Below are 461,373 nucleotides of genomic sequence, written 5' to 3' on the forward strand. Positions count from 1 at the left end.
AAGTTGCCCGTGATGGTCTGGATCTACGGCGGCGGCTTCTACGCCGGCAGCACGTCCGAGGCGCGGCAGGACGGCGAGAGCTTCGCGCGCAAAGGCGTCATCCTCGTCAGCATGAATTACCGGCTGAACATCTTCGGCTTCTTCGCGCACCCGGCGCTGGCCGCGGAGTCGCCGCAGCACGCCGCCGGCAACTATGGCCTGATGGATCAGGCGGCAGCGCTGCAGTGGGTTCGTCGCAACATCGCGCAGTTCGGCGGTGACCCCGGCAACATCACGCTCTTCGGTGAGTCCGCGGGTTCGGCCTCCGTCAGCCTGCAGATGGCGTCGCCGCTGGCGAAAGACACGCTCGCCCACGCCATTGGCGAGAGCGGCGGAGCGTTCTCGCGCACCGGCCTGTCCGCCATGCCGCTGGCCACGGCCGAAGCCAAGGACGAGAAGTTCGCTCAGCAGGTTCTCGGCAAGACTTCGCTGGCCGACCTGCGCGCCATGTCCGTCGCAGACATCAAGAAGGCTGTAGAGGCTCAGGCCGCTCCGGCCGTCCGCTTCGGCATCGTGGTCGACGGACTCTTCCTGCCCGAGCCTGCTGCGCAGATCTTTGCCGAAGGCAAGCAGGCCCACATCCCACTGATGGCCGGATGGGTGCGCGACGAAGGCGGGGCGCCTCGCCCAGGCATGACTCTGGCCAGCTACCGCGAACAGGCACAGAAGACCTGGGGACCCAACGCGGACGCCTTCCTAAGCGCCTACTCCGCCACGACCGACACCGAGGCCGCGCGCGCCCAAGCCGATTACATGGCCGACGCGTTCATCGCGGCCTCTACCTGGGAATGGATCGAAGCGCAGGTGAAGACCGGCGGCGCGCCCGTGTACCGCTTCCACTTTGAGCAGCCGTCCCCCGGTGGCCGCTATCACCCCGTGAACACCGGCGTCTTCCACTCCAGCGAGATCGAATACGTCTTCGGCAACCTGAGCGCGCGGCCTTCCGCCCCGTTTACCGAGGCGGACTACAAGCTGTCGGACACCATGCAGAACTACTGGGTGAACTTCGCGAAGACCGGCAATCCCAACGGCACCGGCCTTCCCACCTGGCCCGCGTACAACCAGGCCGACCGATGGCCGGTGATGCACCTCATCGAGCCCTCGCCAACGGCTGAGCCAGACACAACGCGCGCACGATATGAATTCCTGCGGGCGAACAAGCCTGTACCAGGAGCCGCCGCGCGCTAACGGCCGCAGCAACGTCCCGCGAACAGGCTAAGCCAGAACGGCCTGCGGCCTCGATTGCATCACGCAGGTGCGATTGCGGCCGCCACGCTTGGCCGCGTACAGGGCTTCATCTGCCCGCGCCAACCATACTTCCGGCTCGTCGCAACCGGGCTCCAGGCAGGCCACGCCAAAGCTGGCCGTCACCTGAAAGGGTACCGTCGCGGAAAAGCGGAGCTTCTCGACCGCTGCGCGCAGGCGCTCGGCAGTAGCCTGACCCTCGTCGAGGTTGGTCGTGTTCAGCAGAACGCCGAACTCCTCGCCACCTAACCGTCCCATCACGTCTTCGCGCCGCAGCATGGGCATCAGCGCGGCGCAAACTTCTCTCAGAACGCAGTCGCCCACGCCGTGGCCGTGCGTATCGTTCACCTGCTTGAAGTGGTCCACATCCAGCACAATCAGCGCGGCGGACCTGCCACTGCGCCGGAACGTGGAGATCGCCTTTTCAATCTCCAGCAGAAAGCCCCGGCGTGTGACCGCTTCGGTCAGCGAATCCACTTGCGCGATGCGGCGCAGCTCCAGCTCTTCCACCACCAGCCCGGCAAAGTTCTTCAAGACTTCGATCTGCGACGGCTCAAACGAGCGCGGCTGCGTATCCAGCGCGCACAGTGAACCGATGTTGTAGCCATCCGGGGTGCGCAGCGGAACTCCGGCGTAGCTCCGCAGGAAGGGCTTGCCCTGTACCGCCGGCAGGTCGCGGAATCGTTCGTCCTGCAGCGTGTCCGGCACGAGCAACGGCTCGCGCGACTGGATCGTGTGCGTGCAGATCGATTCGTCTCGCGTCGTCTCGCCACCCGGCATCCCGACGCACGACTTGAACCACTGCCTCTCTTCGGCAATCAGCGAAATGGTTGAGATGGGAACGTTCAGGACAGCACGCACGAGCTTGGTGATGCGCTCAAACGGAGCCTCGCGTGGCGTGTCCAGCACCTCGTAGCGACGGAGCGCCGCGATCCTGCCCGGTTCGTCTTGTAGTTTCGCGTCCATTCCGATCACCTCATCACAGCCTTGATGGCACGGAGCAGCTCGGTGCGGTACGAGTCCACCAGCGTAGAAACGCTCACCTCGATGTGGACCTCGTCGACCCCGGCCGAACGGAGGTTCTGAACAAGCTGGGCAAGCTGCAGCCGATGCCGGTCCAGGCTGTCCTGCAGCACGGGTGGAATGTTCAAATCTGCGAATGGGTCGGCCTGCATGGACTCCCTCTAGGCCGCTGGTACCATTCGGCGCTGTGAGAAGCTTCGGGCAACACGGGCTTCCATGGGAATACAACGAGAGTGGAAGACGCGTGGACAGAGGTGCACGCCAGCACCTACTCGCCGCTTACGCCCGCTGAATCCTTCGATATCGAAGCATCATCCAAACACCGGAACGCAGCCTGTGTGATCGGCTGCCGCCCAAGGGTGCTGCCATGAAAAAGCTCGGTTTCCTTTCCTTCGGCCATTGGGCCAACTCTCCGCAGTCGCAGACCCGGTCTGCGTCCGATGTCCTGCTGCAGTCGATCGACCTGGCCGTGGAGTCGGAGCGCATCGGCCTGGACGGCGCGTACTTCCGCGTTCACCACTTCGCGCAGCAGCTTGCGTCGCCCTTTCCGCTGCTGGCCGCAGTGGGTGCAAAGACGAAAAAGATCGAGATCGGCACGGGCGTGATCGACATGCGCTACGAGAACCCGTTCTACATGGTTGAGGACGCCGGCTCGGCCGACCTGATCGCAGGCGGCCGCCTGCAACTGGGCGTAAGCCGCGGTTCGCCGGAGCAGGTCATCGATGGCTGGCGCCACTTCGGCTATGACGTGAAGGACGGACAGACCGATCAGGACCTTGGCCGGGAACACGTGGAGACTTTCCTGAAGCTGCTGGACGGCAAGGGTTTCGCCGCGCCGAATCCGCGGCCCATGTTCCCCAACCCGCCGGGCCTGCTGCGTCTGGAGCCACACAGCGAAGGTCTGCGCGACCGCATCTGGTGGGGCGCCGGGTCGAACGCCACGGCGGAATGGGCGGCAAAGCTGGGCATGAACCTGCAGTCGTCCACGCTGAAGTTCGACGAGTCGGGCGAGCCCTTCCACGTGCAGCAGGCAAAGCAGATCCGCGCCTACCGTGAAGCGTGGAAGGCCGCCGGCCACACCCGCACTCCGCGCGTTTCGGTCAGCCGCAGCATCTTCCCCATCACTACGCAGATGGATCGCATGTACTTCGGCAGCACGGGCAGCGACAAGTTCGGCTACATCGACGGCCCGTCACGCGCCGTGTTCGGCCGCAGCTATGCCGCCGAGCCCGACAAGCTGGTCGAACAGCTCCGCTATGACGAGGCCATCGCCGAAGCCGACACGCTGTTGCTCACCATCCCCAACCAGCTTGGCGTGGCGTACAACGTGCACATCCTGGAGACGATGGTGCAGCAGATTGCACCGGCGCTGGGATGGCGCAGCAACGCCGCTGCGGCGACGACTCCGGAACTCGAGCTGGCAACGGCGTAATCGGTTCCTCAAGACACAAACAGAGATCTTCGGATCTCTGTTTGTGTTTGCTCCGCCTCGCCGATTTGCGGCTCCCGAGTGGCTCGCGACGACATTCAAATGAATGTTTGAGGTCACCGCATCGCGCCCCGCACCGGCCTCATCCATTGCAGCAGGAGGCAGAATCCATGCCGAAAGCAGTACGGTTTAGCGAATTGGGCGGACCCGAGGTCCTGAAGTTGGAAGATGTGCCGGCGCGCGAGCCAGGCCAGGGCGAGGTGGCGCTGGATGTGAAGGCCGTGGGCCTGAATCGCGCCGAAAGCATGTATTTTCACGGCCACTACATGGAGCAGGCGCAGCTACCCAGCGGCCTGGGCTACGAGGCCATCGGGACCGTGACGAAGGTCGGCCCCGGCGTCGACAGCAAGTGGGTCGGCAAGCGCGTCGGCACCGTGCCCGGCTACTCCATGAACAAGTTCCCGGTGCTGGCAGAAAAGGCTGTCGTTCCCGCTGACGTTCTCGCCGAAGTGCCGGAAAGCCTCTCGGTTGAGGAGGCAGCCGCGGTGTGGATGCAGTACGGCACCGCCTACGGCGCTCTGGTTCCGCTGGGCAAGGTCACGGCGGGCGACTTCGTCATCATCACCGCCGCCAGCTCCTCCGTTGGCCTCGCCGCCATCCAGATCGTCAAGGCAGAGGGTGGTAAGTCCATCGCAACAACGCGCACGTCCGCCAAGAAGCAGGAGCTGCTCGACCTCGGCGCAGACTTCGTCATCGCCACCGAAGAGGAGGACCTGGTCGCGCGCGTGAACGAGATCACTGGCGGCAAGCTGGCCCGCGTCGTGTTCGATCCCATTGGCGGCGACGGCATGAACGCCCTGGGCGCGGCCACGGCCAACGGCGGCATTATCTTTCTGTACGGCATGCTGTCGCAGACGCCAACACCGTTTCCGCTAACCACGTTTGCGCGCGGCGTTGCGATGTACGGCTACTCGCTGGTGCAGATGAAGGCGCCCGAGTTCTACGAGCCGATGAAGAAGTACATCTACGACCATCTGGCGGACGGCAGCTTCAAGCCCAAGGTGGACCGCACCTTCCCGCTGGACAACATCGTGGAAGCCTACCAGTACCTCGAGAGCAATCAGCAGATCGGCAAGATCGTCGTAACCGTCTCGTAGCCCGTTCGAGACCGCTTGTTCCAAGCCTCGGGATGACACTCCACTTTGCAGTGTCATCCTGAGCGCAGCGAAGGACCTGCTGTTCGCTCGAAGCTGCCATACAGCTCCCGGCAAACAGCAGATCCTTCGTCGCTACGCTCCTCAGAATGACCCCGCTCAGAAGAAGTGCCCGCCGAAGAAGTAGCATCGCTACTTACGCCGCATCAGCTCGTCACGCCAGGCCTGATCCACCACTGGATCGAACTCCGGCGTTGCGGCCGGCGCATGGGCCCCATTCCCGCTCGTCGCTCGCGCGATCTGCTGTAGCGGCGCCTTGGGCGTGCGGTCGGCGTAGAGCAGGCCGTTGATCTCCTGGTAGGTGTCCGTAAACTGCGTGTAGCAGAAGCCCGCCAGCGCGGGCATGTCTCGCACCGCTTCAAGCAGAGCGCGGTATCTCTCCAGGAAATCCTCAGGCGTTTCGGCGCGGGAGTAGCCCCAACCTTCGGCATCGGCCACGTCCTGGACCTGCGGCGGTCCTCCATAGGCTATGCCGCCGAACTCCGTGATCATCAGCGGCTGCTCGCAGCCCACCTGCTGGCCTTCCAGGGTCAGGATGCGTCCTCCCGGACGCTCGCGCTTCAGCAGCTTCGACTCGACCTCGTTCAGGCCGTAGCGTGCCATCATCCGCGCCGGCTTGTCGTCGTAGTCGTGAATGCCGATGATGTCGGTCGCCACGCTCTCCCAGCCGTCGTTGCCGATCACGGGGCGGCTCGGGTCCAGCGTCTTGGTCATGTGGTACAGCGACTGCACGTAGTGCCGCTGCGCCGGGCTGTCCGGCAGGTCGGGCACACCCCAGCTCTCGTTGAACGGCACCCAGGCCACGATGCAAGGGTGACTGCGATCGCGCTCCAGCACGTCCATCCACTCGTGGGTCAGCCGGCGGATGCTCTGTGTGGTGTACCGATACGCGCTCGGCATCTCCTCCCACACCAGCAGGCCCATGCGGTCGGCCCAGTACAGGAACCGCGCGCTTTCGATCTTCTGGTGCTTGCGCACGCCGTTGAAGCCCAGGTCCTTGACCAGCGTGATGTCCTTGCGCAGCGCCGCATCGTCGGGCGGTGTCAGGCCGGTCTCGGGCCAGTAGCCCTGGTCCAGCACCAGCCGCAGATTCATCGGCCGGCCGTTCAGGATGAAGCGGTCGCCCTGCGTTGCGACCGACCGCAGAGCGGTGTAGCTCTCCACCCTGTCCAGCACCTTGCCGTCGCTGGCGCGCAGTTCGACTTCGGCCTCAATGAGCGTGGGCGACGACGGCGACCAGAGCAGCGCGTTGCGGAAATCGTCGATGCCCGGGTCGGACAGTGCAATGCGGCGATGAACCTCGCCCGCGATCACCTGGTAGGTGTCGTTGGCCAGCACCTGGTCGCCGACGCGCAGCCTCACCGCGAGCTGCATGGGCTGCGGCAACTGGCCGATGATCAGCGCTTCCAGCCCGATCTCCCATCGGTCCAGGCTGCTGGTCCAGTGCAGCGCGTGGATGCGCTCTTCGTTCACCGTCTCCAGCCACACGCTTTGCCAGATGCCGGTCGTCCGCGGGTACCAGATGGAGTGCGGCTCGCGCAGCCAGTCCTGCTTGCCGCGCGGTTTGGCCAGGTCGGCGGGATCGTCTTGCGCACGCACCACCACCGTCTGCGTGGAGCCCGGCACCAACTCTGACGTGATGTCTGCCTGGAACGGCGTGTAGCCGCCCTCGTGTGTGCGGACACGCTTGCCGTTTACCCACACCGTGGCGCGCCAGTCCACCGCTTCAAAGTGCAGCATCAGGCGCTGCCCCGGCTCTAGCGGCGGCTGCTCCCACGTGCGCCGGTACCACACCGTGTCGTAGAAGCCGGTATCCGCGATGCCGCTGGCCTCTGTCTCCGGGCTGAACGGAACCTGGATGCTGGTCTCGAAGACCACGCGATCATGCTGTGCAAACTGCTGATCGCGGCCCTTGCTGAACTCCCAGGTGCCGTCCAGGCTTTGCCACGGACGGCGCATCTGGGGCCGCGGGTGCGTTGAAGTGCGTTCGTCCAGGGAACTCATCGTTGCTGGATGATGACACACTCCGGAAGGCAGCGTAGTCAGGCTTGCAGGAAAGCGAAATCAGATCGGGAAGAGCGCTTGCGAGAGGCGCAGACGGAATGCCCAGAACAGGCCACCGCGGCCCGGAGATGCTTAGTGAACGATCTCTGCGCAGCGCTGGAAGCCCGATGCCTCCAGGGGATCGGTGTCGAACACGTCTGGAAGCTTGAAGTCTCCCATAAACGACGAGGTATCAGTGTCGTGCAATAGGTGGATCCGGTGCAGGTCGGAGATGGCCTGCAGGTCGTGCTCATAGTGCTTGGTCCACACCGAACCCGCCGCGCGCACGATCACCACAAAGCCAAGTTCGAATGGATAAATCGCAGCCCGGTTCTTCATGAGAGAAGACTAATGAAGGACTATGCCCCGAAAATCGGCATAAGTCCGCATTCGAATCACCCGGAAGTTGCAGTCCGGCGGGCAACTCAAACACCTTTTCCACAAAGTGGGGCGCTAACACCCAACTGGTTCATTCCGGGCCAGTTGCATGTCGCAGGATGGCATGCCAAGGATCTACTCTGCTCGCTCCCGATAAGCAAAAAGCAAGGCCCGAACACGTCTGCGTTCGGGCCAATACAACGAGGGTGTAATCCTGCTGGCTTTCCGCCAGGCAATCACTCCGTTATCCGATGTCTTCGTTCCAGTTCTCCAGAACGTTCTTGAAGTCGGTCATGAACTTGCCGGCATCGGAGCCGTCGATGATGCGGTGGTCGAAGCCGAGCGTGAAGCGCTGCACGCTGCGCACCGCGATCACGTCGCCGCCATCCTTGTCCTGCACCACGAGCGCTTCCTTGTTCAGGCCGCCGATGCCCAGGATCGCGACCTGCGGCTGGTTGATCACCGGCGTTCCAAACTGCTCGCCGAAGATGCCCGAGTTGGTCAGCGTGAACGTGCCGCCCGCCACCTCATCCGGCGCTAGCTTCTTGTTGCGCGCGCGATCCGCAATGTCCACAATGCCGCGCGCAATGCCGAGGAAGTTCTTCTCCTCGGTCTGCTTCAGCACCGGCACAATCAGGCCCCAGTCCAGCGCCACCGCAATGCCGATGTTGATGTTCTTGTTGTAGCGGATATTCTGGCCCTCGACCGCGGCGTTCACGATCGGGTGCTTGCGCAGCGCAACGATAGCGGCGCGCGTAATGAAGGGCATGAACGTGAGCTTTACGCCGTTGCGCTGCTCGTACTTGTTCTTTTCCTTCTCGCGCAGCTTCACAATGCGCGTCATGTCCACCTTGAATACGGTGTGCACGTGCGCACTGGTCTGCTTCGACTCCACCATGCGCTTGGCGATAATGGACCGCATCTTGGACATGGGCACCACTTCGCCCAGCACCGGCGCGGACTCGACCGCGGCCTGCTTCGGCGCCGTGGTTGCGGGCGCGGACTGCGCCGTGCTCGCCTCCTGCCGTGCGCTGGTCACCGGCTGCGCCGTTCCGCTGCTCACCTGGGCAACGGAGTGCGACGGCGTTCCCGGAACCGACGGCGTACCGGAGCCCTGCTGCTGGCCGGAATTGCCCAGCATCGGCGAGCTGGCGCCCGCAGCAGCCTTACCACCGCTGTTCAGGTAGCCGACGATATCGTTCTTCGTAATGCGGCCTTCGAAGCCCGTGCCCGCAATGCCGGCCGAGCGCAGGTCCACACCGTTCTCGCTGGCGATTTTGCGCACCAGCGGCGACGAGCGCGGTCCCTTGCCGTCTGCCACCTGCTGCTGAATCGCCGCACCAGCGCGCTGCGCCTGCGTGTCGGGTGTTGCGGTCGGCATCGGCTGCTTGTTCTGCACGGGCGCGCCCACACCGGCTCCGCCGATCACGGCAACGACCGTGTTGATCTGGACGGTCTGGCCTTCCTGCGCGCGGATCTCGGTCAGGGTACCGGCCGCAGGCGAGGGAATCTCCGCGTCCACCTTGTCGGTTGAAATCTCAAACAGCGGCTCGTCGCGCTGAACGGTGTCGCCCACCTTCTTCAGCCACTTCGTGATCGTGCCCTCGGTGATCGACTCGCCCATCTGCGGCATCGGAACCTCGGTCGCCGGTCCGCCGGCATTGCCGCCGCTGGGAGCCGCCACGCCACCGGGCGCGCCGGGCTGCGATGCGCTCGAAGCAACGCCATCGCCCTGGCCGGTGCCCGCGGGTGCAACAGAGCCCGCCGAGGCCGCGCCACCGATCACCGCAACCACCGTGTTGATCGCGACGGTCTGGCCTTCCTGCGCCTTGATCTCCGTCAGCACGCCTTCCGCGGGAGACGGAATCTCGGCATCCACCTTGTCGGTCGAAATCTCGAAGAGCGGCTCGTCGCGCTGGACGGTGTCGCCCACCTTCTTCAGCCACTTCGTGATCGTGCCCTCGGTGATCGACTCGCCCATCTGCGGCATCGGCACGTCCGTGCTCGGCGTCGCTCCCGGGGCAGTCTGCGATCCAACCTGCGCGGGCGGAGCCGCGGGTGCGGACTGCGTCGCTGCCGAGGCCTGCGGTGCCGCGCCGTTCGAAGCGCCATTGCTGGAGCCCGCAGCGTCAATCACGGCGACCACCGTGTTGATCGCGACGGTATCGCCTTCCTTGGCCTTCACTTCCTTCAGCACGCCTTCCGCGGGCGACGGAATCTCCGCATCGACCTTGTCGGTCGAGATCTCAAACAGCGGCTCATCGCGCTTCACGGTATCGCCGGGCTGCTTCAGCCACTTGGTCAGCGTGCCTTCGGTGATCGATTCGCCCATCTGGGGCATAACTACGTCGGTCGGCATAGACATCCTTCGCGATTCGCTCGCGGCGCGCGTACGCACCAGCAGCGGGTTTGCGCCTCAAACCAATCCGGCCAAAGGCCAGAATCAGGCGAGCGTCATCGCCAACGATTATAGAGAGAAGCGGCGAACCCTCGCTGAAACGGCCGGATCACGCGCGTTTACCGGGCCAGGCACCTGCCCGATTGTCCTACTGCGAGCTAGCCGCCGCGCGCTGCAGCAGATGCTCCAGCGACTCGGCATGCAGCATCTGCCGCCCAAACACGCCGCCGAGGCAGCGGCTCACCACGTTGCGCGCGTTCTCCATGGTCGGCGCCAGCGCGGGCGGATCATCCACCTCGTTCTCCAGCGACGTGGGCACGCGGTCCGTAATGCCGCACGGCACGATCCAGTCGAAATCGCGCAGGTCGGTTGTCACGTTCAGAGCGAAGCCGTGCGACGTGATGCCGCACGACACATGTACGCCGATCGCCGCAATCTTCTTCTCCAGCACCGACCCGCCGCCCACCGTCCACACGCCCGTGCGGCCCGCGATCCGCTGCGCGGGAACGCCGAACTCGCGGCAGGCGCGGATCAGCACCTCTTCCAGCAGGCGGACATAGTCCACCGGTCCAAGGTGCGGCCCCTTCTTCCCGGGCAGGTCGCCGCGCAGATCGACAATGGGATAGCCGACCAACTGTCCCGGCCCGTGATACGTCACGTCGCCGCCGCGATTGATCTCGTGAATCTCCACGCCACGCGCGCACAGCAGGTCATCGCTCGCCAGCACGTTCTCGCGCTTCGCATTGCGCCCCAGCGTTAGCACGGGCGGATGCTCCAGCAACACCAGCGTGTCCGCAATGGCACCAGCCTTGCGCGCTGCGATCAGCTCCCGTTGCACGCGCAGCCCCTCGGCATACGAAACACGTCCAAGCTGCAGGAGATGAACGAAGCTCATGTCTACTTCTTCTCGCGTCCGATTTCGGGAAGCTACAGCCCGCGACAGATTTTGCGGGGCAACAGGTCAGACACTTCCGTGTGGCGCGGCACCGCTTCGGTTTGCCCCGTCGCGGGGTTGGTCCAAAGAGAGTGCGCTCCGCCCTCCCTTTTCAAATAACAACCGTAGATCCGGAGAAAGCGGAGCAGAGCTTCGCGCTTCACGCGACCTGAACCGTTTGAATCAGCGCGTCCGGAGGAACGCCGCGCAAGCCATCCTCGCGGCGGTCCTCCAGCAGTAAAGCAATCGCCTCAGAAAGATTGTCTCGGCACTCTTCCAGCGTTTTGCCTTGCCCATTTGCACCGGGCATTTCGGGCGACCAGGCAACAAACCAGTCACCATCCCGCTCGATCACTGCACTGAATTCATGACGCATACAGTCTCCTCCGCCCTACGCGTTCAGGCTCATGCCCTTTACGCTCGCGAATCCGTCCAGCAGGCTCTCGCTCAGCGTGGGGTGCGGGTGCTGCGTGAACATCAGTTCGTCGATGGTCACCTCCGCCTCGATCGCCAGCACCGCCTCCTGGATCAGCTCCGTGGCGTACGGCCCGATGATGTGCACGCCCAGCACCTCGCCGTAAGTCTCGTCCGCGATTACCTTCACAAAGCCGTCGTGCGCGTTCAGGATCGTCGCCTTTGAATTGCCGGCCAGCGGGAACTTGCCCACCTTGATCTTCCAGCCGTTCTTCTCGGCCATTTCGCGCGCCATCGCCTCGTTCAGGCCCACGGAACCGATCTGCGGCTCGCAATAGGTGCACGCCGGAATGCGGTTGCGCGTGACGGGCTTGTACGGCTTGCCCGCCATGTGCGCCGCGGCCACGGCACCCGCCATGGCTCCGCCGTGTGCGAGCAGCGGCAGACCGGCGACGATGTCTCCAATCGCGTACAGCCCCGGCTCCGTCGTCTCGAAGTGATCGTCCACCTTGACCGACGTGCGATCCATCTCGACCTTCACGGTCTCCAGGCCCACGTTGGCGGTGCGCGGTGCGCGGCCGATGGCGATCAGCACCTTCTCCACCTCGAGCACCTGGTCCTTGCCGTCCGACGTCTTGAAGTGGACCTTGGCGCCGCCCTCCACCTTTTCCACCTTGTCCATCAGGGCGCTGGTGTGGAAGTTGATACCGCGCTTCTTGTACTGCCGCGCAAACTCCTTGCTCACTTCCGCGTCCTCGGCCGGCACCAGTCGGTCGGCCATCTCGATGATGGTGACCGGCACGTTGAAGCTGTTGAAGACGCTCGCGAACTCAACGCCCACCGCGCCCGAACCGATCACGGCCAGCGACTTCGGCATCTTGTCCAGCGACAGGATCTCCACGTTGGTCAGGATGGTCTCATCCGCCTGCAGACCGGGGATCATGCGCGCGTCGGAACCGCTGGCCAGCACGACCTTCTTCGCCTGCACCTGCGACTTCTGGCCGTCGTTGTCCACGTCCACCGAGAACACGCCACCCTTCGCGCCGCCGTTCAGCTTGCCGTAGCCGCGCACCAGCGTGACCTTGTTCTTCTTCACCAGGTACTGCAGGCCGTTGGTGTGCTTGCTGATGATCTCGTTCTTGCGCTTCAACACCTGCGGCCAGTTGATCGTGCCGGCGCCGATGTTATCGATGCCGTACATGCCGCCTTCCTTGGCGTGATCGAAGATCTCCGCCGAAAACAGCATCGCCTTCGTCGGCACGCAGCCCACGTGCAGGCACGTTCCACCCAGCTTGTCGCTCTTCTCAATCAGCGCGACCTTCAGGCCATACTGCGCCGCGCGAAACGCACACGAATACCCCGCCGGACCACCGCCGATCACGGCCACATCGAACACTGTCTCTGCCACGAAACTCTCCACTCTTCGCGCGGCCAGCGCCCGCTCTCCGGGCACTCCGCAAGGGCGCAGACCTCGGCCCGCACTCACATAGATAAGTTTACGCTTTCGGTCAATAGGCAGCGTGGCACCGCAACGGTTCCGTGGGGACAAGCGCACCCTGATCCTCGTAATGCGAGTCCTCTACGGACGGATATAATTCTTCCGACCGGGCGACCGCATCTGATCTAGCGAGGTGAAGAAATGGTAAGCGATTTGGCCAAGCTCACAAATGCCCTTCGGTCCGGTACGCCTCCGAAATCGCGCGTCGATGCAGGCAGTCGGGTGCTCGGCGAAGAGGAGATTGCCCGGGTCCGCAGTGAGTTCGCCCGCACGGGCAAGGCTGTGGTCACGGATCGCAGCGGAAATCGCTTCCTGATCTCGCGCCGCGGAAAGTAGCCTCGTTGACTGCACTGGTTGCAGGCTTTCTGCTGGTCGGATATCTTCTGGCACCCGGTGCCATTTACCGCTTCGTCTTCTCGCAGGTTCTGCCCTCCAAACGCATTCAACGCACCCGGACTGAGGAGATCCTCTTCTCGGTTCTTGCTGTGATCCTGCCCTTTGCCGTGGCGTTCGCTGTGTCCCGCACCGCCATCGGATCCTTTCCTCACCTGCACATCGGCGGCTCCAAGAGCGCTGCGTACGAAGCGGTTCTCGAGGCCTTGCTGAGTTCGCCGCCTGTACCGAACGTCGTTCCTGCCTTTCAACGGGCATTTTACGAACAGGCACGCTTCTTGCTGTACCTGTGGCCGCTCTGCGCGTTCGAGGCGTGGCTCGTGGGCCGCCTGGTTCGCCACTACGGAGATTTTCCGGAGCGCAGCTTTGCTCGCTGGCTCTGCGACCGATTTCTCCTCAAGCAGGTGTCGGAGTGGCACGTCCTGTTCTCGCGAATGTCCCTTCCCACCGATGATCCGCGAACCGTGGTCGTTGTGGATGCGTTGACATCGCAGAACCTGATCTATCGTGGTTCGCTGGTGAACTGGTTCCTGGAGCAGGACGGGAAGCTTGCCGGCATCTTCCTGGAAGACGCGGAACGCTTCAACCGGGACGACCTGAAGCGGGATCGCGAGGCGGGCGTGGAGCGCGACCACTAGGAGTACTGGACGGCCATCCCCGGAGCGAAGCTGTATCTCACTTCGGCCTCGATCACCAACTACAACGTGAGCTACCAGACACCCCTGCGTCCCGCGGAAAAAGCAGCCATCACAGCGGAGCTAAGTCTCGGGGAAGACATTGACATCAAGCCGTTCGGCGAAAACTCGTACTAGCTCCATCAGGCGAGAGGCGGTGGGCGACCGCTGGCACGCCCACCGCTTCGTTCTCGCCTACTGCGCCCAGATGCTCGCGTTCAGGCAGGCCACCACGCCATCGATCACGGCGCCCAGACCCTTGGTAAAATCGTCGGCGTTCACAATGTTCTTCGCCGCCACGGCATCGGTCATTTTGATCGCGGAGCTCACAATCTCCAGCGCGGCCGCGCGCTTTTCGTCGCCCGTCTTGGCGCCATAGATCTGTTCAATGCCCTGCACTAGGCTGGGCAGAATCGCGATCCCACGCAGAAACAGCTTCAAGAAATTCATCCTCTCTCCTCTCGCTCGCCCAGACTGGGCAGCGTTTTAGAAAGCGCATCCGCCAGCGCCCGCTTACTTTGCAGCGCAAAGCAGATCGGGGCTGCGGTGCGCGTCCTTTTAGTGCGCTTCCGCGCGTCTACTTGCGCAGGGTGTCCATCGCAAAATGAACCACCGTGAGGGCCACGCTCAACACGCCGCCTACGCCCTTCATCCGCTGCACCGTGCGCTCATGCCGGTCCACACGCTCTTCCAATTGGCTCAGCCGGCCGGGCTGGCCAACGCCAAGCAGGGCGTGCATCTGGCTCTTCAATGCGCTCAGGTCCGTCAGGACCTGGCTCTCGAATTCCGTCATCGTTATCTCCTTCGCGGCTCCGCCACAGTGGCGGCACCGGGCAAGCACTCCGGCCTGGCAAACGCTGCCAGCCTCCTGTGCTTCCCGGTGCTCACTCGCGGACACCGCTCCGTCTTATCCCGTGGGCAGGTGCGTACAAATCAGGCTTGACTGCCCGGAATACACCGGCGTTTCCGAGCCGTCATACATGCGCACATAGAACCGCTCTGCAAACGCCGCCCGCGGAATGCTGAAGCTGCGCACCGGACTGCGCAGCACCAATTCACCGTCGGGTGCGGCACCCGGCTGGTCCGGTCCCCAGCCTCCATCGTGGCGACGCACCTCAAACCCGCCGCCCACCGGCGGTATGGTGCCCGCGTCCACCTGCAGCGACGTGGTGCCCGCAACCGTCACAGCCAGTTGAGGCAGTGATGCCGTTGTCACGACCGCGTACACCGGTGCGGGCAACGCCGCATCCGCAGCAGCGCCCATCTCCGTGCGAAAGCTCAGACCATTGCTCTTCGCCTGCTCGAAATCCACGGCATACTCCAGCGTCTCCGGCACACTATGGCCAGACCGGATGGTCACGCGCGTGACCGGCACACTTACGGGCGTTGCAGCCACCGGCAGCGCAACCGCATCCCCGGGCTGCACGTCTGCAGTGCGCTCCGCGTTAGCCATCGAGCACTTGCCGCGCACCCCGAAGGCCGGGCTGCCGTAAAAGCCGAGCAGCGCCTGGGCTGCAGCGGCGCAATCGGCAGAACTGCGCGGTTGCGGATCGGTCACCCGAGAGCTCGCCGTTCGAAAGCCGGGCAGTCCCATCTGCGCCCGTTGCGCGGTCGCAGTCGCACTTTGCACACGCGCCTGCGACCGCTGCCCCAGCCGGTACGTTGCCGTGACAAGCGCTCCGGCCGCGGGCTCTCGCCCAGCGAAAAACTCCAGCGACGTCCCGCTGATGCGGTAGTCCTCGCCGGTCTCGGGCGTACCCGGCCTGCGCACCTGCACCGATCCATCGGTCTGCGTGGTGGCGACCCACGCCGACCCCTGCTGCTGCAACGTGATCGCCGCCGCGGTCATCACCAGGCTCTGTGAATTCACGGGCGCAAAGACCGCACTCGCAATCGAGCTGCTCACCGCACCCGCATACAGCACCGTCGCCCGCGTGCTGCTGGCAAGGCCTTCGTCCAGCACCTCAATCATCATCTGCATGGGTGCATCGACCAGGCCGCCGCCCCATGTCTCGACTGCGCCGTTCACCAGCGCCTGGTAGCTCCCGAGCACACGCTGCGTCTCTCCGCAGTGCAGCCGCACACGCAACGTATAGCTGTGACCAGTCGCCCAGTTGTAGGGCGTTCCGGTTGCGGATCCGTTCACCAGGGCGGACAGGCTTTGCGCACCTCCGGATGCATTCACCTGCACACCCGCAAAGCAGGTAGGCACAGTGACCACGTTGCCATACATGCCCAGCAGCACACCCGCGCTGCCCGGCTGCAACACCAGGCCACGCATCTCGGCGCAGAGGGTACCGCCCATCTCTACAGGCTGTTGCGCGGCCATGTAGGTCTGCCCGTCGAAGCCGTTGCCACCAGTGATCCGCAGGCCGCCGGAGCCAAGGCCGATGTGCTGCCCCGTATCGGCAAAGCGCCACACGGCGCTGCGAAACTGCGAGTCGATGAAGCTGTCCGCGATCAGTGATTTCTGTCCGGAGGGGACAAACGGCTTCGCCGTCAGCGCAAAGGTCGCGGTCGTTCCATCGCCTTGGAACAGCTCCGTCACATAGGTAGTGGGTTCCTCCGCGCCGGTCACCAGCACGTCCGTCGCGCGCTCGCCCGCTGTTTCTGCACTCTCCGGCTGCAGCACAATCGCGTTCTCGCTGAACGCAACCGGGTGCGTTGCCGACGACGTGGGCTGCAGGCTCACATCCGGCGCGATGTTCACCAGATAGGCGTCCTCCATCGCCTCGAACGCCACCGGTGCGCTGCCGTTCAGCACCGATCCGGCTCGCACCGCCGGCGAGACGATCACGCCCGAGAACAGTTGCGCACCCGAGGTGGCGTGGACGGTGACGCGGCAGCCCTGCTGTGGTGGCTCCAGCCCGGAGGTTCCAACCTCGACCGTACCGAAGCAGCGTGCGTACTGCCCGCGCTTCCGCTCAATCCGGAACGTTTCGATCGTTGTCGAAGCGTTTGAGTGTTGTGCCGGCGGCGGCGCAACCAGCGTCGCCGTGTAGTCCACCGGGCCGTTGCCGTCCCCAAAATCGAATGAGATTCGCACCGTTGTTGCTCCTCCTTTCGCTAGATCGTGCTTGCCGGCGCCGGCAAGTAGCTGCGGTAGCACAGGACCGCGTCGCCGTCGTTGCCGTCCGTTACCGGCAGCGCCAGGAGGCTGGCCTGCAAGCGCCACCGCTCCAGGCCAGTTGCCAGCGCCTGTCGCGTTTCAGTCGCGCCGGGAGCTACCTGCAGCCGCGGGTAGTGCAGCAGAACGCGATCACCCGCCACGCCATCCGCAACGAACAACGCCGACCACTCACCTAGAAAGCTGCCGCCCACGCGATCCACGCAGCCCACCACCACGCTCACCTGCATGGCACCAGCCGGCGCGCCCGCCGGCAGCGGTGCCGACAAAACCAAGATCTGCGCCGTCGCCGCGTTCGGATCCGGCACCACGCTAGAGACGCGCGCGAGGTTGAAGCTGATCCTGCGCAGGTAGTGCACATCGTTGTTCACCCTGGCCGCGCTCGCCACATACGCTCCTGCCATCGGCGAGCCCAGGAACCCGGTCTGCCCGGCATAGTCTGCGTCCACCACAACGGTGTCTCCGGCGTTCACCTCAAAGCTTGCTGGCACGCGCAGGCTGTTCGCTGTCGACCCGCTCAGCACCGCTGCACTGTCGGGTGTGCCGCCACTGTCGGCCGCGGTGAAGATCGCCGCGGTCCGCAGGAGATTCATCTGCTGCGATCCGCTCGAAAGCGCCATCGCCAGCTTGGACCATGCCGCAAAGGTCACCTGCAGCGAAGCTCCGCTGCCCGAGCGTGCGCGTGTGCCGATGGTCGCCGGGGCTCCGGTCCAGATCTCCGCAAACGTGCCCGTATCCTTGCGCTCCATAGCCGCAACTGCACCCAGCGCCAGCCATCCCGAGGGCGGTGTTGCAACGGCGAAGCGCCCCTGGCGCGCCGGATCAAACGTCTTTGCGCCGCCACCATTGCGGTCCACGGGCGCGACAAACATCTGCGCGCCGCCGCTCACCACCGGCGACACGGCCGGCGTCCATCCCGCTGCACCGCTCATGGTTCCCTCCACGCAAACACGTCCACCGAGTACGCCGCGTTGAGCGTGTCGGCAGTTTCCTTCAGATCCTCCGCGACCACGCCGCTCCAGAAGACCGGCGTAGCCGCGGCGGTTGCACTTGCGCCCGCGTAGCTCGCCTTCGCTGCGCTGCCTGCCGCAAGCAGCGACTGCAGCTCCGCGCGCATAGCCGCCATGGTTCTTCCGCGATCCATGCCGGCGACCTCGGGCGATCCGCTCGTCTGCACCTGGATCGTGCAACGGGCAGACTCCAGCGGCATAGCTTCCGAACCGTCCACGGCAACCGCGCCCCAGTGCAGCACAAACGCGTTCAGCGGCTGCTCCGCGCTTCCCGACGGCAACTCGTTCTCCGCTACCAGCACAGCCGGCCGGGTTGCGCCGCGCACCACGATCGTGCGATCCGGATTCAACGTCGCCAGCCCGTTCCGCAGAAGCAGGTAGAAGCTGTCTTTCGCATCCTGAAACGTCGTCATACGCGCGCCTCCGCTCTGGTTTCACGCAGGAACAAGCGGTATAAGTACGCCCGGCCACGAATCGCGAGCGGCTGCACTTCCCGCAGCAGCAACGAATCGCTGCCCACCTGTACAAACGCGGCGCTTGCCAACGTCTGCCTTGCGGCGTCGCTATCGCTCACGCCCAGCGCCGTCTCCAACGTTGGCGCGGCCACCAGCAACTCGCGCGATCCGTCGCTGCGCATACGCACCGCGCACGGCGCGATTGAAATATCGTGGAACTCCGGCGACGGCAGACCCAGCTCCTCACCAGGCGTTGCCGCCAGCGGCGGAGACGGCAGCCGCACCAGGGCCGCGGTTCGGCCAAGCGTTCGCGCGGCCGACAGCGCAGACGCACGCGCTCCCGACGCAAACCCCGCGCTCATCCGAGCCTCGTTGCGCAATACGGCTGCAAAAGCCGCTGCACATCCGCATCCAGCAACGTGTTGCTGAAGTAATCCATCTCCAGCGCATCCACGTGCTGCCGCTTCACATTCAGTCCCGGCGTGCTCTGTGCATTGCGCACAATCTGCGCACACGCCATCTGCACCGGCGCGGGAATCGTGGCGTAACCCGCCGTGTAGGTGATCTCCGCTTCATCCGCAGGCACACCCAGCAGGTTGGTGGGCAGCTCGGCTTCGCCATCCACTGAGATCGAAAGCGTCGTCGGATCGATCGTGTTCCATGTGCCGCCCAGGCCAAATGCCATGGCGTCGGCCTGCAGTTGCGTAAACGGCATCGCCGACCACCGGTCCGGCCGCATGCGCCGCAGGCGCGTACGGCATGCCGTAATCGCGACCACCGGGCCGTAACTCAGCCGCAGCGTGCGTCCATCGCGCGCGAAGCGCAGTCGCTCCACGTACGAAATCACGCCCAGCGAGGCGCGGCGGCAGAACGCATCGATCAGCGCGCTCGCCGCCGCCACCAACGCATCCGGGGTTTCGTCGTCCAGGCCGTTCAGCGCGTAATCGCCTGGCTGCAAATACACCATGCACCCTCCTTTCAAAGGTTCCATGTGCAACGAAAAAGAGAGCGGCGCATGCCTCGAACCGATCGAAGCCTGCGCCGCCAAATCCATCAACTCATCAGCCATCCGCGGCGCCGTCACTCAGCGATCATTCCGCTGACTCGCTCACCTGCTGATCCGCTGACTCGCTATCTCCTACCGATCCACCAGCACCTGGTAATGCGCGTAGTTCGCGCCCTTCACCACCAGGCCGCCGAACTTGACCGCGACGTACTGCGATGCCAGCGATCCAGGCGTGCCAAGCTGGAAGACGCGCGGGTTCGGGTCGCTCAGCCAGTGGTACTCGATCATGTCTTCGGTGACGATGTACGCCGGCAGAACCGCGGAGCCCGAGCCCGGCGTTCCGGTGTAACCCAGCGTCCACTCCGGAATCAGCGGAATGTCGCCGGCCTGCGTCGAAAGCATCTTCACCGTGATGCCGCCGGTGATCTGCTGCGTGTTCAAGACCACGTTGAAGGCGGTCTTCGTCTCGCGGTCGATCAGGTCCAGCAGCACCGGGTTGGCGTAGATGGCGGTGGGCCGAACGGCGTAGTTGCTGTTGGCCACCATCAGCGCGATGGTCGACTTGAACGCGTCCACGATGCTCTGGTTTGCGCCCACCGTCACGGTATTACCGCCGGCAACGATCTGCCCCGCTGCACCGTAGTACTGCGCGGTGGTCGGCGTGGAGAGCGACGTATCCGAGCCGTTCCACAGCGCCACGTCGTGCGCGCGCATCACGCCTTCCACGGTGTCGTGCAGGTCCTTCGCCTGCAGATAGGCGAACTGGGACTGCTGCACGCCCAGCTCCATGTCAAACAGGTTGTAGTTCAACTGCGCCACCAGCGCCTTCAGCGGAACACTGCGTTCCACGCGCGTCGGCGTCACCACTGGTGCAACGATGTTGCGCGGGTCCACAAAGCCTGCAGCCAGCGCGGGCGAAGGGATGCCGGTCTCCTCAAAGAAGCGCGAGGGGTGACCCGTGGCAGGCACCTGCTTGATGCGCTGTCCGAAAGCGCCGCGGCGGCGAACGATGTCGGTGATCTCCGTCTGGTACTGCGGAACTTCGATCGCGCCCGGCCCAATGTAGTCGGCGGCGGCGTGCAGGTCACGAAACTGTGCGATCATTCTGGTCTTTTCTCCTGAAACGTGCATCGGCGCGCCGGAGTCCTCCGGAGCGCCGTTCCAACGGTTGTTTGAATGTTGAAGTGTGCTGAAATGCGCGGGCTACAGGATGCCCGCCCGCAACAAGCCGGCCTTTACAGCAAATCGCTGTTCCACGCTCAGGCTGCTCAGGGCATCATCCACAGCGGCGGGCCGTACCGGCTCAGCGCCCTTCGCCAGCAGATGCGGAGCGTAGCTTGGCTGCGTTTTGCGCCCACTCGCAACAGGGCTGGTGGCAGCCGACGCGCTCACCGTGCGCAGGTCCGCAATGGCTGCTTCCAGATCGCGAATGCGACGGTCCAGATCCTCAAGCCGCGGGTCGGCAACGGCGGTCGCAGCCTCCTGCGCGGGCGCAGCAATCTCCGCCACAATCGCGCCCACTTCGTGTTGCATCATCTCTTCGTTCATCGTCCTCATCTCTCCTCTTCCGCTCACGCGTCTGCGGTGGCACACACGCTTCGCAGTGCCTACGCACCAGGCGTTCCCCTACGCACGCGCATCGGTGCAGTGGTTTGCGTGGGCACTTCCACCGGCCGCACGGCCCCGGCGCGTGGCCGTTCCGCCTGCCGAAGCGGCTGACGCTGTGAGTGCGTGCGCTGCTCCGCCAACTTCGGAGCACCAGGCAGCTCCACCTCCGCGGCCGGCTTCGCCACACCGGACCGATCCACGCGAAAGCTGGTGTTGCGATACGCTGCCTTGGATCGCAGCAGGATGGCCGCGCCAGTGAAGGTCACCCGGTTCAGCCGCCACTCCTGCGCGCGCATGTCGTCCACGTGCGCATCGGCCAGCTCATAGCTCATGCCCAGCGCTTCATCGCCGTGCGCATGGATTTCGTTCATCATCTCGGCCCAGTCGCGGGCGAAGAGGTAGCCCTCCACGCGAACGTCGTTGCCGTCCAACTCTGCAGCCGTCACGATGCCGCATTTCTGCTTCGCATCATGGCCGTCCCACCCGCTCTTCCAGTCCACCGCCATGCCCAAGAGGCTTGGCAGCGCAGCCTCTGCGGCGGCACGCGTCAGCACCACGCGATGGCCGCGCGCACCGGACGGCGCCTTGTCGCTGGGCTCATCCACGCGGGTCAGCACGCCCGAGAACGGAACACGGTTGGGATGGCCCGCCACTTCTGGGAAGCGAACCGCCATCGCATGCACGTTGCGCAGCCGGCGATGGGCAAACGCGTCCACGCTGCGGTACGGTGTGCCTGTCTCAGCCATTCGGTTCTGCATCGTCCTCCTCGGTTGATGGTTCGTTGCTTGCGGGCTGGCCGGCCGCGGCTACCATGGGCGGCAAACCGCGCTGCGCCCGCACCTCATCCACGGTCAAAATGCCCGCGCTCAGCAGTTGCACCTGCTGCGAGATCACCGTCGCTTCGTCCCGCGCCTCCGTGACAAACTCAAAGCGGAATTCGTCCCACCCCAGCGCCCGGTCGAAGACATCCCGGGTGATGTGATCGGCCAGCAGCGAGGCCACTGGCAAGACCGCACTTTCAAAGCTCTGCGCGCTCATCTCTGTCGCCGTGGACCGGTTGACATCCTCCTGCAGACCCAGAAACATGGGCGGCATATCGAAGGCGTTAGCGATCACACGCACCAGAAACTGCTGCCACTCCAGGCGCAGGTCCGCGTCCGTCCCCTGTCCAAACCGCAGGACTTCAGGCTTGGAGTCGGTCGACAGGATCGGCACCTGCCCTGTGCCTTCTACCTCGTCCTGCCACCACCGGATCAGCCGCTCATGCTGCGCTGGTGTCGCCTCGTCCAGCCACAACGCATACTGCACCACGCTGTTGCTGGCCAGCCGGCCGGCGTAGCGGTGCGCGGTCAGGAACTGGTTCACCGTGTCGAACGCCACTTCTACGCGGCCCAGGCCGAGCGGCGTGTGCGTGCGCGGGTTCAGCCGGATGTACATCAGCTCGCCGTTCAGCAGCGGCTTCGCTTCCGACGGGCTGAACGGGTTGGCCGCATAGGCATATCGTGGCACCGCCGGATCGCCGTTCCACGCCGCGTCCACCTGGATGGCCGCCCCGTCGATCGGCCACAGCCGCAACGGCTCGTCCGGATCGTCCGTGTGTTCGATCTCCACCGATCCGAAGCCGCCGACGATCACGTCTTCCAGCACCGGCTCGATCAGCGTGCGAAAGCTGTCCTGTGGATTTGGCGCGTCCATCAGCCGCAGCAGCACAGCCTCGCGCGCATCGGTGTTCTTATCACGCTTCCGGTCCGGCTTCAGCGACACCTGCCACCGCATGTTGACCACGCGGTCTTTCACCAGGTTGATCGCGCGCCGCACCACCGGCTGCTCTGCCATGCGGCGCAGGTTTGCGGCCGTTGGCTTGGGCAGCGCGCCTACGCCCTGCGGCCGCCAGGGCTGCAGCAGCGCGGGCAGGGCACGCGCCGCTGCCGGCGGCTCAGGCGTGTGTTGCTGCTGCGCGGGATGTTTCTCTCGCAGGGTGCGCAGCGCACCTTGCAATCGGGTTACAGCACCCAAATGCTTTCTCCTTTCTCTGTTCCAAAGCAAAGGGCGTGACCCGTATGGATCACGCCCCTCTTTCATGCAGACCGGGCGACCGCATTGCGATCGCCCGGATGTAGACAAGCCGCTGACGCTACACTCGCAGTTCCCGCCGTGCCGTCTCGGCAACGCGCGCCAGGTCGCTCAACGTAACCACGCGAATGGCCGCTTCCTCCATCGTCTCCACGCCAAAGCGGTACCGGTCCGCCGCCTCGGAGTCGTCCCCCGTCACGCTGCGCAGGGGCTCCACCACCGCAGCCAAATCCAGCGCCGCGCGCTCCACTCGCTCCACCCCGGCACGCAGCCGCGCGGCGGAGTAGCTGAGCACCTTTGCCGCTTCCAGGTCGCCTTCCAGCGAAACCGCGTGAAAGATGCGAACCATGCCTCGTTCCATCGCGGCGCCGCCGTCCAGGTCCGGTGCGCCGTCCCGCACACTTTGCGGCGCAAAGCGATATCCGCAGTCCAGGCGCAGAGGGTCGCCCGGCCGAGTGTACTCGCTCGCCGGGATCCGCTTGCGCATCAGATCCCACACGCCAGCGCGTTCGAACTCCGACCGCATCCCGTTCACAATCGCGGCACGCCCGCTCACCCGGCGCGCCTTTTTCTCGCGCACGGGCTCCACGTACAGCCGCATCAACTGCTCCATCTCCGCGGCAACTGATTCGGCCAGGGCACCGCGGCCCTCGCTCATCTGCACGCCGGTCGACAGCGACTCTTCCAGCAACTGCATCGCGGGCTTCGAGGCGTAGCCACCATCGCGGATGCGCGTGGCCAGCTCCGCCTCCATCGACTCCAGCAGCGCCGTGTCGGCATCCGGATCCATGCAGCGAACCCGGCTCCAGTCGCGCGTCAGCTTTACCCGCGTCGTTTCCACGCGGCCGGCCTCCCGCAGCAGAACGCCGATGTTCACGAATTCGTTCTTCACCGCATCCGGAACATAGCGGAGCAGAAAGAACTCACATGGAATGCGTGCCGGCATCTCGTTCTGCTCCCTTCCGCGACGGCTTCACCGTCGCCCTGCTGACTCGCTGACTCGAGCCAGGAGCCTACATCACGTACTTGGCCTCAACATTAGACAGCATCGCTTCCTCCCCGAACTGCCCGGCCACTGCGAAACTCTTCCTCGCGCCCCAATTCGGGAATGGCTGGCGATCCGAATCGCGAAACGCCTCGATCAGTTCGCGCACCCGTCCGCGCCGATGCAGTAACTGCTCCATCAGGCGTTCCAGCGGCGCCGTATCGCCGCCGTACCACTCCGGCGGAGCCTCCTCCGCAATGCGGAACAGCGCGTCCGCCTCCATCGCCTCAATGCGTCCCAGCCACGGCTCGAAGCTCTCCCAACCCGTGACCGCCTCGTACACGCGGTTGCGCTGATACACGCCGCGCAATGGGCTGTCCGGAAAGCTCCACCCGTTCGCGTTGAAACAGAAGCCCTGGTCGATGAACGTCGCGCGATACTTGCGTTCGCGTGGCTTGCGGTGAAACACCGCCTGCCGCCCGTTCGCATTGCCAGTCCACTTGTCCAGGCACAACATCCCGGCAAACTCCTGCACATTGCGCACCTCCGGCAACATATCTTCCGGCAGGTAGTCCACCACGTGGCCGGGCATCAGCCCGCCAACGAACAGCGATCCAAACGCCAGCCCAGCCGCGCAACGTTCGCGCGCTCCACGACCAGCCGCAGCATCCACCCACATCTCCGGCGAGTTCTCCACGAGCCACGCGCTCACGTCGATAACATCGGTCTGTGGCACCGACAGACCAACTGCCTCGGCCAGCCGCGTCGCGATCAGCTCATTCGCCAGAACGCGCTCGCCCTGCGGATTGTTGCGAAACTTGACGACCCACAGCCGGCCGTCCGCACCCAGCATCAACTGGCTTTGCGCTCCGCCTCGCATCCTCCGAATGGTCTGTACCGCCGTGACCGCCACGAGCATCTCCCTCGTTGCAGCATAGCGAAGCGGTGGAGTTAGTGAAGTAGGGAGCAGGGAGTAGAGAGGGGTTAGGAAGTAGGGAGTAGGGCACAGATCTCGTCGCTCTTGCCTGAGCCCTGTTCCCTGCCAAGTCCTGTTCCCTGATCCCTGTTCCCTACTCCCTCTTCCTACCCTCCCGCCGCACCGCCTGCGCGATCGCCATCGCCATCACCAGGTCGTCGTGGGCCCCGGCGGCTGCCTCCATGCGACCCTTCTTGTCCACAAAGCTGCGGCACTCCGTCAGCAAACGGCCGCTCTGCACCAGCGCCGCTTCGTTGCTCAGCAACACTTGCAAAGCACCCAGCATGCTGTCGCGCGATGCCGAAGTGGTCAGCCATCCCAGGTCGCCGTCCGGACCGCGATAGAGTTGAAAGCCCGACTCCCGCTCCAGGTACGCCATCACCGCCGCGCCATGATTGTTGCGCTCCACCACCAAGAGCGCACCTCCATACTCCCGCGCCAATTCGGCCGCCGCTCTCGCCGTGTCCCGCGGATTGAACCGCGCCTGCATCTCCGCGCACTGCATGCCGGACGCACGATCGACCACCTGGGCGGTGCTGAAGTCGCTGTCCTCGCCGCCGCCCGCAGGGTCGATGGCCACCACATACCGCCGTCCCGGCTGCGGTGGCCAGTAGATCTCCACCGCGCCATTCCGACGCCGTTCGATCGGTCCGCGCAGCGCCGCCATGCGTCGCAGCAGGACCCGCGACTCAAATACACAGGCTCCACTCTCGCGGAAGCACGTCGCCGGATCCTCCGCGAACTCCTGCAACCGCAGCGGGCCGTATCGCTCCGCCAGCTCGCGTCGAAACGCGATCTGCTCCAGCCGCAGCGCCGCCGGCCCGCTCATCAGCGCAGCCTCATCCTCGCTCAGCGAATCGGTATCCACCGCTCGCTGCGACACATACCCGGGCTCGATCCACCACGGAAAGAAGTGCCGTGTCACACCATTGCGCTCGGCCGCGACCCACTGCTCATAAAAGCAGCCGAAGGCACCGTTGGGTGTCGACTCCATCACCAGCTCGCCGCCCGGAGCGAGCGCCGCGCGCAGGCCTGCCAGCGTCTCCGCCGCATCACCCTGCCACCGCGACAGCTCACTCACGTGCAACTGATGGATCGTCAGGCCACGCCCCGCATTCGGCTCGGCCGCGCTCACCACGCGAATCTCCGAATCGCCCGCCGCAAACACCATCTCTCCCGCGTTGTTGCGCAGGAGCTTGGCTTGGTTGGCACGCATGTCCTCGGGCAGGTTCGCCCACATGCGTCCGACCATGCGAAACAGCGCGGTGGCCGCCTCGCGCGTGTGCGCCACGTGTACCGTTACGGTGCCCGGCAGCGCCATGGCCCGAAGAAAGAAGCGGCCCGCAATCCACGTGCTCAGCCCCATTTGCCGCGCCTTCAGCACGATGCTTTCGCGCCTGTGGTGCTGTTCAAACAGCATCTGCGCCGCGTTGGCACGCAGAGGCTCCACCCCGCCCATCTTGGTGCGGATCCGGAGTAAGTCCTCCGCCAGGGCGATCCGGCCTTCTGCCGTCGCAACGCGCTGCCGCAGCGCCGAACCGCCCCACTCGGTCCTCTCAGTGCTAGCGCCTTCCACCTCACGGGCCGCGTTCTCTACGACCTTCGCTGTGCTCTTACGGCTGGCCATACAGCGCCAGCGGTGACGGCACCGTGTAGGTCACCGGTCCTGCCGCCGCCGTCAGCCCCGATTGCGCGACGAAGTCCGCCGCCACCACCGCATAGCCCAGGTAGTTCGGGTGAATGCCGTCGCCGATCAGCATGGTGCTCGCGTTGAAGTTCACGGAAGGATCGACCACCGTGTCTCCCGCGCCGCTCGGCCCATACGTCTGGCTCACCCAGGCGTTCGCAGCCGTCGCATTCACCTGCCCATTTGAGGTCGGGATCGACAGCATGTGAATCACCTTCATGCCCGCGGCCTTTGCCTGGCTTACAACGCTGGAGTAGTTCGCCTGCCAAGTTGCAGTCGCTGTCCCCCATCCCAGGTCGTTGTAGAAGGGCGACGCCAGCACGACCGTGGAACAGCCTTTCTGCACCAGCACCGGGAATGCGGCCAGCACCTGCGCGGTCATGTCGCCACCGCCCGCGAACACGTCCACGGGGCCGTACTGGTCGATCATGCTCGCCCACCGCGAACTCATGGTGAACGCACCCACACCGTCGGTCTTGCTGTCACCCAGGATGCACAGGTTCGGGTTTGAAGCGCTGTTCTCGGTGATCGCAAGATTCGTCATCGTGTACGTGCCGCCGAAATCCAAAACGGCAAACTGCGATGTGTTCGGCAGGATGCTGTTACCGCTGGTGCCGCGCAGAGGATCGGTCCACTGCACCGTCGTCACGGCTCCACCGTTCTGCGCAATGCCGTACATCGTCGCGCCGCGCCGCGCAAACACCAGGGTCACCGTGTCCCCCACAGACGGTGTTGGCAACGCCACACTGGCCAGCGGCGAAGATCCCTGGCCGGTTCCGGAGAATGTGCTGATCGAAAGCGCGCCAGCCGAAGTGGAGTAGTTCAGCAACATGCCCTGTGGCGCGTTCGGGTTCACGCTCTTTGCGCCAAGCACCAGGCCGTATCCACCAGCCGGGCTCCCGGAGCTGCCCACCGTCCCCAGCACAAACGTGGCTTTCATCGCCCAGTTCTCACTGTTCGTCACCACCGAGCTGACCACCGCTTGCTGCCCCGTGACCGAGCCGGCCGTCGAGTTGAACTGCAGATGACCCACCGCATCAATGGCGGGCGCAGTGCCCACCGTGGTGTAGTCGTTCGCATAGCTCGTGCTTGTATAGGCGTAGCTGCGGTACAGGATCGTTCCGTTGCTGCTCGCGGGCATCTGCGTGCCGCGCAGTCTGCCGCTCACAATGTTCGCCGCATTGGTCGTGTCCGTGGTCGCACTAGGCGCAAATCCGACGCCTCTGGTCTTCGTACACTGAACCGATCCGGTCGAGGTCGTCGCGCAATCGCCGGTCGTCAGCGCCGGCATCCCAAGCGTCTGCCCTTCGACCGTTGCCGCGAACAGCAGGCCGGCCGCAAAGACAAAAGGCAGCCACCTGGCTGCCCCTGCGTGCATGCTTTGCAACGTACATCTCCTTTCGCCCGGCGACGGGCTGTTCTCATTCCAATGCTTGTCGAAGCGTTGAACTGAGCGGTTGAAGCTCGTAGCTCTCTCGCGCTCCATGCCCCGCATCACTGGTTCACCGCCTGCGGATTCAGCAGCGTTGCGCCGTCGGTGTCGACCACAAATTCCTGAACAAAGTACTTGCCGGAGTTCGCATACAGCGGCGATCCAGCAGTCGTGCTCACCGTGAACGCGCCGTGCACCGTGGCTGGCCACTGCAGCGAGTAACCGCCCGCTCCGCTCACCTGCAGGATCATCGTGATGTGCTGACCCGGGATCAGGTTGGCGAAGTTCATCGTGGTCACGTTGCCCGACCACGCGAAGTGGAACACTTGGCGAGCGCATCCGCTGGTGAACGTCGGCGTTGCGGAGAACGCAACGTTCGACGTGCACAAGCCCGCGGTGCCGGGCAGCCGCGCCTGGCTGATCACGCCACTGGTGATGTTCGCCGCGTTCGTCGTATCCGTCATAGCCGAAGGCGCAAGCCCCGTCAGGTCGCTTGCACTGCCGCTGGTTGCAACGTTGGCCAGCACGGAGCTGGTCGCCGTCGGTCCCAACTGCACCGTACCCTGCGCGGTGCTGGTGGCTGGGCTCGCACTCGTTCCGCCGCCGCCGTTAATGTGGGCCGCATTAAGGTTGGTCACATTCAGCGTGCCGACCGTCATCGCCGTCGGACTCATGGTGTACTGCGTTCCGCGCAGGTTCCACTGCATCGTGCCATTCTGCGGAGCGTAGGTCACCGTGTCGTACTGCGATCCACCCGGAACGAAGTCCAATTGGAACAGGTTGTACGTCGAGTTGAACCGATTGCAGCCACGGCCGTTGCAGTGCAGCCGGATCGCCGTCTGCTCACCCGCCTGCATGTCCAGCGACGTGTTCCAGATGCCCTGCGTCTGCAACGCAATGTCCGGCGGTGTGTGCGTTCCACCCGATCCCAGGTAGCCGCCCGCCACGTTGTTGATCACCCATCCGCGCAGACCCGGGCCGTTGTTGCCTTGGTAGTAGATGCCCGCCTGCTGCTGCGAAGCCGGCCGCGGCGTGTACTGCGTGATGTAGCTGATGTCCGCCGACACCTTCTCCTGGAAGTAGTGCGGCTGCTCCACCGGATCGTTCGCCGCCCACGCCACCGTGTTCGGCGCCAGCGTGAACTTGCCGCTTACATTCTGCGTGGCGGGGTCATACACATCCAGCACCTCGGCCATCGGGTACAGCACGTACCCGCCGGTCAGCAGTTGCAGCGTTCCGCCGGTGCTCGATGCGTTCGGTCCCGACTGCGCAAACTGGAACTGGCCGTAACCGGTCGCGGTCATGGGAAAGCTGCCGTTGAAGCTTGAATCGCTCACGCCGCTCAACGTCATGGTCACGCCAGAGGAGTCGAGTGCGCTCACGTTGTTTGTCGTCACCGTGACCACGCCGTTGTTACGCGCCACCTGCGTCACCGTGTACTGCAGATTCAGAAATCCGCTGGTGCTCTGCGATGCGCCAACGATCGACGTAACGCCGCTCGCCACGTACAGGTCCGTCGCATCCACCGTCCCGATCACCGGGAACACCTGCCGGATGCCGCCCGTGGTGTCCACCGTCTGCTCCAACCCGTAGCCGCACATGCCGCCGATCGCAACGATCGCGGCCGGTCCATGCGGCTTGTTCAGCGTTAACTGCAGATGCGTTCCGTCGACCACAGTGAACGTCGCCATCTCATAGTTCTCCGGCGCAACCGTGCCACCCGAGATGGAATCCGCAACGCAGGCCACGCCCGCGCCTGCCGGGCTCACCGCAGTGTTGGTGCTGAAGCCCGCAGGCACGCCCGACGTAGCAATCGCCACCGTCACCGTTCCCGGTGCCATGTTGTTGCTTTGCGGCGGAATGGCCGTTGCCGTCGAGAAGAACGTGCTCGGCGCAAACGTCGTGCCGCTGAACTGTGCGGTCGCTGCCGGGAAGTTCCCCTGCAGACCGCCGATCAACTGCCCGGTGCTGATCGTCTTGCCCGGCGCCTTGTCGATCAGGAAGCGTCCGCTGCCTTGCGTTCCGGGGTTTGCGGTCGCCGTCACCTGCAGCACCTGCGATCCCGTGGTGCAGCCCGTGGTGCAGGTTCCGGTAAACACGCGCGGATCTTCGGTAAACTGCAGATCCGCCGGGTGTGAACCCTCGTCCGCCGAATCGCGGAAGCCACCCGATGCGCGCATGTAAAAGCTGTTCGCAATGCAGTCGCCCACGCCGAAGCAGTCCATCGTGTGCGAGTTCATCACGTGCTGACCCTGCGCAAACTGCGTGTACAGCGTGTCCGTCACCGAAAAGGTGCTCTTGAAGTACGGCAGCGAAAATCCGTAGTTCTCCGGGAACAGGTTGTTGCCGCCGCGATACCCGATGTGCACATACTGCTGTGCCGCCGCAAAGAAGTTCGACGTTGCCGACTCCGCAAACTTCGTCGTCAACTGGCGAGGGATGTCGACGCTGCCCGTGCCCGGGCTCATGAAGTACTCGTAGACGTGACCGTTGCGCTCGTCTACCAGGTGCTGACGCGCCTGCGTCGGCAATGCCGTCTCGCCGCCGCTATAGTCCGGGTCGGCAATCACGGTGCACGGCACTCCCGTACACTCCGGCGCTGCAAACGCGTTGGCGATGCCATCGCCACCTGCCTGCGAGATGAACTCCTGCGCGTGCAACTCACCGTTCAGGCGATTGGTGCGCAGCTCGGTGCTGGGTGGCTGTGTGACCACCTGCGTGCCCGTCGGCACCTTGCTCACCTTCTGGTCCAGACCGGCCTGCAACGCGGCAGTGGTGCTGTCCACGTAGTTCTTGTCGGCAGCCTGCAGCGGTGTCGCCGGATCGCCCGAGAGTTGCAGCGGTCCGGTCATGGTGTCGCCGCTCTTCATCACATAGGGCGACGTGTCTGCCGGGGACGCACCGGTGGCCATCGCGCGTGAAATGGCCTGGTCCACGTACTGCTTGCTCACGGTCTGCACCGCCACGGTGCTGGGCAACACGCTTGTGCGGACCGCCGCCAGGTTCACCGGCGTGCCCGACGCCGGCACCTGCCAGTACTCCCGCGTCACCGTGCCGTCCGCCAGGTGGTAGACCGCCGTATAGAACGTGCCGATGGGCGTCGCGCCCACCGTGGGCGCCAGCGACACTGTCAGCGCACCGTTTGCGCCCAGTGTCACGCTGGTGGAGCCCTGCTGCACCGCTGCTCCGTTCGCCGCAGTAAACGTGGGCCAACTGATCAGCACAGTTCCCTGCGCCGGCGCACCGCTGGCCGACAGCACCGTATCGCTGACCGAGGTCAGTCCTGCCGCGCTTTGGCCGGCCGACTGGGCGTGCAACCTGCCCGTCAGCCACGGGTTGGCGGGGAACATCGCCAGTGCAAACAGAGCTGCGCCAAGTACCTTGCGGGCCCATGCAAACTGTTCAAATTTGGCTTGCAAACGCTCTCCTTTCCGTCGAGTGCCTCAGCACTTCGACCAAACAGAATCAGGAACGCAAAAACGCGGAAGGCCTCTGCTGCACCTTCCGCGTCTCGCGTTTCTCAAGTTGTCCGGGAGCCTTGAGGACGACCGCGTCGCCTCAACTCACCCGCCTATTCAGAATACCAATTACGCCGGAAATACCATGCCAACTATTTTTCCGGCGCAAGCTGCTCATTCGGCGTAGCTTACGGCGACGCCTCCAGTTTCTTCCTCTTGACAGGATTTCAGCAGGGCATCGGAAATGCCCGGCACCTGCTGCATCAGGCCACGCTTCTGAAAGATCGCGGTCAGTTCATCCAGCGCCTCGTGGTACCGGCGCTGCGTGGACCGCATGCTCCACCGCAACATCGACGCAGTCTCCGCCAAGGTGTACTCCTGCACGGCAACGCGCACGATCAGCCGCTGCTGCTCCGGGGAGAGCAGCTTCAGGCAACGCTCCACGTCGGCGACAAAGATGATCACATCGTCGAAGCCGTGAATGCGGTAGCTGGTCACCTTGCCCCGGAACAGCTCGCGCCCCAGCAGGCTGGGAACGCGGCCCTTCTGCAGCGCCATGGCGCCATAGCGTCGCAGCATGGCCTCGGTGTACTTGCGGTAGAACGCCGTCTGCGGTGTGATGACAACTCGCAGCGGCGACCGTGGGACGGCGACCGGTTGCGACTCCGTGGACGCAGACGCGTGCAGGAAGGCGACCGCCTTGGCCAGGTTCCCCTCGGTTGACCAAACCGGTGATCCGGCCGGCGCGGCACTGTCGCCGGCGTTGGAACGTGTGGGCATGGTCAGGATCTTGGCAGCGGGAACGGTCTGGTTCACTGGGCACCTCCGGCAGGGTTGCGATGCGATTCAGAAGACGAGCGATGGACGAGTACGGGACGTCCCGCTTGGAGAGCCGGGATCGTTGCGGGGGAGCAAACATTTGCCGGATCGCCCGGTGCGGCGTTCGGCTTGGTGGTGGTTACGAGTTGTGGCAGGGTCCGTTCCGAGCTTTGGGCCTGGCAGCGGCGTGAGACGAGGTGCAGCCGTACCTCCGGCGCCTGCTGAACCGTGCGGCCAACCGCGGGCACGGAACGGCAAGGGCGACCCGGACCGCGGCGCCGGCGTGCCGGCAGCGCAGCGATGTACGGGCTGCAGTGCCGGCAATACACGCCGGCCTCGACCCCGGTGCGGACCCAAAGGCCACCGCACCCTTCGCATACTTTCAAGTCCCTTCGCAAAAGCTTCACAAGTTACTCCAGGATCTGTTCGGCCTGTCGCTGTCCGTGCCGGGCTGTCGACATCCGAAGGTTGGGGACCGTCTCCGTGGCGAAGGCTCTCTGTTGGCCTTTGCGGGTTGCCCGGGTACGTATCCGGTGACTGCATGGGCGGCTCCGGTCGGGCTTGTGAGGCGGCTGCCTCCCTGTCCCGATCTCTCTCGCCACCCCGGTCTGCGGTGAAGAAGTTTGCTGACAGTATCGAAGTGTGCCGGGCCCTGTCAACGGGGTTGCCCACAGCTTTCCACTGGACGGCAACTCTCACGATATGAACAGGTTGCACAACATGAATGGTGCCCCAAGTCACACCTGCTAGGCCGCCGTATTTTCGCTTTATCTTCGCTACCAGAACAAGTTACAGGTCCGGGGTCAAGTGGTGATTCAGCTCCCTGATTTTTTCTGCAATCCGTTCCACTGCTCCAAGCGCGGTGCACATTGGCCTCTGTGCGCCATGCCGCAGCTCTTTTCACCCCCGGAGGCGTTGCGGCGCCTCTGTCGTCTAATCTGCTGAAAGGGTCGGACCTCGGCCGCGGAGACTGTTGCGCTGGGTTTGGCTTTGGAAATTCGACCGGACGGGCGGCGGGAAGCCGCGAAACCCGCCCGCGACAGCTCGGCTGCATCGCGCCGGCCGGGCGCACTGCTGGGCCCTCTGCGCCGATGGGCAGGCGCGCTGGCCCTCGCCTGCGTAGGAACGCTGCTTACCCCCGGTGACGCCCATGCCCGGCCCGCTACCCGGCCCACGGCCCAGCACCCCGCCACCAATCGCTCTGCGAAGTCCCACGCCCATGCCAACGAAGCTGTCGCAACGCGCAGCCGCACCGTTTCGCGCACCTCCGCGCAGACCCGCGCCGGAGGAAGACTTGCACGCCCGACCGGCCGCGCGGCTGCGAGTGCATCACTGCGCGGCGGCACACGTCGCGCTGCGCAGGGTCTCTCCAATGCGTACCAGGCACCCGCGCGCGACGGCACCTACCGCAACGGCGGCGTCGTGCTATCCCCGGCTCCCAGCCGCCCGGCGGCACCGGGGGACAGCGCCAGCGAAGAGACTGTGGTGGAGCCCGACACCACGGCCAGCACCCTGCCGCCGGTGCAGCAGATTCTGGCCCGCGGATCGTCGGCCCTGCAGTACCCGGCGGCCCTGCGTGGCTTCTTCCAGCAACTGCGGAGCCGCGAAGACGAGCCCGGCAACGGCACCGTCCGCGTGATGCAGTGGGGCGACTCCCACACCGCGGCCGACATGTTCACCGGCGAGCTGCGCGCCCGCATGCAAGCCCGCTTTGGCGACGGCGGCGTCGGCTTCACCTATGCCGGCCACCCCTTCGCGGGGTATCGCATCCTGGGCTCGGGCCGCAATCAGAGCGGCGGCTGGCGCACGCTCGGCACCCACTTCACCGACCTGGGTGATCGCCTGCTGGGCCTGGGCGGCGTTGCCATTGAGGGCTATCGCGCCGGCGAGACCGCCACCCTGGACGCGCCCTGCCTGACCTTCACGCTGCAGTACCTGCGGCAGCCCGGCGGCGGCGGTCTGCAGGTGAGCGACAACGGCCAGACCGTAGCAAACCTGAGCACCGCCGACGCCAACGCCGCTCCCGTGCAGTCCGGAAACGGCAACGCTCTGCCGCCTGACGCGAGCACGCCCGACGCGGACGCGGCCATCGATAATCCGAGCGCCGTACCCGACGACGCCGCGCAGGACACCGCCGCGCCCACCGGCACCGGCAACGCCACCGCTGGCTCCGGAGGCATCTTCCATTACAACTGCCAGGCCGGATCGCACCACTTCACCTTTACGACGGGTGGCGGCGGTCCCGTCCGCCTGCTGGGAAGCGTTGCCCTGCAGCCCGGCATCACCTGGGAGGCGATGGGCATCAACGGCGCCGAAGCCCCGCTGATTCTGCGCTGGAACCAGCCGCTGTTCCAGGGCTACCTGGCCGGCGCGAACCCCGCGCTCATCGTGCTCGCCTACGGCACCAACGAGGCCGCCGCGCGCTGGACCGGCGAGGACTACCGCCAGACCTTCACGCGCCTCATCCAGATGCTGCACACCACGTCGCCGTCGTCGTCAATTCTGGTGCTGGGGCCGGGCGACCGCTCCATCGGCTCCACGTACTACACGACTACGTACAGCAAGGTGGGCCGTGGTCGCCGCGCCCGTCGCGTTGCCCATCGCGTTGCGCACCGCGTCTACACGCCGTACCGCGGAACGGACCGCATCCTGAATGCGCAGCGCAGCGTTTGCTCCACCACAGGCCTGTGCGCGTTCTGGGACTGGCGCGCGCGGCAAGGCGGCTTCGGCAGCATGAACCGCTGGGTCGGCGCCGGGTACGCCCAACCCGACCACACGCACCTGACCGGCACCGGCTATCGCGCCCTGGCCGACGCGCTCACCGCGGATCTGCTGAGCGCCTACAGCGCCTTTGGCGCCGACCGTAACGGCAGCCCCACTCTCCCGTAACCACGTTAGCCCGAAGACGAAACATGCCTGCCGCGTTCGGCAGGCATGGCTTCTGCTACCCGGTTCCGCTGCTACATCCCCGCGGCAGTGTCATGGCACCGGCTGATGGATGCCTCAGCGACCGCGCTGCCTTTGCCCTTCAAGCCGGGCTGGGTCAGCTTGCCGTGGCTGGTAGTGTGGGCCCGGCTGTGCTCATGCGCGCGAAGCTGCAGCAGGAGCCGCGCGAACCCCTGCGCAAAGGCCTGCTGGTCGGCAGGCTTCGCGTCTGGCGCCTGGCCCGCGCGCATAAAGCCGTGACCGGCGTCAGGGTACGTGACCGGTTCGTAGAACTTATTCGCGGCCTTCATGTCGGCCACCGTTTGCGGGATGGTCGCGTCGATGCGGTTGTCGTTGCCACCGTAGAAGCCGTAGACGGGCGCGCTGATCGCGACCATGTCGGCGGCCGGTGGCGGCGGGCCGTAGAACACGAACGCCGCGGCCAGATCTTTGCGGTGCGTCGCAAACGCGAAGCTCTTGCCTCCGCCCCAGCAGAAGCCGGCCACGAACAGCTTGCCATCCGCAGAGGGCAGCGACTTGCCGTAGTCGGACACCGCGTCCAGATCCGTCACGACTTCAGCGGCATCCAGCTTCATCACGGCCTGAACCACGTTGTCCTGTCCGCCCATGGCGTCGGTGCCGCCACCGTCCGCGCCTTTGCCGCTCAGCAGGTCGGGAGCGACCACGATGAAGCCCTCGGCTGCAAGCTCATCCGCCTGCAACTTCATCCAGTTCGACAGGCCGAAGATCTCGTGAATCAGCACGACAACCGGAGCCTTGGTGCTGCGCTCGGGATAGATCACCAGCGTATTCAGCGTGCGGCCGCCGGCTTTCACCGGAACGTATTCGCGGTGGCGGGTACTCTGTTCCAGCTTGGCCTTGGCCCAGTCCTGCGAATTGTCGTGCGGCATTTGGGCGCGAAGAAACGGCACGGCGGCAATGGTCGCAATTAGCAGAAGAAGGGCGCGGCGGGTCATGGTGCGGAGTGTACCGCAAGGTCCGCGCACCCGACCGGCGCGCAGGCTGCCTTTGTGGCGAGAATTCCGTGCCGTGGACAGCCCTAGCTGTTCCTGACCGCGCCACGGATCTGCCACTGCTGGCGCTCTGTCAGATTCGTACTGATGATCGCGAAACTCCGTACTAATAATTGGCGTCTATGGTCAGCCGCCGCAGCGTCCTACGTCTTATGAGTATCGGTGTGGTTCTGTCGTCCCTCTTGGTCGCCTTCAGCTTGGCCGGAGGCTTGTTCCCGGTCCGATCGCAAACCGGAGGGGTACCACCCCAGCATCCGACCAGCACACCGTATACCGGCTCCACGGACATCTTTGAGTACCCGGACCGGGCACGAAAGCTGCAGATCGACCGCGTCATGAACATCCTGCAACTGGGGCCAGGCAAGACCGTGGCTGACCTGGGAGCGGGCGGGGGCTGGTTTTCCATGCTGGCAGCTCGGCGCGTGGCACCAAACGGGATGGTGTTTGCCGAGGACATCAACCCCACGTTTGTCTCGGGCATTACACAGAGGGCTATGCGCGAGGGTCTGCGCAACGTAAAACCTGTGTTGGGGACGCCCACCGATCCCCGTCTGCCCGATCACTCCGTGGATGCGGTTCTGATGCTGAAGGTGTACCACGAGATCGCCGACACTGCGGCTCTGCTGGGCAATCTGAAGCCCGCCCTCAAACCGGGTGCCCGGGTCGGCATTATCGACCGTAACGGCAACGGAGCCGACCACGGCCTGAAGCAATCCGTGGTGGAAGCGGAGATGCACGCGGCAGGGTACCGCGAGATAGAGCACTACACCTTCACCAAAGCCGACGGGCAGGACTACTTCCTTGTCTTTGTAGTCAACTAACTACGTAGCGCATCGGCTTTATCCGACAGACCCATTTTGATACTGGCCAGTAAGCGCCAATTCATCTGACAGATACGTCATTTGTTCCAAACCGTGTAGAAATTTCCCTACTTGAGATTTCGTTTGTCGCCAGCTACAGTCAGCTCGGTCCTCGACGTACAAACTAAGTAGTGGAGACTCCCCCCTTGCCTTCTCTTGCACGCACTTCCAAGCGCTCAAACTGCCTTGATCGTAAGTTAGCCGTATACACCCTGGCCGCCACGGCGGTTGCCGCCGTTCCGCAGATGATGCATGCAGAAAGCATCACCTATGTTCCGGGAGTCAACCAGACCGTAACCTACACCAGCGATCCGGCTACCGGGCAGCACAGCACTCCCGATGTCATCCTGACCCTCCCGGGCACCAATCAGTCGATCGACTTCGCCGCGAGCGGCATCGGCAACACCGCGGCCGTAGCGACCGGCACAGAACTGTTGCAGGATACGGATCTCGATCCGGCCGCGCTTGCAGCCGGCGCCCTGATCGACCCGACCGCCACCGCCAGCTTTGGGACGAGCGGCAAACTCTCCTCCACCACCGCCGGTAAAGGGAACTTTCCGCTGAATGGTGAGGCGTATCTCGGCTTCTACTTCACCGAGGCGGACGGGCTGCACGCCGGCTGGGCAGACCTGACCACCACGGGTTACAGCGATGCGAGCGGTGCTGTGGGCTACTCCCTCACCCTGAACTCCTATGCATACGAGAACGACCCCAATACGTCCATCCTGGCCGGCCAGACCGTGGCCACGCCGGAGCCGACCAGCCTGAGCCTGATCGCGATGGGTGCGGCGGGCGTGGCAGAGCTTCGCCGTCGTCGCCGCAAGTATGCCGAAGCCGCATAACGTCCTTCTGGTCGGTTGGGACGGAGCGGATTGGAAACGGGTGCAGCCACTGCTGGAAAGCGGTGCGCTGCCCAACCTGGCAAGGCTGGTGGAGCGGGGAGTGATGGGCGATGTCGCCCCGCTGACTCCCCTGGTCCCACCCATGCTTTGGACCAGCATCTCTACGGGCGTCACACCGGACCGGCACGGCGTGCTGGACGGCGTGGAAGACGACCCGCAAACCGGCGGTGTGCGGCCAGTGACGCGACAGTCGCTGGCCGCGCCGCACGTTTGGGACCTGCTGGCAGCCACCGGCGTGCCCTGCCGAGCAGTGGGTTGGCCGGCGACGCATCCCGCTGCGGCACCTGCCCGTAACAGTCCGGGTGCAACTGACTTCCTCTGCGTTTCGGACCGCTTTGCCGCCGGGACCTCGGACTCGGTCTGGCCGCGTGAGCTCGAGCCCGAGATTGCCGACCTGCGCTTCAGCGCAGACGAGTGGACCGGCGCCGATCTGCAACTGTTTGTCCCGGAGCTGGGCAAGATCGATCAGGACAAGGATCGCCGGCTGGCAAAGCTGGCAATCGCCCTGGCCGAAACGGCGACCCACCATGCCGCCGCGACCGCCCTGCTGGAGCGCAGCAACGCCGGCCTGACCGCGGTTTGGTACGGCGCTGCAGCGCGGATCACCGAACTTTTTCCGGAGACAAGCGGGCCTCTCCCCGCAGAAGACGCGGTCTACGCAGAGGCCGTGAACGGGGCGTATCGCTTTCTGGACCTCTTGCTGGGCCGCCTAGTGGAACTGGCCGGACCCGAGGCACTGGTCCTGGTCGTGTCAGACAGGGCAGCGGGCGAACCGGAGTTTCACCCCGAAACCGGCACGGGATCGCAGGGCATTCTGTGCGCCGGCGGTCCCGGGATCACCGCGGAAGAACTTCTGTTCGAGCCGGGCGTTCTGGACATTGCGCCGACACTGCTGGCGATCTTCGGCTTCCAGGCGCCCTCCGGCATGCCCGGCTATGTCATCGAGGAACTCTGCCCGGAGGCACCGACTCGAGAGCTTCCCGGAACCGGGAGGATAGGCAGAGAAAGCGCTGGCCCGGTCGACGGCCACGAGGACGAGAGCACAGACGCCAGCATTGATCTCGCGGAACTGCGGCAGGCCGGATACCAGGACACCGTGGCGGCGCAGCGGCGTCCGGAGGCCATCGAAGCCTGGGTTCGGCGCACACTGAACCTCGCCCGCGTGCTGTGGTCGCAGGGCCGCACACCGGAAGCCGTACCGCTGTTGGAGGCTGTAGTCCCCACCGTGGCGAGCAACCCCGCCCTGAGCAGATACGCGGACGCGCCGCTCTACCTCGCGACGGCCTATCTGGAAACGGGGCGCTCCGCAGATGCGCGCCGGCTGGCAAACGACCTGCTGCAGGCCGATCCGCAATCTCCGCTGGCATCTCTGGCCGCTGCCCACCTGGCCATGGCCGATGGAAACGCCCGCGGCGCCGAGCAGATCCTGCGCAAGGAAGCGCTCGAGAACCAGAGACCCGCGGCTGCAGTTTCCCCGACGACGCATGTGGCGCTGGGCAACGCCTGGCTGCGTACGGAGCAGTGGCGGGAGGCAGCGGAGGCGTTCCGATCGGCGCTCGCGGCGGATCGGCGCATGCTGGGCGCGTCGAGCGGGCTGGCCATTGCGCTGTTCCGGCAAGCGAAGTTTGAAGAAGCCGCGGAAGCCGCGCTTGACGCCATCCGCTTGCAGCCTCACCAGCCGGCGATGCATGACCTGCTGGGCCGGTCGATGCACGCTCTCGGACGGCATGACGACGCTGCCGCCGCGTTTGCCATGCGCGACAGCATGCAGCCGGTCGGCTCCGCGTGAGCGGTCCGGTTGACGCGACCGCCGGTGCGCCCGTCCGCTTGCGGCCACCGCGGCCGGCCGAGTGGCCGGCCTGCCGCATGCTGCTGCCGGAGACATTCGCCGACGTGGAAGGACGAGAGTACCGCCTGTGCCTGCGCGACGAGTCGCCGCGCCTGGTGGGGGCGGTCTCGTTTCGTCGCTCCGGCACCGCGCTGACCGGGCTGCGTCTGCATCTGGTGCCCGCGATGCGTCGCCAGGGGCTGGGCCGGCAAATCGTGCAGGCGCTGCGATCCGACGGTGCGACCACCCTCACCGGCCTGATCGATGTACGGCAGGAACCCGCGGCAGCAAGCTTCTGCGAGGCGGTGGGGTTTCAACGGACCGACGGGCTGACCACCGTAGAGGCCGATCTGACAGTTTTCCGCGAGTACCTGCGCGGGCTGATGCAGCGCGGATCGCTGCCGGACGGCCTCTGTACCGTGCCTCTGCGCGAGGCTTCGCTGCGGGACGTGGCACGGCTGCACGCGCAACATATCGCGCACGGCAGCGCGCTGAACCCCTGGCGGGCGCAGTTTGCCGAGATGCCGGGCCTGGGCGACTCGCCCGTAGCCTTGCTGCACGGCAGGGTGGTGGGCATGCTGCTGTGGGAGCCCGAAGGAGATCTGGGCGTCGTGCGGTCGCTGGTCGGCGAGGCGGGTGCGGTCACTCGCTGGGTCAACCTGTTGCTGCTGTCCACCACGGCGGATCTGATCCTTGCCGGTGGCATGCAGCGGGTGCGCTTCGACTTTGTGGACAGCAATCGCAACACGCGCAAGCTGGCGCAGCGCCTGAATGCGGTGGTGGTGCGGGAGCTCGCCGAGTACACCTTGCGCGACAATTCCTCGCCGGTCAACGAAGCCGGAGCGAAGGCACCGCTGCGGTAGAAGCCGCGACTACTCGCATCCAGTCGTGCCAACGCAAGTAGGTGGCGCCTGCGGCGACGTGGTGCTGCTCATCGGTCGTGAAGCTGTCAAAGCTGGTGGCCCTAGCGCATGCAGCAAGGCGAGCGCGAGCAAACGACCCGTTGCGGAGTCAAACGCAGGCTGCGGGGTTGCAACATAGCTTCGCGTGCGAGAACATCCCGGACTGTTCCTGCGTATGGTGTTTGTGGAAAGAGGGATTTGCTTGGAACAGGCAGAGAAGAGGCAGGCAACGTGGTGGCTGTTGAGCTTGGCAGCAGCGTTGCTGGTCGTGCATGTCTTGATCGGGAATCGGTATGGCTACCACCGCGATGAACTGCAGTTCCTGGAGGACGCGCGGCACCTCGACTGGGGGTACGTCCCCTTTCCGCCGCTGACCTCCTGGCTGGGGCGGGCTTCGATCGCCGTGTTTGGCTTGTTCGGAGTGCGGCCCGAAGCGGGGCCGCTCGGCTTGCGTCTCCCGGCCATGCTGATCACCTCACTCATGCTGCTGATTGCAGGCTGGATTGCACGAGCGCTGGGTGGAGGGCGCTTTGCGCAGGTGTTTGCGGCGCTACTCATGCTGCCCATCGAACTGGCCATGGGCCAGTGGCTGATGTACACGGTCACGGACGGCCTCGCCTGGGCACTGGTCGCACTTTGCATTGCAAAGCTGCTCCAGACGCGCGATGCACGCTGGTGGATCGGCGTGGGTGCGGCGCTCGGCATCGGCATTCTGTCGAAGTACTCGATCAGCTTTCTTCTGGCGTCGCTCCTGATCGGGCTGGTGGTGTTGCCAGCGGAGAGGGTGTGGCTGCGATCCAAGTGGTTTTGGGCCGGCGCCGCCGTGGCTCTGCTGATCGCCGCGCCAAACCTGCTGTGGGAGTGGCGCCACAGCTGGGTGACGCTGCACATGCTGCAGCACATTCACGCGCGCGATGTGCGGATCGGCCGGGCAAACGGCTACTGGACCGACCAGTTGAAGTACATGGCGCTGGCACTGCCCTTTGCGGTCGCGGGTGTTGTGTGGCTGGCACGCAGCGCGCGGTTTCGGCTGCTGCTGTTCCTGTATGCGGGGCCGTTGGTGCTGTTTGCGCTGGCAAAGGGCCGCGGCTACTATGCCATCCCCGGATACATTGGCGTGTACGCCGCGGGGGCGGTGGCCTTTGCGCAATGGACCGGCCGCTTGCGCTCGCGATTGCAGTCCACGTGGCGCGGAGTCGCCGTTGCATCCACGGCTCTTGGCCTAGTCGCGGTGACCCTGATGATGGTGGCCGTGGCGCCACAGGGATCGCGGCTGCTGCACTTTCAACTGCGCACCAGCAGCGATGTGCGCGACCAGTTCGGATGGCGGGAGATGGCCGCGGCGGTCGCGGCGGCGCGCGACACCCTGCCGCCGGAAGAGCGGGCGCGCGCCGGTGTCGCGGTGGACAACTACGGCGAAGCGGGAGCGATCGCGCTCTACGGCCCCGGTTACGGCCTACCCTATCCGATCAGCAGCGCCAACGACTTTTACTACCGCGGGTACGGCAGCGCGCCAGATATTTTGGTGACGCTCGGCATCGGGCGCAAGGACCGGCAGCGCCTGTTCGATCGGTGCGAAATGCGCGGGCAGTTCGTGAAGCCGAATTCGGTCGGCAACGACGATGAGGAAGGTCAACCCATCTACGTCTGCTGGGGCATGAGAACGCCCTGGGACGTGCTGTGGCGGACCGAGCAAAGCTTCGGATAGCCTGCCTGCGCAAGCGATAGTCTACTGAGGAAGAGGTGGTCGACCGTGAGTGACAAGAAACCAGGCATCTTGAAAGTGCTGCAGGCCGTGGCAGGCAAACCCATCACCCCCGAAGATGACGAGTCGCTGTTCGGTTCGGGCCTCTTGGATAGCTTTGCGCTGCCCGATTTCGTCAGCGGCCTGGAGTCGGAGTTCGGCGTGACCGTGCCCGACGGCGACCTGTCGGCACGCAAGTTCGACACCATCGACAAAGTCGAGGCCTACCTGGACAGCAAAGGCGCGTAGCTGCACCGCACCACTGCATTCAGGCGCGATTTGAACGTTTGTACGCTGTGTAAAGGTTCCCGCCTGCGGTAAACAGCAGCAATACTCCCGCCGCCGGCAACTTGTCGCCTCGTCGCCAAAGAAGTGCGGCAACCAGGCAAGCAATCGCAAAGCACAGAACCATAAATACAATCCGTAGCTTTCCCTCGAGCGGAACAGGGCGCATCGAACACCTCCAGGATCGCTTTGCCGTCGCTGGCGGCCAGGTTTCGTCCCGCAGGACGGTAAACGCGGCTCCGCACCACTCTTCGACGCGGGAGCGTCTACCCTGAACAACGGACGGAGCGGCCGATGAGTTTCATTCGAGCAACAGGGGTGCATCTGCCCTCGCGCGTGGTGGGCAACGACGAGCTGGCGGCGGCGGTGGGCGAACCCGCTGCATGGATCGAGCAGGTCTCCGGCATTCGCGAACGTCGCTATGCTGCGGAGGGCGAAACAGTCGTCACCCAGGCGCTCTCCGCCGCACAGGCGTGCCTGGACCGCGCAGGCGTCACGGCCAGCGACGTTAGCATGCTGCTGCTGAGCAGTGGATCGGCCGACCGCAATGTGCCCGGCCCCGCCGCGCAGGTGGCCGCCGAACTGGGCATGGGCACCGCGCCCGCACTTGATATCGCAATCCCCAGCGCGGGGTCTCTCTGGGCGCTTTGTCTCGCAAAGCAGATGGCGCCGTTAGCTGCCGGCGGAAAAGTTCTGGTGGTCGCCTCGGAGATCATGAGCCGCCGCGTCGATCGGTTTGCAGAAGGCAAGAACACCGCGATCCTCTTCGGCGATGGAGCCGCCTCGGCTCTCATCGACGCCTCGGCTGGCGCGCTTCGCCTGGGCGACGCCGTGCTGCAGAGCGACGGCACCGGTGCCGAGATCCTGCACATGACGGGCAGCGGCGATGCAGCCCGGCTGCACATGGACGGAGGCTCGGTGATTCTGCGAGCCTCGCGCAAGCTGCCAGCCGTGACCCAGGAGCTGCTCACGCGCAACCACCTCTCCGCCGACGCTGTCACCCGCTTCGTCATGCACCAGGCCAATGGGAACCTGATTCTGAAAGTCGCCGCGACGCTTAAGGTACCGGCGGACCGCTTCTTCCAGAACATCGCGCGCTACGGCAACACGTCGTCGGCATCACTGCTGATCGCGCTGCACGAGTTCCTCGAGGAAACGCCGTCGCCCACCGGACCGGTGGTGCTCAGCGCATTTGGCGCCGGCCTGAACTGGGGTGCCATGCTGGCCACACCGGCGTAAGTCTCGCCGCCATAGCCTTACGTTCCTCGATCGAGGATGCTCCCGCGCCGGCTTCCCGCGTCTAACGGAGCAAGCAACCGGTCACGCGCCGGAACACAAGGAGCGGGTATGACACCGCAGGAACAGGAAATGCTCGACGGCCTGATTGGCCGCGTTCGCAATGCGCAGATCACCACCAAGGATGCCGACGCGGATCGCCGCATCCAGGAAGCCCTCGGCAGGGATCCCAACGCGCTCTACATCCTGTGCCAGACGGTGCTGCTGCAGGGGTATGCCCTGGAGCAGGCGCAGAAGCAACTGGCCGTTCTGAAGTATCAGGCCGCGCAGGCGACACAGCAGCCGCAACACGAGCCCACCTTCCTCGAAAAGATCTTTGGCAAGAGCGATCCCGAACCCGACAAGCAGCAGGCCAGTGGTCCGGGCGGATCGCAAGCCGCGTACGGCACACCCGTCTACAACAACCCGCAGCAGAGCGGTCAGCCGCCCTATGGTCAGCCGCAATATGGCGGTCCTCAGTACGGTTCTCCCCAGTACGGCGGACAGCCGCCCGCCGGCTATCCGGCCTACCCCGCGCAGCCAGGCTACGGACAGCCCGGCTATGGGCAACCCAGCGGAGCTTACCCCGTCAGCTCCGGCGGCGGCGGCTTCCTGCAGGGAGCGCTCCAGACCGCGGCTGGCGTAGCGCTGGGCGAGATGGCCTTCCAAAGCGTGGAGAGCCTGTTCCGCGGCTTCGGCCACGCTGCTGGCTACGGCTCCGATCGCGCCATGGGCTTCGGTGACGTGAACGCCGGCAATAACGACACCGACTACGGCCAGGGTGGCGGCTTCTTCAGCCGCGAGCAGGCCGAGAACGGCGTCAACGACCAGCTCAGCCCCGACATCGAGGACCGCCGCGGCGACTCCGCCAGCGGCTTCGCCGACACGGGCGACCGGGGCTCCGCCGACGGCTTTGTGGGTGGCGACGATTCCGCAACCGACAACGGCTACGACGTGGACAACTCTGTGCTCGAAGCCGACGGCAGCGACTTCTCCGATGGCGGCTCCGACTTCGACAGCGGCGACGGCGGCTTCGACGACGGCGGCTTCAGCGACAACAGCTAAGCGCGTCCGCATGATGCGGGATCCTCAACGACCGAGGGCGGCTAACCGAAGACAGCCGGAACGCGACGGCAGCGCCCCTGGTCTGCGAGACTGAACCCAACTGCGCCACCGCGCCAACGAGGTTCGTCTCTTGAGCACATCTGCGGCTCCGGCTGTCTTCCACGCCATCAACCCCGTCGACGGCTCCTCGCTTCCAGAGACCTTCGAAATCTCCACGGCAGAGGACGTCCATCGCCTGGCAAGCCGGGCGCAGGTCGCCCATCTGACCCTCGCCGCTACGCGCGGTGTGGATCGCGCGCGACTGCTGCGTGCCATCGCGGACGGCCTTGCCAGCAACGGCGAAGCGATCGTAAGCCGCGCCCACCTGGAGACCGGCCTTCCGCTGGCCCGTCTTCAGGGTGAGCTGCTGCGCACCACCGGCCAACTGCGCCTCTTTGCCGAGGTGGCCGAGGAAGGCTCGTGGGTCGACGCCCGCATCGACGAAGCCCTGCCCGACCGCAAACCGCTGCCCCGCCCGGACATCCGCTCCATGCTGCGGCCGGTGGGCCCGATCGCCGTCTTTGGTGCCAGCAACTTCCCGCTGGCGTTTTCGGTGGCGGGCGGCGATACCGCCTCTGCGCTCGCCGCCGGCAATCCCGTTGTCGTCAAAGCCCACCCCGCCCACCCGGGCACCAGCCGCCTCGTCGCCGACGCCATCCACGCGGCCGTTGCCGCATGCGGCCTGCCCGAGGGCACCTTCGGCATCGTCTACGACCAGGGCACCACCGCCGGGGAAGCCCTGGTGCTGCATCCCGCCATCCGGTCCGTCGCCTTTACCGGCTCCACCGCCGGCGGGCAGGCGCTGATGCGCCTTGCGGCCTCGCGGCCCGAGCCCATTCCGTGCTTCGCCGAGATGGGCAGCACCAACCCCGTCTTTGTTCTGCCCGGCGCGCTGCGTGAGCGCGGCGCCGCACTCGCCACCGGCCTGCAGACGTCGTTCACGCTCGGTTCCGGCCAGTTCTGCACCAAGCCGGGCCTTGTTTTCGTTCCACAGGACGGCAGCGACGCCTTTCTGCACCAGTTACAGGAAGGTGTGAACGGCCTGGGCAGCCATGGCATGCTCACGCCCGGCATCGCGGAGCGCTACGCCGCCAGCGTGGAGGCGCGGCGAGGCAGCGGAGCCGCGAAGTGGCTTGCCGGTCAGCCTGCGGGGCCCTCGGGCCCGGGCGCCAGCGCCACCGCCGCGGTCTTCGCCACCTCGCTGCCGGCGTTCCTGGGCGACCCCTCGCTGCAGGAGGAGATCTTCGGTCCATCCACCCTGCTGATTCACTATGGCGCGTTGGATGACCTGCTGGCCGCGGCGGCTTCCCTGCACGGCCACCTGACCGCCACTCTGCACGGTACCGACGACGATCTGGCCGCTGCCGGCCCGCTCGTCCATCTGCTGGAAACCCGCGTCGGGCGCATCCTCTTCAACGGATTCCCCACCGGCGTGGAGGTGTGCCACAGCATGGTGCACGGCGGCCCGTTCCCTGCCACTAGCGACAGCCGGTTCACCAGCGTGGGAACGCGCGCCATGCTGCGATTCGCCCGCCCCGTGTGCTATCAGGACTTCCCGGAAGCTTCGCTGCCGGAAGCATTGCAGTCGGGCAATCCGCTGGGCATCCTGCGCATGCGCAACGGCGTGGTGGGACGCGCCTAGCGCTTCCCGTCGAGCCGCGTCACCGAGCAAAGCGCCGGAAGGTGTCGCCAACACAAAAGCCCGGCTGCGGCCGGGCTCGCACATTCTCACGCTGTGAGTCTTACTTCCCGTCGTCGTTGTAGAAGCGCACCGGTGCGCTCTGCGATGGCAAGAAATTGCTGTCGCCCTCATAAGCCGCGGCCAGGCTGCTCAGGCCGGCTGGCAACGTATCCAGCGTCAGCGTGGCCGAGCCGTTCGCGACGGCGGCCTGCCCGATCCGCTTGCCTCCAATGGTGAAAACCACCGAGCCGGCCGGAGTGGCATGCGACTTACCATCCACCGTCGCCAGCAGGGTCACACCGCTGCTGCTTCCGCTCTCAGAAGACGCAACCGTCAAGGCCGTGGTGGTGGTTGCCCGGGTTCCCACCGACATCGCGTGCGAGCCGGCGGCGTTCTCAGCGGGCTTCGCCGGCGTTTCTGCCACAGCACACCCGCACAGCACGCCGCATACCAGAACTGAAACAACCCGCAGACCCCCGCTCCGCAGAAAACGGAACGCATTCGCGCCCGGACGCGATCCAGTAAGGGCATCGAGCTGCTGCTCGTGCCTTGCTCTACCGACTTGGGCGAAATCCGGAATCGTCATCTCTGCACGCGCACTTGCCACAAATGGCGCGTGTACAGTCTGACGCGAATTTGTCGTCGTCAAGCAGCACTGTAGTTTTATGGCGACATAATGTCGCTGGTTAGCTACGGCCCTCAACTTCAACCGCCTCGCCTCAGAGCACCAATACCCGGGGTCGATCCGAGGTCTAATACGCGCGCTGGTACATCCGCGAGATGCGGTCGTGCCAACCGAGCTTGTCATCGTCCAGCATGGCCCAGGCGAAGCCTAGTCCCAGCGACACCGCGCTCAGGCCCATGGCAAACAGCCTGCGCCGCATAGCCGAGCGCGTCGGGTTGTCGTCGCCAAAGGTGCACAGTGCGATGCGCGCGTAGCGCATGCCTACCGTCTGGCCCGACAGTGTGAAGCTGAGCAAAAGATAGCCCACCCCAAACAGCAGCAGCGTTACTGCCGACGCGCCCAGGGCGAACAGCCCGGTCGGCAAAGCACCGCCGGCCATGCCCGCCGCCGCAACAGCCAGCAGAAACGCAACGCCCACGCAGCATCCGTCTACCGCTGCGGCCATCACCCGGCGCTCCAGGGAGGCGGCATACACCGGCAGCGCCATCGACATCTGCGCATCCGGCTGCGACATTTCATGTTCCGCTGTCGAGCTGTCCAGCCGGATGCTGGACCACTCCGGCAGCGTGCTCACCGGCTCCGCGGTCGGCGTTGTGCTGAACGAGCTCGCCTCCACCTCGAAAATGCGCAGTTGCGCGCGCTCGGGCGTGCTGTCGGCGTCTTCGCGCAAGGGTCCCTCGGCAAACCGGGGACGCGCCTTGCGTGCCGCCACCAGTTGCCGCGGAAACTCAATCAGGTTTGCCGGAATCGGCACGGGCGGCTCTGCCGGGTCGGGCACCGGCATGGCGATCTTCACGGGCTGCGGCACCACGGCAGCCGCCGCAACAGGCACCGCCTCCACCGGAACAGCCTGCCGCTCCACCGGAGGCTCTGCGACAGAGGCGCGGGTCTCCGTAAGCAACGGGGCAGCCACCGCTTCGCGCAGCGCCTCGGACGGACCGAGCACCTCCATCTCGCGCACCGGCGCTGCCATCATCGGCAACAGAACGCCCGGCTCGGGAGCACTGGCCACGTAGGTGTGCTGCGGCTCAATCTCGCTGGCGAACTCCACCGCAGGTTCCGCTGACGCGGCCTGCTGGCGCTCCTCCCACTCCTGCATCTCGTGTAGCAACTGCTGCTGCGAAGCGGCGATGGCTTCGGCGTTACGACGCGCGACCTCGGCTGCCGCCTCGGCCTGACGGGTTGCCGATTCGGCTTCCTGCTGTAGGAATTCGCGGTAGCTCTGCGACCGCGCAAAGCGGGCCGCCACGCTGTCGGCGACGCGGTTCGGCTTGGCAGCGTTGCGCTCGTTCATCCCGGCCATGCCTGGCAATGCCGTTTGCGCCGACAACGTTGCCCCGGTGCCGCGCTTGCGGCGGTGCTGCTCCAGGCGCTCAGCCACGGCCTGGCGCAGGGCCTGCGCTTCGGACGACGCGGCATGCGCTGCGGCAACTTCCTGGAGGTGGAGGGGTTCCAGCGGCAAAGGAACGGCTGTGCTCAACGGGAAAACTCGCTTTCCGTGATAATCAAAGGAACGGCTGTGCAACCGCGTAGAAGATCCGAAACCAAACCCAAGATCACTCGCAAGAGCGCCTCGAGCCGTTCTGCCCTTTCGCTGGCTGCCGCCTGTTGCTTGTGTACCACGCTGCTTGCCCCTTCCAGTGCACGGTTGTATGCGCAAGAGGTAGCGAGGAAGGCACCCTCCTCAAGCACAGCTCAAAGTCAATCCGCCACCGTGTCGGCGGACGCGCCATCCGGCGACACACCTGCTGCCACCGCGCTGCCCGAAGATCCCGCCGCAAGCCGCTATCCCATGCTGGAAGAACTGCAGGCGCGCCACACCAACGCTGCCGATCTGCAGTACGACCACGCCCAGTACGCCGCCGGCCACCTGATCCTGGACGGTCACGTCACGATCGTCTACGCCGGCTATACCTTCACCGCCGACCACGTGGACTACGACCGCAACACCGGCCAGTTGAACGCCAGCGGACACCTGAAACTTACGGGTGGCAAGTCCGACGAATCCGTGCAAGCCAGCCACGGCACCCTGAACCTGCGCACACAGGCTGGCACCTTCTACGACGTCGCAGGCTCGGTCGGCCTGCGCCAGGGATCGGGCAGCCGCATATACACCGTCGGCAATCCCTTCCTGTTCCAGGGGCGCATGCTCGTCAAGCATGGTCCCGAGGACTTCGAACTCTTCGATGGAAGCGTGACCAGTTGCCAGTTGCCGCACCCGGATTGGCGGCTTTCCAGCGCTCACTTTGTCGTGCACAACGGCAAGGCTGCGGCGCACGGCACCGTCTTCCGCCTGCTGAACGTACCGGTTCTCTACCTGCCCGTCATCTCGCACCCGGTACCGCAGCAGGGCGCGGACCAGCGGCAGAGCGGCATCCTCATCCCGGTGGTCGGGCAAAGCTCGACCAAGGGCTTCATCCTGGGCGAACAGATCTACTTTGCCCTATCGCGCTCAACAGACATGACCGTAGGTGCCGAGTACTTCAGCCGCCGCGGCTGGCAGCAGTCCGCTACTTTCCGGTGGCGTGGACGCGGCCTCGACTTCCTGAACGCGCACTACAGCAACCTGCTGGACCGCGGCTTCCAGGGCACCGTGCTGCAGGCCGGCCCGAACGGCACCGTTACCTCCACAGTCGGCTACGTGAACCAGGGCGGCGAAGACATCCTGGTCAGCGGCCGCAAGGATTTCACACCGCACCTGCGCTCTGCCGTAAACGCCGAATACCTGAGCAGCTACGCCTATCGCCAGGCCTTCACCGACACCTTCAACCAGGCCGTCGCCACGGACATCGTCAGCGACGCCTTTGCCACCTGGCAGAACAACGGCTACATCGGAAGCATTGAGGGCGACCGCTACCAGGGCCTGAAGCGCACCATTACCGGCGAACAGGTCCGCATCCTGCACCTGCCGCAACTGGACGGCGAGACCACCGAACACCGCATCGGCAACACACCCTTGCTGTGGACTGCCATGGTCCAAAGCAGTGCGATCAAGCGTACCCAGGGCACCGGCACCGCCAGTACGCAGTTCAATACGGGCGTGGTCGAGCGCTTCGACGTTCGCCCCTCGCTCTCTCTGCCTCTGCACTTTGATGGCTTCGCCCTGCGCGGCACGGTCGCCGTGCGCGACACCTGGTACTCCGCCTCGCGGGTTGCCGCGCCGCTGCCCGGCCCGACGCCGGTGGAACGATCCGGCTCGTTGAACCGCTCTGCGTTTGAGGCCGAGGCCGAATTCCGCACGCCCGTTCTGGAGCGGACGTTCCAAGGCGGCCCCTTCCACAAGCTGCTGGGCCGCGACATCCGCCACACCATCGAGCCCATGGTGCGGTACCGCTACGTGACCGGCGTCAACGAGTTCAACCGCACCCTGCGCTTCGACGCCCGCGATGTTCTGAGCAACACCAACGAGGTGGAGTACGGCGTGACGCAGCGCCTGTTTCTGCGCCCGGCCAGGGTACGCCCGTGCGAGGTGGGCGAGCTGCCCAACGCCGACGACGGCTTCCTGGGCGGCACACCCGCACCGCGCGCCATCCCCGGGCTGGGACCGGCTGCATCCTCCAGCACGGCCACGTCTGCCGGAACGCCCGAGGCACCCGCCTCGCCGCAGGATCCCTCCGCAACCGGCACCGCCTCAGCAGCCACCGCAGACACGACCGGCGGCACAACCCCGGAGACCATGGGCGACGGCGCCAACCCCGGCATCCCCGTCTCGCACCCGCGGGTAGTCAGTCCCGAAGACGCCGTGCCCACCTGCGGCGGTACCCGCGAAAGCCTGCGCTGGCGCATCGTGCAGCGGCGCTACCTGAATGAAACATTCGGCAAGAACGTGCTGGTCGCCGGCGCCACCGCCGCTCCTACCGCAGCAAATCCGTTCCCGCAGCCGCAGCCTATCCGCAACGTGCTGGAGACCACGCTTGACCTCAGCGGCGTCGCCTTCCTCACCGGCCAGCCCCGCGCGCTTTCGCCCATCGTCAGCGAACTGCGTCTGAGCGCCACCAGTCACCTGGACGTCGAGTGGGACATGAACTACGACACCGTGCTCAACAAGTTCACCCAGAGCAATACGTTTCTCGACGTACACAATGGCGACTGGTTCGGCGGTGTGAGCTACGCCCGGCTGAATGCGCCTGGCCGCTTTCAGCGGCTGGACGTCAACACGGACCAGAACACCACTTCGCTGCTCAGCGACTTCAGTCAGATGCGCATGCTGCTGGGCTACGGCACGCCTCTGAAACGTGGCTTCAGCGCCGCCGCCAACGTTGGCCTGGACCTGACGATTCCCCAGCCGCAGTACGGCGCGCTGGAAGTGAATTACAACTGGAACTGCTGTGGCCTGAGCGTGGAGTACCGCAAGTACGAACTGGGCAGCGTCCGCAACGAAAACAGCTATCGCTTCAATTTCACGCTGGCCAACATCGGCACCGCCGGGAACCTGCGCCGAGCCGAACGCCTCTTTTAATCGCCGCTCGGCAGAGGTTCACCCCTGCGCCGCAGGGCCAAGCATCTTGCCGAAGAAGCGATCCACCATGCGCTTCGGCAGGAGCCGCGGCAAGGTGTATTCGCGGAACTTGTTGGGGATGACCTCGTAGCGGAGCTTCGGCTTCGATGCGGTCATGGCGTGCCACACCGCATCCGTAACGCGCGACGCAGGCAGGCCGCGGCGACCCATTTTCAGCATCTCCTCGCGGAACCTCGGCAGGCCCGCGCCGTAGGGCGTGTTGCGGTACTGCTCCATGTCCTGCTGTTCGCCCTTGTCCCAGATGGGCGTGACGATCGCACCCGGTGCGACGATGCTGACCTCGATGCCAAACATCAGCAGCTCGCGGCGCAACGATTCCGACATACCGTTCAGAGCGTGCTTGGAGGCGCAGTACGCGCCCATGAATGGAAAGCCGTTGCTGCCGGCAACCGAGGAGATCTGCGAAATGCGTCCGGGCCGGCCCTGCCGCGTCCTGTCCACGCCCAGCAGGGGAGCGAACGCCTGGGTCACTCGCATGGGTCCGAGCACGTTGACCTCCTGCTGGTAGAGCATCTCTTCGGGCTTGAGGTACAGCATGGGCCCGGAGACGACCAGGCCCGCGTTGTTGATAAGGCCGTCCAGCGTGCGGTTGCCCAGTGCAGCCGCCACCTCTGCGGCCGCAGCCGCGATGGCCGGTCCGTCGGTTACGTCGAAATGGAGAGGCGTAACGCCGAGTTCGCGCTGCAGACGGTCGCCGTCCGCCGCCTTGCGTACGCTGCCAAACACCTGCCATCCTGCCTTGGCAAAGCGCTCCGCGATGCTGTACCCGATACCAGTCGATGCGCCCGTGATCACGATGGTTCTGCCGTCCATTGCCCGCCTCCGTCTCAACTTCTGTACACCTTACACCTTCAAGGTGTACGCCGTACAACATCTTCGATGAGAGCTGTCGCAGGCGGATGCAAAGAAAGTAAGATGGTGCCGTGCCCGCAGTTGCCAAGACCGATCGCGACACCATCTTGCAAGCAGCCTTGCTGCGCCTTCGCCGGGATGGGCTCGCAGGGCTGTCATTGCGGGCGTTGGCCGCGGACGTGGGCATCGCAACCAATGCCCTGTACCACTACTTTCCGAGCCGTTCGCACCTGGAGAACGCTTTATCGGAGGAGGCAGCGCGACGCCTGCTCGCCGCTCTGCAGCGTGGAACGGCAACGCGCCGAATCGACGAGTCGCGCGAAGGCTCGAAGGCCGCTGCCGCGGAACGCATTCGCGCGCTGGCGGCCGGGTACCTGCGCTTTGCACGGCGTGAGCCGCACCTGTACGCGGCGATGCTGCAAGGACCCTGCGAGCCGGGCGAATCCAACGCGAACCATGCCGCGCTATGGAACTTTGTGTGTGAGACCGCCGGCGTTCTGCACGGCGACAAGCGCGCGGACAGCGCAGCCATGAGCCTGTGGGCTTTGCTGCACGGCGCAGTCGCGCTGCAGCAGGCAGGCGCGCTGGCCGGGGTCAAAGCCGGGGACTGCGTCCGCTTTGGCCTGGATGCGTGGATCGCGTCTCCATAGACCGGACGATGCCTCCTGCTGCGCGCACCGCCTAAACTAGAGCCATGCTCTTCCCCGCCACGCGCATGCGCCGTCTTCGCCGTTCCACCGCCATGCGCTCGCTGGTGCGCGAAACGCATCTGCGGCCCTCACAACTCATCTATCCGCTCTTCATCTGCCCCGGCGAGGGCGTGCGCAAGCCCATCGGCTCCATGCCAGGTGTCTTCAATCTGTCGATCGACGAAGCTCTGAAGGAAGCCGCAGAATGCGTGGAGCTCGGCATCGGCGGCCTCCTGCTCTTCGGCCTGCCTGAGTCGAAAGACGAGACCGGCTCCGGTGCCTACGCCGACGACGGCATCGTGCAGCAGGCCCTGCGCGCCTTCAAGGCGAACCGCGCACTCGACCCGCTCGTGCTCATCGCCGACGTGTGCCTGTGTGAGTACACCAGCCACGGCCACTGCGGCGTTCTCGTCCATGAGCGCGGCGAGGTCCATGTGCACAACGATCAGTCGCTGCCGCTGCTGGCACGCGCCGCAGCATCGCTGGCCGCCGCCGGTGCCGACATCGTCGCGCCCAGCGACATGATGGACGGCCGCGTCGCCGCCATGCGCGAGGCGCTCGACGTCGCCGGCCACCACGACACGCCGATCATGAGCTACGCCGCCAAGTTCGCCTCCGCCTTCTACGGCCCGTTCCGCGAGGCCGCCGATTCCACGCCACAAGAGGGTGACCGCCGCGGCTACCAGATGGACAGCGCCAACGGCCGCGAAGCCATGCGCGAGATCGAAGGCGACATCGCCGAGGGCGCCGACATGCTCCTGATGAAGCCCGCCGGGCCGTACCTCGACATCATCCGCGCCGCGCGCGACCGCTTCGACCTGCCCATGGGCGCCTACCAGGTCTCCGGCGAATACAGCATGCTGCACGCCGCCTTCGAACGCGGCTGGCTCGACCGCGACCGCGCCATGCTCGAGTCACTGCTCGGCATCCGCCGCGCCGGCGCCGACTTCATCGTCACCTACTTCGCCAAAGACGCCGCCCGCCTGCTGGGCTAAGCACAAAAGCTCTTGCCCAGGCCGTGGCATCCAATACACTAATTCCAGGTCCAGGGCGCATGAGCAATAACGAAAACACGCTGCAAACGATCAAGCTGGCGATCCAGGACATCGTCGCGCCCGAGGTCCGAGAGCTGAAGGTCGAACTCAAGGCTCTCAGCCACCGTATGGATCAACTGGAACACCGCATGGACCAGCTGGAACGCCGCATGGAAGACCGGTTTGCCTTGGCTGAGCGGCGCATGGACGAACGCGCAGAGGCAGCCAACGCCCGGGCCGACGCGCAGTTTCAGGCCATTCTTGCCGCCATCGCGCGAAGCTCCGCCGAAAACGAGCTGATGGTCTACAAACAGGTGACGCCGTTGGCTCAGCGTATTGCCGCGCTGGAAGCCGCCCGCCCTGCGGCATAGCTCCTGACAAGACGACACAAGAGGGTCTGAGCGGTAGATGGTCTCCCGGCATCGCTAGCCACCCATATCACGTCTAATCCTCTGATGATTCCGAAAGACAATGAACCCGCACGCTTGCGGGAGACCAGCGCGCTGGCGCTGGAGTGGGAACGCCTTCGCGAGACGATCGCCGGGCGCACGCAATCGCCGCTGGGCCGCGCCCGCGTTCTGGCGATGGAGCCCGGCCGCGACCTGCGCACCATCGAACAGCAGCAGCAGCTTGCGCAGGAGATGGGCCGCTACCTCGCCGTGGGCGGCGACTTCGGCTTCGGCGGCCTCTTCGACGCCAACTCGCTGCTCGATAAGGCACGTATCACCGGCGCATCGCTCGAGCCGCTGGAGATCCGCCGCATCGCCGAACTCGCCGAGCACATCAGCGACTGGAAGCAGTTGATCACCGAGCCGCCCGAAGGTCTCGCGGACCAGTGGCCCGCCGTTACAGCCCTCTCCGCGCCCGTGGCCGCCACCAACTTTTATCGCCTCTTGCAGCTAGTCAGCGGCAAAATCGAAGCCGACGGCTCGCTCAGCGATGAAGCCTCGCCCGAGCTCGCCCGCATCCGACGCGCCGCAGAGCGCCAGCACAAAGCCATTGAAGACTCCTTGCGCCGCCAGCTTCGCGCCGTAGCCGACGCCGGCGGAGCGCAGGACGAGCTGATCACCGTGCGTGGCGAGCGCTTCGTCATCCCCGTCAAGACCGAGTTCCGCAAGCGCGTTCCCGGCGTCGTGCACGGCTCCTCGTCCTCCGGCCAGACCGTCTTCGTCGAACCCATGGAAACGATCGAGCAGAACAACGAGCTCGTGCGCCTCCTGGACGAAGAGCAGGCTGAGATCCATCGCATCCTCGTCGCCATGACCGAGGCCATCGGCGAGCAGGCCGGCTCCATCGCGCGCGGTACTGAAGTTCTGGCGCAGATCGAAACACACCTGGCCGTCGCGAAGTTCGCGCGCGACCTGCGCTGCGTGCGCCCCACCTTCACCGATGGCAAGCCACACCGCGACGAAGACGGCAAGGAACTTCCCGCACTCTCGCTGGAAGCAGCGCGCCACCCCTTGCTGGAACAGCGCATGCTCGCCGAGCGACGCGAAGCCGCACGCACCCGGCGCGAACGCGAAGAGGCCACCAGCGGCATCGTTCCGCTCACGATCGCCCTGCCCGGCACGGCCAAGCAGCTCATCATCAGCGGCCCCAACACGGGAGGCAAGACTGTCGCGCTCAAGACCGTGGGCCTGCTCGCGCTCATGGCGCAGGCGGGCCTGCCCGTGCCCGCCGCGGCAGCGCGCCTGCCCATCTTCTCTGCCGTCTACGCCGACATCGGCGACGCGCAGTCGATCGAGCGCAACCTCTCCACCTTCTCCGCGCACATCACCAACGTGAACCGCATCGCGCGCGAGGCCGACAACCGCGCCCTCGTACTGCTCGACGAACTCGGCGCCGCCACCGACCCCGAAGAAGGCGCAGCACTCGCGGTCGCCATCAGCGAACGCTTCCTGCAGATGGGCGCCTGGTCGCTCATCACCACGCACCTCACCTCGCTGAAGATCTACGCCGCCAAGCACACCGGCGTGGTCAACGCCGCAGTCGGCTTCGACGAAAAGACACTCGCGCCCACCTACGAACTGCGCCTTGGCGTACCCGGCGCATCGTCGGGTATCAACATCGCCGAACGCCTCGGGCTCGATCCCGCGATGATCCGCGCCGCACGCGGCTCCGTCACGACCCAGTCGGCAGATATCGCGCGTTTTCTCGACGAACTGCACCAGCAGTTGACCACCGTCGCAGCCGAGCGCGAACAGATCCGCCTGCGCGAGCAGGAGGTCGAGCGCGAGCGGCGCCGCCTCGAAATCGAAGGCCGGCAGGAGCAGCGCAATCGCGCCCGCGAGCTCGAAGTGAAGCTCGCCTCGCTGATGAAGGACTTCGAGTTCCAGATGCGCGACTCGCTCAAGGCCGTCGAAGACAAGGGCACGCAACAGAAGCTCAAGGGTGAGGCCGACCGCCGCATCGCCCGCCTGAAGCGCGAGTTCCAGGAAAGCTTCAACCAGACCGTCGTCGCACACGTGACCGGCGCCGACAAGCAGGACAAGAACGCGCAGCCGCACGTCGTCAATGAGATCAGCGTAGGCGATATGGTCATGCTGCGCAGCATGGGCCGCGAAGCCCGCGTCGACCGCCAGGTCAACTCCGGCACCTTCGAGGTCTCCATCGGCCCCATGAAGATGCGTGTGCCCAAGGACGACATTGCGCAGGTGACGAAAGCCGCGCCGAAGCAGAACCCGATCCAGGCCGCGCGCGGCCGCGGCATCAACGTGGTCGCGCGCGAGTCCGACCTGGTTCCCGGCGAGATCAACGTGATCGGCCGCACCGCCGACGAAGCCCGCGACGAAGTCGAACGCTTCGTCGACCAGGCCTTCCTCGCCGGCCGGCCCAGCATTCGCGTCGTGCACGGCACCGGCATGGGCGTCTTGCGTCGCACCCTGCGCGACTACCTGCGCAAACACCCGCACGTGGTCAGCGTCACCGAACCGCCCTACAACGAAGGCGGCCAGGGCGCCACGCTGGTCGAACTCCGCAGCTAGCGATCACCTAGAGAACGGCGCATACTACACGCGGGGCCTACCAACGTCCGCCCTGATCGACGAAGCACCGCAGGAGTAGAGCCGTGGCCCAACGCTGCACCCATCTCGACCACATCCACAACGTGAAGCCACACACCCACGGCTGCGAAGAGTGCCTCAAGATGGGCGATACCTGGGTGCACCTGCGCCTGTGCCTGGAGTGCGGCCACGTGGGCTGTTGCGATTCGTCGAAGAACAAGCACGCGACCAAGCACTTCCACGCAACGGAACACCCGATCATGCGCTCCATCGAACCCGGCGAAACGTGGGGCTGGTGCTACATCGACGAGGTTGGCCTGAATCTCGCGTAGGACGCATCCCAGCGCCCCGGTGCGAGACAGAATCCAGAGTAGCTGCTGCATCTCACCTGCTCTATGCCGGTTCTGGATTGGTTACTCGGGAAGCCCCTCGCCTCAGAAGAAGACAGCGAACAGCGCGTCGGCGTTCTCACCGGCGTGCCCTCGTTCGGCCTGGACGCGCTGGGCTCCGCCGCCTACGGTCCTGAAGCCGCGCTGACCCTGCTCATCCCGGCCGCGGCCGCGGGCATCGCCTACGTGATGCCGATCAGCCTGATCATCATCGCGCTGCTCGCAATCGTCTTCTTCTCCTACCGCCAGACCATTGACGCCTATCCGCAGGGCGGCGGTTCGTACACCGTTGCGAGTGAAAACCTGGGCCAGAACCTGGGCCTGCTCGCCGGCGCCGCACTCATGCTCGATTACCTGCTGGATGTCGGTGTCGGCATCTCCACCGGCGTGGGCGCGCTGGTGTCTGCTGTGCCCCGCTTGCAGCCACACACGCTCGGCCTTTGTCTGGTCATCCTCGTTCTACTCACGGTCATCAGCCTGCGTGGCGTCCGGGAAAACGGCATGATCTACACCGTTCCCACGTATTACTTCATTGCGTGCATGGTCGCCATGCTCGGCTGGGGTTTCCTGAAGACGCTGGGCCACGCGCACCCCGTTCCGGTCGTTGCGCCGCCTTCTGTGCACACGCAACACGCCATTGCCGCCGTAAGCACCTGGCTACTGATCCGGGCCTTTGCCGGCGGCTGCACGGCCCTGACCGGGGTGGAGGCGGTGTCCAACGGTGTCTCCGCATTTCGTGATCCCGCCAACGTCACCGCCAAACGTACGTTGACCGTCATCGTCATCCTGCTGGGCGTGTTTCTGTACGGCATCGCGTACCTCACCCGCGCCTACGGCATTATGGCCACCGAGCCAGGCACGCCGCAGTACCAGAGCCTGCTTTCCATGCTCGCCGCCGCCATCGCCGGCAAAGGCATCTTCTACTACGCCACCATCGCGTCGGTGCTGGCGCTGCTCTCCATGTCTGCGAACACGGCCTTCACCGGCTTCCCCCGCCTCTGCCGCGCCATCGCTGAGGACGGCTTTCTGCCGCGCTTTTTTGCGATCCGCGGCCGTCGCCTGGTTTACCACGAGGGCATTCTCGTTCTTGCCGTGCTCTCGGGCCTCATCCTCATCGCATTCGGCGGCGTAACCGACCGGCTGATTCCGCTGTTCGCCATCGGTGCTTTCTCGGCCTTCACGCTATCGCAGGCCGGCATGGTCATGCACTGGCGCCGCGAGCGCGGCCGTCGCTGGCCGCTTTACCTCGCGATCAACCTGGTCGGTGCCATTGCTACCGGCATCACCGTGTTTGTAGTTCTCATCGCCAAGTTCACCGAAGGCGCATGGATCACGGTACTCGCGATCCCGGTTCTGATCCTGCTGATGAAGGCGGTCCACCGCCACTATGCCCGCGTCGCGGCGGCTACCTCGATCAAACAACTGGATCTGGTTCCCGCCGATCCACCGGTCGCGGTAATCCCGGTCTCGGGCTGGAACAAAGCCTCGCAGGCTGCACTGCAGTTTGCCTGCTCGCTCACCGCGGACGTCACGGTGCTGCATGTGGAGTGCCCGGACGAGGTCGGCGAACAAACAGCCGGCGGATGGCAGCGACAACTGGACGCCGCCGCCGACAAGCACGGCAAGGCTCATCCCAGGGTCGTCAGCGTTCCATCACCGTTCCGCTTCATCACCACGCCCATCGTCAACTACGTGGTGCGCCTGCAGGGCGAGTTCCCACACCGCAAGATCGCCTTGGTCCTGCCGGACCTGATCGCGACCCACTGGTACCACTACCTGCTGCACAACCACCGCGCCACCGCCATTCGCGGCATGCTGCTGCTGCGTGGAGTCAGCAACGTTGCCATCATCAACGTCCCCTGGTACCTGCCGCAGTAGCTCTTCGGATGTTGCAGAGCACGAAGCCGCCTTCCAACGAACTTGCAAAAGAAAAGGCGGGGCAAGCGCCCCGCCTTCTTCCACTAGCCCCGACACACTACCGGCTCGCTGCGAGGCCCGTGAAGCGGCGGCGCATGCTGCCCGCCAGCGCAACCACGCCCGTGCCCAGCATCAGCAGCGACGACGGTTCCGGGGTCGCCGCAGTTGCTGCCGGCGTCACGTTGATGGTGAAGCTCTGCGTGCCCAGCGCGGTGTTGTCCGGCCCACCATCCAGTTCGACCGATCCAATGAAGCTGTTCGCCGCAGTGTTCGCGGGCACGGTCACCGTAAACAGAACATCGGTGTAGCTGTCGCCCGGGTTTAGGGTGAATGGCCAGTTGCCCATCGTGAACGAGCTCGGGTCGATGAAGAAGCTGTTTGCAGGGTTCAGCTGGAACGAAAGGCTGTTCAGATCTTCCGAACCCATGTTGGTAAGGGGTGCTGACGCCGTCGCGTTGAACGACAGCGTGCCGCCGGCAGAAGTGACGCTCTGCACCGGGTTGTTGATCGTTAACGTGACGGAGTCGGCACGGGCTGCGGCAGAAGCGAACAGCAACACAGCAACGGAAGCAAGACGAAAACGCATGGTGTACCTCTCGGAGAAGAAAGTGCCGAGCGAGAGTCGACTCTCGCCCGGGTGGAGGGAATTGCTAAATCAGCCAGTTCTGACTAGGGCAGCACAAGGCGCTGTGCCAGCGTGAAGCTGCCAGTGGAGTAGGTGCCACGAATCGTCTCAGAGCTGCGCGATCCGCTGGTCCCCGCCGAAGCCGGGAAGGAGATCGTCATCGTCTGCGAGCCACCTGCCGGGATGTCGCCAAACTGCAGCGGCAGTGCCGAGTTGGTGTTCGTGGTGCCCAGCACTGCGCCCGTCACCTGCACCGACTGCGCCGTTGCCGAACCGGAGTTCGTCACCGTCACCGCCATCAGGTAGGAGCCGTCCGTCTGCTTGCTCAGCGCGGTCGTGACCGTAGCCTTCGCCTGCGCCGCCGGCACCGACAGGTAGCCCACAATGCCGTCGTGATCGGACGAAGCCTCCGGACGCGATGCATCGTTGCGGAAGATCACCGGGAAGTCCGCATTCCAGTGCGCCGGCTGCGTGGTGATGGAGCCCGCAATGTCTTGCGTGACCAGGAAGTGATCGATGCTCTGCGCGTAGCCGTTGAAGACGTATGAGTACGCGCCGCTGGACACGTTGGTCGGAGCCGCATCCACCAGCACCGGGTTCACCAGGCCGGTTGCACCCGCGACCACATCCTGCGATGCCGGTGCCGGGTTGCCGCGAATTACGCCCATGGAATCGACCAGGCCGTCGTTCACGTCGAAGGCATTGAAGTCGCCCACCACGATCACGTGCTCGCCGTTGGCCTGATAGCCCTGCACCAGGTTTGCCAGGTACTCGGCCTGCGCCTCACGCTTCGCACGAACCGTCGCGCCAGTAGCCGAATCGGTGATGCTGTTGAGCGAACGAAGGTGGTTGACGATGACGGTCACCGGATAGTCGGCCGCGCCGCTGCCACGCTTCACACCCGCGTGCAACACCAACGGCGGACGATCGTTCAGAATCGCCTGCGATCCGGTCGGCGTGGTGTACTGCGTGCTCTTGCCGAACTGGTCGACGCTCACCACGTCGATCTTCGACGGCTTCACCAGGAACGCCACATTGATGCCACTGGGGTCGTTGCCCTGCACCAGGTACGGCTGGTACTGCGGATCCGCCTGACCCGCTGCGACCGCGTCCGCACTGATCTTGTTGCTCAGGTCGGTCAGCGTCTGCAGGTTTTCCATCTCCTCAAGTGCGAGAATGTCCGGCGAGTTCAGCACGTTACGGATGCCGAGCGATGCCTTGCTCAGACGCAACTGGTACGCCGCCGGCGTGACCGTGACCGCACCCGCGGTGTCGGCGGTGGCGTTGTAGAAGCGCTCCATGTTCTGGTCGCCAATGCTGATCTGGCCTGCCGTTGCAGCCGGAGCAGGCACGATCGTCATGCCGTTCGACGCAACGGTCGGACGGTTCGCCGCGTCCAGGATCAGTCCCGGGTTGCCGCTGTAGTCCGTCACGTCGATCACGCCCGTCACGTTGTTCAGCACGGTGCCGGTCGTCACGTTCAACACACCGGCTGCGTTGCTGCCGGCCAGCGAGTCGATCAGGAACGTCTCCGGATCGTCGTCGAAGCGCGGAATCGAGAGTGGCTGCGACGCGGTGAAGGCGTCACGCACTTCCAGCCCCGGCTCGCGGGTCGGCCGCGGCAGGCCGGAGATCTCTCCCCAGAACTGGCCGTTGGAGGTATAGGTCTCCGCCGTCTCAGTCAGGTTGCCGTCGGTGGGCTGCGTCACCGTGATGCTGGGTGCCGTCACGCGCATGCCCTGCAGGTACAGCAACTGCTGCACGCCGCCGCTTGGGCTGGGCAGGGTGGAGCTGAGCGTCACCGCGCTCGGCAGCGTGTTGCTGGTGGTCAGCACGCTGAAGCCGGTGGGCTTGTTCAGCTCCGCACCCGGGAACGCGGCGGTCGACGGATACAGGGTCACGGTACCGGACACCTGCACTTCATTGCCCACAACCGCGCCGGTCGGCACCTGGCCGGAACCGGTGTACACGAGGATGCCTTCCGGCGTGTGCGAATCGCTGTCGGCCTCGCTGTCGCGCGCCTGGATGAAGTAGCCGTTGCTGATCACGCTGGTGACAATGCCGTGCGTCATCACAACCTGGCCGCTGTACGGAGACGTTCCCGGAGTGCTGCCCTGGATGGTGTGGATCGGCACAAACGCGACTGGAGCCGTGACCGTAAGTGTGGCGGTCGCCGTCCCCGACATCATGCCGGAGTTGGTCCCCCTGACCGTGACCTGGTAGGTGTTCGCAGCCTCGGAAGAAGGCACAGCCACCGTGTAGCTGTAAATGCCGTCATTTGCGGTCACGTCACCGTTGCTGCCGTCGTCGTACAGCATTTGCGTCGTGGAACCGACCAGGGCGCTCAGGTCGGCTACGACCGAAAGGCCTCTCGTGCCCGATACCGTCAACAACGAGGACTGGCCCGCGTTCACGCTGGACGGGTTGAAGGCCGCGTTGGAGAGGATCGTGCCCCCAGTGGAGCAGGAGGTCGGCGCCGCGGACGAATTGCGCGCCGGCGTGGAAGTCAGTGCGAAATCCGTGGCGTTGTTGTCGCCATCCACGCAGGCATTGGTGCGTGAAATGGGCTGCGACAGCGAAGGAGCAGTGGCGCGCGCGGCCTCGTAGCAGTTCGCCGTGGTGCCGTAGCCCACAAAGTCGACGTAATTTGTCGGGCAACCGGAGGCATTCGAGAGCGCCGTGGTCGAGTTCGTCACGTAGATGCGGCCTGCGGTAGCACCCATCGCCAGGTTGGAGCTGGTCTGGTCGGCGGCGTTCGTCAACGCCACGCCATTGGTGCCCGGGGTCGCCTGGACCAGGTAACGCTGGCCCGGCTGCAGGATCACAGTGCCCTGCACGGGGCTGATGACCGGATTTGACGTGGCAGAAGCGGCGGCAGAGAAGTACTGCAGCGCCCAACCGGAAATATTCACCGGCGAGTTGGACAGATTGAACAGCTCAACGTAGTCGGCGTTGTAGGTCGCTCCGCTGTTGCCGCCAGCCGTGTACACCTGGCTGATGACGACGGTCGAAGAAGCGGCGTGCATCTGGCCAGCAGCAAACAGGAAGGCAGGAAGCGCAGCAAAGACGCAAAACCGCCTGCGAAGGGCGCGGGAAGGTTGGGGGAGCATGCGAAGATTCTACCCAGCGTTCGCTGTCTTGATCTCAACATCACGTGAATCTTGTCGCAGAAAGCGCAACGAACCCACCCGATAACACAGACAACTTAGTGGCAAGTAAGTTGTGGCGGAAAACGACTTATCTGCACCTAACTAGGTGCACAAAGATTCAGCAAATGGAAAGGCCCTTCCGTTGTACGGAAGGGCCTTCTTAGCCAAGGAACTTGTGTCCCCAAGAGGGGTGAACACCGGTTCTCTCAAGCGAGCTGCAATTATGCAGTCATTGCCTTGCGACGGCGAGCCATCATGCCGGCTGCGCTGACCAGGCCGGTGCCAAGCAGCATCAGGCTGTTCGGTTCCGGGGTCGCGGCAACCGAGGTCTCCTGGATGTAGCCGGTCACGCTGGCAGTCTGGCCGGGAGTGATCGATACGTTGTTCAGGTTCAGCGTGAAGCTGCCGGTCAGAACACCGTTGTCAAAGGTGTAGCCCCTGCTGCTCGGGCTGAACACCACAGTCGCGCCGCCATCAGCCGGAGCGGTGACCGAACCCTGCACCAGGGCGCTGAAGGTCGAGCTCTGACCGTTGTTGATGCCCGTCGGGTTGGTGAACGTGATCATCAGCGAGAAGGGGTCGTTCGTGAACGTCGCGTTGCCGGTGTTCAGCGTGAACGTACCGAAGTTCGCACCGTTGCCACCAATGGCCAGGTAGCCACTGTTGCTGGTGGTGTTGTTGAACGAACCGCTGTTGTACGACAGGGTCTGATCACTCGTTCCGCCGCCGGTAAAGGAACCCGAGGTCGAGCCGGTGAAGGTCATGGTGTCGGCCTTGGCAACAGAGGTGCCGAGAACGAGAGCTGCGGCGATAACGCCGGTCTTGAGGAAGGAGGTGTTGAAACGCATTTGTAGTACTCCTGGGAAGAGTGGTGGAAGGGTAGTCAAGGCAGTGTTGGAAGCTTTCCGCCGGTAGCCAATGAGCGCAAATTTCTTGTCGGTGCAATTGCTGGATAAGTGATCTTGCTTACACCTCACTTACTCATTGGTAAGTGATGGCCTAGCAGCACATCTCAACAACTCACACCCGACTAGGAGTCATCATCAATGGAGAAGGCTGCATGTTGCACGAAGATGTAGTTATAGACCGACACTGTGACGGCAATTGACCACAAACAAGCAGCGGAATCGGCTTATGCCTGCTCCAATGCGGAACTTTTTACCAGTTCACGCTTCGGGGATCGGCAGCCGCCCACCAGCTTCTCGAAAGGTGGCCCACCCACTTCTGCGGGGCCCAAGAATCGCAGTCTGCGACGTCGGCTGCACCCATTATCAGCACAAGCCCGCTCCCAAGTTGCGCCAGGCACGCTGACCCACGGGCATACAATTAAGTTGTGAGCCTTGCCGCGCCCAGCTTCAGCAGCACCGAGCTGATTCAGATCGACCTGTCGCCGCGCAAACCCGAGCGGAAGCCAGAGTGGCTGAAGGCGCGCGCTCCCATGGGCGAGACCTTCCACTCGCTCAAGCGGCTCACTCGCGATCTGGGCCTGCACACCGTGTGCGAATCCGCACATTGCCCCAACATCGGCGAGTGCTGGAACCACAAGACCGCCACCTTCATGATGTTGGGCAATAGCTGCACACGCCGCTGCGGCTTCTGCGCGGTACCCAGCGGCAAGCCCGAACCCATCGATCACGACGAGCCTCGTCGCGTCGCCTTTGCCGTTGCCTCGCTCGGCCTGCAGCACGCCGTCATCACCAGCGTGAACCGCGACGACGACAACATGGGCGCCGGCCGAGCCTTCGTCGAAGTGATCCAGGAGATCCGCCGCCAAGCCCCTGGCTGCCAGGTCGAAGTGCTCACGCCCGACTTCCAGGGCACCGAGGACGCGATCCGCATGGTCGTCGCTGCCTGCCCCGAAATCCTGAACCACAATATTGAGACCGTGCCGCGTCTTTACCGCGTCGCCAAGTCAGGTGGCCGCTACGAACGCTCCATCGGCTTCCTGCGCCTCGCCAAGGAACTAAACCCGAACCAGGTCACCAAGACCGGCATCATCGTCGGCATGGGCGAAGAGACGCACGAACTGCTCGACGTCTTCCGCGACCTCGCCGCCATCAAGGTCGACATCCTCACCATCGGCCAGTACCTGCGCCCGTCCAAGGACCACATCCCGATGAAGCGCTACTACACGCCCGAGGAGTTCGCGTTCCTCAAAGAGGAAGCGCTGCGCATGGGCTTCCGCCACGTGGAGAGCGGCCCACTCGTCCGCTCCAGCTATCACGCGCACGAACAGGCACAGAGCACCGGCCTCGCGTAAACAGCACAGCACCTCACCGAAGTGGGATTGCCTCCAGCCATTGCTGGACTAGCATCAACGCCATGAGGACTTCGCTTCTTCTACTCGTCGCAGCATCCTTCGCCACGGCCGGCGCACAGCGCCGCATCGAGCCGCCCAACTACGAACAGCCCTCGCACAGCGACGTCGTCCTCGCCGGCAACCAGATCCGCCAGACCGTCACCTGCACCCACGGCAACGCCGTCTACGTGCAGGGCCAGTGGAACGTCGTCGAGGTCGGTGGCGACTGCCGCTTCGTGCGCGTGCAGGGCAACCACAACCACCTGTTCGTGCGCAGCAAGAGCCCGATTCACGTGGAAGGCAACGAGAACCTGATCGAAGTCACGGATGCCGACACACCCTTCAGCGAGCGCGGCGAACAGAACCGATTCGAACGCCGCGGCCGCTGAGGCCTGCCTGACTCTGACCCGCGCGAAGCCAGCTTACTGGTGCTGCAGGACGCCGGTGCCCGTGTCGCTGCACGCCTGCGTGTTCCCCGTTAGCGTGTAGCTGCCGATAGTCAGCGTTCCGGCGTTCGGGTCATAGGTGCCGCTGGCCGACACGGCAGCTCCCGTGGTGCTGTCGGTGTACTGGAACGACACTGTGCCGCCGGAAACCGTAGAGCTCGTCACCACCGTCGAACCCAGGCACGGGTTCGCCGCAAACGTGGCTGAACCCTGCAGGCTGTAGTTCCCGTTGGGGTCGGGCGCGCTTGTCTGGGTCAACTGTGCCGAGACACCAAGGTTGCTGCCGCCGGTCGACGTAAACGTGCCCGTGTATGTTCCCTGGATCGGCTGGTACTGGGCCGCGATCGCCGGCTGCACGGCAAACCCGCAGCTTCCGCCGGCAACGCCGATCTGCGCGGCCTTCAGGGTGCGCGAAGCCGCGTCATAGCTGCCCCGCACCGTCAACACACCACCATTCGCAAACTTGGAAGAGGTGAGCGTCAGGGTTCCGTCGGCAGCGGTGCTTCCGGTCAGCGGGATCGCGACCGTGGGTGAGACGCACAGCGTGGACGCCTGCTGCGACGGCAGCGCCACCGCATGCACCACGCCCTGGACCGTGCTGGGCAAGGCGCCGCCGCCGGCCTGTATCACCTGCAGAGATCCGGTGAACGCCGCTACCTGCGACTGCGACGCTGGCTGCGCCTGGGCGGCAAGCCGCCAATTGCCAGTAACGGCGGCAGAGGTGGAGCCCGTGCCCAGGCCGGCACTGCCACCGCACCCGGTCAGCAGGCTGAGAAACAGGGCAGGAACAGCGACAATCGCGGCTGAAGAGATGGAACGCATTGGTGAAAACTCCAAGGAGAAACTGATCGGGCTAGACGCAAAGTAGGGAACCCGGTACGTGGTGGTCAATTGCCTACACGCGTCAGAACACGCCTTTTCTCGTTCTCTGCAACGGAAGTTGCATGCATTTGTTCACCGCGCTTCCAGCGCATTCCATGCCATGTACGCTGGGCGCATGTTTCCAGGCGCCTTTGCCAAACGCGTTCGCTGCTCTATTCTCGCCCTGCTGCTGGCCTCTGCCGCGTTCCCGCTGGTCTGCGCGCAGGATCGCTTTGCGGGCGAACCTGTAGCGCGCGAGATCGACCCGGCCATTGCCCGCGTGCTCGCGGAGACGCCCGCCATCGACAACCATGCTCACCCGCAACTGGCGCCGCCAGCGTTCAGCACCGACCGCGGCTTCGATGCCCTGCCCGTGGACAACATGGCCCCTGAGACTGACCCCCTCGGTTGGCGCGACACGTTTCCGCCACTGAGCCATGCCTGGAAAGCCTTGTGGAACTTCGACGGCACGCCCCCACTCACTCCTGCGCAGCAGACGCAACTGGAAGCAGCACGCGAACGCGTCCGCACCCGCGAAGGCGAGCATTATGCGCAGTGGGTGCTCGACCAGGCCGGCATCGGCACCGAACTTGCCAACCGCGTCAACATGGGCGCGGGTGTGCAGGCGCCGCGGTTCCGCTGGGTGCCGTATGACGACGCCCTCCTTTTCCCGCTGGACGACACCGCCCTGCGATCTACGCCCGATCGCCAGCAGTTCTTCGCCCTCGAAGACAAGCTGCGCGCCACCTATCTGTCCGCCGCAAACCTGCAGCACCTGCCACCCACGCTCGACGCGTATCTCGCCCAGGTCGTCTTGCCAACGCTGCAACAGCAGAAGCAGGGCGGCGCCGTCGCCATTAAGTTTGAACTCGCCTACCTGCGCGAATTCGGCTTCGAAGATGTCTCGCAAACCCGTGCTGCCGCGATCTACGCCCGCTTTGTCACCGCAAACAGCCCCGCGCCCACGCCAGTCGAATACAAGCCGCTTCAGGACTTCCTCTTTCGCGCGATCGCACTCGAAGCTGGCCGCCTCGGCATGGCCGTCCACCTGCACGGCATGGCCGGCGGCGGACGCTACTTTTCCATTGCCGGCGTGAACCCGCTGCTGCTGGAGCCGCTGCTGAACGACCCGCGCTTCGCGGGTACCAACTTCGTTCTGCTGCACGGCGGCTGGCCCTACGTGCGCGAAGCCGGCGCCATGCTGCAAAAGCCGAACTTTTACCTCGACATCTCGCAGGAGGCGCTGCTCTTCTCGGCGCGTACGCTGGCCGGCACTCTGCGCGAGTGGCTGGAGCTCTACCCCGAGAAGGTCCTCTTCGCCACCGACGCCTACCCGTACTCGCCCGCCAACGGTTGGGAAGAGGCCGAGTGGTACGGCAGCGGCAACGCCCGCACCGCGCTCGGCCTGGCGTTGACCGGCATGCTGCACGACGGCGTCATCACCGAATCCCGCGCCGAGGAGCTCGCCCGCATGGTCCTGCGGTCCAACGCGGAGCACCTGTACCGTCTCTCGCCGCAATGACCCGCCCAAACAACCCCGCCCGCACCGTCGTCCACTAAACTGAACAGGCCGCGCAAACGCGCCAAGGAGCACCACCGACGATGGCATCGCAAATGGCGAACATCCCCGCACTGAAGGAGCTGCAGGGCCAGCTCACCACTCGCATGAAGAAGGCCGTCGAGGACTTCCGCTCGAGCCTGCTTGCCGCCCGCACCGGTCGCGCCAGCGTCCACATGCTCGACAACATTCGCGTCGACTACTACGGCTCGGAGATGCCGATCAACCAGCTTGCCCAGGTCACCACGCCCGAGGCGCAGCTCATTCTTGTGCAGCCCTTCGACCAGGGCACCGTCGGCCTCATCGAAAAGGCGATTCGCACCAGCGGCCAGGGCTTCAACCCCATGCACGACGGCAAGGTCATCCGCGTTCCCATTCCACCCATGACGGAGGAGCGCCGCAAGGAAGCCGTGAAGAACCTGGCCGGCGTCCTCGAGGACCACAAGACCTCCATCCGCAACATCCGCCGCGACGGCAACGACGCCATCAAGAAGGCCGCCAAGGACAAGCTGATCTCCGCCGATGACGAAAAGCGCGCCACCGAAGAGACCCAGCAGATGACCGACGCCGAGATCAAGACCCTGGAAGACATGTTCAAGGTGAAGGAAAAGGAACTGATGACCGTCTGACACTCTTGTCATCCGTAGAGAGCACAGCACCAACAGGAAAGGGCACAGCTTCTGGCTGTGCCCTTTCCTGTTGTGACAACGTTGGCCTAGAACAGGATCTTGCCCGAGAACTGGTATTGCCTCGGGAAGTTCTGCTGCGTCGATCCAACGGTGCCGTATCCGGAGTACGAGCCCGGCGCTCCCGGCAGGCCCTTGCCCGTCGGCGTAATCGCCTGGTTCACATTGCCGGTATCCGGTCCGCCGAAGATGGGGGTGTTCGTCGCGTTGAAGGCCTCGGCCTTGAACTGGAACCGCACGCCTTCCGTGATGACGAACTTCTTCTCCAGGCCAAACGCCTCCTGGGGTGCGTTCGGCGTGCGTACCGCCGTGGTCAGCGGTGCCTGCGTTACCGCGGTGTACTCGCTGAAGTTGGTGAAGCAGCCGGGATTGCTGTTGTTCAGGTAGCTGGTGTAGCTCTTCTTCGCCGCGGTGATCTGGTACGTTCCGCAGTTGTAGTTGGAGCCGTTCGGAAATGCGATCGGCAGACCGGCGTAGTCGCTGAGGATCCAATCAAACTGCCAGCCTCCGATCGCCGCGTCCAGAAAGCGATTGTCATTGTTCAGGAACGCAGCACCACGGCCGAACGGCAGGTTGTACAACCCGCTGACGGACACATTCCACGGCCGGTCCTGGCTGTCGACGCCATAGAACGGATACGGATCGGTGATGCCATTCGCGTTGTTGTTCAGGAACCCAGTAGCAGACATCAGCTTCGAAAAGGTGAACGACGCCAGCACACTCACTCCGCCCAGCCGCGATCCGTTGCCGCTCAACCGCTTCTCTGCTTTCACCTGCAGCGAGTTGTAATTGCTGTATCCCTGCGGGTTCGTGTACTCGTACAGGTCGCCGCCATACTGCGGATACGGCACCATCAGGTAGCGCGCCGCCACGGTCTGGTTCTGCCCCAGGAAGGTAGTGTTCGGCAGTACGCCATAGAACGGGTTCGCCACCTGCTGATCCAGGTAGGAGTTGTCCGCCTGTCCACGCGCAATGTCAGCCGGGCTCAGGCCGTTCAACTGCTTCGACGCGCGCAGGTGATAGGTGTGCGCTCCGAAGTAGTCCAGGTTGAACACGATGTTGAGCGGCATCTGCATCTGCGCACCCAGCGTCCACTGCTGCACGATGGGGATCTTGCGATCCTGCGCGTCGAACTGCAGGCCGTTGCCCGTCAGTGCCAGCGCGCCGTTGCTGGTTCCGGCGGGCGCCTGTGCTCCGTTGGGGAAAGGATTACCGTTCCGGAAGAACGTGTTGGGCGTGCGACCGTTGTCGACCGAGTAGTTGTACGGCGTCGTCTGGCTGAACGGCGACGCGCCGCCCAGTTCAATGCCGAACGCCTTGCTCAGCGTGTATCCGCCGTGGAAGACGATCGCGTTGTTCGGAGCAAATGAGAAGCCAAGCTTCGGCTGCCAGAAGCCCGTGTTGTTCAGGTACGCCGGCGTGTTGTCGGACGCGTAACGCACCGCGCCTTTGATCGGGTTCGCAATGTGTGCGCCGTTCGGCAAGACGCCGCCCGCCGGGTACGTGATCATGTTGGTCAGAGGATTGGTCGCGTCGAAGTCCACGCCGGCCAGCAGACGGTTATGCCGCTCCCGCGGAGACCGCTCCTCGTCGTACCGGATGCCGGCATTGATCGCCAGCTTGCTCGACACCTTCCAGTTGTCCTGCAGGAAGAGGCCCCAGTAGTTGTAGCTCTCGTACGGTCCGTTCTGCCACTGCACGCTGCCGCTGGCCGGCAAACCCAGCAGCGCCGATGCAATCGCCGAACCGTCCTTGTTCCCCACCGTGTAGTTGTTCTGCGTGAACTGCGTGGAGAAGCCAAACGTTCCATTCGGCTGCCCGGCGCTGCCTGTCACGTCGTGGTACAGCGACACCTCGCCACCATAGTGCAGCGAATGGTTTCGAATCGTCTGGGTAATCGACGGTCCCAGGTCGTACGTTTCAAAGATCGTCGCCCCTACCGTGTTGCCGACGACCGTGTTGTAGTTGTCGCCAAAGCTGAACTCCGGCGCCAGCGACCGGCTGGTGGTTGGAATCGCCGGCATCGTCAGGCCCAGGTCCGCGGGTGACAGGTTTGCCAGTCCCGCAGCGACCGCTCCGTCGGGCGACGGGTTGCTGTAGCGATTGTACGAAAGGCGGACGTCGCTCACGATCGAGTTGCTGAAGGCGTGCGTCACGTCGATCACGCCCGTCCAGTCGGATCGCTGGTTATTGATGTTGCCCTGGATCGCCGGGCCGGTGAAGCCGTTGCCGTTGCGGTACTCCTGCCCGCTCCAGAACGCCACCAGCGCGTAGAACTTGGTGCGGTCGCTGAAGTCGTAATCGAAGCGACCGATGGGCATGTTGTAGGTGTAGCGGTCCTTGCCGTTGAACACGTAGTTCGACAGGTAGCCCGGCCGGTTCGGCGCCGGGAACAGTTGCAGCACCTTCACACCAATCGCGCTAATGCGGCTGGCGGGAATGGTGTTGTTCGGGAACTGCAGGCGGCCGTACGTCGCGCAACCGCCGGCCGTGTTGCTGGGAACCGCGCAATAGTTCGTCGCCGGATCGAAGATGCCGTTGGTCTTGCCCACCGCGGCCAGATAGTTCGTCAGGTTCACACCACCGCCCGCGCTGCCATTGGGCAGCATGTCGGCCGTGGGAACCTGCGTGACCACCGGTGCGGGCAGCACCTCGCGCCAGCCTTCAAAGCTGAAGAAGCCGAACGCCTTGCTGCCGCGCCACAGCGGACCACCGACCGTGCCACCGAACTGGTGCCGGTTGTGGAAGCTCTTGGCCTCGTTCACCTGGTTGGACTGGTACGTGTTCGCCTCGAAGGCGGAGTTTTCCCAGAAGTCGTAGGCGGTCCCGTGAACGTGGGGCGTTCCGTTCTTGATGATCGTGTTGATGATGCCGCCGCCCGCGCGCCCGTACTGCGCGTCAAAGGTAGTGGTCATCACCTTCACTTCCTGAACGGCATCCACCGATGGCGCAATCGTCCATGTGCCCGAGGGCCCGCCGCTCTGGATCGAGATGGGTCCCCCGTTCAGCAGGAACTGGTTCGTTGAACCTGGCTGGCCATTGATCGAGTAAGCGTTATTCGTGTCCCATCCGCGGTTGCCGGAGAAGCCACCCGCTCCAAACTGGGTCTGCGTGAACACCACGCCGGGCGTCAGTTGCAGCAATTGGTAGACCTGGCGTCCATTCAGCGGCAGGTTCTGCACCTTTTCCGGATCGATCACCGTGCCACCGGACGCATCCGTAGTTGCCAGGTTGAACTGCTCGGTCGATACCGTCACCTCATTCGCGGCCGCGCTCACCGACAGCTTCACCGGCACATCGACCGTGCCCGAAACCTGCAGCGTCACATTCGGGAATTGAGCCGTCGCAAACCCATCGGCGGTCACGCTGATCATGTACGTGTTGGGCTGCGCGTAGGGGATCACGAAACGGCCCGACCCGTCGGTCTTCACCACATAGGTCTGCTCGCCGCTCTTGGCCGTGACCGACGCTCCGGGCACCGCCGCTCCGGACGGATCGGTCACGGTGCCGGAGAGGGTGCCGCGATATTCCTGCGCGTACAGGGGCATTGTGAGTGCCACGGCACTCAGGGAAAGGACACAAACAGATCGACGCACGGTGTTGCCTCCAAGAGGGTTCTGCTGCTGCAAGGTGAGGAGAGTGCACGGACGATCTGATCGGCTCGTCTCTTAGCGCTTTCACGGATGTGGCAGACACGCTGGCTGAGTACACGCGCTGCAGACAACGCCGTACGGCAAAACGCCAGCAAGGTCCGGCTCAGCAAAGCATTCGCTTTTCTGACCTGGGCTGTGGAAACGTTTCCAGACCGAGCACGGAATGAGTCCGCACACAGCCGTCCTACACGGATACGATCTGAGAAGCCGTGTCGTCAGAAGGCGTTGTCCCGACGAACTATGCCTGGTAACGCCACTTTGCGTCACCACTGTAACAGGCGAGCAACCCCGAAGTACCCAGGTCAGGTTACTCCCTCGGCGTCTCCGCTGATCTCTTCGCTACCCTTCCAATTCGCGGCCCTGCGGCTTTCCCGTTACACTAAGCCGGATTCCATATGAGCTGGTTCAAGCGGCAAAGCAGCCCCATCGCGCCCGATTCGCACACCACTGACGAGCGTTCCGTCCGCACTGAAGGCCTTTGGGTCAAGTGCCCCTCCTGTGGCAAAGCCATCTTTCGCGCGCAGCTCGACGAGACGCAGCAGACCTGCCCCTACTGCGCTTACCACTTCAAGCTGGACGCCCGCAGCCGTATCGCTGCCCTACTGGAGCCCGGCTACCAGCTCGTCGACCTCGAACTCCGCTCCACTGATCCGCTCGACTTCTGCGACCTGAAGCCCTACAAGCGCCGCCTGGCCGAAGCGCAAAAGAAGACCGGCCTGAACGACGCCATCGTTAACGCGATCGGCAAGCTGGGCGAGCACGACGTTGTGATCTCCGCCATGGAATACGGCTTTATCGGCGGATCGATGGGCGCCGTGGTCGGTGAGACCATCGCTCGCGCCGTGGACCGCGCCCGCGAGTCCCGTCACCCGCTCATCATCGTCTCGGCCTCCGGCGGAGCCCGCATGATGGAGGGCATTGCCTCGCTCATGCAGCTCGCCAAGGTATCGGCCGCGCTGGGCCGCCTCGCTGATGCCCGCGTCCCCTACATCAGCCTGATGACCGACCCCACCACCGGTGGCGTCACCGCCTCGTTCGCCATGCTGGGCGATCTGAACATCGCCGAACCCGGCGCCCTCATCGGCTTTGCCGGGCCGCGCGTCATCGAGCAGACCATCCGCCAGAAACTCCCCGAGGGCTTCCAGCGCTCGGAGTTCCTGCTGCAGCACGGCTTTCTGGACGCCGTCGTTCCCCGCCGCGACCTGAAGCCCTGGCTCGACCAGGCGCTCACCTGGCTCGGCACCCCGGCGAAGTCTTAGCCGTCCCGTTCCGGAACGCCGAACCACGCCAGCCTGTAGGCATCTTTGTACCCATCTCAGTCCATACGGCGTAACCTCGTTTGCGCACACGCCCGAAATGGGCACCTATCGTTGGCATGGCTCACAGGGGCCGGTTGCAGGCGCAACCAAACCCGCCGCCGTGGGTCTAACCCGTCATACTGCTCGGCCATTTTGCATTCTTTTGTTTCAGGGACAGCGACATCTATGAAGACGTCTTTCCGTAGCGCCTCCGCCCTTCTGCTAACCGCATTGAGCGCTGGCCCACTCCTTCACGCGGCCGTGCCCAACCGCCTCAGCCGGACCGCGGCAGCCACCGCACCGCAAGAGCTGCCGCAGGGCGTTTCGCCCCGCGTCAAAGCCAGCACCCGCCTCGGCCACCTCAATGGCGATACTCAACTCGCGTCCATATCGCTCGTCCTCGCCCCGTCAGCCGCACAGAGCGCCGCGCTGGACCAGTTACTCGCCGATCAGCAGAACCCGGCTGCGCCGCGCTATCACCAGTGGCTCACGCCCGCGCAGTTCGGTGCCCAATTCGGCGTCTCCGACGCGGACCTGCAGGTGCTGCAAAACTGGCTGACCAACCAGGGCTTCCAGATCACAGAAGTAGCGCCCAGCCGCAATCGCATCACCTTCTCCGGTTCGGCCGCCACGGTCGAAGCTGCCTTCCACACGGAGCTGGACACCTTCCGCCGCGGCGACCAGCAGTTCTTTGAGAACGGCACCGCGCCCCAAATCCCCTCTGCCCTGCAGAACGTCGTGTCCGCCATCACCGGCCTGTCCAGCTACCGGCTGCGCCCCGCGTTGCACCGTGTAGTTTCCGCGAACTCCGGCAGCCTCGCCGGGCAGCGGCCGAACAACACCTCCGCCACCGGCAGCCACTACGTCACGCCGTGGGATTTCCGACAGATCTACAACGCCAACGGCCTGTTCAACTCCGGCTACACCGGGAACGGCATCAAAATCGCCGTGCTCGGGCAGTCCGCCGTGGACCTGAACCAGCTCACCTACTTCCAGCAGCTCACCGGTCAGACGCCCAAGGCGCCCACCGTGGTTCTGGTTCCCAATACCGGCGTCTCCACCGCCTACCAGGGTGACGAGACGGAATCGGAAGCCGACCTTGAATACGCCAGCGGCGTAGCACCGGGTGCATCCGTTACCTTCGTGTACGCCGGCAGCGCGACAAACGCCGACGTCACCACCGCCCTGAACTACGCCATCACCAACAATCTCGCGCCCATCCTTACCTACAGCTACGGCGGTTGCGAAACGGAGAACTCGCTTGCGGCCCTGGTGGGGCAGGAGGCTGCGTTTCGCCAGGCAAACGCCCAGGGCCAGACGATCCTCGTCTCAGCCGGCGACACCGGCGCAGCAGGTTGCGAGGACGTGGGCGTGACCACCGCCTACGACGGCCTGCAGGTCAGCTACCCAGCCAGTTCGCCCTACGTCACCGCCGTCGGCGGTACCCAGTTCAACGACACCACGAACGGCAGCACGTACTGGAGCGGCTCCAACAACGGCCAGTACGGCTCCGCCATCGGCTACATCCCGGAATCCGTCTGGAACGAGAACTCATCCGACCCGCTCTCGGCCGGCGGCGGCGGTGCCAGCCGCGTCTTCGGCAAGCCCAACTGGCAGGTCGCCAACGGCGTCCCGAGCGACGGCGCGCGTGACATCCCTGACGTCAGCTTTACGGCTTCCGAGCACGATGCCTACCTGATCTGCACCAGCGACAGCAGCTTCGTCAGCGGCAGCTCGACGGGTGCCTGCACCTCCACCGCCTTCGGCATCGGCCGGGTCGGTGGCACGTCGCTTCCCACCCCGGCATTTGCCGGTGCCTTGGCGATGATTCTCAGCGCCAACAACAACACCACCGGCATGGGCAACCTGAATCCCTTGCTGTACAGCCTGTTCGGCACCACTCCGTCCGTCTTCCACGACATCACCAGCGGCAACAACAACGATCCTTGCGCGACCGGCACCCTGGGCTGTGTCAACGGCACGCTGGGTTACAGCGCCGCGGCAGGCTACGACCTTGCCTCCGGCCTGGGTTCGCTGGATCTGGGTGCCTTCAGCGGCAACTTCAACACCACGCTCGCCGTCACAGGCCGTACCCCCACGCTGGCGCTGACCGTCACCACGGCGAATACAACGAGCATCACTGTAGCCGTTCGCGCCAGCAGCAACACCTCAACCACCGTGCCCACTGGCAGTGTCACGGTTTCGCTGGATGGTGGCAGCCCACAGACAGTCGCCCTGGGCAGCATCCCCGTCGGTGGCGCCACCGGAACTCCTGGTTTGGCTACGGTGACATTCACCGGCACTTACGCCACTGGAACACACACCATCAACGCCACCTATGCGGGCGACACCAACTTCAGCGGCGCCACGGCTTCCACTACGCTTTCGGTCTCCACAACCAACGGCGGACTCACGCTGGCGGCGACCCCGACCACGGTGACCATCAACAGCAGCACCGCTCACTCCGGCACCTGGACGCTCAATCTCACCTCCATCAACGGCTACAGCGGCATCGTGGGCATCAACCAGCCCGTTGCCGCCAGTGGTTCCAACCTTCCCACGGTCGGCTGCTTCATCGGCCAGGGCGATGTCGGTATCGCTGCCAACGCGAGCGTGTCCACGACGATCACATACTCCTTTAGCTCCGTAGATTGCTCGGGTGCGAACGTGATTAAGGTCTTCGGCGACACGCGCAAAGCTATCGCCGCAGCCCGCAAGACCTCCCCACTGTCCGGAACTCATAACCTGCCACTGCTCGCGGTTAGCTTCACCGGCCTCCTCGGCTCGGCATTCCTCCGCCGCAAACGCGCCTGGATGACCGGTCTGCTCGCGCTGGCTGCCATGGCCGGCACCTTCGGCCTGTCTGGCTGCGGTTCCGGATCCGCTCCCCTCTCCACCACGACCACTGGCGGTAGCGGCACCGTCAGTGCTCCCAAGGGAACCTACAACGTCGTCTTCTCCGCCTCGGACTACGTCAACAACAGCCCGTCCGCGACCGTCAACGTGACTCTCGTGATTCAGTAAAGCCGCGAGTTCACGAGCCGCTTTTCGGAATCGCATCAACAAAGGCCCCGCGCTATGCGGGGCCTTTCTGTGCGTCTGGGAGGCATCAGATCAACGTTCGAGTCGAAGACGCCACACAGCTCGCAGGTCGCTGAAGCCTCTCTTGCTACGGCGCGTTGGTTCCATCCGTCGCCTGTCCGCGGCGGCCGCGTGTCTTCGTCGTCAGCTTACGCAGAACGAACTCCTGCAGCGTGTTGTTCACGCAGTCGCCCGCGATTGCCAGAAACCCGTTCTCCAGGGTCAAGCTGGCGCCCTGCCGATCCTTTCCGACGGCGTACAGATTACTGATCGCACCCGACCCCAGGTCGCCCAGCATGCCGGAAAAGTTCACCTGCTGGTGCCCGTTATCGCCCCGCGTCACAAACGCCCGGCTTACCGCGTACCAGAGCCGCGACCGCGTCGATCCCGTTCCACGATAGAAGTACCGCGGGTCCTGCCGAAAAATCGTGGGCAGAATCGCTCCGCCCAGGAACGTTCCCGTGACCACGTTGCCCACATTCGCGCCGAACCGGCTGCCGTACCCGGCCGCGCCCTGCCCATATCCGGGCAGGCTGTTGTTGGCCTGCTGGACGCCCGCGATCAGGCCAGCCAGCACAAAGTTCGCGGGGTCGACGGCCGTGTGTGCCGCCAACTGGAATTTCTGCCGCGGTTTCAGCGGCACCGCCGTCCACTGGTAGCTGACGAAGAAGTTCGGAAACACGCCCGCCATGCGCTGGTGCTCCTGCAAAGAGACCTGTGCCTGCGCGATCTCCGCCTGCGTCGCCACCACGTTCACCGACTCGTTCGTCCCGGCGATCTTGAGGGTCACATCCTTTTGCAGGACTTCGCCATTGTCCAGCATCTCGCCACCCACGGCGAGCGGCGAAAACCCGGGCATGGTCACGCTCAGCACAAACTGCCCGCACGGCACGTTGTCCATCAGGTAATCGCCGTCGGCGTCGCTAGTGGCTGTGCGTTCCCGCACCTTGCCTTCATTCAGCAGCGTCAGCGAAGCTCCCGGCACGATGCCGCCGTCGGAACCCTTCACCTTGCCCTCAAGCGTGCACAACGGAACGGTTTGCGACACCTGATCCGGCGCTGCCGGCAGCGCGGACGGGCCCGAATCAATTACTGCTGTCGTCTGCACCTGACCAGACGCCGCAGCGCACACCAGCAGCCCGCCTGCAGCCGCGCATGCCAGCGCCGCTGCCGTCGATGGAGATCGTCCCGGCTCGCGCCGCTGCAAACTGTCGCTCATGACCCGTGCTCTCACCGACGAATACCGTCGCCGAAAGTTTCCGGGCTACCAATAACTTTCACCGTGTTACGAACTTGGATGCAAGCTGGCGCAGAACAGCAACTAGGCAGTCCAGCTCTAGCGAACCACGCCTGCCTGCTCGCCCGAAGCCGCAGCCGCTGCTTACAGCCAGCCCTTCGCGCGAGCCATGCGCGCCGCCTCAATCCGGTTGGCCGCACCCAGCTTGCTGATCGCCTCCGACAGATAGTTCCGCACCGTGCCCTCACTCAGGCGCAGCGACCTCGCCAGCTCCGCCGTCGCCTCCCCATCGCCCGCCCGTCGCAGGATTTCGCGCTCGCGGTCGCTCAGCGGGTCAGGCTCCGCGTTCCATATCTCTGCCGCCAGATCCGGGTCCACCACGCGCAGGCCGCGATGCACCCGCCGCACCGCGTCCGCAAGCTCCGCGCTCGGCCGGTCTTTCAGGAGGTAGCCTGAGGCGCCCGCATCCAGCGCACGGCGCAGATACCCTGGCCGCGCGAACGTGGTCACGATCACCACCCGCGTGTCGGGGTACAGCTCCCGCACCCGCGCTGCCAGCTCCAGCCCGGTCATCTCCGGCATCTCGATGTCGGTCACCACCACGTCTGGCCGCAGCGTGGCCATCGCGCGAAACGCCTCCTGCCCGTTGCTCACGGAGCCGATCACCTCAATGTCCGGCTCAATGCCCAGCAGCGCCGCCAGCGCACCGCGCACCATGCCCTGGTCTTCCGCCAGCAACACCTTGATCTTGCTCATCGCGCCGGCTCCTCAATCTGTCCCATCACCCCATCCAGCACGCGCTTCGGCACCGTTGCATGCTCCGCCGCCAGCGCCGGATTCACCGCTGCGGTTTGACGGACAGGCAGACGCAGCTCTAAGGCAGTGCCCTTGCCATCCCGCGCCGGGCTTACCTCGACCGACCCACCCGCCTGCTGTACCCGCTCACGCATCCCCCGCAGCCCATTGCCCTCACAATTCCCGCAGCCCACGCCATCGTCTTGCAGCCGCATTCGAAGCGATTTGCCGTCGATCTCCACCCGCAGCATCGCCGAGCTGGCATGCGCGTGCCGCACAATGTTGGTCACGCCTTCGCGCAGCGCCAGGCACAGCACGTTGGCCTCGGCCGGAGCCAGTTCGAGCGGCTCCATGCTCACGGTCAGTTGCACACCCGCGGCCACCAGCGCCCGCCGGGCGCGCTGCACCTCGGCTGCAATGCCTTCGCTGCGATAGCCCGTCACCGCCTCGCGCACCTCGGCCAGCGCCTTGCGCGCGGTCTGTTCTACCTCCTGCATCTCCTGCGCCGCACGTGGCAGGTCGATCGGCAGCAAGCGGTTCGCCAACTCGCTCTTCATCGCGATCAACGTCAGCGTATGGCCCAGGAGGTCGTGCAGGTCGCGGGCGATCCGTTCCCGCTCGGCCACCTGCGCCAGGTGCTCAATCTCGTCGTTCGCCTTGCGCAACTGCCACGACGCCCGCTCCTGCTTGGTATAGGCGAAGTTGCTGAAGCCGACCACGAGCGAGAAGAAGATCGCCATCGCAGCGGTCCACCACTGCAGGTGGAAGACATAGGCCTCGATCAGGATGCCGATGGATTGCGCGGTCAGGATGGACACATAGGTGCGCATGCTGCCCGTGACAAACGCCAGGATGACGATGGGGTAAACAAAGACGCCACACGCACTCTGGTTGAACGGGTAGTAGCCAAAGGCGAGCATAAACATCTGCGCCAGCAGAATGCGTTGGAATCGCCCGTGCGTATTCGGAATGGCAAAGTACAGCGCCAGGAACGCGGCGTAGGTGATGCCGAAGGAGAGCCACTTGTCCCAGGAGTGCTCGTAGATCGGCTGGATCACCCAGAAGCCCGTGTACAGCAGCGAGACATACCGCATCATCCGCGCCGAGCCCGACGAATTCTTCCAGAACTCCGTGCCGGACCCTGCCTCTTTGGCTCCGGTGCGCCGTTGCGAGTCCGCCTGCACTGCCGGATGCGGGCGCTGCGCGGCCGTGCGGTTCTGGGATTCGGCCGTATCCATCGTCTCTACCCGGGCGGGCTCCATTGCTACCCATTGTGCGACCGGCGGCCTTCGGGCGGAAAGGCCGATGTCTCACTGCCCGCACATGACATCTGTCATTCGGCCCGGCCGACGAGTTTCAGGCCGGCCTGTTGCGGGCTTCCTTGCATCCAGTTCCGGCCCACAACGTCCACAGGCTGGCGTCACCTGTGGACGTTGCGGAACACCCGGCTTTTACTCAGCCCACCGACGGAGCCTGTGCATTCCGCTGGACACGGCAGGCTGCTCGAAATGAGGGTTCGGACCTGTTTCCCCACGCAAAGCCGCACCGTTCCTTCCGGCGAACGCGAAAGCCCTGTGGAAACCGTGCATCCTCTGGGACTCCGCCGCACCGGGCCGGCCGAGGACACACAGGGTTCACACGGAGCTGCACCGGATTTAGAAATCGCGACAGGATCGCAACCAGCCGTGCTGCTGTCACTTGCGACGACTTTCCACATTTCCGGCAACAACGATGACGACTACGAGACATATCTCTCTGAAGAGTTCCTGATCTTAGAAACCATCCTCGCGAAGGCCGGAAGTCGTGGCTTGCCAATGGCAACTTTGCGATCTCCGCCAGAGTCCGGTTCTCCACTGCACGCGTACCGTTTTCCCCACCCCTGGGACCGGCTACCATGAAGCTGGTAGAGCGGCGTTCCAACCGCGTCGGCGCAGTGTTACCCTTGCTCACACGCCACAGCGCAGCGGGGTCATCCGGCACCCGCACAGCCGCACCAAACGGGAGATCCGCACCATGTCCACCTTTGCCACGTCGCCCGCTGAGGACACCAGCAGCTCCGCGCAGCCGCCCGTCGGCCCTCTCGACATCACCGTCTCCCGCGCCGATCTCCTGCGCGAGCTCACCGCGGCCCAGTCCGTCGTCGAGCGCAAGACCACCATCCCGATCCTGTCGAATTTCCTGTTTGAGGCCTCGGACGACCGCCTCACCATCACCGCGACCGACCTCGACCAGAGCCTGCGCACCAGTTGCCCGGCCAAGGTTAAGAAGCCCGGCGCCTGCACCGTTCCCGCGCGCAAGCTGTACGACTACATCCGCCTCTTGCCCGAAGGCGAAATATCCATCAAGCTGCAGGACAACCACTGGGTCCAGATCCGCAGCGGCCGCTCCAACACCAAGATGGTCGGCATGGCCCGCGCCAACTTCCCGCAGGTGCCGGAGTTCCCGGCCGTGGGCGCGACCAAGATCGCTGCCAGCGCCCTGCGCAGCATGGTCGCGAAGACCATCTTCGCCATCTCGTCGGAGGAGTCGCGCTACACCCTCAACGGCGCCTTGCTCGTGCTCAAGCCCGAGTCCATGGCCATGGTCGCCACCGACGGCCATCGCCTGGCGCACATCGAGCGCCTGGGCGAGTCGCTCTCCGGCGTGACCGGCGAGAAGAAGACCCTCATCCCGCGCAAGGCCCTCGGCGAGCTCTCCTCGCTGCTGGCCAACACCACCGCGGCCGACGAGTCCGCCGACTTCCTCGAGTTCGCCGACGACGACACCACGCTCTTCTTCCGCATGGGCGGCCGCGTTCTGACCAGCCGCAAGCTGACCGGCCAGTTCCCCAACTACGAAGCCGTTCTGCCGCGCGACAACAACAAGTTCGTCATCGTCCGCACCGAGGACCTGATGGGTGCCCTGCAGCGCGTCGCGCAGTTCGCCGACGAGCGCTCCGGCGCGATCAAGATTCGCCTCGAACAGAACGAGCTCCGCATCTCCTCGCAGTCCACCGACTCCGGCGAATCTGAGGACATCATCGAGACACCCTACAACTACGACCCGCTCATGGTCGGCTTCAACTCCAGCTACCTCATCGACTTCCTCAAGGCCGTCGGCAACACCCCGGAAGTCCGACTCGAGTTCAAGGACTCGCAGTCGGCTGGCCAGATGCGCCCCGAAGACGGCAACGAAGACCAGAAGTATCGCTACATCCTCATGCCCATGCGCATCTGACCCGCACCTCAGCACCAACACAGAAGCGGTGGCCACAAGCCACCGCTTTCGCTTTGCCGGAACCGCCAATCGAACAAGGGTGGTCAGTGATCGGTGATATCGCCTTGCTGCAGCGGCACATAGGCGCTGCGTTCAAAGACGCGACCACGCTTTACGGTGATCACGACGGACTTGAGATTGTCCAGATCGAGCAGCGGATCGCGAGACAGGACCACCATGTTGGCGAGCTTGCCAGGAGCGATGCTGCCCATCTGATCGGACTGTCCGGTGGCGCGGGCGGCGATGGATGTTGCCGACTGCAGAACCGCTGCCGGTGGCATGTCTGCCTTGTCTTTGAGTTCGGAAAGCTCGTGGAAGAGATCCGGCCATGGGTCGCTGGCGGGGCTGACGTTATCCGTACCGGCGTCGATAAGCACACCTGCCCGATAAGCCTGGCCAGTGATGGCTCCACCCAGAACATCGTTGCAGGTGCTCGGTGGCAAAGGCGGTGATGTGCCGGAATCATCCGCGTCAGGGCTGTACGCCCAAACTGTGGCATCCAGAACCGTGCCGCGCCGCTTCATCTCCGTGAACAACGCAGCGAGAGCGGGATTTTTGCCCTCGCGAAAGGCTGCGAAGTTTGGAGGCGGATGAGGATCGGTCCAGCGAAGGCTATGCGTCTCAGGCTCGCGCACAAGCAGGCAAGCATGCGAGATGGCATCCACGCCGGCAGCAACGACCTCGGACGGCCTCGCTGGGTACAACGTTGCGTGCGCCCAAACCTGCAATCCTTGGCGGTGCGCCTCCGCAGTGATCCGGGCGGCCAGTTCAGGGGTGAGGTCGCCGTAGAGCTTGATGGCATTGGCATACGTGCCGCGCGCCTCTGCCACTGCCAGCGGTAGGTCGGTCGTGGCGGTGATCGCCTGCATCCACGGAACTCGCCCGGGCTGCCCGCCTGCGGATACCTGAATAGTCCGCTTGTCCGTGAAGAAATCCGGTCCCGCCATGAGCGCTGCGTAATAGATATCCGGGGCGGGGATCTCGCCCACCAGACTGGCGCGCGCAAGGTCTCCAACAGCCCGCAGGTCATCGGCCATGTCCCTTACCGCGGTGACACCGCCGTACAAATCACGCCGCAGCACGGCCTCAGCCTGGCGACGATTCGGCGGTGTGGCGAGATGCACGTGAGCATCGATCAAACCCGGGATGACAAACCGTCCGGCAAGCGGCACAACCTTGGCCGTCGAAAGCAGGTGCGGATCGAGATCTACATCCGGAAAAACCCTGACGATGCGCTCACCCTCAACGAGGACGTCCATGTTCGCCCGTGGAGGTGTTCCGTCGCCGTCGATCAAAGTGGCGTTCCGGAACAGAACGGCTCCTGCCTGAGGCGGAGCAAAGGGAGCCCTGGCTTCCTGGCTAAAAACGGAGAGCGGTGTGATCCAAAGTGCCAGGTTGAGAGCGCAGCGAAGCGCCCAGCATCCGCGTAGACTGAGCGCCTGGATCATGGACGCGAGTATAGCCCTCGTCTAACATCCCCAAGCCCACGCATACTAATTTTCCTGCGCCTCATACAAACTTCGATCGCAGATACGCCCGCACCGGCTTGTCGTACAGAACCATCACCAGATACGCAAATGCAGTGAGCAGCAACGTACCCGCAACCACGATTGCTGCCAGGTGCGCCGCATCCGGCTTGTGGCTTGAGTAGAAATCGCCAAAGCTCCAGATGACCGCATAGTGAGTCATGTACAGCGGGTAAGAGATGTTACCCGCAAACTTACAAAGCTTCTCTGCCCGCGGTCCCAGAGTCGCCCCTGCACCCAGCGCCACCAGCAACGGAAAGTACACGAGAATCACTGCCGCTTCGCGCAGCCATCCGCCCGTTGCATACGGCATCACAAACGCCAGCACAAGCAATACCGACAGCGAACCAAAGCCGAGCCTGCTGCGAACGATCCACCTGGACCGGTACACCAGCAGCCCCGCCAGAAACGAGAAGCTGACGCGAGCGCCGCCCGTCCAGAACGTCTTGCCGTTGAACCCGGCCCACAGATTGCCGGCGTTATGCCCCACACCGCACAACACAATCGCAGCGGCGACGGTGGCCACGATCAACCAGGATCGCCGCAACCGGAACAGCACGATCCCATACACCACGTTCGCCACATACTCCCAGAACAGCGACCAGGCCGGCGAGTTCAGGCTGAACAGGCTGTATCCGCGCTCGTGCATCACCGGGTACGGAATCAGCAGCACCGACGTGACAAACATTGTCGCAACCTTGCCTGCGCTGTAGGCGAGCGCGCTCGTGCGATTCGGATCCCATAGCAGCGTCAGCAATCCCAGCACCGACCCGAACACCACCATCGGGTGCAGCCGGATCAGCCGCACCTCCAGAAACTTCTTGAGTCCCATCTGCCGGATCCGGTCGTCGTACGCGTAGCCGATCACGAACCCGGACAGGCAAAAGAAGAAGTCGACCGCAAGCCAGCCGTGCCCGATCCAGAGCACGTTGTAGTTGTAGATCGCCATCTCCATGAAGTGAAAGACGACCACCGCCAGCGCTGCTACGCCACGCAATCCATCCAGCGCCAGAAAGTGCTGCTTCGTCTTTGTGACCATGCTGGATCGTTTCACATCGGTGTCGCTTATGCGGCCAACCGCTTCAGCCCAGGCGACGCGGAAGCCGGGCAGCCATTACTCGCCGATCAGGTGCAGCACGATCTCGCGCCGGTGCGGCCGGTCACGGTGTTCGAACAGGTAAATTCCCTGCCACGTTCCCAGCGCAAGCCGACCGCCCACCAGCGGGATCGACAACTGCACCGAGGTGAGCGCCGTCTTCAGGTGCGCCGGCATGTCATCCGGTCCCTCGCTATCGTGCTGGTACGGCCCGTTCTCCGGAGCGATGCGTGAGAAGTAGTTCTTCAGGTCCACGCGGACCGTTGGATCCGCATTCTCCTGGATCAAGAGCGACGCCGACGTGTGCCGGCAGAACACAGTCAACAGCCCCGTCTCCATCTCCTGCTGCCGTACCCACTGCGCCACCTGCGACGTCATCTCATACAAACCCTGCCCCCGCGTCGCCACCTCAACCTTGTGCACTGCCTGCTTCACATCACCCTCCAGCCGCCCTTGTACTGCCTCAGGCTAAAACAAGCTCACCGTGCAGCCGGAGTTGCCGCGCTTGTCAGGAACAGCCTGCTGCACCGGGGTGCGCCTTGCGGCACACGCAATCCAGGCAGCCGTGCTCGGCACAACTGCCGCAAGTGCGAAGCAACTGCTTGCGCAATGCAGCCCGGGCCCGGTGAACGCGTACGCCCGCGTTGGAAGCGGTGAGGTTGCGCTGCTCCGCGAAATCCTGCACCTTCTGCTCGTTCAGGTCCACCTGCCGGATCGCGTCGGCGTACTCCGGCTTCAGGTCGTCGACCACGCTGGAAAGGCAGGCACACACATCCCTCTGCATCTCTGGGGAGGGCTGTGCCGCTCCCTCCATCTCGCGCCCCCACGCGGTCAGCGCCTTGCTCTGCGACTGCGCTCGACGGTAGTTGTCGATCACGGCATTGCGCAGCAGGCGATAGAACCAGGCCACCGCAGACTCACCCGAGTCGAACTCGTCGCGATGCTCCAGCGCGCGCACGTAGCAGCTCTGCAGAATGTCTTCCGCAGCCGCGGCATCCGGCACACGGCGCCGAACGAACGCCAGAAACAGCGCGCGCCGGCTCAGCAGATGCTCTAACGAATCAACAGGCATAACGAAGGGCATTCAGAACAGCAACCAGAGAGGGCTTCAGACAGGGAATTACAAAGGGCAGGCATGGACCGGATCCACGCCCGCCCTCTGTTCAGCAGCACTAGTCGTGTTTCTCGCAGGGGCAATCCACACACTGGCAGTTCGCTCCGCAGGGACAGTTGCACTTCATGGCTCTTCTCCTCCTTGGGACGCCGATGAGCGTCTACCTGTTAGAACGCACCAACTGCCCCCGTATTACACCCTCTGGCAAAATACTTACGCCAATCCCTCGGCCCGCGCCAGTAGCATCAAAGCGATGACTTCACCTCGGCTTACCGCTCGGAAGCGGCGCTGCCTTCTTGCACTCACGATTGCGTTGGCAGTCCAGACCGCGGTGTCCCCTGCGCAGCAAAGAGTGCTACCGCCGCGGGCAGAAGACGCCTTGAACCACGCGGGGCAACTGTTCGTTTCATCCGATCGCTCCGACGCCCTCTCGATCGCGATCATCAAGGCAGGGCAAGTCGAGTTCTTCCACTTCGGCACCACGGAACCCGGCAAACAGGTCAGGCCCACGAACAGCAGCGTCTACGAAATAGGTTCCATCACCAAGCTGTTTACCAGCCTGCTGCTGGCGCACGCCGTGCTCGACGGCAAGCTCGGTTTAGAGGACGACATCCGGCGTTACCTTCCGGGCGAGTACCCAAATCTCAGCTTCGGCGGTTCACCCGTGCGCATCATCGACCTTGCGGACACGACCTCCGCCTTGCCCGATAACCTGCCGGACTTTCACGCGGTTACGGCGCACGTACCGGAACAGGACAAGGCTTTCGCCCTCGCGAAGGCTCTGAACAGTTACACCGAAGCAAACATGCTGCAGGATCTTCACACGATCTCGTTGCAGGGAAAGCCTGGCCTTGAGCCCAGGCATTCCAATCTTGCCGCAGAACTGCTCGGCTACATCCTGAGCAGGGTCTACGGAGAGTCGTTTGCGACCTTGCTTCGCGCGAAGATACAAGCACCACTTGGCATGGGCAACGGCGTGCGCGCCGACAGCCCTGCCCGCATGGTGCAGGGCTACGATCTTCATCACGTTGCTATGCCGCAAAGCAATCAGAGCGCCGTTCTTGCCGCCGGTGGTCTGCGCTTCAGCGTGGCAGACATGGCTAAGTTCCTCCAGACAGAACTGGCGCCTGCAGCAGAGCCCATCCGTCTGACGCAGAAGCCTGCCTTCGGCAACGTGGAGACCGGTGCCGTGGGCCTGGGCTGGCAAATCAGCCGCAACGTGGAAGGTGCGCTCAAGCTGAATGCCTCCGGTGGAACGTTCGGCAGTGCGAGCTACGTCGAACTCTACCCAGAGCGAGGCTACGGCATCGTGCTGCTCGCAAATCGATCCGGTGACACGGAAGAACGCCTCTACCAGCTCGCCGACACACTCTTTGCAGCCGTGGAAGGTACTCCAGCGCTGGATGCGCTCAAGGCCGATCTGACAAGGACTCATTACGGCGACGTGGACGGCTCCGTGCAGCGCACCAGAAGCCGCTTTCCTCGCTTGACCTTGTCCGAAGCGTACGTCAACAACTGGGGAGGCGGTCTGCTTGGCACAGACCCAAAGGCCGCATTGGCACTGTTCCAATCCAACGTTGCGCGCTGGCCACAAAGCTCTAACGCCTTTGACAGCCTGGGCGAAGGGTATGCGCAAAACGGCAAGCCAACCGAAGCGATCGCCGCCTACCGCAAAGCTCTGGAGCTAAACCCCAAGAACCACGAAGCCTCGGACTCGCTTCGTTCACTGCTATCCCACCAGTAACGCAGAAGATCAGCTTCCGACAGCGGCGTTTAGCGGGACCGGTAGCGAAGAAAGTATGCGAACATGCGCTCTAGCCAGTTCCTTCTTGTGGCAGGTAGAAGTTGCAGTTCGCGTTTGACCGGCTCGGGAACTGCGAGGCTCGCCAGAGGGTGGTCGCAGTTTTGGGGTCCAAGGCGGGCCTGGATCTCCGGGTCAGCTCCTGCGTAGCGGTGACACCCGAGTTCTTGACCATCGAAAATCAGGAATGCCTGACGCAGCTCCTCGTGTGTTTCTGGCTGCTTCATCCAATAGCAATGACTCCTTTGCGCGTCTGCCCAACCAATCAAAGATGGGGCAAGTACTAGTGGATAACCACATGAAGTACAGCAGTGGCGTTCGACGTAGAAATCACCGGAGACGGATTCTGGGTAACGCTCGGGCATCGTGCAGAAAGCTTAGTCCACAAAGAGGAGCATTGGTAATGAGAAGTCGGCTTATCGGTAGTGCGCTCAGAATGAGCCCTGAACCGGCACAGAAGCTTCTCTCTGCGCAGGCGGCGAGCATTGAGCGTCCAACCACTGCAGGAGTTGAACCCCAATGCTGTGTACGATCGCGCTCCGCCGCGCACGCTCTCAGGACCAACCCCGGTACGACCTTCGCATCAGCGGTAAAACCGCACTCGGACCTTCCGGCACCGGCGGCCAGGAGCTTCTTTCCGATCAGACGGACGAAGAGGTTCGCGCCACTCTTCTGCAACTGGATCTGCCGGCCGAAGCTCTGGCCACCGCCAATGCGATCCTCGCCGACCCGCGCCTGACCGACCATTTCATTCCGGTCGCCGAAGACACGCAGATCGCGTTCGAAACCCTGGACCGCGCGGGCATCGCGCTCTTCGACTGATCGGTCCCGCTGGGAAGCATCACAGGGCAACACGCATAATGCTGCCATGCGTCTCGCCTCCCTGCTCTTTGCTGCGTCTTGCCTTTCGGCCTCTGCGCTCGTGGCGCAGCACAACGCGCCAGACCTTACGCAGCCACAGCAGTACACCATGCACAAGGTCAGCAGCAACGACCCGCTGGGCACCAACAACGACGCCGCCAAACTCGCCGCCGGCGCCACCCTCACGCTGCTCGACGTGGACGGCCCCGGCACCGTCGCGCACCAATGGTTCACCATCAGCAGCAACGACCCGAACCACCTGAAGAACCTGGTGCTGCGCATGTACTGGGACGGCGAAGCCACGCCCAGCGTCGAGTCGCCGCTGGGTGACTTCTTCGGGCTTGAGACCGGTGACTATGTCGATTGGCAGGCCGAGTACCTAAGCGTCGGCCACGAGCGCGCCCTCAACACCTTCTTCCCCATGCCGTTTGCGAAGCACGCCCGCATCACCATCACCAACGAAGGCACAGTACCCGTCAGCGCGCTCTACTTCTCCATCGAGTACATGCAGCACCACCGCAAGCTGCCGGCCGACACCCTCTACTTCCACGCGCAGTACCGGCAGCAATCGCCCACACAGGGCACCTTCAACGCCTGGCAGGGCGACGGCGACAAAGCCGTGAACGCAGTACAAAACACCACCGGCCAGGACAACTACAAGTTCCTCGAAGCCACCGGTCACGGTCACTTCGTCGGCGTCACGCTCGGCATTCTGCAGAACCAGGACGACTGGTGGGGCGAGGGCGACGAAATGTTCTTCGTCGATGGCGAAAGCACGCCCAGTTGGCGCGGTACTGGCGGCGAAGACTACTTCCTGGGCGCTTGGGGCTTTGGTGGTGCCTGGGGCGAAGGCTCACCCTTCAGCTACATGCGCTACGGCGCCCCGCTGGTGCAGCCGTGGCGCACGGGCGCGCGCAACCTGATGTACCGCTTCCACACCGAAGCGCCCATCCCCTTCACCAAATCCTTCATCGCCACCATGGAACACGGCCACGGCAATCACCGGTCCGACAACTGGTTCTCCGTCGCCTACTGGTACCAGGCCGAACCGCACGCCGCGTTCCCGCCGCTGCCCGCTGCGAAGGACCGCGTGCCCACGCTGCACATGGTCGGCGGCCCCGCGAATGCGTGTGATCCGCCGCAGTGCGTCGTCAAGCAACTGCCGCAAGTCTCGCCGGTCCAGCCCCAGTCACAGCCATCCACGTCCCACTAAAACCGCGACACCAGCCACACGCCCAGCACCATCAGCCCCGCGCCGGCCAGCCGCATCGGCGACGCCGGGTGCTGCTTGAACCCGATCCAGCCCATGTGGTCCAGCAGGATGCTCACCAGGATCGACGCCGAGATGGAGACGCCCGTAAAGATGCCTGACCCCAGCTTCTGCGCAAACATCAGGCCGATCATGGTGGTGACGATCGAAAGCAGGCCGCCAAACCAGGCCCACCACGGCGCGCTCGTAATGGCTTGCCCCGGCCACGCCTGCCGCACAATCGCCTGCAGCAGCATCACGCCCAGGAACCCACTCAGGTAGACCCACGCCGCCGCCCACACCGGCTGCTGCAGGTGCTTGTTCAACTCAGCGTTCACGTTCTGAAACGGATTCAGCGCACCCGCGGTGGCAGCAAACAGGACAAAGAGCCAGGACATGGTGAGTAGGACGACGCCTGCGTCGCCGAAGTCGAACAAAGCCGCGGCATGGCGCACCAAAAAGCAGGGAGCAGGCAGCAGGGCACAGGGGTCAGCGAGGCGCCTGTCGACCACAACCCCTCTCACTCCTCCGCCTTGCGCCGTCCCGCTACTCCCTATTCCCTGTTCCCTCTTGCCTGCGATCGACTTGCCGCCGCGCTCCCTCGCTGTTCTCATCAAGCCATGCAAGAGCAGCCCCGCATCCTGGGTCTCGACATCGGAGATCGCCGTATCGGCCTCGCCATCTCCGACCCCTTCGGCACGCTTGCCCAGCCGCTGCTCACGCTCGTCCGCAGCTCGCTTCGCCACGATCTCAAATCGATCGGCCGAGTCCTCCGCAAACACGCCATCACCGAGATCGTCGCCGGCAATCCGCTGTACATGAGCGGCGACCTAAGCCCGCAGGCGCAGAAAGCGCAAGCCTTCGCCGAAGCCGTCCGCGCCGAGTTCGGCCTGCCGCTGCACCTGTGGGACGAGCGCCTGACCACCACCGAGGCGCACCGCCAGCTTGACACCATGGGCCACGAAAAGATCGGCCGCAAAGGCATCATCGACCAGGTCGCCGCCGTGCTCATCCTGCAAGCCTTCCTCGACCACCGCCGCCTTGCGCATGAGGGCTATGCGACCGAATCCGTATAATGATTGCTTCAGGCTCACGTGCCGGAAGACCGCACCGCCGCGACTGTACCGGCCCACAGCGTTCCACACACGCCCTTTAGCCTGACGCTGCACCGCAGCCACCTCACCCCAGGGACCAGACACATGCTCGATATCACCAAGAAGCTGCAGGAAGAAATCAACGTGCTCGAATACGAGCTGACCACCGAGCTGCCCGCTGAGATCAAGCGCGCCGTGGCCCTGGGCGACCTGAGCGAAAACGCCGAATATCACATGGCCAAGCAGCGCCAGGAGTTCGTCAATGCCCGCCTCGGCCAGCTCAAAAAGCGCATGGGCGAGCTCTCCCTCGTCAAGCTCGACAACATCCCGCATGACAAGGTCGGCTTCGGCTCCACTGTCATCGTCCATGACGAAGCCAAGGACGAGGACATCTCCTACAAGCTCGTCACCAGCGAAGAGTCCGACGTGACCAAGGGCCTGATCAGCACCACCTCACCCATCGGCCGTGCCCTCGTCGGCAAAGAGGTAGGCGACACCGTTACCGTGACAACACCGAACGGTAAGCGTGAGATGGAGATCCTGAAGCTCACCACCATTCACGACAGCACCGAGTAGGTTCTCTGTTGGCAAAGAGCATCCAAGGCACCAGATGCTCTTCACCATCCGCGACCGGCAACTCATCCCAGCACCGCTCCATCGCGTCTTCGCACTCTCCACCTCCGTGCCGGTCGTGCAGCGCACGCTCGGCTTCCAGCCCGTCGCGGGTGTCACCACCGGCCACGTAGAGGCCAACAGCCAGGTGCTCTGGCGCGGTTGGCTCTTCGGCCTGCCGCAGTTCCACCTCACCCTCATCACCGACTTCGCCGCGCCCCACACCGACAGTCGCGGCAACCACGTCGCGTACTTTCAGGACACCCAGGCGCGCGGCCGCTTCGCCTTCTTCCAGCACGGCCATCACATGCTCGCCGACGGCTCAGATCGCACCCTGCTGCAGGACGAGATCCGCTTTGCCCTTCCCTTCGGCATCGCCGGTGACCTGGTCGCCCGCGTCATCATGCTGCCGTACATCCGCAAGACCCTGCGCTCGCGTATGAACCTGCTCTCCCGCCTTGCCACCACGCACGAAGGCGACCCGTACCTGTAGTCCCGCCCACGGCCGAACCGTGGCCATTTTGTGAAAACACGCTCCAAAGCCCACAAACAGGAGCGGGCGCGTCCTATGGCCGCGCCGCATTTGCGTCTAGTACAGAAAGCCTTTTTTCCCCGGCCCAGGAGCTCTCCCCCAAGCATGTCTCTGCTGCGTCGCCTTCTTCCTTTCTCGCTCATCGGCGCCGCCCTCAGTGCCATGCCGCTCCGCGCCTCCGTTGCTCTCTTCATGGAGGATCCGTACGGCCACCTCGGCTCCTGGAGCCCCACTGGTCACGCAGCCATTTACCTGGATCACGTCTGCGCCGACAACCCCACGCATCTGCGGCGGTGTCAGCCGGGCGAGACCGGCGTCGTCATCAGCCGGTATCACAAGGTGCATCACGACGACTGGCTCGCCATGCCGCTGATCCCCTATCTGTATTCCGTCGACGACGTGAAGGACGCGCCCGTCTCGCTGCGCAATCGCGACGAGGAAATGGCTGTCCGTGAAAAGTACTGGCGGGCACACCTCACCGACCTTGTGCCGCCGGACGAGAACGGCAACGCACCCAAGGGCAATTGGACGCAGCTCGTCGGCTCGCTCTTTGACCGTACCGCCCACGTTTTTGAAATCGCGAGCACACCCGAGCAGGACGACCACTTCATCGCGGAGTTCAACGCCGGCGCCAACAAGAGCCACTTCAACTTCTTCTTGCACAATTGCGCCGACTTCAGCCGCGCCGTCCTCAACATCTACTTTCCTCACGCGATCCACCGCAATTACGTCGCGGACTTCGGCCTGACCACGCCCAAGCAGGTGGCCAAGTGCCTGGTGAAATACGGGCAGAAGCACCCGGACACACCTGTGCGCCAATACATCCTGGTGCAAACGGGCGGCGGCATCGCCCGCAGCCATCGCATCCGCGGCGTCTCCGAATCGCTCCTCAAGGTCAAGAAGTGGTTCATCCCTCTGCTGATCGTGGAGCCGGAGGTGATCGGCGTCTCCGCCATCGCGTACGTGACCACGGGGCGCTACAAGTTCGACCACGACGCTCCGCCTTACCTGCCGGAGCAAACGTCTATTCCGGCCACGGCGTCCGCTCCGTAGCGACAAGCCGGGCCACCGCACCCGCCGGCCCTCTTCCACGGCGCTGCACAAATCCGTGTGCGGTACTGGTTGGCGACGTGGAAAGTTCATAACAGCAGCAACTTGCACCAGCGACGCCTGATGTCATCAACAAGTTTGTTGGCCTCGTGCTGCCCCCACGAAAGGGGGATCACGAACACTACTTGGCGGGTCTAACATCGCTTCCTATGTCGTCCTGCAAGACTTCCGCTCACCGCCTCGCCTGCACCGCCATCCTCCTCTGCAGCGCTTTGTTTGCGCCTCTTGCGCATGCCGCTTCAGGCCCCGACGCGGCGAAGCCCTCGAACGCGCGCCCCGCGATTCGTCCCCTGCGCCTTATTGTCGGTTTCATGGGCGGTCGCGTTCACGCCGACAACCTCCTGCACAAAGAAGCGACGATCGCCCAAGACCTGCGCGAGCCCGCAGCGGACAACCTCCACGTGCTCGTCTTCGCCAACCACAATGGCGGTTCCGCACTGCGCTCGGTTCTCCATCTCATCGACCAGGACGGCGATGGCAGGATCAGCGAAGCCGAGCGCCGCGCCGTCAACATCGCCATCTACGGCCATAGCTGGGGCGCGTCGGAAACCATTGCCCTCGCCCGTCAGTTGCAGACGCAGAACATCCCCGTCGCACTCACGGTCCAGGTCGACTCCGTGCAGAAGCCCGGCGAGAACGACGCGGAAATCCCCTCCAACGTGCACGAAGCCGTGAACCTGTACCAGCGCGACGGCCTGCTCCGCGGACGCGAAGCCATCCACGCGCAGGACCCCGCCCACACCCGCATCCTGGCCAACGAGCAGTACCACTACAACGCGCAGCACGCGGTCGACATCGCCCGCTTCCCCTGGTTCGCCCGCACCTTCATGCGGCAGCACATTATGATCGAGAACGACCCCGCCGTTTGGACCCGCGTCGAAGCCTACCTGCGCAATGCGATGGACCCGCGCTCCCCCGGCCTCGATTCCGCGCACGTAGCCCTCGCCGAGCAACCCGCCATTCCGCGCTAGCCCCCCCATGCCTCGGAGGGAGCAGGGCCCTTCAGGGCCCTAATAGCTGAACCAACGAACAGGGCTTTAGCCCTGGCCATCGCAGCCTGCATCCCAATCACAGGCAAGCGGAGGCAACGATGAAAGCAGTGGTGCTCGAAGAGTTCGGCGGTCCGGAAAAGCTCCTGTACAAGACCGACGTCCCCGACCCGGAGATCAGCGACGACGAAGTCCTGATCGCCACCGCAGCCAGCAGCGTAAACCCCGTGGACTACAAAGTCCGCGGCAGCGGCGAGATCGCTGGCATGATGGGCGTTAGCCTGCCTGCCATCCTCGGCCGCGACGTAAGTGGCCTGGTGCACCGCATCGGCTCGCGCGTCGCGGGCGTGGCCGTCGGCGACCGCGTCATCGCGCTGACCAACAGCACCTACGCCTCGCTGGTCAAAGTCCCCGCAACCGACATCACGCACATCCCCGAAGGCGTAGACACCGTCGATGCCGCCGCGCTCCCGCTCGTCACCCTCACCGGCGACCAGCTCATCCGCGAAGCCTGCGCGCTCCAGCCCGGCCAAACCGTGCTCGTCACCGGAGCGTTGGGCAGCGTCGGCCGCTCCGCCGTGCACTCCGCCAAAACGCTCGGCGCCAAGGTCATCGCCGGCGTCCGCAAGAAGCAGATCGACAAAGCGCAGACTCTCGGCGTAGACGGCGTGGTCGCCCTCGATGACGACGAAGCTATGCAGAACCTCGGCCAGTTCGACGCCGTAGCCGACACCGTCGGTGGCGAGACCGCAACCAAGCTCCTCAACCACGTCCGCGAAGGCGGCGTCTTCGGCAGCCTGCTCGGCCCAGTCGCGGGCTCTGAGCTGCACCCCGGCGTCCGCGTCTCTCCCATGCGCGCCCACCCCGATCCGCAGCGCCTGAAGGCCTTCGCCGAAGACCTGCGCGACGGCAAGTTCACCTTGCCCATCGCCACCCGCTTCCCGCTCGAACAGGCCGGCGAAGCCCAGGCCTACGCCCAAAAAGGCGCCGACGGCAAAGTCCTCCTCCTCGCCCTGTAATCAATCGAACGGATTGTCCGCTTCCTGTGCAGGAAACCCCTCAACCGGTGTCATCCTGAGCAAAGCGAAGGGTCTGCTTTCGCTCAGGATCGGCACGCCCGCCAGTCGGCCGCGCCGCGCCCAGACTTACAGCTCACACTGGCTACTCCCTACTCCCTGAGCCCTGTTGCCTTCTCCACCCCGGGCCACATGACACCTGTCACCCCGCGCTCCTGACGCACGGCACTCCAATCGTCACGCAGCAACCGCGAAGCTGGATCTCGTACCAGAGGAGATCCAGATGCGCCACAAAGCCCTGCTTGCAGCAACACCGCTCGCCGCCGCTGTTCTGATCGTTGCGAACACCCGCGCACAGGACTGCAGCCGCGCCCAGATCGAGGTGCTTGACTCCACCGGCGCCGCCATCGTCGGCGCAAGCGTCGTGGTCGACAACAAATCCGCCGGCATCACCGACGCGCACGGCCATTTCGCCACCGCGTGCCTTACCTCCGCGGCGCACACCGCGCGCGTCGCCGCCGAGAACTTCGAGACCGTCACCGCGAAGCTTGATCCGGCTCGCACCCTCACGCTTCGCCTCAAGCCCTCCACCGCCGAAACCATCGACGCCGTCGACGAAGACCCCGTCTCGAACACCAGCGTCGCCGGCACCAAGGAACTCAAGGGCGACGAGATCAAGCAGCTCGCCGACGACCCCGACGAGTTCGGCCGCCAACTCCAGGTCCTCGCCGCCGCCGCGGGTGGCGCCCCCGGCCAAGCCATCATCGCGGTCGACGGCTTCCAGAATGGCGGCCGCATCCCGCCCAAGTCAGCCATCGCCTTCATCCGCGTCAACCCCGACCTCTTCTCCGCCGAGTACGAGCGCCCGCCCTACCAGGGTGGCCGCGTCGAGATTTACACCAAGCCCGGCCAGGGCAAGCTGCACGGCGCTCTCTTCACCACGCAGTCCGGCCAATTCCTCAACGCCGCCGACCCCTTCGCGCCCAGCAAAGCCGCCATCGGCCGGCAGCGTTACGGCTTCGAACTCGGCGGGCCCATCAAGACAAATCGCGCCGACTTCTTCGTCGCGCTCGAGCACCGCCAGATCGATCAGTTCGCCGTGGTCAACGCCGTCACGCTCGACGCAAACGCGCAGCCGCAACAGGTCACCGCCAACGTCGCCACGCCGCAGTCGCTCTGGGAAGCCTCCGCGCGCTTCGGCCTGCTGCTCGGCCCGCACAACAACTTCACCGGCACCTACACCGCCACCGTCAACGGCCTGACGAACCAGGGCGTGGGCGGCACCACGCTGCAGCAGGCGGGCTACAACTCCGCGCAGAGCGAACACTCGATCCGCCTCACCAACCTGCAGACAGTCAGCGCCAACCTCTTGCATGAATCACGCCTCGGCCTCACCTGGCGCCTGCGCGACGACACACCGCTCAGCTCGGCACCGCAGCTCTCCGTGGCCGGCGCGTTCACCGGCGGCGGCGCCACCACCCAGGCCCTCCGCTCGCACGAACTCGACACCGAGTTCGACGACGACATCCTCCTGCAGCGTAAGAAGCACAGCATCAAGGCCGGCCTGCAACTCTTGAACATCCGTTTGAATGACGATCTGCCGACCAACCACAACGGCACCTTCATCTTTGGCGGCGGCACTGCGCCTGTGCTCAACGCGAACAACACCGCGACGTCGCAGACGACCGTCATCACCGGCCTGGAGCAGTACCGCCGCGCCCTCCTCAACCTGCCCGGCGGCACGCCCACGCAGTTCGCCATCACCACCGGAGCGATCCCGCTCGGCCTGAATCAACTGCGCGTGGTTCTCTTCGCACAGGACCAGTGGAAGCTGCGCCCGCGCCTCGAACTCTCCGGCGGCCTTCGCTGGTCCATGCAAACCGCACCCACCACGCTCGGCAACATCGCTCCGCGCATCGGCGTAGCCTGGGCGCCCGACCGCAAGCAGCGCTGGGTGCTGCACGCGCGCACCGGCCTTTTCTTCAGCGCCATCGACAATCAAACGACGCTCGAAGCGAACCGCCTCAACGGCATCAACCAGACACAGCTCCAAATCACCAACCCGCAATACACAGCACCTCTAACGACGGGCACCGCCCGCGTGACCACGCTGCGCGCACCCCTGCCGCAACTCTCGCAGGTCCCGTCCATCCAAACCCACTTCGGCATCGAGCACGACTTCCCGCAGCACTGGCACGCACAGGTCAACCTCTACCTCGCCCGCGCCTGGAACGACCTGCGCTCGCGCAACATCAACGCGCCGCTCCCCACCGCATCCACGCAGGCCAACCCCAACAACACGCGCCCCGGCGCGCCCGACCTGAACCTCTACCAGTACCAGCAGACCGGCAACCTGGGTGGCAACGTGCTCTTCGCCGGCGTCGACCAGCACTCGTTCAAACGCCTGCAGATCTTCGCCGGCTACATCCGCATGAACCTGCGCACGAACGCCGACACGAACGCGCTGTTCCCGCAATCCAGCTACTCCGAAGCCGGCGAGTACGCCCGGCCCACCTGGCAGAACACGCATCACGTCATCGCTTTCACAAACTACGTCTTCCCGCTCGGCTTCGTTCTTTCCAACCAGTTCGACGCGGCCAGCGGCACGCCCTTCAACATCACCACCGGCTTCGACAACAACGGCGACGGCATCTTCAACGATCGCCCATACTTTGCATCGCAAAGCGACGCAAGCGCCATCGCCACACCGTTCGGCACGCTCACCAGCAACACGGCCAGCACTGCCGCATCCATCACCCGCAACGCCGGCACGTTGCCGTGGAATATCCACCTCGACGCCAACCTCAGCCGCGAGTTCAAGCTGCCGCACCACGCCAACAGCGAAGCCCGCTCGCTCACCGCAAACATCCGCTCCGCCAACCTGCTGAACCACACCAACGTCACGGCCGTCGGCGGCGTGCTCGGCAGCCCACTTTTCAACCGCGCCTACGCCGCAGACCCCGGCCGCCGCATCGAAGCCGGCCTCCGCTTCGCCTTCTAGCCCCGGAGATATCGGCTTCAGCCGCCGAGGTAGAAACTCCAACGCACCACAAACCGCGGCTTCAGCCGCCGAGGTGACGAACCATGCGCACGACCATCGCTCTCTTCGCGGCACTCACCGCAACCACCCTGACCGCCGCCGCCCAAAGCACTGCAGCGCCAACCAAACCGGCGCCGCCCACCCTCGGCCCGCTCGTCAGTTACCAGTACTGGCCCACGCAGTACATCCAGTTCCTCACCGGTCCGGAACTGCCCTACAGCATGTTCATGTTTGAAGCGGACACCTCCGACGGCAAGCACCCCAGCTATCACGCCAGCTTCACCACCCGGGACGGCAAGCGCGTCAACTACTCCAACACCGACGCGCTCACTTTGTATTACAAAGCGTCGGGCGAAGAGAGCTACAAGACCGACTTCGCGGTGGAGATTGACGACTCCGACAAGGTCGGCGCCGCGTCCACCGTTCGCTTCTCCACCCACGACGAAAAGCCCGTCGAGTTCCGCTTCGTGCAGGGCTCTGACATCTCGGCCCAGGGCTCCGGCCTGCAGCCCATCCCCGATGCGCCGATCCCCATCTTCGCTTATCGCGAACTCGGCGCCGTGGCCGGCGAAGGCACCGCACTCAAGATCGGTGACACCGTCTCCACCGCCGAAGTCTGGAAAGAGATCAGCCACCCACCGTACTTCGTCGCCTATCGCGGCGCCATCACCTCCAGCGCTCACACGATCGTCTTCTACAAGGGCACGCAGACCTGGACGGTCGCGAAGTATCCCGCGGCCCTCACCGCCGGCAACACCTGGGAGCTCGACGACGACCGCCGCGACCACCTCACGCTCAAGATCGACAAAGTCGACGGCACACACTTCACCCTCAGCGCCACCGATCGCTTCCACCCCGCCGTGAACACGATTGTCGAAGCCACGCGCACCGGCGACACCTTCACCACCGACCGCGTCCTCTACATGCCTGCGGCCAAGGGCGGCGACAAGCACACCGTCGCACTCACCTTCACGCCCGGCCTCAGCACTACGGCGACCGCCTCGACCATGGACCTCTCTATCGCCAAGAAGAAGGCCATCGCCACTGCAACATCGACCGCCACCGGCGACGCTGCCGACCGCACCTCAACGCTGCAGTTCACCGCGCCAGCCTGGGCCACAAACAAGTCCCTCACCGAAGAGACAAAGACCACCGGCGACGCCATCACCGTTACCGCGCACTAGGACCCACGGCGGCCAGCGCCCACGTCCGGACTCTCGGACGTGGGTCTGCATCCGCATCCCACCTCTCGCGCTACCCTGTACATGCAACAGGAGCGCACGAATGCCGACGCAAACCCCCGAGTCTCTCCAGAAGTTCGCCATCCAGGACCACCTCACCTTTCACGTCGGCAACGGCAACCTGAATCATGATCTTGTCGAAGCGCGCATCGTCACGCCCGCCTCCGAGGCGACCATCCTTCTGCACGGCGCGCACCTCACCCGCTGGAATCCCACCGGCACCGAGCCCGTCATCTACGTCTCACCCAAGTCCGCCTTCGCAGAGGACAAGCCCATCCGCGGCGGCATCCCCGTGCTCTATCCCTGGTTCGCCTCCGGCTGGGACGGCCAGCACCAGCCCATGCATGGCTTCGCCCGCATCACCGAATGGACAGTCCAGTCCACGCACCTCGACCCGCACGGCGACGTGACCCTCACCCTCACCCTCCCCAGCACGCCCGACCTGCAGAAATCCGGCTACGGCCAGTGCGCCGCCACCCTCCGCTTCCGCGTCGGCAAGGAACTCGCGATCACTCTCGAGGTCACGAATCACGGCTCCGCGCCCATCGTCTTCGAAGAAGGCCTGCACACCTACTTCGCCATCGGCGACATTCGTCAGACCACGACCGAGGGCCTGCAAGGCACCACCTATCTCGACAAGCGCGACAACTTCGCAAAGAAGGTGCAGACCGAGCGCCTGCTGCATTACACCCGCGACGTCGATCAGGTCCACCTGAATACCGCAACGCCGCTGACCGTGCACGACGCCGCGAACCGCCGCGACATCCACATCGTCAAAGGCGGTTCCGACACCACCGTCACATGGAATCCGTGGTCGGTCATGACGCCCACCCTGCCTGACCTCGCACCCGACTCCTGGGAACACTTCGTCTGCGTCGAGACCGTCAACGCCGCCGACAACCGCATCACCCTCGCGCCCGGCCAGACCCACGTCATGTCCTCAACGGTCCACGTGACGAAGCTGGCATAATCAGCGGCCTTGGCACCGATGCTCATCCTCGCCTCCGCCTCGCCCCGCCGCCGCGAACTCCTCGCCCACCTCGGCCTGCCGTTTACCATCGAAGCGGCCGACATCGACGAGACGCCGTACCCCGACGAGGACCCGCGCGCCTACACCGAGCGGCTCGCCCGCCAGAAGGCAGAAGCGGTCGCGCAGCGTTACCCGGGGGCCACCATCCTCGCCGCCGACACCACTGTCGTTCTCGACGACCTCATCTTCGGCAAGCCACAGGACGCCGCGGACGCCCGCCGCATGCTCCAGCTTCTGCAGGGCCGCTCGCACCGCGTCATCACCGGCGTGGCGCTTCATTCAAACAATCAAACAACTGTGGAATCGGAGCAGACCGTCGTCACCTTCAGTCAAATGAACGTCGAAATGATCGATGTCTACGTGGCCAGCGGCGATCCGCTCGACAAAGCTGGCGCATACGGCATCCAGGGTGCAGCCGCCCAGTTCATCCCCCGCATTGAAGGCGACTACTCCAACGTCGTCGGCCTTCCTCTCGCCCGCGTCCGCCAGATGCTGCACCAGGCCGGCCTGCTCTAACCAGCCGCACCCAGGCAAGCGCTACCGCACAGTCCCACCCAGCGCCATCGCGCGAACCTCGGCTGCACTCACTCCCCGCTCACGCATTGCCCGCAGGCTCAACGCATCCGACCGTTTCGCCAGCCGCTGACCATGCGCATCCACCATCAGCGCGCAATGGAAGTAGTCCGGCGTCGGGTACGCCAGGGCTCGCTGCAACAGGATCTGCCGCGCGGTCGATCGCAACAGATCGCGGCCGCGCACCACTTCGGTGATTCCCATCGCAAAGTCGTCCGCCACGCACGCCAACTGGTAGCTGGGCACGCCGTCCCGCCGCTCCACGACGAAGTCGCCAAAATCCCGTCCCGCTACAAACGTCTGCGGCCCGAGCCCGCCATCCACGAACCCAACGACCTCGCCCTCTGGCACCCGGAACCGTAGCGCGCCCTCACCCACGCAGCCGCGATCGCGGCAGGTGCCTGGATACAGCGGCTCATCGTCGTCTTCTGCGTGGGGAGCGCGCGCCGCAGAGGCCAAATCCCGCCTCGAACACGTGCAACGGTAAAGCCACCCATTTCGCTGCAAGTCCCCAATAACTTTGCGATACAAAGTGAATCGTGAACTCTGCCGGTACGGCCCAAACGCTCCAGGCTCGTCTCCAGAAACCTGTGGCCCTTCCTCCCACCGGATCCTGAGCCACGCCAGGTCTTCCAACATCGCCCGGGCATACTCCGGCCGTGCCCGGCTCGCGTCCAGGTCCTCATCACGCAACACCAGCACCCCGCCCGCCACGCGCGCTCGCTGCTCCGCGATCAGGAAAGTTCGCGCATGCCCCAGGTGTAAGTACCCGGTCGGCGAAGGTGCGATCCGCCCTCGATAACCCGCCACCAGCGTTACCGCTGAGTTGCTGGCTCGCTGGCCTGCTGACTTGCTGCCTTCGGTATGAACGCCTGCGCCACCACCGACAGCCCCAGCGCGATCACGATTCCTTGCACGACCCGGATCAGGCTCAGGTCCCACGCATACCCGCGGGTCCACCCAAATACTGCAAAGGTCACCGCAACACCCAGCATGTAGACCTCGCTCAGGAACCCCTGTGCCCAGTTCGGTCGGTACCCGGAACTGGACACGCCCGAGCGCAGCCTGGGCAGCAGCCGAGGCACCCGGTCGCAGTATGCCGCGTACGCCACCCCCTGCCGGTTCAGCAGAAAGGGCTCTTCGCGCCCGATCAGCCGCAACTGGAGGACGGTCAGCAGAATCATCGTCAATACCGCCGCTTCCGGCCGCATGAGCATTACGATCGCAACCGAATGCAGCAGCGTTCCCAGGTACAGCGGGTTCCGCAGGTACCGGTACGGCCCAGCCGCAATCACGCCCGACCCATCCATTCCACCGGAGTGCACCGTGGCCGCGCCCAGGTAGGCCGCGCCCCATACTCGCAGCGCTACGCCAGCTACGGCAAATAGCACCAGCCCGGCACAGACCTCATTCCAAACCGGGGCGAAGTTGGCGAACGTCGGCTTGGACGCGGCGTCGGCAATCAGGAACCAGCAGCTCTCATTGTGCAGAAAGCTCCACAGCGGCAGATGCCAGGGCGCAGCCAGCCCCAGCGTGTAGATCAGGCCGTGAATCAGGAATCGGTGCTTGTATTCGAACGCGGTCGCCCGCAGGTACTCCGGAAGCGGCTTCACAGGTTCCTCACTGGCCCAGCAATTCGAGTAGACGGTCGAAATCTTCCAGGCTGCGGTACTCGATGATCACGCGACCCTTGCCTTTCTTATCTTCAATGCGCGTCCGCAGCCCGACCCGGCGCTGAATGCTGTCCTGCGCGTCCTTCACGTTCGGGTCGATCTGCTCCTCCTCAGCGGCGGCCTTGCCGAGCTTGGCCTCAGGACTCAGGAGCCGCTTCACGTAGGTCTCCGTCGCGCGCACCGAGAGCGACAGCGCGTTCACCTTGCGCATGGCGCTCAGGATCTGCTCCGGCGTTTCCAGCGCCATTAGCGCCTTGGCGTGACCAAACGTGATCGTTCCGGCTTCCAACTGCTCCTGCGCCTCAGGCGGAAGCCGCAGCAGGCGCAGGAAGTTGCCGATCGACGCGCGATCCTTGCCGGTTCGGCTCGCCATCTGTTCCTGCGTCAGGTGAAAGTCCCGGCCCAGCCGTTCAAAGGCGCGCGCCTGCTCCATCGGGTTCAGGTCGGCGCGCTGCAGGTTCTCGACAATGGTCATCTCCATGGTCTGCGCGTCTGACGCCTTGATTACGACGGCCGGAATGGTTTCTTTGCCGGCTTGCTTGGAAGCCAGCCAACGGCGCTCGCCAGCGATCAACTGAAACTGGCCGTTCGGCAGGCTTCGGACGGTGATGGGCTGCACCACCCCGGTCGCGGCAATGGAGTTCGCCAGCTCCGTGAGTGCACCTTCCTCAAACGTGGTGCGCGTCTGGAAGGGGTTGGGCTCGATCCGTTGCAGCGGGATCTGGAGCGGCGTTCCGGCATTCGCTTCCGCCGCGGACGCCTCGATCTTTCCCACATTGCTGCTCGGAGCAGCGGGAGCCGTCCCTGGCTTGGGCGGAAGCAGGGCGTCCAGCCCCTTGCCCAGCGCAGGGCGTTTTGCGGAGGTTGCGATAGCCATCAGGTGTGTCTCCGATCCGAACGAGGTGCGTCAGCGGTTGTAAGGCCAGAAGCGGACTTCCGGCTTGTTCTGCTTTTTCTGTCTGGCCAGCTCGACCGCACGCGGGCTTTCGATCTTGTTGCGGCGCAGCAGCTCCCGCGCCAGCTCCTGGTACGCCTCGGCGCCGCGGGAGCGCGGATCGTACAGGATCACGGGCAGCCCGTGGCTGGGCGCCTCCGCCAGGCGAACATTACGAGGAACCGTCGTTTCGAACAGCTTGTCGGCAAAGAAGCTCTTCAAGTTCTCCGCCACTTGCTGCGACAGCGAGGTGCGCGGATCGAACATGGTCAGCAGTACGCCCTCGAGCTCCAGCTTCGGGTTCAGCCCGGCGACTACGCGGTCCAGTGTGCTCATCAGCTCGCTGATTCCTTCCAGCGCAAAATACTCCGCCTGCATCGGCACCAGCAGCCCGTCTGCCGCGCACAGCGCGTTCAGCGTGAGCAAATCCAGCGAAGGCGGGCAGTCCAGCACGATAAAGCGGTACTTCTCGCGAAGCGGCTCCAGCGCGTCGCGCAGCCGGAACTCGCGCCCATCCTGCGAGGCAATCTCGAAGTTCGCTCCGATCAGATGGCGGCTGGCCGGCAGAATCGACAGGTTCTCGACCGGTGTCGGCAGGATCGCCTCGTCTGCGGGAACCCCGTCGACCAGCACGCTATAGGTGGAGGCGCGCTCCTCCGCCCGCGAGAGTCCAACGCCACCCGTACTGTTGGCCTGGGGATCGCAATCCACCAGCAAGGTGGGCAGCAGTTCAAGCGCGAGCGCCGCGGCCAGGTTGATGGCCGTGGTGGTCTTGCCCACGCCACCCTTCTGGTTGACGACCGCAATGACTTTGCCTGGTTGTGTAGGGGGAACGGGTTCTTTGGACATGCTGCAGGCTCAGACTACCGGAGAGACGGTGTGCGTTCCAAATGTTCCACGTGGAACAGAGCTGCCTACGAGATCAGATGTTCCACGTGGAACATTTGCAACTGGGCTCGCTCAGCTCAGCTATCTCACAGGTTCGCAGCGACAGCAGATTGATTCCACGGCACCGCGGGCTGCGGGCCTCTACTGCGCCAGAGTCGCTATTAGAATGCGTCCACCCGATCGGGGAACGTTATGCGTCGCCACGTGAGCCCACTGTGCCTCCGGTAACCGCGTCTCGCCGCCCTGCGCCGTGAAAAACGCCAGAGTGCCACCGGGCTCGAGGCGATCCATCGCAAGGGCCAAGGCGTCGGGCATGTTGTCCACTGCGCGTAGCGTGACGACGTCGAAGCGGTAGTCCCGCTCCATCTCTTCTACCCGGTGCGCCCAAACCCGGGCGTGGGACCCCGTCATCCAGACCGCCTCGCGCAGAAACACGGCTTTTTTGGCGTGCGCCTCGGCCAGCATCACATCCGCCTCCGGACGCATGAGGGAAATCGGCAATCCGGGAAATCCGGCTCCGGAACCGAGATCGAGCATGGTCTGAAACTCTGGCAGCAGCCGGGCCATGTAGAAGCTCTCTCCCATGTGGCGCTCCACCATCTGGGCGGCTTCGCGAACCGAGGTCAGGTTCAGCTTCTTGTTCCACACTTCAAGCAGGGCAAGGTACCGCTGCACCCGCTCACATAGAGAACGCGACGGCTCCTCGGCCAGGTACGGCTGCAGCAGAACGCCGATTTCCGCGGGATCGAGCTTAGCCATGCCGCACCGCCGCTGCGACCAGCGCCCCGACCAGGTGGCGAGATGCGTCACTCCGATCGATGGTGCGCTCGGGGTGCCACTGCACCCCGACCAGGAATGGATGCGACGGGTCCTCGACCGCTTCGATCACGCCATCCTGCGTGGATCGCGCGGATACCCGAAGACCGTCGCCCGGAACGCCCACCGCCTGATGATGACTGGAATTGACCATAAGCCGCAAAAATCCATCAGCAGCGTCCGGCGAGACATCCTGCGCAGCGCTCAGGATGCGTCCGAGATGAGATTCGGCAGCCACCACAGAGCTATGTGCCTCCGCAACGGCGCGGCCCGCGCGATGGTTGACCGGAACCGGCTGCAGGTGCTGAACCAGCGTGCCTCCGCGATAGACGTTGAGCGATTGGAGCCCAAAGCAGACCGCCAGGGTTGGCATCTGGTTCCGCTCCGCAAGCTCCAGCAGGAGCATGTCGACCCGCTCGCGTTCGGCGTCAGCGGGGTTTGTCTCTGGCTCTGCCTCGTGCCCGTACCGCGCCGGAAGCACGTCCGCTCCGCTACCGGGCAGCAGGATGCCCTGCGCTATCTCCGCCAGGCGGAGCAACTCTGGTTCCGTAGCATTCAGCGGAACTGCGACAGCGGTGCCGCCGCACTGTTGGACGGCAGCGGCGTACTCCGGCCAGCACTGCTGGTTGTACTCCGGGTCAAAGGACGTTGGGCTGGGAATAAGAATGGTAGGTCGCACGGCCTCTCACATTTTATGCCGCATAGTTAGCGCGTATGCCACGCGAGTTCCGGGCAGATCACACAAGTAACTGACGTGAGCCAAAGGAGAGGTTACGCATAATTTCTCGAAAAAGGACCGACTTTGCGGTAAGTTTTGGAGTGCCGCAGCAGTACGCGGTGCCTCTTCTCCTAGTCTGCACATACGTAAGTAGAGAATGGCGAGCTGACTTCCTGTCCGCTCGCCACATTCCTTTCAAGGCAGCTCTCGAGTTCCAGCAACGCCTCGCAAGCTCTTGTTGGCGGGCTCACCATGTTGGTATCGTGAAGCTAGGCGGCTGCCTCGGCGACCTCGGGCGCGGTGATCCTCCGTACTGCGGCGTTCAGCGGTTCGGTGCTGACCTCTTCCTCATGCCAGGCCTCGCGTGCGGACGGGGCGAGATCTTCTGGTAGCCACAACTGGAAGACGGTGCCGTGATGCTCGGGAGTCGTCGAGCTATAGGCGTTCAGAAAGCCGCGATGCTTATGCACGATGCGCGAGCTGATCCACAGGCCCAGGCCGGTTCCGTGGATGCCCTTAGTGGTGTAGAAGGCGTCGAAGATGTGGTCCAGCGTTGCGCGAGGCATGCCGGAGCCAGTATCCGCCACGGTGATGCGAACGCCGGGCCTTCCGCTGGCGCGATCGGTTGCGCGCCGAGTGCGTACAGTCAGGCAGCCGCCGCTGTTGCGCATGGCGTCGATCGCGTTGCCGATCAGGTTATTCAGCACCTGGCGAATGTCGCCTTCGTAGCAGGTCAGGCTTACCCCGGCCTGATACTGCCGCTCGATGCGCACCCGCGAGTTGGCGAAACGAGCGTTATACAACTGGAGCACCTCATCTACCAGCGAACTCGGGTCCACTCGCGTGGGACGGGTCGATTGCCGGTGAAAGCGGAGCGTCTGCGAGGCTACCTGAGAGACACGCGCCAGCTCGCGGTCGGCAGTTTCCAGGTAATCGCGCGACTGCTGCGGAATACTCTCGTCCAGGCGCACCAGGTAGAGAAGGTTGGTCACGGCCTCCAGAGGGTTGTTAATCTCGTGCGAGATGGAGGAGGCAAGCTTACCGACTGCGGCCAGTTTTTCCGATTGCAGCAGCATGCCCTCGGCACGCTTCTGTTTGCGCAGGTCCACGGCAAAAACGGCAATGTCGCCCGACCCGCCCAAGTCGCTGTCTGGAGGCAGGCTGAAGGCGCCGATCAGCACAGGCACAGGATTGCCATTCCGGTCGAAGTAGGCCTTTTCGTACGGTTCGGCCACGCCGGAGGCTTGCAACTGCGCAACCGCCTGCAGATCGGCCGCGGCGTACCGCGGCGGCGTGAGCTTGTCCCAGCGGACCAGGCCGGCCGCCACTTCCTGCTCGGTGTACTGCAGCATGGATTGCAGAGCCGGGTTGATGTAGGTGAGTTCGCCGGAGATCGTGCCGATGGCGATGCCGACGCTGGCGGAGTCGACCAGGGTGCGAAAGCGGCGTTCGCTGCGCCGGGTGGCTTCACGAGCGTGCACGGTTTCGGTCACTTCCTGGGTCAGGTTCAGCAGGCCGACAACCTTGCCGCCGCCATCGCGGATGGGACTGTAGGTGAAGGTAAAGTACCCTCGCTGCAGCCCGTCGTCACGCAGGAGTTCTAGCGGTAAATCATTGTAGCTGTAAGACTTACCTTCGCGGAAGACGCTCTCAAGTTGCTCGCCAACGTCGGGCCATACCTCGGTCCAAACCTCGCTGGCGGAACGGCCCAGGGCGGACGGATGCTTGCCCCGCAGCATGGGGATAAAGGCGTCGTTGTAGAGGGTCGTCATCTGCTCGCCCCAAAACACCTGCACCGGTGTGGGAATCGAGAGGATCATGTTCACGGTGGTCAGCAGGCTGTTGTCCCAGGTGGAGATGGGACCCAGGTCGCTGTTGGACCAGTTCCGGGCGCGAATCATGGAAGCCATGGTGCCTGTTCCAAGAACAGGGCTGGCGGCTGGTATGTGTTCCGGAAATCCCATGCGTCTGCTCTTCTGTGACGCGTTCAGAGGTGGCGTGAGGTGCTTGGGCGGCACCCACGTCATTTCGGTCCTTGCAGAAAAGCCGGCGCATGAGCGGCGCCGGCCCGCTGATTACTGCAGTGCGCGAAGGTTTGACTAGGCGCGGACGCGACGCTTGAGGGCAGCCGCCATGCCAGTCAGACCGGTGCCCAGCAGAAAGAGGCTGGACGGCTCAGGGGTTGCAGCCAGGTTGAAGGGGCTACCGAACGAGATCGTGGGGGTGTAGTTCAGGGTCGGATCCGTCAAGGTCGTCATGGCAGCGTCTACCGTGAGCAGGTACGATCCGGACGCGAGATTGCCGAGCGCCGAACCGGAGATCACGCCATTGATGTCCTGATACAAGAAGGTGTTGGTGGCAAGATCCTTGAGGGAAAGGTCCCAGGAGTAAGTTGCCGGCACCGGCCCGTCTGTGAAGATCGGTGCAAGGTCCGCGATGTTATAGCCCGTGGTCGATGCCGTGGACAGCGTCGCGGTGAAGTTGCCGGTGGTGGTGTTGGCGGACGCAACTGTCTGGAGGAAGGCGACCTGGAGCGACTGCGGTGAGTTATAGGCACCTACGGTGTTGAGTTGGACCTGGCTGTATCCACCGTCGCTGCCCACGCCGAAACCGATAGCAGACGGGTAGCTGGCGCTGTAAGTGTTGCCGTCAGACGATGCGGTGATCTGTCCTGAGCTGATGTTGACCTGAGCCTGTGCCTGAGGGGCTACCGTGGCCAAAGCGAAGATTGCTGCAATTGCCGTGAGCGAGGCGGCATGGGAGAAGTTGGACATCGGGGAAATGCTCCTGGCTTCATGAAGGCTTTGTCTTTCATGAATGCAGACAGGTAGATGGCACCTAAGTTGTGTCTGTAGGTATAGCTCCGCAAAACTCAGGCTATTGCCGATGTACTTACAGCAGACTCGAAGTAAGCTTTAGCCCTGCTGTAAGAATGACGTCTTTAGGCGAAGTCTGATTCTTAGTAGTGGAGCTGGTATGGAAGTTATTTCCAGGAGCGCCTTCCGCGCAGCATCGACGCTCGGCGATGTGAGCTTAGGTCACGGCGGAGCTCTCGCCACGAATAGGTGGGCTCCGGTCGCGTGCCCTTCTGCCCGGACGGCGCTTCTGCGCGGACCGGCGAGAATGGCGTATGGGTTTGCGGTTCGAGGTGCATGCGGCAACGGAGGGTGGCGGTCGGCGTGGGACGCTGCACCTGCCGCATGGGATGGTGGAGACGCCGGTGTTTATGCCGGTGGGTACGGCGGCGAGCGTGAAGGCGGTTCCGCAGGGCATGCTGGAGACCCTGGGCGCGGACGGGCGGGGCGCGGAGATCATCCTGGCGAACACGTACCACCTGTACCTGCGGCCAGGGCATGACCTGATTGCGCGGCTGGGCGGAGTACACAAGTTCATGAGCTGGGATCGGCCCATGCTGACCGATTCGGGCGGGTTCCAGGTGTTTTCGCTGGCCGCGTTGCGCAAGATTTCGCCCGACGGGGTGGAGTTCCGGTCGCACCTGGATGGGTCGAAGCACTTCTTTTCGCCCGAGCACTCCATGGACGTGCAGATTGCGCTGGGCGCGGACATTGCGATGGCCTTTGACGAGTGCACGGAGCATCCCGCGACGCATGAGCGCACGCAGAGCTCGATGGCGCTGACGCATGCGTGGGCGGAGCGGTCGCTGCGACACTTCCGCGAGAACGCACATCGCGTGCCTTGGTTCGCCGAGCGCGGCGGACAGCGGCAGAACCTGTACGGCATTGTGCAGGGCGGCATGTACAAGGACCTGCGGACGGAATCGACGGCGCGGCTGCTGGAAATGCGCGACGCGGAGGGTACGGGCTTTGACGGGTATGCGATCGGCGGTCTGGCCGTGGGCGAGCCGCGTGAGGTGACGCGCGAGATCATCGCGCACACGCTGGAGCTGCTGCCCAAGGACAAGCCGCGCTACGTGATGGGCGTGGGCTACCCGGACGAGATTGTGGAGTACGCGCGGATGGGCGTGGACCAGATGGATTGCGTGTTGCCGACGCGCGCGGCGCGGCATGCGCTGCTGTTCACCAGCGAGGGGCGGCTGAATATTCGCGGGAAGAAGTTTGCGGAGGACAGCGGGCCGGTGGACCCGGACTGCGCATGCTCCACGTGTCTGCGGTATTCGCGGGCCTATCTACGCCACCTGTTCCACACGGGCGAACCGCTGGCTGCGACCCTGGCCAGCGTACACAACCTGCAGTTCTACCTGGATGCGATGCGGCGGGTGCGCGCGGAACTGCACGGCCAGGGGGATTGATCTGGCGCACAGGAGAGCCGCCTGTTTCCGCTGCGGCGGCAGAAGAGGCCGCAGTGGCGAGGCGTACGCGTTGCGGCGTGGCGGGCTCCTGATGTGGCGGCGTCTTACAGAGAGTGAAGGGGCGGATCAAGCGCAAGCAGGAGTGGGCGGAGGCAGAGGCGCAGGCGGCACGCGTCGCCGAGCCCGAACCGGTTTGCGCTTTATGCGGCAGGCCGCTGGGTGCCCGGGTGGAGTGGCACCATCGCGTGCCGAAGAGCGAAGGCGGAACGGAGATGGTGCCGGTTCATCCCATCTGCCACCGGACGATTCACGCGCACGTGTCGAACCATGATTTGGCCACGGTGTATGCCGACCTGGACGCCTTGCGCGGGCGCGAAGATATTCAGCGGTTCCTGCGATGGATCGCGAAGAAGCCTGAAAACTTCAACGCGCCCACGCGGCGAGCGCGGGTGGAGTAAGCGGAAGGAGCGACCAGACACTTTGCACACGGTCTTCCGCCACCTATCTAAATGCACAGGAAGCGGTCGCGTGCAGGTGAGAAGCATCGGATGGCGTGCCTGCGCATCACCCAACTTCCGCTAACGGCGTTTATCGTTCCCTAAACTGACATCGCTTGCGGTGCATTAGCCTGTGCTTGATATGTAAAGTGGGAAGTACACGTTTGCTGGAGCCCTAGTTGCATCCAGACCCCTCTTCGACTTCAGAATCTCCCCTAATTGCGCTTGGCGATGTCATAGCAGAACGACGCTTTACCTTGTTTGAATCGTCCGGTGCGGCCCGGCTTATCTGGGTGCGCCTCGGACGCCCCGTGATGACTAATCAGAGAGGCGTTCCTCAAGAAGGGCAAGACACAAACACCTTTCGTTGTCCGTTTCAGATTTCAGGTCTCGACTGCGATGACAGGGTCTTCGCTCCGTTCGGAGAAGATCCATTTGTGGCGTTGCAGTATGCCATTCATCTTGCGGGTGATGTTATCGAGAGCGGAGCCAAGCGACTGAACCTTCAAAACCCTCTCGCAAGGGTGCGGGAACGCGCGAAGCCTGATCGGCCACATTTTGAAGATGCTGGGCGTGCCTCTTGGATATGGGAGTTTGATTCATTACCGAACCTCACTTACGGCATCTGACCACACTGCGAGATGTCGCCCTTTAGGTTTTACTATCCATAAGTCGGCTTCTCGGAAGGGATCTGTTCGGAGCGGGTGTTCCGAATGGCTGAAACGGGCTGCTTTCGCAGGTAGGACTGAGAGAGAAGGGCCGCTGGTGGCGGCCCTTTCCTCATTTGCTGGTGGCTTGCGGGCTACTCCCCCACGAAGACCGCCGTGGTCAGGGCCGGGACGGTGAGCGTTCCGGTCTTGTTGTTAGCGGTGGCGTTGCGTACGACCGCGTCGCCGGAGCGGCGTTGGATCGGGTGCAGCGCGAGGTGCTGGTTGGCGAGGGTGGCGGAGGTGAAGCTCTGCTGTGTGCTGGTGGCGTTGAAGACGACGACGATGTTGCTGTAGCCGCTGTAGCTGAGGCCGTTGGTGTTCGACAGCCGCATGACGATGAGGCCCGGCGTTTGTGTGGTGCCAGTATTGAGGAAGGTGAGGTTCTGCTGGATCTCCGGCGCGGAGGTCATGCGGAAGAGGCTGGAGCCGTTGCGGATTTTCAGGAACTCCTGGAAGGCAGTGGTGGTGGTGGCGATGTCGGCCGGGGAGGGTTGCAGGGCGGTGTTGGCGAGCAGCGGCTGCTGGAAGCTCCACTGGGATCCGTTCTGGCTTTGGATCGGCAGGCCGATGCCCCAGTTGTTGCCCTGGCCGGTCCAGTCGATCTTGTTGAACCAGTCGCCGGAGTCGTAGCTGTTCTGGTCGAGGCTCTTGGAGCGGAGCAGGTCATCGCCGGCCTGGAAGAACGGAATGCCCTGGCCGAGTTCTACGAGGCTCATGGCAAGCACTTGGCGGCGGGCGCGGGTTGCCGCGGGCTCCGTGGTGGCGGCCTTCACCTGGATGGCGTCGAAGATGTCCTGGTTGTCGTGAACGGAGACGTAGTTCACGGCTTCGACCGGCGACGCGGTGTAACCGGTGGGCTGGCCCTGGTAGTCCAGGCCGCCGCCGGTGTTCTGGTTGCCGGTGCTGTCGGTGAACTTGTAATCGCGCAGGTTGCCGGTAAGGCCGACGCGGATCCAGTCGGAGCGGTGCAGCAGCGTGGACTTCTGGTCAAGCAGCGGTGTGATGCCGCTGGTGTAGCTGCTGGGCGCGGTGAACAGGCCGGTGGCAAAGCCCTGCACGCGCTCGTCATCGAACGGGCCGCCGCCGCGAACGCCATCGCGGATGCGGTCGTTGAAGCTGCCGATGCCGGTGCCGTACAGATTGCTCTGCTGCGCGTTCACGCCCAGGGCGCTGTTGGCGGTCTCGCCGAAGCTGAAGCCTTCGCCGTAGATGTAGCTCTTCGAACCGTCGATGCCGTCCTTCGCCAGCGTGAGTTTGGCCAGAGCCTGGCGGATCGCCTGCAGGTTGGGGACGAAGGTGAAGCTCATGATGTCGAAGCGGAAGCCGTCGATCTTGTACTGCTTCGCATTCCACACTATGGCGTCCTGCTGCAGCTTGCCCATCATCAGGTGTTCGGTCGCGGTGTCGGCGCAGCAGGAGGCGTTCAGCAGAGCGCCGTCTGCGTCGAGTCGGTTGTAGTAGTTCGGAACGACCTCATCGAGGATGGAGTTGGACGCCTCGCCAAAGCCGCTGGTGTGGTTGAAGACCACGTCCTGGATCACGCGCAGGCCGGCGCTGTGCAGGCCCATGACCATCTGCCGGTACTCCTTCACGCGGTTGTCGGGGTTGACGGCGTAGCTGCCTTCGACGGCGAGGTAGTGGTCCGGATCGTAGCCCCAGTTGTAGGCGTCGGAACCCTGCACGGCGGCGACGGCGGCCTGCTGCTGCTGGCTGTCCGGTGGCAGGCCGTTCAGGTTGGGTGTGGTCTTCCACGTCGACTTGTCTTCGTTGACGCTGTTGAAGTGGAAGGTGGGCAAGAGGTGGATGGCCTTGAGGCCGCTGTCGGCCAGCGTGCGCAGGTGGCGCATGCCGTCGGAGTTCGCGTCGGTGAAGGCGAGATAGGTGCCGCGATGCTCCTCGGGCACGGTCGCGTCGTTCACGCTGAAGTCGCGGACGTGCAGCTCGTAGATGCTCAGGTCGTTGACGCGGGCGAGTGCGGGGGCACGGTCAGCGTCCCAGCCCTGCGGCTGGTTGGTGTCGGCGGTGAAGTCGGTGATGCGGCTCTTAGAGCCGTTCAGAGCGAGGTCAGTGCTGTAGGGATCGCTGACGATGTTTTCGACGATGGAGCGGGTCGATGGAGCGTAGACCGTCTCGTCGAACAGGTAATACTTGCTGATCCACGAGCTGTCGAGGCGCGCGACCCAAACGCCGTTGTGGTTGCGCATGGGCAGGACCTGCGCGGGCGCGGTGTCGGTGGAGTTAGTGAAGAGCTGCAGCTTCATGGCCTGCGCCGTGGGCGCCCAGACCTTGATCTTCACGTCGCCGTCCTGCTCATCGGCGAAGTCGTTCCACTCGTCGTCGGCACTGCTGACGCCTTGCTTGCGGATGACGACGCCCAGCTTGCCGGAGTACGCGTACAGGTCATCGAGCACGCCTGCGTCCTGCACGCCGGTGGCGTAGCCCAGGGTGCCGTCCGACTTCAGCGCTTCGACGGCAAGCTGGCCGGTGAGCAGCTTGCGGTACTCAGCGGGTTTCAGATTGCCGCGCAGTTGCAGGGCGGTGTAGCCCTTCAGTTGCGGGAAGCGGGCAAGCTGCTGTGCGGAGAGCGTGCCGCCCGTGGTGAGCGGCAGGCCGCTGCCGGTGACGCCTTTTGCCGTGATGGTCATGCCGGCGTTCGGGCTGCTGACCAGGTAGAAGCTGGTGCCGGACGAAGCGTAGACGCTTTGAATCGCGATGGTGGTGCTGTCGATCCAGAACGCCTGCAGCTTGTAGAAGTTTGCGTTCAGCAGGTCGGCCGCGCTGGGTGGCTGCAGGTAGACGGTGGGATCGCCGGAGATGATCCAGGCCTCGTTGTAGAGGGCGACGTTGAGGAAGAGGTCGGCGGGTGTGTTCTTGGTGCCGGTCTGGATGTTGTGGACGATGAAGCCGAGGCTTTGCGCGTTGGGGATGAGCGCGACGTCGTAGTAGGCGCCGTAGCTGTCGGTGCCGGTCTGCTGCACGGGGCCGCCGTTGTAGTTGCCCTGGTCGGTGGCCGAGTCGCGGAAGCCGTAGACGGTCCAGCCGGTGTAGTTGTTGTCGGGCCGGAAGAAGTGGATGCGCGCGGTGTTGGCGGGGATCGCCGGGTTCTTGTGGCTGGTGATGTCGGGCATGGTGGTGGTCAGGCCGACCACGCCGGATAGCTGGTAATACTCGTTGCCTTGGGCGGATGGATTAATGTGCTCGTCGGGCCCGGGGTCTTTCTGGTCGCCACCGGCGGCGGTGGGGTTGTGCACGATGATGCCGACGTCCGTGGTGCCGGCGACGATGCCCACGTCATAGAACGCGCCGAAGCTGTCGGAGCCGGACTGCTGCACGGGGCCGCCGTTGTAGTTGCCCTGGTCTTCGGTGGTGCCGCCAAAGGCGTAGACCGTCCAGCCGCCGTAGTTGCCGTCGCTGCGGTGGTAGTGGATGCGGACGTGATTCGCGGGAATGGGCGCAGAGGTTTGCGCGGTGAGGCCGCAGCCGAAGCAGGCAAAGACAACCGCAACAAGAACGAGCAGGCGAGCGGAAAGGCGCACGGGGAAACTCCTGGACGAACGGGGGAATGCAAGCGGGGTTCGCAGCAGAGGAGCCTACGGCGAGGAAAGATCGTCCGTCAATGGAGGTTCTGAGTCCGGCGCTCGCAGCCTACAATCAGGTGCGATCCTGTGAAGTTTTGCGCGAAAGAAAGGCCCCTGTTCCTTTGAAGAAAGTGCTTCCGGTTGTTGCCCTTGCTGTGTCCTGCGTTGTGCTGTCCGCCGCTGTTGCGGCTCAGCAGACGTCCACTGCGATCCAGATCCACCTGGACCTGCGGGAGGCGCCTCGGAAGATCGTGCGGGCGGATGTGGACCTGCCGGTTGCGGCTGGGGCGGGGGCGCAGACCGTGGACCTGATCACGCCGGAGTGGATCCCAGGGGCGCATGGACCGCGCGGGCCGGTGACGGACATTGTGGGTCTTCGGTTTGAAGCAGGCGGTCAGGTGCTCAAGTGGCATCGCGACCCGGTGAATGTGTACGAGTACCACGTGGAGGTGCCGGCCGGCGTGGCGGCGATTCATGCGCACCTGGATTCGCTGGACACGCGCAACGTAAATGGGACGTATGCGGCGTTTGAATGGAACGGGGTGCTGTTGTATCCGGCGCATGTTCCGGTGCGGCAGATTGCGATTCAGCCGACGGTGACGCTGCCGGCGGGATGGGGTGTGGGCACGTCGCTGCATCCGCTGGCCGCTGCCGATTCGAATCAGGCCGCGGGCGGCACCGTGAAGTACGCCGCGACCACGGTGGAGCTGTTGCAGGACTCGCCGGTGATGGCTGGAAAGTTCTTCCACGAATACGCGCTGAGCTCGGGAACGCCGCTGCCGCATTTTCTGGACGTGGTGGGGCCGACGGCGGCCTCGGTTCAGGTGAGTGCGGAGGCGCTGGCGAAGATGTCGCACCTCCTGCGCGAAGGCATTGCGATGTACGGTCCGCCGCACTACACGCAGTACCACTTCCTGGTGCTGATGAAGAACGGTGGTGGTGGTGGGTTGGAGCACCATGAGTCGTCGGACAACACGGTGCCTCTGAGCTTTTTCAAGGAGTACGACCCGGAGGTCGGCACGTCCGGCATCCTGGCGCATGAGTTCACCCACTCCTGGAACGGCAAGTTTCGCCGGCCCGATGGCCTGGCGACGCCGGACTACGCGACGCCCATGCAAAACAACCTGCTGTGGGTGTACGAGGGGCTGACGAACTACCTGGGCGACGTGCTGGCGGAGCGCACCGGCGTGATGACGGCGGCGCAGTACCGGCAGGAGCTGGCTCTAACGCTGGCACAGCAGGATGCGCAAAGCGGGCGAGCGTGGCGGTCCGTCGAGGACACCACGTTTATCGACGCGATGCCGCGCGGCGGCCGCGGATCGAGCTGGAGCAGTTGGAAGCGTGGCACGGATTACTACCCGGAGGGCTCCATCTTCTGGCTGGATGTGGATACGACTATCCGCAAGTTGACCGGTGATAAGAAGAGCCTGCGCGACTTTCTTCTGCTGTTCCTGCAGGCGGGCAAGCCGGGCGAGGTGCGCGTGGAGCCGTACAGCCTGGACGAGGTGGTGCGCGATCTGAACGCGGTGGCACCGAACGATTGGGCAGGGTTCGTCCAGACCCGGTTGTACGACGTGCAGCCGCGCGTGAACGTGGAAGGTGTGGAGCAGGCAGGATGGCGGCTGGAGTACACGCCGGAACCGACGCCGGAGATGGCAGTGGTGGCGGCCGAGGACCCGTCCATGGCGGCGTGGTTCTCGATCGGCCTTAGCGTGGGAACGGATGGCGCGATCGGCGATGTGGGCGTTGGGAGTGCGGCGGACAAGGCGGGCCTGGCACCCGATCAGAAAGTGGTCGCGGTGAACGGCAAGGTGTTCACGCTGGCTGTGCTGAACACTGCCCTGCGGAGCGCAGGGACGCTGCAACTGACGGTGCAGGAGGGCGATGCGCTGTCCGTGGTGCCGGTGAGCGCGGCCCAGGGTTTGCGGTATCCGCGGCTGACCCGGGTCCAGGGAACGCCGGACCGCATGGAAGAGATTCTGAAGCCGGTGACACGCTGAGGCGGGAACGGTTGTTCGCAGGAAAGCTTCCAAGGCCCAGTGCAAAGTGAAAGGGACACAGCGCTTGCTGTGCCCCTTCTCCATCGATACGGACGCGCCCGCGGAGTGGATCGGCCTAGAGCGAGCGCAGAGCTACGCTGCCGCTGCCCGTGGTGACGCGCAGCGAGGGGCCGCCGCCGTTGAGGGTGCCGGTGAGCGTATGTTTGTCCACGTCACCGCGAACGGTGATCGGTAGATCGCTGTGGATGCTGCCGGAGCCGGTGTTCACTTCGAGGTTGGCGCGGGTGGAGGGGGCCACGCGGATGTCGATGGAGCCGCTGCCCGCTTCGATGAGAGCTCCGCTCTGGATGGTGGAACCCTGCGCGAGGGCGAGGTGGATGCTGCCGCTGCCGGTGCTCAGGCGGTGCAGGACGACGGAGCCGTCCGCATCGATGGTGCCTGAACCGGTTTGTGCTCCCAGGTCGCCATGGATGCTGCGCAGGTGAAGGCTGCCGCTGCCCGTGTCAGCCTTCAGCGCGCCGTCGATCTGCTCGCCCGTGATGCTGCCGCTGCCGCTGTGCAGTTCCTGCCGGCCGTGGACGCCGCCCAGATAGACCGAGCCGCTGCCGGTGGAGAGGTTCGCATCGGTTTCGGTGGGAACCTCTACGGTGATTTCGGGACCGCGGGACCAGCCGTGGAACCAGCCGCCGAAGGGCTTGCGCTTGAGCTCGAAGCGAACGGTGTTGCCGCTCTGATTCTGCTTCAGGTCGTACCGCTCGGGATCGGCATCGTGGAAATCGACGCGGACCCGGACCGCCGTGCAAGAGCCGCAACTGGCGGCGTGGATCGAAGCGTCGTCCGCGGTGAGCTGCAGCTCGGCGTGGCCACCGACGGAGTAGTTCTTCTCCACCACTTTGCCTTGCGCGTACAGGAGGGGTGCGGTGCAGGCAAGCAGGGCAACGGGAAGGGTACGCGCGAACGGGGCCATGGGGAAGTCTCCTGCCAGAGTGATACGCGAAGCCGGGCCGCTGGTTCCCTGTTTTTTTACAAAGAAGGTGTGTCGTGGGACGGGTGCAGGTGACTCGGACGACGAAGGGCACAGCCGAAGCTGTGCCCTTGTGGGGATCGGTCGCCGTCGGCTTAGCCCTGGTCCGGGCTGCGCAGCACTTCCAGCTTCACGTTTGCGGTGCCGGCGCGCAGAATGCCGAGCTGTTCGGCGGCGGCGCTGGACAGGTCGATGATGCGGCCGGGAGCGAGCGTGCCGCGGTCGTTGATGCGGACCACGACGGAGCGGCGGCTGTGCAGGTCGGTCACGCGCACGACGGTGCCGAGCGGCAGAGTCTTGTGTGCGGCGGTCAACTCGTGCTCGTCAAAGATTTCGCCCGAAGCGGTGGTGTGGCCGTGCAGCACGGAGCCGTACCAGGTGGCGATGCCACGAAGGGGGTTGGCGAGGGCGGCCAGGGGCTTGCCGAGTGCGGTCAGCGGGCGCTCGATACTGCGAATGGGGTGCAGGTCACCGAACTGATCGCCAAGCTTGTTCAGGTGCAGAGCTTCGACGAACCGGTTGTGCTTCTTGTTGACGGAGGCGCTGGCTATGGCCTGGGCCGCAGTGGGCACGTGCGTCAGCGCTACCGGCGGAGCAGCAAGCGGGGCCGGCGTTTCAGAATGATTCGCTGTGGTCAGGGAGATGGCGGCAGCAGCCGTGGCGGAGCCAGCAAGCAGCGCGGTAGTAAGAAAGCGGCGGCGGCCAAGGAGGCGAAGCGCGGCGCGCAGGTGGAACGCGGGACGGTGGAGGAAACGCGAAATCGAGGTGTGCTTGGGGGCGGTTACCGGGTCTTTTCCAGTGCGATTGCTGATCAAAATGGTTCCTGCAAGAGGAAGTCGAACAAGGGGTGTTGCGCGAGAACGAGGTTCTATGTTGCTGTGGTCACAGGGACGCTGTTTGCTCTGAGTCTTAGCCGGCGCCCTTCCTGAAAGAAAAGTTCGCACGGTCCTGTAAAACCGGCTCGAGCAGTGTCCCTGAGCTCCCCTGTCTTCTTCGTCTTCTTTCTGTGTGTAGTTGCGCTCTATTGGGCGCTTGGCGGTTCCCGCAGGGGCCAGCAAGTGTTGCTGCTGGTGGCCAACCTGTTTTTTCTGGCGAAGTTTGGGCCGGTGTACCTCGTGTTGCCCGTTGCCGCTCTGGTGGACTTCGCCATTGGGTTACGGCTGGGCACGCCTGGCATGGCGACAGCCCTCCGCAAAACCTGGGTCAGTCTATCACTGCTGTTGAACGTGGGGTTACTCGTCTTCTTCAAGACGTTGCCCATATTGGATGCCCGGCGCGGCGGCCGGGAGTGGGGCTGGCTGTTCACGTTGAGCCTAAGTTTCTATTGTTTTCAGTCACTTAGCTACACCCTGGACGTGTACCGTGGCGACGCCAAGCCGGAGCGCAACGCCATTTCGTACCTGGCGAGCGCGCTGTTCTTTCCGACGATCCTGGCTGGCCCGATTCCGCGGACGGCAAAACTGCTGCGACAGTGGGGCAAACCGTTCGGTCTGACGCGGCAGCAGGGGGCGACGGCGCTCTTGCTGATTGCGACTGGGCTGGTGAAGAAGCTGCTGGTAGCGGACTACCTGGCCGACAACCTGGTGAACCGCGTGTTCGATACGCCGCTGCTGTACTCGGGCGTGGAGAACCTGCTGGCGGTGTATGGCTATGCGCTGCAGTTGTTCTTCGATTTCAGCGGCTATACCGACATTGCGATGGGCGTGGCGATGCTGCTGGGGTTTGCCGTGCCGGAGAATTTCCGCACGCCGTACCTGAGCGTGAACCTGCAGGACTTCTGGAAGCGGTGGCACATCAGCTTCTCAAGCTGGCTGACGGACTACCTGTTTGAGTCGCTGCCGAAGAGCCGGGCGTGGCTGAAGTCGACCTTCACGTACGCCATCGTGACCACCTTTCTGCTGGGTGGGTTGTGGCACGGGTTTACGTGGAACTTTCTGATCTGGGGAGCGTTGCACGGTGTGGTGCTGAGCCTGGTGTTTGTGTGGTCGCAGTCGCGATGGAAGAAGGGCCGCAAACGGCGGCTGGGCGAGGGTCCGCTGTGGGCGCGAGTGCTGGGCGCGTTGGTGACGTTCCACTTTGTTTGCTTCACGTGGGTGTTCTTCCGGGCGCAGGATTTGTCGACGGCGAAGCTGGTGTTCCAGCAGATCGCATCGCACACGCCGGGTACGGAGAACGTGACGCCCGCGCTTTGGGGCGTGCTTAGTTTTGCCGCGCTGGCGCAGGCGATTCCGCAGGATTGGTTTGATCGCGCGGCGCGGTGGGCGGAGTGGATGCCGTTCTGGGTGCAAGGTGCGGCGGTGGCGGGCGTTGTGCTGCTGATTCAGCAGTTGGCGGGCAAGGGGTCGGCGGGGTTTGTGTATGGGGCTTTCTAATCCAGCAGCGAATCAGGAGAGCCCCGCAGGGTTGGCGCAAGCGGGCGTGGTGCGCACCGGGTTAGCGCTGGCGACCGCGGTGGCGGTGCTGGCGGTGGCGCACTGGTGGCCGCAGCGCGATGTGCGCGGGCTGGCTCCGACGGTGATTGCGGATGCGTGGCAGATGCATTGGCCGAAGCGGCCGGTGCCCGTGACGCCGGCATTGCCGCTGAACGGGGTGCAGCAAACGGGAGCGCAGGGTGCTCCGGGAACGATGGGTAAGAATCCGCAAGGAGGCGGGAGTGCTGTAGCTGCGGTTGCGACTTCGCCGGTGATGGTGGACGACTCCCATGCGCTGGACCCCTTCTTTCAGCAGTTGTGGGCGTTGCAGCAAGGCAAGCCGGTGATGGTCACGGTGCTGCACTACGGCGATTCGCCGACGACGGCCGACCTGATCACGGGCGACATTCGCGAGATTTTGCAGGAGCGGTTTGGCGACGCGGGCCACGGGTTCAACCTGGGCGCGAAGCCGTGGGCGTGGTACGGCCACCGCAACGTGGAGATGAAGGACTCGGGCTGGGCGTCGTCGCAGAAGGACGCGACCGGCGTGGGCAAGATGAAGCAGTCGCTGTACGGTCTGGGTGGTGCGATCTTCAGCGGCAGCGCGGGCGCGGAGACGACCTACACGCTGCGCGATGCGGCGAGCGCTCCGGCAACGGCGGTGGCGATCGACTACTTGCAGCAGCCGGGCGGCGGAACGATGACGGTCGCGGCGGATGGCAACAACGTCGCGACCATCGACACGAATGGGCCTACGGCGGTGCCGGCATCGCGGCTGGTGAACCTGCCCGCGGGCGCGAAGGAGATCAAGGTTGCGGTCAGCAACGGAAGCGTGAAGTGGTTCGGTGCGGACTTCCGTCACGGTGGAAAAGGCGTGATCTATGACTCGCTGGGGTTGAATGGAGCGACCACGACGGTGGTGTCGCGCACGTTCGATCCGGCGGCATGGGGCATGGAGTTGCAGCAGGCGAAGCCGAGCCTGATCGTGATCAACTACGGCACCAACGAGAGCCAGTTCGCGGGGCTGGTCACGACGCTGGAGCAGGAGTTGCGTGCGGCGGTCGCGAAGGCTCGGGCGGCGGCGCCGGGTGTGCCGATCCTGATCATGAGTCCGATGGATCGCGGCGAGCACGGCGGCATGAGCGAGATCCACACCAATCCGCAAATCCCGAAGATCGTGGAGATTCAGCAGAAGGTAGCGGCCGATACGCACTGCGCGTTCTTCAACACCTATGCGGCCATAGGCGGCGATGGCACGATGGCGCGCTGGTATGCGGCGAAGCCACGGCTGATCACGGCCGACCTGATCCACCCCACGCCGGATGGCGCGGTGATCGTGGCGCGGCTGTTTGTGGACCATTTATACGCCGCGTTTGACGGGTGGAAGCAGCGCAACGGCATTGGCGTGGTCAGGGTGATGAGCGCGACCGAGGCTGCGGCGAAGAAGAAGGAAGAGGCCGAGCGCAGGAAGTCCGAAGCCGCAAAGGCAAAGGCCGATGCGGCGAAGGCCAGGGCAGAAGGAGCGGCGAAAAAGCCCGCTGTGGCGAAGAAGCGTCCGGCGAAGCCTGCTACGCAGACGTCGCCGCAGGCCGAACCTCAGACCGCGCCCTAGAAGGCGGCCGAAGAGTGGGGCTCTTCCGTGAAGGGCGGGACATCACTGTCCTGTGAGCGGGCCGGGTTGCAGAGCGCGGTGGTGAATCAGTTTCGGCGCGATGAGCGGGCCGGAGACGTTGGCTGGAGAGCCTTGCTTTCTGCGCCTGCTGTCTTGACTGCGACGGAGTTCAGAACGAGATCGAGCGTGTGTTGCGCGTGCAGCAGGGGTTCCCTGCTCCGCTCCAGTCGGCTCAGCATCACGGCGCCTTCAAGCGTGCCGATGACGGTGTTTACGAGCCACGCGACGTCGGTGCCGTCGTTGATCTCCTTTGCGGCGATCGCGTCCTGAATGACGGCGTGAAGACGTTTGCGCCAGGCCTGGAATGCCTTGCGCACGAGCGCACGCAGGGCCTCGTTGCCGTCGTCGGTGTCGATGGCGCCGTTCAACAGAGGGCAGCCGCCGGGGATGGGCGACGGCGTTTCCACGAACCGCGCGATGAGTGCGCGCAGTCGCAGCAGCGGGCTGTCGCTGCCGGTGTGGATCTCTGTGCGCGACTTCACGGCGGCATCGACGGAGTAGTGGAAGACGGCTTCGGCGAGCTCTTCCTTGCTGCTGAAGTGGCGGTAGATGCCGCCCTTCTGCAGACCTGTGGCTTTCATGATCTCGCTCATGCTGCAGCCGTGAAAGCCGCGCTGGTTGAACAGCGGCGCTGCGCGCTCGATGATGCCCTGCCGGGTTTCTTCACCTTTGCTCATGGCCTTACCAGCATATGCGTGCAAGAAAGCTGAACCCTGCACCTGCTCTGCCTAATCAGATGCGAAAAGAGACCAATCGGTCTCATAACGCAGATGAGGGTGTGAAGCGCGTGAGTGAAGCCAGGCCAGCAATCAATCCGTGGGTGGTCGCCCTGACGGTCACCATCGCCACATTCATGGAGTTGCTGGATACGTCCATCGCCAACGTTTCGCTGCCGTATATCGCGGGCGGACTTGGCCGGTCGTTCGACGAGGTGACGTGGATCCTGACCACGTACCTGGTCGCCAATGCGGTGGTGCTGCCCATGTCTGCGTGGTTGTCGCGCGTGTTTGGCCGCAAGAACTACTACATGGCATGCGTTGCGCTGTTCACCGTGACCAGCTTCTTCTGTGGGATCGCGCCCACGCTGGGCGTGATGCTGATGGCGCGGGTGTTGCAGGGCATTGGCGGCGGCGGGCTGGCGCCGGTGGAGCAGGCCATCCTAGTGGACACGTTTCCGCCCGCCAAGCGCGCCAGTGCCTTTGCGCTGTACACCATTGCGATTGTGACCGCGCCGGCGATTGGGCCCGTGCTGGGCGGATGGATCACCGATAACTACAACTGGCGCTGGGTCTTCTTTATCAACATCCCGGTAGGCATCCTGTCGTTGCTGTTGACGAACCGGTTTGTGCACGATCCCGCGAGCTTTGCGGAGGAACGCAAGTCGGTTCGTGTGAATGGCAAGTTGAACGTTGACGGCATTGGCATCGCTCTGATCGGTGTGGGGTCTGCAGCGCTTGAGGTGTTGCTGGACCGCGGACAGATCGAAGACTGGTTCGGCTCCACCTTTATCTGCTGGATGGCCTTTCTCGGCATCACGTGCCTGAGCGTTGCCGTGTGGTGGGAGCTGCACACGCGCGATCCCATCATCGACTTCCGCCTGCTGAAGGTGCGGAACTTCGCCATTGCGAACGTCTTCTACTTTGTCTTTGGTGTGGGGCTGTTCGCGTCGACGACGATGATTCCGCAGATTCTGCAGTCGCTGTATGGGTATCGCGCGATCGATGCGGGACTGGTGCTTGGCCCCGGCGCGTTTGTGATCACGTGCCTGGCGCCGGTGGGCGCGCAACTGGTGCAGCGCGGCATCATCAAGCCGAAGAACCTGCTCTTTGGAGCGATCCTCACGGTGGGCTACTCGTTCCTGCACTACAGCAGCTTCACGCTGCAGACCGACTACCGCCACTATGCGCTGGCGCGCGCTCTGCAGGGGCTGGGGTACGCGTTCTTCTTTGTGCCGCTGTCGGTGATCGCGTATTCGCAGCTAAGCCCGGCGCAGAACAACAAGGCTTCGTCGCTGACCAACTTCTTCCGCAACTGGGGCGGCAGTTTCGGCATTGCGCTGGTGACGGCCATGTCGGAGCGCCGCCAGGATTTTCACCAGGACCGCATGGCCGCGAACCTGACGAGCAGTTCGAACGGGCTGCGTGAGGCGATCCAGGCAACCGCGGCGTATCTGCAGCAGCACGGCTATGCCGCTGCCGACAGCATGGCTGCGGCCACGGCCCGCTACTATGACCAGCTCTACGCGCAGACACGCATGCTCGCGTTTATGGACTGCTTTCGCATGATGGCCTGGCTGACGCTGATCGCAGCACCGTTGATTCTGCTGAGCGCGAACCTAAGGCCGGGGGCGAAGGCTCCAGAGGGCGGGCACTGACGCTGCCCGCCTTCGGGCGCAGTTGACGCGGTTAGGGAAGAACGACGATCTTGCCGCCGGCCTTGTTGCTGTCCATCAGTTGGTGGGCTTCGACGATCTGATCGAGGCGGAAGGTCTTGCCGACCTGGACTTTGAGCGTGCCGTCGGCGATCTGCTTCACGAGGTCGTTCAGCGGCATTTGCATGAAGTTGGGATTTTCGCCGGCGTAGACGGTCAGGTTGACAGCCGACGGGATGGCCGCCATGGGGGTGAAGCTGTCGAAGCTCCACTTGTTGCCGACAATTCCGGTCATGCAGACGCTGCCGCCGGCGCGGGCGCACTGGAGCGAGTCGAGCAGCGAGGTGACGCCGATGAGCTCGAGCACGCGGTCGACGCCGTCGGGGTATTTGGCGCGAACGTCTTTCGCGATCTCGCCGGAGTCGATGAAGACCTCGTCGGCGCCGGAGGAGCGGAGGAGGTCGGCGCGGTCGGCGCTGCGCGTGGTGGAGCTGACGTGCGCGCCGAAGTTCTTGGCGATCGCCGCCGCGGCCAGGCCGACGGAGGTGGTGCCGCCGCGGATGAGCAGGTGCTCGCCCTTTTTGAGTTGCAGAGCGGTGAAGAGCGAGCCCCAGGCGGTCTGCAGCATCTCCGGGACGGCGCCGAGGGTTTCCCAGCCGAGCTGGTCGGCAAGGGCGGTGTCGATCTTCTGAATGTGAGCGGCGGGGACGAGGGTGTACTCGGCGTAGCCGCCGTCAATGTCGCGGCCCAGGCCGCCCATGCAGGTGAGGACGACGTCGCCGGGCTGGAACTCGCCGCCGGGTGCGTCGGCAACGGTTCCGGTGGCTTCGATGCCGAGGATGCGCGGGAGCTTGACGTTGGGCGATTCACCGCGGCGGGTGAACAGTTCGGACCGGTTGATGCCGAAGGCGCGGACGCGGATGAGCACCTGGCCGGGGGTGGCCTGTGGCACAGGGCGAGTTTCAAGTTGCAGGGCTTCCGGACCGCCGGGAGCGTTGAGGACGGCGGCTTTCATGGTCTGGGGGATGGCGTCGGGCATGGTCACCTCGTGCGGTTGGATGCGGTGCGTCAGAATTTGACGCAGGCGCTGGCGCTGCATTGTCCGACCGGGCAGCGTTCGGGCAGGGCCAGGAAGGCGGCTTCCGCTGCTGTGGATTTTGGGGTACACTACTGAGGTTGTCCTGAGTGGTTGGCCAAGGCGTCGTGAGAGCGCGGGCTGGCTGCTTCGGCTGAGCGGGCTGTATGGCTCGGGTCCGTTGGACATGCAAATTTCAAGCTCAAGAGAACGCGGGGCCGCTGCCCTGCCCATCGCAGGAGAAGCCGTACCATGCCGAAGCGCACATTTCAGCCCAACCGCCGCCGCCGCGCCAAGACGCACGGATTTCTGACCCGCATGAAGACCAAGGCAGGTCAGAACGTTCTGAACCGCCGCCGCGCGAAGGGCCGCCACAAGATTGCGGTTTCCGCCGGCTACCGCGACTAGTCGTCCACGCTGCTATTGAGAAAGGCACACGGCTTCGGCCGTGTGCCTTTCTGTTTGTGGCGGCTCCACGTAGAGCCCTCGCATCGGTACGCCTGTGTGTGCAGTGAGTTCGTTCCCGGCGCATGTGGCGAAGATGGCGCGGCAGGAGCGCCTGTTCGGGAGGCAGTCCGGGCGGGTTTGCCCATCTCAACGGTAGAGATCTGTTGAGGAGACACCAGTGCCCGGAACGGACGAGTTGAGCAAGGATCCTGTTGCGCGGTTGGCGCAGGGTGTGACGTGGATTACGCCGGCGGCGGAGCAGGCGGTGCAGGACGCGGTCCAGCGGCCGTTTCGCGGAAGCGAGGCGGGCGAGAAAGTTCTGTCGTTCTTGCACGGGCACTGGCTGCATGAGCCGCTGCATGTGGTGATGACGGACCTGCCGGTGGGAGCCTGGAGCGTGACCGTGATTGCGGACACAGTGGGCTCGCTGACCGGGACCGATTCGCTGGACAAGGTGGCGGACGTTTCGCTGCTGATCGGGCTGCTGGGAGCGGTGGGCGCCGCGGTGACCGGCATGGCGGACTGGTCGGAGATCAAGCGGGAGCGGCCGCGTCGGGTGGGTTCGGTCCATGCCCTGCTGAATGTGGCGTCGACGGGGCTGTTTGCGGCGTCGTGCCTCTTGCGCGGCAAGCGCCGAAGCCGGACGCTACCGCGATCGCTGGCGGCGGTGGGGTACCTGGTGGCGTCGGTGTCGGCGCACCTGGGCGGCAACATGATTTATGAGTACGGGGTGGGCGTGCGCGGGCAGGAGAACGGCGTGCGCTAGGCCGCCGTCTCGCTGAGGCCTGCTGTGCACGTCTCATAACCGGCGCGCTGACAGATGCGGGTCTGAGCTACCGGCTGCGCCGTCCTTGGATCAGCCGCGATTCGCTAAGCTGGTGGCAGCGCCATGGCGACCACGTTTCCCATTCCCGATGCTGCTACGCCACCTGCCGCCGAGCCGTTCTCCCCGGCGGAGTTGCGGCTGCGGCGGCATGCGGAGTTTCAGCGGGTTTATAACGCGACCCGGAAACAGCATGGCAAACGGATGAGTTTTTTCGCGGCGCGCCGTGAGGTGGTGCCGGGCGAGTATGCGGGCCCGCGCATCGGGCTAACGGTAGGCCGCGTGATGGGCAAGGCGCATGTGCGGAACCGCATCAAGCGGCGGCTGCGGGAGGCTGTGCGCGCGGAGCAGGCGGCGCTGAAGGGATTGCCGCTGGATGTGGTGCTGCATCCGCGGCGAACGGTTGAGACCCTGCCGTTTGATCAGTTGCGGGCCGAGGTCGCCGAGGTGTTCCGCAGAGCGGCGAGTCAGCGAGTCAGCGGTTCAGCGAGTCAGCGGCCGGGCGAGGCTTCCGGTAAGCCGTTCAGCAAGGCCGGCTTGCCGGCGGATGCGGCAGCCGGTGCTGGAGACGCGCGACCTGGGGACGGGGCGGCGAGGTAGCAGTGTTTCGGGCGCTGTTCTGGGTGTACCGGCACACGCTGTCGCCGTTGCTGCACGGGTTTGGCGTGGGCGGCTGCCGGTTTCAGCCATCGTGTTCCGAGTACGCCGAGGTGGCGATCGCGCGGTTTGGACCGTGGCGGGGCGGCTGGTTGGCGCTGCGGCGATTGGGGCGGTGCCACCCGTTCAGCAAGGGCGGGCTGGACCAGGTGCCAACTGCCGACCGGTCGTAAGTTGATGCCCTTGAGGTGCGGAAGCTTGCTGCTCTCGCGCGGGGCTCGCGGGATTTAGCATGGTGAATGGCCGGAGTTGCGTCGGAGCGACGCAGGTTTCAGGGCCGGTGCGGTGGGGTGGTCTGGCCGAGTGTGGGGCGGGCGCCTGAGGCTGCGTTTAGAAGAGGACAGGTTTGGCAGAGATTCGCAATCCCAACCAGGGTGGTGGCGGCGACAGCAACAAGCCGCTGCTGTACATGATGCTGGCGATGATCGTGGCGTTCACGGTCTTTCAGATGTGGCGCGGCACGAAGACGCAGCCGTTGCAGAAGCCGACGGCGACAAACTCCGCGACGGCACCGAATGCGGCAGGCAAGTCGCCGGTGCCGACGGGTTCGACCCAGGCGTTCAATCAGCAGGCGGCGGGCACGGCTGGTGCTGGGAACGCCGCCGGCGCCGCGGCTGCCGTTCCGGCGGTGGTGGGAACGGCCGAGCAGACCACGGTGGTGGAGAACCAGCTTTATCGGATCGCGTTCTCGAGCCGGGGCGGCGAGGTGCGGTCGTGGGTGCTGAAGGGGCAGAAGGATCGCTATGGCGCTCCGCTGGACCTGGTGCATGGCGCGGCGGCGAAGCAGTTCGGGTATCCGATGTCGATCTACACGTATGACCAGGGGCAGAACGCAAACCTGAAGCAGGCGCTGTTTGTGCCGAGCGCGACGGGCAACCTGCTGGCGCCGCAGACGCTGACCTTCCACTATGCGCAGGGCGGTTACGACATTACGAAGACGTTCCGCTTTGACGAGACGTACGTTGTGCATGCCGAGGCCGAGGTGAAGCAGAACGGCGTGCCGGTGCGCGCGCTGCTGGCTTGGCCGGGCGGCTTTGGCGACCAGGAGCAGGCGCAGGATTACAACAGCGCCACGGTCGAGACGATGCGCGGCGGCAAGGAAGAGCACCTCGCGTTCAAGAAGGTGGTCGGCGGCGACACGTTGAACGCGCCGGTGGACTTTGCGGGTGTGGCCGACCAGTATTTTGCGGCGGTGATGCTGCCGGAGAACATCGACAACGCGACGGCGGTGACGCTGAGCAACAAGATCGACGTGCAGAAGCTGGCGCGCGACGGCAAGGCGACGGGCAAGAGTGTAGACGTGCCGCTGCTGGGCGTGGCGGTGGGCGCGACGGACGGGCCGGCGAAGCTGCGCGTGTTTGCCGGGCCGAAGAGCGTGCCGGTGCTGAAGAGCGTAACGGTGAGCGGGCGCAGCGGAGAATCGCTGGCACCGATCATGGATTTCGGCTTCTTTGGGCCGATCGCGAAGGGCCTGTTCTGGGCGCTGTACTGGACGCATGAGCACCTGGCCAGCAACTGGGGTTGGGCGATCGTGGTGCTGACGGTGCTGATCAACGCCGTGCTGATTCCGCTGCGCGTGCAGACCATGAAGAGCGCGCTGAAGATGCAGCGCATTCAGCCGCAGATGGACGCGATCAAGGCCAAGTACGCGAAGTACAAGGTGACCGATCCGAAAAAGGCGGAGATGAACGCCGAGATCATGGACCTGCAGAAGAAGGAAGGCGTGAACATGCTGGGTGGCTGCATCCCCACGCTGATTCAGCTGCCTTTGCTGTTCGCCATGCTGAGCACGATTCCGAAGGTGTTTGAACTGCGTGGCGCGCACTGGTTCTGGCTGCATGACCTGACGGCAGCGGACCCCTGGCACGTGCTGCCGATCACGCTCGTCATCTCGCAGTTCCTGGTCAGCTTCTACATGCCGAGTCCCGGTGTGGACCCGGCGCAGCAGCGGATGATGGCGTTCATGATGCCGGCGTTTTCGCTGTTCATTACGTGGAACTATGCGAGCGGCCTGGGCATTTACTGGGTCGTCGGCAACATCCTGATGGTGATCACGCAGTTGGTGATGAACCAGACGGCGCTGGGCAAGGAGATGCGTGCGCTGGCGGCGAAGCGGGCGCGCAAGAAGGCGAACGCGCCGCAGGGTGCGAAGGTGATCCAGGGACGGCGGTAAGGTCCAGCGATACGGAGAGAGGGCTCGGCGAAATGCCGGGCCCTTTCTGCGTTCCGGCCGTTCGAAGGGCTGCGCTGCTGGGAATTTGCTTCATGTGAATCGCTGGCTTGAGCGTGATTGCATCGCCACGTAGACTCCGCAGGTGGGTAGCGATGGCTCGATGAGCCGCGCTGGTTCAGGAGTGCAATGCTGAGATCGATGGTTCGTGCTGCCGCGCTTGCGGTGGCTGCCGTGGTGTGTGTTGGGCCGCTTGTCCTGCGGGCGCAGAGTGTTGGTTCGCGTGCGGGTGTGGTGGACGAGGTCGATCCCACGATTGGCAACGTGAGCATCCTGCTGGAGCCGACGCGGCCCACGGCGTACCTGCCGAACAGCATGGTGCGGATGTATCCGGTGCGCAAGGATGCGCTGGACCCGGAGATCCAGTACTTTCCGCTGACGATCCTGTCGCACCGGCAGCCGGAGCTATTTGCGGTGATGCCGGGCGATGGCAAGCCCGCGGCGTATGACGCGGAGCATGCGACGCCGTACTTCTACACCTCCCGCTTTGATGACGGGATGATCGGGACGGAGTTTGCGCCGGCGCACCAGGCCGGGTATTTCCGCTTCACGTTCCCGGATGGCAAGGCTACGTTGCTGGTGCGGAACCTGCATCCGGGGTCGGTGAAGTTGGTTGACGCGAAGGTCGTCACGGGCGAAGAGAAGGTGATGGGCGTGACCGCGTACTTCTACGCGGAGACGAGTGCGCCGGTGAGGGCTGAGAGCGCTCATGTGGGGGATGGCGATCGTGTGTCGCTGACCGCGAGCGGAGCGAAGTCGCTGGACTTCCGCTACGGAGTTTCGTTCATCAGCGTGGAGCAGGCGAAGCGAAATCTGCAGCGTGAGATTCCGGCGTTTGAGTTCGAGCGAGTGAAAGATGCGGCGCGCGCGACGTGGAATGCGGCGCTGGGCCAGATCGAGGTGGAGGGTGGGACGCCGGCGCAGAGGCGCGTGTTCTATACGGCGCTGTACCGCTGCATGGAGCGCATGATCAACATCACCGAGGACGGGCGCTACTACAGCGGTTTCGATCACCAGGTGCATGAGGATGCGCGGCCGTTCTACGTGGACAACTGGCTGTGGGACACGTACCGCGCGATGGAGCCGCTGCAGACGCTGCTGAATCCCGACATGCAGGCCGACAAGATTCAGTCGTATGTGCGGATGTATCAGCAGAGCGGCATTATGCCGACGTTCGCGCTGACGAGTGGACCGGCGGCGATTATGAACGGCAACCATGCCGCGCCGTGGATCGCCGATGCGTGGAACAAGGGCGTGCGCAACTTCGACCTGCCGACGGCGTACGCGGGGCTGCGCAAGCGTTCGCTAGAGCAGACGATGCTGCCGTGGACGCTGGGACCGAAGACGGTGCTGGACGACTTCTACGCGGCGCACGGCTACATGCCCGCGCTGCGACCGGGCGAGAAGGAGACGGTGCCGCAGGTGGCGTCGTTTGAGAAGCGGCAGCCCGTGCCGGTGACGCTGGGGAACAGCACCGACGACTGGTGCATCGCGCAGTTGGCGGGCGTGCTGCACAAGCCGGAGGACCGTGCGCTGTTTCTGAAGCGCGCGGCGAACTATCGCAACCTGTACCGCGCGGACAAGGGGCTGATGTGGCCCAAGGATGACCAGGGCAACTGGATCGAGCCGATGGATCCGAAGTTCGGTGGCGGCCTGGGCGGACGTGAGTACTACGACGAGAACAACGGCTACACCTACGCGTGGGACGTGCCGCACGACTACGCGGGGCTGATTGCGTTGATGGGCGGGCGTGCGAAGGCGGAGGCGAATCTGGACCAGCTCTTCCGCGAGCCGCTGGGGCGTTCGCGGTACGAGTTCCAGGCGAAGTTCCCGGATTCGACGTCGATGATCGGGCAGTTCTCGATGGCCAACGAGCCGAGCCTGAACATTCCGTACCTGTATGACCGCATGGGCGCGCCGTGGAAGACGCAGGCGCGGGTCCGGTCGATTCTGACCGCGTTCTTTCCAGACGATCTGCAGGGCATTCCGGGCGATGAGGACGGCGGCGGTCTGAGCTCGTTTGTGGTGTGGTCGATGATGGGCGTGTACCCGGTGATGCCGGGTGTGCCGGTGTATGACGTGGCGAGCCCGGTGTTCACCAAGGTGACTGTGCACCTGAAGAGCGGCAAGGATTTTGTGATCGCCGCGCCCGCTAGTTCGGCGGACAACGAGTATGTCGAGAGTGTGCGCTGGAACGGCAAAGCGATGGACCACCTCTGGATCACGCACAAGGATGTGACGAGTGGCGGGACGCTGGACTTGACGATGGGCAGTGTGCCGAACCGCCTGCTCGGATCGCAGGAGAAGGCGGCGCCGCCGGATTCGATGGATGTGGATGTTTCGCAGTTCGAGTAGTGAGTAGGCGCCAGGGTTTAGGCAAGAGGGATTAGGCAGTAGCGCGTAGGGAGCTGGGATGTTTCGAATTGGCAGGTTGGTACGTGTCGGGCTTTGCTTCGCGATTGCGGCGAGTGGTGTGCTGGCGCAGGTGGCACAGCAGGATCGCGCGGGTGAGGTCGATCCGTTCATTGGGACCTCGAACGGTGGCAACACGTTTCCGGGGGCGACGCTGCCGTTTGGCATGGTGCAGTTCAGTCCGGAGGCTTCGCCGGTGAATGCGAAGCGGATGATTGCGTCGCCGGGCGGGTATGAGTTTGAGTCGAAGCAGTTGCGCGGATTCAGCCTGACGCACGTGGAGGGCTGGGGCTGCGCGGGCGGGTCGGGCGATGTGCCGATGCTGCCGATCACGGAGGCGGTGACGGACTCGCCTTCGAAGGACTTCCGCTTCCAGTACGCGGTGGGGTTCAGCCACGCGCAGGAGAAGGCGTCGCCGGGGCTGTACCAGGTGTCGATGGCAAACGGTGTGGACGTTGCGCTGACGAGCGGTCTGCGCTTTGGCATGGCGCAGCTGCAGTTTCCTACCGGCAAGGCTGCGAACCTGCTGGTACGGACGTCGGACTCGGCGGTCGGGTCGACGGCGTCGACGACGCACATCGATCGCGCGACGAACACGATCATGGGTTCGGTGACGAGCGGCAACTTCTGCGGCTACATCGGCACGGAGGATCGGCGATCGTACTACACGCTGTACTTTGCGGCGCACTTCGACAAGCAGTTTCGCTCGACCGGTTCGTGGCATGACGGCACGGTGCAGGCGAACAGTGAGACGGCGGAGGGCGGAACGGGCTACGGCGCGAAGGGCTTTCCGGAGACGGGTCATGGCTCGGGCGTGTGGGTCGGCTTTGAGCCCGGCGCGATGGTGCATGCGCGCATTGGCATCAGCTATGTGAGCCTGGCGAACGCGGAAGCGAACCTGAAGGCAGAGAGCAGCGAGAGCACGACCTTCGACAGTGTGGCTGCAAAGGCGCGTGCGGAGTGGAACCGCCGGTTGAACCAGATCGAGGTGACCGGTGGCACGGCCGATCAGCGCAGGGTGTTTTCGACGGCGCTGTACCACTCGCTGCAAACGCCGACCACATACAACGACAGCAACGGCGAGTACACGGGCATGGACGGCAAGGTGCATCGGCTTGCCGCGGGGCAGCGGACGGAGTACGCGAACTTCTCCGGCTGGGACGTGTACCGTTCGCAGGTGCAACTGGTGACGTGGCTGGACCCGAAGGTGGGCAGCGACATTGCGCAGAGCCTGATGAACCAGTCGGTGGAGGATGGCGGGCGGTGGGATCGGTGGACGCACCTGAGCGGAGCGACGCACGTGATGAACGGCGATCCGGCGGCACCGTCGGTTGCGGGCATCTGGGCGTTTGGCGGGCGTGACTTCGACGCAAAGGCTGCGCTGGCTTCGCTGGTGCATGCGGCGGAGGTGCCGACCGCGCAGGACCTGAGCCACGATGGCTGCCCGGTGGAGTGCGTGGGGCAGCGGCCGGGCCTGGACCAGTACCTGAAGCTGCACTACATCCCGATTGGCGCGCCGGCGTGGGGCGCGAGTGCCGACACGCTGGAGGATGCAACGGCGGACTTCAGCCTGTCCGCGCTGGCCGGGCACCTGGGCGACAGGGCCTTGCAGCAGCGCTTTGTGGAGCGCGCGCAGTACTGGCGCAACCTGTGGAACCCGAAGGCCGCGCCGGATGGTGGGTACATCATGAACCGCAACGCCGACGGCACATGGCCGGCGACGGACGTGGACGAGGACAACGACAGCGACGGCAAGCGCAAGCCGTTTACGCCGTCGACCGGTGCGGGATTTGTTGAGGGCTCGGCGGCGCAGTACGTGTGGATGGTGCCGTTCAACGTGGCCGGTCTGTTCGACCAGATGGGTGGGCGCGAGACCGCGACGGCGCGGCTGGACCGCTTCTTTTACGAGGGTGGCAAGCCGGCGGTGACCAAGGCCGGGCCGACGCATGCGGAGCTGGACAACGAGCCTTCGATCGGCACGCCGTGGCTGTACAACTACGCGCGGCAGCCGTGGAAGACGCAGCAGTTGGTGCGGCAGGTGTTGAACACGATCTGGTTGCCGGAGCCGAAGGGTTTGCCGGGGAACGATGACCTGGGCGAGATGTCGTCGTGGGCGGTTTTTGCGTACCTGGGCGTGTATCCGGCGATCCCGGGGCGGGCGGAGCTGGTGGTTGGCAGTCCCAGCTTCCCGCGCGCGGTGGTGCATCGGCCTGCGGGCGATGTGGTGATCGAGGCTCCTGCGGCGAGTGCGGCGGACTTCTACGTGCAGGGGCTGAAGGTGAACGGCAAGGCGGCGAGTAAGACGTGGCTGCCGGAGAACTTTGCGCTGCAAGGTGGCACGCTGCGGTTCGACCTGGGCGCTGCGCCGAATGAGAACTGGGGCAGCCATGCGGGGGATGAGCCGCCTTCGTTTGAGGCGGGACGTTCGCGGTAAGCGCAGATGCATCCCCGGTTGTGAAATGCACAGGCATGTAGCATCGCAACAACGCCACACCTTGGGAGTGCGATGAAGAAGCTGGTTGCGGTAGCGCTGTGCCTTGCTGGAGTGTTTGCGGCTGCAGTTCCCTGCTCTGCGCAGGCGAAGAAGCCGTGGCTGGTCGAGGTGCATGGCGGCGCTGGCGATATGGCTCGCGCGAACACCTCGCCGGCGCAGGAGAAGGCGATTCGCGCCGTGATGGCCGAGGCTGCGAACGCGGCGGGCAAGGTGCTGGACGGTGGCGGATCGTCGGTCGACGCGGTGGAGACGGGCATCCGCATTCTGGAAGACTCGGGGCTGTTCGATTCGGGCAAGGGCGCGATTCTGAACGCGGCCGGCTTCAGCGAGCTGGACGCCGCGATCATGGATGGCAAGAACCTGAAGGCCGGATCGGTGGCGGCGGTGCGCACGTCGCCGCACCCGATCACGCTGGCTCGCGCGGTGATGGATAAGACGCCGCACGTGATGATCGTGGGAAGCGGCGCCGACGAGTTTCTGGCCAGCATTCATGGTGAGCAGGTACAGCCGCGCTACTTCTGGGACGAGGGCAAGTGGCAGGCCCTGGTGGACCAGTTGAAGCACGAGGGCAAGCCTGTGCCGGCGCGTCCGGCGTTCGCTCCGGCTGCGCCCGCGGGCGGGGGGGGCAAGGCATTGGTGCATGTGACTGCGCCCGGCTTCGATGAGGCGGTGATGGTGCCGCCGGTGTGGAGCGGGAGTGGCCGGCACTACGGCACGGTGGGCGTGGTGGCGATGGATCGCAGCGGCAATCTGGCGGCGGGAACCTCGACCGGCGGATCGCAGGGCAAGCTGCCGGGGCGCGTGGGCGACTCGCCGATCCTCGGCGCGGGTACGTATGCGGCGAACGAGTCCTGCGCGGTGTCGGCCACGGGTGTGGGCGAGTACTTTATGCGCCTGACCATCGCCCGCGATGTGTGTGCGCTGGTGCAGTACAAGGGCTTGAAGTTGAAGGCGGCGGCGGACGAGGTGATCCACACGCGGCTGAAGCAGTTGGACGGCGTGGGCGGGCTGATTGCGATAGCGCCGGATGGGCAGGCGGCATGGAGTTTCAACACGCCGGGGATGAATCGCGCGCGGTTGCGCGAGGGCGGCAAGGTTGAGGTTGTGCTGTATGACGATCAGCCTTGATGAGTCAGCAAGTCAGCAGGAATGAAACACATGCGTCCTACGTTTGAACTGTGTGCGGAGACGCTGGAGGCGTGCGAGGCGGCGCGGCTGGGTGGAGCGGATCGCGTGGAGTTGTGCGTGAACCTGCATCTGGACGGGACGACTCCGCCGGATGCGATGATTGCGGCTGCGGTGGAGCGGTCGGGTTTGCCGGTGCATGTGCTGGTGCGGCCGGAGGCGGATGACTTTGTGTATCGGCCTGCGGTGTTTGCGCGCATTCGCGAAGGGATTGTGCGCGCGAAGGAACTGGGCGCGGCGGGCGTGGTGGTCGGGGTCCTGAATGAGGATCGCACCGTGGCGGTGCACGCGATGCGCGAGCTGGTGGAGTTGGCGTCGCCGTTACCGGTGGAGTTTCATCGAGCGTTCGACCGGACTCCGGATCTGTTCGCTGCGCTGGAAGATGTGATCGCAACAGGATGTGCGCGCGTGCTGACGAGCGGCGGAGCGCCTGACGTGATTGCGGGTGCGGCGGTGCTGGATGCGCTGGTGCGGCAGGCGGCGGGGCGTATCGCGATTGCAGCGGGCGGAGGCTTGCGCGTGAGCAATGTGGGCGCGCTGCAAAAGGCGTGGACGGGGCAGCACTATCACGGGTCACTGGGCGGAGCGGCGGACGGTGTGCAGGTCCTTGCGAAGCGGGTGCGTGATCTGCGCGCCGAACTGGCGCATTGACGACGCGACGTGCCCATGGCGCGCTGAGCTTTTCGCTAGAATTGAGAGTGCCCGCGCACCGACTAAGCGGGACCAGGAATCGATTCGGATATGCAGGACCTTGCAAGCGCTGCCAAACAGGTTGCCGAGCTGTTGAAGCTGTTGACCAACCCGGGCGGTTTGCGCCTGAAGTACCGCATTGTGGCGGGAGCGGGAGCGGCCGATCCGGATGGGTTGGAAGACCGGCTGATCTATGTCGATATCAGCGGGCCGGATGCGTACCTGTTGACCGACCGCGATGGCGAGATGCTGCGCGCGCTGGAGCACATTGCGGCCAAGATGCTGCAGTTGGAGCCGGACGAGCACGACCGCGTGAGTTTTGACGCGGAGGGCTTCAAGGCAGAACGCGCGGCCGACCTGCGCGACATGGCGGAGCGTGGTGTGAAGTATGTGCGCGACCGCGAGCGGCCCTACAGCTTCGACCCGATGAGCAGCCGCGAGCGGCGGTTGCTGCACCTGATCCTCAAGCAGCATGAGGATCTGCGGACAGAGTCGAGCGGCGAAGGCCCGCGGCGGTTTGTGGTGCTGTATCCGAAGGACATGCCGACGCGGGAGAACAATTCGTCGCGCGCGCGGGAGATTGCGCACCGGTTCCGCCGGCGGTAGGTTCAGCAGAGTTCACGGTAATGGAAGGGTGCGCGTCAGCGCGCCCTTTGCGTTGCGTGCTGTACTGGTGAAGTCATGCCGTTCACGGAGACCATTGTTGCGATAGCTACCCCGGCCGGGCGCGGCGGCATCGCCGTGGTGCGGCTGAGCGGGCCGGAGGCGTTGCCGATCGCGCTGCGGCTGGTGCGGCTGCAGCGAGATGCCGAGTCGCACCGCGTTCGCTTTGGGCATGTGCTGGATGCGGATGGGCAGGTGTTGGACGATGCGCTGCTGACGTACTTTGCCGGGCCGCACAGTTATACGGGCGAGGACGTGGTGGAGATCAGCACGCATGGCGCGCCGGTGGTCGTTCAAACGGTTGTACAACTGTCGTTGCGTGCCGGGGCGCAGCTGGCGCATGCGGGCGAGTTCACGGAGCGCGCATTTCTGAATGGGCGGCTGGATTTGACGCAGGCTGAGGCGGTCCGCGACCTGATCGACAGCAGCACGGTTGCGCAGGCTAGGCTCGCGGCGGAGCAGCTGGGCGGGTCGCTGCAGCGCGAGGTGCGCCCGGTGAAGGACGCGCTGGTGATGCTGGTGGCGGTGATGGAAGCCGGTATCGACTTTGCCGAAGACGACCTGGAGACGATGCCCTCGGCAGAGGTAGAGACGCGCATTGCTGCGCTGTTGCCGCCGCTGGAGTCGCTGTTGCGGAGCTTTGCGCATGGGCGCTTGCTGCGCGAAGGTTTGCGGCTGGCGATCGTTGGCCGGCCGAATGCGGGCAAGAGTTCCCTGTTCAACCGGCTCCTGGAACGCGATCGCGCGATTGTGACGCCGATTGCGGGAACCACGCGCGATGTGATCAGCGACCGCGGGGCGATCGGCGGCTTGCCGGTGGAGTTGCTGGATACCGCGGGTCTGCGCGAGACCGATGATGTGATCGAGCGGATCGGCGTGGAGCGTTCCCACGAGGCGATGGCGGACGCGGACCTGCTGCTGCATGTGATGGATGCGAGCGCAGTTGGCAGCGGCGAGGCGGCGGAACTGCCGGGTGCGGTGGGCGAGGGTGCTGCGGTGATCCGGGTGTGGAACAAGGCCGATCTGGTGGCGCGCGAGGAGCGTACCGCGCAGGCAGGCGCGGTGTGGACGTCGGCGGTGACGGGCGAGGGCATGGAGGCGCTGCGCGACGAGATCCTGCGGCGTGCCGGTTTGCGAGGCACGGGTGAGGGCGGTGCTGCGTCACACGCCACGCTGACCAATACGCGGCAGCGTGACAGCATCGCTCGGTCGATCGAGGCGTTGCAGCGGGCGGTGGACGCGGCGCGCATGCAGACGCCACACGAGATGGTGTTGCTGGATCTGTATGAGGCCCTGGGCGCGCTGGACGCGCTGACGGGTCAGACCACGGCCGACGATGTGTTGAACCAGATCTTCAGCACGTTCTGCATCGGCAAATAGAGAGCTCTTCGAAGTTGCGGAAAAAACTGGTGTGGACGCCGTGTTGATGCGCTGACAACGAATCTGTCAGATTCCGCCAGTAAGCGACTTCTGAAATTTGCAAGGCACGTAGGCTGACAGAACTTACACAAACAGGAGATCCCCCCTTTGCGCCTCCGTTCTCTCGCGGCTGCTTCAGCCATGCTCGTTTTCAGCCTTGCTGCCCATGCTGATTCCTTCAACTTTTCCTTTTCCGGCTCGACGTTCTCTGGTTCGGGCGTGCTCTCTGGCGATCTGGTCAGCCCCGGCACGTATCAGATCACGTCAGTAACAGGCACGACCGACACGGGCAACGGTACCAACCGTCCGATCGCTGGCATCATCGCCAAGAACGGCTTCGACGGCAATGACAATAAGCTGCTGTTCACCAATGGTAGCTACGCGTTCGATGTCGCCGGGCTCTCCTACTTGCTGAACAACGGAGCGCAGATCAACCTGTACTTCTCGGACAACGAGTTCCTGCAACGTACGGGTGGCGGCACCGTGTCGCAGGTCTCGCCGATCACCATTACCGCCGCGACTCCGGAGCCGTCCAGCCTGGCGCTGCTGGGAACGGGTGCGCTCGGTGTGATTGGCGCAGTGCGTCGCCGTTACAACGCCTAATCGTCTTTGGACGAAAGAACGGCCCGGGTTTTTTCCCGGGCCGTTCTGTTTCCCTGCGATTGCTGCTTACCTGTCTTCTTCAGCGCGGGCGTGATCGCTATCCCAATCGGTGAGCGCAACGGCAGTGGATTCGAGAACCGAGTTGGACTGGAAGAAGAGGCCGGCCTTGGTGCCGGAGAAGCCGAAGAGGCGTGGGGCGGCAAAGGAGAGTGCCGCAAAGCCGGCGTCCATTGCGCCGTGCGTGGCGAAGGGAATGACGCGTTTCTTGCCGAGTGGGTAGTCGGTGAGCAGCGATTGCACGAGGATGAATGCGCTGGTGCCCGCAGCGGTCAGGGCGGCATTGCGGTTCTTCTTCCAGCAAAGGAGCGCGACTGTCGCGAACAGGCCGGCGTGGCAATAGTCGATGATGCCGTGGGTGCGGGCGTCGATGGGCTTAGAGACCCCGTTTTCGGTTGTAAACAGCGATTTTAGAGTACTTGCCATGAAGATCTCCCGCGGTGGAGTTGCGTTTTGCCGGACGGTTGGTCGGCACGCACTCAGGGTTAGAGGCGGGGTTTGTGGCAGGCGCAGCGTCGCGGTCAGGAGTGACGTGATGTGGCGGCCATCGCCCGAGCGGACCGCAGCGGCAGATGGTCTGCGGCAGAAGCGCACACGCCCAGCCACTGCGGGCTGGGCGAACGACCTGGGAGTCGAGATTTACGTGCGCGCGGTGCTCGCGTCTGCGCGCGTGCTCCCACCATTCTGACGGCTTATGTCCACAAAGGGATTTCCACATTTCTCAAGCTTCCAGCACGCGGCAAAGCTTTTCGTGTGGTGGAACCCGCTGCGAGCCGGCTGTCGCCGATCAAGGGCGGAAGCCTGCTTATAGGAGCGCATCCGAGATCGGACTTGATCTGCTAGAAGGTGAGCGTTTCGCCGAGCCCGGCGTAGCGGTAGTGGTCGCCCCACATCTGGCGCGCGCGCAGGAAGGTGAGTTCGCCGGAGCAGTGGCCGATGGCGAGCGTCTGCACGCGGTATTGCTGCTGGAGCGTGGTGAGGGTGGCGTCAACCTGTTGCGGCGTGTCCATCAGCAGGTGGAGGCCGCCGGCGAGGAATACGACCGGCTTGCCGGTGCCACCGGCGGTCGCGGCGGCGAGGATGCGCTCGATGCCCGGATGCGAGCAGCCGACGAACACAACAGGGCCGGACGGCGTTTCGAGGACGAGCGAGATTTCACGCAGGTCTTTGAAGGCGGGCTTGTCGGAAACGAGCGAGACGAGCCGGATGTGCGGCGCGATGGTGACGTCATGATCGACAGCGGTGAGGTTTGTGTCGGTCCAGGCGACCCAGCCCTTCCGGCCGGTTGGTGTGCCGTTGCCGCCGAAGTAGCGCATGTTTGCGGGCAGTTCTGGCCTGGCGTCTGTGGTGAGAAAGGCGGGAGGTAGGGTGGTGCCCGTGAAGTAGGGGTCGGCGGGGGCGTAGATGGGGACGTGCGGGTTCTTCGCGAGCACGTAGCGCAGTCCGGAGGTGTGGTCGCCGTGCGCGTGGGTGAGGATGACCATGTCGAGGTGGGTGAGGTCGACGTGGAGCGCCTCGACGTTGCGCTGGAAGAGGGCGATGTTGTCGCCGGTGTCGAAGAGGATGCGCTTGCCCTCGAACTCGATGAGGGCGGAGTAGCCCCAGTCCTGCTGCAGGTTGGGCCGGTTGCCGAAGGCGTCGTTGAGGATGGTGACGCGGTTTTCGGCCCGGATCGCGGCGGGGAGGCAGAGCAGGAAAAGTGTGGTGAGAAGGCGTGCAACGTTGGGCATACGTCCCTCGTATGAGCAAGGGTCGCATGGTGTGTTGGATTCAGGAATAGTTTTCTGTAAGGTGCGCGCGTGCCGACGTGAGGCCGCGGCTGAAGCTCGCTTCACGTGGGGCGGTATTCAGGGGCCTGAAGGCCCCTGCTCCCTACGGTTACAGCGCGTTACAGAGCATGGTGGGCTCTGCGTGACAGTTGCGCCGGTTTAGCGGTTAGCGTAGCGCTGCTGATGCCACTGCCAGGCGGATTCGAGGATGCGGTCGATCTCGGGCGTCTTTGGGACCCAGCCGAGGATGCGGCGGGCTTCTTCGGCGCTGGCGACGAGGCGGGCGGGGTCGCCGGCGCGGCGGGGCTTGATCTCTGCCGGGATCGGCTTGCCGGTGACCTTGCGGGCGGCCTCGATCACTTCCTTGACGCTGAAGCCAGTGCCGTTGCCGAGATTGCAGATGATGCGGCTCTCGCGCTTGAGGGCGTCGAGGGCGAGGATGTGGGCGTCGGCCAGGTCGGCGACGTGGATGTAGTCGCGGATGCAGGAGCCGTCGGGGGTGTCGTAGTCGTCGCCGTAGATGAGGATCTTGTCGCGGCGGCCCAGGGCGACGTCAAGGATGAGCGGGATGATGTGGGTCTCGGGCTCGTGGGCCTCGCCACGGTGCGGCAGCGCGCCGGCCACGTTGAAGTAGCGCAGGGAGGCGTAGCGCAGGCCGTGCAGTTGGTGGAACCACTTCAGCATGTACTCGACCAGCAGCTTGGATTCGCCGTAGGGATTGGTCGGGGCGAGGCGCGCGGTTTCGGGGATGGGCACGGCTTCGGGTTCGCCGTAGACGGCGGCGGTGCTGCTGAAGACGAGGTTTTGCGTGCCGGTCGCGTGCATGGCCTCAAGCAGGCTGAGCGTGGAGGCGGTGTTGTTGCGGAAGTAGACCTCGGGCACGCGCATGCTGTCGCCGGCTTCGATCAGCGCGGCGAAATGGAGGACGCCGTCCGGCTTCATCTCGTTCAGGAGCGACTCGAGGCGAGGGCGGTCGGCGATGTCGGCCTCGACGAAGTTCGCGCCCTTGGGAACTTCGTTCGCCTTGGCGTGGACCAGGCTGTCGACGATGGTGACGGTGTGGCCCTGTTCCATGAGGAGGGCGGCTACAGTTCCACCGATGTAGCCGGCACCGCCGGTGACGAGGACGTTCATGCGTTCTTAGCCTTTCGTTGCGGTGCCGAAGGCGGAGCGCAGGGTTTCGGCGGCGCTTTCGGGCGTGATGTCGCGTTGTGGGGAGCCGAGCAGTTCGAAGCCGACCATAAACTTGCGGACGGTGGCAGAGCGCAGCAGCGGCGGGTAGAAGTGGGCGTGGAGCTGCCAGCCGGGGTGGGAGGCGGCGATCTCGGGCTCCGGCACCTGGCAGGGTGCGCCGTGGAAGCCCATGCTGTAGGGGAATGGCGTGTCGAAGACGCGGTTGTAGCCGGCGCAGACGACGTTGAGCATGTGGGCGAGGCCGTCGCGGGCGGCAGGGTCGAGCGAGCGGATGTTGCTGGCAGGGTTGCGCGGGATCACGAGGAGTTCGAACGGCCAGACGGCCCAGAACGGGACAAGGGCGACCCAGGTGTCGTTCTCGGCGACGATGCGTTCCTTCGCGGTAAGTTCGGCGGCGAGGACATCGAGCAGGAGTGCGCGGCCGTTTTGCGCGAAGTAGTCGGCCTGCGCGGCGGACTCGACCAGCGGGTCGTTGGGAACGTGTTCGGTGGCCCAGATCTGGCCGTGCGGGTGCGGGTTGCTGGCGCCCATCATGGCGCCGCGGTTTTCGAAGATCTGCACGTAGCCGATGTCCGGGCGCGCGGCGAGGTCGGCTTCCTGCTCCGCCCACACGTCGACTACGCGGCGGATGGACTCGACGGGCATGGTGGCCAGGGTGAGGTCGTGGCGCGGGTCGAAGCAGAGGACGCGGCAGATGCCTTTTTCGCTTTGCGTGCGAAGCAGGCCGGTTGCATCGAGCGACTCGTCAAAGGGCTCGCCGTCTTCGCGCAGGGCGGCGAAGTCGTTGTCGAAAACGAAGGTGTTCTTGTACTGCGGGGTGATGTGGCCGCCAGCGCGGGTGTTGCCAGGGCACAGGTAGCAGGTGGGGTCGTACTGCAGAGCGGCGGGCGCGGCGGGCGTCTCGGTCTGGCCCTGCCAGGGGCGCTGCGTGCGGTGCGGCGAAACGAGGACCCACTCGCGGCGCAGCGGGTTCCAGCGGCGGTGGGAGTTGGATTGCATGGCCTGGTTCACGGTGCCGCTCCTGGTCTGGGGTTCGTCACCTCGGGGCCATAAGGCCCAGAGGGGTGGAGGTTCGATTGGTCTACCTCGGCGGCTAAAGCCGCGGTCTTCAGGCGGCGATCTGCTTGCCTTCGGCCGAGGCGCGTTCCACGGCACCGGCGACGGCCTCGCAGACAAAGGTCTGCGCGGCGATGTTGTAGCGATGCTGGTAGGCGTCGCGGACTGCGGCGATGAAGGTGTCGGCGTCGCCCGCGCGGACGAGGTTGACGGTGCAGCCGCCGAATCCGCCGCCAGTGAGGCGCGCGCCGAAGCAGCCAGGCTGCTGGACGGCGGTGTCGACGAGGAAGTCGACTTCTTCGACGCTGCACTCGAAGTCGTCGCGCTCGCTGGCGTGGGCTGTGGTCATCAGCTTGCCGAGTGCGGTGGCGTTGCCTGCCTTCATAGCGTCAGCGGCCTGCCGAACACGGGCATTTTCGCTGATGATGTGGCGACAGCGGCGGAAGCTCTCGGGAGACATCTCCTCCTGCACCTGCGCGAGCTGGTCAAGGGTGGAGCCGCCCAGGTCGGGCACGCCGAAGCGGTCGCGCAGGATCTGCTGGCCGGCTTCGAGTTCGCGGCGGCGCTGCGCGTAGTCGCTGCCGGCGGTCACAGTGTGGCGCACCATGCTGTTGACGACCACGACAACGCAGCCCGCCAAGTCGCCGCTGTTCATGGGCAGGTGCTGGTAGCTAAGGTCGCGCGTGTTGAGCAGCAGGGCGTGGCCGGCCGTGGCTGCGGTGATGACGAACTGGTCCATGATGCCGCAGGGCGAGCCGACGTAGCGGTTCTCCGCGCGCTGGCAGAGCAGCGCGATCTCTGGCAGGGGCAGTTGCGCGCCGCTGTGCTCCAACAGGACAGCGGCGGTGGCCACTTCAATGGAGGCGGAGGAGCTGAGCCCAGCGCCGAGCGGGACGTTGCCGTCGACCGCGATGTGGAACGGCGGGGGCGTGATGCCGAGCTCCTGCAACTCGCGAAGGACGCCGACGGCGTAGTCGCTCCAGTTGCCGACGGCGGGGCCGCGATCGTCGGGCGACATGGTGCGGTTCTCGTTGAACTGCGAGGAATGGAAGGTGTACTGGCCGTCGCTCGCGGGCATGATGCGCACGTTCGTCTGGAATGGGATGGCCATGGGCAGCACCAGGCCGCCGGTGTAGTCGGTGTGCTCGCCGATGAGATTGACGCGGCCGGGCGCAGATGCGGTGAGGACGGAGCTGGTCTCGGGTGTCACGCCTAATAGCTTCTCAGAGATTGGTGAGCGCTGGCCGGAAAGATGAGTGGTCTGGACAGACGTGGACTTCGCTGACCGGGACCAGAGAAAGCTGTGCAGCGGGCTGAGAAGCACTGTGCCGCGGGCCTGGCGGTATCCTGAGTGCGAGAGGCTGCGCGCAGGCATGATGAACGATCTGGTACGTCGGCAACTGGAGATGAGCCTGGCTACGCTGGAGCGCACGCGCAACGACGAGGCGCTGGTGGACGCTGTGGCCCGGGCGGCCGAAGCGACCGCACAGGCCATGCTGCGGGGCGGCAAGCTGATGATCGCCGGCAACGGCGGGTCGGCGGCGGATGCGCAGCACCTGTCCGCGGAGTTTGTGGCCCGGCTTACGGTGGACCGGCCGGCGCTGCGGTGCGTGGCGCTCACGACGGACTCTTCGGCCATGACCGCGATTGGGAACGACTATGCGTTTGAGCAGTTGTTCTCGCGGCAGGTGGAGGCGATCGGCGCGCGGGGCGATGTGTTTATGGGCATCTCCACCTCGGGCAACTCGCCGAACATCCTGCGGGCGTTGCAGCAGTCGCGGGAGATGGGCATCACCACGATCGGTTACTCCGGCAACGGTGGCGGCAAGATGGCCGCGCTGTGCGACTACAACGTGATCGTGCCGTCGGAGACGACGATGCACATCCAGGAGTCGCACCTGGCGCTGGAACACATCTTCTGCATGATCGTGGAGCGGTGCTACTTTGGGCCGGAGTTCGGGCGGTAAGAGCCAGCCCGGAACTGCATTCGCTACACTCGCCGCATGTCTCACGAGGCCGCTGCGCCCGATCGCTATCGCTGGACCATTGGCCTGCTGCTGGGCGTTGGCGTCCTGGTCAACTACTACGACCGGGTCAACCTGACGGTGTCGCACGATGCGCTGGTGAGCGCGTTCGGCATTCGCGAATCCACGTTTGGGTTTCTGCTGAGCGCGTACTCGTGGACGTATGCGGCCTGTCAGTTGCCCATGGGCGTGGTGCTGGACAAGGTTGGCGTGAAGCGGGTGATGCTGTGGGGCGTGGCGCTGTGGGGCGTGGCGTCCGTCGCGTCGGCTGTGGCGCCGGGAGTGTTCCTGTTTCTGCTGGCGCGGTTGTTGCTGGGAGTCGGCGAGGCGCCTACGTTTCCCGCGAATGCGAAGGCGGTGGGCAAGTGGTTTCCGCAGGCGGAGCGGTCGCTGGCGACGGCGTTCTTCGATAGCGCTTCGAAGCTGGCGAATGCGACGGGTGTGCCCCTGCTGGGGTTGTTGCTGCTGCGGATTGGATGGCGGGCTTCGTTTGGCGTGACGGCGGTGCTGTCGTTTGGGTTTCTGCTGCTGTTCTGGTGGCTGTACCGCGAGCCGGAGCGCTTCAGCATGCGGAATGTGGTGGTCGCTGGAGCTAAAGCCCCATCGCTTGCGGGGGAGGACTTCAGGCGCCTGAGGGCCCCTGCTCCCTCCGAAGAAGCGACGGATGGTGCGGCGATTGTTGCGCCGCCGATTCCGCTGGGCAGGTTACTGCGGCAGCGGAAAGTGATTGGGCTGACGCTGGGGTATGCCGGGTACAACTACGTCTTCTACCTGCTGATGACGTGGATGCCGAAGTACCTGTCGTCGCAGTTGCACGTGACGGCAGCGAAGTCGTTTGTCTTTACGGGGCTCCCTTGGATCGTCGCAGTTGCGGCGGAGTTCCTGATCGGCGGGCTGCTGGTGGATTGGCTGATCAAGAGCGGGCGCGATGCGGGGCGGGTGCGGCAGGTGGTGCTGGTGTGCGGCACGCTATGCGGCCTGGGGTTGTTTGGCGCGGCGTTTGCGACCACGGCTCCGCAGGCGCTGCTGGCGATCTCGGTTGCGATTGGCGGGTTGAGCGCGGCGGCGCCGGTGGGTTGGGCGGGGCCGTCGATTCTGGTGCCGGATTCTAGCACGGGGCGCGTGGGCGGGATTCTGAACTTCTCGAATCAGATTTGCGCGATCCTGGCGCCGATTGTGACGGGCTTTGTGTACGAGCGCACGCACAGCTTTACGTGGGCGTTTGGGATCGCGTCGGCGTTTTTGTGCGTGGGTGTGCTGGCGTATCTGTTCCTGCTGGGGCGCATGGAAGCGATTGACGTGGAGGCGGCGCTACGGGCGTAGCTACGGCTTCTTGATCAATGCGCGCGTGGCACCGACGCTGATGCCGCCGTCGATCAAGAGGTTCTGACCGGTCATGTAGCGTGAGGCTTCGGAGGCGAGGAAGACGATGGCGCCGTCCAGGTCATTTGGAGCGCCGGGGCGTTTCGCGGGGATGCGTTCGACGAGGTACTCGACCCAGCCTTCATCCTCGTACATGGCGCGGTTCTGCTCGGTTTTGAACCAGCCGGGTGCGAGCGCGTTGACGGTGATGCCGTGCGGTCCCCAGTCGTCGGCCAGGCTCATGGTCAGTTGGCGCACGCCGCCGCGGCTGGCACCGTAGGGTGCAAGGCCCGCGTAACCGAAGACGCTGGTGACGCTGCTGATGTTGATGATGCGTCCGTAGCGGCGGGCGATCATGCCGCGCGCGATGGCCTGCGAGACGAAGAAGGTGCCGCGCAGGTTGGTGTCGAGGATGGTGTTCCAGTCGTCCCAGGTGACGTCGAGTGCGGGCTTGCGGATGTTGAGGCCGGCGTTGTTCACGAGGATGTCGACTTTGCCGAAGGCGGCCTCGGCTGCAGTGGCGAAAGCGGTGATGCTGTCGCGGTCGCGCACGTCGAGCGGCAGGGCCTTGGCTTCGATCTGCAATGCGGCGAGTTCTTCGATAAATGGTTCGCAGGCTTCCGCTTTGCGCGCGGTGAGGATGAGTTTTGCTCCGGCGCGGCCCAGCGCGCGGGCGAAGTACTGACCCAGCCCGCGCGAGGCTCCGGTGACGATAGCGACCTGGCCGGTGAGGTCGAAGAAGTTGTGAGGCATGGGCATCCTTGTTGGGCAGCATACCTCCATCGCATAGAGGCGTGCCGAACGGAGGTCTAACGCCTTCGCGGACACGCGGGAACATCGATGCGCACTGGCCAGCGGTGAAGCGATGTCACTACAGTGGGCACATGCTCACGCGTGCGCTCTGTTTGGTCTGCCTCTTGCTGCTTCTGGTTGTTCCGGCTCGTGCGCAGGGGACGCTCGCGGCGGCGGAGGGTGTAGTGCGGCGTGAGCTGCCGGGTTTGTCGCAGCAGATACACCTCCAGTTGCAGCCTGGAGATTACGCGGGCGAGTCGGATGGCTTTCGCATCACGGGCGGTGCGGGCGACATTCACGTGAGCGCGGCAACGGTGCCGACGCTGCTGTTCGGCGTGAACTGGTACCTAAAGTACACGGCGCACCTGAACATCTCGACGAATGGCAGCCGCGTGAGTGGCGTGACCACGCTGCCGGCGGTGACGCAGCCGATCGTGAAGCCGGCGCTGTATCCGTTTCGCTATGCGCTGAACGAGAACACCGATGGCTACACCACGCCGTACTGGGACTTCGACCGGTGGCAGCACGAGATCGATGTGCTGGCGCTGTCGGGCTTCAACGCGATCCTGATCCAGCGTGGTAACGATCTGGCGGTGTACGAGGCGTTTCGCGCGATGGGCTACGGCGATGCCGACATTCGCAACTGGATCACGCAGCCCGCGCACCAGAACTGGCAGTGGATGGGCAACATGTGCTGCTTCCTTGAGCCGATCTCGCTGGACCTGATGCAGAAGCGCGCGGAGAGCGCGCGCAGGATTATGGACATGCTGCGGTCGCTGGGTATGACGCCGGTGCTGCCGGGCTTCTGGGGCGTGGTGCCGGCGGACTTCGCAAAGCATGTTCCGGGCGCGCGTGTGGTGACGCAGACGAACCCGTGGAACGGCTTCCAGCGGCCGGGGTGGCTCGATCCGCGCGACCCGAGTTTTGCGAAGGTGGCGGCGGCGTTCTACGCGAGCCAGCAGAAGCTGTTTGGGCCGACAACGCTGTATGACATGGAGACGTTTCAGGAGGGCGGGCAGTCGGGCGATGTGCCGGTGAGCGAGGCGGCGCGCGCGATCCAGGTGGCGCTGAACAAGGCCCACCCGGATGCGCTGTGGTTCATGATGGCGTGGCAAGACAACCCCAAGCCGGCGCTGATCGATGGCGTGGACCGCAGCAAGATCCTGATCGCGGATATTGAGCAGGGGCGCATACCGCGCGACAACCGCGAGGCGGACTTCAAGGGAGCGCGCTGGCTGTTTGGCGGGCTGTGGGAGTTTGGCGGCCGGACGACCATGGGCGCTCCGCTGTACGACTATGCCAAGCGAATGCCGCAGGCGGAGCACGCGGCGGGGAGCCACCTGTCGGGCACGGCGCTCTTTACTGAGGGGCTGGATACCAACCCGTTTGCGTATGACTTGTACACAGAGATGGCGTGGCGGCCGGAGCCGGTGGATCTGCAGCAGTGGACGGCGGAGTACGCGCGGCGGCGTTACGGTGCCGCGGACGCGCATGCCGAGCGGGCGTGGCAGATCATCCAGCGCACCGTGTACGGCTACCGCGCCGACGGCAACATGGAGCATGGCGAGCGCGATGCCGCGCACGAGTCGATCTTCAACGCGGAGCCTTCGCTGACCGCGACGCGCACCGGGCACTGGGCGCCGGACGTGCTGCGCTACAACGCTGACGACCTGAAGCCGGCGCTGGTCGAGCTGCTGCAGGTCGCTCCGGAGCTGCGGGGGAGCCAGGCGTATCAGTACGACTTGGTCGACCTTGCGAGGCAGGTGCTGGCGAACGATGCGCGGCGGCAACTGCCGTTGATCCGCAGTGCGTATGAGAGCAAGGACCGAGACGCGTTCAAGGCACGCACGGCAGAGTGGCTGCGAAGCATGGACACGATGGATGCTCTACTGGCGACGAATCAGTACTTCCTGCTGGGCCGGTGGTTGAGCTACCTGCCGGCGTGGGCTGCGCCGGGTGCGGGCCGCGCCGCGATCGAGCTGGATGCGCGATCGATCCTGACGACGTGGGGCGACCGCGAGGCGAGCAAAGATCTGCACGAGTACGGCAACAAGGACTGGGCCGGGTTGGTGCGCACGTATTACGAGCCGCGCTGGCGGCTGTATTTCGACAGCCTGGACCACGGATTGGAGACGAACTCGCCGCCCGTGCCCATCGACTGGTACGCTTTTGGCGAGCGATGGAACCACGGCACCGAAAGCTTTTCTGCGCAGCCCACGGGCGACGCTTACGGCATGGCGAGCAAGGTCGCCGAATCTTTGCACCTGTCACCCAACGTGGAAGCCAAGGGAGCTAACTGATGCAGCAATCTGCGGCTGATCCGCTGTTTTCCTCTGTAACCGATGCCGACGTAGTTGCCCGGCCAACGGCGGTGAAGCCGGCGCGCCTCCTGTCCATCGACGTTCTGCGCGGGTTGACCATCGCGTTCATGATCGTGGTGAACGACCAGATGGGCCCCGCACCGTTTCACCAGTTGAGCCACGCCAAGTGGAACGGTCTTACAGCCACGGACCTGGTGTTTCCGACGTTTCTGTTCCTGGTGGGGCTGACCACGGTGCTGTCCACGGCATCGCGGCTGGCGCGCAACGCGAGCCGGCGAGAGATGTTCGTTCACGTGGTGCGGCGAGCGCTGCTGCTGATCCTGCTTGGCTTTGTGGTGAACAACTTCCCGTTCACACACCTGGCCAACGCGCGGTATTACGGCGTGTTGCCGCGCATCGGCCTGTGCTACTTCGTGGCGGCGTCGGTGCTGCTGGTGTCGCGGTCGTGGAAGGACAAGCTTGCCATCGCGGTGGTCTGCCTGCTGGGCTACTGGGTGCTGATGCGCTTTGTGCCGGTGCCGGGATATGGTGTGCCGACGCACGATGTGCCGATCAACGATTTTGACGGCAACCTGACGGCGTGGCTCGATCGCCAGATCTTCAGCGCGCGGCACCTGTATGAGAAGACGCGCGATCCGGAAGGATTGCTGTCGACCATTCCGGCGATTGCGACGACGATGTTTGGCATGCTGGCGGGCATGTGGGTTCGCTCGACCGCGACGACGGGGCGCAAGGCCGCGGGTCTGCTGGGTGCGGGATCGCTGCTGATCGTTTTGGGAGCGGTGTGGAACGTGTGGTTCCCGGTGAACAAGAAGCTGTGGACGAGTTCGTACACGCTCGTGGCGGCGGGCATCAGCACGGTGCTGCTGGCCCTGGCGATCCAGGTGATCGATCGGTGGAGGCTTGGCCGCAAGGGGAATCAGGGCGCTGAGCCGTCCGGCGATCACGCGTCTGCGTACTGGCCGGTGCTGGTCCTGGGAACGAACGCGATCCTGGCGTACCTGATCTCAGAGCTGGGCGCTACGCTGCTGCACGTGTTCCATACCGGAAGCGGACGGCCGGTCGGGGCAGTGATCGGTATGGCGTTCTTCCGCTGGTTTAGCTCGCCGGCGATTGCTTCGTTGATGTATTCGCTGGCGTTTCTGCTGGTGTGCTGGTTGTTGACGTACCCGTTCTATCGGAAGCGGATCTTCCTGCGCATCTGACGGCGCGCACCAACTAGCGGCTGGCTTCGGGCGTGACGACGACTTTGACCAGGCCGGCTTCGCGGCTGTGCAGCCGGCGGAACCAGTCGGCAGCGTCTTCGAGTGGAGAGACGGCGCTGATGAGTGGCTCGACGCGGATGGCGCCCGAGGCGAGTTTGGCGATGGCGTCGTCGTACTCGCCGGCCGAGGCGCAGGAGCCCTGCAGGCGGATTTGGCGGGTGACGACGCGCTGCAGCGGCAGCGGGACTTCGGGCTGGATGTTTCCGATGAGCGTGACGGTGCCGCCCTTGCGCGCGCAGTCAACGGCGGCGGTCACGGTCTCGGCCCGGCCTACGGCTTCCAGAACGACATCCACGCCGCGGCCACCGGTGCGGCGAAGGACCTCGGCAATGAGGGCTTCGCCGGTGAGCGCGAGCGTTTCGGGTATGCCGACTTCGCGGGCCATGGCAAGGCGGTCTTCGTCGATGTCGGCGATGAGGACGCTCGCGCAGCCGGCTTCGCGCGCGGCCTGCGCGGTGAGCAGGCCGATCATGCCTGCGCCGATGACCAGGGCGTGTTCGCCGCCTTTTAGGTCGGAGACGCGCACGCCGTGCAGCGCGACGGAGACGGCTTCAAGCAGCGCCGCCTGCTCCATCGGGAAGTCATCGGGCAGGCGGTAGAGGATGCGCGCAGGCACAGCCACGAATTCGGCGAAGGCGCCGTTGCGGCGGTAGTCGCCGCAGGAGACGCCGAGGACTTCGCGGTTGTCGCACAGATTCACTTCGCCGCGCTGGCAGAACTCGCACCGGCCGCAGTAGACGGTGGAGTCGAAGGTGACGCGGTCGCCGGGATGGTAGCCCTTGACGTCCGACCCAACCGCAGTAATGGTCCCTGCGGCCTCGTGGCCCATGACGATGGGCGGGATGCGGCGGCCGCTGGCGCCATCGTAGCCATGCACATCGGACCCGCAGATGCCGCAGGCGGCGACGCGGATGAGCACTTCGTCCGGCGCGACGGTGGGGGTGGGCAGGTCGACGACGTTGAGCTGTTCGTACGCGGAGAGCAGGAGGGCGCGCATGGAGGAGAGTGTACGGTTTTTAGCGAGTCGGCGACTTGAGGGTCGATGTGATTAGTGGCGCATGCCCGCGGCGAGGAAGTGGCCCACGATCCAGGCGAGCAAGGCGAGAGGGATCGCGAGCAGAAGGAACATGCCAAGCATAAGCGCGCCCAGAAAGAGCCAGTCGCTGGCGGCGTGGCGCTTGCGCTGCTGCGCGGTGGGCGGCAGGCGCAGCGGAGTGCCGCTGCTGGTCGGTGGGTAGGAGGCAGCAGTCTCGTGGGCCGCAGAGTTGTTACGCGGCCAGGCGCCGGCGGGTGGGTAGGTGGCGCGCTCGCCCAAGGAGCGCTGCAGAAGGGCGAAGTTGCGGCGGTTGGCCTTCCAGGCGACATCGAAGGCGTCGCCCAGGATCGGGACGGCGCCGATGATGGTCTCGATGGCGACGTTGGCGAGCATGCGCGCCAGGGTGAGGCGCGGAACTCCGCGCAGCCAGGCGGCGAGGATGATGATCCAGGAGGCCATGCCGCCGATCACGTCGCCGATGCCGGGGATGAGACCGATGATGGCATCGAGGCCGAAGCGGATGCGGGTCCCGGGGATGACGAGGAAGTCGTCAAGGACGTGCGAGAGCATGTCGAGGCGCTCATCGCTGAACAGGTCGGCACCGCGCCCGGACCGCGGAGGAATGACCTCGGGCTCGACCTCTCCGGTACGCGCGTTGTAGGTGGGCGGCATCTGCTTGTGTGATGCTACGCCGGGCCAGAGTGAGTGCCAGGCGGGCGGCCTGTTACAATCGATGCTGGCACGGCGGCTGTAGTTCAGGGGTTAGAACGCGGGTCTGTGGCACCCGATGTCGAGGGTTCAAATCCCTCCAGCCGCCCCAACCATCCCATCCCGACAATTGAACGTATGCTCCGAACTCTCGGCTCGGTTCGCATTTGCGTGCGGCTGCAGACCGTACTGGCCAGCCCGGGCCTTGTGCGGCTCGCCCGTATCTGGTCCGGTGAAGTGCTAATTGATCGTCTTCGGCCGCCAGATTCGAAAGCCGTTGGAGCCTTTTGGGTCGGGTGTGTACGCGTCGAGTATGTAGCGCTGGAGCGAACCGTAGGAGAACGGCGCGCGGCGCGCAGGCGGCAGCCACAGGGCGGACTCCACTTCCAACAGGAACTTTGGATCGGCTTCAGCCTGGGGCATGGACGTGCTGAAGGGCACGTCTGGAAGCACGATCGGTTTGCGTGGAGTCTGGTCGAGCTCGCGAATCTTGCGCTGTAACGAGGCTTCGTCGAAGGCGTTGATCAGGCCCATGAAGTAGCCGGTCTCCATGCACGCCTGGGCAGGTGTCTGGCCGGACTGCGGGAACAGAACGGGCGAACGATAGATCTCAGTGCAGGGTGCGGCAAGGCGGATTGCCGGGGCGCTGTCCTGCCCTTGCGTTGCTGGTTGCGCTGCGGCGGTAGTTGCCGTAGCTGCAGGGCTGGCATGCGTGCGATCGCGCCGGCTATGTGTATGGATGGCCTGAGCCACGCGGCTGGGCACAAACTGCACCTGCGAAGCCAGTGTCGGCACGATGGCGGCGCACAGCACGGCGGCGGTCCACATGTGCCGGAGCGTGGAGCGGGTTTGGATCCAAGCGATTCCACAGACCATCGCCGGAGACGCGAACTGCAGGTGTCCGAAGTCGCACCGGCCGAAAGCGGAAGGGATCATGGCCAGGCCGCCAGCCGCGAGCGGAAGGGCGGCAGAAGTGAAGTCGCGCTGGAGGAACTGCTGCAGCGCGGCACACGGGGCTGCCAGGTAGGTGAGCAGGATGAGCAATCCCAGCACGGAAACGGCAAGGGGAAAGGAGTAGGCACCCTTGCTGAAGATCAGCAGCGTGGTGAACATACCGGCGGCACCACACCCCGCAAAGAGGACCGCAGTCGCGACCAGGAAGACGACTGCAGGAGTGCGTTGGAACTGTCCCGGAACCTTCCAAAGCAGGATGGCGAACCAGACGAGCAGGCCCGCGGCCACGCCCACCGCCTGTTCCGGCGCGATCCCCATGGAGAACGCCACGGCCACGATGCCGGTGAGCGCTGTGCGCCAAGAGGATTGATTCCGTTTCCACACGGTGTGCACGGCAAGAATCCAGAACGCGGCGCCCATGGTGCGAAAGGGTGTGTACGCCAGACCTTCATTCCAGAGGTCCAGCGAGCGGAGGAGCAGGAATCCCCAGAAGATGAACTCGCGCCAGCGCTGCTGAAACGGCATCCAACGGACGATGCACCAAATCATCGCGGTTCCGGCGATCCACTCAAACGACCACCAGGCGTAGTACGAGAGGATGGGCCAGTGGGTGATCCGCCACGCGAGCCATGGAACGTACAGGTGCAGAGGGCCGTACGCGTACTCGAAGTCGCGATAGGGTCGCAAGCCGCCGATCAGCATCATGACGCGGTTGATGTTGTAGTAAAACTCGCTGCCGGCGCGGTGCACGGCCGTGTCAAACAGGTCTGCCCACAGCAGGACGACTGTGTACACGAGGGCGATGAGGAGAGAGGCGATGGAGAGCTTGCGATCCCGTAACGTGCCATCGGCCTGGGCGATCTGTCCGCGGGTGAGCCACGCGAAGAGCAGGGCGCCGGCAATAAACAGTAGCGAAGCGGCGCGATTGCTGAACTGGGTGACGTAGGACAGGCTGAGCGACGGAGGAACCGGCACCAAATACGGCAGGAACAAGGTCGCCGAAAGGACGGCGGCAGCAAGCAAGACCTTACCGGCGTTTGAGGTAACCAGGGCTTTCTGACTGAAGTGCATGAGGTGAAGGCAGGATACCGGCTCCGCTCCGAGTCTGGTTGTTAGTGTCGATCCGGTGAGAACGGGTGAGCCTCTGTGCTTTGGTGTGATGGATGAGCGGGTTCGTAGGGTAATGTTGCCGGCGATGAAGTGGGATGGAGAGACGAAGTTGTGAGTGGACGCAAGGGGAGCATCTTTGCCGGGACCAGCGGGTGGGCTTACCCGACGTGGAAGCCGGGGTTTTACCCGAAGGAGGTGCCGGCGCGGCGTTTTCTGGAGCATTACGGCGAGCGGCTGAACTCCGTGGAGGTGAACTACACCTTTCGCAAGCTGCCGGAGCCAGAGCAGATTGCGGAATGGTTGAAGGCCACGCCGAAGGACTTTCGGTACTCGTTCAAAGCGCCGGAGGGGATTACGCATCGCAAGCGGCTGCGGGATTGCGGGCCGGCGGTGGCGGCATTTCTGGATGCTGTTGAGCCCGCGCGCAAAGCGAAGAAGCTGGGGCTGCTCCTGTTTCAACTGCCGCCGAACTTCAAACCGGACCTCGAGCGGCTGGACGCTTTCCTGTCGCTGGAGGAGATGCGGCGAGCGGAGCGGGTGAGTTTGGAGTTCCGCCACGAGGGCTGGTTTACGCCGGAGTGCTTCGCCCTGCTGCGACGGCACAACGCCGCGATGTGCGTGGCGGAGAGTGAGAACCTGCAAACGCCGGAGGTGCACACAGCACGCGGGTTTGCCAGCTTTCGGCTGCGGATGCCTGGCGGGTATTCGCCCGCTGAAGCCGCGAAGCAGGCGGCGCGGTTCGAAGCGCTGGCGGCAAAGGGTCGCGACGTGTACGTGTATTACAAGCACGAGGATGAGCCGACGGGTCCGCTGGCAGCCGAGGCGATGCGGTTGGCGTGCGCCGGCGGCCGGGCGGATGCGACGGGCGAGCCCGTGCCGGCTGCTCCAGCCTTGGACGCGCCGGGAGCAAAGGCGGAGCGTCCTGTTTCCGGGCAGCGGGTAAGCAAGAGCGTCCGTACCGCCGAAAAGGCGAGAGTGGGAAAATAAGAGATCGCTTGATTCGACCTGCCACATTCAAGCCGCGCCGATGGCTCTCGAACGGTCACCTGCAGACCATCGTAGGCAACTTTCTGCGGCGCGTGGACCGGCTGCCCGCGCCTGCGACGGAGTTGGTGGGCGTGCCGCTGCCGCCGGAGATGGCTGCGCTGCCGGAGGCGGTTGCGCTGGATCGCGTGCTGCCGAGCCGGGTGCTGGTGCACTGCCATTGGCAGCCGCTGTCGCGCGGCGGTGAAGCTGCACCGACGGTGATCCTGGTGCACGGGCTGGAGGGCTCGTCGCACTCGCAGTACATCGTCGGCAACGCGAACAAGCTGTGGGTGGCGGGCTGCAATGTGTTGCGGATGAACATGCGCAACTGCGGCTCGACGGATGCTCTGTCGCCTTCGCTGTACCACTCGGGCCTGTCGACGGATGTGACGGCGGTGCTGCGCTGGGCGATTGCACGCGGATGCCGGAGGGTAGTGCTGGCGGGCTACAGCATGGGCGGCAACCTGGTGCTGAAGGCTGCTGGCGAGATGGGTGCGCAAGCTCCGACGGAGCTGTTGGGCGTGGTGGCGGTGTCGCCGCCGATGGATCTGCGCCAGTCGGCGGATGCTCTGCACGAACCGCAGAACCGGGTTTACGAGCGGCGATTCCTGCGCAACCTGCGAGCACGTTACCTGCGCAAGACGCGGCTGTTCCCTGCCGTGTTTTCGCCGGAGCCGTTGCACCGGGTTCGATCGATTCGCGACTTCGATGAGTTTGTGATGGCACCGAAGTGTGGCTTTCTGGGAGCGAACGACTATTACGATCGCGCGGGTGCTTCGCGCGTCGTCAGTCACATCGCCGTGCCGACGTTGATCGTGCACGCCTGCGACGATCCGTTCATCCGGCTTACACCGGGGACGCGGGCGCAGTTGGAAATGCATCCGGAGATCACGCTGATCGAGCCAGCGCATGGCGGGCATTGCGCGTTTCTGGAGGATCCAACGCCGGAGTACGACGGGCGGTGGGCGGAGCGGGCGCTGCTGGAGTTTGTGCTGGCGCGAACGGCGGCGGGCGCACGGGGCCGCGATGCGCAGGATGCGGTGCTGCCGCGTGTGATGGGCGGAGAGGTGCTGACCGGGCAGGAAGAACTTCAGGAGCCAGCGGCGTGTTGATGGAGTGGTCGACCGCCATCGCGGCGGAGGATCCTGTGCTGGTGGTGCCGTGGCAGTCGCCCGACGGTCAGCTGCGTTGGGTGGACCTGCGCGAAGACGACTTCGCGATGGATGAGATTCGTGAGGCGGATGAGCATCCGGCGCTCCTGAGCGCTCTGCGCGCGTTGAACAGTGCGCGATCGCCGGTGTTTACGGCCAAGTGCGATGTGTGGGCGATGGAGGCGGAGGAGCTGGAGGCGACCCGGGACGACCTTCTGCTGGAGCCCGAGCAGGCCGAGGCGGGCGTGGCCTGCTACCTGGATTTGTTGTGGCGCGATCGCGGCATCTTCGCCTCGCGGCACCGCACGGAGCAGGTGCTGCACCGGCTGGACCGCATGATTGAGGAGCTGCCGGGATCGCTGGCCAAGGCGGAGGCGGTCGTGCGGCCGGCGGTGGTTGAGCTGGAGGGCGCGGTGGCCGAGGGCTACTGCCTGTCGCTGTATGTGAAAGGTGTGGGCGTGGATGCGACGGAGGCGGATGAGCGCTGGTCCGCGGCGCTCCGCGAGGTGGTTGCGCTGTTTCGCCGCAGTGAGTTGCTGGCCCTGTAGCGGCCCGGGCGAGAGCAGGCCGCAGGAGCGGTGCGTAAGCCGGGCGGACGATGCCGGCATCGAATCTGGGAGACAGTTCTGGCCCGCGACGATGTAGGCTGGACGCACGTGGACCGGTAGCTCAGCCGGATAGAGCATCTGCCTTCTAAGCAGAGGGTCGCAGGTTCGAGTCCTGCCCGGTTCACCACAAGCCAAAGCACTTTTGCACTACACGTGCGTGCACTGATCGCATTGCTTCTCGAGGGCGCTCTCGCAGGAGTGAGTCCGAAGCTCTCGCCGAGACATGGCCCCGAAGGCACTCACGCTGGCATACCCGCATTCGTCTGCCTGTTGCTGTGAGAGGATGGCTCGCATGAGATGGGCAACGACCTTCCGAATCATCGCGGCACTTTGCTCGGCCGCCGTGTTGGCGCCGCTCTACGCGCAGGACAACACACTTGCCCCGCGACAAGTCCCCGCCAAGACCCTGCCTGTTCCTACCGACGTTAGCCCTGAGATGCAGAAGCTCATCGCTGCCCCTTTGCGCCAGGATTGGGACGCCAAGTGGAAGACCGGGGAAGACTGGCGCAGGGTAGCAGACGCAGCGGCGGCCAAGAGCATCCTGGCCCTTCCTGCCATGCGCGAGCGCCTGCACGTATCGGTAAAGCCGGACATCATCGACGGCGTTCGCGTCTTCATCGTCACGCCCGACGTAATCCCTCCCGAGCACCGCGACAAGCTGCTGGTCCATGTGCATGGCGGCTGCTACGTACTCTCGCCCGGCGAGGCTGGAACGTCAGAGGCAATCCTCATGGCCGGACTCGGCCATTTCAAGGTCATCTCGGTTGACTACCGCATGCCTCCCGAAGCGTATTTCCCCGGCGCGCTCGACGACGCTATGACGGTATACAAGGCCGCGATCAAGACAACAGCGCCGAACGATCTCGGCGTCCTCGGCACCTCTGCCGGCGGCGCGCTCGTGTTGGAGATGATGCTGCGCGCCAAGGCCGCGGGTCTGCCCATCCCCGGCGCTATTTCGTCCGGAACTCCAATGTCCGACGTGACCAAGACCGGCGACTCGTTCTACACCAACGAAATGGTGGACAACGTCCTCGTCTCGCGCGATGGCTTCTGCGATGCGGCGACAAAGGTCTATGCCAACGGCCACGATCTGAAAGATCCTTTGCTCTCTCCGGTCTACGGCGATATGCACGGCTTCCCGCCGACCATCCTGACGACCGGCACGCGCGACCTCTTGCTGAGCAACACCGTGCGTGTGCATCGCAAGCTGCGCCAGTCGGGCGTGGAGGCTGAGCTCGAAGTCTTCGAGGGCCAGTCGCATGCGGATTACGGCCGCGACGATCGCATTCCCGAAACGAGAGAAGCGTTTGGAGAGATCACAGCATTCTTCGACAAGCACCTCGGTCACTAATGGCTCGATTAGCCTCGCCTATTTCAACTCGGCGAGGACAGCGTGACCGCGTAGATCTTTCGTCGTGGTGAACGGCCGTTCTGGGAAGCTGGCTCAGCACCGAGCACTGTCCGAAAACCATCCCGGGAGCCGCAGACATCCAACAGCTTTATGAACAGGCTTGCGACGACTTCACTGCTCCTTGCAATACCGCTCTTCATCAACGGATGCCAATCGTCCCAGCGGCCCCAGCCGGCACCAGTCGCCAGCAACAATCAGAGACCCGTCAACGACCGTGCCTATGACGACCGGTATCAGAGTGAGTCGCACCACCGTCATCATCACGGCGGGCAGAGTGTCGCCTCGAATGACGATTGGAGCAGCTACGACCGCCCGGAGACAAGCGATACGCCGCTCGAAGACGCCGCAAGAAGCGGCGTTGCCCAGGGTGGGCGGTCCCGAAGTCATCACAACCGCCGCGCGCTCACTGCCGCGCCCGGCCAGTTCGACTTCTACGTGCTGAACCTTTCGTGGTCGCCGGAGTTCTGTAGCGGGCATCCGAGCGCAGCAGAGTGCGCTCAGCACCGTGCGTTCACGCTGCACGGTTTGTGGCCCCAGAACAACGACGGAACCTATCCCGAAGACTGCAGCGAAGCTCCCGGCCCTGCAAGTCCATCGCAGTATGCCGACATCTATCCCGATGCTTCGCTGCTGCAGCATGAGTGGCAAACGCACGGCACCTGTTCGGGTCTGAGCGCGGATCAGTTCTTCACGCTCGCACGCCGTGCCGACCAATCCGTCCAGATCCCATCACGATTGGCGCACCTTACCCAGACCATCAGCCTGGCGCCATCGCAGATCATCACTCTGTTCACACAAGCCAACTCCTCGTTTCCTGCAAACAGCCTGGCCCTGACCTGCGGCAATAACTTTCTGACCGCTGTCGAGGTCTGCATGGACAAGAACCTGAAGCCGGAGGCCTGCTCTGCCGTAAAGAGCTGCGGAGCGACCCAGGTCCGCATCCCCCCACCGCAATAGCGCGCATGGATGCTGGCGAGAAGTACGCAGAGACTACTGACCTTCGCAGTTGTTGGCTTGGGGTCAGTCATCTGAACGACGTTGTAATCAGGGAAAGGATTGCTGACGAAGAGCGCCCTGCTCTCGAAAGCGACTCTCTGAGATCCGTTGCTTTCGGCCCGAGATGACTGCCGAGGCAAGAAACATCGATGAGCTCAAGAGACTGTGCTGGCGCAGGCAAACGCGATTTCTGAGCTCGTGTTTTCACGGAACGCTTGTAGCGAGTGCCCTTTCCACTTGCGGTTTCGCAGTAAAGCGGGGAGACTCAGCCACATGCCCCGCTACAAGGCGTTCTTTCTTCTGGCCCTCATCTCATTTCTTTTGCCTGCCTTGAGCCGGGGCGCAGCTTCCACCACGCGGACAGACACGTTTGATCTAGAGGCGGACCGCCTGCCCCTCACTTCTCTCAACGGCCCCTGGCGCTTTCACCCGGGCGACAACCCCGCTTGGGCTCAGCCCAACTTCGACGACCACGACTGGCACGCACTGAAGGCCAGCCAAGATTGGCCGTCCCAGGGCTACACCGAGCAGAACGGCTTCGCCTGGTTCCGCTTTCGGCTTCTCGTGCCTGCCGGCACTCCCTCGCTTCTCCTCCAACTTCCTCTTATCGACAGGAACTTTCAGCTCTTCGCGAACGGCAAACTCATTGCCCAGGTTGGCAACCTTCCGCCTCAACCATCTCCCGCGGTCGTTCCTACTCCTCATCTCTTCACCGTCCCGCTTGAACCCTCAGCCGGTCCGCATACGGTGACGATTGCTCTCCGCATGTATTTTCCGCCCATGTTCGTGGGGGTCATGCAGAACATGCTTCGCGGTGGTGTGTACGCGGGAGAAGCTTCCGCGATCAAACGCCAGTTTGCCCTGACAAAGGCCAACACACTACTCGCTCATGGCGGGGAGTACACCCTTGACGTTGTAGTCGCGGTGGTGGCAATCGCCAGCCTGATCCTTTACTGGTTCGATCGCCGCCGCCAAGGCTTCTATCTTTGGCTCGTCTGCTTCGCCGCAGCACAGGTGCTTGGGCTGCCCCTATATCAGGCAGAGCGGCATTGGGCCATCAACTATGCACACTCCGTCCTCTACAGTGCCGTCCTGGACTTCGCCGGGTCCGCAGCAGTCATATTCCTCGTTGTAGACCTGCTCAATTTGCCGCGCTCTCGTGCGCTCGTTCCAACTATCTGCATGTTGCTTGCGGAGATCTCAGCTCTCCAACTCGTCTTTTTCCATACGCCCCTTGTTTGGGCTGACTCGCTTTACTTTCTGTTTGTAACCGCCATGTACGCCTTCGTTGCCATCATGCTCTTTCGAGCTTGGCGCGCTGGCAACATTGACGCTGGTGTTCTGCTTCTTGGCTATGGCTTCTCCGCTATCATCAGCTTTCTCATCGGTCTCAGCCGCTTCCTGGTCGACCTCAACGTGCCACACGCCGAGGTCATCAATCCGTTTCGGGTGAACATCATCGACCAGCCGTTCGCTGTCACTTGGGACGAGACAGGCAATATGATCTTCACGCTTTGCATGCTGGGCGTGCTCGCTCACCGCTTCGTGCGCACCAGCCGCGAACGCGAGCGCTATGCCTCCGCGCTACAGGCCGCCCACGAGGTTCAATACCAACTCGTGCCCTCCAATGCGCTCACCCTTGGCGGCTTCAGCACCGAGGTCGCCTATATCGCCGCGGAAGAGGTCGGCGGCGACTTCTGCCAGGTGCTTCCCCGCGCGGATGGCTCACTCCTCATTGCTCTCGGCGATGTCAGCGGCAAGGGGCTTCGCGCCGCCATGCTCGGCACGCTTTGTGTCGGCGCCCTGCGCTCCGTTGCCGAAGAAGAGATCGGTCCCGCCGCAGCGCTCGAGCGGCTCAATCGAGCCATCCTTCGCACCGAATACGCCGGATTCGTCACCTGTCTCTGTGCCCTCATCTCTCCATCTGGCGTAGTCAGCCTGGCCAATGCAGGCCACCTTTCTCCATACCTGGACGGGATCGAACTCTCCGTCGAAGCGGGCCTCCCGCTCGGCATTGTGAATGACCCTGCCTACGCGGAGCAGACCTTCTCGCTTCCAGAAGGAAGCCGCCTGACCATCCTCTCCGACGGCGTTGTCGAGGCCCGCTCCGCCTCCGGAGAACTTTTCGGCTTCGACCGTACAAAGCACATCAGCCAGCAGACCGCTGCCGAAATCGCCGCGAAAGCCCAGCTATACGGTCCTCAGCAGGACGACATAACCGTGCTCACTCTGGACTGGAATCTCGCCTCTCTGCTTCAGTCGCGTCCGCTCGCCGTAGCCGGAGCGTGATCGTGATAGATCCTGCTTCCAACCGGCTCGTCCAGACACAAAGGTTGGGCTAACGAGACTAGCCGTCCATCGAAATTCCCTTGGTGAGGTACAACAGTGCAACCCAAGCAACAGCGAAGACGACTTTTGTGGCATTGCACGGGTCAGCACCTCTGAAGAGAATTCAGGTTGCAGGGACGTAGGGGAAAAGTGAACGAGCAAGCTCACATTCTGATCACCGGCCGCGATCCTGACCTCCTCGAGACGCGGAGCCTCGTGCTTCAGACCGCCGGTCATCGCGTCTCGACGACGCTGGAACCGATCGCCACTTTTGCCCCGCTCGAGAGCGTGCAACTGCTGATTGTTTGCCACACCCTGGAAGCAAGCGAACGGCAGAGCGATCTGGAAGCGCTCGGGATAGCTTCGCCCAACGCAAGAGCCCTGTGCGTAGCCCCCTACTCAGGAGACATGGGCGACATTGCGACGTTCAACTCGTACGAGGGACCGCGTGAAATGATGCGTGTCGTCAATCGGCTGCTTTGTGCAGGCGCAAACTAGGGAAGTCTCTGGTTGACGACGTGCATCGTACTGAGTCACGACGGTGAACGGGGTAGGGCAAGTTGGGCACGCAGAGAGCAGATTTTCCGGAGATGGCCCGTGAGGCTGCGGATCAGCGGATCACGGCTGGTCAGTTGGCTCTGGAGATCATGCATGAGATCCGGAATCCACTTGAGACGCTTGGCCACCTCTGCTACTTAGCGGAACACGAGGCGGAGAACCCAGCCCAGGTACGGAACTACATGGCGATGGCGGAAGAACAGCTCCGCACCCTTGGCCGCATCGCCAGCCAGACACTCAGCTTTGCCAAGCTCTCGCAGGAAAGCAGGCCCATCGACCTGGTCACGCTGGCCGAGGCAGCACTGCGGATTCACCAGCGGACCGTAGAAGCAAGACGCATCCACCTTGTGCGCAAACTACCGAGAGAACTGACCGCCAGCATCCAGGCGTCGCGCATCCTTCAGGTTCTATCCAACCTGATCGGAAATGCTCTTGAGGCGATGCCCGACGAGGGGCAGCTCACCTTTCGCATCCGAAAGTGCTCGGGCTGCGTGGAATTCGTTGTGGCGGACAACGGTTCAGGCATCGCGCCCGAGGCGATGGAGAAGCTCTTCCGGCCATTTTTCACCACCAAGGAAACCGGAGGTAACGGGCTCGGCCTGTCGCTCTCGAAGCGCATCGTGGAAGATCACGGCGGCAAGATCTCAGTGCGCAGCAGCGTTCATCCTCGCCGCCACGGTTCAGTTTTCAAGGTTCGACTGCCGCATTAGCGGACTTGTCATTTCCGCGTCAAGCCAGTTCTGGATCGGCATCCGGGGCAATGACGCTCTACACACTCGAGCGCAAGGTAGAGCTCGCAACTCATCGTCAGTATATTGCCGCACTTCCGCGACGAAGCCGACTTGTCGTTACCTGTTGTCCAACGCACGATTGTAGGCATTCAGAAGCCCCGCTCCCACGGCGTACATGCCTTCAAGGTGTGCAAGCGTATGGCGCACATAGGGTAGAACTGCCGAGGCCGCTGAGGGTGGAAGGTCCAGCGTTGAAGTCTGTGTTGCCGGGGCAAACGACTGCAGTTCGAGGTAGTCGTTCAATGCCTGCTCAGCCGTCGTCTGGAGCAGATCCTGCTCTTTGTAAGCAGCAGCGAAGCGCTCCACCTCCTGCTGAGGCATCAGGCTGAGCGTGCCTGTCGACGTTGCGGTGTTCCAGGCGGCGTTTGCCAAAGTTCCTTCGTGGAAAGACAGATCGATGTTTCCTGGGTCTGCAGGCCGGTTCTCGCTTCGGGCTTGAACGTAGGCCAGGGTCCTACGAATGTTCTCGATCTCCAGCTTCAATCCAGCCGCAGCAGCCATTGCGTCACTACGATTCTGCGCAAGTTCGTGGCGAATGCTCTCTTCGGCTTCTACGCGCTGATGGTGATGGTGGATTGCTTCCACGCCGTTTTCCAGGCCAAGAGCTATGAGCAGCCCACACGTAATCGTGAACAAGTGCAAGAAGAAATCTTTTGTGCCGCTGATCCGATGCTCTGGTGCGTGAACGTCCAACATGGCGACTCCCGGAATGGGACTAATAGGGCCTATTGTCTCGCACGGGCCTCGCCCAAAGCGAAAAGTTGTGAGATGCCGTTGTGGAAGTCCCACACCGAACCTTGTAAGTTGGCTTCCAGATCGGATAACTTCCGAGAAGCTGATTTCTCGGGACTAATCTCTGACAGTTTCCCGTCTTCAAACAGATTGGACTTCTTACTTAGGTAGTTCGGAGAGAGGCAGGTCTACCTGAGTCGTTTTATCCCACCGGAACCAGCGTAGCCCTGTATCCGTGGCGTCGATCTCCGATACCTGACAGGCTGATGTCGGCGCAAACTCAAAGCCTTCGTCTTGTTCGCCCGTCCAGAAGCTCCCACGCGACATAGTGATCATGTCCGGGAAGCTGAGATGGAATTTCCATGGACCGATAAGCACTTGATTGTGCCCCTTCGTGTGAACGTACACGCCATGGACACCTACCGTCTCCCCGATGTAGACGTCTCCGGTCTTGTGGGCTACGCCTCTTGCTGTCACCGAGGCTCCCTGGTTCGGCAGAAAAAACGACTCGTAGGTGGCCCGGCCTTCGGCGCGATTCGCTCCCGGAGTCAGACTGGTGAGCCGGATCCCACCTAGCTGTGTTCCGTTCCGCACCAATAGGAATGCTCCCACTGGCATCGTCACGGTACCGACGCTAACGCGAAACTGCGTCGCATCTGCACTCAAACGCTTGTCTTGTGGGCAGCGATCCACTCGGGTCTGTCCATAAGCAGACGCGCAAATCGTCGTGGCAAGCAACCCCGCTAGAAGCGGCATTGCATATGGCATAAAGCACATCATCTCAGCTCCCGCAAAGTCGGATCATCCGAAACTTTGAGAAAAGATAACGATAGACGCCGTTATGGTGACTTGGGCGTATCACTTTCGAAAGGCGGCAGAAGCGGTACAGACGCGTCCTTATACTCGCATCGTGATTACCGCTCAGATCTCGATGGAGTTCAGCCCATCCGCGATTGGTCATCGTTCCATTCGGAATTCGCCCGCGTTTTCGGATTTCCTGCGTTCTACGGGAAGAACATGAACGCGTGGATCGACTGCATGACGTCCCTCGACCAGCCTGACGACGGCATGTCAACAGTTCATTGCGCACCTGGTTCTGTCCTGACGCTGCAAATGATCAACGCGGGCGACTTCGCTTCGCGCTGCCCTGAACAATATGAAGCCCTGGTTCAATGTGCAACATTTGTGAATGCTAGGCGTCTTGAGCTGGGAGAAGAGCCTGTCCTCGCTCTCGATTTCAAGTCCTGAGTCCCGCCCGGGGCTCATTTGGCTAAACAATCGCCCGTCACCCGGCGCGACTCGACAGTGCGAATCTGCCCCTGCTACGCCCAGCTTCTGCTTCTTCACTTCGCAAGTGAGTCGTCCTCAGCGCGCGAATATTGCCGGCCCTTAGGCTCCGACGAGAGGCGCTGTTTTGCCGTAGCGGTGAGCCGATGCGCTTATCTCATGCGATTCGCCGCATAAACGTTCTACCCTCTTCGCAAGCGCAACAGCGCTTAGGAGAGCACCATGCGCACTTTCGTGAAGTCAGTTTTTGTAGCAGTTGTCCTCGTTGGCGGAACCCTGAATGCCTCAGCCACGGTCAGTGGTTCGGACCCGCGGCCGGCCGTCGCACGAGCTCAGACCGTCTCAGGTTCGGATCCGCGCCCCGCTGCAGTAAAACCGGTCGGTGTTTTGGACGTGATCCTCTCATTCTTTGGCGTTTCACCGCGGTAGAGAGACAATAGCGCGAGATTGGAGGACCAAGCAGAGTGCCCCTCTCGCTCGTCGACAAACTGCTGTGGATGTTCGGCTTCTGCGAGACCACAGCCCTGCTGTTTGTTCTGGTCTATAAGCGTCGAGCGCGATCTGTGCCGTGGTTTACGGCATTTATCGCGTTCGGCGTTCTCCGTACGATCCTGCTTTTCGCTACTTACCAAATCTTCGGCCGTCACCACGAATACTTCCTGGCCTATTGGGGAGCTGCGGCGGTGGATCTCGCACTGCAGGTCGCCGTTGTCTACGAGGTCGCCCGGGCCATCTTCGAACGAAGTGGGGCGTGGGTGCCAATGGCCCGCCGGCGCTTCTTTACGATTGCGACTTTGGCGCCGCTCGTCGCTCTTTGCCTGGCTTTGACGATGCAGCCTGCTGCGCGTTCGGCACTCGATGCCTGGGACGCGCGGGCCGACCTGTTCCTGACGACCGTGATCTGTGTCTTGTGCGGGGCCGTGACCACAGTATCCAGGCAGCTCGGCCTCGGCTGGCGCACCCGGATCATCCGGTTCATGTGGGGCCTGATTGTCTGGACACTCAGCGCCTTCTTCACCGGCTCACTGCATGCCTATTGGCGGACAGTCGATCAGTTCGGCAAGCTGGAGAACGCGGTAGTCGTGGTGTATCAACTAGTTACGCTCTATTGGTGTGTGGTTTTCTGGCTGCCGGAACCGGACAGGCGCAGGGATCCCTATTCTTTAAATAAAGACTTGGAAGAAGTCCGGCAACGAGTACACTTAGGCGGTCGTCCCACACTGTGATTCTCCGGGAGTCTGGATGCTGTTCTTTTGCCTCGCTCTGGCTGTTTCCCTTGCGTTCGCGATACCGCAACTGGCGTTCATGGTGCGCCGACGCAAGCTACTGCAACGTGACTGGAAGGATGTGGTTGCAAGCATCGAACCAGTCAATCTGGGCGGCATCAAAGCCATCGCAGAGATGTACCTGAGCCCGACCAAGGATCAGCTCCGCATTGAACCGCCGGTCATGTGGGAGCTGCTGGGCGGCATCGCGGGAGTTCGGAAGCTCTCAAAAAATGCCGACGCAATCCTCGAGCTTTGCGTCCTTGCAGAACAATGGGATCACAATGGGAAGCTGATTTCCGAGTTGATTCGCGCCGACATTGTTGATCTAAAGAGAGCCCTCGCCAGAATCGAACTGGCGACCCTGCATGGGTACGCGGACGCGCGTGGCCACTTCGCCTTGATGCAGATCGCGTCGGCCTACAACCTCATGCGGTTACGCCTGCTTGGCCAGTACGAGAAGTCGCACGTCGCGCGGCTTCAAACGCTGCATGGTCGGCTTGGTGCGTAGCAGGCGAGCTTAGTAGCTATTCTTTATAGCTACGGAAGTGCTTGCTGCGCTCGATGCCGCGCGATTCCGCAGATAGGATGTCAGACGCGCGGACTTCTACGCGAGAGACGATGACCGTTGTCTAGTCCGGTGGTCGAGTCTGCGTGCAGGCTCATTCCCGAGGTTTGCCAATGAGTCGTGCGCGACTGCGTTGACGTGTTCGGAGCAAAGAGTTAGATCGTCCGATTGGCAGCTAGATCCCTTAGCCCATCAAGAATGCGATCAGCCATGACTCGTTTGCTTGAGAGCGCAAGTAGAGTCTCTTGTTGGCGCGTAAGAAAGTAGCCGGCGTTCTGATCAGCATCGAAGCCGCGATCCGCTGCGGAAACGTCATTGGCAACGATCGCATCGACGCCTTTTTCCCTCAGCTTACGCCGGCCCTCTTCCAATACATCGCGAGTTTGCGCGGCAAAGCCAATCACAAGTGTTCCGGGTGAGCGCTGCGCGACCACATGATGCAGGATGTCATCATTCCGTACGAGCTCTAACGTCAGGACCTCACTCTTACTTATTTTGTGAGCCGCTCGATGTGCCGGCCGGAAGTCGGCCACCGCCGCCGCCATGATGACGGCAGTGACGCTCCTAAGTCGGGTAAGTACGGCGGACTGCATCTCTGCGGCAGTCGAGACAGGTACGATCTCACATCCGGGTGCGGAAAGGTGGCTGGCCGTAGTTACCAGGACGACCCTCGCACCTCGCGCCAGCGCCGCCTCTGCCAGTGCGTGGCCCATCTTTCCACTGGAGCGATTTCCCAAGAAGCGGACCGGGTCGATCGGCTCCCGCGTGCCTCCAGCGGTGATTAGGATGTGTTCCTCAGAAAGGTCACGCGACTTTTCCAATGCTGCCGTGAGAGCATCCACGATCACATTGGTTTCGGCAAGACGGCCCTCGCCGACGACACCGCAGGCCAGCAAACCTTCTGCCGGCGCGATCACCTGTGCGCCTCTCGCTTGCAGGGTACGCATGTTCGCCTGCGTTGCAGGGTGGTTCCACATGTGCACATTCATTGCCGGAGCAAGGAACAGCGGTGCGCGTGTTGCAAGGGCAATGGTCGAAATGGGATCGTCAGCCATTCCGTTGGCTAAACGCGCTAAGGTGTTTGCTGTAGCCGGGGCGACAACAAGAGCCTGAATCTCCTGCGCGATGCGGGTATGGTCGATCGTGAACCGGTCGTCAGATCCGTCGCCCTTAGCAGCTTCTGCTTCCTGCCAGATGGACGTGAGCACGGGATGACCACTGAGCGCTGCAAAGGTGAGCGGCGTGATGAAGTGCTGTGCTCCCTGTGTCATAGCGATTTGCACATCAAACCCTCGCCGACCGAGATCACGCATGAGCTCAACCGCCTTGTACGCTGCTATGCCACCACTCACTCCTAACAGAATCTTCATCTGACGATTCCGCGGGGAGCCTGCAGCACGACATTGTCAATCAGGCGAGTTGTTCCGACCCACGCAGCAACAGCGACAAGCGTCTCTGCGTTCAGGTGCTCTACGGGTAAGAGCGTCGTGGGGTCTACCAGTTCTGCATAATCCAGGCGTACACCCGGTGCAGCGGCCAGATACGCGTGCCACTTAGAACGCACGGTTGCGACGGATGAAGAATCCTGCATTACCGCCAGTTCCATCATGTCTAGCGAAGCTCGCAATGCAAGCGCCTGCTGCCGCTCTTCCGGGCTCAAGTATCGATTCCGCGAGCTCATCGCCAGGCCGTCTTCCTCACGTACTGTGGGGCATACAGACATTTGCACCGGAAAGTCGAGAGCACGAATCATCGCACGAAGGACTGCGACCTGCGCGGCATCCTTCTGACCGAAGAACGCGTGGTCTGGCCCGACAATGTGGAACAGCTTGGCGACTACCGTGGCCACGCCCCGGAAGTGACCCGGGCGAGATGCACCATCCAGGCGTGAACCGATTGCACTCACTTCCACGAAGGCCTCTGTCCCGTTTGGGTACAACTCCTTCGCACTTGGTGCGAAGACGAGGTCGACTCCCTCCCGTTGCAGCAGGTCCAGGTCTGCCTCCCATGTTCGTGGGTAAGACTCAAGGTCCTCGCCGGGCGCAAATTGCAGCGGATTGACAAAGATAGAAACCGCGACATGCCTGCACGTTTCGCGCGCAGCCCGCACCAGGGAACGATGCCCCGCGTGCAGTGCTCCCATGGTCGGAACCAGCCCTAGCTCCGCACCATTGCTTCTTAAGCCGAGGCAGGCACTTCGCATTTCAGAAATGGAATGGATGATCTGCATGGATCTAGAGCGAGGTCAGCACGTCGACCGGAACACCGGATGGCATGTGATAGCTTTCGGAGTCCGCCGGGAAAGTACCGTTTTCCACCGCCACCCGAAACTCCTCCAGTCCGGCACGCAAAAGTGTCCGCGCCGGAGAGAAGACCCGCACAAACTTTGGCGACGGACGGAAGCTCAAATCTGCCAGATCCTGAAACACCAGGATCTGGCCGTCGCAGTCAGGCCCCGCTCCGATTCCGATGGTGGGGATGCGAAGGCGAGCAGTGATACTTGCCGCGACCTCTCGCGGAATTCCTTCAAGAACCACTGCGACTGCGCCGGCTTCTTGTAGCGCCAGGGCATCTTCACGAAGTGCCAGGGCAGCAGCATGCGATCGTCCCTGCACACGATACCCACCGGTACGCAACACAGATTGAGGCGTGAGTCCGATGTGGCCGAAAACTGGAATCTGCGCTGCCGTCAGGGCTCGCACGTTTTCCACCTGATCCATGCCGCCCTCCACCTTCACTGCTTCCGCCCCTGCTTCCTTGAGAAGCCGGATTCCATTGCGAAGCGTGTCTTCGGTGGAGACGTGATAACTGCCGAACGGCATGTCTACGACGAGCAACGCGCGCCTGACGCCACGACGGACTGCGCGCGCATGGTGCAGCATGTCCTCGATGGTGACGCTCAGTGTGTCCTCGTAGCCGAGCACTACCATTCCGAGGGAGTCGCCGACCAAGATGCAATCGATGCCTGCTTCGTCGATCAGGCGAGCAGTCCCGTAGTCATAGGCGGTCAGAGCCGTGATCCGGTGTCCGCTCTCTTTCCGTGCGATCAGGCTTGGTGGCGTGACCTTCTTCGCAGCAAGGCTGCGAAGCTCCCCGTCGAGAGGTGTAACTAAACTCATTCCATCTCCAGTGCCGCTCCACGCCAGCGTGGATGCAACCCGATGCCCACAGTATACGGGCGACCTGTTTTCGCAGAGGAGCACCTGGAACCGGGCCGGCGCAGCATCGCCTCTTGGGTGTGTCGGCAGAAGGCGCAACGCGCACAATTGGCTTTGACCGGCGTTTCACTTGCATGTAGTCTGCACACGGCTCAGTTCGTCCCAGCCTTCCCGCCAATACAGACATTCCTTCCCCCGAGGCCACCGTCGATGCGCGCGATCTGTCGTACTTTCCCCCTTCTTCTCTCCGTAGCTTTTCCGATCCTTGCCAAGGCAGTCACGATCCGGGTGCAGGATCCGAACTACAGCAACGTCACCATGCCCACCTCGTTCTATTTCGGATCGTGCGCGGGTTATTTGAATAGCGGTAGTCCCATCAACAGCGACGGGTGCTTCGCCGGCCAGAATGAGACCGGATCTCCGATCACTTCGCTGACGCTGTCCTTTGGTACAAACGATGCCTTGGATGCGGCCGGTGGCGCCGCGGCGGCGATCGGCCGGGGCGACCTGTTTACGAGCGCCAGCACGTCGGCTACGACGGATCCCGTTTTCTACACCCTCACGTTCAGCGGCGGTGGGATCGGCAACAATGTCTTCTTCATCGTGACCGAAGACGGTCTGGACCCGTCGGCCTTTCCGCAGGTTTCACTCACCTATACCAATGCGACACCGGAGCCGTCGTCGCTCGTGCTGTTCGCCACCAGCCTGTTGGGTTTCGGATGGATGTACCGCCGCTATAGCCTGGCATAAGCTTGGAGACACATCTTCTTTCCCGCCCCTAGCAGGTGGGGCGGGTAGGAACTCCTGATGACTTGCATCTCCCGTTTGGTCCTGGCTCTCTTGTTGCTACAGGGCACTCTTGTTGGAGCACAAGCGCCCGGGACCGCACCTGCAACGAACGAAGCTGTTGCACAAGTGAAGCTTGGCCATTCGGCGGCCGACCTCTTCGGGCCGTGGCGCTTCCATGTTGGCGACGAGCCGGCCTGGGCCCAGCCCGGCTTCGACGATAGTCATTGGGAGACTGTCGATCTGCACTCGCCCGACGATCCTCCCGATCCTGAGCTGGGCAGCAGCGGATTTGTCGCCGGGTGGACCTCGCATGGACATCCCAACTACTCCGGATACGCGTGGTACCGGCTTCGCGTGCATGTAGAGGGCACCGACGGCAAGCTGGCGATCAAGATGCCAGATCAATTCGATGACGCCTACCAGGTTTTTGTCGACGGCCAGCAGATCGGCGAGTTCGGGCACTTCGGACAGCGCCGCGTATGGGCGTTTCCCTCGCAGCCGCGCGGCTACCCATTGCCTGCCACCGTGCAGAACGGCACCGTGACGATCGCGATCCGAATGTGGATGAACAGCGCGACGCGATTTAGCGGGCCGGATGCGGGTGGACTGCATGGACCGCCGATGCTGGGCTCAGCGCAGACGATCAACGATCGCGTAGCTCTGGACTGGGATGGGCTGAACCACGACGTAGGCAGCGGCTTCTTGGAGATGCTGGTGCTGTTGCTGGCGCTCACGGTTGCCAGTGCGCATTTCGCGCTGGACCGCAGCGACAAGGCCTATCTTCTGCTGGCGCTGGTTTCCCTCGTGACACTGGTGGGGAACCTGATCCTGCAGCTCGGCAACTACAGCACACTCTTCAGCAGCACTTTCGTTCTGCTGGCGCGGGATGTGGTGCTCACGCCGGTTCGCATTGGGTTGTGGGTGCTGTTCTTCGCGAAGTGGTTTCAGGTCGCACACAGCCGCCGCCTCGCCGGCATCGTCTTCGCGCTTGTTGGGATTCTGGCCGTGGGTACGCTCATGTTGCGGCCGCCGCTCCATGGTCAGTTCGTGCCTGTGGCTGTCGGAACGTATCTCGACCCAGCGTTGGTTTGGATCAAACTTGCCCTCGCGGGCACCCTGTTCTGGGTTGCATACCAGGGGATCCGCAAACATCAGCAGGAGGGCTGGTTCGCGCTGCCGGCGATCCTACTTGCCGTGGTCGCCAACTATCAGCACGAGCTCCGACTGGCCCGGATCCACGTTCAGTACGCGGTCTTTGGGTACAAGATTTCGCTGGGGCAGCTCTCGACCATGCTTTCGCTGCTGCTGGTCACGCTGATGGCCTCGCGGCGCTTTCTGCTGGCACAGCGGCAACGATTGCAGTACCAGCTTGAGGTGCAACAGGCCAGTGAGCTGCAGCAGGTGATCATCCCTCGCGAAGTACCGCGACTGCCAGGCCTGAGCGTGGAAAGCGAGTACCGTCCTTCGCGCGATGTCGGCGGCGACTTCTTTCAGATCATTCCAAATTCCCGAGAGGGAAGTGCGCTGATCGTTGTAGGCGACGTGACCGGGAAAGGCCTGAGTGCAGGCATGCTGGGCGCCCTCATTGTGGGCGCCATCGACACCGCGGCCTCGCAGGAACAGAATCCGGCCGACATCCTCAAATCGGTCAACGAGCGGCTATGTGGTCGCGGCCTTGCCACCGCTACTTGCCTGGTGGTCCGCATCGATGCGGATCGCACCCTGACCGCTTCGAACGCAGGTCACCTGCCTCCGTACATCAACACCGCGGAGCTGGGGATGGAAGGCGCGCTTCCGCTGGGTACGCTTCCCGATATGTCTTACGACACTGTGACTTGCCAGCTTGCCGATGGCGATGTGGTCACGATGCTGACGGACGGTGTGATTGAAGCTCAGAACGAGCACGGCGATCTGTTCGGTTTTGAGCGTGTCGAACAGATGGTGAGTGAGAACGCAACCGCCAACGAGATCGCGAATGCAGTGCAGCGATTCGGCCAGGAGGATGACATTCTTATCCTGCGGGTTCAATGCACCTAAGCGCCTTAGCATCCGTGTGCCAGCATTGTGCCGGGCGGACTGTATGCTGGCGTTCTGACGCGCTTATGTGCCGACTGCCAGATGAGATCAAGGATGGACAATAGCGCAGGTATGGAAGCGACCATCCATCATGCTCTTCTCACACTTGCTTCTTCGCTCGAAGGTGTCGATGCCGTCGAGCAGTTGGCGAGGTCGTTCGCCTTGCTCGCCGGCTTCGACGAACACGTTGTGAGTGACATTGCACTCGCCACCCGCGAGGCCACGGTGAATGCGATCATCCACGGCAATCAGCAACATCCTGGGAAGGCGATCTCCGCCGAACTCGACCTAACGGCAGAAGAACTCGTCATCAGGATTACAGATCAGGGGGAAGGCTTCCAGCCCGAAGAGGTTCCCGATCCCCTGCACGAAGACAATCTACTCCGATCGTCAGGACGTGGAGTATTCCTCATGCGCCAGACGATGGATGACGTACACTTTTCGAAACACAACACAGGTTCGACAATCACGCTCCGCAAACATAGGACGTAAGGAGAAGTATTCGATGGAGATCAAGATCCGTCAGGTAAATGGTGTCACTGTTCTGGACCTCTCAGGCAGGATCACTCTGGGCGACGGGACCGGTCAGCTCCGCAGCGCCATGCAGGACGCACTTGCCGCAGGCTCCAAGAAGATCCTGCTCAACCTGCAGGATGTCACCTACATCGACAGCGCTGGCCTGGGTGAACTGGTAAGCGGCTACACGACCGTGAAGAATGCAGGCGGCGAGTTGAAGCTGCTGAACCTGAGCAAGAAGGTGAAGGATTTGTTGGTCATCACCAAGCTGCTGACCGTGTTTGACATCAAGGACGATGAGACGGCAGCGATCGCTTCGTTCTCCTAAACAAAAGCTTCATACGCCACCGGCTACCTCGGCGAGGTATCCGGTGGTTTTGTCTTTTGGCGGGGGAGTTGGCGCTTCGCTCTGCCTGCAGTCGAGTTCGAGCCGCGACTAGAGTGACGCGAGAGCGGTGTCGCGATCTGCTGAAAGGGTTGCGTATTTCGTTACGCCGACCATCGTGAACACCTTGGTGAAGTGAGCCGACAGACCGTACATCCCGATCTTCCTGCTGCCGCTCTTCTTTGCTTCAAGCAGTAGCTGAATGATGATGGAGATGCCCGAGGAGTTGATGTACTCGACGTTCGTATAGTCGAGAAGCACCCGATGAACCGAGTCGCTGATGCCGTGGTACGCGCCCATGATCGCGTCTTTCGACGTGGAAGAGATATCACCGCTGAAGCTGAGGACTACGACTGGCTCGCCGGAGGAGGTATCGAGTGTATGTTGCGCGACTTTCGTTGTAGCCTGCATTACTTGTTGTTCTCCTTATCGAGCCGAATCACCAGGCGGACATAGCTGTTTCCGGGAGGCCCTTTGTGCCATTCCGCTTCATCCACCAAAGCCTGGATGAGGAACATGCCCATGCCTCGAGGGTCCTCTTCCCCGTTCATCTTGCGGTCGATGTCGGGAAGTGCCGGAGCGTTCACTGGGCCGGTGCCCTCGTCCGACACCTTGACCTCCAACTCTGAATCATTCAACGAGAGCTGAACCGCAACACGGAGCGACTCATCCAGCCGATTGCCATGCTCGATGGCATTGATGCAGGCCTCTGCCACCGCGGTCTTCAGGTCCTCGACACGATCGGGAGAGAAACCCATCATGGTCGCCATGCCCGCGGCCGTGCTCATCGCAACCTTTTCAAAGCCGAGTTCCGAGGGTAAGCGGACTTCGACCGACTTGCCATCCTTCATGGTGAGCCTAAGCCTCCTGCATTTCTGGAACGATATGGCATACCGCGAGTGCCGTCATATCGTCGGTCTGTGGTTCACCGGTCGAGAACTGTTCCAGCTTCTCCCAAATTTCGTTCAGCGCCTGGTCCGCGTTTTGCGTGTGAAGACGGCGGAAGCTCTCAGTGAGGCGCTCACACCCAAACTCCTCGTCGCCACAGAAGACTTCAGTTAGCCCGTCTGTGTAAAGCAGCAACTTGGACCCAGGATCGAAATCGAAGCTCTCCAGCGAGTACGTTGCGAAGGGCAACAGGCCGAGCGGGGTTCCGGAGGCCTCGATCATTTGAACCGAGCCATCGGAACGCACCAGAGCTCCAGGATTATGGCCGGCATTTACTACGTCGATGCGGCTGTTCGCACTATCCAGGCGAACAAAGATCGCCGTAACGTATCGCCGCCGGGCTTCATCCCCTTCGGCCCAATGCTGCTCATTCACACGGCACACCATATCGAGCAAGGGCATGGCCTGACTTGCAAGGGACCGAAAGGCAGACCGAAAGCTGGTAGCCATGATGGCGGAAGCGAGTCCTTTGCCGGCAACATCTGCAACGATCAGCAGGTGCGAGCCGTCGGCGAGCTGCATGGTATCCAGGTAGTCGCCGCCGACCTCGTAACAAGCAATGCTGCGAGCCGCGAACGAGTAACCCGGAACTGCCGGCATCGTTTTCGGAAGCAGAGAGCGCTGGATGCTGCGTGCCGCCTCCATGTCCTGCTGAACGCGCGCCCATTCGATCGCCCGTTCCGTATACGTCCGCATCTCCAGCGCAACTGCAGCCTGCAGGATCAAACCCTCGATGAAGTCTTCCTCGTACAAGGACAGGTTGCGGCCATCGTGCGTCTTCACGAGCAGATCGGCTGGCGGCGTTCCATCCTTCGAAGGCAGCGAAAAGCGACTGCAATCTTCATAGGGCGGCGTCAGCGGAGTGCCACTGGAGGCAAGCAACCGGTCGGTGCCGGTGGCCAGGAACACCGCGCCCTGCAACTCAAGCTCCCGAACCAGAATGCGAACTGTTTGCGAGAGGACGCCATCGGTTGACACGGCGGAATGAACCTGGCGCGATGCTTCAAGCAAGGCCTGAAGACGGGCAACCTGCTCCTCCAGGGACAGCGTGCCCTCAGCTTCCTGCAGTGAAGTAGTTTCCATCCCACCTGTTCCTTGCGAAGTGCGGTAAGTGTACATGAGCAAAATAGAGCTTCACTACAACCGAATCGATCGGGTAATGAGCCCTTTCATGGGCTGCTTTGCGGTCACGGGGCGGGTACGCTTTTGCGGCTGCCGGCACGTCGAACTGCGCGAAAGGAAGTGGATCAAGGAGCCGTCGTCCAGATTCTCAGGCTCGCTATCAGTGGAAGCGTATGTAACGGAAATGTCACATCCGTAGCACTGAAGTCGAGTTCCGTGTCGCTTTCCGGAACCCGTAGCATGCCCGAATGAAACAGCAGGAAGGTCAACAAACCGAGGCGATTGCCAACAGCCTTCGCCGCAGAGCGCAAAATCTGCGTCGCCAGGCGCTCTGGATGCAGCAGGCATTTATGGACGGTCGTGGCAGGCGGATCACTGCAGATGTTGTTCACGAAATTCTTGCGCTCAAGGAAGAGAGCATCGAGCTTGATCAACTCGCATTTCATTACGAGAAATCGTGCCGATCGACTGCGCGTTCGTAGCAACGAATGCGTTGCGCAAGCAACTCCCCAAAGCGCATGCGCGGCGATCGCCGGGACTGCGCCGCAGTTGGTCTCAGATGCCCTGAATCTTCCATGCAATCTTTCGGGATGGCGGGCGGCCGTTGGTGACCAAGGGCCGCGAGACCCAAATCTTTCACAAGGAGGATGGAGTCTGGCCCATCGTCGCAATCCACTACTCCGGCTTTTCTGTGAACGGCAAGGCGCAGGGGTTCTGAAGCGGTCCGATTGACCGCACTTCGGGGCAACAGCTAGGGCCGCATGTGCGGCCCTTGCTGTTGGTTGAAAGAGTTTCGCTTAGTGGGCGGGTGCGTCTCCGCCGCCTTTCGGCTTGGGAACGATCCAGACGAGCGGGGTGACGCAAAGGCAGAAGATTGCGAGCACGGCGATGATGTCGAGGTAGGCGAGCATCTGCGACTGGTTGTGCACCATGTTGTAGATGTTCGCCTGGGCGGCGGCGACGGCGTCGCTGTGATTGCCGCTGCCGGGGCCGCTGCTGCCCTGCAGGAAGCCTGCGATCGACGAGACCCGGTTGTTGAAAGCGTTGGTCGAAGCGGTCGCATGGCTGACCAGAAATGTCTGGTGCGTCTGGGCGCGGCGCGCAAGCATAGTCGCGACAAAGCTGGTGCCGACCGAGCCGCCAATGTTGCGGGCAAGGTTGCTCAGGCCCGAGACGTCGTTGTTCTGCGACCGCGGAATGTTGTTGTACGCGATGGTGTTGATCGGAATGAACAGGAACGCCAGCGATGCGGCCTGAATGATGCGCAGCCACATGATGGTCTTGAAGCTGGAGTCGAGTGCCAGCATCTGGTGCATCAGCAGCAACGAGAAGGTCTGCAGGGCAAAGCCGAACGTGATCATGACGCGTGGATCGACACGCGTGATCAGGATGCCGACCACGGGCATCATGAGCATGATGGTCACGCCGCCCGGTGAGATGACCAGGCCGGCCAGTTCCGCGGTGTAACCGAGTAGCGTCTGCACGAACTGCGGAATCAGCACGGTCGTGCCGTACAGGGCGAAACCCAGCACAAAGAGCATGGTGAACGCGGCGGCAAAACTGCGCTGTTTGAATAGCGTCAGGTTCAGGATGGGTCGCCTGCCGCGCCGGATCGACAGGAGCGACCAGAGGATGAGCGCGATCAGCGCCGCACCGCAGATGACGGTGAACAGCGTAATCAGGTGCGATCCGAACCAGTCGTCTTCCTGGCCTTTGTCGAGCACGAACTCCAGCGATCCAAAGCCAAGTGCAAGCAGCGAGAAGCCAACGTAATCGAGCCGGATGCCGGTGCGTTTCGACTCTTGCACCTCAGCAACGATGTGCGGCGGGTCTTCGACCATGCGAGTGGTCAGCACCAGCGACAGGATGGCGACCGGGACGTTGATAAAGAAGATCCATCGCCAGTCGTAGTTATCGGTGATCCAGCCGCCCAGGGTGGGGCCGATGGCGGGCGCCGCGACCACGGCGAGGCCGTACAGCGCGAAAGCCTGGCCGCGCTGCTTGGGTTCAAAGGTGTCGGCAAGGATCGCCTGTTCGCTTGGGCCCAGGCCGCCGCCACCGGCGCCCTGCAACAGGCGAAAGAGGATCAGGATCGGCAGGCTGGGAGCCAGCCCGCACATGGCGCTGGAAATGCCAAACAGCACCACGCAGCTCATGTAGAACTTCTTGCGGCCGACAAACGTGGTCAGGTAGGCCGACGCGGGGAGGATGATGGCGTTGGCCACCAGGTAGCTGGTGATGACCCAGGTGGCCTCGTCCTGCGATGCGCCCAGCGAACCGGCGATGTGCGGCAGCGCCACATTGGCGATGGAGGTGTCGAGCACCTCCATAAAGGTAGCGAGCGTGACGGTAAGGGCGATAAGCCAGGGGTTGTGCTTGGGCTTCCAGGGCACCTGTGCCGCGGCCTGCACAGCCTCTGACTGGCCTGTTTCTTCGATTGCGGTGGCTGCCATTCGTGTATTGGACAGAGATGCCGGCGGGAGCGACGCAAAAACTTCGGTGGCGCGGCTCTGCTACCCTGCGACGATGGCAGTGGTAGCAATCGATATGGACGAGGTGATGGCCGACACCGTGGCGGCGCACATCTCCCGCTACAACGAACACTTCGGCGAACGGCTGACCAAGGCGGACCTTGAGGGCAAGTGGCTGTGGCAGGTGGTTCCGAGCGACAGGCACGACCAGCTTTCGGCGTTTCTGGATGAGCCGGACTTTTTCGGCGATCTGCCCCTGATGCCCGACGCGGTGCGGGTGATTGAGCGGTTGTCGAAGACGCACGACGTCTTTATCGCCTCGGCCGCGATGGAAGTGCCGCACTCCTTCAACGCGAAGTACCGCTGGCTGAAGCAGCATTTCCCTTTTCTGCCGCAGTCGAACTACGTTTTTTGCGGAACCAAGTCGATCCTCGCGGCGGACTTTCTGATCGACGACAACCCACGGCAGTTGCGGGCGTTTCGCGGCCAGGGTCTGCTGTTTTCTTCGCCGCACAACGAACAGGTGGACGCAGACGCGAACGGCTGGACGCGGCTGGCGGACTGGCGGGCGGTGGAACGGTTGTTCTTCGGAAGCTGACGCGCGCTGCCGGTCCGGTCGGGCTCACATGAGGAACGGCCCCGAGACAGAATCAGAGCTTGAGGGCTGCTGATTCGTCAATGGGGCCGCTTTGTGGGTCAGCTTACGAGGCTTTGGCGAGGTTCTCTGCACGAGGGCGCTGGCCATCGGCGGCAGGTGTGCCGTTGGTGGGCCGGACCCGGTGGCCGTTTCCGTTGGCAGTGCCGTTGCCATTCTGGTGCTGCACGCCGGAGCCGTTGCCCTGCAGGGTGACCAGCAGCGTTTTCGCGGGCTTTTCGCCACGGCAGATATAGCTGTGCGCCACGCCCGCGTCGAAGTAGGCGGCATCGCCGGCTTGCAGGGTGTGCGTGCCGTTGCCGTGCTGCACGTCTAACTCACCCTCAAGCAGGTACAGGAACTCGTGGCCGGGGTGCTGGTGAGCGCGGCGCGGCTTTACGCCGGGCAGGAACTCGATGTAGTAGGGGTCAAGCTGCCGGTCGGGCACCATGTAGCCGAGCGATTCGAAGAAATACGACGGCTCGTCCGTGCCGGTCTGGGGCAGGCGGACACGCTCGTGGCTCCGATGCACCCGGAAGAGCGTCTTCGGCTCGGGCTCAAAGAAGTAGCTCAGGTCTTTTGAGAAGACAATAGCGATGCGGGCCAGGTTGCGCAGGGTGGGAACTACGCGTCCCGTCTCAAGCTGCGAGAGGAAGCTGGCCGACAGGCCGGTGTGGCGGCCAAGTTCGACCAGGCCCATGGACTTGCGCAGGCGCAGCGCCTTGATGCGTTCGCCCAGCCGTTTTTCGCCGATGAACGCCTCTGCGGCATCGCCGGCGGCAAGCGATACGGATTCCGTATCCGGCGCGGGTGGCGGGATGGCGGCAGCGACAGTGGCGAGTTGTGGGTCGGTTTCCAGGGCTTTTACCAGCGAGATCTGATTAACTTCGGGCACCGGGGCTCCTTCGTGTGCTTGGCTCCATGTGCAGCAGCCAAACAGATGTTTCAACGCGGTCGAAAGATGTACGGTTTCACTCCCCTACTCAGATTGGGTCAACCCGAGAAATCCCTTGCTGGAATGGAACGCCAGATTATGCCAAGCCCAATCTGGAACGGTTCCGGGCCTGCAGCACGGGGAGAGCGCCCTTGCACGATGTGCGATCTCGCTCGGAACGGCTGGCTCAGGGCGCCCCGGCGCGCGATGGTACGCTCGGGGGGTGCGGCGGAGGAAGTTACCAGAAAGGCAGAGGTTTGGCTGGGTGGCCAAGGGCCTGAGCCTGCTATGGCTCGGTGGATGCGCCAGCCCTGGCGTGCCGCGACCGCCGTCGCTGCACCTGCCCGCCCCGGTTCGCGACCTTTCCGCCGTGCGCGAGGGTGGATCGGTGCTGCTGCACTTTACGGCACCCGATGAAACCACCGATCATCAGCCGCTGTCGCACAAGGGCACGCCCATGCCGCTGGTGGCGGAGGTGTGCCGGGTGCAGGGCGCGGCCTGCGCGGGGTTTGCGCAGCTCAGGGTGGCACCGGGTCAGGCGGTGGACACGGCGGATGCGCTGCCGCCGCCGCTGACCCTGGGGCCGGGCCGGGCGGTGCTGTACAGGGTCCGGGTGAGCAATCCGGCGGGCAGGGACGCGGGCTACAGCAAGCCGGTCGCGGCCGTGGCCGGCGCGGCTCCGGCAGCTGTGAGCGGTTTGACGGCGGCAACGGTGTCCCAGGGCGTTCAACTGACGTGGATGCCGGAAGGGCAGGGTAAAGCCTCGGTGCGTGTGGAGGCCTGGTCGGATACGCCGGCCAGCGCTCCCGCGTTTGGAGTGGCTCCGGCGCGGTCCCGTGCGGACGCGATGCGTCTGCTGCAGGTGCCGGCGGGCCAGGCAGACCCCGGAGGCGCGATCGACCCTGCGCCAGCGGCTGGTGCGCGCGTCCGGTATCGCGTGTACCGCGAGCGATCGGTGACGGTGGACGGGCAGACTCTGTCGCTGCGGGGCTCCGCCGCTGAGGTTCGCACCACGCGCTCCGCAGATGTGTTTCCGCCCGGCGTGCCCAACGGGCTGTTGGCCGTGTCCTTTCCTTCGGAAACAGGAGCGAGCCGGGTGAGCCTGTCGTGGGAGCCGAACAGCGAGCCGGACGTAGTGGGCTACCGCGTGTACCGTGCGATCGGTGCGGGTGCGTTTGTCCGGGCTTCGGGAGCGGCGGATGTGCCCGGTGTGACGTTTGAGGACACCGCGGCGAATGGTCTGCCGGCGGGCAGCCGCGTGCGCTACGCCGTCACGGCAGTGGATCGCAGTGGCAACGAGAGTGCCCGGTCCGCGGTGACCTCGGTTGACGTACCGTAGCCGTTCAGCGCCAGGTGATAGCGGCTGCGTTCATCCGCATCCAACCCGGGTAGAGCTACCATAGAGGTAGACCTACGGGAGATCGAAATGCCTACCTTGCTCGACCAGTTGAAGCAGTACACCACAGTGGTTGCCGACACCGGCGACATGAAGTCGATGGAAAAATTCAAGCCGACCGACGCGACGACCAACCCGTCGCTGATCACGGCGGCGGCCGGCATGCCGGAATACAGCTACATCGTGGACGACGTGCTGAAGGAAGCCAAGGAGAAGGCAGGCGCGGGCTCCGACAACAAGGCCGTGGCGGCTGCCGCGTTCAAGACGCTGGCTGTGGCGTTTGGCCGCAAGATCCTGGAGATCGTTCCGGGCCGCGTCTCCACCGAGGTGGATGCGCGCATGTCGTACGACAAGGAAGCGACCAAGCAGCAGGCGCACGAGATCATCAAGCAGTATGAGGATGCCGGCGTGAGCCGCGAGCGCGTCCTGATCAAGATCGCGTCCACGTGGGAAGGCATCCAGGCGGCAAAGGACCTGGAAGAAGAAGGCATCCACTGCAACCTGACGCTGCTGTTCGGCATGCACCAGGCGGTTGCGTGCGCCGAGGCCAAGGTGACGCTGATCTCGCCGTTCGTGGGCCGCATCCTGGACTGGTACAAGAAGGACACCGGCAAGGACTACCAGGGCGCGGAAGACCCGGGCGTTGAGTCGGTGACGAAGATCTACAACTACTACAAGAAGTTTGGCTACAAGACCGTGGTCATGGGAGCCAGCTTCCGCAACATCGGCGAGATCAAGGAACTGGCGGGTTCGGACCTGCTGACCATTTCGCCGAAGCTGCTGGAAGAGTTGAACTCGACCGAGGGGGATCTGCCGCGCAAGCTCGATCCGGAAAAGGCGAAGTCGCTCGAAATCGAGAAGATCTCGATGGACAAGGAAACCTTTGAGAAGATGCACGCGGAAGATCGCATGGCTCACGACAAGCTGAAGGAAGGCATTGAAGGCTTCTCGAAGGCGTTGGAAGAGTTGGAAGAGCTGCTGGCAAAGCGCGTGGAAGAGCTCGGCAAGTAAGCAACAGAGTTTCTTCATTGCGAAAGCCCCGCCGCACTAGCGGGGCTTTCGCGTTGGGGCGCGTGTCCCGAGTTCGGCCAGCATGGATGGGCCGACGCCGCCGATATACCCCCAGGGAGGGAGTGGCGAGCGTATGGTGGTTCGATTTACCTGGCGGCCTGCTGAATGGCGGGAGGCGTACCTGCTATCGCGGATGGAAGAGGACCGTTCCGAGGGAGTGCCGATGGCGTACCTGATCGCAGGCCTCATGGGTCTGGGCGGTGTGGGTGACCTGTTCCGGGCGTTGAGCGGCAAACACGACGAGATGTTGCATGACCGCCTGTGGCCTGCGCTGCTGCTGGTGAGTGCGCTGGCGCTGGCGGTGATGGCGGCACTTGCGCTGTTCCGGCGGCGTGAGCGGTTGCGCCAACTGCCCGCCGTGCCGCGCGGCGAGCAGCAGGTGACGCTGCACGAGATGGGCTGGGGCGCTGCATCGGACGCGGCAGGGCGTTCGGCTGCGGCCGTTCGTGGCTGGTCTGAACTGCGTGGCCTGCGCACCAGTCGCCGCGTGCTTGCTTTGCTGACGCGAGATGGTCAGGCCGTCGCCGTACCGCTGCGCGCCCTGACCAAGGACCAGGGGAGCTGGGTGGAACGGCTGCTGCTGCGCAAGGTGCCGCGGCTGGTTTGAATGGGCGCGGCGCTCGCTCTGCCCGCGCACCCGGTTCGACGCGTAGTTGTGACCTTGCGCAGCGGCCAGGAGATGTCGTGGAAGCTCTAGCGTTCGATGATGGCTGCGGGTCGCCGGGCGGGTCGATCCCGGCGTATCGTCGGAACGGCGCGGAGCCGCATTGGTTTTCGTGCCTGCTTGTGCGGAGGGGACCGGCATGAGACTTCGTTGGATCTGCAGCATCCTGCTGGCGGCTGCCGCTGCCGTGAGCAGCGCTGTACTGCAAGCGCAAGAGGAGCCGCTGGTCCGCGCGCAAAGCCGGCTCGTCATCGAAGACGTTCTGGTGATGGACGCGCACGGCAACCCGGTGCACGGTCTGCCGGCGTCGGCGTTTCATGTTCAGGACCAGGGCAAGCCGCAGGAACTGCGCGCGTTCGAGGAAGGTTCACCCGAGATCTCGGACGGGGCGGCGGTCGCTGCGTTGCCACCCGGCACATTCAGCAACGCGCCGAGCCCGGCGTCCACGACCGAGGTGCTGCTCGTCGACACAGACGACATCGAGTTGCTGGACCAGATGTTTCTGGGCGAGCAGTTGCGAAAGAGCCTCGCGACCATGCCAGACGGTTTGCCCGTCGCGATCTTCACGGTGCGAAACGGGCGGGTGATCCCGGTGATCTCTGCCACGACGGATCGCGATGCGCTGGTGCGCAGTGTGGCGTCGATCCTGCCGGTGCAGAACCATGCGATCGACAGCAAGTTTCAATCGGCGGTAAACCAGTTGATGAGTGTGGCGGCGCTGCTGCAGCAGACGCCCGGGCGAAAGAATCTGATCTGGTTTGCGGGTGAATTTCCGCTGGTGACGGTGAGCGGCGATCAGGAGGCGGGCAGCTTCCAGGTGAACTACTCGGCGCGCGCGAATGAGATTCACCAGGTGCAGGAGGCGCTGGCGGAGGCGCGGGTGTCGGTGTACCCGGTGGATGTGCGCGGCGTGATCGCGGACGAGGTGTCGATCGCAGAACTGAATAAGGCTGCGATTCAACTGGGTGCCGCAGGTGGCGGCACGGGTGGCACGGGCGGGCGCAGTCCGCGGGATGCCAACCAGGCGTGGAAGAAGATCGAAGTTCCTACGGTAGGGCCGACGACAGTTGCAGGCCAGCGTGCGGAGATGCGTGAGCTGGCGCTGGCCACGGGCGGTCAGGCCTACATGCTCAACAACCTGGCGGAAGAGATCGATCAAGCGTTCGACCTTGGCAAGTCGGCGTACACGCTGGCGTATGTGCCGACGCCCTACAGCACCGACCAGAGTTTCCATCACGTGACGATCGAGGTGGATGGCGGCTATACGCTGTCGTATCGCAAGGGATACCTGGCCACGTTTACCGGTGCACCCGAGGAGGGGACGCCGCGCGCGCGGCTGACGCGCGACGGTGCCAAGACGATCGACCCGGCGCAGAACCGAGCGCTCATCTTCCAGGTAAAGCTCACCGAACGCGGCGACGCCCAGCACGTCACGATGAGCTTCAGCATTCCGTTGGCGGAGCTGAAGCAGGAGCATTCGGGCGGCGTTTGGAGCAGCAAGCTGCAGGTGTCGACCTATGCGTATGACGTGGCGGGAAAGGTGCGCGATGGTAGGCAGCAGGAGCTGGATACGAATCTGAGTGACGAACAATACCAGCGCGCACGCGATGGGCAGAAGCGTGTGGCGACGGTGCAGCAACTCACGGTGCCAAAGGGTGCGAAATACCTGCTGGTCGTCGCCCGCGACCAGGACTCGCAACGAACAGGGTCGTTGCTGTTGCAGACGCGAGCGCTGGACACGTTGCCCCTGGAGAGCCCGGTGAACGGCGCGATGCGCTAAGAGCCGGGGCTTCCGGGGCTGCGAACGTCTGCCTGAGCGGTGGGATCCCGTTCTGGCGTGCGGCTTTGGCGACGGCGTATTGTCAAAGCGGACCCATGCAGCGACCGCTCCTTCGCCTCCTCTGCCTCAGCATTGCCGCAGTTTTGCTCCAGAACACCGCTGGCGCGCAGGCCCACAGTGCGCCGCAGGCCGTGCCCAAGGGCGCTCGCTCGCGCGTGTGCAGCGGGCGCGCGGTGCCGCAGTTTACGGACGTGACGGCGAAGGCTGGCATCCACTTCAAACACCTGGCAGCGCCAGAGAAGAAGTACATTCTCGAATCGATGGGCGGCGGCGTGGTGGTCATTGACTATGACCGCGATGGCTGGCCGGATATCTACTTCACCAACGCGCCCACCGTGGACATGACGCTGCGCGGTGAAAAGGCGCAAGGCGCGCTGTACCACAACAACCACGACGGCACCTTTACCGACGTGACCGCGAAGAGCGGCCTGGCGACGCCGGGCTTCGCCATGGGCGGCGCGGTGGGCGACTTCAACAACGACGGCTGGCCCGACCTGTACGTGACCGCGCTGGGCGGTAACAAGCTGTACAAGAACAACGGCGATGGCACGTTCACCGACGTGACCGCAAAGGCGGGCGTGGCGGATGGCCGATGGTCGACGGGCGCTGCCTTCGGCGATTACGACAACGACGGTTTCGTCGACCTGGCGGTTAGCAACTACGTCGACTTCCGGCTGGACGATCTGCCGGGCTTCGGCAAGAGCCCAAGCTGCCGGTACCGTGGCATCGATGTGCAGTGTGGACCGCGCGGCCTGCGTGGCGCGGGCGATTCGCTGTTCCACAACAACGGCGACGGCACCTTCAGCGATGTATCGAAGGCGACGGGCGCGGACGACAAGCCGGGCTACTACGGCCTGGGCGTGGTGTGGAGCGACCTGTCCGGAACGGGCCGGCCGGACTTGTATGTGGCGGATGACTCCACACCGAACTACCTCTATCGCAACGATGGTGGCGGCAAGTTCACCGACATCGGGCTGGAGTCGGGCACGGCGGTCAGTGGCGACGGGTCGGAGCAGGGATCGATGGGCGTCGCGATCGGCGACTACAACCACACGGGCCGCTTCTCGATCTATGTGACGAACTTTGAAAACGAGTTCAACACGCTGTACCGCAACGACGGCAAGAACGACTTCAGCGATGTGTCGTACGACGCGGGTGTGGCGCTGCCGTCGCTTCCGTATGTGAAGTGGGGCGTGGTCTTCAGCGACCTGGACAACGATGGCTGGATCGACCTGTACTCGGTCAACGGGCATGTGTATCCGCAGGTGGACACACTTCCCTCGGGCGCTCGGTATGCCGAGCCTTCCAACTTCTTCCTGAACGAGAAGGACGGCACCTTCTGCGATGCGAGCGCGCAGGCAGGAGCACCAGTGGTTGCGCCGCGAGTGGGACGTGGTCTGGCTGCGGCGGATTTCGAGAACGATGGCAATCTCGATCTGATTGTGGAGAACCTGGATGGCACGCCAACGCTGCTGCACAACGCGGGTGTCGCGGGCCGGCACTGGATTGGTTTCGAACTGGCAGGCACGAAAAGCAACCGCCTGGCACTCGGCGCCAAGGTGGTCGTGCACGCCGGCTCAGTGACACAGACCGACGAGGTCCGCAGCGGCGGTAGCTATCTTTCGCAGAGCGATCTGCGGCTGCACTTTGGTCTGGGTGCGGCAACTGCGGTGGACGCTGTAGAGGTGTACTGGCCTTCTGGAGCGGTCAATCGGTTGACTCATCTGCAGGGTGACCGGCTCTACGCGGTGCGCGAAGGCGATGGGGTGGTACCTCCTGAGGCAATCCGACCGGGGCGGTAGCTCTCATCGGAAGTAGCAACGATTCAGGTACTTAGCTCTCCATCGGAGGCCGTGCGTTCCTCCATTGGAATCTTGTTCGCCCAAAGCCGACGAAATGACTTGACAGCTAAGTTTCCGTTGCGTTTTCATGATCAGCGGTTCAGGCAATCCTTTTACCAGGTACGTCAGATGACGGAAGCCTCGTTCCACCCAAAGTAGGATGCGACGGTCGAACAGCCGCATTGCAACCACGTTCTGTTTCTCGGAGGCCAATGAAAAGGCAAAACACATATCTCGGGGCTCTAGCCCTGGCCGCCGTACTTTCTGGGAGCATGCTTGCCCAGAAGTCCAGCGGTACCGTGACCGGGCAGGTTACGGATCCATCCGGCGCGGCGGTGCCGAATGCGACCGTAACGCTACTCAATAAAGCAACGAACACCAACCGCATTGTTCATACGAACAGCGCGGGTGAATACACCTTTACCGACGTCCAGATCGGTACCTATGAAGTGGACGTGGTTGCGTCCAGCTTCCGCAAGCAGGTCACGCAGGGCGTCATCGTGAACGTGGACACCGTGACCAGCGCCGATGCGCACCTGGTTACCGGTGACGTGAGCGAGTCCGTGACCGTTACCTCCTCCACCGTGCAGGTGCAGACCGAGGACGCGTCGGTAGGCGGCGTGGTCGACGGAACGCAGGTGAAGGAACTGCCGCTGAACGGACGTTCGTTCGTGCAGTTGACGCAGTTGCAGCCCGGCGTCTCGCCCGCGAACAACTTCGACTCGAAGAACAAGGGCTTGCAGGCCGGCGTTGACTTCTCGGTGAACGGCAATCCGACGACGAACAACCTGTACTTGATTGACGGCGCGAACAACAACGACGTGGGTTCGAACCGCACCATCCTGATCTACCCCAGCATCGACGCGATCGCCGAGTTCAAGATGCTGACCAACAGCTACGGTCCGGAATACGGCCAGGCTTCGGGCGCCATCATCTCCATCGTGACGCGGCAGGGTACGAACACGTTCCACGGATCGGCGTTCTACCAGGGCCGTAACGACGCTCTGGCGGCGTACACCTACTTCTCGCGTCGAAATGCCGGCCAGGGTCAGCCCCTGAACGGCAAGGACAAGCTGCGCCGCAACGACTTCGGTTACTCCATCGGCGGACCGATCCTGAAGGACAAGCTGTTCTTCTTCTTCAACCAGGAGTTCAACCGCACCATCAACGGCTTCACGAAGACTGATTGCGTTGCCACCGCGGCCGAACAGGCGGGTGACTTCACGCAGACGTACGGCACCATCTCCGGCAGCACGACGCCTTCGTCGGGATGCAACGAGCCGCAGCCGACCTTTGCGGACGGATCGCACAAGCTCGCGACCATCGACAAGGCGGGCGCTTTGCTGGCGCAGTACTATCCCACGCCGAACCAGCCCCTCTCTGCAGGTGGCAACAACTGGTCGGTTTCGCTGCCGACCTTCGTAAAGTACCGCCAGGAAAACGTGCGTGCCGATTATGTGCTGGGCCGCAACCAGTTCATGGGCCGGTACACGCAGGACTCGTGGTCTGATCCTTCGTACAACGGCAACCAGTACTGGGGCGACTCGGACTTCCCCGAGGTGAACTCCAACTGGGCGCAGCCTGCCAAGCAGGTCATCGGCCGGTGGACCAGCACGATCACCAACACCCTGGTGAACGATGCCGAGTTCTCGTATTCGAACAACCGCATCAACATCACGCCGGGCGGCACCAACGCTGGCTTGCTGCAGCAGTTGACCGCTGCCGTTCCCACGCTGTACCCGACCAGCCTGAAGAACAACAAGGCGGGCAGCATTCCGCAGATCTGGGGCGGCCTGGGTAACTATGGCAACAACCAGAACCTGCAGACCATTGCACCGTGGAACAACCTGGAAAACCTGTACAACGTGCGGGACGACGTTTCCAAGGTGGCCGGCAAGCACCAGTTGAAGTTCGGTGTCCTGCTTGGCTTCAACCAGAAGGATGAGGACTCGAGCACGTCGTCGTCCGAGCACCCGACCTTCTCCACGGCCGACTACCAGGTGGACACCACCCACGGTGGTTACCGTACGGGCAACAACCTGGCCAATGTGCTGATCCCGAACAACCCGTTCACGCTGACGGAAACGTCGACCAACGTGCGCGCGTTGCTGGATTGGCGCGACTACGAGTTCTACGCCGGCGATGTCTGGAAGATTACGCCGCGCATCACGCTCAGCTACGGTGCCCGCTGGTCCTTCCTGCGTTCGCCGTACCAGCCGAACGGTGCGGAAACCAGCTTCCAGCCTTCCCTGTACGACCGCACCAAGCCGGCGTCTGACGCCTGCAACGGCCTGTGGTACGTTCCCGGCAAGCCCTCCCCCTGCACCGCTGCCAACGCAACGTTTGGCACGTCGTTCAGCGCGGGTACGCCCGGACCGAACAAGTACCTGGTCAACCAGAACAACCACCTGATCGCGCCGCGCGTGGGTATCGCGTTCGACGTGTTCGGCAACGGCATGACGGCGGTCCGCCTGGGCGGCGGCGAGTTCTACCAGCGTGAGCGCGTATCGCGTTACACCCTGGAAGCCAACGCTCCCTTTGCGGTCACCACCAGCAACTACTCGCGTGCGCTCTCCGGTGCGACTCCGGCATCGCTCTCGGGTGGATCGGCTTCGCCTTCCGGCGGCTTCGATGCCTCCAACACGCTTCCGTCGACGTGGCAGTACAACGTTGCCGTGGAGCAGCAGTTGGCCAAGAACACCACGTTCCAGATCGGGTATGTCCACAACCGCGGCATGCACCTGACCTCGAGCTACGACATCAACACGATCCCGTCGCAGAACTGGGCGCTTGCCACCTTTGCCCCAAGCGGCAACGGACCTGGCCAGCAGCAGACCTTCCGCCCTTACAGCAACTTCGGTTCGCTGGCGTGGTGGTCGCATAACGGCGATTCCAACTACAACTCGCTGCAGACGGCGTTCCGCACGCAGATTGCCGGCTTCCGCTTCCAGGCTTCGTACACCTGGTCCCACGCGATTGCCGACATCCTGACGGACGACTCGAGCGGTGGTACGGGCGCGCAGAGCTTCACCTATTACCCGAACCCCGGTTTGGATAAGGGCAACGCTGCGACCAACCGTCCCAACTTCTTCGTTGCGAATGGAACGTACCTTCTGCCCCGGCTGCAGGGACACAACGGCCTGGTGCAGCAGACCCTGGGTGGATGGGAACTGACGGGCATCACCACTGCCGCGTCGGGTAACTCCTTCACCATCTACCAGAACGGCATCGGCGAAAACACCGCGGCCGTTGTTCCGGGCCTGACCTCCAACGCAATCGTCAACGGACAACTGGTTCAGTACCCGGCCGGTTCGGTGACGGCGCTGTTCCAGACCGGCCTGGTGAGCAACCAGCGTCCGTTGCTGGCCCAGGGACAGAGCTGCAGCAATGGCGGCAACATCGGCGGATCGCAGGTGATCAATGCCAATGCGTTCACGCTGATCGGCTACCAGTTGGGTTCCTACAACCCCAACATGGCTCCACGCGGTGCCTGCCACGGACCGAAGCTGGTGAACACCGACCTGTCGCTGGATAAGAACTGGCGCATCCACGATCGCTTCAATGTGCAGTTCCGCATGGATGCGTTCGACTTGCTGAACCACGCAAACTTCCGCGCCGACCAGATCAACGGTACCGCGGTGGCCAGCGTGAACTGCGGACCGCGGATCGGTTCGGGCTACGCGCCCTGCTCGCCGGTCAACAACGTCGTGACCAACCAGATCGGCGGTCAGAACTTCGGCCAGTCGACGGGTGTGAACGGCAACGCGCAGCGGCAGTTCCAGTACGGTCTGCACCTCGAGTTCTAACGCTCGCGGTCAGTCAAACCTCGGGAGGGTGGGCCTACGGTCCTACCCTCCCGTTCTTTTTCCGGTCGCGCGTGTGGGTGTGCGCGCCGGTCAACCTCGTACGAGTACGATAGAAACGTCAGCTTTTCTTCCATGCATCCTGCCCGATTCCGCCTCACTGCCCTGCTTCTGCTGTTTGCTGCAGGAGCCTGCACGAGGGCACCTGCCCAGACATCGCGGCCCAGCACAACCCGTAAGAACACCAGTGCGGCTCCGCAGAAGGCCGCGGCGGATTCTCGTGACAAAGCCGCGAGCGCAGCGAACAGCGGCGACGCGAGCAGGCCCAATGTCGGAGCGAGGCTCGACATGCTGGTGCGCCTGCAAAGCGCCGCAGTCAGCTCCGGCAATCCGGCACAGATCGCCGCAGCCTCCCGCGAGATGAACGCCGAAGTCCTGCGGCTGCTGAGCCTGATCGCCGCTGGCGAAGGCCGCGTCGCAGAGGCGATCGATCTGGATCGCGAGTCGCTGGTGCTGCACCCGGCGGACGACGTTGCACTGCACCTGGCGTCTTTGCTGGCCCAGACCGGTCGTGCCAGCGAAGCGCTGCCGCTGGCGGAGCGAGCGACCGAAAGCGATCCACACAATGTGCGTGCGTTCACCACGCTGGCAGCGGTGCTTCGCAGCCTACATCGCGATCGCGAAGCTATTGCTCCGCTGAACACCGCGCTGCAGTTGGATCCGCGCCCCGAGATCGCGCTGGCGCTGGGGTCCGCCATGCTGGGCGCGCACGAGAAGGACCAGGCAGCTCAGGTCTTCCAGCGCCTGCTAGCCGCCACCGACGGAGCAGCGGTATGGCATGTGGCCATCGGCGATGCGTACCGCGAGGCGGACGACCCGCTGAGTGCCGCGGCGGAGTTCCAAAAGGCGCTTGCGAAGGATCCTCGCGCTCCGCACGCCGAGTTCTTTCTGGGCCTGGTCGATCTGCAGGTCCATGAGTGGGGCCCGAATCCGGACAGCTACGTGCACCTTCGCAAAGCCGTAGAGCAGAACCCGCGCGAGTACCTGAGCAACTTCTACCTGGGCGCGCTGGAGGCGACGGACGGCCGCGACCTGCCGTCATCGGACCGGCACCTGAAGGTGGCTGCCGAGGCCGACCCCAACCAGCCGGAAGTGTGGATCTACCTGGGGCAGAACGCGAATCGCGAGCACCGCACGGACGAGGCGATCGCAGACCTGCGCAAGGCCGTGCAGTTGACGGGTACTGACGAGGCGCGGAACCACTTCCAGATTCGCCGCGCATACTTCACGCTGGGCCGGCTGCTGATCGCCGCAGGCAAGCGCGAAGAGGGCGAAAAGTACCTGGAGGACTACCGCCGCACGGGCGCAGCGGATGCAGCCACGGCCAGCGCCAGCATCGCGGAGAAGCAGGGCCGCATGGACGGCAGCGTCGCCGAAGCGCCAGGCACCGATGGCCTGCACTACCTGACCGACGCCACGCCGACCGTGGCGGCAACAGCGGCGGCCGCCGCTGCTACGCCGGCCGCGCAAGGCGGCTCGGCCGCCTCTTCAGCGGATGCGGTCACGGCATCGCCGCAGCTCCGTTCGGCCGAGGCGCAACTGCGGTCCATGGTGCGCAACGGCTACAACGACCTGGGGACTGCCGAGGCACGCGAGGGCGAGTACGCCGGCGCGCTGCGCGACTTCCAACAGGCGGAGCGATTCGGCGACGCCTCGGCGGCGCTGCTGCACAACATCGCCATGGCCGCCTACCGGCTGAACGATGCGGCCGAGGTGCAGCGTGCATTGACGGAGTACTTCGGGACCACGCCGACCCCGGTAGATCCGCGGGCGCGCCTGATGCTCGCCATGGCGAACTTCGATCAGGGGCACTTCGGCGAGGCGGCGCACGACTTTCACGCAGCGGGCGCGGCAGCGCTCAGCGATCCTCGCACCACATACAGCTATGCGCTTTCGCTGGCTCGCGCGGGCCAGGTCAAAGAAGCCAACGAACTGGCCGACAAGCTGGTGAACGCCGGAGGTCTACCGCCGGATAAGCTGGCGCTAGTGTGCAACGTGTACTTCCTGGCAGAGAATTACGAAAGCAGCCGCACGTGCTACAGCAGGGCCGCGCAGGAGGATCCCACGCTGCCGCGCGCGCACTACTTCGTCGGCGAATCGCTCATTCACCTGGATCGCCCGGCGGACGCCATTCCGGCGCTGGAAGCGGAACTGAAGATCTCGCCCGGCGAGCCGAATGTGGAGAGCTCGCTGGCGTTTGCCATGTCGCAAACGGGACGCAAGGATGAGGCGATGACGCTGCTGGAGCGGACCGTTGCGTCGCACCCGGAGAATGCGCCGGCGCAGTACCAGCTTGGCAAGCTGCTGGCCGAACAGGGAAAGAATGCGGAAGCGATCCCTCACCTGGAAGCCTCCGTGAAGAATGACCCCGCGAAGGATTACGCGCACTACCAACTGGCGACCGCGCTGCGCAAGGCCGGGCGCACAGCCGATGCGGAGCGTGAGTTCGCGGCGTACCGCCAGATCAAAGACCAGCACCGCAACGACCGAGCCGCACCCAAGGGCGCGCAACCGGAACGTGCAGCTCCCTAGCGCTGCACATGGCCAGCTTTCGGCGACAGGCTCTTGTCGTCCCACCCACTTATTACCGGTTGCACCCAGCACCCAGAAAGCGGACGCATGTCTCTCTCCCGGTTGAACGAACGTCTCCCTCGGCCTACGCGCCGCGAGTTCCTGGCCGGCGCGGCCGTTACCAGCGTGGTGCTTGCGAAGACACCCGCGGCCTTTGCCATGGGTGAAGCGCAGCACGGCGCATCTGCCCCGGTGCAATCGGTTCCTGGCATGTTGCCACCGGCTGAGGGCTTTACCCGCGGGGTTGGCGTATACCCGGGGCAGCCGCGCAGCTACGTTGGTCCACGCTTGGTGCCCGCGCCTGCGGGCACGCGCAACCTGGCGCTGCACAAGCCGGCGTATCACTCCAGCAGCTACGACTACAACCTGACCGCGCAATGCATTACGGACGGCATCGCCGCAACAGAGCTGCCGATGTGGTTCGCCTGCACGTCGGGCGAGCGGCTGCTGCCCAAGCCCGAGCGCGAGATCCTGATCGACCACCATCCGGCGAACACGCTCAAGATGAACGGCTCGCACCAGGTGATCGAGCTTGCCGTCGGCGGTGGCACGACCATGCCCGAGGTGGATCGCGTGGAGCTGTTTGTGGTCGTGCCGCAGGGTGTGGCGCCCGCGACGCTCAAGTTCGCCATCTCCACGTCAGAGGACGGTCACACCTGGCAGCAGCAGGGCACCGTGAGCGGCGATGCGCCGGCGGATGCGTCGCTGTATCCACCGGACCTGGTGCAGGGCAATCAGTTGCTGGCACCGAAGATTGCGTTTGCCGCGCCAGCGCGCGCTCGGCGCTACCGCGTGGAGATGACGGCGACGGCATCACCCGCGCATTTCCGCGGCTACCAGCCGTGGCAGCTTGGGCAGGTGGCGTTCTACCGTGGCACCGAGCGCGTTGAGATTGGCGGCCCCTACCACTTCACCAGCGCGTGGAAGAGCGCCGGGCTGGATGAGGAGTGGGTGTATGTGGACCTGCTTGACGAGTGCGCAATTGAGTCGGTGAAGCTGCACTGGATCGCGCCCGCTTTGCAGGGCAAAGTGCAGGTGTCCAATGATGCGCACACATGGCAGGATGCAGGCGATGTGAAAGGCACCCTACCCGCCGAAGAGATTCGGCTGGCTTCGCCGGGCCGAGCACGCTATGTGCGCGTGTTGATGACGCAGCCCGCGACGGAGCACGGCTACATCCTGAGCGAGCTGGAAGTGATGGGCAGCGGTGGCCGTGTCGCCGCGCACGAAGCCGCGCCTGTTGCGGGAAGCGGAAGCGAGCTCTCGCTGTCCCGCATGCCGTGGCGCCTGCAGCGGGACTCGCTGGTGCAGGCCGATGGTGTTGCGCTCTCGAAAGCGGGCTTCGCGGATGCGGAGTGGCTGCCCGCGACCGTGCCGGGAACGATCCTCACCTCGTACCTGAATGCAGGCGCTATTCCCGATCCGAACTTCGGGGAAAACCAGCTCTATATCTCCGACACTTTCTTCTATGCGGACTTCTGGTACCGCACGGAGTTTGCGACCCCGGCGGCCTCTCAGCAACGCAAGCTGCTGTGCCTCGACGGTATCAACTGGAAGGCTGAGGTCTTTCTGAATGGCGAGTCGATTGGCCGCATCGATGGAGCCTTCTTTCGCGGCGTCTTCGATGTGACGGGCAAGCTGCGCCCGGTCGGCGAGAAGAATGCGCTCGCGATACTGGTGCGCAAGAATCTAAACCCGGGCACGGTGCACCAGAAGACCTACGAGAATCCAAGCCCGAACGGTGGTGCGCTGGGGCATGATGCACCCACGTTCCACGCGTCGGTGGGATGGGACTGGATCCCAACGATTCGCGGGCGCAACACGGGCATCTGGAACGACGTTCGCCTGGTGAGCGTGCCGGATGTTGTGGTCGAAGATCCGCTGGTACAGACCAAGCTGAATGCGGATCACAGCGTGGCCGACGTGACCGTCACCGTGGTGATGCGGAACCGCTCGGGCAAGAGCGTGCATGGCGAGGTAGTCGGTTCACTTGGCGATGCAAAGTTCTCTGCGGCGTGCAAGGTCGACGCGAATAGTGAGCAGGTGGTGACGATCACCAGTGCGAAGAACCCAGCACTGCGCATCAGGAACCCGAAACTGTGGTGGCCCAACGGATACGGTGAGCCGTACCTTTACCAGGCCAGCGTGGGCTTTACCTCGCACGGCAGTGCTGCGGCGGAACCGCTGCGCTTTCTGGCCGGACTGCGAGAGATCACAACTTCAGAGACGGACAGCCGCTTGAAGATCTTCGTGAACGGCCGCCGGCTGGTCGCGAAGGGCGGCAACTGGGGCTTCTCGGAATCGATGCTGCGGTATCGCGACCGCGAATACGACGCCGCGATGCGCTACCACCGCGAGATGAACTTCAACCTGGTACGCAACTGGGTCGGACAGATTGGCGAAGACGCGTTCTACGAGGCGTGCGATCGTCACGGCATCATTGTGTGGCAGGACTTCTGGCTGGCCAATCCGTGGGACGGTCCAATTCCCGACGACAACAGCATGTTCCTGGCGAACGGGCGCGACCTGGTGAAGCGCATTCGTCGGCATGCATCGGTCGGCATCTATTGCGGCCGCAACGAGGGCGATCCGCCGCCCGCGCTGGAGGCCGGCATCCGCAAGCTGCTGGCGGAGCTGCACCCCGACCTGCACTACATTCCCAGCTCGGCCGATCACGTGGTCAGTGGCCATGGACCGTATCGCACGCTCAGCGCGATCGACTACTTCAGCAACCCGGACAACATGCTGCACTCAGAGATTGGCGCGCCGAACATTCCATCGCTTGAGAGTGTGCGGGCCATGATGCCGGAGCGCGCTCTGTGGCCGCAGGGCTTGGAGTATGGCCTGCACGACTTCACGCTGGAGGGTGCGCAAGGTGCGCAGACGCTCCTGTCGCTGATTGCGGATGAGTACGGCGGCGCGACCAACGGAGCGGACTGGATCGAGCTGGCGCAGTTCCTGAACTACGACACGTACCGCGCCATGTTCGAGGCGCAGAGCCGCGACCGCATGGGCGTGCTGTTGTGGATGAGCCATCCGTGCTGGCCGTCGTTCGTGTGGCAGACGTACGACTACTACTTCGATTGCACTGCGGCATACTTCGCGTGCAAAAAAGCGTGTGAGCCGATCCACATTCAGTGGAATCAATTGACCGACGCTATCGAAGTGGTGAACTACAGCGCGGGCTCGCAGGATGCGCTGCAGGCCACCGCGGAACTGCTGAATCCCGACGGCACCAGCGTGTGGAAGAAACAGGCGCCGGTGAATGCGCCGGATGACTCCACAACCAAGGTGATCGCGATGGAGTTCCCGGCTGCGCTGGCGGCGGTTCACCTGCTGCGACTCACGCTGACCAAGGGCGACGCGGTGCTCTCAAGCAATACGTACCTGCGCGCGAAGGATAGCGGCAACCTGCGCGACGTGCGGCGCTTCGCAAAGGCGAATCTGCGCGTGAGCACGCAGCAGCAACGGCAAGGCGAGGTGTGGCGCCTGACCACGACCGTGACGAACACGTCGACCGTCCCGTCGCTGCTGACGCGGTTGGAGGCGGTGGGTGCGCAGGATCACCAGCGCATTCTGCCCGCCATCTTCGACGACAACTACTTCGTGCTGATGCCCAACGAGTCGCGCACGATCACGACAGAGCTGAAGCACGAGGACACCCGCGGTCAGCAGCCCGCGATCGCGGTCAGCGGCTTCAACGCGCACACAGCCTGAGCGGAACTGACGCTTCGGCGTCAGCGCTCAAGGCCCCACTCGTTCACCCAGTGAAAGCCGCGGTCCAGCAGTGGATAGTGCGTCGGCAGCGGGATGCGGGTGAGCGTGAGCGTGTAGGGGTGGAAGTGCGCTGCATCCTGCGGCTTCGCGTCCCTGGGCGGAATGGCGGTCAGCACCATGTGATCGGCATCCACCGCCTTCCAGGCGTAGCGTGCGCGCGAGCCAGTGGTGTAAATGCGGATGTTGCAGGCCGGTGTCTTCTCGTCGCAACGCAGGCTGGTGCGCCACAGGGCTCCATCGGTGCTGCGGGTGCGCACCAGCGTTGGCGAGTCCACGTAGATGGCGGTGATGGGCTGCTGCTCCGGGCTGGCTAGCGAAGGCGTTGGCGCATCGATGTGCCATGCACCCTGCAGTGGCGTCTTGCCCAGGCTGGCCTTGTGGTACTTCCACCAGCCGATGCCATTCAGGATGGGGCCGGCAATGAGGAACGCGATGATAAAGATCACTTCGACAACGCGCGTGGCGATGCGGAAGCGTTTGCGCTCGATCTGCGGGATCCACACACCCGCGGGCGCGGCGGGCTGGTGCAGCCAGAAGAAGCGGAACAGCGCCGGCACATCCGGCAGGGTAATGAAGACCAGCGCAAGCAGCAGGTTCGCGGCGAACAGCTTCACTGGCACGTCGAAGAACAGGTTGTAGAGCAGCACATTCGTCATCACGAACGCACTGACGAGTGCGCCGGCGAGCGCGGTGCGGCGAAACAGGATCAGGACGCCGCCAATCACCTCTGCCGCGCCGCAGATGATCTGGTACGCCGGGTTCAGCGCCAGCAGCGACCACAGCATCGTCATGGGCGACATGTTGCCCACCGGCTCATTGAGCACAGCGGTGGAGATTGGCGGCATCTGCATGGGAAAGAGCTTGGCGAAGCCGTAGCTCAGCATGAACATGCCGCAGGTGAGCCGCAGCAGAAAGCGGAGCCATGCATGCGCGGTGGTGTACTCCACACGGCGATGTCCGCGAGCCGCAGCGATGGCAGACCACAGCAGGCCCGCGACAATCGCGACGCCGACAAACACCCATTCCTCCACCCACTGCACGAGCGTGTCGCCAGAGCCAGTCTCATGGTGCGTGGCACCGATGCCGGAGTAGTGCAGCACGTGCGTCGAGATCCATTCCGCCAGGTGATCGAGAGGCCAGTTGAGGCCTTGGGTGATCCGGTCGCCAACCACAGGGATGATGTCGAAGAGGTTGCCATTGCCGTAGCAGAAGGCGAACAGCAGGAAGTACACGAAGGCAACGCGAAACAGGACGCGATGCAGGTGTGACCACGGCGCCGGAGGTGCGGGCACGACCGCACCTGGGATGAGCGATGCAGCCGGATCAGGCATGATGCGTCGGCATCGGCGGCAACGGAGGCGCGTGCAACCTGCAGCATGCGTGTTCCTTGGTGTTGGAGTGCTTCCATGGTGCCACTCGCGCGAGTGGATGCATAGAGCTTCACAGGAGTACGTGGAGCCCCGACGGGCGGTTCCACAACGAGCAGCAAATAGCCCGGCCGGGACCGGGCTGTTTGCAAGCATGTGGTGCAGCTTTGCTAGCTGAGCAGTTCCTGCAGCTTGTTGATCGTGGAGTTCAGGGCCTTGTCGGTGCGGCGCTGCTCGTCGATCTTCGCGATGGAGTGCATGACGGTGGTGTGGTGTTTGCCACCGAATTGCCGGCCGATTTCGGGCAGCGACGCTTCCGTCATCTGCTTGGCAAGGTACATGGCGATCTGGCGCGGCACCACGATTTGGCGCGAGTTGTTCTTCTGCTTCAGTTCGCTGATCTTCATGCCGAACTGTTCGGCGGTGGCGCGCTGAATCGCCTCAATGGTGATCTTGCGCACCTGCGTGTCGATGAACTGCTTTAGGCACTGCTGCGCAGTGGCGAGCGTGATATCCACATGGTGCAGGCTGGTCCATGCCATCAGGCGCACGAGCGCGCCTTCCAACTCGCGCACGTTGGTGCGCACGTTGCCAGCGATGAACATGGCAACGTCAGTCGGCAGCACGGCCTGCTCGTTCTCGGCCTTCTTCTGCAGGATGGCGACCTTGGTCTCCAAATCGGGCGGCTGGATATCGGCAATCAGGCCCCACTCAAACCGCGAGCGTAGGCGGTCTTCAAAGTCGGCCAGCTCTTTCGGCGGACGATCGCTCGCGATGACGATCTGGCGCATGCTCTCGTGCAGCGCGTTGAAGGTGTGGAAGAACTCTTCCTGCGTGCGTTCCTTGCCGGCCAGGAACTGGATGTCGTCGATGAGCAGGACATCGACCGTGCGGTATTTGTCGCGGAAGCTGGTCTGCCGGTTGTTGCGCATCGAGTCGATCATCTCGTTGGTGAACTTTTCACCGGAAACGTACGAGATTGAAAAGTGCGGATTGCGGCGCTTCACTTCATGCCCGATGGCGTGCATCAGGTGCGTCTTGCCCAGGCCCACGCCGCCGTAGAGGAAGAGCGGGTTGTAGGCCTTGCTGGGCCGCTCGGCCACGGCAAGCGAACCCGCGTGCGCGAACTGGTTGCCGCTGCCGATGACGAAGTTGTCGAAGAGGTAGCGCGGGTTCAGTTGCGCGGCAGAATTCCAATCAAAGCGCGACTGTTCTGTCGTGGGCGCCTGGGGTGCCGCGGGGCGGTTGGGGCTAAGGCCGCCGTGATGGTTGCTGTAAGAAGCGGCGTGCGGCGCGCTGTGTGGTGCCGGCTGCGAGGCGTTCTGGGGCGCGTTGGGCGAGTGCGATGAGGCCGGAGCGAAGCCGCCGTCTTCGCGCGTTTTTACCTCGCGCGGCTGCGGATTGGTGGGATCGGTCTCTGCGGTAACGTAGCGGATCTCATCGACCTCGAGGCCCATGTTGTCGATGGCTTCGTGGATCAGGTCGTGGTAGCGGTCCAGCAGCGGCTCAAACTGCGACGAGGGGATGCGTACGAACAGGGTTCGCCCGTTCATATGGCTGAAACGCGTGGGCTTGAGCCAGGTCTGAAAATTCTGGCGATTCACCCGCATTTCCAGCGCGCCCAGAATGCGCATCCAGTCGTTCACCGTAACCGCCGCTAAGGGAGCAAAACTCATTCCGCTGATTTCCTGTCCGTTCTCGCGCAGCAGTGGCACGTGCAGCGCGTCGGTGCTCGGGCAGCAGGCGGTCCCTTACTCAGGGCGGCGTGCGTTGCCGGTCACTCTGTCTATCCAAACCGCAAAGCGCCGAGGCGTTGCGGGAGCAAAGGGAAGCAAGTTGGGCAGATCATAAAATGTCTGCCTGCAAACACAGCATGTCGTTGCCGCGCAAACCTGCGCAGCGTGCAAGCAACCTGCTGTGTTGTGAAGACCGCCTTCGGGACAGTGCCCGGGGGAGGCTGGTATTAGGTGGCGCAGGAACGTTGCGGTGACCGGCTCTTTCCGTACTCGTCCAGCTTCTGCAATCGTTCTGAAATCTTGCGAACGAGCCCAATCGTAGCACGTTCACGATGGCGTTTTGAAAGAGGCATGAACGCAAAAAAAGAATCAGTTTGCGGCTTGCACCACCTGCACTGCAATGCCGCTTGCGGTCTACCACGGAAGTGTTAGAGGGCACAAAAACACTTGCAAAGACAAGGATTTCTGCGGTACGACGGCTGCCGAAATGGAGCTGCGAGCAAGCCGGTCCGCCGTAGTTGTACATGGGAAACGGGTTAGCCAATGAGGTGCGTTTCGGTGCCCTCGGCTGCCGCTCACTCACCTTTGGCCCTCGACTGATTAGGCGACGTCTCCGGCTGAAATGGCGCACGGCAATCGATCTCATTCGAGAGGTTTAGAAGAAAGCTTTCCTGGCGTCTCTCTGTGGCGCGGGCCGCCTACGGTATCCCATGCAGGAAAGCGGCCAGCCGGTGCGGACCACTACACTTGACCCATGGGACTGCCCGCGTTCGCAGGAAGGTTGATGCTGGTCTGGCTCGGCTGCGCCGCGGTGGCGGGCCCGCTGCACGCGCAATTCACGCTGCAGGATTCCGGCACAACCGCCGACCTTCGCGGCATTGTGAACGTGGGCAACGGCACGGCATGGGCCAGCGGAACGCACGGCACGGTGCTGCGCACCGAGGACAGCGGCTTCGTGTGGCAGGGATGCTCGGTGCCGCCCGGCGCGGAGCAGCTCGACTTCCGCGGCATCCAGGCCTTCGACGATCAGACCGCAATCGTGATGAGTAGCGGCAAGGGCGACCTGTCGCGTGTCTACAAGACAACCGACGGATGCAAGTCGTGGAAGCTGGTGTTTACGAATCCGGATGCGGATGGGTTCTTCGACGCGATCAGCATGTCACCCAGCGGAGCTGTGGTGATGGGCGATCCCGTTGGGGGCGTCTTTGCATTCTTTGTATCGGATCGCGATGAGCAGAAGTGGGTGTCGCTAAACAGTCCTCATTCAGGGACGAAGGCGCCTGAAGCGCTGCCGGGCGAGGCTCTGTTTGCAGCAAGCAATTCTTCGATGGACGCGAACGGTGGGAATTGCGTGGGGTTTGTGACCGGTGGTCTTCCCGGCGCCGCAATTTACCTGCCCGATCTGCGCACGATGCCCGGCGATACATCTCCGGAGCGTACTGCAGCTTTCTGGACCACATACAAGCGCTACCCATTGCCTCTGGCACGCTCAGCAAGCGGAGGTGCCTTCTCCGTTCGAGACATGTCAGACGGCAAAAACGAGTACTGGATCATCGTTGGAGGAGATTACAGCAAACCAGATCAGACCGCTGGAACGGCTGTAACTGTCAGAGGTGCTGCTCTCTCCAGCATTCGAAAAGCGTTGCCGTCCCAAACTCCTCCCCACGGCTATCGCTCCTCCGTCGCATTCGACAGGCACGCTGGAGCGTGGATCGCCGTCGGACCGAACGGGACCGACGTGTCCACTGATATAGGTCGCAACTGGCGTGCGTTGAAGCCGGGCTTCGGAGACGATCCGAATGCCGACAAGCAGTGGAATGCGCTCTCGCTGCCGTATGTCGTAGGGCCGCACGGCCGCATCGGACGGCTGCGCGACGATGCGTTGTCGCCAGGCAAGTAAAGGTACTCCACCTCCGCCGCAACTCCGCAGCTTTCCCGCCACCTCACGCCATAGGCGACACGGAGGCAATCGCCTGCGCTCCCTTGCATCCCACCGAAGCGAGTGAGGATGACAATGGCAGACCTGAAGGTACCCGTAGGCAACGACGACCACTGTGCCGGCGATGAAAGTGCGGCGGTCACGCTGGTGGAGTACGGCGACTTCCAGTGCCCCGACTGCGGCGTGGCGTACCCGATCGTCAAGCAGTTGCAGAAGCACTTCGGCGACGACCTGCGCTTTGTGTACCGCAACTTCCCTCTTCCCATGCACGAGTTCGCGGAGACCGCCGCAGAGGCCGCGGAGTTCGCCGGCAGCAAGGGCAAGTACTGGGAGATGCACGACGCCCTGTTCGAGCACCAGGAAGAGTTCAGCGAAACGTTCTTCGGTGATCTCGCGGAACAGGTAGACCTGAACCCGGCTGCGCTAAGCCGCGCGCTCGAGAACGAAAGCTTCGAGGACAAGATCGAGGACGACGTGAACTCCGGCGAGCAGAGCGGCGTACACGGAACGCCCACGTTCTTCATCAACGGGAAACTGCACGACGACAGCTACGACCTGGCAACCCTGCGCGCCGCGATTGAGGCAGCCGTAGAGAAATAGTCTCAAAGACTCGCGCTGCTTGATCCAGAGGCAGCGTGGGCTGCTGCCTCATGGTCGAGACGCTTCACGATTGCAATTCGCAGGAGATTGACATGGCACGCCTGGAACCCATTGCACCCGGTGCTCTGACGGATGAGCAGCGTAAGTTGCACGAGACCATGCTTGAGGGGATTCGCAAAAACCTGAAAGGCTTCGTCACCGAACGCGAGGACGGCGCGCTGGTCGGACCATTCCCGGCGATGCTGCACTTCCCGAAGCTGGGCACCGCGGCGTGGAGCGTCTTCACCGCGCTGAGTGAGGTGAGCACGCTGCCCAAGCCTGCGCACGAGATTGCGATTCTGGTCACGGGTGCGCGCATGCACTCGCGGTACGAGTTGTACTCGCACGAGGTCGTCGCGCAGCAGGCCGGGCTTGAGCAGGCAAAGATCGCGACGATCACGGCAGGCAACCGTCCCGCGGACCTGAGCCGTGACGAGGGCATCGCGTACGACGTGGCGAGCGTGTTGAGCGCGGGCGGCCAACTGCAGGAGAGCACGTACCAGCAGGCCTTGAGCGCCTTTGGCGAGCGGGGCTGTGCGGAGTTGTTCTACCTGATTGGCTGCTACCAGATGATCAGCACGCTGCTCAATGCGTATGACGTGAGCGTGCCGGGGCGGTAGGCGTTGCCGCGTTGCTAGCTCTTTACGAGTGGCGGCAGTTCGTTCCATCGGCTGATCACGCGGGTGTCGCGCTCCCATCCGAGCACGCTGATGCTCGCCGTGGAGAGTGCTAGATGTTCGCCCATCTCGCCGCCCTGCGCCGGGCCCGGTCCGATCCATACGCCAGCCAGGATGCGGAAGAAGTGGGCATGCGCGAAGAGGGCGCAGCGGCCTCCGTGCTGCAGGCAGCGGTCAATCACAGCTTGCGCGCGGGCACTTACTTCCTGCAGCGATTCGCCGCCCGTGATTGGGCTGCGCCACACGTTCCAGTCGGGAATCTGTTCGCGAATCTCTGGCGTGGATTTGCCTTCGAACTCGCCGTAATTCCACTCCTGCAGATTCGGCTCAATCTGCGCGGCGGCGTGTACGCCGGCCAGCTTCGCGGTCTCCTGTGCGCGCTGGCGCGGACTGGTCAGCACCAGGTCAAACTGCACCTTGGCCAGCACAGGCTCGAGCGCAGCGGCTTGCTCGCGGCCATGATCGGTCAGCGGCAGATCGGTGTAGCTGGTGTGCGCGCCGCTCTTCGACCACTCGGTTTCACCATGACGGATGAGCCACAACTCGGCTTTGCTCGCGTTTGCCATGGCACCAGTGTAGCCAGTGGCTTCAGCAAAGCGCAGCGCTACTGCGGGTCGTTCTCGCTCGGCATCTTGCCGACAAACGGCGAGCAGCAAACTGTGCCGCTGGGCTCGTACTCCATCAACTCGACGCGCGAGTGGTCCGGGTCGAACACGTTCAGTTGCACCTTGCCGTCGCGGCCCATCTGGCTGGTGGTGCAGTTGTGCGTGTCGCAGCCGTTGGCCTTGAACTGCGCAATCGCCGTGTCCATCTTGCGCACGCCCAGCGAGAAGTGATTCGACACGCCACGCTGTTCGGCGCTCGCATCCGGCTTCACGTTCAGCATGAACTCGATCCAGTCCGTGCCGTTCGGCACCTGTTGCGAGATGAAGTCGGTCACGCCATCGTGCATGCCGCCGTGCCAGTAGGGCTTGAACCCGAGCACGTCGCGGTAGAACGTGTTTTCCTTGTCGCCACTTCCCACTACAAAGCCGGCATGGATGATGCGGTGCGAGACGCCGTTATCGTGCGCGGGTACCTTGGGTGTGGGCGTGCGGCGATCGACGAAGACGACGGTGTTGCCCTCAGGATCGTGCACGGCAAGTCGGCCTGCGCTGACCGGACCGACCGGCGTAATCCCCTTGGCCTTCAGGTAAGCCTGCATGGCGGGCACACTGGTGGTGCGAAGGCCCACGGCCAGCAGCCGGCCGCTCGGAGCATCGGCGTGGAACGGTCCGCTCGCGGTCTCGATCCATTGGCCGCGATTCACGGGGTAGACCGTGTCCTGCTGCGAGCCGGGCAGGGTCTGCTTTGCGAAGCCTAGCTCCTTGCCATAGAACGCCTCGGCGGCGGCCTCGTCACTCACCGCAAACTCCACGAAAGCGATGCCGGTGATGGGCGGCCGCTGCGGAGCAGTTTGCGCGGACAACATGGCGGTGTGCAGTGCGGGTGCAAGGGCGAACAGGGCGAGGCGGACCAGGGAGCGCATGTGCGTCACTGTAACGATTGCCTAACGACTTCGTCCAGTGGCCCGCTCACTTCGACTTACAACGTACGTAGCTTGCGATGGACGTCCATGATCTCCGCGCCAAGCTGGCGGCGCATCGTATCGTCGCCGCGACGCTCGGCTTCGGCACTCATGCCGCGCAGTTCGCGCATGCGGCTCTCCAGTCGGCGACGTTCCAGGGCGTGCAAGACGTTGGCGATGTCGGCGGCAAGCACCTCCGGGTCGACGGGCAGTTCCTCCGCCAGAACGCGTGCCAGCATCTCGCGCGACCGGTCGTCGGGCGCCACGGCCATCGCGTCCACCGGCTCGTCCAGCGGAGCCTGCGCGAGCGCCTCCAGCAGATCGGCGGCGGCCATGCCCTCCAGCCACTCGGGATGCGCGGCCAGCTCCTGCGCGGCGCGGCGGCGAGCCTTCTGCTCAGGCGCAAGGGTCAGCGCTCGCAGCAGGATCTTCTCCGTCTCGCTCATCTCTGCCGCGACGGATTGCTTGATGCTGCCCAGCCGCTGCGTCGCGGCCTGCTGCAGCTCTTTGCGCATCAGGCTGGCGTCCACGCCGAGTTTCTGCGCGGCGTCGGCGGCGAAGTCCAGGCGCGCGATCTCGCTGGGCAGGCGCCGGATGTGCGGCAAGAGGAAGTTGATCGCCTTCACCTTGGCGTCGGCGGTGCGCTGCGGGAACAGCGCGCGTGCGCGTTCGATCAGGTAGTCGGCGTGCGGCTTGGCGGTGCGCAGCGCCTCGGCGTACATGGCCACGCCGTGCTGGCGGATGAAGCCGTCGGGATCGAGGCCGCCTTCCAGCGTGACGATGCGGACCTCGAAGCCTTCCTCCGTCAGCAGCGCCAGCGACTTTTCGGCGGCGTTGGCGCCCGCAGTGTCCGGGTCGAAGTTGACGATGACACGCTTGGTGAAGCGGCTCAAGAGGCGCACCTGGTGCTCGGTAAACGCGGTGCCGCTGGTCGCGATCACGGGCTGAATGCCGGCGGAAAACACTCGCAGGCAATCCATCTGGCCTTCCACCAAGAGGCCGTAGTTCTGGTCGCGCATGGGCTGCTTGGCGCGGTGCAGGTTGAACAGGACGCTGCCTTTGCTATAAAGCGCGGTCTCCGGCGAGTTCAGGTACTTCGGCCCACTCTTCTCGTCGCTGTCCAGCGCGCGCGCGGTAAAGGCGATGGTGCGGCCCTGCTCATTCGCAATGGGGAAGGTGATGCGCTTGCGGAAGCGGGCGTACATGGGACCAACGGGGCGGCTATCATCGCTCTGCTCCTTGCTGCTGAACAGGCCGCTCAACCGCAGCGCTTCCTCAGGGAAGTGCCGCGCCATCGCGTCGCGCATCGCGTTGAAGTCGTCGGGCGCGTAGCCGATGCGGAACTGCTTCTGCATCTCCGGTGAGACGTCGCGACTGGTCAGGTACTCGCGTGCGCGTGCCGCCTCGGGCTGTTGCAGCGCCTGCTCAAAGTACTGCGTCGCGGCTTCATGCAGGTCCAGCAACTGCTTGCGCAGACCGGCCTCGCGCGCCTCCTCGGGGCTGGCGAACTCGCGCTTGGGCATGGGGATGCCCATCTTGCCGGCAACCGTGCGGACGGCTTCGGGAAAGGTGACGTTCTCCAGCTTCTGAATGAAGGTGAAGACATCACCCTTGGCGTGGCAGCCGAAGCAGTAGAAGTAGCCGTGCGTGGCATTCACGCTGAACGACGGCGACTTCTCCTTGTGGAACGGGCACAGGCCATTCCAATTCTGCGCGCCGGCCTTGCGCAGCTTCACGTAGTCGCCAATCACCTTGACGATGTCGGTCTGCTGCTTCAGAGTCTGGGCGAAGTTGTCGGCCATGCTTCAGGACAAGTGTATTCAGCCCAACGCGAACGCGGAATCGGCCAGGCGAGACGGTCGCTTTTCGCTAGCGATGCATCGCGAACGAGACGAATGCGGTGATCACCGCCGCGATGATCCCAAAGCTGAGGATGCCGATGAACCAGGCGGCGCGGCGCTCCTGCTCGCGCGTGGGCTGCGTGATGCCGAAGACCTGAATGAACGCGCGCGCGAGGAAGAGAAGAAGTCGCATACCTTACCGGATGTCTGCTGATGCTAACGGACGCGCGGCTGCGTTGCGGGCGGCTTCGATGAACGCCTGCAGCCGCGCAGGGTCCTTGCGGCCCGGAGTGCCGGTTTCCACGCCGCTGGAGATGTCGACGCCCCACGGCTGCATCATCTCAATCGCATCGGCCACGTTGCCGGCGTGCAGGCCACCCGCGGCGATCACCCGGTAGTTCAAGCCCCGCAACGCGGCGTGCGCGGCGGCCCAATCCAGCGCAATGCCGGTGCCGCCAGTCTGTTGCGCGGTGCGGGAGTCGATCAGCATCGCATCGGCGCTTCCGTCTTCCGCGACTTCGCGCGCAGCGGCGGTGAACTGGGAACGTTGCTGGTCGGCCGTGCGGTCGGTCCACCACGGCAGCACCTGGATCACGCTGCAGCGCTCGGCGTCGCCGAAGTAGGCGCGCAGCCGTTCGCTCAGGGTGTAGTCCGGGCCGCCGTGCATCTGCACACCGGTTAGACCGGCCTCCTCCACCGTGCGCACGATGGTGTCGTAGTCCAGGGTGGTGAAGACGCCGATCTTCTCCAGGCCCGGCAGTTGCGACGTGATCGCGGCCACGCGCTCGGCGGTCACCAGGCGTTTGCCGTGGGCAAAGATAAAGCCGACTGCGTCCGCGCCCAACTCCGCGGCCAAGAGGCAGTCGTCCAGATTCGTGTTGCCGCAGATTTTGATCCACATACGAAAAGCCTTGAGCGGGTAAGCGAATCAGCGAACGCTGACTTCAGAGCCTTGGGGTTTCAGCAGGTCCGCCAGCGCGGCACCCGGGTCAGGGGCGCGCATCACGGTCTCGCCGATGAGGAATGCGTTGAAGCCCGCGGAGGTCATGCGGGCAATGTCGTCCGCGGTGCGGATGCCGCTCTCGCCGACGCGGATCGCGTCTGACGGCAGCATCCGTGCCATCGTCAGCGCGGCTTCGCTGTCCACGTTAAAGGTGCGCAGGTCGCGGGTGTTCACGCCGTACAGTTCGCACTCCAGAGGCAGCGCCCGCCCGATTTCTTCGGGCGAGTGGACCTCGCAGAGCACGTCGAGCTCGGCGTCGCGGGCAGCATCGCGCAGGGTCCGCAGTTCCGCGTCGGTCAGGGCGGCGACGATCAGCAGGATGGCATCGGCGCCGTTGGCGCGCGCCTCAATCACCTGGAACGGATCGACCATAAAGTCCTTGCGCAGGCAAGGAATCGTTACGGTCTGCGATGCAATGAGAAGGTTACGGAGGCTGCCTTGAAAGAACGGCTCGTCGGTTAGTACAGACAGTGCGGCTGCGCCGGCCTGCTCCAGCGTAGCGGCCAGCGCGGCGGGGTCGAACTCGGGGCGGATCAGGCCCTTGGACGGCGATGCCTTCTTGAGTTCCGCGATCACCGCGGGGCGGGTCTGTGCAGCGCGGCGCAGGGCTGCCGCCAAGCCGCGAGGCTGGTGGTCGGCGGCGGCGCGCTCAAGCGCAGCACGATCGGTCGCGGCCATGCGCTCGGCCAGGTCCAGCCGGGTCTGCGCAACGATGCGGTCCAGGTGAGTCGGGCTTGCGGTCGTAACGGACATCCTTATTCAGGGTAGTGCATGGCCGCCGCGGTGCCCTGGGCCGGTCTGCCTACGTTGCACTCCAACTTTGGGTGTGCCGGCGTACATCCGGGTGGGTGATGCGCTGCTCACGATTTGCCGGCAAAAGACAAACGCGATGCCGAAGCATCGCGTTTTAAGAGTCTTGGTGCCGAAAAGAGGACTCGAACCTCCACACCCTTGCGAGTACATGGACCTGAACCATGCGCGTCTGCCAATTCCGCCATTTCGGCACGGAGCGAGGCGCTAGTCCATCGCTTGCAGCCTGTTCAGTATCGCAACGGAAGTTCCGGCGTGTCAAACCGATGAACTCTTTGCGCGCCTCGGCGCAACACCCTGCGGAGTGCCGCGCATCTGACCCACCATTCTCTTCCCTTTGCAGGAGTTCTCTGCCGCCATGAGCAAGCCCGCTACTTCTGTCAGTGCCAACGTTTTACCGGAAGACCTGGCCCTGGAGATCCGCAAATTGGCTCACGATCTGAGCAATGCGCTTGAGATCGTGGTGCAGACCGGCTACCTGCTGAGCACGGCCGACCTGCAGTCGCCGGCCAGCGACTGGTTGCGCATGCTCGAGAGCGGCACACAGAAGGCACTGGACATCAACCTGCAGTTGCGCAACTACATCAAGGCGCACTCGCCGCGGTAACGCGAGGCGGCCCTAAGCCTGCCAGGATCGCCTGCCCGAGGAACAATAAGGAGGCACAGCGATCGCTGTGCCTCCTTATTGTGTGATCCCTTGTGATTTCTAGCGGAGACCGGTCGCGAGCAGAGCCGTGCTGATGCGGCGGTGCTTCTTCTCAGAGGGCTTGCTTTCTTGCGGCGCGGGCTGATTCTTTGCGGTCAACAGGGTTGCGGAGGCGTCAGGCACGGGCGCCGAGCGACGTTGCGAGGGCAGCCCAAGATAGCGCCGGTACACGCTGATGTGGAAGCAGCTTTGCTGGAACTCCTCTTCCACATCGATCTTGCCGTCGTTCTCCACCGGGGTTAGGTAGGCGCGCATCCACGTCAGCTCGGTCAGGCTCATGTGGCCCTTGCCGATGTCGATGGCTTGGCCGTACAGGTGCGGCGAGGCAACATCGCCCGTGGGCGGCGCGGCGTTCCCGTTGACGCGCACCAGCCGGCGCTGGAACTCCACCGTGCGGGCGGCGCTGGTCACGATCAGCGGCGTTCCAAAGCGAGCGTAGTGCGCCTTCGCCAGGTCGCGCAGGAAGCGCACGGTCCACGGCCGGGCGTAGCGCCGGTTCGCGGGCAGGCGATCGTCCGGGTAGGTGCTGTCCTCGTCGGGCAGCGCCACCAGCAGCTTGCGCTGCCGCAGGTCGAGCAGGTCGCCATCGTCCCGGATGCGGTCCAGGCCATCGGTCACGGCCATCTGGTTCTGGTGGACGAGGATCTCGTGCGACCCCTTCATCGGCGGCACCAGGATCAGGTGGCCTTGCGGATCGAACAGGTTGACGTGGACCAGAGCGGTGGGCGCGCTGTCGGCATCGTCTGACAGGGCGTGGGTGCGGTTAGGCACCAGGCCGGCAACGGCACTGGGAGCGGCCAGGGCCACGGCGGTGCGTGCCGTCGCGGGCGACGAGCCGCCATCATCGAAGGTCTGTTCCGCCATGCCGGAAACGACTGCCGGGTCCAGCTCCTTGCGCCGGGCACCACTCTCCACCGCGGCCACGGCCGGCAGCTCCTTGCGCAGCGCTCCACTGGGCGGTGCGGGCAGCTTGAGCACGGGGGTGGGCGAGCTTGCGGTCTGCTGCGCCAGGGCGCGGATAGCACGCGGCGAGCTGTCCGCCGCAGTGGCCACCGGGATCTGCCGTTGTGCCGCGGAATCGGTGCTGCCGGCCTGCGCCGCGGCATCTGCGGCAAGGGCAGTGCTCAGGCCGTCGCCGCGATGCTTCAGGTCAACATGCTGCGGCGGTGCGAGCGTCACGCCTGGTGCGACCGCGCTGGCCGCCTGCCGCACAATGGGCGCGGCGGTCTGGCGTTGCGCGTGATTCGCGGGAGCGTCATCCGCAGGCGCGGGGGACTCGCCGAAGCTGCCGTGAACGAAGGGCGCTGGTTCGCGCTCGGTGGGTGCTGTGCTGGGAATACGGCTTTCGGCGTCGGCATTGTCATCGTCGGCCGTGGTCTGGTGGGCCTGCTGCTCGCGGGCCGCGGCAATGGTTTCGCGCTGGGCGGCAGCGGCGCGGGCAAAGTCGTCGGCGGTTGCCTTGCGCGGCGTGGTCGAGAGGTCCAGTTTGGCCGGCGTTGCGGACGCGCTCGCGACAGTCCGGGGCTCAGTCGGCTGCGCCGCAGAGCCACGTTCGTCGGCGTCCGTGGTCTGCGGATGGCGGGCGCGATACCAGGCGTGAACCCGGTCCTGAACCCGGGAATCGGGGGCGGCGTCGGCATCAGCGGTCCGGCTACCCGGGCGCAGAACTTCGCGCGGAACCTCAAGACGGGCTGTCTGCCGCAGCGTTGCGGAGCTTCGGGTGCCGCGTGAAGTAGTGTGACGGGCAGCGCGCTCGCGCAGTTCGGCCAAGGCCTCTTCGCGCTGCTCGGCGGCCTGTTGCTCCCGTTCTTTGCGGGTCAGCGCATGGGCGGGCACGGTGCGGCTGGCGGCGTGTGCGGTTTCGCGGGCTCCAGCTTTGGAGCGGCTGTGCACGGAGACTTCTGCTGCCTCAGTCTGTGCGTGTCGGCCATGCTGGGCCGCGGCCAGCACCGTGGCTTTGCCATGCGGTGCAGAGCTTTGCCGCGAGTGGGCAACCGGCGCAACGGCTTGCCGTGAGACGGCGTGGCTGGAAGCGTGCGCCGCGGGTGCGGAGCCGGCGTGTCGGGCCGCATGCCCGGACGGAAGAGCCGACGCGGGCAGAGCGGCCGCGGAGAGAGCAACGGCAGCCAGCGCAAGGGACAGCAGCGCACCTCGCTTTGGCAGCGCGGGCGGAGCAGATGCCTGCGATGGCGTCCGGAGCAGCCGAGCGGCAGCCGAACGGTTGAGGGGCGAACCGAAGTCGGTCGGTGCGGCAGCCATAGATCGGACCGGCCGCGGAGAATCAAACATCAGAGCCTCCTCAGACTAGAGCTGTCCCGGCGCCGCCGAAAGTGGCGAACGTGGTACGTGCCGGAACAATTGGGTAAGGACGCACGGCTGGTTCGGACGTGCCAAGGCGCGCGATGCTCTACCAGGCCCAGACGTGACGTTCCCTGGCGGCCAGCGCCGGGCACCGATTCCACCGGACGGAAAGAGCAGGGCGACTCGCGTCCATGCCACGCGAGCCGCCTTGCGAAAATAGACACGGGGTTGTCGCTGCAGTTGCGGCAGTCGCCATGCCCTCTGTCCCTTTGCCTAGAACCTGGTCTAAATCCTTGCCCTTGTCCCGTCCAACTACCGTGCACGTCCTTCGCCACTTCGGGTTAGCGCTGGCTCATCTTGCGGTGGCCGCGGCCGTGCTTCCGCTCTCCGGCTGCAGTGGTGGAGCCGCAAGCCCGACCGCGGCCTCGCCGGCAGCGGCGGCCAGCACGAACCCACAGCAGGCCGCTCGGCTGCAGTTCTACCGCAGGGAGGTGCTGCCCACATTGCAGGCCAACTGCCTGCGATGCCACGGCGGCATGAACCGGCGCGGCGGCTTCAACATGAGCACGCGCGCCAACCTGCTGCAGGGCGGCAAAGATGGCCCAGCGGTGATCATCGGCCGGCCCGAAGACAGCCTGCTGCTGCACGTGCTCGATCCAAAGCTGGCCGCGGACGATCCCATGCGCATGCCGCCCAAGGGCGACCGGCTGAGCGCCGCGCAGGTGGCGGCCATCCGCAAGTGGGTGGCGGACGGCCTGGTGATGGACCGGTAACAATCGCAGGCCGAAGCCGCAAAAGATACGTGGCGTAAAGAGTCGCACCGAACCAGGAAAACATCCATAAAACGGCTGTGCTGCCGGCAAGCGGTGCTGCGCCTCCGCATCCAGACCAGATCCGCGAGTGGCACGATGAGTTCGTTGAAACAAAATAAGATCGCGATCGTTGGCGGTGGCCCGGGCGGGCTGACGCTGGCCCGATTGCTGCAGCAGGCCGGTGCGACGGTCCAGGTGTATGAGCGCGACAAGAGCCGCGACGCGCGCGTCCAGGGCAGCGCTTTGGACCTCCACGAACACTCCGGGCTGGCCGCTCTGGAAGAGGCAGGCCTGATCGATGCCTTCTGGGCCAATCACCGACCCGACCTGGACCGGCTTCGCCTTACGGACGCGACCGGAACGATCCTGCACGACCACGTTCGCCGCATGTCCGGCGCGGGCAAGCGGCCGGAAATTGAGCGAGGACCGCTGCGCGACATTCTGCTGGATTCGCTCGAGCCCGGGACCGTGCATTGGGACTGCAAGCTGCAATCGGCAGAGATGGCAGGCGAGAAGGTGTTGCTGCGCTTCGCCGGCGGGAAAACCGTTCTGGCCGACATCGCTATTGGGTGCGACGGCGCAAACTCCCGCCTGCGCGATCTGGTCACTCCCATTCGGCCGAAGTATGTGGGAGTGGCGCTGGTGGAGGCGCTGGTTCCTGACGGCGAGCAAACCGTCCCCAGGTTGTGGAACCTGCTGGGCGGGTCGGCACTCATCGCTCTGGGTGGCGAACGAACGATCGGCATGGGCACCAAGCCCGACGGCAGCATCCTGGTCTACGCCGGGTTGAAGTCGGACGACGACGGCCCGCGAGAGAGCCTCGACCAGGCGACCGGACCGGAGGAGCGCGTCCGGTGGTTCCATGCCAACTTCCAGGGCTGGAGCGATCTGTGGGAACCGCTGTTCGCTCAGGCTGCGTCGATGGTCTGGCGACCGCTGCTGGTCTGCCCGCCGAATCAGCATTGGGAGCCGAAGCCCAACGTGACGCTGATCGGAGACGCGGCGCATGTGATGCCGCCCTACGCCGGCGAAGGCGTCAACATGGCGATGCTCGATGCACTGGTGCTGTCGAGGCTTCTGCTGAGCGAGAGTTCGACGGCCGACGCGATCGCCGCCTACCAGGCCGAGATGTTTGCCCGAATGCGAGAGATGACGGCCGACACCATGCAGAACACCGGGATGTTTTACGCGCCGGATGCAGCGGACCGGGTCGTCGCGATGTTCCGCAGCTTCGCCGCGGCTGAGACCACGCCGGTCATCCAGGCATAGCGCTCAAGCGCGAGCTAGCCCGGCGATGCAAGTCCTGGGTGGCGGAGGACTTCTCCGGCACCCAGGACTCGCGACCCAATCCTGGTCCGCTGCTCCGCCTTACTTGGGAAGAGTGGTGGTTCCCTGCACGTCGAAGCTGGCCGTAACAGCGTTCGATCCCGGCCCGGGTTGGGTCGATCCGACACTCAGTTCATAGTGGCCGGGCAGGATCACGTGGTCGCCCGCGTCAGTCACGCTCGATAGTGACCGCTCGCCAATGGTCAGAGTCACGTCGCGGCTCTCGCCTGGGTTCAGGTGTACGCGGTTGAAGCCGACCAGCGAACGCGCCGGGCCGTCCGGCTGCGGCGTTTTCAGGTAGGCCTCCACAACCTCGTCTGACGCCATCCTGCCGGTGTTCTTTACCGGGACCGTTACGGTCAGCGGCTTGCCCGCGGCCAGCGTCGCATCGCTCAACTTCGGCGTGCCGTACTGGAACGTGGTGTAGCTCTGCCCATAGCCGAAGCCCCACAGCGGCGTCCCGGTGTAGTACCGATAGGTGCGGTTCTTCATGGAGTAGTCCGTAAAAGCCGGCAGATCGCCGGTGGAGGCGTAGAACGTGACGGGCAGACGGCCGGCGGGGCTGGCCTGTCCCGAAAGGACGCGCGCAATCGCGGTGCCGCCGGCCTGGCCGGGGTACCACGCCTGAACCACGGCGGCAGCGTGCTGCTTGGCGCAGGTCAGGGCGATGGCGCTGCCACTCAGGTTCACGACGATGACCGGCTTGCCGGTCGCGGCTACCGCTTCCAGCAAGCGCTCCTGTGCCTTGGGCAGGTCGATGCTGGTGCGATCGCCGCCGCTGAAGCCCTCCACGTGCACCGGCATCTCCTCGCCCTCAAGCTCCGGCGACAGTCCGGTGAAGGCGACCACCACGTCGGATTGCTTTGCCGCGGCCACGGCCTCATCCAGCAGCGGCTGCGTGGGCGGCTCCCAGCTCAGCACGATGCCGCCACCGGAAGGGTCGGCGGAGTGGCTGTATTCCACGACCAGGTCGTGAGGCTTGCCGTCGTTCACCGTGATGCTGAACTTGGCCGGGTTCGGCTCCTCCATCGGCTCGGGCGCGGTGTTCGGCACGCCTTCGGGCATCTTGTAGGCCGCGTTGCGCGGCTTGCGCAGGCTGCCCTCGCTCACCACCTTGCCGTCCAGCAGGAAGCGGTAGGTCTCCTTGGGCGAGTGCGGGAAGCTCGACGGACCGTCGATGGTCAGCTTGTACGTGCCGGCCGCGGGCATCTGCAGCTTGCCGGACCAGCGCACGGAGTAGTCAGGCGACTTCGATCCCGGAACCATCGGCACGTAATCCCAGTCGTTCTGGATGTTCGGAACCGTGGTGGTCGAAGCGGGCTGTCCAGTCCAATCGGTTGAGGCGAACACCTGCATCTGCAGACCGCCGGGCATCGCCGTGCGCGGCACCGGCACGACCACGCCATCCGCCAGCGTTGAACCCTGCGCGTAGTGCACGGTCTTGCCTGGCAGCTTCTGCATGCCATCCAGCGGCGAAACATACTGGCGCGCCTGGCCGTTGTAGTTGCCTTCCAGCGCAACCAGCAGGTCGGCCGTTGGTCCGACCACCGCGATCGACTTCGCCTTGCCCGTTAGCGGCAGGGCGTTGTTCTTGTTCTCCAGCAGCACCAGCGAGGCCTCTGCTACCTTCTCGGCCATCTCACCGTTCTGCGCGTCTCCGGCAACATCAGGCGAGATCTGGTCCAGCGGGTTCTTCCCGCCGTCGTACAGCCCCAGCTCAAAGCGTGCGGTGTAGAGCCGTTCGGCTGCCTGGTTCAATTGCTGTTCCGTGATCAGGTTCTGCTGCACGGCCTTGGCAAGCTGGTTGAACTCTGGCGAGCGCACCGAGCACGACAGGTCGGTGCCCGCCGCCAGCGAAATCGCCGAGGCGTGCACAATGTCCTTGGCGTCGTGATGGCCGTTCAACACGTCGTCGATCGCGCCGCAGTCGCTGACGACAAAGCCTTTGAAGCCCCAAGCGTCGCGCAGGTGGTCCTTCAGCAGCATGGTGTTGTCGCAGGCGGCGTGGCCGTCGATGGCGTTGTAGGCGCACATCAGCGACTTCACGTGCGCTTCGACCACGGTGGAGCGGAAGGCCGGCAGGTATGTCTCCTCCAGGTCGCGCCTGGACGGGTCCACGTTGAAGCTGTGGCGCTGCGACTCCGGTCCGCTGTGTACGGCGAAGTGCTTGCTGGTGGCCACGGCTTTGGGGTGCGCGGGGTCAGGTCCCTGCACGCCGCGAATGAAGCCGCCGGCAATCTGCCCAGTCAGAAAGGGGTCTTCGCCGTAAGTCTCCTGGCCGCGGCCCCAGCGCGGGTCGCGAAAGATATTAATGTTGGGCGACCAGAAGGTGAGCCCGAAGAACATGCGGCGGTTGCCGTCGCGCACGGCGCCGTTGAACTTGCCGCGCGCCTCGGTGGAGATAACATCGCCTTCCTTCTGGATCAGCGACGGGTCCCAGGTGGCCGCCATGCCGATGGCCTGCGGGAACACGGTTGCGTAGCCGGCTCGCGCTACGCCGTGCAGGGCTTCGTTCCACGTCTGGTAGTCGGGAATGCCGAGCCGCGGGATCGCGGGTGCATAGTCCTGCAACTGCTGCGCGCGTTCATCCACCGTCATGGCCTCTACCAGCAGGTGGGCACGCTCGGCTGCGGGCAGTTGCGGATTCAGCCAGGGGCGTTGTTGCGCAGCCAACGGAAGAGCGGCGATGGAAATAGCGGCAAGCGCGAGAGCAGAGGGGCGAAACGTCACAGGGGCGGCTCCGGAAGAGGTTGGTTCGCAGTGGGTGCGGGTGCAAGTCCGCGCTGGTCTGCTGTGCTGGATGCGCGTCGCAAGGAACGGCAAGGGACGCGTGGCTATCGTATGGCGCTCAGAGGACCGGCGACAAGCGGAGAGCGGCGGAATGCAGCGTTGCCGCTCGCAGAGATGCTTCCTTATGATGTGCGCATGGAACAGAACACCATCGTCGTTATGCTCGACGAGGAGATTTCTCGACTCCGGCAAGTCCGGACGATTCTGCAGTCCCTGGTAGTCATGGAAGCTCGGGTTGCGCCAATGCTGGAAGCAGCGGCAGAGGAGCCGGAAATCGAAATCGAAGAGCAGCAGGAAGATCAGCAGGAAGAGCAGGAGACCGCAGAAGCTGTCTCCGTCGTGCGGCATGTGTCACGCCGCGGTATCAAAACGGGCCAGCGCGGACCACGACCCAAGCAAGCCGCCACGCCACGGCCGCTGGACGCCGCCGTGCCCAAGGCGCCTGTTGTGGTGTCGCGTTCGGCACTGGCAGAGCGCAAGCCGGTAGAAGCTGCCGCACCCATGCCAGCGCCAGAGGCCACGCTGGAGGCTTGGGTTCGCAATTTCAAGCAGTCGCAGGCCTCTGCGTAGGTTTGATTGAGCCCGCGCGCTACTTGACGTTCGCCCGAGCTTCCTCGATCAGCTTCTGCGCCACTTCCGGGCCCTCGGTGCCCAGCAGCTTGAACTCTTTCTGGCTCAGCACCCGTGGGTAGTTCTGGAAGAACTCCTCCATGTGGCGCATCAGCGGTTCGGGCAGATCGTTCACGTGCTGGATCCCGGCGTACAGGTCGCTGGCTTCGGCGACGGCGAGCAGCCGGTCGTTGCGCTGTGTCTCGCCCTCTGGGAGCTGGTCTTCGCCCGTGATGACGCCAATCAGGCGAACTCCCAGAACGCAGCCGACAAAAGCAGGCTCATCCATCAGCACCAGCACGTCAAGCTCGTCACCGTCCGAGGCCTCCGTGCTGGGCACAAAGCCGAAGTCATACGGAAACACCATGCCGGCCGGCAGCGTCTTCTTCAGCTGAAAGCAGAGCCGGTCGCCGTCAAAGGCGTATTTGTTGCGGCTGCCCTTGGGCGTTTCAATGACGACTTGCAGCGTCTCGTCCTGATACGGCTCCAGCTTGGACAGGTTGGCGAGGGAGTTCCGGGGCGTGCTCATCCGTACTCAGATGCACATCCCGCTTGCTGCACCCACCGCATGCAGCAGGTGCCGAACCGCGGGCTGCGGACGCTTACCGCGACCGGACGACATGAGCCGCGCATGGTACATGGTCAGGGTCGCTACTGCCCCAAAATCGGTGCAGAGACGATTCTTCTGCGGTTCGGACGCACTTTCCGCGTTCGCCTCTGCTTTCCCCTGTCGGATACAATCGTCTTCTCAGCACCGGAACGAAATCCCTGTGTGGTGAAGCACCGCCGCGGAACCGTTCTGGGACGTTCAATACCGTCTGCCATGCATGGCGAGTGAGCGTAGTTTCAGGGTCCGCGTTTCCGCGCTGGCTCGGCAGTGAGGATGTGCGTATCTTGTCGGAGAAGTCGAGGGGGTTCTACCCTTCCAAGCAATCAGAGCAGGGTGCGCTTAGCGCATCGCCGTCCGGTTCGCGTGTGCAGCGAAGCGGCGGATTCATCCCCGGACACACGTCTTCATCCATGCGAAACGCAGCCGGCCTGACCGCCACTGTTCTTCCCCTGCTGCTGGCCGGCCTTTTTGGTCCGGAGCGACTCCAGGCGCAGGCAAGCCCCGCTCCCGCTGCGGCGCCCGTTGCCGCCTCGGCACCGCTGTGCGCTCCCCAGGTGATCGGCAATCGGCGCATTCCGAAAGAGTCGGTGATCGCGCGCCTGTTCTCGCACCAGGGTGACCAGTACGACCCGGCTACCGTCGAGCGCGACTTCAACCAGCTTTGGAACACCGGCTACTTTGAAGACGTTCGTATCGAGCGGTCCGAAGGTGCCACCGGCTGTACCCAGTTGATCGTCTATGTGCGCGAAAAGCCCACCATCGGCGAGATCAACTACAAGGGACTGAACGCCGTCACGGTCAGCGATGCTCTGGAGCGACTGAAGAAGGCCAAGGTCGGCATCAGCGTGGAGTCGCAGTACGACCCCACCCGCATCAAGCGTGCCGAAGTAGTTTTGCGCGGTCTGCTTGCCGAGCACGGGCACCAGTTCGCCACCGTCACCACTGAGGTGAAGACGATTCCGCCGGCGCGCGTGAATCTGACCTTCATCATCAAGGAAGGTCCGACGGTCAAGGTCGGCAAGATCGATTTCGACGGCAACCACTCCATCTCGTCGCGCACGCTGCGCAGCGCGATGAAGAACTCCAAGCCGCTCGGCATTCCGCACTCGATCATCCTGGAAAACCTGTTTGCGCGCACGTTCGACGCGACCAAGCTGGACGAGGACACCGAGCGCGTTCACTACGCCTACCGCGACCGCGGCTACTTCAAAATGCAGCCGGGCGAGCCTGCAACCCAGGTGCGCGACGTCACGGGCTTCAACCCGTTCACGCTGCACCCTACCCACGGCAAGCGCATCGACATCCGGATCCCGATCGAAGAGCGCGATCGCTACAAGCTGGGCGGCATCAACTTCACCGGGTATGACAAGACCCGCTTCCAGGCGGCGGCGCTGCGTGCGCAATTTGCCAACAAGGACGGCGAGTGGTTCAACGCGTCGCAGTTCGGCAAGGGACTTGAAGCTCTGCGGAAGGCCTTCGGCTCTGACGGCTGGATCAACATGGTGCCCACGCCGGTACCACGGTTTGATGAAGCTAAAAAGCTGATCTACCTGGACATCGACATCGACCAGGGCAAGCAGTTCTTTGTGTCCCGCATTGAGTTTACGGGCAACACCATCACGCGCGATCGCGTCATTCGCCGCGAACTGCTGCTGGAAGAGGGGCAGAAGTACAACAACCAGCTCTGGGAACTGTCCATCCTGCGGCTGAACCAGTTGAACTACTTCGAAACGCTGAAGGCGGACCAGGATTCCGAAACCCGCACCAACACCGACGAGGGCACGGTCGACCTGCTTCTGAAGCTGAAGGAAAAGGGCAAGAACTCCATCGGTTTGAACGGCGGTTTAAGCGGTCTGTCGGGATCGTTCATCGGCTTGAACTACGAGACCAACAACTTCCTCGGCCTTGGCGAAACGCTGAGCGTCATCGCGAATCTCGGCAACCTGTCGCGCAACCTGACCTTCGGCTTCACCGAGCCCTACTTCCGCAACAAGCCGGTGTCGCTCGGCATCCAGGTGTATGCGCAGAAGTACGACTTCAACCAGGCGAAGAGCTACTCGACGACCGGTGCCAGCCAGAACCTGTCGAACGCACAGCAGTCGCTGCTGACGAACTACAACACGTCCACGACCGGCGTCACGCTGTCTGTGTCGTCGCCGCTGCGCCACCTGTTCCGCAACAAGGGTGTGACCCGCGTCGGCGCGTCCTACGCCATCACCCGGCAGAACATCAGCACCTTCAACGACAACACGCGTAACGTATTTGAGACGCTCGCTTTCCGCAGCGGCCTGCAGTCCAGCGGCAACCAGTTGAATGGCATCCTGACCAGCGTTCTGACGCCGAACTTCAGCTTCTCGTCAGTGGATCGCGCCGTGGGTCCGCACTCCGGCCGCGACTTCAACGCCGCTCTGCAGATTGCGGGCGCCGGCGGCAACGTGAAGTACATTTCGCCGCAGATCAGCTTCCGCCAGTTCTACCCGATCAAGGGCCTGCACATTACGCGGGAAGGGCACAACGTGCTCGGCATGCGTGCGCAGGTGGCACACGTAGAAGGCTTCGGTGGCGAAGTGGCTCCGCCGTTCAACCGCTTCTACTCGGGCGGCGAACAGGAACTGCGCGGCTTCGACATCCGCACGGCGTCGCCTTACACCTTCATTCCAAACCGCGTGAACTTCAACCTGACCAACCCGGACGGTTCCACGGTTCCACGCGACCCGTCGAACGCCGCGCTTGGCAACGTACAGATTCCGCTGCCGATCTACCGCCTGGTCCAGGTGGGCGGCGACACCTCGATCACTGGCAACATCCAGTACACGATTCCGATCGTGTCGCAGGTGAACTTCTCGTTCTTCACCGACTTCAACATGACGTTCAACGCGCGTGAAAGCCAGTTGCGTCAGAGCCCGCTGGGTCAGTCGCAGATCACCAGCCCGCTGTACGGCTGCCCCGTGTTCACCAACGGCGCGTGCTCCGGCGGTCAGCAGGTCAGCTTCCCGTTCCTGCTGAAGACGGTGGGCGGCACCAACTTCGTCCCGCGCATGTCCAACGGCGCGGAAATCAGCGTGCTCCTGCCGATCGTCAACGCTCCATTCCGCATCTTCTACGCGTACAACTCGCTGCGTCTATATGAGACGGTGCCGCAGCAGTTTGCCGTGCAGACCGATCCGAAGAACCCGAACAACACCTTCCGGTCCTTCTTCCCGAACACGGGCGCGGGCGCATACACCTATGCGCAGGCGCTGCAACTGTACGGTGCGAACTACATCCTGCGTGAACCGCGCAAGACCTTCCGTCTGTCGGTCAGCACCACCTTCTAAGCGGGACCAAAATGTCAAAGAGGCGCTCCTTCCGGAGCGCCTCTTTGTTGCTCCAAACAAGCATGCTCGCGCCCCCGTTGCACAGCGGAACGCGATAGCATCATGGGTGAAGGGAAGGCGAAACTATGCTGTTGCTCATCGCCGTCTTGCAGGTTGTCGGAATCGTTCTGGCGCTGCTGCTGTTCACTCGCAAGTCAGCCGCCCCGGTGCTGGATCCGCGGCTGTCGCAACTGCCGGATGCATTCGTTTCGCTGCAGGCCCGCATGCAGTCAGCGGACGAGCTGAATCGCGCCGCGTTGGCAGAGTTGCGGCGCGAGCACGCGGAGACGGCGCAACGCAACCAGGCAGCGGCGGTAGAGTCCGCGCGGCACCTGCGCGAAGAGGTGCACGCGCGCATCGAGGCGCTCGGATCCGCACTCGCCGAGGGGCTGAACAGCTTCCGCCACGACAACGCGAGCGGTGCCGACAGACTCCGCGAGCAGGTCCACACCAACCTGCGCGAGATCGATACACGGCTGCAGGCGTTCATCCGCGACACCGCAACCGCGCACACCACGGCGCAGGATGTGCTGCATGGCAAGCTGAATGACCTGGGCGCGAAAAATCAGCAGAGCCATGACGCTCTGCGTGAGAGTGTGCAGGCGAGGCTGATCGAGCTCGGCGCCAAAAATCTGCAGAGCCACGAAGCCCTCCGTGAGGGCGTCCAGAGCAAACTGGCCGGCCTGGGCGAAGAGCAGCGGCAGCATCAGGAGCGCCTCCGCGATGCAGTGCAGCAGCGCTTGGACAAGCTGAACCAGGACAACGCGCAAAAGCTCGACCAGATGCGCGCCACCGTGGATGAGAAGCTGCAGTCCACCCTGAACGAGCGGCTGACCAGCAGCTTCGGGCAAGTAACGACTCACCTTGGCGAGGTGCAAAAAGGCCTGGGCGAGATGCGCGAGTTTGCCAATGGCGTGAGCGACCTGAAGAAGGTGTTCACCAACGTGAAGGCGCGCGGCATCGTCGGCGAGTTCCAGCTCGGACAGCAGTTGGAGCAGATGTTCTCGCGCGAGCAGTACGAAAAGAACGTGGCGGTGAAGCCGAACAGCGGCGAGCGCGTGGAGTATGCGCTGAAAGTGCCGCGCGGCGGCGCGAATGGCAACGGCAACGGCGACACCGTCCTGTTCCCCATCGACTCCAAGTTCCCGCGCGAAGATTGGGAGCGCCTGGAGGACGCCTACGAGCACGGCGGCTCCGAGGAGATTGCGAAGGCGGGCGCGGCGTTTGAGCGCTCAATCCGGGCCGAAGGCAAGCGCATTTGTGAGAAGTACATCAACGAACCGGTCACGCTGCCGCACGCCATCATGTTTCTGCCGACGGAGGGCCTCTACGCCGAGGTGATGCGCCGGCCCGGCCTGCAGCAGGATTTGCAACATCAGTGCAATGTGACGATCGCAGGGCCGTCCACGCTCATGGCGATTCTGACCAGCTTCCGCATGGGTTTCCACACCATTGCGATGGAGCGCAAAGGCCACGAGATCGAAAAGGTGCTGGGCGCGGTCAAGACCGAGTTCGGCAAGTTCGGCGACCTGATCGGCAAGGTAGAGACGCAGGTGGGCACGGTGCAGACCACGCTCGGCAAAATCCGCAGCAAGACCACCACCATCTCTCGGTCCCTGCGCGGCGTCACCGAGCTGCCCGCCAGCGAAGGCAACGGCGCGCTGCTTGCCTTTGAAGAGTTCGCCGGCTCCGTGCCGCAGTTGGCCGCTGGCGAAGACGAATAACCCGGGCCTCAGTCGCGCGGTCAGTTCGCCTGGTAGGCGCGGTCCTTCCACGCCGCCGGGCGGCCGATCAGCTTTCGAACAAACGCGTACCACTGCAACACCAGCAATGTGGCCACCCCAACGGGGTGCAGTGCCGCGCTCACGCCACGCTGGCGAAATCGGCGCACCTCAAGCAGCCGCGGTAGATAGCTGAGCACCACCGCCGCCCAGGCGAACAGGACGGCTGAGGTCGACGCCGTCTTAGCCGTGAGTGCCACGATCAGCAGCGGAACCGGCAGCACCGCTCCAAAGCCGAGCAGAAAAGTGAACGGCAGAATCGCAGCGGGTGCCGCCATGCCTTCCGTCGCGTTTTTGGCCAGGCCTCGCCACGTTGCCGCGGCGGAGTGATACATGCGGCATCGCGCCAGGCCGGTCAGGTCGGCCAGCCGTGTCCCGTAGCCGTGTTGCCGCAAGAGGCGCGGCAGCAGCAGGCCGTCATGCATGGTGTGGCGGATCGCGCTGTGCCCGCCACTGCGTACATAGCTTTCCGGTTCCACCAGCAGAAACTGCCCGCACCCCGCCGCAAACCCCGGCGAGTTGTAGAGCCGGAGCAGCCACAGTGGAAGATAGCCGAGCAGAACAAAGTGGATCAGCGGCAGCAGCAGCCACTCCATCGGCATGCCGGTTTCCTCCTGGGGGAATCCACTTACCAGCGCTGCCCCCGTGTCATGCAGCAGGGCCGCCATGCGGTCCAGCGCCGCCGGCTCCAGCCGTACATCCGCGTCCAGGAAGCAGAGCAGCGGCGCATCGGGCACCTCCGCCCTCGAGCCTCCGTTTGCCGTCTCTATTGCGGCCCCGTTGAGCACGTTCTGCGCGGCAATCCAGCAGGCATGCTGCTTTCCATTCCATCCGGCCGGCAGCGTGGGTGCTTCCAGCAGTCGCACGCGGCTGTCCCGCTGCGATATCGCTTGCACGATGGCGGCGGTCCGATCGGTGGAGTGATCGTCCGCCACCACAACCTCGAGCAAAACCAACTCCGATCGCAGAACGGACTCCACACACGCCGCGATGCCGCCTTCCTCATTGCGGGCCGGAATGCAGACAGCAACCGCCCGCCTCTTCCCGCCCTTCGGTACCGGCGGAGGGGGCTGGTACTCGCGCAGGTTCACAATAGTCAGCACCGCCGGAAGGGCGGCGCATCCCGAACACAAGAGCGAGAGGGCAAGCAGCATTCAGATGTATTGGACACGCGCCGAGCGTCAGGCGCGTCAAGGTTTCGGCGGCGCCGTGTGGGTGTTTGCCGCAGCGATCGCGCTGGCCGTGTGGTCGCCCCGCCCGCGGCGTCCCTTCGCCACGGACCGCAAGCGCTCAATCCAGCCATACCAGCCTGCGCTTCCTCGCCTGCCCTCCAGCAAGGACCGGAACGCGGCGGGATCGCGCCGCATCGCCAGGGCCCGGAGCTCGTCCTGCGTCTGCTCCATGGCACGCTCCAGCGCCGTGTGAATATCGCGCTGCGATGGACCAGCAATCCCCTCCGGCGCGCTCCCGAACGAAAGCGGCGTACCGCAGTTCACCAGCGCCTCCGGCAGCCGCTGATCCCAGAACGTGTATTCCAGTGCCAGCGGCAGCACCGTGGTGCGCTTGCCCTGCGCGGATCTGCGGTGCAGCAACGATGCGAGACCGGGCCGGAAGACGACCGGGCGCTCACGCACGTCGGTGAAGTGGCCCTGCGGTGTTACCGCCAGAATGTATCCGCGGTCCAGCACCTCGCCCCCGGCGCGCAGAAACTGCGCCGCGCCACGCGCGGAATGCATGGCCACCGGAAACAAACCCAGCCGGCGAAAGATGCCGTAGCGCTGCAACGCCTCTGCGTCGATCGGCGCATAGAAGCGGCGCCCCGGCAGCAGCCACCGGCTGAGTGCAAAGCCAACCAAAGGATCCCACCAGGACGGATGGTTCAGTGCCACGACCAGCGGTTCTTCTATAGAGAGCGGCGCACGGTGTTGGTTCGCCAGTCGAAGTGCACGAAACGAATTGGAAAGGCGTCTGTGTGCGATGACATGAAAAAGACGTAAACGCCACGTTGAAATTGGAACGAGTTGGGTCAACTCGGCGCCCGAAAGACGATCTATGTTTACTGGCACGCCGTTCGCTCGTGGCACCATATCTGAGCGAATGCTAGCAGCCGCGGCGTAGGAGAGCGGCCGCAGCAAATGGATCCGATTGGATGATCGGAGGCGTGAAGGCAGGTGCAGATTGGCAGCAGCAATTGGGATCGCCACCGCCGATCCCATTCATACCCGCGTGCTCGATGCAGCGGTGATACACATTGGGTTTACTCCTCTTGTCTTGGATCCGTCTCACACGTTTGCCAGCATGGAAGAGACTCGGGTCGAGTTGATCCTGGCGGAAACGGAGGTCGCCTCGCGGCTGATGCGCGAAATGCAGCGCAACCGAAAGGCTGACGACCCATACCGGCCGGCGATCATCGCCATCGTGCCCAAGGCAGACGGCATTGTGGAACAGGACACGCCCGCGCCGTACGACGGCGTGATGATTCTGCCGCAGCCGCCCGCACAGATCGCTGCACAGTTGAGCGTGGCCGTGTACGCCCACCGTGCCTTTGCGCAGCGATTTGAGAATGCAATGGACGAGTTGAAGCTGCACCGCCAGGTGTTTCACTCCGTCACCAGCGGCATCAGCGTGTCCAGCGCCACTGATCCCGATCTCCCACTCACTTACGTCAACCCGTCGTTTGAGGTGCTGACCGGGTACAGCCTGGAAGAGTCCATTGGCAAGAACTGCCGCTTCCTGCAGGGCGATGAGCGGAATCAGCCGGGCCTGGTGCTGGTGCGTGAGGCCATCGCGGAACAGCGGGAAACCAAGGTCGTCCTGCGCAACTTCCGCAAGGACGGCACGCCATTCTGGAATGAGCTGTCCTTGTCGCCCATCCGCGATCGCGAAGGCAAGGTGACTCATTTCGTCGGCATCCAGACGGATGTGACTGCGCGCGTGGAGTTCGAAGCGGCCCTGCGCGAAAGTGAGAAGCTGGCCGTGGCTGGCCGGCTTGCCGCGTCCATTGCGCACGAGATCAACAATCCGCTGGAGAGTGTGACCAACCTGGTCTACCTGGCCGAGCGCAGCGACAGCCTGGACGAATCAAAGCGCTACCTGAATCAGGTGGATAGCGAACTTCGCCGGATCAACCTGATCACCGCGCAGTCGCTTCGCTTCACACGGCAAAGCACACATCCGCAGGCCGTTCTGCTGCAGGAGCTGGTGGACGTGACGCTGGACCTGTCGAAGGCGCGCATCCAGGCGGCGAATGTGACTGTAGAACGCCGCGCGCAGTCGCATCGCCACATCGTCTGCATGGAAAGCGAGATCCGGCAGGTGGTTCACAACCTGGTGCGCAACTCAGTGGATGCGATGAAGAACCGGGGCGGCGGACGACTGTTCGTGCGCACTGCGGAAACCACCCACGAGGGAACACCGGGCGTCGTGCTGACGGTGGCGGATCAGGGCGGAGGCATTCCCGGGAAGGACCTGAACGAGATCTATCGACCGTTCTTCAGCACCAAGGGAAACCAGGGCACCGGCCTCGGCCTTTGGATCAGCAGTGAGATCGTGCAACGGCACCACGGCCACATTCAGGTGCGAAGCTGCACCGAGGGCAGGTTCCAGGGCACGGTCTTCCGCGTCTTTCTGCCGTTCCAGGGTGTGGCAGCCGGCGAGTCCCCGCGCAAGGGCTAAGTCCACCTTAAAAGCCGCCGATCCGGTGTAGCCGCATCGGCTGTTGGTTCGCGCGACCGTGTACCCTGTCTGCCTATGGCGAAGGCGGATGACGCAGCGGTTCTGTCCATTGCGGGGCATGAGGTTCGGATCACCAACCCGGGAAAGCCGTACTTTTCGCGCGAGGCGCAACTCTCCAAGTTGCAACTCGTCGAGTTCTACCTGAGCGTTGCGGGTGGGGCTGGATCAGGCGCACTCGGCGGCGTGTTTGAGCGGCCATTTGTGCTGAAGCGCTTCGTCAACGGGGCGCACGAGGAGCCGTTCTACCAGAAGCGCGCGCCCGACAACCTGCCGCCGTACGTGCGGACTGTGACCCTGCATTTCCCGTCAGGCCGTACCGCGGACGAGGTCGTGATCGACAATGCCGCCGCGCTGGCCTGGGCGGTCAATCTTGGCTGCATCGAACTGCACCCGCACCCGGTGCGCGTGGCCGACCTGGACCACCCCGACGAGCTCCGCATCGACCTGGACCCCGGCCCAGGCGTGGGCTGGAACGCGGTGCGATCCGTCGCCAGGGTCGTGAAGTCGGTGATGGACGAGGCCGGCCTGCGCGCCTGGCCCAAGACCAGCGGATCGCGCGGCATGCACGTGAATGTGCGCATCGAGCCTCGCTGGGGCTTCACCGAGGTGCGCCGCGCCGCCCTTGCGGTGGCACGCGAGGTGGAGCGCCGCGCACCGGAGATCGCCAGCAGCAAATGGTGGAAGGAAGAACGCCACGGCGTCTTCCTGGACTACAACCAGAATGCCAAGGACCGCACCACATGCTCGGCGTATTCGGTGAGGCCGCTGCCAGACGCGCGAGTGTCGACCCCGCTGCACTGGGACGAGGTGATGACCTGCGACCCCGCCGCGTTCACGGTGTTCACCGTTCCGGAGCGCTTTGCGTCGCAAAGCGACCCGCACGCGGCCATGAACCAACACGCGGGATCGTTGGAGCCGCTGCTCGCCATGGCCGAGCGCGACGAAGCGAACGGTATTGGCGACGCACCCTGGCCGCCGCACTTCAAGAAGATGGAGGGCGAGCCCGCGCGCGTGCAGCCCTCCAAAGCGCGCAGCGTCGGCGCGAAGTCCGCCCCGAAGAAAGCAGCTAAGAAGAAGGCCTCTGCCGATGAAGAGACAGCGAACGGCGAGAGCGAAGAAGCCGTCACAGAAGGCGCGGACGGCAGCAACGCGCCGCCAAAGCCGACCGGCCGCCGCCAATCGAAGATGCCGCTCATCAGCATCGGCCAGGGTCAGGTTCGCGCCGAGGTGGAAGCAGGGCTGGAGCGTTGGAAGGCGCGTCATCCGCAAGCTGCGGCGCTGCTTGCCGAGGACGACATCCTGCTGGACCGCATGCGCGGCAGTGCGTATGTCTGGTACCGCATCCGGGTTAACCTGCGACACATTCCAGAAGCGGAGCGACCCCCACAGGAGACGCTCGATCCGGATGACGACCCCACCCGCAAATGGCGCGAGAGCGAGGGTTGAGGCGCAGCGGCGACTACGCCGCCGACTCTGTCGATGCGCAGCGGGTCGCAACCACGCAGGGGCAAAAGATCATGGCGAGGTAGCTGAGAACAACAAGGCAGTCGTGCATGGGATTGGTTCCTTTCAGTTCGGTGTGCGTGAGAGAGGCGGCCGTCGTTACAGCAAAGGCCGGCAAACGATCGAGCTGTGTCAGGCTGCTTCCACCAGCGGCCGGCGCAGCGTGAGAACCAGCATGGGAGCGGTGACGGCGGCAGAAAAGATAGCAAGTGCGATCAGGTTGAGCATGGTGTTCCCTCCGGTGTGCCGGGCGGTTCGGCCCGCTGACATTCACACCATCGCCGCTTTGCCGCGCGTGGCACATTGCACGATTGAGCGTCGGCCGAAGCCTTCCGGGCACGTGCTCCGCGACAGGTGCCAGCCGCGCTGCCACGATCCTGTCAGGCCTTTGTGCTACAACGGGACGAAATGACCGACGCCGCGACACAGCCCACCATCTTTGCCCGCATCGTGCGCGGCGAGGTGCCCTGCAACAAGGTGTACGAAGATGAAACGTGCCTCGCGTTTCACGACGTTTCCCCCGTCGCCCCGGTGCATGTGCTCGTGATCCCGAAGGCGCCGGTGGAGTCGCTGGGCCACATCGATGGCTCGCACGAGGCCATGCTTGGCCACTTGCTGATGAAGGCCGGCGAGATCGGTCAGCAGCTTTGCCCGGACGGCTTCCGCGTAGTCGCGAACACCGGAAGCGATGGCGGCCAGACGGTCGCGCACCTGCACCTCCACATCCTTGGCGGACGCGCGATGGGCTGGCCCCCGGGCTAGACCGGCCGCTCTACTCCTCCAGGCGCGGTATCAGCACAGCCAGGTTGCAGTTGCCGCTGCCCGGCGCGAACAGGTGCGACAGGATGTCGTCCCAGGCATCGCGAACAGCTCCGTTCGACCCCGGCAGAGCGAACAGGTAGGTGTTCTCTGCCACGCCGCCCAGGGCGCGCGACTGGATCGCGGCCAGGCCGATTTTGCGAAAACTGAGCGCGCGAAACACTTCACCAAACCCGGGCAGCTCCTTGGTCAGCACCGCGCGAAATGCCTCGGGCGTTACGTCGCGGCCGGTCACGCCGGTGCCGCCCGTGCTCACCACCACGTGGATGCGGGGATGGGCGATCCACTCGCGCAACTGTGCGGAGATCGCCACCGCATCGTCCCGCAGCAGGGCGCGCGCAACCGCCTGGTGCCCGGCCGCGCGAATGCGGTCGGCCAGGATGTCTCCGCTGCTGTCCGTCTCTGCGGCGCGGGTGTCGCTCACCGTCAGCACGGCGAATCCCAGGGAGGCCGGCACGGTGTCGTCGGCAGCGGGAGCGGCGGGGGCGAGCGGTGTGGGATCGGCCATGGCAGTTAGAATAGAGCGATCCCACTTCGGGGCGCGTTGCCGCTTGTCAGCCGCGTCTTTTCAGGACGGAACGTTTCGTGTCACCTTTCGCACTTCTGCTTCTTCAGGCGTCCGGCTTCGGCGGACTCAGTCTCCTCCTCCCGGTGGTCCTCATCGGCTTTGTGCTGCTGACCGCTATTCCGCAACAGCGCAAGCAAAAGGCGTGGAACGAGATGCTGACCAAGCTGAAGAGCGGTGATCGCGTGACCACCAACGGCGGCATCCGCGGCCAGATCGTCAGCCTCAAGGACGATTCGGTGATCGTCCGCGTGCAGCCCGACGGCGTAAAGCTGGAGTTCGTGAAATCCGCCATTGCCAGCGTGACCACTGAAGAGGACGCATCGGCTTAGCTGGTTCCACGCAGAAGATGGTTCCGCCCGGGTTGCCTCGCTCTTGCTAAAATGTTGCGGTACAACGCCTGTGGGTGCGGTTGCGCTCACGTGCGTTCCCGGCAACATCTCGGGATCATTTCGGCCTCCGGGAACGGACGGCACCAGAAAAGACGCGCGGAGGCGGCCAAACCGGTCCCACGAGCGCGAACAGGGCCATGCAGACCAATCTCCGCGGCAAAGTTGTCGCTATCATCGCTGTTCTTCTCGTCTTTCTGTACGGCATCTTTGGCATTCCGCACGGCAGCCTGAAACAGACCCTCACCGATCGCATCCACCTGGGTTTGGATCTGCGCGGCGGCACCCACCTGGTGCTGCAGGTGCACACGGATGAGGCCATCGCGGCGCAGAGTGACTCTGACCAGCAGCGCCTGCAGCTTTCGCTGAAAGACATAGCTCCGGCCGCGACCGTAACCAAGCCCGACGCGAAGCAGCCCGTGCTCGTGGTCAACAACGTGCCTGCCGACAAGAGCAAGGCCGTCGATGACCTGATCACCGGCAACACCTACGGCGACTACGACGTTTCCAGCCAGCAGGGCGGCTTCAAGCTGGCAATGAAGCAGTCGGCCATCAAGGCGCTGCGCGAGCGCACGCTCGACACCAGCATCGAAACCATCCGCGGCCGCGTCGACTCGCTCGGCGTTTCCGAGCCCGTGATCCAGAAGTATGGTCTTGGCGAAGACCAGATTCTCGTCGAACTGCCCGGCGTCTCGGACATCGACCAGGTCCGCCGCATCGTGCAGTCCACCGCGCGGCTTGAGATCCACGAGGTCCTCGGCACGCAGGGTCAGGCGCCGAGCTACAACACCAAGGAAGAGGCGGACGCTGCCGCGATCGGCCAGGACGCCGTGGTGCTGCAGGGCGGCAACAACGGCGACGACACCAAGTGGTGGGTGCTGCGCCGCATCCCCATCGTGCAGGGGCCTGACTTCCGCGACGCCCGCCCCAGCAAGGACGAGGCTGGTCGCGACGACGTTTCGTTCAACCTGACCACCGCCGCCGGCGACCGCTTCTATGACTACACCAGCGCCAACATCGGCAAGTACATGGCCATCGTGCTGGACAACAAGGTGAAGGAAGTCGCCAGCATCAACGGCTCCATCCGCGACAACGGCCAGATCTCCGGTGGCTTCACGCGCCAGGCCGCCAACGATCTTTCGCTCATGCTGCGCACGGGTTCCCTGCCCGCCTCCATCACCTACCTTGAGGCGCACTCCGTCGGGCCGTCGCTTGGCGCGTCGTCCATCCGACAGGGCGTGATCGCGGCCGTGGTCGGCATGCTGGCCGTCATGGTTTTCATGCTCGTCTACTACCGCGGCGCGGGCATCAACGCCGATCTTGCCCTGGTCCTGAACCTGGTTATCCTGCTGGGCTTCATGGGCTTCTTCCATGCCACGCTCACGCTGCCCGGCATCGCCGGCGTGATCCTGACCATCGGTATGGGCGTCGACTCCAACGTGCTCATCTTTGAGCGCATCCGCGAAGAGATGCGTGCCGGCAAGAACGCCGCGGCCTCGGTCGGCAACGGCTTCAATCACGCCTGGGTCACCATCCTGGACACGCACGTGACCACGCTGGTTTCGGCGTTCATCCTGTTCTTCGTGGGCACGGGACCGGTGAAGGGATTCGCGATCACGCTTGCATTTGGCTTGTTGGCCAATCTGTTTACTGCAGTCTTCGTTTCGCGCGTCATCTTTGACGGCGTGCTCAGCCGCAAGCAGCGCGGCGAAGCTCTGTCGATTTAGCGGAACCTCTTCGAACGTGGGTGAGCACGCCCCACGTTCGCGCAGCTCACGTGGGTCTTCGCCACATCAGCCCACCCCGCCGCAATGCGCGGCGGGGCGAGGGCACCAAATTTAGGACACGGACATGGAACTCTTCCAGAACACAAACATCGACTGGCTCGGCAAGAAGTGGTACTTCCTCGGCTTCTCGCTCATCTTCTCCATCGCCGGCGTCTTCAGCATGCTCTTCTGGCACGGCGTGCCTAAGGGCATCGACTTCAAGGGCGGCACGCAGGTGCGCGTCTCGTTCCCGTCCGCGCCCAACGAGGACCACATGCGCCGCGCGATGGACGCTGCCGGCATTCACGATGCCAGCATCCAGCGGCTGAACGGCGACAACGGCTATGAAGCCGTCGTTACCCTGCCGCAGACGACCGACCAGGCCGCCATCGGCGCGCGTACTGCCGTCGAGCAGGCGTTGCAGAACGATTACCACGACAGCACCTTCAAGGTGCAGGACGCCTACACCGTCGGCCCCACCGCCGGCGCGCAGCTCACGCGGCAGGCCGGCTGGGCCATCCTGTGGTCGCTCATCGGCATGCTCGTGTACCTGTGGTTCCGGTTCGAGTTCATCTATGGCGCCGCCGCCGTGATCGCCGTCTTCCACGACACGCTCATCACCATCGGCTTCTTCTCGCTCTTGAATACCGAGATCACGCTGACCGTGGTCGCCGCCATCCTCACGCTGGTCGGCTATTCCATGAACGACACCATCGTGGTCTTCGACCGCATCCGCGAAAATCTGCAGACCATGCGTCGCTCCACCTTGAGCGAGGTCGTGAACAAGAGCATCAACCAGACGCTGTCGCGAACCATCCTCACCTCGGGTCTCACCTTCCTCACTGTGCTTTCGCTGTTCCTCTTCGGCGGCGAGGTCCTGCACGGCTTCTCGTTGGCGCTGGTCATCGGCATCCTCATCGGCACGTACTCGTCGATCGCGGTCGCTGCGCCCATGCTGGTGGCGTGGACCGACTGGCGCGCCAGCGAGGGCAAGCGCACGGCTCTGCCGGCCGCGAAGCGCGTAGCGGTCTAGCCGGTCTCCTCCAGGCTCAGAAAGCCAGATCCAGAACGGCGCAGAGGTCACCTAGAGAACAGGGTGACCTCTGCGCCGTTTGCGTTGGAGAGAGCGTGAGGCCGAACGCTTCGCGCTGGACGGATTGCAGACGCGCTGGATGGACGCGACAGCATCCGTTCTGTTCTCAGACAGCCTCTCCGAAGTCGTCCGTTTCACGGGTGCGGCAGCTCACGACCTGATCCATACCGGTATGGCGATTCCAACTGCTTCTAGAACGGCTTGCAGCGCCCGGTACCGTGGAAGCGAGCGGTCGCTGACTTGGGCATTCACCACTGCAACGCTTGCTTCTCGGTTGCAAGCACCGGTCCCCCCTTCAGTCTCTTCGACCGGCGCACTCCAGCGAGAAGACAAGGAAGAGCTGCTGCTTGGTGTGGACCCGCTTCGCGCGCGTGCGCAGTCGTCAGGAGAGTGGCCGACTCTAGAATCCCGTCGTTGTGACCTTGCCCACGTAGAACCGTGCTGCAGGAACAGACGTCGCGGGCGAAGCTCGCTACACAAATGCGATCAGAGCGACAGATTGCCAGAGGCACTGACAGATGCCATGTCGCCCCTTCCCGCGAACTAAACCGAGCAGTTTGCATGGACTACCGGCAAGAACGAAGGCCACCCGTACGGGTGGCCTTCGTTCTTCGTGTTTGGTGGGTTTACCGGACCGTTACCGTCAGAGTGTTGGAGGCGGTTGCGCCGGGGTTGGTGGCGACCAGGTTGCCCGTGCTCGCCGCAGCCAGATCGGACGCTGGGATCGCGACGCTGACGTGGGTGGCATCCACGATGGTTGTGGTGCGATAGCTGCCATTCCACGTGACCGCAACGCCCGGCTGGAAGTTGCTGCCGGTCAACGTAAGCAGCGTGTTCTTGCTGCCCACGGTGATGCTGGTCGTAGAGGAAGATGTAAGCGTTGCCGCCGTGCTGCTCACCATCTCCTGCGGCACTACGAAAGGTCCGCGGAGTAGGTACAGGTGGCCCGTCGACGTGATCATCGCAAGGCCGTCCTGGCCCCAGCGGACGATGTCGCCTACGCCTGTGGAGTAGTAGTTGCTGCCTTCAATGGTCGGGATGTTCAGGAATAGGGAACCGGTCCTGAGGAAAGAGTGCAGGTCGTACGAGAACAGGCCGTCGGCGTAGCCGTAGGACGAGCTAGAGGTATTCGCAGGGTAGAAGACGCTGCCCAGAGATGTGTCTGGCGCGGCTTGACCCGTCGAGTAGCTGTAGGCATTGGAGAGAACGACCGTGCCCGTCTGTGTCACGCCGGACGTGGTCACGTTGTACAGCTTGCCAGACGTGTCCGCGCCGGTGGTGCCGTTCAGCTGGAAGCAAGCTGTCGTGCTGGGCAGCAATTTGCCGGTCCCGAAGCCCGTGGCGGTCACCGGGTACAGGTAGGTATTGTACCCAAGCGTCAACAGGTCGGACGCATCCAGAAAGTACAGGCAGGGGGACGCGCTATAGCTGTTGCTTGCAGGCGCTCCCCTTTGCGTCAGGGTGTTACCGGAAGCCGAGTAATCCAGAAGGTCGGCGTAGCCATACTGCAGTCCCACTGCCAGGGTGTTCTCCGAACCGGGCTGAACCGCCATGGAGTTGAGTGTCGAGTTGTAGCTGTAGGTGCTGGTGGACAGGTTTGCAGTGACCGACGCTCCGGTGCCACTGAGCAAGTCGACACGACCCATGGGCAACGAGGAGATGAAGGTGTAGTTCGACGAAGACGGGAGTGCCAGGTTCGTGTAGAGTGTCTGGCCGGAGTTGGAGAGTGCCAACAGGTTTGGAGCTGTGTTGAAGGTGACTGGTGTTCCAAAGGTGCCGGTCGCCGGATCGATACTGACGATCGAATTGCCGGTGACATTGGTCGATCCACTGGAAACGCTGGCGTAGAGTTTGCGCGAGTACGGCTCGTACACGATGTGATTCAAGCCAACCGTAACGACGTTGAAGACGGTGAACGGCAACGAGTTGCTTGTACCGCCGCCCGGTGCTGGCGTGCTGATCGAGACAGGCGCCCAGGTCATCGTCGTGAGACTCGCCGTGGGCACCGTCGCTGTGAGAGTGGAGCTGCTCACAAAGGTGGTGGTCAGTGCAGTGCTGCCCAGCACAATCTGCGAGCCCGAAGCGAAGTTCGCGCCTGTAGCTGTGATGGTGGTGTCGGTGCTGCCGGCCTTCACTGCATTCGGGGTCACCGTAATGAGTGTCGGCACCAGGTTATAGGTAGTCCCTGTGACGGCGATGCTGCTGGAAGCAACGTTGTTGCTGCTGACCGGGTCGGTTGACGAGCTCTGTACCTGTGCATTCAGGCTGCCGCTACCCGCCGTGGTCTGAAGCACCTGGATGGCAATGGTCGCGGTGGAACCCGAGGCGATCGTGCCCAGGGTGCAGCCATTGACCGAGGAGCAGGCGCCTACCGTGGATGTTGCCCCGGTCAGGACGCCGGTAGTCGGCGCCTGAAGCGAAACAGCCACATCCGTTGCGGCCTGTGGGCCGGCATTCTTCACCGTTGCGGTGTACGAAGCGGTGCTGCCGGTGGTGGTTCCGCCCGATGCACTGAGCGTAATCGACAGATCCGCCGAGACCGAGGACTGGTCCTTGATGACATTCGACTGCGCGCTGAAGATAGCAGCCTGGGTGTGCAGAAGCAGGCCGTTAGAGCCCCAGCGAGTAAGCCGGTGAGGCTGAAGGTTGTAGTAGGTCTGGTTCGATCCGGAACCGGTCTGGAGCGAGGAAGGGATGTTCCAGGCAAAGCTCTTGCCGGTGCTGGAGTAGTCTGTCGGGCTGAACAGGCTCACCTGCGAGTAGCCGTTGTAGTAGTAGCCAGGGTTCTGAGAACTATTCAGAACGTAGACCTGCGACAGGCCGGGATCGTTCAACGTCGGCCCCTGCAGAACCGTCGTTCCCTGGTTGAAGGTGCCGAGTTGTCCGCCCGATTCCGGGTCATACACGCGACCGTAATCGGTGAACAGCTTGCCGCCGGTGAGCTGGATATCATCGAGGCCGCTGCTCGCTACGCTATAGGGAAATGAGTTGGTGCCGGAGGACTTCAGCGTAATTCCGGTGTTCGAGTAGGTGTACGCCTGGACGGTGTAACCGCCGGCGTAAATCTCCTTGCGGGTGCCGTCAGCCTGCAGAGCATAGGCCGAATTCGTGCTGATCGTGCTGCCACGAAGAACACCGGCGTCGTAGATGCCCAGCAGACTGCTGTTCGTTACGGCGACGGAGTCCGTGGTTCCGGGCAGGACCAATAGGGCCGTAACGGTATTGTAGTAACCCGCCATGGCAGAGATGGAGTACTGCGCTCCAGCCGTTGCGTGCACCAGGTCCACCTTGCGGATCGCCGTGGTGCCGTTCAGCGCGACCCAAAGTGTGGTGCCGTCATCGCTGATGGCCATTACGCCAGGCTCGCTGCCGACGAAGATGGGAGTGCCCAGCGCGCCCGTCGCCGGATCGAACGAAACGATGCTGTTGCCGGTAATGGTGCTGCCCGTGCTGGGGATAGAGAGGTACGCCAGCCCGTTTACCGGGTTGAAAACCATGCTGTTGCTGACCAGCGGAACGTACACGGTGAGCGGTACGCCAGTTGAGGTGCCACCTCCCGGAGCCGGCGTGGAAACCGTAACCGCGTTGTTGCCGGGAACGGTCAGCGATGCGGCAGGAACTGTGACGGAAAGGCTGGTGTTGCTGTTGAAGGTGGTCGTGAGCGGCTGACCGTTGTAGGAGACTACCGAGGACTTCGCAAAGCCCGTACCAGTGATGGACAGCTTCGCGTCCGCGTTTGTCGGCACGGCGTTCGGTGAAAGTGAGCTGACAGACGGTACCGGTGGATTCCCGACGGTCACCGTGAGTGCATTGGAAGCGGCAGCAGCGGTAGGCGTGGTCACCGTGACACTGGCTGTGCCGGTGCTGGCGAGCAGGTCCGTGGAGACCGTACCGACGAGAACGTAGGTGTAGGCGTAAGGGTTCGTCGGAGTGGCGGAGTAGGTATAGGTATAAGTGGTCGGGATCGGTGAGCCGTTCCAGTTCAGCTTGGACGAGCTGGCGAAATTGGTTCCGGTTGCCGTAATGCTGAACGATCCACTGTTGATGGCGAGGGTGCTGGGCGTGATGGTCGCCAGCACGGGTGTGGCGGCCTGCACAACGAAGGAGGCGGGCTTGGACGCACCGCCCGACGCGGCGGGGTTGGTTACCGTTACGGGATAGTTGCCGCTGTAGGTGAGATCGGCAGCGGTGAGGGGCAGCGTCAACTGCGTGCTGCTGACAAACGAAACACCCGCATGCGTGACAGCACCGAACTGAACCGTGGAAGCGGGAACGAAGCCGGTTCCTGTGATGGTGACCGTGGTTGCGGCAGATCCAACCGGCAGGGTCGCAGGCGAGAGCGACGTAATCGTGGGAGCCGGGACGCCGACCTGGACCGTGGAGACGTTGGAAGTGCCGCCGCCCGGTGCCGGATTCACAAGAGTGATGCTGAGCGTGCCCGTCGAGGCCATGTCTGCCGCGGTGAGCGAGAAGGTGATCTGTGTTCCGCTGACGACTGTCGCGGCGCGTGCGGCGCCGTTGATCTGCACGGCGGTGGCGGGCAGGAAGCCTGTACCGGTGATCGTAACGGTCACGGGAGTGCTGCCGCCGGTAGGAACGGTGGCGGGCGATACAGAGGTGATGGCAGGTGCGGGATTGCTGACGGCCAGCGAACTGGTTCCGGAGGTGCCGCCGCCCGGCTTCGGATTGATCACGTTGAGAGGCAACGGCCCTGCCGCGGTAAAGTCAGCGGCTAGAAGCTTGGCCGTGAGCTGGGTGGCGCTCACAAAGGTCGAGGTGCGCGTGGTGCCGTTGACAGCGAGCGCGACGCCCGGCACAAAGTTGGTGCCCGTCACGGTGACGGTCGTATCCGGTGCACCCAGCGCGATGGTCGCCGGTGCGATAGAAGCGAGCGACGGCACCGGGTTGTCGACCGAGAGCGCCGTGGTGGACGGGTCGGCGGTCACCGCCCCTACCTCGCTCTTCACGCTGACAGAAAGCACCGCGCCCACAGCAAGCTGGTTGGCCGGCACCGTGGCCTTCAACTGCGTTGCGTTTACATACGACGTCGCTTCCGCAACGTTGTTGACCGAAACAACAGAGCCGCTGGTGAACCCGGTGCCGTTGACGGTGAGCGCTACATCGCCTGACCCGACTGGCACATTCGTGGGCGCGACCGCGGTAATGGCAAGTGCGGTCGGCGTGGGCGGATTCGATCCACCGCTGCTGGTGGAGGTGGAACTGCTCCCCCCTCCAGCGCAACCGGCAAGTAATGGCAAACAGGCAGACATAGCAAGGCAAACGCCCCGCAAGGACAACAAGGAATTTTTCATAGCCCACGCAGCCTACTGGAATAAGCGGCAGAAGTAAACGAAATTGCCTGGCGCAATGTGGCCGACAAACGCTATATCCGTCAGCGAAAATGACGGCGGATGTGGTATAGCTCTGCCGTATTGCGGGCTGCGCAGGCTGCAAGTGACACGGCAGCCTGTCGTCGTCAGAATGGTGTTTGCGCCCTTTCCGAAGAGAGGGACCGCCTCCGAAAGAGGGCCAAGCCGAATGCCTGAACCACTGCTGATTGCAAAGAGCGGAACGCTGGATCTTCACCTGCTGCCCAACATGGCCAATCGTCACGGCCTTGTCGCCGGAGCCACCGGCACCGGCAAGACGGTCACGCTACAGGTCATGGCCGAGGCCTTCAGCAGCATCGGCGTGCCCGTCTTCGCGGCCGACGTCAAAGGCGACCTCAGTGGCATCAGCATGCCCGGTGCCGCGAGCGACAAGTTCGATGCGCGCCTCACGAAGCTCGGTCTGCCGCCGTACCAATTCAGCGGATCGCCGGTCACCTTCTGGGACGTCTTCGGGGAAGAGGGTCACCCGCTGCGCACCACGGTCAGCGAGATCGGCCCGCTGCTGTTTGCGCGCATCCTGAACCTGAACGAGACGCAAACCGCCGTGCTTACGCTGGTGTTCAAGATCGCCGACGACCAGGGCCTCCTCTTGCTCGACATGAAAGATCTGAAGGCCGTGCTGAACGCCGTCGGCGACAACGCAAAGAGCTATCAGACCGAGTACGGCAACATCTCCGCCGCCAGCATCGGGGCCATTCAGCGTGGCCTGGTCACGCTGGAGCAGCAGGGCGGGGCGAAGTTCCTGGGCGAGCCCGCGCTCAACATCGACGATCTGCTGCAAACCGTGGATGGCCGCGGCGTGGTCAACCTGCTGGCAGCGGACAAGCTGATGCAGTCGCCGCAGCTCTACGCCACGTTCCTCTTATGGCTGCTGAGCGAACTGTACGAGCACCTGCCCGAGGCCGGCGACCTGCCCAAACCGAAGCTGGTCTTCTTCTTCGACGAGGCACACCTGCTCTTCAACGATCTGCCGCAGCAGCTCTCGCAGAAGATTGAGCAGGTGGTGCGGCTGATCCGGTCCAAGGGCGTCGGCATCTACTTCGTCACGCAGAACCCGGCAGACATTCCGCCCGTGGTGCTCAGCCAGCTCGGCAATCGCGTGCAGCATGCCTTGCGCGCCTTCACCCCTCAGGAGCAGAAGGCGGTGAAGGTGGCGGCGCAAACCTTCCGCGCCAATCCTCAACTGAACACGGAAGAGGCGATTTCGCAGCTTGGCGTGGGCGAGGCTCTCGTTTCGTTCCTGGATGAGAACGGCACGCCGCAGATGGTCGAGCGCGCCTGGGTGGTGCCGCCCCACGGGCGCATCGGCCCGGTCACGCCCGACGAGCGCAAATCGCTCATGCAGGCTTCCTGCGTTGCGGGCGTATACGAGCAGACCGTCGACCGTGAAAGCGCCTATGAACGCCTGCAGGGCAAGGCCGCGGCGGGCGCAACCGCGCCGGTGAACGCGCCCGTTCCCACCGTTTCGCCCAACGCTCCCGCTCCCGCCGGTGCGCCGCAAGCAGCCAGCGGCGGCGGCTGGTTTCACGAGATCACGCAGGTGCTCACACAGCGCGGCCCAACTGGCCCGCGTGGAGGCCGAGGCAGCGACTCCATCCTGGAGACGGTGACCAAGAGTGCTGCGCGCGCTGCTGCCTCCACCGCCGGCCGGCAGATCATGCGCGGCGTTCTTGGCTCCCTGCTTGGCGGCGCTCTGGGCGGTTCGTCTGGCCGTCGATAGCGGGCTATTGCTCGCGTGTTGAACTGCTGCAGCGCGCATCGCGGCAGCAGTTCCACGCTCGCATTTGCCAGCCGTTAGCGCTAACGGTTAGTATCGCCTTCTCGTTGGGTCGGCTCGTCATCGCGGAGCTGCCGGATGCACAGCGGGGCCTCTGAAAATTTCTCGTCTTTGCCGGGAACAATCGGCACAAACGCGGTGTCTACCGTCCCAAGCTTTACCTCTCGCAGACTCGAGGTTGCAACATGTTTGAAGATTCCATGGTCGAATCGGCGGGCAAGCTGAAGTCCAAGTCCAAGTACTGGATGATTGTGACGGCTGCCTTCAACTTCCTGATTCTGGCGGTGCTCATCCTGATCCCCTTGCTGTATCCGGAAGCTCTTCCGAAGACGGCAATGACCGCGATGCTGACCGCTCCGCCGCCACCGCCGCCGCCGCCACCCCCGCCGCCACCGGCGCAGGTGGTCAAGGTCACCAAAGTCGTTGCCGCGCTCGATCCAATGACCGCGCCGACCAAGGTGCCTAAGAAGATTGACATGACCAAGGAACCGCCTCCGCCGCCGCCGGTCTCCACCGGTGTTGCCGGCGCGGGCATGGGTACCGGCACGGGCGCTCCTGGCGGCGTGATGGGTTCGCTCGGCCTGAACACCGCTCCGGTGGTCGTGGCCAAGCCGGCCGCACCGCCCAAGCCGACCGGTCCGGTCAAGATCTCCAGCGGTGTTGCCGCCGGTCAGATCATCACCAAGACCACGCCGACCTACCCGGCCATCGCCAAGGCGGCGCACGTTTCGGGTTCCGTGGTTCTGCACGCCATCATCTCCAAGACCGGCACCATCGAGCAGCTCTCGGTAGTCTCCGGGCCTGAGATGCTGCGCTCCGCGGCGCTCGATGCGGTTCGTCAGTGGCGCTACAAGCCATATCTTCTGAACGGCGATCCCACGGAAGTCGACACCACCGTGACGGTCAACTTCACCTTCGGCGGCTAAGCCGAGCTTCTCTGGCCGCGGCTCGACACCGCGGCCAGGTTTGCCCGTCTAACACCTGTGTCGCATGTGCGGCAGGGCGGGCAAATGATACCTTTGCTCTCAAAATTGGGCCGGCCGTTCTGAGGCTTGTGCCTCTGCCCAACGCAGTTCCAACCCCACCGCAGTCGATCTTGGAGGACTGAATCTCGTGATTCTCGCTCACGCCACCACACTCGTTGCACACGTTCCCGCTACGCTTGGCATGCTCTTCCAGGATGCCGCAGCCCCTGCCAGCTCCGGCGGCGGCGGCTTCTCCATCCTCGACATGTTGAAGCACATGGGTTGGGTCGACGACGTGATCGTCGGCATCCTGTTCATCATGTCCATCTGGTCGCTGGCCGTTATGATCGACCGCGCCCTGTACTTCTCGGCAGCCCGCTCGCAGTCGCGCGAGTTCGCTCCCAAGGTTGCCGGCGCTCTGAAGGACGGCCGTCTGGACGAGGGCATCAAGATCGCCGATCGTTCCAAGAAGTCGCACCTCGCCGAGGTCGTCACCGCTGGCCTGCAGGAGTTCCGCTCCTACGGTTCGGGCGGCACCATTACCGAAGAGCAGATTGAGTCGTCCAAGCGCGCCCTGGAGCGTTCGGAAGCCATCGTTCACGCCAAGCTGAAGCGCGGCCTGGGCTCGCTGGCCACCATCGGTTCCACCGCACCGTTCATCGGCCTGCTCGGCACCGTCATCGGCATTCTGCACGCCTTCCAGGAAATCGCCACCCAGAAGACGGCCGGTATCGGCGCAGTCGCCGGCGGTATCTCGGAAGCCCTGGTTACGACCGCTCTTGGCCTGCTCGTCGCCATCCCGGCCGTTATGACGTTCAACTACTTCACCAACAAGGTGGAAGCGTTCGACGTCGAGATGGACAACAGCTCGTCGGAGCTCGTCGACTACTTCATCAAGCAGTCGCAGCGCTAAGGTAGCGGCCCGCTTCGGCGGGCCTCATCCAAGGGGCGGGTTCAGGGTATCGAACCCGCAACGGTCTTCGGCCACAGCGTGGCTCGAGCCCCCGCCCCGCATCGCAGCCTTACAAGGATGGAGCCAATCTCATGGCAATCTCAACTCGTGATGAGGGCAAAAAGGTAAACTCCGACATCAACGTCACACCCATGGTGGACGTGATGCTGGTGCTCCTCATCATCTTCATGGTCGTCACGCCCATGCTGAATAACAAGGTCAACGTGGAACTGCCGCAGGCTACAGCCGCGGTTGTCATGGAAGACGCCAACAAGGAAGACTCGGTCGTCGTCGCAGTGACCCGCGACGGCAAGACCTACCTTGGTGGTGACCAGGTGGTTCCCGACTCACTGGGTGAGAAGATTTCCGCTCGCCTGGAGAACAAGACCGACAAGCGGGTGTATTTCCGCGGCGATCAGCGTGCCAACTACGGTACGGTGATGACCGCCATCGACGGCATCCGTGCAGCCGGCGTGAGCCAGCTCGGCATGCTCACGGATAAGCCGCTGATGTAACAGGCTCTCGGAGGACCGCAGCCCGGCAAACGGCCGGCCGGTCCCGGGAGGACGTTTTCCCACTGCCCCAGCGGTAAGACCGCTCACGGCAGTGAGCCAACCACCGCTCCGGCGGGCAAGACAGGCCGCCTCGGCGGTAAAGGAGTTACGACCATGGGCATGGGAGGAGGCGGCGGCAAAGGAGCACGCTCCGACATCAACGTCACGCCGCTGATCGACGTTCTGCTGGTGCTGTTGATCATCTTCATGGTCATTCAGCCCAACGTGGTGCGCGGACTGGATACGCTGGTCCCGCAGCCGCCGAAAGACAAGACTGCCGACGTGGACAACCGCACCATCGTGGTGCAGGTGAAGGCCAACGGCAAGGGCACACCGACGTACCAGATCAACGAAGATCCACCGCTGAACCTGACCGACCTAACCGAGAAGCTGCGGACCATCTTTGAGGCCCGTAACGACAAGGTGATGTTCGTCAAGGGCGATCCATCGCTCGACTTCGCCGCGGTCACCCCCGTCATCGACGACGGCCACGCAGCCGGCGTCGACAACATCGGCATCATCACGCCGCGGGTTGAGTCGGGCCAGTAGCGTTCGCAACAAGTAGGACAGAAGGGGACGGCTAATGCCGTCCCCTTCGTCTTGTCCTAACGTCGCCTGACTTGCGCGCGGCCTCCCGCGAGATCGGAACGCCGCGCTCCCCGGGGCCGCGAGCCTCCGGCCTGCCTCGCGCTAGCAATACGCCTTAGCGCAAGATCTCTGCGTCTCTGCCTGCGCGCTCCTGGGGCGAGGGTAGCCGTACCTGAGCGTCAGCGCCACGCGTTCAGGCGCTCAGGCACGTTCGGGCCCTTCAACTCCAACTCAGCATAGGGGCGGCACAAAGCGTCAGGCATCGGTGTCTTCGCTACACGGTCCTCGTCGCCGCGTGCGCTTGCTCTCTCGCTTCCTGCAGGCCAGGCGCTGGTGTGGGCTACACCACCGCTCCTTCCCGCTCTCGCGCTCACCGCCTCTGCCCAGCCCGCGCCCTGCGCGCACAAGGAGAGCTCCATGGCAATGACCACCGCGACCACTCGTTCGGCGCACGCCGCCATCAACGTGACTCCACTCATCGACGTTCTGCTGGTGCTCCTCATCATCTTCATGGTGATCGAGCCAAGCGCCGTCCATGGACTTTCTGCGATGGCCCCGCAGCCGTCACCGAGGCATCGAGAGGCGCCCTATCCGCAGTCCATCGTTGTCACTATCGAGGGGAACGCTTCGGCTCCAGCCTACGCACTTGACGGCGTCCCGCTTCAGCAATCGGACCTGCCGGAGCATCTGCGGCAACTCGTCCAGCAGCAAGGCCGGACCACCTTGCTGGTCCACGCCTCGCCCGGTCTCGACTATGCCGACGTCACCACCGTTCTGAACGCTGGACGCGCGGCTGGCGCGGACAATATGGCATTGCTGACCGGCGCAGACACAGCCAGGAATTGATCTGCTTCGACGGATTGCAGGCGTCAGCGTGGCGCCTGCCATTCACGGCTTGGTCCGTTCTCAACCTTGATTGCTCCGACGAAGGCGAGACTCGGCACGAAGGTGATGCGTCCATCCGTTTAGGCGACAGCCACTGCTTCGTGCTATACCGGAGTGGTCAAGCCTACATCGGGGCAGCTCACTTGCTTGCGAGTGTCTGCCGTTTTGGTGGTCTTCTCCTCAGTGCCTTGCACCGGCTGGTCACAAGTGCAAATCTGCGGATACAATCACTCCACAACAGCGCGCCACTACCTTGCGCGCAAAGAACTTATTTTGCCCAGGACGAACGGACTCTGCATGCCGCAACTGAAGGAGACATTTGGCTCAATGAAACTGAACGGACGTGTTCCAGCCGCGGCTGCACTCGCGCTCGCCATGACTCTGCTTTCTGGTTGCAACCAGCTCAAAGCGCGCGACGACATCAACAAAGGCGTGCAGTCGTTCAAGAACGCGCAGTATGAGCAGGCCATCGGGTACTTCCAGGAAGCCAAGCGCCTGGACCCCAAGCTGCCCATGGCTGACCTGTATCTGGGCACCGCCTACTCCTATCTGGTCATCCCGAACTCGACCGACGACGCGAACATGAAGACGGCCAACAACGCCATCGCGATCTTCAAGCAGTACCTGGCCGACCACCCGGGCGATAAGACCTCGCTGCAGCAGCTTGCGTCGATCTACCGCAACATCAAGCAGCCTGCGGAAGCCAAGCAGTACGAGATGCAGGTCATCCAGGTGGATCCGAAGGATGCCGAGGCGCACTACACCATCGGCGCCGTCAACTTTGTTGAGACCTACAACAATGCAGTCAAGATCCTGGGTGAGAGTGGTCTGAAGGACGACGGTCAGGGCAACGTCAAGATGTCCAAGGACACCTGTACGAAGCTGAAGGCGGCAAACACGGCCCTGGTTGCCGAAGGTATCGACCACCTGAACCAGGCGGTACAGTTGCGTACCGATTACGACGACGCGCTGCAGTACCTGAACCTGATGTACCGTCGCAAGGCCGATGTGGATTGTGGCAATGCGGCCGCGGTGAAGGACGACCTGGCCAAGGCCGATGACTACGTGAAGCAGTCTATGGGTGCCCGCGCCAACAACGAGAAGAAGAAGGAAGAGAAGGCCTCGCACGGTGTGGTAACCGGCGAGTAAGCTGACCGAAAGTCGCACAGGAGCCCGCCAGAAATGGCGGGCTTTTGCTTTCCAGGCTCGCAGTTTCCCGTCTACCTCGAAAGATGATGTTTGAACGTGCGATCTGCTGGGCGTCCGCTGCCGCAGCAAGCCTCCTGCTTATGCCTTGTACCGCGGACGCACAGAGCGACTGGATCAAGGACTTTCAGGCGCGCAGCACGCGCTATACCGCGCAGCAGCCACGCTGGCCGGGGCCCGTCTTCGCCAGCACACCGCAGCTCGTGCAAGTGCTCCGCGAAGACTTTGCGCACCAGGAAAGCGGCGGCACGCACCTGTGGAACATTGGCGTTGGCAAAGGCCTGCAGTTCGTTCCCCTGCCACGCACAGAGTTCACCTTCGCCATCCCGTCACACCTGCGACGCGTCGACGAGGAGCCCGACGGCTTCGGCGACTTCAACTGCGCCGTGAAGTACCGTCTGCTGGGCGCACCAGAGAAGCGGGGCAACTACATCCTCAGCGCGCAGCTTGGCGCGGCGGTTCCCACGGGCAACGACGCGAACAACTCGGCTGACGCGGCGGTGATCCCGCAACTGATGGGTGGCAAGGGCTGGGGCCGCTTCGACCAGAGCGCCGCTGTGCTCGCCACGGTACCGGTGCACCACGCCGGCCGCAACGGTCACGTGTTCACGGCGCATACCGCATCCCAGTTTCACGCGAGCAAGTACGTCTGGCCCGCGATTGAGACGACGGCCACCCACTGGATTGGCGGCCGCCGCGATGGGCAGACGCAGTTCCTCATGGGCCCCACGCTGATCGTCGGCCGGCTGCCGTACACGCGGCACGAGAAGGACCGCCGCCGCGGTATCTCGCTCGGCTTCGGCTACCAGGTGGCCGTCACGCACACGCACGCGGTGAACCACATTGCGCAAACCAGTCTTCGCATCCACTTCTAGCGGCCGGCCTGCCCGGCAGCGTTTACGATAAGCCGCAGTGTCCACCCATCCCACGCTCCCGGCGCAGCCCCGCCGCTTTCCCACATGGCTGGTCGGCGTCCTCTACTCGGCCTCGGGTTCTATGAATGGCTTTGTTGCGGTGGCGTTGGCGACGCTGCTGACCGGGCACGGCGTGAGTAACGCGCGCGAAGCCACCATCACGGCCATCATCCTGACTCCTAGCTACCTCAGCTTCCTGCTCACGCCTCTGGTGGACTGCGGCATGAGCCGCCGCACGTGGGCCATGCTGCTGGCGTTGGCGGGCGCCATATGCCTGGGCAGCGGCGTTCTGCTTACGCCCGCAGCCAGCGCCAACGGAGGCCATGGTCCCGGAGCAAACCTGCTCATCGTCCTTCTCCTGCTCGGCTACCTCTGTACGCAGATGTACTCCAGCACCATCGGCGGCATGGTTCCCAACCTGGTGGAGCGCTCCCGCCAAAGCGCCGCCAGCGCGTGGCTCAACGTCGCCTACCTTGGCCTGACCGGGGCCTGCGGATACCTCTCCGTGCTGGAGATCCGCCACCTGCCACTGCGGCTGGCGGCGTGCGTCATTCCTCTGCCGATCCTGCTGTCCGCGTCACCTCTGCTGTTCACCGCAAAGGAAGATCGCATCCCGAAGCGCGTCGGCACCGCCATGCGCGAACTCGGCCGCAACCTGCTGCTGTCCGCAAAGCAGCGCAGCTACTGGTTCGCGCTGCTGGTCTTTATCGTTCCGTCAGCCACGTTTGCCATGCAGAACCTGTTCGGCGGCATCGGCCGTGACTTCGGAGTCAGCGACGATCGCACCGCCTTCATCAGCGGCGTGGTACTTGCCGTGGCGTGCATTGCCGGTGCCGCGCTCGGCGGCCCGCTCAGCAACCGCTACGACCGCCGCCTCCTGTTCATTGCGCCTGCCATGGTCGCCGGGCTCGGCTCGCTTGCGATGATCGGCCTATTGAATCGCGGCATTGCTCCCGCGACTGTGTTTCTGGCCGGAGTGATTTTCTACAACGTGATGGCCGGCATCAACTACACCGCGACCAGCGCGCTGGTGTTCCAGATTGTCGGCCGCGACAACCCGCTCTCGGCCACGCAGTACGCCATCTGCATCGCGGCATGCAACGCTGCGATTGCGGGCGCGGTCGCTCTCGACGGCAGCGGCTCAACCCTGCACGGCCACTGGTCCGGCGCCCGCGGCGAACTGCTGGTCGATGCCCTGCTCAGCCTCGTTCTCGGCTCCATCGTGCTGGCCTTGGTGTACCGCTTCGGCGGCGGCTTTCCACGCCCGCCGGTTAGCGATGAGCAAGAGGCATAGGCATTCGCTGCTCGCCCGAAATGCAGCGAAGTTCTACCCCTGGCGTTTCTCCGTGGTCGCCCGCATTTGACGGACCAGATCCGTGGCAGTGCTTTGCCAGTCGGCATATCGGAACGGGAAGCCTTCGCGTTCCAAACGCCCCGGATACACCCAGCGACTCTTCAGCACCAGCTCCGGCTCGGTGCGCAGCAGGAACGTGCCAATCTGAATCGCCCACTCCGGCGCGGGTGGGCCGAAGCGCACACCCCAGGCTTTGCGAAGTGTGCGCATGAAGTCGCGGTTCGTGGGCGCCTCCGGTGCCGACAGGTTCACAACACCGTCCCAGCGTTCGTCCTCCAGGAGCATCTCCACCGCGCGAACATAATCCTCGGCGTGCATCCAGCTCACGCGTTGGGTGCCTTTGCCGTTGGTGCCGCCCAGGCCGAACCGTACCAGCCGAGATAGCACGGCAAAGATGCTGCCCGGCTGCGGGCTCATCACCAGCGACGTACGCAGCGCAACGCGGCGCGTCCTCGGCATGGCATGCTCAAACAGCGCCGCCTCCCAGTCGAGGCCGACTTTCACGCTGAAAGCCCACGACTTCGGAACGCCCGCCTCGTGACCACCCTCTTCACCACTGAACTCGTCCTGCGCGCGGTCCAGGGAGTGGCGGTAGATCGTCGCCGTGCTCGCGTTCAACCACACCGGCGGCGCGTGCCGCAGACGTCGCATTACCGCCCCCAGCCGCGACGTCGTGTCGATTCGCGAGTGGTAGATCTCGTCGCGTTGCTTTGCGGTGGCGCGTGTGTTCACGCTGCGCCCGCTCAGGTGAATGCACGCATCCGCACCGTCGAGGGCGTCGATCCAGTCGCCGTCTTTCGCGGGATCCCACGGCAGCACCGTCCATGGCCGTTTTGGCTGCTGGTGCGGGTTTCGGCTCAGCACAGTTACTTTGTCGCCGCGAGCATGGAAGTGCTCCGCAAGCAGTTCGCCCACATGCCCGCTACCGCCCGGTATTACAATGCGGCGAGACGTTCGCTCGGCCATGGTTGTCTGCGCGGTTTGCTCCTGCGTGGCCTGCTTCGTGTCACTTGCCATACACCACCTCCAGCAGGTCTCCGGCAATACGGTGCAGCGGCCGCAGCAGCGGCAGCGCGGCCAGCCGTAGTGTGATGGTCAGCATTTTCAGCGTGCCGTCCAGCAGCGCGGTGGTGCGGTGCTGCTCGGGCGATTCGTCGAATACCCAGAACAGTAGAATGCCCATCTGGTACAGCCACAAGAGCCGCGGCAGGTACGGCGCGATGTTCTTCGGCAGCTTGACCTTTGCCTGCGCGACCGCCTGCTCGAAGAAGGCCTGGTCGCGTTCGCGGATCGCCGCGGTGTCCGGGCTGAACGGCGACACAGGCGCCCGCGGATTCACATGCGATGCCAGAGCGCTCATCAACTGCCGGTTCTCGGCAAAGGTTTGGAGTTTTACCCGGATGATCCCGCGCAGCGTCTCTTCCAACGGAGCCTTCCTCGCCAGCACCTCTTCCAGCGCGGGCTGCATCGTGTGCTGCGCTTCCTCATAAAACGCCAGCACGATCGCGTCTTTTGCGGGGAAGTAGTAGTACGCCGCTCCTACCGCCATGCCGGCGGCGGCGGCCACCTCCCGCATGGTGGCCGCCTCAAAGCCGCGCTCGCGAAAGACACCGAGCGCGGCCTGGAGGATGCGTGCCCGCGTCTCCTTAGACTTGCGAGAGGCCGCGGGCGCCGCAGTCCGAGTCTCCGGTTCACCGTCCCGAGCGTTGCGGCTCACGCACGCACCTGGTCCGCAGCGGCGAATGCAGTTGCCGGTCCCGCAGCGATCGAAGGAACCACACTGCCCGCGTAGGCAGTCATCCCTTGCCGGTTCCGCATGCGCGTCAGTACCAGGATGTTCAGGAAGTGCACGATGCCCAGCACCAGCATGACCGCGCCAAGCTTGGCGCTCTCCAGTTCAATCACCGCGCGCAGGTTCTGCAGGGGATCGCCGGTCTTCAGGTACAGCGCCACATACCCAAGATTCATCATGTAGAAGCCGACCACCAGCAGGCTGTTCACGCTGTCGGCCAGCGCCTCGTTGCCGTGAAAAGCGTCCACCAGGAACACGCGGCCGCTGCTATGCAGGGTGCGTGCCACCCACACGGTCAGCGCAATGCTGATGAGGAGATAGCTGAAGTAGCAAATCGGGACGTACATACTTGGCTCCTTTCGGCTGGTGCTTCCTGCTCGTTTTCGTGCGGCGCTTTCGCCCGCCTGCTCATGCTGCCATTCTGAACGCGTTCAAAAACTAGGATGGAGCAGGGCTGCACCGGGTTGCAAGATATTTGAACGCGTTCAGAAAAGGAGCATCGATTCTTGGCAAGCTGCCTTTCGAAAGAGCGCCCGCGGAGGACTCGGTAGCATAGAACCGATGCGTCCTGTTGCGGTTCAGCACACGCGCCCGGTGTGGGCTGAAGTTTCCTCCGGTGCCCTCTGCGCCAACTACCGGCGGCTCTGCGCGGCGGCGGGACCGGGCATAAAGGTGCTGGCCGTGGTGAAGGCCAACGCGTATGGTCACGGCGCCACCGAGTGCGCGCCCGTGCTCTTTGGCGCCGGCGCCCGCTGGTTCGGCGTGACCGCGGTGGAGGAGGGCGTGACCGTGCGCAACGCCCTGCGGGCCGCCGGCATTGCCGACGCCGAAGCGCGCATCCTGATCATGTGCGGCGTGTGGCAGCACGAGGCCGCTGCCTGCTTCGATCACGCGCTCACGCCAGTGGTGTGGGAGCCATACCAGCTTGCCCTGCTGGAAGAGGAAGCGGCCCGGCGGGGTGTGCCGCCCCGCAGCTTCGCCGTTCACGTCGAAGTCGATACCGGCATGGCGCGCCAAGGCGTCGCACCGGGCCCGGCACTGGCTGTCCTGCTGGCCGCGCTGCAGGCTTCGCACCATCTTCAGCTCGAAGCCTTGATGACACATTTTGCCTCGGCCGAGGTGGTCGACGATCCGCAGAACCGCGAACAGCAGCGGCGCTTCGAAGCCGCGCTGCACCAGGCACACGAAGCCGACCTCACCCCAGCGCTGCTGCACGCCGGCAACACCTCCGGCGTAGACAGCGCCGAGACGGCGGCGTGGCTGCCCACGCTGCCATCCACGCTGGCCGCCTTGGGCCGCACCGCGCCGCAGCTCATGACGCGCGCCGGCCTGGCTCTCTACGGCTACGCGTTGCCGCTGCACCAGGGCGCGGCGGAACCGGTCTCGCACCTCGCCGCCATCGAACCCGCACTGGTCTGGAAGACGCGCATCGTCAGCCTGCGCGATCTGGGACGCGGCGAGACCGTGGGCTACAACGCAACCTACGTGACTGCCCGGCCCATGCGCGTGGCGTTGCTGCCTGTCGGTTACGCCGACGGCTTCCGTCGTGCGCTCTCCTCTACCAACGCGGTCGAGGGCTCTGCCGTGCTGCTGCACGGCCGTCGCGCCCCCATCGTCGGCCGCGTGTCGATGGACCTGTCCGTTGTCGACGTGAGCGCGATTCCTGAGGCCGCGGTCGGCGACGCCGTAACGCTGCTGGGCCGCGACGGCGCCCTGGCGATTTCCGCGGCGGAACACGCTCGTCTCGCGGGCACCAACGTGTACGAAGTGCTTTGCGGCATCAGCGACCGCGTTCCGCGACTGATCGTCTAGCGCGAGCGGCCGCGCCTTCTACTGCCGCGGCGCGGTCGGCTCCGGCTTGCCGCCGGGCTTCCACTCGGGCTTCCACTTGGTGTCCGCCAGCCAGCGCACCGGACCTTCCATGCTCTGAATCGCGGCAACCATGTGCGTGAAGTCAATAGTCCCGATCTCGTCGCTCACCTGGTGGTAATCCTTGTGCAGGCCAAAGCTGCTGACCGTCTGAGCGATGGTTCCCTGCCGCGCCAACTGAATGTTGTCGCTGCGTTCGAAGAAGTGCTGATCCGGGTGTGGATCGGCGACCAGGTGCGCACCGTGCGCGGCGAGCGTCGGTCCCAGGTTGCTGCGCTCGTATCCGGTGAGCCACAGCGTGCCCTCTGGCACTGCCGGGTCGGGCCGTCCGATCATCTCGAACTCCAGGTTCGCCACGATGCTCGTCAGCGGCACCGGCGGGTGATCCAGGAAACCGCGAGCACCGTAGCCGCCCAGCTCCTCTGACCCGAACAGCGCAAAGATGACCGTGCGCTTGGGCGCCGGTCCGTGCGCCAGCACGCGCGCCAGGTTCAGCACCGCGGTGGTGCCGCTGGCGTCATCGTCCGCGCCGTTGTAGATGCTGTCTCCATTCACCGGCTGTGCCGCAACGCCCAGGTGATCCAAATGCGCCGTCAGCAGCACCACCTCGCTCTTCAGCGTGGGATCGCTACCGGGCAGCGTAGCGATCGCGTTCCATGTGCTGGCGCGCGGCACGTCTTCATAGCGGGCAATCCGCTTCTGCGCGCGTTCGCTCAGCGTGACCGGAATCTTCTGCAGAAAGCTGCCGTTGTCTCCCGCACCTTTCAAGCCAAGGGACTCGAAGACGCTGGCGCAATACTGTGCTGCCAGGTGCTCGTCGCGCGTAAGCGATCCGCGGCCATGCATCTCGTCCGCCGCCAGGAAGTCCATGTCCGCATGCACGGTCCGGCTCAGTTCCGCGGTCGGAGCGGGCTTCTTCGCCGCGAACGCAGCGGGCAACCCAGCAGCACAGAACAGCAGCAACGAAGCGACAGGCGAGAGCACACGGGTAGACAAACGCATACCCACAGCCTAAAGGGTCACGGTTCGCGTCAGAACTCGATTCCGCGCTGCGCCAGAATGCCGCGCGTGTAGGCATGCTTCACCTCGCGCATCTCGGTCACCGTGTCGGCCAGTTCCACCAGCGCCGGGTGCGCGTTGCGCCCGGTCAGCATCACGTGCAGCAGCGGCGGCCGGTCGCGCAGCGCTGCGGCCACGGCCTCGGCTTCCAGCATCCCGTAGCTGATGGCGTACAGGATTTCGTCCAGCACCACCACGTCCCACGTGCCAGAGTCGATCTCTCGCACGGCTTCGGCCCAGCCCTCGGCCACCAGCCGCAGGTCCTCCGGATCCGTCTCCGCTCCGCCCACTTTCACAAAACCGCGGCCAAGCTGCCGGATCTGAAATCGCCCGCCAAAGCCCTCACTCACATGCAGCTCGCCGTAATCCCACGAGCCTTTCAGAAACTGCAGCACCAGCACGCGCATGCCACAGCCCAGCGCCCGCATGGCCACGCCCAGCGCAGCCGTCGTCTTGCCCTTGCCCGGACCGGTGTGTATCAGCACCAGCCCCTGTCTCCTGCTCTCCACCGCTTCCATTGCGCTCCTGTTCCCGCCGGTTCCCGGCTATTCGTGGCCCAGGTGGTAAGGATGCCCCGCCAGGATCGTCGTCGCCCGATACACCTGTTCCGCCAGTACCAACCGCGCCAACTCGTGTGGCAGGGTCAGCGGACCCAGCGACAGCAGCATGTCGTTGCCCTGCAATCCGCCCAGCGCCTCCGCGGACCATCCGTCCGCCGGGCCCACCGCAGCAACCAGGCGGCGCACCCCGTTGTTCCGCAGGCGGTCCAGCGCCTGCGCCAAACCCTCTGAGCTGAGCGCCTTGCCCCTGCTATCCAGCATCCATCGCGTGGCACCGTCCCGGCGATCGGCGGCGACCTCCTCCAGCAGCGCCACCTCCGTCCGGAACACGCGGCTGTCCGCCTTCCACGATCCGCCCAGGCGCCGCAGGTACGCCGTGACCATGCCGTCCAGTTCGGCCGAGTGGCTCCGCCCTGGCCGCACCGAATACAGCGACACATTCATCCGGCCAGCATAGATCGCCTTTTCGTCACTTGGAAAAGCAAACCGCCCGTGAAAGCGCTATGACTTTTTGAAGAATCTATGAAAATCGGGATTCTCCCCCAGCGAGTCATCCCGACGAGCCAAATAGGTTGTTGAAAACAGGCGTTCTCCGGCTCCTCGGCTTTGGCAACCTACGTGCAACCTTCTCAGCAAAATCAATTTCAGCGCGGTCTGGCTCTCACATGGCCGCGCAGTGTTGTCATCGCTCATCGCTACCTCGAGGACATCCATCTTGAAGAAGAATCTCCTAGGACTTGCACTTGCGGCGGTATCACTCACCGGCGCTGTTGCTATCCCTGCTCCGTCTCTGTTCGCACAGGCAATCTCGATTAATGGCGGTTCCATCCAGGGAACAGTGACCGATCCGAGCGGCGCTCGGGTCCCGAATGCGGAAGTCACCATCACCGGAACAGATACAGGTGTATCCGCGAAGACGCACACCGATGCAAGTGGTTTCTATGCCGCTGGTCCGCTGAATCCGGGTCGCTACAGCATCCAGATTGTGGCTCCCGGGTTTCAGCAGTTGACCGTGAACACGACCGTTTCAACGGGTACCGCGACGAGCGGCAACGCCAAGTTGACGCTCGGTGATTCGGGAACCACGGTGGAAGTGACGACTGGCGATGTCCGGATCAACACGGATCAGGCGACGGTGTCCGGTGTCTTGAACTCAAAGGATTTCGATCAGCTGCCGGTAAACGGCCGCAATTTCCTTGATTACGCCCAGTTGCAGCCCGGCGTTCAGCTGCAGAATGCTGACTACTCCGCAGGCGGCTTCGATCCGACTAAGGCCGGTTACTCTGCCCTGAGCTTCAGCGGCGTCTCCGGACGTACTACCCGTATCCTCCTCGACGGTCAGGACATTACCGACGAAAACGTAGGTTCTACGATCATTAATGTGCCTTCTGGTGCGGTTGGGGAAATGCAGGTGAACCGCTCCACCGCCGATCCGTCTGTGCCGCTCACCTCCTCAGGGTCTGTTGTCGCTTCGACCCGCTCCGGAACGAACAGTTTCCACGGTAATGCCTTCTACAACTTCCAGGACCACAGGGCTCTTTTTGCACGGGTTAAAGGGCAAGATGCTCCGTTCCAGCGCAACCAGTTCGGTGGATACTTCGGCGGGCCGCTGATCAAGGACAAGCTATTCTTCTACGGCGGTGGCGAGCGCATCAAGCAGGATCTGGCTTCCCCTTCTGCGGTTCTCTCCACTGGCCTGTTCGCGTCGTTGCTCACGACCTATCCTCAGGTTTCTACACCGGCGCGTGACACCTTCTCGCAACTTCGTTTGGACTATAACGGGCCGCATGCCATTCACATGTTCGCTCGCGCCGCATATGAGGTGAACTCCTTTACTGCCGGCATCGGGCCAGGGTACTACCAGCCGTACGCAAACCGGGATAACGTGCCTTCGCTGGCCGGCGGTGCCGACTTCGTTACCGGTCGCTTTACCCACAGCCTTCGTGCTTCCTACGAAAAGTTCCACAACCTCCTGGTGGATGCGACCCTAGGTAACAATGGCATCTACAACCCGTTTCCCGGCGTAGGCGTCAGCCTTACCTCCCAAGGCCTACGTACTGGCGGCAATCCAAACGCGCCACAGCAGACCTTCCAGTCCGACAAGCAGGTACGCTACGACGGTTCGTTTACCCGGGGTGCGCATAATATCCGCTTCGGCGGCGAGATGAACCGGATTTTGGCTGGCGGTTTCGCCAGTTTCTACAGTCAGCCCTACATCGTTCTCAGCACGTCCTCGGTTTCGCAATTCAAGGGCGGCACGGGTAAGGGCTGCAATGGTGTTGTCGGCGCCGCGCCTTGTGCAAGTGACCTGGTGAACGGGTATCACCCTTACTACGCTCTGCTCGGCAATGGTCAGGGACTCTCGACGGAAATCCCACAGTTCGGCTTCCCCGGTGGTGGTCAGGGTGACTGGCGCATCGGTATCTACATCAACGACACCTGGAAGATGACGCCGAACTTCACGCTCACCTTTGGTGCCCGCTACAACCGTGATACGGGTCGTACGGACTCTGATCTGCAGCCTTTGCTCTGCTCGACCATCGATCCCGGCACATTCCCGAACGCTCCCTGCACTGGCAGCGCGCACCTCCTTGACCTGTTTGGTCCCGGTCTGGGCGACCGCATCAACCAGCCGAACAAGAACGTTGGCCCGCAGATCGGCTTCAACTATGCACCGCCCGCAGCCAATGGCAAGACAAGCCTTCGGGGTGGTTTCGGAGTGTTCTTCGAGAACTCCGTCTTCAACAACATCCTGTTTGATCGGCCGTACAAACTGCAGACCGGGCGATTCTTTGCGGATCAGCCCGTTTGCGGTCCTTACGGTAACTCCGTCACAATCCCTGGCCGTGGTCAGGTAACGACGACGCCCGATGGTACCTCCATCGCAACGGTTTGCGGCGCCCCGATGCGACAGGCAGCACCGGAAATCCTTGCTCTCTCGAATCAGCTGAAGTCTGCCTCGGCGTCCAGCGTGGGAGCCAACCCTAACTACATTGGTAACTTCCTCGAGACCACAGACGTAGGAGCGACTCTATTTGCTCCGAATCAGAAAACTCCGTACTCCCTCAACATGAACTTCGGCATTCAGCAGCAGATTGCCAAGGGTGTGGTTGTCACCGCTGACTATGTCCACATTGGCACTCTGCGGATTGCCCAGTCCATCGACGCCAACCATGTTGGTGACGCTTCTACGCTGAACGCGACAGCAGCGCGCAATGCTGTGCTTCGCACGGCCGCCGGCTTCGGTTGCACAGCCACAGGCGTTACCGCTGCTGCGGATTGCGCCATCGCGAACGGCGCAACCATCAGCGACTTCGCTTCCAACGGTCTAGGCACCACAACCGATCCGTATCTACAGAACTACCCGTACGAGGCATACCCGGGTCTCACGGCGAACACTGGTGCCGCTTTCGCTGGTAACAATCCTGCTGTTGGCGTGGGCAACTTCTCGTTCCCGAATGGCAAGTCCGGCTATGACGGTCTGCAACTTAACCTGCGTCAGCAGGCCACTCATCCGTTGCCGGGCATTCTGGCCAGCACGGTCGAGGTCTCCTACGCTTACTCCCGGTTTATCAGCACCTCTGGCGCCGGTTCGTCAGATCAGTTCTTCCTCGCCGGGACTTTCGATCAGCGCAACCCGACCCGTTACATCGGTTACGGCGGGCTTGATCGGACCCACATCCTTTCCTTCGGCCTGACCTCGACGATCAAGTACGGGCCGCGCCTGTCCTTCATCGGTCACTTCGAATCCCCGACGGCGACCAACCTGACACTCGACACGCAGGACGGCGGCGGTGTCGGTCAGATCTTCCAGACCGACTTCACCGGTGACGGCACGACGGGAGACCTTCTGCCGGGCACCAACCCTGGCTCCTACATGCGCAAGGTGCATCCTGGCGATGTAGGCAACCAGATCACCCAGTACAACGCTAAGTACGCAAATCAGCTGACGCCCGCCGGTCAGGCGCTTGTCAATGCTGGCGTGTTGAATCTGGGTCAGATGCGGTCCATCGGAGCTGTTATGCCCACGTTGCGTCAGCCGGGAGGCGCTGTATTCCAGAACAGCCCCTACCGTCAGCTGGATGCGTCGTTGGCCTACCCAATCAATCACTCGGTTCTGCGCTTCCTGCCTGAGTCGGTAAGCCTGGAACCTCAGGTGAACTTCTACAACGCTCTCAACCTCGCAAACTACGGTGGGCCTTCGGGCGTCCTCACCTCGGTGAACACCGGCTCGGTCACGGGTGACGTGAATGCTGACGTCACGAACGCCTTCCTCAATAAGAACAACTACCGAACTGTCCGCGGTATCGGCACCTTCTCGCAGGGCGCACCGCGTACAACCGAATTCCAGCTGCGGCTCAACTTCTAAGCTGGATCAAACTAGGCGACGCCCCGGAGTAATCCGGGGCTTTCGTCGTTTGCACAAGCTTCAACTCACGCCCTCGATCAGAGTTGTTCGGTTCAGGACAGGCCAACATTCTTATGAGGTCGTGCGAGTCGCGCCTTGGCTCTGGTTTGGCACGCAACCCGGAACTCTCGCCTGAGCAACCAACGGAAGGCAATCCGTGCGCGCCGCTATCCTGCCGCGCTCCTTCTTTCATTGTGTTCGGACCAGGAGTTTCTCATGAGTGACAACATTCTTTCGCGTCGGCGGTTGGTAGGTGGCCTTGGTGCTGGTATTGCTGCGGCCACGCTGCCCGGTGCGGCGGCTGCTGCGCAGACTTCCGCAGCCGACGCTACGGCGCAGCCTGTGGCTGATCCCACGTCCAAGTACCCGAAGCCGCCGTACACGAGCCCGTTTCAGCCGTGGCCGGGGTTGGCGAGCAAGATGACGCCTCCGCCGGACCACGGCGAGACCAGCTACAAGGGCTCGGGCCGGCTGCTGGACCGCAAGGCGCTCATCACGGGAGGCGACTCGGGCATGGGGCGCGCGGCTGCGATCGCGTACGCGCGCGAGGGTGCGGATGTGGCCATCAACTATCTGCCTGCGGAAGAGCCGGATGCGCAGCAGGTGGCGCAGTTGATTCGTCAGGCCGGACGCAAGGCGGCGCTCATCCCGGGCGACCTGCGGGATGAGAACTTTTGCAAGCGATTGGTGGAGCAGACGGTGCAGCAGCTTGGCGGGCTCGACATCGTCGTGTCGAACGCCGGCCGTCAGCACCAGGTAGAGTCGATCGCGGACATGACCACGGAGCTGTTCGACTGGACGATGAAGACGAATATTTACGCTCCGTTCTGGATCATCAAGGCCGCGCTGCCGCACCTGAAGCCGGGGTCGGCGATCATCGCGACCACCAGCGAACAGGCGTACGATCCGGCCGCAAATCTGTACGACTACGCGCAGACCAAGGCGGCGACGATGAACTTCGTGAAGTCGCTGGCCAAGCAGTTCGGGCCGAAGGGCATTCGCGTGAACGGCGTGGCGCCCGGGCCGATCTACACGCCGCTGCAGATTTCCGGCGGAGCGACGGAAGAGCACTGGCGCAATTTCGGCGGCAATTACCCGCTGAAGCGCGCAGGCCAGCCCGCGGAACTGGCGAGCATCTACGTGCAGTTGGCGTCGCAGGACGCGTCGTACACGACCGGCAACATCTATGGCGCCGGCGGCGGCATGGGCCAGCCGTAGGCTGACCCCTCCCCCTCCGTCGTTTTTGCAAGTTCTTCTTGTGGCGGCGCTTAGGAGCGTCGACGTCTGCAAGTTCTTCTTGGAAAGGTACTTACCCGCAAATCATTTTAAAATCAGGACTTAGCGCTGATTGCACGAAAGCAGAGGCAGCGATACTCGGGCAGCACCTCGAGCTCTCGCTGATGTGGGCGGTCCGGTCAGGACCCTGCGGGCCCAGACTATTTGCGCTACCTGGTGCGGGTGAAGTCGAGTCGGATGTGGTTCGTGTTGCGGAAGTGGACGGCGACGCCGGGTTCGCCGGCCTCGGTCTGTTTCGGTTCTGAGGTCACGGCGCCGTCGGTCGAGACGGCGACGCGCAAGCCGGGCAATGTCCAGGTGTTGGCCTGGACGGCAGCGGCATCGGCGCCCTGCGCGTCGAGCATGAAGTCGACGTTGCCGTGCGTGGTGATGGTGATGCCTTTGCTGTCCGCCACGGCATCGATGTTGGGCGACTGCGTCAGACGGATCCAGCCAATGCTGCGTGCCGGGGTGCGCCACTGCGCGGTAACGGGGTGGAACTGGGTGGCGTGGCCGGCGTCTTTGGTCAGGCTGGTGGCTTCAGCACCGTAGATCAGGTCGCGGCCCACGGACGCCGTCGCGGTGCGCTGGGCGTCGATGGTGCGCGTGATGAAGTGCGGACCGGCAAAGGTGCGGAACTTCGCCATGGCGTCGGCGGGGATCTCCGTGCCAAGGATTGAGAGAAACGGCGCGAACCACAGGTCGGCGACGTGATCGGTGGCGAGCGTGGGAGCTTCGGGCAGCGGCGCCTGTTTCGCTGGCAGCACCGTACGCAGCCACACACCGGTCACGGAGACGTATTTCTCCATGTCCATGCCGTAGCTGCGGTCGTACGGCCCGCACAGGTTGCGCAGCAACGGGTTGTAGAAGTCGGCGATGTCGCGCCACAGTGTGGCCTGCATGGTGCTGCCCATCTGTCGCGTGGCGGGCGCGATGCCGTAGCGATTCCAAAGCTGCAGACCGTACAGGTCCACGCCGTAGTAGGTGGGCGCGTTGTACTCGTAGAAGGTGTTGTGCTCGCGGAAGAGGCGAAACACCTCGGCGTTCCACGCGGCTGCCTTCTGCTTCCATTCGGCGTTGTTGGAGCGCTGTGCGGCAAACTCCCACTCCACGCCGTACATGAGCGCGATATTGCTATAGCTTTCCTTCAGGCGACCGTCCTGGATTTCGCCGGTCACCGCGGTCTCGATAGACTGCTCCAGCGCCTTTGCCAGGTCGGCGGGGATGCGGTCGGGGTACTCAATCAGGATCATCTGGAAAGTGGTGCCGATGAAGTGGCGCCAGTTGGGGTCGTAGCCGCGGAATTGCACTTCGCCGACGAGTGGTTCCGGCTCCTCGGGCGTGCGCTTGAAGGTGCCGTACCACTTCTTACCGGGGGTCGTGTACTGGTTGGCCAGCACCGTGCGCAAGATGGTCGCGGCAAGTTCGCGGTCGCCGGGCTGATCGCGCATCAACAGGCCAAGCGCGTACCAACTGGACTCGCGAACCATGTAGCCGCCGCGCGAATTCGAGTGGCTCTGCGTGGGCCGGCGGATGAGATGTGCCGTTGAATCGAAAGCCTGCGCGGAGAGATCCATCGAGCGCGTGTAGAGGTCAAGCTGGTAGGGCGTGAGACTCTTTACCGTGACGTGGCGCGGAGTTTGCGCGTGCAGCGAGGTCTGCAGAAGCGCGGGCGATCCGGCAACGAGGAGTGCAGCACCCAGCGTGGCGCAGTTTCTTACGAGCGTGTTCATGTGGTGCCTTTCGCGTTTGTCTTACTGTGCCGGTGAAGCGGATGCGACCGGAGGTTTCGACGCCATGGTGAAGTCGAGCGTGCCGCCGTTCACGATCTCGGAGTGCAGGAGGTACCAGCGGTGCAGAGGTTTGCCGTTGAGCGAGACCGAGCGCACGTAGATGCTGCCGGCCTCGGCGCCCGGAGCGTTGATGTGCAGCGCCTTGCCGCCGGGCAGGTGCAGGGTCATGTGGTCGAAGCGTGGCGTGCCGATCTGGTACTGCGGCGTGCCCGGCGTAACGGGGTAGAAGCCGAGCGCGGAGAAGACGTACCAGGCCGACATCTGGCCGGCGTCGTCATTGCCGGTGTAGCCGCCGGGGCCGTCCTTGTAATTGGCGAGCAGGGCATCGTGTACGCGACGCTGCGTCTGCGCAGGCGCACCGGCGAAGTTGTACAGGTAGGCGATGTGGTGGCTGGGCTCGTTACCGTGGTTGTAGAAGCCGCCATCGAACAGGCCGTCCAGCTTCTCCACGAATGCCGCGTTGCCGCCGACCGCGGCGATCAGGCCCGGAACATCCTGCGGAACGAAGAAGGTGTACTGGTAGGGCAGGCCCTCGGTGATGTAGTGGTAGGGCTTGGTCGGGTCGAAGGGCGAGTCCCAGGTGCCGTCGCGATGGCGGCCGCGCGCGAAGCCGGTTTCCGGGTCGAGTACGTTGTGCCAGTTGGCGGAGCGCTTGTGCATCGCGGCGGCTTCGGCGGTGTGGCCGAGCGCCGCGGCAAGCTCGCCTACGACGAAATCGTCGTAGGCGTACTCCAGCGTGCGCGAGACTTGTTCGCCCTTGTGAAAGGCGTCCCTGACCGGGTTTTCGAGCGGGATGTAACCAAGCGCGCTGTAGTCGTCGAGCGCGCGGCGGCCCTTGCCCAGAACGTACTGGTCGCGCGGCGGCGTGACGGTGGCGTTCTGGTAGATCAGGCGCCAGGCAGAGGCCGTGTCGAAGCCGCGAATGCCCTTGATGTACGCGTCGGTGACGATCGCGGCGATGTGGTCGCCGATCATCTCCGAGGTGTAGCTGTTCCATGCGGGGAAGATGGGCAGAAAGCCGCCCTGCTCGCCTTTGAGGATGAGTGACTCGACCATGGCGGAGTCGCGCTGCGGGTCGAGGATCGTGTAGAGCGGGTGGACGGCGCGGAAGGTGTCCCAGACGGAGTAGTCGTCGTAGTAGGTACCGGCCGTGTGCTCAATGTGGGTGCCGTCGGCAAAGCGCGGGTAGGTTCCGCTCACGTCGCTGAAGGTGCGGGGCACCAGGCTGGCGTGGTACAGCGCGGTGTAGAAAACTGTGCGGTCCGCGTGGTTGCCGGCGATGCTGATGCGGCCGAGCTGCTGCTGCCAGGCGGCCTTTGCGCGGTCAGCGATGGTGTCGAAGTTCCAGGTGGGGATCTCGGCTTGGAGGTTGTGGCGAGCTTCGTCGACGCTGACGAACGAGGTGCCGATGCGGACGCGAACGATGTGGTCGGGTGGCAGGTCCACGGTGACGTAAGCGCCAACAGGTGTGTTGCCGCCCATCCAGCTAATCCCCGGTCCGATCGACCTGTCCACGGCGACGTTGAACGTGCCGAAGCTGCGGATGGGAGCGTCGATCTGCAGCACGGCGTGGCCGGAGAAGCCGGCGGGCTGGCCGTTGCCGGCGTAGATGCGGTAGACCGGATTGCTGCCCGTGATCTCGCCGTGCGCGGCGTCGATATCGACACGGTTCTCGCCGAGGCGCAGGTTCGATTGCAGCACGATGGTCGCGGAGTTCGCGTCGGTGGGATAGCGGAACTCGAGGATGCCGCTGTGCAGCGTGCCGGTCATCTCGGCGTGAATGCCGCTGTCCGCCAGGTCGACGCTGTAGCGGTAGGGCGTGGCGTGTTCCGTCGAGTGCGAGAAGGCAGAGGCACGCTCCGCAGGCGTGAGCTTCGTCGCATCGCGCAGCGGCATCACGGTGAAGCTGCCGTAGTCCTGCGCGCAGGAGCCGCTCAGGAAGTGCGATCCGCGGAAGCCGGAGATCCTCGCGTCGTTGTAGTAGTACGGCGCGATGCACTTGGTTTCGTCGGGCCGTGTTTCCGGTGTCCAGTCGGACATGGCGAAGGGAACGCCGGCGATGGGAAAGGTCTGGCCGTCATTCGCGGTGCCGACCAGCGGGTGCACCAGGTCGACGGGCGCGTCCGACTGCGCCATGTGGCCGCGGTCCTGCGCGAATGAGGGCGCGTGTTGCACGCCGCAGGTGAGGGTCAGCGCAATGGCCAGCCCGGTCTTCACAGATCGCATCATCAGCCTCTTGCCAAAAGGGGTCGAAAAGAAAGGGCAGCGCCAAGCATAAGCGCTGCCCCGAGGCGAAGGGTTAGAAGTTGAACTTGAAGCCGAACTGCACCGTGCGGTTGAAGCCCGTGGTGCTGGTGATGGTGCCGAGCGACCCGGGGCTGGAGACCGAGGCGTTGGGCGTGCCGAAGTTGGGGTGGTTGAAGATGTTGAACGACTCGGCGCGCAACTGCACGCGGTAGCGCTCGCCGAAGTACGTGTTCTTCACCAGGCTCATGTCCCAGTCCTGATAGCCGGGGCCGCGCAGGAGGTTGTAAGCGGAGTTGCCGTAGGTGAACTGCGACGCGGGTGCGGTGAAGGCAGCCGTGTTGAACCACTGCTGCTTGGTGCGCTTGCTCGGGTACAGCGGCACCCCCGGAACCCGGTTGGCGCGCGTTGTGCCCACGCCACCCGTTGCGCTGGTGGTGTTCGTCACGCTGAACGGCTGACCCGTCTGCGCGTTCGTGATGCCGGAGATTTGCCATCCACCGATGAACTTGTCGACCACCGGGTTCAGGTTGCCGGCGAAGGTCCGGCCGTGGCCGAACGGCAGCTCATACGAGTAGCTGACGGAGAAGACCTGGGGCGTGATGCCGCCGATGGGCCCGTAGGAATCGTTGGGGGTGAACGTGTTCTGGAAGTTCTCTTCGCCCAGCACGCGCACAAACTGGTACTCGGCGTTCACCTGCAGGCCCTTGGAGAGCTGCTTGTGCAGGCCGATTTCGAGCGCGTTCATGTTGCTGAAGAAGAGCGGCTCCATGGCGTAGCTGATGGTGGAAAAGGGCTGGAACGGACGCCGCGGCTGAATCGCTCCGGGAGCCGGGAGCACCGCATTCAGATCGCGGTTCACATTGCCGCTGCCGCCGTAGTTGTTCTGCTTGCGTGCGCTCTGGCCCACGTAGCCCACGCGCAGGTCGAGGCCCAGCGGGAACTGGTGTTCGATGGCCAGGTTGTACTGCTCGGTATAGGGCGTGACAGGCTTGTGCACGGCGGTCACGGTCGGGTTGGCACCGGTTGCGCCGGTCAGACTAAACGGCGCGTCCATGGTGAACGTCGGCTTGGTTCCCGTGGGCTGGGTGAACGTGTTCGCCGCGGAGAACGGGAAGTTGGTGAAGGCCAGGGCCTGCTGGTACGAAGCCGGCAACAGGTTGTAGTAGATGCCGAAGGCGCCGCGCACCACCGTGTTGTGCGCCGGCTGGTAGGCGAAGCCGAACCGCGGCGAGATGTTGTTCTTATCCTGACCCAGGTAGCCGAACAGGCTGTGACCCAGACCGGCTGCCGTGCCCAGCGTGACGTAGGGCGCGTAGGCCGGAATGGTCGACGCGGGCAGTTGCGAGGCGAAGACCACGACCTTGTTCAGGCTCGGCACCCACGTGGAGTTGGTGCCGTAGGGGTTGTCCAGGAAGACCTGCAGGTCGTAGCGCAGGCCGTAGTTCAGCGTCAGCTTGGGCGTGGCCTTGAAGTCGTCCTGCACGTACAGCCCGATCTCGTTGCTGGGATTGCGGTAGCTGATAGCGGAGGGCAGCGGCTGCTGGGTGCTGCTGGGATAGCCGAGCAGGAAGTCGGCGAATGCGACTTTGGAGTACACGCCGGAGAAGTTGTACGCGCCTCGTGCTGGCGTGCCGGGGATGCTGCCCGCCGCGGCCACGTTGAAGTGATTGTCGAACACGTACGACAGGCCCGTTTTGATGGAGTGACGGCCGGCGATCTTGGTCAGCGAAGCCACACCCTGCATGTCCTGCTCCAGGTCGCGCGATCCCGTCTCAGAGATGCCCTGGATATTTGTGATGTTGATGGTCGGCGCGCCCTGGATGGCCTGCGGTCCAAGCCCCGGGATGATTGCGCTGAAGTTCGTGTTCACGTTCTGCGGCGTGCGGAAGACCGGGATATGCGTGTAGCCCAGGTTCACGTCAAGCAACAGCGTGGGTGAGAAAGTGTGAGTCCAGCCCACGATGCCGTAGGTGGACACTTCGCCGTCGGCTGAAAGACCGCCCTGCAGGCTATCGTTGCCCACAGTGGGCACCGGGCCGTAGAAGGCTTTCAAAAACGTGCCGCGAATCTGGTTGGTGCTGTTGATGTTGTGGTCCAGCCGGAAGAAGTAGCGGCGAATGCTCTGGCTGTACGGCACCTGCTCCGACGTATTCACTGCGCCGGGCGCGGTGTTGGCAGTTGGCAGGGGCATCAGCAGGTTCATCAGCGCCAGGTCGGGCTTGCTCAGGCGGGCCTGCGGAATCTGATTGTTCGGGAACGGCAGGCCCGTGAGCGGGTCGATGATTCCGCCGGAAAACGCTGAGAAGTCGCCGTTGCGCATTGCCAGCGTGGGCTGCACGGTGTTCTTTACGGCGGCCTGATCCAGCAGGAACTTCTCATAGCCGAACGTGAAGAAGGAGCGATCGTGGCCGTTGTAGTGCGGGAACATGATGGGTCCCGTCACGTTGCCGCCGAACTCGTTGCGTTCGTAATTCGGCCGGGCCGGGGCTTGGTTGTTCTGGAAGTAGTAATTCTTCGCCGAGGTGCCCTTGCCGCGGTTGTACTCGACCAGCTCGCCGTGCAGCTTGTTGGTGCCGCTGGCGCTGACGACGACTACCTGGTTGGGCTGGTTGAACTCGGCGGCGGCGCCGTTGGTGATCACCTTGAACTGGCCGACCAAGTCCAGCGGTGGGATCTCCGCCAGCGGACGCTGCAGGGTGATGTAGACGTTGCGGATGCCGTCCAGCGTGAAGTTGGCTCCACCATAGCTGTTGCGGCTGCCGGAGCCAAAGGCCGGGGTCACGCCGCGGTTGGGCACCTGGTCCTGGGCACCGGCGTTCTGCACGCCCGGAGCGAGCTGCAGGAGGCCGATGACGCTGGTGTGGCTGTTCAGGGGCGTGGCCTGGATCGTGGCAGCGTCGATGACGAGGCCTACCGAAGAGTCCTCGGTCTGGATGGCCGGCGGCGTGGCCGAGACGTCGACGGTGGTCTGCTCCGTGCCGATCTTGAGGCTGGGGTTGATCTCGGCGCGCTGATCGATGCTGAGAACGAAACCGGTCTGTTCAAAGGTGCCGAACCCCGGGGCCGTAACGCGCACGCGATACGTGCCGGGCGCCAGTTGCGGCAGAACATACGTCCCGGAGCCGGACGAGGTGACGGTGCGCGACTCGTTGGTTTCAGTCTGCGTGACGGTGACCTGCGCGCCGGGAACGACGGCGCCGCCGGCGTCCGTGACAGTGCCGGAGATGACGCCGGTGGTGCCCTGGGCGTGGGCGATGCCGCCCAGCATGACCAGGGAGAGAAGAGGAGCGGTGCGGGTGACCGCCGAGATCGAGAGGCGCATGGGTCTCCTTGAAATGGGTGGAACGCCGGACTGCTGCGCCGGGAACACGTTGCGCGCAAGGTCCTGTGTGGTGGAACGATTGCGAGAGATTCTGCGAAGATAGAGATACAGGTGGCAACAGGATTTACGGTGAATTGACCGTAACTTCGGCGGTTTTGCTGGGAATTCAGCAGATCTCACCCCAGGTAAATTGCCAGCAGGCACACCATGGTCGCGGCGCACCAAACCCGAAATCCGCAGGCAGAGGCGCAGTGGGCGCTGGTGGAGCGGGTGCTCGCCAGCCAGCAGTTTCGCCGCACCGTGCGGCTGCGCGACTTCCTCCGATTCGTGGCCGACCGCAGCATCCACCACCCGGGAACGCCCGTGCCCGAGCACGAGGTGGGGACGGCGGTGTTTCACCGTGCCGCCAATTACGACACGGGTGCGGACAACATCGTCCGGGTTTCGGCGGGTGACCTTCGCCGCCGGCTGGAGCAGTACTTCCTGGAGGAGGGTGCCGGGGAGGCCCTGGTATGCGAGATGCCGCGCGGCGGCTACACGCTGGTCTTCCATCCCCGTGAGGCGGACGCGGTGCAGGCCGCGGAAACCGTTCCGACGGTCGTGGCCTCTGTTGCACCTCCCGGTAACGGGCCCGCCTTTGTCGCCGACGAGCTGCGGGAGCCGGTACCCAGCGACGCTCTCCGGCACACGTTCGCGGATCGACTCGCGCCGGTTGAGGGCGCTCCCGCCCGGTCCTGGTTCCGCGACGTGCGGACGCTGGTGCTGGTCACGATATGCCTCTGCCTGGCGGCTCTGACCGGAGCCATGCTGCTGCGGCACGGCCGCGAACCCTGGCAGCAAACGGCACCGCTGCTTGCTATCTGGGGCGACTTCCTGGCGCCCGGCAGCGGAACGGAAGTCGTGCTGGCGGATAGCAGCTATGCCGTGATCCGCAGCCTGACCCACAAGGCGGTGAGCCTGCAGGACTACCTGAATTACCGGTACCGCGACGCTGCGAACGATCCGACCCTGGACCCGTCGACCCGCGCGGCGATCGCAACCATGCTGGCGCGCAACAGCGGCAGCATTGGCGACTTTGAGGCGGCGAGGAGCATCCTGGCGCTGACACGGCAGCCAGCGCAAGTGGTCATGGGGTCGGCCCACGACTTCACGCCGTCCGTGGTCAAGAGCAACAACGTGGTGCTGGTAGGCGCCAGCGCGTCAAACCCCTGGGTCACGCTGTACCGCGGCCAGCGCACTCTGGCTATCGAGCAGGACCCCGTGGACAACGTGGCGGTGGTGCGCAACCTGCAGCCGGGCCCGGGCGAGCAGGCGGAGTACCGCGTGGCCACCAGCAGCAGCGATGTGAGCGGCTATGCCGTGATCTCCATCCTGCACAATATCGACCCGGGCAAGCGCGTCATGATCCTGGAGGGCACCGATTCGCAAGCGACGCTGGCGGCCAGCAACTTTGTGTGCTCGGAAGCGGGCGCGGCACAAATTGAGAGCGCTCTGCACGGCCGCGAAAACGCTCAGCAGATCGACGTCCTGCTGCGGTCATCGAAGCTGCTGGCCACCACGCTGGGAGCGAGCATGGTGACGGTGCACGCGCGATAGCGTTGCCCTCTCCCTTGACGTAAGGCGGCGCACTCCCGTACTTTCATGGGGCATTCATGGTGAACCGAGATTCCAGCAAGCCTCCCATGGGGAAGGCGATCTTGAGCGACGTCCAGTTCTGGATTCCGCTTGCCGTGCTGGTCGTCGGGCTCGTGCTGCTGATCTGGCTGCACTGATTCGCTTTGGGCTGCGGCGATGGTTTGCGCCGAGCGCGCGTGTGCCTGAGCGGACGATCGATTTCTGAAACGGAGTACCACGCTTGAAGACCGGAACAGACGCCGCTTCCTCGTTGCGATCCTTGCACTCGCTGGGAGTGTTGTGCGGTCTGACGGCGGGCGTGTGGCTGGGGGCGGCCGAGGCACCCACCAAGCTGGTGACGGCCGGGTTCTCGCCGTTCACGATTTCTCTATGCATGGTGGCGGGTGTGTTCACCGCAAGGTGGACCTTTCCGACCTTGTTGAAGGGAACCACGTACGTCTTCGCGGATCTCCTTGAGAAAAAGCACCTGATCGTGTGGGCGATTCTGGCCGGCGCGTTGTGGGCTGTGGCGAACACGCTCACGGTCTTCGCGGTGCGCGATGTTGGTCTGACGATTGCGTTTCCGCTTTGGAATACGAACTCGCTCGTCGGCCTGCTTTGGGGCAGAGTGCTGTTTGGCGAGTTGAAGGGCGCGAGTCGCGGCAACATCGCGAAGGTGGTGCTGGGCACCGTGCTGATCATCGCGGCGGCGATCCTGCTGGGCTTCAGCTCGCTGCAAACGGGCAGCAGCATGGGCACGCACGTGGGCGGCGGTTTGCTGGCGGCGCTGGGTGCCAGCCTGATGTGGGGCACCATGTATGTGCCGTACCGCAAGGCGTACCTGAGCGGCATGAACCCGTTGTCGTTTGTCACGGCGTTTACCGTGGGCGAGCTGGTGACCATGCTGGTGCTGGTGTACTCGCTGGATGGTGGCGCGAACGCGCCGGCGTTCCACTTCTCCGTGATTCGGCCGGTGTTGTTCTGGCTCTTTCTGGGCGGCATGATCTGGGTAGTGGGCGACCTGTTTCAGCAGTTCGCCTGCAAGTACCTGGGCATCGGGCGCGGCATTCCGTTGTCGAACACGAATCAGTTGTGGGGCCTCGCGTGGGGTGCGCTGGTGTTTGGCGAACTGCGCCACGCAGACAGCGCGCATCGCATGCTCGTCATTGCGGGCTCGGCGCTGATGATCCTGGGAGCGCTGGCGGTGAGCACGGCAGTGGCTTCGGCGAAGGAACACAGCTCCGTGAATCAGGCGCTGGCGCGCGAGTGCGACCGCTACGGCCTGGACTACCAGCGCACGCTCGCCGCGCAGGCAGGCGAAGAGTTTGGCGACCGCAGCGAACGCCGGCGGTGGTGGGACTACGCGATCGTCGCCACGGCATGCGGCGTGTTTATCTTCCTTGCAACGAAGGCGCAACGACCGGCGTTGACGATGAACGGCCGGTGGATCGCGGTGCTTGCGGTCGTGCTGGTGGTCAGCCTGGTGGCCGCGTCGGTTCGGCTGCAGCGGCAAACACGCTTTTCCTAGGTCTGCCTAAAGTGTCAGGCAGATAGTTAGGATCTAACCAATGCCGTTCTGTTCCAGTTAGGTCAGGACATAGGAACCTCTCGGGTCGTAAGGCAGAGGACCTACGCGGGGAGTGACTTTGCTGGTACAGGGGTAACGCTCTTCGCGGTGACTCAGGAAATATCTGCAAAAACCCTTGACGTAAGCGCTAACGAAGGTGGATTGTGGGTGCCGCCCCGGAAAGCGACTTTCATCGTGCTGTCACCACAGTCGACGGTCGTTGCCCCAGGATGGAAGTATCCGAACCAGGAGTAAGTATGTCTCTTCGATCCACACGTACGCATGGCCTTCGCCTGTGCTGCGCCGCCGTTTTGCTGTCCTGTGCCATTCCGGTCTTCGCCCAGTTTGACGCCGCGTCGGTCCTCGGCTTCGTCCGCGATGCTTCCGGTGCTGCCGTTGCGAACGCCACCGTCACGCTCACCAACGTTGAGACCGGCGTGACCCAGACGGTGAAGACCGACAAGGATGGCAAGTACGAGTTCGCCAGCGTCAAGATCGGCGACTACAAGGTACAGACCGAGGCGAGCGGCTTCTCGCGTTATGAGAGCGCGACCTTTCCGCTCACCGTCAACGCCCGTCAGCGTGTGGATGCCGACCTGAAGGTTGGATCGTCCAACGAAGTGGTCGAGGTGAACAGCCTGCCCACGCAGTTGGAGACGGAAACCAGCTCGCGCGGACAGGTGATTGGCACCCGCGAAGTGGAGAACCTGCCGCTGAACGGTCGCAGCTACGCCGACCTGGCGCTGCTGGCGCCGGGCACGCGCCGCTCCGCGCTGGAGACGGGTGCGCCCGACAGCCGCGAAGCCAGCTTCAACGTGGACGGCCAGCGCTCTGCCTTCAACAACTTCCTGCTGGACGGCCTGGACAACAACAACTACGGCACGTCGAACCAGGGCTTTGCAAACGAGAACATTCCGCCCTCGCCCGATGCTGTCGACGAGTTCCGCGTAGAGACGAACAACTACTCCGCGGAATACGGCCGCAACCCGGGCGCGGTCATCAACGTGTCGACCCGACGCGGCACCAACGCGTTTCACGGCAAGGCCTACGACTACAACCGCAACACGGCGCTGAATGCGAACAACTACTTCTCCACGCCGGGCACGCACCTGAAGTACATCCGCAACCAGTTTGGCGGAACCTTCGGCGGACCGATCTTCAAGGACAAGGCCTTCTTCTTTACCGATTACGAAGGCAACCGGACGATCTTCAACCAGGCGCTCACGGTGTCCACGCTGCCGACGGCGAACCAGCGCGCCGGCCTGTTCTATGTGAACGACGATCCGTCGAACCCGGCGAACGCGATTCCGCTGCGTAATCCGATCACGGGCCGCACCTACCTGGGCGTCGTTCCGCAGGCCGACATGACCACGTTTGCCAAGAACGTGCTCGCCGCTCTGCCGGCGAACAACGTGGCCGGGCTGGCGAACAACTACAACACGACGCCGCGCGGCACGATCAACGACGACAAGGGCGACGGTCGCATCGACTACACGCTTTCGCCGCGGTACAGCCTGTTCGGCCGCTACTCCGAGCATCGCGCCACCATCTTCACGCCGCCGGGTATCCCCGGGCCGGCGGGTGGCAACGCGAACGGCAACGTCCACATCCTGAACCGCGACATTGCGGGCGGCGCGACCATCACGCTGTCGGCAACGCGCCTCTTGGACCTGCGCTTCGGCTGGTCGCACAACGAGGGCGGCAAGACGCCGATCGGTGTGGGCCAGGCGTCCATCCTGACGCAGAGCGGCATCACCGACGGCCTGCCGACGGACCCGACGATCGTGCGGTCGCTGAACGGACAAGCGATCACTGGCTTCAGCCAGTTCGGCGCGCAGACGTCGAATCCGCAGTTCCAGAACCCGACCATCTTCAACCCCAAGGCGAACTACACGACAATCCGCGGCCGCCACGCGCTGAAGCTCGGCTTCGAGTTCCAGCAGGTGAACACGCAGATCAACGACTTCAACCCGAGCTACGGTCAGGACAACTACGCGGGTCTGTACTCCACGGCGATCAATCCGGCAGTTGCGAATACCCCCGCATGCCAGGCGGCTAATGCTCTGTCCGTCGCGAACTGCACCAACCCGACCAACACCACGCCGGCCGGCAGCGCGCCCAGCCTGAGCTCGCAATTGCAGGAAGCTCGCAACCTGACGGACTTCCTCTTCGGCAACCGCTCCGGCTACTCGCTCACCACGTTTGCGATTGTGAACGTGCGGCAGCGCTACAACTTCATGTACGTGCAGGACGACATCAAGGTGTCGCCCAGCCTGACGCTGAACGTGGGCCTGCGGTATGAGATTGTCACGCCGCAGTATGAGCGCGACAACAAGCTGGCCAACTATGACCCGACAACCAGCACACTGATCCAGGCGAAAAACGGCAGCATCGCCGATCGCGCGCAGGTCAACATCAACTACACGAACTTCGCGCCGCGCTTTGGCTTTGCCAAGACGCTGGACGCGAAGACGGTGGTGCGCGGCGGCTACGGCATCGTGTACTCGCAGTGGAACCGCGCGGGTGGTGAAAACAACCTGACGTACAACGGTCCCAACGTGGTGAACGCGAACATCGCTTCGCAGGTGACGCCGTCGCCCTCAACGCTGTGCCAGAACGACACGCAGGTGCAGGCAAACTGCTTCCGCCAAACGCAGCAGGGTTACGCGGCTGGCCTGGTTTCGCCAGCGAACTTCAACCCGCTCAACGTGCTGTCGCGTTACATCCCGCGGCACAACCCGACCGGCTACGTGCAGAACTACTTCGTCGGCTTCCAGCGTGACCTGGGCCACGGCTGGCTGGTGGACCTGAGCTACGTTGGCAACAAGAGCACGCACCTGCAGGTGTTGGGCGATTACAACCAGGCCACGCCATGCCTCCTGAGCTCGGGCTGCCCCAATGTGCAGGCCCGTCGTCCGATCACGAACTTCCAGGAGATCGAGATCGCGGCAAACGAGGGTTCGGCGAACTACAACTCGCTGCAGATGCGGACGGAAAAGCGCCTCGGCTCTGGCCTGTTCCTTCTGAACTCGTTCACCTACAGCCGCGTGTTCGACATCTCCAGCGGACACCTGGAAACTGCGAACGGTGACAACTCGCGCGTGAACATTCGCAACACGAGCCAGGACTACGGCCCGGGCGGATACGATCAGCCGCTGAACGACACACTGTCCATGGTGTATGACCTGCCCTACGGTCACGGTCGCCACTTCGGCAGCAACAGCAATGGCGCGGTGAACGCAGTGCTGGGTGGATGGCAGGTGACGCTGGTGAATCAGGTGACCAGCGGTCTGCCAATCAACATCAACTACTCGCTCGCCACGTCCAGCGGCCTGTTCGTATCGGACCTGGTTACCTATCGCCCGAACCGCGTGGCGGGTCAGCCGATCTTTGCGCCCGCAATCAACCGGAAGCGCACGGCAACGGGTGGAACGATCACGGGCTACTTCAACAACGCTGCCTTCGCTCTGCCGACCACGTATCCGTGGGGCAACCTGTCGCGCAACGTGGTTCGGTCGACGCCGTTCTACCAGGCCGATCTGGGCGTGCATAAGCAATTCCCGGTGTTCTCAGAACGCGTCCACCTCGACTTCCGCGCCGAGGCGTTCAACGTGCTGAACAAGGTGAACCTGCAGGCGCCCAACAGCACCTACGGCAGCTCGTCGTTCGGCGCGGTCACGTCGGCATACCCGGCGCGTCAGCTGCAGTTGGCTGGCAAGCTGATCTTCTAACCAACACTCAGCGACCAGGGCCCGCGCGTCTTCAACGTGCGGGCCTTCGTCACTTCCACGGGGAACGCAACTGCGCGGTGCGAGCGTATGAGCCGCGATGCAAGGAATGATTCGGATGATTGGGAAGACGATGGGCTCTGCCGCGTTGCTGCTTTGCGGAACGCTGGCGCTGCAGGCGCAGGCGGATGTGCGCATGAACCAGATCCAGGTGGTGGGCAGCCACAACAGCTACCACGCGGGCCTCACGCCAGGCGTAAAGGCGATTTTGGCGAAGCAGAATCCGAAGGCGCTGCGTAGCCTGGACTACAGCCATCCCACACTGACCAAGCAGTTGGACAGCGGTGTGCGGCAGTTGGAGATCGATGTGCACGCGGACGCGAAGGGCGGCCGCTACGCGCACATTGCGGCCGACGACGCGATTGCCAAGGCGGGGCTGCCGGCCGATCCGCCGTACAACACAGACGGCAAGATGAACCAGCCGGGCTTCAAGGTGATGCACGTGACCGGCATCGACCAGCGCACCCGGTGCACGCTGTTCACCGACTGCCTGCGCGAGGTGCAGGCGTGGTCCAAGGCGCATCCGAAGCACGTGCCGCTGTTTCTGCTGATCGAAGCGAAAGAGGAGCAGCCGCACCTGCCTGGCACGCCCATGCCGGAGCCGTTTACGCCGGCCGTGTTCGACGCTCTGGACAAGGAGATCCGCAGCGTCTTCACGCCTGCGGAGCTGATCACGCCAGACGACGTGCGTGGCAGCGGCAAGGACCTGCCGTCTGCCATTACGGAGCATGGCTGGCCCACGCTCGAGAGTGCGCGCGGCAAAGTAGTGTTCCTGCTGGACAATCGCAAGTTCACGGCGATGTACTCGGAAGGCCATCCGGCGCTGCGCGGCCGCGTGCTGTTCACCAACTCGGCACCGGGAACTCCGGAGTCGGCGTTTGAAGAGCAGAACAACGGCACGGCCGAGTCGATCGACGCGTCGGTGAAGCAGGGCATCATCGTCCGCACCCGCACCGACGAGGGCACGGAAGAGGCGCGCACGAACGACACCACGCGGCGCGAGCTTGCCCTGCGCTCCGGCGCACAGATCATCAGCACGGATTACCCGCCGGGTGAGAAGTCGCAATGGAGCGATTTCATTGTCGAGCTGCCGAACGGTCTGGCGGCGCGGTGCAACCCGCTGATCGCGCCCAAGGACTGCAGCGATGCAGCGGTGAACGACAAGTAACTCCGACTCTAGCAGTCGAAAAAAGCGGTGGACTCCTTAGGGGTTGCGGGTATGATGCGGCTGAAACCGGAACGCCTTACAGCGGCGTTCCATGTTACGCATCGGGACTCGCGACACTGGGAGACGCACGTATGGCTCAGGCTGCTGCTGCGACTGCGGATTACCTGCTGAATCACATTGGCGCCATTACTGCCGCGATCGGCGGTCTGGGTACAGCCGCGTATGGCTTGGTGGACGCGACCAAATCCATCGCGTTTGGCGTGTCCAACGTTGGATTTGGCGTGATCGCCAAGGTGATGGCGACGCTCATTCCAGAAGCCACGCCCGAAGCGGCGGCCGCCGCGAGCACGGGCGAGCCTCCGCTGGCTCCGGCGCTTTCGCTTCGGTCTGTGCTGGTCTCGCTCAAGTCGAATTGGGTGAACGGCGTGACCAAGGACGACCAGATCGCCATTGCGAAAAGCCTGGTGAAGCTTGCAGTCAGGCCGTCTGCGGTGGCTTCCCTGGCGGCGCTCACCGGGGTAGATGCAACGGTGCTGGCGAGTGTGTTCGGAAAGATTGCCAGGGGTGCGGCGCTGTTACCCGAAGAAACCGACGTTTACGCGCGCTTCGATCTGATCGTGACGACGTTGCTGGAGCAGGCGTACCAGCGTGCCGACCAGCAGTATCGCAACGCTGCCAAAGTGCTGGCGGCAGCACTCTCCGTCGTGCTGGCGGCGGCCGGAGCATACTGCCTGGGAGAGCGCGGAGCGCAGGAGTATGGACGCGCCCTGTTGATCGGGCTCATTGCGACGCCGCTGGCTCCGGTCGCCAAGGACGTGGCAAGCGCGATCCAGGCCGGCGCCAAGGCCGTTCAGGTCTGGAAGAGTTAGCCATGTGGTTTCTGAGTTGCAGAACTAGCCGGATCGGCGGTGACGTTGGCCCGGTGCAGGTCACGGACGGCTATCTCACCTTTGTCGACGGCCGGGAGCTGCTGGAAGAGGTTCGCGGCCGCGACGTCCTGATTGCGCTGCACGGGTTCAACGTGCACCAGGCAGGGGCGGTGGATCACTTTCAGCAATGGCAGCGGCTGATGACGTTGGGCGCGAACGCTCTGCTGGTAGGCGGCCTATGGCCGGGCGATTCCGCCTGGCTAGGCGCTCTGGAATACGCCTTCGCGGCCAAGGCCGCAATGCGCTCGGGCCAGGCGTTCGGCCGGTACCTGAACCTGAATTTTCAGCAGGTTCGAAGCATCTCCTTCGTGTCGCACAGCCTAGGTGCTCGCGTTGCCCTGCGAACGATCCAGGAGCTATCCTCGGCGTTCGACGTCCGGCGACTCATCTTGATGGCGCCCGCGGTCGACGATGATTGCCTGACCGGCGAGTTCGCGAAAACCGCCAAGCGCATCGGCCAAGTGACGGTGCTGGGATCGAAGCAGGACAAAGTGTTGCGGCTCGCGTATCCGCTGGGGAACCCAATCAGCGGTATTTTTGCGCGGGGGCACCCGTACTGGCATGCGGCGCTGGGGCGCGAGGGACCAACTGCCTATCCCTCGCCCAATAACATCGGGCCGGGTTGGCGTCTGCCCGACGACTGGAAGGTCGACCATAGCGACTACCTGCCGCCGGAATCGCCTTTTGCGCCGCCCTACGCTCCCGCGCCATTCCCGCTTCCCATGGCATTCCCAGCTGAGTCCGCGGGAACTCCGGCGCTGCCGCAGGGCTACGACGGTTCGGATGGGCAACCGGAACACTGGCAGTGTGGCTGGACGGCGGGTTGGACCTCATTCCAGTTCCCCTGAGGGTAGGGACCGCGTTCGGAAGGCGGACGGCACAAGGGAAAGCCGGCGTCTCCGCCGGCTTCATTGTTACGGTTTGTTCGGACGCTACTTCTTGGCCGAAGGTGCCTTCCTGGCACCTTTCTTCCCCGCGGGCTGCGGGGTGACGCTGCGCTTGGCCGGGGTTTTCTTGGCAGCTGCTTTCTTTGCGGCCGCTTTCTTCACGCCCGCCTTCGCCTTTTTGGGCTTCTCCTCTTCGTCGGCAATCTCGACCGTGCCGGCCAGGGCCTTTGAGACGCGGGCCGAGGTCTTGCGGCCGGTCTTGCCGCCGCGTTTGGTGGTGCTGTCTTCGCTGTCGGCGTCCTCTGCGGGTGCGGCGGCCACCGGCTTCTTCTTGCGGGCGTCGGCCAGTGCCTTGGTGATGTCGGCGTTCAGGTCGTCGATGCTGACGCGGGTGGCCGTTTTGCGCAGACGTTCCAGGCCGTAGTACTCGCGCTTTTCGGGCATGAAGATGTGGACTACAAAATCGACGTAGTCCATCAGAATCCACTCGCCCTGGCGGCGGCCTTCGACCGAGTTGGGGTAGATGCCGTACTCGCGCTTCAGCCGGCCTTCGATCTCGTCGGCAATCGCGGCGTTCTGGCGCTCGTTGGTGCCGTTGCAGATGAGAAAGTAGTCGGTCAGCGCGCTTTCCGAGGGGTCCAGGGCGAGGATGCGGATTTCCTCGGCTTTGCGGCTGTCGGCGGCGTCCACCGCGGTGCTGAGCAGCTGGTTTGTCTCGAGCGTGGGCATGCAACTCCTTGGGCGCATTGCACCCGTTTTGAGCATACGACGCCGACCGTGCGGAATGTGTGACTTGTGCGCTCGCGGAGAGGTCGGAAGTGAGCGACGGCTTGTCTGGAAGGCGGTTTGCGTGTGGTCTGAAAGTTGCACGGAAAGCTCTTGCCAATCGTTGTTCCGTGTGCGTATCGTTAGCGCTAACGTAAAGGGAATTGCGACCTGGGAGCGCACATTTCCGGCCGCGCCCAGGGCAGCATGCCTGGCGCGGCTTGCGTGACAGAACAGGAGCGGGCGATGGCGACAGCAGTGGTAGACATGGAAGCGACGGCGGTAGAGAACAAGAACCTGTTGCCGGTCGAGGACGACTGGGAAGAGTTTCTGCAGGGCCGCTACAAGGAAGGCAAGACGGAAGAAGAGTTCCGCAACTACGACGCCGAAGCGAACCCCGGCGTGGCGGAGTTCTACCGCCTGAACCACCAGTTCCAGTCGCACGAGTACGTCCTCGGCAAGGAGAAGGAATACTTCGGCCTGACGCGCGGCAAGAAGTCGATCTGGGAAGCAGCGGAGTTCCTGAACACGCTCGTCGACGACAGCGATCCGGACACCGACCTGACGCAGATGGAGCACCTGCTGCAAACCAGCGAGGCGATCCGCCGCGACGGCCACCCGCGCTGGATGGTGGCGACCGGCTTTGTGCACGACCTGGGCAAGTGCCTGTGCCTGTACGGCGAGCCGCAGTGGGGCGTGGTGGGCGACACCTTCCCGACCGGCTGCGCGTACTCCGACAAGATCGTCTTCCCCGAGTACTTCAAGGCGAACCCGGATTACAACCACCCGGTGTACTCGACCAAGTACGGCATCTATGAGCCCGGTTGCGGCCTCGACAAGGTGCACATGAGCTTCGGCCATGACGGCTACATCTACGAGGTGATGAAGAACCACCTGCCGATGGAAGCGCTGTACATGCTGCGCTACCACTCGTTCTACGCGTGGCACCGGCACGGAGCGTACGAGCACCTGTTGAACGATCAGGACCGCGCCATGCTGCCGGCGGTGTTGAAGTTCAACCCGTATGACCTGTACTCCAAGGGTCACACCAAGCCCGACATGAAGGAACTGAAGCCGTACTATGACGACCTGTTCGCGGAGTTCTTCCCGGACAAGCTGGACTGGTAACGGCGGATACGTTCCGTTCCACGGATCATTCAAGGAGCAAGCAGCGCACCGGAGTCTCCGGTGCGTTTGCTTTGCGTGGAGTCGATTGCAACCCACGCGACTGAGACCGACTGGCAGGTAATCGCGTGCGTGTGCGATGTGCATCTCTGCCGACAGGGGAGGCCGTAACATCGCGCCTTGTTCCGTGCGGGGCAGAACGATGCGCGCCCAAGCTCATCTAACGAGCGATGACTGGTTTCCGGGCGCCGAACTTTCTCCGCTATGGCGCGTTTTGCGTGTCGTTGTTTCTTTCTGTCTCTTGGGCGCAGAGCCCCTCCCCGGCAAGCACGGGTGGCGCAGCGGCCCCTGCGGCTCCGGTGTCAGCGAGCACGGCGGCGGTCACTGCCGCCACGGCCGCAACTGCTGCTGCCGCGACACCTGCGGCCAACGGGGCGCAGCCCGGCCAGCCCACTGCTCCCTCGCCACAGACTGCGAGCAAAATCGCGGCGCTACCCGCACCGTTCCCGCCGGGTTTGATCCAGGGCATCGACATCCCTGCGCAGTCGCGGGCGATCCTGTCGCACCTGAGCGAGATCGTTCGCTACTACCGCATGACGGCGGTGCCGATCCAGAAGCTGGGCGAGCCCAGCGACGTACTCTACGCACAGCAGACGCAGGCCGAGGCAATGCAGATCGGCCAGACTGCCTTCAAGGCTGCCCGTAGCCAAGCCGCGTTCCTGGCGCGCATTCCTAACCCGAAGGCTTCGCCCGGCGACACCAGCAGCCCGCCTCCGCAGGAGGCAAACAAGATCGCCGAGGTGCTGCGCAACAACGCGCAACGGCTTTCCGATCTGCAGACACAGGATGCCTCACTGACGCAGCAGATTGCGCACGCGCGTGCCGCGCAACGCGGCACCCTGCTGGACCAGCAGGGTGACCTGGAGGGCCAGATCAAGCTGCTGAGCGCGGTGGTCGGCGCCCTGCAAAAGGTGGCGCTCACTTCCACGGCGAACCAGGGCGGATTGCAGGGCAACATCGACCAACTGCAGAAGTCTGTGCCGGAGCTGGTGAACTCTTCGCAGAAGACGGTCCCGGCAACGGTGGAAAGCATCGCGTCCATTCGCGATGCCGGTGTGACGACGCAGGGCACGGTGCTCTTTCAACTGCTGAGCACGGAGCGGGCCATTGATGAGCGCGTGAAGACGCTGCAGATGCTGCACGACCAGGCCGACGATCTGCGCAAGCCGCTGCTGGATGTGTTGAAGGCGACCATGGCCGAGAGCCAGCGCATCGCGGCCGACACGGGCGCATCCACGGCGGACCTCGCGAGCAAACGCAAGACCTACGACGCCCTGGCCGACGCATTCACCACGCTGAGTGACGTGGCGGTGCCGCTGAGCCAGGAGGTATTGCTGCTGGAGCAGGCGCAGGCCACCTACGGCAGTTGGCGGGCGTCCGTGGCGTCGACCGAGAGCACGGTGCTGCATGCGCTGCTGGTGCGCGTGGTGCTGATTGCGCTGGCGCTGGGCGTGATCTTCGCCTTCGGAGAACTGTGGCGCCGCGCGACCACGCGCTATGTGCAGGACACGCGACGTCGGCGACAAATTCTGCTGATCCGAAGGATCGTGATTGGCTTCCTCACGGGACTTGTGCTCATCTTCGGCTTTGTGACGCAGTTCAGTTCGCTGGCCACGTTTGCGGGCTTCATCAGCGCGGGCATTGCGGTGGGTCTGCAGACCATCCTGTTGTCGGTGGCGGCGTACTTCTTCATCGTGGGTCGCTACGGCGTGCGTGTGGGCGATCGCATCACGGTGGCGGGCGTGACCGGCGAGGTGGTGGAGGTTGGCCTGGTGCGCTTCTACATGCTGGAGCTGACGGGCACCGGGACCGAGCTGCACACCACGGGGCGCGTGGCGGTGTTTGCCAACTCCGTGCTGTTCCAGACGGGAACGCCGCTATACAAACAGATTCCGGGAACGGAGTACGCCTGGCACGAGTTGACGCTGAAGTTCAAGCCGGTGGAAGGATACGAGGCCGCGCTGAAGCAGGTGCAGGGCATCGTGCAGGGCGTGTTCGAGACGTACAAGGCCAAGCTGGAGGCGCAGCACCGCAGTGTGGAGACGTGGCTGGACACGGCCATCCAGGCGCCGGAGATCGAGTCGCGCCTGCAACTGACCGACGCTCCGCAATTTGCCGTGCTGTATCCGGTGGAGATCGAGCACGCGTCCGAGGTGGATCAGCAGATCATCCAGGCCCTGCTTCGCGCCACGGCACAGCAAACGGAGCTGGGCCAGGTGATCGACGGAACGCCCACGGTCAAGGCGGTGGTGAAGAGCTAAGCTGCTTCCCGCCGGACCACACGACAGCGGCTGGGCTGCTCAGGTTCGGCTGAGGAGGGCTCCTGTAGCATCTGCGGTGGTCTTGCTGGTGCTGGCTGTCTTGCCCGTGTCGTCCGCCGCATCTTTGTCGGTCCGGGTCAGGTAACGATGCAGCAGTTCTGCCGTTTCGGCGGAGCGCAGCTGCATCAGTTCGCTGGCGCGCTCCACACGCGCGGGATCGGGCTGCATGGGATTGTCCGGACATGGGATGCGAGCCAGGCCCTCGATAAGGAAGATCTGCTCGAAGTAGGACATGAAGGCGATCTCGGCCGAAATCAGATCTGAAAGTGCGCCCTGGGTTTTGCCGAGCGGCCCCGTGATAAAGGTCGCAATGAAGCTGAGAGTGCCAAGCCCGGCAAATACCAGGCTGTAGTCCAGCTTGTGCGAGTAGACGGCATAGCCGACCGCAAAGACGAACAAAGACATGCCCAGCCAAAACATGGCCTGGTTCATGATGTTGATCTTTTTGTAGGTGCTGGTGGCGTGCTTCATGGTGTCTTTCAGGGTCTGGACCGTGAACATGCCAAGCTCCATGTTGCGCTCCGCCTGGGCACGATACTGCTTGGCCATCTCCTGCTGTAGGAGTCCTTGAAGGGCAGGGTCCTGCGGAGGCTGCGCGGCGGACTGCGGCCAGGGCGAGCCCATGAGCGGCGGCGACTGGCCGGCGAGCGCGGCTTGCAGTTCTTCTGGCGACAGATGGACACCCTCGGACTTCAGCGTTCCATCGGGGTCCTGGAAGAGGCGGTTGGCGAAGTCGCGATCCAGCTTCGCGCGTCCGACCACGTTCCACACATCCTGCTGGCTCATAGATCTCCTCGGGTGCGGCTAAGTCTAGTGGACCTGCAGGGTAGCAAGCATCTGCTGCACGGTGGGCAGGAACTGATCGAAGTGGCTGGACTGACCGGTGTACGCCACGGTGCAGGCGCGGTTACCCAGCAGAAAGGCAAACAGCAGAACCCGGTTGGGCTGCCCGGCGGGTGGCTGGGGCGGCGTCTGGCACAGAGCGCGAAAGGCCTGCTGGCCGGCGAGGGTCGAGGGACCAGACTCCGCCACCTGGATCCGCGCCTGCATGGCCATGGTCTGCCAGGTCTGCACGATGCCGTCCAGCGTGGTGCCGGCAAACACCGGCTGCACGGTGACCGTCAGGTTCTCCTGGAACGGATCCTGCGGACCCTGCTGCGGCGAGCCGAACCAGGCGACGAAGGTGAAGGGCGTGGCCTGCTCCTGGGTCATCCAGGTGTTCGGGTAGTCCATGCGCACGCCGTGCACCAGGTTGAGATAGGGCACCCACGCCGGCGCTGCCGCGGGCTGCTGGGCGAAGGGTCCGAACGGTGGTGTTCCCATGGCGAGGTGACCCTGGCAGCAGATTTGGCGACGTGGTTGGGCGCGTGCTGACTTGCCCCGGATTATAGGGGTCAAAGCCTGCAAAAATGCTGACTTTTGGCGGCGTGAGTCAGATGCTTACGGAACGTCGCCGTTACGCATAGGTGGGCTTAGGCCTTCGCGTCGCCTGCGGCCTCGAGTGCGCCACGTGCGAGGTCGCGGAAGGTGTCACGCAGGGCGTCGGGTGAGTGGATCACAATGCGGCGGCCGGTGCTGAGCAGCATGGCGGCGAACATCTCCAGTCTGTCGCGGCTGCAACGCAGGCGAGTGCCTCCGTTGTCCGGCTCGATGGCGATGCGGCCCGCCGGAAAGCTGCCCCTCACCTCTTCGATCGGCATGTCGATCCAAACGTCGATCTGGTAGGTGGACTGGAAGAATGGCATGCGTTCGGCGAAGTAGCGCCGGGCGTCGAAGTCTGCCGGCCTCTGGAAGGTGGGGCTGCAGAGTTCCAGGTGCTCCACGCGGTCCAGGCGAAAGGTGCGGAGCGCCGCGCGGTGCAGGTCGCGACCCATCAGGTACCAGCGATCGTCGGTGTGCAAGAGGGCGTAGGGTTCCATCTCGCGGCGTGAGGCGACATCGGCGTGCGAGCGATAGTCGAAGCGAACGCGGCGACAGGCCCGGATGGCAGTGGCCGCGCGCGTGAGGCTTTCGACGGAGGTGGGGACCACCCACGGTCCGGGCTCGATGGCGACGACCTCCGCGACGGCGTCCATGCTTTCTCGCAGCGCTTGCGGCAGAACGCGGGCCAGCTTGGCGCGTGCGCCCTCGGTCGCTGGCGCAAATGCGGCCAAGCCGATCTCCTTTAGCGCCTGCAAGCCGAGCGACAGGGCAAAGGCCTCTTCGTTGGTAAGCACGAGCGGTGGCAGGCGATAGCCGGGCCGCAGGCGGTAGGCGCCGCCCACGCCGGCGGTGGAGTCCACCGGGATGCCGAGATCCTTGAGCCGGACGATGTAGCGCTGCACCGTTCGGAGGTCGACTTCAAGCCGCTCCGCAAGTTCTGCGCCGGTCACGCGATCGCGCGCCTGCAGGATTTCCAGCGTGGTGAAGACGCGCATGATCGGGTCGTACATGGGCCTGATTCTTTCTTCAATCTACGACACAGGCTGTCGGCAATGGTTTGTAGGTTGAATCTCGAGCCCAGGCAGGGCGAAGGAGAAGTGGAGATGGCACAGGCGGAGATGGCAGGGGACAGGAAGACGGGCGATTGTCCATGCACCCAGGCGCAGGTTCTGGAGCACTGGCAGGGGCATCGCAGGTTGACTCGCAAGGTAATCGAGGCTTTTCCGGAGGATCAGATGTTCACGTTCACCCTTGGCGGTATGCGCACGTTTGGCGCAATGGTTCACGAGTTCCTGGGCATGGCTCTGCCGGTGGCGAACCAGGTAGCGACCGGCACGTGGGGCGACCCAATCGCCGAGAAGCCGACCGACAAGGCCGGGCTGCTGCGGCTGTGGGACGAGCATACGGCCAAGATCGATGCGATTGTGCCGGCTATTGCACCCGAGCGCTTCCACGAGAAGATCAAGATCTACGAGCAGTACGAGGTGACTGGCATGGAGGCCATTCAGTACACGGTCGACAACGAAATCCATCATCGCGGGCAGGGGTATGTGTACCTGCGAGCGTTGGGCTTCGAGCCGCCGGCGTTTTACGACCGTAGCTAGGCTCTGGACTGTTGCGCAAAGGAAGAGGCGCGGCCGTGGCCGCGCCTTTCGTGCGCTTCGCGCGGAGACGTTACTCGTCCCAGCGCTTGAAGATGAGCGAGCCGTTGGTGCCACCGAAGCCGAAGGAGTTCGACAGAGCGTAGGGCATTGACGCCTCCACCGGCTTGTTCGGGACGTAGTTCAGCCGGCACTCCGGATCCACGTTGTCCAGGTTGGTGGTCGGCGGGACGATGCCCTTCTGCATGGCCATCAGCGTGATGCCGGCTTCCAGGCCGCCCGCGCCGCCGAGCAGGTGGCCGGTCATGGACTTGGTCGAACTGACCAGAAGTTCATGGTTCAGGGCGCGCTCACCAAACACGTGCTCCAGGCCTTTGGATTCCATGGCATCGCCCAGCGGGGTGCTGGTGGCATGGGCATTTACGTAAGTGATCACGTCTGGCTGCAGGTTTGCAGATTTCAGGGCGGCCAGAACGGCGCGCTTGCAGCCTTCGCCTTCCGGCGCCATGCCGGTCATGTGGAAGGCGTCGGCGCTCATGCCGTAGCCGACCACCTCACCCAGGATCTTTGCGCCGCGGGCCTTGGCGAACTCCAGCTCTTCCAGGATGAGGATGCCGGCGCCTTCACCGACCACGAACCCATCGCGATCCTTGTCCCAGGGACGGGAGGCGCGCGTCGGGTCGTCGTTGCGAGTGGAGAGGGCTTTCATGTTGGCAAAGCCGGCCACGCTGAGCGGCGTAATGGCGGCTTCCGTGCCGCCCGCGATCATGGCGTCGGCATCGCCGCGCTGAATGATGCGGAAGGCATCGCCGATGCTGTGCGCGCCGGTGGTGCAGGCGGTGGCGGCAGCCTCGTTCGGTCCCTTGGCGCCGTACCGAATGGACACATGCCCGGCGGCCAGGTTCACGATTGTGGCCGGGATGAAGAAGGGCGACACCTTGCGGGGGCCACCGTTCATCAGGTTGGTGTGCTCGCGTTCGATCACATCGAACCCGCCGATGCCGGAACCGATGTGAACGCCGATGCGCTCGGCGTTCTCTTCGGTCACCTGCAGGCCGGAGTGCTGCATTGCCTCGGCGCTGGCGGCCAGGGCGAAGTGAATAAAGCGGCCCATCTTGCGGGCCTCTTTTTTGTCGATGAACTGGTGCGGATCGAAGTTCTTCACTTCGGCGGCGAAGCGGACCGAGTGGCCTTCCAGCGGATAGGCCGTGATCTCGGCCATACCGCTGCGGCCCGCCACCAGGCTGTCCCACACCTCGTTTGCAGTGTTGCCGATACCGCAAATGAGGCCGATGCCGGTAACCACCACCCGGCGAGCGGGGATGAAGCGCCCATTCGCCGTCTCGTGTTGCTGTGCTGCTGTCGAACTTTCCGCCACGGAAGTGCCTTCCCTCACCGTTGCGCCCTCAGGCACCGTTACTTCGCCTTGGTGTGCGATTCGATGTAGTCGGTCGCGTCTTTCACCGTCTTGATCTTCTCGGCGTCTTCGTCGGGGATCTGGATGTCGAAGGCTTCTTCAAACTGCATGACCAGCTCGACCACGTCCAGCGAATCGGCGCCCAGGTCTTCCTGGAACGACGCGCCCGGGGTGACCTCGGCCTCGTCCACCTGCAGTTGTTCCACGATGATGCTCTTTACCTTCTCGTCCACGGTTGCCATGTGTGTTCTCTCCTGAGGGTCTGATGCTCGAAATGTTGCGGCCCTGGTACGTCCGATGCGCCTGTCCGGTTCGGGACAAGGAACAGTGGGGTACGCTCCGGTGTTCCGCCCGTGCCTTCCGGTTCAGGCGCTTGCCGCCTATGGCAGTGTACAGACCTGTCGCTTTCCATACCAGCAGACCAGGCGGATCGCGGTGAGCAACGCCATATTACGCAAGGAGTTGGCTTACAATGCTGCCATCCCTTTCTAACCTGTACGGTTTGTTCGATTTTCTGGATGCGGGTCGTTGAGGTCGTCCGAGCATGCCACTTTCTCTCTGCGGTACGGAAGCATGAACAGCCTGTTGCTGCCCGACCTGTTTGCCATGGCGGTGCTCCTGTCCGTGCTGTGGCTGGTGCGGCGGCGCTACCCGCAGCACGACATCCGGCTATGGATGTCGGCGCTGCTGCTGATCCTGCTGGAGAGCGTGGCGCGCATCCTGTACGGCATGCACTTGCCGACGGGACCGCACCGGGCGCTGCATGCGATCGCGCTGGACGCCTACCTGTTGGCAGGGATGTTGTTTCTGCGCTCGTCGGTGCGTGGCCTGCAACGGCTGCCGCGCGCGCACCTGTATTTCGTGCTGTTGACGGCGCCTGGCGTGGTGCTCGCGACCGTGTATGGGTGCGATGTGAACAGCCGCCTCGTGTACGAGGCGACCACCGTGGCCGGCGTCGTTCTGACCGCTGCCAGCACCATCGCGTTGCGCCGCCCCCGCCGCTACCTAGTGGGGCTGATCGCGGTGTGGGCACCCGCAACGTATGCCGCCTTCACGCATTCGCCGCGGATTGTCACCTATCTGCTGCTGGCCGGGGTATATCTGGCCACGGCAGTCACCTTCGGGTGGAGCCTGCCCCGCTCCAGCAGCGGCAGAGTTGCGGTTGTGGTGGGGTTCGTGGTGTGGGGCGGTTGCTTCGCGACGCATCCGTGGATTGCAAGTATGCATCCGCAATGGGTCGCGCTGGCGAGCGAAGTCTGGAACATGCAGAAGTTCCTGATCACGGTGGGTCTGCTGCTGATCCTGTTCGAACGGCAGGTGGAAAGCAACGAATGGCTGGCGCTGCACGACCAGTTGACCGGTTTGCCCAATCGTCGCCTGTTTGAGGATCGCCTGGGCAGCGCGATCGCGCGTGCAGAACGCGATGGAACGGCGCTGATCCTGTTCTACATGGACCTGAACAACTTCAAGGAAGTGAACGACACCCTGGGTCACGACGTGGGAGACACCCTGCTGTGCAAGGTGGCGGAGAGCCTGCAGCAGGTGGTGCGCCGGACCGACACGCTGGCCCGGATGGGTGGTGACGAATTTGTGCTGCTGGCCACCGATGTACAGGTAGGAAACCCCGCGCGGAAGGAAGGGCGTTGGGCTCGCCTGCGCGACAGCGGCGAGCGCCGGGCGGCCAATCCGGCGACGGCAGCGAAAGATGGCCGGCCAAGCTCGTCGCCCAAAGTCGCAAGCCGTTCTGATCTGCAGGTATCGGCGGAACAGACGTTGGACGGTGACAGCCACAGCCGCATGGTGCAGCAGGCGTTGAGCATTGAGCAGACGATTCGCACTGCCGTGAACCGGCCAGTGAAGATCTGGTCGCGCGCCGGGACGCACACGCTTGAGGCTTCGGCCAGCATCGGTTCAGCCATGTACCCGATGGACAGCACCGATCCGGATGAGCTGTGCCGCATCGCGGATCAGCGCATGTATCAGGAAAAGGGGCGCGACCCTGCAAGCAGGGCCGGCCTGGAACGGATGCTCTCGCTGCTGACGACCAAGTAGGTGCGCGGGGGCTGCCCGACAGGCGCTGTGCGTTCGGTTCTTTCTCAGCGCGGCTGCGTCGACCTACTTCTTGGGAACGAGCTTGATCTCGAAGATAGCGGGCCACTGCTTCCCGGTGACGAAGAGGCGGTCATGCTGGGCGTCGTAGGCGATGCCGTTGAGCACCGACTCGGCGTTGACGCGCTGTGAGTCCGGAAGAATGCCGTGCAGGTCGATCCAGCCAAGCACCGCACCGTCTTTGGGCGAGATGCGGGCGATGCGATCGTCGTGCCACACGTTAGCGTAGATCTCGCCTTTCACGAACTCCAGTTCGTTGAGCATCTCGATCTTTTTGGGGCCGTCGTGCGCGACGATGTGGCGCGTCTCCGCAAACGTGGCGGGATTGCGGAAGCGCAGGGTGCTCGTGCCGTCGCTGGTGATGATGCTGGCTTTGTCGTGCGTCATGCCCCAGCCTTCGCCGGTGTAGGTGAACTGCTTGACCGGGCGGAAGGAGAAGCGGTCATAGACAAAGCAGACGTGCGACTTCCAGGTCCACTCGTAGATATTGGCGCCCCAGTCGACAATGCCTTCGCCGAAGTACTGCTGAGGGAGGTCGCGCTTCTGAATGGGCTGACCGGTCGAGGGAGCAATGGCCATCAGGGCCGACTGGCCTTCCATGCCGGTGCCTTCGTAGAACAGACCGTCCAGGAAGAAGAAGCCTTCGGTGTAGCTCTGGGTAGAGTGCGGAAAGCGCTGCACCACCTGGTAGCCATAGGTAGGCGCGGCCGCCCGTGCGGGCAGGGGGTTGCACCCAGTCAACACACACGCTGAAAGCACACCGGCCAGGGCAAGCAGAGAACCCGATCGCATCGTCACTCCCACAGCTTAGACGGTCCGGCGAGTCTGTGAGACCAAGCTGGCGTGGTGGTGACTTGAAGCCGACATATCGGTACTAATCTCGCTGGTCTTTGAGGAGCTGTATGGAAGAATGGGTCACGTTCGGTATCAGGCTGACCCATGTATATTCTTGCGCATTCAAAAACGTCGATCCGAGCTGTCGTGTGTCTGATTTTGTGTTCGCTTCCACTTAGCGCTTTGGCTCAATTGCGCCAGCTCCAGCAATTTTCATTTGCTCAGAAGCAGCCTGCGTGGACTCTTGGGGATATGCATGGGCTTTTTGGACAGCAGGCCTTGGCCCTGACGCAGACAGGTGACCTGCTGATTTTTTCTTCCCGACGAACGGGAGTATGGGAACTGTATCGGGTACAGGGCTGGGACACAGGGCGACCGGTGATCGACCACCTGCAATTAGCCGATTACTTTTCTTCCCATGACCAGCATGATCTCGAGCAAACAGATGTGAAGCTCTACATCAGTCCTGATGGGATGAACGTTGTTTGTGTTGGGAGTGCATTTTGGCTCAAGCGGGTATACGGGAAGGCTGTAGGCAAATCTCGGACGAACAGCATTATCACCGTTGTCGATCTCACGACGTTCAAGCCTGTAAAAAGGGCCGAGACAAAGGAACTTGACTTACTGGAATTCCAATCAGTCAAGATGGATAAAGAAGGACGAATCCTGGTGGGCAGCAGTGTGTTTGGAGACACTCCCCAAGGAGAGTTCGTCCAGCTCGCCGTGCCGTCCCTCGACGTGGGACAGAAATGCATATACGCGATGGCGAAGCGTGATCATACGGCAGAGCAGGCCGTAGCTAAGACGCCTGACGCCTGTAGACGAGATCTGGGGACGGTGTCTCTTGAGGAATATCTGAAGCGAGCAGCAGCTATTCCGGCTGCAGCTGGCTTTATGTGTAAAGACGCGAAGGCCGAATACTGCCCCCAGCCGGTTCGCTTCACACCGGATGATCGGTTTGGATTGGGAATACGGACCGAGGGACATGATGATCTTCTGGGCTGGTGGGTACAAACGCGAACCACAGCAATCGTCTTTTCAGCAAAGACCCACCTTGAAGTAGGTGAACTGGACCTGACTCGCACGTCGCCCTACCTGACGCTTGCTTCGCTGAACGGGAAGGACTTCCTTGTTTCGGTAGAGGCGGGCTCGAAAGTGACCGTATATGAAATATCTGAACTGAATGGCTGACCTGCCGAGTCTCTGGTCTGACTGACGATCGGCAACGAGAAACGCCCTTAGCGGAAGCTAGCCTCACATGCCCACGTCAAGTGAAGAGCGTGGGAGCTTCGGCCGGGATTGGCAGGCCGGGGGCGCCGTCGTCGCATCGTGGGCAGCGGCGCTGGTGGACGCGGATGCCTTCTTCGCCGTATTCGTAGCCGCAGCCGGCGCGGATGCAGCGCAGGATGTAGACGTACTGGCCGTCCATGCCGCCGTCGACCCAGGGGACGCGCCGCAGCACCTTTTGCCGCTGTGGGTTCACGTAGCCGGGGCGGGTTGTGGGTGCTTCTGCCATTGCCTTCATAGAATACGAAGGAGTGACGCAGGGGAATCCACAGCGGCGTTGGGATGTTGTCGTGCTGGGTGCGGGCGCGGCCGGGCTGATGTGCGCGGCGGAGGCGGGCAAGCGTGGCCGTAGCGTCTTGCTGCTGGACCACGCGGAGCGCGCGGGCAAAAAGATTCTGATTAGTGGCGGCGGCCGCTGCAACTTCACCAACCTGCACTGCACACCGGCGAACTTCCTGTCAGAGAACCCGCACTTTGCGAAGTCGGCGCTGGCGCGCTACACGCCGAAAGACTTCGTCGCGTTGGTGGAGATGCACCGCATCCCGTACCACCACAAGACGCTGGGGCAGTTGTTCTGCGACGGCTCGGCGCAGGCGATCGTGACCATGCTGGAGGCGGAGTGCCGCGATGCCGGCGTGGAGACGCGGCTGCGCTCGGCGGTGGAGCGCGTGGAGCGCGATGCGGATGGATTCACCGTGTACACCGCGAGCGGGGCGGTGGAGACGCGGACCGTGGTGGTGGCGACGGGCGGGCTGTCAATTCCGAAAATGGGAGCGACCGGCATCGGGTACGACATTGCCCGCGGCTTCGGTCTCGGCATCGTGGAGCCACGCGCGGCGCTGGTGCCGCTGACGCTGCCCGAGCCGGTGCTGGAGCACTGGGCGGCGATCAGCGGTGTGTCGGCCGAGGTGACGGCGACGATCGTGCCCGCGGCGAAGCGTCGTGTGGCTCCGCCGGTCTTTCGCGAGAAGCTCCTGTTCACGCATCGCGGCGTGTCGGGCCCGGCGGTGCTGCAGGCGTCGTCGTACCGTGCGCCGGGCGATTTGTTGCGGTTGGACCTGGCGCCGGGCAAGAACGTGTTTGGACCGCTGCTGCAGCCGGGAGCGCGGCGTGATGAGCCGACGACGTCGGCGCTGCTGCGGGCGCACGTGTCGCAGCGGCTGAGCGACCGCTGGCTGCAGGCGAATGCTCCGCCGGACTGGAAGAATCGCTCGCTGGAGCAGATGGAAGCGACGCTGCACGCGTGGACGCTGCCGATTGCGGGCGACGAGGGCTTCAGCAAGGCCGAGGTGACGCGCGGCGGCGTGTCGACGGCAGACCTGGACAGCGCAACGCTGCAGGCGAAGAGCGTGCCGGGGCTGGCGTTCATCGGGGAAGTGGTGGACGTGACCGGGCACCTGGGTGGCCACAACTTTCAGTGGGCGTGGGCGAGCGCGTTCGCGGCGGCGCAGGCGTTGTAGAGCGGCTGCGCTGTGGTTAGTGCTGCTACGGAAGAAAAGCAGGTCCTTCGCTTCGCTCAGGATGACACTTGTGTAACGAGGTGGCGCTCAGGCGGTTGCGTCGCGCTTCAGGCAGTCGCGATACGTCTGGACTGATAGATCTGCAGTCGCACAAAGGCGGCGCGCAGCAGCGGCGTAGGCACGCCGTTCGCGCGGCGGATAAGGTCGCCCAGGATCTGGTCGGCTTCCACTTCGCCGCCGGCCTTCATATCGCGGTACATACTGCTGGTCACGGTTGAGTCGGGATCGGCGAAGCGGGTGCGCATTTCTTCGATCAGTTCCGCGCGCGGAGCGTGGCCGTTGGCGGTGGCCACGGCCATGCACTCGTCCAGAACAGCGCGGTTGAACTCCTCACCACCAACAGTGCGACGCGCCTCGCCCAGCGAAGCGTCGGACAGGACGCAGGCGGTGCCGATGGCGGCCAGCAGCCACCACTTCTGCCACATGTCGGCGACCACGTCGGGCGAGTTCGTGGTGGAGAAGCCGTGGACGGTGAGCTGCTCGAGTATCTGCGCGGCGCGGGCGGCGTTGTCGACAGTCGCAGGGCGAAAGCCAAAGGTGAGCTGGTCCAGCGGGTTGTGCTGCCACACGTCACCGTTGGGCAAGACCTCTGCCATGATGCGGACGGTGCCGCCCAGCACATGCTCGCGACCGAAGCGCGCGTCCAGCGTGTCCAGGTGCTGCATGCCGTTGAGCAGCGGCAGGACCAAGGTGTTCGACCCGACCGCAGGAGCAAAGTCGTCCATGGCCGCGTCCAGCGCGTAGCTCTTGGTGCTCAGCAGGATCAGGTCGTACGGCTGTGCCGCGGAGCGAAGCTGCTCTGCGGAGACGATGGCAGGATGGAGCGTCACGTCGCCGCGCGGACTGATCAGGTTGAGGCCGCGTTCGCGAATCTGCGCCGCCCGGCGATCGCGCAGGAGAAAGGTGACATCACGTCCCGCCTGCGCCAAACGACCGCCATAGTATCCGCCCACCGCCCCCGCACCAACCACCAGGATCCGCATCCATTCACCTCGCGGTTCTGATTGTAGAGAGAGCTTCCTCCAGCGACGGTTCCAGCCGGGAGGCACGCGGCGCTGATGGGAACCACGTGGTTCTGCTTCGTTGGCATTCTTTGCAGGTTGTCGTGCAGGGCGTAGTCTCAATCGCGCATGTCTACGCCGCCACCTTCTCACTCACCCGCCGCAACTCCGCACTTCGACTTCAGCGCCGCCGCCACTGCCGAGATGGCCCGGGAGGACTTCGATCTGACATCGGTACCGGGCAGCGATCAGCAGCTTCGGCAGATCGTGTCTTCGCCGCAGCCCGTGGTTCCGGGCGCAATCGATCTTCGTTCGTTGTCGTGGTCGTCCATCGATAACGACACGTCGCGCGACCTGGACCAGATTGAGTGGGCGGAGCGGACGGACGTCGGAGCGATCCGCATGCGGGTCGCCATCGCGGATGTTGCAGCGACGATCGCGAAGGACTCGCCGCTGGACCACTTTGCCGCGCGGCAGACGCAGACGGTGTACACCGCGGCCCGCAACTTCCCCATGCTGCCGGTGGAGCTGTCGACGGGGTTGACGTCGCTCAATCCGGGCGAGGATCGCAACGCGCTCGTGGCGGAGTACGTGATCGCGCAGGACGGAACGCTGAGCGCGGGCAGGCTGTTTGCCGCACAGGTGCGCAATGGGGCGCAGTTGACATACCGGCAGATCGGCGCGCTGCTGGACAGCGGTCTTTGCACGCAGGGAGCAAAGGCGGCGCAACCTTCAACAGCACTCAACCTGCAGCCGGAAATGGTAGAGCAGTTGTGCCTGCAGGTGGAAGGCGCGCAGCGCATCCGGGCTCACCGGCAGGCCGCGGGCGCGCTGGACTTTCGCCGCGCGGAGGCGACGCCGGTGGTCGCGGACGGGCAGATACTGTCGCTGGAGACCACGCTGCACAATCCGGCGATGGACCTGATCGAAGACCTGATGATCGCGGCGAATGAGACGGCTGCGACGTTTCTGCACGCGGCGGGTCGGTCCAGCATTCGGCGCGTGGTGCGGTCGCCGGAGCGTTGGGCGCGCATTGCCGACCTGCTGAAGCCGCTGGGGTACGACCTGCCTGCAGAGGCCGACTCCTTTGCCCTGAATCGTGCGCTGGCCGAGCAGCGAGCGAAGGATCCGGACCACTACCCGGACCTGGCGCTGAGCGTGATCAAGCTGATGGGCGCAGGCGAATATGTGCTGGTGAAGGCTGACGACCCGTATCCGCCGTCGCACTTTGCGCTGGCGGCGCACGACTACTCGCACTCCACCGCGCCCAATCGGCGCTTTGCGGACCTGGTGACGCAGCGCATCGTTCACGCTGCTTTGCAGAGTCTGCCTGCGCCTTACACGGACGACGAGTTGGCAGCGATCGCCGACCACTGCAATCAGGTGGACAAGGCGGCGCGCAAGGTGGAACGCGCGATGGCTAAGCGGGCGCAGGCAGTGGCGTTGCAGGGCAGCATCGGCCAGGTGTTCCCTGCGGTGGTCACGGGAGCGGGGCCAAAGGGCACGTTCGTTCGCGTGCTGTCGCCGCCGGTGGAAGGCATGCTGCAGCGCAGCTCCACGCCGCACGATGTAGGCGACCGGTTGCAGGTGCGGCTGATTCACACCGACCCGGCCAAAGCGTTCATCGATTTCGAGCAGGCCTGAGGACGTGATTTGAATGGTGTGAAAGTGACCGCGCCACACGCTGCCGCAGCGCGACGAACGCTCTGCGTTCGAACGGGGTTTTGCATCCGACTGCTGAGCGCCACGCCGGAATGCAACGAGCCGTGGCCAGGAGAGTTCTTGATGATCCAGTCTGTCGGCTACGCTGCGAACCATTCTTTTACCGGCCTGAAGCGGCATGAATTTGAGCGCGAGGACCCCAGGCCGAACGAGGTCCTGATTGACATCCTCTACTGCGGCGTCTGCCATTCCGACATTCACCAGGTGAAAAATGACTGGGGCAACACCGTGTATCCCTGCATGCCGGGGCACGAAATTGTCGGTCGCGTGGCGCAGGTGGGCAGCGATGTGTCGAAGCACCAGGTGGGCGACGTGGTGGGCGTGGGCTGCATGATCGATAGCTGTCGCACGTGCGAGCCGTGCCGCACCGGCGATGAGAACTACTGCGAGGGACCGAATAGCTGGCTGGCGACCTACAACGGTCCCATGGTGCCGTCGAAGAAGTCGCCCGACGGCGAGAATCACTACGGCCGCGACAACACCTTTGGCGGCTATTCAATCAACATCGTCGTGCCGGAAGATTTTGTGCTGAAGGTGCCGGCGAACCTGCCGGTGGAGAAGGTGGCGCCGATCCTGTGTGCAGGCGTGACGACCTACTCGCCGATGAAGCACTGGGGCTTGAAGGCGGGGCAGAAGGTAGGCATCGTCGGCTTTGGCGGGCTGGGCGACATGGCCGCCAAGCTGGCCAAGGCGATGGGCGCAGAAGTGGTGCTGTTCACCGAGACGGAAGAGAAGCTGAGTGAGGCCGCGCGGCTGGGGGTGCAGGCCGTGTACAGCAAGGACAAGGATCAGATGGAGTCCCAGGCGAACACCTGCGACTTCATCCTGAGCACGATTCCGGAGCCGACCGACCTGGAGCCCTTCATCCCGGTGCTCAAGCGGGATGCGTCGCTGGTGATCGTGGGCGCGCTGGACAAGCTGAAGCCGTTCAACAACATGGAAATGGCGATGCACCGTAAGTCGGTGGGCGGTTCTCTGATCGGCAGCATCCGCGAGACGCAAGAGGTGCTGGACTTCTGCGCCGAGCACGGCATTACGCCGGATGTGGAGATGATCGGGATGGACGACATCAACGACGCGCACAAGCGGGTGAACGACCGCGAGGTCCGGTTCCGGTACGTGATCGATATGGCGTCGCTGAAGACGGAAGAGGCCTGAGCGGGCCGTAGCGCCCATGCGTCGTTCTGCGGAAGAGTAAGGACATTGATCGGTGCCGATGGTGCGATCTCTTCCAGCAGAACGGCGACCGTGCTGATCGCACGAGTGTCACGCGGACCGGAACGGCGCCCGCCCGCGAAAAGACGTAGAGTAAGCGGCCTGGATGGCGGATGATGGAGGCAGATCGAGATGGCGACAGATCATCCGTGAGGCGAGGCCTTCTTGTCCGAGAACAATGCGTTTCGCCGCAATCTTAGACTGATTGCGGTCTTCAAACTGATCAAGGTTGTGGCGCTGATCGCGGTCGGCATCTCTGTGCTGAAGCTGGTGCATGGCGGTGCGGTCGATACGCTCTACGACTGGATTACGACGCTCGGCCTGAACCCGGACGGGCACTATGTCGATCTGGCGGTCGGCAAGGTCGCCGGTATGCCGCCGGAGCGATTGAAGGAGTTCGGGTTTGCGAGCTTCCTGTATGCCGGGCTGTTCCTGGTGGAAGGCACCGGACTGTGGTTGCAGAAGCGATGGGGCGAGTGGGTCACCGTGTTCATCACGAGCTCGCTGGTCCCGCTAGAGGTCTTCGAACTCTTCCACCATCCCAGCGTTGCGAAGGGCTTCATGCTGATCGCAAACCTCGGCATCGTCGTGTACCTGGTGGCGAATATCCGCCGGCAGGACGCGTAGCGGACCGGCCGTTGAGCAAGCAGGCTACATGTCGGGGAATGCCGCGAGCCCGAACCTGCCTGGATTCCTGCGGGTTGCCGCGACATCTGGCGCGCTCTACCGTCAACGGGAGCATGAAGTTTTTCCGTTTCGCCCTCGCCCTTGCCGTTCCGTTGTCGATCTGTGCTGCCGCGCGTGCACAGATTGCCGCCTACGCCGCCTTCACCGGAGCGCACTATGACACGCCGGACAAGTTCTATGGCGGCGGCACGTTCGGCATTTACGACGACTTCTACAAGTTCGGTCCGCTGCACCTGGGTGCGGACGTGCGCGGCACAAAGTTGAGCGGCAGTAATCACAACAGCTCGACCAGCGTCCTCGCCGGGTTTCGCGCTGCGGTCAAGCCGCCGGTGCTGCCGATCAAGCCGTACGCGGAAATCCTGGCAGGCGTGGCGAGCACGGACATCGGAGCAGTGGGCGGATCCAAGCACCTGTCGGCCGAGGCGAACGGCGGTGTGGACTTCACGTTTCTGCCGCACCTGGACTGGCGTGTGGTGGAGCTTGGCGGCCAGATTGGTGGCGACAAGGCCAACTCGAACTTCCACGTGAGCACGGGCATCGTGCTGCGCTTCTTCTAGCCGGGTGTGCCCGGCTCTGCGATGATGAAAGGCATGGAGAGGGGATCAGCCGTGCAGCAAACCCCGTGGGGAATAGCCCGCAAAGTGTCCTGGGAACAGGCGCGGCAGGAGCAGCGCGATGAAGCCCGTCGCATGTCGATCGCGGAACGGCTCGCGCTGATGACGGAGCTGAACCGCCAAGCCTTTGTGATCGCCCCGGAGCCCGCCCGTGACCCCGCAGCAGCTTACTTTGTTCGCCGCCCTGAACTCCGGAAGCGTTGAGTACCTGGTCGTCGGCGGAGTTGCAGTGAATGCCTACGGCTACATACGAAGCACGCAGGACCTCGACATCTTCATAAGACCGACTCTGGAGAACGCACAGCGAGCATTCGCTGCGTTGCAACAACTCGGCTTGGATTTACCGGGAGACGCCTCGGACCTGCTCGTCGACTATGAAAACCTGCGCTTCGGCAGTCGGCCGGAACAGATCGACTTGCTGAACTCGATTGGCGAGATGTCCTTCGAACATGCCTGGCGAAATCGCGTGGTGGTGGGCGTGGAGGATGTGGACATCGCATTCATTAGCAAGGCAGACCTGATCGAAAACAAGCTACAGGTGGGACATCTTCGTGATCTGGCCGATGTGGAAGAGTTGCAAAGCCGCGGGGATCTGGATGAAATACCCGACTCGCTTTGATTGTGGTCCTGTCAAGACGTATGGCGCGTTATGTCTGTCTTGAGCCGCTACAACTTCCGTAGCCGCAGCATGGGCCGGAATCGCCATCGTCTTGTGGCGACATCGGAAATAGCCTAAGGGCAACCTTGTTTCCCCCAACAGGAGTTCCCCCATGCGGTTCCATATCTTCCTGGCGGCTCTGGCCGTCCTGAGCGGTAGCGCGGTTGCGCATGCCGACGATTTCACCTTCACCCTGTCCGGCAGTGCCGGCGGATTCTCTGGAACGGGTACGTTCAGCGGGTCGGAACAGGCCGGAAAGCCCGGCACTTACGACATCACCGGCGTCAGCGGCAGCAATACCAACGGCATCATCGCGGCCGGGCAGTACAACGGCAACGACAACCTGCTGACGCCGAATGCGAGCTATTTCGTCGACACATCGGGCATCTCGTTCTACGACCAGACCGCTTCGGGCGTGTACGCCGTGCGGCTGTACAAGTCCGGTAATGGATATTGCGGGATGGACACGAACGATCCTTCGCAGTACTGCATCGACCTGCAGGAAGTGAACACTCCCAATCCCGGCGATACCACGCTTCCGGTGACATTCCCGGGGACATCGGGCAGCCCCGCCCGCCTGGCGGTGCGGTTCTCGCTGGCCAGAACTGCGGCGGAACCCGCGCCGGCAGCGACCCCGGAGCCGGGCAGCCTGATGCTGCTGGGCACTGGAGCCCTGGCCCTGGCCGGAGTGGGCCGGCGCCGGTTCTCGCAGCGCTAGACACGGATTCGAAACGCAAGAGGGCGCAGCAAAAGCTGCGCCCTTTTCGCGTGCACGGCGATCCGTTTGGAAAACGTGGCTCCAGAGGGCTTTGCTGTGCGGAATCTTTCTCCTCCGGACCCGTATCCTAATAGGAGATGGCGACCCTGTTTGGACTCACGCTGCCGGAGCTGACCGAGCGCATGACAGCGCTGGGGCAGAAGCCCTTCCGCGCGCGCCAACTGTGGGACGCCTTGTACCGCGGCCGCGTGGCGTCGCTGGACGAGGTCACGACGCTGTCGCAGGAGTTGCGGGAGCGGATGGCTGCCGAGGGCGACGTGGTTGGCCTGCCGGAGATGGTGCAGACCGCGACCAGCGTGGACGGCACGGAGCGCTACCTGGTCCGCATGGCCGACGGCGAGACGGTGGAAACCGTGTGGATGCCGGACGGCGACGGAGCCGAAGCTCCCTACGAGGATGACGAGGCAGAGGCGGCTGCCGAGACGCGCACGGAGCGGAACGCGAGCCTGGCCGCGCGCCGCCTGCCGCACGGTGCCAACGCCATGCGCCCGGTGACGGACGCGCGCAACCGCGGCGCGCTGGCGGAGGCGGGCTACCGGCGGGCGACCATCTGCGTGTCGTCGCAGGTGGGCTGCGCCGTGAACTGCCAGTTCTGCCTGACGGCCAAGCTGGGCATCAAGCGGAACCTGACGCCGGGCGAGATCGCCGGGCAGGTCGCGGCCGTGCTGAACCGGCACCGGATCCAGGTGGGCCGGGACCGCATCAACCTGGTCTTCATGGGCATGGGCGAGCCGTTCCTGAACTACGACAACTTCATGGCGGCGGTTCGGCTGCTGGTGGAGGGGATGGGCCTGCCGGAGTCGCGCATGACGGTGTCGACCAGCGGCATTGAGCCGGCGATCCGGCGATTTGCGCAGGAAGCGGTGCGGCCGCGGCTGGCTCTGTCGCTGAACGCGAGCAACGATGCCGTGCGTGAACAGGTGATGCCAATCACGCGCAAGTGGAACATTCAGCAGCTTTTGGACGCGGTGCAGACCATTCCGCTGGGCAAGCGCGACTGGGTCACTTTCGAATATGTGTTGCTGGGCGGGGTGAACGATCGGCCGGAGCATGCGCAGGAGGTTCTGGACCTGTTACGCGGCATTCCGAGCAAGGTGAACCTGATTGTGTGGAATCCCGGGCCGGGTATTGCGTATACGCAGCCGCTGCAGGACGATGTGGATCGCTTTCAGAAGGCGCTGATCGCGGGCGGCATTCCCACCTACATACGGCGGCCGCGCGGGCGGGACATTTACGCGGCGTGTGGCCAGTTGAAGCGGACCGTGGCCGAAAACGCCGAACCCCGGGAGCTGGTTACGCTGGTGGCGTAAGCAGCGCCTCGGGGCAGGGCACGGATCGAAACCTTCCGGTCAGAGCATTTGGCACGGACCGGTCTGGCAGAGGCGGGCTTACAGGCCTTCCATGGCGGTGGCCATGGAGATGCCGAGCGCACCGGAGATGTCCCAGAGCATCTCCAGGTCGATCTCTTCCTTGCCCTCTTCGATGTCCTGCAGGTGAGCACGGGTGATGCCGATGCTCCAGGCCAGATCGACGTCAGAAAGCTTGCGTTCCCGCCGCAGATCGCGGAGGCGGATGCCGAACTCGGTGAGAATGTTCGGCGTGGATGTGGGGTACGACGAAGATGGGGTGTAGCTGAGCGAGAGTGACAAGGCCGATCCTTTCGTCCTTCTTGGTTTCGTTCCGTCCGTGTCCAGCGGGCGTCCATCGCGCGCCGCTTGTGACAAGTTCAGCCTCAAGGAAACCAGGTAGGTTCGCTATGGCCATTTCGAGACACCGGCGCTCCCACGGAAGTGGCAGGGGTGCTACGGTCACCGCCTACACCTGTGGTCGGCCTGTTCGAAAGCGCTAACGCATTCCGTTCAGGATGGACCCGACCACACCGCCGATGGCACCGCTTTCCACCTCGCGCCGGCTTTCCCCGGACGGCAGATATTCCTGCAAAGCGTGTGCCAGATTGCTTATCGGCAGAGTTTGCAGCCACACGCGTCCCGGACCGGTCAAAGCTGCCAAAAAAAGTCCGTCGCCGCCGAAAATCAGGTTGCGGATGCCCGGAACCCGGGTGATCTGGAAGCTGACGCTGGCCTGAAAGGCGCCGACGTGGCCGGGATGGACACGCAGGGTCTCGCCAGGCTGCAGATCGCGGACGACTTCACCGGAAAGCTCGAGCCAGGCCGTGCCCTGGCCGGAGATCTTCTGCAGCAGAAAGCCAGAGCCGCCAAAGATGCCGGCGCCCAGCGACTGCTGGAAGCCGACGCCGAGCTGGATGCCGGGCGTGGCGCACAAAAAGCCGTGGCGGTGAATCATGTACTGGTCGTAGCCGCTGTGCAGCTCCAGGGGGACGATGTGGCCGGGCACCTTGGTGGCAAAGGCGACTTCGCCGGGATAGCTGACGGCGGTGTACTCCGTCATGAACAGGGTTCCGCCGCCCGCCATGCGCCGGATGGCACCGAGGAAGCCGCCGCCGCCGGCGAGCTGGGTGTGCGTGTTGAGCGTGATGCTCTGCGTCATCCAGCTGAGTTCGCCGGATTCGGCGATAACGGACTCGCCCGGTTGCAGCAGAAGTTCGAGGGCGGGCATGGTGCTTCCATGAATGCGTGTCTGCATAGAGGTCTCCGCGACCAAGATACGCTGCGGCCGGCGGAGGGGTTCCAACGCCCAGCGAGGTGATCGGCGGGGCTCGATGGCGTTGCAACCGGAAGCTCACCGCATGTCGAACCCGCGGTCATCGGCTATTGACTTCAGCTTCACGGTGGCGCTGCACAGTATGCGCAGAACACGGCGCACTTTCAGCGCAAACACCAGCGAGGCTGCCCAATGTCGTTTCTGCCCGTAGTTCTTCCCGCACCTACGCCGGCCCTGCCGTTCCTGCGACCGCAGGAGCTTGCACGGACGGCACGGTTCCAGGCACGCTTGGCACTGACCGAGGATGACCGGCGCGCGGTGTACCGGCTGCGCTTCGTGGTGTTCAACCTGGAGATGCACGAAGGCCTGGAGAGCGCGTATCTCGACGGTCTGGATACGGACGCCTACGACGACGTCTGCGACCACCTGCTGGTCGAGGACACAACAACCGGGCAGGTGGTGGGTACGTATCGCATGCAGAGCGGCGCCACGGCAATGCGCCACCACGGCTACTACTCCGAGCAGGAGTTCGACTTTTCGCCGTACGAGTCGAAGCGCAGCCAGATCCTGGAGCTGGGGCGAGCATGCGTTCATCGCGAGTTCCGCAACTCCGACGTGCTGAACCTGCTGTGGAAGGGTGTGGTGCGGTACAGCCGGGAGCGAGGGTTACGATACCTGATTGGCTGCTGCTCGCTGTCGTCGCAGGTGCCGGCGGAAGGCCGTGCCGTGGCCGAGCTGCTGCAGGCCTACACGGTGGAGCCGGAGTGGCAGACGCGGCCGACGGCACAGTGCGCGCTGCCGGGCGAGCCGAAGGAAGCGGAAACTGACGAGAATGGCGCGACGACGGAGGGCGAGGTGCCACGGCTGCTGCGGGCGTACCTGGCAATGGGAGCGCGGATCTGTGCAGCGCCCGCGATCGACTATGCGTTTGGCACGATCGACTTCCTCACGCTTCTGGATCTGGAGATGCTGCACCCGCGCGTGTTGCGCCGCTTCCTCTAAGCTGGGAGCACTTGTATTCGATCCCAGAACTCGCGCGAGGGTGTTGGCGAAGCGCCCGCCTAGTGGCGCTGCTGCTGTGGGCAGGCGTGGAGGCTCCGCGCATCGCTCGATCAGACGACGCAATCAAGGCACGCTGGCGGAAGCATTGGGCGCAGCGGCTGCTTCGCGTGATGCACGTGACGGTGGAGCAGCATGGCGCCGTGCCGCAGGGTGGTTTGCTGGTCAGCAATCACCTGGGCTACCTGGACGTGGTGGTGTACGGCTCCGTGATCGACGGGACGTTTCTGAGCAAGGCCGAGGTGGCGCAGTGGCCGCTGCTGGGACCGCTGACGCGCGCGGCCAACACGGTGTTTGTGGAGCGGGACAGCGCGCGGTCCACCGCTGCGGCGAACCGGCAGATTGCAACGCTGCTGGAGCAAGGGCAGGAGGTGCTCATCTTTCCGGAAGGCACGAGTTCGGGCGGAGAGGATGTATTGCCCTTTCAGTCGCCGTTCTTCGACGCACCGCAGCGGACCGGGGCGCCGGTGTGGGCAGCGGCGGTGGCGTACCGGGCAGCGCTCGAGCACGGCACGGTGGCGGAACGGGTGTGCTACTGGGGAGACATGGTGATCGGTCCGCACCTGTTCGGTCTGTTGTGCGTGCGATCGATTGCGGCGACTGTGTGGTTTGCGGAGGCTCCGCTGGCCATAAAGGATCGCCGGGCGGGTGCGGTGGAGGCACACGGGGTGGTGGCGGGCCTGCATGCACAGGCGCTTCGCGGATAGCAGCGCTTTACGGAATCCCACTTGCCCGCATACCCTCTACGGATGCGCATCGGCTACTTTGGAGGCAGCTTTGACCCGCCGCACCGCGGGCACCTCCTGCTGGCGCGGCTGGCGGCAGACGCGTTTCACCTGGACCGGGTGCTGTTTGCGCCTACGGGTAGACAGCCGCTGAAGGACCATATCGCGCATGCGGAGTTCGCGGACCGCATGGCCATGGTGCGGCTGCTGTGTGCGAGCGAGCCGGGTTTTGAGGTGGTCGACCTGGATGCTCCGCACCCGCATGGATCGCCGAACTACACAGTGGATGCGCTGGAAGAGCTGCGGAGGCGCGAGCCGGACGCAGATCTGTTTGCCCTGGCGGGGGCGGACAGCTTTCTAAGCCTGCCGCGCTGGCGCGATCCGCAGCGATTGCTGGAGTTGGCGGAGTGGATCGTGGTGTCGCGGCCGGAGTTCCCGCTGGAGGAACTGGACGCGCTGGGCCTTACGGCGGAGCAGCGCGCCCGGGTTCACGTGCTGAACACACTGCACGACGACACAAGCGCGACGGAGATCCGTGCCCGGCTTCGGTATGGCGTGACACCGGCCGACCGCCTGAAGCCGGAGGTGCTGCTGTACATCGCGCGGATGCACCTGTACCACGCGCGCTAGGCGCGCGGCAGGCCCGTGCTGGCGCGCACGACAACGCGCGGCGAAATCAGCACCGAACGAGGCTTGGAGCGAGTCTTGCTGCCGATCAGTTGCAGGGCCAGGCTGGAGGCGTGTTCGCCCAACTCGGCCGTGCCCTGGTCCATAGAGCTGAGCGGAACTTCGAGATACGCCGAGATCGGCAGGTTGCCGCAGCCGATGATGGCGATGTCTTCCGGGACGCGACGGCCGAATTCACGGGCGGCGCGGATGGCCCCCACGGCGAGCAGGTCGCTGTAGCAGAAAACCGCGTCGGGGTGCTCGGGGCGTTCCAGCAGGCGTCGCATGGCGTTGTAGCCCAGCAGGTCCGGGCGGCCGCTGTGCAGGTCGCAGGCAAGGGTGAGCGCGGGATCGGCGGGGATGCCGCGGTGGGCGAGTGCCTCCCGGTAGCCGAGCAGACGATCGTTGGCGGTGCTGGTGCCTTCGCTGCCGATGTGGGCGATGCGGGTGCGCTTGAGGGAAAGCAGGTGCTCGGTGGCGAGGCGGCCGGCCAGGACGTCGTCTGTGCCGACGAAGTTGGCGTTGGAGCCGGGCAGGGCGCGATCCAGAAGGACGCAGGGCGTGGACCGGGCCAGAGCGGAGTTGAGGCTAGCCGGGTCGGTCTGGCAGGAGGCGATCAGCAGAGCGTCGACACCGCGCTGGAGCAGGTTTTCGATCTCGTGCTGCTCCACCGCGGGGCTCTCGTCTGCGGAGGCGAGCAGGAGCTGGTACTGGCTGCGACGAAGATGGGCGCCGAGGCTGCGGGCCAGCTCCGCAAAGAACGGATCGGCGATATCAGGGACGACCAGACCGACGGTGAGGCTGCGACCGCTGGCCAGGCCGCGCGCGATCATGTTGGGCTTGTAGTTCAGCTCCTCCATTTTGCGCAGGATGCGGTCGCGGGTTTCGGCGCTGACGTCGGTTTTGCCGCGCAGCACCTTGCTGACGGTCACGATAGAGACGTCCAGGGCGTTCGCGATGTCTTTGAGTCGGGTGGGCATGGAGCAAGAGCGCCGCAAACAGGAGCGGCAATACGCCTCATTGTAAGGGCGTATTGCCGCGATCTGTACGGGTTGCCGACGGGAGTGTGGAGCGTAAGCGCTAACGCAGCGTGCGTGCGTTAGGCAACCTCCTCCGCGCGTGCGGCGAACCGCTTGCGGAACGACAGAGCGGTGCTGATCAGACCCGTACCGAGCAGGGCCAGGCTGGAAGGCTCAGGCGTGGGAGCGGCGGAGGCGGCGCCGATGAACTCCTGCGGCGTGCCGTTTGTCCAGCCGGTCTGGTCCGCGGTGGGCGTGTAGAGGACGAAGTTCGAGAAGAAGCCCGAATTGATCACATCAGGGTCGGCGGCATAGTACGACGCGTAGTCCACCAGGGTCTGCGAGGTGCTGGTGAAGCCGGTGTTCGAGGTGATGTCCGGATCGAAGATGCTCCAGATGGCGTACTGAACGTCGGAGTTGGACAAGCCGTACTGGCCGAAGACGTAGTAGAGGATGGCATCCGTGCGGTAGTCAATGGCGGTCTGGGACGATCCCAGGTCCAGGCTCTGGACACTCACCTGCCACTGCTCGCCGATGCTGACCTGGCGGTTGTAGTCGAGACAAACCAGCGAAGTAAGTGAGCTACTTCCATTGATGCTGAAGTTATAAGGGTAGATATCTTCGCCATTAACACTGCCTCCTGTGGTGGAGACGAGGTTCAGGGTGTCAGCGTGGACCAGGAGCGGGCAGAAGACGAGAGCGAAAGCACAGCAAAAACGCAGGGCATTACGGAAAGAAAGCATGATTTCACCGGGCTGCGCTGTAGCGCAGCAAGTTAGGCGACCGCAGGTGCGAACGCTGATCTGATGTTGGATCCGGTGACGCTCAAGAAGAGGAACCAGACCAAGGAGAAGAAGTACAACAAAGTGTTCCAGAGTTACGAAAGCCAATCTAACTGCAATGGATGGAGAACGCGCGTCCTAAGTTGAGCGATGTCGTCGTAAACCGACAAAACTGATGGCGTAAGTTCTGGGCGTAACGCGTTGAGAACCTGAGTGGTTACCGGAGGTAACCTCCTGAATCGTTGCGATGGAGAGTTACCGCGGCAGATGCGCACGTGAGAGACGGGACTGAGCCATCCTGCCATGCTCGATGAAGGTTTTCGGGCTAGCCATTGTCGAGCCTTGGCCGACGGAAGGCAATTGCGGCTGCTCAGAGTCGTGCCGAACCGCGGCCGCGCATGCGCGGTGCGTGGGAGTGCGATAGTTGGCGCGGAGCGGTTAGGATGCGGGTTGGACTGCCTTGCCCATGACGTTGCTGGAACAGATTCGCGCGACACCCAACCTGCTGACACTGCTGCGACTGTTTCTGATCCCGTTTCTGGTGATCAACCTCCTGGATCACCACAACGGCGTAGCGCTGCTGCTGTTTGTGCTGGCGGGGATGTCCGACGCGCTGGACGGACAGATTGCGAGGCGGTGGGGGCAGTCGACACGGCTGGGCCAGTATCTGGACCCGATTGCGGACAAACTGCTGCTGAGCACCCTGTTTCTGACGGTGACGCATATGCGGCTGGTGCCGCAATACGTAACGGTGCTGGTCTTTGCGCGAGACCTGGGCATTCTGCTGATCAGCACGCTGCTGTATGCGACGAACACGATGCGGGACTTCAGGCCCAGCCTGCTGGGCAAGCTGAACACGCTGCTGCAACTGGCGACCGTGCTGGTGGTGCTGGTAGAGGCGGTACAGCCGACGGAGCCTTGGTGGACGGTGCGGGGATGGATGCTGATTGCGGTGGCGTGGCTGGCACCGCTGTCGGCGGCGCAGTATGCGTGGATCGTGACGCGAACGGTGAGCGCAGATTCGACGCCGAGCCGGGCGGAAGGCGCGTCCGGCACACCTAGCCCGGCGGCGGTGACGGCGGATGGAACGATGCTGCCGCTGGACGATGCCGCAGAGGTGCAGCCCGCTCACACAGAGTCTTCGGCACGGGTGCTCGCTCAGCCAAACGGAGATGCCTTGTAGGACCCTGCGTTCAGGCGGGCGACGCCCGGAGAGCGGTGGCGTAGAGCTTGATGGCCCGAGCCTGTTTCGCTTGGCTCGCGCCGGACCGCTTTCTGTTCGATAATAATTCTCAAAGAGGCCCGAATTGCCGTTGCTATGGGCAAATCGCGAGCCTACACTTGAACTATGGAGCGAGTCCGCCTGGCGGTCTTCGTTCTTTGAATCCACCATGCTGCGGCTGACGAAAAAAGCGGACTACGGACTGATGGCGCTGAAGTACCTGGCGGAGCAGGCGATGACGCCTGGCGCGCCGAGTGCGCAGTCTGCCAAGGACGTAGCCGAGGCGTACCACATCCCGCCGCAGTTGCTGGCAAAGATCCTGCAGACGCTGACCCGGGCGAACATTCTGGTGAGCACGGCTGGAACGAACGGCGGCTACGCCCTGGCGCGGCCGGCAAGCGAAATCAACGCGTTTGAGGTGATCCGGGCGATCGACGGGCCGCTGTTTATCACCAGTTGCATCACGATTCACGGCACCTGCGACCTGGCCGGTCATTGCACCATCAAAGAACCGTTGCGCAAGGTGAATGACAGCATCAAGGACCTGCTTTCCGGCATCCGGATCGCCGACCTGGCGGAGCCGGTAGAGGGTGAAGGACGGACGCCGGTAGCCGGTGGCCTGGTCTCAATCGCGCTGTAGCGGGCATTACTGGAAGAGCGCGGGACCGAAGCAGATACGAGAGCGCCCCCGAAAGCAAGAGAGGCGCATGACAGACGACAGGAACGGAGAGGAAACAAACGCATGAGCACCGCAGCCGTAGAACTTCTGGAAAGCACACCGGTACACACGGGCGTGCAGTTGCCCATTTACATGGACAATCACGCCACCACGCCGCTGGACCCGCGCGTTCTGGAGGCGATGCTGCCCTACATGACCAAGGTGTTCGGCAACGCGGCCAGCCGCAACCACGCGTTTGGCTGGGAAGCCGAGCAGGGCGTGGAGAAGGCGCGCGAGCAGATTGCAAAGCTGATTGGCGCGAGCGCGAAGGAGATCATCTTTACCAGCGGCGCGACCGAGTCGAACAACCTGGCCATCAAGGGCGTGGCGGAGATGTATCGCGAAAAGGGCGACCACATCATCACCCAGGTGACCGAGCACAAGGCGACGTTGGATGCTTGCAAGCGGCTGGAAAAGCAGGGCTACCGCGTGACCTACCTGCCGGTTGAGGCAGACGGCCTGGTCTCGGTGGAGAAGCTGGCCGCTGCGATCACGGACAAGACCATCCTGGTCAGCATCATGTATGCCAACAACGAGATCGGCACGATCAATCCGATCGCCGAGATTGGCAAGCTGTGCCATGAGAAGGGCGTGCTCTTCCACACGGACGCCGTGCAGGCCGTAGGCAAGATCCCGGTGAACGTGATCAGCGACAACATCGACCTGCTCTCGCTTTCGGGGCACAAGGTGTACGGACCCAAAGGTGTGGGCGCGCTGTATGTGCGTCGTCGCAACCCGCGCGTGCAGTTGAATGCGCAGATCGACGGTGGCGGCCACGAGCGCGGTATGCGTTCTGGCACGCTGAACGTGCCCGGCATCGTTGGCCTGGGCGCGGCATGCGAGATCGCGATGAACGAGATGGAAGCGGAAGGCAAGCGCCTGCGCGAGCTGCGCGACTACATGCGCCAGAAGTTCGAGAATGCTCTGGACTACGTTCACGTGAACGGCAACATGGAGCACCACCTGCCGAACAACCTGAACATGAGCTTCGTGTACGTGGAAGGCGAGTCTCTGCTGATGGGTATCAACGACATCGCGGTCTCGTCGGGCTCGGCCTGCACTTCGGCGACGCTGGAGCCCAGCTACGTGCTGAAGGCGCTGGGTCTGGGCGACGATGTGGCGCACAGCTCGATCCGCTTCGGCCTGGGCCGGTTCAACACCAAGGAAGAAGTGGATTACGTCTCCGACAAGCTGATCGATACGGTTCTGAAGCTGCGCGAGCTTTCGCCGCTGTACGAGATGGTGAAGGAAGGCATTGACCTGGAAAAGGTGGAGTGGACCGCCCACTAAGGAATTGGCATGACGGAGCCAAGCTGGAGGACATGGACGAAGACGGCGGTAGTCACCTTCGTCCTGTCTCTCCTGATTGGCGGGCTGATTGGTGATGGGTTTGGCTGGCGGGAGTGGTTGCGCCAGATGGAGTACGCGGCGGGTTTTGCAACAGTGGCGTGGGTGTTTGCGCTGATGCGCTGGCACCGGGCCAACAGCAGGATGTGAAGCGGGGTAAAGATGTTTGCGGAGCTGGTGGCGTTCACCTGGAACTCGGCAATAGATTTGGGAGCATGCAAAGCCTTTGAGCGGCTCTGGCGGTACTCTGATCGGGAACAGACGAAGCGGAGACGTTTAGAAGCCATTCAAGCAATCAGGAGCCGGCGAAGCACGAGAAGTCCGGAGAGCATCTAAGAATTACGTTTCGCTCACAGCAGTAAAGGTAGGGAGACAGGAACATGGCATACAGCGATAAGGTTGTGGATCACTACGAGAACCCGCGCAACGTGGGCACGCTCGACAAGAACTCCACCGAAGTGGGTACCGGCCTGGTTGGCGCGCCGGAGTGTGGCGACGTGATGCGCCTGCAGATCAAGGTGAACCCTGAGACGCAGGTTATCGAGGACGCGAAGTTCAAGACCTTCGGCTGCGGATCGGCCATTGCCAGCTCGTCGCTCGCGACCGAGTGGGTGAAGGGCAAGACGGTTGCCGAGGCGCTCGCAATCAGCAACACCGAGATCGTGAAGGAACTGGCGTTGCCGCCGGTGAAGATTCACTGCTCGGTGCTGGCGGAAGATGCGATTCGCGCGGCAATCGGCGACTGGAAGAAGAAGAACGGCCAGCCGGAGCAGGCAGCGCCGCAGCACGACCTGGTCGGCGCGGCCAACTAGGCGCGTTTCGTTATTGGCGCGGGATGGGTGGTTCGCCGCCTGTCCCGCGTTTGCGTTCCCGGTCGATGGTGGAGAGAGCGTCGCGCAAAGCGGCGTCGGACTGTTTGCGTTCGCGGCGCTCGTAAATCCAAACGCGGGCAGCGAAGCAGATGCCAAAGGCAATGCAGGCGATCAGCAGGCCGTCCAGAATGCCGGTAAGGACTGCGGCGCCGAGCATCTCCGGGTGGTTCGGGTAGGTGCACAACATGTAACGGCGGGCGAGCCACCAGGCCACGGGCCCGGTCACCGATGCAGTCACGGCCGCGCACAGCGCGGATGCGCTGAAGTCGCCCGGGAAGCGGTCCGCCGAGTAGGCTGGCGCGTTCTGCATGCGGCCATCTTAGGCGCGGCGATTGGTCCGATGGAAGCGTGGCCGGCGGGCAAGAGGTCTGCGGCAGGAGAGTAGGGCAATGGCGATGGTAGGGATTAGCAGTACGACGAGCCAGGAGATGAGCGCGCCGGCCCCAGCCGCGGCGGGCAGTGTGCAGTTCTCCAGCGCGATTGCGCAGCCGGTTTCCGCGCCTGAGGCAAATGCGAAGGCGCAGAACATCCAGGTGACGGAGAAGGCGCTAAAGCGAATTCACGCTGCGATGCAGAAGGAAGGCGTGTCGGCGGAGCAGGGCGGTCTGCGGCTGGGTGTGACGGGCGGCGGATGCTCGGGGTTGAGCTACTCGATCCGGTTCGATTCCGAGCCGCGGCAGCGCGATCGCGTGTACCGCTACGAGTTCGATGGGACGCCGGTGCAGATCTTTGTCGATCCGAAGAGCTTTCTGTACCTGAGCGGCATGACTCTGGATTTCGAAGAGACGCTGATGCGGCAGGGCTTCAACTTCATCAATCCGCACTCGACGAAGAGCTGCGGTTGCGGGTCGAGCTTTGCGGCGTAACGGTTCGTTTCCGGACAGGTGAAGGTCAAAGAGAACGCGCTCCGGCGCGTTCTCTCTTTTTGTGTGCGTGAAGATCGTTGTAGAGACTGCGGTTTACCTTGCGGTTCTGTTGCCGTGGGTCTGTCCGCCGCAGGCCTCTGGCTTGTAGTCGACGGACTCGATGTTGATCGCGAGTGCCATGCCTTTGCGGAAGGGTTCGGGCGGGGTGAGCTCTAAAGTGTGATCGGGGCCGATGGCGACGTGCTCCTCGGCACCGTCGTTCAGGTCGATGGTGCGTGCGTGGTGGTTGGAGACAAGCGCAATCTGGCCTTGGCCGCGGCCGTGGAAGGTGACAGCGGCGCACCCCTGCTGCACTGGCCACCGGAGTTTGTAGAGAGTTTTGGGAACCTCGTAGCCCTCGCCGTTGTAGTTGTAGAACTTCTGCGCGTCGGCAGCCTGCAAAGTTGCGGGCCTGCCATCGGTGAGCAGGACTTCCTGGATCTTCAGCGGGCCCTGAAAGGTCAGCTTGATCACCGGAAGCGTACCGGAGAGAGCGTCGGGTGGTAGCTGCACGGTGGTGTCAGTGCCGTCTGATCCGAGCGTGAGACTCTTGCCGTTTACGAGCACTGCTGCGGCGGTCCAGTTCGTTCCGGCGGAGCGGGGCAGGCGCAGGATGCCGTCCGCGGGACGCTGCCTCACGAGAAGGTAGACCGTATTGCCCTTCCGGGTGGCGTAGCCGAAGTCGAGGTTGGCGAAGGGGGAGGCGGTGGTGCCGAAGATGGCTTCGCCGTTTGTCTTCAGCCAGGCACCGATGCCGCGCAGCACGTCGGCTTCGTAGGGCACGATGGAGCCGTCACCTTCTGGCCCAATGTTGAGGATGTAGTTGCCGCCGCGGCTTGCCACCTGCGCAAGGCGTGTGATGTTCTCCTCGATCTTGCCGGGTAAGTTATCGCGCTTCTGCCAGGAGCGGTAGCCCCACGTCTCGTTGAACATGGACGCGGGTGTCTGCCACGGTTCGTCAATGCCGTAAGCAGGCACCTCGTTATCGCCCATCACGGTGAAGTCGCCCTGGTAGTTCCACACGCGGCCACTGACCATGGTCTGTGGCTGCAGGCGGTGCACAGTGGTGGTGAACAGGTTGCTCTGCTGCGGCGTGGGCTTGCCCATGTCAAACCAGATCTCGGTGATGGGGCCGTAGTTGCTGAGCAGCTCTCGCAACTGCGCGGTGTTGAACTGCGCGTGCGCGTCACTGAGCGGGTTGCTGTTGCCTTCGATGTAGTGGTCCATGCCGGGCTGGTGCCAGTCGATCGACGAGTAGTAGACGCCAAAGGCGAGACCGCCGCGGCGGCAGGCGTCGGCGAGTTCCTTGACGATGTCGCGGTGGTAGGGCGTGGCGTCCACGACGTTGTAGCTGGACTGCGCGGTGTGAAACATATTGAAGCCGTCGTGGTGCTTGGACGTGATGACGATGTAGCGCATGCCTGCGGCCTTGGCCAGGGCGACGACGGCGTCGGGGTCCCACTTGGTCGGATTGAAGGTGCTGGCGGTGGCGGCGTACTCGTCCAGCGGGATAGGCGCGTTGGCCATGATCTGCTCGCTGTAGCCGTTGTCGATGCGCTTGCCGTGCCACATGCCACCCAGTTGCGAGTAGAGGCCGAAGTGGATGAACATGCCGAACTTGCGGTCCTGCCACTGCTTGACCGTGGCGGCAGTGGGGCGCGGCTGCGAGAGCGGCAGAGGCGTGTCGTCTACCGATGTGATGTTCGCGGGCTGCTGGGCGTGTGTGGCCAGGCTGAAGGCGAGGGCAGCAACGGGAAGAAGACGGCTCAGGCAGCGCTCCATGGTCCCCATCGTAAAGTGCGCCGCCATCGCGAAGGCACTGCAGGGCATCTGAGGGAGATATGACGTACTTCGAAGTGTTTGACCTCCAGCCAAAGCTGCGCATTGATACGGCGGCGCTGGAGAAGAGCTTTTACCGGCTTTCGCGCGAATACCACCCGGACCGGTTTGCGGCGAAGCCCGCGGCGGAGCAGGCGGCGGCCACGGAACGAGCGTCGTTGCTGAATGACGCGTATCGCGTGCTGCGCGACCCGATCCGGCGTACGGAGTACCTGCTGGAGCTGGAAGGTGTGGAGTTGGAAGAGCAGTCGGTACGGGCGACGGAGCAGGCGCGCGCGGCGGGCGAGCAGAAGAAACAGATTGTGCCGCCGGATTTGTTGGAAGAGGCGTTCGAACTGAACATGCAGTTGGAAGAGATGAAAATGTCGGCCAAGATGGGCGATGACGATCCGCAACTGCGCAAAGATCTGGAAGCGGCAAAGGGGAACTTCACGCGGCTGCTGGAGGAGTCGCAGAAGTCGCTCGAAGCGGAGTGGGATTCGTGGGACGCCGCAGTGGAATCCGGCGACGACGGCGCGAAAGACGCGGCGAAGGACGAAATGGTCGCGTTGCTGAACCGGCGGTCGTACCTGCGCAATCTGCTTCGCGACGTGAGTGAGTTTGTGTAAGTCGATTCGATCTGAAATTGTGAAGGGCTCCACCAAATTGGTGGGGCCCTTTCGCGTGGGAACTGGTAATGCTTATGTCGAGATGACAGAGAGCGGCGAAGGGGCGGCAGGTACGACGGCGGCGAGCATCCGTCTGGAGCGGAAGCACCCGCTGGCAATCCGGTGGATGCACTGGGTGAACTTTCCGGTGCTGTTCACCATGATCTGGAGCGGCATTCTCATCTACTGGAACGACTCGGACAATGCGTACCAGCATGCGCATCGCGTGTACCGGGTGGGCGTCGGCGGTTGGACGCTGTTCCGCTTTTTCCCGGATTGGTTTTACAAGCTGTTGCAGGTGCCGTACCACGTGACTACGGGGCTGAGTTACCACTTCTTCTTTGCTTGGCTGTTTGGGCTCAACGGGCTGGCGTGGGTGCTGTACACGTGGCTTTCCGGCGAGTGGCGGCTGATTGTGCCGCAACGGCGCAGCCTGCGCGATGCGATCCAGGTGACGCTGGTCGACCTGCACCTGCGCAAAGGCCTGCCGCCGCAAACCAAGTACAACGGCGCGCAGCGCATTGCGTACACCAGTTGTGCGCTGATGGGCGCGATGATGCTGCTGACCGGCTTTGCGATTTACAAGCCGACGCAGTTGCACTGGCTGACCACGCTGCTAGGCGGATACGAGATGGCGCGCTGGTTGCACTTCTGGACGACGATGGCCTTTCTGGGCTTTTTCGGCGTACACGTGGTGCAGGTGATCCTGGCCGGCTGGAACAACTTTCGCGCGATGGTGAGCGGGTACGAGGTGCAGAGGGTGGAAGCGCCGTCAGTTGAGGCGGAGAGGAAGAGCTGGTCATGAGTGACGAGCAGCAGCACGAACCGAGCGGCCACACCAACGATTTGCCTGAGGCGCCTTCCGCTACGGAGCGCGTTGCTGATCTTGCCGGCGAGCAGGCCGCGAAGCCTGTGGCGGAGAGTGCTTCCGAGGCGGGAGAAGCGCCGGCGGTTCACGGGGGCAAGGCCCGGCCTGCCGACCCGACGGACGCGGACGATGTGTTGACGCGCAGCATGCCGGAAGAGGCGCCCGGCGGTGTGGAACGCAACGAAGCAGATGCTGAGGTGCTGGCGGCGTCGCGTAGTCGAACGCGCCGGGCGTTCGTTGGGTTTGGCTTGGGCATCGCCGGCGCGTACGGGCTTCGCCGCTACCTGCAAGGTGCGCCCTTTGACGAGATGATCCCGGGGCTGCTGCACAAGACATACGGGTTCAATGCCGATGTGTCGCGGGCGGTGTTTCGCGAGCATGGGATGGCTCCGAGCTACCCGGTGAGCAAAGCGGAAAACCTGCGGGTGAACGGGGTGTTCGGCCTGAAGAAGATGCTGCAACCGGACAGCTATCGGTTGCAGATGGTCGGTGTGCAGGGGGCAAGCAGGCATCCGCGGTATGTTCCGGATGTGACCGCCTGGAGGTACCAGTACGAGGCGGCTGCTTCGCACGAGGATCAGGGGCACGACTCGAAGACCGATCCGAGCAAGGTGATGTCCTCTACCAAGATGGCGCCCGAGGAGATGCTGGCGAAGACCCAGCAGGATGAGAACGGGACGGGGCGGGGCCCGCGCGGGTTGGAGGAAGCGGGGGAGAGCGACTCGACGCTGAGCCGCAACACGCCGGGGCTCCTGCTGACGCTGGACGACTTTCTGCCGAAGCTACCGAAGCACGATGCGGTCTACCAGTTCAAATGCATCGAGGGGTGGAGCCAGTTTGTGCACTGGGGCGGTGTGCGCATGGCGGACTTTCTGGAAATGTTTCCGCCGGAGCCGATCGACGGCAAGGATCCGAAGTACGTGTACCTGGAGACGCCCGACGGCGATTACTACGTGGGATACGACCTGAAGGTGTTGCGGCATCCGCAGACGCTGCTGGTGACGGAGATGAATGGCGAGCCGCTGACGCAATTTCATGGAGCGCCGCTGCGACTGTACACGCCGCTGAAGTACGGCTACAAGCAGATCAAGCGCATCGGCCTGATCGCTTATACGAATGACAAGCCAGACGATTACTGGACCCGGCTGGGATACGACTGGTACGCCGGGCTGTAGGCGATACGCGCTAGCGAGGCGGTGTTGCGGCTCGGGACGCGAATACTGTCAGACGGTGAGATCGAAATCGAGGCCGAGGTCGAGGGCGCGAACGCTGTGAGTGAGCGCGCCGACGCTGATCAGGTCTACGCCCGTGGCAGCGATGGCGGCGATGCGGTCGAGCTTGGCGTTGCCGCTGGCTTCGACCAGGGCGCGGCCGGCGATTTGCTGCACGCCGGTGCGCAGGTCTTCCAACGAGAAGTTGTCGAGCAAAACGCTGTCGACGCCGGCGGCGAGCACGGGTCCGATCTGGTCGAGGCGGTCGACTTCAACTTCGACGTGCGTGGTGTGGGGAAGGCGCTGCTTCATCGCGCGCAGGGCTTCGGTGATGCTGCGCGGATCGCCGTTGGTGACGGCGGCGAGGTGGTTGTCCTTTACCAGCACGGCGTCGGAGAGCGAGAAGCGGTGATTGTGGCCGCCGCCGCAGCGGACCGCGTAGCGTTCCAGGATGCGCAGGCCGGGCGTGGTCTTGCGTGTGTCCACGATGCGGGTCTTTGTGCCGCGGGTTTCGGCGACAAAGGCTGCGGTCTGCGTAGCGATGGCGGAGAGGCGTTGCGTGTAATTCAGCGCGACGCGCTCGGCCTGCAGGATTGCGCGTGCCGGGCCGGCAGCGGTGGCGATGGTGTCGCCCGTGTTGAAGGGGTCTCCGTCGTGGATGGTGAACGTGATTTCGACGTCGCCGAAGCTTTGCATGGCAAAGCGAAAGAGGTCTTCGCCGCAGAGCACGCCGGGCTCGCGGGCGGCCAGGTGGGCGACGGCGCGAGCATCGGCGGGCACGAGCGATTGCGTGGTGAGGTCGCCCCAGGGTGAGTCTTCGTCGAGCGCTATGCGCACGAGGCGCTCGATGTGCGCAGCGGCGGGCCGCTGCAGGTTGTCGGCGTTCATCGTGCGACGGCCTGCGATTGTGGTGCGAGCGCGAGCATGCGTTCGAGCGCAATGCGCGCGGGTGCGGCAATGTTTTCAGGAACGGTGATGCGGTTCAGGACTTCACCGCGTTCAAGCGCCTCGAGGACCCACGCGAGATAGCTGGGGTGGATGCGGTACATGGTCGAGCAGGGGCACACGATCGAGTCGAGGCAGAAGATGGTGTGCTGCGGGTGCTCCTTAGCAAGGCGCTGCACGAGGTTGATTTCGGTGCCGATGGCGAAGGTGGTGGGCTCGGTCGCGCCCTGCACGGCTTTGCGGATGTAGTCGGTAGAGCCGGCTTCGTCGGCGGCGTTCACGACCTCCATGGTGCATTCGGGGTGGACGATGACGCGGACGCCCGGATGACGCTGGCGGCCCATGGCGATCTGGTCGACGGTGAAGCGCTTGTGCACGGAGCAGAAGCCGTGCCAGAGGATGATCTTGGCCTTGCGGAGTTGCTCGGGTGTGTTGCCGCCGAGCGGCTGGTCGGGGTGCCACACGATCATCTCGTCCAGCGGGATGCCCATCGCGACGCCGGTGTTGCGGCCCAGGTGCTGGTCTGGGAAGAAGAGGACGCGCTCGCCGCGTTCAAAGGCCCAGCGCAAGACGCGGTCGGCGTTGGACGAGGTGCAGACTACGCCGCCCTGTTCGCCGCAGAAGGCTTTGAGGTTGGCGGCGGAGTTCATGTAAGTCACTGGCACAATAGGTGCGCGACCGTTTGCGTCTGTTCCGTCGCCGTAAAGGGCGGTCAGCTCTTCCCAGCAGTCCTGCACGGTGTCGATGTCGGCCATGTCGGCCATGGAACAGCCGGCGGCCAGGTTGGGTAGGATGACGGCCTGCTCGGGGCGCGCGAGGATGTCGGCGGTTTCGGCCATGAAGTGCACGCCGCAGAAGACGATGGCTTCAGCGTTGGGCTTGGTGCGTGCGGCCTGCGCGAGCTGGAAGCTGTCGCCTACGAAATCGGCGTATTGCACGATCTCGTCACGCTGGTAAAAGTGGCCGAGAAGGACGACGCGCTCGCCCAGGGCGTGGCGCGCGGCGCGGATGCGCAGGTCGAGTTCGGCGGGTGAGGCGCGGCGGTACTCCAGCGGGATCAGGCCCTGGCGTGGCGCGTCCTGCGGCAGGCGGTCGGCAATGGAGGCTCCGGGGCCGTAGCCGTGTTCGGCGTCGTGCTCCCAGGGACCGTCGTCGAGTCCGGCGGAGCAGGTTTGTACTTGGGTTCCCGTGGCCGGGTCGGGAAGGTTCAGGACCACGAGGGGGGAGGTGTCGCTGGTGATGGGCACGGCCGCTCCTGGAGCTTCGCAGGCTGACACCCTCCACCATTGGAGATGCACCGCAGACGCGAAACTGCCTTACAGATGAGTGTATCGCTCCGCTGGATGCGGAGATTGCTCCGCCGGATGCGAAGGATTGCCCCGCCGGATGCGCGGTGCCGCCGTTTCAAGGCATGTCAAAGGTGTGGCATCGCTTCTAGACTGGCTGGGCGCGGAACAGCGCCAGGGAGATGCCGTGGAGATGGGTCCGACACGTCGGCAGGTGTTGCAGTGGGGAGCGGGGTCGGTTGCGGCGGCCGCGGTGAGCGGATCGACGTTGGCGATGGCGGCGGATCGTGCGAAGCCCAGCCCGCAGGAGCCGCAGGCGTTTACGCCGTTGCCGCTGGGCGAGGTAAAGCCTGCGGGATGGCTGCAGCGGCAGTTGCGCATCCAGGCTGATGGCATGACCGGGCACCTGTACGAGTTCTGGCCCGACGTGGGGCCGACCAGTGGATGGCTGGGCGGAACGGGCGAAAGCTGGGAGCGCGGGCCGTACTACCTGGACGGCTTGTTGCCGCTGGCGGTGTTGCTGGACGATGCCCGGCTGCGCACGCTGGCGAACCGCTTCGTGGAATGGACGCTGACGCACCAGCAGGCGAACGGGCAGATCGGCCCGGCGAGCAACGACGACTGGTGGCCGCGCATGGTTATGTGCAAGGTGCTGCAGCAGCACTACGAGGCGACGCAGGACGAACGGGTGGTTCCGCTACTGACGCGGTACTTCCACTACCAGTTGGCGGCGATGCCGGCAGCTCCGTTGCATGACTGGGGCAAGTTCCGCTGGCAGGACGAGGCACTGGTGATGCAGTGGCTCCATACGAAGACGGGGGACCCGAAGCTGCTGGAGTTGGTGTCGTTGCTGAAGCAGCAGGGCTTCGACTGGGTCGGCAGCTTTGCCGACTTCCCGTTCAAGGGCAAGGTGGACAGCAAGGCCATTCTGGACGGCGTGGGCGGCGCGAACAACGCGCACGGCTACCAGAGCCACGGCGTGAACAACGGCATGGCGCTGAAGACGGCGGCGGTCGAGGCGCGCATGGGCGATGTTGCAGGCAAGCGCAGCGGCTTCTATCGGCAGATGGGTGCGCTGGACGAGTACCACGGTCTGCCGAACGGCATGTTCAGTTGCGACGAGCACCTGGCGGGCCGCAACCCGAGCCAGGGATCGGAGCTGTGCACGGTCGTGGAAACGATGTTCTCGCTGGAGGTGGCGCTGGCGATGTTTGGCGATGCGCCGATTGCGGATCGGCTGGAGAAGATTGCCTACAACGCTCTGCCGGGCACGATCACGGCGGACATGTGGGCGCACCAGTACGACCAGCAGCCAAACCAGGTGCAGTGCAGCCTGAACACCAAGCCGTGGACGACAAACGGGCCGGAGTCGAACCTGTTCGGACTGGAGCCGCACTTTGGCTGCTGCACGGCGAACTATCACCAGGGCTGGCCGAAGTTTGTAGCGAGCTTATGGATGCGTTCGAGCGATGACGGCCTGGCTGCGGTGGCGTACGGACCGTGTACGGTGAACACGACGGTGCGCGGCGTGCGGGTGCGTGCGGAGCAGCAGACGGAATATCCGTTTCGCGAGCGCGTGACGATTGCGGTGAATCCGGAGAAGGCTGTGCGATTTCCGCTGCAGTTGCGTGTGCCGGAATGGGCGAAGAACGCGACGGTGCGCGTGAATGGCGAAGCGTTCGCGGGTGCGGTGAAGCCGGGTAGCTTTGCCGTGATCGATCGCGAGTGGAAGAGTGGTGATCGCGTGGAGGTGCACCTGCCGATGCAGCCGCGCATCTCGCGCTGGTTCAACCAGTCGGTGGCGCTGGAGCGTGGGCCGCTGGTGTTCAGCTATTCGCCGGGCGAGCACTGGGTGAAGCTGCGCGATCGAGGGCTGACTGCGGACTGGCAGGTGTTTCCGGATCGCGGGTGGAACTATGCGCTGGCTGTCGATGAGAAGAGTGCCGGCGCGCTTGCGGTGCAGGAAGGCGACATTGGCGCGATGCCGTTTGCGGCGGAGTCGGAGTCCGTACGGCTCACCGTGCCTGCGCGGCAGCTGGATGCATGGCGCGTGGAGGATGGCGTGGCGCCACCGCCGCCGGTGTCTCCGGTGAAGACGGCTGCGGATGCTGAGACCGTGGAGCTGGTGCCCTACGGGAGTGCGCGGTTGCGGGTCACGGCGTTCCCGGCTGTGTCTGGCTGAGTTCGGGCTCGTGCTTCGCACTCGGTTTGTAACAGCAGGTCCTTCGCTTCGCTCAGGATGACACTGCCTTTTGGGCGACGGGTGGACTGTTCGCTCGAGGCGGACGGCGTTTGCTTTGTGAGGACGGGTATCCGATGTCGCTGAGGATGGGATCGCTGAGGATGACGTCGCTGAGGCGTGCGAGAGCCGGGTGCGCCAGCCATGTTTCTCATATGGTATTGTTCTCGGCGTGAAATCAAAACGTTTCATGCGCTGCGCTTTCATGCTGCTGATTCCGTCCTGCGTTACGGCGGCGCATGCGGCGACGCGCACAGTGACGGACGCGAAAGGCGATGGCGTTGCGGACGACACCGCGGCGATCCAGCGCGTTCTGGACGCGGCAGAAGGTACGCACGACACGGTGACGCTGCGGCCGGGGACCTACCGCATCGGCTCGTTGTTTGTGAAGAGTGGCAGCCGGTTCGATGTGCCGAGCGGTGTGACGCTGCGCGGCATCCAGGAGCTGAGGGCGTATCCGCTGCGGCCGACTCGCGTGGCCGGCATTGAGATGACTTGGCCGTCGGCGCTGATCAATGTGTATGGGCAGCACGACGTGCAGATCACGGGCGCGGGCACGATCGACGGCGACGGCAGCTACTGGTGGAAGAGCTACTGGGACCTGCGCCACATCGAGGAGCCGAAAGGGCTGCGCTGGGCTAGCGATTACGACGCGAAGCGGCCGCGGCTGATTCAGATCTTCAATTCGAACGATGTGACGCTGGATGGGCCGACTCTGACGCGCTCCGGCTTCTGGACGGTGCACATCTGCTACTCGCATGACGTGACGGTGCGGAATGTGACGATCCGCAACAACGAGGGCGGCAAGGGGCCGTCGACCGATGGCATCGATATCGACAGCTCGCGCGAGGTGCTGGTGGAGCACGCCGACATTGACGTGAATGATGATGCGCTGTGCTTGAAGGCTGGTCGTGATGCCGACGGTCTGCGGGTGAACCGGCCGACGGAGGATGTAGTGCTGCGCGATTCGCTGATTCGGCGTGGAGCGGCGGTGGTCACGTTTGGCAGTGAGACGTCGGGTGGCTTTCGCAACATCGAGGCCTACAACCTGACTGGGCAGGGGACGTCGACGGGCGTGCTGTTCAAGAGCGCGAAGACGCGTGGCGGCTGGGGCGACAACCTGCGCATTCACGACATTCACCTGACGTATGTGCCGGTTGCGATTCGCGTGACGATGAACTGGAACCCGGCGTACAGCTATGCGGTAATGCCGGCGGGGCTGGTCGATCCGCCGACGTACTACAAGACTCTGACGACGAAGGTGGAGCCTCCGGAGCGAGGGCTGGCGCACTTCCGCAACGTGCACATCTGGAACGTGGACGCGAAGAACGCGAAGCGCGCGTTTGAGATCTCGGCGTACCCCGAGGCGAAGCTGGTGGATTTCGCGATCGACCACGTGAACGTAAGCGCGCAGGCGGCGGGCAGCATTGCCGACACGCAGGACCTGAAGCTGAGCGACATAACCCTTCGGCTGAACGACACTGCGCCGATTGCAACGAGCGATGATCCGGGCCTGAGCGGGCTTGGCCAGGTGCACTACGTGAAGAGCGCGGATGCGTACCGCGATCCAAAGGACATGTTTCATGACCAGTAGGTTGGTGGTACCTCGCATGGGGTGGCGTTTTGTTCTGGCCGTTGCGGCGCTGTGTGGCTTTGCGTTTGCGATGGCGCATGCGCAGGATGCGACGGGAAAGCAGCCTCCGACGACGTGGGTGGACAAAGACACGGGACATCGCGTGTACCGGCTGACGCCGGAGGCGCAGTCGTCGGGCTTTTACTTCAACAACAACGCCTACTCGCCGGACGGTCGATGGATGGTCTACACCGCGCCCGACGGTATTCACGCGATGGACCTGCACACGCGAGCGACGAAGCTGGTGGTGCCGAATCCTCCGCGCGCTGCGGGTGACGAGAGCGGACCGATGCGCGGCGGCAATCATGCGATCGTGGTGGGGCATAGGACGAACTCGGTGTTCTTCTCGCGCATGGACGCGAAGACGCAGCGCAACCAGGTGTTCAAGGCCGACCTGGACACGGGCACGGTGACGCCGCTGGCCGTGCTGCCGCCGCGCGCCAGTGTGGCGACGGTGAATGCGGACGAGACGCTGGCCGCGGGCACGTATGCGGAGAACGAAGAAGCGGCCAAGAAGGAGTACGGACGCGCGGCGCAGATGCCGAAGAGTGCGGACGGCAAGCCGCTGGGCGGTGGCCTGGTGCAGCCCATGAACAAGGGCCAGATGATGGAAGAGCGGCTGGCGGCGCGTATTCCGCTGGTGCTGTTCACGGTGAACCTGCAGACCGGAGCGGTGAAGCAGTTACTGCACTCGACCGATTGGGTGAACCACCTGCTGTTTTCGCCGGCCGATCCGAACCTGCTGATGTATTGCCATGAAGGTCCGTGGCAGAAGGTGGATCGCATCTGGAACATTCGCGTGGACACGCTGGAGAACACGCTGATCCACAAGCGCACGATGCTGATGGAGATTGCGGGTCACGAGTTCTGGGGTCTGGACGGCGAGACCATCTGGTACGACTGGCAGTTCCCCAAGGGCGAGGACTTCTTCCTGGCCGGTTACAACCTGAAGACGCATCGCCGTGTGGCGTACCACATGCAGCGGAATGAGTGGTCAATTCACTTCAACGTGACGCAGGGCGCGGACCTCTTCACCGGTGATGGTGGCGATTCGGGGCAGGTGGCGAAGGCGAAGGACGGCGAGTGGATCGAGCTGTTCCATCCGCAGTGGATCACCGGCAATGGGGCGCTGAACGAACCCGACTTCTGGCAGCCCGGTGTGTTTCATTCCGAGCATCTGGTGAACATGAGCCACCACAACTATCGGCTGGAGCCGAATGTGCGCTTCTCGCCGGACAAGAAGATGGTGATCTTCACCAGCAACATGTTTGGGCCGAGTTATGTGTTCGGTGTGGAGACGGAGAAGGCTGCGGCGGGTGCGAAGGATGTTGAATCGACGCCGGATCTGGCGCGGCAGTTCAATCCGCGCGACCCGACGCCGACGGGAACCAATCCGTAGAGCGTTGCTGTTGCACCGAAGTAGGCTGGTTCGAACTTGTTATCCGGAGATCAAGGCACGTGAAACTGACTCGCCGTTCGCTTTCGAAGATGCTCGCAGGATCTGCCGCAACTGTGCTGGCCGCATCGCGTTTGCCAGCGCAGGCTGGGCAGGCGCAGGGCACGACCACCGCGCCGCACGAGAATATGGCGGCACCGGAGGCGATCAGTGCCGCCGATCGCAAGGGGCTGGAGCACTTCCCGAAGGGGTACACGCCGCAGGAGGCGGGTAAGGCCGTGGCGGAGCACTTTGTGACGTCTGCGCACTACCACCTGGATCGCATCGTTTACCCCGAAGTGTGCGCGTGGTACGGCTCGCTGGAGTTTGCGCGCGTGACAAAGGACCAGGCCTTGATCGACAAGTTGAAGGCGCGCTTCGATCCGCTCTTCAGCAACGAAGCTGCGCTGTTGCCGCCGCAGGGGCAGCATGTGGACTTCAGCATGTTTGGCGCGCTGCCGCTGGAGCTGTACATCCTAACGCAGGACAAGCGTTATCTGGATCTGGGGCTGCAGTACGCGGACAAGCAGTGGCAGAAGCCGGACGCGCAGGGGCTGACGGGCGAGACGCGCTTCTGGGTCGATGACATGTACATGATCACCATCGTGCAGGTGCAGGCGTATCGCGCGACCAAGGACGCGAAGTACCTGGACCGTGCCGCGCTGGAAGCAGCGGCATACCTGGATAAACTGCAGCAGCCGAACGGCCTTTTTTATCACGCGCCGGATGTGCCGTTCTTCTGGGGGCGCGGCAATGGTTGGTTTGCGGTAGGCATGGCGGAGCTGCTGCGCGATCTGCCAGCGTCTCACCCGAAGCATGCGCGCATTCTGCAGGGCTATCGCACGATGCTAACGTCGCTGCTGAAGTACCAGGGCAAGGATGGCATGTGGCGGCAGTTGATCGATCACGACGAGGCGTGGCCCGAGACGAGCGGAACGGGTATGTTTGCGTTTGCCATGGTCACGGGTGTGAAGAACGGATGGCTGGACCACGATGCGTATGCACCAGCTGCTCATGCGGCGTGGACGGGGCTGGTGGGCTACCTGGATCAGAACAGCAACGTTACCAGCGTCTGCGAGGGCACGAACAAGCTGAACAGCCTGGAGTATTACCTGCTACGCAAGCGGCGCACGGGTGATTTCCACGGACAGGCGCCGTTGTTGTGGACGGCCGCGGCGTTGTTGCGGAGCTAGCCAGGTAGAGCATCGTACGGCGTCGGCGGGATTATTGGCCGGTGTGGCTTCGCGCTTCCATGTCGCGGGCGCGGAGGGTGGCTTCGTAGAGGTTGAGGCGGGAGTAGACGCCGAAGCCGGAGCCGTCGTTGAGGAAGCCGCCGCCGGGACCTTCGGTTTCGGTGAGCAGGTCGTCGGCTTGCTTTAGCGTGAGTGAGGGATAGGCGGCGGTGAGCAGGTAGCCGGCTTCGGGTGCCAGGCGGCTTACGTCTTCGGTGGTGCTTGCGGTCCGCGTGAAGACGACGGGCAGCGTGTAGGTCTGGGTAGCCGTGTACTGGGTGTGGTTGGCTTCGGGGTCGTTGAAGCGACCAAAGTCGATGCGGGCGCAGGCCTCTACGGTGTCGCCGCAGTTGCTGGTGAGGATGGCGGAGAGGTCGCTGCGCGCTGCGGCGACGGCGGCGCGGAAGTCGGGGATGGTTTCGCCTGACTTGAGCCTTCGGTTCAGGTAGGCCGAGTCGTTCGCGAGCAGGTGCGCCATGTCGTAGAGGGCGGTAGTGCGGCCGCCGAGCACGTCCATGGCATAGTGCGCGCCGACAATGATGCGGTTGCTGCCGTACTCGGCGCCGCGGGCGATCATCTCCGGGTAGCGGTCGGGCACGAGCACGCCGAGCAGGATTGCGCCGGTGTAGCCGTAGGTGGTGTGGCCGCTGGGGTACGACGGGCTGTCGGTCAGGTCCATGGCGGGACCGCGTTGGTAGGATTCGCTGGTAGTTGGCCGGTTGAAGTAGTCGCGGCCTGTGATTCGAAGGACGCGCTTCTCGGTTTGGAAGGGGCGCGAGTCGCCGAAAGGATCGGCACCCGGGGTGCCGGCGGGCAAACGGTAGGCGCGGCCGAAGGGGTCGGTCTGGCCGGCGTGGGCTGTCACAATGCTTTTCAGATCGCTCGACACGGGCTTGTGGCCGTTCGTGGTCCCGTTGGCGAAGAGGTATTTGCCAGCGTTCGAGTCGTCGCCGGTGACCATGAGCGCGTAGGCGATGAGTTGTTGCACGGTGGGCGAGATGCTGGTGGCGTGGCCGTGCGTGTCTTCATGGGCGCGGGCGATGTAGGCAGCGCTGAGCGTGGAGCCGAGGCCTTCAGCGAGTTGCGCGAGGTTGTGCCAGGTGATGGAGGCGTCGCGCAGTGCCTGCTGTTGCTGGGACTCGAAGGTGAGCGGCGAAGGCAGGTGCGTGGTGCCGTTCTGGATGGCGCCGGTGACGACATAGTTGGCCTGGAGCGCGGCGCGGCCCGCGGCGGTTTGCGAGAGGCGCGTGACGGTGGAGAGGCCCTGGAGCACGGGCGTATCTACCGTGACTTCTCGCGTGGGCGGCGGAGCGATCTGCGGTGTGTTGCGGGGCGAAGGTGCCGGTGTGGTCTGGACCGTGCCCTGGGCCGATGCCACCGACGCGGCCAGCGCGAAGAACAAGAGGCTGCTGCAAGCTTTCATCATCACCGTTGGCCGGCACACCGGGGGTGCAGGCGCTCTCTCCAGAGTACTTTGGCGAAGGCTTCTAAGGACGGCACCAGGACCGTACAAGGGGTCCCCAGTCGCGTCGAAGCGCCCTGCTAGGTGACACAGGGTTCACCCCAGAGAGGTATGCTGGCGATAGCCCATGCAGTCCAGCAACGTTCGGAAAGACAGCACGGTTGAGGCCGATGCGAACTCTGCGGCAGCCATCCCGTGGTTGCGGCCGCTGCTGTGGATCGTGCTCGTGCTGCTGGTGCCGGTGGCGTGGTTCAGTATGCAGCACGATCCGTACGCGATCGACGGCGATGCCGTGGCGTACATGGACATTGCGGACCTGATCCGCACGCACCAGTGGGCAGGGGTGGTGAATGCGTACTGGCATCCGCTGTACCCTGCGGTGCTGCTAGTGGGGCAGTGGCTGTTTCACCCAACGCGCGCGAATGAGCTGGATGCGTACTACCGCATGAACTTCCTGATCTTTCTGCTGGAGGCGGCGGCGGTGGTGGCGTTCACCACGGCGCTGAGCCGTCTGCGTGATGCGGAGGAGCGTGGGCGGTGGTTGCTGTCGGCCGATGCGCTGCGGCTGCTGGGGTTGGGGCTGCTGGTGATCGCATCGCAGCGGGAGCTGACGCTGGGCAAGGTTCGGCCGGATGCGTTGCTGCAGGCGCTGCTGCTGTTTGCGATGAGCGCGATGCTCACGTTGTGCCGGCCAGGGCTCGATGCGGGACGTCGGTTTGGGATCTCCGAGCGGTGGCGGTTTGGTGCGGCGGCGCTGATGGGTGTGGCGCTCGGATTTGCGTACCTGACGAAAAGCTTCGCGCTCTTGGTGTCGTTTTTGGCGATCCTGGGTGTAGCGCTGGTGATGCTACTGCTGCTTCGCAAGCGGCTGGGCCAGGTGGCGGCGCTGTCTGGGTTGGCGGCCGTGTGCTTCGCGGCGATCGCTGGGCCGTATGTGGCCGCGCTGTCGCACCAGAAGCACCGGCTGGACTTTGGAGATTCGGGATCGCTGAACTACGCGTGGTACGTGGGCGGCACTGAGAAGATGCACCTGATGCCGTGGCAGACGGATCGCTTCGGCAGCTCGGACGTGCACCTGATTCACCCGGAGCGGCAGGTGATGGCGTCGCCGGGCATTTACAGCTACAAGGCGCTGCCCTACGGCACGCTGCCGGTGTGGTTCGATGCGAGCTTTTTCAACGAGCGCATTGTGACGCACATGCGGCTGGGGCAACTGGTCCGGCGCGATGCGCGCAACGTGGTGCTGGTGGTCCGATACCTGCTGAACCATCCAGAGGCCTGGTTACTGTTAGGTTTGCTGGTTTGGATGGGTGCGCGGATGCAGATGCGCAGGGAGAGCTTTGCATCGCAAAGCTACCTGCTGCTGCCGGCCGTGCTGGGTGTGCTGATGTGGTGCATCTATGGCCTGGTGAATGTGGAAGAGCGCTACGTGACGGTGGCGTACCTGCTGATTGTGTTGCCGGTGTTTGCGGCGCTTAGGCCTGCGCGCAGCAGCATGGGCGCGGGCAGCCGTGCAATCCTGCCGCGTGAGTTGACGCTGCCTGCGGCGGCGAGTGCGTGTGTGGCGCTGCTGTGTTTGCTGGCGCTCGGTGATTCGGCGCGGGTTGCGGCGGAGGAGCGGCGGCAGCAGTCGATTCGGGGGTACTCGCGCGGGTGGCAGGAGTCGCCGCTGTTTGCCGTGGCCGCGGGATTGCAGAAGATGGGTGTGCCGCAAGGCAGCGAAATCGCGTGCGTGGGGACGATTGCGTGTTTGAACGACCCGTACTGGATGCGGCTGGCGGGTGTGCGGACGACGACGGAGATGTACATGGATCATGACCACGTGGCGCAGGAACTGAGCGCGATGCCGAACCGCGAGGCCGCGTACGCTGCGATACGGGGCGAGGGCGCGCCGGTGCTGGTGGGGCACTTCGATCCGGCGGATCTGTTAACGTCGCCGCTGCGGAGTGAGCCGTGGCAAAGGCTGGGGCGTACGGACTTTTATGCGCTGCCGCTGGGAGCACTGCCCGCGCCCGCGGTCACGGAGGTTCAGCGGTGAGCGACGATCTGCAGGGCCGGGTGGATGTGCAGGCGGGCCAGGCCGGCTTGGGGTCTGCGGTGGGTGAGCAGCCCTTGGAACTGACGGTGGTAATGCCGTGCCTAAATGAGGCGGAGACGCTGGCCACGTGTGTGGACAAGGCTCTTGCGGCGCTGCGGGACAACGGCATCGACGGCGAAGTGGTGGTGGCGGACAACGGCTCCACCGACGGATCGCAGGCGATTGCGGCGGAGCATGGGGCGCGCGTGGTGCCGGTGCCGATTCGTGGCTATGGCGCGGCGCTGAATGCCGGGATTACGGCGGCGCGCGGCCGCTATGTGCTGATGGCGGACGCGGACGACAGCTATAACTTTGCGCACATTCCGCGGTTTCTGGAGCAGCTGCGCGCGGGCAACGACCTGGTGATGGGCAATCGCTTTCAGGGCGGCATTGGGCCGGGAGCGATGCCTCCGCTGCACCGGTACCTGGGAAACCCGGTGCTGAGTTGGCTGGGACGGTGGCTGTTCCGGACGCCGATCGGAGATTTTCACTGCGGGATTCGAGCGTTCAGCCGAACGGGGTATGACGCGCTGGACCTGCGGACCACCGGCATGGAGTTTGCCAGCGAGATGGTCGTGAAGTCGTCGCTGCTGGGCCAGCGCATCGCGGAGGTGCCGACGACGCTGCAGAAGGACGGGCGGTCGCGTCCGCCGCACCTGAAGACGTGGCGCGACGGTTGGCGGCACCTGCGCTTTCTGTTGATGTATTCGCCGCGCTGGCTATTCCTGGCGCCGGGGCTGCTGCTGATGTTGGTGGGCGGTGCGCTGACGGCGTGGCTGCTGCCGGCAGAACGTCCGCTGGGACATGTGAACCTGGGCGTCGACACGCTCGCCTATGCGGCGGCGGCGATTCTACTGGGGTTCCAGTTGGTGTTTTTCGGCGTGGCGGCGAAGGTGTTTGCAACGACCGAGGGCTTGCTGCCGGAGGACCCGAGCTTTGAGCGGTGGTTCCGCTACATCACTCTGGAGACGGGCCTGATTGTGGGCGCGATACTGCTGCTAACGGGCGTTGGGATTGCGGCGTCGTCGGTGCTGAGTTGGGCGCATGCAGGGTACGGCCCGCTGCCGCCAGTGGAGATGATGCGTCGTACGTTGCCGGCCATGCTGTGCATGATGCTGGGAACGGAAATCTGCTTTGCGAGCTTCTTTCTAAGCCTGCTGGGACTGCGTCGGCGGTAGTTACAGCGCTGGCAGCGCCAGCGGCGCACGGTGAACTAGCGGACGTCGAACTCGATAGCCAGCACGATACCGTCGCCTGTGGTGGACCAGTTGGGTACGGTGGAAGGCTGAATAGCCTGGCCGCCGCGGACGACTGAGAGTGCCTGCCGCGAGCGCGGGCACACCGCTTTGGGTGCGGTGCCGTCCGCGCCCACCTGAATGGGCTCGCTCGTGTCCGCAAGGCGATCGCAGAAGACTGAAACCTTGCCGGTGTACCCAGGTGGCAGGTCAACCTCGAGCGGGTGTGAGCAGCCGATGACCGCCGCCAGCAAAACGGCGCTGGCCGGAAGAAGAAGGTTGGCAAATCGGGACGAATTGAGCAACGGACAGGGCTCCGGAGGTAAGAACCTAAGAGTATCAGTCGTGGCGGAGTTCGCTTACGCAACTTGCGAGGGATCGCTGCAGACTGAACCGTTATGGCGCGGCTCCGCCGGCGGTAGTCACGCTTAGTTTGCGCTCGAGAAACTCGGCCGCAAGCTGGTAAGCGGTGATCCAGTTTCGGTGCAGCAGAAAGTCGTGGACCTCGTCGGGAAAGACCTTCTCCTCCACGGGGACGCCGCGGTGACGAAGGTCTGCCGCGAGGCGGACGGTCTGGGAGAACAGTACGTTGCGGTCGTCGTCACCCTGGATGAGGAGGACGGGGCTCTTCCACGTATCCAGGTTGGCCATGGGGCTGCTCTGGAAGGCGCGGCGCGCGATGGCAGCCTGGTCGACGCCCGGTTCGTCGGTGGGCCTCCACAGGTCGAGTTCGAGTGACCAGTCGTGCACGCCGTGCAGATCGACGCCGGCGGCGTACAGGTCGCTGTGGCGGGCCAGGCCGAGCGCGGTCAGGTAACCACCGTAGCTGCCGCCCCAGGCGCCGATGCGCTTGGAATCGACTTCCGGGCGAGTCTGCAGGTACTTCGCCGCGCCCAGGACGTCGTTGTCTTCGGTGCCGCCGTTGGCACCATAGTTGAGCGCCTGGCGGAAGTTGAGACCGTAGCCCACGCCACTGCGGTAGTTCACGCTGAGCACAATAAAGCCGCGCGAGGCAAGGTATTGATTGAACTCGTACGCCTGGAAGTAGTACTGCATGGGGTGATAGCCGAGCAGCATCTGGCGACGCGAACCGCCATGGAAGAAGACGACGGCGGGCAGATGCGCGCACCGCGCTTGATCGACATAGGGCAGCGTCTTTTCGCAGAAGCGCGGCAGAAAGATTTGGCCGTGGATGCGTATGCCGTCCGCTGCAGGAAATTCGACGGGCTGCGGGTCGACGAAGTAAGGCTCGATGAAATGGTCGCGTGCAACATACCTGGGTTGTAGCTGTGGCGCGAGCCGATTCATCAACCGGTGCATGGGATCGCGCAGAAGCACGGGTGCAAGCGGCTGTGTGGCGGAGCCCTGCAGGTAGGCGATGCTGCCGTCGCTGAGCAGTGCGGGCGAGGTTTCGATCTCGCCGCCTGCCGTGACCTGCTCGGGCGCAATGCTGGAGGCCTCGGCTGCTGGCCGCCAGAGATGTCGACGGTCCACGTTGTTGGGGTCGCGGTCGTAGCGATTACTGCTCCAAAGAAGGTGTTCGCTGTCCGTGGTAACGCTGTCGACCTCCCAACCGGTGCCGGCGGTTTCGCTGGGTGCATTGTTGCTGTTTGCGCCGAACGAGACGGGAGTCGCAGCGGCTTCGCCCACCGGCTGCAAACGGTAGAGTTGCACAAAGCCGGTCTTCTCCCACGGGAAGACGACGGAGCCGTCGCGCATCCAGAGCAGTTGATCGTGCGCATTGACCTCGTGGAAGAGAGAGCCCGGGCCGGGCTGGGCCCGCCACCGCTCGCGGCCGGTGCCGGAGGATACGTCTGCGATGCGGATGGACCAGGGATCGCCTTCGCGCATCCAGCGATCGGCAATGGGCGAGACGATGGGCACCTCGCGGAGGAACGCGATCTGTTTACCGTCGGGCGACCAGGCTGGGTCGTGATCGAGGCCGGTGCCCGGATCCATCCAGGTGAGCTGGCCCGTGGCAAAGGTGAAGACGCCGATGAAGCTGTGGTCGCCGCGTTCGGAGACGAAGGCGAGTTGTGCGCCGTCCGGGCTGAGGCGCAGGCCGCGCGCGCTGCCACGAACGAAAAGGAGCTGGCGCACCGAGCCGGTGTCCGCGCCGCTGGCATGGCTGGTGCCGGTGCGATCGTCGGGGTCGTCGGCGCCTGCACGCTCGGGCTGGGTCGCGCCGGAGCCGTTTGAGTCAGCGCCGGGCTGCGATTGTGCCGTGCCTAAAGCTGACGATGGGCGCAGGTCGGCGATCCAGATGGCGCCACGACGCAGGAAGATCAGGTGGTTGCCATCGGCGGTGAAGAGTGGGGTGTGGGCTTCGGGGATGCTGTGGACCACGGGCGCGTGGCGCTGCTGCTCTTCGCGCAGGTCGATCCACTCCACGTGTTGACGGACAGGGCCGGGCAGCTCGGCCGGGTTCGCGGCCATGGTGTGCTCGCTGCCAGCAGGGCCGGTGCCGCGCGTCCAGGCAAGGCGCTCGGCGTCGCGCGACCACGCGATATCGTCGATGTCCTGGCCGTCGTCGGCGGTGTTTGCCGTCACAGGCCGCGCAGCTTCGCGGCTGCCAGCGACCCAGACGTTGCGGCGGCCTTCGGAGTCCGTGAACCAGGCGACGCGCGCCTTGGCGGGGGCGGCGGTCAGTTGGTTGCTGAACGGTGCGGATAGCGCCTCGGAAACGGTGAACTGGGCGGCCAGGGTTGCCGTGAGGACGGGCAGCAATGCCGAGACTGCCACGATTCGGCCGATGGCTCGGCCCCGTGCGCCAAAAAATCTTTGCATGGCCGCAGCATACTCGTCAGGAGGGGGCATGCGGCCCGGCTTGCCCAGCGCAAGCGAACTCCGTACACTAGGAGATGTCGCTGCGGAACCCACGCAGCGCCGCGGTGCATTCCCGCGGCTGACACACGCAGGCGCGTAGCTCAGTTGGTTAGAGCGCTACCTTGACACGGTAGAGGTCGTTGGTTCGAATCCAATCGTGCCTACCAATCCAAATAAAACTTGCGCAGCATCGAAGATCGGCGTGCGCTCTTCACTGCTCCCTCTGAGCTCTGTCGGCGGTGCTACACGTCGCGCAGGAATTTGCGATTCTGATCCAGGTCTGAGGAAAGTTAGGCGGAGCGTGAGACATGACTCGCATCACACCCGTCGCGGTCACAAGAACATCTGGGTGGCGGTTCGAAGCATCGCTTGATCCAACTTACGGCAGGCTGACGAGCCCAATCCTGTGATGCTTAGGGCAACCCTCCCTTTGGATAGGCCGATGTCATCGGACCGCGGAGCATTCGCAACGTGGGCCAGAGCCTAGACGACTAGAACCACGACAGGAAGTGCGTTCACGTCCTCTTCCGCTCCGCCGATATGCTCCTCATGCGGGCATCGCTTCCAACCTTCAACCGTCGCATCCAAGACGCCCCCTCCACAGAGCGATCGACCGCCTTGGCGACACCGGTCAGACCCGATCGGCGGCTTCGACTGCTGGCCGTTCTCCTCGCAGGCAGCCTCTCGTTCTCGGGGATGTGTGAAGCAGCCCAGCAGGCGCCCACTGCTCTGGCGGACCGCGCACTCAGCGAACTGATGACTATCCCGGTGTACTCTGCATCGCGGTCAAGCCAGTCTGTGTCCGAAGCGCCTGCTTCCGTCTCGGTGGTCACTCGTGAAGACATTCGCCGCGGAGGCTACCGGACCCTCGGTGACATCCTCCGCAACGTGCGTGGCTTCTACATCAGCACCGACCGGCAGTACACCTATGCCGGTGTGCGTGGCTTCTCGGAGCCTGGCAACTACAACACGCGAATCCTGCTGATGGTTGACAGCCACAGGATGAACGATGCGGTCTACGAACAGGCCTCTCTTGGCAATGAATTCGCTCTCGACGTCGATCTGATCGAGCGTGTTGAAGTGGTTCTCGGACCTTCATCGTCGTTGTATGGCACGAATGCCGTGTTCGCGGTCGTCAATGTAATTGCTCGTACAGCGGAGAGCTACCGTGGCTTCGAGTTGTCCACAAATGCCGGTTCCTGGAATAGCTATCGGCAGCGCATCTCTTACGGCGGACGCATCGCCGGCATCGACACGGTGCTCTCCGGAACTTTCTACAACAGCAAGGGCGAGAACAGACTCTACTACCCGGAGTACGACTCTCCTCTGACGAACAATGGCATCGCCAGTCATCTGGACGGAGATACGCTCGCGCAAGGTTTCCTGAAGGCATCCGGGCATGGCCTTCGACTTGAGGCCGCATACGGCACCCGTCAGGCGGCTGACCCTACCGGCGCCTGGGGCGACATCTTCAACGATCCCGATAACTGGAGTCGCGACACGCGCGACTTCGTTGAACTGAAGTACGACCGCAAGCTGCCTCTTGGCAATGTGATGGCGCGGGCATACTTCGATGCGGAACATGCCAGTGGCAGCTATCCTTACGCCGATGCATCTAGCACCCGTGTCCTGAATCATGATTACGCGCAGGGCAGGAGTGCCGGCATGGAGGTGGAAGCCAGCACCAAGCTACGCGATCGATATGCCCTGGTCGGTGGATTTGAGTACCGGGACGATTACAAGCAGCACCAGAGCAATTTTGATGAGAACCCGTTCGTCCTCGCTCTGGACACAAACAATCCGGCCTTCGTCGCTGCGCCCTACTTCGAAGCCAAGATTCCGCTGCTACGTGGCTTGACGCTTACGCCCAGCATCCGCGAAGACTACAACCCGCGGGTGGGTTGGACAGTAAGTCCACGTGCCGCGCTGACGTATCACGCGACGGAGCAGACCACGGCACGGCTCATTTACGGAGAGTCCTTCCGCACGCCTAACGCATACGAGCAGTATTACTACCCCAACACAGCCCCGCTTCGCCCTGAGCGCGATACCTCGTGGGAATTAGACCTCGATCAGACACTCACTTCGCAAGTTAGCCTGACCGCTGCGGTCTATGAGAACGTGCTTCACGACTTCATCACGTTGACTTCCGATCAGACGTATGACGCACCCTACGCGAACGAAAGCCGTGAAGCTACGGCCGGAGCGGAGATACAGATCGATGCACGAATCCGGCAGGGTTCGAAGGTCACCGCCAGCTATAGCAACACGTTTGTCCGCCGCGATGTCGAGCACGGCTGGCTAGAGAACTCACCGCAAAATCAGGGCAAGATTTACGCCACTGTTCCACTCTTCAGCCGAAGTGCGTTCGCCACGGTAGACGGCCAGTACATGGGGCGCAGACTTACGCTGCCCAAGGATGGCGAAGGCGAAGGAGGGAAGCACACGATCCATCCGTATGCTTTGCTGAATGCCACGTTGTTAGTCCATACTCCCGCCCGCGGACTCGACGTGTCTGCCAGCATCTACAACGCGTTCAACAAGGTGTATTACGATCCGGGTGCACAGCAGCACGTCCAGGAGCAGCTCCAGCAGGCTGGTCGTAGCTTTCGAGTGAAACTCGTCTGGAATCCAGGAGGCGCAAGGTGAGGCGCATACTCCTGAGAACACTTCGGCGAAGAATATGGAACGTTGCTCGGCGTGCATCGCGCGCTGCGCTCCAACTCTGCATTTGCCTGCTACCTTGCGCTGTCGCTTGCGACGCACAGGACACGTCGGAGTACGCGCTCAAAGCGGCCTTCTTATTTCACTTCGCGCAACTTACTAAGTTTCCAGCCGAAGCGGGATCGCCGCGAGCTTTCGCATTCTGCACAGTTGGGAAAGACCCATTCGGCGGCGAGCTTGAGAGAGTTCTCTCCGCGAAAACGATTGCAAGTCGGCCAACGACCATACTGCACTTGAAGGATGCGGCAAACGTCCGCAACTGCAGCGTGCTCTTCGTCGGCGCCGACCAGGAAAAGCAGGCAACCGCATTCCTAGCTGGCGCTCGTGATGCTGCTGTCCTGATCACCGGCGAGTCCACCCGCATTCTGCACGCTGGCGCGATGATCGCCTTTGAGCGAGATGGGGAGCGTCTCCGGTTTCAGGTGAACCCGGCGAATGCTGCTAAGAGTGGCATCAGTTTCAGCTCTAACCTATTAAATCTCGCCAGCTCGATCGTTCGCGACTAACAAGTACACATCTAGAGGAGTTTCCGTGCGTCCCAGCGCATTACCCGTCCAGAAAAAGCTGACCCTGCTGATCATGTCGGCATGCGCATTTGCGCTCACGCTTGCGATCTTTGGACTCTGCATGTACGAGCGTGAAAGCGCCCAGGCTCGAGCCAAAGCGGAGCTGTCTACCCTGGCTGGCACGCTGGCTTCCAACTCTGCTGCATCTCTTGCATTCAACGATGCTCAGACGGCAACGCAGATGCTCAGCGCTCTCAGCATCGACAAGGATGTCGTGCGAGCCGACCTGTACGATCTGCATGGCAAAGTCTTCGCGCGTTATCGCCGTGGTGGCGAGCAGGCGTCCGCGGACCTCGCGGACAAACAGGGCACCTCTGTTCGGCGCGGCGTTTATCTGAACGGCGACCACACCGGCGACCTCTCCATCGTCTCGACGATGGACAGCTTCCGCGCCAAGCGTTGGGAATACGGCAAGATCGCACTTCTCATGCTGGCGGTCTCGCTGCTTGGTTCTTATTTTGCCGCCGCTTGGTTGGTGCCCATGCTTACCAATCCAATCGTGCAGCTCTCTTTTCTAGCAGAGCGGATTACGCGAGAGAAGGATTACTCCCTGCGCGCCGAGATGACCACCACGGATGAAGTGGGAACGCTGGTCCAATCCTTCAACCAGATGCTCTCGACCATCCAGCAGCGAGAGCAGTCGCTGAACGAAGTCAACTCCGTACTCGAGGCACGGGTTGCGGAACGGACTGCAGATCTGAGCGAACAGATCCGTGAGCGCACGCTGGCAGAAGAGAAGATGCGCGAGGCCAAAGAGGCCGCAGAGATGGCGAACCGTGCGAAGAGCGAGTTTCTGGCCAACATGAGCCATGAAATTCGTACGCCCATCAATGGCGTGATCGGTATGACCGGCCTTGCCCTAGATACCGAACTAACGGAAGAGCAGCGTGAATATCTCGAGACCGTTCGCCTTTCCGCGGATTCCCTTCTCGACGTAATCAACGACATCCTGGACTTTTCTAAGGTCGAAGCCGGCAAGGTAGAACTCGACATCGTAGAGTTCGATCTCCGCGATCTGCTGGAGCTAACTCTAACCACGCTGGCTTTGCGCGCCAGTGAGAAGGGCCTGGAGCTACTCTGCGACATAGCACCGGATGTGCCCACGCGGGTCACCGGGGATGGTCCCAAGGTGCGACAGGTGATCCTCAACCTCGTCGGCAACGCTATCAAGTTCACGCCATCCGGAGAAGTCTGCCTCTCCGTGCGTCGGCAAGGTGAGGGCGACCATGTCTCCAACCTGCTCTTCACTGTGTCTGACACTGGCATCGGTATTCCAAAAGACCGCATCCAGGCGATCTTCGATCCCTTCTCGCAGGCAGACGCCTCAACCACAAGGAAATTCGGCGGAACGGGCCTTGGTCTCACCATCTCTTCGCGGCTGGTCACCTGCATGGGCGGCCAGATGTGGGTTGAAAGCACACCGGGTGTCGGCACCCAGTTCAGCTTCGCTCTGCAGCTCCCTGGAGTCGCCTCTGTGTCCGCGCCGGAGCAGCACGAGCCAAATCGCAGCTTGCACAATGTCCGCGCTCTGATTGTGGATGACAACGCTACGAATCGCCGCATCCTGGAACGCATGCTGGTGAGCTGGGGCATGCGGCCAACCTGCGCAGACAGCGCTGAACAAGGCATCTCGGAGCTGCTCTCAACCCGAAACGCGAACGATCCATATGAACTCATCATCACCGACATGCATATGCCCGACGTCGACGGATTCGAATTCGTGCTTCGTGTTCGAGAGAACACCGAGGTGAAGGCGCCAACCATCATGATGCTCACATCCGGCGGTCGTCGTGGGGACCTCTCACGCTGCCAGGAGCTGCGGATCGCCGCCTACCTCACCAAGCCCATCCGCTCGGATGAGTTGAAGCTGGCTATCGCTCAGGCCATGGAAGGAGAACTTCAGGCTGCATTTGCGCTGCATGCTCCAACTACAAAGGCCACGCCACCCAACCGACCGATCCAACAGCAATCGGCTCCGAGGCAACTGCGCATCCTGGCCGCGGAAGACAACCTGGTGAACCAGCGGCTGGTGCTGCGATTGCTACAGAAACGTGGCCACATCGTGGAGATTGCCAACGACGGCATCGAGGCGGTCAACGCATGGAAGCGTCAAAGGTTCGATCTGATCCTGCTCGACATCCAGATGCCAAACATGAGCGGCATCGAAGCGGCCGAAGCGATTCGGCGACTCGAAGATGGTCAGTCTCGTACCCGCATCATCGCGCTCACGGCGAATGCAATGAAGGGCGATCGTGAGATCTACCTGGCCAGCGGCATGGACGGCTATCTTGCGAAGCCAATCCGTACGCGCGAGCTCGATATTGTGCTTGAAGAGTCGATCGCCGTGCTGCCCGCCATGGCAGCAGAAGAAAGTTCAAATTTGGCCGACGGGGAATTGCTTACGGGAAATTCTGCCTTGCCGGTCGTCAATTTGGAAGAGCTGCTCGTGCGCGTTCAGGATGATCGTGAACTGCTGCAGGAACTCGTCGACATCTTCAACGAAGAGTATCCCCCTCTCCTGGAAAGACTGCAGGCTGCTGTCGGTGTCCAGGACCGTGCTGTGATCCGAAAGGAAACGCACACATTAAAAGGCATGCTCGGCAATCTGGCCTGTTTCCGCGCCGCGGACTGCGCCCGGGAACTCGAACGCATGTCCGAAGCTTCACCGCTATTTGCAATGCAGAAAACAAGGCAACGGCTCAGCTCGCTCATTAGCGAATCTTCGAACCAGTTGCAAGAGTATCTCCAAGGAGTGGCAGCATGAATGTTCTGATCGCAGACGATGATCCGCTATCAAGAAAGCTGGTGGAGCGGACCTTGCAGAACGCAGGCTACCAGGTGACAAGCACGAGGAACGGACGAGAGGCACTTGCTTACCTGCAAGCCCAACGCGGGCCCACACTGGCTGTTGTGGATTGGAACATGCCAGAGATTGACGGCCTTTCGCTTTGCAGTGCGGCAAAATCAAAGGCCGGTGATCAGGGGCTTCTGTATCTCATACTGCTTACCTCGCGCGAATCTAAACAGGATCTTGTGCGGGGTCTAAGTGCAGGAGCGGACGACTATCTGGTCAAGCCGACGCATCCCGAGGAACTGAAGGCGCGCGTGCGGGCTGGCGAACGAATCCTGGCTTTGCAAGCACGTCTGCAGGAGGAGGCTCGGCGCGACCCGCTGACCAAGTTAGCCAATCGTGACGCCCTGATCTCTGAACTTCAGCAGGCAAGCGAGAGCTTTGCAGCCGGAGTGGGGAGTCCATTCGCCCTGATGTTTCTGGATATTGATCGCTTCAAGATTATCAATGACAGTCTCGGCCACATTGCCGGAGACGATCTAATCCGTTGCCTCGCTGAAAGACTCACGCTGTGCGTAGCCGCTCGCAAACGCAGTCCGCAGCACCAAAGCAGCAATGCAAGAGATACGGTCGCGCGTGTTGGCGGAGACGAATTTGTGATCCTGCTGCGCGATATCTCTGAACCTGCTCAGGCTGCGCAAATCGCAGAGTTTATCCAGGACGCGTTCAACACTCCGTTCCTGATCTCAGGAAAAGAGATGGTGGTATCAACCAGCATCGGGGTGGCAATCAGCAACCACGAATCGAACACCCCAACCTCTCTCCTCAGCGATGCTGATACCGCGATGTACATGGCGAAAAGTACAGGCCCGGGACGATATCGGATTTGCGACGCAGGCATGCACCAGCAATCCTCAGACACACTTGAGCTGGAAGCAGCACTTCGCAGAGCCCTCGACCTCCAGCAGTTCCGGGTTTTCTACCAGCCCATACTGTCTCTCAAAACGATGCAGATCACGGGCTTCGAAGCTCTCTTGCGTTGGGAACGTCCGGGCCACGGCATGGTCGCTCCAGACAAGTTCATCCCGCTCGCGGAAGAAACCGGCCTCATCATAGACATTGGTGACTGGGTTCTACAGCAGGCGTGCTCCCAAATGCGAGATTGGAATGGTCACTTCTCCACATCCATGTTCGTCTCCGTGAATGTTTCCATGCGGCAGTTCTCCGGGCCCTTATTCCGCAACTCCGTGGAGAAGGCGCTCGCATCCACCGGGCTTCCGCCGCACCTGCTTGCCCTAGAGATCACGGAATCGCTCGCCATGAAGAATTCCGCGGAAACTCTGCAGATGCTCCACGAGCTTCGCAGCATGGGTGTTCAGTTGAGCTGTGATGACTTCGGCACCGGATATTCATCGCTCAGCTATCTTCATCAACTTCCACTGCGAACGCTCAAGATCGACCGCTCCTTTGTCTCTGGCAAATCAGACAAGCTGGAGACCAGGCGCATCGTCGAAGCAATAGTCGCACTCGCACGCAATCTGAACATGCAGGTCGTGGCGGAAGGCGTTGAGAACGAGCAGGAACTTGATTGGCTCACCTCTCTCGGCTGCGACTCTGCACAGGGATACCTCTTTTCGAAACCCCTCCCGCCGGAACTCGCAGCGGAGCAGATCGAAAAGCCCAAACGCCCGCTGATAACGCTTGGTAACGTACTCTCCCGTCCCACGCTGAGGCTTGCATGCGCCGTGTAGTTCGTGAGCAAAGGTGTGTAATCGTGCCTGCTCAGACATTCGAACTCAGCTGCACTCTGGAGTGAGTTGCGCCAAACTTCGGGAGGGAAGGATCGGCTAACTTCGTGAGCCGATCCTTCTCTAAGGCCAAAGGGGCAGAGGCTTGCCAGCCTGCTTCTCTGCAGCATTCCAGTCCTGCCCTAAGAAGCGGCTCATCGTGGCAGCGATCTGCGATTGTGTGACGGCCGGAACCTGGGTCAGCACTCCCCGAGCGGGCAGGCCCGGAGCCATGACGGCGATGAAGATGTTCTTCGATTCCGGAAGCTTCTGGCCGTGCGACGTCCAGCCATCGCCGGTCGCCCCTCGCCCGTGATCGGTTGTGAAGAGGATCGCCGTGTTGTCCCGATACTGCGGCATCGCTTGCAGAGTGGTCCACAGCGTCTCTAGGTACGTATCGACGCGATTCGCACTCAGCAGGTACTCACCGTAGTTCTTCCCGTGCGCCCAGTCGTCGGTTTCACCCAGGGACAGAAAGAGCACGTGTGGTCGCTTCACGCGCAGGTACTCCAGAGCGGTAAAGAACGTGGGCGCATCGAAGCTCTCGTCATCCCACACGTGCGGCGCGTACTGCTTCTGTAGGTTGATCGCATCCAGCACGGGTGTACTCGGGGAAAGCTGCAGGGGTGCGTAGCTGGTGTTGACGGTAAAGCCGCAGCGCCTGGCATTCACCACGCCGGAGATGACCTCCCACGCTCCAAACGCCGCAACGCTGTTGTGCAAACGGGGCTGCGTGTTGAGCCACTCCAGCACGGTGCGATTCGGGTTGGGCTTGTTGTCGTTGGAGTCGATGCGCGGATCGCCGTGGCCGGTCAGAGTTTCGGAGTAGCCGGGATAGGAGAAGTTGAAGCCGTTCGTGACCGAGGCGGTTGAGCCTGCGTCCTGGTCACCGAACACGACGCCTTCTTTCGCGAAGAGGCTCCAGAAGAACGGCATCAGCTTTGCGCGGCGTTCCCCCGCGGTCGGCGCCAGGAACCGCTGCTGCAGTGGGGCCGGATCTCGCCCGTCCCAGTAGTTCTCTTTTGTCAGCAGGGACGCGTCCGCGCCGCGGAACAGCTCCTGCCAGCGCAGCCCATCGGTCATCACGAGAACGACATTCTCAACCGGCTTAGGCGATTGCGCCGACGGTTGCTGAGCAAGCAGGGCGCCAGTGCAAGCAGATGTAAGAGCGGCAGCGAAACAGAAGCGGACTATGCGGCAGCGAAGGTCGATCACATTCACCACCATAGTCAATCGGGCGCGTCACGTGAGTGAAAAGAGCGTGCAAGCGACCGGTTTCGCCGTTCTGCAACATGGCAGCGACGTGGCGTTCACACGACTGCGATGGACTGAAGCCACCTTCCCCAAACGCTGAACCTTTCCCACACGCTGAGCCACTTGGAGGCACCGTTGAACTTTCACGCAAACAAGAAGTATGCGATCACATTGACACTTGCCGCAGTTGCGACAGCCCACGGTCAGTCCACCCAGGGCTCCATCTTTGGCGTTGTGCACGACGCAAGCGGCGCAGCCATCCCCGGTGCAACGGTAACGGTGACCGATACCGACACTCAAGTGAAGACGACCACGACCAGCAAGGGCGACGGTAACTACCAAGTGCTGAACCTAACTGCCGATCACTACACGGTTCAGGTCAGTGCGGCTGGATTTCAGACCACAACGGTGAACAGCCTGCTGCTCACAGCACGCCAGCAGTTGCGCGCCGACATCGCAATGCCGCTTGGATCGGTGGGGCAGGAAATGACCGTGTCCGCGGGCGATGCGGGTGTGATCGCGACGGACAGTGCAACGATCGACGCCTCGCTGACGGGAGAAGAAGTACGCGACCTGCCGGCGAACTACCGCGCGAGTTCCGGCGGCAACAGCCCGCTCAGCATAATTCAAGCTCTGCCCGGCGTGCAGCCCGCAGGCGGCGGCTACTCCGTGCAGGGCGGTCTGCCGTTTCAAACGGAGGTCTCCGTCGACGGCATCACCATGCAAAGTACAACCAGCAACGCGCCCATCGCGGATGCGATGCCCTCAGGCGATTCCGTGGCAGAGATACGCGTGGACGGCGTACTGAACGGACCTGAGTTTGGCCAGCCGGGCGAGGTGACGACCGTGACCAAGAGCGGCACGAACCAGATGCACGGCAGCGCTTTCTATTATCACCAGGACTCTGGTTTGCAGGCGAACCAGTATGGCGCGCTGCTAAAGCCGAAGTTGGTGACGAACGACTTCGGAGCGAGTCTGGGCGGGCCTGTGTTTCTCCCACACCTGTATCGCGGCAAGGACCGCACCTTCTTCTTTGGAACCTACGAGGGCTACCGTAGCCCGCGCACCACGCCCTACCAATACAGCGTGCCGACAGTACAGATGAAGCAAGGAAACTTCAGCAACGTGGTGGGAGTCAAGCCGCTGACGAACCCATTCACCGGTGGAACCTATGCCAACTACACGGTCCCGGTGAATTCAGTTGCTGCTAAGTTTCTGTCACTCTTTCCAGATCCAAACTTTGGCAATACCGGGACGTATGCGCCGGGAACGCTCAACTACTACGCGAATCGTGACAACTCGCTCAACTCCAACCAGTTTGACGTGCGTGGCGATCAGTACCTGGGCAGCAAGGGGCTGATCTTCGGGCGCTTCACCTGGAAGAACAGCGCGCAGGCCACACCCGCTACGCTGCTGCTACCCGTCGGTCAGAACCAGGTGCAGAATCGCGTTCTGGTCACGGCGTTCAATTACAACTTCACACCTTCGCTGGTCAATGAATTCCGGTTCGGTTTCCTGCTCAACACCAGTGGCAACACGAACCCGTTCAACGGCACAGGGTTTGTAACTACGACCGGTCTTCAGGGGCTGCAAAACCTCTTCTACAACGGCGTCCCCGAACTCGACTTCAACTTTCTGACCTCGCTCAATTCCGACCGCCTCTCGTCCATCAGCAAGTCGCGTACCTTCCAATACACCGACAACCTGACCTGGGTGAAGGGCAGGCATAGCTTGAAGTTCGGCGGAGACATTCGCCAGATTGAGGCGGTCACGCCGCTGGGTTTCAATGGCGCAGATAACTACGGCACCTTTGACTTCACCAGCGCATCGTTCACCGGCCAGGAGTTTGCGGATTTCCTGATCGGCGCGCCGAACCAGACCTTCTACGACGTGGTGCAAGCCGACAATGATGGCAAGACGCTGCACTACCACTTCTATACGCAGGATCAGTGGAAAGCGTCCGACCGCCTTACACTGACCTATGGTGTGCGCTATGAGTTTCATCCTGCGTATCACGATCCGTCCGGCAATATCGGTAACTTCGACCCTTCCGTTGCAAAGTCCGGCCGCGTGATCTATCCCACTGGCAAGCAGGCGCTTCTCTCGCAGCCGTTTTTAGATAGCTTTAACTCCTGCGGTGTGGGCCAGAGCACTGGCCGTGCCGCGCAGAATGGTGCCGCATGCACGCCCACGCTTGACAACACGCAAGCGGGATTGCCGGACGGCCTTCGCACGGCCATTCACACGCGCTTTCTGCCCCGCTTTGGATTCGCCTACCGACTGACGAATGACAACCGCACCGTGCTGCGCGGCGGCTTCGGCATGTACAACATCACGCTGCTCGGCTCGAACTTCTATTCGCTCACGGGTACCTTGCAGGCGAACACGGTGCAGTATACGAATCAGCGAACCGCGAATGGCCCGGCTTACGTGTGGCCTTCCATCTTTGTTGGTTCGGGCACGTCAACGTCAACGGCAAGCTATGGACAGGCCTACTTCGGCACGGCAAACGACGTGCACTGGAAGGATCCGTACTCCGAGCAGATCTCTCTCTCGCTCGACCGCGACCTCGGCCATCAGTTCGGCGTACGCGGCTCGTACATCGGCATGATGACGCACCACCTGGTTTGGGCGCCTAACCTGAATGACCTGCCGTACTCCACAACCGTGTCGGCCTACAACCAGCCGCTCTCGGCTCGCCCGTTCCCGAACTGGGGACGCATCAACACGCGCTCCACCGGGGCGGACGCGAACTACCAATCGCTGCAGATCAACGTTTCGCATCACCGTACGGGCGGCCTCACCTTCGACTCCACTTACACGCTTGCCAAGAACGTTTCCAACAATCAGGGCCCTGGATCGAACTCCGGATTTGCCGGCGAGAGCGGCGGCAGCCGTGCGTCCTACGCGGGCGGAGCGAATGTCGACTTCGGCCAGGTGTATGGCACGCGGCGCCACCGCTGGAACTCGACCATGGTGTACGACCTGCCACTCGGCCGCGGACGCCGCTTCGGCGGCAACATGAACCGTTTTGCAGATCTGCTGGTCGGCGGCTGGCAGACCAGCAACATCTTTCTCTGGCAGGGCGGCGCGTTCCTCTCTCCGTATTTCCCTTCCGGACAGGGCGACCCGTCGGGCACTGGTTCGGGCCTGAATGGCGGCCTGTACGGCGACCTCGGGCATCGGTCGCAGAAGGCCGACCGCGGTTTGGGAAGCCTGACCCCGGCGAACCGGAACAGATTGAACTGGGTGAACAAGGCAGCGGTCGTCTGCCCGGGTAGCCCCAACTGGGTGCCGGGCTCCGCTTGCACCACAGGCAGCGGCCAGGCCGGAGCACCGCTGCCCATCGGCCGGTTTGGCAATCTGCAGAATGGGTCGATTGTCGGACCGGGAACGGTCGCTCTTTCCTCCGGACTCAGCAAGCGGTTCCACATCTATGATCGGGTGGCTTTGCGAGCAGAAGGAACCTTCACCAACGTGCTGAACCACACGAACCTTGCGGACCCGTCGATGAACGTTGCAAACGCTCAGTTCGGTGTCATCACCGCCACCACTACCGATGACTTCGCCGGGCCGCGCACCGGACAGATTTCCGCTCGTATCGAGTTCTAAGGTCAGTACATCGCCATAGACGATCCGACACGTAGAGGGCCGCGTGCGCCGATATCGCCACGCGGCCACCCGTCTATTGAAGCTAAGCGTTGAACTGGGGGACACTGCGGCCGTCGCTTGAACTTCTGCAAGGGCCAGAGGCGCTCCTCCTCGGCCAAAGCTCGTGAGTATTCCGAAACGGAAGCTTCTCTGCGCAGATCGGAGTCGGTTTGCCGGTCCCTGCTTCGAGTTGTTTGTTTTGCGTCTTCTCGGCAGGTAACGAAATGTGGTGAGATGGGGAGCGTTGGACCTGATTTCAGGGACCGGGAGCCGCCCACCATGCATGCCGATCTGATTCGAAACTGCTCTTGCATGGGCCAGCCCGGGGGCACGCGCCGCATTTTGTGGCGACTCGGAGCCGTGCTAGCCCTACTGCTGGTCTCAATGATGCCGTGGGCCAGAGTGACCGCGCAGGCAGGGCCACCTCAGACAGCAACGGGCGCCGGCAGCTCGGCTCCACAGAGCAGGGACAGCGGTTCCGCTACGGCGGGCACGTTTGCGCCGGTGCTGGATGCGCAGAAGCGACCGATCACGGCGGGCGGCTTCGTCAAAACAGGGCCTGTGGTCTTCATGGACGAATCCGAAAAGTCGGGCCTGACCAAGTGGCGCGAGACGATGGGTTCGCCGGAAAAGCACTACATCCTGGAGTCGAATGGTTCAGGCGTGTGCCTGATCGATTATGACCACGATGGGTGGCTCGACATTTACCTGGTGAACGGGTCTACGTTTGAGGCGCTGCAGGGTAAGGCGCCGGCCCCACACGCGGCGCTGTTCCACAACAACCACGACGGCACCTTTACTGACGTCGCGAAGGCGGCCGGGGTGGAGAACGACCGGTGGGGGTTCGGCTGCGCCGTGGGCGACTACGACAACGACGGCTGGCCCGATCTGTATGTGACCAACTACGGCAAGAACCGGCTCTTCCACAACCGGCACAACGGGACCTTCGAAGACGTGGCGGAACACGCGGGCGTGACGCTGGGCAATTGGAGCACTGGGGCCAGCTTTGGCGACTACGACGGCGATGGCAGGCTGGACCTGTTTGTGCCGGGGTATGTTCACTGGAATGAGAAGGATCCGAAATCGATCGGAACCAACGTGGTGGGCGAAGGCAACTGCCAGTTTCGCGGGGCACACGTGAACTGCGGTCCGCGGGGCCTGCCGGGCGAGCCCGACCACCTGTTCCACAACAACGGCGACGGCACCTTTACCGACGTGAGCGCAAAGGCCGGCGTAGCGGACCGCGTTCACAACTACGGGTTCTCGTCTACGTTTGTCGATGTGAACAATGACGGCAAGGTGGACCTGGTAGTGGCGGACGATTCCACGCCCAACTACCTGTACCTGAACAAGGGCAACGGCACCTTTGAGGACGCCAGCTTTTACTCCGGCTTTGCTCTGAACCAGGACGGCCGCGAGGTCGCCAACATGGGCCTGGCTGTTGGCGACTTCAAGAACAACGGCTTGATCGATCTGTACACCGGCACCTTCTCAGACGACTACAAGCCACTGTTTGAGAACACGGGCGGCGGCAACTACAACGAGGTGAGTCCGCAGATGGGGATCGCGGAAGTCACGTATCCGTTTCTGACCTGGGCGACGGAGTTCATCGACTTCGATAACGATGGATGGAAGGACCTGTTCCTGGCGAACGGCCACGTGTTTCCGCAGGTGGACAATCACCAGTGGGGAACTAGCTACGCAGAGCGGCCCTTGCTGTTTCACAACACGGACCATGGCAAGAAGTTTGAGCTGATGCCGGCCGTGGAAGGCACCGGTTTGGCAGACGTGATCCCGGCGCGCGGAGCGGCGTTTGGTGACCTGTTCAACGATGGGCGGGTGCAGGTGGTGATCAACTGCATCGACCATGCGCCGGTGCTCTTGCGCAATGTAACGGCAGAGACGAATCACTGGGTGGAGCTGGCGCTGGAGGGTGGTCCGAAGGGACCGCGCGACGCGATCGGAACGACGGTGTACCTGACGGCGAACGGCGTTCGGCAACGAAACGACGTGCGCAGCGGCGGCAGCTACGAGTCGAACAGCGACATGCGGCTGCACTTTGGCTTAGGGCAGGCGACCCGGGTGGACGACGTCGAGATCCGGTGGAGTTCCGGTGAGGTGGAGCACCTGAAACTGCCGGAGGTGGACCGCATCTTCAGCGTGGCTCAGGGAAAAGGCATTGTGCCCGGCGTGTACGACGCCCTGGCACATGCCGGGGCGGGTCACCCACCCGCAAAGTAGTTGCGCGGGGCAATCGAAAAGAGAAGCCGGCCGAGGCCTGAAAGAAAGACTCGGAAGACGGGACCCCAGGACAGGGCGTGCGGGCACCTCGCGGTGACTGGCTCGTTCGGTCCCGCTTGTGCGACGCTATCGCGTCGTAACCCGGCAGCATTACGATTTATTTCTTATAGTTTCTTTTCTGCTTGACACGCCGGCTTCATCTTCCTAGTATTCGTTCCAAGTCATTCTCGATCCAAAGATCTAGCTCGTTCTCCTTCAGCAGTACATTTCGGATCGCCGGGTTCGGCGGAGGCCTTCGTCCATGTCCAGGAAACCGCTTCTTGCTTGTCTGTTCGCGCTGCTGTTGATGACCGTTCCGGCAGCGCTGGCGCAGTCGTTTGCGCGCGTTGACGGAATCGTTTCGGATCAGACGAAGGCCGTGATCCCCGGCGCGAAGGTCACGATCACCAACGCGGAAACCGGCGTGGTAACGACCAAGACCTCCGATTCCGCAGGGCAGTTTGTGTTTCCTTCCGTTCTGCCGGGCTCGTACAAGCTGGTCGTGGAGTCGAACGGGTTCAACGTCTACACGCGGACGATCATCGTGCACGCCAATGACCGTGTGACAGCGAACGCTCCGCTGGTGCTGGGCGGCGTGGCCGACGTGGTCACCGTGACCACGACAGCGCAGCAGACGGATACGGGCCAGCGCTCGGAAACGCTCACCAGCGATCAGATTCAAAACCTGGCGACGCTCACCCGCGATGCCGAGGAACTGCTGCCACTGCTGCCGGGCGTAGTGCAAAACGGAAGCACGGCGTACGGCGCTTCGTTTGGCGGCGGCGGTGTGACCACGTCTGCCGCCGGCATTGAAGGCTTTAACGTGAACGGCAATCGTTCGGACGCGAACACCTTCAAGCTGGACGGCGGCAATATGAACGACCTGACCGGCAACAACGGTTCGGCCATCATTCCAAACACCGAATTCATCTCGGAACTGACCGTGGAGACGAGCAACTTCACCGCGGACCAGGGCGGATCGCCGGTGCTGATTACGGCGATCACGAAGTCGGGTACGAAGGACTTCCACGGCGAGGCGTACTACGTGGGTCGCAACTCGCGTTTCGACGCGAACGACTGGAGCAACAACTTCGCTGGCGTGGCACGGCCGGATTCCCAGTTCAACTATCCTGGCTTCTTTGTCAGCGGACCGATCCTCTTCCCTGGAACGCACTTCAATCGCGGTCCGCAAAAGAAGCTGTTCTTCTTTTTCGGTAGCGAGTTCATGCGGCAGAAGCCGGACAGCGGAACGGAGCTGACCAACGTGCCGACGGCTGCGATGCTGGGCGGTGACTTCAGCCAGATCGTGTACAGCAGCGTATGTGCTGCGGCGCGCGCTGCCGGCACGGCGGGCACCACGCTTTATCTGAACCATCCTTGCGCCATCACCGACCCAACCACCGGGCTGACGCTGGACCGGCAGAACGGCCGGCTCCAGACCTTCAGCGCAAACGGAACGGGAATTCTGAAGTCGCTGTCGGGCCCCGGCCTGCTCGGTCCGAACTATACCGATCCGGGTGGCAACTGGAACTATGCGGCGCATCCGCAATCGCCCACGGACATCAACCAGTACGTTGCGCGATTCGATTGGGATCCGTCGGAAAAGGCACGCTTCTACGTTCGCCTCGGTCGGCAGGACGAAACGGAAACGCGGCCGTGGGGCGAGTACGTGGGTGCGGGCAGCACCTGGACGTCTAACGTGCCGGAGCCTACGCCGACGATCCAGCGCTACAACTCGCGCTCGCTCAACGTAAACATGGTCGACGTGCTGAGCCCGTCGCTGACGAACGAGTTCTCGTTCAACACCAACGTCCTGCGGCAGACGAACCAGTACGAGAACGCGAACATCATCAGCAAGCAGGCGCTCGGCGTCAGCTTCAACGGCGTGTTCAACAACGGCTACCCGACGGTTCCGCAGATTGTTCCGGCGTTCGCCGTGTGCGACTCGCTGAACACCAGCGGCTGCGGCACCGGGTACACCCCGCCTGCCACCGGACGCTGGGGCGAGAGCAACCTGGCAGGCGACGGCAACTATTACAAGCAGACGCAGTTTGAGTTCTCCGACAACCTGACCAAGGTAGTAGGCGCGCACAATATGAAGTTCGGTGTTTCGGTCGGTCGCGCGCGCAACGATCAGAACTCGGCGGCGAGCACGCTGGAAGGCTACCTGGTGCCCGCGACCTGGACGGCTGGATCGAGCGGCGACGAATACGCCGACATTCTGACAGAGCACTTTGCCGAGTTCGTGCAGGCGAACCATGATGTGCGTGGCAACCTGCGTTCGTCGCTGTTCGAGTGGTATGGGCAGGACAGCTGGAAGATCCACAAGCGCCTGACGCTGGAATACGGCATCCGCTGGACGTTGCAGGGACCCTGGTACGAGGCGCGAGGTCTGGGATCGACCTTTGATCCGTCGGCCTACATTGCGGGCAACACGAGCGTGTACAACGGCGTTCGCACTGCGAGCTGCGCCAACGCCGGACAAAGTGATGTTCCGTTGTGCGGCACCGTGCCGAAAACCATTCGGCCGTATCCAACTCCGCTGACGCAGCCACGTGTCGGCTTCTCGTGGGACACGACCGGCACGGGCCAGACCATTTTGCGTGGCGGGTTCGGTGTGTACACGCAGCGCGATCCTACCAACGCCGGCTTTGGCGCGGTGCTTGGACCGCCGAACCTGTTCACGGCAACCGTCTGCTGCAACCTGAATCTCGCGCAGATTTCGGCGTCGAACCCGGGCGCGCAGGGAGCATTTACCTATAGCCAAAGCAGCGCGGTGTACAACCCAAAGGACGACAAGAACCCGGCCATCTACCAGTTCAACCTGACGGTGTCGCAGGCGCTGGGTCACCACTTTAATGCGGAGCTGGCGTACGTGGGCAGCCAGAGCCGGCACCTGGAGTTGTTGCAGAACATCGACAACATCGCTCCCGGCGCTCTGTGGACACCTGGCACGCACATTGTGCCCACCTCGGTGCAGGGCAACGAAGGGAACTTTGCGCCCTATGCACCGTTCAAGCAGATCGTGCAGATCTCGCACGAGGGCACGGCGAACTACAACGGCCTGCAGACCACGCTGCGCAAGCAGGCGGGCCACAACGTGGACTTTTTGGCGAGCTACACGTTTTCGCGAGCCATGGGTGACAGCGATCAGTTCCAAACGCTGCTGCCAAACCCGTACAGCACGAAGGGTTCCTATCATGTGCTGAGCTTTGATCGAACGCACCTGTTCTCGCTGGGAGCGCAGTGGTATGTTCCGAAGCTGGCGCGCGGCAGCCTGGTGAATCACGCTGTGGCGCGCGAGGTGCTGAACGGCTGGATGTTCTCCGGCATTGCGAAGGCACAGAGCGGCGGGCCGATTGCGATTAGCGCGTATGTGAACTGCATCCAGAACGGAGCGCCTTGCCCGACGTCGATCTGGAGCCCGACCGATACGTGGTTTGGCAGCAACGCCTGGTCGACAGCGTTTCTTCCCGGATCCACAACATCGCCGCCGAACGGCATATACCCGACGTACACCTGTGACCCGCGGCAGACGCACAACGGCATTGGCACCCGCTACCTGAATACGTCATGCGTCTCTCTGCCAGCCTTTGGTCAGCAGGGCTCGGTGAACCCGCCGTACATGAAGGGACCCGGCTTCTCGGACTATGACATTGCGCTGCAGAAGTCGTTCCACCTAACGGGAGAGCGGCACCTGGACATCCGGGTCTCGGCGTTCAACTTCCTCAACCGTGCGCAACTGAACCAGCTGAACACCGTGGCGAACTTCAACTACATCCTGCCAACGGGCGCGACCGATCCGGGAGTGGGAACCTCTGTGCTGACGAACGCCAATCAGCCGTGTCTGGACGGCATTGGAGGTCTCGGCTACAGTTGCGGCAAGACCGGCTACCGTCAATTGGAGGGCGCGGCGAAGTTCTTCTTCTAAGCACTGTTCCATGCATTCACCCGATGGGGGTTCGACCGGCGCCACATGGCCGGGAGAACCCCATCGGCGCTAGAATCGATCCACCTCGTCCACTGATTTTTGCTGAAGGCACCACTCCGATGATTTCGAGCTTCCCGCGACGCCGTGCTGCAGGTTGTGTGCGAAGTCTTGCGATTGCGGGCCTCTGCTGCGCGCTGGCTGCCCCGGGTTATCTTGCCGCGCAAAGTGCTGCCGCGCCTTCGAAAGACAAGGCGATGCAAGCACAGGCTGCCGGTGACGACGCGTTAGCGGAGTCGCTCTACAGCAAGGCGCTGGCGCAGGACCCGGGTTGGACGGAAGGCTGGTGGAAGTACGGTGGCCTGCTCTACGAAGCGCGCAAGTTCCAGGCCGCGGACGATGCGTTTACGCACCTGACGCGACTGGCGCCGGCGAACCCGCTGGGGCTTGCGATGCTGGGCATGTGCGAGTACGAGTTGGGCGACTGGAGCAATGCTTCGCTGCACCTGAACAAGGCATTCGCGCGTGGCGGCCTGCCGGAAGGCATTGCGAATGGCGCGATGTACGACTTGGGCTTGACGCTGATGCGGCAGCACAACCGCAACGGAGCGCTGATCGCGTTCCGCCTGTTGCAGCACAACGCGCCGGCGTTTCCGAACCTGGTGCCCGCAATAGGAAGCGCGGAGTTGGGCCTGCAACAGGTGGCTCAGCCCGGCAGCGCGAATAGCAGTGCGGTGATGCTCGCGGGGCAGGCGGCAGTAGCGGTGCTGAACCTGAAGAGCGACGATGCGGATCGTCTGTACCGGCAGCTTGTTCAGCAATATCCAACGCTGCCCAATGCGCATCTGTGCCTCGCACTGTTTTTGGAAAACCTCGGCAAGCACGCTGAGGCGGAAGCGGAGTTGAAAGCGGAGACAACGGTAAGGCCGGGCAGTCCGGATGCGTGGATCTGGCTGGCTCGACTGGCGCTCGCGCGGCGCGATGCTGCGGCTACGCTGAGCAATGTCAGCCAGGCGGTTCGCATCTCGCCGAACGATGGTGTTTGCTTTCTCTTGTCAGGGCGCGCGTACATCCTGCAGCAGCAATGGAACAAGGCGTTGAACGATCTGCAAAAGGCTGAGGCGCTGGCTCCCAACAGTTACGAGGTGCACCACGCGTTGATCTCGGTGTACAGCGAACTGCACGACCCGCAGGGCGCAGATGCAGAGCGCAAACTGTTCGCGCAGACCTTTTCGTTGTCGCACCCGCCGCAGACGGAAGCGCAATGATGCAATCCGGCGGAACGAGTCGGCTATGGTGTCTCGGGCTTGCGGGTGCAGCGTGCCTGCTGCCCGTCTGTATGCGTGCGCAGAATGCGTGCGCCGATGGCGATCGAGCGCTGGCCGCTTCACAGTGGAGCGCGGCCAACGACGCATACCAGAAGTGCGTAGTGGAGAACCCGGTGTCGGCGGTGTACTCCAACATGGGTGTCGCGCTGTCGCACATGGGTCGCATGGACGATGCGGTGCGCAGCTACACAACAGCGCTGGAACTGGATCCCGGCAACACGCGCATCGAGTTCAACCTGGCAGTCACGCTGCTGCGCTCTGGTGAGTATGCGCAAGCCGCGGACCACCTGAAGCACCTGCAGCGCACGGGCAATGATTCGCGATACGACGAACTGCTGGCCTTCTGCTACTACCACCTCGCGTCGTACCCGCTGGCAGCGCGTGCGGCGGAGCGTGTGTACGCGGCGCATCCCGATGATGCGGCCAACGCGCTCATCCTCGGCTCGACCTATACGCGCATGCACCTGTACGACAAGGCGCTGCCGCTCATCACGTTTGCCTTGAAAGCGGCAGGTTCGGCGGAAGGGCACCTGATCCTGGCGCAGACGCTGATCGGGTTGCACCAGTACCCCGCCGCGCAGAATGAATTGCAGCAGATCGCGGCCACGCAACCGGACTTCCCCGGCCTGCATGAGGCGATGGGCGAAGTGTATGTCGGCACCGAGCGCGCGCACGATGCGGAGGCGGAGTTTGCGTTGGCAGTGAAAGAAGATCCGGACAGTTTCGAGGCAAACTACCTGCTCGGTCGCTTGAAGCGGTTCGATGGAAACTTCGCAGAGGCGAATCACTTCTACGACGTTGCGGACCGTCTGCACCCGCACTCGCCGGAGATCGCGTACGAGCGCGCGGAGATCGCGATCAAGGAACGCCGCTTCGCGGATGCGATTCCTTTGCTTGAGTTTGTGACGCGCGCCGAGCCGGACGAGGCGCAGGCCGTGCTGCTGCTTGCGCAGGCGTACCAGAAGACCGGGCGGCACGAGGATGCGCAGCGCGAAGGGGAGCTTTACAACGCAAAGCGGAGAGAGTCGCACCAGCAACGCGAGGCGCAGGACCAGGCCGATGCGGGAAAGGCGCCCTGACCTGATGCCTGCACTGCGGACCAGCATCGATGCGAAACGCCGAACGCTGCAATGGGCGTGCGCGATTGTATTCGCGGTCGCGCACGCATTGGTTCCACACAGCGCTTCGGCGCAGGCACGGACGGCTGCGTCACCCGCGCAGGCGCGTGGTTCAGCCGCGCAGCAGCAGACGGAGCGGGAAGCCGATGCGGCGCGCGAGCACGGCGATACGCAAGCGAGCTTGAAGCTGTATGAGGCCGCGCTGGCGCACCGTCCGCAGTGGCAGCAGGGCTGGTGGTACTACGGCTCGCTGCTGTATGACGCGAACCGCTATGCCGACGCGGCGCGCGCCTTTCGCAAGCTGACAAAGCTGAACGATCAGCTTGGCGACGCTTGGGGCATGCTCGGCTTGTGTGAATTTGAGGTGCGCGAGTATCCAGCCGCATACCAGGACCTGCAACGGACGCAGCGCCTGTCGATCACGGAGCCGTCGCTGCAGAAGATCGTCGATTATCACCTGGCGCTCCTGCTGAATGTGCACGGCGATGCCGACGCCGCGCTGGTTCTGTTGTCGTCGCTGTATGTGGGCGGTGTTCGGTCGGAAGATCTGCAGGTCGCCATGGGCCTGAGCCTATTGCGCGTCCCCATCTTTCCGGCGGACCTGGACCCTTCGCGCGACGCCCTGGTGCACGATGCCGGCAACCTGGCTGCGCTGCTCGCAACCCGGCAGTACGAGAAAGCTGCGCTCTCGTTTCAGGACATGTTTGCACGGTATCCGACGGTGCCGTTTCTGCACTATGCGTATGGCGGCATGCTCGCGTCCCAGGCACGCGACGCCGATGCCGAGGCGCAGTTCAAGGCCGAAACCGAGTTGAGCCCGGACAGCGTGTACCCATATCTCGAGTGGGCGTTTGTGGCGATGAAAACCAAGGATTACGCCGAGTCGAAGCGGCTGGCAAACCTTGCCCTGCAGCGCAACGCCAACTCGTTCCTTGCCCACTACATTCTCGGCAACTCGATGCTGTTGTCGGACGATCCAAAGTCCGCCGTGCCTGAGTTGGAGCTCGCGAAGAAACTCGCGCCACAGATGCCGGACATCCGATACAGCCTCTCTCGCGCGTATGCCCGGCTTGGGCAGGCGGACCTGGCAAGGCAGGAGCAGGCAGACTTTCGCGAGCTGCAGAAGAAGAACGCCGTGGACCGGCTGCAACTGGTGAAGCGCTATCCCGGCGCCCAGCCCATCACAGGGGTTCGTCCCACCACCACGCAATAGAGTGCGGTCGGACAAGCATTGCATGACACAGCACTCCCCAGTAGCGGCGACATGCGCGCGTGCAAGACACCGCAGGGCGGCACTGGCCTGCACGCTTCTTTGCATCGCAGCGGCGGCGATGCTGTGGCGGCCCTGGGTGGTGCGTGCCATGCAGGACGAGCACGTAGTTGCGCCGAAGTCGGTGCGGGAAACGGGAGCCACGGCCGGCAACGCCTTTGTGGGCTCGGCAGGCTGTATCACCTGCCATAAATGGGCGGCATCGCAGCCGTCGACGGGCATGGGCATGGCCGCGATCGATCCTGCCGCTGTGGGTGCCGCGAGCGCGTTGCCGCGAGACTATCGCTCCATGCTGTTTCGCGATGACGACACCACGGTGACGCTGCAGAAGACTGCGACGGGACTGCAGATGAGTGCCACCGACGGCAGCGCCACCGTGGCCGCACCGGTGCGATGGGTCTTCGGCCAGGGGCACTCGGGGCGAACGTTCATTCTGGAAAAAGATGGGCAGTTTTACGAGAGCCGCGCCAGCTACTACCGCGCGCTCGAAAACCTGGACCTGACGATCGGGCACTCGGCGAACCGACCCACCTCCTTGCTTGGGTCGCTGGGGCGCCAACTGCCTGAGGCGGAGGTGAGGAGATGCTTCTCCTGCCACACGAGCGAAGATGTGTTCGACGGCAAGCTGGACGTGGCGAAAGCGCACCCGGGTGTCACCTGCGAGAACTGCCACGGTGCGGGCAGTGAGCACGTCGCAAGCATGGGAACGGTGGCAGGGCGCTCAACCAAGGCGGACCCGCACATCTTCAACCCCGGCACGCTGCCCGCTGCAGACCTGAACGACTTCTGCGGATCGTGTCATCGCACCACGCGCGACGTTCTGGAATCAGGCGTTCGCGACATCCGTAACATTCGCTTTCAGCCTTACAGGCTGGAGAACAGCCGATGCTACGATCCCACCGACCGCCGCATCACGTGCGTTGCGTGTCACGATCCGCATCGCGAGTTGGAGACTTCGACGGAGAGCTACGATGCAAAGTGCCTGGCATGCCATGCGAATCGCGGCACCGCGCGCGTGGCACAGGCCAAGGCACCGGCGTGCCCGCGCGCGACGAAGGATTGTGCGAGCTGTCACATGCCGCGGCTGAACCTGCCGGGCGCGCACTACGCCTTTACCGACCACTACATCCGCGTGCAGCAGCCGGGCATGCCGTACCCCGATTAGCAAGCAGGGCGGGTCAAATCTTCAGGAAGACGCGGTTGCGATACATCCATAGCAGCGCCAGGAAGTACACGGCGAGGATCAACACGCCAGAGACGACCGGCTCCAGGTTTGTGCCCAGCACGTCCAGAACGCGCGTGCCCAGGTGCGTGCGCAGCGAGCCCTGCAGGAACTCCTCCCACAGGTGCGCCATCAGGTAGGCGGCGATGGAGTTCATGCCGACGACCACAAGAGGAAAGGCGAACTTGCGGTAGCCCTGCACGTCGATGAGCCACGAAAAGGCGCTCAGCATCAGCAGGCAAACGCCGCCGCTGAAGAGCGTCCACGCCGGCGTCCAGATGCGCTTGACGATGGGGTTGATGCCGAGCACGTGCAGCAGCAGGCCAGCGGCAATGAGCCAAGCGGCATGGGTGAGCAGCTTGCGGAACGGGACGCGGCCGGGGCTTGCAATGAGCCAGCGTCCGGTGAACAGGCCCAGCAGCATGGTGCAGAGTGTTGGAATAAAGCTGAGCGTCAGGTAGCTGCCCTCGTTGTAGCGGAAGGCCTCGGTGCGCGGAAACAGGTTGAGGAACCAGCGGTCGAAGGCCTGGCCCAGGTTCGCGTTCTTGTTCCAGTGCGCCGCAAAACCGTGCAGCATGTGACTGCTCTGCCAGTCTGGCGGAACGCCGACAGTTGCGTAGTCGAATGCTGCAGGGGGCAGCGGATACAGTGCCCACGCCAGCCAGTAGCCGAAGAGAATCGCGCCGAACGCCGTCCACCCCCAGCGCGAGGGCAGGCGTGCGATGAGGAAGGCGAAGGTGTAGCCCAGGCCGATCTGGGTCAGCGTGTCTTCAAAGGTGAAGTACGTGCTGGTCGCGTGAATCGATCGCAGAAAAATGCCGAGCGCCACCAGCACCAGGCTGCGCCACAGTGTGTGCACCAGCATCTGCGGGAAGGTCTCGCCACGGCGCTGCCGGCTACGCAGCGAGTAGGGCATCGCCACACCAACCAGAAAGGTGAACGAGGGCTGGATCGTGTCGTGCAGACTCATGCCGACCCACTCCACATGGCTTTGGTTGTAGCCCAGCACGTGCCACACGGCGCTGTGTGGGAAGTGTAGCGCCACCTCGCTCAGGCGCATCACCTCGGCCATCATCAGCAGCATGACGAGGCCGCGATAGGCATCGATCGCCATGTTGCGCTGCGGCGGTGCGTTCTGTGGAGCGGGCGCCTGGGTCATGGTGTCGCCTGTGCGTTTGGTGCCCGGCCCGTCGCCAAGAATTGCTCTCGGAGATCGCGGTCGCGAAAGGCCTCTGTGCCGCCGGGGCGCAGCACAGAGAGCGCGCCGGTTCGGTTGCCGAACTCGGCGGCCTCGGCCACCGTTGCGCCGTGCAACCAGGCGTGCAGGAACCCGGCGTCGAAGCTGTCGCCCGCGCCAATGGTGTCCACCGATTGCACGGGCGTGGGCGCGGCCCACTGGCGTTCGTTGCCGTGCTGAATCAAGGCGCCGCGCGCGCCGCATTTCACGACGACGGTCGGCACGATGTCACGCAATGCGTCCAGGGCCGCTTCCACGCTGTTTGTGCGCGTGATGCGGAGGACTTCGTCCTCGTTGGGTAGCAGAATGTCTGTGCGCTGCAGAACGTCTGGCAGGATGCCCGCCCATGTATCGTCCGGATCGTCATTGGTGTCCAGCGATACGGTCATGCCGCCGGCTTTCACGTCGTCTAGCAAGGCTGGCAGGCCGGCGTGCAGCGCTGTCTGCAGAAACAGCGACGACAGGTGCAGGTGCCTGGCCGAGTGTACGAACTCACGATCCAACTGATCCACGGACAGGTCTGCCATGACGCCCGCATAGGTCAGGATGTGGCGCTGTCGACCGTGCGGCAGCAACAGCGTCACGCCGCTGCGCTGGCCACTGCGGGTGAGCACATGCGAGGTGTCCACGCCCGCTTCCCGCAAACGGTCCAGCGCAATGTGGCCCATCTCGTCATCGCCCACCAGGGACGAGAATCCCACGCGGGACCCAAGGGTCGCCAAGTTGTGCGCAAGGATGGACGACGACCCGCCCAGCGTCAGGCGAAAGTCCGTGCCGAGCAGCTCACGCTCCAGCGGCATGGTCTCGGGCAGGCCATACAGGATCAGGTCCAGATTCGTCTCACCGATGATGCTGATGTCCAGCGGCTTTGCTGTGGTCGCGCTCATGCCGTTCACGCCAGGAAGTCTGCCGAGCGCTCAGGTAAGAGCCCCAGTTGTCTTTCCTTAGCTTTCCTTTCGCGAAGTGTACACGCCTGCTGCGACAACCTGCCAGAAAGATCTGCCAGGCGTCGTAGCAGGCGGGAACGCAACCATGATCAGGGAAACTCCGCGATTCGGAAACGGTTTGCAATCGCGGGGAGGTGCAGGTATCTTCAAGGCGGTTCCCGTCACCCTATGGCAAAGTCCACTTCAACAGCACAAGCCGATCGTTCTGCACGAGACAAAGCGGAACCCGACTTTTCGCAGATGCTGATTGAGGAGCGCCGCCAATACATCCTTGGGCTGGCCCAGAAGAATGGCCGCGTGCTCGTCGAGGAGTTGTCGCGGTCGCTTGGCGTTTCGACCATCACCATCCGCAAGGACCTGGACGAGCTGCAAAGCCGTGGCGTGCTGCAGCGGACGCATGGCGGTGCGATTCTGCCGATTGCGGGGTCCATGGCCGACCCGACCCTGCAGGAAAAGGAAGGCCGGTCCACCGACGAGAAGCGCCGCATCTCTGAGGCCGCGGCCAAGATGGTGTCCGAAGGGCAGTGCATCCTGCTGGATTCAGGCACCACAACGACGGCGATTGCGCGCGCGCTGCTGTCCTTTTCTGCGCTCACGGTAGTGACCAACGCGGTGAACATCGCCGCGGAGTTGAGCGGGACCGACTTTGAGGTGCTGCTGACCGGTGGCTCCCTGCGCAAGAACTCCTTCTCGCTGGTGGGACCGCTGGCCGAAGACATGCTCGACGAGATCCACGCGGACATCCTGTTCCTGGGCGTGGATGGCTTTGACGTCGAGGTCGGCCTGACCACGCCGAACCTGCTGGAATCGCGTGTGAATCGCGCCATGGTCAAGGCGTCCAAGAAGGTAGTCGCGGTGTGCGATTCCACGAAGTTCGGACGCCGTAGCCTGTGCAAGATCGTCGACCCCTCGGTCGTGCACCACGTCATCACCGACAGCAACCTGCCGCCCACCACGGCGGACAGCCTGCGCAGCCTGGGCATCGAAGTGACTCTGGTCTAGCTCAATCGGCATTCGAGTTCTCATCCGAGAGCGCAATCTGATGTCTGTGCGGACAAAGCTGCACATCAAGCATCGCCGCCTCGCCATCGGTCCTGCCCGCTTGTTTCGTTTTGTGTTCTAATCTCGGCAGAACAATGGCGTTCCGAAAGAGAACGAAGCCGATGGAGGGCGCGACGGTGCAGGAGCAGGACAAGTTTGTAGCCATGGTCACGGCCAAGGCGTCGGTGACGCTGCCGCTCAGCGACTTCCATCCGGTCAGCATGCTGGCGTCGCCGAAGCACGAGCCGCAAACGCCGCGCTTTCCGGCCATCGATTACCACAATCACCTGGACGCGCAGGACCCTGCGGAGGTGCTGCGCATCATGGATGCGTGCGGCATCGAGGCGTGCGTCAACATCACAATGAAGACGGGCGATGAGGCAATTGCCCAGATCGATCGCTACCGCGCGGCCAATCCCAAACGTTTCTTCAGCATTGGCTGGATGGATTGGAGCGGCGCCGATAATCCGGACTTCGACGCGTTCATTCGCCTGAGCATCGAGCGGCTTGAGCGGCTTGCCGCCCGCGGCATCGTCGGCTTCAAGATCTGGAAAGACCTGGGCCTGACTGTGCGCGACAGCAGCGGAGAGCTGATCCGCATCGATGATGAGCGTCTGGCACCCATCTTCGATCGTGCCGGCGAGCTGGGCTTGCCCGTGATGGTGCACATCGGCGATCCCGAGGCGTTCTTCCTGCCCATCGACGCGCAGAACGAACGCTACGAGGAGCTTGCCGCGCACCCGGACTGGAGCTTCTACGGCGCGCAGTACGGCAAGGGTGAGTTGCTGAAGCAGCGCGACCGCGTCTTCCAGCGCCACCCGAAGACCACTTTTGTGGGCGCGCATATTGCGGAGAACAGTGAAGACCTGGCGCGGGTGACGCGCATGCTCGACGAGAACCCGAACGTGATGGTTGACATCAGCGCACGCGCGTCGGAACTGGGCCGCCAGCCGTACCGCGCACGCGAGTTCTTTCTGCGTTTCGCGGATCGCATTCTGTTCGGCGCGGACCTGGTGCCCGACGAGAAGATGTACCGCCTCTACTACCGCTTCCTGGAAACAGCCGACGAGTACTTCGAGTACCCGACGCACGCCTCGGGTCAGGGCCGGTGGATGATCTACGGCCTGTACCTGCCAGACGAGGTGCTTCGCAAGGTCTACCGCGAAAACGCTCTGCGCCTGCTGGCGCCTTGGATGTAAACGCACTGCAATCTGAGGACAAGATCGAAAGCGAAGGAATGATGAGCTCCTTGCGATGTGGAATGCCGGCCGCGCTGCTGGCCACTGCATGTGTCTTATTCGCCGGTTCTGCGTTCGCTCAGACCGGGCAGCCGACCGGGTGTGAATCGCTGGTCGTGCCCTCGTATATGGGGCCAGGCCCGGGCTGGGACACGATGATTGCGAGCGCTCCGAAGACCGGCGCGGCGGATCGCATCCTGATCGTGAACCCTGCAAGCGGCCCGGGTATGGCGGCGCGACCGGGCTTCCGCGACGTGGTGCAGCGGGTGAAGCGCACCGGGCAGAAGGTGTACGGCTATGTGCCCACCGGGTACGGCGCGCGGTCGATGCAGTCGGTTGAGGACCGCGTTCGCAAGTACGTCGACTGGTACGGCGTAGACGGCATCTTCTTTGACGAGGTGTCGGACAAGGCCCCGCTTGTGCCTCGCTACTATCAGCCGCTGGTCACCTTCACCACGTCACAAATTCGTGGCGGCGGCGTGATGCTGAACAACGGAACCTTCCCCGCCGCGGCATACGCCACGATCAAGGTGCCTGCGGGATCGAAGTTTCAGCTTGTCGTCTTCGAACATGACTACCGGTCGTTCACCAAGCGGAGCTTCACCGTGCCGCGCTGGGTCGCGCAGCATCCTTCGTCGATGTTTGTGAGCATTGTGTATGCAGCATCGGCCAGCCAGCTACCGGAGGTGCTGCGCCTGTCGGCAGAGCGGAACTTTGGCACGGTGTACGTGACAGACAAGGATCTGCCGAATCCGTACGGCGTTCTGCCGGACTACTGGGATGCGCTGAGCCGGGCGACCCAGCCGGGCTGTAGCAGGTAAGCCGCACAGGACTGAAATAGAAGAGCCGCGCATGGACCCTGCGCGGCTCTGCTGTTTATGCGGAGCGTTCGCCTATGCAGCCTCGAACGCCGCCTCCACTTCCTCCAGCGTCTTGCCCTTGGTCTCCGGCAGGAAGACGGCAACGCTCACCAGGTACACCAGTGCCGTGCCGGCAAATACGAGGAAGATCGTCGAGTACCCATGCTTGCTGACCAGCGGCAGGAACAGGATGGCCACCATGGTAGAGACGAACTGGTTCAGCACCAGCGCGACGCTCATGCCGACCGAGCGGATGCGCGTTGGCATCAGTTCCGACAGAGCAAGCCAGACACACACGCCCGGGCCCACGGCGTAGAACGCGATAAAGGCGAGCAGCGCAATCTCGAGCTGTACACCGTATTTCGAATCGGGTACACCGCCCACGCGAGCGCCCTGGATCACCAGCGGCGCGTTCTGCGCGGCGGAGAGGTTCGCCAGAGGATTGCGGAAGAACGCCTCCACCCGGTTGGAGGGCAGAGCCGCCGTGCGGTCAATGTGCAGGGGGTGCGCACCCGCCACGTCGGACCGCACGTAGGAGGTGGCACCGGTGAAGTCGCCGTAGGAGTAGATGACGACCAGCGAAGCGTGTTGCGCTGCTGCATCCGCCTCCTGCGCCCCAGCGGAACGCAGCAGTTGGTTGGCCTTGGCTTGGTCGAAGTCGAGCGTCAGTTGCTGGTCTGGCGTGACCATGGTCTGCACGATCGACTTCGCATCGACCACACCTGCCTCGGTCTTTCGGGAAATCCATGCCGCCGTGACCATCGAGAGAACGATGCCGCTGGTGCCGAGGATCAGCAGGAAGCGCCGGCCGCGACGATCCACCAGCAGCATGCCGAGCATGGTCACCAGGAAGTTCATCGCGGTGAAAAAGACGTAGCCCCAATGCGCGCTCAAATCTGACAGACCGCCCTGCACCAGGATTTCGGTGTTGTAGCCAATGATCGAGTTCACGCCCGTCGCGGTGTTCAGGCTGAGGATGAGGCAGGCCAGCAGAAACGGCAGCACATACTTGCGGCGCAGCAGCGACCCGCTCGCGCTGCCGGTTGCGGTAGCGGTCCCACTAATGCTCTCCATCTCGGCCATCTCAAGCTCGGCCTGCTGCTGCGATCTCGAGCGCAGCAGGGAAGCCATGGCGCGATCCTTGCGGCCCTTGCGGAAGAGCCAGCGCGGCGACTCACCAATGAAAAGCGCGCCGATGGTGAAGAGGACGCCGGGCGGCAGCGAGATCCAGAAGATGTGGCGCCAGGCGCTGTCCTTCATCTGGAAGATGGCACCGGCATTCTGCGTGTTCACCACGGCTTCGACGCGGTAGCTGTAGTAGATGCCGATGACCGCGGCAGACACAATGCCGAAGGTCAGCAGCCATTGAAAGACGCCCGTGCCCTTGCCGCGATTCGAGCTGGAGAGGCACTCCGCCAGGTACAGCGGAACGACCACGCCGATGAAGCCGCCGCTGACGCCTTGCAGCAAGCGGCCGATGAGCAGCGGACCGTACCCGTGTGAGAGCGCAATGATCGGGATGCTGAAGACGAACGTCAGACCGCTGAGCAGCATGACCGGGCGGCGACCCAGCCAGTCCGCCAGCATGCCGGCAAAGACGGTGGAGATGACGCTGCCCAGCAGCACCGCCGCCACGATGGTGGCGAGCTGGCCGGCATCCAACCGCGACGTGGCTTCCAGGTAAGGCAGAGCGCCGCCGATAATGCCGACGTCCACGCCATACAGTAGACCGCCCAGACCGGCGACCACTTGCAGCAACAAGTTATAGTTCTTCCGCGCCGGCTCAGGCGCAAGGGCAACCACTGGGTCAGACATAGGGCTCCAGAGCAGGAGAATACCTTGTGGCAACTTGAAGGCACAAAGACGAAGATGAACCCGGCTCTTCCGAGAGCGCATATGCAGGCGTTATGGCTGACGAAGAGATCAAGGAGCAAGTGCGATCAATCGTAAGAAAAGTGTATTTCGAATCAGCTTTCGTTTTATTCTGGCTGCTCAGAATCGGGGAAGAAAGTTGCGCATGGTCGGTTCCAGGTTTGTGCTCCACTCATTTCGCGCCGGCGTGGCGTTCGGCTCGACTCTTCTGTTTGGCTCGGTGCACTCCGCGGCCGCACAGGGCCTGCCCAGGGACCTGGCGGTCCGCGCTGGTGATCTGAGCGTTGAAGCCACGCTGCGGGACGGGCACGTGACGGGTCTGATCGCACGCGACAGCCAGTCGGGGGAGCAGGTGCGCATGCCCGAGGCGTTTTCTTTGCGCATGCAGGACGGAACGGTCTTAACGGCGAGTGCGCTGGCTGCAACGCCGGGCCGCGCCGTGGAGGACCCGCACCAGGCATTCCGCCCCCGTGGCGAAAACAGTGACGAGCACACTGCCTGCGTGGCGTTCGACGCACCTGCGTCAGCGCTGAAGCTGAACTGGTGCCTGGTCGCCCGAGCTGGCACACACTACGTTCGCGAGCTGTTGCGCCTGGAGGCGACCACGCGTGATGTTCCGCTGGGCGAGGTCAGCCTGTTGCAATGGAATGGAGCGAACGCGAAGGTCGACGGCGTGGTGAAAGGGTCGCCGATCGTCACGCCTTCCATGTACTTCGGCTTTGAGCACCCGCTGTCCAGCAGCACGGTCAGTGGCGGCGCAGCGCGCGCGTCGCTGCAGCGAACACTGCCGCTGCGGGCAGGGCAGAGCATCACGTATTCGGCGGTCATCGGCACGGCTGCGCCGGGGCAGATGCGGCGCGACTTCCTCGCCTACCTGGAGCAGGAACGCCCACGCCGCTACCAGCCGTTTCTGCACTACAACACCTGGTACGACCTGGGTTACACCAACCGCTTCGATGAAGCCGGCGTTCTGGACCGCATCCAAGCCTTTGGCGAAGAGCTGACCGTGAAGCGGCACGTGCAGATGGACTCGTTTCTGCTCGACGATGGCTGGGACGACACGAGCAACCTGTGGAACTTCGTCAAGGGTTTCCCGGACGGCCTCGCCGCATCGTCCAAAGCCGCGGGCAAGTACGGCTTCGGCATCGGCATGTGGCTGTCGCCGTGGGGCGGCTACGCGAACGAGAAGAAGGAGCGCGTCGACTACGGGGAGAAGCACGGTTACGAGATCCTGAACGGGGGCTACGCTCTCTCCGGGCCGAAGTACTTCGCCCGCTTCGAGCGGACGTGCCAGCAACTGATCGCGAAGTACAACGTGAACCAGTTCAAGTTCGACGGCACCGGCAATGCGGACCGCGTCTTCCCGGGCAGCGCCTTCGACAGCGACTTCGACGCGGCGATCCACCTGATCGAAGATCTGCGGCGGCAGAAGCAGGACGTGTTTATCAACCTGACCACGGGCACCACCGCTTCGCCGTTCTGGGTCTTCTATGCGGATTCCATCTGGCGCGGCGGCGAGGATCACGACTTCGGCGGCGTGGGCTCCTCGCGCCAGCGCTGGATCACGTACCGTGACTCGCAGACCTTTGCCAACATCGTGCAGAAAGGGCCGCTGTTCCCGATCAATTCGCTCATGCTGCACGGCATCATCTACGCGAAGCAGGCGGAGAAGCTGGCGGACGATCCCGGCAACGACTTCGCCGACGAGGTGCACTCCTACTTCGGCAGCGGAACGCAGACGCAGGAGATGTACATTACGCCATCGCTGCTGACGCCTGCGAACTGGGATACGCTCGCCACCGCCGCGCGATGGAGCCGCGAACATCGTGACACCTTGCAGGACGTGCACTGGCTGGGCGGCGACCCCGCGCGCCTGCAGGTGTACGGTTGGGCAGCGTGGTCGCCCCAGCTTGGCATCGTCACGCTGCGCAACCCATCGGACAAGCCGCAGACCTTCACCCTCGAAGCGGCGAAAGCATTCGAACTGACGCGCGGCGCGCCGGAGCGGTACCAGCTTCGCAGCGTCTGGGGTGGCAGTGAGCACGCCTTCGCTTCGTCCACACTGAACGCGTCGTCGCCCATGCAGGTGACGTTGGCGCCGTTCCAGGTGGTCACGGTAGAGGCGACGCCGGTCCGTTAGGGCCCGTTCGGACAAGCTAGTTATAGCTGTGAGTAGCAACGCCGCAACGGCTCCGTTCCGGCGTTGCTGTTGCAGATCTCTTTGTGCGTGAGGAGCTCTAGGTGGCGCGAACACCCTCGCATGCGGCAGCGTACTCGCGCAGCACGTCGCGGATCTTGTCCACGATGAGCGATGCCGGATCGTTCGCGATGGAGCCGTTGCGCACCTGCTTGTATTGCTGTGGCAGGTAGCGGCTGAGCATCGTGTCTGCGATCGTACGGGCCTGCAGGTTCTGCACCAGGCGTTCCACCGCGGTGCGGACTTCGGAGTCGTTCCAGTAATAGCGCACCCGGTCGCTATAGCTGTAGTGGCGCAGGAACTTCTGCTCCTCTGGCGAGCCGTGATAGTACGGCAGCCAGTTGTCGGGATGCGCGAGCATAACCCGCTCGAGCGTGGCATACAAATGAGACCGGTCCGTCTCGGGCACCAGTTCGGCTTCCATATCTTCCAGCGCGTCCAGAGCTTCACGCATGGCAAACGTAAGCGCCGGACCGACTTTGAGGATGGCGAAGCCGTCCTCGACAAGCTCGCGGTACGCGGTCGGCCTCTGGTAATCGGTCGAGTGCGCCTCAAACACGATGTGCTCGCCGCTGGAGGGCAGCCAGCGCACCAGGTCAGCGGCCTTATTGCGGTCGTAGTCAATCACAGCATCGTGGTCGAACTCCACACCGGGCTGCACCACCAGGGCGATCACGCTCGGCCAGGCGGACTCCAGGCCGTGCTCGCGAAAGACCTCTCGATGCACCTGCAGAGTCTGCGCCGCGGCCTCGGGCGTGGTCGCCTCAAGCTCGTGCACGGCGTGAGTCGCTCCGCCTGGAACCGGGACTTCGGTGCCGATGACGTAAACGATCGGCTCAGTACCGGGCCGGGCCGCTTCGGCAGCGGCGCACAGCGCGGCAGCACGTTCCGCAACCACGCGGTCCGACAACGGGGAAGGGTCGCCCGCGCAGGCCATGCTGGCGTCCAGGTGAATCTTGGTAAAGCCGGCGCGCACGTACTCGGCGACCATGTCCACCGCGTGCGCCATGGCGGCTTCGGCCGGCTGCTTGCGCCACGGATTGGGGCCGAGGTGATCGCCGCCCAGCAGCAGCCGCACGGGGTCCAGGCCCGCGGCTTCCACGTGCTCCAGCACAAAGCTGCGGAAGTCTGCCGGACGCATGCCCGTGTAGCCGCCGAACTGATTGACCTGATTGCTGGTTGCTTCCACCAGCAGCAGGGTTCCGTCCTCTTTCGCCTGCTCGGCGGCGGCCCGGATGACCCAGGGGTGGGCCGAGCACACGGAGTAAATGCCGGCGCTCACGCCCCGCTGCCGTTGCGCCAGGTGCTCTTGCAAAAGCTTTGCCACAGCAGACTCCTAGTACGTCGCGACTCTAGTACAGCGCAAACTTCGCGACCACGCGATTGATCACGCCGCCCGCGCTGGGTGAATCCGGCTTCAGATCGTGCCCGATCGAGCTATACAGGCCCAGCAACTGGCCAAACATCACATCCAGAATAGGCCGGTATGCGTCGTCGCAGTCCACCGCGATGGGCAGAAAGATGTCGCACACATCGGCGAAGCGCGCCTGCACCGCCGCGGGCCCCACGGCGATACGCTGGCCCACAATCTGCTTCTGCGTGATTTCCGCGAGCAGGTCATAGGCGTATCCTCCGCGAGCCTCGTCGCCGGAGACAAAGGCGACGAACAGGGTCTCGGCATCCAGTGCAGCCATGGGTCCGTGGCGCAGACCCAGTACCGTTTCGTAGCTGGACTTGATCTGGCCCGCCGTCATCTCCAGCACCTTCAGCGCCGCTTCCTGCGCCACCCCGGCCAGGGTTCCGCTACCAACAAAGCAGACACGCGGAAAGCTCATGCGCGCGGTGCGCTCGGCCAGTTCCGACGCGCGCGGCAGCAGGTCTTTGCCGGCGGCAATCAGCCCCTGCAGCGTATCGCCGTACTCGTCCAGGTTCCAGGCGTGCGCCAGGCACTGCCCGAAGACGATCATGTTGGTGTACGAGCTGGTCATGACCAGACTGCGGTCGTTCACCGCGTCGTCCAGCACCACCACGTGCGCGTTGGCGGCATTGCGGCAGATGTCTGCCATGGCCGCTTTCTGATTGCACGTGACCACCAGTTGCGTCACCTCGGGGTAGCGCTTCACGGCGCGATCCAGCACGGCGACGCCTTCGGGCGAGTCACCCGACCGAGAAAACGAAATCCAAAGATACCGCCGGCCCGGAACCACGTACTCGTCCAGGTTTGGAAGCAGGTCAGTGCTTTCGACTGCGGACACTTCGCAACCCCATTTTTCGCGCAAGAGCAGCGCCAGCGACTGACCGATGTAGTCCGAAGTACCGGCACCGATCAGCCAGACGATCGGCCGCAGTGTCACTTCGTCGCGAACGCCAGCCGCTTCCAGAAAGCGGCATAGTTCGGCCTCATGCCGGCGAACGATGTCGTAAGTGCCCTGCCATGTCTGCGGCTGCTGCGCGATCTCCCGCGGAGTGAACAGCAGCCCACGGGCTGTCTGCTCTTCATTGGAGAGGGCGATCAGTTCAGAGAGGAGCATGCGACATCCTTTGCCAGGCAGGCATAAACGAAATGAAAGATAAGCAATAATAACCCGGTCAGGACGGCAGCGTATATGCAAAACGGGACGGCCTTGGCGCTCCGGTATACCGCCCGGATGAAGCAAGTCTGGCGATCAGTAGTGCAGGGTATCGCTTGCCGGGTCATCAAACGGCGGGAGTGCAGCCGCAGACGCGGGTCGGCCCACGCTCACCCACCCGACCGGGTGTCGGCCACCGCGAAAGTACGCTGACGTTGCGAACCGAGCCGACGGCAGACCGGAGGCGGGGTCGAGGATTGCCAAGGCAAGCAGATAGCGCCCCGCGCGCAGGCCGCCGGGCGCAGTGAACTGGGCATGCAAATCACCGCTACCCGCCACTCCGGGCAGAATGCGGCGCAGATCCACTTCAGGGAAGGTGGTCGCCCACGCCGGTTGCCGCGTGTTCCCATCGAGCAGGCTGACTTCCAGCGGCCAGTTATAGTACAGCGGAGAAGATCCGGTGTTTTCAATGGAAAGCGAAACGGGCAACGAATCGCCCGGACGGATCGTGGGAGGGTACTGCACCTCGCGCAAAACGAAGCGGTAGCCCAGCGCCTCCTGAATGCGCGCTGCATTCGCCACCGCTTGCGGGTTCTGCTGATCGTAGTTGCTCAGCCAGCCCAGGTGATTCCAGTGCAACTCGCGAATGCGCGCAATGATCGCGTCCGCGTTGTGAACCACGGCATCGGTCGGATCTTTGCCCAGCGGGGTGCCCCAGTCGAAGGCGGTTTCGCCACCCATCGGCGCCGTCTTCCATCGGTCGATCAGCCGCGGCGACTGCAGCAGCGGCAGGTGCGTCAGCAGCTCCTCCTTGTGCGCGAACGAGTCCCAGTAGATGCCGAACGGGTAGTCGACGAAGTCGCCAGGGTAGCGGTTCATCAGCAGCTTGTGCCGGAAGTTCGCAACGAAGGCATCGCCGATGGCTTTCTGCAGGGAAGCGCTGGGTTTCGGATCGTGCTGCTCGCCCCACAGGCCGACCAGGCCCGTTTCCACAAAGGCGACGCGCGGATCGTTGTCCCAGCAGGCGCCCAGCTTCTGGATCATCGCCACGGCGCGCTCCTGAAATTGCGGCGTGTCGTACCTGCCCTGCGGCAGGTCGGCAGGCCAGAAGTGGCCGCTCGGCGGCCAATCCAGGTACACGCGAGGAACCACCTTGGTGTTGATGTCGCGCAGGCCTTTCCATTGCGCGTCGCACACCTCGCCGATGCGATCCGTTCCGTCCGCGACGCTGCGCTCCAGGTCCGACCAGCGCAGATAGCTCTTCGCCAGCGAGGCGTAGGGCAGCTTAGCCGCCGACGCGGGATCCCCGGAGCGCAAACCTTTCAGCGGGTTGCGAAGCGCGCCCGAGTATGCCGGTGGCCGAACCGTAATGCGATCGCGTGCGAAGGCCGCAGCCCACGCGGGCCGGCATGCGAGAGCTGTGGCGAGCGCGCGCGCGAAGCTTCGGCGATCCATGCGTCCTCCACTACCGTTGGCGCTTGCCGCCGCTTGCTTCACGGACGCGCAGAAGTAAGGTCTGCCGCGGCAGCAGATCAGCTGAGATCGCCGCTCCCGCCGGCTGCTCCTTGTGGGTCCACAGATCTCGCGTGACCAGGCTGCCGTGCAGGCCCAGCTTCGACGTCGGCAGCGAAAGGTGCAACGGAGCGTCTCCGCGGTTTACCAGCGCCACCGCGCGCGAACCGTCCTGCAAGGACTTCAGCAACACTTCGCCGTCGCCATTGCGCTCGACGACCACGGCCTGCCGGGCTAGCGGGTCCTGGTCCAGCGCGATGACCTCGCGATTGCCTGCGACCGCAACCAGCGCGGGCGACCAGCGGGTGATGTCAGAACCGAGAATAAGCGGCGCATTCAGCATGGCCCACAGCGACAGGTGGGCGCGCGCCGCGTCCAGGTGGTCCGCGTCGAACTCGCCATTGCCGAGCTCCAGCATGTCCGGGTCGTTGAAGTGACCCGGGCCGGCGAGCTCGGGGTGCGCAGCGGCAGTGTCGAAGTTGGCCAGCATCGACTTCCAGGTGGGCTCGATGTCGGGGCTGGTCCGCCACGAGGTGCCGTAGCGATTGCCCCAGCGCACCACGTCGGCCTCGCCCCAGGTGCAGATGGCCAGGGCGGTGTCGTGCTGCGGGCGAACGGTGTCGATCTCTCGCTTCAGCGAGGCGTAGAGCGCCTCAACTTTGGCGGTCTGGTCGGCGGATACCTGTCCGCGCACGATGTACGGCCCGAGCGCACGGTAGGTGCCGTTCTTTACAGCCGGTTTGTCCGGACCGAAGTCGGCCAGGCCGCAGGCGTCCACCTTGATTGCGTCGAAGTTCCATGCCCCGAAGATCAGCCGCATGTCCTGCGCCTGGTGGTCCATGGAACCGATCTCGCGCTCGGCAACGCTGCCCTGTGGCAGGTTCGGGCTTTGCGGGTCCCATGCCTGCGAGCACGCGTTGCGGCCAATATCGGTATAGAGCCCGGCCAGAAGACCCATGCTGTGCAGCCGGTCTACGAAGGGACGCAGGCTGGTGGTGCCGTCGGGCATGACTGCGCTGGGAAACATGCTGGTGCGAACGATGAGGCGGTGCTGTGCGTTGCGCTGCAGCCACCAGCCATCGTCCACGTCGATAAAGCGGTAGCCGGCCTCGGCCAGCCCGGTCTGCTTCAGAGCCTGCGCTACGGCCAGGATCTTGGCCTCGGTCACCTCGGTGCGGAAGGCGTTCCACGGATTCCAGCCCATGGGAGGCGTGCCGGTCGGGCGTGCCGCCGCCTGACCGTACGCGCCGCTCATCCCAGCGATCGCCAACGCCACCGTCAGAGCAAACGCCCTGATCGGGAAGCGTCTCGCTAGGGACGGTCGTGGAGCCGCCGTGTCGGTATTTGGCTTCGAACTATTTCGATCCCCATGCATGTAGCCATCGTACGGCGTCGCGAAGGTCAGCGAGGGAAGGAATCGTAACTTCTGATTGTCGATGTTTCCGGTCGGCGGCGTGCGGGCGGAGCCTCAGGCCTCAGCGTCCTCCTTCTTATTCCACCGCCAGGTGCTCTCGGTTGAGTACGCTGGCGGTTCCATTGGCCCGCCGAAAAGCGCGAACCGGGACGGAGGTCCTGGCGTATCTTGGTGTGCACACCATTGGTGCCCGCGTGAGCAGTCGACAGCGCGGCAGTGTAACGGGCTGTGGGAGGGATGCGATGCGCGTGTATTCCGCGGGCGAGGCAATTGGGCCGGCGTGGGAGCATACCAAGGCGCTGATGTGGCGAGACCGCCGTTGGGGCAGGCTATTGAAGCTCGCTCTGGTGGCCTTCGGAGCGGAGCTGGGGACCAGCTTCAACTTCAACCTGAACGGCTTTCGCAATCATGGCACGGGCCACGCGGTAGCGGCCGTTATGGCCGGCGTTGCCGTGGTGGTGCTGTTCCTCGCGCTTATCTTTTTCGTCGTGCTGCTCTACCTGGGCTCGCGACTGCAGTTGGTGCAGTTCGACATACTGTTGCTCCGTGACCCGATGGTGGCGCCCGCGTGGGAGCGGCACGGCCCGCACACGTGGCGATGGGCAGGCCTGAAGGTCGTCATTATGATCGGCACGGTCATTGTGCTGCTGCCGCTGCTCATCCCGGCAATCCCGATCTTCGTGGCGTTCTTCAAGGCGGCGCAACCGACGGCAGGTTCTACGCCAGTGCCACTCTCGGGGATTCACTGGGGCGCGTTTTTCGTGGCCTTCGCCGAGGTGTTCGCGATCGTGATAGCAGCGGTGCTGCTCATCCGCTTCGTAACATCGCTGGTGCTGCCGGGCGTGGCGCTGGAGGACCTCCGGTTCGGCGACGCTCTGCGCCGTGGATGGGACATCTTCCGCACCGACGTGCCGGGCATGCTGTGGTTTGCCGTGCTGCAGCCCTTGTTTCTGATGTTGATGGGCCTGATGCTTGGCCTTGGGCTGCTGCTGATGTTTGCCGTGCTGGCGCTGCCCTTCGGCCTGCTGGGTTATCTGGTGTGGCACTCGGTGCACGCCGCCGGAACGGCCGCCTGGTTCCTGATGGGAACGCTGGGCGTTGTCGCAGGCGTGATTATTCTGGCGATCATGGGCTGCGCCTACCTGGCGACCGCGGGCACGCTGCTGATGTTTGCGCGGGCGTGGAGCCTGTATTTTCTGGGCGGAAGATACCCCCTGCTGGGGCAATACCTGGAGCCCGGACCGGCAGTGCCGGTCTGGACGCCGCCGCCCTCACTGCCGCGAGATGAAGACAGCGGCGGTCCGGGATTTCCGGCCAATCCAGCGCTGGCCTGAGCTGGACATCGAGGCGTATCAGGGCGCTGGAGATCGTCGCCAATAATCCCTAACGAAAACAGAAAAGGGCACAGCATACGCTGTGCCCTTGTTCTCTGCGCCCGTTCTCCGGGCTTCTTTCGATCCGGCGACTACGCCTTGGCAAGTTCGGCGATCTTGTCTTCGCTGGGCTTCAGGTAGTCGGCTTCAGAGATCTTGCCGTACTGTACGCCGGCTCCGCCCTCGGCGTTGACGAAAGTCACGTCTGTAATCCCGATGAAGCCGAGGATGTGCTGCAGATAGGGGTTCAGGTAGTTAAAGTTCTCCGTCGGCGTGCCCTTCACGTAAGCGCCTGCGCTGGCGACGATCACCGTGACCTTTTTGCCGTTCAGTTGGCCGACCGGCCCCTTGTCGGTGTAGTTCACCGTGACGCCGACGCGGACCACGTGGTCGATCCAGGCCTTCAGCACCGCCGGCACCGTGAAGTTGTACATGGGCGTGGTGATCAGGATGTGATCGGCGGCTTTGACTTCCGCGATGTACTCGTCGGAGAGCTTGAGGGCTGCCTTGTGCGCGTCGGTCTGCTGATCGGGAGCGCTGAATGCGCCCTGGATCCACTGGATGTCGACGTACGTGGGCTGGTTCACCGCGAGGTCACGCTCGGCAACGGAGCCGCCGGAATGAGCGGACTTCCAGGCTTCGGTGAAAGTGTCGCCGAGGCGGCGGGAGTAGGAGGCGTTGCCGCGAGGGCTGACGTCGATGCGAAGAAGAGATGCCATGCTGGTGCTCCGGAGGTCAGTTGATCGTTCGATTTCGAACTATCAGGTTGGATGGCAGGAGCGCCGGGCGCGGTGCAGGGAAATTCGTGTGAATTCCTGCCGCGGTAACCCAGCAGGCAGGGGGCGGGGCGGCCGATTACGAGCGAGCGGTATCTCTATGCGGACTTGAGGTTCGGGCCGATGGCCAGGACGAAGTAACTGGCCGTGGTGGTACCGGTGTTGCGCATGCCGTGCAGCACGTTGGAGGCAGCGTACAGGATGTCGCCGGGGCCGGCGGGTTCGCGCTTACCGTCGACCAGCCAGTCCACCTGTCCCTCGCGGATGAAGATAAATTCCTCATGCTCGTGCTGGTGCGGCGGATGGGGTTGCAGCCCGGCACCCAGGGTGCTGTTGTGCAGTTCGACACCTTCGCCGGTGGGCAGCGTGCCGTGGGTGACGGCCTGGGAGCTGCCGACTGCTGACGTCTTGATGGGGAGCTGGTTTGCCCGGAAAATCGTGTTATCCCGCAACAGAGCAGTGCCGCTGGGCAGGTGATCGGCGACGGCGCCATCCACGTGCTGGGCCTGTTGCGCGACCGCGGAGGTTTCGGCCAGGCGCGCAAGGGCGGCCAGAGCGGGCAAGGAGAGGCAAAGATCGCGGCGGCTGGTCATAGCTCGGCAGCATACACGCTGCGCAGGACGGTCGTCGCGCAGACGGGTGAGCGCCGATCAGGCCGGAAGGCCGGGATTCGTCTTCGATTCCGCCGGGGCTTTGCTCTTCAGGCGGAGCCATTCCAGCGGGCTGCAGTTGTCGGCGGCAACGGTAAACGGTTCCGTGCTGTGCACGCCGGTTGCCCCCATGTGGGTGTGCTGACGGCGCAACGCTTCGCCAACAATCCGCCGCACCTGCATGCGGCTGACCAGGTTTTCGGCCCTGGCGAGAATCAGGAAGCCTTCTCCGCAAACAGGACAGCGGAGGTCGTTGTAGGTGTGAGACAAGAGGCAGGTAATCGACATCGGTACAAGCTCCAACCGAACAAGAAGTGCTGGGGTACTCCAGTCTTCGGCATAGCCCGTAGCAACGCGATTGCACTTCCGAGCCGCCCGGGTGCAACGCCCGGGGGCTCGGCTATACCACCCGCACCCGGCGCCTGCCACTTCGGTGGGTGTCTTTGTCGCGAAGCAGGGCACCGGACGCGGAGCGGCCAAGTATTCTGTTGGGTGTGAGCGACGCAACCATTCAAATTACCCTGCCCGACGGCAGCACCCGCGATGTGCCCCGGGGCACCACGCCGTTTCAGATTGCGCAGAGCATCTCGCCCCGGCTGGCGGAAGCCGTGGTGGTGGCGAAGATCCGGTCGGCTGCCGCGACGACCGAAGGCGCAGAGGAACAGACCGACGCCGCGCACGGCGGAGCGCAGACCGAAGAAGCCATGTACAGCGACGTGGCCACCGCAGAGCGTGTGGTCGATCTTGCCGAGCCGCTGCAGGAGTCTGTCCACCTGTGGCTGCTGAAGGAGACCGACCCCGAAGCTCTGCGGGTGGTGAGGCACTCGGCCGCACACGTCATGGCGACGGCGATCACGGAGTTGTTCCCCGAGGTGAAGCTGGGCCACGGGCCGGCGACGGACCACGGCTTCTTCTATGACATTCTGCGAGAGAAGCCGTTCACGCCGGAGGACCTGATCGCCATCGAAGCGCGCATGGCCGAAGTGGTGGCGCGCAACGAGCCGTTCCGCCACGAGTGGATCGGCCATGAGGAAGCGCTGAAGGGCTACGAAGAGCAAGGCGACTTCATGAAGGTGCACTTCGTTTCGAAGTTCACCAAGCCGGGCGAGAATGTCAGCTTCTACCGCAACGGCGAGTTCCTGGATTTTTGCCGAGGACCGCACGTTCCGACCACAGGCCGCGTTCGCGCCTTCAAGGTGATGAACCTGGCGGGCGCGTACTGGTTGGGCGACGAGAAAAATCCGCAGTTGCAACGCCTGTACGGCACGGCGTTCTTCCAGAAGAAGGAGTTGGACGCGCACTTCAAGCACCTGGAAGAGATCAAGGCGCGCGACCACCGCGTCATCGGCAAGCAGCTTGACCTGTTCAGCATCCAGGAGATCGCCGGCGCCGGCCTCATCTTCTGGCATCCCAAGGGCGCCATCATCCGCAAGGAGATGGAAGACTGGATGCGCGCGGAGTGCCTGCGCCGCGGCTACGACCTGGTGGTTACGCCACACGTTATGCGTCGCGAGCTGTGGAAGATCAGCGGCCACGAGGGTTTCTACGGCGACAACATGTACTCGCCCATGGAATTGGATGACGCCGAGTACCGGCTGAAGCCGATGAACTGCCCGGGCCACATTCTTATCTACAAGAACTCGCCCAAGAGCTACCGCGACCTGCCGGTGCGCTACGCCGAACTGGGCAACGTGTATCGCTACGAGCGCTCGGGCACCATGCACGGCCTGCTGCGCGTGCGCGGCTTTACGCAGGACGATGCGCACATCTTCTGCACGCCGGGTCAGATCGAAGACGAGATTGTCGCCTGCGTCGAGTTCGCGGAGGAAGTGCTGAAGAAGTTCGGCTTTGCCGAGTTCAAGGTCGAGCTATCGACGTGGGACGCCAGCAAGCCGCAGGATTACACGGGCGCGCCGGAAGACTGGCAGGTGGCCATCGACTCGCTGAAGTCGGCGCTCGGGCGGAAGGGCATTCCGTACCGCGAGATCCCGGGCGAGGCCGCCTTCTACGGTCCCAAGATCGACGTGAAGCTGGTCGACGTTCTGGGTCGGCTGTGGCAGTTGTCGACGGTGCAGTTCGACTTCAACCTGCCGAAGCGCTTCGAACTGGAGTACACGGGCGAGGACGGCGAGAAGCACCAGCCGGTGATGGTTCACCGTGCGCTGTTTGGCTCGGTCGAGCGCTTCTTCGGCGTGCTCATCGAGCACTACGCGGGCGCGTTCCCACTGTGGCTCGCGCCGGTGCAGGTGGGCCTGGTGCCCATCAGCGAAAAGCACCTCGACTACGCGGCCGAGGTGAAGGCCGAACTGGAAGCAGCTGGTCTGCGCGTGGAACTGGACGCTCGCAACGAAAAGATGAACGCCAAAATCCGCGAGTTCGGCTTGCAGAAGGTGCCGTTTGTCCTCGTGATGGGCGACAAGGAATCGGCGGCGAAGGCAGTCAGCGTTCGCACACGCGGCGTAGGCGATCAGGGTTCGGTGCCGCTGAGCGAGTTCGTCGCGCGTGCAGCCGGCTTGCTGCAGGAGAAGAGCGCAACGTTGTAGGTGTCGTGCAACGAAGAACGGAGCCGCCTGTTGCGGCTCCGTTCCTCGTTGCGGGTAAGCTAGCGGGCCAGTTCGGCTTCGATGGCGACGGTGATTGGCTGCGCCAACGGCAACGTGTCGGGTGAGAAGCGGGCGACCACCTGCCCGGTGCGGCTGACGAGGAATTTCTCGAAGTTCCACAGCAGTTCGGGCTCGGCGTTGGGTTCCACACCGAACTCCACCAGGTGCTGACGCCAGGCGTGCTTGCCCTCACCAGCTGCGGTGGGCTGCTGCGCGATCAGTTCGGCGAACAGCGGATGCTTTTCGGGGCCGACGACCTGAATTTTCGAGAACATGGGAAAGCTGACGCCGAAGTTGCCTGTGCAGAACTTCTGGATTTCCTGGTCGGTGCCGGGCTCCTGCTGGCCGAAGTCGTTGGCCGGAAAGCCGAGTACATTGAAGCCGCGGTCTCCGTAGCGCTTCTGCAAATGTTCGAGGCCCTCGTACTGCTCCGTCAGACCACATTGGCTGGCAACGTTGACGACCAGCAGCACCTGTCCGCGAAAATCGGCCATGGAGCCGACGCTGCCGTCGATGCGAGTGATCGGGATGGTGTAGATATCCAGAGGCATGGGGCTAGGATAGCGGCGACAGACCGGTGTTGAAGCGCAGAAGTGTTCAGCGAGGAAGAGCAGGGATCACAGGCCCCTGCCCTCTCACACTCAAAAACAGATGTGCCCCCGCTTCAGCGGAGTGAGGGATCGGGTGCTTGCCTACGCGGCGATGGTGGACTTGCGGCGCTTCTTCTTGTAAGCGACAAGGTCGTCCTGCCAGGAGCCAAGGGCTGCCGCGAGAGGCGCATCTTCGCCCAGCGGAGCGAGCTTGCTGAGCCTGCGAATCGCTTCGCCAAAGCTCGAGGCCGGCTTGCCCGAATTCATCGTGGCGGAGGCGGTGCCGTCGAGCAGGGCAGTGTCGGTGGCCAGGCGGCTCTCCGCGGCAACCGTCTGGTTCGGTGCAAGCGTGACCTCGGTGCGCGGATCGACCCAGCCTTCGGGTCGCAAGCAGCGCGGCAGTTCGTGGTCGGCGTACTCCACTCCGTTTGCATGCAGAGTGCGTGCTGTCGAGATGAGGGCGTCGCGCTTGGTGACCAGCTTGCGAATCGCGGCGTCACGCAAGGCTTGGGTGTCGAACGCTTCGTGCTTGTTGAGGTGAACTAACTTGCGGTCGTACAGATCGATCTCGCGATGGAGATCGCGGAGGAAGTACTTATCTTGCACAATGGTGCGCATCTCTGGATGCTCCTGTGATGTGGCGGGAAAAGTAGCAGAAATGACTGCAGGCAGGCCGGCATGGATGAGTTCGGCCTGCGGATATGTAGTGAGATGCCGATTTCGCGGGACGCAACAGCACTCCCCGGAACTTTTTGTGCATGAAAAGACACAGGGGCGGCCCGAAGGCCGCCCCTGTGGTGATCCGTGTGTGAGCCGGAGGCCCGTTAACTATGCTGCCTGGACGTTCTCAGCCTGCCAGCCCTTGGGTCCCTTGACCACGTTGAACTGGACGCGCTGACCTTCCTGCAAAGAGCGGAAGCCCTGTGCCTGGATGGCGGTGTGGTGGACGAATACGTCCTCACCGTTGTCGCGCGAGATAAAGCCGAAGCCCTTGGCATCGTTGAACCACTTCACAGTACCCTGTTCCATCGCGTTTCCCTGTCCTCAATTGAGTGCTTTGCAAGTTTTCGCTTCAAATCCAGTACGGCCTTTGCAAGTGCGTTTGGGCAGGGCTAGCAAATTACCAAGACTGATTCGAACGATTTCGCACAGCGTACCACAGAAGTAGCAGGGCGCGGTTGACAAATTTCGCTGGTACGGAGTCCAACGCGCGCCCGGGAACAGGATGAGAAAGCGACTAGGCGGTACGCCGGCGAATGAGGTGGTACAGCGCCAGCAGGATCAGAGCGCCGATGACCGACATGATGAAGCCGGCGGGCTGACCGGGCTGATACAGACCAATGGCCTGACCCAGGTAGCTGCCCACGAACGATCCGGCAATGCCGAGCAGGGCAGTGATGATGAAGCCGCCTGGATCCTTGCCGGGCATGAGGAGCTTGGCGACGACACCGATGATGAGGCCGATGATGAGCGTAACGATGATCCCGTGGTGCATGGGCAGATCTCCTGGAGGAAAAGTCTTGCAACCAACCGCTGCGCAGATAAGAGGTGGAAACCTGTCGGGACGTTGGATTGCTCCAGGGCGGAACGCATTATTCGAGGGCGATGGCCTTCGTTTCAGGCACCATGGCCAGCCCGGCAAGCGTGAGCACCGCGGAGCCGGTCAGGTACCAGCCAACCGACTGCAGGCCGTAGCGCTGCGCCAGCCAGGTGGCAATATACGGTGCCAGCGAGGCTCCGAGGATGCCGGCGAGCGAGAACGCGAGCGAGGCCCCGGTGTATCGGACGGCGGTCGGGAACAGTTCGCTGATGACGGTGCCCAGCGGGCCATAGGTAAGGCCCATCAGAGTTAGTCCGATGATCAGCATGGCTGCGGCCCCGGAGGTTCCATGCTGGAAAAGCGGAGCGAGAACAAAACCGAAAATGCCGATGGCGACGGTTACGGCGGCCATGACGCGGCGACGTCCGCGCTCAGCCAGGATGGCGCTAATGGGAATGGTTGCCGCGAAGAAAACCACTCCCAGTAGTTGCAACAGAAGAAAGGTTTCGCGCGGGATGTGCAGCGCGGTCGTACCCCAACTGAGCGAGAAGACGATCATCAAGTAGAACAGGACGAACGTGGCGAGCGCGACCAGAACGCCCGCAATCAGCGGTCGCGTGTGCGACCGGACCACGGAGAAGAACGGCACCTTCACCTGCTCATGCTGCGCCAGCGCCTTGCTGAAGGCCGGCGTCTCCGTGATGGTCTGGCGAACGTAGAGGCCCAGCAGAACGAGGATGGCGGAAGCAAGGAACGGCAGTCGCCATCCCCAGGCCAGGAACTTCGCGTTGGGCATGTTGTGGCTCAGCAGGAGAAAGACCGCGCCGGAGAGCGCGAAGCCGACTGGCGCTCCAAGCTGGGGGAACATGCCGTACCAGGCGCGCTTGCCGGGTGGTGCGTTTTCCACTGCAAGCAGGACGGCGCCGCCCCACTCGCCACCCAGGCCAAGGCCCTGGCCGAAACGGAACAGCGCCAGCAGAAGAGGCGCGGCAAGGCCGATGGTGGGGTAGCCCGGAAGGCAGCCGATGAGCACGGTGGACAGGCCCATGGTGCCGAGCGCAAGAACCAGCGTCACCTTGCGGCCGACGCGGTCGCCGAAATGTCCGAAGAGCGCGGAGCCGATGGGCCGCGCGATGAACGCGACGCCGAACGTGGCGAAGCTGAGCAGCACCTGCGTCGCGGGGTCGCTCTTCGGGAAGAAGAGGCTCGGAAAGATGAGCACCGCGGCTGTGGCGTAGATGTAGAAGTCGAAGAACTCGATCGCGGTGCCGATGAGGGAGGCGAACAGGACCTGCGCGGGCCGGTTAATGGGCCGGGCGTTCAGTTGAGCTTCGTGCATAGGGTATCTTCGCATCGCTCCCGTGCTGCGCTGCGGGCAGATGTGAAAAGCGGGCGGCCGCAGAGGATTTTTCGTTGCTTTCAGGTTCCGGCGATGGCATGCTCCGAGTGCGCGACGGGCGCATGAGCGTCATTACGCTGCATCCGTGGAGGACCGATGAGACTCAGGATTGTATTGCCCGCACTGACTGGATGTCTCCTCGTCTGCGGTGCGACGGCATACGGGCAGCAGTCGCAGGGGCTTGTCAGTTGCAAGCCTGCCAGTCAGAAGACGGGTGACGTAGGCTGTTGGATCCTGACGAACTTCCCGGTCGGCACACCTGCTGGCCCGGTCTACTGGACGTTGGACACGTTCCCCTCGAGAGACATTGCCGAGCAGGCAAGGGGGCCGCAGTCGGTAGTCCTCGAGTCGCTTGGCAAAGTATGGCTCTCGACGGTAGGCGACCGGCCCAAAGAGGTGCCTGGTGGCACTCGAGTTACGGTGGTGGGACCGCTCACTGTGCGACCTGGTGTGTCGTATGCCGCGCAAGTGATGGAAGCCACGCTGCAGCCCGGGATGGTGAGTAAGACGCACCTCCATTCCGGCGTCGAGGCGTTCTATACCGAAAGCGGCGCGTCTTGCCTGGAAACTCCCGCAGGTAAGCAGATCGGGAAAAAGGGCTCAGACATCGTCGTTCCTGAGGGCGTGCCAATGGAGCTGACCGCGGTTGGGCCAGACACACGCCGCGGGCTCATCCTGATCCTGCACGACGCGTCGAAGCCGCCCACGACGCTCGTCGACGATTGGAAGTCCAAGCACCTGTGCGCAGCCGAGAAATAGACCGTTCGAAGCATTGGTGGGACGGCGCGCTCTCCTGCGCCGGACTGACGCTGATCTACGGCCCGGCTCGGTCGCTGGTACACGCTCGAGCCGTCGTGGCCCGGAAGTAGAACTGCGCCGGCTGGCTTGCCGGCGCGCGGATGTCAGCGCAGGACGACCTCCACCGCGGTGGTGGATCGGGGCACCTGAACGCCGGCGCGATCGTCCACCGTGGACAGCGTAGCGGTCTTGCCAGCGACCGTCGCCGACGTCGGCCGCAGGCCAATGACCTCGACGCGGTATTGCTTCCACCACGGATTGAACTTGCCTTCCGGAGCGGCGATGTGGACCGTTACGGCGCCGTCGGGAGCGGTGGAGCAGGTGAAGCGTACGCGGCTGTATTGTCCGCGTTGGTAGTTCAGCGTGTGACCGTCGTCGGTGTAGACCTCACCTTCGCAGGGTTCCGTGGTGCCGGTGCTGGATTGCGGAGCGGGTGGGAAGACGCGCAGAGTGAGCGGGCCGTCGGGTGTCTCCTGCGTGCTCTGCACCAGCGGAGCGACCGGCAGAATGGAGCCGCCACGCACAAAGACAGGCAGCTCTTCCAGCGTCGGCTTCACCATAAACGGCTTTTGCTCGACGACCTTGTCGCGCTGCTCCAGGTCAATCGCGGCGTTGTTCGACCGGCGCACGATCTGCTCGCCGGTCCAGTAGTTGTACCAGGTGCCCGCGGGCAGATCGACGCTGTAGTCGGCCACCTCCTCGGGCGAGGGGTTGGGCGCGATCAGCAGGTGCGAGCCCAGCAGGAAATTGGCGCCGCCCGTGTCCATGGGCGAGCCGTCGGCGTTCGCGTGCGGGAACTCCAGGAACATGGGCCGGGTTATCGGCAGGCCGGTGCGCGAACCTTCCTCAGCGACCGTGTACAGGTACGGCATCAGGCGGTAACGCTCCTCGATGTAGCGGCGGCGGATGGCCTCCTGTTCCGGGCCGTCGACCCACACCTCGTGCATGCGTGTGCCTTTGGCGGAGTGGTCGCGATCGATCGGCTGAAACGCGGCGTATTCCAGCCATTTAGTCAGCAGCGCGGGCGAGGGGGAACCGGCGAAACCGCCCACATCCGCACCGGCCATGCTGAAGCCGCTGAGGCCAAGGTTGGTCAACTGCGGCACCGTCATGCGCAGGTGGTTCCAGGTGGCGGAGTTGTCGCCGGTCCAGGTCACGGCGTAGCGCTGGCCGCCCGCATAGCTTGCGCGTGTCATCGTGAAGGGCCGCTCGTTGGGCCGGAACTGCAACTGGCCCTCGTACGTGCCGCGCGTCTGCTGCATGCCGTACACGTTGTGGATCTCAAGATGCGTTGCGGTGCGCCTGGCGAAGCCGGCCTCGCCCGGGCCCTGCGCGTCGATGCGATGCCGCACCGTGTCGGGCATGGTCTTGCCCGGCACGTTGAAGACGCTGGGCTCGTTCATGTCGTTCCAGAAACCGGCGATGCCCATCGCGGTGAAGTTTTTGTAGAGGCCGGCCCACCACTTGCGCGAACTCGCCTGTGTGAAGTCGGGAAAGTTGGACGGACCGGGCCACACGTCGCCGACGAACTCCGTGCCGTCGGGGTTGTGCACGAAATGGTCACCGGCATGGCCGGAATCGTAGGGCGCGTAGCCCACGTTGGGCTGGTGCGCCACGTGCAGATCGGTAATGACGATCAGCTTGAACTGCTGCGCCGCAAGATCTTTCACCAGGCCGGGGAAGTTGGGATAGTTCTGCTCGTCAATGGTGAACGGCCAGTTCTTGTGTTGAAAGTCGATGTCGAGCCAGAGGACGTCAGTGGGGATCTTGTCTTTGCGCGAACGGTCGGCGATCTCGCGCAGTTGTGATTCGGGGAAGTAGCTGTAGCGCGACTGCTGGAAGCCGAGCGACCAGAGCGGCGGCAGCGGCGTGGGACCCGTCAGCCAACGCCAGGTGCTCATCACCTCTTTCGGATCGGGGCCGTACATCAGGTAGTAGTCCACCGGTCCGCCCAGCGCGGCCATGGTGTAGCGGTTCAGGTCGGCGCGACCGAAGTCGAAGTTGGTGCGAAAGGTGTTGTCGAGGAAGACGCCAAGGGTGCGACCCTGCTTCACGTCGAGGAAGAACGGGATGTCCTTGTAGATCGGGTCGGTCGACTCCTGGAAGCCGAAGGCGTCGGTGTTCCACATGGTGAACATTTGGCCGCCACGGTCGAGCGGTCCCGGCTTGTCGCCCAGGCCGAAGAAGTGATCGTCAAAGGTGCGGGCCTTCGCAATGGTGAAGCGGTCGCCATCCCAGGCGAGCGGTGCGGCGTCCTGCTGCAGCACATGGCCCTGCAGGTCGCTTACGGTCAGGCGAAGCTGCGGGTCGATGCGGACTTGCAGCGCCTTTGTCGTGAAGCCGGCGGCGGTGCTGGTCACGGCAACATGAGCGGTGCGCGCTTCGGGCAGCACGGCCCAGCTCGCGTCTTCCGGGGTGGCCGTGCGCCAGGCTCGAACGCGCAAGACGTCATCGCGCAGCGCCGTCACCTGCAGCGTGGTGCCTTTGGCTGTGGCGGTAATCCCGCTGGCGCTTGCGGAGCGTTGCTGGGCGGAAATGCAGGTGGCGGAGAGAGCAAGCGTGGTGACAAGGGCAAAGCGTGAGATGGTCGGCACGGTGTAGCCACTCTGCCTGATGCGGCGGAGCCAGCGCAAGCGTTTGTGCCGCTTTTCTTCACCGCACAGTCAGGCGGACCGCATGGCGCGGATCGCTTCTTCGCGGGCCTGCTTCAGTTCGGCAACGGGGTCGCCTACGGGCAGGAACTCCATGCAGATGACGCCGCTGTAGTGGATCTCCGCGAGCTTGCGGTACAGGTTCGCGAAATTGATTTCGCCGGTGCCGGGCCGGTGGCGCCCGGGCACGTCTGCAATGTGCACCAGGCCGACCAGGTCGATGTTCTTCTCCAAGCTCTCCAGCAGGTTGCCAGCCTGTCGCTGCTCGTGGAAGAAGTCATAGAGCACGCGAATGCGCGGGCTGCCCACGGCGCGGATGATATGGAATGCTTCGACCACGCTGGTGACCGCCTCTTCCTTGTGCTCAAGCAGGTCAATAGGTTCCAGCACCAGGTTGAAGTTTGCGGGTTCCAGGACGTCGGCGGCGTACTTCAGTGTGTCGACGATGGCGGCACGCTGCTGCTGTGGCGTCTGCCCCGCAACGCGGTTGTACGCGGTGTAGATGAACTGCGAACAGCCGAGCCGCTGCGCTCCCGGAATGGCGCGCAGCAGGTCGTCGCGCAGGGCTTTGCGTTGCGTGACGTCGGCAAGAGCGTTGCGACCGGGCACGGCGCTGTCCACCGCGATGCCGAGCCGCTGCTGCGCGGCAAGATTGCTGCGCCACTCCTCCTCGGTCCAATGTTCGTACTCGTTCAGCAGTTCCAGGCCCTGATACCCGGCGTCCGAAGCGATGTGTAGCTGCCGCTGGAAGCTGGGGTGGTCTGGCAGCGTCCACGCCATAATGGAGAAGCGATTGGCGCGTGGTTGCGGTTGCTCGGCAGCGGCGATCGGCAGCGGAAGAGGCGGAAGCATCGCGGCCACTGTAGCGGCCAGAGACGTCCGTGCAAAGTCCCGACGATTCATGCAAGCTCCGATGCGCTACGGCTTGGGGCCGGTGCCATAGCGTTGCAGGTCGTAGTGGGCGCCTTTGCTGCGCTCGCCGCACATCTGCCCGGCCAGCGGCGTGTGCGCACTGCCCTCGCGAAGCGCGAGCGTGACGCCGGTGAGCTTGTAGCAAAGATTGTCTTGGAACACGGAACCGCTCACCCACCGCGCGCTGGTGGTGACCGACTGTTTCGGCTGCAGCACAATGGGCAGGACCACGGGACCGGGGTGCATGAACTTCGCGCCAGCGAGATCGGCGTCGGCCTTGACGGGCCCGTTGGCGTCGAGAAAGGTGAGCTGCGGCAGGCCCGGGATGCTGCAGGCGTTGCGACTCTTGTTGGTAAGCGTCAGGTAGGTGCCGCTGTGGCTCATGCCGTTGAAGTCGGCGTTACTGTCGCCGGGCTTCAGGACGACGTCGCGTGCCGTACAGGCAATGGCGCCGGTGCCCTCGTTCGCCTGTGGCGGCGTGGCGCTCGCAGCAGATGCCGAATCGGTGAAGCTGGAACGCTGTGCAGCAGATGCTGAAGTCGAACTGGCGCCGGTCGCACCCTTGGTCGAGCAGCCGACCGTGGTCAACACCAGCACCGCAACAGGACCGAGGAAAAGCGGACGTCCGAGCATGCAAATGGGATGATCCTCCGGTGTGCGAGGAAGCTCAAAGATCCCAAAGGCGGCGGGCAATCTACGCCTAGTAGTCGCCCCCGCCACCCTGCTGCAGATTTTCAAAGCGCGTGAAGTCGGCCAAATACGCCATCTTGATGGTGCCGGTTGGGCCATTACGCTGCTTGGCGATGATGATCTCCGCCTGCCCCTTGATGTCTTCGTTCTCGCGGTCGTAGTACTCCTCGCGGTGAATGAAGCAGACCACGTCCGCGTCCTGCTCGATGGAACCGGACTCGCGGAGATCGCTGAGCAACGGTTTCTTGTCGCCCTGGCGCTGTTCCGATCCACGTGAGAGCTGCGACAGAGCGACGACCGGCACGGCCATCTCTTTCGCCAGCGCCTTCAGGCCACGGCTGATGGCGGAAACTTCCTGGTTGCGGTTTTCGGGGCGGCGACCGCCCGGGCCGGCAGCCATGGTCATCAATTGCAGGTAGTCGATCAGGATCAGATCAAGCTGGCCTTCCTGCTGCTTCAAGCGGCGCACCTTCGCGCGCATCTCCGTCAGCGTAATGCCGGGCGTGTCGTCGATGAACATGCGCGAGCCCATCAGGCGATCCAGCGCGTTCACCAGCTTTTGCTTGTCTTCGCGCGGCAGGAAGCCGGTCTGGATCTTGCGGCTGTTCACCAGCGCCTCGCTCGCCAGCATGCGTCGCAGCAGTGACTCCTTCGACATTTCCAGCGAGAAGACGGCGACCACCTTCGCGTCGCGCACCGCGCAGTTCTGCGCGATGTTGATCGCCCACGCCGTCTTACCCATGGACGGGCGTGCCGCGATGATCATCAGGTCCGACTTCTGCAGACCGCTCGTCATGCGGTCGAACTCGGAGTAGTGCGTCTCCAGGCCGGTGATTTCGCGGCCCTGCTCATACAACTGGTCGATTGATCCGAACGACTCCGACACGATTTGCCCGATATCGGAGAAGCCGCGCTTGATGGCGGACTCGCTGATCTCCAGCAGGCGCGATTCGACTGCGCCGAGCACGTCCAGCGACTGCTCGCCCTGGTCGGCGGCGCGGTTCAGGCCCATCTCGCACACCTGCATCAACTGGCGCAGGATCGACTTGTCCTTGACGATCTGAACGTAGTTCTCAATTGCAAGATGGCGCGGCAGGTTCTCGTACAGCGAGGCAAGATAGCTCTGGCCGCCGATGGCCTCCAGCTCCTTCTTGCGCTCCAGCGCGTCCATGATGGTGAATAGATCGATGGCGTGGCTCTGCTCCGACAACTCGACCATGGCCTGGTAAATGCGGCGGTGCGAGTCGAGCGAAAAATCGTCGGCCAGCAGCTTAGCCGTCGCATCGACAACCGCGACCGGATCCGACAGCATGGCGCCCAAGATGACGCGTTCGGTGTGTACGGACGAGGGAAGGCCGTCGCGTTCGACGATTTGCAGAAAGGTAGCCACGGTTCAAGTCTAGAGAACCATTGCTGTGCTATCCAGCGTTGCAAATGCCGCGGGTACGGGGCATGTTTTCTGCAAAACAGCGGTGTGGCTGTGCATTCATGTGCATCTGCGCTGCCTGTGCGAAGATGGCAGCCATGTCGCAGAAGGATTCACTCCCCATCCCCGCCGCCGCTTCGAAGGATCCACGATCGCTGGAAGTGCTGCGCGTCTGGATCGCAGGCGGCGAGCAGCATGTGGCACTCGCATTCGGCATGTGGGAAGATCCAGCTGCCTGGGGCCTCCTGCTGGCCGACCTCGCGCGTCACATCGCCGAAGCACACGCTCAGCAGGACGACTCAGTCTCCGCCGAAGACTTCCTTGAAGAAATTCGCGCCGGCTTCGAATCTGAAATGGACTCGCCCAGCGACGAAGTCAGCGGGCAGGTGCAGTAAGGCGGGAGGCAGAAAGCGAGGTTTCGGGCACTGCTCAGGAAGACTCTGCTAAAGCTCGCGAGCCAGCATTTGGATCAACGCCCTGTGCAGCACTTCGTGCTTTCTGAATTAACCCGTAAATGCTTCTCGCGTCTGCAACATCGTAGAAAGCCAGCCTAGAAAGATCGGGGTAGAACTGAGAACTTCCCGTGCTACGCCGCGAGTTCCAAAACGAGGTGGCGACCAGAGGCTCCGGAGAGAAATCAAGAGTTCCCGTGCCATCCTGCCGAGTCGTCAGTGAAATGCTCTCCAGGTTGCACAACTGGCTGCTGACGACTTTGCGGGTCGCTCCAGAGTTAACGACCAGAACCCTTTTCGTTGTGACTCCGTAGTATGTGCGACCCTTCTTCCATGCCGTGTACAGAAAGCGTCCCCAGATCATGTACTGGCCGACGACAATGAAGGGTATGCCCCAGAGCGCCATGAAGATGGAAAACCCGTCTTTTGCATTCTCAGAGCCGAAGTGACCGGTGGCGCCCCACTCCCAAAAGATTGCGAAGCCTCCCCAAAGTAGGCTGAACGGGATCGCCCACCAGTCACTGGGATGGAAGATGATCTGACGAAGTGGCTGTCCGCTCCAGAGGAGGGTTTCACCGTTCAGGAGTTCCTCGCCGATTTCTTTCTCAATCTGTTGTTGCTGCTCGAGAGTGGCGTTCATTCTGAAGTTGAGTTCGATGTCGTAACTTGCCGAGAGCACCACTTTACTGCTTAGCCAGTTCGCGGGTGTGGACTTCGACCAGGACGTTGATCAGGGTAAGCGCGGCGGGTGTGACGCCGGGGATGCGGCTGGCCTGACCGACCGTTTGTGGGCGGACTCGATCCAGCTTTTCCTGGATCTCGCGCGAGAGGCCGCTGACGCCCTTGTATTGGAAGGTGGCAGGGATGGCGCGTTCTTCGGCCCGCTTCAGCTTGTCGATGCTGCGGCGCTGCTGGTTCAGGTAGCCCGTGTACTTGATCTCCGTCTCGACCGCCCGCAGCTCGTTACGAAGGTTGGCCGGAAGCTCGGCAGCGGCATACGCCGCCAGTTCGGGCGAGTCAGCGAGCCGCGCGCGCAGTGCTGGCATCAACTGCTCGATGCGGAGCTCAGGCCGCTTCAACAACTGTGACAACGTTTGAGGCTTCACCTGCGCGGAGTTCGCCGCGGTGCCCGGTGTGGCTTCGCTTGCACTATCCTGCGCTGAAGAGTTCGAATCCCCACTCGCGTTGGTTGCGAGCAGTTCGGCGAGCGTTGAAGTGTCGACGCGTGTGCTGTCGAGCACGGCGGTCAGCGCGGCCATGCGCGCCTGACGCTGTTCGTACTCGGCCCATGCCTCGTCGTCGATCAGGCCCAGGCGGCGGCCGTGCGGCGTCAGGCGGCGGTCGGCGTTGTCGATGCGTAGGTGCAGGCGGAACTCCGCGCGGCTGGTGAACATCCGATACGGCTCGTTCGTGCCCTTCGAGATCAGGTCGTCGATGAGAATGCCGGTGTAACCCTCGCTGCGGTCCAGCGTGAACGGTGCTTCCCCGCGCGACCATAGAGCAGCGTTGATTCCGGCCATCAGGCCCTGGCAGGCGGCCTCTTCGTAGCCGCTGGTGCCGTTGATCTGACCGGCCAGGTACAGCCCGAGGATCGACTTGACCGCGAGCGAGCGGTCGAGTTCCGTCGGGTCGATCGCGTCGTACTCAATCGCATAGCCGGGCCGCAGCATCGTCGCGTTCTCCAGCCCCGGAATGGAGTGCACCATCGCGAGCTGCACATCGGGCGGCAGGCTGGTGCTCATGCCATTGATGTAGACCTCGTCGGTGTCCAGACCCTCCGGCTCCAGGAAAAATTGGTGCTGCGGCTTGTCGGCAAAGCGAACGATCTTGTCTTCGATAGACGGGCAGTAGCGCGGACCGATTCCTTCGATGGCGCCCGAGTACATCGCCGAGCGATGCACGTTCGCGCGGATGATCTCCAGCGTCTCCGGCGTGGTGTACGCAATGTGGCAACTGATCTGCGGCAGTGCCGGGACGTTCTTCGACCGCAGCGAAAAAGGCGTGGGATCGGCGTCTCCGGGCTGCTCCTGGAAGCGCGACCAGTCGATGGTGCGACCGTCCAGGCGCGGCGGCGTGCCGGTCTTCAGGCGGCACTCGCGCAGGCCGAGACGCTTCAGCGATTCGCCTAGCAGGATGCTCGCCGCTTCACCGCTGCGGCCGGCGGTCCAGCGCTCTTCGCCGCAGTGGATCAGTCCGTTCAAAAAGGTGCCGGTGGTGATAACAACTGCTTGCGCGCGGAGTTCGGTGCCATCGGCCAGCAGGAGGCCGGTGCAGCGCCGCGAGCCGTCCACATCGTGTTGCAGCAGAACGTCCGCCACCTCTGCCTCGACCAGTTCCAGATTCGGAACGCGCTCCAGCAACTCGCGCATGCGAACGCGGTAGAGAGCTTTGTCGCACTGCGCTCGGGGCGACCACACGGCAGGGCCGCGCGACGTGTTCAGCAGGCGGAACTGGATGCCGCACAGATCCGCAACTTCGCCCATGACGCCGCCCAGCGCGTCCACCTCGCGCACCAAATGGCCCTTGGCAATGCCGCCAATTGCGGGGTTGCAGCTCATCTGCGCAATCTTGTCGAGCGACAGCGTCAGCAGCGCGGTGCGGCGGCCCATGCGCGCGGCCGCAACGGCGGCTTCGCAGCCAGCATGGCCGGCGCCGACCACCAGAATGTCGAAATTATGCTCCGAATTGGAGAGATCGCTCACAGTTCTATTGTAGTGAGCCCGGCGGCGAAGCGGGCGTCTACTCGAAACGCGGCAGGTGGTGCATCTCGTCTTCCGGCACGGGTTCGGTGGGTGCGCCCAGCTTGAGCCAGGAGCGCAGACCGCCTTCGACCACTCTCGCTTTGTGGCCGTGCTCGGCCAAGGTATGCGCGATGCGGACGCTGGTGGCATCGCGCAGGCACGAGCAGTACACGTAAATGTCGCACTCGGTGGCGAGCGTTTCGCGCAGCGCGTCCAGCTCTGTCAAGAGGCGATTCGGCTCCACGCGAATCGAGTTCTTGATGCGCTGCATGCCCGGGTCGTAGTAGCCGTGCGAGCGCACGTCGGCGATCACGATGGGGCGCGTTGGGTCGGGGTTTTCCAGCCGCGCAATCACTTCGTCGGCAGAGACACGCTCCACATCGCGGTACTTGCGGTCGCGCACGCGGGTAAAGATCCAGGTGCCAAAGTAGCCAAGCGCCACCGTCACGACCAGGCCCAGCATCACGTGGCCAAATACCGCGAGAGTATCAGTAATGGCGCGAATGAACGGGCTGAGAAAGTAGCCAATGCCGGTCCACAAGCTCACGTGCAGCAGCACGCCAAGGATGTCGTAGCGCAGGTATCGTGCCGGCCGCATGTTCAGACTGCCAGCCAGAGGAGGAGCCATGCTGGCCAAACCGGGAATGAACCGCGCAAACAGCAGGGTGCGAGCGCCGCGCTTGTAGAAGAAGTCAGCGGAGCGGAAGATGCAGGTCTCCGGATCCATGCTCACGCGGCAAAGTTTGCCCAGCAGCCACCACCCGGTCTTCCGCCCGAGCACGAACAGCGTCGAAGCTCCCGCCTCCTGAGCGGCAGCAGCAACCAGCAATAGCACGAACCAGTTCAGCGATCCGTGGTGCGCGGCGGCGCCTGCCAGGATCAGCGTGAGAACCGACGGCATCGGCAGTCCAAGATTTGACAGCAGCAGGATTCCCGCAACGGCAATATACCCCTGTGCAGCGATCCACTCGGCCCAGCCCATACATGCACCTGCAACACAGTTGAGATGCGAAAGTCGTCAATCTGCTGCTCATGGGCGTCAAATGGTTCGCTATGCCGATTCATCGCCTACTCGAAGCGGGAGGAAATGCGCCAGCTTTCGCCTACATCCGTGTTCGTGTGCCGCTTATCGCCCGGCAATTCGGGCCGTTGCAGGGCCGCCGTGGTGAAAGATGGAGCGCAACGGCCTTGCATCGCGACGCATCCAAGAGGCGAAGCCCTAGCCCCCGAGTCGCCGTCCGGTTTCGCGCGGAAGCGATCCGGAGTCGTCACTGTGCCGATTGAATCTCCTCGCCGCCGCGCAAGCGGATGAGCGTTTGACCGCATCGCTGCTACTGATGCGAGAAAGCAAGAGCACCCTTGCCTGCACGTATGGAATTCCACATTGCCCGCTCGGTTCGCGACCTGACGGAACTCGACGAGTCGTTGTTTAGCTATACCGGCAACGTGGTTTTTGCCAATGTTGCCGCGAGCCGCAAGCTGGCGCAGCAACTGAACGTGGCGCGCGGCACGGAAAGAGATCCCAAGCGCGCGATCAATGCTGGCGCCTTGTTTGCCATGGGCCTGATCGACGAACTGCAGCACGCGCTGATCGACGCCTACCGCAAGGAGGTCGATCCGGCGGTGCTGTCTGCCGCCCTGCAGTGGTTCTCGAGTCAAACTTCGCCGGAAAAGCTGGATGCGCTGTTGCTGGCGTTTACCGAGCAGTTCCCCAACGTGGCGGTGTACCGCAAACAGCTCACAGCAAACGAGTGGCTTGCGGCTGCTGAAGACGGTCTGCCGAACCGCGAGGCTGCGCTGGAAGAACTAATGCTGCTGTGGCTGGCCAACAGTAACCCGGCGTTCACACCCTTTCGCGAGCTGTTTGAAGACACGGAGTTGCAGACGGCGGCACCCGCCTATAAGACGGTGACCGAGGCGCTGCCGAGCTATTTCGAGACGCGGCCCAAGGTGTCGCCGGAGATCGGCACGCTGCTGGACGCACTGATGGCGCCGATCACGGCGTCCCCGGATTCTCTGACGGGTCAGTTGGAATACATCCGCACGCACTGGACGGTGCAGTTGGGCGGCCGACTGAAGAGCACTCTCCTGGCCATCGACACGCTGCGCGAGGAAGAGATCGCGATCTGGCGCATGTTCAACCCGGCCGGTCCGGACCGGCATCGCCACGGAGCCTTCGGCACCGCCAAGGAAGGCTTCGTCGGCGACGAGTACATGGGCTTCGGCGACTACGAAGACGAAGAGATCACGCTGCCGGACGGCCGTCGTGTCCGCCGTCGGCGTTACGCTACGGATTATCAGGCACCGCTGAACGAGTACGAGGCCTTCTCCGCCGACCAGGCCTGGATGCCCAACGTGGTGCTGCTGGCCAAGAGCACCTATGTGTGGCTCGAGCAGTTGTCACAGAAGTACGGCCGTCACATCTACCGCCTGGATCACGTGCCCGAAGAAGAGCTTCAGCTCATGGCGCGTCGCGGCATCACTGGTCTGTGGCTCATCGGTCTGTGGGAGCGCTCCGTCGCGAGCAAGACCATCAAGCACCTGCGCGGGCACATCGATGCGGTGGCGTCGGCTTACTCGCTGAAGGATTATCAGATTGCCGAAGATCTGGGAGGCAACGAAGCCTATACGCAGTTGCGCGATCGCGCGGCGCGGTACGGCCTGCGGCTGGCCAGCGACATGGTGCCAAACCACATGGGCATCGATTCGCCTTGGGTCATTGAGCATCCTGACTGGTTCCTGTACCGCTGGGAATCGCCATATCCGGTGTACAGCTTCAACGGCCCGGACCTGTCGAACGACTCGCGCGTCGAAATCAAGCTGGAAGATCACTATTACGACCAGACCGATGCGGCCGTCGTGTTCCGCCTGCGCCACCATGCCGACGGCGCAACGCGCTACATGTATCACGGCAACGACGGCACGACCTTTGCCTGGAACGACACGGCGCAGTTGGATTACAGCAAGGCCGAGGTGCGCGAACACGTGATGCAGGTGATCCTGCATGTGGCGCGCATGTTCCCGATCATCCGCTTTGACGCGGCGATGGTGTTGGCGAAACGCCATGTGCAGCGTCTGTGGTTCCCCCTGCCCGGCGCTGGCGGCTCCATCCCGTCGCGCGCGGAAAACGCCATCAGCGACGAGGAGTTCAACGCGCTGATGCCGAACGAGTTCTGGCGCGAGGTGGTCGATCGCGTTGCCGTGGAAGTACCCGGAACGCTGCTGCTCGCCGAGGCGTTCTGGCTGCTCGAAGGCTACTTTGTCCGCACGCTCGGCATGCACCGCGTGTACAACTCGGCGTTCATGGTCATGCTGCGTGACGAGGACAACGCGAAATATCGCAGCTACCTGAAGAAGACCCTTGAGTTCGACCCGGACATCCTGAAGCGGTATGTGAACTTCATGTCGAACCCCGACGAGAAGACTGCGATCGCGCAATTCGGTACCGGAGACAAGTACTTCGGCGTAAGCACGCTGCTGGCCACGCTGCCCGGCCTGCCCATGTTCGGGCACGGCCAGATTGAGGGCTTCACCGAGCAGTACGGCATGGAGTTCAAGGCCGCGAAGATGAAGGAGTGGCCGAACGAGGGCCTTATCTCCCGCTTCGAGCACGAGATCGCGCCGCTGCTGCGCAATCGCAAAATTTTTGCCGAGTCCGCGAACTTCGTCCTGTACGACTTCTGGAAGGGCGACGGCTCGGTCGACGAGAACGTCTTCGCCTACTCGAACAACTACTACGGCGAGCGCTCGCTCATCCTGTACAACAACACCTATCCGAGCACGCGCGGCACCATTCACACGTCCGTAGGCTTCATGGACAAAGGCTCGGGCGAGATGCGTCAGCGCGCCATTGCCGATGGCCTGGCTCTGCCGTACGACGGCGATCTGTTTGTGGCGTACCGCGATGTGACGAGCAACCTGGAGTACCTGCGCCGCGCCACCGACATTCACCACAACGGTCTCACCTTTGACCTGCGCGGCTTCCAGTACATCGTGCTTCTGAACTTCCGCGAACTGCGCGCCACAGCGGAGAAGCCGTGGGACCAGTTGCACGACATGCTGCACGGCGCCGGTGTGTACTCACTCGACGAGGCGATCACGAGACTTCGGTTGCGGCCCGTGCATGATGCTCTGCGGCTGACGATCCAGGAGGCCAACCTGCCGCTGGCCCCGGAAGAAGCCAGCAACACGGGCAAGGCTCAAACGCTGGACAGCACTCTGGCACGGAATGCCACTGACTTCCTGAACTCGGCGAAGGAGTTCCTGGCAGAGTCCAACATTCACTTGACGGTGCCTTCTGGCGTGCGTGCGTCAAGAGGTGCAGGCGCTGCGGGAAGCCTGGCTTCGCTCGCAGCACAGGGCACGCAGGGCCTTGCGAAGCAGTTGGATGGTGTGGCCAAGGCGACTTCTGCGGCGGCTTCAGAGCACCATGAGGCAGGTTTGCTGCATGTGCTGGAAGGTGTGGCGCACGAGGCGCGCGCGGTCGCACACGGCGTAGCCGCTGCCCTCGATCACCTTTTGCATCATGACTCCGCAGCGGAGAAGCGGGAACCGCAGGCGCAGCCAGGGGCTGCTGGTGACATCACCGCGAGTGCCGTGACCGCAGTCGCACCGGCCGGCCACGAGGGTGACGGCGAGGCGGCTCTGCAGGCTGTAGCGGAGAAGGCCGCCGCGCCGGAGCCGACACTGGACGCGGTATTCGAGAGCAACCTGCAACGCAACATTGCGCTGTTGCTGGAGCGGCACTACCGCGAGGGCCAGCCGACCACGGTTCCGGGAGTCCCAGCGCTTCTGGCGCCGCGGCGCGATGCGGTGTTGCTGGCTTCGGCCCTGGTGCGAGCCCTTCCGGTGGACGAGCAGACACCGCGCATCCATGCGGACCTGTTTGACCGGCTGCAGTTGCGGCATGCACTTGCGGAGACGTTCACTGCGCTCGGCTTTGAGGGCGATGCGGCGTGGCGTGCGGCCGCGGTGGTGCGCATCGCCACGGCCCACAACATCGGCTCGCTGAACACCGAATCCTTCTGGGCGGACGGCGACGTGCGTTGGGTGCTCAATGTGAACGAGTCCGAGGGCACCGAGTACTTCAACCGCGAACTGTTTGCGGCATTACTGCCTTGGCTGGAGTTGGAGCCGGAGACGACGCCACTGACCGCTGATGAGAAGTCGCTCGACGAACGTCTGCTGGATCGCGCGGAGAAGGCCGGCTACCAGCTTCGCAAGTTCCTGCATGAACCCGGCTTTGCCGAGCGTTCGCACGGCCTGGTGGGCGTGGAGGAACTGGCGGCAAAGTAGCTCGCACCGAACGCGCAAAGGGCGAGGCTACATGGCCTCGCCTTGCTTTGGTTCTCGCTCGCTGTTACACGCCTCGCTTGGCGCTGGCCAGCGGTGGAGCATACGGCGACTTGTGCTTCTTCGGCTTGGCCGGCGCCTCGGAGACAACGACCGGCTGCTCGGCGCGGCGTTGTTCCACTGCATCGGCAATGGCGTACTTCAGCGGGTCCAGACCCTCGCCGGTCACGCCGCTGATGGCAAAGAAGGGCAGCTTGCGGCGCTTGGCATAGGTCTGCAGCTTCTTCAGCTTGTCCGGGTTTGCGGCATCCATCTTGGCCGCAACGACAATGACGGGCTTGTCTTCCAGACCATGACCGAAGTCTGCCAATTCAGCAGAGATGGTTTTGAAGTCTTGGACCGGATCCTCACGGCCGCTGCCGTCGGAAACATCCACCAGGTGCACCAGCACTCCGGTGCGCTCGATGTGGCGCAAGAACTGGATGCCGAGCCCGGCGCCCTGACTTGCACCCTCGATCAGGCCGGGCATATCCGCAATCACGAACGAGCGCTCGTGCGGAAAATCGCCGATCTTCACGACACCCAGGTTCGGTTCCAGAGTCGTGAAGGCGTAGTTCGCGATCTTGGGCCGCGCGGCGCTCAGGCGTGAGATGAGCGTGGACTTGCCGACGTTCGGATAACCGACCAGGCCCACGTCGGCGAGCAGCTTCAGTTCAAGCCGAAAGTGGCGCTCTTCGCCGGGGCGGCCCAGCTCGTGCTCGCGCGGTGCCTGGTGGGTGCTAGTGGCGAAATGCTGGTTACCGCGGCCTCCGCGACCGCCGCGCGCGATGCAGATCTCTTCATCGGGGCGCTCAAAGTCGTGGATCAGCTCGCCGGTATCGTCGTCGTAGAGTACGGTTCCCACGGGCACGTTGAGCGTTAGGTGTTCGCCGCTCTTGCCGCTCATGTTCGAGCCCAGACCATGCGTGCCGCGGTCTGACTTGTACTCCGGATTAAAGCGAAAGTGCACAAGCGTGTTGTGCCGCTCGGACGAACGCATCAGTATGTCGCCGCCGTGACCTCCGTCACCGCCAGACGGGCCACCACGGGGCACGAACTTTTCGCGGCGGAACGCCATGCAGCCGTTGCCACCGTCGCCCGCCTTGACCCGGATTTTCGCCTCATCAATAAACATTGCCCGTCATCTTCAAGTCTACCCGGTTGCGACGATCGCGGGCATCGGGCCATGATTTCCGCTGAAAATGCGGTTCGCCACCTTGAGTGTGGGCCTGCAACCTGCGAAACTGGAGCTACCCGCATGCTTCGATTCAGGGCGCTTTACGCCAGGTTCACACAGATGTGTGACGGTGAAGCAACGTGGCCATTTTCGACCCGCACGCCTCCGTGTGTGCGACGAAGTCGTCAGGCTGTGTGAATGTGCAGGACCGTACCGGCGAAGCGCGGCAGAGAAGACCGCAGCCACGCCCGGCGTTCGATGTGTGTTTCAGGAGAAGCAATGACGCAGAAGATGAGCATGCGCAGCCTCGCCCTAGCGGCGGTACTGGCTGTGGCCACCGGCGCAACGGCGCTGGCGCAGAACACGACCCAGGGCGGCCTCGCCGGAACCGTGTTCGATCCGACCGGCGCTGCCGTGCCGAACGCAACCATTCGGATTCACGATGAAGGTACCAATGCGGACCTGACCATCACGGCCGGAGCCAGCGGCGAGTTCAAGGCGCCGCTCTTGAATCCCGGCACCTACACGGTCACGATTGCCGCTCCGGGCTTTCAGGAGCAGCGCACCACGGGCGTCGTGGTCCAGGTGCAGCAGGTGACGGAACTGAATCCGCACCTGACCACCGGCTCCGAAAGCAGCACGGTCGACGTCACGGCCGACCTGCCCGCGATCAACTTCGAATCGCCCGAGTTCGGCGGTCACCTGAGCAACCGTGAGATCGAGAACATTCCGATCAACAACCGCCGCTGGTCCACGTTGGCACTGACCACCCCGGGCGTCACGATCGATTCCAACGGCTTCGGCCTGCTCCAGTTCCGTGCGATCGCGCCCACCCTGAACAACGTGCAGATCGACGGCGCAGACGATAACCAGGCCTTCTTCTCAGAAGAGCGCGGACGTACACGTGCCGGCTACTCCACGTCGCAGGCTATGGTGCGCGAGTTCCAGGTGAACACCGGCGTGTACTCGGCAGAGTTCGGCCGCGCCGTAGGCGGCGTGGTGAACTCAGTAACGAAGACGGGCACCAACCAACTGCACGGTGAGGCGTACTTCTATCGACGCGATGACGAGCTGGGTGCCTTCAACCCGTACACCACCCTCAGCGTGCCGAACTCAAACGGCGTTGGCGTGCGCGTCATTCCGTTCAAGCCCAAGGACAAGCGCAACCAGTACGGCTTTGAAGTGGGTGGTCCGCTCATCAAGGATCGCCTCTTCTTCACATACGCCTTTGACGTATTCGATCGGCAGTTCCCCGGCGTCGCAAAGGCCAACAATGCCGTTCAGTTCTTTGACAACGCCGACGCGGCGCTGCCGACGGGTGCCACGTGCAACCTGACCACGGGTGCAGCCACGGGCCTGCCGAGCGGTACCGGCCTGAACGGGCAGGGCGTGACAACGACCTACCAGTCCTCGACCGACGCTGCGGCCTGTTTGCTGGCTGCGCGCCTGAACTCCCGCGCCGCGGGCAACACGTATGCCACTGCAGCCGCGGCCTATAACGCGCAGCTTGCGGCCCTGAACACCGATCTCGGAACGGTGCCGCGGTATGGCCACCAGAACATCAACACGCCCAAGCTCAACTGGCAGATCACTCCCAAGCACAACCTGAGCGTGCTGTATCACCGCCTGCGCTGGGATTCGCCGGGTGGCGTGCAGACGCAGTCCAGCCTCACCGATGCGGTCGACTACTTCGGCACGGACTTCGTGAAGCTGGACTACGGCCTGGCCAAGCTGGACTCGGTCATCACGAACAACATGGCCAACGAGCTGCGCTACCAGTACGGCCGCGAGTTGAACGATGAAGGCCAGCAGCCGCTGTCCAGCTACAGCAAGCAATTCCTGCAGAACCCGGCTACTGGCAATGTGGGGCAGTACAGCATCTTCTCGTCGCTGGGTTTTGCGCTGGGATCGCCGTACTACTCCTATCGCAAGGCATATCCGGACGAGCGCAAGTGGCAGGTGGGCGACACGCTGTCGATCAACATCGGCAAGCACAACATTCGCGTGGGCGAGGACATCGTCCACAACTACGATCTGCAGAACGCACCCAACCAGATCAACGGCGCGTTCACCTACAGCACAAGCATCATCAACTACGTTTCGGATGTGTTGGCGCCGGGGCACGCCGGTACCTGCAATACGGGCCTGACGGGCGTGGGCAATCTGCCCTGCTACAACAGCTACCTGCAAAGCTTTGGGCCGTACACCTTCGACTTCTCAACGATGGACTACGGCTTCTTTGTGCAGGACGACTGGAAGATTGCGCCGCGCCTCACGCTGAACCTCGGCGCGCGGTACGACTTTGAGTCGATTCCGAAGCCGTTTGCGGCGCTGAACAACACCACGCTGGCGCCGCAGACCGCGGGTCACCCAGACGATAAGAACAACATCTCGCCGCGCATTGGCTTTGCGTGGGATCCGTATGGCCAAGGAAAGACGGTCGTCCGCGGCGGCATGGGTTTCTACTACGGCCGTATCGCCAACTCGGTTCTGCTGAGCGCGCTGACGCAGACGGGGTCGGCAAACGGTGCCTACAACATCAGCTACTCGAATCAGACATCCGCCGCTCCCCTGTTCCAGGGACAGGTCGCCTCAGCCAGCCCCACCGCCGGTGGCAACATCGTGTACCTGGATAACCACTTCCAGAACCCGGTCACCTACCAGGCGGACCTGACGGTGCAGCAGGACCTGGGCCGCCGCAACGTGCTGAGCCTGGCCTACCTGGGATCGGCGGGTCGCGAGCTGCCGAACTTCATCAACGTGAACCAGAACCCGAACGCCTTCTACACCGAAACCTACACGGTGCAGCCGAGCGCAAACGGCGGCTGCAACCTGCTCGCCTGCGGATCACAGATCCAGACCCGCGTATACGCCGGGCGGCAGTACGCTGCTACGGGGAATGCACCGGCGCTGAACTCCATCGGTCTGAATCCGACGTACGGCTCCGTGACGCAGGTGAGCAGCAACATCAACTCCAGCTATCACGCGCTTTCGTTCGACATCACCAACCGCTCGCTGCACTGGGCGACGTTTGACGCGAACTACACGTGGGCGCACGCGCTGGACTTCTCGCAGGGCTCGTTCACGGGCACGTCGATCAACAACTGGCTGGATCCATTCGGCAATCAGCGCCTCAACTATGGCACGTCGAGCTACGACGTGCACCAGCGTGTGGTGGGATGGGCGATCTTCAACATCCCGGGCATCGAGAACGATAAGAGCGCCCTGGCCTACCTGACCAACGGCTGGTCCATTAAGCCGCTGATCCAGGCGCAGACCGGTCTGCCGTACTCCGCAACAGTCAGCGGAACTACACCGAACCAGTGCACCAACAACACGGCGACCAACGCTGCTTCACGCTTCTGCGACGGCACGCTGGCTCCGACCACCGCGACCAACTCCGGCCTTCTGGGAACCAGCATTACGTACATTCCGCAGATCGGTCGCAACACCTTCCGCTACCCGCGCCTTGTGAACGTGGATGTGCGTCTGCAGAAGGACTTCCGCATCAAGGAAGGCAAGGCGTTCTCGCTGTACATCGAGAGCTTCAACCTGGCCAACCACCAGAACGTAACCGGTGTGAATGGTGGCGCGTTCACCATCTCGTCGCCTGCCGCGTCAGCTGGTGCTGCCAACGGCACGGCCAACCTGGTCAGCACCACCAACTTCGGCACGGTCAGCAACACCAACAGCAACTACGCATTCAGCCCGCGGCAGTTCCAGATCGCAGGCCGGTTCACCTTCTAAGCGCAACGCCGGTGCAAGCCGGATTTCAAGGGCGGTGGCTTCGGCCGCCGCCCTTTCTCTTGGTGTGATGAAAGGCTCGACACGCTTTCGCGCGGCGAGGATTACACGCGCATGGAAACGGGGATACACTCGTGAGCACAGCTCACTCCCTGATGCGTTTGGCCGCGCTGACAGCACACGCAGCGGCGTCGCGGGACTTGCGCTGGTTTTCTCTCCTTCTGTGTCACGGCCTCCCGTGTGGAACGCGGGCCGTTTGCATGTGTCCTCGAATCTCCTCCCCTTTGTCCTGTCTGTGGCCGCGCTCCTGTGCTGCCGGAATCGTCGCTGTCGCCGCTGCCGCGGTGTTGTTCGCGCCCGCCGGTGCGCGGTCGCAGGCGCTGACCACCGGCGCTGTGGGTGGCGTTCTGCGCGATGCTGCAGGCGTGGCTCTACCGGGAGTGCGGCTCACGATGCGTCTGGGACGGTTGCCCGAGCGCACCGTCGAAACCGATGCTCTCGGTGAGTTTCGCATCGACGATCTGCAACCCGGCGAATACGAGATCCGCTGCGAGCGGGACGGCTTCGCTTCGCTCCGTGTGCCGCTGGTGCGCGTGGCGGCGGGCCAGGCGGTGCGGCTGGCACTGACCATGGTGGTTGGTTCGGCGCAGAGCCTCACGGTGCGCGCGTCGGAGGCGGAGCGGCCGTCGCTGGTCGACTCTCCGCTGAATGCAAGCCTGTTGCCACAGGAGCTCATCGCTCTGCCGATCGACGGTCGCCGCTTCCAGGATTTCGCGCTACTGACGCCGCTGACGAACCTTGGTGACGACAGCGGTGCCTTTGCGGTCAACCCTTCGGGCGGTTCATCGATGAGTGGAGATCGAGGCGAAGACGCAACCGGGACCATCCTGGACACCGATACGGGTGACAGTTCAGCCGAGACAGTGCAGACAACGACGCGCAGCTCCGATCCTTCCCAGGCGAGCTTCACGCTGGACGGGTTCACGGCCAACCGCAGCTACGACGGCGCTCCACGAGGCGGTGCGGCGATCCCGTTCAACGTGCCTCTGGAGGCGGTGCGCGAGTTCCAGGTGCGCTCCATCGGCGAGGGCTCGCCGCTGGGCCGCGATGCCGCAGGATCGGTGAACGCGGTAACGCGCCGCGCCGGTGAGGACTTGCATGGGAGCGCGTTCTTCCTCCTGCGGCACAGCGCGGCCGACGCTACGGATCCGTTTGCGATTGCCACGCACTACAACGGCGGTGCCCCGTTCAGCGAGATCGTGAAGCCCCGCGACCAGCGCGAGCAGTTTGGCGGTTCCATCGGCAGCCGCCTTCCGCACACGGCGAATCGCGTGTACGCGTTCGGCGCGGCGGAGGGCCAGTTGCGCAGCTTTCCGGGCATCAGCTCGCCAGACAACCCCGCGTTCTACACACTGACGGCGGTGCAGACGGCGCTCCTGGCCAACCGAGGCGTGACCGCGGCAGAAACAGCGCGCGGCCTCGGGTTCCTGGATTCGCTCACGGGAGAAGTGCCGCGGCGGAGCTCTACGTTAGCGCTGACGCCGCGGCTGGACATTGTCACTTCCCCGAAGAGTTCCTTGCTGCTGACCTACACCGGGGCGCGCCACGATGCACCATCGGGCGCGCGCGGTGGTGCCGTGGTGGCGCAGTCGCGGGATAACTTCTCAACCCTGCACATCGCCGCAGACACGTTGCGCGCGACCGAAAGCGTGGGCCTGGGCGCTCGTTGGGTGGTTGAAACTGGCATGGCGATATCGCGCGACGCGACCACGGTTACGGAGGCGCCCACGCTGGCTGCCGAGCCGCAAACCGGACCTGCCGGATCGGTGCCGCAGGTGAGCATCGATCTGGGGAACGCGACCAGTGGCGGCGCATTCCGGTTCGGTCTGCCGGTGGCGGCTGAGAAGCGCCGTTTGCCCAACGAGGACCGCGCCGAGGCAGAGGTGAGCGTGACCTTCTCCGGTCGCGCACATAGCGTCACGCTGCAGGCTGCCGGCAGCCTGATCGACACCGCTGTCGACACCGGCGCGGCGACCACAGGGGCGTACCAGTATGGAAGCCGCAGCACGGGTGGGCGCGCGGGTGGGCTGGTCGACTTTCTCACCGACTTCACGTACAGCGCGACGAGCTACCCGAACGGTGGCTGCCCGTCGATCTATGCGACAACGCACCTGTTCTGCTTCCAGAGCTTTACGCAAGGCTTTGGCGCGGGCACATCGGTGCGGTTTCACACCGGCGAGGGCTCCGCGGGAGTGCACGATGTGTGGCGGCTAACGCCGCGCCTGCACGTCACGTTGGGAGCGCGGTACGAATACTTCCGCATGCCGCTGCCGCAGCACGCCAATGTGGCGCTCGATACTGTGTTTGGCAACCTGGGGCAGACGGGCTTTCTGCCCGGCGATCCCGGCAATCTGGCGCCACGGCTGGGCATTGCGTATGGCCTGCACGACCGCACGGTGGTGCGCGTGGGCTATGGGCTGCACTTCGGACGCGCGACGGGGCGGCTCTTGCAACAGGTGCTAACCAACACGGCGCAGGCAGCGTCGGTGTACAACCTGCGCGTGACGCCGACGACGGAGATCGAACCTGCGTGCAGTTCCGCGGGAACGAACTTCGGCTACCCGGCCACGTACACCTGCGGGAGCACCGGCCTTCCGGCCAAGACTTCGGCGGCGACGGTTCTGTCGCGGCGTTTTCAATTGCCAACGGTCGAGGACGGTGAAGTCACCGTCGAGCGGCAAATATCCCACGGCATCGTGGTGAGCGTGAGCTATGCGGCGGCGCTGTCGCATGAGTTGCCCAACTCGACCGATGTGAACCTGGCGCCGTCGCTGAGCGCGGGAAAGTTCGCGATCCAGCGTACGGACGCGGTCACGACGCCAGGGCTGCAGAACGGGGCGACGTTCGTGGTGCCGGTGTACACGTCGCGCATCTCGCCCGATTTCGGACCTGTGACGCTGGTGCGATCGAACGGCAATGCCGCGTACCAGGCGGGCGTGGTGCAGGTTTCGCGGGTGGCGGCGCGAGGTTTGACGGTTCGTGGAGCGTACACCTTCAGCAAATCGCTGGACAATCTACGCGTAACGGGATCGGCGGTGGATACCGACGCGCAGTTCGATCCGGTGGACCCCAGCTACGACCGCGCGCTCTCGAACCTGGACCGACGCCACAAGGTCACGGCGACAGCGGTGTGGGCTCCGGAACTGGAGCACGGGTCGCGCTTCGAGCGTCGGTTGGCGAACGGCTTCACAGTGGCGCCGATCCTGTTTGTCACCAGCGGCCGGCCGTACAGCTTTCTGGTCGAGGGTGGAACGACGCTGGCCGGCGGCCGCGCCAGCCTGAACGGATCGGGCGGAGCGACGTACCTGCCCAGCGTCGGCCGCAATACGCTGCGGCTGCCCACGGAGGCGACGCTGGACCTGCGGCTCGCACGGGCGATTCCGCTGCATGAAGGCGCGACGTTGCGGCTAACCGCGGAGGGTTTCAACCTGTTCAACCACCGCAACGTGACGAGCGTGACCCAGCGCGCCTTCATCGTGGGAACAACGGTAAATGGAGTGACGCCGCTGGTCTTTCAGGATGCGGCAGCGATCGCCGCCGAGGGCTTGACCACGCGTCCGTTTGGAACGGAAACGGGCAGCGGCACGGACCTGACACGGGCACGACGGCTGCAAGGCGGGCTGCGGTTTGAGTGGTGACCGCTACTGCGTGCGACCCTACTGCGCTGTGACGATCAGCGTGAGACCGACTTGGCGGGTCAGTCCCGCAGCGGTTGCGGTGACCGTCAGGTTATAGGTGCCGGCTGGCGTCGGCGTTCCTGACGTGGAACCGCCAGAGCCGGTGGTGTCGGTGCCTTCGGGGATGTGCCGGCCCGAGCCGCAGCCCTGCAGCGCGACCGTGCCGATCGCGAGTACGGCAAGCAGTAGCGTGGCGATGCGGCGACGCGAGGCGGCGAAGGGAAGCAGAAGCACAGGCAGCAGGAACGCCAGCGCGGAGGTGCGTCGCGCATCGCGCGTTTGGTTTGACTCGTTTCTTCGCCCGTTCCGCGCGACGGTGCGCACGGCTGCGGTGGTGCCGGTGACCACCGTGACCGAGACGGTGCTGGTGGCGGACAGGTCCGCATAGGTGGAGACCACGTTGCACTTGCTGTTGGCCGGCGCACCGGTGCAGGTGAAGGTGACGGGTTGCGTACCGGCGGCGGCGGGAGTGAGCAGCAGCGGGTACACGGCGCTCTTGCCCGTGGCGACCGTCACGCTGGTTGCGCCGCTGGCGGTCAGCGTGAAGTTGATGCCCGTGCCGCTGAGAGCAATGCTCTGCGTCCCCGCGCTGCCGGTGACGGTGATACTGCCGGAGCGCGGGCCGGCCGCCTGCGGCGCGAAGGCAACGGGGAGAGTGCAACTGCCGCCGACAACGACCGTGGTCGTGGACGTGCAGGCACCCGCGGCGGCGGTCAGGCCGAAGTCGCCGCGGATGGTGATGCCGGTGATGGTCAGCGGAACTCCGCCGTTGTTGGTGATGGTGGCGATCTGGGGAGCGGTGGCGTTGCCCACGCCAGTTTGCGGAAAGGTGAGTGTGCCAGGTGCGAGCGAGACGCCTGGACCCGCGATGGCGCTGCCGGTGAGCGTGACGACCTGGTTGCGTTGCACGTCGGAGACGACCAGCGTGCCGGTTTGCGAGCCGACCGACCGTGGCGCAAACGTGACCGCGATGCTGCAGGTGCTGTGCGCTGCGAGTGAGGTGCCGCAGGAGTTCACGGCGGTGAAGTCGCCGCTGGTTACGTTAGCGCTAACGAGGGTGAGGGCGGCGTCGCCGTTGTTGGTGAGCGTGACGCTTTGCGCGGCGCTCGCCGTACCGACCGTGGTGCCGGTGAAGCTCAGGGTGAGCTGAGACAGCGTATCGGTAGCGGGCAGGGTACCGGTGCCGGAAAGCGTAGCGGTCTGCGGCCCCGCATCGGTCGCGATGGTGAATGTGCCGGAGCGCGCGCCGGAGGTCGACGGCGTGAAGGCAATGGAGACGGTGCAGCCGGTCTGCGTGGCGAGCGATGTGCCGCAGGTGTTGCCGCGGATGAGGAAGTCGCCGGTGACCGTGGCCGCGCCGATGCCGCCGCTGTTGGAACCCGTGTTGCTGACCGTGATGTTCCGCACGGCGGAAGTGGTGTTGACGGCGACGGAACCAAAGGTGAGCGTCGTGGGGGTGAGCACGACGGAGAAGCTGGCCTGACCGTTGCCCTGCAAGGCGACGGTTGCGGCGGTGCCGACCGCGCCGTTGCTGTTGCTGGCCACGACCAGCGTGCCGGAGCGCGCGCCGGACTGCGTGGGCGAGAACGTGACGCTGACCGTGCAGTTGCTGCCGGACGCCACGGTGGTGTTGCTGCAGGTGTCGGTCTCAGCGAAGTCGCCGCTCACGGTGACGGCGCCAATCTGAAGTGGGCCGTTGCCCGTGTTGTTGACGGTGACGGTGCGGACGGGGCTGAGGCCGTTCACCGGCGTGGTCGGGAAGGTGATGGTGGTCGGCGAAAGTGTTGCAACACCGGCGATGCCGACGCCGGTCACCGGAACGCTGTGGGTGCCGTTGTTGTCGACCAGCTGCAGCGTTCCGGTGCGCTGGCCGCTTGCAGTCGGGGTGAAGGTGACGCCAAAGGTGCAAGTGGCCGAGGGGGCGAGCGAAGCCGTGCAGGTGTTCGCGGTGATGCTGTAGTCGCCGGAGACCGTGGGTGTTTGCAGGCTGGCCGCGAGGCTGCCGTTGTTGGTCACGGTGACCGTTTGCGCCGCGCTGGTGGAGTGGACGGCCGTGTTGGAGAACGTGATTGCCGTGGGCTGCACGGTAACGGAAGCCTGACCACTACCCGTACCGGAAAGGCTGGCAACAAGGTAGCCGCCGAGCACGTTGCCGTACAGGGTTAGAGATCCGGGATCGGAGCCTGCTGCGACGGGCGCAAAGCTCACCCGCACGGTGCAGGTTGCGCCGCGGGCAAGTGTGTTGCCCACGCAGGTGTCCGTGGAAACGTAGCCGGTGCTGGCGGTGATGCGGGTAAAGGTGAGCGGCGGGTTGCTAGTGTTGGTAACGGTGATGGTCTGTGCGGCGCTGGTATAGCCGACGTTTTGCGCGCCGAAGCTGAGTGAGCTCGGGGACAGCGAAGCCGTCGGCAGAGCGGTCTGTCCGGCGGTGAGCAGGGGGATCTGCCAGATGCCGCGGCCATAGGTGCCTACGCGCAAGACGCCGTTGGAGGAACTGCCGGGAACGGCGAAGTTGACTGACGCGGTGAGCTGCACGGCAGGCGCAAGTGGAAGGCCCGTGCCGTAGGGACTCCAGCACTGCGAGTTCGTGTTGGTGCAGGAGGTGATGTCCGTGGCGACGTAGACGCCGGTGTCGGTCGCGACATAGACGACGCCGGAGTTGTTGGGGTCGGCCAGAACGGCGTTGGCGGGTGCGTTGGGCAGGTTTGCGGTGACGCTGGTCCAACTGGTGGCGCCATCCGTGGAGCGATACACAGCGGGCGAGTTGAAGCCGCTGACGGTGGCGTAGACGGTCTTGCCGGTGCTGTCATTCGGATCGACGGAGATGGACGAGACGTCGAAGCCGTAGGGATTGAAAATGCCGCTGTGGGTGCTGTCGTTGGTGACGGTGCCATTCGTCACGTCGGTCCACACGGTGCTGCCGGTGGCGAGGTTCGCCTGCAGCGTGCGATACAGGTGGCCGCCCGAGCCGTTGCCGCCGCCATCCGCAGTGCCTGCCATGCCAGCGTAGAGCACGGGCGAGCCGCTGGTTTGCGCGGAGCCGGTGAGCACTTGTGTGCCGCCCGCCGCCAGGGAGCGGATGAGGCCGTTGGCGCCGGTGCAGGCGCCGCCGGCTGGACCGCTAAGCGGAGCGCTGATGGCGTCTGTGCTGCCGGAAAAGTTGCTGCCGCCGGTAGCTGGGCCACGGTACACGCGGCAGGTGCCGATGAGGACGTTGCTGTTCAGGGCGGGGTCGAGGATCGCGGGAGCGTCCTCGAGCTCGGCATCGCCGTTGATCTGAGATGGGCCGATCGACGGGATTCCGGCGAAGTCCGCGGAGTTGCAGGCTGCACCGTTCTGGCAGAGCTTCAGCGATGTGCCGAAGCCGCTTTGCACGAGCCAGTTCCGCGGGTCGGCCTGGTCGATCTGGACGGCGGCGCTTTCGCCGGTTCCCATCTGAGCCCATGTCGACTGAAAGCTGGCGGAAGCGGACGAGGTGGTGGAGGCGGCGGAACCGAGCGCGCCGAGCGCCACCAGGGCGATGCCGCCGTCGGTGGGATGCGTGCTGAGGCCGTTGACTTCCGCGAGCGAGCCAAGCGCCGGGTTGAGGTTGTTGAAGTGGGTCGCGTCGTCGGCGGAGCAGGGCGTGCTCTGCTGGTTCACGCCGTCGGGGGAGCGCCACAGGCCGCCATCATTGCCGAAGTAGAGCAGCGGAGCGGCGGCGTTGCTGCTGAGAATCTGGAAGGCGATGGCGTGTTGCGCGGGTGCAACCTGCGCCGGGGCGGCACAACCGTTGGTGGCGTTGGTGGTGTTGCGCAGGGCGCAGCCGTTGGGGTCGCTCAGCTTGCAGCGGTACAGGTCACCAACGCCGGCGAAGAGCAGCGTGTCATTCGCGCTGAGGGCGGTGGCCGCGGGAACGGCCGCGAGTGCCAGGTTGTAGTCGGCCTGGGCAATCGTGCCGGTGGTGCCGTTTTCAAGCGGTGTGCTGCTGAGTTGGTGCGACCACTGCACGGTGGCGCTCGAACAGTTCGAGCCCGCGAGGTTGCAGGTGTCCTGGAAGAGGCCGGTATCGGTATTGCCGCTGCCGACGGTCAGCGCGAACAGGTCGCCGGAGACGGGCTGGGCCGCGAGCGCTCCGCGAAAGATGGGGCAGGTAGTGAGGCCGGTGTTGCCGGTGCGGGTGGGGCAAGCGGTCGTGGTCAGGCCGCTGCCGGGCTGGGCGGCAAGGCGCGTCCAGGTGCGGCCGTCCGAGGACTCGTAGTAGCCGTGGAAGCGCACGGCAGCGTAGAAGCGCTGCCGGATGGGATTCCAGATTACAGCGGTAGCGGCGTTGCCCTCGAAGTTGCTGAAGTTGCTGGACGCGCTTTGCACGATCTGCGCGCCGTCCTGGATGGTTGCCAGTTGCCAGGTGGCGCCGGAGTCGGTGGAGTAGTAGAGGCCGCGCACGCTGGCACCGGCAGAACTCGCGGCGACCTGGGTGCCTTCGGCGCTGGAGGACACGGCGGCGACGACAAGGCCCGTGCTGCTGGTGCTCCAGGCAAAGCCGCTGAAACCTTCGCCGGTGAAGGAGTGGAAGCCAGCCACGCCGTCGTTCGAGGTCTGGATGAGCGTCCAGGTGACGCCGCTGTCGGTGGAGCGCAGAAGGCCGGTGCCGTAGTAGCTGTCGGTCGCGTCGTTTGGATCGCCGGTGCCGGCGAGGATCACGCCGGTGCCGCCGGGCTGCACGGAGACTGCTCCAATGGAGATGCTGCCGGTAGCGCTGGAGCCCGCGTTGGCGCTGAAGGCCTGCAAGCTGTCCATGAGCGGTGTGAAGCTGACGGAGGAGACGGAACTGGCTGCTGCAGTGGTGCTCTTCCAGACGCCCCCGCCGGTGGTGCCAAGGTAAACCGTATTGCCGGAGGAGTCGGATGGGTCGACTGCGATAGAGGAAACGCGGCCGGTAACCGGGCCGTATGCCGAGGTCTGCACCTGCATGGGACCCACGGACTGCCACGGCGTGTTGAGCGGCGTGGTCGTGGGGGCATTGCCCGTGGCCTGCGCCGCGGCAACGTCACGTACAGCGGCAAGGCGGGTGTGCTCTTGCCGGGCTTGATGCAGCAGATCGGCGGGGTGTTCTTGGAGGGCGGCGGATCGGCGCGCGGCGGCGAATCGCTCTGCGTTGGCGCGGGCTGCTGCGGGTGCGGTGGGCTGCGGAGAGCTTTGCTGTGGCCGGGCGGCGACTGCTACGAGCGAAAGGCTGGCCACGCACATGCCGGCAAGGCGGCGCGTGGAGAGCCAGGAGGGGAGGCGGACGGAATCGATTCGAGAGGGCACAGGCAGCACAGGAGGCCGTTGCACACGGCATTCCGCAATACAGGCTGTCTGGTGAGAAAAGACTTAGAGAACAGGTGCGACACTCGCGGCCGCTTAGGCGGTAGTGTCTTCGATTCGGACGCGGATGTCACGCGAGAGGGAGCGTGTCGTTGAAGCTTTATCCAAAGCGGTGCGGCGTTCAGCCTCCGTATTGGCCCTTGGCGCGCTGGGTGCGTGGGCGCTGGATGGGCGCGGGTGCGGCCGCGGCCGAGTCACCAAGCCGCGGGTTCTGCGCGATGTATGCCTTGCTGTTGAACTTCCTGCCGGTGCTGGCACCGCTCATGTAACGGATCTTGCCAAAGATGGGCCGCTCGCCCCAGGGCCGGTCAAACTTGCCGTAAATGGCCCAGGCGATGCCGGCGTAGCCGCCGGGATCGCGGCCATCAATGAAGTACTTGTCGTTCAGGTAGATCAGCGTCTTCATCGCTTCGGCGTTGCTGGGCGACCACTCGAGCACTTTCTTGGCCCAGTACATGCGCATGAAGTTGTGCATCCAGCCGCGGCGCACCATCTGCCGCTGGGCGGCGTTCCACAATTCGTCGTAGGTCTCGGCGTTCTCCAGTTCCTTTGCGGTGTAAAGCTGATCGCGCTTGTCGTGCGCGTGCTTCTCGACCGTCTTGCGCGCCCAGTCTTCGGCGGTTTCGGGGTTGTCGTAGTTGGCGTCCCACTTGACCCAGGCGACGCACAGTTCGCGCCAGGTGACCATCTCGTCGAGGAAGCTGTCGGCGCTTTCGCGCAGGTGCGGGTTCTTCGCCGCGGCGTTTTCGATGGCCAGATAAATGCGCAGCGGGCTGATGTGACCGAAGTGCAGGTAGGGGCTGAGGACGCTGGTGCCGTCCACGTCCGGGTGGTTGCGCAGGTGAGCGTACTGCGGCAGCATGTGCGCGACAAAATGATCGAGGCGCGCCTGTGCCGCGTGCGCACCGCCGGTGAGCTCGTCGACCTTGCCGACGCTGCGGTCCAGGTCTTTCCAGCCCTTGGTCATGTCCTCGTGCGGGTCGTCGGCGTGGAAGTTCGCGGGTTTGTGCCAGGCGTGTTTGGCGCTGGGCTTGGTGGACTCTTCCAGGTACTCCGGGAGCATCTTCCAGAGCCTGCCGCGAACGGTGTACGCGGCGTAGGGCGCCTTCTCGTGGCGCTTCGTGGGCACGATCACGTCCGCATCGACGGTCCAGTAGGGGCCGTCGAACTTCTGCTGCACCTCCTGCCTCCACTGTTCGGGAACGCGCATGGGGTTCTCGTCGCCGATGACGATGGCGGCGTTGACATCGCGGAAGAACTGCAGCCGGTCTTCATGCGGAGCGTTGCGCAGGACGAAGCTAACGTTGCGCTTGTGCAGATCTTCCTCCACGTCGCGCAGGCCTTCGTTCAGGAAGACGTAACCGCGCAGGACGCCGTGGGGAAAGTTGGCAACGCCGCTGAAGAAAGCGACGACCGGCAGGCCGAGTTCGTTGGCGACTTCGATTGCGACGTCCAGGGCGAGGTTGTCGACGCCGCGTTCCGCGCGTTGCATCCAGTAGACGACGACCTTGCCGTCGGGCTTGGGCGGGCCATCGCGGCGAACGGTCACGCGATCGTTGCTGGCGATGCAGCGCAGGGCTTCGGGCAGATCGGGTGAGAGCGCGGCGTATGCGGCAGCTTCGCGGCGTTCGCGCTCGGTGCCCTCGCTGTTCTTGCTGCGTTTGGCTTTGGCGGTTTGGCCTGACCCGGGCTTGGCCTGGGCGCGCACGCTCGCCGCAGCCCGGATCGCTTTTTCGCGCGCCGGATGCGGAATGCCCGTGGGATCAGGCTCGCTCATGCCGGGCGCGGCGGGATCATGCGCGGGCTCACCGGGCGGCACGGCATCCGTCTTCTGGTGAGGCTGTTTCGGAGCGATCAATGCTTTCGGTTGGGTCTGGCGTGTCTTCGCTTTTGCTTCGCGAGAAGTTTTCGTGCCGGCCATGCTGTGTGGGATGCGGGGCGAACCGGGGCATCGCTTACCGCGAAAAAAGTAGTTCGATGAGAAAAGAATTCGATTCCGTTTCTTTTACCCGTCAGTCCAATGGAGCACCATGCCAGATCAGGCCGTTGTCTCATGCTGAAGCTCACAGTAGCCGCCCTGCTGTGTCTTCCGGTTCCTTCCGGGCTTATGGCCGTTGACCAGGGCGCCGCGGCAGTGGCCACGCTGACCGTGACCGGGTCGGTGACTGACCCCTCCGGGGCCAAGCTGCGCGGAGCAAGAATCCACATCGAGCGTGGCGCGGTGAAGGCAGACGCGGAGACCGATGACGCCGGCCGCTTCTCGCTGGATGTGCCGGCTGGCGTGTACCGCCTGGCGATTACGGCCGACGGCTTTGAGCCGTATGTGCGGGAAAGCTTCAACGTGCGTGCGCGCATGGCTCCGCTTACGGTGGCGCTGCCTGTGGCGACCCTGAGCGAAGTGCTGACGGTGGAGGCCAACCAGGCCGATACAAGCGCGGGGAGCAATGGAAGTGCGCTGGTCTTCAAAGGCAAGCAATTGGATACCTTGTCAAACGACGACGCGACCTTTCAGCAGCAGGTGCAGGCCCTGGCCGGCGGTGACGGACAGCACGCGCCGCAGGTGTATGTGGATGGGTTTTCCGGCGGCAGGTTTCCACCGAAGAGCGCGATCCGCGAGATCCGCATCAACCAGAACCCGTTTTCTGCGCAGTACGACGAGCTTGGGTTTGGGCGCATCGAGATCTTCACCAAGCCCGGCAGTGACAAGCTGCATGGATACGTGCAGGTGCAGGGCAACGATCGCAGCTTCAACGCGCTGAACCCGTTCACGGGCGCACAGCCGCCGTATCACATGCTGTTTGTCGATGGGAATGTGAGCGGGCCGATCGGCAAGAAGACGTCGTTCTTCGCGTCTGCCAACTACGGCGACCAGGAGAACAACGCGGTAGTGAACGCGGTGGTACTGGATTCTAACTTTGCGACGACCCAGCTTTCGCAGGCGGTACCCAATCCTTCGGTGCGGCACGACTACAGCGTTCGGCTGGACCGGCAGATGTCGACCAACAACACCCTGACCGCGCGCTACGACTACAACAGCAACAACCAGACGAATGCGGGTGTGGGATTGCTGGTCTTGCAGAGCGAGGGCTACAACAGCACAATCGCGACGCAGACCTTGCAGATCGGCAACACGCAGATTATCGGTGCGCACCGGGTGAATGAGACGCGCTTCCAGTACATCCGCACACGCACGTCACAAATTGCGGTGGACAGCTCGCCGACGATCGTGGTGCAGGGTTCGTTCAACGGTGGTGGAGCGCCGTCGCAGAGCCTGCGCGACAATCAGGACCGGTATGAGTTCCAGGACTACTTCTCGCTGGAACGCGGCAAGCACTTCTTGCGAATGGGCGGGCGCTATCGATTGTTGCGCGACAGCAATGTGTCGAACGCAAACTTCAACGGGCAATATATCTTTCCGGATCTGGCCACCTACCAGATCACCCAGCGCGGCCTCGCGGCAGGGCTGACGCCTGCGCAGATTCGTGCACAGGGCGGTGGAGCAACGCAGTTCAGCCTGACGGCGGGAACGCCGGGCGCTGCCTTGCTGAGTGGCGACCTGGGCCTGTATGCGGATGATGAGTGGAAGGTGACAAAAAGCGTGACGCTGAATCTGGGCCTGAGGTATGAAAGCCAGTTCGGCGTTCCGGATCACAGCGATCCGGCACCGCGTGTGGGGTTCGCGTGGGCGGTGCACCAGGGCGACAAGCATCCGGCGTGGTTCACGGTGCGGGGTGGCACAGGCGTGTTCTATTCAAGGCTGGATGGTCCGACGCTGCTGAACACCGTCAGGCAGAACGGCATCCTGCAGCAGTCGTATTACTTGCAGCAGCCGGATACCTATCCGAATATCCCGCCGGTGTCATCGCTAAGCGGTGTGCCTTCGACGACGTATAGCCTGCAGCCGCGGCTCCGCAATCAGTACGACTTCACATCGAGTATTGGCGTGGAGCGCGGCCTGGGCAAGAAGGGCAACATCTCCGCGACCTACCTTCATTTTCAGTCCGTGCACCAGTACGTTTCGGTGAACGTGAACGCACCGCTGCCTGGTACCTACAACCCTGCTGTGCCCAACAGCGGGACTCGACCGTTTGGCGATACGGCGAATCGGTATGAGTACACGGGTGAGGGGTCGGGAACGAGCGATGTGTTCTTCGTCAACCCGAACTACTCGCCGGTGAAGCAGGTAAACCTGTGGGGTTTCTATGTGAACCAGCACTCCCACAGCAACTCGAACGGTGCCAGCACCTTCGCGTCGAACTCCTACAACCTGGCGCAGGACTTTGGAAGGACGAACTTCAATCGCACCAACCGGTTGTTCCTGGGAGCGAACCTCAACTTGCCGTACGGCTTTGGCCTGAGCCCGTTTCTGATTGCCACGGCGGGTATGCCGTTCAACATCACGACGGGCAGCGACAACAACGGCGATTCGATCTATAACGATCGCCCAGCGTTTGCGACGGACCTGACGCGCGCTTCTGTGGTGCGTACGCGATTCGGCAACTTCGACACGTCACCCATCGCGGGGCAGCGCATTATCCCGGTCAACTATGGCACCGGGCCGGCGTTCGCATCGCTGCAGTTGGATCTGGAGAAGAATTTCAAGTTCGGACCGCGGCGCGCACCCGAGGGAGTACCGCCGCCGGACCCGAATGCGAAGCCGGGCACGCCGGCGCCGAAGCCGGATCCGGCGTACCAGCTGAGCTTTTCCGTGGAGGCGCAGAACGTGACCAACCACACCAACGGTGCTACGCCGGTGGGCGTGCTGACGTCGCCGTTCTTTGGGCAGTCGTTGACGTTGAACGGCAACTTCTTCAACAACTCCGCCGCGAACCGGACGGTGCTGCTGCAGACGGCGTTTCGGTTTTAGCGGCCGGGTACTTAAGGCTTGACGGCGATGGCGGAGATCTCGATCTTCGCGTTGCCGATGAGGCCGGCGACCTGCACGGTGGCGCGCGCGGGGCGGGGGAACGGCATGAGCTTCTTGTAGATCTCGTTCATGGCGGGCACGTCCTTCAGGTCTGCGACGAAGACGGTTACGGTGACCAGGTCGGTCATCTTGTAGCCGGCGCCGGTGACAATCTTCTCAATGGCGTGAATGGCGTTGGTCGTCTGCGTTTCGATGGAGACGCCTTCCAGCTTGCCGTTTTCCGGGCCTTCCTGGCCGGCGATGTAGATCGTGTTGCCCGCGATCACGGCCTGCGAGAAGGGCATCTCCGGCTTGGCGTCGATGTGGCGGTTCTCTTGAGCCAGGAGCGGCGCTGCGGCCAGCAGGGCAACGGGAACGGCAGCACGGCACAGGTGCTTGAACATGGAGAAGACCTCTCTGGGAGTGCAAGTCTGCGTGCCGTTGCGCGGGTGCGACAGATGCCCGGCACGTGAGTGAAGCATACCGAAGGTCCCCCGAGTGTCTGTAGGGCGGAAGTCGGAGATTGCTGCAGCAGACCGGCGCTGATCGCTATGCTGGAAGCATGGCTGAGTTTACTTTGCGCCGATGTGTCTCCGGTGACGAACCGATGTTGTCGCTGGTGGGAGGTGCGAGCTTTCTGGAAGCATTCGCGGATGTGCTGGATGGGCCGGATATCCTAGCGCACTTTCACAAGAATCATTCGGTGCAAGCGTACTCGAAGTATCTGGCGCCTGCGGAGAACCGCATCTACGTTGCGGAGGTTGCGCCGGGTGCGGCACCGGTCGGCTACATCGTATGCACTGCGCCTGACTTCCCAATCGAAACGACGGCTGAAGATTACGAGCTACGGCGCATCTACCTGCTGCACCGCTTCCAAGGGTGCGGCATCGGCAAGGCGCTGATGGACCAGGCGATCGCGTCAGGGCGCGAGCTTGGCTACAAGCGGCTGCTGTTGGGGGTGTACGGCAAGAACTATGGCGCGATCCGGTTTTACGAGAAGGCGGGCTTCACGCAGATCGGCGAACGGTTCTTCACCGTGGGTGCGACGACGCACCATGATGCGGTGATGGCGCGGTCGCTCTGAGGCGAGTTAGAAGTCGTAGCTGACGCGCGGTAGGGCGGCGTGCTTCGGGCTCTTTGGATTGACGATGAGTTGGATTGGCTCGCCGGGGGCGAACGGACCATAGCGGACGACAAAGAGGCGGGTGGTGTTGCCGTCCGGCAGCTCGGCCTCAACGTCCCAGGTGGGAACGTTATTGGTATAACCCGCGCTACGCGCGTGGATGACGCGGCCGACGGTTCGGACGCCGACGCGGCGAATCCATAGCTCGCGGATCAAATTGAAGATGATCCAACCCACACTGCTGAACATCACCACAACGAAACAGCTGAACGGGATCGCGATGAGCCACGGGTGAGCGCTTGCACGGGGCAAGCAAAATGCACCTGTCGTAAACATGGCCAACATGCCGATCCCGAAGAGCAGCCAGTTCGTCCGGGGCATCAGGACACCTCCCGCAAACGGATGCGCTGCGAGGGTCTTTGGCAACTTGATTACTCGTCTTTTTTCTTATTGCGCGGACGCACCTTGAACCAGATGGGTGAGCCGATGAACTTCCAGCAGTCGCGGATCAGGTTCTGCAGAAAACGTTCGTAGCTGGAGTGCAGACGCACGTCGCGGCCGGTGAAAAGCAGGGCGCGAGCTTGGCTACAAGCGGCTGCTGCTGGGTGTGTATGGCAAGAACTATGGCGCGATCCGGTTTTGCGAGAAGGCAGGCTTCACGCAGATCGGTGCGCGGTTCTTCACTGTGGTTGCGACGACGCACCACGACGCAGCGATGGCCCGAAGTCTATAGTTCCAGGTGTGTCTTGCCCGGTTAGAAGTCCTGGCTGTAGCGTGGCAGTGCAGCGTGCTTTGGCATGCGGGGATCCACTATCAGTTCCAGCGTTTCACCAGGGGTGAACGCAGCGAATCGATCGATCATCAGGCGAGTTGTGGTTCCGTCTGGCAGAACCGCCTCGACCTCCCAAGAAGGAACATTGTTGGAAAAGCCCGAACTGCGGGCGTGCGATACGCGTCCGATGACCCGAACGCCGACACGACGTATCCAAAACTCACGAATCAGGTTAAAAGTGGCCCAACCTGCCGTGCTGCCGAGCACCAGCAATACGCACATAGCAGGCGGGATCAGGAAGCCCGGATGCCCGTAGACTCGCGGCATACAGGTAAAGCCCGTAATGAGCATTCCGAGAACGCCAATGCCGAGAACAAGCCAGTTGATTCGAGGCATGATTGCACCTGCGCGACAAAGATGCACAGGCCGCGACTTTGGCTGCTGAGCTAGTCTTCTTTTTTCTTATTGCGCGGACGCACCTTGAACCAGATGGGTGAGCCGATGAACTTCCAGCGGTCGCGGATCAGGTTCTGCAGGAAGCGCTCGTAGCTGAAGTGCAGGCGCACGTCTCGGTCGGTGAAGAGTACGAACGTGGGTGGCGCTACCGCGGCCTGCGTCATGTAATAGATGCGCACGCGCTTGGACCACGGCACGCCGGCGCGCTCGAAGTCGATGCCGTCGAGGAATTTGTTCATCTGGCCGGTGGAGATGCGCTTGCGGCGTTCGCGCGCGACCAGTTGCACCTTCTTGAAAACCTCTTCGACGTTGATGCCCTCGCGCGCGCTGATGAACAGCAGCGGAGCGTAATCGAGGTACTTGAGCGCGTCGCGCACCTGCTCGGTGTAGACCTTCTTGTCGGCTGGCTCGGGCACGTTCTCTTCGCCGGCGGCGATGCGCTGCTCGCGCTCGATGGTCACGGCGTCCCACTTGTTCACGACGATCACGACGGAGCGTCCGCTCTCATGCGCGTAGCCGCCGATGTTGGCGTCCAGCCCGGTAACACCCTCGGTAGCGTCGATGACGAGCAGCGCAACGTCGGCTGCTTCCAGGTGCTTGCGCGCCATGATGACCGACAGCTTTTCGGCCATGAGCGTGGTTTTGCCTTTGCGCCGAATGCCAGCGGTGTCGACGAAGCGGAAGCGGTGGCCGTCGCGCTCGACGGTCTCGTCCACTGCGTCGCGCGTGGTGCCCGCGATGGGTGAGACGATGGCGCGGCCGGTACCAGTGAGCGCGTTGAGCAGCGTGGATTTGCCGACGTTGGGGCGGCCGATGATAGCGACGCTGGTCTCGCGGCTGACGTGTTCACCGTGGGAGCGCAGCTTGCGTTCCCGCGGCTGCTCTTCGCCGGTATCGTCTGAGGTTTCGGTGTCGTCTTCCCAAACCTCTTCGAGCTCGGGTGCTTCCTCGGGCTCGGTCGCGGGCATGGCGGCAGAGACGGCGTCGAGCAGGTCGCCCACGCCCAGGCCGTGTTCGGCGCTGATGGGGAAGACTTCTTTGAAGCCGAGGGTGCGGAAGTTCTCGGCCTGCGGCGCGATCTTCTCCGTGTCCATTTTGTTTACGGCGAGGAAGATGGGCTTGCCGGAGCGGATGAGCAGGCGTGAGAGTTCGAGGTCGGGCGCGGCGATCTCGCTGCGGCCGTCGACCACCATGACAATGGCTTCGGCTTCTTCGAGCGCGACCTGGGCCTGGCGAAAGATCTCGCTGGGGATGAGGGCTTCGTCGTCAGGGATGACGCCGCCGGTGTCGACGATGCGGAGGACGCGGCCGTCCCAGTCGACTTCGCCGTAGATGCGGTCGCGGGTGATGCCGGGCTCGTCGCCGACGATGGAGCGGCGCGTGCCAGTGAGGCGGTTGAAGAGCGTGGACTTCCCCACGTTGGGGCGGCCGCAGATGGCGAAGAGCGGCGCAGAGATGCTGTCGCTGGGGCGCTGCGCTTCTTCGATAAGCGGGAGCATGCTGGCGAGCGCGTTCTCGGTTTCGGGATCGCTGAGGGCGGCGGAGTGGACGCCGCGCCGCGGTGCTTGTTCTTCAGGACGTGTTGCGGCGTGCTTGCGGGCGTCGCTGGATGCCATGCCGCGATCACCACGCGCGGGGCGGTTGGAAGCAGGGCGCATTTCTTTCGGCAGGGCGCCGGGGGCCATCTGCGCGCCAGTGACAGCGCGGCCCTTTTGCCGGTCGGGCGATTGGGTCCGCACCTTGCCCTTGCTGAAGGAGGCGGCCTTCTTCGCGGCTACAGCCTTGCGCCCCTTGGGGGAGGCTCCGCTGAGCGCGCCGGCGGAGGGCTTTGCGCCCTTGGGTGTGGCACCCTTGTGCGGACGCGTTTGTGCCGACCGGTGCTTTTTGCCGAGCCGCTTTTTCTCAGGAGCCATTGCGAAGACCTGCCAGAGTCAAGGGTAGCAGTGTCGGTGTTTCCATTGCCTGGGCAGCGTTGCGAAGTTCACACTGCTTGCAGGTGCGGGAGCGAGCGTGAATCGAAGAAGCTTTCTGGAGAAGTCAGCCGTCGCGGTGATCGCAAGCCAGGCAAGGGCGTTCGGACTTGCTTCGGAGGCGCCAGCCGCGGTGAATGCCGATGCGCCTGTGTTTCAGACGGCGGATGCTCGGTGGCAGGCGGGATACGATCACGCGTTGCGCGTGCTGGCGGGCAATGTGCAACGGCTGCCGAACTACAAGGACGTGGTGCTGATCGAGGGTGCGGTGTACCCCGGCATCTGGCAGGAGTGTGGGCCGCACGAGTCGCTGGTATACCGGAGGTTCCGGCCGGAGGTGGCGCGCGCGAGCCACATGGTGTTCTTTGACAAGCAGCGGAACGACGGCCAGTTGCCGGCGAATCACAAGCGCACCGAGACGGGATTCGGGCAAACCCAGATGGTCGTGCCGATCGCCGCGACGGCGTGGGAGCTGGCTGCGGCGACGCGCGACGAGGAGTTCCTGCATACGGCGTATACGGCGTGCAGTGGATGGGACGGCTGGCTTTCGCAGTACCGCAACACGCGTGCGACGGGGTTGGTCGAGGGCTTTTGCACGTACGACACCGGAATGGACAACAGCCCACGGTGGAAGGGTATTCCGAATCAGTGCCCGGGAAAAGATGCGAAGCGGTTTCCGGAGGGGTACAAGCTGCCGCGGCTGTGTCCGGACCTGTCGGCGACGGTGTACGGCGGGCGGGTAGCGCTGGCGGAGATGGCGCGTGCGCTGGGTCGGCCGTCGGAGGCGCAGCAATGTCAGGACCGTGCGGAAAGGCTGCGTGCGCTGATCCTGAAGCGGCTGTATGTGCCGGAGGATGCGGCGTTCTACGACCTTGATGCGGACGACAAGTTCGTGCGGGTCGATTGCGACATCCTGTCGCGTATGTGCGGTGAGCATGTGGTGGAGCAGAAGCTGTTCGAGACGCTGTGGGCGCGGCAGTTCAGCGATCCGAAGAAGTTCTGGGCGCCGTACCCGTTGCCGTCGGTGGCGCTGGACGATCCGCAGTTTGTGCGGCCCATTCCGCGCAACAGCTGGGGTGGCGCGACCCAGGCACTGACCGCGCTGCGCACGCCACAATGGATGGACCACTACGGCCGGTCGGCCGAGTTTGCTCACCTTGCGAATCAGTGGTGCGAGGCGATCCTGCGCGAGGGCGATTTCCGGCAGCAGATGGACCCGGTCAGCGGCGTCTTCAGCCATGAGGATTCGGGCGGCTACTCGCCGGCAGCGCTGGTGATGGTGGACTTCACGTGGAGGCTGGCGGGCATCGTGGAGACCCCGGGAGAGGTGCAGTGGAACGTTCGGCCCGGGTGTGCGGCCAGCAACGGGGCGAGCTTCCGTATGCGCTCGGATTCAGGAGCGATGCTCGACTTGAGCTACGCCGCCGATGGAGCGACACTGAGGCGGAACGGGCGCGAGATCGCGCGGCTGACCGGGGGCACAGCGCGTGTGATTACTGACCCTAATGGCACACCGACTGCCCTGCTCGGCATTCATGCCGAGGCGCAGGCCGTCACGTTCCAACAGGGCCGGCACAAGCGGCATTACACCCTTCGCGCCAATGAACGCGTGCTGCTGAAGGCGTAGGCTGCGAGCGGCAGCGAACGCCTAAGATGAAGAGAGGGGCCTTCGCCTCTTCTTCGTCATGCCTGCTGCCGCCACCAGTGCCGATGCTTTGCCCACGCTGCGCGAGTTCTTTGCGCCGGGTGGGGTGTTGGCGCAGTCGTCGCTGAGCTATGAGCATCGGCCTGGGCAGTTTGAGATGGCCAAGGCTGTCGAGAAGGCGCTGGAGGAGCGGCGGCACCTGATCGTGGAGGCGGGTACCGGCACGGGCAAGACGCTGGCGTATCTGTTGCCGGCGCTGCGCGTCGCGCGGGAGCAGGGCAAGCGCGTGATTGTCTCCACCGGTACCAAGAACCTGCAGGAGCAGTTGTTCTTCAAAGACATTCCATTTTTGGAGTCGCTGCTTGGGCCGCTGCGCGTGACGTACATGAAGGGGCGCGGCAACTACATCTGCAAGCAGAAGCTGTACGCGTTGCAGGCGGCACCGCTGCTGAGTGAGCCGGCGGAGATCCAGCAGTTCCACATCATTCGCGATTGGGAGAAGGATACGACGACGGGTGATCGCGCGGAGATCGCGGGCTTGCCCGAGCCGTCGGCGCTGTTCAGCAAGCTGGATGCGCGCAGCGAGGCGTGCCTGGGGCAGACGTGCCCGAACTTCGAGCCGTGCTGGATCACGCAGATGCGCAAGCGGGCGCTGGAGAGCGACCTGATCATCGTGAACCATCACCTGTTCTTTGCGGATCTCAACATCAAGCAGCAGGCTGCGGGAGCGCCGGATGCGGGTGTGCTGCCCGAGGCGGCGGCGGTCATCTTCGACGAGGCGCACGAACTGGAGCATGTGGCCAGCGAATACTTCGGCGTGGCGGTGTCGCAGCAGCGATGCGAGGAACTGGCGCGCGACACGGAGCTGCTGCTGAAGGCGAAGAAGGTCTCAATCGACGGTGTGCAGAATGCTACCAACATGCTGCGGGAGCGGTCGCGTCTGTTCTTTGGGACGCTGCCGCAGGCGGCTGGGACGATCGGCAGGCAGCCGTTTCCGGATCGTGCGAGCTTTCTGGAGGAGCATGGCGAGCACTACGCGACGTTTACCGTTGCACTGGAGCGGCTGTTCGACGAATTGGAGCGGCTGAAGGATGTGGAGGAGGCGGCAGGGCTGCGGCGGCGCGCGATGGACCTGCGGCTGAGCACGCGCTTCCTGATGGAATCGGACGATCCGAACACGGTGTTCTGGATCGAGCGGCGCGCCGGCGGCGGCGTGAAGAACGCTTCGCGCACCAGCCTGGGCACGGCGCCGAGTTACCACACGCACCTGCAGGCGACGCCGATCGATGTGTCGGAGATTTTGCAGACGCAGTTGTTCACCAGCTTCAGCACGGTGGTGCTGACCAGCGCGACGCTGACGGTGCAGGGTGGCTTCGACCACATCAGCAAGCGGCTGGGGCTGTTGGGCGCGCGCGAACTCACCGTGCCGTCACACTTTCAGTACGGCAAGCAGGCGCTGTTGTACCTGCCGCCGTACCTACCCGATCCACGCGATTACGCATATAACGACCAGGCGGCGGAGCGCATGCGGCGCGTGTTGGAGCTGTCGCGTGGCCGCGCGTTCTGCCTGTTCACCAGCTATGCGCAGATGCGGCTGATGTATGAGCGCATGCTGGTGGAACTGCCGTTTCCGCTGTTGTTGCAGGGCACCGCGCCGCGCAAGGCGCTGATGGATGAGTTCCGCACCACGCCGAACGCGGTGCTGTTTGGCACGTCGAGTTTCTGGCAAGGCGTGGACGTGCAGGGCGAGCAGTTGAGCTGCGTCATCATTGACCGGCTGCCGTTCGCGGTGCCAAGCGACCCGGTGGTGCAGGCGCGCATGGAGGCGGTGGAGCGCGCAGGCGGTAAGCCGTTTTACGACCTGCAGATCCCGCAGGCGGTGATCACGCTGAAGCAGGGCTTCGGGCGCTTGATTCGTTCCGCTACGGATCGCGGTGTGCTGGTGCTGCTGGACAATCGCGTGCAGCGGCAGAGCTATGGCAAGGTCTTCCTGGACAGCCTGCCGCCCTATCGCATTACGCAGGACATTGAAGAGGTCGAACGATTCTTCATGCGGCCTGATGTGCCAGGTTCTACCCGGTAACGGCGATCTCCGACGCCACGCTTGGCTTCTCAGTCGCGGCTGTGTACATGCCGGCTGCGACGATCAGAATCGCGCCGAGAAGCATCGCGAGCGTGAGCCGTTCTCCCCAGAGGACATACCCGATCACGGCTCCTACGGGGAGCTGGCTGTAGTGGAATTGCGAGACGTACGCCGTGGCAGCGTGGCGCAGGGCGAAGAAGAAGCAGAGGTTGCCGACGACTCCGAAGACCGAAATGGCGACGATCACGCCGGACATCCGCAACGACACGCTCTGCAGGTGACCAGCGGTGCATGCGCCCGCTACCAGGGCGATGGTGATGCCGGAGACGAAGGCCAGGCTGTTGGCCGACTCCGTTTGCGTGAGGCGGCGCGACCACACCATGTTTGCCGAAAAGCAGGCGACACACACCGCGCAGGCAGCGTAGCCGATGGCGTCGGCGTGGTGGACCGCACTCAATGGATTTACCGCAATCACGATGCCGCAGAAGCCAAGTGCGAGGGCAAGGATGCGTTGCCACCCCAGCCTCTCGCGCAGCCACAGGTGGGCAAGCACGGCGGCCACCAGGGGCGATAGGAATACGAGTATGTAGAACATGGTCAGCGATGCGTGCTGCAGTGCAATGAGCACGCCGATGTTGTTGCCCATGTCCAGCAGCGATCGGAGCACCTGCCGCACGGGCTGCCGGGGAAGCAGAGATCGGATCTGGCCGCGCACAGCGGCTGCGAGCATGACGATCAGCGCCGCAGCCAGCCCCACGAGCGCGATGATCTCCAGGCGGGGAAGCGTGGAGGCGCCGGCAAACTTGAGGCTGACATCGCACAGCACCCACAGCGAGTAGCCGAGCAGAGCCAGGCCGGCGGCCTGCAGATGGGAGACGGTTCGCCGCATGGTGTACCTGAAGAATAGCGACTGGACGGGGCGACCTGCGTTTTGTGCCAGCCCGCGTGCAGGCGTTCGCACGGCACACCTTCGCGCGAAATCACTACAATCGTTGCAGGACGCGCTATGCTCAGCCGCAACTTGTACATCCTTGCCGCGACTCTGGGGTTCTTTGCCCTGGTGGCGTATGTCATTGGGTTCAGCGGGATTGCGCATGAGCCGGGGGCACCGCAGGATGCCAGCCTGTGGCACATGATCGGCATCATCCTGCTGTTGCTTGGCCTGGTGGTGACGCTGTTCGGCGTGTTTCAAAGCATGTTTGAGCAGGCGGAGCGCCGGTCGGCGCGGCAGGCAGGACAGGATCGGGCGAAGTCACCGCGGCGGTCTGATGGCGGACCGGTCCGATAAACTGAAAGAGCGATGTACGAAGTGACTGTGGAAGCCGGGTTTTCGTCCGGACATTACCTGCGCGAGTATTACGGCAAGTGCGAGAACCCGCACGGCCACAACTATCGCGTGCTGGTGACGCTGGCCGGCGAAGAGCTGGAGCCAAACGGATTGCTGCTCGACTTCAAAGTGCTGAAAGACGTGCTGAAGCCGGTGGTGAACTACCTGGATCACCAGATGATCAATGACCTGGAGCCGTTCACGACGGTAAATCCTTCTGCAGAAAACCTGGCGCGGTATTTCTTCGACAAGACGAACGAACACCTGCGCGAGGTGACCGGCGGACGTGTCCGGGTAAAGCGCAGCACCATCTTTGAGACGGATACGTCGCAAGCGACGTACTACGTCGACTAAGCAGTAAGTTCATGCGACTGATTGAGCTCTATAAATCCGTGCAGGGCGAAAGCTCGTTCACCGGCGTGCCGTGCATCTTTGTGCGGTTTGCGGGGTGCAACCTGCGCTGCTCGTGGTGCGATTCCACCTACACGTTTCAGGGCGGCAAGCCCTTTACCGAAGATGAGGTAGTGGCGCAGATCGAGGCTCTGCAACCGTGCCCGCTGATCGAGTTCACCGGGGGCGAGCCCATGCTGCACGAGCGCGAGCTGCTGCCGTTGATGCAGCGGCTGCTGCGCGATGAGAGCAGGCGCTACACGCTGATGATGGAGACGAGTGGTGAGCGTCCGCTGGGCGAAGTGCCCACGGAAGTGCATAAGATTGTCGATGTGAAATGCCCGGGCTCCGGGTCGGCGTTCGGGTCGTTTCGCATGAGCAACCTGGACGCTCTGACCTCGCGCGACGAGGTGAAGTTTGTTCTGCGCGATCGTCGCGACTATGAGTTTGCTCGCGACTTCATTCGCGAGCATCTGCAGGGCAAGGTTGCGGAAGGAACGTTGGGCGGCATTCTTCTCTCGCCAGCGTTTCATCAGTCACCATCGCCGTTGCGCACGGCCGACAACATGGAGCTGGACGCGCGCGATCTGGTGAGCTGGATGCTGGAAGATGGCCTGCCCGCGCGACTTTCTCTGCAAATTCACAAGTTCGTATGGGAGCCGCAGAAGAAGGGCGTGTAGGCCTGTTGCTGCCTTTCCGCGTCGTACACTGCAAGCATTCATGGCAGCCAAACGAACCAGCTCCGCGCGATCTGCTGCTTCGCGCGCAGAGGTGGAGCTGCCGCTCGACAAGAGCGCGCAGGCAGACTTCTCTGCGGCGCTGCTGGCCTGGTATCGGCGGCACGCCCGCGATCTGCCCTGGCGGCGTGATCCGGATCCATATCGCACATGGGTAAGCGAAATTATGCTGCAGCAGACGCGCGTGAGTGCCGTGCTGGAGCATTTTCGCGCTTTCACCGAGCGGTTCCCGACGCTGGTAGCGCTCGCGCTGGCCCCGGAAGAAGACGTGCTGTCGCGGTGGAGCGGCCTCGGCTACTACAGGCGCGCGCGCATGCTGCATCGGGCGGCCAAGTTCCTGCTACAGGAGCATGAGGGCACGCTGCCGCGCACTGCGGCGGAGTTGCGCAAGCTGCCCGGCATCGGCAGCTACACCGCGGCCGCGATTGCCAGCATTGCCTTTGGAGAGCGGACTGCCGTGGTGGACGGCAACGTGGAACGCGTGCTGCTGCGCGTTGCGGGACGGCCCGAACAGGCAGACCGGGCGACGATCGACTTCGTTCAGCGATTTGCGCAGGCGCTAATTGATGCGCCGGGACAGGAAGCTGAGGCCACCGGCGTTCCCGCACCTGCGCCGGGCGATCACAATCAGGCCATGATGGAGCTGGGCGCAACGGTGTGTCTGCCGCGCGGTCCGCGGTGCCTGGAATGCCCTGTGTACGACTGGTGCCGCACGCGCGGCGAGCACCCCACACCGGCGCGTGCCGCAATGAAGTCTGAGCGGGTGGCCTATGCGTTGACGACGCGCAACAATGGGCCGCGCGGTGGCGTGGAGGTACTGCTGCATCGGCGCGGTGATGAGCAGACCGTGATGCCCGGCATGCTGGAGCTGCCGCTGCTGCGCTCTGCCCCCGCCACGGAACCCATGCTGCGGCTGCGCCACGCCATCATGGGGACGAACTACTACGCTGAAGTTTTTGGATTCAAGAATCGCCAGCAGGTGCATCGAGCAGCGCAGCCGGGCTTTCAAACTGCGTGGTTCGATACGCAGATGTTGGACCGCCTGCCCCTGACCGGGTTCGCTCGAAAGGTGCTGCAACGGGCCGGGCTGATGGCGCCCGCAGTCCCGATGCCGGCGCGCTCCACGGTTGGGGAAGCACCCTTGGCGTCGAGACTGGCGGCCCGGGTGAGTTTACTGTCCACGAAGCCAAATCGCGGCAGTGAGCGGACCGAGACGGGAATGCGCAGCCAACTCTTGTTTGACGAAGAAGATAGCTCGGATGGATAGCAGACCAGCGTGACGGAATCTTCAACACGGAACGCGAAAAGGCCCGGGAGCGATCCCGGGCCTTTCCCTGTCCTGCAGATTTGATTAGCGCTTCTTGCCCGCCTTGTAGCTGTTCACCACGGACTGATCCATTTCGGCCAGGATGCCCTTGACTTCGGGAGCGAAGCGGCCAGTGGGAGCGAGTTCGAGGTACTTGTTGTAGGCCTCGACGCAGCCCGGAGGCGGCACGAGCTTGTTGCCCTGCATGGAGCTCTTACCGATGAGCGAGGCACCCTTGATGTAGTAGGCATCGGCCTTGGTCGGATCGGCGGCGATTGCCTTGTCGGCCATGGCGGCGGCTTCGTCGTTGCTGCCGGCGTTCTTCAGAGTGACAGCGGCGTTGAAGTAGTACATGCCGGCCTTGGCAGGCTCTGCCTGTGCGGCCTTATCGAAGGAATCGGTAGCATCCTTGGGCTTGCTGGTCGCACCGTATACCTGACCCAGGCCGTTGTACGCGGCTCCGGCAAAGGCGGGGTTCGGCTTCTTGCTGGTGCCGTTGGTGTCAATCGCCTTCTGGAAGGCGGTGCCGGCATCGGCGTAGTCCTGGGTCTTCTTGCTGGCGTCGGTGTCCGTCTTGGCCAGGGCCAGTTCGGCATTGCCCTGCTCCAGCCACAGCACCGGCTCATCCGCCTTGGTTGCGGTGGCCTGCTTCATGTCGTCCACAGCGGACTGCGGATTCGTTTTCTCTTCCTCGCGGGCCTTGGTCAGCAGGGCATTCAGGTTGCCGATCTGCTTGTTCGCGGCAGCGGTTTCAGAGTTGCGCTTCTTGAACTCTTCAATGTTCTTGCGCTCTTCCGGCGACAGGTGGCTCAGGTACTCCTGCCGGGTCATGTCATCGTTGGCCGCGATATTGTCGCCAGCCTTCAGAACGACGTGGTCCAGGTAATCGACGGTCTTCTCGTTGACCTGGTAGAAGAGCACGTAGTCGCCCGGCGCGACACCGTCGATCTTGTAGCTGCCGTCGGCTCCGACTGGAGCGGTGTACTGGTACTTGCGGGTCTTGTCGTCGGGGCTGGTGCGATCCGTGGTCAGCTTGACCACGCCCTCTTTCACGGGGGACCCTGCCGCGTTGGTCACCGTACCGTGAACGCTGGCGGGTGCCGGCGCCTGTGCCAGCACCGAGGCCGATGCCAGAACCAGCGTCGCTGCGCTGAGGGAAAGGTTCCGAAGAGTTTTCATGATCTGTCCTGCCGCTCCTGCCGGCCGTGAGCTTCCAACCGGTTCCTAAAATGATGAGACGCTTCTGTGACGGCCGCCGTACCCGCTGCGCCGCCACTTTAGTGTATGTCCGCTCCGCTGCTATGCTCCAGCGCCGGCAGCGTACGGGATCGGGTCTGACTGACCTGCTTCGCGGAAGGCACGCAGCCGCAGAACGCAACTTTCGCACACGCCGCAGGCCACCCGGTCGCCCGAATAGCATGACCAACTTACATGCAATGGTGCACGGAGTTCAACACCCAGCCGCACGATCTCAGCTTTGCGCATGCGGATCAGTGGCGTTATGACCCGGATGTCGCCCTCTTTGGTGCCCTGCTGAATCAGTTCGTTGAAGGCGTCATAGTAGGCCGGCCGGCAGTCGGGATAGCCGGAGCTGTCCTGCTCGACCGCGCCGATGAAGATGGTGCGGGCGCCCAGCACCTCGGCCCAACTGACCGCGGCGGAGAGGAAGTGCGCGTTGCGGAAGGGAACATAGGTGACAGGCACGTGGGCGCCGATCGCGTTGTCCTCCGCGGGCGCGTCGGGAACGGCGATCAAGGCGTCCGTGAGGGCGGAGCCGCCGATGGTGCGGAACAGATCCATGCGCAGCGGCAAAAACTGGCGGAAGCCGAGAATGCTGGCGACAGAACGGGCAGACTCGAGCTCGCGGGCTTCGGTGCGCTGGCCGTAGGAGAAGTGCAAGGCGTAGGCGTCGAAATCGCGCGCTGCCAGGGCGGCGCAGACGGTTGAGTCCATGCCACCGGACAGGCAGACCACGGCCTTGTTCCGTGGCTGCGCCGCTGTTGCAGATTCGGCCACTATAGGTCGTCTCCGTTGTCGGCCAGTGCTGCGCCATGTGGTGTGTTTGGACCGGTGACGGTCTCGCTGTCCTGCAAGCCTCCGGCAGGAACCGTGTTCAGCAACTCGCGCGCTGTTTCGGCGTCGGCCACTCGTACCTGCAGCCGGGCACCGCTCATGGGCAGCAGGATGTTGGCTTCTTCGCCGGAAAGAAAGCTGTCGATGCCGCTGCCGTCCAGCACGCTCTGCGCCAGTTGCGCATCACCAACTTCGCTGTAGCTGGCCACGGTTACGTAATCGTCTTCGTCGCGCTCTGCCATGATTCCTCGCTCTCTCAAGTCTAAGACGCCGAACTGGCAGCACCCGCTGCATGTTGTTCGCATCTGGGGTGGCGGGCTCTGGCACTCCGGGGTTAGTGCGCGTCGAGCTCGATCTTGCCAATGATGCGTGGCGGACGCTTCAAGAAGAAGACCAGCGGCAACAGGAAGATAAGCAAATAGGTGAACAGCCGGTACTGATCCATGTACGCCAGCAACTGCGCCTGTTCCCGCAGGCGCCCGTACAGTTCAGACAGGCCGGCGATGCCTTGGTTGGCTGCACTGAATCCCTGCGCGTTGCCTACTGCTTGCAGCGCCCGCTGTGCCAGCGGATTGGAAGCGGTGAGGTTCGCTCCCAGGTAGGCCTGGTGTGCCTGCGCTGTACGCTGCAGGAAGGTGCTCGCAACTGCGATGCCGATGGATCCGCCCTCGTTACGCACTAGGGCGTATAGTCCCGCTGCGTTGGAGCTTTGGTCGGAGGGCAGGAAGCGGAACATGATCGTCGACAGCGGGACGGTGACCATGCCCAGTCCCATTACCTGGACGACGCGCGGCCATATGAACGAACTCTCAGAGACCGACAGGTTGGCCAGCGAAAGCCACCAGGTGCCCAGCACCATGGTCGCGATGCCCGCGAAAATAAACCGCCGTGCGTCCGAGCCCCTGCCGAGCATCCAGCCCACGATCGGGACTTCCAGCATGGTCACCAGGCCGGCCGGCGACACGGCGATGCCCGCGCTGGTCGCGGTGTATCCCATCAACTCCTGCAGAAACTGTGGCTCCAGGAAGGTAGACGCGTACAGAGCCGTGTACACGCCGAGCACGATCACGCAGCACATTCCGAAGTTCCGCTCAGCCAACAGCCGCAGGTTCACCACCGGTGCCTTAACTCGCAGCTCCCACCAGACGGCTGTCAGCAGGCAGGCGATCGCGATGAATGCCGTCCAGCAAATGAAGCTGCTGCCGAACCAGTCGAGCTCCTGGCCCTTATCGAGCACAACTTCGAGTGAGGCGAGGCCGATGGAAATGAGTGCCAGGCCGGTGCCGTCAATCTGCAGCTTCTTGCCCTTGTTCAACAGGCGCTTGGCGACCAGTTGCGGCGGGTCGTGCAGAACGATGCGCGTGAAGAAGGCACACGCCAGGCCCACGGGAATGTTGATGTAAAAGATCCAGCGCCAGGAGTAGTTATCGGTGATCCAGCCGCCGAGCGTGGGTCCCAGAACGGGCGCAACCAGGATGGCGATGGTGTACACGGCCATGGCCATGCCTCGCTTTTCGCCGGGAAACGCGTCGGCCAGAATGGCCTGGACGCTGGGTTGCAGGCCGCCACCAGCTAGTCCCTGCAGAACGCGAAAGATTACGAGAGCGGCGAGCGACGGAGCCAGTCCGCACGCGGCGGAGAATACCGTGAACAGGACCACGGAGATTAGATAGAAGTTGCGGCGGCCGATGACGGAGGAGATCCAGCCGGAGATGGGCAGGATGATCGCATTGGCGACCAGGTAGCTGGTGAGCACCCAGGTGGACTCGTCCTGCGAGCTGGACAGGGCGCCCGCAATGTGTGGCAGCGCGACGTTGGCGATGGACGTGTCGAGCACCTCCATGAACGTGCCCATGGTGACGACGAGTGCAACGATCCAGGGGTTGATCTGCTTGACGGCCTCAAGCACCGTTGGGCCGCCCTGTGCGGGCGAACTCAGGGGCACGTCCGGCTCAAAGCGGGTGGCCGCCGGTGCGAGTGCCTGCTCGGTTTGTACGACGCTCTGTTCTGGCATGTTGCTTTGAGTTGCCGGATTGCGAAAATGACCGCACAGTCATTGTACTGACTCGCTAGTCATTGGAGCAGGCATGCGGGGAAAACGATGCAGACATGTTTCACCCGGAATGTGCTAGCTTGTGCTCGTGCCTGCAGTTGCGTCTTCTCTTTCCGCACGCGTCCGCCGCAACGAAGCTCTCTCCGAGATCCGGACAGGGGAGATCCTGACGGCTGCAACGCGGGTGTTTGGGCGCAAGGGATACGAAGCCACTCGTGCGGAAGACATTGCTGCCGCCGCGGGCATCGCCAAAGGAACGCTGTACCTGTACTTCGACAGCAAAGAAGCCATCTATAGCGCGACCGTGAGCCGGGCCTGCCGCGAGCTGCGCGCCGAACTGGAACGGCATACCGCGCAGGTCACCGGATTCCAAGAAAAGCTACGGACCGCGCTGCAGGTCCGGCTGGAGTATTGGACAGAAAACCAGTCCATTTACAGATTGTTGCTGACCGTTGGCCGGGAGCAGAAGCATCGAAGGCAGACGGCCGACTTCTTGCGGGCCGCGCAGCGCGACTACAAGACGCTGCTGCAGGATGGGGTGGATGCGGGCGAGTTTGCCTGCGACGACCTAGAGCAGCTTGCCTGGGCGACGCTGGACCTAGTGCGCGGCGCAAGTGAGCGGCGTATCGATAAGTTAGGCGAGAGTGATCCGCGGCAGGATGCGCTGCGGATTACCGCGTTTGTGCTGGCGCAGAACACACGCCGGCCAAGTTCGCGGAAGCGTTGAGCGAGGACCAGGAGAGCTAGGAGAGAGGCCGCGGGGAGTCGAAGATAGATTCGAGGCAGATGGTGTGAAACCTCCAGCCTCGCTAATCGCGCCCCACTCCCGATTCGCATCGCGGCCTGCTAGTTCTTTGGCTGTTTTTCTACACCTTTACCAGGATTCTTCGCGTCCACCAGGTCCGGTGTGCTGACTGCACCCAGGGTCTGTTTCTGCGCCGCTGTGTCAATCCGCTTGGTACGTGTGAAGGTTTGCAGCTTGACCGGTGCGCTAGTCTTCAGCGCTTCCAGTACTCCCTCCAGGACTCGGACATCGGCAAAGCCTTCCTCGCCGTCGGGTTCGGGATCGGTGTTGTTCAGAATGCAATCGCTGAAGTACTTCAGTTCGCCCCCGAAGTGATCGGTATTCTTGAAGCTCTTCGTCGACTTGTCGTCTTTGATTGCGATCGTCTGTTCCAGCGGCTTGCCGAACATGTAGCAGGGATCGAGCACCACAGTGCCCTTGTCGCCTACAGCGGTCAGGCTGTTCGTAGTATTGCCGAAGTAGGAGACGCTGAACTGTGCCAGGCGCTCGCCCGGGAACCGCAGCGTGACCGCGACGGTGTCGTAGAAGTCCTGCGGCAGGCCGGATTCGGGATGCTTCGTCCCAACCGCGCTGGCTACCTCGGTGGGCTCGTCTTCCAGGATGTAGCGAGCGGCGTTGACAGGGTAGGGTCCCATGTCGAGCACCGGACCGGCGAGGTCGCCGTGATGCGCGCGATGGTTTGAGGGGTCCACCATCTGGGCAAAGGTAGAGCTGAACGTCGTGATGCGGCCCAGATCGCCCGAACGGATCGTGTCGATTGTGGCGAGCGTTGCCGGTTCAAAGTGCAGGCGATACGCGACCATCAGCTTTGCACCGCCAGCGGACTTCGCGGCACGCTCCGCCTCAAGAATCTTCCTGCACTGCTCGGTGGAGACTTCCATCGGCTTTTCCGTGAGCACGTGGATACCGGCGTTGAGCGCAGGAACGATGAACTCGGCGTGCCGCCAGTTCGGGGTTGCGAGATAGATGGCGTCGAACGTGCCGGACCGCAGGGCTTCGCTGAACTGCTCGTAGGTATAGGTCGCTTCTACGTCGTACTTCTCGCCCAGTTCCCTGGCTTTGGCGGGGTCGCTGGTGACCAGGGCGGTAATAACAGAGTTGCCGGTGTGGTCCACACCGGGCATCATGTCTTCCTGTGCGATGTCCCCTACGCCGACGATGGCATAGCGCACTTTCTTTTCGGCTGCCATGCCGAGCCATTCCTTGATGCCCATCCTGTTCACCCTCGCGTCTCTGCGTTGTTTGCAGAGGGTGAGATGCGACGCGATCCGGGTCGCGCAGGCGGGCGGCGCGATCTAGCGTGCGCCGCCGCCGTCGGAAGGTCCGGGTTACATATTGGTGTTGCCGGCACGCATCTGTTCGTTGAAGGTCGGCTTGGTAAAGGCGAGCGCCTCTGCCAACGTGGACTCGAACTCGGAGTGGTGGCCCATGAGCGGCGTGGTGGCGCTGCCAAACTCGCGATCCTGCTCAAACTGCAGCAGGCCGTCGCGGGAGAGAGATTCGGCGCTCTTCTGCAACTCCGCAACGGTTGTGTTGAGGTACTGCGCGTCACGCGGATCCAGCAGCCACACGGGTGCATTGCCGCCCAGTACACCGCTGAGCCAGAATAGTTTGCTGGCGAGGAAATCCTGGCGCTGCTGCTCGTCCGTATCGTTGAAGATGAAGCGCCCCTGCTTGGTCGAGTAGTACCGCGTGGTGACCGGTACTGGCTGGCGGTTGCCGCTCTTGACCAGTTCGATCTGGCCCTGATCCATGACCTTGCGGACGGCGTTGTAAATGAAGCCTTCGGCAAAGGGCTGCTCCGGTGCGGCAACGACCTCGGCGAAGGTGACGGTCATGCTGGCGGAAATCTTGGCGCGCAGTTGCTGTTCGGGCGCAGTTTTGCCGTCTTCCAGGTGCGCCTCGCCGTGCACGATGTAGGTGTCGGCGCCCGACGTGGAGAGGTGGAACGGCCACTGCCATGCGGAGAAGCTGATCGGCAGGCCGCCCAGCGTGACCGCGCACTCCGGCCGAGGATTGCGCAGGCGCTTTGCCGTTTGAAGAAGGAAGTCGTGCACCGGCTGCTGGAACGCGGCCTTGGACAGGTCGAGGTTGGCGCTCAATTCCAGGGTCTGGCGCCGCGCCGGGTTGTCCGGCAGGGTGAGCGTGTACAGCTCCGTGGGCAAGCCGTTGAAGCCGGAGTTTTCACCTGCGCCTGCCAGGTGCAGCCCTGCCCGTGCTGCTGCCTCTTCCACCTGCTTCGCCAGCTTCGTCGTCAACGCCATGGTGCTCTGCTTCCTTCGGGAATGAAATCTTGGGCCAGAATGCGGAGCACCTCCCGGAACGCGGTCGCGCGGAGAGCTCTTTTGCCCCATCTGCGATGGTATCGCAGTAGGCACTTAGGCGCGGTGGCTGTGGCGGTCCGAACCGGCAGGCGCGCACCTGGGGAAAGTCCCTCTTGCGGAGTGTGCCTCGCCGGGAGCAAGATGCTTCCACCTTGCACGCATTCCGCTCCTGTGTCGGGAGGGACTATGTACCGCCTTTCGGTGTCGATCGTCGGCGTGTTGTCTGTGATGTTTCTTGCGCCCGCCCCGCTGCGAGCGCAACAGGCAGCGGCCCAGCTTGCGGGTGCCGGGAACATTCCTGCGTCTATTCCGGCGACGTCCGTGGGTGCGGACACGGCAACCCACGTGGTGGATGGCGAAGGTCCGCCCTCGATGATGTTGGCCGATTCGCTCGTCGCGCGCGGACGCTACCTGGCCGCCATTCGTGTATACAGCCAGCTATCTCCGGTCAGCGCCGATGTGCAGAATCGCATGGGCGTGGCCAGCGAGCGGATGCTGATGTTCGATCAGGCGCAGCACTGCTTTGAAGCGGCGCTGAAGCTGGACCCAAAAATGGGAGACGCCTGGAACAACCTGGGCACGGTGATGCACAGCCGCGGCGACCTGGGTAAGGCAGAAAAATACTACCGAAAAGCCCTGAAGCTGAAGCCGACCAACGCGGACACATTTCAGAATCTGGGCGCGCTGTACTACAGCAAGCGCAACTACAACAAGGGTGATGCGATGTATCGCCAGGCCATTCGGCTGGACCCTGAGGTGATGGAGCGAACGGCGCAGCACGGAGTACAGACTGCAGGCACTTCCAAGAACCAGGCCGAGATGCACTACCACCAGGCGTGCACGTTTGCGCAGAGTGGCAATCCAAAGCTGGCTTTGGAATTTCTACGGCGCAGCATCGTCGAAGGATTTCACGACCGCAACCGGTTGTTGCACGAGTCGAGCTTTGCCGATCTACGGACCAGCGAACCGTTCCTGCGGATGGTGGACGATCTGAAGAGCAACTGAACGCCGCCGTCCCTTTCTTCAGCCGTCTACGGGTGCAACTGGTCCAGCGCCAGGTTCAGTTGCAGCACGTTGACGCGTGGTTCACCCAACAAGCCAAGCTGGCGTGGCGTGGTGTTGGCCTGAACGAGTTGGGTCACCGCGTCCGCGCTCAGGTGGCGTTCGCGGGCGATGCGCGGCACCTGGTACAGCGCGGCGGCTGGGGTGATGTCTGGATCCAGACCGGAGGCGGAAGCGGTGACCAGGTCTACTGGAACATCGGTGCTGCCCTCCGCCTCAGACTTCACGCTGGTATTCACGCGGTCCACCAGGGTTTTGCTGGACGGAGCCAAGTTGGAGCCGCTGCTGGACTGGGCGTCGTATCCGGTGCCCGCCGCGGACGGCCGGCTGTGGAAGTAGGTCGCTCCGGTGAACGGCTGCCCGATGATCCTGGAGCCGATCACATCTCCGTTGCGGGTGATGAGTTGACCGGTGGCCCTGTCGCGGAAGAGAAGCATAGAGATGCCGGTGATGACCGCGGGGTAGATCAGGCCAAGGAGGACGGCCGTGATGGCCGTGTAGAGCGTTGCGGTGACGATGGTCTTCTTCATGGCTCGGGTCCTTACGCCAGGTGAATCGCGGTGATGAGCATGTCGATCAGCTTGATGCCGATGAACGGAACGATGATGCCGCCCACACCATAGACAAGCAGGTTGCGCTGCAACAGCGCTGCGGCAGATAGCGGCTTGTACGCTACACCTTTCAGCGCCAGCGGAATGAGACCGATGATGATCAGAGCGTTGAAGATGATAGCCGACAGTACCGCCGATTCCGAGTTGTGCAGGTGCATGATGTTGAGCGCGTTCAGCACCGGGAAGACGCCGGCGAACATAGCCGGGATAATGGCGAAGTACTTGGCCACGTCATTCGCGATGCTGAAGGTGGTCAAAGCGCCGCGTGTCATGAGCAACTGCTTGCCGATGCCGACGATCTCGATCAGCTTGGTCGGATTCGAGTCGAGGTCAACCATGTTGCCGGCTTCCTTGGCGGCCTGGGTGCCGCTGTTCATGGCGACGCCTACGTCGGCCTGAGCCAGCGCGGGCGCGTCGTTGGTACCGTCGCCGGTCATGGCGACGAGCTTGCCCTCGGCCTGCTCGCGCTTGATTAGGTCCATCTTGTCCTTGGGCTTGGCCTCCGCCAGAAAGTCGTCGACACCTGCCTCACGCGCAATGGCGGCGGCGGTCAGCGGGTTATCGCCCGTGATCATCACCGTGCGAATGCCCATGGCGCGGAGCTGGTCGAAGCGCTCCTTCATGCCGCCCTTGACCACGTCCTTCAGGTAGATCACGCCCATGGCGCGGCCGTTCTCGGCGACGACCAGCGGTGTGCCGCCCTTGCGGGAGATCTCTTCGACGGAGGCGCGAACCTCAGCGGGCATGCCTTTGCCGTGCTCGTCCAGATAGCGAGCGATCGCATCCACGGCACCCTTGCGAATGGAGCGACCGTCCACCTCGATGCCGCTCATGCGGGTGTTGGCGCTGAAGGGAATGAACTCGGCGTTCACCTGGCCGAGTTCGCGACCGCGCAGGTTGTACTGCTCCTTCGCGAGCACGACCACGCTGCGGCCTTCCGGAGTCTCATCGGCAAGCGACGAGAGCTGCGCCGCGTCGGCAAGCTCCGCAGCGGTCACACCGGGTGCGGGAACGAACTCAGCGGCCTGGCGATTGCCGACGGTAATGGTGCCGGTCTTGTCGAGCAGCAGCGTGTTCACGTCGCCTGCGGCTTCCACGGCGCGGCCGCTCGTGGCCAGCACGTTGTGCTGCACGAGGCGATCCATACCTGCGATGCCGATCGCCGAAAGTAGCCCACCAATGGTGGTCGGGATCAGGCAAACCAGCAATGAGATGAGCACGAACACGGTCTGCGGCGCGCCCGAGTACTGCGCGAACGGCTGCAGCGTGACGACCGCCAACAGGAAAATAATCGTAAGTCCCGCAAGCAGAATGTTGAGTGCAATTTCGTTGGGAGTCTTCTGCCGTTCGGCGCCTTCGACCAGCGCGATCATGCGGTCGAGGAAGGTCTCGCCAGGGTTCGAGGTGATGCGTACGGTGATCACGTCACTGAGCACGCGCGTGCCGCCCGTAACTGCGGAGCGATCGCCACCGGCTTCGCGAATCACCGGAGCAGACTCGCCCGTGATCGCGGATTCGTCGACAGAAGCGACACCTTCGACTACTTCACCGTCGCCAGGAATCATCTGCCCGGCGGTGACGCGGACCACATCGTCGGCACGCAACTGGGAACTGGCGATCTCCTGCACTTGGCCGCTCTTGTCCACCTTGTAGGCGGTGGTCTCGGACTTGGCCTGGCGCAGGGCGTCGGCCTGTGCTTTGCCGCGGCCCTCCGCCATGGCCTCGGCGAAGTTCGCGAAGAGCACCGTGAACCAGAGCCACAACGTGATCTGGAGGTCGAAGCTGAAGTGCCCACGGTGCAGGATGCGATCGATGACCAGCAGCACGGTGGTGAGCACGCTGCCGATCTCCACCACAAACATGACGGGGTTCTTCATCATCAGCCGTGGGCTGAGTTTGCGCAGGGCATCTACCGAGGCGCGGCGGACAATTGCGGGATCAAAGAGAGAACGTTTCTTCGTGGCCATGGTTTCCTCGTTGCGCCGTTAGAAGAGTTGGCCCGCGCGGAGCAGCAGATGTTCCAGTATTGGACCAAGGCTGAGCACTGGGAAAAAGGTGAGCGCGCCGACAATCAGGATGATGCCCGTGAGCAGCACCGTGAACAGGGGCGTGGTGACCGGGAAGGTGCCGGCGGAGGCGGGCACAATCTTCTTCGCGGCTAGGCTGCCAGCGATGGCCATCATGGGAATCAGCATGAGGAAGCGGCCAGCGAACATCGCAACGGCGAGCGAGAAGTTGTACCAGTGCGTGTTGGCGCTGAGGCCAGCGAAGGCGGATCCGTTATTGCCGGTGGCGGAGGCGTACGCGTACAGGATCTCCGATAGGCCGTGCGGTCCGTGGTTGGTCAAGCTGCCTAGGCCCAGAACCGGCATGCGAATCGCGATGGCCGCCAGGCTCAGGATGATGAGCGGAAAGATGAGCAGATACAGCATTGACATCTGCACGTCATACGCTTCGATCTTCTTGCCGAGGTACTCCGGCGTGCGGCCGACCATGAGACCGGCGATGAACACCGCGAGGATGACGAAGACCAGCATGCCGTACATGCCCGCGCCCACGCCGCCAAAAACGATTTCGCCCAGCAGGATGTTAACCATGGGAACGAGGCCGCCGAGCGGTGTGAAGCTGTCATGCATGCCATTCACGGCACCGCAGCTTGCGTCAGTGGTCACGGTTGCGAACAGGGCGGTGTTCGCAATGCCGAAGCGAACTTCCTTGCCTTCCATGTTGCCGCCGCTCTGCGTCGCGGAGACGTGCTGGTCTACATGCGCGAGTTGCGGATTGCCCTGTGCCTCTGCCCAGTAGCAAACGAACGTGCCGGCGAACCACAGAATGACCATGGCGGCGAGCACAGCCCAGCCGTGCTTCGGAGACTTCACCATCTGGCCTAGAGTGACCGTCAGGGCCGCAGGTATCAGAAAGATCGCCAGCATTTGCAGCAGGTTGGTCAGCGGCGTGGGGTTCTCAAACGGGTGGGCGCTGTTTGCATTGAAGAAGCCGCCACCGTTGGTGCCGAGCATCTTGATGGCTTCCTGCGAGGCTACCGGGCCCTGTGCAATGGTCTGCGTGGACACGGTTGTTGTCTTGCCGTCAGAGCCGGTCGTCTTCTGTGTCTCGACGAGCTTTGCTGTGTCGTAGGGCCGGAAGTTTTGCACGACTCCCTGCGATACCAGCACCAACGCGAGCACGGCGGAAATCGGCAGCAGGATCCACAGCGTGCCGCGCGTCAGGTCGACCCAGAAGTTGCCGAGCGTCTTCATCTCGCGGCGGGCGATGCCACGAATGAACGCGATCGCGAGTGCCAGACCAACGGCTGCGGACCAGAAGTTGTGCGTGGCCAGACCGACCATCTGAGTCAGGTAGCTCATGGTCGTTTCCGGCGTGTACGACTGCCAATTGGTGTTCGTCGTGAACGAGACAGCGGTGTTCAGCGCCAGGTCTGCCGCCACGTTGGGCAGGTTCTGCGGGTTCAGGGGCAGCAGGTGCTGCACGCGCTGGATCACATAGGTAAGCACCAGAGACGCCAGGCTGAAGATGAGCATGGCGTTGGTGTACTGCCACCACGTCATCTCCTCGTCTTGTTTGACTCCGGTCACGCGGTACAGCAGACGTTCTATTGGCGCCAACACAGGATCGAGAAAGGTGCGGCGGTGTTCGAAGACGGCGGTGATGAAGCTGCCCAGCGGCTTCGCCAGAAGCAACACAATCGCCATGAACAAGCCAATTTGCAGCCAACCATTCAGAGTCATTTAGAACTTCTCCGGGCGCAACAAGGCGTACACGAGATACACCATCAGCAGAACCGCGATAGTCAGAAGAGCCACATTCAGGATCATGGGCGTTTTCCCTTCAAATCTTCACATCCGCGCACATACAGCAGCGATGTGGCAAAGAGCAGCGAGAGTAATAGCAAGGCCAGAGCATCCAGCATCTAGTCAGCCTTTCTTGAGTGCGATAGTGGTCCCGCGAGTCGGCCTTCGCACCACGTCGGGGTGCGGTGCGAAGATGCTGCGTAGCAGAGCCGGGCTCTTTGGAAGAAGAGCGATGCTGTAACGCAGGGTGCGACCGGCGGGCTGAGACATAATCGTGCTGTTGCTGTGTGTTGATCTTGCCGATCACCCGGCAGCACACGAAGCCACGCGACGTACGGACTTACAATCCCGACCACACAGTAATTACATGCTTCCTCGCGTGGGAAGTCCGTTAGAAAGGCATGAGAAAGTTATAAGTTCTCAGGCGAGGGAGTAAGCCGGTAGCCCACCCAGGGCTCGCTGTGAATGTAGCGATGTTCGCCGTGCTCAATCTTCTTACGCAGTTGCGCTACCAGAGTGCGCAGCTTCTCGACTTGCCCCTCTTCGGCAGCGCCCCAAATGAAACGACCAAGAGCTCGATGGGTCAGGATGCGATCCGGCTTCTGCAACAGAGCCGCAAGTAACTGAAACTCCTTCGGTGTCAGGCGCACGTCCACACCGCGCACCAGCACACGGTGGACTTCCGGGTTTAGTTCGAAGTCGCCTGCGTTCAGCGTGCCTTCGGGTGTCGTGCTTTCCTGCGGCGGCAGGGCCTGGCGACGTAACTGTGCGCGCACACGGGCCAGCAACTCCGGCATGGCGAAAGGCTTGGTCACATAGTCATCTGCGCCCGCGTCCAGGGCGTCGATCTTCATGCCTTCGGTCGCGCGAACGCTAAGAACGATGATGGGCACGCGAGAGATGCGGCGGATCGCCTCGGTCAGTGCAAGCCCGTCCATTACGGGCATGCTTAGGTCGGTAATGACCAGGTCTGGCTTTGACGATTCGAAGACCTCAAGGCCTTCGCGGCCGTTGCCCGCCTTGATCACCTCGTAGCCGCTGCTGACCAGGGAAGCGCGCAGCATGCGGGTGATCTGGGGCTCGTCGTCGACGATGAGGATGCGGCTCACGATTCCTCCTGGGTGACGATGTGCAGATCGACGTGTGGCGCTTCGGTCATGAACTTCTGGATGGCGAGATGGTACAGGTACTTGCGCAGGCCGTGCAGGGCAGATCGGCCGAAGATCACCTGGGTGATGCGGTGCTGCGTGACGTATTCGGCCGTGGCAGACGCGACACTTTTCCCTTTCAGGTGAACGATCTCCGCACCCAGATTGCTCGCGAACTGCAGGTGCGCCTGCAGGGTGTGTTGCCGCTCCGGATCTTCGTCGCGCTCCGTCTCTACGTGAACTACGAACAACTCGCCGTCCATGCCCTCGGCCAATCTGGCGCCGCGTGCGATCAGGTCGCGCGCCTGCGGATTGCTGCTGATGCACACGGCGATGCGCTCCGTAACCGCCCAGTGCGCACCCAGGCGTTTACGGCGAACGTAGTCGTCCAGGTGGCGGTCGACCGCCTTGGTGACTTTTTGCAATGCCATCTCGCGCAGGGCGATCAGATTGCCGCGTCGGAAGAAGTTCGCCAGTGAGCGCTCGATGCGATCCGGCGGATAGATGTCACCGCGCCGCATGCGCGTGATGAGTGCTTCCGGGGTCAGGTCGGCGATAACGATTTCGTCGGCGCGGTCCAGCACCCAGTCGGGCACCTGCTCGCGCACGGTCACGCCGGTCAGTGCCTGCACGCGCGTAGTCAGGCTTTCAATGTGCTGGATGTTGACCGTGGTGAGAACGTCGATTCTGTTTTCGAGCAGCAGCAGAACGTCTTCGTAGCGCTTTTCAAAGCGGCTGCCCACCACGTTGGTGTGTGCTAATTCGTCGACCAGCACCACCTGCGGAGCGCGCTTGAGAATCGCGTCTACATCCATCTCCTGAAAGATGGTTCCGCGATAATCGAGGTCGCGCCGGGGCACCTGCTCGAGTTTCTGGCTTACCTCCGCTGTGCCTGCGCGGCCGTGCGTTTCGACGACACCGATGACCACGTCCTCGCCGCGCTGCAACCGCCGCAGGCCCTCGCTCAACATGCTGTACGTCTTGCCGACACCCGGAGCGTAGCCAAGAAAGACCTTGAAGCGGCCCTTCTGCTTCTCGCCTTCCGCCTCGCTGCTGTGCAACCAGTCTTCCGGTGTCTTCCGAACGGTCATCGCCTTAGAATTGCCCTCATGGACTCGCGGCGCTTCATCATCATCTTTCGGTGGACGGTTGCGGCTGCGGCTCTGGCCGGAATTGTACTCGTCTACAGCCGCTGGCTCCATGTGAACCAGACCACGGTTGCGTTGACGCTGCTGTTGCTGATCCTGACACTCGCAGCCAACTGGGGCTTCCGCTACGCGTTGGTAACTTCGCTTGCGGCAACGGTTTGTTACAACTTCTTTTTTCTTCCACCCATCGGCAGAATCACGATTGCAGATTCGCAGAACTGGCTTGCACTCTTTGTCTTCCTTGTAACTGCCGCGGTCGGCAGCCGGTTGTCCCAGAAGGCGCGCGATCAGGCGTCGCGAGCACGGTCGCGGCAGCGGGAGGTCGAGCTGTCGTTCCAACTGGGCCGCGAGCTGCTGCAACTGGACGATGTCGGCAATCTGCAAACGGCATTGCCGGTGCTCATCGCCCGCGTAACGCACGCTTCCGGAGTGGTGTTGTATCTGTTGGATGGTGACCGCGTGTTTCAGCATGGCAGCACTGTGATCAGCGCGGAGGTTCCGCACCTGCGCCAGGTAGCGCTGAGCCTGCGCGAGCCAGACCTGGAAGCGACGGGTGAGGTGCGCATTCCCATCATGGCGGGCGCGCGGCCGCGCGGCTTGCTGACCATGACCGGTGTCCGGGTGTCATCGGAAAGCCTGCAGACCATTGGCGGCCTCGTGTCTATCTCCCTGGATCGCGCTCAGGCGCTGGCCGACCTGGCGAAGGGTGAGGCGACGAAGGAAAGCGAACGCCTTCGTACGCTGATTATCGATTCCATTACGCATGAGCTGCGCACGCCGCTCACCTCGATCAAGGGCGCGGCTTCGGCGCTACGGGCGAACCGCAACATGCCGGCCGACATGCGCGACGACCTGATCGACGTGGTGGATGAGGAGAGTGACCGGCTGAACCTGCTGGTCGAGCGAGCCACCGAAATGGGCAAGCTGGATGCCCGGCAAGTTCACATGACCTTCCGCGCCGTGAACGTGCACGACCTGCTGGAGCAGGCTCGGCACGATTGCGCTTCGTCCTATGCGCACCACCCGATCACCATCGTGGATGGAAACGTTCCCGACGTGTGGGCCGACGCGGAACTGGTGCAAAAGGTGGTGTGCAACCTGATCGAGAACGCGGCGAAGTATTCACCGGAGCAGACACCGATCACCGTCTCTGCCCGGGTTCAAGGCAGTGCGGTTTCTATCGCGGTTGCAGATCGAGGCTACGGCATCGATCCTAGCGAGCAGTCGTTCATCTTCGACCGCTTCTACCGGGCGCGAAATCCGCATGAGCATATCTCGGGATCGGGAATGGGCTTGGCCATCAGCCGCGCGATTGTCGAGGCGCACGATGGAACGATCGAGGTGACCAGTCAACCGGGTTCGGGTTCGGTGTTCACCTTTACCCTGCCGCTGGCCACAGCCGCGCATGAGGCGACGCTCGTAGAGATGTGACGCCTGCGCGTGAAGCGAGCCGCGCTTAGAAATGGAAGACCAGGTCGCTGGCCGCGGTGAACTGGTTGATCGCTGTGCCGTGATTGTAGGTGCGGCGATCCCACGCGTGGTCGAAACGGATCTCGGGGCGAAGTTGAATCGTAGATCCGATCCAGTGGTTCCATGCGAACGTCCACTCCGACACTTTGCCCGCGTACCCGGTGCGCTGCCCCTTCTTGTCGTTCAGCAGATCGTTGCGCAGCGTCAGGTAGTTGTGCGGCCCAAGCTGCTTATTTACGTAGTTCACAAAGGCATACTCCTGGGCGAAACAGGTTGCCTTGCCGGGTGAGCAGTTGGCACCGTTGGTGCCCTTTTCCGGAGTGATGGGACCGTTCACGCTGGGAACGTCGCGCTCGTACATGAAGTAGACCTCCGTCGCCATGTGCCAACTGGAGTTGAACTTGTGGTACCAGGTTTCATCGAACATTTGAATATTGTTGAAGGCGTATTTGCCGTCGTTGATGCCGTTCACGCAGGTGTAGCTGTTGTTGTTTTCTGACTTCGACGATCGACTCACGCACCCCATGAATGAGGGCTTCGCGTCGCTGGTCCAGGGCGCGACATCATGGCTCGCAGAGATGCCGAGTTGGATCACCGTCTGCTTATTGGCCTGGATGGTCGCGAGCGCGCCTGTGTCGGTGAACGGGTCAACCGAGTAGAGCAGGGAGTGGCTGAAGACGTAGTTGTTCGGAGTGAGTTGCGCTTCAATGCCGGGAATGGAAATGAAGCGGCCGACACGCAGGTTCATGCCTTCGGCAACATGCGGGAAGTACACGTCCACGTACTCCAGCGCGGGGTCAAAGCCGTACTGCCGGTTGTTGTCGAGCAATTGGCTGCTGAAGTAACCCTTGTTGGTGGTCGACCGGTAGTCCGTTCCAAACAGCGAGGTCAGGTGAAAGCCCCAATCGATGTGATCGCGCTGCACCGAGTCGGGAAGCCGTTCCACGTAGACAACGAACTGTCCGAGTTCGAGGCGGTTCGGGTAAAAGTCATTCGCCACAGGATTATTGCGCGCGCCCTGGGCGTTGCCAGCGGTGCTGCCGTTCACCGTGGGCTCCACCCAGCCGTACACTTTCACCCGGCCCTTGGCGCCGTTCAGGGCAGTTTGCAGCGGGTATGAATTTGTGTCGGGTTCACCGATGGTGGGTGAACCGCCGTAGCTCCAGTCGGCGCTGGGGAAGGGCGGCGAGCTGAGGGGAGATGGAAGACCTCGGCGGGCCGGAGCCGGGCCGGACGCGGCGGTGCCGTTCCAGTCCTGGCGGTAGTAGGCGGCCAGCCTCTGCCAGAAATCACCAGACTGCCCCGGAGACGCGCTGGCGCTTGGTGCTGTTGGAGTCGGGCCGGCGTCCGCGGGGGCCGGCGAAGTCTGCGCAAGGCAGAGGGAACTGGCCAGAAGGACTGGAATCGAAAGAATCCTGATACCGCTCTTCATATTCCTCTACTGAGATGCCGGGTGCGCCCTCCTGCAGTTCCGTCTATAGAGGTTTGTGCGCCGGCAGTGGTGTTCGCGCTAACCGAGGTCAACCATGCGGTCGAGCCTCCATCGCTCGTGCGCTCTCACGCTGCGTGCAAGAGCCGGACGATGCACCACGTCCACACGGCCAGCAGAGTCGCTGCTTCCGCAAGCACCAGAACGCCGATGCGTCGGCAAACCGTGACTGGCGGAGTCTCAGCGGAATCGTGGCCTGCACTTCGTCCCGAGGCGCCGGGCAGCAGGCCGCCGGCTGCCTCTCTGCGCCGCGGCGACAGCAGCATTCCGCCGAAGCACAGCAGGCGGATTGCACCGACGGGGATAAAGAGGTACACCAAACCGACCAGCAAGGCCGCGGGCGAGATCTGCTGGTGCGGATGCGCAACGGCGTCATGGACGCACCACCATGTCAGCGCTACCGTGCCGCAGCCCAGGGCCGCACTGAACAGCGCCGGATAGAGCATGAAAGCACGGCGAGCTTTCTCCTGCGCACGGGTCTCTCGTGCCGCTGCCGCTTCCATGCCTGCCGACGCCACAGGGACGGAGGTCTTCATGCCGGGAGACATGGGCTCAACCGCCAATCCTGCAACGTGTTCACGTCCAGGGCACGCAACAGATCAAAGGGCTCGTCGCGCACGTCGCCCGTGTATAGCCATCGATCCTGGTCAGGTTCCGCAATTACGACCGGGATGCGATCCGCGAAGTGCCGCATCGCTGCGGAGACCGGTGTTGTGACCACAGCAAAGGTCTCTACCGGGTGGCCGTTGTCGTTACTCCATGTCTCCCACACGCCGGCCAGGCCGAAGATCTCACCGGAGGCGAGCGCCAGGGAACACATGCTGCCGGTCCGGTCTGGGCCGTGCTGCAGGTCGGTTACGTGGTCGGCAGGAAGGATGCATCGCCGGCGCCGAAACGCACTCCGGTAACAGGACGAGCAGGAGAGGCTTTCCGCGTGCGCCGCTTCCCGCTCTTCCGCTCCACCCTCATCGTGGGCATACGCGGGGATCAGACCCTGGCGCATCCACACAAGTTCACGTTGCCCCGTGCGTGACAGGCGAAGCACGGGATAGTGTCGGTGACTGTACGCCGTGCCGCGATGTGTCCACTGCGGCGTGGCCTGCGGTGCAACATGAGCCCAGGCGAAGAGGCGCTCCGCATCCATGGCGAGTTCAAAACTGGGATGGATCATAAGTGGCTGTATTGCTGCCAGGTGGGCCTCCGCTGTGCAGAAGCCCACCCGCGAGCGGGTTGAGATTGCCTAGAACTTCACAAGAAACGCGAACGTCATGCGGTTCTCACTATTGCGCAGGTCAGGCGACCAGCCAGGCACAGCAGCACCGGGCGTACCTGTGTTTCCTCCCGGCGGCGTTACGCCGCCCGGCCCGCTGAAGTACGGCACGTTTGCCGCGCGATGGTTGTACTCCAAGCGGTATGTGAAGTACTGGCTGGGCATGTAATCCGCAGTGACCGAGGCATCCCAGGCCTTGAACGGATCGCCAGGATTCTCAGTGAAGTACGTTGTGCCCGAAGCCGCGGTCGCACCATTGATCGGCGGCAGCAGCACCAGGTAGCGGCCTGGATTGTTGATGCGTCCGCCGCCGAGCGTCAGCGCGTAGCGATCGCGGTCGAACCAGAGGCGGTTGTAGAGCATGAAGCCCAGGAAGCTTTGCTTGGGGCCGTTCTTGCCATTGCCGAAGCAACTGACGCCCCCACCGGATTCACAGCCGGCGTCGCCTGTAAGGGAGAGTGCGGCCTTGCTGATCCGTGCATACTGGCTGCCTGCCTGGTAGTACTTGTACTCGATGCTGTCGTCGGTGTGGTAACGCGTGCGATCCTTCACGCCCAGAGCATCGCGTCCTAGAGCGTATTGGTTGCCCAGGATGGACCACCGTCCATTGGGACGGTACAAGATCTGGCCGCCAAGGCCGGGGCGGTTGTTGAACTTCCCATACGACTGCCAGCCGTTGGTGAACCAAGGCTCAATCTTCAATTTCGCCGTGGGATACCACTGCAGCCGCACACCGTTGAAGAACCATGGCGTGTTCGACGACACATACGAGGGCTGGTACGCCCAGTTATCAAACTGGTAGTAAGAGAATAGGCCGACATAGGACATGAAGATGCCCGCGTCCAGGTTGATGCCGTGCTGCACATTGAAGTGATACCCGCCATACGCCTCTGAGACATAGCGGTAAGCGTCTGCCAGGTTCCACTGGCCGCGGGCGGGGCTGGCGTCGTTGCGCGGTGTCGTTTCAGAGTAGAGCCCGAATTGTGTCATCAGGCGAGCCCGGACGTTGTCGTAATGGAAATCACCACCTACGCCGAGCTGCGTGAGCTGTACTTCACCTGAGCGGAAGACTTCGCTGGAGCCGGAGATGGTGTCGTCCTGCGGGTGGCGAAAGTCATAGGTGTAGTTCACGTCCGCGCGAATCTCTGGCGTGAAGAACTTGGTCGCATACGGCGTATCGATGGTGCGTGCGTTTCCGTTGAGCCAGCTGTAATCGGCATAGGCAAACGGCTCTGAGTGTTTGTCGTCAGTGGCGGCGTGTTCCACGGCCGGCTCTGGAGGCGCGCTTGCCTTCGCCGTCGTGCTGTCTTCCTCAGCAGCGGTTGGCGCAAGGCTCTGCGGTACTACTTCGGGTGTGGTGCGGATCGCGGCAGGCGACGATGAGTTCGGTTTCCGCATGGCATTGATCTGCTTTTGCAGTTCGTCGATCTTTCGTTGCAGGTCGTCGATCTGGGCGTTTCGTGTGGCGTCGTCTTCCTGGCCGGTTTGCGCATGGCAGGTTGCGTAGGAAGGGATTGCCAAAACTGCCAGCAGCGCAAGGGTTGTACTGAAAATCTTCCCGCGCTCTGTGGTTTTGTTCAACATCTCTGCTTTCTCATTTCTGAGCCGCACTAAGCGGCCTCTCCCCATTTCATTCCGGAAGAGATGAGAAAGGCATAAGAACGCTCGTGAAGTAGAGCAGAGCTTACCCGCGCTCTGCAGGTGCTCTGTTGTAGGAGCCGAGTTGCTCGTAAAAGTGCGCTTTCCTGTTCACTGCTTTTTGCGCTCCGGTTATTTTCCAGAGACAACGTCATCCCGCTGCTGCGCAAGATATCTCCATCTCCGAGTTGCAGAGATGGCGATCAGCTCTCCACGCTGACCCGTCCTTGTAGTAGTCAGCGCCTGCGGTGTTGCCCGACCTTTGCACAGGTGTATGTCACTGCCCCCACTCAGCAGCAGCCAATAAGAAGCAAGCGTTTATTCAGAGATGTCGTGGTGAGGTATTGCAGGAGAACGTCGCCCGTGATCGATCAGCCGAGCGGCTGCGCCGGCTTCATCTCTGGGGCGGCTCCAGCCAGGTGGGTCGATGTGAACGGAGTCTCGCTGTTTGGCGACGACGATGCGTTCAGGACTTCCTGGAAGAAGAAGAGCGGCCGCTGTTTACTCTCGGTGTAGATGCGGCCGATGTACTCGCCCACGATGCCGAGCGAGAGCATCTGCAGCCCCGCCATGAAAAGCATGCCGATGAAGCTGATGGCCCAACCAGCCACCCAGGACGACGTGAACAGCCGCACGGCCAATGTGTAGAGAATGCCTACGAGCGCAGCAGTGGCAGCGAAGAAGCCGAGGATCGTGACGATGCGCAGTGGAACCGTCGAGAAGCCAACGATCCCGTCGGTAGCAAGCATGAGCATGCGGCGCAGCGGATACTTGGTAGTCCCCGCGAACCTGGCGTGCCGCTCGTAGCGCAGCCCTGTTTGTTTGAAACCGATCCAACTGCCCATGCCCCGCAGCAGCCGGTGCCGCTCTGGCATTTGTGCGAGGGCCTGCACCACTTTGCGATCGATCAGTCGAAAGTCCCCGGTATCCAACGGAATCTCTACGTCAGAAAGACCGTTCATCAGGCGGTAGAACAGCTTGGCGGTAATCAGCTTGAAGCGGCTCTCGCCCTTGCGGACATCGCGCACGCCATAGACCACCTGAAACCCTTCGCGCCACAGCCGGAACATCTCCGGAATCAGCTCAGGCGGGTCCTGCAGGTCGGCATCGATAATGACGACGGCCGCTCCCCGAGTGAGGGTCAAACCAGCGGTCACGCCGATCTGGTGGCCGAAGTTGCGGCTGAGCCGGCCGATCGTGACATGTTCCCGATCGGTAAGATGAAGTTCTTCCAGGAGAAACGGCGTCGCATCGCTGGAACCGTCGTCGACAAAGACAATCTCGTACGGTACAGCCATTCCCTGCAGCACTTTTGTGAGCTGACTGTGACATTCTGCAATGACCTCTGCCTCGTTGAAGCAGGGGACAACAATGCTTAGGGTCGGCTCCATAGCCGCATTATGGCAGATGCAGCCGCGGAACCGGGGCTGGAACGCGTTGCTGAGCAGCTTTCCGCCAGGTTCTGCTTCTCAGGCCTGCGTGCGTCCCTTACCTAAACGGGTATCCTTGCTGGTGAGGGACTTATGGACACCAACAACTCCGCCAGGCGCACCGAAGACATCGCGCTCGATCTTCTGAAGTTCATTGCATCGACCACGAACGTGGTGAAGGGCAGCGGCGGCGGCACACCTGGGTTTGCGGGCGCCACCATTGCGAAGCCCGAAGACCAGGTAGGCCAACTGTTGGATCTGTATGGCCGCTGCCGTAAGGCGGTTGAGGGGTCTCTGTAAGCTCGGCGAGGCGGTCAGAGTGGCGCGTCTTCAGCCAGCTCCTAATTCGCTCTTCGGTGATGCGACCGGGCCTCATTCGGAAGCGCCCGGCTGGACGGCGCACGACTTGCAGGAGCAGCGGCGCCTGGTCGCCATGCACCAATCGCTGCTGAATGCCTGTGGAACTCCGCCGCAGCGCGAGGTCTGGGACCCGCTGACCCAGCTCATCTACTCCCTATGTAGTTCCCGCACCAAGACGCCGGAGTCGCACGCTCTGCTGCGGGCTCTGCGGGAACGTTACGACGGGTGGCCAACGGGGCCTAATAGTTGGGACGAAGTGGGGTGGGAGCGGCTGCGGGATGCTCCCGTTACGGAGATCGAAGAGACCATCCACATGGCCACTTTTGCGGACCGCAAAGCACCGCAATTGAAGGCCACACTCGAGCAGATCACGGCACGTACGGGAGCGTTGTCGCTGCTGTTTCTTGCCAACTATCGCACCGCGAAGATTCGCACGTGGCTGGAGCAGTTTCCAGGCATCGGGTCGCAGGTGAGCGCTGCCGTGGTGAACTTCTCCTCGCTGCGTCGACCGGTGATCAGCGTGGACGGCCACCATCAGCGCGTGTCCGTACGCATGGGCTTTGCACCGGAGCGCAGCACGCCGAGACAGGTCGAAGACGCGCTGATGCGCATTGTCCCTAGCGACTGGCAGGCCGTGACCATGGACGACCATCACCAGTTGGTGAAGTTGCTGGGGCAAACCCGATGCACCCCGAATCAGCCCGCCTGTTTCGCTTGCCCGCTGGTTGAGCTTTGCCCGACAGGAAGCTCAAAGATCCGCCACTATCCCGCAGTGCTTCAGTCGAAATACTGAGGCGCTCGAGCCAGCTAGTGGAATCGTCGATACAGAAGGAACACCCTGATTGCCGGTGAAAGAAGATGCCAGTGCAAACGGCGCTAAGTCCGCGCCGTTTGCACTGGCATTGCTTTGCCCCGCGTCTCCCTCAGGGCGCGGGAGTTCGCTTGCTCGGTATCGAATACCTACGCCGAGGCGGCCGGCACAAAGCCGTCACAACCGCTGATCGGCGTCACCTTCAGGTGAAGGCTGGAGTGTTTGGGGTGACCGCATTCGTCCAGCAGCACCACATCTGCCTGCTTGCTGGAAATGATGCTGACCAGCGCGTCGTTCTTTGCGTGGTTCTCGCCAAAGTGGCTACACAGCCCGCACTGTCCGTCATGAAGAGCCTGCATGATATGTTCCTCCGTCCATGAGTGAGAGACGGAATCGTGGCCGCATGTTGCTCGTCTGCAAGCGATCTCCACACGGAAAGACGCTGCACCACTCGCTTCAGGAAGAAGTCGTTTCTTGTCGCCCACCATGTGCTTCGCTAGGCTGAAGGACATGCATCTTTTTCGCAGAAGTACGTTGGCGCTCGCCCTGCTGTGTGGAATGCGCGCCGTGGCACAAGGGCCATCCGCTACCGGGCAGCGTCCCATCCCGGTCAAGGCCGTCGTCGTCACTATGTTCGAGATCGGCAAGGACACCGGGGACGCGCCCGGCGAGTTCCAGTACTGGGTTGAGCGCGAACACCTGAACCATCGCTACGCGCTGCCAGCCGCGTATCACGACGCCTTGATGAACGACGACGGTGTGCTCGGCATCGTGACCGGCATGGGAACGTTGCGCGCCAGCAGCACCATCATGGCCCTGGGGCTTGATCCAAGATTCGATCTGTCGCATGCGTACTGGATCGTCGCGGGCATCGGCGGCATCGATCCGCAGGCCGGCACGCTTGGGTCGGCGGTGTGGTCGGACTGGATCGTGGACGGGGATTACGCGTACGAATTCGATGCCCGCGAGATACCGAAAGATTGGTCGACAGGGTACGTTCCATTGCGGAAGAAGACTCCGTACGAAGAGCCCAGGACCGATGACAACGGTATGGCGTTTCAACTGAACAGCAAGCTCGTCGACTGGGCGGTCCGCCAGACGGAGCACACTCCGCTGATGGACCTGCCCGGCTTGCAGGAGCGCCGTCTACAGTTTGCGGGCGATGCCGCGCATACCGCGCCCCGGGTGCAGCGCGGAACTGCGATGTCTTCCAGCACGTACTATCACGGGCGCAAGTTGAGCGAGTGGGCGCGCGCGTGGGTGCGCTACCAGACTGGCGGCAAGGGCACTTATGCAATCAGCGGCATGGAGGATTCGGGAACGCTGTACTCGTTGAGCCAGCTTGCGAAGACCGGTCGCGTTGACATGAACCGCGTGCTCGTTTTGCGGACAGCAAGCAACTTCGATCAGCAGCCAGCGAGTGAGCCGCTGGCCGACGAGGCGTTCAGCAGCAAGATCGCAAGCTACAGCGCCCTGCAGCCGTCATTGGAAAATGCATTTCGAGTCGGCGATGCGGTTGTGCACGAACTAGTGCAGGGTTGGCCGAAATATCGCGATACGGTCCCGGCCGCCCAGTAGCCGGCCGACAATGCCAGCTTTATGCGGTGAAGCCGATGCTTGTGCGAAATCTGTCAGGTGTGGCAACACGCAGCCGCAACCCGCCGTCCCAAACGGTGTCTTCTCGTATGTCGTTGCTCCGAATTCGGAGCGTTGCTCTGAACGAGACGGGCAGGAAAGGAACTTCGCATGAACATCAAGGGACGTATCGTAACGGCCGTGTTCGCAGCAGCTTTGGCTGTGCCGGCGATCTCCATGGCGCAGTACGGAAATGGGTACGGACCGCCGCCTCCGCCACCTCCGGGACAGGGCCCGGGAGGATGGGATGCGCCTCCGTCTGATTTTCGCCAGGACGTTCAGCGTCAGGGATGGCGCGATGGCATGTACGGCGCCAGCCAGGATGCGAAGAATGGACGTCGCCCAAATGTGATGAATCGCGATGAGTACCGCAACTATCGTGGACCGGCGCGCCGTTTGTACCGTGCGGCCTTCCAGCGTGGCTATGCGGCGTTCTGGTCGCATCAGGGTGGGGGCCGTCCGTACTAGGCCGTCCTCGTCAGAGAGAAGCCCGCTCCTGCAGGAGCGGGCTTTCTTATTTGCGTTCCGTGATACTGCGATCTACCGTCAGGCGAATATCTTGGCTTCGTTCGTTGGCGCTTGCTCCGGGCGGTCCAGCGGGGAATAGGCGTAGTACATGTCACTGATTGTTTTCAGTAACTGCTGCGTCAGTTCGTCCGCATTCTTTGTGGTCATGCCGACGGTATCGATCGCTTCCCCGACCACCAGCAGCAGCGGCCGTGGCGACAGCGAGTAGGTGTGCATGGGCAGTAATTCAAATGTGCCGATGAGCGCCAAGGGAACGAGCGGTACCTGTGCCTTGATCGCCATAAACGCCGCACCCGACAGGAACTGCCTCACGTGTCCGTCGCTGGACCGGCTTCCATCCGGAAACAGCAAGATCGGCATGCCATCTTTCAGCGTCTTCACGCCGCGGGTCAGCCCTGCAATCTGCGAGCGAAGACTCGACTGATCGATGGGCACCTGCCCTGACCGCGTCAGGTGCCACCCGACTGCCGGGTACTTGAACAGATAATGGTTCGCCAGGATGCGGAACTGGAAGGGAAGCGTTCCGAACAGGGCAGGCGTGTCCATGTAGCTGAGGTGGTTGCAGGCATACACGGCGGCACCGCTGCGCTGCAGCCGCTCGGGATGTACCACCGTCAGCCGCGATCCCGAAAGCAGCAGCATGCCTTTCGCCCATGCCTGTGCCACGCTGTGCTGCTGGCGTCCAGACTTGTCCCACAGCGAACAGAACAGCGAGAGCGATCCACACGCCAAGGTCCACACTGCCATAAGCGGGATCAGCACAAGGTACGTCACCCACTTCCAGAAGGCAGACGGTTCGCGCCGTGTCATGCGAGGCAGGTCGCGCTGCGTTCGTTCACCATTCTCCACGGCCAGTTGGCTCACTTCTGCTCCTCCGAATCAGCCAGCATGGCTTCTTTCCATTCAGCCACAAGGTAGACCGACCCGGCCACCACCACGGAACCGTTCGTGGCAGAGCGAAGTGACGTGTACGCCTCGGCGATACCGGAAAGCAACTGCACCGCTTCGTCACCGGACTGCTTGTGCATCGCGACTTCATGCCCTGCGTGTCCAGCAGCAATGGTGGCAAGCCGCTCCGCACCGGCAGCGCGCGGCGAATGCACGGGCACCAGGATGACGCGGTCACCTGGTCCGTCAAAGATGGGGAACAGAATCTGGGCCATCTCCTCCAGCGCCTTGTCTGCCAACCCGCTGAACACAAGCGTGCGGGGCGCGGGCAGGGTCTCGTCCGCGAACGCGCGGGACAGGTACGACCGCAGCGTCCACACGCCTGCAGGATTGTGTGCCACATCCATCAGCAGGGTGGCTCCGCCAGGCAGCGTGGTTCGCTCCAGCCGGCCAGGCCAGCGCACCTCCCGGATGCCGCGCTCTGCCGTTGCCGCCGTAATGCGGTCAAGCCCGGTCCGGGCGGACAGCCACTCCGCCGTCGCCAGCGCCAGGGCCAGGTTGCGCCGCTGGTGGTCGCCAGGCAATTGCGGCGTCACCGTGAAGGCGCCGCCGAACGCAGGAACCACATAGCTGTCGCTCACCGCCTCGCGTGGCGAGGGCTGTGGCAGGTACGCCGCTGCATTTACGCCTGTAACGTCCAGCGCCACGGCTCGTTCGCCGATCGCGGAGTTCGCCTCAGGATGTTGCGGCAGGGTGACGAGAGTTCCGCCGGGCCGCAGAATGCCGGCCTTTTCGCGTGCGATCTCGGTAATGGTGTTGCCCAGCCACTCCTGGTGGTCCAGGGCAATGTCGGTGATCACGCTGCATACAGGCTCGACGATGTTGGTTGCGTCCAGGCGTCCGCCCAAGCCCACCTCGAGCACCGCCATATCCACACCTGCGTGTTGGAATGCGTGAAACGCGATCGCGGTCACAGTCTCGAAAAAGCTAGGCATTTGCGGCAGATCGCCGCGAGCGACCAGATCGCGGGAGGTAGCATCCACCGTGGCAAAGCTCTCCGCAAACGCCTCATCTGCGATGGGTACGAGCGAATTGCCAGGCTGGGCCGGGTCGCTGATCTGTATGCGCTCGTTGACTCGTAACAGGTGCGGCGAGGTGTACAGGCCCGTGCGATAGCCGCTGCACGCCAAGATGCTGGCCAGCGTCGCGGCAGTCGATCCTTTGCCGTTGGTCCCGGCGATTAGAACGGAGGGGAACTGAGTCTGTGGGTCGCCCAGGGCACGCGCCAACACGCGCATATGCTCCAGCTCAAACTTGCGTCGGGTACCCGCCAGCTCGGCTCCGGCGGTGGCCAGCAATTGGATGGCCGCTTCATAGGTCATGCGAACCTGATTGTAGCCAGAGCGCCCAATCCTGTCGTTTGCACCGGCGGATGTGCAGGTTGATCAAGCAGGGACTGCAGCGATCCCGCGTCGCATGAATCTATCGGCCAGAGTGCGTCCAAGGTTAGGCCGACTCCCCCGAAGGTGGTACATGCCAGTACATAGGTGATTCGTAACATTGGTATCGCCCATGGTAGGCCAGGTGAGTTGCCGGGGTGCCTGCGTAGCCGGTTGTACGCGGGACTTTGCTCCAAAGGATGTTCCATGCATGATTTGATTGTTGGCCTTGCGTTCCTCGTTATGCTAGTTCTTCCTTCCGTTTTCGCCATGCGTTCCGGCGAAGAATAGGTTGGAACCCAACCCTGCATTGGTCACGCATTGCCGGCCAGCAGCAGGCGCGCTCCCTTTCCCAGGACACCCAAACCGTCACAACGACCCGAAAAATAGCGGGCGTTGATCCCGAAACTGTCCAGGTCCAGTAGCACCTCCCAACCGGAGTCCCCCAACTCCCGCTCTATCTCTTCCGGCGCAAAGAACTGCTGAAACGGTTCCCCCGCTTGCGCTACCCGGGCACTCAACGAATCCAGTGCCAACTGCTCATTCGGCGGCAGCATCGCTCGAGGCAGACTGTAATCCAGCACAAGTCTCTTGGTTCCAGGCAAGCTCCCCAGCCCTCGCAGGGTTGAGCGCATGGCGTCCGCAGTCAGGTAGGGCACCACTCCCAGCCAGGCGATGACCGTAGTCGCGCCAGGGTCGAATCCCGCGGCCAGCAGACGTTCGATCAGGTCATCCTCCTCGAAGTCCACCGACACGTAGCGGCAAGACTCCGGCGGAACGATGCCGCTTTCCCGCAGCAGCGATCGTTTCCAGAGCTGGGTCGCGGGATGATCCACTTCGAAGACGCGTACATCCCCGTACGGGTTGCGGTAGGCGAAGGTGTCCAGCCCGGCACCGAGCAGCAGGTATTGCGTCGCGCCTCGAGCCACTTCATCACGCAGCGTGTCCTCGGCCAGGCATGCTCGCGCGACCACAAAGGCCCGCAGCGACCGCGAATAGGGTCGACGGGGCGCACGCAGTTGGTTCAGCTCCAGCTTGTCGCGCGTCATGCCCAGGATCCGCAGCGCCAACGGGTCGCGGAAGACCACGGGATCGTCGAAGACCTGATGCGCCGCGCGGCGAAGCGCTACGCGGTAGGCGGTTCGTGAAGGTGTGGCTTCGATCAGAGAGTTTGCTCCGTTGCGGTCGGCAACTGCCCCGCATGTGCGCGGCAAGCGGTCGCTGCGCCTTTATACTGGAAGTTGATGCCTACGAAGAAAACGCCCGCAAACCGGGCACAGACTCACCTGCAGCACCACCCGTACGATTTGGGCCTTGGCCCTGACGGCACACGCCGCCGCATCCGTTCGACCACGGTACTGTGCGTGCGCCGCGACGGCAAGGTGGTCATGGCGGCCGATGGCCAGGTGACCATGGGATCGGCCGTGATGAAGCAGGGCGCGCGCAAGCTGCGGCGCTTGTACAACGATAAGGTGCTGGCTGGTTTTGCCGGATCGACCGCCGATGCGTTCTCCCTGTTCAGTCGATTTGAAGGCAAGCTGGAGCAATTCGCCGGAAACCTGCCACGCGCTGCCGTGGAGCTCGCCAAGGAGTGGCGCACCGACAAGCTCTTGCGCCAGTTGGACGCGCTGCTGCTGGTGGCGGACACGGATCATATCTTCCTGCTTGGCGGCAACGGCGACGTGATCGAGCCGGACGTCACGGCGGGCGGCGCCATCATGACCATCGGCTCGGGCGGTTCGTTTGCCCAGTCGGCTGCGCAGGCTCTGCTGGAAAACACCGACCTGCCGGCCCGCGCCATCGTCGAAAAAGCGATGAAGATCGCGTCCGAGATCTGCATCTACACCAACGCGAACTTCGCCATCGAGGAGCTGTAAGGTGGCCATCTATCTGCCCGGCACCGCCGAGGATCAATCCGTCTCCCTCGAACAGCTCACTCCGCGCGAAATCGTTGCGGAGCTGGATAAGTACGTCATCGGCCAGCAGGCCGCAAAGCGTGCGGTAGCTATTGCGCTGCGCAACCGGCATCGCCGGCAGAAGCTCGCACCCGAGCTGGCCGACGAGATCATGCCGAAGAACATCATCATGATCGGCGCCACCGGCGTGGGCAAGACCGAGATCGCGCGACGTCTCGCGAAGCTGACCAACTCACCGTTCCTGAAGGTGGAGGCCAGCAAGTTCACTGAGGTCGGCTACGTTGGCCGCGACGTGGAGTCGATCGTGCGCGACCTGGTGGAAACCGCCATCGAGATGGTGCGCGAAGAGAAGCTGGAAGAGGTCGAGGACAAGGCAGAGTTGAATGCGGAGGACCGCATCCTGGACCTGCTGTTGCCCCAGCCTGCCGCGCCTGCTGCGAAGCCAACGGGCACGCCTGTGCAAGTGATCACCATGCAGGTGCCCAAGGATGGCGAGGTGCTGGATCTGAGCAAGCTCGATCTGTCCAAGGCGCTGGAAGCCGCGCAGGACAAAGCGACGGAAGGGCAACTGGAAGAGCAGCAGGCACCCGCATCGTCCGCAGAGGCCGCCCCTGACGCTGCTTCGCTGGCGCGCACCCGCGAGAAGCTTCGCGCGCAGTTTCGCGAAGGCAAGCTGGACGACCGCATTGTCGAAATCGAAGCTCGCGAACGCAACTCTCCCAATATCGAGATCGTCGGCGTAGGCTCCAGCGAAGAGTCGGATGTGAACCTGAAGGACATCCTGCCGGGCCTCTTTGGACCTCGTTCGCGCAAAAAGAAGATGAAGGTCTCGGAGGCGTTCGAGTACCTGATTGAAGAGGAAGAGTCGCGCCTGATCGACATGGATCAGGTGACACGCACGGCCATCGACCGCGTCGAGGAATCGGGCATCGTCTTCCTCGACGAGATCGACAAGATTGCCGGCCGCGAAGGTGGTCACGGACCCGACGTCTCGCGCGAAGGTGTGCAACGCGACATTCTGCCCATTGTGGAAGGCACCACCGTCAATACCAAGTACGGTTTCGTCTCGACCGACCACATCCTGTTCATCGCCGCGGGCGCGTTCCACGTCTCAAAACCCAGTGACCTGATCCCGGAACTTCAGGGCCGCTTTCCCATTCGCGTCGAACTGCAGTCGCTGACTGTAGAAGATTTCCTGCGCATTCTCACGGAGCCGAAATCCTCGCTGGTGAAGCAGTCAATTGCGTTGCTGGATACCGAAGGCCTGAAACTCGAGTTCCAGCCTGAAGCGCTGGAAGAGATGGCGAGTTTCGCCTTTCGCGTGAATGAGACCACGGAAAACATCGGTGCGCGTCGCCTGCACACGATCATGGAGCGGGTTCTGGACGAGATCAGCTTCCAGGCACCCGACCTGGTCAAGCAGGCGCAGGCTGCCGAGCGCGAAGCGGCAGACCGGGGCGAGCAGCGCGAGGATGGTGTGATCGCACAAGTCGAACCCAGCACGATTCCGGTGAAAGCAGGCGAACCCGTCCCCGAGCGCTCTCCGTTACCAGTGGTGCTCCGTCGTAATGGCGACACCACCGAGCGCGTCGTGGAGGTTCATGCCGACTACGTTCGCCAGCAGGTCGCCAGCATCGTCAAGAACCAGGACTTGAGCCGCTACATTCTGTAGCGTGCTGCATGCACAGCAAAAGCCCGGCGATCGCCGGGCTTTGCTGTTTTCACCTGCTGCCTTGCGCTACGACAGCACCGGCAACTGGATCGTGGTTCCCACCGGGATGTTGTTGGCATCCACGTTGTTGGCTTTGGCGACTTCGGGGTACTTGTTGGCGTGGCCATAGAAGCGCAGGCAGATCGCGCTCAGCGTGTCGCCGTGCTTGATGGTGTACGGCTGCTCGTCGGGCCCGGTCTGCGTCATCTGGATCTCGAAATCGGAGTAGGTCGGATCGACGGATTTAATCGTGTCCCAGATGCGGTTCACAATCACCTTGGACGGCACCGAGCACTTCAGCACCAGCTTGTCGCCGTTCATGAAGATGCCTTCCATCTTCGTGCCCTCATCGCTGAATCCTGTAAGAACCTGTCCTACTTTTGCGTACTTCTGTTCCAATGCGGCCTGATCTGCCATCGCTCAATCCTCTCCAACTGCGAAAACGTCTGTGCCGAAGTTCGGCATCCAGTCGTTCGATGCTGGGAAGCGCCGCCGCGTGGAACTGCCGCATGCGTTTCTCTACAGACGTTTCACGAAGAGAGGCTGCCCTTTGATAGCTTCACCGATTCCAGCGATGGGCCCGAAGTGTTTCCACCTGTTCCAGTGGCAGGGGACCTGCACGCATTGCCTCCACGTTCGCAAGTACGTGTTCTGAAGAGCGCATGCCGACAATCACAGTGCTGACCGCCGGATGCGTCATTGCAAACCGCAGCGCCGTCTCCGGCAAGCTCGCGTCTTGCGGCAGAGCATCACGAAGAGCGTCGACGCGGTCCATGGTGGCGCCCAGGTTCTCCGGCGTGAAGTATCGGTTGCGCCAGTCACCTTCCGGAAAGGTCGTCTCACGCGTCATCTTGCCGCTTAGCGAGCCCTCGTCGAGCGCACAGCGCGCGATGACGCCTACGCCGCGTTCCTGGCACAGCGGAAGCAGCTCATCCTCGGGGTTCTGGTCGAAGATGCTATAGATCACCTGCACCGTTTCGATCAGCCCCGTCGTAATCGCGCGCATGCCGTTCCAAGGCTGAAAGCGATTCAGGCTGATGCCCAGGTGCGCCGCCCGCTTCTCCCGCAGCAGCAGTTCGGCTGTACTGCGAAAGTCCGGGTCGTCGACCCAGGCGTCGTCCCACACATGCCACTGCAGCACAGGGATCGTGTCGACCTGCAGCGATCGCCGCAGCTCATCCACCTTGCGCAGCACATGCTCCTGCGGAAAAGCTTCCTGGTAGCTGCCTGCCGCGGGCCACTTGGCGTTGGCCGGTGGAATCTTGCTGGCGCCCACCAGGTGCGGCCGCTCGGCCAGCAAGTCACCCAGTAACGCATCGCTGGCTCCGTCGCCGTAGGCCATCGCGCTGTCGAAGAAGGTGATGCCTCGATCCGCAGCGTCACGCAGCACAGCACGATTGCGGGTCTCGTCCGCGCCAGACCAGCCCGTCATACCCCACATGCCATAGCCGATGCGGCTTACCTGAAGACCGGTGCGGCCAAGCGGTCGCAGATCTTCGGTGGAAGACTGCGCAGGAGGTACGGTCGAGTTCATGCGCCTAAGCATAGCGCCTGCGTCCGTGGGTATACCGATGCGTTGGTGTGCTGCCGCTGCGTTGTCATCGGGCTAATTCTTTACGGCTTCCATGTGATCCGGTACGTCCGCCGCAGCCGGGCTGAAGAACTTCGCGAGCGGATCAGGGTGAAGCATCTTGAGGCCCGTGATCACGGCGCGGGCATTCATCTCCGCGCCGGCCAGGCTGGTGTGCGTGTGCGGGTCCGCAAACAACGGCTCGACCGCGGCCTGGCCCAGGTTGTCGTACTCGCGGCCGATGATCTCGTTCAGGTCGATGAAGGGCACGTGCTCGCGTGCGGCAATCTGCTGCGCCCAACCGCCGTAGTCCTCCCCGCTGTTGCGATGCACGTGGCCGTCGCTGTCCCAGATCTTGCGCGGGATCAGCGAGCATACAATCACGGTCGCGCCTTTTGCCCGGCCCTCGCGCACGTACTCGTCCATGTACCAGCCGTAGGTGTGTACCGTCTCGTGCTTGTGCGTGATCGGGTTATCGATCTCCTTCGACTCGTCGCCCACACCCTTCAGCGTGCCGCGTGCGCGTGCCGTGTCGTCCAGCGGGCCGGAGTCGTTGTGTCCGAACTGCAAGAGGATGAAGTCGCCCGGTTTCAAGCGATCAAGTACCTCCTGCCAGCGGCCCTCGGTGATGTAAGTGCGACTGCTGCGGCCGCCGATCGCGCGGTTCACTACATTGATCTTTGCCGGATCGAAAAAGCTGTGCAGCGGCTCGCCCCATCCCCACTGCCCGCCCTTGCCGGTCGCGTCGCCGTTGCGCACGGTGGAGTCGCCCACCAGGAACAGCGTTGGGAGCGCCGGGTTCGCGGCCTCCGGCAGCGGCGGTCGCGAAGTTGCGCCAGGGTCGGTGCTCTGCGGTGCCGCCTGGGGCGCGGTCGTGGCCGGCGTGGTCGGTTGCTGCTGCACGGCAGCGGGCGCGACGAGCGTGATGGCCAGAAGAGATGCGAGAAACGACGGCATGCCGACCACGCTAGTTCCTTTACGGAAACAATGTCAATCGACGAACATGCGCCAGTCTGGGTATGCTGCTAGGCGAACTTCGAGGTGTCGTTTATGGTTTTCCGGTCCCGGTTCGTGCTGGCGTGCGGTGTGGTTCTTTTTGCGATGGGCGGCGCTGCCGCGGCACAGACGTTTGTGTGCGGCAAGGCCCGCGGGGCTGAGCGCCCGCTGACCGCAGCTACGCGTTACGCGTCCGGTTCCGCCGGCTTCGACCTGGTTGCTTCACCTACGGTGCAGAACGGTGCGTGTAGCGCGACCGGTTCGTTTTACTTCTCCGCTCCGCTCGCAGAGGGCAACTACCGCGTCGAGGTGGAACTGGGCGGTCCCGAGGCAGCGGTCACCACCGTGAAGGCCGAGGCACGCCGGCTAATGCTGCTGAATGTGCACACGGCGGCCGGGGCGCACACCGTCGAGCGCTTTGCCGTGAACATCCGCACGACGGCCCTGCCCGGCGGTGGCAACGTTCGCATCAAGCCGCGCGAAGTAGGCAGCCTGCGCTGGGATGACAAGCTGACATTGGAGTTCGCGGGGACGCATCCCAGCGTGCGCCGCATCACCGTCACGCCCGCGCCGTCGATCCCGACCGTGTACTTGGCCGGGGATTCCACTGTGGTCGATCAGGACAAAGAACCATGGGCTGCGTGGGGGCAGGTCTTGCCGCTGTTCTTCACCGACGCCATTGCGGTGGCCAACCATGCGGAGTCGGGAGAGACCATCGCGTCGTCTGAAAGCGAACTTCGATTCCAGAAGATCTTCTCCACGCTGCGGCGCGGCGACTACCTGTTTATGCAGTTCGGCCACAACGATCAGAAGCCCGGCAAAGGCTATGTGCCGGCGGCCACTACCTACAGCGATCTGACGCGCAAGTATGTCGCCATGGCCCGCGAACGTGGCGCCACGCCGGTACTGGTGACCAGCATGAACCGGCGCACCTTCGACAGCGACGGTCACATCACGGACACGCTTGCGCCGTACCCGCAAACCGTACGCTCCCTCGCGGAAGAAACGCACAGCACGCTCATCGACCTGAACGCCTGCAGCAAAACGCTGTACGAGGCGGTGTGCGAACCTCACTCGCGTGAGCTCTTTGTCTACGCTCCCGCCAACACCTACCCGGACCAGCCCGAGGCGTTGCACGACGACACGCATTTCAACAGCTTTGGAGCCTACGAGCTGGCGCGGTGCGTGGTGCGTGGCATCCAGCAGTCGGATCTGCCGCTACGAAAATCGCTTCGATCGGGAGTTGCAGTCTTCGATCCCGCACACCCCGACGCACCTTCTGCGGCTACGATCCCCGCAAGTCCCGCAGTTGCAGTACAGACGCCGTACGGCCGGTGACGGCGAAGGGCTGCGGAGGTGGCAGTAGCAATCACTTCAGCGGTCCCGCGAGCCGCCGGATTCAAATGAGAACAGGTTTCATTTGACACACGTTGATTCGTTCCACTAGCATCCGGCTCGTTTCCGTTGAAACGTTTCAGGAGTCTCCAGCGATGAACCCCTTCCAGTCTGTTTCCGCGCGCCGCACCGGCATGCGCTCCCTGTGTTTGTCGGCCGTGTTGCTTGCGCCCGCCGCCGCGCCTCTGCTCTTCAGCCCCGCCGCCCTCGCGCAAACCGGTGGCCAGGCCGGCATCCAGGGCACGGTCACCGACCTGTCCGGCGCTGTCATTCCCAATGCCACCGTGACGATCACCAACCAGGAAACCAAGGTGGTGACCACCAAAACCAGTTCGGGCGCCGGCCTGTTTGAGGCGGCACCGCTGATTCCAGGCACGTACACAGTCGAGGTCACGGCGCAGGGCTTCCAAACCTTTCGCCAGGAAAACCTGACCATCGACGCCCTGCGGCTTACGGGACTCAACCCCAAGCTCACCATTGGCAGCACCGATCAGACCGTCACGGTGACCGCGGCTCCGCCCGCGCTGGAGACAACCAACGCGACGCTCGGCGGCACCATCGAGAACGACGTTTACGAGTCGCTACCTGTACCGCAGAACGGCCAGCAGCGCGACCCCACGGCGTTTGCCACGCTGCTGCCTGGCGCGCAGGGTGGAGCTCGCGCGCCGATCATCGGCGGCACCGGAAACTACCTTGCGGAGCTCTCCGTCGATGGCCTTCCGCTGACCACCATCAACCAGCAGGGCGACAATCGCACCGTTCTCAACTCGATCCCGATCGAAGCCATCGATCAGTTCCAGGTGCTCACCAGCACGCCGCCTGTTGAGTACCAGGGCGCGGGCCTGCTGAACTTCACCCTCAAGTCGGGCACCGCGCAGTACCACGGCCTCGCTGCAGCCTTCTTCCGCAACACCGCGTTTGACACCTGGGGCTATACGCCGAAGTTCGCCACCGGTCGTGATGCGAATGGCAACGTGACTCCTGCCCGCAAGCCTTACGAGAACCAGAACGAGATCGTCGGCTCCGCAGGCGGACCCATCCCGTTCCTGAAGAAGAAGGGCTTCTTCTTTTTCAGCTATGACCGTTTCCACGGCCGCAACGGCATTACGCCCGGCCTCTTGACGGTTGCGACGAACCAGATGCGCCAGGGCGACTTCAGCCAATTGCTGGCGGCGAACGGCGGCCCCGGCTACGCCATTTACGATCCCACAACGCAAGCGGCTTGCACCGCCAACAGCACGACCGGTGCTTGCCGCTACCAG

369 protein-coding genes and 4 tRNA genes (2 of these 373 running past the window's edge) are annotated in these 461,373 nt (G+C 63.6%); 199 read left to right on the forward strand and 174 right to left on the reverse strand.

All coding sequences use genetic code 11. The annotated features are described in order from the left end of the window. Window positions 1–1,227, forward strand: the 3' portion of a protein-coding gene (locus OHL12_RS12430; protein WP_263414135.1) for a carboxylesterase/lipase family protein. Its footprint begins 354 nt before the window's first position; the window shows 1,227 of its 1,581 coding nt (coding positions 355–1,581); its start codon lies off the left edge, out of view; it ends in the stop codon at window positions 1,225–1,227. 27 nt (window positions 1,228–1,254) lie between these two features. Here the strand turns inward: OHL12_RS12430 and OHL12_RS12435 are convergent, their stop codons facing one another. Both OHL12_RS12435 and OHL12_RS12440 read right to left on the reverse strand, forming a co-directional pair. Next, window positions 1,255–2,250 carry a sensor domain-containing diguanylate cyclase gene (locus OHL12_RS12435; protein WP_263414136.1) on the reverse strand — a complete coding sequence of 332 codons (996 nt, stop codon included), beginning with the start codon at window positions 2,248–2,250 and terminating at the stop codon, window positions 1,255–1,257. Between the two features lie 5 nt (window positions 2,251–2,255). Next, the gene (locus OHL12_RS12440) at window positions 2,256–2,459 is read right to left on the reverse strand and encodes a hypothetical protein (RefSeq protein WP_263414137.1); all 204 of its coding nucleotides are present in this window, start codon (window positions 2,457–2,459) and stop codon (window positions 2,256–2,258) included. A gap of 215 nt (window positions 2,460–2,674) precedes the next feature. Here OHL12_RS12440 and OHL12_RS12445 point away from each other — a divergent pair, with 215 nt between their 5' ends. Both OHL12_RS12445 and OHL12_RS12450 read left to right on the forward strand, forming a co-directional pair. Continuing rightward, window positions 2,675–3,739 carry an LLM class flavin-dependent oxidoreductase gene (locus OHL12_RS12445; protein ID WP_263414138.1) on the forward strand — a complete coding sequence of 355 codons (1,065 nt, stop codon included), beginning with the start codon at window positions 2,675–2,677 and terminating at the stop codon, window positions 3,737–3,739. 167 nt (window positions 3,740–3,906) lie between these two features. After that, complete coding sequence (locus OHL12_RS12450) at window positions 3,907–4,893, forward strand: zinc-dependent alcohol dehydrogenase family protein (protein ID WP_263414139.1); 987 nt, start codon at window positions 3,907–3,909, stop codon at window positions 4,891–4,893. Window positions 4,894–5,082: 189 nt separating this feature from the next. On the opposite strand, the gene OHL12_RS12455 is transcribed toward OHL12_RS12450, so the two are convergent. From OHL12_RS12455 to lpdA, 6 genes are all read right to left on the reverse strand, one after another. Further along, window positions 5,083–6,954, reverse strand: a complete 1,872-nt coding sequence (locus OHL12_RS12455) for a glycoside hydrolase family 2 protein (protein WP_263414140.1) — start codon at window positions 6,952–6,954, stop codon at window positions 5,083–5,085. A 132-nt stretch (window positions 6,955–7,086) separates the two neighbouring features. After that, window positions 7,087–7,332: a hypothetical protein gene (locus OHL12_RS12460; protein ID WP_263414141.1), complete on the reverse strand. Its 246-nt coding sequence runs from the start codon at window positions 7,330–7,332 to the stop codon at window positions 7,087–7,089. 283 nt (window positions 7,333–7,615) lie between these two features. Continuing rightward, window positions 7,616–9,730: a 2-oxo acid dehydrogenase subunit E2 gene (locus tag OHL12_RS12465; protein WP_263414142.1), complete on the reverse strand. Its 2,115-nt coding sequence runs from the start codon at window positions 9,728–9,730 to the stop codon at window positions 7,616–7,618. Window positions 9,731–9,917: 187 nt separating this feature from the next. After that, a complete protein-coding gene (gene lipB, locus OHL12_RS12470) occupies window positions 9,918–10,664 on the reverse strand; it encodes a lipoyl(octanoyl) transferase LipB (protein ID WP_263414143.1) in 747 nt (248 codons plus the stop codon). A gap of 199 nt (window positions 10,665–10,863) precedes the next feature. Next, the gene (locus OHL12_RS12475; protein WP_263414144.1) at window positions 10,864–11,079 is read right to left on the reverse strand and encodes a type II toxin-antitoxin system HicB family antitoxin; all 216 of its coding nucleotides are present in this window, start codon (window positions 11,077–11,079) and stop codon (window positions 10,864–10,866) included. A gap of 15 nt (window positions 11,080–11,094) precedes the next feature. Further along, complete coding sequence (gene lpdA / locus OHL12_RS12480) at window positions 11,095–12,552, reverse strand: dihydrolipoyl dehydrogenase (RefSeq protein WP_263415129.1); 1,458 nt, start codon at window positions 12,550–12,552, stop codon at window positions 11,095–11,097. Between the two features lie 204 nt (window positions 12,553–12,756). On the opposite strand from lpdA, the gene OHL12_RS12485 reads away from it, so the two are divergent. Both OHL12_RS12485 and OHL12_RS12490 read left to right on the forward strand, forming a co-directional pair. Beyond that, window positions 12,757–12,951: a hypothetical protein gene (locus tag OHL12_RS12485; RefSeq protein WP_263414145.1), complete on the forward strand. Its 195-nt coding sequence runs from the start codon at window positions 12,757–12,759 to the stop codon at window positions 12,949–12,951. A gap of 5 nt (window positions 12,952–12,956) precedes the next feature. After that, the gene (locus OHL12_RS12490) at window positions 12,957–13,646 is read left to right on the forward strand and encodes a hypothetical protein (protein ID WP_263414146.1); all 690 of its coding nucleotides are present in this window, start codon (window positions 12,957–12,959) and stop codon (window positions 13,644–13,646) included. A gap of 231 nt (window positions 13,647–13,877) precedes the next feature. On the opposite strand, the gene OHL12_RS12495 is transcribed toward OHL12_RS12490, so the two are convergent. The 17 genes from OHL12_RS12495 to OHL12_RS12575 all read right to left on the reverse strand — a co-directional run bounded on the left by OHL12_RS12495 (window position 13,878) and on the right by OHL12_RS12575 (window position 32,315). Then, window positions 13,878–14,132: a hypothetical protein gene (locus OHL12_RS12495; RefSeq protein WP_263414147.1), complete on the reverse strand. Its 255-nt coding sequence runs from the start codon at window positions 14,130–14,132 to the stop codon at window positions 13,878–13,880. A 127-nt stretch (window positions 14,133–14,259) separates the two neighbouring features. Next, on the reverse strand, window positions 14,260–14,475 hold the full coding sequence (locus OHL12_RS12500) for a hypothetical protein (RefSeq protein ID WP_263414148.1): 216 nt from the start codon (window positions 14,473–14,475) through the stop codon (window positions 14,260–14,262). 114 nt (window positions 14,476–14,589) lie between these two features. Then, window positions 14,590–16,728 (reverse strand): hypothetical protein, encoded by a 2,139-nt coding sequence (locus OHL12_RS12505; RefSeq protein ID WP_263414149.1) that lies wholly within the window; start codon window positions 16,726–16,728, stop codon window positions 14,590–14,592. Window positions 16,729–16,748: 20 nt separating this feature from the next. Further along, window positions 16,749–17,741, reverse strand: coding sequence for a hypothetical protein (locus OHL12_RS12510; protein ID WP_263414150.1), 993 nt, complete (start codon window positions 17,739–17,741; stop codon window positions 16,749–16,751). After that, window positions 17,738–18,232 (reverse strand): hypothetical protein, encoded by a 495-nt coding sequence (locus OHL12_RS12515; RefSeq protein WP_263414151.1) that lies wholly within the window; start codon window positions 18,230–18,232, stop codon window positions 17,738–17,740. The genes OHL12_RS12510 and OHL12_RS12515 overlap by 4 nt, the downstream gene beginning before the upstream one ends. Beyond that, on the reverse strand, window positions 18,229–18,636 hold the full coding sequence (locus tag OHL12_RS12520; protein ID WP_263414152.1) for a hypothetical protein: 408 nt from the start codon (window positions 18,634–18,636) through the stop codon (window positions 18,229–18,231). Before OHL12_RS12520 ends, OHL12_RS12515 begins: the two co-directional genes overlap by 4 nt. Continuing rightward, window positions 18,633–19,241, reverse strand: a complete 609-nt coding sequence (locus tag OHL12_RS12525) for a hypothetical protein (protein WP_263414153.1) — start codon at window positions 19,239–19,241, stop codon at window positions 18,633–18,635. Before OHL12_RS12525 ends, OHL12_RS12520 begins: the two co-directional genes overlap by 4 nt. Before the next feature lie 171 nt (window positions 19,242–19,412). Further along, window positions 19,413–20,384: a hypothetical protein gene (locus OHL12_RS12530; RefSeq protein WP_263414154.1), complete on the reverse strand. Its 972-nt coding sequence runs from the start codon at window positions 20,382–20,384 to the stop codon at window positions 19,413–19,415. Between the two features lie 99 nt (window positions 20,385–20,483). After that, a complete protein-coding gene (locus tag OHL12_RS12535) occupies window positions 20,484–20,828 on the reverse strand; it encodes a hypothetical protein (RefSeq protein ID WP_263414155.1) in 345 nt (114 codons plus the stop codon). A gap of 59 nt (window positions 20,829–20,887) precedes the next feature. Next, window positions 20,888–21,634, reverse strand: coding sequence for a hypothetical protein (locus tag OHL12_RS12540; protein WP_263414156.1), 747 nt, complete (start codon window positions 21,632–21,634; stop codon window positions 20,888–20,890). Then, window positions 21,627–22,904 (reverse strand): phage portal protein, encoded by a 1,278-nt coding sequence (locus OHL12_RS12545; RefSeq protein ID WP_263414157.1) that lies wholly within the window; start codon window positions 22,902–22,904, stop codon window positions 21,627–21,629. Before OHL12_RS12545 ends, OHL12_RS12540 begins: the two co-directional genes overlap by 8 nt. A 118-nt stretch (window positions 22,905–23,022) precedes the next feature. Further along, window positions 23,023–23,907, reverse strand: a complete 885-nt coding sequence (locus OHL12_RS12550) for a DUF3037 domain-containing protein (protein WP_263414158.1) — start codon at window positions 23,905–23,907, stop codon at window positions 23,023–23,025. Window positions 23,908–23,974: 67 nt separating this feature from the next. Continuing rightward, window positions 23,975–24,865 (reverse strand): HipA family kinase, encoded by an 891-nt coding sequence (locus tag OHL12_RS12555; protein ID WP_263414159.1) that lies wholly within the window; start codon window positions 24,863–24,865, stop codon window positions 23,975–23,977. A gap of 151 nt (window positions 24,866–25,016) precedes the next feature. Continuing rightward, entirely contained in the window at window positions 25,017–26,549 is a 1,533-nt protein-coding gene (locus OHL12_RS12560) for a terminase (RefSeq protein WP_263414160.1), read from the reverse strand. Beyond that, window positions 26,536–27,987 carry an SGNH/GDSL hydrolase family protein gene (locus tag OHL12_RS12565; RefSeq protein WP_263415130.1) on the reverse strand — a complete coding sequence of 484 codons (1,452 nt, stop codon included), beginning with the start codon at window positions 27,985–27,987 and terminating at the stop codon, window positions 26,536–26,538. The genes OHL12_RS12560 and OHL12_RS12565 overlap by 14 nt, the downstream gene beginning before the upstream one ends. A 116-nt stretch (window positions 27,988–28,103) precedes the next feature. Next, complete coding sequence (locus OHL12_RS12570; RefSeq protein ID WP_263414161.1) at window positions 28,104–31,460, reverse strand: hypothetical protein; 3,357 nt, start codon at window positions 31,458–31,460, stop codon at window positions 28,104–28,106. Between the two features lie 213 nt (window positions 31,461–31,673). Beyond that, on the reverse strand, window positions 31,674–32,315 hold the full coding sequence (locus tag OHL12_RS12575; RefSeq protein WP_263414162.1) for an RNA polymerase sigma factor: 642 nt from the start codon (window positions 32,313–32,315) through the stop codon (window positions 31,674–31,676). Between the two features lie 987 nt (window positions 32,316–33,302). Between OHL12_RS12575 and OHL12_RS12580 the strand changes: the two genes are divergently transcribed. Continuing rightward, entirely contained in the window at window positions 33,303–35,207 is a 1,905-nt protein-coding gene (locus OHL12_RS12580) for an SGNH/GDSL hydrolase family protein (protein ID WP_263414163.1), read from the forward strand. A gap of 71 nt (window positions 35,208–35,278) precedes the next feature. Here the strand turns inward: OHL12_RS12580 and OHL12_RS12585 are convergent, their stop codons facing one another. Continuing rightward, complete coding sequence (locus OHL12_RS12585; RefSeq protein ID WP_263414164.1) at window positions 35,279–36,220, reverse strand: dienelactone hydrolase family protein; 942 nt, start codon at window positions 36,218–36,220, stop codon at window positions 35,279–35,281. Window positions 36,221–36,429: 209 nt separating this feature from the next. Between OHL12_RS12585 and OHL12_RS12590 the strand changes: the two genes are divergently transcribed. The 9 genes from OHL12_RS12590 (at window position 36,430) to OHL12_RS12630 (ending at window position 46,819) form a co-directional block, all read left to right on the forward strand. Next, complete coding sequence (locus OHL12_RS12590) at window positions 36,430–37,098, forward strand: class I SAM-dependent methyltransferase (protein ID WP_263414165.1); 669 nt, start codon at window positions 36,430–36,432, stop codon at window positions 37,096–37,098. A gap of 185 nt (window positions 37,099–37,283) precedes the next feature. After that, entirely contained in the window at window positions 37,284–37,979 is a 696-nt protein-coding gene (locus tag OHL12_RS12595) for a PEP-CTERM sorting domain-containing protein (protein WP_263414166.1), read from the forward strand. Further along, window positions 37,963–39,828: an alkaline phosphatase family protein gene (locus OHL12_RS12600; RefSeq protein WP_263414167.1), complete on the forward strand. Its 1,866-nt coding sequence runs from the start codon at window positions 37,963–37,965 to the stop codon at window positions 39,826–39,828. The genes OHL12_RS12595 and OHL12_RS12600 overlap by 17 nt, the downstream gene beginning before the upstream one ends. After that, window positions 39,825–40,730, forward strand: coding sequence for a GNAT family N-acetyltransferase (locus OHL12_RS12605; RefSeq protein ID WP_263414168.1), 906 nt, complete (start codon window positions 39,825–39,827; stop codon window positions 40,728–40,730). Before OHL12_RS12600 ends, OHL12_RS12605 begins: the two co-directional genes overlap by 4 nt. Window positions 40,731–41,016: 286 nt before the next feature. Then, window positions 41,017–42,477, forward strand: coding sequence for a glycosyltransferase family 39 protein (locus OHL12_RS12610; protein WP_263414169.1), 1,461 nt, complete (start codon window positions 41,017–41,019; stop codon window positions 42,475–42,477). 45 nt (window positions 42,478–42,522) lie between these two features. After that, entirely contained in the window at window positions 42,523–42,762 is a 240-nt protein-coding gene (locus OHL12_RS12615) for an acyl carrier protein (RefSeq protein ID WP_263414170.1), read from the forward strand. A 330-nt stretch (window positions 42,763–43,092) separates the two neighbouring features. Beyond that, window positions 43,093–44,037, forward strand: coding sequence for a 3-oxoacyl-ACP synthase III family protein (locus OHL12_RS12620; protein ID WP_263414171.1), 945 nt, complete (start codon window positions 43,093–43,095; stop codon window positions 44,035–44,037). A gap of 108 nt (window positions 44,038–44,145) precedes the next feature. Then, the gene (locus tag OHL12_RS12625) at window positions 44,146–45,138 is read left to right on the forward strand and encodes a DUF2076 domain-containing protein (RefSeq protein ID WP_263414172.1); all 993 of its coding nucleotides are present in this window, start codon (window positions 44,146–44,148) and stop codon (window positions 45,136–45,138) included. Between the two features lie 130 nt (window positions 45,139–45,268). Continuing rightward, window positions 45,269–46,819, forward strand: a complete 1,551-nt coding sequence (locus OHL12_RS12630; RefSeq protein ID WP_263414173.1) for an aldehyde dehydrogenase (NADP(+)) — start codon at window positions 45,269–45,271, stop codon at window positions 46,817–46,819. Between the two features lie 100 nt (window positions 46,820–46,919). On the opposite strand, the gene OHL12_RS12635 is transcribed toward OHL12_RS12630, so the two are convergent. Both OHL12_RS12635 and OHL12_RS12640 read right to left on the reverse strand, forming a co-directional pair. Further along, window positions 46,920–47,282 carry an Ig-like domain-containing protein gene (locus OHL12_RS12635; protein ID WP_263414174.1) on the reverse strand — a complete coding sequence of 121 codons (363 nt, stop codon included), beginning with the start codon at window positions 47,280–47,282 and terminating at the stop codon, window positions 46,920–46,922. A 328-nt stretch (window positions 47,283–47,610) separates the two neighbouring features. Further along, the gene (locus tag OHL12_RS12640) at window positions 47,611–49,023 is read right to left on the reverse strand and encodes an RDD family protein (protein ID WP_263414175.1); all 1,413 of its coding nucleotides are present in this window, start codon (window positions 49,021–49,023) and stop codon (window positions 47,611–47,613) included. 234 nt (window positions 49,024–49,257) lie between these two features. On the opposite strand from OHL12_RS12640, the gene OHL12_RS12645 reads away from it, so the two are divergent. Beyond that, window positions 49,258–52,002, forward strand: coding sequence for an LPS-assembly protein LptD (locus OHL12_RS12645; RefSeq protein ID WP_263414176.1), 2,745 nt, complete (start codon window positions 49,258–49,260; stop codon window positions 52,000–52,002). 18 nt (window positions 52,003–52,020) lie between these two features. Here OHL12_RS12645 and OHL12_RS12650 read toward each other — a convergent pair whose 3' ends face one another. Then, window positions 52,021–52,875 (reverse strand): SDR family oxidoreductase, encoded by an 855-nt coding sequence (locus tag OHL12_RS12650; protein ID WP_263414177.1) that lies wholly within the window; start codon window positions 52,873–52,875, stop codon window positions 52,021–52,023. 110 nt (window positions 52,876–52,985) lie between these two features. Here OHL12_RS12650 and OHL12_RS12655 point away from each other — a divergent pair, with 110 nt between their 5' ends. From OHL12_RS12655 to OHL12_RS12680, 6 genes are all read left to right on the forward strand, one after another. Continuing rightward, the gene (locus OHL12_RS12655; RefSeq protein WP_263414178.1) at window positions 52,986–53,564 is read left to right on the forward strand and encodes a TetR/AcrR family transcriptional regulator; all 579 of its coding nucleotides are present in this window, start codon (window positions 52,986–52,988) and stop codon (window positions 53,562–53,564) included. A gap of 44 nt (window positions 53,565–53,608) precedes the next feature. Beyond that, window positions 53,609–54,598, forward strand: a complete 990-nt coding sequence (gene hemB / locus OHL12_RS12660) for a porphobilinogen synthase (protein ID WP_263414179.1) — start codon at window positions 53,609–53,611, stop codon at window positions 54,596–54,598. A 59-nt stretch (window positions 54,599–54,657) separates the two neighbouring features. Beyond that, a complete protein-coding gene (locus tag OHL12_RS12665) occupies window positions 54,658–55,008 on the forward strand; it encodes a hypothetical protein (protein WP_263414180.1) in 351 nt (116 codons plus the stop codon). Between the two features lie 84 nt (window positions 55,009–55,092). Then, on the forward strand, window positions 55,093–57,621 hold the full coding sequence (locus OHL12_RS12670) for an endonuclease MutS2 (RefSeq protein WP_263414181.1): 2,529 nt from the start codon (window positions 55,093–55,095) through the stop codon (window positions 57,619–57,621). 83 nt (window positions 57,622–57,704) lie between these two features. Next, entirely contained in the window at window positions 57,705–57,971 is a 267-nt protein-coding gene (locus OHL12_RS12675) for a UBP-type zinc finger domain-containing protein (protein WP_263414182.1), read from the forward strand. Between the two features lie 63 nt (window positions 57,972–58,034). Beyond that, window positions 58,035–59,906, forward strand: a complete 1,872-nt coding sequence (locus OHL12_RS12680) for an APC family permease (RefSeq protein WP_263414183.1) — start codon at window positions 58,035–58,037, stop codon at window positions 59,904–59,906. Between the two features lie 97 nt (window positions 59,907–60,003). Here the strand turns inward: OHL12_RS12680 and OHL12_RS12685 are convergent, their stop codons facing one another. The 3 genes from OHL12_RS12685 to OHL12_RS12695 all read right to left on the reverse strand — a co-directional run bounded on the left by OHL12_RS12685 (window position 60,004) and on the right by OHL12_RS12695 (window position 64,567). Then, complete coding sequence (locus tag OHL12_RS12685) at window positions 60,004–60,531, reverse strand: PEP-CTERM sorting domain-containing protein (protein ID WP_263414184.1); 528 nt, start codon at window positions 60,529–60,531, stop codon at window positions 60,004–60,006. Between the two features lie 83 nt (window positions 60,532–60,614). Beyond that, on the reverse strand, window positions 60,615–63,680 hold the full coding sequence (locus tag OHL12_RS12690) for a lamin tail domain-containing protein (protein WP_263414185.1): 3,066 nt from the start codon (window positions 63,678–63,680) through the stop codon (window positions 60,615–60,617). 260 nt (window positions 63,681–63,940) lie between these two features. Next, window positions 63,941–64,567: a PEP-CTERM sorting domain-containing protein gene (locus tag OHL12_RS12695; RefSeq protein WP_263414186.1), complete on the reverse strand. Its 627-nt coding sequence runs from the start codon at window positions 64,565–64,567 to the stop codon at window positions 63,941–63,943. A 485-nt stretch (window positions 64,568–65,052) separates the two neighbouring features. Between OHL12_RS12695 and lipA the strand changes: the two genes are divergently transcribed. Further along, window positions 65,053–65,979, forward strand: coding sequence for a lipoyl synthase (lipA, locus tag OHL12_RS12700; RefSeq protein ID WP_263414187.1), 927 nt, complete (start codon window positions 65,053–65,055; stop codon window positions 65,977–65,979). Window positions 65,980–66,041: 62 nt separating this feature from the next. After that, window positions 66,042–66,407 carry a DUF3060 domain-containing protein gene (locus OHL12_RS12705; protein WP_263414188.1) on the forward strand — a complete coding sequence of 122 codons (366 nt, stop codon included), beginning with the start codon at window positions 66,042–66,044 and terminating at the stop codon, window positions 66,405–66,407. Window positions 66,408–66,440: 33 nt separating this feature from the next. On the opposite strand, the gene OHL12_RS12710 is transcribed toward OHL12_RS12705, so the two are convergent. Continuing rightward, the gene (locus OHL12_RS12710) at window positions 66,441–67,286 is read right to left on the reverse strand and encodes a hypothetical protein (RefSeq protein WP_263414189.1); all 846 of its coding nucleotides are present in this window, start codon (window positions 67,284–67,286) and stop codon (window positions 66,441–66,443) included. 175 nt (window positions 67,287–67,461) lie between these two features. Between OHL12_RS12710 and OHL12_RS12715 the strand changes: the two genes are divergently transcribed. Next, window positions 67,462–68,847, forward strand: a complete 1,386-nt coding sequence (locus tag OHL12_RS12715) for an amidohydrolase (RefSeq protein WP_263414190.1) — start codon at window positions 67,462–67,464, stop codon at window positions 68,845–68,847. 80 nt (window positions 68,848–68,927) lie between these two features. Next, on the forward strand, window positions 68,928–69,512 hold the full coding sequence (gene frr / locus OHL12_RS12720) for a ribosome recycling factor (RefSeq protein ID WP_263414191.1): 585 nt from the start codon (window positions 68,928–68,930) through the stop codon (window positions 69,510–69,512). 86 nt (window positions 69,513–69,598) lie between these two features. On the opposite strand, the gene OHL12_RS12725 is transcribed toward frr, so the two are convergent. Further along, window positions 69,599–73,129 carry a TonB-dependent receptor gene (locus OHL12_RS12725; protein ID WP_263414192.1) on the reverse strand — a complete coding sequence of 1,177 codons (3,531 nt, stop codon included), beginning with the start codon at window positions 73,127–73,129 and terminating at the stop codon, window positions 69,599–69,601. A gap of 488 nt (window positions 73,130–73,617) precedes the next feature. Between OHL12_RS12725 and accD the strand changes: the two genes are divergently transcribed. Further along, on the forward strand, window positions 73,618–74,481 hold the full coding sequence (gene accD, locus OHL12_RS12730) for an acetyl-CoA carboxylase, carboxyltransferase subunit beta (protein WP_263414193.1): 864 nt from the start codon (window positions 73,618–73,620) through the stop codon (window positions 74,479–74,481). 225 nt (window positions 74,482–74,706) lie between these two features. Beyond that, window positions 74,707–77,544: a protease pro-enzyme activation domain-containing protein gene (locus OHL12_RS12735; RefSeq protein WP_263414194.1), complete on the forward strand. Its 2,838-nt coding sequence runs from the start codon at window positions 74,707–74,709 to the stop codon at window positions 77,542–77,544. 145 nt (window positions 77,545–77,689) lie between these two features. Here OHL12_RS12735 and OHL12_RS12740 read toward each other — a convergent pair whose 3' ends face one another. The 3 genes from OHL12_RS12740 to OHL12_RS12750 form a co-directional block, all read right to left on the reverse strand. Then, the gene (locus OHL12_RS12740) at window positions 77,690–78,820 is read right to left on the reverse strand and encodes a carboxypeptidase-like regulatory domain-containing protein (protein ID WP_263414195.1); all 1,131 of its coding nucleotides are present in this window, start codon (window positions 78,818–78,820) and stop codon (window positions 77,690–77,692) included. 162 nt (window positions 78,821–78,982) lie between these two features. Beyond that, the gene (locus OHL12_RS12745) at window positions 78,983–79,594 is read right to left on the reverse strand and encodes a response regulator transcription factor (protein WP_263414196.1); all 612 of its coding nucleotides are present in this window, start codon (window positions 79,592–79,594) and stop codon (window positions 78,983–78,985) included. Further along, complete coding sequence (locus OHL12_RS12750) at window positions 79,591–80,871, reverse strand: sensor histidine kinase (protein WP_263414197.1); 1,281 nt, start codon at window positions 80,869–80,871, stop codon at window positions 79,591–79,593. Before OHL12_RS12750 ends, OHL12_RS12745 begins: the two co-directional genes overlap by 4 nt. Window positions 80,872–81,646: 775 nt before the next feature. Between OHL12_RS12750 and dnaN the strand changes: the two genes are divergently transcribed. Continuing rightward, window positions 81,647–82,849 carry a DNA polymerase III subunit beta gene (gene dnaN / locus OHL12_RS12755; protein ID WP_263414198.1) on the forward strand — a complete coding sequence of 401 codons (1,203 nt, stop codon included), beginning with the start codon at window positions 81,647–81,649 and terminating at the stop codon, window positions 82,847–82,849. Window positions 82,850–82,932: 83 nt separating this feature from the next. Here dnaN and OHL12_RS12760 read toward each other — a convergent pair whose 3' ends face one another. The 4 genes from OHL12_RS12760 to OHL12_RS12775 all read right to left on the reverse strand — a co-directional run bounded on the left by OHL12_RS12760 (window position 82,933) and on the right by OHL12_RS12775 (window position 86,594). Further along, window positions 82,933–84,183: an amidohydrolase family protein gene (locus tag OHL12_RS12760; protein ID WP_263414199.1), complete on the reverse strand. Its 1,251-nt coding sequence runs from the start codon at window positions 84,181–84,183 to the stop codon at window positions 82,933–82,935. 214 nt (window positions 84,184–84,397) lie between these two features. Further along, entirely contained in the window at window positions 84,398–85,453 is a 1,056-nt protein-coding gene (locus tag OHL12_RS12765; protein ID WP_263414200.1) for an acyltransferase family protein, read from the reverse strand. Between the two features lie 75 nt (window positions 85,454–85,528). Beyond that, a complete protein-coding gene (locus tag OHL12_RS12770; protein WP_263414201.1) occupies window positions 85,529–85,945 on the reverse strand; it encodes a secondary thiamine-phosphate synthase enzyme YjbQ in 417 nt (138 codons plus the stop codon). Between the two features lie 73 nt (window positions 85,946–86,018). Next, entirely contained in the window at window positions 86,019–86,594 is a 576-nt protein-coding gene (locus OHL12_RS12775; RefSeq protein WP_263414202.1) for a sigma-70 family RNA polymerase sigma factor, read from the reverse strand. A 409-nt stretch (window positions 86,595–87,003) separates the two neighbouring features. Here OHL12_RS12775 and OHL12_RS12780 point away from each other — a divergent pair, with 409 nt between their 5' ends. The 3 genes from OHL12_RS12780 to OHL12_RS12790 all read left to right on the forward strand — a co-directional run bounded on the left by OHL12_RS12780 (window position 87,004) and on the right by OHL12_RS12790 (window position 90,499). Next, entirely contained in the window at window positions 87,004–88,368 is a 1,365-nt protein-coding gene (locus tag OHL12_RS12780) for a serine hydrolase (protein ID WP_263414203.1), read from the forward strand. Window positions 88,369–88,944: 576 nt separating this feature from the next. Then, complete coding sequence (locus OHL12_RS12785; RefSeq protein ID WP_263414204.1) at window positions 88,945–89,247, forward strand: hypothetical protein; 303 nt, start codon at window positions 88,945–88,947, stop codon at window positions 89,245–89,247. Window positions 89,248–89,293: 46 nt separating this feature from the next. Beyond that, window positions 89,294–90,499, forward strand: a complete 1,206-nt coding sequence (locus tag OHL12_RS12790) for a glycoside hydrolase family 172 protein (RefSeq protein WP_263414205.1) — start codon at window positions 89,294–89,296, stop codon at window positions 90,497–90,499. On the opposite strand, the gene OHL12_RS12795 is transcribed toward OHL12_RS12790, so the two are convergent. Next, the gene (locus tag OHL12_RS12795) at window positions 90,496–90,933 is read right to left on the reverse strand and encodes a DMT family transporter (protein ID WP_263414206.1); all 438 of its coding nucleotides are present in this window, start codon (window positions 90,931–90,933) and stop codon (window positions 90,496–90,498) included. The genes OHL12_RS12790 and OHL12_RS12795 overlap by 4 nt on opposite strands. 222 nt (window positions 90,934–91,155) lie before the next feature. Between OHL12_RS12795 and ruvX the strand changes: the two genes are divergently transcribed. From ruvX to OHL12_RS12845, 10 genes are all read left to right on the forward strand, one after another. Further along, window positions 91,156–91,611 carry a Holliday junction resolvase RuvX gene (gene ruvX, locus OHL12_RS12800; RefSeq protein ID WP_263414207.1) on the forward strand — a complete coding sequence of 152 codons (456 nt, stop codon included), beginning with the start codon at window positions 91,156–91,158 and terminating at the stop codon, window positions 91,609–91,611. Window positions 91,612–91,734: 123 nt separating this feature from the next. Beyond that, window positions 91,735–92,205 (forward strand): GreA/GreB family elongation factor, encoded by a 471-nt coding sequence (locus tag OHL12_RS12805; RefSeq protein WP_263414208.1) that lies wholly within the window; start codon window positions 91,735–91,737, stop codon window positions 92,203–92,205. Between the two features lie 34 nt (window positions 92,206–92,239). Continuing rightward, window positions 92,240–92,734: an SRPBCC family protein gene (locus OHL12_RS12810; RefSeq protein WP_263414209.1), complete on the forward strand. Its 495-nt coding sequence runs from the start codon at window positions 92,240–92,242 to the stop codon at window positions 92,732–92,734. Window positions 92,735–92,878: 144 nt separating this feature from the next. Continuing rightward, entirely contained in the window at window positions 92,879–93,826 is a 948-nt protein-coding gene (locus tag OHL12_RS12815; RefSeq protein ID WP_263414210.1) for a hypothetical protein, read from the forward strand. A 269-nt stretch (window positions 93,827–94,095) separates the two neighbouring features. Then, window positions 94,096–94,854, forward strand: coding sequence for a hypothetical protein (locus OHL12_RS12820; protein ID WP_263414211.1), 759 nt, complete (start codon window positions 94,096–94,098; stop codon window positions 94,852–94,854). Window positions 94,855–94,973: 119 nt separating this feature from the next. Further along, complete coding sequence (locus OHL12_RS12825) at window positions 94,974–95,891, forward strand: NADP-dependent oxidoreductase (protein WP_263414212.1); 918 nt, start codon at window positions 94,974–94,976, stop codon at window positions 95,889–95,891. A 280-nt stretch (window positions 95,892–96,171) separates the two neighbouring features. Beyond that, on the forward strand, window positions 96,172–98,889 hold the full coding sequence (locus OHL12_RS12830; RefSeq protein WP_263414213.1) for a TonB-dependent receptor: 2,718 nt from the start codon (window positions 96,172–96,174) through the stop codon (window positions 98,887–98,889). Between the two features lie 83 nt (window positions 98,890–98,972). Next, the gene (locus tag OHL12_RS12835; protein ID WP_263414214.1) at window positions 98,973–100,112 is read left to right on the forward strand and encodes a hypothetical protein; all 1,140 of its coding nucleotides are present in this window, start codon (window positions 98,973–98,975) and stop codon (window positions 100,110–100,112) included. A gap of 100 nt (window positions 100,113–100,212) precedes the next feature. Beyond that, a complete protein-coding gene (locus OHL12_RS12840; RefSeq protein WP_263414215.1) occupies window positions 100,213–101,139 on the forward strand; it encodes a D-hexose-6-phosphate mutarotase in 927 nt (308 codons plus the stop codon). Window positions 101,140–101,157: 18 nt separating this feature from the next. Next, the gene (locus OHL12_RS12845) at window positions 101,158–101,715 is read left to right on the forward strand and encodes a Maf family protein (RefSeq protein WP_263415131.1); all 558 of its coding nucleotides are present in this window, start codon (window positions 101,158–101,160) and stop codon (window positions 101,713–101,715) included. A gap of 21 nt (window positions 101,716–101,736) precedes the next feature. Here the strand turns inward: OHL12_RS12845 and gluQRS are convergent, their stop codons facing one another. From gluQRS to OHL12_RS12885, 8 genes are all read right to left on the reverse strand, one after another. Further along, the gene (gluQRS, locus tag OHL12_RS12850; protein ID WP_263414216.1) at window positions 101,737–102,582 is read right to left on the reverse strand and encodes a tRNA glutamyl-Q(34) synthetase GluQRS; all 846 of its coding nucleotides are present in this window, start codon (window positions 102,580–102,582) and stop codon (window positions 101,737–101,739) included. A gap of 5 nt (window positions 102,583–102,587) precedes the next feature. Beyond that, entirely contained in the window at window positions 102,588–103,385 is a 798-nt protein-coding gene (locus tag OHL12_RS12855; RefSeq protein WP_263414217.1) for a methyltransferase family protein, read from the reverse strand. Window positions 103,386–103,392: 7 nt separating this feature from the next. Next, window positions 103,393–104,322: a ParB/RepB/Spo0J family partition protein gene (locus OHL12_RS12860; protein WP_263414218.1), complete on the reverse strand. Its 930-nt coding sequence runs from the start codon at window positions 104,320–104,322 to the stop codon at window positions 103,393–103,395. Window positions 104,323–104,352: 30 nt separating this feature from the next. Beyond that, window positions 104,353–105,228, reverse strand: a complete 876-nt coding sequence (locus tag OHL12_RS12865) for a ParA family protein (RefSeq protein ID WP_263414219.1) — start codon at window positions 105,226–105,228, stop codon at window positions 104,353–104,355. Between the two features lie 180 nt (window positions 105,229–105,408). Continuing rightward, entirely contained in the window at window positions 105,409–106,026 is a 618-nt protein-coding gene (rsmG, locus tag OHL12_RS12870; RefSeq protein ID WP_263414220.1) for a 16S rRNA (guanine(527)-N(7))-methyltransferase RsmG, read from the reverse strand. Further along, the gene (locus OHL12_RS12875) at window positions 106,019–106,762 is read right to left on the reverse strand and encodes a gamma-glutamyl-gamma-aminobutyrate hydrolase family protein (protein WP_263414221.1); all 744 of its coding nucleotides are present in this window, start codon (window positions 106,760–106,762) and stop codon (window positions 106,019–106,021) included. Before OHL12_RS12875 ends, rsmG begins: the two co-directional genes overlap by 8 nt. 308 nt (window positions 106,763–107,070) lie before the next feature. Next, entirely contained in the window at window positions 107,071–108,711 is a 1,641-nt protein-coding gene (locus OHL12_RS12880) for a PAS domain-containing sensor histidine kinase (protein ID WP_263414222.1), read from the reverse strand. Window positions 108,712–108,900: 189 nt separating this feature from the next. Continuing rightward, entirely contained in the window at window positions 108,901–109,575 is a 675-nt protein-coding gene (locus OHL12_RS12885) for a PEP-CTERM sorting domain-containing protein (protein WP_263414223.1), read from the reverse strand. Window positions 109,576–109,931: 356 nt separating this feature from the next. On the opposite strand from OHL12_RS12885, the gene tgt reads away from it, so the two are divergent. The 3 genes from tgt (at window position 109,932) to OHL12_RS12900 (ending at window position 112,197) form a co-directional block, all read left to right on the forward strand. Continuing rightward, a complete protein-coding gene (gene tgt, locus OHL12_RS12890) occupies window positions 109,932–111,071 on the forward strand; it encodes a tRNA guanosine(34) transglycosylase Tgt (protein WP_263414224.1) in 1,140 nt (379 codons plus the stop codon). A gap of 113 nt (window positions 111,072–111,184) precedes the next feature. Then, window positions 111,185–111,529 carry an HNH endonuclease gene (locus OHL12_RS12895; RefSeq protein WP_263414225.1) on the forward strand — a complete coding sequence of 115 codons (345 nt, stop codon included), beginning with the start codon at window positions 111,185–111,187 and terminating at the stop codon, window positions 111,527–111,529. A gap of 218 nt (window positions 111,530–111,747) precedes the next feature. After that, window positions 111,748–112,197, forward strand: coding sequence for a hypothetical protein (locus OHL12_RS12900; RefSeq protein WP_263414226.1), 450 nt, complete (start codon window positions 111,748–111,750; stop codon window positions 112,195–112,197). A gap of 173 nt (window positions 112,198–112,370) precedes the next feature. Here the strand turns inward: OHL12_RS12900 and pulA are convergent, their stop codons facing one another. Next, on the reverse strand, window positions 112,371–115,814 hold the full coding sequence (pulA, locus tag OHL12_RS12905) for a pullulanase-type alpha-1,6-glucosidase (RefSeq protein ID WP_263414227.1): 3,444 nt from the start codon (window positions 115,812–115,814) through the stop codon (window positions 112,371–112,373). 173 nt (window positions 115,815–115,987) lie between these two features. On the opposite strand from pulA, the gene OHL12_RS12910 reads away from it, so the two are divergent. Continuing rightward, window positions 115,988–117,856: a M61 family metallopeptidase gene (locus OHL12_RS12910; protein ID WP_263415132.1), complete on the forward strand. Its 1,869-nt coding sequence runs from the start codon at window positions 115,988–115,990 to the stop codon at window positions 117,854–117,856. 115 nt (window positions 117,857–117,971) lie between these two features. Here OHL12_RS12910 and OHL12_RS12915 read toward each other — a convergent pair whose 3' ends face one another. Continuing rightward, window positions 117,972–118,823: a DUF4097 family beta strand repeat-containing protein gene (locus OHL12_RS12915; protein ID WP_263414228.1), complete on the reverse strand. Its 852-nt coding sequence runs from the start codon at window positions 118,821–118,823 to the stop codon at window positions 117,972–117,974. Window positions 118,824–118,975: 152 nt separating this feature from the next. Next, window positions 118,976–119,695, reverse strand: coding sequence for a septal ring lytic transglycosylase RlpA family protein (locus OHL12_RS12920; protein ID WP_263414229.1), 720 nt, complete (start codon window positions 119,693–119,695; stop codon window positions 118,976–118,978). 153 nt (window positions 119,696–119,848) lie between these two features. On the opposite strand from OHL12_RS12920, the gene OHL12_RS12925 reads away from it, so the two are divergent. After that, a complete protein-coding gene (locus OHL12_RS12925) occupies window positions 119,849–121,252 on the forward strand; it encodes an MBOAT family O-acyltransferase (protein WP_263414230.1) in 1,404 nt (467 codons plus the stop codon). A gap of 31 nt (window positions 121,253–121,283) precedes the next feature. Further along, complete coding sequence (locus OHL12_RS12930) at window positions 121,284–122,903, forward strand: GDSL-type esterase/lipase family protein (RefSeq protein ID WP_263414231.1); 1,620 nt, start codon at window positions 121,284–121,286, stop codon at window positions 122,901–122,903. Between the two features lie 86 nt (window positions 122,904–122,989). Here the strand turns inward: OHL12_RS12930 and OHL12_RS12935 are convergent, their stop codons facing one another. Beyond that, entirely contained in the window at window positions 122,990–123,640 is a 651-nt protein-coding gene (locus OHL12_RS12935) for a TetR/AcrR family transcriptional regulator (RefSeq protein ID WP_263414232.1), read from the reverse strand. A gap of 59 nt (window positions 123,641–123,699) precedes the next feature. On the opposite strand from OHL12_RS12935, the gene OHL12_RS12940 reads away from it, so the two are divergent. Further along, window positions 123,700–125,337, forward strand: a complete 1,638-nt coding sequence (locus OHL12_RS12940; RefSeq protein ID WP_399261677.1) for a DHA2 family efflux MFS transporter permease subunit — start codon at window positions 123,700–123,702, stop codon at window positions 125,335–125,337. A gap of 31 nt (window positions 125,338–125,368) precedes the next feature. Here OHL12_RS12940 and OHL12_RS12945 read toward each other — a convergent pair whose 3' ends face one another. Then, the gene (locus OHL12_RS12945; RefSeq protein WP_263414234.1) at window positions 125,369–126,433 is read right to left on the reverse strand and encodes a zinc-binding alcohol dehydrogenase family protein; all 1,065 of its coding nucleotides are present in this window, start codon (window positions 126,431–126,433) and stop codon (window positions 125,369–125,371) included. 228 nt (window positions 126,434–126,661) lie between these two features. On the opposite strand from OHL12_RS12945, the gene rpmH reads away from it, so the two are divergent. The 12 genes from rpmH (at window position 126,662) to OHL12_RS13005 (ending at window position 140,032) form a co-directional block, all read left to right on the forward strand. Continuing rightward, complete coding sequence (rpmH, locus tag OHL12_RS12950; protein WP_263414235.1) at window positions 126,662–126,817, forward strand: 50S ribosomal protein L34; 156 nt, start codon at window positions 126,662–126,664, stop codon at window positions 126,815–126,817. 217 nt (window positions 126,818–127,034) lie between these two features. After that, window positions 127,035–127,622, forward strand: a complete 588-nt coding sequence (locus OHL12_RS12955) for a DUF2231 domain-containing protein (RefSeq protein ID WP_263414236.1) — start codon at window positions 127,035–127,037, stop codon at window positions 127,620–127,622. 123 nt (window positions 127,623–127,745) lie between these two features. Then, window positions 127,746–128,279, forward strand: a complete 534-nt coding sequence (rnpA, locus tag OHL12_RS12960) for a ribonuclease P protein component (protein WP_263414237.1) — start codon at window positions 127,746–127,748, stop codon at window positions 128,277–128,279. A gap of 2 nt (window positions 128,280–128,281) precedes the next feature. Continuing rightward, complete coding sequence (gene yidD, locus OHL12_RS12965; RefSeq protein WP_263414238.1) at window positions 128,282–128,509, forward strand: membrane protein insertion efficiency factor YidD; 228 nt, start codon at window positions 128,282–128,284, stop codon at window positions 128,507–128,509. Between the two features lie 173 nt (window positions 128,510–128,682). Continuing rightward, window positions 128,683–130,509, forward strand: coding sequence for a membrane protein insertase YidC (gene yidC / locus OHL12_RS12970; protein ID WP_263414239.1), 1,827 nt, complete (start codon window positions 128,683–128,685; stop codon window positions 130,507–130,509). A gap of 186 nt (window positions 130,510–130,695) precedes the next feature. Next, window positions 130,696–132,921 (forward strand): GH92 family glycosyl hydrolase, encoded by a 2,226-nt coding sequence (locus OHL12_RS12975; RefSeq protein WP_263414240.1) that lies wholly within the window; start codon window positions 130,696–130,698, stop codon window positions 132,919–132,921. A 58-nt stretch (window positions 132,922–132,979) separates the two neighbouring features. After that, window positions 132,980–135,412 carry a GH92 family glycosyl hydrolase gene (locus OHL12_RS12980; protein WP_263414241.1) on the forward strand — a complete coding sequence of 811 codons (2,433 nt, stop codon included), beginning with the start codon at window positions 132,980–132,982 and terminating at the stop codon, window positions 135,410–135,412. Between the two features lie 72 nt (window positions 135,413–135,484). Next, complete coding sequence (locus OHL12_RS12985; protein WP_263414242.1) at window positions 135,485–136,600, forward strand: isoaspartyl peptidase/L-asparaginase family protein; 1,116 nt, start codon at window positions 135,485–135,487, stop codon at window positions 136,598–136,600. Between the two features lie 30 nt (window positions 136,601–136,630). After that, window positions 136,631–137,308 (forward strand): copper homeostasis protein CutC, encoded by a 678-nt coding sequence (locus OHL12_RS12990; protein ID WP_263414243.1) that lies wholly within the window; start codon window positions 136,631–136,633, stop codon window positions 137,306–137,308. Window positions 137,309–137,398: 90 nt separating this feature from the next. Continuing rightward, window positions 137,399–137,953, forward strand: a complete 555-nt coding sequence (locus OHL12_RS12995) for a Jag family protein (protein ID WP_263414244.1) — start codon at window positions 137,399–137,401, stop codon at window positions 137,951–137,953. Between the two features lie 75 nt (window positions 137,954–138,028). Then, entirely contained in the window at window positions 138,029–139,390 is a 1,362-nt protein-coding gene (mnmE, locus tag OHL12_RS13000) for a tRNA uridine-5-carboxymethylaminomethyl(34) synthesis GTPase MnmE (RefSeq protein ID WP_263414245.1), read from the forward strand. Window positions 139,391–139,537: 147 nt separating this feature from the next. Continuing rightward, window positions 139,538–140,032: a PEP-CTERM sorting domain-containing protein gene (locus tag OHL12_RS13005; protein ID WP_263414246.1), complete on the forward strand. Its 495-nt coding sequence runs from the start codon at window positions 139,538–139,540 to the stop codon at window positions 140,030–140,032. A 66-nt stretch (window positions 140,033–140,098) separates the two neighbouring features. On the opposite strand, the gene OHL12_RS13010 is transcribed toward OHL12_RS13005, so the two are convergent. The 5 genes from OHL12_RS13010 to galK form a co-directional block, all read right to left on the reverse strand. Beyond that, window positions 140,099–140,515, reverse strand: a complete 417-nt coding sequence (locus OHL12_RS13010) for a hypothetical protein (protein ID WP_263414247.1) — start codon at window positions 140,513–140,515, stop codon at window positions 140,099–140,101. A gap of 413 nt (window positions 140,516–140,928) precedes the next feature. Further along, window positions 140,929–141,819, reverse strand: a complete 891-nt coding sequence (locus OHL12_RS13015; protein WP_263414248.1) for an MBL fold metallo-hydrolase — start codon at window positions 141,817–141,819, stop codon at window positions 140,929–140,931. 198 nt (window positions 141,820–142,017) lie between these two features. After that, window positions 142,018–142,992 carry a UDP-glucose 4-epimerase GalE gene (galE, locus tag OHL12_RS13020; RefSeq protein WP_263414249.1) on the reverse strand — a complete coding sequence of 325 codons (975 nt, stop codon included), beginning with the start codon at window positions 142,990–142,992 and terminating at the stop codon, window positions 142,018–142,020. A gap of 6 nt (window positions 142,993–142,998) precedes the next feature. Then, window positions 142,999–144,063, reverse strand: coding sequence for a UDP-glucose--hexose-1-phosphate uridylyltransferase (locus OHL12_RS13025; RefSeq protein WP_263414250.1), 1,065 nt, complete (start codon window positions 144,061–144,063; stop codon window positions 142,999–143,001). Window positions 144,064–144,160: 97 nt separating this feature from the next. After that, on the reverse strand, window positions 144,161–145,318 hold the full coding sequence (gene galK, locus OHL12_RS13030; RefSeq protein WP_263414251.1) for a galactokinase: 1,158 nt from the start codon (window positions 145,316–145,318) through the stop codon (window positions 144,161–144,163). Window positions 145,319–145,481: 163 nt separating this feature from the next. Between galK and OHL12_RS13035 the strand changes: the two genes are divergently transcribed. Both OHL12_RS13035 and OHL12_RS13040 read left to right on the forward strand, forming a co-directional pair. Next, entirely contained in the window at window positions 145,482–146,075 is a 594-nt protein-coding gene (locus tag OHL12_RS13035) for a D-sedoheptulose-7-phosphate isomerase (protein ID WP_263414252.1), read from the forward strand. A 36-nt stretch (window positions 146,076–146,111) separates the two neighbouring features. Beyond that, window positions 146,112–147,455: an MFS transporter gene (locus OHL12_RS13040; protein WP_263414253.1), complete on the forward strand. Its 1,344-nt coding sequence runs from the start codon at window positions 146,112–146,114 to the stop codon at window positions 147,453–147,455. On the opposite strand, the gene OHL12_RS13045 is transcribed toward OHL12_RS13040, so the two are convergent. After that, on the reverse strand, window positions 147,456–148,253 hold the full coding sequence (locus OHL12_RS13045) for an SDR family NAD(P)-dependent oxidoreductase (RefSeq protein WP_263414254.1): 798 nt from the start codon (window positions 148,251–148,253) through the stop codon (window positions 147,456–147,458). It abuts the gene before it with no gap. A gap of 158 nt (window positions 148,254–148,411) precedes the next feature. On the opposite strand from OHL12_RS13045, the gene OHL12_RS13050 reads away from it, so the two are divergent. Together OHL12_RS13050 and OHL12_RS13055 are read left to right on the forward strand one after the other, a co-directional pair. Next, window positions 148,412–150,586 carry an alpha-N-acetylglucosaminidase gene (locus tag OHL12_RS13050; RefSeq protein ID WP_263414255.1) on the forward strand — a complete coding sequence of 725 codons (2,175 nt, stop codon included), beginning with the start codon at window positions 148,412–148,414 and terminating at the stop codon, window positions 150,584–150,586. Further along, window positions 150,586–151,812, forward strand: a complete 1,227-nt coding sequence (locus OHL12_RS13055; protein ID WP_263414256.1) for an acyltransferase family protein — start codon at window positions 150,586–150,588, stop codon at window positions 151,810–151,812. The genes OHL12_RS13050 and OHL12_RS13055 overlap by 1 nt, the downstream gene beginning before the upstream one ends. A gap of 13 nt (window positions 151,813–151,825) precedes the next feature. On the opposite strand, the gene OHL12_RS13060 is transcribed toward OHL12_RS13055, so the two are convergent. Next, the gene (locus OHL12_RS13060) at window positions 151,826–152,869 is read right to left on the reverse strand and encodes a galactitol-1-phosphate 5-dehydrogenase (RefSeq protein WP_263414257.1); all 1,044 of its coding nucleotides are present in this window, start codon (window positions 152,867–152,869) and stop codon (window positions 151,826–151,828) included. A gap of 51 nt (window positions 152,870–152,920) precedes the next feature. Next, the gene (locus tag OHL12_RS13065; RefSeq protein ID WP_263414258.1) at window positions 152,921–153,580 is read right to left on the reverse strand and encodes a DUF4112 domain-containing protein; all 660 of its coding nucleotides are present in this window, start codon (window positions 153,578–153,580) and stop codon (window positions 152,921–152,923) included. 72 nt (window positions 153,581–153,652) lie between these two features. Here OHL12_RS13065 and OHL12_RS13070 point away from each other — a divergent pair. Beyond that, window positions 153,653–153,728: transfer RNA gene (locus tag OHL12_RS13070), tRNA-His, on the forward strand. 128 nt (window positions 153,729–153,856) lie between these two features. Here OHL12_RS13070 and OHL12_RS13075 read toward each other — a convergent pair. After that, a complete protein-coding gene (locus OHL12_RS13075; protein WP_263414259.1) occupies window positions 153,857–155,641 on the reverse strand; it encodes a hypothetical protein in 1,785 nt (594 codons plus the stop codon). Between the two features lie 150 nt (window positions 155,642–155,791). Between OHL12_RS13075 and OHL12_RS13080 the strand changes: the two genes are divergently transcribed. The 9 genes from OHL12_RS13080 to OHL12_RS13120 all read left to right on the forward strand — a co-directional run bounded on the left by OHL12_RS13080 (window position 155,792) and on the right by OHL12_RS13120 (window position 164,468). Continuing rightward, a complete protein-coding gene (locus OHL12_RS13080) occupies window positions 155,792–156,667 on the forward strand; it encodes a DUF72 domain-containing protein (protein ID WP_263414260.1) in 876 nt (291 codons plus the stop codon). 8 nt (window positions 156,668–156,675) lie between these two features. After that, entirely contained in the window at window positions 156,676–157,818 is a 1,143-nt protein-coding gene (locus OHL12_RS13085) for a YheT family hydrolase (protein ID WP_263414261.1), read from the forward strand. After that, window positions 157,818–158,405, forward strand: coding sequence for a hypothetical protein (locus tag OHL12_RS13090; RefSeq protein WP_263415133.1), 588 nt, complete (start codon window positions 157,818–157,820; stop codon window positions 158,403–158,405). Before OHL12_RS13085 ends, OHL12_RS13090 begins: the two co-directional genes overlap by 1 nt. Before the next feature lie 110 nt (window positions 158,406–158,515). Continuing rightward, window positions 158,516–158,592, forward strand: a tRNA-Arg gene (locus OHL12_RS13095). Window positions 158,593–158,757: 165 nt separating this feature from the next. Next, the gene (locus tag OHL12_RS13100) at window positions 158,758–159,816 is read left to right on the forward strand and encodes an alpha/beta hydrolase (protein WP_263414262.1); all 1,059 of its coding nucleotides are present in this window, start codon (window positions 158,758–158,760) and stop codon (window positions 159,814–159,816) included. Window positions 159,817–159,966: 150 nt separating this feature from the next. Then, a complete protein-coding gene (locus OHL12_RS13105; RefSeq protein WP_263414263.1) occupies window positions 159,967–160,833 on the forward strand; it encodes a ribonuclease T2 in 867 nt (288 codons plus the stop codon). 312 nt (window positions 160,834–161,145) lie between these two features. After that, a complete protein-coding gene (locus OHL12_RS13110) occupies window positions 161,146–163,161 on the forward strand; it encodes a PP2C family protein-serine/threonine phosphatase (protein WP_263414264.1) in 2,016 nt (671 codons plus the stop codon). A gap of 189 nt (window positions 163,162–163,350) precedes the next feature. After that, entirely contained in the window at window positions 163,351–163,698 is a 348-nt protein-coding gene (locus OHL12_RS13115) for a hypothetical protein (protein WP_263414265.1), read from the forward strand. Window positions 163,699–163,790: 92 nt separating this feature from the next. Next, complete coding sequence (locus OHL12_RS13120; RefSeq protein WP_263414266.1) at window positions 163,791–164,468, forward strand: sensor histidine kinase; 678 nt, start codon at window positions 163,791–163,793, stop codon at window positions 164,466–164,468. A 138-nt stretch (window positions 164,469–164,606) separates the two neighbouring features. Here OHL12_RS13120 and OHL12_RS13125 read toward each other — a convergent pair whose 3' ends face one another. Next, window positions 164,607–165,245 (reverse strand): hypothetical protein, encoded by a 639-nt coding sequence (locus OHL12_RS13125; protein ID WP_263414267.1) that lies wholly within the window; start codon window positions 165,243–165,245, stop codon window positions 164,607–164,609. A gap of 885 nt (window positions 165,246–166,130) precedes the next feature. Between OHL12_RS13125 and OHL12_RS13130 the strand changes: the two genes are divergently transcribed. The 3 genes from OHL12_RS13130 (at window position 166,131) to OHL12_RS13140 (ending at window position 168,344) form a co-directional block, all read left to right on the forward strand. Beyond that, window positions 166,131–166,529 (forward strand): barstar family protein, encoded by a 399-nt coding sequence (locus OHL12_RS13130; RefSeq protein WP_263414268.1) that lies wholly within the window; start codon window positions 166,131–166,133, stop codon window positions 166,527–166,529. 503 nt (window positions 166,530–167,032) lie between these two features. Beyond that, window positions 167,033–167,794 carry a hypothetical protein gene (locus OHL12_RS13135; RefSeq protein WP_263414269.1) on the forward strand — a complete coding sequence of 254 codons (762 nt, stop codon included), beginning with the start codon at window positions 167,033–167,035 and terminating at the stop codon, window positions 167,792–167,794. A 16-nt stretch (window positions 167,795–167,810) separates the two neighbouring features. After that, window positions 167,811–168,344: a hypothetical protein gene (locus OHL12_RS13140; RefSeq protein ID WP_263414270.1), complete on the forward strand. Its 534-nt coding sequence runs from the start codon at window positions 167,811–167,813 to the stop codon at window positions 168,342–168,344. A gap of 212 nt (window positions 168,345–168,556) precedes the next feature. Here OHL12_RS13140 and coaBC read toward each other — a convergent pair whose 3' ends face one another. The 3 genes from coaBC to panB are packed head-to-tail and all read right to left on the reverse strand — an operon-like array spanning window position 168,557 to window position 171,604. Beyond that, on the reverse strand, window positions 168,557–169,771 hold the full coding sequence (gene coaBC, locus OHL12_RS13145) for a bifunctional phosphopantothenoylcysteine decarboxylase/phosphopantothenate--cysteine ligase CoaBC (RefSeq protein WP_263414271.1): 1,215 nt from the start codon (window positions 169,769–169,771) through the stop codon (window positions 168,557–168,559). Next, on the reverse strand, window positions 169,768–170,631 hold the full coding sequence (gene panC / locus OHL12_RS13150; RefSeq protein WP_263414272.1) for a pantoate--beta-alanine ligase: 864 nt from the start codon (window positions 170,629–170,631) through the stop codon (window positions 169,768–169,770). Before panC ends, coaBC begins: the two co-directional genes overlap by 4 nt. Before the next feature lie 4 nt (window positions 170,632–170,635). Continuing rightward, window positions 170,636–171,604: a 3-methyl-2-oxobutanoate hydroxymethyltransferase gene (gene panB / locus OHL12_RS13155; RefSeq protein ID WP_263414273.1), complete on the reverse strand. Its 969-nt coding sequence runs from the start codon at window positions 171,602–171,604 to the stop codon at window positions 170,636–170,638. Window positions 171,605–171,769: 165 nt separating this feature from the next. On the opposite strand from panB, the gene OHL12_RS13160 reads away from it, so the two are divergent. The 4 genes from OHL12_RS13160 to OHL12_RS13175 all read left to right on the forward strand — a co-directional run bounded on the left by OHL12_RS13160 (window position 171,770) and on the right by OHL12_RS13175 (window position 175,268). Beyond that, a complete protein-coding gene (locus OHL12_RS13160) occupies window positions 171,770–172,309 on the forward strand; it encodes a PEP-CTERM sorting domain-containing protein (RefSeq protein WP_263414274.1) in 540 nt (179 codons plus the stop codon). Between the two features lie 165 nt (window positions 172,310–172,474). Next, window positions 172,475–174,385: a PP2C family protein-serine/threonine phosphatase gene (locus OHL12_RS13165; protein WP_263414275.1), complete on the forward strand. Its 1,911-nt coding sequence runs from the start codon at window positions 172,475–172,477 to the stop codon at window positions 174,383–174,385. Between the two features lie 111 nt (window positions 174,386–174,496). Beyond that, on the forward strand, window positions 174,497–174,916 hold the full coding sequence (locus tag OHL12_RS13170) for an ATP-binding protein (RefSeq protein ID WP_263414276.1): 420 nt from the start codon (window positions 174,497–174,499) through the stop codon (window positions 174,914–174,916). A gap of 13 nt (window positions 174,917–174,929) precedes the next feature. Beyond that, window positions 174,930–175,268 (forward strand): STAS domain-containing protein, encoded by a 339-nt coding sequence (locus tag OHL12_RS13175; protein WP_263414277.1) that lies wholly within the window; start codon window positions 174,930–174,932, stop codon window positions 175,266–175,268. 108 nt (window positions 175,269–175,376) lie between these two features. On the opposite strand, the gene OHL12_RS13180 is transcribed toward OHL12_RS13175, so the two are convergent. From OHL12_RS13180 to OHL12_RS13190, 3 genes are read right to left on the reverse strand one after another with little or no spacing between them, the layout of a single operon-like run. Further along, on the reverse strand, window positions 175,377–175,736 hold the full coding sequence (locus tag OHL12_RS13180) for an STAS domain-containing protein (RefSeq protein ID WP_263414278.1): 360 nt from the start codon (window positions 175,734–175,736) through the stop codon (window positions 175,377–175,379). Beyond that, window positions 175,736–176,176, reverse strand: a complete 441-nt coding sequence (locus tag OHL12_RS13185; RefSeq protein WP_263414279.1) for an ATP-binding protein — start codon at window positions 176,174–176,176, stop codon at window positions 175,736–175,738. The genes OHL12_RS13180 and OHL12_RS13185 overlap by 1 nt, the downstream gene beginning before the upstream one ends. A gap of 7 nt (window positions 176,177–176,183) precedes the next feature. Continuing rightward, window positions 176,184–177,356, reverse strand: coding sequence for a PP2C family protein-serine/threonine phosphatase (locus OHL12_RS13190; RefSeq protein WP_263414280.1), 1,173 nt, complete (start codon window positions 177,354–177,356; stop codon window positions 176,184–176,186). A gap of 287 nt (window positions 177,357–177,643) precedes the next feature. On the opposite strand from OHL12_RS13190, the gene OHL12_RS13195 reads away from it, so the two are divergent. Beyond that, entirely contained in the window at window positions 177,644–177,877 is a 234-nt protein-coding gene (locus tag OHL12_RS13195; RefSeq protein WP_263414281.1) for a hypothetical protein, read from the forward strand. 315 nt (window positions 177,878–178,192) lie between these two features. Here the strand turns inward: OHL12_RS13195 and OHL12_RS13200 are convergent, their stop codons facing one another. Continuing rightward, complete coding sequence (locus OHL12_RS13200) at window positions 178,193–179,848, reverse strand: DHA2 family efflux MFS transporter permease subunit (RefSeq protein WP_263414282.1); 1,656 nt, start codon at window positions 179,846–179,848, stop codon at window positions 178,193–178,195. A gap of 73 nt (window positions 179,849–179,921) precedes the next feature. Between OHL12_RS13200 and OHL12_RS13205 the strand changes: the two genes are divergently transcribed. Continuing rightward, a complete protein-coding gene (locus OHL12_RS13205; protein WP_263414283.1) occupies window positions 179,922–180,464 on the forward strand; it encodes a 5' nucleotidase, NT5C type in 543 nt (180 codons plus the stop codon). A gap of 103 nt (window positions 180,465–180,567) precedes the next feature. Here the strand turns inward: OHL12_RS13205 and OHL12_RS13210 are convergent, their stop codons facing one another. Next, window positions 180,568–181,395 carry a helix-turn-helix domain-containing protein gene (locus tag OHL12_RS13210; protein ID WP_317889820.1) on the reverse strand — a complete coding sequence of 276 codons (828 nt, stop codon included), beginning with the start codon at window positions 181,393–181,395 and terminating at the stop codon, window positions 180,568–180,570. 304 nt (window positions 181,396–181,699) lie between these two features. Here OHL12_RS13210 and OHL12_RS13215 point away from each other — a divergent pair, with 304 nt between their 5' ends. The 8 genes from OHL12_RS13215 (at window position 181,700) to OHL12_RS13250 (ending at window position 198,397) form a co-directional block, all read left to right on the forward strand. Beyond that, window positions 181,700–182,773 carry a hypothetical protein gene (locus tag OHL12_RS13215; RefSeq protein ID WP_263414284.1) on the forward strand — a complete coding sequence of 358 codons (1,074 nt, stop codon included), beginning with the start codon at window positions 181,700–181,702 and terminating at the stop codon, window positions 182,771–182,773. A gap of 87 nt (window positions 182,774–182,860) precedes the next feature. Next, window positions 182,861–183,841 (forward strand): transaldolase, encoded by a 981-nt coding sequence (locus tag OHL12_RS13220; protein ID WP_263414285.1) that lies wholly within the window; start codon window positions 182,861–182,863, stop codon window positions 183,839–183,841. 133 nt (window positions 183,842–183,974) lie between these two features. After that, entirely contained in the window at window positions 183,975–184,508 is a 534-nt protein-coding gene (locus OHL12_RS13225; RefSeq protein WP_263414286.1) for a hypothetical protein, read from the forward strand. Window positions 184,509–184,704: 196 nt separating this feature from the next. Further along, a complete protein-coding gene (locus tag OHL12_RS13230; RefSeq protein WP_263414287.1) occupies window positions 184,705–186,345 on the forward strand; it encodes a VWA domain-containing protein in 1,641 nt (546 codons plus the stop codon). 95 nt (window positions 186,346–186,440) lie between these two features. Beyond that, window positions 186,441–188,207, forward strand: a complete 1,767-nt coding sequence (locus OHL12_RS13235; RefSeq protein ID WP_263414288.1) for a CRTAC1 family protein — start codon at window positions 186,441–186,443, stop codon at window positions 188,205–188,207. A gap of 311 nt (window positions 188,208–188,518) precedes the next feature. Continuing rightward, window positions 188,519–192,052, forward strand: coding sequence for a TonB-dependent receptor (locus OHL12_RS13240; protein ID WP_263414289.1), 3,534 nt, complete (start codon window positions 188,519–188,521; stop codon window positions 192,050–192,052). A gap of 132 nt (window positions 192,053–192,184) precedes the next feature. Next, complete coding sequence (locus OHL12_RS13245; RefSeq protein ID WP_263414290.1) at window positions 192,185–194,641, forward strand: tetratricopeptide repeat protein; 2,457 nt, start codon at window positions 192,185–192,187, stop codon at window positions 194,639–194,641. An 87-nt stretch (window positions 194,642–194,728) separates the two neighbouring features. Further along, window positions 194,729–198,397, forward strand: coding sequence for a glycosyl hydrolase 2 galactose-binding domain-containing protein (locus OHL12_RS13250; protein ID WP_263414291.1), 3,669 nt, complete (start codon window positions 194,729–194,731; stop codon window positions 198,395–198,397). A gap of 20 nt (window positions 198,398–198,417) precedes the next feature. Here the strand turns inward: OHL12_RS13250 and OHL12_RS13255 are convergent, their stop codons facing one another. Both OHL12_RS13255 and dnaA read right to left on the reverse strand, forming a co-directional pair. Continuing rightward, a complete protein-coding gene (locus tag OHL12_RS13255) occupies window positions 198,418–199,788 on the reverse strand; it encodes a hypothetical protein (protein ID WP_263414292.1) in 1,371 nt (456 codons plus the stop codon). 206 nt (window positions 199,789–199,994) lie between these two features. Then, window positions 199,995–201,500 (reverse strand): chromosomal replication initiator protein DnaA, encoded by a 1,506-nt coding sequence (gene dnaA, locus OHL12_RS13260; RefSeq protein ID WP_263414293.1) that lies wholly within the window; start codon window positions 201,498–201,500, stop codon window positions 199,995–199,997. Between the two features lie 814 nt (window positions 201,501–202,314). On the opposite strand from dnaA, the gene OHL12_RS13265 reads away from it, so the two are divergent. The 3 genes from OHL12_RS13265 to OHL12_RS13275 all read left to right on the forward strand — a co-directional run bounded on the left by OHL12_RS13265 (window position 202,315) and on the right by OHL12_RS13275 (window position 204,758). Beyond that, complete coding sequence (locus OHL12_RS13265; protein WP_263414294.1) at window positions 202,315–203,460, forward strand: WD40/YVTN/BNR-like repeat-containing protein; 1,146 nt, start codon at window positions 202,315–202,317, stop codon at window positions 203,458–203,460. A gap of 114 nt (window positions 203,461–203,574) precedes the next feature. Continuing rightward, window positions 203,575–204,099: a DsbA family protein gene (locus OHL12_RS13270; RefSeq protein WP_263414295.1), complete on the forward strand. Its 525-nt coding sequence runs from the start codon at window positions 203,575–203,577 to the stop codon at window positions 204,097–204,099. Window positions 204,100–204,191: 92 nt separating this feature from the next. Next, window positions 204,192–204,758, forward strand: coding sequence for a carboxymuconolactone decarboxylase family protein (locus OHL12_RS13275; RefSeq protein ID WP_263414296.1), 567 nt, complete (start codon window positions 204,192–204,194; stop codon window positions 204,756–204,758). Window positions 204,759–204,772: 14 nt separating this feature from the next. On the opposite strand, the gene OHL12_RS13280 is transcribed toward OHL12_RS13275, so the two are convergent. The 7 genes from OHL12_RS13280 to OHL12_RS13310 form a co-directional block, all read right to left on the reverse strand. Beyond that, on the reverse strand, window positions 204,773–205,381 hold the full coding sequence (locus OHL12_RS13280) for a histidine phosphatase family protein (protein ID WP_263414297.1): 609 nt from the start codon (window positions 205,379–205,381) through the stop codon (window positions 204,773–204,775). Between the two features lie 38 nt (window positions 205,382–205,419). Continuing rightward, on the reverse strand, window positions 205,420–206,343 hold the full coding sequence (locus tag OHL12_RS13285) for a VOC family protein (RefSeq protein WP_263414298.1): 924 nt from the start codon (window positions 206,341–206,343) through the stop codon (window positions 205,420–205,422). 56 nt (window positions 206,344–206,399) lie between these two features. Beyond that, window positions 206,400–208,184, reverse strand: coding sequence for a DNA primase (dnaG, locus tag OHL12_RS13290; RefSeq protein ID WP_263414299.1), 1,785 nt, complete (start codon window positions 208,182–208,184; stop codon window positions 206,400–206,402). 67 nt (window positions 208,185–208,251) lie between these two features. Further along, the gene (locus tag OHL12_RS13295; protein WP_263414300.1) at window positions 208,252–208,416 is read right to left on the reverse strand and encodes a hypothetical protein; all 165 of its coding nucleotides are present in this window, start codon (window positions 208,414–208,416) and stop codon (window positions 208,252–208,254) included. Between the two features lie 3 nt (window positions 208,417–208,419). Beyond that, window positions 208,420–209,124, reverse strand: a complete 705-nt coding sequence (locus OHL12_RS13300; RefSeq protein WP_263414301.1) for a phosphoribosylanthranilate isomerase — start codon at window positions 209,122–209,124, stop codon at window positions 208,420–208,422. Between the two features lie 27 nt (window positions 209,125–209,151). After that, the gene (gene trpC, locus OHL12_RS13305) at window positions 209,152–209,979 is read right to left on the reverse strand and encodes an indole-3-glycerol phosphate synthase TrpC (protein WP_263414302.1); all 828 of its coding nucleotides are present in this window, start codon (window positions 209,977–209,979) and stop codon (window positions 209,152–209,154) included. A gap of 164 nt (window positions 209,980–210,143) precedes the next feature. Continuing rightward, window positions 210,144–210,230 (reverse strand) — tRNA-Leu (locus tag OHL12_RS13310). A gap of 164 nt (window positions 210,231–210,394) precedes the next feature. On the opposite strand from OHL12_RS13310, the gene OHL12_RS13315 reads away from it, so the two are divergent. Further along, entirely contained in the window at window positions 210,395–210,643 is a 249-nt protein-coding gene (locus OHL12_RS13315; RefSeq protein ID WP_263414303.1) for a hypothetical protein, read from the forward strand. A gap of 99 nt (window positions 210,644–210,742) precedes the next feature. On the opposite strand, the gene OHL12_RS13320 is transcribed toward OHL12_RS13315, so the two are convergent. Continuing rightward, window positions 210,743–213,031: a DUF5715 family protein gene (locus OHL12_RS13320; protein WP_263414304.1), complete on the reverse strand. Its 2,289-nt coding sequence runs from the start codon at window positions 213,029–213,031 to the stop codon at window positions 210,743–210,745. A 305-nt stretch (window positions 213,032–213,336) separates the two neighbouring features. Between OHL12_RS13320 and OHL12_RS13325 the strand changes: the two genes are divergently transcribed. Together OHL12_RS13325 and OHL12_RS13330 are read left to right on the forward strand one after the other, a co-directional pair. Further along, complete coding sequence (locus OHL12_RS13325; protein ID WP_263414305.1) at window positions 213,337–213,816, forward strand: c-type cytochrome domain-containing protein; 480 nt, start codon at window positions 213,337–213,339, stop codon at window positions 213,814–213,816. Window positions 213,817–213,951: 135 nt separating this feature from the next. Next, a complete protein-coding gene (locus tag OHL12_RS13330) occupies window positions 213,952–215,124 on the forward strand; it encodes an FAD-dependent oxidoreductase (protein WP_263414306.1) in 1,173 nt (390 codons plus the stop codon). A 99-nt stretch (window positions 215,125–215,223) separates the two neighbouring features. On the opposite strand, the gene OHL12_RS13335 is transcribed toward OHL12_RS13330, so the two are convergent. Further along, window positions 215,224–217,911 carry a glycoside hydrolase family 3 C-terminal domain-containing protein gene (locus OHL12_RS13335; RefSeq protein ID WP_263414307.1) on the reverse strand — a complete coding sequence of 896 codons (2,688 nt, stop codon included), beginning with the start codon at window positions 217,909–217,911 and terminating at the stop codon, window positions 215,224–215,226. A 195-nt stretch (window positions 217,912–218,106) separates the two neighbouring features. Here OHL12_RS13335 and OHL12_RS13340 point away from each other — a divergent pair, with 195 nt between their 5' ends. Next, window positions 218,107–218,541: a hypothetical protein gene (locus tag OHL12_RS13340; RefSeq protein ID WP_263414308.1), complete on the forward strand. Its 435-nt coding sequence runs from the start codon at window positions 218,107–218,109 to the stop codon at window positions 218,539–218,541. 19 nt (window positions 218,542–218,560) lie between these two features. Here OHL12_RS13340 and OHL12_RS13345 read toward each other — a convergent pair whose 3' ends face one another. Then, complete coding sequence (locus tag OHL12_RS13345; RefSeq protein ID WP_263414309.1) at window positions 218,561–219,109, reverse strand: inorganic diphosphatase; 549 nt, start codon at window positions 219,107–219,109, stop codon at window positions 218,561–218,563. Between the two features lie 491 nt (window positions 219,110–219,600). Between OHL12_RS13345 and bamA the strand changes: the two genes are divergently transcribed. Together bamA and rmuC are read left to right on the forward strand one after the other, a co-directional pair. Further along, entirely contained in the window at window positions 219,601–222,507 is a 2,907-nt protein-coding gene (gene bamA / locus OHL12_RS13350; protein WP_263414310.1) for an outer membrane protein assembly factor BamA, read from the forward strand. Window positions 222,508–222,632: 125 nt separating this feature from the next. Then, on the forward strand, window positions 222,633–224,270 hold the full coding sequence (gene rmuC / locus OHL12_RS13355; protein ID WP_263414311.1) for a DNA recombination protein RmuC: 1,638 nt from the start codon (window positions 222,633–222,635) through the stop codon (window positions 224,268–224,270). Between the two features lie 20 nt (window positions 224,271–224,290). On the opposite strand, the gene OHL12_RS13360 is transcribed toward rmuC, so the two are convergent. Beyond that, window positions 224,291–225,481, reverse strand: a complete 1,191-nt coding sequence (locus OHL12_RS13360; protein ID WP_263414312.1) for a glycosyltransferase family 2 protein — start codon at window positions 225,479–225,481, stop codon at window positions 224,291–224,293. 36 nt (window positions 225,482–225,517) lie between these two features. Continuing rightward, window positions 225,518–226,543 (reverse strand): lysophospholipid acyltransferase family protein, encoded by a 1,026-nt coding sequence (locus OHL12_RS13365; RefSeq protein ID WP_399261726.1) that lies wholly within the window; start codon window positions 226,541–226,543, stop codon window positions 225,518–225,520. Between OHL12_RS13365 and OHL12_RS13370 the strand changes: the two genes are divergently transcribed. From OHL12_RS13370 to OHL12_RS13380, 3 genes are all read left to right on the forward strand, one after another. Further along, the gene (locus OHL12_RS13370; protein ID WP_263414313.1) at window positions 226,506–228,002 is read left to right on the forward strand and encodes a two-component system sensor histidine kinase NtrB; all 1,497 of its coding nucleotides are present in this window, start codon (window positions 226,506–226,508) and stop codon (window positions 228,000–228,002) included. The two genes, OHL12_RS13365 and OHL12_RS13370, sit on opposite strands and share 38 nt — an antisense overlap. Window positions 228,003–228,077: 75 nt before the next feature. Further along, on the forward strand, window positions 228,078–229,508 hold the full coding sequence (locus tag OHL12_RS13375) for a DNA polymerase domain-containing protein (RefSeq protein ID WP_263414314.1): 1,431 nt from the start codon (window positions 228,078–228,080) through the stop codon (window positions 229,506–229,508). A 465-nt stretch (window positions 229,509–229,973) separates the two neighbouring features. After that, on the forward strand, window positions 229,974–230,327 hold the full coding sequence (locus OHL12_RS13380; RefSeq protein ID WP_263414315.1) for a histidine triad nucleotide-binding protein: 354 nt from the start codon (window positions 229,974–229,976) through the stop codon (window positions 230,325–230,327). A 10-nt stretch (window positions 230,328–230,337) separates the two neighbouring features. Here the strand turns inward: OHL12_RS13380 and OHL12_RS13385 are convergent, their stop codons facing one another. After that, window positions 230,338–230,892 carry a molybdenum cofactor synthesis domain-containing protein gene (locus tag OHL12_RS13385; protein WP_263414316.1) on the reverse strand — a complete coding sequence of 185 codons (555 nt, stop codon included), beginning with the start codon at window positions 230,890–230,892 and terminating at the stop codon, window positions 230,338–230,340. A 77-nt stretch (window positions 230,893–230,969) separates the two neighbouring features. Between OHL12_RS13385 and yajC the strand changes: the two genes are divergently transcribed. From yajC to secF, 3 genes are all read left to right on the forward strand, one after another. Beyond that, window positions 230,970–231,281, forward strand: a complete 312-nt coding sequence (gene yajC / locus OHL12_RS13390) for a preprotein translocase subunit YajC (RefSeq protein WP_263414317.1) — start codon at window positions 230,970–230,972, stop codon at window positions 231,279–231,281. Between the two features lie 197 nt (window positions 231,282–231,478). Beyond that, complete coding sequence (gene secD, locus OHL12_RS13395; protein WP_263414318.1) at window positions 231,479–233,065, forward strand: protein translocase subunit SecD; 1,587 nt, start codon at window positions 231,479–231,481, stop codon at window positions 233,063–233,065. A gap of 124 nt (window positions 233,066–233,189) precedes the next feature. After that, complete coding sequence (secF, locus tag OHL12_RS13400; RefSeq protein WP_263414319.1) at window positions 233,190–234,137, forward strand: protein translocase subunit SecF; 948 nt, start codon at window positions 233,190–233,192, stop codon at window positions 234,135–234,137. A 686-nt stretch (window positions 234,138–234,823) separates the two neighbouring features. On the opposite strand, the gene OHL12_RS13405 is transcribed toward secF, so the two are convergent. Beyond that, window positions 234,824–239,455, reverse strand: a complete 4,632-nt coding sequence (locus OHL12_RS13405; RefSeq protein WP_263414320.1) for a beta strand repeat-containing protein — start codon at window positions 239,453–239,455, stop codon at window positions 234,824–234,826. A 280-nt stretch (window positions 239,456–239,735) separates the two neighbouring features. On the opposite strand from OHL12_RS13405, the gene OHL12_RS13410 reads away from it, so the two are divergent. The 9 genes from OHL12_RS13410 to OHL12_RS13450 all read left to right on the forward strand — a co-directional run bounded on the left by OHL12_RS13410 (window position 239,736) and on the right by OHL12_RS13450 (window position 248,722). Then, a complete protein-coding gene (locus tag OHL12_RS13410; protein ID WP_263414321.1) occupies window positions 239,736–241,307 on the forward strand; it encodes a DUF853 domain-containing protein in 1,572 nt (523 codons plus the stop codon). 242 nt (window positions 241,308–241,549) lie between these two features. Then, on the forward strand, window positions 241,550–242,290 hold the full coding sequence (locus tag OHL12_RS13415; RefSeq protein WP_263414322.1) for an energy transducer TonB: 741 nt from the start codon (window positions 241,550–241,552) through the stop codon (window positions 242,288–242,290). Window positions 242,291–242,477: 187 nt separating this feature from the next. Beyond that, window positions 242,478–243,242, forward strand: coding sequence for a MotA/TolQ/ExbB proton channel family protein (locus OHL12_RS13420; protein ID WP_263414323.1), 765 nt, complete (start codon window positions 242,478–242,480; stop codon window positions 243,240–243,242). Window positions 243,243–243,373: 131 nt separating this feature from the next. Then, window positions 243,374–243,796 carry an ExbD/TolR family protein gene (locus OHL12_RS13425; protein ID WP_263414324.1) on the forward strand — a complete coding sequence of 141 codons (423 nt, stop codon included), beginning with the start codon at window positions 243,374–243,376 and terminating at the stop codon, window positions 243,794–243,796. A 153-nt stretch (window positions 243,797–243,949) separates the two neighbouring features. Continuing rightward, the gene (locus OHL12_RS13430; protein WP_263414325.1) at window positions 243,950–244,384 is read left to right on the forward strand and encodes a biopolymer transporter ExbD; all 435 of its coding nucleotides are present in this window, start codon (window positions 243,950–243,952) and stop codon (window positions 244,382–244,384) included. 456 nt (window positions 244,385–244,840) lie between these two features. Next, window positions 244,841–245,269 (forward strand): ExbD/TolR family protein, encoded by a 429-nt coding sequence (locus tag OHL12_RS13435; RefSeq protein WP_263414326.1) that lies wholly within the window; start codon window positions 244,841–244,843, stop codon window positions 245,267–245,269. Window positions 245,270–245,635: 366 nt separating this feature from the next. Beyond that, on the forward strand, window positions 245,636–246,457 hold the full coding sequence (locus OHL12_RS13440) for a tetratricopeptide repeat protein (RefSeq protein ID WP_263414327.1): 822 nt from the start codon (window positions 245,636–245,638) through the stop codon (window positions 246,455–246,457). 83 nt (window positions 246,458–246,540) lie between these two features. Then, window positions 246,541–247,389: a hypothetical protein gene (locus OHL12_RS13445; RefSeq protein ID WP_263414328.1), complete on the forward strand. Its 849-nt coding sequence runs from the start codon at window positions 246,541–246,543 to the stop codon at window positions 247,387–247,389. Window positions 247,390–247,426: 37 nt separating this feature from the next. Then, on the forward strand, window positions 247,427–248,722 hold the full coding sequence (locus OHL12_RS13450; protein WP_263414329.1) for an MFS transporter: 1,296 nt from the start codon (window positions 247,427–247,429) through the stop codon (window positions 248,720–248,722). A 33-nt stretch (window positions 248,723–248,755) separates the two neighbouring features. On the opposite strand, the gene OHL12_RS13455 is transcribed toward OHL12_RS13450, so the two are convergent. The 3 genes from OHL12_RS13455 to OHL12_RS13465 are packed head-to-tail and all read right to left on the reverse strand — an operon-like array spanning window position 248,756 to window position 250,921. Continuing rightward, window positions 248,756–249,799 carry a TIGR01777 family oxidoreductase gene (locus OHL12_RS13455; RefSeq protein ID WP_263414330.1) on the reverse strand — a complete coding sequence of 348 codons (1,044 nt, stop codon included), beginning with the start codon at window positions 249,797–249,799 and terminating at the stop codon, window positions 248,756–248,758. Continuing rightward, window positions 249,789–250,499 carry a TetR/AcrR family transcriptional regulator gene (locus OHL12_RS13460; protein ID WP_263414331.1) on the reverse strand — a complete coding sequence of 237 codons (711 nt, stop codon included), beginning with the start codon at window positions 250,497–250,499 and terminating at the stop codon, window positions 249,789–249,791. Before OHL12_RS13460 ends, OHL12_RS13455 begins: the two co-directional genes overlap by 11 nt. After that, the gene (locus OHL12_RS13465) at window positions 250,496–250,921 is read right to left on the reverse strand and encodes a hypothetical protein (RefSeq protein WP_263414332.1); all 426 of its coding nucleotides are present in this window, start codon (window positions 250,919–250,921) and stop codon (window positions 250,496–250,498) included. Before OHL12_RS13465 ends, OHL12_RS13460 begins: the two co-directional genes overlap by 4 nt. 214 nt (window positions 250,922–251,135) lie before the next feature. On the opposite strand from OHL12_RS13465, the gene alr reads away from it, so the two are divergent. Then, window positions 251,136–252,386, forward strand: coding sequence for an alanine racemase (alr, locus tag OHL12_RS13470; protein WP_263414333.1), 1,251 nt, complete (start codon window positions 251,136–251,138; stop codon window positions 252,384–252,386). Window positions 252,387–252,404: 18 nt separating this feature from the next. On the opposite strand, the gene OHL12_RS13475 is transcribed toward alr, so the two are convergent. Genes OHL12_RS13475 through OHL12_RS13485 form a run of 3 tightly spaced genes read right to left on the reverse strand, consistent with a single transcriptional unit; the run spans window position 252,405 to window position 254,506 of the window. Then, window positions 252,405–253,445, reverse strand: coding sequence for a M28 family peptidase (locus OHL12_RS13475; RefSeq protein WP_263414334.1), 1,041 nt, complete (start codon window positions 253,443–253,445; stop codon window positions 252,405–252,407). A gap of 29 nt (window positions 253,446–253,474) precedes the next feature. After that, the gene (gene cobO, locus OHL12_RS13480) at window positions 253,475–254,020 is read right to left on the reverse strand and encodes a cob(I)yrinic acid a,c-diamide adenosyltransferase (protein ID WP_263414335.1); all 546 of its coding nucleotides are present in this window, start codon (window positions 254,018–254,020) and stop codon (window positions 253,475–253,477) included. 27 nt (window positions 254,021–254,047) lie between these two features. Then, entirely contained in the window at window positions 254,048–254,506 is a 459-nt protein-coding gene (locus OHL12_RS13485; RefSeq protein WP_263414336.1) for a 23S rRNA (pseudouridine(1915)-N(3))-methyltransferase RlmH, read from the reverse strand. 271 nt (window positions 254,507–254,777) lie between these two features. Here OHL12_RS13485 and OHL12_RS13490 point away from each other — a divergent pair, with 271 nt between their 5' ends. Together OHL12_RS13490 and OHL12_RS13495 are read left to right on the forward strand one after the other, a co-directional pair. Beyond that, window positions 254,778–258,431, forward strand: coding sequence for a TonB-dependent receptor (locus OHL12_RS13490; RefSeq protein WP_263414337.1), 3,654 nt, complete (start codon window positions 254,778–254,780; stop codon window positions 258,429–258,431). 255 nt (window positions 258,432–258,686) lie between these two features. After that, window positions 258,687–259,688 carry an SDR family oxidoreductase gene (locus OHL12_RS13495; protein ID WP_263414338.1) on the forward strand — a complete coding sequence of 334 codons (1,002 nt, stop codon included), beginning with the start codon at window positions 258,687–258,689 and terminating at the stop codon, window positions 259,686–259,688. 227 nt (window positions 259,689–259,915) lie between these two features. Here the strand turns inward: OHL12_RS13495 and OHL12_RS13500 are convergent, their stop codons facing one another. The 3 genes from OHL12_RS13500 to OHL12_RS13510 all read right to left on the reverse strand — a co-directional run bounded on the left by OHL12_RS13500 (window position 259,916) and on the right by OHL12_RS13510 (window position 267,107). Continuing rightward, a complete protein-coding gene (locus OHL12_RS13500) occupies window positions 259,916–261,478 on the reverse strand; it encodes a hypothetical protein (RefSeq protein ID WP_263414339.1) in 1,563 nt (520 codons plus the stop codon). Window positions 261,479–261,499: 21 nt separating this feature from the next. Then, on the reverse strand, window positions 261,500–263,767 hold the full coding sequence (locus OHL12_RS13505; RefSeq protein ID WP_263414340.1) for a GH92 family glycosyl hydrolase: 2,268 nt from the start codon (window positions 263,765–263,767) through the stop codon (window positions 261,500–261,502). Window positions 263,768–263,837: 70 nt separating this feature from the next. Next, entirely contained in the window at window positions 263,838–267,107 is a 3,270-nt protein-coding gene (locus OHL12_RS13510; RefSeq protein ID WP_263414341.1) for a TonB-dependent receptor, read from the reverse strand. 207 nt (window positions 267,108–267,314) lie between these two features. Here OHL12_RS13510 and OHL12_RS13515 point away from each other — a divergent pair, with 207 nt between their 5' ends. The 7 genes from OHL12_RS13515 to OHL12_RS13545 all read left to right on the forward strand — a co-directional run bounded on the left by OHL12_RS13515 (window position 267,315) and on the right by OHL12_RS13545 (window position 277,021). Further along, window positions 267,315–268,703 carry a hypothetical protein gene (locus OHL12_RS13515; protein ID WP_263414342.1) on the forward strand — a complete coding sequence of 463 codons (1,389 nt, stop codon included), beginning with the start codon at window positions 267,315–267,317 and terminating at the stop codon, window positions 268,701–268,703. A gap of 86 nt (window positions 268,704–268,789) precedes the next feature. Beyond that, a complete protein-coding gene (locus tag OHL12_RS13520) occupies window positions 268,790–268,879 on the forward strand; it encodes a translocated intimin receptor Tir (protein WP_263414343.1) in 90 nt (29 codons plus the stop codon). Between the two features lie 83 nt (window positions 268,880–268,962). Then, entirely contained in the window at window positions 268,963–270,249 is a 1,287-nt protein-coding gene (locus OHL12_RS13525) for a GRP family sugar transporter (protein WP_263414344.1), read from the forward strand. A gap of 296 nt (window positions 270,250–270,545) precedes the next feature. Further along, window positions 270,546–274,019, forward strand: coding sequence for a TonB-dependent receptor (locus OHL12_RS13530; protein WP_263414345.1), 3,474 nt, complete (start codon window positions 270,546–270,548; stop codon window positions 274,017–274,019). A gap of 115 nt (window positions 274,020–274,134) precedes the next feature. Next, the gene (locus OHL12_RS13535) at window positions 274,135–275,244 is read left to right on the forward strand and encodes a phosphatidylinositol-specific phospholipase C1-like protein (RefSeq protein WP_263414346.1); all 1,110 of its coding nucleotides are present in this window, start codon (window positions 274,135–274,137) and stop codon (window positions 275,242–275,244) included. Between the two features lie 131 nt (window positions 275,245–275,375). Beyond that, window positions 275,376–276,113 carry a hypothetical protein gene (locus OHL12_RS13540; RefSeq protein WP_263414347.1) on the forward strand — a complete coding sequence of 246 codons (738 nt, stop codon included), beginning with the start codon at window positions 275,376–275,378 and terminating at the stop codon, window positions 276,111–276,113. A gap of 2 nt (window positions 276,114–276,115) precedes the next feature. Next, window positions 276,116–277,021, forward strand: coding sequence for an alpha/beta hydrolase (locus OHL12_RS13545; RefSeq protein ID WP_263414348.1), 906 nt, complete (start codon window positions 276,116–276,118; stop codon window positions 277,019–277,021). 84 nt (window positions 277,022–277,105) lie between these two features. On the opposite strand, the gene rsfS is transcribed toward OHL12_RS13545, so the two are convergent. After that, complete coding sequence (gene rsfS, locus OHL12_RS13550) at window positions 277,106–277,789, reverse strand: ribosome silencing factor (protein ID WP_263414349.1); 684 nt, start codon at window positions 277,787–277,789, stop codon at window positions 277,106–277,108. 303 nt (window positions 277,790–278,092) lie between these two features. Between rsfS and OHL12_RS13555 the strand changes: the two genes are divergently transcribed. Both OHL12_RS13555 and OHL12_RS13560 read left to right on the forward strand, forming a co-directional pair. Continuing rightward, window positions 278,093–278,953, forward strand: coding sequence for an inositol oxygenase (locus tag OHL12_RS13555; protein ID WP_263415136.1), 861 nt, complete (start codon window positions 278,093–278,095; stop codon window positions 278,951–278,953). 356 nt (window positions 278,954–279,309) lie between these two features. Beyond that, window positions 279,310–281,271 (forward strand): mechanosensitive ion channel family protein, encoded by a 1,962-nt coding sequence (locus OHL12_RS13560; RefSeq protein WP_263414350.1) that lies wholly within the window; start codon window positions 279,310–279,312, stop codon window positions 281,269–281,271. 39 nt (window positions 281,272–281,310) lie between these two features. Here the strand turns inward: OHL12_RS13560 and OHL12_RS13565 are convergent, their stop codons facing one another. The 3 genes from OHL12_RS13565 to OHL12_RS13575 form a co-directional block, all read right to left on the reverse strand. Then, entirely contained in the window at window positions 281,311–282,117 is an 807-nt protein-coding gene (locus tag OHL12_RS13565; protein WP_263414351.1) for an Os1348 family NHLP clan protein, read from the reverse strand. Between the two features lie 24 nt (window positions 282,118–282,141). Continuing rightward, window positions 282,142–282,654 carry a hypothetical protein gene (locus OHL12_RS13570; RefSeq protein WP_263414352.1) on the reverse strand — a complete coding sequence of 171 codons (513 nt, stop codon included), beginning with the start codon at window positions 282,652–282,654 and terminating at the stop codon, window positions 282,142–282,144. 149 nt (window positions 282,655–282,803) lie between these two features. Continuing rightward, window positions 282,804–283,763 (reverse strand): helix-turn-helix transcriptional regulator, encoded by a 960-nt coding sequence (locus OHL12_RS13575; protein ID WP_263414353.1) that lies wholly within the window; start codon window positions 283,761–283,763, stop codon window positions 282,804–282,806. A 93-nt stretch (window positions 283,764–283,856) separates the two neighbouring features. Here OHL12_RS13575 and OHL12_RS13580 point away from each other — a divergent pair, with 93 nt between their 5' ends. Further along, window positions 283,857–284,357, forward strand: a complete 501-nt coding sequence (locus OHL12_RS13580) for a DinB family protein (RefSeq protein WP_263414354.1) — start codon at window positions 283,857–283,859, stop codon at window positions 284,355–284,357. 70 nt (window positions 284,358–284,427) lie between these two features. Here OHL12_RS13580 and fabF read toward each other — a convergent pair whose 3' ends face one another. Beyond that, a complete protein-coding gene (fabF, locus tag OHL12_RS13585) occupies window positions 284,428–285,678 on the reverse strand; it encodes a beta-ketoacyl-ACP synthase II (RefSeq protein ID WP_263415137.1) in 1,251 nt (416 codons plus the stop codon). A 92-nt stretch (window positions 285,679–285,770) separates the two neighbouring features. Continuing rightward, complete coding sequence (locus OHL12_RS13590; RefSeq protein ID WP_263414355.1) at window positions 285,771–286,013, reverse strand: acyl carrier protein; 243 nt, start codon at window positions 286,011–286,013, stop codon at window positions 285,771–285,773. A 331-nt stretch (window positions 286,014–286,344) separates the two neighbouring features. On the opposite strand from OHL12_RS13590, the gene OHL12_RS13595 reads away from it, so the two are divergent. Further along, window positions 286,345–287,823: a GGDEF domain-containing protein gene (locus OHL12_RS13595; protein ID WP_263414356.1), complete on the forward strand. Its 1,479-nt coding sequence runs from the start codon at window positions 286,345–286,347 to the stop codon at window positions 287,821–287,823. A gap of 63 nt (window positions 287,824–287,886) precedes the next feature. On the opposite strand, the gene OHL12_RS13600 is transcribed toward OHL12_RS13595, so the two are convergent. Beyond that, window positions 287,887–288,672 carry a glutaminyl-peptide cyclotransferase gene (locus OHL12_RS13600; RefSeq protein ID WP_263414357.1) on the reverse strand — a complete coding sequence of 262 codons (786 nt, stop codon included), beginning with the start codon at window positions 288,670–288,672 and terminating at the stop codon, window positions 287,887–287,889. Window positions 288,673–288,819: 147 nt separating this feature from the next. Here OHL12_RS13600 and OHL12_RS13605 point away from each other — a divergent pair, with 147 nt between their 5' ends. Then, a complete protein-coding gene (locus OHL12_RS13605; protein WP_263414358.1) occupies window positions 288,820–289,905 on the forward strand; it encodes a hypothetical protein in 1,086 nt (361 codons plus the stop codon). A gap of 76 nt (window positions 289,906–289,981) precedes the next feature. On the opposite strand, the gene OHL12_RS13610 is transcribed toward OHL12_RS13605, so the two are convergent. Beyond that, window positions 289,982–290,230: a hypothetical protein gene (locus tag OHL12_RS13610; protein ID WP_263414359.1), complete on the reverse strand. Its 249-nt coding sequence runs from the start codon at window positions 290,228–290,230 to the stop codon at window positions 289,982–289,984. A 22-nt stretch (window positions 290,231–290,252) separates the two neighbouring features. Here OHL12_RS13610 and OHL12_RS13615 point away from each other — a divergent pair, with 22 nt between their 5' ends. After that, complete coding sequence (locus tag OHL12_RS13615) at window positions 290,253–291,461, forward strand: BaiN/RdsA family NAD(P)/FAD-dependent oxidoreductase (protein WP_263414360.1); 1,209 nt, start codon at window positions 290,253–290,255, stop codon at window positions 291,459–291,461. A 107-nt stretch (window positions 291,462–291,568) separates the two neighbouring features. On the opposite strand, the gene OHL12_RS13620 is transcribed toward OHL12_RS13615, so the two are convergent. Further along, entirely contained in the window at window positions 291,569–292,504 is a 936-nt protein-coding gene (locus OHL12_RS13620; RefSeq protein WP_263414361.1) for a ketopantoate reductase family protein, read from the reverse strand. 147 nt (window positions 292,505–292,651) lie between these two features. Between OHL12_RS13620 and OHL12_RS13625 the strand changes: the two genes are divergently transcribed. From OHL12_RS13625 to rlmN, 7 genes are all read left to right on the forward strand, one after another. Beyond that, entirely contained in the window at window positions 292,652–294,166 is a 1,515-nt protein-coding gene (locus tag OHL12_RS13625; protein WP_263414362.1) for an RNB domain-containing ribonuclease, read from the forward strand. Between the two features lie 141 nt (window positions 294,167–294,307). Then, window positions 294,308–295,402 carry an NAD(P)-dependent alcohol dehydrogenase gene (locus OHL12_RS13630; protein WP_263414363.1) on the forward strand — a complete coding sequence of 365 codons (1,095 nt, stop codon included), beginning with the start codon at window positions 294,308–294,310 and terminating at the stop codon, window positions 295,400–295,402. 222 nt (window positions 295,403–295,624) lie between these two features. Further along, window positions 295,625–296,086: a DUF2127 domain-containing protein gene (locus OHL12_RS13635; protein WP_263414364.1), complete on the forward strand. Its 462-nt coding sequence runs from the start codon at window positions 295,625–295,627 to the stop codon at window positions 296,084–296,086. Window positions 296,087–296,199: 113 nt separating this feature from the next. Then, window positions 296,200–296,703, forward strand: a complete 504-nt coding sequence (locus OHL12_RS13640) for a hypothetical protein (RefSeq protein ID WP_263414365.1) — start codon at window positions 296,200–296,202, stop codon at window positions 296,701–296,703. Window positions 296,704–296,911: 208 nt separating this feature from the next. Further along, window positions 296,912–297,379, forward strand: a complete 468-nt coding sequence (locus OHL12_RS13645; RefSeq protein ID WP_263414366.1) for a DUF6036 family nucleotidyltransferase — start codon at window positions 296,912–296,914, stop codon at window positions 297,377–297,379. Window positions 297,380–297,530: 151 nt separating this feature from the next. Continuing rightward, window positions 297,531–298,136 carry a PEP-CTERM sorting domain-containing protein gene (locus OHL12_RS13650; RefSeq protein ID WP_263414367.1) on the forward strand — a complete coding sequence of 202 codons (606 nt, stop codon included), beginning with the start codon at window positions 297,531–297,533 and terminating at the stop codon, window positions 298,134–298,136. Window positions 298,137–298,273: 137 nt separating this feature from the next. Continuing rightward, a complete protein-coding gene (rlmN, locus tag OHL12_RS13655; protein WP_263414368.1) occupies window positions 298,274–299,506 on the forward strand; it encodes a 23S rRNA (adenine(2503)-C(2))-methyltransferase RlmN in 1,233 nt (410 codons plus the stop codon). Between the two features lie 78 nt (window positions 299,507–299,584). On the opposite strand, the gene OHL12_RS13660 is transcribed toward rlmN, so the two are convergent. After that, window positions 299,585–299,845: a helix-turn-helix domain-containing protein gene (locus tag OHL12_RS13660; RefSeq protein ID WP_263414369.1), complete on the reverse strand. Its 261-nt coding sequence runs from the start codon at window positions 299,843–299,845 to the stop codon at window positions 299,585–299,587. A 196-nt stretch (window positions 299,846–300,041) separates the two neighbouring features. Further along, on the reverse strand, window positions 300,042–300,800 hold the full coding sequence (locus OHL12_RS13665) for a TIGR00266 family protein (RefSeq protein ID WP_263414370.1): 759 nt from the start codon (window positions 300,798–300,800) through the stop codon (window positions 300,042–300,044). Between the two features lie 210 nt (window positions 300,801–301,010). On the opposite strand from OHL12_RS13665, the gene OHL12_RS13670 reads away from it, so the two are divergent. The 3 genes from OHL12_RS13670 to nadD all read left to right on the forward strand — a co-directional run bounded on the left by OHL12_RS13670 (window position 301,011) and on the right by nadD (window position 303,232). After that, complete coding sequence (locus OHL12_RS13670; RefSeq protein ID WP_263414371.1) at window positions 301,011–301,820, forward strand: GNAT family N-acetyltransferase; 810 nt, start codon at window positions 301,011–301,013, stop codon at window positions 301,818–301,820. A 62-nt stretch (window positions 301,821–301,882) separates the two neighbouring features. Further along, window positions 301,883–302,584, forward strand: coding sequence for a lysophospholipid acyltransferase family protein (locus OHL12_RS13675; protein ID WP_263414372.1), 702 nt, complete (start codon window positions 301,883–301,885; stop codon window positions 302,582–302,584). A gap of 21 nt (window positions 302,585–302,605) precedes the next feature. Continuing rightward, the gene (nadD, locus tag OHL12_RS13680) at window positions 302,606–303,232 is read left to right on the forward strand and encodes a nicotinate (nicotinamide) nucleotide adenylyltransferase (protein WP_263414373.1); all 627 of its coding nucleotides are present in this window, start codon (window positions 302,606–302,608) and stop codon (window positions 303,230–303,232) included. On the opposite strand, the gene OHL12_RS13685 is transcribed toward nadD, so the two are convergent. Both OHL12_RS13685 and OHL12_RS13690 read right to left on the reverse strand, forming a co-directional pair. Next, entirely contained in the window at window positions 303,229–304,248 is a 1,020-nt protein-coding gene (locus OHL12_RS13685; protein WP_263414374.1) for a LacI family DNA-binding transcriptional regulator, read from the reverse strand. The two genes, nadD and OHL12_RS13685, sit on opposite strands and share 4 nt — an antisense overlap. Before the next feature lie 119 nt (window positions 304,249–304,367). Beyond that, the gene (locus OHL12_RS13690) at window positions 304,368–305,030 is read right to left on the reverse strand and encodes a PEP-CTERM sorting domain-containing protein (RefSeq protein WP_263414375.1); all 663 of its coding nucleotides are present in this window, start codon (window positions 305,028–305,030) and stop codon (window positions 304,368–304,370) included. Between the two features lie 505 nt (window positions 305,031–305,535). Between OHL12_RS13690 and OHL12_RS13695 the strand changes: the two genes are divergently transcribed. From OHL12_RS13695 to iscU, 5 genes are all read left to right on the forward strand, one after another. Next, window positions 305,536–306,252, forward strand: a complete 717-nt coding sequence (locus OHL12_RS13695; protein WP_263414376.1) for a CDP-alcohol phosphatidyltransferase family protein — start codon at window positions 305,536–305,538, stop codon at window positions 306,250–306,252. A 208-nt stretch (window positions 306,253–306,460) separates the two neighbouring features. Beyond that, window positions 306,461–306,931 (forward strand): RrF2 family transcriptional regulator, encoded by a 471-nt coding sequence (locus tag OHL12_RS13700; protein ID WP_263414377.1) that lies wholly within the window; start codon window positions 306,461–306,463, stop codon window positions 306,929–306,931. 102 nt (window positions 306,932–307,033) lie between these two features. Beyond that, a complete protein-coding gene (locus OHL12_RS13705; RefSeq protein ID WP_263414378.1) occupies window positions 307,034–308,299 on the forward strand; it encodes an IscS subfamily cysteine desulfurase in 1,266 nt (421 codons plus the stop codon). 9 nt (window positions 308,300–308,308) lie between these two features. Then, window positions 308,309–308,506, forward strand: a complete 198-nt coding sequence (locus OHL12_RS13710) for a hypothetical protein (protein WP_263414379.1) — start codon at window positions 308,309–308,311, stop codon at window positions 308,504–308,506. Window positions 308,507–308,736: 230 nt separating this feature from the next. Then, window positions 308,737–309,168, forward strand: a complete 432-nt coding sequence (gene iscU / locus OHL12_RS13715; protein ID WP_263414380.1) for a Fe-S cluster assembly scaffold IscU — start codon at window positions 308,737–308,739, stop codon at window positions 309,166–309,168. 10 nt (window positions 309,169–309,178) lie between these two features. Here iscU and OHL12_RS13720 read toward each other — a convergent pair whose 3' ends face one another. Beyond that, window positions 309,179–309,538: a hypothetical protein gene (locus tag OHL12_RS13720; RefSeq protein WP_263414381.1), complete on the reverse strand. Its 360-nt coding sequence runs from the start codon at window positions 309,536–309,538 to the stop codon at window positions 309,179–309,181. Window positions 309,539–309,617: 79 nt separating this feature from the next. On the opposite strand from OHL12_RS13720, the gene OHL12_RS13725 reads away from it, so the two are divergent. Next, window positions 309,618–310,094: a HesB/IscA family protein gene (locus tag OHL12_RS13725; RefSeq protein WP_263414382.1), complete on the forward strand. Its 477-nt coding sequence runs from the start codon at window positions 309,618–309,620 to the stop codon at window positions 310,092–310,094. A gap of 93 nt (window positions 310,095–310,187) precedes the next feature. On the opposite strand, the gene OHL12_RS13730 is transcribed toward OHL12_RS13725, so the two are convergent. Beyond that, a complete protein-coding gene (locus OHL12_RS13730) occupies window positions 310,188–311,942 on the reverse strand; it encodes an alpha-L-fucosidase (RefSeq protein WP_263414383.1) in 1,755 nt (584 codons plus the stop codon). A gap of 32 nt (window positions 311,943–311,974) precedes the next feature. Here OHL12_RS13730 and hscB point away from each other — a divergent pair, with 32 nt between their 5' ends. The 3 genes from hscB to OHL12_RS13745 all read left to right on the forward strand — a co-directional run bounded on the left by hscB (window position 311,975) and on the right by OHL12_RS13745 (window position 314,662). Next, the gene (gene hscB, locus OHL12_RS13735) at window positions 311,975–312,580 is read left to right on the forward strand and encodes a Fe-S protein assembly co-chaperone HscB (protein WP_263414384.1); all 606 of its coding nucleotides are present in this window, start codon (window positions 311,975–311,977) and stop codon (window positions 312,578–312,580) included. An 82-nt stretch (window positions 312,581–312,662) separates the two neighbouring features. Then, window positions 312,663–313,424: a cytochrome b/b6 domain-containing protein gene (locus OHL12_RS13740; protein WP_263414385.1), complete on the forward strand. Its 762-nt coding sequence runs from the start codon at window positions 312,663–312,665 to the stop codon at window positions 313,422–313,424. Next, entirely contained in the window at window positions 313,421–314,662 is a 1,242-nt protein-coding gene (locus OHL12_RS13745; RefSeq protein WP_263414386.1) for a molybdopterin-dependent oxidoreductase, read from the forward strand. The genes OHL12_RS13740 and OHL12_RS13745 overlap by 4 nt, the downstream gene beginning before the upstream one ends. Window positions 314,663–314,710: 48 nt before the next feature. Here the strand turns inward: OHL12_RS13745 and nadC are convergent, their stop codons facing one another. Next, window positions 314,711–315,586, reverse strand: a complete 876-nt coding sequence (gene nadC, locus OHL12_RS13750; protein WP_263414387.1) for a carboxylating nicotinate-nucleotide diphosphorylase — start codon at window positions 315,584–315,586, stop codon at window positions 314,711–314,713. Further along, window positions 315,583–316,890: a quinolinate synthase NadA gene (gene nadA, locus OHL12_RS13755; protein ID WP_263414388.1), complete on the reverse strand. Its 1,308-nt coding sequence runs from the start codon at window positions 316,888–316,890 to the stop codon at window positions 315,583–315,585. The genes nadC and nadA overlap by 4 nt, the downstream gene beginning before the upstream one ends. Window positions 316,891–317,065: 175 nt before the next feature. On the opposite strand from nadA, the gene OHL12_RS13760 reads away from it, so the two are divergent. The 4 genes from OHL12_RS13760 (at window position 317,066) to OHL12_RS13775 (ending at window position 323,429) form a co-directional block, all read left to right on the forward strand. Then, window positions 317,066–319,111 (forward strand): glycoside hydrolase family 127 protein, encoded by a 2,046-nt coding sequence (locus tag OHL12_RS13760; RefSeq protein ID WP_263414389.1) that lies wholly within the window; start codon window positions 317,066–317,068, stop codon window positions 319,109–319,111. 262 nt (window positions 319,112–319,373) lie between these two features. Continuing rightward, a complete protein-coding gene (locus tag OHL12_RS13765; RefSeq protein WP_263414390.1) occupies window positions 319,374–320,762 on the forward strand; it encodes a glycoside hydrolase family 28 protein in 1,389 nt (462 codons plus the stop codon). Next, a complete protein-coding gene (locus OHL12_RS13770; RefSeq protein WP_263414391.1) occupies window positions 320,752–322,200 on the forward strand; it encodes an oligogalacturonate lyase family protein in 1,449 nt (482 codons plus the stop codon). Before OHL12_RS13765 ends, OHL12_RS13770 begins: the two co-directional genes overlap by 11 nt. A 59-nt stretch (window positions 322,201–322,259) precedes the next feature. Beyond that, a complete protein-coding gene (locus OHL12_RS13775) occupies window positions 322,260–323,429 on the forward strand; it encodes a glycoside hydrolase family 88/105 protein (protein WP_263414392.1) in 1,170 nt (389 codons plus the stop codon). Between the two features lie 31 nt (window positions 323,430–323,460). Here the strand turns inward: OHL12_RS13775 and OHL12_RS13780 are convergent, their stop codons facing one another. Then, a complete protein-coding gene (locus OHL12_RS13780; RefSeq protein ID WP_263414393.1) occupies window positions 323,461–324,870 on the reverse strand; it encodes a phosphatase PAP2 family protein in 1,410 nt (469 codons plus the stop codon). 187 nt (window positions 324,871–325,057) lie between these two features. Here OHL12_RS13780 and OHL12_RS13785 point away from each other — a divergent pair, with 187 nt between their 5' ends. Both OHL12_RS13785 and OHL12_RS13790 read left to right on the forward strand, forming a co-directional pair. Next, window positions 325,058–326,968 carry a hypothetical protein gene (locus OHL12_RS13785; RefSeq protein WP_263414394.1) on the forward strand — a complete coding sequence of 637 codons (1,911 nt, stop codon included), beginning with the start codon at window positions 325,058–325,060 and terminating at the stop codon, window positions 326,966–326,968. Further along, the gene (locus tag OHL12_RS13790) at window positions 326,965–328,185 is read left to right on the forward strand and encodes a glycosyltransferase family 2 protein (RefSeq protein ID WP_263414395.1); all 1,221 of its coding nucleotides are present in this window, start codon (window positions 326,965–326,967) and stop codon (window positions 328,183–328,185) included. The genes OHL12_RS13785 and OHL12_RS13790 overlap by 4 nt, the downstream gene beginning before the upstream one ends. 35 nt (window positions 328,186–328,220) lie before the next feature. Here OHL12_RS13790 and OHL12_RS13795 read toward each other — a convergent pair whose 3' ends face one another. Both OHL12_RS13795 and OHL12_RS13800 read right to left on the reverse strand, forming a co-directional pair. Beyond that, entirely contained in the window at window positions 328,221–328,547 is a 327-nt protein-coding gene (locus tag OHL12_RS13795) for a hypothetical protein (RefSeq protein WP_263414396.1), read from the reverse strand. Between the two features lie 91 nt (window positions 328,548–328,638). Further along, window positions 328,639–331,029 (reverse strand): S9 family peptidase, encoded by a 2,391-nt coding sequence (locus tag OHL12_RS13800; protein ID WP_263414397.1) that lies wholly within the window; start codon window positions 331,027–331,029, stop codon window positions 328,639–328,641. Between the two features lie 129 nt (window positions 331,030–331,158). On the opposite strand from OHL12_RS13800, the gene OHL12_RS13805 reads away from it, so the two are divergent. From OHL12_RS13805 to OHL12_RS13825, 5 genes are all read left to right on the forward strand, one after another. Next, window positions 331,159–331,235 (forward strand) — tRNA-Val (locus OHL12_RS13805). Between the two features lie 529 nt (window positions 331,236–331,764). Next, complete coding sequence (locus tag OHL12_RS13810; RefSeq protein ID WP_263414398.1) at window positions 331,765–333,717, forward strand: TonB-dependent receptor plug domain-containing protein; 1,953 nt, start codon at window positions 331,765–331,767, stop codon at window positions 333,715–333,717. After that, window positions 333,714–334,298, forward strand: coding sequence for a YfiR family protein (locus OHL12_RS13815; protein WP_263414399.1), 585 nt, complete (start codon window positions 333,714–333,716; stop codon window positions 334,296–334,298). The genes OHL12_RS13810 and OHL12_RS13815 overlap by 4 nt, the downstream gene beginning before the upstream one ends. 25 nt (window positions 334,299–334,323) lie before the next feature. Next, window positions 334,324–337,122 carry a hybrid sensor histidine kinase/response regulator gene (locus tag OHL12_RS13820; RefSeq protein ID WP_263414400.1) on the forward strand — a complete coding sequence of 933 codons (2,799 nt, stop codon included), beginning with the start codon at window positions 334,324–334,326 and terminating at the stop codon, window positions 337,120–337,122. Continuing rightward, entirely contained in the window at window positions 337,119–338,900 is a 1,782-nt protein-coding gene (locus OHL12_RS13825) for an EAL domain-containing response regulator (RefSeq protein ID WP_263414401.1), read from the forward strand. Before OHL12_RS13820 ends, OHL12_RS13825 begins: the two co-directional genes overlap by 4 nt. A 120-nt stretch (window positions 338,901–339,020) precedes the next feature. Here OHL12_RS13825 and OHL12_RS13830 read toward each other — a convergent pair whose 3' ends face one another. Continuing rightward, the gene (locus OHL12_RS13830) at window positions 339,021–340,019 is read right to left on the reverse strand and encodes an alkaline phosphatase family protein (protein ID WP_263414402.1); all 999 of its coding nucleotides are present in this window, start codon (window positions 340,017–340,019) and stop codon (window positions 339,021–339,023) included. Window positions 340,020–340,325: 306 nt separating this feature from the next. On the opposite strand from OHL12_RS13830, the gene OHL12_RS13835 reads away from it, so the two are divergent. From OHL12_RS13835 to OHL12_RS13865, 7 genes are all read left to right on the forward strand, one after another. Further along, the gene (locus OHL12_RS13835; RefSeq protein WP_263414403.1) at window positions 340,326–343,802 is read left to right on the forward strand and encodes a TonB-dependent receptor; all 3,477 of its coding nucleotides are present in this window, start codon (window positions 340,326–340,328) and stop codon (window positions 343,800–343,802) included. 423 nt (window positions 343,803–344,225) lie between these two features. Further along, on the forward strand, window positions 344,226–346,082 hold the full coding sequence (locus tag OHL12_RS13840; protein WP_263414404.1) for a CRTAC1 family protein: 1,857 nt from the start codon (window positions 344,226–344,228) through the stop codon (window positions 346,080–346,082). 301 nt (window positions 346,083–346,383) lie between these two features. Continuing rightward, a complete protein-coding gene (locus OHL12_RS13845; RefSeq protein WP_263414405.1) occupies window positions 346,384–350,052 on the forward strand; it encodes a TonB-dependent receptor in 3,669 nt (1,222 codons plus the stop codon). A 158-nt stretch (window positions 350,053–350,210) separates the two neighbouring features. Further along, on the forward strand, window positions 350,211–351,317 hold the full coding sequence (locus OHL12_RS13850; RefSeq protein ID WP_263414406.1) for a tetratricopeptide repeat protein: 1,107 nt from the start codon (window positions 350,211–350,213) through the stop codon (window positions 351,315–351,317). A 71-nt stretch (window positions 351,318–351,388) separates the two neighbouring features. Then, window positions 351,389–352,456: a tetratricopeptide repeat protein gene (locus tag OHL12_RS13855; protein ID WP_263414407.1), complete on the forward strand. Its 1,068-nt coding sequence runs from the start codon at window positions 351,389–351,391 to the stop codon at window positions 352,454–352,456. 4 nt (window positions 352,457–352,460) lie between these two features. Beyond that, entirely contained in the window at window positions 352,461–353,708 is a 1,248-nt protein-coding gene (locus OHL12_RS13860; protein ID WP_263414408.1) for a tetratricopeptide repeat protein, read from the forward strand. A 118-nt stretch (window positions 353,709–353,826) separates the two neighbouring features. Beyond that, window positions 353,827–354,930: a multiheme c-type cytochrome gene (locus OHL12_RS13865; protein ID WP_263414409.1), complete on the forward strand. Its 1,104-nt coding sequence runs from the start codon at window positions 353,827–353,829 to the stop codon at window positions 354,928–354,930. A 13-nt stretch (window positions 354,931–354,943) separates the two neighbouring features. Here the strand turns inward: OHL12_RS13865 and OHL12_RS13870 are convergent, their stop codons facing one another. Continuing rightward, window positions 354,944–356,146, reverse strand: coding sequence for an acyltransferase family protein (locus tag OHL12_RS13870; RefSeq protein ID WP_263414410.1), 1,203 nt, complete (start codon window positions 356,144–356,146; stop codon window positions 354,944–354,946). Next, the gene (locus tag OHL12_RS13875) at window positions 356,143–357,111 is read right to left on the reverse strand and encodes a carbohydrate kinase family protein (RefSeq protein WP_263414411.1); all 969 of its coding nucleotides are present in this window, start codon (window positions 357,109–357,111) and stop codon (window positions 356,143–356,145) included. The genes OHL12_RS13870 and OHL12_RS13875 overlap by 4 nt, the downstream gene beginning before the upstream one ends. Window positions 357,112–357,339: 228 nt before the next feature. On the opposite strand from OHL12_RS13875, the gene agaR reads away from it, so the two are divergent. The 3 genes from agaR to OHL12_RS13890 all read left to right on the forward strand — a co-directional run bounded on the left by agaR (window position 357,340) and on the right by OHL12_RS13890 (window position 360,271). Continuing rightward, entirely contained in the window at window positions 357,340–358,173 is an 834-nt protein-coding gene (gene agaR / locus OHL12_RS13880; RefSeq protein WP_317889822.1) for a transcriptional repressor AgaR, read from the forward strand. 134 nt (window positions 358,174–358,307) lie between these two features. Further along, window positions 358,308–359,411: an amidohydrolase family protein gene (locus tag OHL12_RS13885; protein ID WP_263414412.1), complete on the forward strand. Its 1,104-nt coding sequence runs from the start codon at window positions 358,308–358,310 to the stop codon at window positions 359,409–359,411. Between the two features lie 62 nt (window positions 359,412–359,473). Further along, window positions 359,474–360,271, forward strand: coding sequence for a spherulation-specific family 4 protein (locus OHL12_RS13890; RefSeq protein ID WP_263414413.1), 798 nt, complete (start codon window positions 359,474–359,476; stop codon window positions 360,269–360,271). Window positions 360,272–360,343: 72 nt separating this feature from the next. Here the strand turns inward: OHL12_RS13890 and OHL12_RS13895 are convergent, their stop codons facing one another. After that, window positions 360,344–362,125, reverse strand: a complete 1,782-nt coding sequence (locus OHL12_RS13895) for a sugar porter family MFS transporter (RefSeq protein ID WP_263414414.1) — start codon at window positions 362,123–362,125, stop codon at window positions 360,344–360,346. A 202-nt stretch (window positions 362,126–362,327) separates the two neighbouring features. Between OHL12_RS13895 and OHL12_RS13900 the strand changes: the two genes are divergently transcribed. After that, window positions 362,328–364,322 (forward strand): alpha-galactosidase, encoded by a 1,995-nt coding sequence (locus OHL12_RS13900; RefSeq protein ID WP_263414415.1) that lies wholly within the window; start codon window positions 362,328–362,330, stop codon window positions 364,320–364,322. 97 nt (window positions 364,323–364,419) lie between these two features. Here the strand turns inward: OHL12_RS13900 and OHL12_RS13905 are convergent, their stop codons facing one another. From OHL12_RS13905 to OHL12_RS13920, 4 genes are all read right to left on the reverse strand, one after another. Continuing rightward, window positions 364,420–365,706, reverse strand: a complete 1,287-nt coding sequence (locus OHL12_RS13905; protein WP_263414416.1) for a D-tagatose-bisphosphate aldolase, class II, non-catalytic subunit — start codon at window positions 365,704–365,706, stop codon at window positions 364,420–364,422. A gap of 25 nt (window positions 365,707–365,731) precedes the next feature. After that, window positions 365,732–366,910, reverse strand: a complete 1,179-nt coding sequence (locus OHL12_RS13910; RefSeq protein WP_263414417.1) for an SIS domain-containing protein — start codon at window positions 366,908–366,910, stop codon at window positions 365,732–365,734. A gap of 135 nt (window positions 366,911–367,045) precedes the next feature. Continuing rightward, a complete protein-coding gene (locus tag OHL12_RS13915) occupies window positions 367,046–368,404 on the reverse strand; it encodes a DUF4832 domain-containing protein (protein ID WP_263414418.1) in 1,359 nt (452 codons plus the stop codon). A 10-nt stretch (window positions 368,405–368,414) separates the two neighbouring features. After that, a complete protein-coding gene (locus tag OHL12_RS13920) occupies window positions 368,415–369,716 on the reverse strand; it encodes a glycoside hydrolase family 27 protein (protein WP_263414419.1) in 1,302 nt (433 codons plus the stop codon). 401 nt (window positions 369,717–370,117) lie between these two features. Between OHL12_RS13920 and OHL12_RS13925 the strand changes: the two genes are divergently transcribed. Then, on the forward strand, window positions 370,118–371,209 hold the full coding sequence (locus OHL12_RS13925; RefSeq protein WP_263414420.1) for a DUF7544 domain-containing protein: 1,092 nt from the start codon (window positions 370,118–370,120) through the stop codon (window positions 371,207–371,209). A 131-nt stretch (window positions 371,210–371,340) separates the two neighbouring features. Here OHL12_RS13925 and OHL12_RS13930 read toward each other — a convergent pair whose 3' ends face one another. From OHL12_RS13930 to OHL12_RS13940, 3 genes are all read right to left on the reverse strand, one after another. Continuing rightward, a complete protein-coding gene (locus OHL12_RS13930) occupies window positions 371,341–371,967 on the reverse strand; it encodes an FMN-dependent NADH-azoreductase (RefSeq protein WP_263414421.1) in 627 nt (208 codons plus the stop codon). Window positions 371,968–372,122: 155 nt separating this feature from the next. Next, the gene (locus OHL12_RS13935; protein ID WP_263414422.1) at window positions 372,123–372,617 is read right to left on the reverse strand and encodes a cupin domain-containing protein; all 495 of its coding nucleotides are present in this window, start codon (window positions 372,615–372,617) and stop codon (window positions 372,123–372,125) included. A gap of 57 nt (window positions 372,618–372,674) precedes the next feature. After that, entirely contained in the window at window positions 372,675–372,962 is a 288-nt protein-coding gene (locus OHL12_RS13940; protein ID WP_263414423.1) for a hypothetical protein, read from the reverse strand. Between the two features lie 206 nt (window positions 372,963–373,168). Between OHL12_RS13940 and thrS the strand changes: the two genes are divergently transcribed. Further along, entirely contained in the window at window positions 373,169–375,217 is a 2,049-nt protein-coding gene (thrS, locus tag OHL12_RS13945; protein ID WP_263414424.1) for a threonine--tRNA ligase, read from the forward strand. Window positions 375,218–375,276: 59 nt separating this feature from the next. On the opposite strand, the gene OHL12_RS13950 is transcribed toward thrS, so the two are convergent. From OHL12_RS13950 to OHL12_RS13970, 5 genes are all read right to left on the reverse strand, one after another. Continuing rightward, window positions 375,277–375,828, reverse strand: coding sequence for a glutathione peroxidase (locus tag OHL12_RS13950; RefSeq protein WP_263414425.1), 552 nt, complete (start codon window positions 375,826–375,828; stop codon window positions 375,277–375,279). Window positions 375,829–375,969: 141 nt separating this feature from the next. Beyond that, window positions 375,970–376,485 (reverse strand): hypothetical protein, encoded by a 516-nt coding sequence (locus tag OHL12_RS13955; protein ID WP_263414426.1) that lies wholly within the window; start codon window positions 376,483–376,485, stop codon window positions 375,970–375,972. A gap of 210 nt (window positions 376,486–376,695) precedes the next feature. After that, entirely contained in the window at window positions 376,696–376,896 is a 201-nt protein-coding gene (locus OHL12_RS13960; RefSeq protein WP_263414427.1) for a cold-shock protein, read from the reverse strand. A 208-nt stretch (window positions 376,897–377,104) separates the two neighbouring features. Beyond that, a complete protein-coding gene (locus OHL12_RS13965) occupies window positions 377,105–377,362 on the reverse strand; it encodes a GlsB/YeaQ/YmgE family stress response membrane protein (RefSeq protein WP_263414428.1) in 258 nt (85 codons plus the stop codon). 97 nt (window positions 377,363–377,459) lie between these two features. After that, a complete protein-coding gene (locus tag OHL12_RS13970) occupies window positions 377,460–378,746 on the reverse strand; it encodes an MFS transporter (RefSeq protein ID WP_263414429.1) in 1,287 nt (428 codons plus the stop codon). Between the two features lie 156 nt (window positions 378,747–378,902). Here OHL12_RS13970 and OHL12_RS13975 point away from each other — a divergent pair, with 156 nt between their 5' ends. Beyond that, complete coding sequence (locus OHL12_RS13975) at window positions 378,903–379,565, forward strand: cupin domain-containing protein (RefSeq protein ID WP_263414430.1); 663 nt, start codon at window positions 378,903–378,905, stop codon at window positions 379,563–379,565. A gap of 143 nt (window positions 379,566–379,708) precedes the next feature. Here the strand turns inward: OHL12_RS13975 and OHL12_RS13980 are convergent, their stop codons facing one another. The 4 genes from OHL12_RS13980 to dnaB form a co-directional block, all read right to left on the reverse strand. Continuing rightward, the gene (locus OHL12_RS13980; protein ID WP_263414431.1) at window positions 379,709–382,198 is read right to left on the reverse strand and encodes a glycoside hydrolase family 31 protein; all 2,490 of its coding nucleotides are present in this window, start codon (window positions 382,196–382,198) and stop codon (window positions 379,709–379,711) included. 69 nt (window positions 382,199–382,267) lie between these two features. Continuing rightward, window positions 382,268–383,107: a TIM barrel protein gene (locus tag OHL12_RS13985; protein ID WP_263414432.1), complete on the reverse strand. Its 840-nt coding sequence runs from the start codon at window positions 383,105–383,107 to the stop codon at window positions 382,268–382,270. A gap of 66 nt (window positions 383,108–383,173) precedes the next feature. Further along, window positions 383,174–383,800: a DUF4232 domain-containing protein gene (locus OHL12_RS13990; protein ID WP_263414433.1), complete on the reverse strand. Its 627-nt coding sequence runs from the start codon at window positions 383,798–383,800 to the stop codon at window positions 383,174–383,176. A 67-nt stretch (window positions 383,801–383,867) separates the two neighbouring features. Beyond that, window positions 383,868–385,247 (reverse strand): replicative DNA helicase, encoded by a 1,380-nt coding sequence (gene dnaB, locus OHL12_RS13995; RefSeq protein ID WP_263414434.1) that lies wholly within the window; start codon window positions 385,245–385,247, stop codon window positions 383,868–383,870. Window positions 385,248–385,381: 134 nt separating this feature from the next. Between dnaB and OHL12_RS14000 the strand changes: the two genes are divergently transcribed. Continuing rightward, entirely contained in the window at window positions 385,382–385,678 is a 297-nt protein-coding gene (locus OHL12_RS14000; protein WP_263414435.1) for a DUF5076 domain-containing protein, read from the forward strand. A 34-nt stretch (window positions 385,679–385,712) separates the two neighbouring features. On the opposite strand, the gene OHL12_RS14005 is transcribed toward OHL12_RS14000, so the two are convergent. The 3 genes from OHL12_RS14005 to OHL12_RS14015 are packed head-to-tail and all read right to left on the reverse strand — an operon-like array spanning window position 385,713 to window position 389,458. After that, window positions 385,713–386,414, reverse strand: coding sequence for a hypothetical protein (locus tag OHL12_RS14005; protein WP_263414436.1), 702 nt, complete (start codon window positions 386,412–386,414; stop codon window positions 385,713–385,715). A gap of 4 nt (window positions 386,415–386,418) precedes the next feature. Beyond that, the gene (gene mnmG / locus OHL12_RS14010) at window positions 386,419–388,437 is read right to left on the reverse strand and encodes a tRNA uridine-5-carboxymethylaminomethyl(34) synthesis enzyme MnmG (RefSeq protein ID WP_263414437.1); all 2,019 of its coding nucleotides are present in this window, start codon (window positions 388,435–388,437) and stop codon (window positions 386,419–386,421) included. 37 nt (window positions 388,438–388,474) lie between these two features. Beyond that, the gene (locus tag OHL12_RS14015) at window positions 388,475–389,458 is read right to left on the reverse strand and encodes a VTT domain-containing protein (protein ID WP_263414438.1); all 984 of its coding nucleotides are present in this window, start codon (window positions 389,456–389,458) and stop codon (window positions 388,475–388,477) included. Window positions 389,459–389,835: 377 nt separating this feature from the next. Here OHL12_RS14015 and OHL12_RS14020 point away from each other — a divergent pair, with 377 nt between their 5' ends. Further along, a complete protein-coding gene (locus tag OHL12_RS14020) occupies window positions 389,836–393,771 on the forward strand; it encodes an alpha-amylase family glycosyl hydrolase (protein WP_317889823.1) in 3,936 nt (1,311 codons plus the stop codon). 64 nt (window positions 393,772–393,835) lie between these two features. Here OHL12_RS14020 and obgE read toward each other — a convergent pair whose 3' ends face one another. Further along, window positions 393,836–394,942 (reverse strand): GTPase ObgE, encoded by a 1,107-nt coding sequence (gene obgE / locus OHL12_RS14025; RefSeq protein WP_263414439.1) that lies wholly within the window; start codon window positions 394,940–394,942, stop codon window positions 393,836–393,838. Between the two features lie 321 nt (window positions 394,943–395,263). On the opposite strand from obgE, the gene OHL12_RS14030 reads away from it, so the two are divergent. Both OHL12_RS14030 and OHL12_RS14035 read left to right on the forward strand, forming a co-directional pair. Then, complete coding sequence (locus tag OHL12_RS14030) at window positions 395,264–398,731, forward strand: carboxypeptidase regulatory-like domain-containing protein (protein ID WP_263414440.1); 3,468 nt, start codon at window positions 395,264–395,266, stop codon at window positions 398,729–398,731. A 281-nt stretch (window positions 398,732–399,012) separates the two neighbouring features. Continuing rightward, window positions 399,013–402,426, forward strand: a complete 3,414-nt coding sequence (locus OHL12_RS14035; protein WP_263414441.1) for a carboxypeptidase-like regulatory domain-containing protein — start codon at window positions 399,013–399,015, stop codon at window positions 402,424–402,426. 18 nt (window positions 402,427–402,444) lie between these two features. Here the strand turns inward: OHL12_RS14035 and OHL12_RS14040 are convergent, their stop codons facing one another. Together OHL12_RS14040 and OHL12_RS14045 are read right to left on the reverse strand one after the other, a co-directional pair. Next, window positions 402,445–407,757 carry a beta strand repeat-containing protein gene (locus OHL12_RS14040; protein ID WP_263414442.1) on the reverse strand — a complete coding sequence of 1,771 codons (5,313 nt, stop codon included), beginning with the start codon at window positions 407,755–407,757 and terminating at the stop codon, window positions 402,445–402,447. A 178-nt stretch (window positions 407,758–407,935) separates the two neighbouring features. Further along, complete coding sequence (locus OHL12_RS14045) at window positions 407,936–409,735, reverse strand: deoxyribodipyrimidine photo-lyase (protein WP_263414443.1); 1,800 nt, start codon at window positions 409,733–409,735, stop codon at window positions 407,936–407,938. A 132-nt stretch (window positions 409,736–409,867) separates the two neighbouring features. On the opposite strand from OHL12_RS14045, the gene OHL12_RS14050 reads away from it, so the two are divergent. After that, a complete protein-coding gene (locus OHL12_RS14050) occupies window positions 409,868–412,681 on the forward strand; it encodes a TonB-dependent receptor (RefSeq protein WP_263414444.1) in 2,814 nt (937 codons plus the stop codon). 11 nt (window positions 412,682–412,692) lie between these two features. Here OHL12_RS14050 and OHL12_RS14055 read toward each other — a convergent pair whose 3' ends face one another. Then, a complete protein-coding gene (locus tag OHL12_RS14055) occupies window positions 412,693–413,124 on the reverse strand; it encodes a RidA family protein (RefSeq protein WP_263414445.1) in 432 nt (143 codons plus the stop codon). Between the two features lie 158 nt (window positions 413,125–413,282). Here OHL12_RS14055 and OHL12_RS14060 point away from each other — a divergent pair, with 158 nt between their 5' ends. Then, a complete protein-coding gene (locus OHL12_RS14060; RefSeq protein ID WP_263414446.1) occupies window positions 413,283–413,804 on the forward strand; it encodes a GNAT family N-acetyltransferase in 522 nt (173 codons plus the stop codon). Window positions 413,805–413,810: 6 nt separating this feature from the next. On the opposite strand, the gene OHL12_RS14065 is transcribed toward OHL12_RS14060, so the two are convergent. The 4 genes from OHL12_RS14065 to der form a co-directional block, all read right to left on the reverse strand. Further along, the gene (locus OHL12_RS14065) at window positions 413,811–414,224 is read right to left on the reverse strand and encodes a hypothetical protein (RefSeq protein ID WP_263414447.1); all 414 of its coding nucleotides are present in this window, start codon (window positions 414,222–414,224) and stop codon (window positions 413,811–413,813) included. Between the two features lie 50 nt (window positions 414,225–414,274). Continuing rightward, the gene (locus tag OHL12_RS17340; RefSeq protein WP_317889839.1) at window positions 414,275–414,496 is read right to left on the reverse strand and encodes a hypothetical protein; all 222 of its coding nucleotides are present in this window, start codon (window positions 414,494–414,496) and stop codon (window positions 414,275–414,277) included. A 101-nt stretch (window positions 414,497–414,597) separates the two neighbouring features. Then, window positions 414,598–415,011 carry a hypothetical protein gene (locus tag OHL12_RS14075; protein ID WP_263414448.1) on the reverse strand — a complete coding sequence of 138 codons (414 nt, stop codon included), beginning with the start codon at window positions 415,009–415,011 and terminating at the stop codon, window positions 414,598–414,600. Window positions 415,012–415,061: 50 nt separating this feature from the next. Continuing rightward, window positions 415,062–416,984 (reverse strand): ribosome biogenesis GTPase Der, encoded by a 1,923-nt coding sequence (gene der, locus OHL12_RS14080; RefSeq protein WP_263414449.1) that lies wholly within the window; start codon window positions 416,982–416,984, stop codon window positions 415,062–415,064. A 97-nt stretch (window positions 416,985–417,081) separates the two neighbouring features. Here der and OHL12_RS14085 point away from each other — a divergent pair, with 97 nt between their 5' ends. Next, complete coding sequence (locus OHL12_RS14085; RefSeq protein WP_263414450.1) at window positions 417,082–418,668, forward strand: MGH1-like glycoside hydrolase domain-containing protein; 1,587 nt, start codon at window positions 417,082–417,084, stop codon at window positions 418,666–418,668. A 58-nt stretch (window positions 418,669–418,726) separates the two neighbouring features. Further along, window positions 418,727–420,769 (forward strand): ATP-dependent DNA helicase, encoded by a 2,043-nt coding sequence (locus OHL12_RS14090; RefSeq protein WP_263414451.1) that lies wholly within the window; start codon window positions 418,727–418,729, stop codon window positions 420,767–420,769. Here OHL12_RS14090 and OHL12_RS14095 read toward each other — a convergent pair. After that, window positions 420,759–421,658: a DMT family transporter gene (locus OHL12_RS14095; protein ID WP_263414452.1), complete on the reverse strand. Its 900-nt coding sequence runs from the start codon at window positions 421,656–421,658 to the stop codon at window positions 420,759–420,761. The two genes, OHL12_RS14090 and OHL12_RS14095, sit on opposite strands and share 11 nt — an antisense overlap. 117 nt (window positions 421,659–421,775) lie before the next feature. On the opposite strand from OHL12_RS14095, the gene OHL12_RS14100 reads away from it, so the two are divergent. The 4 genes from OHL12_RS14100 to OHL12_RS14115 are packed head-to-tail and all read left to right on the forward strand — an operon-like array spanning window position 421,776 to window position 424,490. After that, the gene (locus OHL12_RS14100; protein ID WP_263414453.1) at window positions 421,776–422,057 is read left to right on the forward strand and encodes a hypothetical protein; all 282 of its coding nucleotides are present in this window, start codon (window positions 421,776–421,778) and stop codon (window positions 422,055–422,057) included. A 12-nt stretch (window positions 422,058–422,069) separates the two neighbouring features. After that, entirely contained in the window at window positions 422,070–422,450 is a 381-nt protein-coding gene (queD, locus tag OHL12_RS14105) for a 6-carboxytetrahydropterin synthase QueD (RefSeq protein ID WP_263414454.1), read from the forward strand. Between the two features lie 11 nt (window positions 422,451–422,461). Further along, complete coding sequence (locus OHL12_RS14110) at window positions 422,462–423,166, forward strand: 7-carboxy-7-deazaguanine synthase QueE (protein WP_263414455.1); 705 nt, start codon at window positions 422,462–422,464, stop codon at window positions 423,164–423,166. Between the two features lie 40 nt (window positions 423,167–423,206). Then, entirely contained in the window at window positions 423,207–424,490 is a 1,284-nt protein-coding gene (locus tag OHL12_RS14115) for an A/G-specific adenine glycosylase (protein WP_263414456.1), read from the forward strand. Between the two features lie 84 nt (window positions 424,491–424,574). Here OHL12_RS14115 and OHL12_RS14120 read toward each other — a convergent pair whose 3' ends face one another. The 4 genes from OHL12_RS14120 to OHL12_RS14135 form a co-directional block, all read right to left on the reverse strand. Then, entirely contained in the window at window positions 424,575–425,708 is a 1,134-nt protein-coding gene (locus tag OHL12_RS14120; RefSeq protein ID WP_263414457.1) for a hypothetical protein, read from the reverse strand. 120 nt (window positions 425,709–425,828) lie between these two features. Beyond that, on the reverse strand, window positions 425,829–426,545 hold the full coding sequence (gene queC / locus OHL12_RS14125) for a 7-cyano-7-deazaguanine synthase QueC (protein ID WP_263414458.1): 717 nt from the start codon (window positions 426,543–426,545) through the stop codon (window positions 425,829–425,831). After that, on the reverse strand, window positions 426,545–426,844 hold the full coding sequence (locus OHL12_RS14130; RefSeq protein ID WP_263414459.1) for a hypothetical protein: 300 nt from the start codon (window positions 426,842–426,844) through the stop codon (window positions 426,545–426,547). Before OHL12_RS14130 ends, queC begins: the two co-directional genes overlap by 1 nt. Before the next feature lie 92 nt (window positions 426,845–426,936). Further along, the gene (locus OHL12_RS14135) at window positions 426,937–428,616 is read right to left on the reverse strand and encodes a DHA2 family efflux MFS transporter permease subunit (RefSeq protein ID WP_263414460.1); all 1,680 of its coding nucleotides are present in this window, start codon (window positions 428,614–428,616) and stop codon (window positions 426,937–426,939) included. Between the two features lie 127 nt (window positions 428,617–428,743). Here OHL12_RS14135 and OHL12_RS14140 point away from each other — a divergent pair, with 127 nt between their 5' ends. Then, a complete protein-coding gene (locus tag OHL12_RS14140) occupies window positions 428,744–429,382 on the forward strand; it encodes a TetR/AcrR family transcriptional regulator (RefSeq protein WP_263414461.1) in 639 nt (212 codons plus the stop codon). 119 nt (window positions 429,383–429,501) lie between these two features. On the opposite strand, the gene OHL12_RS14145 is transcribed toward OHL12_RS14140, so the two are convergent. Together OHL12_RS14145 and OHL12_RS14150 are read right to left on the reverse strand one after the other, a co-directional pair. After that, on the reverse strand, window positions 429,502–430,674 hold the full coding sequence (locus OHL12_RS14145; protein ID WP_263414462.1) for a Gfo/Idh/MocA family protein: 1,173 nt from the start codon (window positions 430,672–430,674) through the stop codon (window positions 429,502–429,504). 114 nt (window positions 430,675–430,788) lie between these two features. Further along, a complete protein-coding gene (locus OHL12_RS14150; RefSeq protein ID WP_263414463.1) occupies window positions 430,789–431,724 on the reverse strand; it encodes a hypothetical protein in 936 nt (311 codons plus the stop codon). A gap of 246 nt (window positions 431,725–431,970) precedes the next feature. On the opposite strand from OHL12_RS14150, the gene OHL12_RS14155 reads away from it, so the two are divergent. Then, complete coding sequence (locus OHL12_RS14155; RefSeq protein WP_263414464.1) at window positions 431,971–432,789, forward strand: tetratricopeptide repeat protein; 819 nt, start codon at window positions 431,971–431,973, stop codon at window positions 432,787–432,789. Between the two features lie 26 nt (window positions 432,790–432,815). Here OHL12_RS14155 and kdpC read toward each other — a convergent pair whose 3' ends face one another. The 6 genes from kdpC to OHL12_RS14180 form a co-directional block, all read right to left on the reverse strand. Continuing rightward, on the reverse strand, window positions 432,816–433,376 hold the full coding sequence (kdpC, locus tag OHL12_RS14160) for a potassium-transporting ATPase subunit KdpC (RefSeq protein ID WP_263414465.1): 561 nt from the start codon (window positions 433,374–433,376) through the stop codon (window positions 432,816–432,818). Window positions 433,377–433,387: 11 nt separating this feature from the next. Further along, window positions 433,388–435,424 carry a potassium-transporting ATPase subunit KdpB gene (gene kdpB, locus OHL12_RS14165; protein WP_263414466.1) on the reverse strand — a complete coding sequence of 679 codons (2,037 nt, stop codon included), beginning with the start codon at window positions 435,422–435,424 and terminating at the stop codon, window positions 433,388–433,390. A gap of 18 nt (window positions 435,425–435,442) precedes the next feature. After that, window positions 435,443–437,206: a potassium-transporting ATPase subunit KdpA gene (gene kdpA, locus OHL12_RS14170; RefSeq protein ID WP_263414467.1), complete on the reverse strand. Its 1,764-nt coding sequence runs from the start codon at window positions 437,204–437,206 to the stop codon at window positions 435,443–435,445. Next, entirely contained in the window at window positions 437,207–437,293 is an 87-nt protein-coding gene (gene kdpF / locus OHL12_RS17430; RefSeq protein WP_399262224.1) for a K(+)-transporting ATPase subunit F, read from the reverse strand. It lies immediately after the preceding gene. A 386-nt stretch (window positions 437,294–437,679) separates the two neighbouring features. Next, entirely contained in the window at window positions 437,680–438,378 is a 699-nt protein-coding gene (locus OHL12_RS14175; RefSeq protein WP_317889824.1) for a response regulator transcription factor, read from the reverse strand. Then, on the reverse strand, window positions 438,375–439,508 hold the full coding sequence (locus OHL12_RS14180) for a histidine kinase (protein WP_263414468.1): 1,134 nt from the start codon (window positions 439,506–439,508) through the stop codon (window positions 438,375–438,377). The genes OHL12_RS14175 and OHL12_RS14180 overlap by 4 nt, the downstream gene beginning before the upstream one ends. Window positions 439,509–439,526: 18 nt before the next feature. On the opposite strand from OHL12_RS14180, the gene OHL12_RS14185 reads away from it, so the two are divergent. Continuing rightward, on the forward strand, window positions 439,527–440,996 hold the full coding sequence (locus OHL12_RS14185) for a sensor histidine kinase (RefSeq protein WP_263414469.1): 1,470 nt from the start codon (window positions 439,527–439,529) through the stop codon (window positions 440,994–440,996). A 25-nt stretch (window positions 440,997–441,021) separates the two neighbouring features. On the opposite strand, the gene OHL12_RS14190 is transcribed toward OHL12_RS14185, so the two are convergent. The 5 genes from OHL12_RS14190 to OHL12_RS14210 all read right to left on the reverse strand — a co-directional run bounded on the left by OHL12_RS14190 (window position 441,022) and on the right by OHL12_RS14210 (window position 446,823). Beyond that, window positions 441,022–442,467, reverse strand: a complete 1,446-nt coding sequence (locus tag OHL12_RS14190) for a porin (protein ID WP_263414470.1) — start codon at window positions 442,465–442,467, stop codon at window positions 441,022–441,024. A 125-nt stretch (window positions 442,468–442,592) separates the two neighbouring features. Then, window positions 442,593–443,060, reverse strand: coding sequence for a hypothetical protein (locus OHL12_RS14195; RefSeq protein WP_263414471.1), 468 nt, complete (start codon window positions 443,058–443,060; stop codon window positions 442,593–442,595). Continuing rightward, complete coding sequence (locus OHL12_RS14200; protein WP_263414472.1) at window positions 443,057–443,695, reverse strand: SOS response-associated peptidase family protein; 639 nt, start codon at window positions 443,693–443,695, stop codon at window positions 443,057–443,059. The genes OHL12_RS14195 and OHL12_RS14200 overlap by 4 nt, the downstream gene beginning before the upstream one ends. Window positions 443,696–443,764: 69 nt before the next feature. Next, complete coding sequence (locus tag OHL12_RS14205; protein ID WP_263414473.1) at window positions 443,765–445,315, reverse strand: porin; 1,551 nt, start codon at window positions 445,313–445,315, stop codon at window positions 443,765–443,767. 488 nt (window positions 445,316–445,803) lie between these two features. Further along, window positions 445,804–446,823, reverse strand: coding sequence for a glycosyltransferase family 2 protein (locus tag OHL12_RS14210; protein WP_263414474.1), 1,020 nt, complete (start codon window positions 446,821–446,823; stop codon window positions 445,804–445,806). Between the two features lie 132 nt (window positions 446,824–446,955). On the opposite strand from OHL12_RS14210, the gene OHL12_RS14215 reads away from it, so the two are divergent. Together OHL12_RS14215 and OHL12_RS14220 are read left to right on the forward strand one after the other, a co-directional pair. Beyond that, window positions 446,956–447,162 (forward strand): DHH family phosphoesterase, encoded by a 207-nt coding sequence (locus OHL12_RS14215; RefSeq protein ID WP_263414475.1) that lies wholly within the window; start codon window positions 446,956–446,958, stop codon window positions 447,160–447,162. A gap of 19 nt (window positions 447,163–447,181) precedes the next feature. Continuing rightward, on the forward strand, window positions 447,182–448,015 hold the full coding sequence (locus tag OHL12_RS14220; protein ID WP_263414476.1) for an endonuclease III domain-containing protein: 834 nt from the start codon (window positions 447,182–447,184) through the stop codon (window positions 448,013–448,015). 167 nt (window positions 448,016–448,182) lie between these two features. Here the strand turns inward: OHL12_RS14220 and OHL12_RS14225 are convergent, their stop codons facing one another. Continuing rightward, on the reverse strand, window positions 448,183–448,392 hold the full coding sequence (locus OHL12_RS14225) for a hypothetical protein (protein ID WP_263414477.1): 210 nt from the start codon (window positions 448,390–448,392) through the stop codon (window positions 448,183–448,185). A gap of 151 nt (window positions 448,393–448,543) precedes the next feature. On the opposite strand from OHL12_RS14225, the gene OHL12_RS14230 reads away from it, so the two are divergent. Both OHL12_RS14230 and OHL12_RS14235 read left to right on the forward strand, forming a co-directional pair. Then, window positions 448,544–449,611, forward strand: a complete 1,068-nt coding sequence (locus OHL12_RS14230; RefSeq protein ID WP_263414478.1) for a purine-nucleoside phosphorylase — start codon at window positions 448,544–448,546, stop codon at window positions 449,609–449,611. A 168-nt stretch (window positions 449,612–449,779) separates the two neighbouring features. Next, complete coding sequence (locus OHL12_RS14235) at window positions 449,780–450,136, forward strand: hypothetical protein (RefSeq protein ID WP_263414479.1); 357 nt, start codon at window positions 449,780–449,782, stop codon at window positions 450,134–450,136. Window positions 450,137–450,214: 78 nt separating this feature from the next. On the opposite strand, the gene OHL12_RS14240 is transcribed toward OHL12_RS14235, so the two are convergent. From OHL12_RS14240 to OHL12_RS14250, 3 genes are all read right to left on the reverse strand, one after another. Beyond that, on the reverse strand, window positions 450,215–451,060 hold the full coding sequence (locus OHL12_RS14240; protein WP_263414480.1) for a lysophospholipid acyltransferase family protein: 846 nt from the start codon (window positions 451,058–451,060) through the stop codon (window positions 450,215–450,217). Next, window positions 451,057–452,466 carry a bifunctional folylpolyglutamate synthase/dihydrofolate synthase gene (locus OHL12_RS14245; protein ID WP_263414481.1) on the reverse strand — a complete coding sequence of 470 codons (1,410 nt, stop codon included), beginning with the start codon at window positions 452,464–452,466 and terminating at the stop codon, window positions 451,057–451,059. The genes OHL12_RS14240 and OHL12_RS14245 overlap by 4 nt, the downstream gene beginning before the upstream one ends. A gap of 371 nt (window positions 452,467–452,837) precedes the next feature. After that, the gene (locus OHL12_RS14250; RefSeq protein WP_263414482.1) at window positions 452,838–453,737 is read right to left on the reverse strand and encodes a class I SAM-dependent methyltransferase; all 900 of its coding nucleotides are present in this window, start codon (window positions 453,735–453,737) and stop codon (window positions 452,838–452,840) included. 30 nt (window positions 453,738–453,767) lie between these two features. Between OHL12_RS14250 and hslV the strand changes: the two genes are divergently transcribed. Next, window positions 453,768–454,400: an ATP-dependent protease subunit HslV gene (gene hslV, locus OHL12_RS14255; protein WP_263414483.1), complete on the forward strand. Its 633-nt coding sequence runs from the start codon at window positions 453,768–453,770 to the stop codon at window positions 454,398–454,400. Window position 454,401: 1 nt separating this feature from the next. After that, a complete protein-coding gene (gene hslU / locus OHL12_RS14260; protein ID WP_263414484.1) occupies window positions 454,402–456,111 on the forward strand; it encodes an ATP-dependent protease ATPase subunit HslU in 1,710 nt (569 codons plus the stop codon). Between the two features lie 66 nt (window positions 456,112–456,177). On the opposite strand, the gene OHL12_RS14265 is transcribed toward hslU, so the two are convergent. From OHL12_RS14265 to OHL12_RS14275, 3 genes are all read right to left on the reverse strand, one after another. Then, window positions 456,178–456,567 (reverse strand): LysM peptidoglycan-binding domain-containing protein, encoded by a 390-nt coding sequence (locus tag OHL12_RS14265; RefSeq protein ID WP_263414485.1) that lies wholly within the window; start codon window positions 456,565–456,567, stop codon window positions 456,178–456,180. Window positions 456,568–456,709: 142 nt separating this feature from the next. Next, a complete protein-coding gene (locus OHL12_RS14270) occupies window positions 456,710–457,684 on the reverse strand; it encodes an aldo/keto reductase (protein WP_263414486.1) in 975 nt (324 codons plus the stop codon). A 72-nt stretch (window positions 457,685–457,756) separates the two neighbouring features. Then, on the reverse strand, window positions 457,757–458,677 hold the full coding sequence (locus tag OHL12_RS14275; protein ID WP_263414487.1) for a rhamnogalacturonan acetylesterase: 921 nt from the start codon (window positions 458,675–458,677) through the stop codon (window positions 457,757–457,759). 93 nt (window positions 458,678–458,770) lie between these two features. Between OHL12_RS14275 and OHL12_RS14280 the strand changes: the two genes are divergently transcribed. Together OHL12_RS14280 and OHL12_RS14285 are read left to right on the forward strand one after the other, a co-directional pair. Next, window positions 458,771–460,054, forward strand: coding sequence for a rhamnogalacturonan acetylesterase (locus OHL12_RS14280; protein ID WP_263414488.1), 1,284 nt, complete (start codon window positions 458,771–458,773; stop codon window positions 460,052–460,054). Window positions 460,055–460,206: 152 nt separating this feature from the next. Then, window positions 460,207–461,373 carry the beginning of a carboxypeptidase-like regulatory domain-containing protein gene (locus OHL12_RS14285; protein WP_263414489.1) on the forward strand. The gene runs 2,733 nt beyond the window's last position, so 1,167 of the gene's 3,900 nt are visible here — the first part of the coding sequence; the start codon lies at window positions 460,207–460,209; the stop codon falls past the right edge of the window.

The organism is Terriglobus aquaticus, from assembly GCF_025685415.1.
Taxonomy (GTDB): Bacteria; Acidobacteriota; Terriglobia; order Terriglobales; family Acidobacteriaceae; genus Terriglobus; species Terriglobus aquaticus.

Bases quoted from the DNA above. Each gene is read 5' to 3' on its own strand.
- OHL12_RS12435 (WP_263414136.1), bottom strand. From the start codon at position 2,250: ATGGACGCGAAACTACAAGACGAACCGGGCAGGATCGCGGCGCTCCGT.
- OHL12_RS12440 (WP_263414137.1), bottom strand. From the start codon at position 2,459: ATGCAGGCCGACCCATTCGCAGATTTGAACATTCCACCCGTGCTGCAG.
- OHL12_RS12445 (WP_263414138.1), top strand. From the start codon at position 2,675: ATGAAAAAGCTCGGTTTCCTTTCCTTCGGCCATTGGGCCAACTCTCCG.
- OHL12_RS12450 (WP_263414139.1), top strand. From the start codon at position 3,907: ATGCCGAAAGCAGTACGGTTTAGCGAATTGGGCGGACCCGAGGTCCTG.
- OHL12_RS12455 (WP_263414140.1), bottom strand. From the start codon at position 6,954: ATGAGTTCCCTGGACGAACGCACTTCAACGCACCCGCGGCCCCAGATG.
- OHL12_RS12460 (WP_263414141.1), bottom strand. From the start codon at position 7,332: ATGAAGAACCGGGCTGCGATTTATCCATTCGAACTTGGCTTTGTGGTG.
- OHL12_RS12465 (WP_263414142.1), bottom strand. From the start codon at position 9,730: ATGCCGACCGACGTAGTTATGCCCCAGATGGGCGAATCGATCACCGAA.
- lipB (WP_263414143.1), bottom strand. From the start codon at position 10,664: ATGAGCTTCGTTCATCTCCTGCAGCTTGGACGTGTTTCGTATGCCGAG.
- OHL12_RS12475 (WP_263414144.1), bottom strand. From the start codon at position 11,079: ATGCGTCATGAATTCAGTGCAGTGATCGAGCGGGATGGTGACTGGTTT.
- OHL12_RS12485 (WP_263414145.1), top strand. From the start codon at position 12,757: ATGGTAAGCGATTTGGCCAAGCTCACAAATGCCCTTCGGTCCGGTACG.
- OHL12_RS12495 (WP_263414147.1), bottom strand. From the start codon at position 14,132: ATGAATTTCTTGAAGCTGTTTCTGCGTGGGATCGCGATTCTGCCCAGC.
- OHL12_RS12500 (WP_263414148.1), bottom strand. From the start codon at position 14,475: ATGACGGAATTCGAGAGCCAGGTCCTGACGGACCTGAGCGCATTGAAG.
- OHL12_RS12510 (WP_263414150.1), bottom strand. From the start codon at position 17,741: ATGAGCGGTGCAGCGGGATGGACGCCGGCCGTGTCGCCGGTGGTGAGC.
- OHL12_RS12515 (WP_263414151.1), bottom strand. From the start codon at position 18,232: ATGACGACGTTTCAGGATGCGAAAGACAGCTTCTACCTGCTTCTGCGG.
- OHL12_RS12520 (WP_263414152.1), bottom strand. From the start codon at position 18,636: ATGAGCGCGGGGTTTGCGTCGGGAGCGCGTGCGTCTGCGCTGTCGGCC.
- OHL12_RS12525 (WP_263414153.1), bottom strand. From the start codon at position 19,241: ATGGTGTATTTGCAGCCAGGCGATTACGCGCTGAACGGCCTGGACGAC.
- OHL12_RS12530 (WP_263414154.1), bottom strand. From the start codon at position 20,384: ATGATCGCACAGTTTCGTGACCTGCACGCCGCCGCCGACTACATTGGG.
- OHL12_RS12535 (WP_263414155.1), bottom strand. From the start codon at position 20,828: ATGAACGAAGAGATGATGCAACACGAAGTGGGCGCGATTGTGGCGGAG.
- OHL12_RS12540 (WP_263414156.1), bottom strand. From the start codon at position 21,634: ATGGCTGAGACAGGCACACCGTACCGCAGCGTGGACGCGTTTGCCCAT.
- OHL12_RS12550 (WP_263414158.1), bottom strand. From the start codon at position 23,907: ATGCCGGCACGCATTCCATGTGAGTTCTTTCTGCTCCGCTATGTTCCG.
- OHL12_RS12555 (WP_263414159.1), bottom strand. From the start codon at position 24,865: ATGCTCGTGGCGGTCACGGCGGTACAGACCATTCGGAGGATGCGAGGC.
- OHL12_RS12560 (WP_263414160.1), bottom strand. From the start codon at position 26,549: ATGGCCAGCCGTAAGAGCACAGCGAAGGTCGTAGAGAACGCGGCCCGT.
- OHL12_RS12565 (WP_263415130.1), bottom strand. From the start codon at position 27,987: ATGCACGCAGGGGCAGCCAGGTGGCTGCCTTTTGTCTTTGCGGCCGGC.
- OHL12_RS12585 (WP_263414164.1), bottom strand. From the start codon at position 36,220: ATGACCCGCCGCGCCCTTCTTCTGCTAATTGCGACCATTGCCGCCGTG.
- OHL12_RS12590 (WP_263414165.1), top strand. From the start codon at position 36,430: ATGAGTATCGGTGTGGTTCTGTCGTCCCTCTTGGTCGCCTTCAGCTTG.
- OHL12_RS12600 (WP_263414167.1), top strand. From the start codon at position 37,963: ATGCCGAAGCCGCATAACGTCCTTCTGGTCGGTTGGGACGGAGCGGAT.
- OHL12_RS12620 (WP_263414171.1), top strand. From the start codon at position 43,093: ATGAGTTTCATTCGAGCAACAGGGGTGCATCTGCCCTCGCGCGTGGTG.
- OHL12_RS12625 (WP_263414172.1), top strand. From the start codon at position 44,146: ATGACACCGCAGGAACAGGAAATGCTCGACGGCCTGATTGGCCGCGTT.
- OHL12_RS12650 (WP_263414177.1), bottom strand. From the start codon at position 52,875: ATGGACGGCAGAACCATCGTGATCACGGGCGCATCGACTGGTATCGGG.
- hemB (WP_263414179.1), top strand. From the start codon at position 53,609: ATGCTCTTCCCCGCCACGCGCATGCGCCGTCTTCGCCGTTCCACCGCC.
- OHL12_RS12665 (WP_263414180.1), top strand. From the start codon at position 54,658: ATGAGCAATAACGAAAACACGCTGCAAACGATCAAGCTGGCGATCCAG.
- OHL12_RS12670 (WP_263414181.1), top strand. From the start codon at position 55,093: ATGATTCCGAAAGACAATGAACCCGCACGCTTGCGGGAGACCAGCGCG.
- OHL12_RS12680 (WP_263414183.1), top strand. From the start codon at position 58,035: ATGCCGGTTCTGGATTGGTTACTCGGGAAGCCCCTCGCCTCAGAAGAA.
- OHL12_RS12685 (WP_263414184.1), bottom strand. From the start codon at position 60,531: ATGCGTTTTCGTCTTGCTTCCGTTGCTGTGTTGCTGTTCGCTTCTGCC.
- OHL12_RS12690 (WP_263414185.1), bottom strand. From the start codon at position 63,680: ATGCTCCCCCAACCTTCCCGCGCCCTTCGCAGGCGGTTTTGCGTCTTT.
- OHL12_RS12695 (WP_263414186.1), bottom strand. From the start codon at position 64,567: ATGCGTTTCAACACCTCCTTCCTCAAGACCGGCGTTATCGCCGCAGCT.
- OHL12_RS12705 (WP_263414188.1), top strand. From the start codon at position 66,042: ATGAGGACTTCGCTTCTTCTACTCGTCGCAGCATCCTTCGCCACGGCC.
- OHL12_RS12710 (WP_263414189.1), bottom strand. From the start codon at position 67,286: ATGCGTTCCATCTCTTCAGCCGCGATTGTCGCTGTTCCTGCCCTGTTT.
- OHL12_RS12715 (WP_263414190.1), top strand. From the start codon at position 67,462: ATGTTTCCAGGCGCCTTTGCCAAACGCGTTCGCTGCTCTATTCTCGCC.
- frr (WP_263414191.1), top strand. From the start codon at position 68,928: ATGGCATCGCAAATGGCGAACATCCCCGCACTGAAGGAGCTGCAGGGC.
- accD (WP_263414193.1), top strand. From the start codon at position 73,618: ATGAGCTGGTTCAAGCGGCAAAGCAGCCCCATCGCGCCCGATTCGCAC.
- OHL12_RS12735 (WP_263414194.1), top strand. From the start codon at position 74,707: ATGAAGACGTCTTTCCGTAGCGCCTCCGCCCTTCTGCTAACCGCATTG.
- OHL12_RS12740 (WP_263414195.1), bottom strand. From the start codon at position 78,820: ATGAGCGACAGTTTGCAGCGGCGCGAGCCGGGACGATCTCCATCGACG.
- OHL12_RS12745 (WP_263414196.1), bottom strand. From the start codon at position 79,594: ATGAGCAAGATCAAGGTGTTGCTGGCGGAAGACCAGGGCATGGTGCGC.
- OHL12_RS12750 (WP_263414197.1), bottom strand. From the start codon at position 80,871: ATGGATACGGCCGAATCCCAGAACCGCACGGCCGCGCAGCGCCCGCAT.
- dnaN (WP_263414198.1), top strand. From the start codon at position 81,647: ATGTCCACCTTTGCCACGTCGCCCGCTGAGGACACCAGCAGCTCCGCG.
- OHL12_RS12765 (WP_263414200.1), bottom strand. From the start codon at position 85,453: ATGGTCACAAAGACGAAGCAGCACTTTCTGGCGCTGGATGGATTGCGT.
- OHL12_RS12775 (WP_263414202.1), bottom strand. From the start codon at position 86,594: ATGCCCTTCGTTATGCCTGTTGATTCGTTAGAGCATCTGCTGAGCCGG.
- OHL12_RS12785 (WP_263414204.1), top strand. From the start codon at position 88,945: ATGCTGTGTACGATCGCGCTCCGCCGCGCACGCTCTCAGGACCAACCC.
- OHL12_RS12790 (WP_263414205.1), top strand. From the start codon at position 89,294: ATGCGTCTCGCCTCCCTGCTCTTTGCTGCGTCTTGCCTTTCGGCCTCT.
- OHL12_RS12795 (WP_263414206.1), bottom strand. From the start codon at position 90,933: ATGTCCTGGCTCTTTGTCCTGTTTGCTGCCACCGCGGGTGCGCTGAAT.
- ruvX (WP_263414207.1), top strand. From the start codon at position 91,156: ATGCAAGAGCAGCCCCGCATCCTGGGTCTCGACATCGGAGATCGCCGT.
- OHL12_RS12805 (WP_263414208.1), top strand. From the start codon at position 91,735: ATGCTCGATATCACCAAGAAGCTGCAGGAAGAAATCAACGTGCTCGAA.
- OHL12_RS12810 (WP_263414209.1), top strand. From the start codon at position 92,240: ATGCTCTTCACCATCCGCGACCGGCAACTCATCCCAGCACCGCTCCAT.
- OHL12_RS12815 (WP_263414210.1), top strand. From the start codon at position 92,879: ATGTCTCTGCTGCGTCGCCTTCTTCCTTTCTCGCTCATCGGCGCCGCC.
- OHL12_RS12825 (WP_263414212.1), top strand. From the start codon at position 94,974: ATGAAAGCAGTGGTGCTCGAAGAGTTCGGCGGTCCGGAAAAGCTCCTG.
- OHL12_RS12830 (WP_263414213.1), top strand. From the start codon at position 96,172: ATGCGCCACAAAGCCCTGCTTGCAGCAACACCGCTCGCCGCCGCTGTT.
- OHL12_RS12835 (WP_263414214.1), top strand. From the start codon at position 98,973: ATGCGCACGACCATCGCTCTCTTCGCGGCACTCACCGCAACCACCCTG.
- OHL12_RS12840 (WP_263414215.1), top strand. From the start codon at position 100,213: ATGCCGACGCAAACCCCCGAGTCTCTCCAGAAGTTCGCCATCCAGGAC.
- OHL12_RS12845 (WP_263415131.1), top strand. From the start codon at position 101,158: ATGCTCATCCTCGCCTCCGCCTCGCCCCGCCGCCGCGAACTCCTCGCC.
- OHL12_RS12860 (WP_263414218.1), bottom strand. From the start codon at position 104,322: ATGGCTATCGCAACCTCCGCAAAACGCCCTGCGCTGGGCAAGGGGCTG.
- OHL12_RS12865 (WP_263414219.1), bottom strand. From the start codon at position 105,228: ATGTCCAAAGAACCCGTTCCCCCTACACAACCAGGCAAAGTCATTGCG.
- rsmG (WP_263414220.1), bottom strand. From the start codon at position 106,026: ATGGCTAAGCTCGATCCCGCGGAAATCGGCGTTCTGCTGCAGCCGTAC.
- OHL12_RS12880 (WP_263414222.1), bottom strand. From the start codon at position 108,711: ATGGCTTCCATGATTCGCGCCCGGAACTGGTCCAACAGCGACCTGGGT.
- OHL12_RS12885 (WP_263414223.1), bottom strand. From the start codon at position 109,575: ATGTCCAACTTCTCCCATGCCGCCTCGCTCACGGCAATTGCAGCAATC.
- tgt (WP_263414224.1), top strand. From the start codon at position 109,932: ATGGGTTTGCGGTTCGAGGTGCATGCGGCAACGGAGGGTGGCGGTCGG.
- OHL12_RS12915 (WP_263414228.1), bottom strand. From the start codon at position 118,823: ATGGCCCCGTTCGCGCGTACCCTTCCCGTTGCCCTGCTTGCCTGCACC.
- OHL12_RS12935 (WP_263414232.1), bottom strand. From the start codon at position 123,640: ATGAGCAAAGGTGAAGAAACCCGGCAGGGCATCATCGAGCGCGCAGCG.
- OHL12_RS12940 (WP_399261677.1), top strand. From the start codon at position 123,700: ATGCGAAAAGAGACCAATCGGTCTCATAACGCAGATGAGGGTGTGAAG.
- OHL12_RS12945 (WP_263414234.1), bottom strand. From the start codon at position 126,433: ATGCAGCGCCAGCGCCTGCGTCAAATTCTGACGCACCGCATCCAACCG.
- rpmH (WP_263414235.1), top strand. From the start codon at position 126,662: ATGCCGAAGCGCACATTTCAGCCCAACCGCCGCCGCCGCGCCAAGACG.
- rnpA (WP_263414237.1), top strand. From the start codon at position 127,746: ATGGCGACCACGTTTCCCATTCCCGATGCTGCTACGCCACCTGCCGCC.
- OHL12_RS12975 (WP_263414240.1), top strand. From the start codon at position 130,696: ATGCTGAGATCGATGGTTCGTGCTGCCGCGCTTGCGGTGGCTGCCGTG.
- OHL12_RS12980 (WP_263414241.1), top strand. From the start codon at position 132,980: ATGTTTCGAATTGGCAGGTTGGTACGTGTCGGGCTTTGCTTCGCGATT.
- OHL12_RS12985 (WP_263414242.1), top strand. From the start codon at position 135,485: ATGAAGAAGCTGGTTGCGGTAGCGCTGTGCCTTGCTGGAGTGTTTGCG.
- OHL12_RS12990 (WP_263414243.1), top strand. From the start codon at position 136,631: ATGCGTCCTACGTTTGAACTGTGTGCGGAGACGCTGGAGGCGTGCGAG.
- OHL12_RS12995 (WP_263414244.1), top strand. From the start codon at position 137,399: ATGCAGGACCTTGCAAGCGCTGCCAAACAGGTTGCCGAGCTGTTGAAG.
- mnmE (WP_263414245.1), top strand. From the start codon at position 138,029: ATGCCGTTCACGGAGACCATTGTTGCGATAGCTACCCCGGCCGGGCGC.
- OHL12_RS13010 (WP_263414247.1), bottom strand. From the start codon at position 140,515: ATGGCAAGTACTCTAAAATCGCTGTTTACAACCGAAAACGGGGTCTCT.
- OHL12_RS13015 (WP_263414248.1), bottom strand. From the start codon at position 141,819: ATGCCCAACGTTGCACGCCTTCTCACCACACTTTTCCTGCTCTGCCTC.
- galE (WP_263414249.1), bottom strand. From the start codon at position 142,992: ATGAACGTCCTCGTCACCGGCGGTGCCGGCTACATCGGTGGAACTGTA.
- OHL12_RS13035 (WP_263414252.1), top strand. From the start codon at position 145,482: ATGATGAACGATCTGGTACGTCGGCAACTGGAGATGAGCCTGGCTACG.
- OHL12_RS13040 (WP_263414253.1), top strand. From the start codon at position 146,112: ATGTCTCACGAGGCCGCTGCGCCCGATCGCTATCGCTGGACCATTGGC.
- OHL12_RS13045 (WP_263414254.1), bottom strand. From the start codon at position 148,253: ATGCCCATGCCTCACAACTTCTTCGACCTCACCGGCCAGGTCGCTATC.
- OHL12_RS13055 (WP_263414256.1), top strand. From the start codon at position 150,586: ATGCAGCAATCTGCGGCTGATCCGCTGTTTTCCTCTGTAACCGATGCC.
- OHL12_RS13060 (WP_263414257.1), bottom strand. From the start codon at position 152,869: ATGCGCGCCCTCCTGCTCTCCGCGTACGAACAGCTCAACGTCGTCGAC.
- OHL12_RS13065 (WP_263414258.1), bottom strand. From the start codon at position 153,580: ATGCCGCCCACCTACAACGCGCGTACCGGAGAGGTCGAGCCCGAGGTC.
- OHL12_RS13075 (WP_263414259.1), bottom strand. From the start codon at position 155,641: ATGCACTTCAGTCAGAAAGCCCTGGTTACCTCAAACGCCGGTAAGGTC.
- OHL12_RS13090 (WP_263415133.1), top strand. From the start codon at position 157,818: ATGGAGTGGTCGACCGCCATCGCGGCGGAGGATCCTGTGCTGGTGGTG.
- OHL12_RS13100 (WP_263414262.1), top strand. From the start codon at position 158,758: ATGAGATGGGCAACGACCTTCCGAATCATCGCGGCACTTTGCTCGGCC.
- OHL12_RS13105 (WP_263414263.1), top strand. From the start codon at position 159,967: ATGAACAGGCTTGCGACGACTTCACTGCTCCTTGCAATACCGCTCTTC.
- OHL12_RS13110 (WP_263414264.1), top strand. From the start codon at position 161,146: ATGCCCCGCTACAAGGCGTTCTTTCTTCTGGCCCTCATCTCATTTCTT.
- OHL12_RS13120 (WP_263414266.1), top strand. From the start codon at position 163,791: ATGGCCCGTGAGGCTGCGGATCAGCGGATCACGGCTGGTCAGTTGGCT.
- OHL12_RS13125 (WP_263414267.1), bottom strand. From the start codon at position 165,245: ATGTTGGACGTTCACGCACCAGAGCATCGGATCAGCGGCACAAAAGAT.
- OHL12_RS13140 (WP_263414270.1), top strand. From the start codon at position 167,811: ATGCTGTTCTTTTGCCTCGCTCTGGCTGTTTCCCTTGCGTTCGCGATA.
- coaBC (WP_263414271.1), bottom strand. From the start codon at position 169,771: ATGAAGATTCTGTTAGGAGTGAGTGGTGGCATAGCAGCGTACAAGGCG.
- panC (WP_263414272.1), bottom strand. From the start codon at position 170,631: ATGCAGATCATCCATTCCATTTCTGAAATGCGAAGTGCCTGCCTCGGC.
- OHL12_RS13160 (WP_263414274.1), top strand. From the start codon at position 171,770: ATGCGCGCGATCTGTCGTACTTTCCCCCTTCTTCTCTCCGTAGCTTTT.
- OHL12_RS13170 (WP_263414276.1), top strand. From the start codon at position 174,497: ATGGAAGCGACCATCCATCATGCTCTTCTCACACTTGCTTCTTCGCTC.
- OHL12_RS13175 (WP_263414277.1), top strand. From the start codon at position 174,930: ATGGAGATCAAGATCCGTCAGGTAAATGGTGTCACTGTTCTGGACCTC.
- OHL12_RS13180 (WP_263414278.1), bottom strand. From the start codon at position 175,736: ATGCAGGCTACAACGAAAGTCGCGCAACATACACTCGATACCTCCTCC.
- OHL12_RS13185 (WP_263414279.1), bottom strand. From the start codon at position 176,176: ATGAAGGATGGCAAGTCGGTCGAAGTCCGCTTACCCTCGGAACTCGGC.
- OHL12_RS13190 (WP_263414280.1), bottom strand. From the start codon at position 177,356: ATGGAAACTACTTCACTGCAGGAAGCTGAGGGCACGCTGTCCCTGGAG.
- OHL12_RS13195 (WP_263414281.1), top strand. From the start codon at position 177,644: ATGAAACAGCAGGAAGGTCAACAAACCGAGGCGATTGCCAACAGCCTT.
- OHL12_RS13200 (WP_263414282.1), bottom strand. From the start codon at position 179,848: ATGGCAGCCACCGCAATCGAAGAAACAGGCCAGTCAGAGGCTGTGCAG.
- OHL12_RS13205 (WP_263414283.1), top strand. From the start codon at position 179,922: ATGGCAGTGGTAGCAATCGATATGGACGAGGTGATGGCCGACACCGTG.
- OHL12_RS13220 (WP_263414285.1), top strand. From the start codon at position 182,861: ATGCCTACCTTGCTCGACCAGTTGAAGCAGTACACCACAGTGGTTGCC.
- OHL12_RS13225 (WP_263414286.1), top strand. From the start codon at position 183,975: ATGGTGGTTCGATTTACCTGGCGGCCTGCTGAATGGCGGGAGGCGTAC.
- OHL12_RS13230 (WP_263414287.1), top strand. From the start codon at position 184,705: ATGAGACTTCGTTGGATCTGCAGCATCCTGCTGGCGGCTGCCGCTGCC.
- OHL12_RS13235 (WP_263414288.1), top strand. From the start codon at position 186,441: ATGCAGCGACCGCTCCTTCGCCTCCTCTGCCTCAGCATTGCCGCAGTT.
- OHL12_RS13240 (WP_263414289.1), top strand. From the start codon at position 188,519: ATGCTTGCCCAGAAGTCCAGCGGTACCGTGACCGGGCAGGTTACGGAT.
- OHL12_RS13245 (WP_263414290.1), top strand. From the start codon at position 192,185: ATGCATCCTGCCCGATTCCGCCTCACTGCCCTGCTTCTGCTGTTTGCT.
- OHL12_RS13250 (WP_263414291.1), top strand. From the start codon at position 194,729: ATGTCTCTCTCCCGGTTGAACGAACGTCTCCCTCGGCCTACGCGCCGC.
- OHL12_RS13255 (WP_263414292.1), bottom strand. From the start codon at position 199,788: ATGCCTGATCCGGCTGCATCGCTCATCCCAGGTGCGGTCGTGCCCGCA.
- dnaA (WP_263414293.1), bottom strand. From the start codon at position 201,500: ATGAGTTTTGCTCCCTTAGCGGCGGTTACGGTGAACGACTGGATGCGC.
- OHL12_RS13265 (WP_263414294.1), top strand. From the start codon at position 202,315: ATGGGACTGCCCGCGTTCGCAGGAAGGTTGATGCTGGTCTGGCTCGGC.
- OHL12_RS13270 (WP_263414295.1), top strand. From the start codon at position 203,575: ATGGCAGACCTGAAGGTACCCGTAGGCAACGACGACCACTGTGCCGGC.
- OHL12_RS13275 (WP_263414296.1), top strand. From the start codon at position 204,192: ATGGCACGCCTGGAACCCATTGCACCCGGTGCTCTGACGGATGAGCAG.
- OHL12_RS13280 (WP_263414297.1), bottom strand. From the start codon at position 205,381: ATGGCAAACGCGAGCAAAGCCGAGTTGTGGCTCATCCGTCATGGTGAA.
- OHL12_RS13285 (WP_263414298.1), bottom strand. From the start codon at position 206,343: ATGCGCTCCCTGGTCCGCCTCGCCCTGTTCGCCCTTGCACCCGCACTG.
- dnaG (WP_263414299.1), bottom strand. From the start codon at position 208,184: ATGGCCGACAACTTCGCCCAGACTCTGAAGCAGCAGACCGACATCGTC.
- OHL12_RS13295 (WP_263414300.1), bottom strand. From the start codon at position 208,416: ATGCGACTTCTTCTCTTCCTCGCGCGCGCGTTCATTCAGGTCTTCGGC.
- OHL12_RS13300 (WP_263414301.1), bottom strand. From the start codon at position 209,124: ATGTGGATCAAAATCTGCGGCAACACGAATCTGGACGACTGCCTCTTG.
- trpC (WP_263414302.1), bottom strand. From the start codon at position 209,979: ATGTCCGTTACGACCGCAAGCCCGACTCACCTGGACCGCATCGTTGCG.
- OHL12_RS13315 (WP_263414303.1), top strand. From the start codon at position 210,395: ATGAGCAAGCCCGCTACTTCTGTCAGTGCCAACGTTTTACCGGAAGAC.
- OHL12_RS13320 (WP_263414304.1), bottom strand. From the start codon at position 213,031: ATGTTTGATTCTCCGCGGCCGGTCCGATCTATGGCTGCCGCACCGACC.
- OHL12_RS13330 (WP_263414306.1), top strand. From the start codon at position 213,952: ATGAGTTCGTTGAAACAAAATAAGATCGCGATCGTTGGCGGTGGCCCG.
- OHL12_RS13340 (WP_263414308.1), top strand. From the start codon at position 218,107: ATGGAACAGAACACCATCGTCGTTATGCTCGACGAGGAGATTTCTCGA.
- OHL12_RS13345 (WP_263414309.1), bottom strand. From the start codon at position 219,109: ATGAGCACGCCCCGGAACTCCCTCGCCAACCTGTCCAAGCTGGAGCCG.
- bamA (WP_263414310.1), top strand. From the start codon at position 219,601: ATGCGAAACGCAGCCGGCCTGACCGCCACTGTTCTTCCCCTGCTGCTG.
- rmuC (WP_263414311.1), top strand. From the start codon at position 222,633: ATGCTGTTGCTCATCGCCGTCTTGCAGGTTGTCGGAATCGTTCTGGCG.
- OHL12_RS13360 (WP_263414312.1), bottom strand. From the start codon at position 225,481: ATGCTGCTTGCCCTCTCGCTCTTGTGTTCGGGATGCGCCGCCCTTCCG.
- OHL12_RS13365 (WP_399261726.1), bottom strand. From the start codon at position 226,543: ATGGGATCGGCGGTGGCGATCCCAATTGCTGCTGCCAATCTGCACCTG.
- OHL12_RS13375 (WP_263414314.1), top strand. From the start codon at position 228,078: ATGGCGAAGGCGGATGACGCAGCGGTTCTGTCCATTGCGGGGCATGAG.
- OHL12_RS13380 (WP_263414315.1), top strand. From the start codon at position 229,974: ATGACCGACGCCGCGACACAGCCCACCATCTTTGCCCGCATCGTGCGC.
- OHL12_RS13385 (WP_263414316.1), bottom strand. From the start codon at position 230,892: ATGGCCGATCCCACACCGCTCGCCCCCGCCGCTCCCGCTGCCGACGAC.
- secD (WP_263414318.1), top strand. From the start codon at position 231,479: ATGCAGACCAATCTCCGCGGCAAAGTTGTCGCTATCATCGCTGTTCTT.
- secF (WP_263414319.1), top strand. From the start codon at position 233,190: ATGGAACTCTTCCAGAACACAAACATCGACTGGCTCGGCAAGAAGTGG.
- OHL12_RS13410 (WP_263414321.1), top strand. From the start codon at position 239,736: ATGCCTGAACCACTGCTGATTGCAAAGAGCGGAACGCTGGATCTTCAC.
- OHL12_RS13415 (WP_263414322.1), top strand. From the start codon at position 241,550: ATGTTTGAAGATTCCATGGTCGAATCGGCGGGCAAGCTGAAGTCCAAG.
- OHL12_RS13425 (WP_263414324.1), top strand. From the start codon at position 243,374: ATGGCAATCTCAACTCGTGATGAGGGCAAAAAGGTAAACTCCGACATC.
- OHL12_RS13430 (WP_263414325.1), top strand. From the start codon at position 243,950: ATGGGCATGGGAGGAGGCGGCGGCAAAGGAGCACGCTCCGACATCAAC.
- OHL12_RS13435 (WP_263414326.1), top strand. From the start codon at position 244,841: ATGGCAATGACCACCGCGACCACTCGTTCGGCGCACGCCGCCATCAAC.
- OHL12_RS13440 (WP_263414327.1), top strand. From the start codon at position 245,636: ATGAAACTGAACGGACGTGTTCCAGCCGCGGCTGCACTCGCGCTCGCC.
- OHL12_RS13445 (WP_263414328.1), top strand. From the start codon at position 246,541: ATGATGTTTGAACGTGCGATCTGCTGGGCGTCCGCTGCCGCAGCAAGC.
- OHL12_RS13455 (WP_263414330.1), bottom strand. From the start codon at position 249,799: ATGGCAAGTGACACGAAGCAGGCCACGCAGGAGCAAACCGCGCAGACA.
- OHL12_RS13465 (WP_263414332.1), bottom strand. From the start codon at position 250,921: ATGTACGTCCCGATTTGCTACTTCAGCTATCTCCTCATCAGCATTGCG.
- alr (WP_263414333.1), top strand. From the start codon at position 251,136: ATGCGTCCTGTTGCGGTTCAGCACACGCGCCCGGTGTGGGCTGAAGTT.
- OHL12_RS13475 (WP_263414334.1), bottom strand. From the start codon at position 253,445: ATGCGTTTGTCTACCCGTGTGCTCTCGCCTGTCGCTTCGTTGCTGCTG.
- cobO (WP_263414335.1), bottom strand. From the start codon at position 254,020: ATGGAAGCGGTGGAGAGCAGGAGACAGGGGCTGGTGCTGATACACACC.
- OHL12_RS13485 (WP_263414336.1), bottom strand. From the start codon at position 254,506: ATGAATGTGTCGCTGTATTCGGTGCGGCCAGGGCGGAGCCACTCGGCC.
- OHL12_RS13495 (WP_263414338.1), top strand. From the start codon at position 258,687: ATGAGTGACAACATTCTTTCGCGTCGGCGGTTGGTAGGTGGCCTTGGT.
- OHL12_RS13500 (WP_263414339.1), bottom strand. From the start codon at position 261,478: ATGAACACGCTCGTAAGAAACTGCGCCACGCTGGGTGCTGCACTCCTC.
- OHL12_RS13505 (WP_263414340.1), bottom strand. From the start codon at position 263,767: ATGATGCGATCTGTGAAGACCGGGCTGGCCATTGCGCTGACCCTCACC.
- OHL12_RS13510 (WP_263414341.1), bottom strand. From the start codon at position 267,107: ATGCGCCTCTCGATCTCGGCGGTCACCCGCACCGCTCCTCTTCTCTCC.
- OHL12_RS13515 (WP_263414342.1), top strand. From the start codon at position 267,315: ATGGTCGCGGCGCACCAAACCCGAAATCCGCAGGCAGAGGCGCAGTGG.
- OHL12_RS13520 (WP_263414343.1), top strand. From the start codon at position 268,790: ATGGGGAAGGCGATCTTGAGCGACGTCCAGTTCTGGATTCCGCTTGCC.
- OHL12_RS13530 (WP_263414345.1), top strand. From the start codon at position 270,546: ATGTCTCTTCGATCCACACGTACGCATGGCCTTCGCCTGTGCTGCGCC.
- OHL12_RS13535 (WP_263414346.1), top strand. From the start codon at position 274,135: ATGATTGGGAAGACGATGGGCTCTGCCGCGTTGCTGCTTTGCGGAACG.
- OHL12_RS13540 (WP_263414347.1), top strand. From the start codon at position 275,376: ATGGCTCAGGCTGCTGCTGCGACTGCGGATTACCTGCTGAATCACATT.
- OHL12_RS13545 (WP_263414348.1), top strand. From the start codon at position 276,116: ATGTGGTTTCTGAGTTGCAGAACTAGCCGGATCGGCGGTGACGTTGGC.
- rsfS (WP_263414349.1), bottom strand. From the start codon at position 277,789: ATGCCCACGCTCGAGACAAACCAGCTGCTCAGCACCGCGGTGGACGCC.
- OHL12_RS13555 (WP_263415136.1), top strand. From the start codon at position 278,093: ATGGAAGCGACGGCGGTAGAGAACAAGAACCTGTTGCCGGTCGAGGAC.
- OHL12_RS13565 (WP_263414351.1), bottom strand. From the start codon at position 282,117: ATGAGCCAGCAGGATGTGTGGAACGTGGTCGGACGCGCGAAGCTGGAT.
- OHL12_RS13570 (WP_263414352.1), bottom strand. From the start codon at position 282,654: ATGGGAACACCACCGTTCGGACCCTTCGCCCAGCAGCCCGCGGCAGCG.
- OHL12_RS13575 (WP_263414353.1), bottom strand. From the start codon at position 283,763: ATGTACGACCCGATCATGCGCGTCTTCACCACGCTGGAAATCCTGCAG.
- OHL12_RS13580 (WP_263414354.1), top strand. From the start codon at position 283,857: ATGGCACAGGCGGAGATGGCAGGGGACAGGAAGACGGGCGATTGTCCA.
- OHL12_RS13590 (WP_263414355.1), bottom strand. From the start codon at position 286,013: ATGGCAACCGTGGACGAGAAGGTAAAGAGCATCATCGTGGAACAACTG.
- OHL12_RS13595 (WP_263414356.1), top strand. From the start codon at position 286,345: ATGAACAGCCTGTTGCTGCCCGACCTGTTTGCCATGGCGGTGCTCCTG.
- OHL12_RS13600 (WP_263414357.1), bottom strand. From the start codon at position 288,672: ATGCGATCGGGTTCTCTGCTTGCCCTGGCCGGTGTGCTTTCAGCGTGT.
- OHL12_RS13605 (WP_263414358.1), top strand. From the start codon at position 288,820: ATGTATATTCTTGCGCATTCAAAAACGTCGATCCGAGCTGTCGTGTGT.
- OHL12_RS13610 (WP_263414359.1), bottom strand. From the start codon at position 290,230: ATGGCAGAAGCACCCACAACCCGCCCCGGCTACGTGAACCCACAGCGG.
- OHL12_RS13620 (WP_263414361.1), bottom strand. From the start codon at position 292,504: ATGCGGATCCTGGTGGTTGGTGCGGGGGCGGTGGGCGGATACTATGGC.
- OHL12_RS13625 (WP_263414362.1), top strand. From the start codon at position 292,652: ATGTCTACGCCGCCACCTTCTCACTCACCCGCCGCAACTCCGCACTTC.
- OHL12_RS13630 (WP_263414363.1), top strand. From the start codon at position 294,308: ATGATCCAGTCTGTCGGCTACGCTGCGAACCATTCTTTTACCGGCCTG.
- OHL12_RS13640 (WP_263414365.1), top strand. From the start codon at position 296,200: ATGAAGTTTTTCCGTTTCGCCCTCGCCCTTGCCGTTCCGTTGTCGATC.
- OHL12_RS13650 (WP_263414367.1), top strand. From the start codon at position 297,531: ATGCGGTTCCATATCTTCCTGGCGGCTCTGGCCGTCCTGAGCGGTAGC.
- rlmN (WP_263414368.1), top strand. From the start codon at position 298,274: ATGGCGACCCTGTTTGGACTCACGCTGCCGGAGCTGACCGAGCGCATG.
- OHL12_RS13665 (WP_263414370.1), bottom strand. From the start codon at position 300,800: ATGCAGACACGCATTCATGGAAGCACCATGCCCGCCCTCGAACTTCTG.
- OHL12_RS13670 (WP_263414371.1), top strand. From the start codon at position 301,011: ATGTCGTTTCTGCCCGTAGTTCTTCCCGCACCTACGCCGGCCCTGCCG.
- OHL12_RS13685 (WP_263414374.1), bottom strand. From the start codon at position 304,248: ATGCCCACCCGACTCAAAGACATCGCGAACGCCCTGGACGTCTCTATC.
- OHL12_RS13690 (WP_263414375.1), bottom strand. From the start codon at position 305,030: ATGCTTTCTTTCCGTAATGCCCTGCGTTTTTGCTGTGCTTTCGCTCTC.
- OHL12_RS13695 (WP_263414376.1), top strand. From the start codon at position 305,536: ATGACGTTGCTGGAACAGATTCGCGCGACACCCAACCTGCTGACACTG.
- OHL12_RS13700 (WP_263414377.1), top strand. From the start codon at position 306,461: ATGCTGCGGCTGACGAAAAAAGCGGACTACGGACTGATGGCGCTGAAG.
- OHL12_RS13705 (WP_263414378.1), top strand. From the start codon at position 307,034: ATGAGCACCGCAGCCGTAGAACTTCTGGAAAGCACACCGGTACACACG.
- OHL12_RS13710 (WP_263414379.1), top strand. From the start codon at position 308,309: ATGACGGAGCCAAGCTGGAGGACATGGACGAAGACGGCGGTAGTCACC.
- iscU (WP_263414380.1), top strand. From the start codon at position 308,737: ATGGCATACAGCGATAAGGTTGTGGATCACTACGAGAACCCGCGCAAC.
- OHL12_RS13720 (WP_263414381.1), bottom strand. From the start codon at position 309,538: ATGCAGAACGCGCCAGCCTACTCGGCGGACCGCTTCCCGGGCGACTTC.
- OHL12_RS13725 (WP_263414382.1), top strand. From the start codon at position 309,618: ATGGCGATGGTAGGGATTAGCAGTACGACGAGCCAGGAGATGAGCGCG.
- OHL12_RS13730 (WP_263414383.1), bottom strand. From the start codon at position 311,942: ATGGCGGCGCACTTTACGATGGGGACCATGGAGCGCTGCCTGAGCCGT.
- hscB (WP_263414384.1), top strand. From the start codon at position 311,975: ATGACGTACTTCGAAGTGTTTGACCTCCAGCCAAAGCTGCGCATTGAT.
- OHL12_RS13740 (WP_263414385.1), top strand. From the start codon at position 312,663: ATGACAGAGAGCGGCGAAGGGGCGGCAGGTACGACGGCGGCGAGCATC.
- OHL12_RS13745 (WP_263414386.1), top strand. From the start codon at position 313,421: ATGAGTGACGAGCAGCAGCACGAACCGAGCGGCCACACCAACGATTTG.
- nadC (WP_263414387.1), bottom strand. From the start codon at position 315,586: ATGAACGCCGACAACCTGCAGCGGCCCGCCGCTGCGCACATCGAGCGC.
- OHL12_RS13765 (WP_263414390.1), top strand. From the start codon at position 319,374: ATGCTGCTGATTCCGTCCTGCGTTACGGCGGCGCATGCGGCGACGCGC.
- OHL12_RS13770 (WP_263414391.1), top strand. From the start codon at position 320,752: ATGACCAGTAGGTTGGTGGTACCTCGCATGGGGTGGCGTTTTGTTCTG.
- OHL12_RS13785 (WP_263414394.1), top strand. From the start codon at position 325,058: ATGCAGTCCAGCAACGTTCGGAAAGACAGCACGGTTGAGGCCGATGCG.
- OHL12_RS13800 (WP_263414397.1), bottom strand. From the start codon at position 331,029: ATGCAAAGATTTTTTGGCGCACGGGGCCGAGCCATCGGCCGAATCGTG.
- OHL12_RS13810 (WP_263414398.1), top strand. From the start codon at position 331,765: ATGTGTGAAGCAGCCCAGCAGGCGCCCACTGCTCTGGCGGACCGCGCA.
- OHL12_RS13825 (WP_263414401.1), top strand. From the start codon at position 337,119: ATGAATGTTCTGATCGCAGACGATGATCCGCTATCAAGAAAGCTGGTG.
- OHL12_RS13830 (WP_263414402.1), bottom strand. From the start codon at position 340,019: ATGACCGATGGGCTGCGCTGGCAGGAGCTGTTCCGCGGCGCGGACGCG.
- OHL12_RS13840 (WP_263414404.1), top strand. From the start codon at position 344,226: ATGATGCCGTGGGCCAGAGTGACCGCGCAGGCAGGGCCACCTCAGACA.
- OHL12_RS13845 (WP_263414405.1), top strand. From the start codon at position 346,384: ATGTCCAGGAAACCGCTTCTTGCTTGTCTGTTCGCGCTGCTGTTGATG.
- OHL12_RS13855 (WP_263414407.1), top strand. From the start codon at position 351,389: ATGCGTGCGCAGAATGCGTGCGCCGATGGCGATCGAGCGCTGGCCGCT.
- OHL12_RS13860 (WP_263414408.1), top strand. From the start codon at position 352,461: ATGCCTGCACTGCGGACCAGCATCGATGCGAAACGCCGAACGCTGCAA.
- OHL12_RS13865 (WP_263414409.1), top strand. From the start codon at position 353,827: ATGCTGTGGCGGCCCTGGGTGGTGCGTGCCATGCAGGACGAGCACGTA.
- OHL12_RS13870 (WP_263414410.1), bottom strand. From the start codon at position 356,146: ATGACCCAGGCGCCCGCTCCACAGAACGCACCGCCGCAGCGCAACATG.
- OHL12_RS13875 (WP_263414411.1), bottom strand. From the start codon at position 357,111: ATGAGCGCGACCACAGCAAAGCCGCTGGACATCAGCATCATCGGTGAG.
- agaR (WP_317889822.1), top strand. From the start codon at position 357,340: ATGGCAAAGTCCACTTCAACAGCACAAGCCGATCGTTCTGCACGAGAC.
- OHL12_RS13885 (WP_263414412.1), top strand. From the start codon at position 358,308: ATGGCGTTCCGAAAGAGAACGAAGCCGATGGAGGGCGCGACGGTGCAG.
- OHL12_RS13890 (WP_263414413.1), top strand. From the start codon at position 359,474: ATGCCGGCCGCGCTGCTGGCCACTGCATGTGTCTTATTCGCCGGTTCT.
- OHL12_RS13895 (WP_263414414.1), bottom strand. From the start codon at position 362,125: ATGTCTGACCCAGTGGTTGCCCTTGCGCCTGAGCCGGCGCGGAAGAAC.
- OHL12_RS13900 (WP_263414415.1), top strand. From the start codon at position 362,328: ATGGTCGGTTCCAGGTTTGTGCTCCACTCATTTCGCGCCGGCGTGGCG.
- OHL12_RS13910 (WP_263414417.1), bottom strand. From the start codon at position 366,910: ATGCTCCTCTCTGAACTGATCGCCCTCTCCAATGAAGAGCAGACAGCC.
- OHL12_RS13915 (WP_263414418.1), bottom strand. From the start codon at position 368,404: ATGGATCGCCGAAGCTTCGCGCGCGCGCTCGCCACAGCTCTCGCATGC.
- OHL12_RS13920 (WP_263414419.1), bottom strand. From the start codon at position 369,716: ATGAGCGGCGCGTACGGTCAGGCGGCGGCACGCCCGACCGGCACGCCT.
- OHL12_RS13925 (WP_263414420.1), top strand. From the start codon at position 370,118: ATGCGCGTGTATTCCGCGGGCGAGGCAATTGGGCCGGCGTGGGAGCAT.
- OHL12_RS13930 (WP_263414421.1), bottom strand. From the start codon at position 371,967: ATGGCATCTCTTCTTCGCATCGACGTCAGCCCTCGCGGCAACGCCTCC.
- OHL12_RS13935 (WP_263414422.1), bottom strand. From the start codon at position 372,617: ATGACCAGCCGCCGCGATCTTTGCCTCTCCTTGCCCGCTCTGGCCGCC.
- OHL12_RS13940 (WP_263414423.1), bottom strand. From the start codon at position 372,962: ATGTCGATTACCTGCCTCTTGTCTCACACCTACAACGACCTCCGCTGT.
- OHL12_RS13950 (WP_263414425.1), bottom strand. From the start codon at position 375,828: ATGCCTCTGGATATCTACACCATCCCGATCACTCGCATCGACGGCAGC.
- OHL12_RS13955 (WP_263414426.1), bottom strand. From the start codon at position 376,485: ATGCGCACCATTGTGCAAGATAAGTACTTCCTCCGCGATCTCCATCGC.
- OHL12_RS13960 (WP_263414427.1), bottom strand. From the start codon at position 376,896: ATGGAACAGGGTACTGTGAAGTGGTTCAACGATGCCAAGGGCTTCGGC.
- OHL12_RS13965 (WP_263414428.1), bottom strand. From the start codon at position 377,362: ATGCACCACGGGATCATCGTTACGCTCATCATCGGCCTCATCATCGGT.
- OHL12_RS13970 (WP_263414429.1), bottom strand. From the start codon at position 378,746: ATGCACGAAGCTCAACTGAACGCCCGGCCCATTAACCGGCCCGCGCAG.
- OHL12_RS13975 (WP_263414430.1), top strand. From the start codon at position 378,903: ATGAGACTCAGGATTGTATTGCCCGCACTGACTGGATGTCTCCTCGTC.
- OHL12_RS13985 (WP_263414432.1), bottom strand. From the start codon at position 383,107: ATGCTTCCGCCTCTTCCGCTGCCGATCGCCGCTGCCGAGCAACCGCAA.
- OHL12_RS13990 (WP_263414433.1), bottom strand. From the start codon at position 383,800: ATGCTCGGACGTCCGCTTTTCCTCGGTCCTGTTGCGGTGCTGGTGTTG.
- OHL12_RS14000 (WP_263414435.1), top strand. From the start codon at position 385,382: ATGTCGCAGAAGGATTCACTCCCCATCCCCGCCGCCGCTTCGAAGGAT.
- OHL12_RS14015 (WP_263414438.1), bottom strand. From the start codon at position 389,458: ATGGGCTGGGCCGAGTGGATCGCTGCACAGGGGTATATTGCCGTTGCG.
- obgE (WP_263414439.1), bottom strand. From the start codon at position 394,942: ATGTTTATTGATGAGGCGAAAATCCGGGTCAAGGCGGGCGACGGTGGC.
- OHL12_RS14030 (WP_263414440.1), top strand. From the start codon at position 395,264: ATGACGCAGAAGATGAGCATGCGCAGCCTCGCCCTAGCGGCGGTACTG.
- OHL12_RS14045 (WP_263414443.1), bottom strand. From the start codon at position 409,735: ATGGCCGGCACGAAAACTTCTCGCGAAGCAAAAGCGAAGACACGCCAG.
- OHL12_RS14050 (WP_263414444.1), top strand. From the start codon at position 409,868: ATGCTGAAGCTCACAGTAGCCGCCCTGCTGTGTCTTCCGGTTCCTTCC.
- OHL12_RS14055 (WP_263414445.1), bottom strand. From the start codon at position 413,124: ATGTTCAAGCACCTGTGCCGTGCTGCCGTTCCCGTTGCCCTGCTGGCC.
- OHL12_RS14060 (WP_263414446.1), top strand. From the start codon at position 413,283: ATGGCTGAGTTTACTTTGCGCCGATGTGTCTCCGGTGACGAACCGATG.
- OHL12_RS14065 (WP_263414447.1), bottom strand. From the start codon at position 414,224: ATGCCCCGGACGAACTGGCTGCTCTTCGGGATCGGCATGTTGGCCATG.
- OHL12_RS14075 (WP_263414448.1), bottom strand. From the start codon at position 415,011: ATGCCTCGAATCAACTGGCTTGTTCTCGGCATTGGCGTTCTCGGAATG.
- der (WP_263414449.1), bottom strand. From the start codon at position 416,984: ATGGCTCCTGAGAAAAAGCGGCTCGGCAAAAAGCACCGGTCGGCACAA.
- OHL12_RS14090 (WP_263414451.1), top strand. From the start codon at position 418,727: ATGCCTGCTGCCGCCACCAGTGCCGATGCTTTGCCCACGCTGCGCGAG.
- OHL12_RS14095 (WP_263414452.1), bottom strand. From the start codon at position 421,658: ATGCGGCGAACCGTCTCCCATCTGCAGGCCGCCGGCCTGGCTCTGCTC.
- OHL12_RS14100 (WP_263414453.1), top strand. From the start codon at position 421,776: ATGCTCAGCCGCAACTTGTACATCCTTGCCGCGACTCTGGGGTTCTTT.
- queD (WP_263414454.1), top strand. From the start codon at position 422,070: ATGTACGAAGTGACTGTGGAAGCCGGGTTTTCGTCCGGACATTACCTG.
- OHL12_RS14110 (WP_263414455.1), top strand. From the start codon at position 422,462: ATGCGACTGATTGAGCTCTATAAATCCGTGCAGGGCGAAAGCTCGTTC.
- OHL12_RS14115 (WP_263414456.1), top strand. From the start codon at position 423,207: ATGGCAGCCAAACGAACCAGCTCCGCGCGATCTGCTGCTTCGCGCGCA.
- OHL12_RS14120 (WP_263414457.1), bottom strand. From the start codon at position 425,708: ATGAAAACTCTTCGGAACCTTTCCCTCAGCGCAGCGACGCTGGTTCTG.
- OHL12_RS14130 (WP_263414459.1), bottom strand. From the start codon at position 426,844: ATGGCAGAGCGCGACGAAGACGATTACGTAACCGTGGCCAGCTACAGC.
- OHL12_RS14135 (WP_263414460.1), bottom strand. From the start codon at position 428,616: ATGCCAGAACAGAGCGTCGTACAAACCGAGCAGGCACTCGCACCGGCG.
- OHL12_RS14145 (WP_263414462.1), bottom strand. From the start codon at position 430,674: ATGGGCATCAAGGAATGGCTCGGCATGGCAGCCGAAAAGAAAGTGCGC.
- OHL12_RS14150 (WP_263414463.1), bottom strand. From the start codon at position 431,724: ATGGCGTTGACGACGAAGCTGGCGAAGCAGGTGGAAGAGGCAGCAGCA.
- OHL12_RS14155 (WP_263414464.1), top strand. From the start codon at position 431,971: ATGTACCGCCTTTCGGTGTCGATCGTCGGCGTGTTGTCTGTGATGTTT.
- kdpC (WP_263414465.1), bottom strand. From the start codon at position 433,376: ATGAAGAAGACCATCGTCACCGCAACGCTCTACACGGCCATCACGGCC.
- kdpB (WP_263414466.1), bottom strand. From the start codon at position 435,424: ATGGCCACGAAGAAACGTTCTCTCTTTGATCCCGCAATTGTCCGCCGC.
- kdpA (WP_263414467.1), bottom strand. From the start codon at position 437,206: ATGACTCTGAATGGTTGGCTGCAAATTGGCTTGTTCATGGCGATTGTG.
- kdpF (WP_399262224.1), bottom strand. From the start codon at position 437,293: ATGATCCTGAATGTGGCTCTTCTGACTATCGCGGTTCTGCTGATGGTG.
- OHL12_RS14180 (WP_263414468.1), bottom strand. From the start codon at position 439,508: ATGACCGTTCGGAAGACACCGGAAGACTGGTTGCACAGCAGCGAGGCG.
- OHL12_RS14185 (WP_263414469.1), top strand. From the start codon at position 439,527: ATGGACTCGCGGCGCTTCATCATCATCTTTCGGTGGACGGTTGCGGCT.
- OHL12_RS14190 (WP_263414470.1), bottom strand. From the start codon at position 442,467: ATGAAGAGCGGTATCAGGATTCTTTCGATTCCAGTCCTTCTGGCCAGT.
- OHL12_RS14195 (WP_263414471.1), bottom strand. From the start codon at position 443,060: ATGAAGACCTCCGTCCCTGTGGCGTCGGCAGGCATGGAAGCGGCAGCG.
- OHL12_RS14200 (WP_263414472.1), bottom strand. From the start codon at position 443,695: ATGATCCATCCCAGTTTTGAACTCGCCATGGATGCGGAGCGCCTCTTC.
- OHL12_RS14210 (WP_263414474.1), bottom strand. From the start codon at position 446,823: ATGGAGCCGACCCTAAGCATTGTTGTCCCCTGCTTCAACGAGGCAGAG.
- OHL12_RS14215 (WP_263414475.1), top strand. From the start codon at position 446,956: ATGGACACCAACAACTCCGCCAGGCGCACCGAAGACATCGCGCTCGAT.
- OHL12_RS14225 (WP_263414477.1), bottom strand. From the start codon at position 448,392: ATGCAGGCTCTTCATGACGGACAGTGCGGGCTGTGTAGCCACTTTGGC.
- OHL12_RS14230 (WP_263414478.1), top strand. From the start codon at position 448,544: ATGCATCTTTTTCGCAGAAGTACGTTGGCGCTCGCCCTGCTGTGTGGA.
- OHL12_RS14235 (WP_263414479.1), top strand. From the start codon at position 449,780: ATGAACATCAAGGGACGTATCGTAACGGCCGTGTTCGCAGCAGCTTTG.
- OHL12_RS14245 (WP_263414481.1), bottom strand. From the start codon at position 452,466: ATGACCTATGAAGCGGCCATCCAATTGCTGGCCACCGCCGGAGCCGAG.
- hslV (WP_263414483.1), top strand. From the start codon at position 453,768: ATGCCTACGAAGAAAACGCCCGCAAACCGGGCACAGACTCACCTGCAG.
- OHL12_RS14265 (WP_263414485.1), bottom strand. From the start codon at position 456,567: ATGGCAGATCAGGCCGCATTGGAACAGAAGTACGCAAAAGTAGGACAG.
- OHL12_RS14270 (WP_263414486.1), bottom strand. From the start codon at position 457,684: ATGAACTCGACCGTACCTCCTGCGCAGTCTTCCACCGAAGATCTGCGA.
- OHL12_RS14275 (WP_263414487.1), bottom strand. From the start codon at position 458,677: ATGCCGTCGTTTCTCGCATCTCTTCTGGCCATCACGCTCGTCGCGCCC.
- OHL12_RS14280 (WP_263414488.1), top strand. From the start codon at position 458,771: ATGGTTTTCCGGTCCCGGTTCGTGCTGGCGTGCGGTGTGGTTCTTTTT.